We start from the raw sequence: 423,639 nt of genomic DNA on the forward strand, positions 1-423,639 counted from the left end.
CTTTTAGGATCTGATGGGGTGAAGGTACCCACGCCCATGCGATACTTCTCGCTAAAGGCCACACGTTTGACGGGTACTTCCTCGATACGTCCTTTAAATTGCGTATCGACCATGTAGCGGCAGTGGGGGCAGAGGTCGCCCTCGATGTAGATGCCAAACTCACGCTCCACATCTGAGCGCAGTTCGTGGGGGATCAGGTGCAGGGGCTCCTCGTGCATAGGGCAGCCCTTAATTTCGTACAACGCGCCCACCGTGCTTTTGCTGTATTCTTCCAGGCCACGCTTAAGCAGGGTGACAATGGTGGACTTACCGCCACCTACAGGGCCCATCAGAAGCAGAATACGCTTACGCACTTCCAGGCGTTGAGCAGCCGAGTGGAAGTAGTCAACGATCTGCTGAAGAGGCTTTTCAATACCAAAGATTTCCTGACTGAAGAAATTGTAGTGCTGCTCATTGTTGCGGGTCGTCTCGACACCCGCGTCCATGATCATATGGTAAACGCGCTCATGCGATAGGCGGGCAACTTCAGGCTTCTTAGTCGCAATCTCAAAGTATTGCGCGAAGGTTCCCTCCCACATGAGCTCTCGCTCACGATCTCGATATTCTTCCAACCGCTTCACCAGATCCATGGCTTACCCTCTCTTTGCTGTACGACTGAATAGCGCTCGCGAGGATGAAACGTCTATTCCTCCTTGTAGGATTCGTTTCACCCCATGGTTGCTACTCTAGGAACTGATACTACGAATAAGACAGCCAGGGAAAGACTCCTTTTGGTTGGGCACAGACACTATACGAGGATGGCGCAGGAACTGTCATTGCAACCGGAACCACCTCGACCTCCCCTCTCCCCGCTTGACAGTGACCAGGAAACTGAAAGGGCCAGTTTCTTTCTCGACACACGTCGCAAGAGAACCAGCCCTTTCCAACTTTTTGGCGGATATTGTGGTCGGAGTCTACTATAATTTTAGTCCAACCCTTATACTGAATAGAACCAGGTAGCGTTGTCACATGCATCTACAGATGCTCCTGCAATGTTACACGTTGTCCTTTCCTGCTCCAACACATTTCAAAGGCATGTACTCAGTTTGCAGTTATTGACCACCACCCTCATTATTTTTGAACCTTGTCTAGAACCAAAACCCTCCTCAGGGTTATAGGCAAATTATACCATATTTTTCTGTCTCATACAATTCTACGGAGAAGATAAAATCGTTAGTATAGCAGTTTTTAACACTTTGCTCCCGTGCGCATCAGAGACGCAGGCGCAATTGAATGCGTGCTCCACGCTTGACACCAAGGGTCTGGGCTGCGTTCCCATTCTGGATGGCGACCAGGAGATAGCCGGAGCTGTCGGCCAGCATGAATGCGCCTTGCTGCACCTGGCTCTCGGCGCTCAGGGCAAAGGTGGTGCGTCGCTCACTTACACGAACACCAAGTTCAGGAAACTCTAAGACGGCCTCGGGAGCACTAAAGAACTCTGGAATTAGTTGCATCGGTAGCGAGGTAACCAGGTTGCCGAAATGGTCTACATGCACTACGCTGGCCTGCACCTCGTTCCCCTGGCGGGTAGCAAGCAGGCCGTCCAGGCGGCGTAAGCTTGAAGCCTCCAGGCGGGGCCCTAGCTGGTCCAGAACCACTCCGCGCGCGAGGTGCGCGGCGGCCGGGGCAAAGATATCCCGACCGTGAAAAGTGCTACTCACGGTCGAGAGGCGATATGCAGGGGCGGTCAGGGCCACAGCCTGGTGCAATATCTGCTCGGCTAAAATAAAGGTAAACAGGCCGTTATCGGGTCCCACAAATAGCCATTCACCTGCATGTAGCGCGACCGCTCGCCGCTCGCTGCCGACACCAGGATCGACAACACAGAGAAAAATCGTGCCTTTTGGAAAATACCGATAGTGGGTCGAGAGCAGCCACGCGCCCTGGGTGACCTGCTGAGGTGCAATATGGTGCGTGAGATCCAGGAATTGTGCGCCATGGGCAATCCCCGACATCACCCCTTTCATGACACCCACATAACCATCCTCCACGCCAAAATCGGTCAATAGAGCAATTACGGGTGCAACGTCGTTCGCTCGCGAAATATCCATAGATTGAAAACCTCCAAATGGTACTAGGACATATCCAGAAACAGTCTCTCCACCGGGACACAAGGTATGATACAACCAGAGCATACACCTGTGTAAACAAAAAAGTTGGCCTTCCAATACACAGCAGCCGATAGAGAGGAAGAGGGCTCATACCCTGAGTATCAGGGTATGCAAAAAGCGCAACGTATGTGTGTGTGATGCGTCATTAGTCACATTTGCTATACCACACTCGCAGCAATATGCTATACTAAGCGCCAATAATGGCTATATTTACTTTCTCTGCGCACCCGATGCCGTTGAGTTATGTAGCACGGCCACGCCTTCTCAACGTCTGATAATAGAGCAAAATTTTGCACCATTTGCACCAGTAGAACCCAAACGTGCAGTGACCGGAGCGAATTTATGAATGCTAGTACCAGTGGACCACACATTCTCCTATTTGAACGAGATCAGCAGTTAGCGGGTTTACTTATTGGCGAACTACAACTCGCGGGCTACGATTGTCATACCGCACGTACCGCCGTTGAAGTCTTTGATGCCATCGCTCGCCTCCCAATACGGCTTATTTTGGTCAACCTCGCCCAGGCGGCAACCGCGCGTCGCGAATTTTGGGTCGCTTTAGATACGCAACGCCGTGGTCGTGGCATTCAAGTTCTGACGTTCAATTGCACTAATATCGCAGGCTATGGGCCACGCGACTTCGATGATCATATCAATACGACACCAGCCGAGGTCGAGGTCGATGGCATGCTTGGGGTGATGGGCCTTGTTGACGCCGTACGCGCTCGCATTCCCTCAGAGCAAGCGAACACGTCCTCAACGACCCAGCCACGCCTGACGCGCACCTCTTCGCCCTCTGCTCCGAACAATTCAGGTGCCTCGCCAACGGCGACGCCACGTCCAACACAACCTGTTCAAACACCCGGACAGTCATATCGCACGCACTCATCGCCAGAGCAGCCGATTACGCCTCTACGAAGTAGCGTCTCTGGCTTTCACCAGCCTGCTCCTGGAACCTTCAACAATACAGGTCAATATTCCTCGCCCACCTCCGCTGTGACACCCCCTCAGACGCCAAATGTGATGGAAGATCCTGCTCAGTCCTCCTACACGGACAAAATCCATGCCGTGCTCTATCCTAATCAGCGCACTTGGAGCGCGCCGAATACGCCCTCCCAATCAGGTACATCTGACAATAGATACGAGGCTCAGAGCGCTATTCTCTCTTCCTTTGCCAATCCTTCCTCCCAGCCATCCGCAGCTCCCATGGGGGGCTCGAGCCTGAATACCCTTCAGCGCCTGGCAAATGGTCAGGTAGATGCTCCCAATGAATCTGGCCTGGCTCAACTCTCGCGCCTCATTCAGGGACGACAGGCTCCGCCCGCTGAAAATCATCCCACGATGCAGCCAGCTCCTGAGCGACAGGCGTTTCGCCCCATCCAGTCTACTCAGCAGGCACCAGTATCCCCTCCACCAGCTCAGTATACACGGAGCGAGGCACCTGCCCAGGCACGCGTTGCGTATCAGGTAAGCGAGCAGCCTTCCTTCGCTCAACCTATAGCCCAACCAGAACAGGATACGCACGTCCGGGCACGCCCATTCTTAGGGGAACAGGGTCTGTTCGCCCGCGCCCCTCAAACAGCGCACGAGCCTTCTCAGGTCACCTCCCAGGCCCAACAAACAACGGCCTATGCCACTCATCCAGCTACCGATGTTCCACCACGACAGGTAAGCGAGCAGCTATTCTCACAACCGTTACGCCCCGCTCCTATCGAGGGGATGCCCGCTGAGCGGCCTACAAATATGCCCCCAGAGAACCCGGGCAGGCGTACAGAGGCGCCTTCACGCCCAAACAGTTATGGGCAGGCCACAAATATTGCCTCGCCCCTGGCCTCTATTGTGACTGCCACGTCCTCTAGCCAGCAGCAACAGCACGCAGCGACCCCCCAGGCGACATTCACTGGTGCTCCTGGCCAGGAATATATCAGCCGCGCACACACTGCAGAAGAGCTGAAATCCAGGCCCAAACGCCAGGAGCCAGAGACCGAGAAGTATCCTCCAACCACGTCCATCACAGATGAGAAACGGGACGAAGAGTCAGATATCGATCATCAGACAATTGTTGAGCAAATTAAGGCTGAAATTAAGCGGGCAACCGAAGGGCAGGCCGAAAAGATTGCGCAGAACTCAACCAGTAACGCGGTCCTGATCGATATTATGCAGAGCCTGCCTCCGATGCCCACACCACCGCCCCAGCCACCTCAGCCCCAGGCACTCAATGGACGCGCAACACGTTCGCTCGGAAGCGTCTTATTAGAGGGGCACCTCGTTCCCGAGAGTCGCCTGGACGTGGCTCAAAATATCCAGCGTATGCTTAATGGCGTGGATCTTAACTACCAGCTTGGCGAGATCCTGCTGATGTTTAAGCTCCTCACGCCTGACCAATTGCTGGCCGCCAGCCTGGTAAGCTACGGCATGATTAACACTACACAGATCGGTTCCCTTGGTCGCATTCGCCAGGAATTGCATACCATGGGCCTCGAATACGACCTGGAGAATCTGCTCATTATGTTCCGCGTTCTCACACCAGAGCAATTGCGCGAAGTCAAAGCCGATTGGTAGTAAACCAGATACACAGAAGGAGAGCCTGGCGTGGTTCGCGTCAGGCTCTCCTTCTGTGTATCTGGTTGTTAGTTGACGTTGGCAGTTGCCGTGGCTTCGATGCGCTGAATTTGCGCGCCGAGTGAACGTAGTTTGGCGTCCAGGTGCTCATATCCACGCTCGATATGATCGATGCCAAAGACCTGCGACTCACCCTCCGCACACAAGGCCGCGAGGATATAGGAGCAGCCCGCGCGGATATCGGGGATATAGAGTTGCGTTCCCTTCAGGGGCGTTGGCCCACTAACTACGCAGCTATGCTGGTGTTCTTTCTCGCGGAAACGACAGGGCACCTCGCCCAGGCATTTGCTATACAGGCCGATATGCGCGCCCATACCAATGAGGGCCGAGGTATAGCCGAAGCGATCCTCGTAGATCGTCTCATGTACTACCGACATACCACGCGCCTGCGTCAATAACACGGTAAAGGGCTGCTGCCAATCCGTCATAAAGCCAGGATGAACATCTGTTTCCAAGGCAATCGCGGGCGGTGGCTGGTCATCAGCCACAAAACGGATGCCCTCGTCATCAATATCGAAGCGCAGGCGCATCTTTGAAAGAGTATTCAAAAACGTCAATAGAATATCCTGCTGTGCGCCTCGCAGGTAGACATCGCCGCGCGTGAGATAGGCCGCGGTAGCCAGGGAGACAGCCTCGTTGCGGTCGCTGAGCAGGGTATGACTCGCGCCACGTAGTTTCTCGACGCCCTCGATCACAATACGCCGATCAACCTTAACCTCGATGATGGCGCCCATCTTTTGCAGCAGCTTGATCAGGTCTACAATCTCTGGCTCCATGGCCGCGTTCTCAATAATGGTCACACCTTTAGCCAGCGAGGCCGTAATCAAGAAGTTCTCGGTCGCCATGACGCTGGGGAAGGGCAATTTGATTGTTGTGCCACGCAGGCGCTTGGTCGTCGTGCAATAATAGAATCCATCGCGCTCAACAATCGTCGCCCCCATCTGGCGCAGTCCCTCGATATGAAAATTAATGGGGCGCGGGCCAATACGATCTCCCCCGGGGCAGGTATGCTTACCTCACCACAGCGATGCAGCAGGGGACCAATCGCCATGACAGCGATGCGGTTCAGTCCGCCGACCTCGGTCGAGATCTCAGATCTGGCAATAGAGTCGGTACGCAGCGTCAACACATGGTCATCCAGATGCAGACTGGTGCCAATGCTTTCGCACAGCTTCATGGTTAAATACATATCTCCCAACAGTGGCACATTGCGCAATGTGCACTCCTCAGAGGTCAGCAGCGAAGCGATAATCATTTTGGTGACGGCGTTTTTCGCGCCGCTCAATTTCACTTCGCCCTGGAGCGAGGCTCCTCCCTGTACCAGGTAATAGGGGGAGGCCACTGGCGTTTCACTTTGCTTCATTACTATCAGCCTTTATACAAGTCCTAATGGGCATCCTTCAATTTGTGGAACGTAGCCGAATTTCCCGGCGCCATCCACAACCAGCGCAAGGGGTTCAAGCGCGAATAGGCGACCGCCATATGTGATCGGCTCGCCCGCGCAGGTCGGCCTTTCCTGTCTGTTTCTTCACGATCCAGTGCATCTAACAGATCCAGGAAATGGTTCACACTCTGGGCCACCCCTTCCACCATCAGAAACCCCGATGGCTTGACGGCATCTCCCACGAGATACAGGCCCTCGACGGTTGTTGTTGGTGTGAGGTCCTCTCCCTGCGTCATCCTATTCACCGGCCACTCGCCCCGATAGGTCCCCATCGTAAGTACGCGACAATACGCATCAAAGGCGTCACCAAAGAGCATATGCAAGTCCGCCAGCGCGAGAGCGCGCTCTTCCTCCACGTTGTTACTCTGAATGACCTGGTGGGTAATTAACAAATGCTTGCCAGCAGGGGCAAGACTGGGGTCACTATTTGTTGGCTGGACGATACCCGCAATGCGCTTCGTATCCAGGCAATACATAATGCCACGATGAGGGATAAACGAGACATCGCTTAAGATATGGACTTTCAGGCCCACGGCCTCGTGCAGACCCACCTCTGAGGGCGTCTCGCCCCCCACAGACTCCTCTCCCGGCTTCCGCTTGAGCACATCAGCCTGCCTTACTTTCCGATTGTGCAGTAGCCCGTCTGTGGCTCTGGGGCCGATATCGCTCACCACCAGGGGAGCCTCGATCACTTCCTCGGCGCCACGCTCTTTGTAGCGCACACGTACTCCACTCACCCGCCCATCACGCTGGATGATCTGCAATACTTCGCAGGAGAGTGAAAGCTCGCCGCCGAGCTCCTGGACGTGCTGTTCAAGCTGGCGTGTGATCTCACCACATCCACCCTCGACAATCGCGGGCGCGCCAAAGCGAAACATGTTGCGCGTCGTGCGAATCACCTCGCGTGTGCTTACCTGGCTCAGTTCCAGGCTCAGGGCAAAACGCGAGATCCGCTCGAAGAAGGCGACCAGTTGTGGATTGCGCTCGACATTGATGTGCTGCTCTAACCAGCGATGAAAGGGCATCTGGAGTTCGGCCTCAGACAACTGGCTAAAAAACATCAGGTAGCCCAGGCGGATGAACCACCAGGACTGGCGCGGACCCAGGAAACGCAAGACGCCCAGCAAACCCTGCGCCCGGTACTGTTTGCCATGTACATAAAAAGAGCCGAAGACATCGGCATCAAAGAAACGGTGGGGAACCTGCAAACGATCAAGCATCTGAGCCAGCGCGCCACTGCTCCCAAAGGGAACCATGTGCACAGCACCGGTACTTACCTGCACGCCCTGGAAATGTTTGGCGGTAAATCGCCCCCCGCATGCGGAAGGCGCTCTAGAATGAGAACGCGTTTGCCACGCTGGAGCAAATGGGCTGCGCTTAGTAAGCCGCCCAGGCCAGCACCAATAATGATGGCATCTATCTGTCGTGAAGCAATTTCGTGCATGAAAGTATCCGCTCAGTTGATAAGTTTTTTATAAACCAAAGGTGCAGTACGTGCTGGTGGCCGCAAGCCACCAGCACGTACTGCACCTTCTATTACTCTTCGCCAACCATGCCGCGCAACAGGCTATTGCACTCGGCCATTGTGTTGAGTACATTCTGGTGAATCTGGAAGACCTTGTTGAGTTCGCGAGCCTTCCGCGCCAGTTTCGTGACATATTCGATATCGCGTGGATTGCTCATAACATCTTCCATGAGCTGCAAGAGCTCGGCCCAGGCCAAAGCCTCGCGGCTACGCGCGACATCGGCGATTGTGCTATCCATGCGCTCAGAGACGCGCCGGATGCCACCTCGCAGTTGATTGACGGTTTGGCCCAGCTCTCCCTCGCGCTTACGCATAGCATCCTGCGTCGAGTTGAACTGGTCCTGCAAAGCCGCGATCTGGCCATCCAGAGCGGAGACAGCGGCAATCAAGCTGCTCATGTCTGGCAGATTGGGCATGGGAATGGAGGTCAGGCGCTTAAAGGTCAGAGGAGCGTCATCGTAGGCTTTCTGTACAGACTCTTCCTCGCGTGGCTGCACAGGTTCCTCCGGTGTCTCGGGGACATAGTCAGACGCTTCAGGCGCTTTCTGTGTCTGCTCTTCCACAGCCGGGAAGTCAGCCTGCTCGTCTTGCTCAACTGGCGTGGCCAGGGCTGGCACACCAAAGGGAATCTCTGGCTCCTCCGAGAGAATGGACTGGGTCTCATATCCACTATCGCTCTCAGGAAGCGTGACATTGTCATCAGTCGAGGTACGATAGGTATTAGGCTCGTAGGGATTGGGTTCATAGGGAACAGAGACCGTGGGCAGATCTTCGACCTCATTTGAGGCAGTGCCAAAGGCGCGGAAGATCAGCTCATGCTCGCCAATGCCAATATGATCGCCATCCTGCAATAAGCGTGTGCCATTCTCATCAAGCTGTTGCCCATTGACAAAGGTACCATTGGCGCTATGCTCATCCTGCAATACATACTGTCCATTATCAAAGTGGACGACGGCATGGCGGCGCGACGTCAATTTATCTTTCTGCAACAGGATGTCGCTATTGGGAGCACGCCCAATCACGATCTCTTTTTTCTCCAGCGGATACTCAGTGATGACCTGGCCGCTTTCAGAGCGCAAGATAAAACGCCCTGGCTGCTCAATGCGATCCATCGTTGCCTGGGCGGTAGAAGCGGAATAGTTGGCCTGCTCAGCCCCATAGCCGCCCGCCACGGTTGGAGCCGCCTCGTTGCCATAGTCAGAAGAAGGAACAGTGCCTCCTTCATGCCCAGCCGCGTTCCATTCTCCACTTGGAGAGGCCCCCACGGTGGGGGCGGCATTCATTGGCTGCGCAGCAGCAGCAGGGGTCAGGCGATTCCCACAATTCAGGCAATACCGATCTTCCGGCCTTGTGTCGGCCCCACAATAGGGACACTTATCCATGATATGCAAATCCTCCCATTTAAAAGCACGCAAGGCTCTCATCACGCGCGCACAAAACTTCTGACATTATAGCAGAAGTGAAACTTGAGCGTCGAGCGAGCCTTGCTTGAACTCACCCTTTACGACTAGTCCAGGTTGCATGAAGCCCCTTTCTCTGGAGAGCCTTCGCGCCTGCGGCGCTCAGGGGTAAGGTGTGTCAGGTGGCGAACTGGCTCCGCCAGTTCGCCACCTGACACACCTTACCCGAAAGTGGGTAATAGCTCATCTTTACCTATCACGCTTGTATTGGGGAAGAGTCTGCTGTAGTGGTTGGCTGGCGGAGCCAGCCAACCACTACAGCAGACTCTTCCCCAAGCGAGTCACGCAGTGGCGAGAGCTCTCCTCCTGAGGAGGCGCAAGTTGGCTTGGATGCCTGTAAAAAAACAAGAATTACGCGTCTACGTTAAAGATAGATAATAAAAAGAAGTTTGTCTATGAAGTAGTTCTCAAATTGGTACTAGGACGCGAGAACAAGGCCTTTACAGGGGTTTGATTTAATGCTACCATTACATTTCACCATTAAGAAGCAGACACTGGGAGTAGACTAATCGTCGTTTCGTCCAGGCAGGAGCTTTTTCCTACTTGTGACGCCACCATACCAAGCGCCACGTATCGTACATAAGAACTCAACATTTACTTGCGGGAGTAGTCGTGTGTGAATGCAAGACAAATCTGGCAAACTGCAATAGAACGCTTACAGGAGCGCGTACAGCCTAATACCTTTACCACCTGGTTCCAGGGCACCTCCGCTGACTCCTTTCAAGATGGGATCTTCGTCGTCAGTGTCTCCTCGACCTTTGTCAAAACCCATCTCGAGCGTCGCTTCACCAGCCTGATCCGCACCATTCTCACCGACATCACGGGAATGGAGGTCGAGGTCCAGTTTGTCGTTTCCCGCGATAAAACCACACCAGAGCAACCCGGCGAGCCTCTCTTCTCGCCCCCCAAGCGTCCTTCGCGCCTGGGACGAACACGTACATCGCCCGCGCAGCATGTACGCCGCCTGGCGGAGTCCGCGGCCGCCGTGGCGAAGAAGTCTAAGGCATCGCTCCCCTTTCAAACCCTTGGCTTAAATCGAGAAGGGGCGCTAAAAGCAGAAACCCCGCCCGGAGAGTATCCCGCGTTTCCACCACCTCCAGGCTCCGGATCTGAGGGCGAGTCAGAGCGCCCGGCAAGCTACAACAACCCAGCCAGGCCCATTGCCGTTCCACCGGTCATTACCTTTGGGACAGGCGGGCAACTCAACGCACGCTATACCTTTGATGCCTTTATCGTGGGCAAATCAAACCAACTGGCGCATGCTGCCTCCCTGGCTGCTTCAGAGAATCCCGGGCGCATCTATAATCCGCTTTTCCTCTACGGCGGCGTGGGCCTGGGCAAAACCCACCTGCTACACGCGGTGGGACATGAGGGCGAGGTCAAAGGGCTAACTGTGCTTTATGTCACCTCGGAGAAATTTACCAACGAAATCATTAATGCTATTCGCTATCAGAAAACCGAGGAGTTTCGCGCCAAGTATCGCCAGATTGATATCTTGCTAGTCGACGACATTCAGTTTATCGCAGGCAAGGAGTCAACCGAAGAAGAGTTCTTTCATACCTTCAATTCGCTCCACAACGCCAATAAACAAATCGTGGTCACCAGCGACCGGCCGCCCAAAGCCATACATAGCCTGCAAGACCGCCTGCGCTCACGCTTTGAATGGGGGCTGCTGGCGGATGTACAACCACCAGAGTATGAGCATCGCCTGGCCATCTTACGCTCAAAAACCGACCTCCTGCACTTCTCGGTTCCCAGCGCTGTTGTTGAATATGTGGCACGACCAGAGTGCAGCAGTGTACGTGAACTGGAGGGGGCACTCAACCGCGTTATCGCCTACGCGACCCTGCATAACGCGCCGATCACCGTGCAGCTAGCCGCCGACGCCCTGGAAAATATTTATAGTGATAAAAAACCATCTGCCGCCACCAAATTAAGCGTCTCCGAGGTCATTGATGGCGTCTGCCGCTATTATAATGTGGAGGCCGAACGTATCCGGGGAAAGCAACGCGACCGCGATATTGCCTGGCCGCGCCAGGTCGCGATGTATCTTATGCGTGAAGAGACTACAGCCTCGCTACAACAGATCGGTGCAGAACTGGGAGGGCGCGACCATACCACAATCATGCACGGCTGGGAGAAAGTGCAGGGCGAGATGCGCCAGAGCGACCGTGTCCGACATGAAATCGCGACTGTCCTGGAGTCACTCCACTCAAAACCCTACTAAGTTGCCCAGCCCTCTCTTGGCGGCACTCCTGGAATATTATACTATTTGATAGTGGATGCACAGCAACCAAAGACACAACCAGATACACTAGCGCTTGACGTGCCAGCACCAGGCGCATGGAGAGATCCAGGGAGAATACGAGACGTATGCAACAACAGCAACAGCAACCTGGCAGCTATGACCTGCTAGCAGTCTTTACCGATGAGGAGAAAGCAGATGCCGCGAGCGCAAAATTGCGCAAGGAGGGCTTTAGCCTTGACGAGGTCTTTCAGCTTGAAGAAGGAATGGTAGGACAGGGGCAATTCCGTGAGCATGGACCCAACCAGGCCCGCAGCGACTATTTTCTGCGTACGCAGAAGACCAGCCCCAAACCAATCTACATTATCCTCTTCGCGGTGATCTTTGGCGTGATTCTGGGTGTGCTTGCACTCGTAGCGAGCTTTGCGCTCCCCCGTATTCTGCCAGAGCCCACCACGCTTATTGTAGGAGCGTTAATCGGTATTATCCTGGGAGCCAGCACTGGTACCTTTACCCGGCGTAGGGTACGCGGTGCTATTGGCCAGGACGTCACCAAACAGACCGCGAGCAAAGAGCAACCCGTGCGTAGCAGTAAAGGCGCGCTTAATGTAGTGGCTCTGCGTCTGCCCGATAGCGAGAATATCAGCCGCAAGTCGCGCGCACGCGCCATCCTCCTCAACAGTGGAGGCAAGATTGACCGCAGCGTCGGACGTCGCTAACAGACAGAGACAGAAATGTGGGGTGATGTGTGCTGCACAGCACACATCACCCCACATTTCTGTCTCTGCAAATCCGAAATTAGTCGGCAGAGCACTAGAAAAATGCGTAAGTCTTGGTTACAATAGAACTCAACGGCGCACATATTCAGAGTAACTGAAGTACTCACTCAGGAGTGAATAATAGCGCAATGGCACAGAGGCAATGCCAGCCTTTACGGCTAGAAATACGGCCCGAAGAGGTTGTACGTCAACGTAGCAGCTTGCTTCCTCTCTATAAAGTCATTCTTTTCAACGACGACTACAATGACATGCTGCATGTCGTTGCCGCGTTGCTTGAAACGGTCAACACCTTGACGATGCAGGAAGCAACTCACATTATGCTTACCGCTCACCTGAACGGGAACGCTATCGTTATTGTGTGCCCTCACGAGCTAGCGGAATACTACCAGGAACGCTTGCTTGGCTATGCGTTAACCGTGACAATCGAGCCAGAATAGTACTATAGTAAGGCGGTCGCTTGACCGCCTTTTCTTGTGTGAGATAGACGTTACTCTATCAGCGTATATCAAACTATATCTATTTCAACCGCGAAAACAGCAGAACATCTTATAGCGTGCGTACGTATTACTAGTAAAGGAGTTGAATCGTTCGGCTAACCCGACTCAGAGTATTGGGCATGACACTCATGCCGTTTAGTGTCATTGACGAACCCGTATTCTGGTACTACAATCCTGTAGGATGGAAAACCAGGCTGCCATTCGTACGCAAAATTGGGTACTGTAACGAATGTTCGGTCAGGAATTTATGATGCTGTTTATCATGCTCCATCAGGAGGAGATCTATTATGGTTCACTTATGGGGCTCCAAAGCCAAAGAAGAGACAGCGATGAGCAAGTCCGCCCTGGGTGAAAGCGCCACAGGCGATGTTGCTGTTGTGCTCTGCGGTGACAAACTGGACTCAAACCTGGTATACCTGGGTTGCCAGATGGCAAAAGGAGCCAAACGTAAGGTCCATCTTGTACATGTCATTGAAGTTCCACGTGCTCTTCCCCTCAAAGCCGTGCTAACAGAAGAGTCTGAGCGTGCTGATCGCCTGCTTACCGGTGCCTTGAGTATTGCAGAAAGGGTCGGCTGCCTGGCTGTTGCAGAGGTAGTACAGGCCCGTGACGCCGGTCCCGCCATCGTCGATGAAGCTAGAGACCACAATTGCGCGCTCATTTTGATAGGATTAGTTCGCAACTGTCAGAAGGCTCAATACGATCTTGGTAAGACAGTTCCCTACGTGCTCTCCAATGCCCCTTGCCGCGTCTGGCTGGTGCAGGATCCTGCCAATCAATCGCAGAGCCAGCAGACCCAACAACAGACAGTAGGAGTACACTAAGATCTTTTTCCGAAACCCAACCCCCATTCGGGGGTGCAGCGCCACTGGCGTGTCTAGCGCTTCCCCCATTCGGGGACAAGCGCGCTCAGGGTTTTCGGAGAAGAAGTAAGCCACAGCGAGAGAGCCTCACGGCTCTCCCCTTTTGCGCTTTTCAGGGAAAACATGAGCGGTAAGCCACAGCTCTTGCTTGTGGTCTGGAAATGTATTGTCTTCCTGAATGACTTTCTATGTTACAATAAGCATGGGATACTCGTGTCTAACATACAGGCTGTAGTCCATGCTTAGTTACCACCTATCCGAAAACCTGAGCGCGGAGCGCTAGCCATGGCAGTGGCGCCGCGCCCCGAATGGAGATTGGTTTTCGCATAAGAAGTCAGAAAGTCACCAGGAGAGAAGATAACCCATGACAACAGACGATAACGCTCATCAGTTGCCACGACGTTCACATAGAGATTACTATACAGCTCTCCATCAGGCCGCGCTGACATTTACCTCCAGTCTCGAACTGGACCAGGTGCTCCAGAGCATCGTTACCAGTACCACTGAGGCGATGCAGGTAGATGCCTGTGCTTTACGTCTGCTTGACCGCAAAAGCGGCCTGCTTCACTTAAGCTGCGTTCATGGACTCAGCGGCAACTATCTCGCGAAGGGTCCAGTAAGTCTCACCCAGAGCGCAATTGACAGCGATACCATGCGTGGCACCCCAGTCTATGTACCCGATGTGCGCAGTGATACACGCTTTCAGTATCAGGATGCAGCCAGGCAAGAAGGCCTGGTCTCGGTCCTGTGTGTACCACTGGAAGTACGGGGAGAAGCCGTTGGGGTCATCCGCGTCTACACCAAGCAACAAACTGTCTTTGATGAAGATGATATTCAGTTTTTAACGGTTCTTGCAAGCCTGGCCGCGCTCTCAATCGAGAACGCTCGTCTCTACGAGAATGTACGCACATCCTTTGATGGTATCATGGGTGCACTCTGGGGACATGAGTATATCGACGAACAGCCAGCCGAGGTAAGCACCATCCGGACACAAACGGTTATTCAATTTCGCGAGTCATAAAGCAGCATAAATAGGACGACGCTGCTGAAGCACGCGTCGTCCCTCTTCCCCCTGCAAGCACCTCTAACTACGTTCAATCAACATTCCCACGTGGAGACCACTGTTGTGTTGAGCGAGGATTTGTTCCATCTCTTCATGGGTACACCCGAGTAAGATTTTTATCTCACTGTCGCGCTTTAACACGTCCACGCATACGATGAGCCCAGCCATCTGCCGCGTTTGCTGCGTACCCACCCAGACATCAATTCCGTCGCCATCAGCAGCACGCGTCCCTTGTAGATAGCCATAGTCATAGGGGTAAATCATCTCCTCATAGCGTGGATGTCTCGATCCTCTGGGGCGATCTATCACAATTTCACTGTTTGCGACCAGGTCATCTAGCGCCTGCCAAAATCCTTCCTGCTGCGTCAACATAGCATCCTTTCTCTATACAAGCGTATTTGTCAGATACGGCGAGCTGAACGTTGTGCTCTCACCAGCCTGTCTTCCAGGAACCGGGAAGAGGCGCGCCGAGAGTGGCTTGCGCAGTCGCAGAGCAAGCGTCGCTACATCCAGGAGCAGCGCGGCAATCTCTTCGACGGAGCAGTCTCCTGGCAAGGGAACCGTGTCCAGTCCTGTCCCGCACACGGTGGAATACAACAGGAGTTGATGGGCGTTGACTCTCCGTTCGGCCCAGCGCTGCCCTAACAGGCGATCCTCCAGGACAGGAAGCATCAGACCGTTATAGCCACAGGTTGGCAGATCCGTCCCCTTCAGGGCAGCGGTCAGCGCCGCGGCGACTGCGAGCGTTCCCGGCGATCCCAGGGGGCCATAGCCACAGAGTTCCATGGCCACCGCGATACTCTCCTCGCCCATAGGCGCGGGCGAAAGATCGATACCGCCAAAGCGCACGCCATACGCTTCCGCCAGATGGCTGACTGCTTCCACCACCGGGCGCGCCTGTGACTGCAAGGCAGCCTTGAGAGTCTCGCTTACGAGGGTCAGATCGAGCGGGCCTGCCTGCTGGGAACGTAACTGTTGCAGTGCCTCCGTCACAATGCTCACCCCCTGCAAACCAACACTCAGGCTACTGGTCCCCTCGTGATAGGCCGCAGGAAAGAAGGGGCTGCCAGGATCAACACAGGCCAGCATAGCGAAACGGAAGTTGCCAAAACCCTCTTCACTTTCGCTCGCCAGGCGCTTAATAATGTGGGCTGTGGGCAGAGCGGCCTGCGCGCGCAAGCCATGCTGGAGCGTCGCCAATTGGACCGTCGCGCTCAAGGCTGAGGTTGGCAATAAGAGATCTGCCAATATATCCAGCCGCGCCAGGGGAAAGTCCGGGCGCGTCACCTGGGCCGTTCCCAGCGAACAATAGGCCAGGTTTTGCTCGTCCAATATTCCCTGCAACTCCTGAATATACTGCTGGATCTCCGTCGCGGACCAGGACACGAGGTCATCCCACACGGAACGCGTTGAGAGGCGCAGTGTCTGTAGCTCGTAGCCAGCCTCCGTGAGCCGTGCCTCAACCTCGCGTAACAGAGCGCTCGCCTGTTGTATATGCTTCGCCGTCAGTGGGTGGGCGTCCGCCAGCCCCAGCGTGACGGTACGAATGATGGGATTTTTCGGGGATGCAACCATCTGTTTCCTCTTTTCCAATTGGTCGGTGTATGGTAATAAAAGAACCACAACACATCTACCGTTCTGGCTTTATTCTTTATGTATCCTTGTTTGATCTAGAGATTGACGAAAGTTTGTTCGTGGCGTACACTGCCAGCAAGAGCAAAATACAGGAGACTTTTTCGCAACTATGACGCAGGGAACTGAACAACCTGAGATCCATACTCACGCACCCGAATGCTTCCTCTGTGCCTTCGATCCAGGTCCTGATTGTACGGGGTTGCAACTCGAAGGGCGCATTCTCGCCACTCAGGAACGGCTGGTGGCGGGCGAGCAGGTCGCGGTCTTCGTACTGGATACCGGGAGCGCGCATATTGAGTTGCACCTGAATGACCACTACTATCGCAGCCTGGTGCGTGAGCTTCGTGCCCGCTGGGATGTAGTCAAAATGCGTCCCTTGCGCCTGCGTGTCTATCATCTCCCGTTCGCGCCCACCGAACTTACCTTTCGTGACCGCTCACGTTCCTGCTATCGCGGCAACTCCTATACCCTGGCCGTGCTTGAGCCAGATACCCTGCTTAACATCACTGACCTCAATCAGGCGGAATATTGCCAGCGCCAGCACCTCTTGCAGCGCTTGATCCCTTCGCCAGCAAACGCCGCGACCATTCGTGGTAACATTGTACATCATTGCTTTAAGGAGCTTCTCAAGGAGCATGATCGCGGGAAATTCTTGCTACGAAAGGCAGATGAAGAGGAAAAGCAGGCGCCAGAAACGACGTATGCAAGCCTGCAACGTCACCTGGAGCAAGCGTTACAGCTCCATAATATTGAGATGGCCCTCGCAGGTATTAATCCTGAAACGATGCGTCAGGAGGCTCAGCCACATCTAGAAAGCCTGGCGCGTTGGTTTGAACATGAACGCAATACACTCTGGGATATGCCGACCGCGCTTCAGGAGACTCATGAGACACAAGCAGATACTGATACCGCGCCCAACCAGGTGCGCGCCGAAACCTTTCTGCTGGCGCCTGAAATTGGGCTACGTGGACGCCTTGACCTCTTCTGGCGGCAGGCGGGTCGACAACGCCTGCTCGAACTTAAAACAGGGGGCGCCAAAGGCGAGCTTCCCCGCAAAGAGCATCGCTGGCAGGTCTATGGCTATCACTCTCTGCTCATGGTCCGCCGCGATTCTCAGATGAAGAAGGCCCTCGCGACCCTCCTCTATAGCGGTACGCCACAACACGCCCAGGCCTTTGGCATCCCCGCATCTATCCGCGAGATCCAGCGCGTCAATGAGCGGCGCAACACCCTGGTGCTCAGCCTGGCAACTGGCATTCCAACCACACCTCCAGGCCCCTCACGCTGCAATCGCTGTTCGCTCCAGAGCCAGTGCTATCAGCTCTCAAGCCTCCTCGACTGGCAGCTTCCAACCATCGACGCGGCCTTTCAGAATGGACAGGGCGAGGTAAGCGAACCGGATACCCAGGACAGGCGTCCCTGGCATTTCAACACTCAGGAGGATAAGGCCTTCTTCGCTCACTACTATCACCTGCTTCAACTGGAGGGCCGCGCGGGCGAAGAACAGCAGGCCAGGCTCTGGAATACACCGATAGAGGAGCGCCTTAAACAGGGAACAGCCATTCAGGGTCTGCAAGCGCTTGGCCCTGCCAACATTGCGAATGATGGCTGGCAACAGAGCTTTAGCTGCGAGAATACCTCTGAACTACGCGAGGGCGACGAGATTCTCTTGAGCAGCGGCGATCCCATTCGTGGGGAGGTCGTCAGTGGCACTATTCTCCAGATTAGTTCGCAAGCCGTAACCGTCTGGACACGCGAGCTGATTGACCACCCAGCCCTGCTCGACCGCTATGATAATGACCTGGTGCATGTACGCACGTTGCAAAACCTGATGCGCTGGCTCCAGGTTGATCCCCACCTGCGTGACCTGGTCGCGGGGAAGGTCCGCCCGCGCTTTAAACAGCAACAGGTCCATCCAAGAGCAGACTTTAACGCTGAGCAGAACCTAGCGGTTGAGCGCGCCCTCCAGATGCAGGATTATCTACTCGTCCATGGCCCCCCAGGAACAGGAAAGACCAGCGTTATTGCCGAGATTGTTAAGCGCCTGACGCAACAGGGGCAGCGCGTCCTGCTGGCGGCCTTTACCAACCAGGCCGTCGATAATATTCTTCTGCGCCTTGAGCGCGAGGGCTTCGACACCTACCTGCGCCTGGGTCATGAGCGTAGCGTGGCCGAAGGAGTACGCCCCCACCTGCTGAAACGCCTGGTGGATGAGAGTCCGCACCCAGAGACGGTACACGATCTGCTGCACTCTATGCCAGTGATTGCCTCAACGACCGCGACCTGGTCCTCTGATAAATATATGCCAGCCCACATGCTCACCAGCGAGGACATTGCACGTAAGCAGAGCGGACTGGACTTTGACGTTGCCATTATCGATGAAGCAGGCCAGCTTACTGTACCCGCCATCCTGGGGGCCTTGCGTTTCGCGCGCCGCTTTATCCTGGTAGGCGATGAAAAGCAGCTTCCCCCCTCGTCCTGAACCCGGAGGCTGCGACCCAGGGCTTAAGCGATTCCCTCTTCAGCCACCTTAAGCGCTTCGATGATGACTATATGCAGAATCAGGCCGTGGCCATCAGCGCCTGTGTGCCACTACGCACGCAGTATCGTATGAATAAGTGGATCTCAAACTTCTCTTCCACCGTCTTTTATGAGCGCCTGCTTCTCGCGCACCCCTCGATTGCCGAGCGAAAGCTAGACTTTACCTCCTTCTCGCCGGCTCACCAGGAGACAACGGCTATCGCTGAGGTCCTCAAACCGGGGCGCCCCCTGGTCTTCCTCGATAGCTCACCTCTTCAGGCGGAAGCGAACACATATGAAACGGGACTGGGCGCGAGCGAGAGCAAAACGAGTAACGCCGAAGCGCAAGTTGTACGCGACATCGTCGCGGAACTCCTCAAGCGTGGCATCACACCGAAAGATATTGGCATTATCGCGCCTTTTCGCGCGCAAGTCGCCACCATTCGGCGGCATCTCTTTAGCAGCGATCCTACCAGCGGTTGGGAGGCGCTCCCGACCTCGTCCCTCCTGAGTGTGGATACCGTTGACCGCTTTCAGGGTGGCGAACGCATGGTTATCATCATGTCCTTTGCAACCAGCCAGGAGCCTCCGGCAGGCAGCCAACGGCGTGACTTCCTGACCAATCCACATCGCTTAAATGTGGCTCTGACCCGCGCTCAACGCAAACTGATCCTGGTTGGCTGTGTCCCGGCCCTTGAGCCACTGCCTCTTTTCAGCCGCCTCATTACTTACTGTCGCAGCATGAAGGCTATTTTTTCCGCAGCTACACCCACACTTACCCCCACCTCTTAAGCGTCAAGAAACTGTTTTAACGATAGGTGATGGCGAGCTGGCTATGCGGCTCGCCATCACCTATCGTTAAACATCTTGTACGTCAATGAGTCCTTTTTTGATCGCGTAGATGACAATCTGAGAGCGATCATAAATGTTGAGCTTACGATAGATGTTGCTAATATGGTTGCGCACCGTCTTCTCGGTTACTGCTATGGCCTGGGCAATCTCTTTAGGCACCATCCCCCTGGCAATACGCAGCAATACCTCGATCTCTCGGCTCGTCAGCCCCTCGCCAATCGGCTCTTTCTCCACCAGCCCTTGCTCATAAAGCTGCATCATGCGCCTGGAGATACGTGATGTAATAACTTGTTCGCCCGCGTAGACTGCGCGAATGGCGGCTACAACCCCTTCAGCGGAGCTATCTTTCAAAAGGTAGCCACTCGCGCCCGCGCTCAATCCCTCCAGAACGCGCTCATCAACGGTGTAAGCGGATAAGAGGATGACCCGGATCTGCGGCCACTCTTCCTTGATACGCCGTAGCGCCTCAATTCCATCCATACGCGGCATCTGCACATCCATTAGGAGAACATCCGGCTTGTAAGTTTCAGCAAGTTCAAGCGCTTCGATGCCATCACCAGCCTGTCCAACCACGCTAAAAAACTGTTCCTGCGCCAGCATACCAGCGATACACTCGCGAAAGAGACGTTGATCATCGACCACCAGGATACGAATATATGTTCCCTTCTCCTCACTGCTCCGGCGTTTTCCCCCAGACTTCTCTTCTATTTGCAGCACCATGACACCCTCCCATAACCACATTGCGATATATTTACGCTATTAGCTTTATCTATCAATATGCCCTACAACATGTAGAACGCGCAAGCTCCTTTTAGCTAGCAAAATGGTAAAGATTTTTGCTTTCGTAGCTAAATTCCTTAACCACACATATGCCTATGAATCAATATCCTAGATAATAATACCTCCTATTGCGCTTTTTACCAACAAACATGCAGGTGCATTCTCGCAGCCTATTGCGAGAATGCACCTGCATGATGTATGCTCTCAGTGGATGTTCATTAGTACCAATAGCGCTTACCATACTTTTGGGACTATCCCCTCGCCACGCCCCACATAGCTTCTCGCGATATGCATCTGGGCTATGATCTTATTCCGAAACCCAACGTCACTGGCGTGCCTAGCGCTTCGCACTCAGGGTTTTCGGATAAGAAGATAACAAGAAAGTTCTGCTTTCCCGCAGGTCATACTGGCATGGCAGTAATGTACACAGGAGAACATTCGTTATGCAACCAAAAAACATCCTGGTAGTCGGTAGCCTGAATATGGATCAGGTTGTACGAGTTCCACATATCCCGCATATGGGTGAGACACTTTTGGCGGAGAACTCGTTAAAATTTGTTCCCGGCGGCAAAGGAGCAAACCAGGCTGTAGCTATAGCTCGCATGGGAGCCTCGGTCACCATGGCTGGCCGCGTTGGCATCGACTCCTTCGGAGACCGCTTACTAGACGCGATGCGCACCGAAGGTATCGACACACAACTTATTGTTCGAGATAAGGAAGAGAACACCGGGACTGCGTTCATCTTTCTCTCGCATGAGGGGGATAATGCGATTGTCGTAGCCGGGGGAACGAATATGCTGGTCGGAGAAGATGAAGCGCACATGCAGCAGATTCATGCAGTCCTGGCTTCCGCGCAAGCCCTGGTGCTTCAGCTTGAGATCCCCCTCGCAACCGTAACCAGCCTGATTGAGAAAGCCGATACCCTTGGCGTCCCGGTGACGCTCAATCTGGCACCCGCGCAGGCGCTCTCGCGTGATCTCTTGCGCAAAGTCACTGTGCTCGTGCTCAACGAAACTGAAGCCACACAACTCAGTGGGCAGCAGGTACATAGTGTTGAGGATGCACGCATCGTCGCGACCATCCTGCACGGCTATGGTATTCAAACCATAGTGATCACGCTTGGTGCACGGGGAGCCATGCTCGTGACACGCGACGCCACTGGACAATCACGCTGTATCTACCAGGCATCTCCCAAAGTTCAGCCAGTGGATACCACGGCGGCGGGAGACTGCTTCGTGGGCGCGCTCACCGTTGCTCTCAGTGAGGGGCAGCGCGCCGAGGATGCCCTACGCTTCGCGGTCTATGCGGCATCCCTCAAAATCGCGCGCTTCGGCGCGCAAAGTGGAATACCCTATCGGGAGGAAGTTCTTGCATCGTATCATTCTAGACACTGATCCCGGCATCGATGATGCCCTCGCGCTCTTTTTAGCTCTGGCCTCGCCTGAAATACAGCTTGAGGCTTTGACCACTGTATGCGGAAACGTCAATCTTGACCACACGACGCGCAATGCCCTGGCGTTGCTCTCCCTGGCGGGACGAGAAGATATCCCTGTCGCGGCAGGCGCGTCACGCCCCCTCATCCTTCCACATGGGGATGCGGCGTCCGTGCATGGGCTGAACGGCCTGGGTCAGCTTCAGCTTCCCGAATCACGCATCACAGCCCACCCTCAACATGCGGTCGACCTTATCATCGAGAGGGTCATGCAGGCGCCCGGCGAGATTACGCTTGTGGCCATTGGCCCACTAACCAACCTGGCCCTGGCCCTGCACAAAGAGCCCCGTATCGCGCGTGCAGTGCGCGAGGTATATATCATGGGGGGCGCGTTGCGCGTCCCTGGCAACGTCACGCCTGCCGCTGAGTTTAACATCTATTGTGATCCTCATGCAGCCCATGTAGTCTTTCACGCGGGCTGGCCACTACGCATTGTCAGCCTGGATGTGACCCACCAGGTAAGCCTGACCCCTGTAGATTTTGCGCAATTGGCAACCTCCCTGGATGGCTCGGTGAAGCACGCAATCCTACAGATGACGGACTTCTATTTCAACGTCTTCCAGGCAGAGATAGCGACCAAAGCATTCCATATGCATGATCCACTCTGCCTCGCCGCAACCTTCCTTCCTGATCTTATAACCTGGCAGCCAGCCTACGTCGATGTGGAACTTCAGGGCACGCTGACCCTGGGTGAGACAGTCGCTGACTTTAAACAGCTCACGCAGGCCAACATGCAAGCACCAGTCGCCGTCGACGCAGCAGGCTTTCGTACCCTCTTCCTCGAGCGCATCGGACAAGCCTATCTCTAAGCGGCATTGCAAAGGGCGAGGCCCTTTGCCGGGGTGGGAGATGTCCCCACCAACCCTCTTTTTCTTTTGACAAATAGGCTCCGATACAGTATATTACAGAAGAATATATTCCGACCTATTTACTCGGATTAAGAGGAGCCTACCAGAGACAAAGGAGCCGATTATGGCACAAATTAATGAAGCAGAAGTGATGGATGCCCTGCGTGAATGTTATGATCCAGAAATCCCGGTGAACATTGTTGACCTGGGCCTGGTCTATGGCATTGATATACAAGAAGCAGATGCCAGCGTAAACGTAACGATGACTCTGACCGCTATCGGCTGCCCCATGGCTGGCGAGGTAATAGAGGAGGTCGAGTCGCGCGTAAAGCAGGTCGAGAATGTGCAGAACTGCAAGGTTGACCTGACCTTTGATCCCCCCTGGTCCCCTGAGCGCATGACAGAGGACGCAAAATGGGAACTGGGAATGATCTAAGAAACGTGCTAAAGGCAGAATGAGGCCAGGCGTCGCGCGACGCCTGGCCTTATTCTGCCTTTAGCACTACTAGGCTTGGCACAATACGGGAAGAATGGTATGCTAGTGCATGATCTCGCTCTGTCTGGATCATGCATATTTTATTTTATTGCCCACTGTTTTATTTGTTCTATACATCGGAGTTTTTACATATGCAGCATTGCCCCAACTGCGGAACACCGCTACAAGCTATAGCAAAGTTCTGCCCTGGCTGTGGCCAGCGGGTTGCACTGGCATCCAGTCCAGCACAGCAGCCTGCCGGTGATCTTCCTCCTACGCCCCCTGCGCCCTCCGAACCAGCTATGCTTGCCGGCGAAAACTACGGCTCCTACGGCCCCAACGTGGTAGCCTCCACAGCACAATCCTCAGCACCTACCTCGTCGCCCGCGCACAGCATTTCCTCGCCTTACCATACACCTGTCTCTTACACTGGGCAGGCACCGCTACCTGTTACACCTTACAGTGTCAATCCTTACGATCCTTCCGTTGATCCAGCGGCAGGCCAGAGGACTCCAGGGATATATACACCTCCTCCTTACATGCCTTATACCCCACCTACGCCTCCCGTAGCTATCAGGAGGAAGCGTTCGCCCTTATTGCTCGTTCTCCTGGCCATTTTGCTCATCGTTGTCGTTGGCAGTGGTGTAAGCCTGATTTACTATGCGGGGGTTGCCCTACCAGCTCAAGCTAACGCACAGGCCACCAGTACCGCACAGGCCGCGACCAACACGGCCAATACCCAGGCGACCGGCACCGCACAGGCAATCACCAATGCCACCGCCACAGCCAATGCCCAGGCAACCGCGAGTGTGCAGCAAACAGCAACCACGCGCCAGACGATCTACGCCCAGGCGACCAACGGCTCGCCCGTCTTTCAATCCTCTCTTGCCGGTCCAGATAGCGCAGGCTGGGAGACTTATGATGCCGTAGGGGGCGGAGGATGCTACTATAGCAATGGCGCCTTCCATGCCGATGTTCGGAACAAGAACTATTATGTCGCCTGCTTTGGACTCAACACTAATTACACAAATATGGTCTTTGAGGTCAACATGACGGTCCTGAAAGGTAATACAGGTGGACTGATCTTTCGCGGCAATAAGGACTCATTAAAATTTTACTCCTTTGAGGTAGGAAGCGACGGCACAGTGGAACTTAATGCCTCTCAGAGTGATGGCCACGCCCATAACCTTTTCTTTGATCACCCAAATGTCGTTAAAACAGGTATCGGGCAGGCAAATCTTGTAGATGTTATCGCACGTTCCAGCACAATATATTTCTATATCAATAAACAATACGTCGGCCAGGTCCAGGATACAACCTATACCTCTGGGCAGATTGGCTTCATGTCTTTAGATAGCTCTTCAGCGACCGATGTGGCCTATAAAAACGCTCGTGTCTGGCAGCTTTAGCGCCACAAAGAGGAGTGAACAAACGAGACGCCGGGATGGCTCCCAGCGTCTCACAAGGCGCGTAAACCGACGCCAACGCAAGATAAGGAGGGATATTTATCACTCATGCCTCATCTATCACCAGACGAGACTCCGCATCAATCTAAGGATTCCAGGACCGTACTAGCAGAGAGCCAGCCGGACAGTACATCCCCAGACACAACGACGCCTGCTGAGTCCGAAACACTCTCTCCCCAGGAGACGCTCTTTGCCGCGCGCCTGGTAGAATTAGATCTCAAGCGCCAGCGGCTCCTGAAAGCCCAGCAATTGCAGAATCGGATGCGCCTACTCGTCTTCACCCTGGCGACTGTCTTGATCGTTAGCGGCTTCGGCTTTATTATCTACAGTACCAGCGTCGACTATCGCCATTCCACGCATGCGTTTGCCACTGTACAGGCTCAGTGGACACAAAATGTCGTTAATACCGCCCAGGCACGCTCGCAGGGAACAGCCAACGCGATTAATACCGTCCAGGCCAATATTAACGCCACCGCCACCGCCCAGGATGAAAATCAGGCGCAGGCGACCACAACCATTGAAGATATGACCGCCACGGCGACCGCACTCGAAGGCATCCTCACCGACGCAACCAAGAAAGATCCCGACCTGAACGATTCCTTAAGTGATCGTACCGGTGATGGAAAATGGGATATTGGCGGCAACAGCACCACGGGCTGTGCCTTCACTAGCAGTGGTTATCACGCCTTCGTGGCCAAACGGGGCTATATCCAGCCCTGCCTCTCGCAGGCGAAAACCTATGCCGATGCCGTCTATTCAGTCCAGGTCACCATCAATACAGGCAACGCCGACCGCGCCGGGCTGCTTTTCCGCGTCGACAGTACAGGCAACCAGTATTACTTTTTTAGCATTGGCATGGATGGAACCTATAGCCTCGACCTCTACCAGGAGTCAGGACAGGGACAAAACCTGCTCAATGGGCGCAGCTCGGACATTACACAGGGGCTAGGACAGAGCAATCAGCTCGTCGTGCTCGCCCAGGGCACAACCTTCTACCTCTTCGCAAACGATACCTTCCTTGGAGGTGCCAGCGATAGCACACTGAAATCAGGGCGCCTGGGCGTGGCCGTCGTTCAATCAGACATTCCCATCGACGCCAGTTTCAGCAATGTCAAGGTGTGGAAACTTTAAGCCAATCCACACCTTGACAAAGCGCAAGCAAACTGTTACCCTTGTATTTAAGTATAGAATCGGTGACAGATCTGTTTTACCAGGCAATACATGGACATACCATAACGGCTATGATTGGGACAAGTAGCCTGCGCCACCTTTCAGAGAGCTGCGGTCCGGTGCAACGCAGTAGTGAGCAGCGGTGAAATCCACCCAGGAGCCTGCGCGAAGAGCGCTCACGGTTCGCCCCCGTTACCCGGCTAGAACGAGGTTCACTTTCGCTTGAACGAATAAAGGTGGTACCACGATAACGCTGTAAAGTCGTCGTCGTCCTTTCAGGACACGGCGTTTTTTTATTGTTCGCATGTATGCCACTATAGATAGAGGAGGAGATCATGCTCGATCTCACATTTATCCGCACCAACACTGACGCGGTCAAAGAGGCCGCGCGCCTGAAGAATAATCCTATCGATATCAATGCCCTCCTGGAGCTTGATCGGCGCGTTGTCTCGCTTCAGCAAGAGGTCGAGGAGGCCCGTGCTCAGCAGAACGCGCTCTCGAAGAAAATTCAGCAGGCCGCGAAAGAGAAAAACGTCGAGCTGCGTAACCAGTATATCGCCCAGGGCAAACAGCTCTCAGAGGCCATCAAGGAGAAAGAGCCGCTCCTGGCCCAGCTTCAGGAGGAGCGCTATCAGCAGCTCCTGCTCGTACCCAATATTCCCGATCCTAGCACACCTGTGGGCAAAGATGAAGACGACAATGTGCCCATTAAGTATTGGGGTGAGAAGCCAACCTTTGCATTCCCCGCGCTCGACCATTATGACCTGATGCAGAAGCTGGAGATGGTGGATATTGAGCGCGCCGTCAAGGTGGCTGGCAGCCGCAGCTACTCGCTCAAAGGCGCTGCTGCACGCCTGGAGCTAGCACTGATGAACTTCGCCTTCGACCGCCTGTCGCGTAAGGGTTATACTCCCATTATCGTACCCTCGATGGCCCGCGACTTCGCTTTTGTCGGCAATGGTCAGTTCCCCAAGGGGCGCGACCAGGTCTATGAGATTGAAGGGCAGGACCTCTTCCTGGTGGGTACCGCCGAGGTCTCGATTACCGGCATGTACAAGGATGAAATTCTCAAGGCTGAGGAGCTACCGCTGACCTACGTAGGTTACAGCCCCTGCTTCCGCCAGGAGGCCGGCACCTATGGCAAGGATACGCGTGGTGTCTTCCGCATTCATCAGTTCAACAAGGTAGAACAGTATATTATCTGTGAGGCCGACCACGCAGTCTCGGTCCAGTGGTTTGAGGAGCTTGAGCGCAACGCGGAGGAGCTCATTCAAGCCCTGGAGCTGCCGTACCGTATTGTCAACGTCTGCACAGGCGATATGGGTGATGGCAAGGTTGGTATGCACGATATCGAATGCTGGGTTCCCAGCGAGAATCGCTATCGCGAGACCCACTCGTGCTCGTACTTCCACGATTGGCAGGCTCGTCGCGCTAATATTCGCTATCGCGATGCCGAGGGCAAGGTCCGCTTCGTACACACGCTCAATAATACGGCCATCGCCTCGCCCCGCATCCTGATTCCGCTGATCGAGAATCACCAGCAGCCAGACGGCAGCGTGCGCATCCCCGAGGCACTGCGCCCCTACATGGGTGGGCAGGACTACATTCGCCCGCGCCAGTAACGCAAATGCCACACAGCCAGAGCAGGTCTGGATATATCGTTCAGGCCTGCTCTACGGCTCCTCTTCAAGCCATAAAATCTCTCCACGCACACTCATAGCCTCATCATCAATAGAGAGCATCCCTATGCTGCGTTTAGGCTGGCTACGCCGCTCATTCGCGCTCCCAGGATTAAACAAGAGGAGGCCCTCGTGCTCTTCATTATATGGAATATGGCTGTGGCCAAAGACCACCACTCGCGCCTGGGGAAACTCGCGTTGCGCGTTGCGTGCATAATATTTTCGCTCGCCCAGAATATGCACAATACCAATACGACAGAAACTCACGAGTATCTCGCGCTTGATCGGCAGTTCCATGACCACGTCGTCCCGCTCAACATTCCCCTGTACTGCGACCACGGGAGCAAGCGTCTCCAACTCATCAATTACTGAAAGACACGATAAATCGCCAGCGTGGATGATCTGTTCAACACCCGCAAAAAGCGTCCAGACAGCAGCGGGAATTTTCTTGTGCGGAGGCATATGCGTGTCCGAGATGACGCCAATACGATGAATCATACGCTCAGGTCCTCGCTTCTTTGCTGCTACCAGGAAACACTCCATTCTTATACGTAATTATAGCGCAACAATGATCCCCTTTCTATGGGATATAATGTCTGATAGATAGCTCAATATAATCAAACTCATGAATAGAGAAACCAGCGCAGAAAAATGGAATCGCAATAGCTATGCGTATAGCAATTATCTCAGATATACACGGTAACCAGGTCGCACTAGAGGCAGTCTTACAGGACCTGGATAGCCAGCCTCCGGTTGGCCAGATTATTATCGCAGGCGATCTCTGCCTCAATGGGCCGCGCCCGAAAGAGGTGCTGGATATCGTGCAGGGTCTCCACTGCCCCGTTATTCAGGGCAATGTGGATAAAGAGGTCGTTGACGACAACGGGGTAAGTGGCCCCAAGAAACGCAATATCATCGCCTGGACGCGTGAGCAGATCGGTCGTGAGGGAATCGACTACCTCGCCCAGTTGCCCTTCTCATACCGCGTCCACAATCCTGATGGCAGCGATATTCTTGTTGTACATGCCAACCCGCAGAATGTCGAACAGGCCATTTTTCCCAACGCCCAGGATGAGGAGCTTACTGAACTTTTAGCGAGCGTTGAGCAGAACGTGGGGGCGCTTGTCTTTGGGCATCTCCACATTCCCTATATCCGTCGCTGGCACTCCCTCCTCCTCTTCGATGTAGGCAGTTGTGGGCTACCACGCGATGAGGATGTTCGCGCCTCCTATGGCATTCTTAACTGGCGCAATGGAACATGGGAGCCGGAGATCAGACGTGTCGAATACAGTCTGGATAAGGTCATCAAACAGTTGAAAAAGTGCGGTATTCCTCATTCTGATAAACGCGCCAAAATCCTGAGCAACGCTCGCTACTAAATAGCAAAAGAGAAGCCTGCCCCCTATTTCTTTTACATAAATAGAGAGGCAGGCGCTTTCATATATATACTATAGTTAGTTTTTGAGAATATAAGTGAGAGATGCGGCCATCGCGCTATGTAGCAAGGGTACATACAGATCGCGAAATGCATGAGCCGGGCAAACAATTACGCACAAAAAGATCCAAAATCATTTAGTGCGGGCAAGGCTGACTGCTCATTAAGCGTGATATCTTCTTCCCTACAAACATCCTCACCCAGGTAACTGGCAGCATCACCGATATCTACCAGCTCCAGGTCCTCAATAATTGCACGCAATTCCCCTGTAGTTGTCATAGGTTTGTCCTTTTGTATATCGATATACCACTATTGAGTCAAACATGTGTACTCATAAATCTGTCCTGCACACGTATTGAAGCGCACTGACGACCAGGGAGATCGCCACAAAACCTCTTCCGTTCCGGAGTGTAATCAAGACAAGTTTCTGGAATAGAGTAGTTATGTATGTCTCTTACTTATAGATACGATTCTTACCATACATGATCACGACTCGGCATCTCTGTTAGGCCAAAAAGGCCATCCTTTCCTTCATTTCTCAGGGCTTACAGGTCTTTTACCGGGTACGCCTTCGCGCCTGCGGCACTCAGGGGATAAGGTGTGTGGGTGGAAAACGGGCGGAGCTTGTTTTCCACCCACACACTCTACTCTTTAAGGCTCAAGTGGCAGATAGGGCTAACGCTAGAGGAGAATGGGGATGCCCTGCACATTGATCTGCCGCCATACCTGCAGGCGCGTAAACGTGGTATACTGACGGGAAGCTATTCTCTCACAGAAGGGGCCGGTCAACCGGGAATTAATGTGAAAGCAGTTATTTACCACGCCCATGATCACATTGCAGTTGAGCAACGACCAGTGCCAGCTATTAATGAGCACGAACTTCTTGTACGTGTACACGGCTGTGGCCTGTGCGGTTCTGACATCCTCAAAATCACACGCCAGGCACCTGCTCCCGTTATTCTTGGACACGAACTGGTTGGGACAATCGTTGCGCAAGGGCGTGACGTCGATACCTTTCACGTTGGAGAACGCGTCGTCGTAGCGCATCATGTGCCGTGTGGTGAGTGCCACTACTGTCGCAGGGGAAACGTCTCGATGTGCGCATCATTTAAGACATCCAACATCGATCCCTGTGGCCTGGCGGAATACATTCGTGTGCCCGCACCACATGTGCAGCAGGCAACGCTTGTTCTTCCCTCGCCCCTCAGTGATGAAGAGGGGTCCTTTACGGAACCTCTTGCTTGCTGCGTGCGCGCAGTACGCAGGACACCTCTGCACGATGGAGACACTCTGCTTGTCGTGGGACTGGGTTCCATTGGCTTACTCATGCTCCAGGCCATCAAGGCTCTGAGCAAACGTGCAGGCTTGAATTGCCAGGTGTATGGCGTTGACCTGCTTGACGAGCGCTTGCAGCGTGCGCGCACATTGGGCGCTGACGAGGTCTTTCACGCCCCTTCTGAGCCGGAGGGTCTGCGTAATCTGCTCTCGCCCCTGACCGCGGGAAGAGGTGCAGATACTGTGCTCCTCACCGTGCCTGGGATACAGCCATTCCAGCAGGGGCTTGCCAGTCTGCGCGCAGGCGGAACGCTACATATCTTTGCCGCCCACGCAGGTACCGTTCCTTTTGAGCCAGAACTGGTCTATCAACGCGAGCTTACCCTACTGAGCACCTATTCTTCTTCACCTGAAGATCTACGCATTGCGCTCGATCTTCTGAGCACACGCGAGGTGCGTGTTGCCGAACTTATTAGTCATCGCCTCCCTCTGGAGCGCTTTCATGAAGGTCTTCTGTTGATGCAACAACGCTCAGCATTAAAGATATTCTTTCAAATAGCAGGAGAAACCAATGTCTGATAAACACTATGATGTAGCGGTGATTGGTGCAGGGCCTGGTGGCTACGTTGCCGCCATCCGCGCCTCACAACTCGGCGCGAAAGTAGCCATCGTGGAGAAGCAATATATGGGTGGCACCTGCCTAAATGTGGGCTGTATCCCCTCCAAGGCCATGCTCCACGTGGCAGAGGTGCTCCATAGCATGGAGAGCGTCAGCGACCTGGGTATCGAACTGGGCCAGGCCCCTACCTTTCATATGCCCAAGGCCGTCGCCTTCAAAGATAAAGTCGTCAAACGCATGACTAGCGGCGTCGGCAGTTTAATGAAAGCCAATAATATCGATGTCTATGACGGCCTGGGCGTTGTCGATGCCTCACGCCGGGTCTCAGTTCAGAAGGGCGATGGCTCACACGAGGAGTTTCAGGCCGAGAAAATCATTCTTGCCACTGGCTCCGTTCCCCTTATGCCTCCTATGCCCGGCATCGACGGACGCAACGTCATCAATAGCGATACCTGCTGGAATCTATCGGCCGTCCCCGAGAGCGTGATCTGCGTTGGTGGTGGCGTGATCGGCATTGAGCTGGCCTGTATGTTCAACGCCATCGGCAGCAAAGTGACCATTCTTGAGATGCTTCCCAATGTGCTGGCTCCGGTCGACGAAGAGGTACGTCGCCTCCTCGTTCGCATTCTGAGCAAGCGTGGCATCAATATCGTGACCAAGGCCAAAGTCGAGAGCATCGAAGACGATGGCAAGTTGAAGCAGGTCAAAACCACTAGCGACCAGGGCGAGCAGACCTTTAGTGGCGAGTATGTCTTGATGGCTGTGAGCCGCCGCACCAGCACTGGCGGTCTTGAGCACCTGATCGAGCAGGGCCTGGACATGGATCGTGGTCGCGTACGCGTCAACGAGAAGATGGAGACCAACCTGCCTGGTATCTATGCCATCGGCGACTTGACCAAGGGCGCGGGCCTGGCGCACGTAGCCTCAGCCGAGGGCGAGATCGCTGCCGACAACGCCATGGGACACGATTCTAGCATGAACTACGATGTCGTCCCCAATCCCATCTACACCTTCCCTGAAATCGCCTTTGTCGGCCTGACCGAGGCCCAGGCAAAGGAGAAGGATCCCGAGGCTCGCGTCGAGCGCTTCCCATGGGTCGCGATTGGCAAAGCCGTCGCGATTGGCGAGACCGATGGCTTTACCAAGGTCATTCGCGGCAAGTATGGCGAGATTCTGGGAGCACACATCATCGGTCCCGACGCCACTAACCTCATAAGCGAGTTCTCTATTGCGATGCGCGGTGAACTTACCGTTGATGAGATCATCGAGACCATTCACCCCCATCCAACGCTGAGCGAAGGCATTCGCGAGGCCGTCCTGGCCGTGGAGGGACGTCCCATTCACATCGGTCCCAAACAGCCCGCGCGCGCGCGCTAGCTGACAAAGCCTGCGTTCCAAAAGCCAAACTTATCAAACGGTGGCATCCATTTGATGGATGCCACCGCTTTTTTCGCGTTCGACACCTCATCCATTTGGCCTATCTCCATCATCTTTAATATAGAGTTAATTTCCTCAATATACGCTACCAGAAAGCTACTATACTGGCTTTAGGCAAGGAAGAAGGGTTTCCTTCCTCATAGGTTCCAAAGAAAGGCAGTCAGTCTTTCCTATGTATAGCACACTCGATACAGGTAGAAACAAACGCCTCGTTGTAGCCTGGATGCTGGTGGCGTTGTCTGTGATACTCTTCCTGACCTCGTCGGGACTCTGGATCTATAGCGCGTACTTCCAGGGCAGCGCGCCTCCTCCCACACCCAAGGTTCTCCATAAGCAGCCTGGTGTATCACCGACACGTACACCCGTAGCCAGCAAGACCGCGGGACTGTACCTGCAAAAATTCTTGCAGCATGATTATACAGGCATGTGGAGCCTGCTGCATCCCCAGGTCCAGACCACCTGGCCCGATCAAAACACTTACGCGCAGTACTGGCAGAAGCGCTTCCAGGGCTACACCATCGCGGGCTATACGCTGGGACAGGAGAGCGCCCTCTCCTCGTGGGTAAATCCTGAAACGATGCAGGAATACAAAGATGTGGCCATGGTTCCCGTCACGCTCCAGATCAAGCCAACGCTAGAGACACAGCAAGAAGCACAGAAACTCAGCACCGTCGATCCCGATATCCTTCACCCAGAGGCGCTATATAGCAACATTCCCATGTATCTCTCGCGCACTGATGCGGCTCACTGGCAGGTGCTCAATGGCGGCCCGGTGGACCTTGAGGCCCCGATTCTCCCCCCTTTACATACAATCTCTCACGATGCCAAGGTGCCTATCATGATGTACCACCATATTTCGGACGCTCCCACCCAGACCATTCTGGAGAAGAGCCTGACCGTACCAACAAAAATGCTAAGCGCACACCTGGCCTATCTCAAATCACGCAAGGCCCATACCATCACCTTTAATCAGCTCTTCGATGCCCTGTATTACAACGGTCCGTTGCCATCCCATCCGGTGATCCTGACCTTTGATGATGGCTACGATGACGCCTACACCAATGCCTACCGGCTTCTCCGCCAGAATGGCTTTAGCGGAATGTTTTATATTATCACCGGCAAGGTCGGATGGAAGGGTCAGGCAAGCTGGAATCAGCTCCAGGAGATGCTCCTTGGCGGCATGCAAATTGGTTCGCATACCATCAATCATGTGGACATCGGCAATACCTACCTGGCCTCGCATGCCCAGGCACAGAAAGAACTGCAAGACTCACGCGCAAGCCTGCAACAACACTTACATATTTCCATTCAGCAGTTCTGTTATCCCTCGGGCGAACCATTTCGCCATGGGAGCCTGGCTCTTCGCGCGGCTATCGTCAACCTGCTGACCTCCCTTGGATATGTTGGCTCAACCACCGATCCCGGCGAAACAGGCATCATCCAAAATAGCCTGACCCCCCAGGTCCTCCTGCGCATCCGCGTCGATGGACGTAATACGCTGGAAGCCTTCCAGGCCAGCATCCCCTGGTAATGTAGTTCTTCCTGGTAAAGGGTAGAGGTTCAGGTGGGCAGGCGCAGCCTGCCCACCTGAACCTCTACCCTTTACCAGGCGAGCGCCGCAGGCGCGAGAGATCAGATGGATACAAGCAACCAGGCGAAATTTTCTAAATCTGGCGATTGCCTGGAAATTTGTTGATAAAAGGGGTTTACAAGATGAGTACAGTGTGGTAATATCTAAACCGTCAAGGGGATGTAGCTCATCTGGTAGAGCGCGACAATCGCACTGTCGAGGTAAGGGGTTCGAGTCCCCTCATCTCCACCAAGCACTTCTCGGCAATACACCGAAAGTACAATAGCTTCTTACAAAGACCTTGCCAATCGCAAAAGTTTGTGGTATAGTAAGCACTGCCAATACGGTGGCGATGAGCAGGAGTAGTAGGTCGTTTGAGTACAGAGAGTAGCCGGGTGGTGTGAGGCTACATATCAGACTGAACTCGCCTGTGAGCTACAAGTGTCAAATGGCAGGCTGGTAAATAAATACCAGGCAAGCTGTGAGCACTTGTCGGGACGCCCGATATAGCGTATAATGAGAGTAAGTCAGAGACAAGCCGATTCTTTACCTGGGCCTGTAGCGCAGCTGGTAGAGCGTCTCCATGGCATGGAGAAGGTCAGGGGTTCGAGTCCCCTCAGGTCCACCAGTTTTACCCCTTGTCTTGATTGAAAAGCGGGGTGGTACCACGGAACAACCTTTCGTCCCTTGGATGGAGGGTTTTTTTGTTGCTCTTTTTTCTACAGAATTTAACCGAATACATTACTATACCAATTTATCCCGCTGCATGGCATCCTGGGAGGCATTCGCATGATTACACGTACGAAGTACGATCCAAAGGCCGTTGAACATAAATGGCAGGCACAATGGGAGACCGAGCAGGTCTACCGCGCCTCAGATGATCCCGCAAAACCTGATTTAAAGCCTAAGTTCTATCACCTGGTGATGTTCCCCTACCCCTCTGGCGATCTACACATGGGGCACTGGTACAACTACTCGCCCTTTGACGCCTATGGCCGTCTCAAACGCATGCAAGGCTACAATGTAATGCAGCCCATTGGCTTCGATGCCTTTGGCCTGCCAGCCGAGAATGCCGCGATCAAACGCGGTGTCCAGGCACGAACCTGGACGCTGGCCAATATTGAGAATATGCGCAAACAGCTCCAGGCCATGGGCGCTGGCTGGGACTGGTCACGTGAGGTCATTACCTGCCTGCCAGATTACTACAAATGGACGCAGTGGCTCTTCCTGCAATTCTATAAACATGGCCTGGCCTATCGCACCAAGGCGCCCGCCAACTGGTGTCCTGGCTGTAACACGACCCTGGCTAACGAGCAGGTGCTGGCCGATGGCACCTGTGAGCGCTGTGGCAGCGTCGTTGAGCGCCGTGAGATCGATCAGTGGCTGCTGAAGATCTCTGCCTACGCGGAAGAGCTGCTGAAGTTTGAGGATATCGAGTGGCCCGAGAAAACCGTGACCATGCAGCGCAACTGGATCGGTCGCAGCGAAGGCGCCGAGGTTCGCTTCAAGGCTGAGATCGAGGGCAAGCAAGAAGAGATTCCAGTCTTCACCACGCGCCCCGACACCATCTATGGCGTGACCTTCTTCGTCCTGGCGCCAGAGCATCCCTGGGTCGCGAAAATCACAACGCCTGAGCACAAGGATGCCGTTGAGGCCTATGTTGACCAGGCCCGCCGTATGACCGAGATTGAGCGCATGAGCGCTGAGAAAGAGAAGAGCGGCGTCTTTACCGGCGGCTATGTCATCAATCCTGTCAGTGGTGAGCAGATACCGGTCTGGATCGCTGATTATGTACTGATGGGCTATGGTGCGGGCGCGGTCATGGGCGTTCCAGCGCATGATCAGCGCGACTTCGAGTTTGCGCGTAAGTTCAATCTGCCCATTCGCCAGGTCATTCTGGCCGAAGATGAGGAGCCAACCGATCCCGCCACCTGGGAAAGCGCGAAAGAAGCCCTGGGACGCATGATCAATTCAGGCCCCTTTGATGGGATCTCCGGCGATGAGTCGAAGACCAAAATAACACGCTCTATCGAGGAGCAGGGTGTCGGCAAGGCCACGGTGAACTACCGCCTGCGTGACTGGTTAATCAGCCGCCAGCGCTACTGGGGTTGCCCCATTCCCGTCGTGTATTGTGAGAAGGATGGCCTGGTCCCCGTGCCCGAGGATCAACTCCCGGTACGCCTGCCTGAGAATGTCCAGTTTAAGTCTACAGGCGAGTCGCCGCTGCGCTATGAAGAGTCCTTCCTGAATACGACCTGCCCCACCTGTGGCGGTCCAGCCACCCGCGAGGCAGACACGATGGATACCTTCATCTGCTCATCCTGGTACTACCTGCGCTACGCCGATCCCCATAACGATCAAGAGGCCTGGGGCCAGGAGCAGATGCGCAAGTGGCTGCCCGTCGACCAGTATGTGGGCGGCGTTGAGCACGCGATTCTGCACCTGCTGTACTCGCGCTTCTTCACCAAGGCCCTGCGCGATATGGGACACCTGAACTTCGGCGAGCCATTCAAACGCCTCTATCACCAGGGCATGGTGCTTGGCCCCGATGGACAGAAGATGTCGAAGTCACGCGGCAACGTCGAGGCCCCCGATAAATACATTGAGACCTACGGCGCGGATACTGTACGCTGCTATATGATGTTCATCGGTCCCTTCGAGGCGGGTGGCTCCTTTAAGGCGGAGAATCTGGAGGGCGTCTGGCGCTTCCTGAACCGCTTCTGGAGCCTGGTCACCGAGTCCTGGACCGACAATCCCAGCACAGAGGAGACCACTGAGAGCAAGGCGGTTGAGCGCCTGCGTCACAAGACCATCAAGCGGATCACCGAAGACCTGAGCAACTTCCGCTTCAACACCGCGCTGGCCGCGTTGATGGAGTGTAACAATGCCCTGATTAAACAGCAGCATGAGCCAGTCGCGCGCACGGCGGCCTTCCAGCGCGCGCTCGAGACCATGATGCAGCTGCTGGCACCCCTGGCTCCCCATATTACCGAGGAGCTCTGGCATCAGACAGGGCATGAGGGCTCGATACACCTGAGCACCTGGCCAGCCTTCGACGAGGCCATGACACACGACGAGAGCTTTACCCTGGTTGTGCAGGTCAATGGTAAAGTGCGCGAGCGCCTTGAGGCGCCCGCTGGTATTAGCGAGGATGATGTCCGCAGGCTGGTGCTTTCTAACGAGCGCGTTCTCTCCTTCATTGGAGACGCCACCGTTCAGAAAGTCATCTATATTCCTGGGCGCCTGGCCAACATCGTTATTCGCAACGTTCGCTAATATCCTAGTTTGTTAGCAGCAATCAGGCAGGCACCTACCCAATAGGTACCTGCCTGAATTTATATGCCCTATTTTGTAACCCTGACACGTCTATAGTAGTAGAAGGTGATGAAAAAATTGAAGATTTGTCATCACCTGTCGATTACACACTGAGAAGGCTATATAATTTGATAGGATGGAAAATTTTCGCGTTCTCTGTGGAAAAAGACAACAAAGTCGTGACTTTAAGTCATAGAGATGGAACTTTTCTACCTCTTCAAACGTATATACCGCAGATAGCCTTTTAAGATCGCTCTCCATGCGTGCTCACACGGCACCTGGAGACGAGCAGCGGTGGTAGTGAGTTTGGGGGACACGTGAAGCGGATCACACTTTTTATGTCACCTGGAACACAGTAACTACGCCGGTTTCCTGCTATGCTTCGTACATACGGAAATAGGTAGTGAGGGTGGAGTAACCTGACGAGGATGGGATAGTGTGATGGGGTACATTCAAAATCTGGTATTTGAAAAACTGTAGGGTGGCGCGTCTATTCAATGAAGCACTCTTTTCTTCGAATGAGAAATGGGCCAGAATAGTCGTTCCATAACAGGTATGCACAGTAGAGAGCAGTGGCGGCTTGCCGGTCATCGGCGTAGGTGGAAGGATATAGAACATGAATACACAGCCTTTGGAATTAATTACTAGCATTGACAACGCTCTTGACGAGACGGACTTTCTTCGCCAGCGCGGTTTTGCTCAAGATGAGATTATTTCTCTGCTCTGGCTTCGTCAATGGTATCAGAATGGCGGGAGTGATCGTGTGGAGGTGGTGCGACAGCTAGAATATTTGCACTACCTCTACACTCAGGGGAAAGTGACCTCCTAGCAGTCTATCTTTTTGACACTCCCCCTTGCTAAAGCAAGGGGGATTCTTCTTTCATCCAGCCCGCTTGCCCGTTCTGGCCTTGCGACCAGAGCAAGTAGAGGCGGTCTGTCCAGAAGCGTTCGGTGTGGCTTGCGCCTCACCCGTTGTAGGGTAGGGGGCTGGCGAGTTGCCGTTGCCGGTACTTTTCCAACCTCCCCCCTCCGAACCCGTGCTTGCGATTTTCACCGCACACGGCTCTCCAGCTTCCGATAGCATCCCAGTTCAGTCGTCTGCATTACGCATGCTTCCCTTTTCTGCTATCGTACAACCTGTTCCCCTTCCCCTTGTATCGAACATTACTCCGATTATTTGGGATGAAGTAGGCCGCCAGCGAGGTACTGATGCTGTTCCGACCTGCCTGGGACGCCAGGTGGTTTCCTGAACTCAGCCCTTTTCCAACGGCCCCTTCCCGAACGTGACGGGCGCCTTTCAACGCATCATCGCTCTCCAGAGATCAGTGCCTTTTCAGCACCACTTTTGAGAAGGATCTTTTGACACATCCATGTCAACCCTTCCTTTTACGTGTGATCTCCTGTCGTCCTTCGCCCTGTGTGTGAATTCCCCACACGCCTTGGTGGAGCGTAACTTCCACGACTACTACGGCGACTCTTTAACCATACCGCTCTCGCGGGTTAGGTCGATCCTCAGTTCCTCCAAATGTCTCCGTCTGTACGTAGGTGCCCAGTTCGTCATTTCCCTCTCCGTGAGGGCTGGCTCCAACGAGAGCTTGCAGCGGAAATAGTACCGTTCCCCTGCACATTGGACACAGGCGATCATCCCGTTCCTGTGGGCTGCCCCTCTTCCGCCATGACTTGGATTCAGCCAATCAAGACTTCACCATATACAGCGTCACTTACTGACCTCTGGCTCCTGGGACTGGAGCTTCACCAGCATTTTATACGACATGCTATTTTCCCTCCAACCTTTTCAGGCGAAGGTGTCCCCGCTTCTCAGCGGATAAGTCGCTGTGTTACTCACCTTGCTCTAGTGAGCTTACCCCGACGGGTAAGAGAGACATTTGTGGCACAAAGGCGCACTATTACGGGAACTCCGTCGCCGTAGGCTCGCGCCCGTAGGCGATCCCGCATTTGCACTTGTGAAACGTTGAGGATGGGTAGGTACCCGTTCGTTCTTTCACCCGATCATTTCGGGTCGTCCCCTGAAAAGAGCTTTCACGTCCCAACAGGAACAGGACGCCATTTCAGGGTCATCGTGTCATGGAGGTTACGATGGGAGCGGGCTTCTCCACGAGAACTTGGGTTCAACAAACACAGCTTTACCATGCATCCAAGACTTGCGGGTCAAACTGCCATACCTCCCTTCTGGCTTCCCCGCTTTCTTCTGCCATGCTCTTGTCCTCTTTGGGTTTCCCCTCCAAGTAAGGCAATGTCTTTGGGGGTATCTGCTCTTAACCCCCAGCTACTCTGTAGCGATTCCACAAGCGCCGAAGCGGCGCACCCTGTCTGCCCGACAGTACGATAGGCCTTGGCTAAAATGTTGAGTGCCCCATTGTGATCGCGGTCAAGCATCAGGCCACAGGAGGGACAGATGTGGGTCCTCACACTGAGCGACTTCTTGACCCGTGCCCCACAGGCGCTACAATCCTGGGTGGTAAATGCTGGCTCGACGGCGATGACGGGAATGTTGTGAACATGCCCATAGTAGGTGAGCCAGAGAATGAAGCGGCCCCAGGCGACATCGCTAATGGACTTTGCCAGCTTGCGGTTCTTCACCAGATTGGCGATTCTCAAGTGCTCATAAGCGATCAAATCGTGAGATGAGATGAGCGCGCTCGCCGTCTTTCTGGCGAAATCTTCACGCTGCCTCTGGACCTTGAGATAGCCTTTGGCAAGCTTCTTTCTTGCCTTCTTGCGCTGCTGAGATGTCTTCTGTGTGCGAGAAAGGCGACGGTGCAACCGCTTGAGCGTGCGTTGGGCCTTTCTCAGATGGCGTGGGTTGGCAACGGTGTTGCCCTCGGCATCGGTCAAGAACGCTTTGAGTCCGAGATCAATGCCGGTGTGCTTGCCTGTTGGGATATGCTCAATGTGCCGTTCAGCTTGTATGGCAACTTGAGCATAGTAGCCATCGGCACGCCGGATGAGACGAACCCGCTTGATCTGCTTGAGCGGGAAGATTTCCATGTCGCGTGTGCCCACGAGCCGGAGACGACCGATGCCACAGCCATCGGTGAAGATGAGATGTCTGCCATCTGGCTCAAGGCGCCAGCCAGTCTGTTTATACTCGACACTGCGGCAATCGTGCTGAAATTGGGGATAGCCTTTCTTGCCAGGCTTCTGGGTGCGACAGTTCTCATAGAAGCGAGAGATCGCAGCCCATGCACGATCAGCAGCGACTTGCCGAGCCTGGGAATTGAGCAGGATGGCAAAGTCGTAGGCTTGGGCAAGCTGGGAGCAATAGCATTGCAGATCGTTGCGGTTGATACCACGAGTATCTATCCAGAGGCGCAGGCACGTGTTGCGGATGAACTGGGTCACGCGTATGGCTTCATCAATGGCACGATATTGGGCCTGTGTGCCATCCAGTTTATACTCGTAGATCAGCATTCTCTCTCTCTTGCTCCTTCCCTCTTGCTGTGCTCTATGGTAAAGCAAAATGTTGATGTATGCAAGAGGCGAAAGAGTGAAATGTACAACTATGTATCTGAACGAGAAACAGCACCAGAAATGACATGGGCAAGCTGAGAAAGAGGATGTTCCGGTTGCGCAATTGGTACGACGTGCTATTGATGCGTTTCTTCTGTGGGACGATCCAACCTCTCAACCCGACCCAACCCACCCCACGCCACTTATTTACAATACATGGCCATATTGTCTGCTCCCAACATGTTGCATAACCCAGCAGGTCGAGGCCGCGACTAACTTTGTCTGCAAAGGAACGCTAGCTCGCTTGGTAAATACGTTGTAGTCATTCGAGCGAATGCGCTCCAGAATACGCCGGTACAAAACCCCGCTTAGTTTCACCGACAACTGACAATCGGGATGCAGCAGGTCAATGCCCTGCTGACCCCTGATGTAGTACTCTTCGGCGCGCGCCATTTGAAAGTGGATCAACTCGCGGAAAGCATCGTTGATCACGCCCTGCTGTAAATCCTCTTCGCTATAGCGAAAACGCTCCATCTCCTCCAGCGGTAGATAGATACGGTTGCGCCGCAGGTCCTCGCCTACATCACGCAAGATGTTCGTCAATTGAAGCGCGATACCTAGCTCCACCGCGTATGTCAATGCACGCTCATCGTTATAGCCAAAGATCGGGCTGGTTAACAGGCCAACAGTACCAGCCACACGATAACAGTAAAGCTCAAGTTCCGCGAAACTCTGATAGCGCCTTTTGCTCAGGTCCATGGCCACGCCATCTAATAGCACCAAAGCGGGCTTTATGGGCACTGCATAGGTCTGTAACATGTCCTCCCAGGCCTGCATAATCGGGTTATCACCGCTCCCTTCGCCATCATAAACATGCTGGAGCGACTGGTGCCAGTAATCCAGTTCGCAATGGGGATCCTTGGCTCCATAGAGATGACCAGTGCGCGGCTCCCGCGTGCCCTCCGCTTCGACCGCTTCATCCACGATATCATCGATCATGCGACAGAAGGCATAGACAGCCCAGATGGCCTTGCGCTTGGGTTGAGGAAGAAAGTTAGACCCCCAGTAAAAGGTTTTTGATGCTCGTTGGATAATCTTCCGACAATACTCGTAAGGATCCGTCACGCTACTCTGTCGCATCGCACATCTCCTATTCTACTTTTGATAGAAGCGGGCTTCTTGCTCACTTCAAAGGTTACATCTCTCGCTCTATAGCTACAGCTGTTCGCTCGTGTTTCTCCGCGCATCATCTTCTATTAGTTTAGGAGACATCACTAACCATGCCTATTTATCAGATGATAATTTGCTCCTACGCCAGTATAGATGCCTGCTCGCTCTAGAAATGGGTAATTCCCCTGGTGTAATATGCAAATTCGTCTTACTGTTCTCTTCGCAGGAACTTGTTTGAGGCGCTTCGCCACTTCGTGGCTATTGATCAAACCTAAAAGAGGAGCTATACGTACATATGGGTAAGGTGATGTTGTTCAGTTCAAAGAATACTCTATAGCTTGTTCAGCTCAAAATATATAATAAGGAAGCTTATGCGTATTATACTTTATCTTGGAAAAGGCGGAGTGGGCAAAACAACCATCTCCGCTGCGACCGCCGCGCGTTCCGCAGCACTTGGCAAGCGCACACTGGTTGTCAGTACAGACCTGGCTCATAGCCTGGCCGACTGTTTAGGAGTTCCTTTGACTTCTGAGCCAGGCGAGATCGCGCCCAACCTGTGGGCGCAGGAGGTCAATGTCCTTGATGAGATGCGCCGTGGATGGGGCAAACTCCAGGAGACTATGACACGCACGCTGCGCAAGCAAGGGGTCGACGATGTCATGGCAGAGGAACTGGCCCTAATTCCAGGCATGGACGAGATCGTAAGCCTCGTCAATATCTACCGCAATGCCGAGCGGGGGAACTTTGACGTGGTAGTGATTGATGCCGCGCCCACCGGTGAGACTGTGCGCCTCCTCAGCATGCCCGATACCTTTCAGTGGTATGTTGGACGCCTCTCTGGTATGCGTGGAACCCTTAACCTGGCCCGACCTTTCCTGAAATCGCTCCTCCCAACGACAGAGTTGCTTGATGCCGTACAAAAATTGAGTGAGCGCGTCAAGACGTTGCGTGAAGTGCTTAGCGACCCCACAATCACCTCGTACCGCCCGGTGGTCAATCCTGAGCGCATGGTGATCAAAGAGGCCCTACGCGCCGAAACCTACCTCTCCCTCTTCGGCTACCCTATCGATAGCGTGGTCTGCAACCGCGTCATCCAGCCCGGCGACTACCAGGATGCCTTTCTACGCGAGATGTATAACACACAGGAGAAGCTCCGACAGCAGATCCATACGACCTTCGCGCCACTTCCCGTCTGGGAGGCACCCTATTATGCCCAAGAGATTCTAGGCGTGGATGAGCTTGAGAAGCTAGCCCAGGTGGTCTTTGGCGAGCAGGACCCCACCACAGTCTACCACCAGGGAGCAGTACAAGAGATCGTGCGCAAAGAGCAAGGCTATATCCTGCGCCTCCCACTGCCTCATGTGGAAATGAGCAAGGTCATCATGACCAAGAAAGGCGATGAGATGATTATCGAGATCGGAAACTTCAAGCGCGATCTCACCCTCCCCGCCATCCTCACGCACCACGAGGCGACCTCGGCCCGCTTCGCAAACAAGGCCTTAGAAATCCATTTTACCGCCCCCGCCGAGGCCGAGAGCGACAAAACGGCATAATCTTCATTCAGGAAGAGAGTGGCAGGCTGTCGTCATGGACGACAGCCTGCCACTCTCTTCCTGAATGATCCTATTAGTCAGGAGACTACCTCTAGCGCTGACTTGCTTGGGCTCGGCTCTTCCTGAGCATCATCCTTCAGGCGCGCATTGCGCAGCGTCAGGAGGGCGACGACGCCCGCCAGGAGTGTAAGAATGCCTGAGATGTCTAATAGAGTAACTGTACTCAAGCGGTCGCCCGCGCCGGTGGCGAGAATCAGGCCTGCAAACATAGCGATGGAGAGAAGCGCCTCGAATGCGCCAAAGACACGACCGCGATAACTATCCTCAACCCTGATTTGCAGCAGCGTCTGTGTGGTTACCATTAAGCCAACGATAAAGACACCCACTATACCAATCAGGAGCAGAGAAATCAGTAGATGAGGATAGTGGGTGATGATCAAGATGGCGCTTCCCGTGGCTACCAGCGCCAACACTGCCAGCACAACCGGGCGAACTACCTTACTCACCTGGCCCACCAGCAATGCGCCCAACAAAGAACCCACACCCTGGGCGGTAATAATCCAGCCCAGCGTGACTGAGCCGCCATGCAGTACTTTTTCTGTCAGCGGCACCAGCATGACATTGAGCACACCCTGTCCTATCATGAGCACGCTCATCGTCAAGAAAACGCCCAGGATGACATCATCGCGTTTAACTATCCCCAGGCCACTCCTCCACTCGCGCAAGACATTCTTTGTCGCCTCTCCAACCGAGACCACTGCATCAGGCTGTGGTGCCGTAGCACGAGCAGGGACAGCAATCAAGGCTATCATCAGAGCTGAAAAGAGATAGGTCGCGCTATCCGCCACGACCACTCCTGTTGTACTCAGCCAGGCATACAGTATACCTCCCAAAGGCGGCCCAATCAGGCGCGTCAGGGCTTCACTAAAAGACGAAAGCGAGTTGGCCCCTATCAAGTCTTTCTCACCCACAAGCGTAGGAATGAGCGCCATCGAGGCGGGTGTAAAAAATTGGGAGATGATCGCCTGGCACGCGACTGCAACATAGATGACCCATATCAGGTTCTGTGTATGAACCAACAAGATCAGTAGGAGCACCACTGCACGCGAAAGGTCGGCAATAATCATCGTCCAACGTCGATCCCAGCGATCAACAAAAACACCAGCCAGTGACCCCAGGAGAATACGCGGCAACATCTCAATCATATACATTATGCCCGTCTGTAATACCGAGCCTGTTAATTGATAGATGTAGAATGGTAGCGCCAGGAGCAACAGCCAGTCACCCGATAACGAGACAATTTGTCCCAGCCATAATAACGCAAAATTACGCTTCCTTAGTGCGGTAAACATTCTCAAGCTCCTTCAATTTTTTAAGCCTCTGTATTCCGCCCCACAACATTCGCTCGCCATTAGACAAAAAACTTCAATCACTTGCAATAAAACACCAATTCCATGGCAATATTAACACCTACCATCAACAAAGTCAATGTCTATTTGCTTATTTTTGGCAATTTAAAGTAAATTTTCAACAAGTTGATCTGTATTTCACCAGCCTCTATTGCTTCCCTCTATGGTACATTGAAAGTATTGGAGGTATGACGTCTCACTCATCCACATACGAAGGAGTTTCCCATGAAGATCTTCGTCGTCGGGACCACCGGGGTCCTTGGACGCGCGCTCCTCCCTCAATTGTTGCAACGGGGACATACCGTGCGTACCCTGGCGCGCACGCTTGATAAGGCTCGTGCACTGGAAGCTGCTGGCGTCGAGGCCGTTATAGGCGACCTCCTGGCTCCCGCCACTATTGAACACCTGCCTTCGCATATCTCTGGCTGTCATGCGGTTGTACACACAGCAACCGCTATTCCACGAGATCCTAATCATCCTGATCCCGATGCCTGGAGGGCCACAACGCGCCTACGAACAGAAGGGACACAATCCCTGTTAAGCGCCGCGCTCGCGGCTAAGGCCAGGCGTTATATCCAGTTGAGTACTGTGATGGCCTATCCCGATGGGGGCGACTTCTGGCTGCATGAGAACGTTCCCCTGGATAGCTCTCCCACGCGTGCGACTATCTGCGCCCCCGTGATCAAAATGGAGGAAATGGTCAGTTCGTTCCATCCCAGCCAGCTCCACTGGTGCATTCTGCGTGCGGGGCAATTCGTGGGCCCAGGGACCGATCAGGAGAACCAGCTTGAAGGGCTGCGAGCCAGTCGTCTGACGGTTCCCGGCAGGGGACAGAGTTACCTATCACTTGTGCATGTCAATGACATGGCCTCTGCGATCGTGACAGCCCTGGAATCAGCTCCGGCTGGCTCTACCTTCAATATCGTCGATGAACCCATTCAATATGGAGATTACCTCGACAGGCTGGCAAACCTGCTGCACGTGCCCCATCCGGTACGCCAGCCAGAACTGCCTGAACCGCACTCCTGCCGTTGCAGCAACGAGGTCGCACGCAGCCGCCTCGGGTGGTCACCCCAGAGGGGCATCTGGCCCGATGAAGAGCAACTAGGGATCATCCCGGCAACTGTTTCGAGCACAACCCAGGCTCGACGTGCCGCCAGATAAAGTAGGAAAGATGGACATGGCGCTGGGGTATTTGCCCCAGCGCCATGTCCATCTTTCCTGCCTCCGGCGAGCTTGTGAGCAGGAAGAGAAGAGAATGAATGGCGTTTGAGAAGCATTGTCGTGCTCTCATGAGAGCTTGACATCTGTTCCATAAAACCTCTATCATGGGGGTGAGATCGACAACGACATGACATCGCCTATCAGTCTATCAGTCTAGCTAAATAGCGCTTACCGCTAAAAAATCTATTGTCTGGTCGCCAGCATGGCGCGCCTACAGCACACTATCTTATACTTTTTCCTTATGTCACAAACACAAACAAATGCTCTCGCGCCCTACATTGAGCGTGCGCGTAAAATCTTACAACATGAACAACGCACTCAGTACCAGGATAAAGCCATCCTTGGCGGAGGGCTGGAAACCTTTGTTGCCCGCTGGGTGGATGAAACGCGCCCACTGCTACAGAATATCGGTCTTGATCCCGCTATCGTGCTACGCCTGCGAACGCACCTGGAGGGGTATCGCCAACTTACACCAGACCAGCGTGCCAGTCGCCTGCGCCTGGTTCTGGCTGATCTAAACGAGCTTGATGGAGCACCCGCCCCTGCTACGCCCCAAAGCACCGCCCCAGTCATTCTCCAGGGAAAGCAGGCAACGACGCTCCCTCATAATACTAATACAACACAGGCCCCACCAGCGCCACGCCAGCAGAAACAGTCGACTGCGCCATCATCCACGCCTGCTACGCACCAACCACCTGCTCCCCCCCCGGAGGAGCCTGATGTACCTCACGTAAAGCGCCCGGTCGAGCCGCCACCACTGCCACCGCCAAACACCATCCGCCTCGAAGCCGGAATGAGCCAGGGGCATACCTCGCTGACGCTCCTCAGCGCGGATGTAAGCGCGGTACCCGGTGTAGGTCCCACAACCCTGAAACACCTGCATCACCTGGGGATACGCACCGTGCGCGACCTGCTCTTCTATTTTCCGCGCGAGCACCGCGATTATAGCAAGATCACACCCATCGTCGATGTCCCCTTCAATGAGGTCTCGACCACTATGGGTCTGATCTGGGAGGTCACAGTCAAGCGCACCAGGGGCAATCAGTCCCGCACCATCGCCACTATCTCGGACGACAGCGGCAAGCTCTACGCCACCTGGTTTAACCAACCCTATTTACAAAAACAGTTGGAGCGCGCACAGGGCTGCTATATCGTGATAACGGGCAAGAAACAGCGCTTTGGCAACAAGGTCGAGTTTAATGTACAGAGCCATGAGCTACCCGAACAGAATGATCTGCTCAACACAGGCCGCCTCGTGCCGACCTACGCCTTGACCGCAGGCCTCTCAGCCAAGGTGCTGCGCCGCTTTACCAAGTGGGTAGTTGATCGCTATGCTCAGATGGTTCCCGATCACCTTCCCACGCCGATCCGCGATATGGCACAGCTTATACCCCTGCCCGAGGCCGTGGCAAAAATTCACTATCCCGATAACGAAGAAGAGCGCCAGCGCGCCTATCGCCGCCTCGCCTTTGACGAGCTCTTTATGATCCAGCTCGGCATGCAGGAGCGCCGCGAGCGCTGGCAGTTCGAGGCCCCCCAGGGCAACGCCTTAACCATCTATCCCGATAAAATCTTTATCGCCCCCCCAACTGACGAGGACCAGGACACGTCTCCTGCCAGTGGTACCACTTTAAGCAATATCGGCATTGGCTCGACGCTCTGGTCTGTAACGGCGACCGATGCACCTCTGGAGGCAACGCTTCCCTTTCACTACACCGACGCCCAACGCCGTGTGATCAGCGAGATTTTCGTCGATATGGCGAAGAGCAAACCGATGTGCCGCCTTTTGCAAGGTGATGTCGGAGCCGGTAAGACCGCTGTCGCCGCCGCGGGCCTCTTTATGGCGGTCCTCAATGGCAGCCAGGGCGCGATCATGGCCCCGACCGAACTGCTGGCGGAGCAGCATGCGCGCAGTATCAGCAAGATGCTTGAGCCTTTCGGGATTCGCACCGTCCTCCTCACTGGCAGCCAGCGGGCCAGCGAGCGCGCCCGTGGACGCGCCATGCTGGAGAGCGGCGAGGCTGCTGTAGCTATCGGCACTCACGCCCTGATCCAGGATGATGTCAAGTTTTATAAGCTGGGACTGGTCATTGTGGACGAGCAACACCGCTTTGGCGTTGAGCAGCGCGATGCCCTGCGCAAGAAGGGATATCATCCGCACATGCTCGTCATGACGGCCACGCCCATTCCGCGAACTCTCTCCCTGACGCTCTACGGAGACCTGGATGTCTCTGTTATCGATCAATTGCCTCCAGGGCGTCAGAAGATCATCTCACGTTGGCGCACAGGAGCACGCCGAGCTGAGTCTTATGATACTATTCGCCAGCAGGTGGAGGAGGGTCACCAGGCCTTTATCATCTGCCCCTTGATCGAGGAGTCCGAGTCGCTCCAGGTCAAGGCCGCGACAACTGAGTATGAGCGCCTACAACGTGAGATCTTTCCAACTCTGCGCCTCGGCCTCCTGCACGGCGCAATGAAGCCCGCTGAAAAAGACCAGGTCATGCACCGCTTCCGCGACCATGAGCTTGATATCCTGGTCGCGACCTCAGTCATTGAAGTGGGTATCGATGTTCCCAATGCCACAGTCATGGTCATTGAAGATGCCGACCGCTTTGGCCTCTCGCAGCTCCACCAGTTCCGTGGCCGCGTCGGGCGCGGCAAACACCAGTCTTACTGCTATGTGCTGAGCGAAGACGCAGGCGCGCAATCACAGGAGCGCCTGGGAGTCTTTGAGGAGATTGATGATGGCTTCAAGCTCGCCGAGGAGGATCTACGCCTGCGCGGTCCCGGCGATTTCATTGGTGTGCGCCAGAGCGGGATGCCAGAGATGCGCATCGCCGATCTCAGCGATACCCGCATGATCGAACTCACGCGCAAGATCGCCGCAAGCGTCTGGGCAGGAGACCCCTACCTGCGCAAGCCAGAGCACACGGCGCTCCGTGAGCGGATGCACCTCTTCTGGCAAGATTTCATGGCCCACTAGCCCCATTTACCGGCGTTGTAGGGTCCATGCAAGCATGGACTCTTACGCCCACCAACTTGGTACCCTCTCCAGCGAGAAAAAGTCCATGCTTGCATGGACCCTACAATTTACTGGAGACACTGCTTTTGCCAAGAGTAAACTATGCTGACCTGGAGTCGCCCCAGAGTCCAAAAAGTCTGCGTTTTAAAGAGCCGCGCACACGCTGCCATGAGAGTGAGAGCATCGCCTCACGTAATTTTTCGGCTTGCATGTGCTCAACCGCTTCAAATTCGTCTAATCTATGTCACCATTGATATAGCGTTGTGACGCTACCCAGAGCGCCTGTTCTCGTTCCTCAGCCGTCATAAACGCTTCGCCCCCTCAATGTTTTGTGCCCCTGCAGACTCTTCTTCTTCATTGACACTCCTTATTTATAGCAAGTCAGAACCGACTTAAAGCCATCTGATAAATGGAAAATGGCTTATGGGCTTACATAGAAACAAACCAATTGTGACAATTGACACATAGATACCAACTGGTCATGTGGCAAAGACCATAAAAGCCCCGCCCACTTTGGGTAGAGCTTTGCAGAATATACTGGAAATCCGTTATGCTATGACCAGTCACACAGGTGCAAACGCTGAGCCATCCTGATGACGCGCACTTATTTGTGCAGGTCCACAAATTGACACTGCTTGACGCTGAAATCAGCTGGCTTGAACGCACAATAGCCCATCTACGCACATCTCCCCAGGCAGCTTCCACGTCTGTCCCCTCATAGGTGAGAGAGATGGCTGGAAGCAACTGGGGCATATTTTTAGCCCATCAGGTCAATTTTGACTTAACGTAGGTTTCACGTCATAATTGACAGCCTTTGCTGGTAGAAAGTAGCTCACGACGCGAGGGTACAGCAACTATCGCTTCTGCTGCATCGTCTGAGGCAGGTCAGGTACTTCTACCTACTTAGACGCAGCCAGTGAGGTCTGCTAAAAATACGGAACAGGACACACACTTTGAGGAGCACAGTTATGGATAAACAGCAACGCACGGCACTCCTGCTGATGGCGCTGACTGTCCTGATCGATATTACAGGGTTTGGCCTGGTAATTCCCCTCCTGCCCTTCTGGGCAGAGCATTTTGGGGCCGACGCCTTTATGATTGGCATGCTCACCAGTCTCTATGCCCTGGCCCAATTCCTCTTTACGCCCATTCTAGGCACCCTTTCAGATCGCTATGGGCGCAAGCCGATCATTGTTGTCTCCCTCGTCATTGAGGCGCTCTCCCTGGTGCTCACGGCCCTGGCGGGTTCGCTGCCTATGTTGCTGGTGGCGCGCTTCGTTGGCGGTCTGGGAGCCTCAAATATCGGCTCGGCTCAGGCCTTCGTTGCCGATGTCACGCCTCCGGAGAAACGCGCGCAAGGCATGGGCATGATCGGTGCCGCGATTGGGCTGGGCTTTGTCATCGGTCCCGCCCTGGGTGGCCTGCTCGCTGGCCCATATCCTGGACTACCGTTCTGGATCGCCGCCGCAGTCGCCCTCCTCAATGCCGTGCTCGTGATTGTGCTTCTGCCTGAGAGCCGCAAACGCCTGACGGGCCAGGAGCAGAGGCAGAGCAAAAAGGCCAGTAAGAGCGGGATTGGCGCCTTCTTCTCCGGGTGGGGCAACCTGGCTCATAACCCGGCGGTGCTCTCGCTGATCCTGGTCAACCTGCTCTACACCGTCGCCTTTACGGGGATGGAGAATATCTTTCCGCTCTTCACCCAGCATTACTTTCACTGGGAAGCAACACAGAACGCCTATGTCTTTACCTACATCGGCGTCATCATCGTCATCATGCAAGGAGGGCTGGTTAGCCAGCTCGTCAAGCGCTGGCGAGAGCGAGGTGTTATGCTGGCCGGGCTGGTACTTATGGCGCTTGGGCTTATCGCCCTGGCCTTTAGCACTCAGCTCTCCTGGCTCATGGTCACGCTGGGTGTTCTCAGCATCGGCGATGGCGCGGTGAGTCCCACCGTCTCGACGCTGCTCTCCTTCGCCAGTCCCGGCGAAACCCAGGGTGAACTGCTCGGACTGTCTCAGGGCTTCGCGGGCCTGGCTCGCATCATTGGCCCCTTGATCGCTGGCGCTATTTATAAGATAGGTAGCGCGGGCACGCCCTTTATCGTGGGTGGTATACTTGTGGTGCTGGCGACGCTTGTAGCCTTCCCCACAATTGCACGAGTTACACAGCCTGCACAGCCAGCTCGGGCCGATGCCGTCGAGGTTCCCTCCTCGTCCCACGACTAGGCTCATCCAGGCCTACATTTACCTTTTTCAATTACAACTACAACACTGTAAGGAGTTTTCGTAACATGGCAGCACGTATCTCTATCATGGTCCTGCGCCTCGCCGTTCTGGTCGCGCTTATTCTGGGCATCTTCTACTGGGCCGGCAACTATATCGTGCGCACCGATGTACACCAGGGCGTTGGTATTATCGCCGTCATCTGTCTCTGGATCATCGCCGGTACCCTGGCCACCACCAAACCTGGCAATGCAGGAATCGCGATTGGCGCGGCCATTTATGGTCTGATCGTCATCGCCTTAGGTCTTACTCAGGACAACATTCTCATTGGCCCCGCCCATGACATCATCCGCACCATCCACCTGCTGCTGGGTCTGGGCGCCATCGGCTTCGGCGAGATGCTCTACGCTCGCTACAAGCGCATCTAAATACTCGGTATCACTGTTCTCTTCAGGAAGCACTCTCTATTAGATGGGGGTGCTTCTTGTTTATGTCTCGTGACTTCCCATCTCATACCCTGCCTGGCCCTCTTCATCACTTTGCACGCTATTGCCGAAATGACCCTACTATGGTTTAATGGACAGAAGACCCTGCTTTCCAGGGGCCATGTACTATGAGTTTTTACATACTATTTTAAGGGGGGGTTCTGACGTGAGCAATGAAGCACAACGTCCACGCATAGCAGTCTATCCGGGAAGTTTTGATCCAGTTACCAATGGACATCTCGATATCGCGCGCCGAGCGGCGCGCCTCTTCGATGAACTGGTCATCGCAATCTACGCCTTTCCCGACAAAAATGTGCTCTTCACCGTTGACGAACGCCTCTCACTCTGGCAGGAAGTCATTGCCGCCGAAGGCCTGACCAATGTGCGCATCGAAACCTTCTCGATACTCGTAGTAGAATATGTACGCTCTCTTGGTGGCTGCGCGCTCATTAAAGGTTTACGCTCTCCCAACGACTTTGGCACTGAGTTTGAACAAAGCCTGATGAACCGCAAGCTCGCACCTGAAATCGAGACCATCTGCCTGCTCACCAGCCTGGATCACCTGTTTATCAGTTCATCCCGGCTCAAGGAAGTTGCTCGCCTGGGAGGCAATGTCGATGATATGCTTCCCGCCGCGGTAGTACGCGCGCTACGCCATAGGTTCGGCCAATAGCGCTCGCTCAGAGACTACCCCCTGGCATCCATACACGTAGCGCTTATGACTTCTCGGCGTACGCACCAGGAGAGGGAAGGAGGAAGTTCTTGGACATTCTGTACCTCGTTGATCGCCTGGATAATCTCATCGCATCAAGCAAGCGCGTGCCTCTGACTAACCAGGTCGTCATAAAAGAGACCGACATCTTCAATATTATTGAGCAGATGCGCACCTCGATCCCTGAAGAGGTCAAGCAGGCGCGCCGCGTTATTCAGGATAAAGAACGTATCCTCGCTCAGGCCCAGGCCGATGCCAACGCCTTGCTCAATCGCGCGCGTGAGGAGACCGAGCGCGTCATCAACCGCGAGGGGCTGCTGAAGGTCGCGGAACAGCGCTCGCAGGAGATGCTGAACCAGGCCGAACAAAAGGCCCAGCAGTTGAAGGGCGACGCCGACGCCTATGTCATCGAGACGCTACGCACCCTGCATGAACAGCTTGTGCAAGTGGAGACCAGGGTCAGCCGCACCGTCTTAAGCGTTGAGCGTGGCATCGAGAGCCTGGAGGAACATGGGCAAATCGCCACCGCAGGGGACAATAGCCTGGAAGAGCACGACGCCACAGCATACATCAACGAGGAAGAAGCATTTCTCGAAGAGGAGGAGGTAGGAGAACTAGTGGAAGACTCCCCCGGTGGATCACTGCCAGCTAATATACTACCACAGCCACGTCCACGGCGCTCCTCTCTGGCGGCCGATACCATTGGCATTAACCAGCCTTAGCATGTCACCTGTCGCGCTGGAGGGCAGACGTCAAACGGGTCCTATTCGTACGCCAACCTCTTTTTCGCTCTACGGCACGCGTAAGGTAAACGCACTATCCATGCGGCATCCTCGCGGTGCCTCCCTTACCCGTGGCCGCATACGGGTCTTGACACCCTTTCAAGGCTTGTCTATAATGAGCAAGCGCCAGCAAAGAGCAAGAACTTTTCACTTTGCGCCATATCGCTATTTTCAGTATGCATTTTTACTGAGAGGAGATATCCTGGTGATGTCTCACACAAGGGTTCAACTTTCTAGTGGAAAGGGAACAAGGAATGATCTTTAATGTGGCGCAACTTTTGAAATCGCTCGTCGGTACCAGCCTTGAGTCCGACTTTAGCGAAGATGATATTCAGCTTGACGAAGATCTCAAGGTCATCGGTCCTATCGCAGGTCACGCTCGTATACGTCACATCAACCAGGGAATTCTGGTGGACGGCTGGGTAGACCTTACCGTTGAACTAGAGTGCACACGCTGCCTCAAGCATTTCGAGCAGCCGCAGCATGTAGACTTTGAAGAGCGGTTTTATCCAACCGTCGATGTGGTAACTGGTATTCCTGTCGAACCTGTAGACGCGGAAGATGCCTTCCCTATCGACGATCACCACCTGGTTGACCTTACCGAGGCGATTCGCCAGCAGGTCCTGCTTGCGATACCTATTGTGACCCTCTGCCGCGAAGATTGCGCCGGGCTGTGTGCGCAATGCGGGAAGGATCTCAATGAGGGTCCTTGTGAATGCCAACCAGAGCCAGACGCACGTTTCAGCGTCCTCAAGACACTTTTGCAGCAGGACAATTCATAAGCACATGTCACCCAGATTTTCAACGGGTGGAAGAGGAGAACAATTACCATGGGAGCACTTCCAAAGCAGCGTACCTCACGCGCTCGTCAGGGTGAGCGCCGGGCACATCATCACCTGAAATTACCACAACTGGTGGCCTGCCCTCAGTGCAAAACACCACGTCTTTCGCACCATGCCTGCCCTAATTGTGGCACCTACCGTGGCCGCCAGGTGTTTCTTCCTAAGGCCAGCAAGTAATGACAAGCAAGCGGCAATGTAACGCTTCTTCGTGAAGTCTCTTACATACGCCGCTTCTTTTTTTTGAGAGTACTACTTCTCCGAAAACCTGAGTGCGCTTGTGCCCGAATGGGTAAAGCACTAGTCGCGTAAGCGACGTTGGTTTTCGGAATAAGGATCAAAATAGCATGACGACCAGAGTCGCCTTTCTTTTTCCAGGGCAGGGAAGTCAGGCTGTTGGCATGGGAGCCGATATCTTCGCGTCCTCTCCCGCGGCCCAGAGAGTCTTTGCCGCCACCGATGACGCCCTCGGGTTCTCACTAAGCGATCTCTGCTTCAACGGCCCAGAAACCACCCTGCGTGATACCATTAACGCTCAGCCCGCTATTGTGACCGTCAGCCTCGCGTATCTTGCCGCACTCCAAGAAGCCCTCTCCCCTGGCGAGCCTTCTTCCTGGTCTACGCCCCTCACACCCGCCTTTGTCGCGGGCCATAGTGTGGGCGAATGGAGCGCGCTGCCTGTCGCGGGCGCACTCGATCTCAAAGAGACCATCCTGGCCGTGCGCGAACGGGGCCGCCTGATGGAGCATGAAGGCACGGTCTGCCCCGGGGGCATGTCCGCCGTCATCGCCATGGACGAAGAGCCACTGCACCAGGTCTGCCAGGAAGCAACTGAGCAGGCACTCGCGGAGCTAGCGGGGGCTACGACCCATCCCGGTCAGGGACGCGTCATTATCGCCAATTATAACGCTCCCGGCCAGATCGTAATCTCTGGTGAGAAGCGGGCGCTTGAGCTGGCGGGAGAACTGGCGAAGGCGCGTGGCGCCAAGCGCGTGATTCCTCTCGCGGTCAGCGGTGCCTTCCACTCACCCGTGATGGAGCCAGCCGCGCAAGGCCTGGCGAAAACGCTGGCAGAGCTTGAGCTTCGTGAGGCCGCGCTTCCCATCATCGCCAATATCGATGGCACGCCGCTCACCGACCCCTCGCATTTGCGCCAGGAGCTTGCCCAACAGGTGGCATCCTCTGTACAGTGGGTCAAGACCATCCAGTACCTGGTGGAGGCTGGCGTCAACATCTTTATCGAGATTGGTCCGGGCCAGGCTCTTGCGGGCATGGTCAAGCGCATCGCGAAGGGCGTCACGATTATGAACGTTGGCAACGCCAGCGAGGTCGCAAAGGCCGCAGCCCAGCTACGCGAACAGGATGTTTTGGCGTAGCTGCTTGCTTGTGTGAGCATATAGACAGGCTCTCCGTCTGAAGAGTCGGAGACCTGTCCAAAACCAGTATTGAAGTCCTCCTACTATGGACGGGCACACCATTTGGGATATATACTTGACATAGCTCGCAAAAGGGCCTATCTTTGGATTTAGATAATTTGCAATAGCGCCTGAATGCTCAACTACGATAGCGACAGATATACCGTAGTCATTTGTCAAATAAGTCGCTCGCTCCTTAACACTGGAAGGTTGCGATCTTACTTACCCATTTCATCTGGTGTGGCACTCACAGAGAAGAGAGGTTAAGATGGCAAGCGCCTATCAAAGCATTGGCTCCGTTCGCGTGGCCAAACAGGTACTTTCGACTATCGTAACGCATAGCGCGTTGCAGATTCCAGGTGTAATCGGTATGGCCAATACATCACCCACAGTGGCGATGCGTAACCAGTGGTCTCGCCTCCTCAAACACGACATTCCTCCTCAGGGGGTTGGGTTAACAGTGAGGGAGAACACCGTCTCGGCCGATTTATACTTGATCGTTGATGCAGATGTCGATATCGTCTCAATCGGCTCTGCCGTACAGGATGAGGTTGCCTCTGCGCTCGAAGATATGGTCGGGATGCAGGTGCAAGAAGTCAACATCTACATTTATGACATTGCATAACACGTCATTAGTTTGACATTTTTTGAGGATACTATGCCAGGGATACGCAGGCAAGCGCGCATGGTCGCACTGCAAACACTCTATGAATACGACATGGTCCATCATGATCCCCTTGAGATCTTGCAGCGGCACGCTGAAGAGCGTAATCTCCATGCCAAAGTGGTAGAATACGCGCAAGAGCTGGCCGAGGGTGTCTGCAAGCACCTGGCTGATATCGACGCGCATATCCAGAGTGCCGCTCGCGAATGGCCACTGCAACAGATGGCTCGTGTCGATAAAAATATCCTGAGACTTGCAATCTACGAGATTCTGTTTAATAATACTGTACCAGCCAAGGCTGCTATCAATGAGGCTGTGGAACTTGCCAAGCTCTTCGGCAGTGACACCTCGAGCCGCTTCATTAATGGCGTCCTAGGTACTATATTTAATCGGGCTCAACAACAGCCCACCCCAAAAGCGGAAAGCGAGGTGAAATAATGCCAACTATTCATGATAGGCTGAAAAAAATTATCGTCGACCAGCTTGGTGTCGACGAGAGCGAGGTCGTTTCTAGCGCGTCTTTCGTTGAAGATCTCAACGCCGATTCGCTGGACCTCGTCGAACTCATCATGTCCCTTGAGGAAGAGTTCAAAGTTCAGATCTCCGATGAGGACGCCGAGAAAATCACGACCGTGCAAGAGGCCGAGGATTATATCGAAGAGCACCTGCGGTAATTTTTTTCTTCCTACGGACTCATGACAGGGTGGCCTAGGCCACCCTGTAACTTCCCTCACTCCCCTTCAGACAACCTGTATACTTTCCACACACTCCCCTTTGCGAGATCCCATATATTTGCTACTATTTCTTTGTAAGACTACGACATAATAATATTTTTTTCAAAAAAGAAATTTTGGTTGTCACACTTTCACATCCTCGTGCATCTGAGTAATAGAGAGACGTGTAAACCTGGCAATAGTTCAGATACACGGCTCCCGGTAAGAAACGTTTCTTTGCTATCGTCCATTTGTTGAGAGAGTTATCTGTGTGGATACGACGCCTACCGCCAAGGCTATAGAAGCGCTTATTCATGAGTACAGCGCCCTGGTCTTTCATACCATCTATGGCATGACCAATGATTGGGAAGAGAGTCAGGACCTGACCCAGGACACCTTTCACCAGGCTCTGCGTGGGATAGATGCCGCTCGTCGCGCGAGTGGAGACCACTTCCAACCTAAGGCCTGGCTCCTGCGTATTGCGCTGAATACGGTTCGCATGCACCATCGCCGCCGCAAGATACTAAGCTTTGTCCCCTTCTCACATATGCTCGAAGGTCGCCAGGCGGAGACGGCGAGTAGCGAAACGGTCAGCGAGCAGGCCGCGCCTCTTCAGCCTTCAGGACTGGGAACGCATGCATCTGATGATCCGGCTGACATCATCGCCGAGCGCGACGCCGTACAGCGCGTCCTGGCGCGCCTGGCAGAGCCTCTACGGGCCTGCCTGCTGCTCTCTATCGTTGGCGGCCTGACCACCGCCCAGATCGCCGATCTGCTTGAACTAAAAGAGCCAGCCGTACGCCAGCGCCTCGCCCGCGCCCGCAAGCAGTTTCAACAGCTCTACGCCTATGAAAGCGATGAGAAACTTGTAGAGACGCCTGGGACTTCAGAGCCAATCACGACCAGCGCCGCCTCCACTGCCAGAGAGAACATAGGACCATCTACGCAAGTACATAAGCCCTATCATCTCTCGCTCAACGCCCAACCTGCGACACATCGGAGTAGCTATGCATAACGATACCGCAGAAACACTGCTACTACGCCACTATGGTCCAACAGCGCCCAGGCCCTCGGGACTTGAGCAACGCCTGGTACATGCACTGCACCAGGAGAAAGTACAAGAACCGGCGCTCTTACCAACACGCCAGGCGCGTCTTATGACGCGTCGCCAGATCCTGCGCGCCGTAACCTTTAGCACCGCCAGCGCGGGCCTCGTAGGCCTGGCACTGGAAGGCGTTCAGCAACTTGACACGAGGTTCTTCGGTCACGATGCGACGACGCAACCACGGGCGGCCTACTAGCCTCCACAGGCTGGTCTCGCTCCTAGCGCGTCAGGGCAGACACGACCTTACGCTTGTTACTGTACGCTCGAATCTTGTATGAGATTTGAGCCTGAGCATACAATTGATTGTATTTTTCGCGTTACCATCTTAGTCCAGAAAGGACCTACCATCATGCCATTTGGAGTACATCCACTTACACTAGTTATCGTCGTCGTCGTCGCCCTCCTGGTCTTCGGCCCCAAGCGCCTCCCCGAGATGGGTTCCGCTATCGGTAAGAGCATTCAGGAGTTCAAGAAGGGCATGAGCGAAATTGGCGCTCCCAAAGAAGAGAAGGAAGAGGTCAAACCCGTCGAGTCGAAGGGCGTTGATGCCATGGACATCGAGGCACTTGAGCGTGAGATTGCCGCACGTAAAGCTGCTTTGAACGCCCAGGAGGCCGCGAGCCACTCGGTCGATGCCGAGGTTTAGCGGTTTCCAAGCACGAATGTCGTCTTCTAAAAAACCTGCCTGGGAGTGTACATGGCAACTAGCAATCTAGACCAGCAGGAACGTAAACTATCCACATACGTGAGCGAAGACACGGAAGATGTTGATGATGAACTGGCGGAATCGGCTATGACCTTGATCGAGCACCTGGAGGAGCTGCGCAAGCGCATCTTCAAGAGCCTGATCTCCGTTGTGATCTTTTCAGTCATCGCCTTCATCTTCCGTGTGCAAATTATTCACTTCCTGTCCGCGCCCTTGCCAAAAGCATCAGATGTACTTGGTGGTGGCAGGATCGCGGTGACGGGGATCGCAGAAGGCTTTACTGTCACACTGCTCATCTCGCTCGCGGTAGGCATCCTGCTCTCAATACCAGTTCTTCTCTACCAGACCTGGGCCTTTATCGCCCCTGGACTCTATAAGCATGAGAAGAAGCATGCCGTACCCTTTATTCTGATTGGTATCGTGCTCTTTGTCGCGGGCATCTCGCTGGGATATGTGACTATTCGCTATCCCCTGGAGTTCCTGGTCCAGTTCTCATCGGATATGTTTACCGAGATAGTCACGGCAGATAGTTACTTTACCTTTATCACGTACTTTATGCTGGCCTTTGGCATCGTCTTCGAGATTCCTCTCGTGTTGACCTTCCTGGCCCTGGTGGGCATTGTAGACTCGAATATGCTGAAGAAGCGGCGCTCAACTGCCCACGTGGGCATGTGGATCGCCTCCTGCTTCATCACGCCGGGAGCGGACGTATATAGTCCCATCATCCTGGGTATAACAATGTCCTGCCTCTATGAATTGTCTATCGTCTTCATTCGCGTCTTCGCCAAAAAATAAGAGGGTAAACAACAAGGGCGCCTGATCGGCGCCCTTGTTGTTTACTTGACCAGAACTTCTTCCCGCTGATCCTGCTCGCTCACATCAATCAGCAGGCGCTCACCAACCCCGCGCCCAAAGCGTCCCCAGAGTATAAAAACAGAGACAGTATAGAGTACTATTGCTATAAGAAATACCGGGCGGTAGCCACTGCGTGCGATTAAGAAGCCCCCAATAGGCGTCGCCAGAGCATTCGCGATATAGAAGGCTGCCTGGTAGATGCTGTTGGCAACTCCACGTCGCCTATGGGGAACGGCCTCCATTGAGAAGGCCTGGAAGACACCATTGCCCATATCCATCAAACCCTGGCGCAACAAGTAGAGCGGGGCGATCAAGGGGAGAAAGATCACAAGGCTAATCACGAGTAAAACGGGGAGGCTAGCAAGGCGTGTAGCAACCACGGTATTGACACGGCCGATCCGCAGCACCAGGAGAGGCGCGACCAGGGTAAGCACGGCGTTGAGGGCGTTCGCTCCACCATCGATGGTGCCAAAGAGCGCGGGCGAGGCACCCAGGAAATGGACAAAATAGAGATTGAAATAAGGGATAAAGAGGCCTGCTCCAAAACCAATCAGCGCCTGCACCAGCACCAGTACAACCAGGGGTCTATGTAACAAGCCTCGTATATCGCTCTCACGCCAGCGCTGGAGCGTTTGCTTCGCCTGGCTGACCATCAATGGCTTATGCCTCTTTTCAGGGGGGTTCAGACGCGTTATAGCGCCTTTTCGCTCAGACACACGAGTTGGGCGATCATTGCTCAGCAGGAAAAGGGGGATAAAGCTTGGGACGGCAATGAGACCAGCGAAGAGGAGTGAGAGTTGATAGGCGCGTGCCTCTGGTTGGTGTGCCAGAACGGCCTCTAGCCACGCGGGCCAGGCTCCCATCAGCCAGGTACTGGCGCGCAGCCAGACCGGGAGTACGCCTCCCAGCAGCTCACCCAGCACGGTCGTAATCAGGGTCACAACAATCGTAAAGCTGAAGAGCAGGGAGCGCTCGGAGCTTGAGCTATTCTGTGTCAGGAAAGGCGCATTGACAACAAGGATAAAGGCGCCCGCCACACCCGCGATAAAGCCGCTACACAGCAAGAATGGCGGTTGGCGCAACAGAAACTGTCCCGTCCCCGCCACGCCCACCGCGACACTGGCCCAGATCAGGATGGCCTTACTTCCAAAGCGATCAATACAGAGGCCGGCGGGGAAGATAGCCAGGCCTGCTCCCACCGTCGTCATAAACAATACCAGTCCTACAAAATCAGTTTTATAGCCGAGTGAGACCAGGTAGAGATTATAGAGAACCTGGATAATGCCGAGCGTCATACCACTCAAGGCGTTGCTAATCAGATACAGGCGCGCGTTGCGCTGAAAGCGACCAAACTGCCGCAGGTACTCAACGAGTAGTGACATTACGCAGTTGTTGTGCCTCCATACGTTGACGCGCTCCCTCGCCATTGCTTGCCTCGATTGGAACTTCAGGTGCCTGCTCTTCCATCAACATACGATAGCCGGGACTCTTAAACTCCAGGCCAGCCGCATCGACACGAGCCTCCTCCTGAGCAAGCGTCTCGCGTCGCATCAGACCGGGAAGGAAGAAGGCCTTCAAGATGGTCTGTGCCTGCACGGTACGCGCACGCGCCTCGATGAGGCCCTTCGCCGCTTTATCGGCGAGCTGTACCGTCTTTGTGTCGACCTTCTGCACGCCCGCGGGAACCTTCGCCACGGTACGCGCAAGCGCGCTCTCGTTCTCGTCAGGCGGCAAGCCCTGCCTGGCACGCATGGTCGCCTGGTTGACACTCTCCACTTCCGGGCGCACCTTCTGTACCACGTTCACCTTCTCGCGCAGCAGGCTTAGTCCCCAGGCCATAGCAAAGTTCAAAGCCACTGAGACGATAATGAACACAAAGGCAAACAGGCAGATGATGATGGCCGCGATGCGCCCCCCCATCTCCAGGATGGGATTGACTCCAAGGACTAGAAACATTAGTCACCTCCCGCGCTCGCCTGCATAGCCTCCCGCTGCTGGTTCAGGCGCTCTTCGTATTTACTCCGCTTGCTCCCTTTACCAAAGAACACTTTGACCATCTCACCCGCGGCAACTGCACCCGCGGCCGCGCGCACACCAGGTGCGACAATCAGATCGCTGGCCAGATTCGAGACAGTTCCAACGACCGAGGCCGTATGTCCGGCAGTTTTGGCTGTATCCTGTACAATGCTAACGGTCTCCTGTAGAGAAGAGACGAGCGGTTTAGCCTCATCACGTATAGTTTTGATCGTTCCAATGAGTGAGAAGACCGAGTAGATCTGCATGAACGTCGCGAACACCAGGAACGCGGCCAGAATCATCAGGATAATGTAAAGCGCCTCTAACAGCCACCCAAAATAGGCCGCCGCAATAATAAACAAGATGATTGCCACAAGTATTACGACGCCCACGATCAGCACAGTCTTTATTGCACCCCGCATAGTGGCCTCCCATAAAAATCTTCAGTAGTTCTTTTTCATTATAACGCACGAACTGAACGTGTTTAAACGCGAGTTATCGATCACAATCGGGGCAATAGCTTTTACTACCTATCAGGATTGCCCCTGGACAAAAACTACTCCTACCCTTATATACGCACAGGATGCCGTCTGCGTCTACAATTTCGCCATCTTCTTCATGCATCCACCATTAATCTCTACCTTTTGGCACGCGAGAGAAGGCTGAGTAAGCTCTGCCCCTACAATTTTGCTGGATGTATGCGTTCGACTCTTTTTTGTTCGCATCTAATTTTGTGGATACACCATTCATCTGCGGCTTTTGGCGTATCTTTTTGCCATACCCATCCGTACTAGAGAGGAGAGGATTTAACTCCTCAATTTCATCGCATTCTCGACGCGCCCAGCGCTGATATATATCATTATTGGCAAACTCTTTAGGAGATGTCGCCCTTACAAAACCTGGAGGAGGTTTTCTAGAAAACATGGGAATTTTGCTGCTGCCCCTTGCGGATTCCGTCATTATGACGGGTGACGTGCTAGGATATCATATCGAGATCACGATTGGGACGCTGATTGTCTGGGGCGTGGCCCTGCTCATTGGGCTGATCGCGGAATTTATCGTTGGCTGGCGTCTCCCCTACGGCATTTTTGGCGCTTTCGTTGCGGGCCTGGTCGGGACATGGCTGGCGACTGAGGTGTTTCACTTTAGCCTGCCCATAGACTATGTCTTCCACGATATTCCCCTCTTAAAAGCCCTGCTGGGTGCGCTCTTGCTGATTGTGCTCTGGCACCTGGTCACCTACCCACTCTGGCATAAACGCAGCCACCGTTCACGTCGCTATGCAGCAGCCAGGTAGTGTACCTGATGCGCAAGGTTTTTGGCAAGGTTTTTGTATAGTGGATGTGGTGCATGCTCACGGCCCTGGGGCCGTGAGCATGCACCACATCCACTATACAAGCGAGCGCCACAGGCGCAAGAGACCACGCTCCTCAGCGTAGTGTTTACATAATTTATATATATGATATAATTCAAGCGCAGAAATAAGCTCGACTAAGGTAGTCTTCCACCCTATTTTATGCACTCTTTTCCAATCTTAACTCGCAATACGAAGGTCTAGAGGTTTTCTGTGCCTACGCTCATTACTTTTACGATTAGTGCTTTCGTGACTTTTTTGACTATTATCGATCCCGTTGGTCTGGCTCCCGTCTTTGTTGGCCTCACCTCCCACCTCTCACAGGCCCAGCGCAAGGTAGTTATCGCCCGTGCCACCTTAATCAGTGCCGCAATTATTGCCTTCTTCGCTATTGTTGGTCGCTTTCTGCTGGACCGCCTGGGAATCTCGCTCTATGCGTTTAATATCGCGGGTGGCGTCCTGCTCTTTATGGTCGCTATCGATATGCTCTTTGGTCGCCCCTCAGGGGCACGCGAGACCAAGGAAGAAGAGGAAGAGGCCATGACCCGTGAGGATATCAGCGTCTTCCCTCTTGCTATTCCCCTGATCGCTGGTCCTGGAACCATTGCCACGACGATTCTCTATGTAGGACAGGCCTCGACACAGCCAATGTTGCTCCTATCGGTCTTTCTGGCGATTGCCAGTGCCCTGGCCCTGGCCTGGGTTGCCATGCGCAGCAGTTCCTGGATCATTCAGCGCGTTGGGCGTACCGGCATTATGGTCTTCTCCCGCATTCTGGGCATTCTGCTAGCAGCCCTGGCCATACAATTTGTGCTGAATGGTGTAACCACCTTTGCCCACACCAGCGGCTTTATCAAGTAAGAGGTCTGGGTAAAGAGGTCCTGCCATCTTTGCTCCCTTCAGCCAGGTTGCGACTATTGAGGCGCCCGTTCGTATCTAATAATAAGCCCAAACGTTACGATATATAGAAGTAGAGATGCAGCCATAGACACGAGGAATGCTTGAAGATCAGTCCGCAACAGCAGCAGCAGCCAGCCACCACGCCTACAGCGCGTGATCGCCTGAGCTACCAGGTGGCCCTTTCCAGCTACCAGTCTCGCCGTGGCCTCGATAAGATAGCCTGGGTGACCTGGCTGCTTGTTCTGGGCATGAGCCTCCTCTGGATGCTCACCGCGTACAAGGCGGCACTTGCTGCCGGTGCTCATAGCTGGCAGACAATCCTTACACATGTCTGGGCCAACGCGATCTCGATTCAGCCGGCAGACGACGCCTCGCTCACGCAGGTTCTGATCGATTATGGGGCCAAATATAATCCGGCCATCGTGCAGCAACATGAGTACTGGCGCTTCTTGACACCCATGTTTCTCCATGCGAACCTCCTGCACCTGGGGCTTAACATGTTGAACCTGCTGATGTTAGGTATCTTCCTGGAGCGTTTGCTTGGTCATACGCGCTACCTGTTTCTCTACATCATCACTGGTATTATTAGTGTTCTCGCGAGCTTCTATTTCGCGCCAGAGGAGGTTAGCCTGGGGGCCTCGGGAGCTATCTTTGGCCTGGTGGGCGTCTTTAGTATCTTTGTGATTACCCATCGACGCGCCTTTCCCTTTGGTGGTCTCTTCTCGATTCTTTATCTCATCGTTATCATTGGGATCAATCTCGGTGTGGGCTTTATGATCGCAAATGTCGATAACTATGCTCACTTTGGCGGCTTAATAAGTGGCTTCCTTCTGGGATTGTGGTTTAGCCCGCTTTATCGCAGTTCATCACCCTATACCGTCGTCGACCGCCACAGCCTGACAAAGCGCTGGCCCTTGGCCCTGTTGACAATCTTAGGTACACTGATACTTACAGTCATTTCCCTATATCTAGTAGGGACAAAAGTATAACGAGAAGTACCTTTCGAAAACCTGAGCGCGCTAGCCGCCCCCATTCGGGGACGCGGCGCCGCTTTCGCTTGTCTCCAAATGGGGATTGGTTTTCGTATAAGGAGGAAATACCTTCTCGCCTACCCTTGCTGGTTCTTTTTGGAGGATTCTTGTGGAAGCACAAATGGATATACAGACATACCTGGAACAGGGTAAGCAAGCCCTGGCTCAAGGTCACCCACGTGAGGCCGCCATCGCCTATGCACACGGCGCTCAGCTCGAGTCTGATAACCCGATGATTCACCTGGGCCTGGCGGAAGCCAACCTGGGACTGGGGAGTTATGGCGTGGTACAGATGGCCTGCCGCCGCGTGCAGGAGCTACAGCCCGCTGGTGGACAGGAATCCCACCTGGCACAGGCCCTGCTCGACCTCCTTGATCGACGCTTCGAGCGCGCACTTCAGAGTGTCGATGCCGTCATCAGTGAGGGCCCGGGCATCGCCTATGCGCATGCGCTACGCTCACACCTGCTACGCGCCATGGGACAGACCTATGACGCCAACCTGGCACGCGCACGCGCAGCACGCCTCTCCTATGGTGGACGCTTCGAGCACTGCTTCCCCAATGTTGAGCCACTCACGCCACCCGAGCCAGCCAAGCAGTCTGTCCAGCCAACTGTACTTCCTACCAATGCGGCGATTGGAGCCAACAGAGAGTCCATCCCCACCTGGTCACGCCCGAATGGGATGCAGCGTCGTATGATTCGCACGCGCTTCATGATAAACCAGATGCCCGGCCTGGTAACAAATACCATTGTCGCGCTCAGTATCATCGCCCTTCTCCTCGTTTCTACAGGTGTTGTTACCTTTAGTGGGGCAAATCCTCTCACGTATGTGGCTGCCATCTTCCTCACGGGCAGTCTCATACAGCTCGCCATCAACCTCATCTCGCTCTTCTTTGTCGGGCGAGCCGTCGAGGTACTCTTCGGCAAGTGGCGCTATATCGTCATCTACCTGGCATCCGGACTTATCGGTATCCTTGTCGATCAGTACTTTACAGGCAGCCTTGTCCCAGGCATGACCTATGCCGTCTTTGGCATCTTTGGGGCCCTGGGTGGCTTCTACTTTATCAACCGCAAATCCCTGGGTGGCTTTGGTCAGGGCGCGTTCCAGCAATGGCTGATATTCGCAGTCCTCAACATCGTGTTGAATATCGCCTTTGCCCAGGGGCAACTAACCCTGGTCTATGGGCTAATCGCCAGCATCGTCGGTGGCCTGATCATCGCGGTCCTGCTGGCTCCACGTCAGCGCCGCAACCTCTTCTAGCAGCTACCACCCAACAAGAGACAAGGGGAAGCATCTTGAGAGATGCTTCCCCTCTTTTTTCGCCCTTTGCTTGTTGCCGCTCACGTTAAACTTAATAGTAGGAAGTCGAGCTTGCAATCTCGCTGTGACCCGGCTGAGTCACAAAAGTCCTGCCCACGTTCCAGAGTTGTCGCCGTTGAGCGTGGCCGGGATGATCTATCCATGCCCTTTACCCCCCTGCTCGGCTTCCACATTCTTCCGCCCTTCTTTCTACACTATCCATTCACACGCTCATCCACAAGTTCGGCGACGATACGGCCGGAGAGCATGACCAGGGGTATGCCGCCGCCGGGATGGGTGCTCCCGCCCACAAAGTAAAGGCGCTCAACCTCAGGAGAGCAGTTGCCGGGACGCGTAAAGGGAGCCATGCGATCGTTGGAGGAAAGGCCGTAGATTGAGCCAGCATTTGAGCCATATTTCTGCCAGAAGTACTCGGGCGTGAGCATCTCTTCACAGACAATGTGTTCGCGCAGGTCGCTCAGGTCAACCTGTTTGTAGCTGGCAAGCAGGTCCAGAATACGCTCGCGATAGGCTGGCGCCTCGCGCTGCCAATCTATGGCCTCAGTCAGATAGGGCGCGTTCACGAGAATAAACAGGTTTTCGCCTCCTGGAGGGGCCTGCGTTGGATCAGTGCGCGTGGTGGCACAGATATAGATAGTGGGATTCTGGATGGGCACACGCTTCTCGAAGAGGTCAGCGAACTCAGCCTGGTAGTCATCGGAGAAGAAAATGTTGTGGTGCTCCAGGTCAGGATAGGTCTTGTCTGTTCCCAGTAGCAAGACGAAACCGGAGCAGGATGGCTCAAGCTTTGTAAGCTTACACAGGGTTGCCTGCTTTTGCACAGCGGGCGAAAGCAGTTGAGAGTGTGTGGTCACGACATCGCTATTGGCGACGACGGCATCGCAGTGAAGCACCCGGCCATCAGCCAGTACGATGCCTCGCACCTCTGGACGTGAACGCGTGAGTTTGCGACGCACTGAGACCTGGATACGTTTTACCTCGCAATTGGTCTCAAGTGTGACACCCAGTTCGCGGGCCAGTTTCTCCAGCGCCCGCGCGATACTATACATTCCCCCACGCGGATACCAACCTCCATCTGCCATCTCGACATAGGGAATCAGGCTGTAGACTGCGGCCACCTGGTAGGGCGAGGAACCATTATAGGTCGCATAGCGCGCAAAGAACTGGCGCGCATGCTCATCCTGGAAGAAGCGCCGCACCTCCTGGTCCAGCGTACGCGACGAGAGAGCCGCCATGACGGCCCGCCAGCGCCTGCTCAGCGACTCATCAGCGCCCGCGCCTGATTCATGACCCTTTAAGACATAGTGCCAGAAGGTTCGCACGATATTCAGTGGACTCCCCAGGCTATGGTAGAGAAAGGGGTCAGCCGCGGCCTCGTAGATCGAGCGCGCATGCTCAAAGAAACGGCGAAAGGCCTCCCCATCCTCGGGATTGAGCCGGGCAAACTCCTGAGCCAGGAGTTCATGGTCACGCCAGGCATTGAAGACAACGCCATCCCGATAGAAATAGCGACAGGTGACCTCCAGAGGGATCAGCTCCAGGTAGTCTTCTAAACGCCTACCGGCAACCACGAAGAGTTCGCGCAGGACGTGGAGCATGGTTACGAGCGAGGGGCCGGTATCAAAGGCAAAGCCCTCCTTCTCAATCAGGTTGAGTTTGCCGCCGACCTGGGCCTGGCGCTCCAACACATGGACGCGATGCCCCTTTGTGACCAGGTGGATGGCGGCAGAGAGGCCACCAATGCCTGCGCCTATGACAATAATTTCTCTTCCCTGTTCAGACATATCTATCTATTCTGGCAGGCATTTTCTCGCCCTGGCGCTGCCTGGGGCCTGCTCGCTCCTCATAATTATGGTAATCCATCTACCAGGATACTTACCAAGCGCCTAAATGGGTAATCGGACCGCTAGCGCCGTCGCGCATAGGCCAGGAGAATGAGTCCCGACAGCAGGGCGCAAGCGCAGCCACCATAGTAGCCATGCGCCAGGTCGATCAGGAAAAACATCAGGAGACTTAGAGCAAAGAGGAGGCGCGGAAGGCGCAGAGCCAGGCGGGGAGGCCCAACCCGGAAGACCTGGACGGGCGCGAACTGACGATCCGTGAGCCAGACCAGCAGGCAGACAAGCACAAACCAGCTCACAAAGTTCACCAGGGGAATACCATAATAGATGCTGCCAACGGGCGCCCAGCGCCAGTAATCAACGATATGAGCAGCTACAGGCTCAATTGCGCCATCCAGCAGCACAGCAGCCGTGCCCGCCGCCAGGATGTCGAAGAGGCTGAGGCGAAAGCCAGGGCGTAGCGAGCGTACCCATCCATAGACACCAAAGATCACCAGCACCCAGGCAAACATGACGGGCAGAGGGACGCCTCCAGGCAGAGAGGGCAACAAGACGGCTGTATACACATAGCGGCCAAAGGGGAAACCGGTAGTAACGCCCAGGGTCTCGGCCAGGTAGGAGAGGATAATCACAAGCAGTCCAGCCTGGACAGCCCTCCGCCTGCCATAGAGGAAGGCAGTCGCTAGTAGAAGGAGCACGCCTTCAAGATAGAGGAGAAAGCTCGCCGCCCAATCCATAGGGAAGGGTGGTTTCACATCGAATGCCACCCCAATTACCGCCAGAACATAGAGCAGGCAAAACATAGCGAAGAGAATACGGAGCACAAGCGGCCCCGGCGCGCTTCGTGTATGACGCCCAATCGCTGATATACGCATGTTACGTACTCTTCTTTTATTGCTACTCAGGGCCGCGTTGCACAATCGAGAGAATGCGCATATAGCCGCTCCCCTTGATCACGGTTTTCATAGCGCCGGTCGTAACATCCATCGCGTAGATGGCATTATCAGCATAGCTTGTCAGGATATGGTTGTTCACCCAGGGCCCTAACTCAACAAAGCGTGCGGACGTAATCGCCAGAACGCCTGGCTTGGCGACCTGAACCTGCTTCCCATTGCCATTAATCTGCGTCATATACAAGGCGCTATGACGCGCAAAGGGAGCCTGCTCATCGCTAGAAAAGATAACGTAGGCCAGCGTAAGCCCATCCGGCGAAACCTGTGGCGAGAGGACCCAGTGATAGTCGGCATTATTATTTAAACCATGTTGTTCAGGCAAGAATATCTGAGCATTTCCCAGCGTGGCTTTCGATGCGTCCAGGTTAGCAATCGCCAGGCTATTGGCATTGTTCTGACCAGCAATATCATCTGGCACGCTATTATCTGTCGGTGCAGTCACCACGCCACTATAGGTTGAGTAGAGCAAGGCATTGCTTGCAGGCGTCAACAAGAGGGGCATCTGTGAGACGTCGTCGGTCAGCAAACTCTTTGGATCTTGGTCTTGCGCCAGCGAGTCATCCTGCGTACTGGGTAGATCTAGCAGCCAGAGGCCATACTGCGTAGAGCGACGATCACCGCGATCATCAGTCAAGAGCAGTTGCTGGGGTGCCTGGTTCTTTCTATTTGGCAGAAATGAGAACACACGAAAACAGGGGCAATTCGTATTTGCCTGTTGATAGACCAGTTTGGTATGGTCTAACGCTCCCGTGTAGAGGCTCACATTCCCATTACCGCTTTTAGGAGCCGTACTCCAGGCGATTGAGAGGCCATCGCTGCTGAGCGCCAGCGATGTGACAACCTGCTTGCTGTCCACAGCCGCGATTTGTCTGGAGGTTCCACCAAAGATATCGCTGAGCCAGATACCATTCCCAACATAGATGACCTGCCCAAGGGAATTCACCCGTGGCGGAATCGAGCGGCTATAGGTATACCCCGGAGTATCAAGCTTCTGCGGCGTGCCTCCACCCAGTTGCACGGCGTATAGGCCATCCTGGGCCTCATAGACAACATACTGACCTCCAGGCACTTGCAAGGTATCCGTCGGATTCTTGCCCGAGAACTGGAAGAGGCCGTTGTCGTCGCTTTGAGGCGTAGGACTGGGTGTTAACAACTGGTTGGCCCTGGCCGTTGCCGTTGCCGAGGACTCCTGGGCCGCCATTTGCGCGTGCTGGTTGAGCGCGATAAAAAGCTGGGCGGTTAGAATAATCAAGAGCAGGCTTACCAGTGCCAGTAGCGTTACGATGCTGATACGTGTCGAGCGTATCGCTTGTGGTGGGGTCGGCTGCGTCTTGTGGTCTTGTGGCTTTTCAGGCGGACTATCTATATGCTGCGTCAATGTTTTTTCTGCTCCACATCTCATCTCTTAGCGTCTATCAGTATACATGAAAGCGCCTTATTCTGGAAAGTCACTAGCACAGCTTACCTGTTAGCGCGTTCTGCAAAGCGCGGCGCTCCCCACACGGTCGACATACGCTCGCTACGACCGATATTCTCCTCTATGACGACTGCTAGCGACTATTCAGGCCCTATAAGCGCGTCTATCTTCTGTTTTAGTTTCTTTGTGAGTGTACTTTTGTATAAAGGCCAGCGAGCGCTCCTCTACCTCTTGCCGGTCATGGTCTTTCATCACAAGATGGTATGAGCGTTTGAGGACCACGAGTTGCTTCTCAGGTGAACCCAGAAGGCGATAAATTTCGTGTCCATCGCGGACTGGCACTACATGGTCACGTTGGGCCGCGATAATCAGGGTTGGCATAGTGACACACGACAGTTCTTCGCGCAACCGGGGCAGGTAGAGCAGCATGCTCTCAACCGAGGCCATCGGGGTCCAGCGATAGACATTACGAGTATAGCGCTTACGAGCTTGTGCATCGCGAAGATCCTCTCTCAACGTGGGTAAGAAAGGAGTCAACTGCCTAACCATGCGAATCGCGGGCAACATCCAGGGACGCATATAGAGCGGAGCGCACATGGCGATCACGCCGGATACCTCTTCATGAGCGGCGATATGCAGGCATAGCGCGCCACCCAGCGAGTGGCCAACCAGGAAGACCTGGTCGCAGTGGAGTTTAAAGGCTCGTACCGCCTGTTGCAAGGCTGAGGCCCAGTCATGCCAGCCAATCGTCAACATATCCTGTACCTGTGTGCCATGACCCGGCAAGAGAATATTCTCGACGCGCATCCCCTGAGCTAGAAAGAGTTGCTCAAGCTCTTCCATATCGCTGCGATTCCCGTTCAGCCCATGGACCAGTACTACGCCGACGCGCGCACGCTCCGGCCCTTTGATAGTCACTTCACCCGCACCCTGCTGATCTCGAAACTCCGCATGCTCCATGACCTTGCCTCGCGTTTCCTCGCTAGTTCACCACACTCTCTTCTTAATACGTTCTACGATGCTCCCTGGACACTTTTCCTATCCTAAGCCTCGTACTTTTAGCTGAACGGGAATAATTTGTGAGTTATGCGTCTTCTTAATAATAGAGATAGAGAAGAAAAAAGGGAGGCGACAGTGTACGCTTTACTCCTATTTTCTCCTGCTTTTAACGCTGTACCCATTTACACGGATAGTACTCATTGTCTTCACAAGGGGATAATGCTATAGTCTTGTCCATATTACCTGTGTCTTATTCATGAAGAAAGAAGTCGAAAGGGACTTGACGATGGAGTTCGCTACCAAGGCCATTCACGCCGGACAGGAGCCAGATCCAACTACCGGCGCGATCATGACGCCAATTTATCAGACTTCAACCTATGCCCAGAGTGGCATGGGTGAACATAAAGGTTATGAATACGCCCGTACCGGGAATCCAACGCGCACTGCGCTTGAGGCCTGCCTTGCCGCGCTCGAAAATGGGCGCTATGGCCTGGCCTTCGCCTCTGGACTCGCCGCCGAAAGCGCTGCCTTGAGTTTGCTGAGCGCGGGCGATCATATTGTCTCGTGCGACGATCTCTATGGCGGCACCTACCGTATCTTTGATCGCATCATGAGCCGCTATAACGTTGAGACCTCGTATGTCACAGCCAACCGTGTCGAGGCGTATGAGCAGGCAATTCGTCCCAACACCAAAATCATCTGGCTAGAGACACCTACCAATCCGCTGCTCAGCCTGGTTGACATCCGCGCAGTCGCTGAGGTCGCGCACCGCCATAATGTGTTGCTCGTCGTCGACAATACCTTCTCCAGCCCCTACTTCCAGCGTCCACTCGACCTGGGAGCCGATATCGTCCTGCACAGCACAACCAAGTATATCAATGGCCATAGCGACGTCATCGGCGGGGCCTTGATCATGAATGACCAGAGCGTCTACGAGGCCATTAAGTTCCACCAGAACGCCGCTGGAGCGGTTCCTGGCCCCTTCGACGTCTGGCTGACCCTGCGCGGCATCAAGACACTCGCGGTACGTATGCGCCAGCACGAAGAGAACGCGCGCGTCGTCGCCAACTTCCTGTCTGAGCATAAGCGCGTTGAGAAGGTATACTATCCCGGCCTCGCCTCGCATCCAGATCACGAGTTGGCCCGGCGGCAGATGAGTGGCTTTGGCGGCATGGTCTCCTTCCAGTTCAAGGGAACCCTGAGCGATGTCGATACCGTTGTGCGCCGCTTGCGCGTCTTCACCTTCGCTGAGAGCCTCGGGGGCATCGAGTCACTGGTCTGCCATCCCGCTAGCATGACGCATGGCTCAATCCCCAGGGAGATCCGCGAGGCCCGCGGCCTGAACGATACCCTCCTGCGCCTCTCGGTAGGCATTGAGGACATCTCGGATATCCTGCGTGATCTCGAACAGGCGCTCGCCTAACCGCCTGACACGCATCTTCAAGCTGGCATGGACTGGAAGCCCCCGTTTCAGAATTTTAACGGCCAGGATCGGGAGCTTCTGTAGGGTCCATGCTGGCATGGACTCGCCCGGCCCGCAGAACGACACCTAGATGTGAGAAGGTCGCTGCGCTCGGGAGGCCGAGCAAGCTCTGCCCCTACAGGTTAGGATCGCTGCGGCTGACCTTCCCGGCGAAGCTGACCTGCTGAGATTTTTTCAAGCTGGGGGAGCTTGTTTGACAGACCTTCGGCACTTCTGATATAATCTACGCGCACTTACCCAATCCGACACAAGTGTCGGATCTTTTTTGTGCAAGTCTCTTTTTCGTACCCTTGGGGTACTCTTCTAAGTGCCTATGAGGAAAACTGAGCGCGTGAGCGCTAGCCACGAGAGTGGCGTTGGTTTCCGCATATGAAGTAAGTTCGAAGAGGCAATCTTTCGGGGAGGAAGTTTACTTAACATGCCAAATAATGCATCTGCGGAAAAGCGCATGCGCCAGGAACAGAAGCGCCGCGCACACAACCGCAGCGTCAAATCCAGGGTGAGATCCACCATCACAAAGGCACGCACAGCCATCACCACCGATAGCGTCGCCTTTGATGCCAGCGAGGCTGCCGTTCGCGCCGCTATCAGCGAGCTAGACCGCGCCGCCAAGAAAGGCGTCATTCACAAAAACAATGCTTCTCGCCGCAAATCGCGCTTGATGAAGCAGCTCAACACAACTAAAGTCTCTGAGAAGTAATTTTTGCGCCCATTGCTCTGCCATCTTGCTGTTCACAATCGATGAGCACTGAGCGCACCAGGAGGTATTAGGATGGCCGACAATAAAGTCGTAACGAAGCCAGCAGGGCGGGCGCTACTGGCCGCTGTCGAAAGTGCTCAGTTACGCAAAGATGTTCCTGAAATAAAGTCTGGCGATACCGTCCGTCTGCAAGTCAAAGTTGTTGAAGGTAACCGCGAACGCCTTCAGCCGTTCGAAGGCGTCGTCATGCGCCTGCGCGGCAACAGCGTCAACCGTAACTTCACCGTCCGCCGTATTACCAATGGCGTCGGTGTTGAGCGCACCTTCCTTCTCCATTCTCCCCGTGTAGAGAAGATTGAGGTTCTGCGCCACGCTCGCGTCCGCCGCAAGCAGCTCTACTTCCTGCGTGGTCTAACCGGCAAGGCTGCTCGTCTGAAGGAGATCCGTCCTATGACCAGCAAGCAGGCCGCTGAGAAGGCTGCGAAGGCTGAGGCTCGCGCAGCAGCCGCTCATGCAGAAGACTAAAAAATCTTCGCCAACACTCGTAGAAGAAATGGCCCTGTTTGAACAGGGCTATTGCTTTATTGCCGGGCTTGATGAGGCAGGGCGGGGCTGCCTGGCAGGCCCAGTGGTGGCCGCAGCCGTCATTCTGCCTCTTGAGTCCGATCCAACGCCTGTCCTGGCCCGTTTCGCAGGTGTCAATGACTCCAAACAGCTAAATGAGGCTGCACGCGAGCGCCTCTATGATGTGATTATGGAGCACGCCCTAGCCGTTGGCGTTGGTATTGGCTCGGTTGAGCTGATCGATCAGCGCAATATCCTCCAGGCAACGCTCCAGTCTATGCGCATGGCACTCACACAACTGACGCCCTCTGCCCAGGCCCTGCTCCTGGATGCCGTCAAACTCCGTGACATCCCACTTCCACAACTCTCGCTCACCAAGGGCGATTCACGCTGCCTCTCCATTGCCGCCGCCTCGATCATCGCCAAGGTGACACGAGATCGCTTGATGCACCAACTCCACGAGGAATTTCCCCACTATGGCTTTAAACAACACAAAGGCTATGGCACGCCGGAACACCTCGACGCGCTCAAACAATTTGGCGTGACCCCCCATCACCGCCGCAGCTTCTCTCCTATTCGCGAGATGCTCTTTGGCCTCTTCCCAGATACAGCTTTCTAAACATGTTTATCATATGTTTATCCAATATATACAACTTTTTTGATAGCAAGCGCTTTTACTTGACTTTCAAGCGCCGTGCACTTTACACTTATTTATGAAAGGAAACGATCATTTCTATTGTTTCCCTCCCCCTTCTTGCTAGCAGGATCGAAAAGCAGACGTACCGATTTTCAATGCCCTGTCATCAGCCTACTGTTGTCTTCTACATTTAGAAGGAGAGGCGACGATGGAGACCTCGGCTCAGACAAACTACCAAGCAAGTACAGGTCAGTTTCATGAACTATGGCAACTGAGTGGCGCACATGACTTTTCCTCCTGGATCTTTAATAGCACCGCTCTGGCAAACGATGGAACAGTTCTACTAACGCCCGGAGGAGGGAACCAGCATTGTTACTCCGCCTATATCGATGGCGGCAGTGTGAGCTATGATAGCAACATGCAGCTCTGCATTGGGCAGGACCCCTTTGGCCTGGGACAGTATAATCAGCAGAACTACTACAATGGCGGGCAGTTCTACTATGGCGCGCTAATCTCACCCATTCATCAGACCTCACGATCCATCAATAGCCTGGTCGCTTCCTGGAACGCAACCACGCCCGCGGGTACCTGGATACAGACGCATGTCCGTGTGCAAATTAACGGGGCCTGGACACGCTGGTTTAAGCTTCCTATCTGGGCCAGCGATTTGAGCACGGTCCAGCGTCACAGTATTGATGGGCAGAATGATCCCTTTGGCACTGTCGATACCGACACTTTCAGGACGAAAGGACAGCTTGCCACCGCGTATCAGCTCGCGGTCACGCTTTTTAGTACCACGCCCAACACTACCCCTATCCTGTACCGCGTAGCAGCCATCGCCTCGTATGAGACGGACCCACAGCATACACCTCAGATCTCACCCGATAAGAGTGTGTGGGGGCGCAACCTGGGCGTCCCACAGCGCTCACAGATGCTCGTAGAGTACCAGGGACAGGGCTATGGTGGCGGCGGGGAGGTCTGGTGTAGTCCTACCTCGACCAGCATGGTCATGGCCTACTGGTCCAGTATTCTCAACCGGCCAGAGTTGACGCTTACCGTTCCTGCTACGGCACAGGCGACCTATGACTTTACCTACCAGGGCACAGGCAACTGGCCCTTTAATACAGCCCACGCAGGGGCGCATGGCCTGCATGCCTTTATCACACGCATGTACTCCATGAGCCAGGTCGAGCAGTGGATTAAAGTCGGCGTGCCCGTCATCATTAGCATAGGTTTTCAGAATGGGCAGCTCCCTAACGCGCCAATTCCCAGCACCGATGGACATATCATCGTCGTGCGTGGTTTCGCTGCCAATGGCGACGTGATCACCAACGATCCTGCCGGTGCGTCCAACGATAGAGTACAGATTACCTATAACCGGCAGGCCTTACAGAACGCCTGGCTCCGTTCCTCCCATGGCACAGCCTATATCGTCATGCCAGAGAACTGGCAGATGCCCACGGCCAATCGTCTAACCAACTGGTAAGAAAATAGCAGAGAGAGTGGCATGGTGTGCGGTCTTCACTTGCATATCATGCCACTCTCTTATCCATGCATAAATTCTTGCACTTGACTTTATCAATCTTTCTTCCTACACTTTAGGATAAGTGAAGTTAATATGACAATCCTCCCTTTCTTCCAGACATACATCTTTCACTTACCCCTTTACATATTGTTACTATTTTCGAAGAAAGGTTCTCAATGAAGCTATTTCACATTCAGGGGAAGCGCGGCAGTATCTTGCGCTTCTCCCTTAGCACGCTGCTGGCCCTGCTCTGCCTCTCCCTGCTCGCTGGACAATCGGTCCAGGCAGCCACGAGAGCTGATACGCCCGCGCAGTATGATGAGTTCTGGCAGCAGGACTCGCATCACGACTTTGCGGCCTGGTCCCTCAATGGTGCCCAGGTAACGCCATTTGGACACCTCAAGCTTGATTCAGAGAAAAAGCTGACCTGCTCGTCTGACGCTATTGATGGTGGGACAGCATCCTTCGCGGCTTCGGTTGGCCTATGCGCGGGACAAGACCCCTACGCGCCCGGGGCCTATAGCCCCGATTATAACTACTACAATGCTGGCTCCTTCTATTTCGGGACGATTCTCTCGCCCGTGCATACGACCAAACAACCCTTCACCACATCTGTCGCCTCCTGGAATGCGGAGACGCCCGCTGGCACCTGGATTGAGACCCATATTCGCGTGCTAGAGAATGGCACCTGGACACACTGGTATGATCTCCCGATCTGGGCCAGTGATTTCAGCACCATCAAGCGCCACAGCATCGATGGGCAGTATGATGATGGTGGTAGTATCGCGACCGATACCTTCTTTACGGGAGACACGCCCGCGACCGCCTATCAACTCAGCCTGACCCTGTTTACAACCTCACCCACGGTGACACCTGATATTCGACGCGTCACGGCCTTCGCCTCCTACGATTCAGATCCAGCGCATACACCGCAGGTCGCGCCCGATCAGCATGTTTGGGGCAAGAGCTTGAATGTGCCTCAGCGCTCGCAGATGCTGCCTGAGTACAACGGCCTCGGCTATGGTGGTGGCGGCGAGGTCTGGTGCAGTCCTACTTCGACCAGCATGGTCATGGCCTACTGGTCCAACCTGCTCCACTACCCAAAATTGACACAGACCGTTCCCGACGCGGCCCGCGATACCTATGACTTCACATACGAAGGCACGGGCAACTGGCCCTTTAATACGGGTTACTCCGGTAGCTACGGCCTGCGCTCCTTTGTTACTCGTATGTACTCACTTAGCCAGATCGAACAGTGGATTAAGTTTGGCGTACCCATCGTCGTCAGTCTCGCTTATAAGAAAGGTGAGCTACCTGGTACGCCTATCCCCTCCTCTGGTGGGCACCTGCTCGTCGTCAAGGGCTTTACGGCCAGTGGTGATGTCATTACCAATGATCCAGCCGCCGCCAGCGACGACGCCGTCCAGATTGTCTATCCACGCCAGGCCTTCCAGAATGTCTGGTTGAAGTACTCCAATGGTACAACCTATGTAATCTATCCGGAGCTCTGGCCCACTCCCCAGAAAGACCGCCTCTCAAGCTGGTAGAGAGAATAATAAAAGAAGAAGCTGCTGGCGGCTGAGAGCCGCCAGCAGCTTCTTCTTTTATTATTGCCATGAACACGCAGTCTATGGTATGCTTAGCTAAGAAATCCAATAGAAAGAGGCCAGCGCTGATGACAACAATACAGAATGTTCAGCATGACACCTCCAAGGGGCATGTCTCTCCAAAGAGCGATCTTCCTGGCGCACCTCGGGCCTCGCATTACATCTTCTAGAAATCAAAGCAACGCTGCTCATTTCTCTTCTACTGACATCGTGATAAGAAACTAAACTGAGTAGCCGCATTGCAGTGAACAACTACGAATAATGTCGCGTTTGTGACGTAATCGCTCTTTTGCTCGAAGCAGCTCTTGATACAAGTGATCGAGGTCCCGACAACAGAGATTGCCCATCTCGACGCGCTTGAGATACTGCCAGATGCCCTCATCTGGGTTGAGGTCGGGAGCGTAGCCTGGAAGTTGCTCCAAATGCAGTCGTTTGCCCATCTTCGTTTTGAGAAAGGTCTTGATCTCATGGTTGCGATGGATGGGAGAGCCATCCCAGATGATCAGGACCTTGCCGCTGATCTTACGCAACAGCACTTTCAGAAATCCGACCACTGCCTCCGCATCATAGGAGGTCTGGCGCACTTGCATGAAAAGCCGCCCATCCAGGGTAATCCCACTGATCGCGGAGAGGTGATCCCGTGTCAGTTTCACGCGCAGAAGAGGCGTTTGCCTGCGCGGAGCCCAAGTACGAACCGCCATTGGCAGCAGATAGAACCCAGCCTCATCTACCCAGAGGATGGTGTATTTCTCGTTTTCGGCTTTTTTTTAATCGCTGGCCAACGATCTTCATACCACTGCTTGATAGCTTCTTCATTCCGTTGCGTCGCCCGTTCGATTGGCTGTTGAGGACTCCAACCAGCTTCTCGTAACAGTCGTCCGGCGTGATCGGGATGGTAACGGACACCAAAGCTGCGATAGATCACTTCCGCGATCCGCTTCCCTGTCCAGACATCTCCCCGAAATCCATAGGCTTCTGCCCCCTCCACCAACAAGCCAGGAATCTGCGCTTGTTGCTCAATTGACAGTTTTGGCTTCACGCCTTTAGGAGGATGTGCTTTGAGTGCTTCTATGCCGCCTTCTCTTGCTTGTTTCATCCATTGGCTCACGGCTCCCTTACTTACCCCTAGTGCTTTGGCTATATCCTTTTGTTGCCATCCTTGTTGCTTCAGTTTCCATGCTTGTTTGCGTCGTTCTTCTCGCCAATCGGCTTTCTTTGGTGCTCCCATGCTGCCGATTCTATCACAGTTTACTTGCTTCCGTCGACGTCAGTAAGCAAGTCACGAGGCCGCAAGAACGCGCCACCGGGCCACTCTCTCTCTTGAGAGGTCCTGTCGCCACTCTGTGTCTCTGATGCCCTTCCATGTGCTGTCTTTCTCTGTCTTATGACGTTGCAGACATCTACTCCAGGGAATATGAGGCCACCCCAACACCCAACACGTCTATAGGAAAGGATGTAGCTTCGTGACGGACTCACAACACACCGCGACGCTCACGTATACTCAGCTCTTGCGTACCTATCTCGGACCACAATGGCAACGCATGAGTCTTATTATCTTGCTCCTGCTCTCTATCCTTGTATTTCAACTCGTTAATCCCTATATTCTACGCTACTTTATCGATACCACGCTGGGCGGCGGCGACCAGTCTACCCTCTTGCTGGCTGGCCTGCTCTTTGTCGGCCTGGCCCTGCTCAACCAGGGCGCAACGATCCTGGAGACATATGTCAGCGAGAATGTGGCCTGGACGGCGACCAATCGCCTACGCGCCGACCTGGTCGCGCACTGCCTGCGCCTGGATCTCGCCTTTCACAAATCACATACCTCAGGTGAGCTTATTGAGCGCATTGATGGCGATGTAGATGCGCTCTCCACCTTCTTCTCGCGCTCATTTGTGCTGGTCGCCAGCAATATCTTGCTGATTCTGGGCTTGATCCTGATCCTGTTCCAGCAACACTGGTTGGTCGGCTTAGTGATGGGCATATTCGCGCTCCTGGCAACCTATATCCTGCTGCGTATCCGCAATTTCGCGATTCGCTCTGAGACCGAGGATCGCCAGAAGAGCGCCGAGTTTTATGGCTTCATGGGTGAACAGCTCGCGGGCACCAGCGATATACGTGCTAATGGCGCGACGAGCTATGTCCTATGGCGCTTCTATACCCTGCTACGCTCCTGGTACCCGGTCAACCGGCGCGCCGCCTTTATGGGGTTTTCAACCTTTGTGACAACCATCGCTATCTTCGGCATTGGAAATGCCATGGCCTTCGCACTTGGCGCCTACCTCTGGAGCCAGAAATTGATCTCTCCGGGCGCGGTTTACTTTATCTTCTACTGCACCAACCTGTTGAACCAACCCATCGACCAGATCCGGCGTGAGCTCCAAAATCTACAGAAGGCTGGCGCGGGTATCGAGCGCATCCGCCTGCTTCTGCGCACTCAGCCCACGATCACGGACGCGCCTGCACCCCTCTCGCTTCCTTCAGCCCCGCTCGCCGTCTCCTTTACGAGCGTTAGCTTTAGTTACAACGAGCAGGATACGGTGCTACATGACCTCTCTTTCGACTTGGCTCCTGGCAAGATACTCGGCCTGCTGGGACGCACAGGAAGCGGAAAAACGACGACAGCCCGCCTGCTGCTACGCCTCTACGAGGCTCAGAGCGGCGAGATTCGTCTGGGAAATGTTCCAATACATGCGACACGTCTCGCGGACCTGCGCCAGCGTGTCGGAATGGTGACGCAAGATGTGCAGCTCTTCCATGCCAGCGTGCGCGATAACCTGACCTTCTTTAACGCCAGTATTCCCGATAGCCGTATCCTGGAGACGCTAGAGAGCCTGGGCCTGGGCCCATGGTTACGCTCGCTTCCAGAAGGTCTGAATACCGAGCTGGGTTCCGATGGCGAGGGTCTCTCCGCGGGCGAGGCCCAGCTCCTGGCCTTTACACGTATCTTTCTCGCCGATCCCGGTCTGGTGATCCTGGATGAGGCCTCATCCCGTCTGGATCCGGCCACCGAGCAGTTGATTGAGCAGGCCACAAGCAAGCTGCTTGCAGGGCGTACGGCAATTATTATCGCGCATCGCCTGGGGACAATCCAGCGCGCCGACAAGATTATGGTGCTTGAGGATGGACACATCCTTGAGCAGGGAGCACGCATAGACCTGGCCAATGATCCCGACTCTCGTTTCTCCTATCTGCTCAAGACCGGGCTAGAAGAGGTACTGGCATGAGATCTGATATAAAATATAACACGCCTGATGTACCGCCGTTGAAGACCTATCAATATCTCTGGGGCCTGATGCGCTACCGCCCCCAGCTCTATCTGGGCAACGCGCTCATCTGGATTATCCTGCATATGGCACCCCTCCTCCCAGGGCTAATCGCGCAACAATTTTTCAATACATTGGCACGCTCGGGACACCTCAATCGCGAACTCTGGCTGTTGATCGCGACCCTGGTGGCTATCGCCCTTGGGCAGGCTGCGCTCTTTCTCTTTGGCGGGCTCGTCGATAATTTGCATCGCTTCTCGATGTCCAATATTCTGCGACGCAATCTGCTCGCACACATCTTAGAGCGGCCAGGAGCACGGGCGGTCCCCGGCTCTCCCGGCGAGGCCATCAGTCGCTTCCGTGATGACGCCAACCAGGCCGAGAACGCCATTAGCTGGACCCTGGACAGCATCGGCGAAATTCTCTTCGCGCTTGTGGCCGTGATCATTCTCTTGCGCATCAACGCAACAATTACGCTGCTGGTCTTCTTCCCCCTGGCGGGCGTGCTGGCCATTACCCAACTTATGCGCAATCGCCTGAGCAAGTATCGCGTCGCTAGCCGCCAAGCAACTGGAAAGGTGACCAGCGCCATCGGTGAGATCTTCTCCTCGGTGCTGGCCATCCAGGTCGCGGCAGCCGAGCCACATGTTCTGCGCAACTTCGACATGCTCAACGAGCGCAGGCGCGTTGCCATGCTCAAGGATAGCGTGCTGACGCAGATTCTTAGCTCGACCTTTAGTAACATCGTAGGCATTGGTACAGGCCTCATCTTGCTTCTGGCGGCCCAATCCATGCATACGCGTGACCTGGGGGTGGGCGACCTGGCGCTCTTCATCTATTACCTCTCCTTTGTGACGGAGTTTGTGCAGTTCTTTGGCATCTTTCTGGCCTATTACACCCAGACGGGTGTCTCGTTCTCTCGCATGCATACACTCTTACAGGGGACACCAGCCGAACGCCTGGTAGAGCATCACCCTCTCTATCTCACTGGGGACATTCCGCAGCCTTCGATGCTGCCTGAAAGCGAGCGTAACCTGGAGTCGCTTGAGGTGCGTGACCTGAGCTATTGTTATCCTGAAACGGGGCGTGGGATAACTCACATTGACCTGAGCCTGCGCCGTGGCTCACTCACTGTCATCACCGGACGCATCGGCTCGGGCAAGACAACGCTTGTACAGACACTGCTCGGTCTCCTGCCACGCCAGGGCGGGGAAATCTTCTGGAATGGGAAGCTGGTTAGCGAACCTGCGGCCTTCTTTGTACCACCTAGAAGTGCCTATACGCCCCAGGTGCCACGCCTCTTTAGCGCGACCCTACGCGAAAATATCCTGCTGGGACTCGAACCAGAGCCAGCGCGTCTCCAGCAAGCCATTGAGCAGGCCGTGATGGAGCGCGACCTGGATGCGCTTGAGCAGGGCATTGAAACCCTGGTAGGAACACGCGGCGTCAAGCTCTCGGGTGGACAGATCCAGCGCGCCTCGGCGGCACGTATGTTTATACGTGAACCCGCGCTACTGATCTTTGATGATCTCTCCAGCGCCCTGGATGTTGTGACGGAGCAAACGATGTGGGCACGACTGGCAGATCTGCTACAACAGGGTCAGACCACGTGCCTGGTCGTCTCGCATCGGCGAGCCGTGCTCCAGCGCGCCGACTATATCATTGTGCTCAAAGAGGGCGAGATTGCGGCGCAAGGCCCACTCTCTACCCTGCTAGAGAACGCTGAAGAGATGCGCCAGCTCTGGTATGGCGGTCTCGTGGAATAGATGTCTGTGGGGACAAAACGTCAGCGCCGCTGACGTTTTGTCCCCACAGACATCACCTCCAACATACTCCCATGCTCCTATACTTCTTGCCCCACTCCGCATAGACTGTTATAGTGGGAGGAAAACGGTGGAGAAGAGGGAGTTATGTCAGAGTATATCTGGGGTCGCAATCCCATTATGGAGACCCTACAGTCGGTGCGCAAGGTGAAGCGAATCCTGCTCGCAGAGGGAAGTAAACGCGAGGGAGGCACCCTGAACACAATTATTCAGGAGGCCCAAAAACGCCAGATTCCGGTCGAGACGGTGCCACGAGCACGCCTGGACCAGATGAGCAAAGGCGCGGTACACCAGGGCTGCGTGGCTGTTGTCGCCGAGCGCGAATATGCCAGCACCGACGATATTCTGGCGCGTGCCGCAGAGCGTAACGAGCCACCGTTCCTACTCTTGCTCGACTCGATTCAGGATGTCAATAACCTGGGTTCGCTCTTACGCACCGCCGAAGCGGCAGGGGTGCACGGGGTCATTATTCCCGAGCATCGCGCCGCCGAGGTCAACGCAACCGTGGTCAAGACCTCTGCCGGAGCAACCGAGCATATTATGATTGCGCGTGAAACTAATCTCACACGCACCATTGACTATCTCAAACAACAAAATATCTGGGTCGTGGGCCTGGCGGGCGAAGGAGACACACTCTACACGCAGGCCAATCTTACGGGAGCGCTCGCCGTGGTTGTGGGAAATGAGGGCAAAGGCATGGGGCGCCTGGTGCGCGAACACTGCGATGTGCTGATCAAACTGCCTATGCATGGCTATATTAATTCGCTCAATGCAGCCGTAGCGGGCAGCATCACGCTCTACGAGGCGCTCCGCCAGCGCTCGCTCGCCTCTCGCTAAGGGGTCCATCCTACCCATGCTTGCATTTGTTACATGCGTTATATCCATTACGTTCTATCATGTATATCGATGCAATAATTTCAGGAGAGCTTCATCGTGTTTAAGATATTTCTGCAACGCCTCAGCCTGCTAGCGATCTGTGGCCTGTTCGCCCTTAGCCTGGCGGCCTCGCTACAGCCCGCGCTGGCACATGCCGCAGGCCCAGAGGTCAAAATAGCGCAACCAGGAGCGACGAGTTCGATTCTTATTGGGCACCCCGGCACGAAGGTGACGCTCACGGGAACAGGCTTTAAGCCCAATGGCACCGCCAAACTCTTCGCCACTCCGGTAGGCGATCCTAACCAGTGTAAGCCCAACCAGGTTACCGACCACATGAAGGCCTTTGTCCCAGATAGCGCGACCATTGACGCCAGCGGCAGCTTTAATGTTGTCACTACCTGGCCAGAGGCCGCCAATATTCCTTCGGCCCCCTACTTCCTCTGTGTGACTACTCAGGACGAGCAGGCCATCTCCAGCAACAACTTTACCGTTGCTGAGCCGGTTGCGATCAAGGTTACCCCTAAGAATGCGGCCCCTGGCGACAAGATTACGGTCCAGGGCATTGGCTGGCTGCCAGTACAAAATATTACCGTCTCTATTGTTAGCAATGGCTCAGCTATCACCAGCCAGAGCGTGCAGTCCGCGGGTCCAGATGGAATCTTTACCACGACGCTGACCGTCCCGGAGAGCGCTCAGGATGGAAGCTACCAGGTAAGTGTCACCGCACCCAATGAAGATTCAAGCTTTATGAAGGCCAACCAGGCTCTTACCATCGCCGCGGAGCCGACCGCAGCGCCTTCTACCCCCACGCCGACGCCCGGTACCACACCTACAGTCACCGCGACGGCGACCACCAATTCCAGCGGCTCTGGTGGCCCGAATGGTCTGATGATCTTTACCTTCCTGCTGGGAGGCGTAGGCATCGTCCTGGTCGTCGTCGGCGCCATCATGTACTTCTCCTATACCCGTCAGTAGCAAGACACCTCCGCCAGATACGATTCCAAGCAATTGAGGTCTGGCTGTCTCCTGGCGCATTCCATGCGCCAGGAGACAGCCAGACCTCAATATTACTCCTGAAGCTCGCTTCTACGCGTATGCACGAGGAGCAAGACCCCACTACCAACCTCCACCTCGGCCAGGTCATGCGTCAAGACATTGCTAATGCCCCTGGGCGAACCAAAGCGCAGGCAACCATCGCGCAGGGCGTACTGTAAGTTGGTCGTGGTCAGACCCGTCACATCGCCTACCAGGGGGAAGAGCGAGAGCAGGTCGTTACTCGTGCCATGCACCTGGGTCCGTGCTGGGCCATGCACCACCCAGCACACAGAAGGGCCATCGACCAGGCACACAGGTACGCTTGTAATACTGGCCAGGAGCATAATATTTCCGAGGGCGTGTTCCATCCGTTCGCCTCCCCAGCCGCCAAGCAGGGTAATACGCGTCGCGCCATGCTCGAGCGCGAGTTGCAAGGCCAGCTCTGTATCGGTCTCGTCCTTCTCTTCGGCGACGCGCACAAGCTCGCACCCACGTGCGCGTAGCTCTGGCTCAGGAAGAGTGAGCGAGTCGAAATCTCCTACAATGACACGCGGTGTCAGACCATAGTCGAGCGCGGTCTGTGCCCCTTTATCGGCGGCTATCACCAGGTCGGCACTTGCCAGGGCCTCCTGTATACCACTTCCAGGTCTCAAACTTCCCGCGGCAAATACAACAATATGCATACTATTTGCTATACCTTTCGGCTAACTAGTAGCCACATTTTCGCACAATTCGTTATGATAGTTGAACAAGTTCTAGATCCAGATCTATATCTATCCATATAGAGGGTACTCATAACATGTCGATACAGCGCACACCTCAATCCTGGGGTCGCTTCCCACGTGTGAAGCCCAATGCCGTGCTGCCAGTCTACTGGCGTCACGAGGTTCCACAACTCGATACGCTTGAGAAGTCTATCCTGCCTTATGCCTACGGGCGCAGCTATGGTGATAGCTGCCTTAACGAGGGCGGTATCTCGCTTGATGTCAGCAATCTGCGTCACTTCATCTCCTTTGATGAGGAACAGGGCCTCTTACGCTGTGAGGCGGGCGTCTCCCTGGCCGAGGTGCTGGAGCTGGCAGTACCACGTGGTTGGTTCTTGCCTGTGACCCCTGGCACCAAATTCGTCTCAGTTGGTGGCGCGATCGCGAATGATGTGCATGGCAAGAATCACCACAAAGGCGGCACCTTCGGCTGCCATGTCACCCAGTTTGAGTTACTGCGCTCCGATGGCACGCGCCTCATTTGCTCACTCGATCAAAACAGTGAACTCTTCCAGGCCACTATTGGCGGTCTGGGCCTGACGGGCGTCATTCTCTGGGCCGAGTTCCGCCTGAAACGCATCCATAACCCATATATTCAAATGGACAGTATCCGCTTCTCCTCCCTGGACGAATATCGCCAGTTAGCTGAGGAGTCCGACAAAGACTTTGAGTACACGGTCTCCTGGGTGGTCTGCCTGGGCAATGACAAGGAGCTGGGACGCGGACTCTTCTCACGTGGCAACCACGATACGACGCAGTCCATGCCCAGCAATACTCAGGGAAAGCACCTGCCCCTGGCCGTCCCTTTCGATTTTCCCTCCATTACCCTCAACCGCCTGACGATTCGCGCCTTCAACCTGGCGTACTATAATAAGCAGCGCGAGAAGTATGTTCACAAGCTGACGCACTATGATCCATTCTTCTATCCCCTCGACGCCATCCATGCCTGGAACCGCATGTATGGCAAGCGTGGCTTCTTCCAGTACCAGTTTGTCATTCCCTTTGAGGGCGGCTATGAGGCCATGAAGGAAATCATGCAAGAGATCAACCGCTCCGGCGAGGGATCATTCCTGACCGTTCTCAAATCCTTTGGAGATGTCCGCTCGCCTGGCATGCTCTCCTTCCCGCGCCCCGGCCTGACCCTGGCTCTGGACTTCGCCAATCACGGTACACATACCCTGCGCCTCCTCGACCGCCTGGACGCCATGGTTAATGCCGCCGGTGGCCTGATTTATCCTGCTAAGGACGCGCGTATGCATCCCGAAGACTTCCAGCGCTACTTCCCACGCTGGAAAGAGTTCGAGCAGTATATGGACCCACAATTTTCTTCCAGCTTCTGGCGTCGCGTCACACAGCCCGCTGCGCAATAGATAAAGCATACATACTACCAATCTGGAGTTATAAAAAAAGTTATGGCAAAAATCCTTATTGTAGGCGCGACCTCAGCAATTGCCCAGGAGACAGCAAAATGTTTCGCCAAAGATGGTGCTGATCTCTTCCTGGTCGCACGCAGCCCTGAGAAAATGGCCGTTATCGCGGATGACCTCAAGGTGCGTGGCGCCAAAAGTGTCGAGACCTTCGAGTTTGATGCCTCTGACCTTCATCGTCACCAGGAGATGTTCGACGCCGCACGCGCAACCATGGGCGAGCTAGATATGTTCCTCATCGCCCACGGGACGCTCGGCAGCCAGAAGGGCTGCGAAGAGAGCGTGGCAGAGACCCTCAAAGAACTCAACACCAACTTTACCAGCGTCGTCTCACTGCTTACAATTAGCGCCAACTACTTCGAGCGCCGCCACCGGGGTGTGATCGCGGTTATCTCATCTGTCGCGGGTGACCGCGGACGCAAGAGCAACTACGTCTATGGCACCGCCAAGGGCGCGGTCAACCTCTTCTTACAGGGCCTGCGCAACCGCCTGGCCAAATCTGGTGTGACGGTGGTCACGATTAAACCCGGCTTTGTCGATACCCCTATGACCGCTCACCTGCGCAAAGGCTTGCTCTTTGCCAGGGCCAGTGCCGTGGGCGAGGGCGTCTACCAGGCCATGCAGCAGAAGAAGGATATTGTCTATCTTCCCTGGTTCTGGGGCGGCATCATGTTTATAATCAAGGCTATTCCAGAGCGTATCTATAAAAATCTCTCATTAGGTTAGCAGACTTCTCGCGCCTGCGGCGCTCGCCTGGATAGGGAGTGTGGTGGGCCTTGACGGCCTGCGGCCGTCAAGGCCCACCACACTCCCTATCCAGGAATAAGCGGCACTCACCCCGCTCCACACCGCTTACCAGAAAAATTTTATTCATCGGCGTTCGTCAATATACGCATGGAGGAGCCAATGACGCTTGATCCCCAGGTGGCCGCCTATTTGGCGTCTCTGCCAGTTGCAGAACCTGTTACATCTCTCGATGAGATGCGCCGCCAGAACACGTTCTCGGGCATTGTGAGTGGAGGCGAAGCGATTCCCCTGGCCCAGGTACATAACCGCACCATTCCCGGGCCAGCGGGTGAGATACCGGTTCGCATCTATCGCCCCACGCCCGATAATGTCCTGCTGCCAGTCGTGCTCTATTTTCATGGTGGCGGCTGGGTGCTTGGAAATCTCGATACTCATGACAATATTTGCCGCTCACTGGCGAAGCATACCCCCTGCGTGGTGATCGCGGTCGACTATCGCCTGGCACCCGAGCACAAGTATCCCGCAGCGCTTGAGGATGCCGAGGCCGCTCTCTTATGGGTAACCGCAAACGCCCAGGAGCTAGCTATAGACGCCTCACGTATCGCGGTGGCAGGAGATAGCGCTGGAGGAAATATCGCCGCCGCCCTCACGCTCCTGGCACGCGACAGAGGCTATCCACCACTCGCGGTCCAGGCCCTGGTCTATCCCGTGACCGACTATTATACTGGCGATCACGACTCCTACACAACCATTAAAGAGGGATACGGTCTCACCGCAGAGGATATGCGCTGGTACTGGGACCAGTACCTGTCTACACCTGATGAGGGCGAACACCCCTACGCGGCACCTTTGCGCGCTCAGGATCTAAGCCACCTACCGCCCGCGCTGATTCTTGTCGCGGAGTATGATCCCCTGCGCGACGAGGGACAGAAGTACGCGCAACGCCTGCAAGAGGCCGGAGTACCAACCCAATGTATCTACCTGAAGGGTTTGATCCACTCCTTCTTTCGGATGAATGGCGTCTTCCCTCATGCCCTCGAACACCAGCAAAACGTCGCCGCCTGGCTGCACACCCGCTTCGAGGAATAGTTTTTCACATAAGAATGATATGGTTATGCTTGTGGACCTACGGTCCACAAGCATAACCATATCATTCTTATGTGAGCGCCGAAGGCGCGAGAAGTCAACTCTTTCCAGGCAGAAATTCGTTGGTATAAAGCTGCTTAAAGTCCATGCTCTTAATAGGCTTACCAGAAGCATCCTGAATGGCGCCCGCGTTGAGCATAAAGTTGGGGTAGCCCTGCCAGGCCGCGTCATCCTGCACGCCCCACTGGCGCCCAGTATCGGCATAGTGAGCGCTATTAAAGGTTTGGCTATCCATGACAAAGGAGGTATCGGGAAAATTCTCCTTGCCCGCGCCATCAATAAGCATCTGCGCTGTCTCTTTGGGATGCTGGCGCGCATATTCATAGCCTTTGGCGGTCGCGGTCATAAACTTGCGCAGCAGGTCCGGCTCGCTCTTCATCTGCTTTGAACCTGTAATGAAATTTGGCGTGTAGTAGTCGGGAATGCCAAAGTCAGTAATGTAGAAGTAATTGAGCTTCAGTCCTTCGTGCTTCGCCTGGATACCCTCAACCCCCTCAAAGATCCAGACAAAATCAATCTTATGCGATTTCAGCGCCTCCATGGCGTCCACATCAAGTGTGACATTGCGGAACTTGCCCTGGCCACCATCCTTCTGAATCATAGCGCTAACGACCGCGCCCTCATAGGGAGCACCAAAGCCTCCATAGGTCTTGCCATCCAGGTCACGCGGACGCTTGATACCCGAATCTGCCAGGGTCACCAGGGCAGAGGTATTATGCTGCAAGATAGCCGCAATCGACACCACAGGCTGACCCGTGGCGGCATCGGCGACAATCGACTCAGTCGAACTAATACCGACATCCGCCTTGCCCTGGCTCACCAGCGTATCAGGCGAGACGCTGGACGAGTAAGGCAGCACCTTGAGATCAATCCCCTGCTCTTTGTACCAGCCCTGCTGGAGCGCGGCGTAGATGCCGCTGTGGTTCGTATTAGGGGTCCAATCCAGGGCCAGGGTCATCTTCTTCAGGGGCTGCGACCCCGCTGGCGCGCCACTGGCATGTTGCTGCCAGAGGAAAGCGCCTACCACCACCAGAATGACGAGCACAGGGATGCCAAGGCCCGCCACTAAACGCGTTCGTGTGTTCATTGCTCACTCCTTGAGAACTTTGAGAAAAATATAACTAACACTACCTACATGTATTTTGGGCCTGTAGGAGTCCCTGCTACGCCAAAGGCACGTCTCTGGGCCGACTCCTGCCAGGGTAAGACGATACGCTCAACCAGGCTCACCAGAGCGAAGAGTGCCAGGCTCAGCACGGTTGTGATAACGATAGCCGCGAAAACCAGTACGATAGCATGCGCGTTAGCCGAGGTTTGCATAAAGATACCCAGTCCCTGCTCCGCGCCTACGTATTCGCCAATGATGGCTCCGGTCACGCTATAGGTCGCGGCGATGCGCAGGCCTGAGAAGAATGAAGGCATCGCCCCCGGCAAACGCACCAGCCAGAGGATCTGCCAGCGTGAGGCCCGCATGCTGCGTATCAGCCGAACCAGATCAGGATCAACGCTCAACAGGCCATCGGCACAGGCCACCGTGATCGGGAAGAAGCAGTACAGTACCACCAGGATCACCTTGGGTAAGATATCGAAGCCAAACCAGACCAGCAGCAGCGGGGCCAACGCCACCATAGGAATAGTCTGTGAGGCCACCAGCAAGGGATAGAGGGCGCGCCTGAGCCAGGAAGAGAGGTCAATAGCCACCGCGATAGCCACGCCCAGGACCGTGGCGAGTGCCAGGCCCAGCACCGTTTCTAGCATGGTCTGAATAGAATGAGTCAGCAGTACATCGCGCTTATTCTCCAGAGCTTCAAGAATGGCACTGGGTGCGGGGACAAGCGTCACGTCTATCCGGCCCGCACGCACGCCCACTTCCCACAAGAGCAGGAGCGCCACCACCAGCACAAAGGCCGGGCCATATGCCGCGAAGCGCCTCCAACGTCTCTCATTCATCCTTGTTGCTCCTTGAGTAGTAGTTTCACCAGTTCATACTCCAGTTGCAGCGCCTCTGGCTCGGTCAGTTGCTCCTGCCTGCGTGGGTGTGGCAGGTTGATGTCCACCACGCGCAAAACACCAGCCGGACGCGCGCTCAGCACATAGATACGATCAGAGAGGAGGATAGCCTCACGCACATCATGCGTGATAAACAGGACACTCGCATGCACCTCCTGCCAGAGATCGAGCAGCCACATCTGCAAAGAGAGGCGCGTCAGGGCATCCAGCGCGCCCAGCGGCTCATCCAGTAAGAGAAAATCGCGATTGAACAGGACCGTGCGCAAAAGAGCCACGCGCTGCTTCATGCCTCCCGAGAGCGTTGCCGGATAGTGCTGGGCGAACTCGCTCAAACCAAAGTGGGCTAGCAAGGCTCGCGCCTCCTCCTGAGCCTGCTTACGCGGGACGCGTCGCACGTCCAGCCCCAGCATGACGTTCTCCTCGACCGTGCGCCAGGGCAAGAGCAGCGGCTGCTGGAGCATATAGCCGCACTTCCCCGCACGCTTACCCTGGACACCATCTATCGCCACCAGGCCCTGGTCTGGCTCCTCCAATCCGGCAATGATATTGAAGAGGGTGCTCTTGCCGCAGCCACTCGGTCCTATCAGCGTCACAAACTCACCCTTTTTGACCCGCAGGTCCAGGGGTCGCAACACCTCCAGCCGCTGCTTCCCCGCGCTATACCTCTTACTCACACCTTTCACCAGGAGTTTCAGCGGCTCATCTGCCTGTGTAACTGCTTCATCTTCCATAGGCTATATCCACCATCTCCTATGCGCCTGCGGCGCTTGCCTGTGTGGTGGATGGATGTGATAGGTGTGCTGGTAGTCGAAGGCTACCAGCACACCTATCACATCCATCCACCACACAAAAAAACCGTGCTCCCTTGGAGGGAACACGGCTAGCGTCTTGCGATATGGCGGCCATATTGAAATGCTGAAATGCTCTGGCCTCGGCATACCGGTTGCTGCTTCCCTCCGCTGGTATTATCCAGATCAGGTTCTTGTAAGGGTCGACGGCGTCTCAGCCGTCTCTCAGCCACAAAGGCTCCCCTAGCAGTTTTGTCAATTTCTCTTGTTATTTTTGCTGAGTGTACAATTCTTCTTACTGCATAGTATAACACAAATGGCGGTCACTCTGTAGCGGTCCAGGGTGCTCAAGACGCTTAGCGTCTGCGTCGCTCAGGAAGAGAGAATATGAAGAGGGCTGGTAGGCATCTACCTACCAGCCCTCTTCATATTCTCTCTTTGAAGGCAAGCTTACAGAATCGCGTGCTTAGCGCGCAAGCAGGATGCCCGCGGCCGGAGTAGCGACGTTGAGGAAGACCTGCGCCACGAAGGTGATAACGATCAATGCCACCGTAGTTAAGAGCAGGGCTGTGCTCAGGCCCATGGTTGGCACCAGGCGGTCTTCCTTGACGGGCTTGTCAAAGAACATGACCTTGATGATGCGGCCATAGTAGACCAGCGAGACAACACTGTTGAGCAGCGCCACAATCACCAGCCAGGACTGACCCAGGCTCCAGGCGGCGGAGAAGAGGAAGACCTTACTCCAGAAGCCAGCCATGGGCGGGATACCCGCCAGCGAGAGCAGACAGAGGGCCGTCCCCAGGCTCAGCGCAGGTGAACGCTGCCAGAGACCACGGAAGTCCTCGATACGCTCACCACCCGTCAGATTCGCCAGGGCGATGATGCCCGCGAAGGCGCCCAGGTTAGTGATCACATAGACCAGGATGAAGAAGAGGACCGAGCTATTGCCCTCGGGGCGATTGGTTGCGAAGCTACCGATAAAGCCCACCAGGATATAGCCCGCCTGCGCGATGCTCGAATAAGCCATCATGCGCTTGACGTTGCTCTGCACCGCCGCGACGAGGTTACCCAGCGTCATGGTCAGGACGGCAACGATAGAGAACGCGATGACCGACGTTGAGACATCAACCGCGTTGAGGCCACCAAACATGAAGACGCGAATCAGGGCCGCGAAGCCAGCCGCCTTCGAGCCAACCGAGAAGAAGGCCGTAGCGGGCGTTGGCGCACCCTCGTAGATATCTGGCGCCCACATGTGGAACGGCACCGCGGAGATCTTGAAACCAAAGCCAGCCAGAATCAGGATATTGGCGACGATGACGACCATATTGCCCTGAGCAATCTTGGAGAAAGAGGCCGCGATACCAGCCAGGTCGGTTGTACCCGTCAGGCCATACAGCAGCGCGAAACCGTAGAGCAAGATAGCTGAAGACATCGCACCGAGCAGCACATATTTCACTGCCGCCTCGGCAGAGCGCTCATCTTGGCGCAGCATACCCGCCATGACATACAGCGGAATACTGGTCAACTCAAGCGCGATATAGATCGTGATCAGCTCAGTCGTGCTTGCCATGAACATCATGCCGACGGTAGAGAAAAGCAAGAGCGCGTAGAACTCGCCGGTCGCCTTTATATACTTGCCGACATATTCATAGGAGGTGAGCGCCATAATCGCGGCGATCACCAGGAAGATAAGCTTAAAAAAGAGCGCATACTCATCTACGATCAGCATATTGCTGAACGCCTTGTGCGTTCCCGTTTGCGTCAGGGCCAGAGAGATCGTGAATCCCGCTGAGATCAGCAAGCCCACCAGTGAGACCCCGGCGATGACTCTGCGGCTTTTGACAAAAAGGTCGACCGCCATCACCACCAGCGCCATCACCACCAGGCTAAGCTCAGGTGAGAGCAGGTAGAGATCAAAAGGTTGAATTTGCATAAGAACTCCTCGTTTGATCATGGCGGACCCCGCAGAGTCCAGCCACGATCAAGGCGACCTTACTTTATCGTTGCCACAGCCAGCTGCATGATATGGGACAGGCTGGGTGTAATCACATCAATGAGCAGCTTGGGATAGATACCAATGATCACAATCAAGCCAGCGAGCGCAAAGAGCGGAATCATCTCGCGGGGGCTTGCATCGGGCAGCCAATCCCATTTCTTGTTAAATGGACCAAAGAAGACGCGCTTCATCATCCACAGCAGGTAGCCCGCGGTGAAGATCATGGTGAAGACGCTGATAATCGTCACAACGGTCCAGATCTTGAAGCTACTGGTGAAAACCATGTATTCCGCGACAAAGCCAGCCAGGCCAGGCAGGCCCGCCGAAGCCATCGCGGCGAAGACGAAGATCGTGCCCAGAATCGGCATACGCTTCGCCACACCACCAAAGGCCGAGATCTCACGTGTATGCGCCACATCATAGATGACACCGACACAGAAGAAGAGCAGACCAGAGATGATACCATGGCTAAAGAGCTGAACAGTCGCGCCCGTTAGCGCCGCCTGGCGGAAGGCGATATCGCCCGTGCCAGCCGCCGCGGCCACGCCCAGCAGCACAATACCCATGTGGCTAACGCTCGAATACGCGATCAGCTTCTTCATATCTCTCTGCACCAGGCAGATCAGCGCGCCATAGATGATGTTGATGATCGCGATCACCGCCAGCCAGCCCGCGAAGTCATGCACCCCCTGGGGGAAGAGCGTGAGGCAGATGCGAATCAGACCATAGGCACCCATCTTCAGCAGGATACCAGCCAGGATCACACTGACCTCGGTCGGCGCATCGGTGTGCGCGTCTGGAAGCCAGGTATGGAAGGGGAACATCGGAATCTTCACGGCGAAGGCCACGAAGATCAGCAGGAAGACCACCAGTTGCAGGCTCGCGGTCACGCCCAGGAACGGCAGGGCAACCGTGCCCCTCACCATGTGCGTGGGATCAGCGAAGTACGCCATATTGGCGGTCGCCGTCGCGCCAGGAAGGCCTACATTATTGAAGTAGAGTAGCAGGATACCCGCCAGCATAAAGATACTGCCGAAGAAGGTATACAGCAGGAACTTCCAGGCCGAATAGACGCGACCAGGAACCCCGTGCTTCAGTTGCTCGTTACCCCAGACACCAATCAAAAGGAACATCGGCGCCAGCTCAATCTCCCAGAAGAGGAAGAACAGGAAGAAGTCCAGGGCCATAAAGACGCCCATGACGCCACCTTCCAGGAAGAGGATCAGCGCCAGGTAATCTTTGACGCGCGCCTTCTTCCAGCCGCCGATAATCGCCAGCACAGTCAAGAAAGCATTTAGAATCACCAGGGGGAGGCTCAGGCCATCGATCCCCAGGAAGTAATCCACATTGAACTGAATCTTACCTGCCTGGAAACGAATCCAGGGCACATTGACTGAATCCCGCAGGTGCGTTAAATCGCCAAATCCCTGACCACTCGCTTGAATTCGATACCAAGTAGACAGTGTCAGAACAAAAACAGCCACTGCGACCACCAGGGCAGCCCAGCGAGCAGCCTTTGATGGCATAAGGTATACCACAATCGAACCAAGGATTGGTAGCAGGATAATCCAGGTAAGATCACTACCGAAAATTTGTTGTAAAGCCGTCATGATCCTCTATTATCCTCTCGCAAACGTGATCAGGACAAAGGCGAGCACTGCGAGCACTGCCACGCCGCCGAAGAAGCCAACCATGTACGTCTGAACACGGCCCGTCTCGACGCGACGCGCGCCGCGACCGAAGATATTCACCACGCCAGCCACTCCGTTCACAATGCCATCGACCACGTAGGTATCGAAGGCCTGCGCCAGGTAGGAGATGCCCAGAACGGCGTAGCGCACAAACCAGTTGTACAGGTCGTCAATGTAGTAGCGGTTAAAGAGCACGCGATGCACGGTGCGCAGGAAGGCACTTCGCTGCACAAAGGCGTCTATCTTCGCTGGCTCGGTACGGCCATACATTACCAGGGCCGTCGCCAGGCCAGCCAGGGAGACCGCCACACCAACCCAGGTGTCAGCTGATGCAAACATGTGTGGGATATCCAGGCTTGGGGCATCAGGATTCAGGTACTTGAAGAACCCGGTCCAGTAACCAGCTAGCACAGAAGGAATCGTCAGCAGCAGCAGCGGAATGGTCATCGTCAACGGAGACTCGTGGACATGACCCTCGCCGCGATAGGTGCCACCCCACAGGCCAAAGAGCTTGCCATCTGGACCACCGAAGGCCAGGATGAAGGCGCGCAGCATGTAGAAGGCGGTCAGGCCAGCGGTCGCCAGCGTGAGGATATAGGAGAACCAGTCGTGTTGGTCAAAAGCCAGGCCAATGATGGTCTCTTTACTAAAGAAACCCGAGAAGAAGGGGAAACCCGAAATGGCCAGCGTCGCGATTAACCACGTGGCCGCCGTAATCGGCATACGCGTTGCCAGGCCACCCATCAGGCGCGTATCCTGAACCTCGCGGTGCATCGCGTGGTGCAGACCATGCAGCACACTACCGGCACCCAGGAAGAGCAGGGCCTTGAAGAAGGCGTGCGTGAAGAGGTGGAACATACCAGGGCCAGCGCCATACTCGGGACCAGCCACGCCCAGGCCAACGAACATATAGCCCAGCTGGCTAATAGTTGAGAAGGCCAGCACGCGCTTGAAGTCCGACTGCACCAGGGCAATCGTCGCCGCGAAGAAGGCCGTGAAGGCACCAACCCAGGCCACGACATGGAAGGCAATAGGATCTGCGGCCGCGAAGAGCGGGAAGGTACGCGCGACCATGTAGACACCAGCAGCAACCATGGTTGCCGCGTGGATCAGCGCGCTAACAGGGGTAGGACCTTCCATCGCCGAGGGGAGCCAGACGTGCAGCGGGAACTGCGCCGACTTACCGATCGCGCCACAGAAGACCAGGATCATCGCCACTGCCAGCAGGCCCTTATCCATGCTTGCAGTTGAAGCCTGGATCTGGGAGAACTCGAAGGAGCCAGCATGCGCGAAGAGAATCATGATACCGATGATGAAACCCACGTCGCCGACGCGGTTAGTAACAAAGGCTTGCAGCGAAGCACTCGCGGGCGAGGGACGCTGCTCCTCAGGCTTGGCACGTTTATTGATCCAGAAGCCGATGAGCAGATATGAGCTCAGGCCTACCAGCTCCCACCCGGTAAAAATGACCAGGAAGTTGCGGGAGAAGACGATCACCAGCATTGAAAAGGCAAATAGTGACAGGTAGGAGTAGAAGCGAGCATAACCCGCCGAGTTCTCCATATAGCCCTGAGAATAGAACTGCACCAGCAGGGTAACAGTCGTCACTACGACCAGCATCGTCACTGCCAGATTATCAATCTGGAAGGCCACCTGGTATTTCAAATTGCCAAAGGCCACCCAGTCGTACTGGAAGACCGTCAGACTATTACGAAGCGCTTCAGGATGGATGGCCGTGTTAAACAGCAGCACCCAGGAATAAGCACAGGCCAGGGCCATAATCAGGATCGCGGCATAGGCACTTGCCTTGGCCCAGACTGAAAGATGAGGAATTTTGGGGTCTTCATCGTCATCTTCGCCATGTGCATCATGGCCACCATGACTCTCCCCGCCGTGGGCTGCGTCTGCATGCCCATGTTCTCCATGCCCACCTGCGGGCACCTCAGCACGTGGTCGACCCAGGAGATCCAGGACGCGCGTACCGAAGATGATGACCACAAAGGCCAGGAGCGGAGCAAACAGGATCAGCCAGGAATAGGTATACAACGAATCCATACTAATTAACACCGTGCGCGAACAGTCACAACCCTACAGGACAGGGGAGGCGCACTACTCCTTTCTCTTTTGCGACCCGGACGGCACTAAAACTTCAGCATGTTGATTTCGCCCACGTCCACTGTGTCACGTTTGCGGTAGATGGCAATGACCATCGCCAGCGCGACAGCGGCCTCAGCGGCGGCTACGGTAATAATGAAGATAGCGAAGATTTGACCGGTCAGATAATTCGCGTAGGGTTGCACCTGGTTGAAGTAGGAAAAACCAACCATTGTGACATTAACGGCGTTGAGCATCACCTCGATGCCCATCAATACTGCGATAGCATTGCGCTTGGCAATTGCGCCATACAGCCCAATACAAAAAAGGATGGCACCCAGTACCAGAAAATGGTTTAGCGTCAGATGCATAGCCTCTTAATCCTCCCTACCGATAACAATCGCACCCACAATCGCTACCAGCAGCACCACAGAGGCAATTTCGAAGGGCAGGACGTAGCTATAGGATGTGGGGCTGTAAAGCAATTGCCCAATCGCAACAACATTATTAATGTGGGCAGGTAGTTGATGGCCCCCGCCAGTGCTGGTATTTGAAATCGCAAGCGCACTATTGAATAAGCCGTACAAAATGCTCCCACCAACAAAGGCGCTGATGATGGCTGCAATCCACCAGAGCCTGTTCGCTGGATTTGTGCGCTGTAGCCCCCCAATGCGCGTCAACATCAGCGCAAAGAGGATCAAAATGGTTACCGCGCCCGCATAGATCAGAATTTGTACAATAGCGATGAATTCGGCGTTGAGCAGGATATAAATACCACCAGCCATCACAAACACAAAAAACAACGCAATCGCGCTGTGTACAATGTTACGAAGGCTGACTACCAGCAACGCCGCCACCACCAGGATCGTTGCCAGGATCCAGAACATAAGGGCGGCAAAGTCCATAAAAAAACCTCCGGGTAATATCGGATCGTAATTTCAGTTCTTGGACAAGAGGAGAAGATTACATTCCATTTGGTACTCTATAAGTTGTATTGTATCACCCATGACGAGCGGTAGAATACCAGTAGGTATTCTACTTAGCCAGGCAAGTGCAAACCCCTAAACGGCCTACACCTGGGGGTCATCATTGTACGAGGTCACGTCCGCGTGAGCCTCTTACCTCTCATTACACGAAAGGCTCCTGGTAGATGGTGTCACCATTACCCGGATCTGCTACCCCTTTGAGACTATACTTGTTGCAAGGGTTTGCACTGACAACGCTTGCGTCGTTCCTGGTAACGGTTCTCGTCACATGGGAGGAAGAGTGCCTGTTATCCCATTTGGGATTCTAGCAAAACATAGGAGTCATGACAAGGGGAGAAACGGGTCACCAACCGCCTTCTCTCTCAATTGCATGTCACTTTCACCAGAAGATCCACCTTTTTAGGGAGAAACATTTCGCTTCCCCATACGTCTATGCTTAATAATAGCGGGAGAAAGCTTAACCACTTTACGGCCTCATACGTATACTTACTATGGGGTCTGCCCTTCAGCTTGTGCAGCAAATTCGGGAGAGCGGGTACTTCCCTGTTTATCCTATATCACTCTGTGTAGTCCCCGTTCTATCCAGATTTGCTACACACTAGTTTGTAGACTCTCATTGTGTCACAATAGCCATGCATATTTGCCAACTTCTGAGCCAAGCAGGCGATTATAGCGCGCCTCCTTCGCGAAATATCATCTGACATGCTGTTGATAACGCTTCTGGTACATACCTGGTATGCTATAATTTTCTTAGGCACGATAACTCTAGAGTAAAAAGGCGTAGTAGAGGAACATGAGCGTAACACAAACTCCATCTGACCAGAAACAGCCTACGACTGTGCGCTGCAATAACTGCAACGCGGTCCTGCCCCCACACGCAACTTTTTGTGGCTCCTGCGGCCAGCGCATAGATAAAACCGTCAGAACCATGACCCCTATAGATCAGAGTGATATCGCTGAGCGCTATCGTATCACCTCCCTCATTCATCGCAATGGTCTGGTGCAACTCCTCTTCGCCCAGGATAATCAGTCGCATCACCAGGTCATCATCCGCGATATCGATCTCTCGGCGCTCGATGAAGCCGCTCAACAACAAGCTCTTGAAGCCGCTCAGCAAGAGTGTGAGTTGTTACGCCAGAAACGCATCCCCGATTTAACCTCTGCTATAGATCTGCGCTACTTTCAGGAGCACCTCTACCTGGTAGCGGACTGGCCTTTCGCGGGCGCAGAGAAGAAACAGGAGGCCCGACATCGCCAGACGCTGCATGACCTCCTGGAAAGCGAAGCGGGGCTTCCCGATGAAGATACGGCCATTAGCTGGGGTTATCGCCTGAGCAAGGTGGTTGAACGCCTGCATAAACAAAATATTGTTCTCGGCGACCTCGATCCGCACGCGATCCTGGTGGATGGTAACGCCTATGATGGCCTGCCAGCCCTGATGGTCTCCTGGCTTCCGGCCGCCATTCGGAACTTGCTAGATGCTTCGGCGCTGGATGACTCGACTCAGGTCACGACACGCAATCCCTTCAGCGCTCCCGAGACACAGCAAGGCAAATATGATCACAGCACAGACATCTATAGCCTGGGTGCGATCCTCTACCTCCTACTGACCGGGACGGCGCCAGACGAGGCCACACAGCGCAAAAAACGCCCCTCAACCTCGCCACGTGAGATCAATCCCCAGATTGGCAGTAAGATCGACGAGGTCGTGAGCAAGGCCCTGAGCACAGACCCAGCCAAACGCTTTCGCAGCGTCAAAGAATTCGCGGAGATCCTGCTCGACCTCTCTTCGAGCACCAAACCCGTGCGCCCAGTGAAAAACGCCAACCGTATGACACGTAAGCGCGCCCAGATTGCCCAGGAGAATCAGGCGCTCTCGCAGACGACGCAGAGGCAAACTATCACAGCGCCCGGTACTAACTCTGAGGCAACCTCTGCTGCCACCAGCGAGGGCGAGAAGACGCTTATCATTCCGAGAGATAGCGAAGCCACCGTCATTGTTCGGTCTCACCCCAAATCGCAATCACAGTCACCAGAGAAGACCGTCCCAGGGGCCGCTGTCCCGCCAAAGCCGGAGGCCAACGCCAGCGAACACACGGCGGACTCAACGACCGAGGCGGCAACAGCCTCCGCAAGCGCCATTGAGGATATCAAGACCCAGCAGATCGCAACCATTAGTAGCGAGAAAACCATCAGTATGCCAGCGCTCTCGCGACAACCCAGGGCGACCGCCGATATTGATACGCAGGCCATCGATGCCCAACCTACAATGGCATTGAGCCTGCCGCCCACACCCAAGGCTGCACCAGCGATACAACCACACCGAGAAGAAGCCTCGACCTCCCAGCCCGAGCCCGAGAAACCAGCCGGAGGGGAGAACGACAATGGCCTGGTCGCCGACCTGAAATCACTCCTGCCAGCATCCAACGCGTTGCCAGCGAAAATCAAGGAGCACCAGTTGGTGCAGCGTGTGCGCGAGCGCGTCAACGATCGCTTCCTGCCCGCAATCTCGCACATCGTTCGTTCGCTGAGCACACAGGCCAGGGAGACCAGTGCCAAGCACCCGGTGCTCCAGCAATTGCAACACTTTATCCTGGGTGTTCAGCGCCGTGATATCGCAGCCGCGGCCCTCATCGAGATTCCGCTACGTGTCCAACCAGATCAGAGCTATACGTTGCGCATCAGCATCATGGGACGCGATGAGCCGCATATTCCTGACGAGGCGACCGCCGATACTCCCCTCAGTGGACTGAGTGCTCTCGCGGCGGGTGACCTGGTACATATCGAGATCCGCACCACCCTCGTCCAGCGCCTGGCCTATGTCGTACAAAAGGCCGATATCCAGGTGCCACGCAAGGGCTACGCCGCTGAGGTCACGATTCCAATGCAGCCCTTTGAAAGCTCGGTCGCTGGACGCCGTGAACGCCTCTATGTTCATTTCACCGACGAATTTCGCAATCCACTCTATGAGCAGCCTTTCGCGGTTGAACTCTTCGTCTCGCCACTCGTACAAGCTGGCCGTGAGGGCCACGACGTCCTCACCATCCCTTTCTAGAACAGAGAAAAAGGGCAGTGGAGGCGTCGCGACCTCTCCACTGCCCTTTTTTCATACTCTAAACGCCGAAGACAAAGACGGTCCCCGCCATCATGCCAAAGAGCAGAATCAAGAGCAAGCCTTCAAGCCATACGAGCTCACCATCCCTGGTAATCTCGCTGAACAAGAAGGTCGTCAGGCCCAGTACTGAGAGTTCAACCACGCTAAACACCAGGTCCAGGCGCTGTGGCATAAAGAGACTGATCAGCACCAGGATCGGAGCCACCAGCAGGGCGATCTGGATCGAAGAGCCAGCCGAGGCCGCCAGGACCATTCCAATGCGCTTATCCAGCGACATAGAAATGGTATTAAAGTACTCGGGCAAGGCACCAATCAGGGGCAAGAAGACCAGTCCCACAAAGGCATCTTTCCAACCCAGCGTCTTCGTTACAGGCTCAATTGAGCCTACAAGAATTTCAGAAACGAGGGCCACCCCTATTGTGGCCGCGGCTAACAAGAGCAAGGAACGCCACAGGGGCGGCTTATGCTCCTGTGTCTCCACTTTTTTCGCCTCGGGATGAGCCAGGTTGGCGGCAACTGGATCAAGGGTGGTAGCAGGCTGTCCATTCTTCTGTCCAGCCTGTTCTGACTCCCCCTGCGCCTTGACAGTCACGGTGCTACGCGCCTTCTCGTGCTCCATAATAGCGTCAACGGCGCTATCGATCTTCTTCAGTGTCCCTGTCTTCCCCTGGATTCCACTCTGAATCACGTGGTGCCGATACGTGAGCAAGCGCGAGATGGCGGCCATGGAACGCGCGCCTACAGTCACGTTCAATTCCTCCTCGCCCTCCTCCGCTTTGTCACCTACATGGAAGACACTGAAGAGCACCGACGCCAGGTAGCCCACGAGCAACACCACGGCCACGTAATCCGAGAGATTATGCTCCATCGCAGGGTCATAATGGACGGCTTTAGCCTGAAAACTGGCCAGAGTAGGCAGAATCAAGCCTCCCATACAGAGTGCGAAGAGTGAGGCATACTGACTCGCGGGGCGCGTCTCAAACTTCAGGCGCCCATGCTTAAAGCCTCCTACACAAACGGAAATTCCCAGGACCAGAAGCGCATTGCCCAGGATGGCCCCAATAATAGAGGCGCTGACAACATTGACCAGACCCTGGCGCAAGGCCAGAATACTAATAATGAGCTCGGTGGCGTTGCCAAAGGTCGCGAATAGCAGTCCGCCAATGCGCTCACCCGTGTGCTCGGCGACCTCCTCAACGGCCTGTCCAATAAGCGCAGCCAGAGGCACAATGCCCAGGGCAGCAATCAGAAACAGCAGGAGTGGTGGAAGTTCAATATGCAAAAGATCAAGTCCTATCGCGATCACAGCGAAGAGCAATAGGAAATATAGCCAGCGCGGCATCTGGTTTCCCTCCCTAAACACGATAAACATTGTCTCCACATATGCCTCATCAATGAAGTGGCGCGGCTTGCTACCTCACTCTTACACGCATATGTGGGCAGAACCGTTGTAGCACGGTCTGCTCATCAGTATATCTTATTTCTCCTGTAAACGCGCATATTTTCCCAGGTACCAGCGAATGGTCATGACAAATTCGGCCTGGCTCCAGGTCAACGGGGAGACGCTCAACGGCTCACCCTGAAATGGGTGAACCTGCTCAGCCATGATACCACTGGCCAGCGCGTGCTTGTGTACCCACTCTAGCAAGGGGAGCGCCTGGTGCAAGGCATCGAGCGATTGCGCGCAGGCGATGCGATACTGAGCCAACCAGAGGGTGCAGATAAACCACGGGTTTCCTTGCGCTTGAGCCATATCGTGTGTAACTTGATAATAGTAATCGTTCTCGTAGCGGGCCATACCACCCACCTCGGTCTTCACCCAGAGAACCTGCTCCAGGGCCTGCATCGTCGCACGCAACTGGGGATCATCCAACGACAGCATCCCAAAGAGGAAGAGGCCACACAGGCTGCTGTCCAGCGTGGCATCCTTGCGGATGATACCATCCTGCTCAACAACAAGCATACGCACAAAATGCCCTCGCTGCTCATCCCAGAAATGCTGGATGGTCGCTGCTTTGATCTCTTCGGCTGCCGCCTGATACTTGGCCGCCAGGTCCTTCTCGCCAAAGAAGCTAGAGAATTTGGCCGCCGCCTGCAAGCCAGCATAGACCGCGGCATTGGTAAAGGCTAAGATGCCGCGCCGCTCCTCCCATAGGTCAAAGGAGGCACCAGGTAGGCCCGTCGTCTGCTCGCGGTAGGAGACGAGAAAATCGGCTGCGGGAACGATCAGGGAACGAAAGTGCGGAGCTACAAACTCGACATCGCGAAAACAAAGGTAGTGCTGCCAGAGACTATAGATCACCAGGGCCGTTTCATCCTCCTGAATGGGGAGTTGGGGCTTTCCCTCGTCATCGACCCAGGCCTGCCAACTACTGCCCCAGGAGCGATCTGGATTATATTTGTGCAACAGGTAGCCATCCTCCGTCAGCACGCCGGCACAGAAGTCAAAGAAGCTACGCGTAATCTCGCCATAGCCCGCATGGCTCAGGGCATTGGCGACGAGGGCGCCATCTCGTGGCCACATGTAGGAGTAGCTATCGTTATTGTAATGCTGGACGTCCGCATCATTGGCCGCCATGATCGCGCCGCCTGCGTCAATCTGCGTGCGCAGCACCAGCAAACTACGTTTATAGAGGTCAACCAGTTCTGGTGACAGGTCCGCGAAGACCTGTCCCTCCTTGTTCACCCAGCACAACCAGTAGTTACGCGTACGCTCAAGCAGGCCTTCAGCACCACGCTCACGCACGAGTTGATCGAGCCGTACAACCGCAGGTAGATCTGAGCCGACCGCGAGCCAGTGATAGGCAAGCTCACTCTTTCCTGCCTGGATGGTTGGCAGGTGGAGGGCAATGGTGCCATCCACAGAACCTTGCGCGATAGCATGACGCCCAAGCTCTCCATCTTCGGCATCGCGCCAGGTCCCCTCCGCGCCATTTACCTCTTTGACACCCGTAGCCCAGCTACTCACGCCCATCACGCATTGCTCCCCCTGGCCCACCTGCCCGCTCTGCAAAAAATAGCCCTGCTGCTTGTAGGCAATCAACGCTTGCTGTTGAGGGTAGTAAAAGACCGTATTGGCATCCCGGTCGTTCCAGATATGCCAATCGTAGTGGAAGAAGAGACGGACGTTCCGCGCCTGCTCGGCCAGGTTTGTAACCTCAATCCGCCGAATCAAAATGGGGCGATCAAAATCTACCACATCCGTGCACACCAGGCGCACTTGCAGTCGTGGATGCTCCAGCGTGACGTGGGTTACCAGCGTCTCTTTCTCATAGAGAAGCTCTCGCTGCCACTCTGGCGCGTCAAGCCAGGCAAACTGCCCATCCACCCAGATACCTGTATGCGAAATATCGCCCGCTGTATGCAGTTCCTGGCCGACATGTGGCCAGTAGATATCACGCAGGTTATAGCTTTTATCAAAGTTGACAAGCAAGTGGCCATTACCCAATGGAAGATCACGTGGCATAAAAGACTCCTTGTTTCGGATCAGAAGTAACTCTTGTGAAGATTGCTTTTTTCTGCGATACTCTATGATGCGACATAAGAAAAAAGAAGGTTAGGCACTCATGAGAAAGCGCAGCTTATTAGCACGACTACGCACTAACGGATTCTACTACCTGGTGAGTTCGCTCCTCCTGCTGGTAGTAATTCCGCTCTACCAGGTGCTGGTGCTGAACCCCACTGGCTTTAGTGATACTCGTACCATGGGTCATCTCAACGATTATCTCTTCTGGCTTGGCAACCACACGCCGCTCTTTGTTATTTATCGCGGCTTGCTCGCTATTGCCTTCGCCATTCTCTTCACCATGCCTTATACGCTCTATCGCATTATTGTAGCGCAAGAAATCCTGGGCCGCTCGCCCGATGAGGAGAGTATTGCCGAAGCCGAGATAGAGCTAGAAGAAAATGAAGAGCTAGAAGAGCTCGCTGAAGAAGAGGCCGAAGCCAACGAAATTGAGCCTGAAAAAGAGGCAACAGAAGAGAACACGATGCCTGAATTTGCCTGGCGGGGCAAGGGCTTCGCGATCATTGCGGTCTGGACGGGAACAGCTGGAATCGCTTTATTTGTGCTTGGAACAGTCCTGGGAACCATTTATCTCCTGAACGCCAGCCATGGTTTTATGCAAACGGGAGAAACGCCCGCCAACATAGGGACGTTTGATGCCATCTTTACCATTACGACCAATACCATTAGCATTGGCCTGATTGCCATCAGTTCCATGTTCTTTGGTGCTATGATTGCCCGCGCAGGTAAGCGCCTCTGGCCTGGCAACTGGCTCTGGTTTAGCTATATGGCCCTGGCAGTCGCAGCACTGTTGAGCGGAAGCGCGGTTGGCGTCGCCAGCGCGCCTTCGACGGGGCAGGCCACGCTGACCACCTTCGCCATTTTGCTCTTTGGCATATGGAACCTCTGGCATAGCATCATGCTGCTACGCCTGAAGGCGGAATAGGCAACCGACGCTGCTGAAGCACGCGTGCCTCAGCAGCGTCGGGCTACTCCTGCAAGACCTTAAAGCCCGAGCGCCAGCACAATAACGCCTCTTCTTCACGCCCCAACATCTCTAACGTTTGCGCCAGTAAACTGTAGAGATTTGCCATCTCCTGATGCGCCTGGATGCGCTTCAAACCCTCAAGTGCCTGCTTAAAATAAGTGACTGTGGTCTCCAGCAGGCTCCTCTGTGCCTCACTCTCCATATGCATCGCTTCCTCGCAGCTCACCCTCCCCATTGCCACGTAGACCTTACTCTGCATAGCAGGATTGCTCAGTTGCTCAACATGCACCATAGCGAGCTGGCTATAGTGTCTGGCCTCCTCTAATCTGCGCTCAGCCAGGCATAATTCAGCCAGCAGGGCATGATTAGTGGTTAGCAATAGGAGATCTTGCATCTCCTGCGCCACCTGTAACGCCTGAGTATAGTGTTCGCGCGCTTCACGATACTTTTCGAGATGGAAGCAGATCTGTCCAAGTGCTTGATGCAATGAGGCGCACTGCTGATGATCGGAGTGTTGCTGATAGAGGAGTAGGGAGGCTTGCCCGGCTTCATAGGCTTGCTCATACGCGCTAATAGCCTGGTAGCCTTCACAAAGGCCATGATATACACGAGCGGGCATTTCCGTTTCCTGGTAATGCTGGCAGAGCTTGAGCGTCTCAGTAAAGCACTGGAGTGCGGCCTGGGGTTGCCCCTTCAAGAGATTGGCCATTCCCAGCGCATAACGCGCTTGCATCCGCACCTTGGGCAGGTGAATCCTCCGGACATGCAGTACTTTTAAACACGTGGAGAAGTGCAGCGAGGCATCCTCATAGAGCGCCAGGTAATTGGCTACCAGTCCCAGAACAAGCAAGAAAAACGCGATACGTTCTCGCTCTAACTGAATAGTACGACCGAACTCTTGCGTTTGTGCATCTAGCATTGGCGAGAGCATACGCTCAGCCTCGCCCCATTGCTTGCCCAACACATAGGCCCAACCTGAGAGATAGGTAACTTCCTGTTGCTGTTTGTCATCCTGGGAAACACAGTTCTGCAAGATCTCAAACACACTCTCGTGTTGCCCTTGTTCTAATTGTAGATGAGCGCGATACAATATTAACTGCGTATCCAGGTTATTCGTCATGAGCGCCTCTCTTCTACACAAAAATATGTGGAATTATAACACACTTCTATGAGAAGGAGTAAGTATTTTCTAACAAAAGACTACAATAAAAGGGGGTAATAAAATACAAACGGGAGATCTTACATCTCTAACACCGCGCCCACAAAGTGATAGAGAGATTCCCGTTACACACAGTATAATCTAATATTTACTTTTACACAAGAACGTAGGACTTACAGTATCTACACCGATTCTGCATTTAGTTGGCTGCTGCTTCCTTGCAGGACGTCAAGGGTCGTGATAGACTGAGGAGCAAGTATACAGACTGACACATAGAGGCCCACATAGACAGAAGCACGCAACTCACTTCCTCCGCAAGCGAGGAATCAGTATAGAAACCGGATATTATAACCATGTATACAGACGATACACAGCAACCAGAAGAGAATGCTGCAAGAACCAGCCCCAGGAGACGAGCGATGCAAGGCTATTATCAATTGGGAGATCGTTTTGAAGGGCGGCGGGTTGTAACGATTGGGGGAGGATCAGGCACCTTCTCCATGTTATCCCACCTGAAAAAATACCCCTTCAATATCACCGCGATTGTGACCATGTCCGACAGTGGTGGTAGTTCGCGTATGCTTATGGACGAGTTTCACCGGCAACTTCCTCTGGGCGATCTCCGCCAGTCCCTGGTAGCGCTGGCGCGTCATGGTGCCCTCTGGCGTGAAGTCTTCATGCATCGTTTTGAGCGAGATGACGAGGGAACGCAGGAACAGGCCAAGGGAGGGGTCAGTGGTCATAGCCTGGGAAACCTGATTATCAAAGGCTTGCAAGATATCAACGGTGGCAACCTGTTACTCGCAATTGAAGACACCCAGGAGTTACTGGGGACAGCGGGCAATGTCGTACCAGTTACCCTCGAACCGACCACGCTCTGCGCCGACCTGGAAGATGGAAGCACCATCTGTAGTGAGACGGTCATCGACACACGAGGCAAGAAGAATCTCACCGACCTCTCTCCTATTCATCGCTTGCGCCTCATGCCTGAGAACGTGGCGGGCTGCCCCCAGGCCATTCGCGCCATTCGCCGGGCAGACACCATCATTATTGGCCCGGGCGACCTCTATACCAGCCTCCTCCCCAATTTACTGGTGCCTGATATTGCCAAAGCCATTCGTGAGTCGGAAGCCGAGAAGGTCTATGTTTGCAACCTGATGACCAAGCATGGCGAAACAGATGGCTATAAGGCCTCAGATTTTGTCAATGAAATTCATCGCTACCTGGGAGCGCGTGTCGACCGGGTTATCGTCAATACCGGAACCTTTTCTCCAGACCTGCGCGCCAAATATTTGGAGGAGCGAAGCGAGCCAGTGAGCGTCGATCACAATCGCCTTAGCAAACTGGTACCCAATATAACCACTGAGCAGCTCAACTTCGAGGGTGACACCCTGGCACGCCATGATCCTGAACGCCTGGTACGCGCCATCTTCCAGGGTCCAGACCTTCACGAGTAGAGCAAGTGCATAAGATTTGTAGGATCCATGCTGGCATGGACTCCCTCGCCCCGCAGCCCAGTAACCATCTGCTGGGAGACGCAGTCCATGCCAGCATGGACCCTACAAGCCTGGTGAAGAGTCTAACTAATAGAGGCCACGCACAATCTGTTCAAACTCCTCACGAGGGAAAGCCCGCATAGTTTGTGTGTGCATGCTGCCCTGGGCAATGGTACCTAAGATAAGGCGCGTAGCGGTCTGATCGTCTGGGACCTCGGTGATGACGATATAATCATACTGTCCCATCACGAGATAAAAACCAACAAGCCTCCCTCCGACCTCCCGCACAGCTGTCTCGAAGGCTTGGAGGCGCTCAGGGGCACTTCTGGCCTCCTGAAAACCTTGCTCAGTCAAATTCACCAGGCTAATATACGTGGGCATGCCGCTCCCTCCATGTGCATTGTTTACATACTAAAGCCCAAATAGAGTGAGAGTCATATTCGCCAAAACTATCTTCTACATGTTTCATTGTACTCCCCAATAGGCCATACAAACACAGGTACAACAAGACCAGTATTCCACGACCCAGCGGGAGCTATACGCAAATTCACCTTGGATCGCGCTACCGCAGACGCCTGGTGTGGAATAGCTTATACTCACACAAACCGGCCAGGGCCGCGCACAAAAACGCGATATCGGGATGCGTCGTCAGCACCCCCTCAAACTGGAAGAGACCACTGTCCAGAAACAGATATACAAGGAGGCCCAACACAGCCCCAATAAATGGACGCGCAAACCAGGTAATAATTACGACCATAGAATCCTGGCGCATAGTGAGCAATGCCATCGAGCGCTGAGACAATCGGCCAAGCGAAATAAGGCAGCTTATACAGCCCCCCAACAGGCCATATACAAACACCAGCCAGGGAACCCCTAACAGGGTCGCATTATCGACAAGAAACGCGCTTCCCGGGCTAAAACTACGACAGAAGGCACAGAAAAGCACACCCAGAAAGAGCGCCGAGAGATACCAGGCAAAACCCACAAACCAGGATGCCATCTGCGGAGGCTGAGGCATTCTGGCTTGCGAGAAGGGGGGTACCGAGGAATAGAGACTCGGCGATGTCACAGGGGAGGGGACGGTCTGTGAGTTGAGTTTTGTCACTGGGAGAGGCACACCCAGAAACGAGCGCTCAGATGGACGCTCTGGCATGCTCACTGGCGCCGCGAGTGGTAAGAGATAGGTATTGAGATAGGCTTCGGGTAGCTTCTGGTGCTGTGCAATGGCGGCGACGCGCTGCACAAATGCCGCACCGACTGGGTGTGACGAGGGCGAAAATACACGCAGTTGCTGGCGCACCCGCTCGGTTGCAATATAGACAATGCAGGATACATCACGGCCACGATACGTCTCATGGACTGTCGCTTTGACTGGATGAAAGAGTTGATGAGGCGGAACGGCTCCATGGACCGCGTCCAAGAGCGAAGGCGCGCTGCTGCTACGCAGGGTCAGGCTCCGTGGGACACGATAGAGGACGCCCCAGACCTCGCTTTCTCTGCCAGAACCCGGAACGACTGTCGCGATGGTCCGGCTATTGCCTTCCCCATTGTTCCCATCGCCAGGAGTCATACCAAAGAGAATATGATAGCCCTTGAGTACCGCGGGTCCATAGAGCAAGGCCTGCCCATTCAGTCCCTCTGGACTATTGAGCATCGTTGCATCCATTTCCAACGCATACTCAAAGAGCCAGACAAACTCCTGATTATCTTCCATAACCGATGCTGTTTGCTCATGTGCTCCAGGCACGGGTTGTGAGCTAAGAGGAGTTTGCTCATCCAGAGGAGCCATCTCTTCGGGAAGCGGAGGCGCTCCTGGCGCACTGGCGGGAAACAGTGACGAGAGAGGAAGCCCTGCAGGCAGCCTCTGCTCTGAAATAATAAAGCCAGGTCCGACCTTGAGCGGTCGCGGTGTATTACTACGGATGATCGAGATTGTCTCCGCATTCACTGGCTTGAGTTGATGTTCTTCCTGGGTAGCCTCGGCTTTCTCCGGCTGTTTTTGTGGGTTCTCCACAGCACTCTCCTTCATCCACATCCCCATCTCTACAAAGTGCATACTATAATTACGCGATAAATGCATGCTAAAATAAGTGGCGTTCTGTATATCAGAATACAGCTATCTCCTTATTTTACCAAATAAATAGGACTACAGGAGTAGCTAAAAAAAAGGTGCGTCATAAGCTCTATCTCTGCTCAAGCATGTGTATGGCCTGCTGCGTCTCGTGAGCAATGCTGGCGATCTCTGGCACAGTTAAGCTACCACGCTCCGTCAGCCAGCCACGAACCAGCTTTGCAGGCGTCGCATCGAAGTAATAATTACGCACCGTCACCCCGATTGGAGGCTGATCCCAGACCTCGCTGGCCTCTTTCTCCTCCAACAAATGCGCTCTCTCCGCAAATTGCGCCAGGTCATCGCTCCAACGCCGGGACGAAATCTTCAGGGTTTCACATAACACATACAAAGGCACCTGGTACCCCTGAGCAGCCCAGGCCAGCAAAGCGGTTCCAGCCTTATTCAACACGGTGCCATCCGCCAGGAGGCTATCCGCACCAACCACCACACACTGGCATTGGGGGAGAAAAATCGCGGCCTGGGCGTCCGTTAGCAAGGTCACCTGAATGTTCGCCAGGGCCAGTTGCTGCGCCATCGTTCGGCCTTCATAGCGTGGACGCCCCTCCAGCACATAGACCTGCTCGACGCGCTCACGACATGCCTCCAACGCCTCAACCAGCGTATGCGAGAGGCTACACGTCAGGACATTTCCATGGAGAGCTGGTCGTGCATGCTCTACAATCTGCTTGATAGCCGCGTCATATGCTTCCAGAAAGTCTGTCGCCTTCTGCGCGATAACCGCAACATCAGTCTCTGGCCCATGGGTAGAGCATAGGACACGGCTGACCGCGCTGGGCAAGGCCGACATCGCGGGCCGCGCAAATGCCAGCCTGCGCCCCACCGCAAAGAGCGTCTCCACCTGTTGTTGCGGGTTTATAGACTGCTCCATAGCCAGACTGCGCAGCAGGAGCACCGCTTCACGCACCAACCAGCGTGAGCCATGGTCCCGGTCTCTTACAATCTGCTCGGCTCGCTCAAAAAACTGTTGCATTGCTTCCTCCCACTATGCTCACGGCAAATACACGTAAATCCTCGTCTATCGGTCAACTCAGTATAGCAAACACGACCCTCATCTCCAGCAAAGGAGATCGCATTTGTGTTATTGTATATTTGAAGTCCAAGAAGCATTGCTCTCTCTTCTATGCATCTTATTTTTGCCCGTAGAGCGTACCATCATCCAGTCTCGCCCTTGCCATACACAAAAGCGTCGAAGGCTGGTGCATTTTGTTCTGTGCAATGTAGCACACAGGAGGATGCGTTCATGACCATTCAGGCGTCGCGAGATGCAGTTATTGTTGAAGCCATCCGCACTCCCATTGGAAGACGCAATGGACAGCTCAAGGATTGGCACCCCGTTGATTTGCTGGGACATGTGCTTGCCTCACTCATCGAGCGCACCCGGCTCGATAGTTCACTTATTGAGGATGTCATTGTTGGCTGCGTTAGCCAGGTCGGAGAGCAAAGCTTGAATGTCGCACGTAACGCGGCGCTGGCGGCAGGCTTTCCCGAGAGTGTTCCTGGTACGACGGTCGATAGACAGTGTGGCTCCAGCCAGCAGGCCATTCACTTCGCGGCCCAGGGCGTCATAAGCGGTGCCTATGATATCGTTATCGCGGGTGGTGTCGAATCCATGACCAGGGTACCTATGGGATCCTCCAGCCAGGGACCAGGAGCGCCCTTTGGGCCCCAGATGAAAGCGCGCTATGATAATAAGCTCGTTCACCAGGGCATTAGCGCCGACCTGATTGCGCAAAAATGGGAGCTTTCGCGCGCAGAGCTCGATGCGTATAGTCTTGAAAGCCATCGGAGAGCGGCACGAGCCACAGCCGAAGGCTACTTCACCTCACAGATCGTTCCGGTACCCATGCACCAGGCCGATGGCGCAGCCGCTCTTTTTAGCAAGGATGAAGGCATTCGCGCCGATACCAGCCTGGAGAAACTGGCGAGCTTACAGCCAGCCTTCCAGACCAATGGACGTATCACCGCGGGAAACTCCTCCCAGATTAGCGATGGCGCCTCCGCCGTCCTCATCATGGAACGTAGTGTGGCCGAGCACCTGGGTTATACGCCACGCGCGCGCTTCGTCGCCTTCTCCCTCGCGGGCGACAACCCCATCTACATGCTTACCGCGCCCATTCCCGCCACGCGTAAAGTGCTGGCGAAAGCCAATCTGATCCTGGACGAGATGGACCTGGTAGAAATTAATGAGGCCTTTGCCAGCGTTGTCCTGGCATGGCAACGCGAGACCGGGGCCAGCCTGGATAAGGTCAATGTCAATGGAGGTGCGATTGCCGTAGGCCATCCCCTGGGAGCCTCAGGTGCGCGCCTGACCACCGTCTTGCTGCACGAGTTAGAGCGCCGCGAGGGCCGCTATGGTCTCCAGACAATCTGCGAGGGTGGCGGGATGGCCAACGCCATGATCATTGAGCGCCTCTCCTGATATCTTCCCGTAAGGAAATAAGATGTGTGGTGGTCTGCTGGCTCCAGCCAGCAGACCACCACACATCTTATTTCCTTACGGGTTGCAGGCGCGAAGACACGCCAAAAAAGAGGCATTCATACCTCCTAGGATTAATAGGCTCTAGCGCGTCCTGGTTGTAGATCGGTGTTACAATACGAAACAACGACGCATGGTGCCACGCATATGATGCGAGTAACCACTTGACCAGACTGATAGACAAGGATAGACGCGCCCATGACCACATATAATACCGGTGACTGGATCGTTACAGAGGAAGGTTTATATATTGCGACACGCGATTTTTTGATCCGTCGCGGCTATTGCTGCGCGAGCCGTTGTCGCAACTGCCCGTATATCAACTGGCGCGAAGATCCTACCTGGAAACCCATCCCGGCAGAACACGTCCGGCGTATGCGCGTCGCCCCACGTTCCCTGGCAGCCGCTCGCTTCCTTCTCAAACAACATGAGGCGGCCCTGGCACGAGACCCGGAAACCAGCATCAATTACCATCAACGCATGGTCGCCCACTATCGCGGCCTACTAGAGCACTGGCAGGAACGATGAGAAGCGCATAAGCAAGAAGAGGGGACTGGCTAAGCTGCCAGTCCCCTCTTCTTGCTTGGCTACATCTTGCGACTATTCCTATAAGGTGACGAAAGAGACACCTGAGCTGGGATAGGAGAAATCCCAGTAGGAGAGAATGCCAAAGCCTCCACCGTTAGCGTACCAGTTATAGTTACTGGTATGCACCGTTCCATTGGCATTTATCGACTCAACAATCGCGACGTGGCCATAACCGCCCGCCCCTTGTACGCCGGGTTGTAGGACGATAATGGCGCCAACAGTTGGCATAGAAGAGACCTTCCAGCCATAGGCGCTAGCCTGACCAGCCCACTCCCAGGCATTACCATACCAGGGCACCCAGACGCCGTGCAACTGGTGAAAGCGATAGGCAGCCCAATAGGTACACTGACCCTGAAAGAAGTGATTACTCGTGCTATCTCCAAGCGTTGGGCCCGTGTTGGTCACACCTGCATATGTTTTGTTCCCCGGATCAAAGCCATCCTGCGTTACCGCTGTAGCTGTAGCCGCCTGCGCAGGCAACGAGGCACTATTGTCGCCTTTATTATCAAAGAGGTTACTCAGGGATTTGGCAATGCCATTCGGACCTATCTGCGCGGGAGCCTGGGTCGCACTGACCGCCAATAGGGTACCTGCCATAATACAAATTAACAGCGCGGTGACTGCGATATGCACCACCATGCGCCTTCCCTTAGGGGGTCGCATACCACTTGAAGGCTTGCCAGAACCCGCGATGACGACCGGGACGCGCAAGGCAGTGGTATTGCTCTTGGTGACTGGAAACTGGCCAGTCCTGCTCTGCACATCAAGAGAGAGCTGACGCGTCGCGCGAGGATTGGCACCTGTATCAAATAAGGCACCGCTAGCTTGTGGGGCAGGCATAGACCCGGTATGAAAATAGGGAGCCTCACCGGGTGCAAAGAAGTCTCTGGAATACGCATCTGTTGAAGCGGGACGCTCGGGGAAAGCGGCTTGCTCTACATACGGTTCATTCCTTGCGCTGTTTGACAAGAATGAGCTGTTATCGTTGCGCTGCTGCGTAAACTTCTCTGATTTCTGATCCGTAGACGACATACAATATTTCCTTCACTCTTCAAAACGCGCTGCTTTTTTCTATTACCCAACATCCCAGCCCTTCAGCATCTTTTTTGACTTTACCCGAGTATCTCCATAAGGGTCAAGTTGACTTCGTATATGTAGGCCTATAGTCCTAATATCTGTTAGCTTCTCAACCATAAGCTAAAACTCAGCAAATGCATGGAAATCCTCTAAAAAAACGCTTATAGAAATACAGATAGAGTCACAAGAGAGGGAAGCGCGCTGAGGGCGGGTCAAGCTAAAGGTTGTAGGATATAATAAGAAGGGTGGTCAATTTTTTTATACGTGGCAAGGTTTTCAGGAAGTGAGTACTCAAAAACAATGATTTCCCGCGTGCGTCGCTACATACTGTTCTTGTTTCTCGTCTTCTTATTGGCAGCATGTACAACTGCTGGTTTCTCAAAAAGTATGGATGGAGGGACCGTGACAGCCAGTTCTCAGCCATCAGCGGTACCAGGCTTTGTAGACCAGGCCATCACCACCTGTCCGGCAGAGCTTGCAAACTATCAGGGATGCCATACCCCCTATACCCTTCGCCAGGCATATGATGTAGAATCTCTTACCAAACAGGGATTCACCGGAAAAGGTCAGACAGTTGTGGTTATTGTCTCCTTTGGCAGTCCCACATTGCAAAAAGACCTGGATGCGTTCAGCCGGCAATTTGAGCTACCCCAATCCCGTGTGCAAATCCTCTCACCACTAGGAATCGTGCCGTTCAACGCACAGGACTCTGACATGGTGGGCTGGGCAACTGAAACAACCCTGGATGTGCAGCTCATCCATGCTATGGCCCCCGAGGCCAATATCGTCGTGATGACAAGTCCGGTGAGTGAGACGCAGGGCGTGCAAGGACTGCCCGAGTTTAAGCGGCTCGAAGAGTACGCGGTCAATCATCACCTGGGGCAGATATTTTCTCAGAGCTGGGCCGCATCTGAGGCTACTCTTGCCGACCAGGCTGGGCAGCAGCTCATCAAAAGCTACGCGGACTTTTACAAACAAGCAACCCTGCAAGATCACTGGACGATCTTTGTGGGGGCGGGCGATCAGGGCGCGACCGATTTCGCGGACCTGAACTCAACGAAGCTCGTTAATGCACGCAATGTGACCTTTCCCGCCGACGTTCCCTGGGTAACGGCTGTGGGGGGAACAACCCTTGCCAGCAGTCAAGACGCAACTATAGAGCGCGCCTGGCCTGGAAGCGGGGGCGGCTTTAGCAAATTTTTCACGCAGCCAGACTATCAAAAAGCCCTGCCTTCATCCATACAGACGCAATCTGGTGGACAGCGCGGGCTACCTGATGTCTCTGCGAATGCTGATCCCTCTACGGGCATGAGCTTCTACTACAATGGGCACTGGTCGCTGACGGGTGGAACCAGTGCGAGCACACCTACATGGGCGGGACTTATGGCCATCACCAATCAGCTCGCGGGCCATCCCCTCGGCTTTATCAATCCGACGCTTTACAGCCTGGGCCAGGGGACGGGAGAGCAACAAAACTTTCATGATGTGACACTTGGGGACAATAGTAACCAGAGCACCAAAGGTGGAGAGACGGTAAACGTCAAGGGCTTTCAAGCGGTCCCCGGCTGGGACGCAGTTACAGGACTGGGCACCCCCAAAGGATCTTCACTACTTCGCAATCTGGCCGCGACCACAAAATAGGAGGAGTCATGCGACTATCAAAACTACGAGGCGCTTGCATCTTGCTACTTTTAAGCTTCATGCTGCTCTCCTGTGAGTATCCCGTAAGCACCACGGGTACATCGAATTCAGGGCAGGGCGATACCTCCGCCACGGGAAAAAATCGCTTCACCAACGTGAGTACGACCTGTCCCAAACCACTTGCGCGCATCTCAAGCTGCCTGACGCCCTATAGCATGCGCCAGGTCTACGGCATCCAATCCCTGATCGATCAGGGCTTCACGGGAAAAGGGCAGACGATTATCGATATCGTCTCCTTCGGCAGCCCTACTTTGAAGGCAGACATGGACGTTTTCGACAAAACGTTTGGCCTCCCACCCGTCAATCTCGAGGTCATTGCGCCTCTTAATGTACCCGAGAAGGATCCCCACGGTGACAAAGATGGCTGGGGCGATGAGACCACCCTGGATGTACAGATTATCCATGCCATGGCTCCCGAAGCCAAAATCGTCGTTTTGGTGAGTCCGGTAGCCGAGACCGAGGGCACCTTTGGTCTGCCCGAGTTCCGCGCGCTTGAGCAATATGTGATGGACCACAACCTTGGTTCTATTGTCTCCCAGAGCTGGGGTGCCTCCGAATTGACGCTCAAAGACAGCGCAGGCCAGCAAGAGCTTCAACAATGGGATACCCTCTTACAAAAGGGAACCACTAAGATGGGCATCACCTACTTTAACTCCTCTGGCGACCAGGGCGCGACCGACTACGCGGACGATAACAAGAAGATGGGCAACGTGCCCGCGACCAGTTTTGCCGCCTCTTCTCCCTGGGTAACCGCTGTGGGAGGAACAACCGTCAACCGCAAAGCTGGCAACACATCCGGAGCAAACGAGCAAGCCTGGAGTGGGAGTGGAGGCGGCTTTAGCCTCTTCTTTAAAGCCCCCGATTTTCAGCAGGGCTTGTCAGCCAGTATTCAGCAGCAGCTACAAGGACGTCGTGGTGTTCCCGATGTCTCAGGCGATGCTGATCCCTATAGTGGCCTGGCCTTCTACCGCAAGGGCAACTGGAATATGGCTGGAGGCACCAGCGCCAGTGCGCCTCTCTGGGCCGCGATCATGGCGCTCGCCAACCAGGCTGCGGGTCACCCGCTGGGCTTTATCAACCCGACGCTGTATAAGCTGGCGGCATCCGATCAGTATGATCACCTCTTCAATGATGTCATCCTGGGCGACAATACCAATCAGGGCGCCCGTGTCCGAGGCTATCCTGCCATCAAAGGCTGGGATCCCGTCACCGGCCTGGGCACACCCAAAGCCGATAAACTGGTTCCCGCACTCGTCAAGGCCATGAAAACTTCATAGTCACAAACCATTCACATCCTTGCCGATGTTAGTAAAGAAGAGTGCTGAGGTGGCTGGGCAGATGCCCAGCCACCTCAGCACTCTTCTTTCGCACCTTAAAGCACGCTTGCACTTTAGAACTATGCACGCTATGCTACTCAAAAAAGCACGTATTCACTACCACTATTAGGGAAAAAGAATGACAACAAACGCTCTCTGGACACCCATGCTTCTACTGGGCGGCCTGGTCGCCCTGCTTGGTTCGGTGCTGGTTGGTTTCCTGGGCTGGAAATATCGCCGTCGCACCTCGTTGAGTAGCTCTACTCTTACCGAGCCACCCAGGGACCTCTCGCCCGCGCTCAGTGGGATGCTACTGGCGGTCAATCCCAATCCAGGCTGGAAGCAGGTGCTTGCCACGCTTTTTGACCTGGCGCAGAAAGGGGCGCTCAGTTTTGCCGAAGTTCCCCCACCCAAATCTACACAGTATAAAATGTTTGCGCTCAGGAAACAGCCCTACGCAGGCGCACTCTCCGCCTCGGAACGGGGACTCCTTAACGTGCTCTTCGGCATAGAACAAACCGAGCTACCACTCAGCGAACTCTCGAAAGTGTATAAACGCCAGGCTAACGCATTCACCACGCCGCTACGAGCTGAACTACAGGCGCACGGCTTCCTCGACCCCGAACGCCAGCAGATACGCCAGCGCTTCGGGCGCGGGAGCCTGGTGCTCCTCTTGCTCTCCCTGGTAGGTATTATCGCCAGTTTGCTTGTAGGTTCAACTTCGGTCATCTGGCCAATTATTTTTCCCGCCCTGGGCCTGCTTGCCGTCAGCACGCTATCATTCTTCATTATGTTGTATTATTCTCCCCTGAGCGATCGAGGGGCCGAGGCCGCGCAGGCCGGCCGCAGTTTTAGCGATTACTTGCTTGCCATAAGCACTAAGGCACATATGAACGTAGAGCCTGGCCTCTTTGACCGCTACCTGCCCTATGCCACCAGCTATGGCTTACTGCGCCAGTGGGTACGCCGCTCCCAACGGCAGGAGCCAGCATCCATCCCAGCCTGGTTTATGCACTTGGAAACGGAGCGTGCAGAGAGCTTCAACACCTTTATCACCGTTATGGTCGCGGCACATACAACAGGGAGCACCGGGGCGGGACGAGCGGCTATACTGGGACAACAATGAGTGGAAAAGTCAAGAAAGGTACGGCAAAGGAGCCAGCTAGCTAGCTGGCTCCTTAAGACTGAGTGTCCGCAAAAAGAGGAGTTTTAGAGATTAGCCAGAAGTCCCTGTGCATAGCAGAGTTCCGCGTTTAACACGGAGCCTCCAGCCGCGCCACGAATGGTGTTGTGTCCCAGCACCACGAATTTGTAGCTAAAAATCGGGCAGGGACGGAGCCGACCCAGAACCGCGCTCATCCCCTTACCAGCGTCGCGATCACGCACTGTCTGGGGACGGTCAACCTCGCGCCGATAGATCAGCGCCTGCTCAGGAGCACTTGGGAGGTCCAGCTGCTGTGGCAGGGGGCGATAGCTTTCCCAGACCGCGATAATCTCTTCAGGGCTTGCCTCGCGCTCCAGTTCGACGCTCGCGCACTCCAGGTGGCCCTCACGTGTAGAGACACGCGTACAATGCGCGCTAACGGCCAGAGGGGCATCGACAAAGCCCTGGCCTTCCTGCCAGGAGCCAAGCATCTTCCGAGTCTCGCTCTCCAATTTCTCCTCCTCACCCCCAATATAGGGGATGACATTATCGAGGATGTCATAGGAAGGCAGGCCAGGATAGCCAGCACCCGAGATGGCCTGCAAGGTTGTCAGGAGCACCTTACGCACACCAAAGGCCTCCTGCAATGGCTTTAGAGCCATGACTAGAGGGGTCGCCGAGCAGTTGGCATTGGTAATAATAAAGCCAGGCCAGCCACGCTCCTTGCGCTGGAAGGCGATAGCCGCGATATGATCCGCATTTACCTCAGGGATGAGCAGAGGCACATCGGGAGCCATGCGGTGGTTCTTAGCATTACTAAAGACCGCCACGCCTGCGTGGGCAAAGGCCTCCTCAATATCACCCGCGACCTCGCCCGGCAGGGCCGAGAACACAACCTTGACGCCTGGTAACGCCTCAGGACGACAGGCCACCACTGGCAGGGACGCGACCTCAGCGGGCATCTCGCTATTGGGCAGACGCCAGCGCGTGGCTTCACTATAGGCACGCCCACCGTGCTGCTCAGAGGCCGCCAGGGCCACCAGTTCAAACCAGGGATGCCCCTGAAGCAGATCAATAAAACGCTGTCCAACCATTCCGGTCGCTCCCAGAACCGCGACCGGGATACGCTTGTAAGTCTGTGTAGCCATAATTGATTTCCTAAACCAGAGAGCGCGTTAAGCGCGAGACGCCGAGGTAGCAAGCGATGACTCTTTCGTGGTGGCCTGCGCATGACGCACCAGGGGAATAGCGGGCGCGATCAACTCACGGTGCAGACTGCGCAATGCGCGCACGCTGGCACGATCCTCCACAATAAGTGTGATCCCCTGCTCAGAGGAACCTTGAGCAATGACCAGGATGCGCTCATGTGCAAGCGCGGCGACGGCATGAGCGGGACTCATTGGATCCGAGACAAAGCCTGACCCGATACAGGCACAGGCAGCCAGGGCACGCCGACAACGCACCAGCCAATCACCCATATCATGCTGTAGAGCTGCGATAATAGAATCCGCTGCCTGCTCCTCCACGACAAACGAGAGGTGGTGACCCGAGGATGAACAAATAGCGATAGGCGCTGCCCCCACGCGTGCGGCAAGCTCAAAGACCTGGCCTGCATTCTCCGGCGCGCCAAACAAATTCGTGCTCTCCATCGTAATTAATGCCAGGTTGCGGCGGACGGTAATCGCTCGCGCCCCACTTAAGCCATTGACACCATTCACCACTGGCCCAACCACCGTACCACGCAGATGCGGGCGAAACGTGTTGCGCACCCGCACCGGAATGTTACGCGGGGCCACCGGAATCAAGGTGCGAGGGTGTAGCACCTTGGCGCCAAACCAGGAGAGGCGAGCCGCCTCAGCATAGCTCAAGTGTGGCAGTAAACGCGCGTTCGCGATCAAACGGGGATCCGTTGTCAGTACGCCATCCACATCGGTATAGATCGTGACCTCCTGGCAATCAAGGGCCGCCCCGATAACCGTCGCCGAGTAATCCGAGCCATTGCGCCCAAGCGTTGTAACATAGCCTGTGAGAGTCCGACCAAGAAAACCGCAGGCAATGGGGGTCACCCCCTCTGCAAGCAAGGGATCAATCAGGCCATGAGCATTTTCAGCGGTCTCTCTCGGCAAGGGTTCGGCACCCACAACGACTCCAAAGGGCTGAGTGTCATCATTAAGTTGAGGAGGGGTGGTAATAATAATCTCTTTCTGGATAGCCTGCGCAGCTGTTCCCAGGTCGCGCACAGCCGCGGCAACCAGCAAAACCGAGAGACGTTCGCCATAGGACGCAACAGCCGCGGTACGCAGTGTGACATTTTGCCCCTGCTGGGCAACGAGTTGGAGCGCCTTCACATCTCGCTCCAGAGCTTCAAGAGTCGAAAGCAGGTTGCCCAGGAGTTGAGCCTGGTGCTCGCGCTGCTCCACCACTTCGGCGGCAGCGTCAAAATGCTTCTGCTTTAACTGCTTTAGCTCGCGCGCGCACTCCTCATTCGTGCCAGTACAGGCATAGCGGGCCAGGCGGAGCAATTGATCGGTCACACCTGACATCGCCGAGACCACCACAACAGGCGTGGGGCTATCCTTGCCACTGCGCGCTTCGACGACATGATCCGCCACAATCTTCGCTACCTGCCGAATACGCTCACCATTGCCAACAGAGGTTCCACCAAACTTGAGAACACAAACCGCGTGTTGCATTTTCTTTACCGTCCCTCAAACAAAGCATCCTGCCGCCCTTCATGAGCGGGAGGCTAACCCCTTAACCGTGGAGTAGTCTTCCCGCTCACGAAGCCTCATCTGCTATACATTTGACAATTCTTCAACGCCGCTCACAGCCGCTTTCAGCGCCTGGTCCAGATCGCCAATCAGATCCTCAACCGTCTCAATACCAATCGAGAGGCGAATGAAATCTGGCGTGACACCCGCTGAAATCTGCTCATCAGGTGTCAACTGTGCATGCGTAGTGCTGGCGGGATGAATAATCAGTGACTTGGAATCGCCCACATTCGCCAGGTGCGAGAAGAGTTCGATATGCTGAATCAGGCGCTTGCCTGCTTCAACACCGCCTTTAATGCCAAAGCCAAGGATCGCTCCATAGCCATGAGTGAAGTATTTCTTCGCCAGTTCATGCTGTGGATGATCTGGCAGGCCCGGATAGCTCACCCAGCTTACAGCAGGATGCGACTGCAGGAACTCCGCGATGCGCAGCGCGTTCTGGCTATGGCGCTCCATGCGCAGGGCCAGCGTCTCCAGACCTTGCAGGAAGAGCCAGGAGTTAAACGGCGTTGTGGCCGCACCCAGGTCACGTAGTAGCTGTACACGTGCCTTGAGGATATAAGCCAGGGGTCCAAACGCCTCCACATAGCGCAGGCCATGATAAGAGGGATCAGGCTCAACCAGTCCAGGGAAGCGTCCGCTCCCCGCCCAGTCAAATTTACCGCTATCGACAATAATGCCGCCGATAGAGGTACCATGTCCATTGATAAACTTGGTCGCTGAATGGATCACAATATCCGCGCCATGCTTAATCGGCTGGACCAGGTAGGGCGTTGCCAGCGTATTGTCGACAATCAGCGGTAGGCCATGCTCATGGGCAATCGCGGCCACGGCGCTAATATCCAATGTATCCAGGCGGGGATTTCCCACGGTCTCCGCGAAAATAGCCTTGGTACGCGCGTTAATAGCCGCGCGGAAGTTTTCAGGATTACGACTATCGACAAAATGCGTAGTAATACCCAGCTTGGGCAGGGTATAGTGCAGCAGATTGTATGTCCCACCATACAGACTTGCGGACGATACAATTTCATCACCAGCGCCCGCAATATTGAGAATCGCCAATGTTTCGGCCGCCTGGCCCGAAGAGGTTGCGAGCGCGCCCACGCCGCCTTCCAGCGCCGCCACACGACGCTCAAAGGCATCCTGAGTGGGGTTCATAATACGAGTATAGATGTTGCCAAACTGTTTGAGGGCAAAGAGATTGGCGGCATGTTCAGGGCTGTCAAAGACATACGAGCTTGTCTGATAGATAGGGACCGCGCGGGCATTCGTTGCTTTGTCCGCGGTCTCCTGACCTGCATGAAGCGACAGTGTCTCAAAACCATACTCACGATCACTGTTCAAAGCCATGATAGTCGTACTCCTTAGAAGCTGTTAGCCAAACGTTTAAAGCTGCTGTAATGCCACAGTCATTTGTGCCCACTCTTTCAAGAAGGCATCGTGTCCATGAGGTGAATTTAATTCAATATACGTTGCATTCCCGCCAAGCTGGCGCACTCTCTCAGCAAGCGTCCGCACATGCCTGGCCGGGAAGAGAAAATCAGAATTAATACCAATAAATAACACCTTGCTACGAATACGCGCCAGGGCTGCATCCAGTGAGGAGAAGCCCTCACTGATATCAAAGAGATCCATCGCCCGGCTCAGGTAGAGATAGCTATTAGCATCAAAGCGCTGCACCAGGGACTCGCCCTGATGGTAGAGGTAGTTCTCGACATCGAAGCGTCCACCCAGGTCGGGATGGGCTGTCGGTGATGTTACCTCTTCTCTGCGAGCTGCATGCCGCCCAAAGCGCTGCTCCATCGATTCCTCGCTCTGGTAGGTAATCATCGCCAGCATACGGGCGATGCTCAAGCCGGTAGCGGGACCGCGACCAGAAGCATAGTCGCCGCAGTTCCATTGTGGATCCGCCATAATGGCCTGGCGTGCCACCTCGTTAAAGGCGATTCCCTGGGCAGTAAGGCTGCCAGAAGCCGCAATGACGGCCACACGCTGCACCATTTCTGGATACAACACAGCCCAGGCCAGGGCTTGCTGTCCACCAATCGAACCGCCATACACGGCAGCCAATTGGCGCACCCCCAGGTGCTCCACCAGGGTATGCTGCGCGCGCACCATGTCATGAATAGTAATTATCGGGAAACGCATACCATAAGGATGTTCAGTACGAGGATCAATCGAGGCTGGTCCAGTACTTCCACTGCAGCCACCCAGTACGTTGGAGCAGATCACGAAGTAGCGATCGGTATCAATGGTGCATCCCGGACCGATCAAGGGATTCCACCACGCGGTCTTGGCATCATCAGGATGCTCGCTATCATGAGCATGCGCATCCCCTGTCAGGGCATGGGTCACGAGAATGGCATTGGTTCCCAGGGCATTTAACGTTCCCCAGGTCTCATATGCCAGGGTGACTGGTCCCAGGAGTCCCCCACGCTGTAATGGCAAACGATCCAGGGTATAGGTGCCGGTGCTCTGTTCTTCACGAATTGGAGTCAAAACCCTTTTGGTATAGTTTATCTGTGCTACCATTCATGCGCTCCTTCTTCTGTTGCCAGCTATCACTTGCGCCATCGCTTAAGCGAGAACGCCCATGCCACAACACTACACTTATTCTGACTTTATGCAGCAGAAACACTGTATTCATATGCTATACCCGAAGGGTGAAGGATAAAAAAACACCCTCACCCACTCCAGGGGCGAGGGTAAACGTCTTCGCGGTACCACCCTGATTTGTCAACGCTTCACAGCGTCAACCTCGACGAGTGCCATAGAATCCACGATAACATTTGTGGGGCACTCTGGCTGATAACGTAGCCACACGGCTCGATCTACTCATTACCGCACAGTTTGTGCGCAACCTTTTCAATCTGCGACTCCGAGGTCATATTCAATGCTGGAATGGCGCTGACCTTCTCATCATCGTCAACTCGCTGTAGCCACCCGTAACATTTACTCGTCCTCTTCTTCGTCTTTCCTACCAGTTTTCACACGGTGTTGAGAGAGCTTCATAAGCTACTTTTTCTAAGCTCCTATTCCGAAACCCAACGTCGCTCTCGCGACTAGCGCTTCCGCGCTCAGGGTTTCGGAGAAGCAATACGCCCTATTTTTGGGTAACAAAAAAACCCCTCTTCAGGGGCTTCGCTACCTCGCTATTCCCCTCATCTTGCAAAGCAAAGCTTTGCCGGAATTGGCACCCTTCGTGCGACATTGCAGCGGGTTGCCGGGCTTCACAGGGCCGTATCCCTCCACCTCTCTGGATGAGTGCAGTTCTTCATGTAACTGCGTGTATAGATTGTACAAATGTGCGATTGTGTTTCTAAACTTGTTACCCATAAGTATAGACAACCTGGAAATCATTTGTCAAGGCCAAAACACAGCGATTTTTCCTTTCGTCAAACAATATTGTTGAGTAAACAATCCAGCCTCCCCTTAAAAGCTGCTGAATAGGCGTATATAGCGCAATAAAGTCTCTTCTCTATCCGCTTATTTGTTTATCTTTACAAGTTTTTTTGCAGAAACATTATCAACTTTATTATCTCTTATACGTTAAAAACATAAAAAACTATCCTGACATTTCCAGCATCTATTGCATTAACAATAAATATCTGGTACATTAGATACTGAAAAGCTATCTGCTAAGCGCCCGTTGTAGTTGCTGATACGCCAGCCATCAGCAGAGGTGTTCCTTAGCCAGGTTCCCGCAAGCCACATTTAGAAGCCATTTTTAAAAGCCTATATTTGTTGGAGACGAAAGGGCTCAGTATCTATGCGTTCCACCTCTTTAAGCGAACAATTCGCCATCCCACCAAACGCAGAGTCTTTCGTTGGATCAGCCAATATGCATCCTCACTTTACAGCCAATCACCTTTTGCCTCAAGATATTCAGGGGCATGTCCGGGGGCGCCATACCATTACGCACACCTTACGTTCACAAGCTACCCTCATCCTCTTTGTTGAGTCACAAGACGCGACAATACCGCTCTGTCTTAAGCTCTGGCATGCCTTCGAGAACGACATCTATGTGACCAGCGACATCGACACCTGCAACTCCTATACGCTAAATGGATTCGCCTTTAACCGGCGTCATGCCCCCGGAGTCTACCTCGGGATTGCCCCCATCTACCATTTTCAAGATCAGCAGTCAATTGAACTAGGGGAACTGCTTACGCATCCTCAGCCTGACCAGCTAGAGAAAGGCATGCTCTATGCCCTGGTCATGAAGCGTCTTCCCCAGAACTGGCGTCTGGATCATCAGATTTACAGGGGCAACTTTGGCACCATGGAGGATATGCGCTTTCTGGCTACCACTATAGCTCATATGCACCAGAACCTTGAACATGCTCCCCCTCACCTGGGTCAACTAAACATCCTGCAAGAGAAGTGGAACTTAAATAAAAGTTTTTTCAATGAAGCCATTGCCCAGCTTCAGCAGATCTTTCCAGAACATGACTTTGCAACACCTCAACATATGATCCTCGACACTATGGAGACCTACTTCCACAACCATAGTGCGCATTTTCAGCAACGCCAGGTCTTTACCAGGCGCTGTCATGGAGACCTGAAAGTCAACAATCTCTGGCTTACCCATACCCCACCACACCAGACCCAGCACCTCTTAGCCCTCGACTGTATCGACTTCAAAGACGAATTTGCCTACATCGACCCAATGAGTGATATTGCCATGCTCGCGATGGATCTCGAAGCCCACCTCATAGTCAGCTGGCAGCATGGACAAGCACTCGATGATACACCAGAACAACTAGTTAACCTATTCTTAAAGTATTATTTAGACCACAACGAATGCACGTATAGCAACCATATCTGGAGATGGTACGGCCTAGAGAAAGCTATAATCTGCACATATGTCAACATTTGTGTAGATAGAGATATACAAAAAGGGATGAGATATGTAGGCAGGGCTATTACTTATGCAAATAAACTTCAACAGCAACTTCTTGGAACATATCACTAATAACAGAAGAGGCAACTAACATTAGCACAGTTCCTTAGCTCGTTAAAGGTGCAACACACAGACGCATTAGAACAAATGAATATTTAGCCACTAGATTCCATCAATACATCCGAATGACAATTATGTAATAAAAAAATACATTCGTCCTATATAATTTATTTAAATTACTTGTATTCGCTATACTATATTCAGGAACCGTGGAAACAATCTTATGCCCTTATATTACTACGTCAAATTTTACCTATAGCTTTTTGTTATCCAAAGGACAAGAATACAGTATTTTTTTGTTTGTATTCTTGTCCTTTGGATAACAAAAAAGATTGGTTCTAGATTGTGTTCTACCACCAGTTCCCATTTAATATAAATAGAAGGGAACGGCACCTCTCGTCCCACATTAAGTGGGCTTAGTGTGCTACGATTCATAAATGGCTAGCCCACGTACTACTACAGTCCCCAGCATAGCAGAAAAAAATGCTTTGGCAGGCATACAACTTAAGCAAAACGATTCAGTTGGCACGCCGAATGAAAAGATTTATGTGGAGGGGAAGCATACCATTCGTAGAAAATATGAATCTTCTGCCACATCCATCTTATTTCTTCAATCCAAAAGAGGAGTGAAGTGGCCATTCTGCGCCAAAATTTGGTTACCTTGCTCTAACGAAGTGTATAACACAAGCACTATTGAAAGGCGACACCGATATACTATTGAAGGATTAGCCTTCAATCACCACTGGGCACCCAGTGTTTATCGGGGCATTGCGCCAGTCATCCAACTAGATAAAAAGACCATTACGCTGGGGAAACTCATAGAACATTCAGGTATTGCTGATCTTGATACATCAGTAGAATATGCTCTCGTCATGAGAGAACTCAAGCAGTCCAGTCGCTTAGATTTGCAACTTCAGAGGAAACACTTTGATAAAGAGACAGAACTACAGCCTCTCGCTCTTCAGATTGCTCAAATGCACAGAAATTTGACCAGGCCATCGCAAGATCAGGATATTCTGGAAGTAATCAAAAAAAAATGGCTATTGAATCGAGCATGTTTTCGAAAAGCAATAAAAAAGATAAAGTCTCCTTCACTCCACTTACAATCCCTATTTTTGTATCTATTTTTATGGTTTTTGATGTTGTGTATTCACAAAAACTTTGGTAAGGAAATTCAACAACGTCAAAGCAAAGTAAGACGCTGCCACGGTGACCTTAAAACCAATAATATTTGGTTGATTGGAACGCAATATAATGTTCTTGACTGTGTTGACTTCCAACCCGATTTTTGCAATATCGATCCACTCAGCGATGTTGCTATGCTCGTTATGGATTTAGAAACTCAGTTATCTCAACATCCCAGTTTGCCACAAAATAGAGTTCAGCCCCTCATCCAAAATTTCACAAACAAATACCTCGAAGAAATGGGCGAAACTAACGAAATTTCTCATCTTTTGCTAAAGTACTATGTCACAGAAAAGGCTATTGTTTGCTCCTATATGTGCATTCTCTTTGATAGTGAATATGATCATAGCTTACTGGAGCAAGGGAAGAGATATCTTGAGACAGCTAAAAAACATACAAAATCCCTTACATTACTGGCTTTTATTAGTTGGTTAAAACATCTCATACCAGTGGCTAGACCCCTTGACACTAAGCAAGGCAAGGCAAAATTTTACAACAACGTTACTCTAAGTGCAACCAATCGGCGTGGTTAAGAGAATATAGCCCTCCATAGTGATTACTGATGAGTTCAACATTATCACTATGATCCTTGAGTTTCTTGCGCAAGTGATGCATACGCTGCGTAAAGGTTGACCGCTCAATGAGTTTCCCCCAGGCTCCATGCATCAACTCTTCCTCGCTACAGCGCACAGGATGTTGTCTGAGCGTTTTGATCAGGTGATACTCTAATTCGGAGAGCGAGAGGCGCTCAGGAGCTTTAGAGGGGCGTACAATAGTAAGCCAGAAGCCACGACTGCTAGGAGGGGTCTGCATCCGTGCTTTCTCCAGCAAATATAGTCGCAGGATCGCACCTGGATAATACACGGGCTGAAAAGGTTCGTAGCGAATTAACCCCTCGTTGGAAAGAATATAGCGCAGCTCCGCCCCCAGGCTGTTCCAGAGATCACTCCTGATCTCTTCATCCGCGTTATGAGTCTCAAATGCGCGCACGAACTCAAAGAAATGAGCCTTCGTCTCGCTATTTCCCTTTTCGATAGCTTCCAATAGACGCTTCCAATGCAGGGTGAGAAAGGTTGTAACCGCACTATTTATCTGCTCGCTCAGTTGTTGCCGACCTTCAATGGGAAGCTCTTGCCAGCGATGGAACTGCATGGCATACAATTGTTTGAAATGGAAGGTATAGTAACAATGTTGCAACAACATATAGGGGTGGCTCCCCGCTTGCTCATATAACCATTGCTGCTCGTCAGGCGTAAATATTTCCTGTCCACCCAGTCGGTAAAAAGTCTCTGTCCACTCCTCACCAAAATCCTCTGGACACTGGCCCAAAAAAGCCAGGGCATCGGTATGCGTCAGGCATTGAAGGACAGTCGTCGTGAAACGTGCCAGGTCGGCCGATACATGGATAAACTGGTCTGCCGGTCTTGGTCGTGCCAGGCTCTGAATGGAGAAAATAACGCCAAAATTCGCAAACTCATCAATTAAATCGACCAGGACACGAATAGCCCCACAGTGATTGAGCAAAGCGATTCCTCGCTCCTGTGGAGTCTGAGCCAGGCTCCCCTCCAATTCAGGGATTGTCATATCAAGACGCGCCAGGCGCTCCACTGCATCAAGCATCACAAAATAACGCGCCTCCGGAAACTCGCGCGCGTAGTAGCGCAGCAAAGACCTCAAGCCCTTGATATCATGGGAGGAAGATGGCAATTTCTCTCCATCGTAGGGAGTATCAAGGCTTCTCTTGCATTCGGCCACGAAGGCAGAGAGTAGCTCTTGCGTACTTTGCGCGTTCTCCAGGGTCGTCAGGTCTATCTGGGTAAAATACAACTGGTCAAGAGCAAACTGCTCGCGTAGATCATGTAGACTTACTTCATCACGCCAAGACCAGGCCACAGAAGACACACCCTTAAGATAGCGTACGAAGGCGGTTTTACCCACCCGAGGAGATCCAGATAAGATAATGGCGCTTTGTTGGTTGGCAATCAGATTTCTAATATCGGTGCTACGACCAGAAACACGGCCAATTCCAGGCATATCTCCCAAACTGAAGGGATTGAACAATGTGCGCCAGGAGTGTATGTCCGACATAAGCATACCCCTTCCTCCTTATATGTTTAAGATTGCAGCAGCCAACGATTACGCATGAGCCAGAGCCTGACCAGTTCAATCTTAAAAGTATATTCAGGATTACTTGTGTTACGCCCTCCCGCGTGTTCATCGAGTATCAAACTGTTGCGCATCCGCTCTAAGGCAGGACGAATCTCTCTTTCAGCCATTCCTAAGTTTTTCGTCAGTTGCCGCAATGAAATCATGGTGTGCTTCGAATAGGCCATAATTTCAAGCATCTCATCTAAAATACGCGGCTCCAGTTCACCATGCAGTTCTTGTCGATAATATGAAAAGCTCTGCTCACCACCGGCCTCGATGATATGATCTACCGCCAGCTGTAAATCTTCATCCGTCACCTGCTGCTTCTGCGCATGATCGTTAAGCAGGCGCACAAACTGCATCCCAATCAGGGCCATATAGTAGGGATTGCCCCCTGTTAATTGCACAGCTTGATGCACCGTTCGAGAGGAGATAAGCACCCGCAATTCTCGTAGTGGCTCCGTCAGTAACCTCTCTGCGCTTGCCTGATCCAGAAAAGGCATGGGCAAATTTTGCGCAAAGCTGAAGGCATTGACAAACTTTTCAGAGGCAAGCAGTTTATGCGAACTTGTAGGGAGGGCCAGGAGCAAGCTTGTCTGCGAGATATCACTCAATAATTCGCGCCAGTAGGTAAAGAAGCGCAGCTCCAACACACCATTCTCATATGCCTGTAAAGCGCCTCCAAACTCATCTAATATTAATACCAGACGTGAACCGGGCGCACGCTCTAAGCAACGTTGAATAAAACGGCGGAAGCAGGTATGTACATCGCTCAGGCCCAGGGTGTCCCACTGGGGTGCAGGACGATCAAAATGCTCTTGAAAACTGGCGCTAATCTCGCCCGCCATATCACGTAAGACACGCTCTTCGTTAAAGCGAGTTGCGCCCTGTAGGGAATAGAAGACCCCCCAGGCTGGAGAAGTAATATGCCGTCTGAGAAAATTTTTGCATAGCGATGATTTGCCAGAACGGCGGGGGGCATATAGCACAACCGCTTTCCCCTCGCTTCCTTCACACAGCTCTCGCGCCAGATAACGCAGTTCGCTCTCACGCCCAAAGAACATCTTTGATGAGGCTGGACGCGAGATATCATAAGCGTTTCTTAAAGTGGTGGAACGAGGCCCAAGCGAGGAAAGTACATCGTGCCAGTGCTCTTCCTGAGGTTGAACAGGCTTCTCCTGCTGGTGCTCACGTATACGCTGATAGATATAGGGAACGGTGCGAGCCGCGTCTACTTCGACCGAGGTCACGCCATTAATTGATTTCAGGTCGTTGATGATCTCTGCTACCTCGCGATACTCATAGAGTTCCGTCACAAAGCGCGCTTCCGCCTTTTTAAACTTCAAGATCGCGTCCGCATTAATGGAGAGCAGAGAGCAGTGGCGCCGGCGCAGCTTCTTAGCAATATCCAGTACCAAGCCACGCCGGTCCTCCGCCACGACAAAGAAAGCAACCTTAAAGGCTGGTGGACGATATTGCCACTGCAAAGGAATAAGGTGCGCGCGTTGCTCATCATTAAGACGTGTGATATGCAAACAACTAAGCGTATGTGCCACCAGTTCACGGCTATTTTTCCCCTTGTAAGCAACGATTGTTTGCTCTGAGGACATAGGTTGGCAAGAACCACATAAACGTGGTGGATGCGAGTAAGAGTCGCCAAGGAGGGCCTGAGGAATGAGATCAGCTGTCTCTTTAGCAACCTCCAATGTATGGATCTCGTTGTGCTCAGCACGACGCTGGATAATCTGCTGCGCAGCCCACTTAGGTGTATGCGGATCTTTACCATCACTGTTAAGTTGCTCCAGGTAAGCCTGGCGCGTACCGAGTTTCTGACGTGTCACCAGCAGACGTAGCTCCTCATCTAATTCCTCAAGCGTAAGTGGATAGTGATAAAACTCAAGCGCTTCACGAATGAGTTCATAACTACGAAAGTTATGCAACTCTTGTTTTAGCAGTGATTCAATATGAGCTTGTGCCTGGTCAGAAGTCGCATACTTATCATCCAGCCAGTAATCCTTCACTTGCGTTTCACGTGCTGTCCTGACCTCTACAATGTCACCCGCATTCAACTCATGGAACAGTTGTGATTTACGGTTATTGATAAAACCTTCCACCGCACGTGATCCAATATCAGGATCAAGTTTATACGCGAAATCTAAAACCGTTGCGCCCTTGGGAAGACGTATAGGGCGATGATTATGGCTCTTGTCATAGACAATAATAGGATTGGATGCTACATCGTATTCATCTAGCATCTCCGCCTTTTCCATGCCATCTTTAATGGCGGCATACATATTGCCCTCTTCACTAAACCAGATAGATCGCGGGTCCATGTCATGCATACTTGGCACTGCATTGCGAATTGCGGCTTGCGCCTCATCATATAAAGCATAAATCTTCTCATTCAAACAGCCATAATAAATACCAGCCTGAGTTACTTTGGTGCCTATCTGAAAGAAACAATTATACGTAACCTCTCCATCGGGAGCCAACCATGACAGTTTCCGTAAAGATTGCGTCGAGGGATTGAGCGATAGACCAAAGGAGAGATGGCAATAGCCGTTAGGTTTGGGGTGGGCAATTTGATCAGTCACACGATCTTGCAGGGTACCTAGTTGAAAAAGAGCACCCATAGCTAAATAACAATCATAAATTACAGGCGTGATGACATCAAAATTGACAAGGTCAAAGCCATACAGCCGCTCTTTCTGAGAAGTAGCTGTTGTATGTGTATCCTGGCTTCTACGCTTTAACCCGGCTACCCCACAAGGCATCCACACGACATGCACTGGCCTATCAGTAACCTCTTGACAAAATTGTTCAAAGATTGATCTTAAGCTTTCAATTTTGTCCATATCGCGCGCGAAAATTTTTTCGTAGCGCTGCTTATCCTCTAAAAATGTCTTTGGATGAATTAGCTCCTCAGCAATGTCTTCAATATGGCGCTTAAAATCCCACAAGCCCAGGCGCTTGGTAATATGAATCAGCGTCCTCTTAGCACTCTGGACATCATCCAGCAACTTGCCAGCCAAAGGTTGATGTGTTGTATGCTCTTTTAATTCACAGAGCGCCTGGTAATGCACAGCCAGGGCTATTAATAATGCGCCCAGATCAGGATAGGGCGGTATCAGGAGATTAGCAAGCTGTTCCTCTTCAATGTAGCGGGTATAGTGGAGGGAGGACTTAAAATGAGCGCGTACCTTCTCCGCGCCAGGGAGCGTCACGTGACTCAGCAAGGTCTCATCATAGGAACGCAGGTAACCCGCGATGACCACAGGCTCGGGCAGGCCCCAGTCACGCAACTGATCGCCAACACTCCAGGCATCATAGCGCACGTTAAATACATAGGCATAGGGTGGCTTTGGCTGTCCCTCTGCTTCGTGAACTACCAGCGTGATGAAATCACGCCACTCAGACGAGATAGTGGTAGGCGTAGGACGCCAGGGGGAGAGGTCCAGGCTTGCGTATGTCTCGGTCATGTGCAGTACTCTCTTCCTTGCCGTATGCACGTAACACTTCTTTTCTACGAAGCCTTCCTTAAAAATATTACAATATGTACTATACCATAAATACTCTGCCTAAGAAAGCTTATAGTTCCCTTAATTTCACCTGGACACAAAAATATTATAGCGTATTACATTGATTTTTACGAATGTATTGATCATAATATTAATAGCGATGATAAAAACACAGTAAGCGTTTCCCAGCTTCTTGTGAGGTGATGCATGCAAAACGAGCAACCTCTCTTCTTATGTGATTCAAACGCTCCTGTAGATGTCATCCTCGTACAATTAGAACCGCGTATTCGTAGGCTGGTACATCGCCTCGCCAATCCTGGCATGACCGAATGGGAATGTGACGAGATAGCCCAGGGCGTTCTCATTAAACTGGCTCGTCTGCTTCCACGTACGACTATAGAGCATCCCCAGGCATACCTCCAACGCGCGGTAAAGAGCGAAATTATCGATCACTGTCGGCGACGCCAGCAGACATATCCTCTGCTGACAAACGACGAGGGAGAACCTCAAGGAATACCACTGCTAGCCCTTAGCCAGGGCATGGGTGATCCATTGTATGAGATACTCCAACGCATCGCCTTCGAAGAACTCCTTGATAAGCTCGTTGCGGCAATCCTTACGCTCCCTCCTGTACAGAAGAAGGCCGCCATCTGCCACTTTCGCGAACAAGTCGACGATTTGTCAGCTTTTGTCGAAGCTTTTAAGCATCATAATGTAGATATCACGCTTATTCGTCCACCACAGGCACGCATCGATCAACAGCGCTTACGCGCCTCGTACTACGTGGCACGCCTGGCCCTGGCAGAGAAGCTTAAGGAAACCTCTATGTATAGAAAGACTGATCGCTACGCTATCGTTTCCGCTTCATAGATTCAATTCTTCTGGATTACACCATGGGCATGCGCTCAATGTGCAGCCCTTCCTGTTCATCGCGTGGTGAACGTCGACTCTGAATACGGCGCATGGCCAGCCCTATACGCCGTACTCCCTCCCTGATCTGCACTTCATCGCTTACGGCGTAGCTCAGGCGGATATACTGTCGTCCACCACCATCAATATGAAAAGGCTCTCCCAGGACAAACGCGACTCCCTCCTGGGCGGCCTCTCGTAAAAGCGTTCGTGCACGCATATCTCCCGGGAGGCGACACCAGAGATGGAAGCCGCCTCGCGGCAACGTCACGCGTGTTCCCGCCGGCCAGTACTCCTGAATCGCCTGAAACATGACATCGCGCTGCCGTTGATACTGCTGGCGCACCCTGGCCAGGTGAGGATCCAGCATCTGGCGCTGGAGTATCTCTGACACCAGCCATTGTCCCAGGGCCGTCGTGTTGAGGTCAAAAATCTGTTTGTGGAGCGAGAGGCGTTCGATGAGGGGTTCTGGCGCCGCCAGCCAGGCCACGCGCAAACCAGGAGCCAGGAGCTTTGAATAGGTACTGAGGTAGAGCACGTCTCCACGTGTGTCCAGGGCCTTTAAGGGTTGGGGCGCTTCACCCTCAAAATAAATCTCACCATAGGGATCATCTTCGAGAATAGGAACCTGGTAACGTCGTGCCAGGGTCAACAGGCGCCGTCTACGTGCAGGTGACATAATTACGCCCGTAGGATTTTGAAAGGTTGGCAGCGTATAGATAAGACGCGGACTGCGACGAGCTAAGATGGCTTCCAGAAGATCCAGGCGCATCCCCTCATTATCAATTGGGACCCCTATGACCCTGGCACCAAGCGCGCGAAAGGTCTGGATCGCGCCCAGATAGGTAGGCACCTCGACCACCACCTCGTCCCCCGGATGCAGCAAGAAACGCCCCACAAGGCCAATCCCCTGCGTTGAGCCTGAGAGCACCAGGATATGTTGAAAATCAACGGGCACACCATGCTTACGCATCCGTTCAGCAATGCCACGCCTCAGGCTCTGTAAACCTTCGACCGGACAATACCCGAGCGCGTTCTGCCGCGCGGTGAGTAAATCATCCCGCACTATTTCGCGTAACAATTCAGCTGGAAGCAAACCCTCAGCAGGCGTGGCTGCCGCCAGAGAGATGACCTCTTGCTGATCTCCCAATGAGGTAATCTCGCTCATCAGGCGCGCATCATGTCCCAGAGCCAGTTCCTCTTCGGCCGAGAGACTAAACAACCAGGAGGGCATATGCTGTTCAAATGGCTCGTCATCCAATTCTCGTGCCAAATAGGTGCGCTTCACCAGCGTTCCCCGACCAACATGCCCCTCGATCAAGCCCTCGCTCGCCAGTTCATTGTAGGCATTCATGACCGTTGTGCGATTGACATGCAGTTCTCGTGCCAGTGCGCGTTCGGTAGGGAGGCGCGTGCCCTCGGGAAGCTCACCGCCCAGGATCGCATTGCGCAAGCGTTCGTAAATCTGGCGATAGAGTGGGACACCATTCGAGCGCTCAAGCTGAATCATTGCCGATACCGAAGCGGTAAACAGGGGCAACGGTGAATGCTCCTGTGATTGCTCAAATTTATGGGCCATACGTCTTTTCCCTTCATTGGTTGACACCAATCTCCCCTGTAAACAGACTATACACACCTGCTTTCTTTTAACTATACCAGCCAATCAGGAACAATGCATAGGCCAATATATCAAAAATAGAAGAGCCAATCTTTGGTGTAAGCAATACACAAAGGGAGCAGCAGGACTGCCGCTCCCTTTGTGTATCATAGTCATCTGGCCAAGACGATAGGAACCTTGTCTAGCCTTTAGGGATAACGCTACCTAATAGCTGGGCTGAGCGAATCTCACGTAGTTGCCAGAAGGTGGACGCTGCCCAAAGAGCAGGTAGAGGAACTGACCCACAAAGGGCAGTAGCCAGACGATCAGCAACCATAACAGCTTTCCAGTTGGAGAGTGCTCATCTTCCAGAATCATCACGGTCTCGATAACGTGTCCTAGCAGGGGTACGAAGACACAGACAAGAAACAACAGCGTATTAAAGAAACAACCTCTATGTCCACTCATCATTACTGAAATCTCCTTTTTGTGATACACAGGTTTTTATAGCGTATACATAACCTTACTTTTTTTATCATAAACATACATCTGCGCCGCTTGCGCCTGGCTACTTACTATACGAGCTACGCAACACCTTCGTTGCAGAGAAAGGCGATAAGCGCCAGGAGTTCATCATCGCAAAACACGCTCCTGGACATCCTTCTCTCTTCCTCTCGTTCTGGATTAACCCCTGCATCCTCCCAAAGCCTTCCCCTTACATTGAAGCGGTGCGCAATGTGCAATGGAAGATCGACCCTCTGCCTTGCGCGCTCTCCACCCAGACCTTGCCGCCATGGAGCAGGATGATCTCGCGCACAATAGAAAGCCCCAGGCCACGCCCCTCAACCATTGCCGGACCAGAGGGAAGGCGCTTGTAGCCTTCAAAGACATGCTCAAGTTCCTCGGGAGGAATACCAACGCCTTGATCACTCACGCTGATATGCACAAAGAGATCTTCTAACTCACTCACGACTGTAATAGCGCCTCCATCAGGCGAGTATTTGATCGCGTTATCCAATAAGTTGTTCAGGACGATCATGAGCTTCTCGCGATCTCCCCAGAGAATCGGGAGCGCCCTGGCGAGCTGTAGCCGTAAGGTATGCTTCTGCGTATGGCGACGCATTCGCGCAGCCGCCTCATTAATAAGCGCGTTAAGATCAAACCAGTTAAGGTGGAGCTGTATATGATCCATCTCAAGGCGATCCAGGTCGAGCATATCATTGATGAGGCTTACCAGGCGTTGCGCGTCCTCGCGAATATCGGTCGCGTATTCTCTGACCTCAGAGAGATTTAGCTCATTACGCTGCAAGATCTCACTAAAGCCTTGGATGTCCGTTAAAGAGGTACGAAATTCGTGGCTCACAATAGAGACAAGATTGCTCTTCATGCGATTGGTCAACTCTAACCTGGCGTTGCTCTTTTGTAATTCGGCGACCGCGTGATCGCGCTCATACTGCGCCTGCTCACGTTCGACGAGGAGCGCCGCCAGGCGCGCGACACCCAGAATCAGTGCGTCATCTTCACCAGAAAGGAGCGGCTCTTGAGCGCCATAATCAATAAGTAGTACGCCCCTCAGCTTCTGATAGCGGGAGATGGGCGCAACCAGTTTATAGGATGGCTGATCATAAAAGAGCGTTGTAGCTGGCTCAAGAGGTATGCCCTGGTAAAAACGCCGTATTTGCTCGTCACCTCCCAGGAGGGCATGCAGCGAAGCTCCCTCAAGCCGATTACGCCAGAGCAGCTCCAGGTCAGAGGCAGGACTCAAGACGATGGCGGGGGATAAGAGCTGCGTCTCCTCATTTAAGAGCAAGATAGCAACACAGGAGCAATCGAGCAAGCCAAGCGGGAGTTGCGCCAGGCCACGCTCAACCTCGGTGAAACGTTCCAGAGGCTGCGCCACGTTTGTGGCCTGTGCGATGAGCGTCCCCGTGTCTTGAGGCTCCGTCACCATCGCCTCGGCCATGGTGAGCAAGGCTTGCAAGGCACGTTGTGAGCAGCGTTCAGCCCCCCGCTGATCCGTCACGTCAATACAAATCATGACCCCGCCCACAATGGCTCCCCGGATGTCGTGGATGGGTAGGCCAGACATGGTCACATGCATAGGATGCTGCTCGGGTTGATCCTTGGGGCGGATGCTGACCACGCGATTCTTCTGTATCTCGCCTCGCAACATACACATCATGGGCCACTGCTCCAGCGCAAGAACATGCCCCTCCTCATCCTCAAACTGAAACTGCTCACTCAGGGCTTGCAGCGTCTGCTGGCCCGCTTCCTCAGCCGAGAGCTGGAAGGCACGTTGGAGCGGAAAACTCAAGCGCTTAATATGTCCCTGCGGATCGTAAATGGAGATGCAACGGAAAACAGTTTCAAAAATAACCTCAAACTCTTGCAGGCGCTCTTTGCTATCGCCTTCGGTCAGACCAACCTGCCGCAACAGAGTATCGAACACGTAAGCATAGGGAGTGAAATCACTAAACAGGGTAAAAATACGAGAGGGTTTCTGCGCACCGGGACGAATTTGTGGGATAGCACTCATCATAAGCCAGCGATAGCTCTGCTCATACTCATTGAAGCAGCCAAGCATCATATCGCGTACAGGCTTGCCCTGTTGAAGCGCCAGCGCCGCCGGTTGTGCCTCCAACGGACAGGGGGTTCCATCCTCACGAAGCGCCTTACCCAACGGGTCAATCGTTGTCTGCCCTAACAATTGCTCGCGCGTCATGCCTAACATGGTGAGGGCTGCCTCATTTACCATCAAGATACGTCCCTGCTCATCGGAGCAGAGCGCCCCCTGATCCATGGTTTCAACGAGGAAGCGAGAGGCCTCATCTGTAAATGTAGGATGCTCTACAGCGGTAGTCAAAGAAGGCGCGACAGCGCTTTTCTTCTGGCTGCGGGTTCCACGCTCCCATTTTCTGCTTTGTGCCATCTGTCTCCCTTTCTGCATGCCTGCCCAGGCATAGGCTCATCCTATCGAGAAGTATCTATACTTCTAGTGTAAGCCCAACACAAATAAGGGAGAACAATGACCAGTATGAAGGGAAAGCGAATTTTTCATTAGTGGGGAGAGAGGCGACAGTGGTGTGTAGGTCACCACTACCGCCAGAAAGGGAAGGTATAGCCACGCCTCTGGAGCACATCGCGAAACCAGGTCACGGGATCCTGGTTCTTGGACTCGGTATGGCTATCGGCGAGAAAGAAGCGGGCATACAGGGGCAATGAGGAGCCAATTCGCTCCAATAGGAGATCGATCCGCTCCTCAGCGTGCTGCCACCGACCTTTACGGGCGCCCAGGCGCCAGCTATTATACGCCTCATCGTGCAGTTCGATAATATCTAGCAAGGCAGGATCATGGATATAACGCTCAGAGAATTTGCGCGCGATATAGGCATGGTGATTGGTACCAATTTTAGGGCGTGATTCATCCACGCGATATTTAAAGGCATCATGGGTCAATGCAATCAGACGAAGTGCACACCGCTCCTGCGCGGCCGATGGAGGTTGTTGCCGCTCGATATTCGCAAGCACATCGGTGATATGAAATTTAACGGGTCCCTCAAGATGACCGGTTCGCGGTATCCCCCATTCCACACCGGTCTGCCACTCGGGGTCTTCAGCAATTTGGCGCTCCAGGGCAGTTTCCAGGGCAAAAGGTAGTGAAATCATGGCCCTCCCAGACTCATTGATGGGTACAAAATACATTAGAATTATGAGATAAATTGGCTGGCAAGCTTCATGGCCAGAGGATGATAATTATATTGGTAGCCTCCCACAAATTGTACAATACGTCCACCCCAACCGCGCTTGAAACGGTATACACCCGCCATTGCCTCTTCTTCATTGTCTGTGTCAGGAATACCCCAGAAATCATAGCTTACGGCTCCGTGGGCCCTGGCCCAGCGAATCGCCTCCCACTGTAAGAGATAATTGGGCATGAGCTGACGCTTTTCATTGCTTGAAGCGCCATACATGTAAATCCCTTCGCGCGCATACAGCGAGACAAAGATGCCTGCCAGGAGTTGCCCCTCATGCTCGGCCAGGAAGAGGCGCAGGTGATCATCTGGATGAAAGCATTGCCAGGCTCGCTGGTAGTACCGCAACGTATGGATCCCAAAGCTGTCACGCTCACTGGTCGTCTGCATTAAGGCATACCAGGTATCGACATCTTCTAGTGTTTGCGCGACGCGCACCGTCACACCACGCTTACGTGCCAGGCGCACATTATACCGCCACTTCTCCTTCATTTGCGCCAACAGCGTCTCTTCTGAAGGTGTCACATCCAGGGTAATCGTGCGCAAAGGCTGCACTGCAGGAACAGACTCCATTCCGGTACGCGCAAAATAGCTCTGAGCCCAAGAACCTGCTGGCGAATCAGCCTCCAAGTTACACTCTACACGTAGCGCCATGGCCCCCTGTTGGCGCAGGAAGGCATGCAAATGTGTAAAAAAGGTCTCGCATAGTTCTGGCTGCGACCAATCGAGCACTGGACCGCGAGGGATATATGCCAGGTGTCCCAGGCGTGCAGGTACACGCGAAACCGTGCGTTGCAGGACCTGCGCGGCCGCGACGATCCGCTGTTGCTCATCAAAGAGCGCCAGGCGCAGAGGGCGCCAGTTCGGCGACGTTTTCAACTCTCCCCAGTTCCAACTTTGCAGGAGATGACCATAGGTATGTTCGGCCACAAAGCGTTCCCATTGCCAACCATCAGCGGACGCAAGGGGGCGCAAAGTATACCTTTGAACAAGAGATGACATGGTAAGCGCACCAACTTTCCCAACACAAAAACTCCAACTGTATTACCTATCATACCATGTTGAACGAGGGAGTAGGCTTATTATGGCAGGGCGCCCAGAGCTAAAGTTACACATGCTATAATACAAACTGCAATATATTGAGTTAGAGAGGCAAACGAGAGAAACGCTTCCAACCTCAGCATTCTCAGTCATCGCTAGAAGCTGGAAGAATACATGCGTTTGTTGTCAACATGTGTGGAGGTGCTTCCATGTGACAGCACATGTGACATCAGTGAAATGGAAGAGGCATCAGGCATGCCTCTACATCCTCCATGCCTGTTTCTGTAAGGGGGGAACCCCATAGGCATTCGCTCTATGGGGCTCGTAATGGGGATAGATCGGGTTGGACTTCCTGTAGGTAACATATTCTATTCTAATATGATCATGAACAGAAATACGTGTATATCTGGAAGAGCATCCCAAAGACATGTGTACGATGATAGTGCCTTGTGTCCCCATGTGCTCATTTGAGCGTGGTAGCCTGAAGACCTTGATCAGAACGGTTGAGAGCATGCTGCACATGAACGTGCCCAGTTGTGAAATTGATGTCATCCCAGGTCAAGGCAAGCAATTCTCCCTGGCGCATTCCTGTGGTTAATGCCAGCATATACAAGGCTTCTAGCGCGTCACCATGAACAACAGCCAGAAAGCGCCGAGCTTGCTCAACTGTGAGTGCCTGCACATGGCTTTCTTCCTTGGGAACGTTCGGAGGATGAACAAGGGTACAAATATTGTGGGAAACATGCTGCAAAAAGAGAGCCTCGTTCAACGCTTGATGTATCACACAATGCAGATGGCGAACGGCCCGAGGAGCATACCCTTGTTTCCGTTTCAATTCATACAGCTCTTGCAAGTGCTCTGGGTGGAGCCTCTGGAACTGAAGGGAACCAAGGTGAGGAAGGATATGCCTGTTGACCACGCCCGCGGTAGCCCTTATAGGTTCGTTCGCGGACACGAGGCTGAACACGATACAGCAACCATTTGGTGAAAACCTCCTCAACAGTTTGGTTACGGGTACTGACCAGTGTGCCTTGCATTTTGGCCATGACCCATGCCATTGGACGAAAGCAGTTGAGTTTGAGAGCCAAACTGCCTGCTTCATTCCTTTCCTTATGAGTTGAGGCATGAGGAGTTACAGCTCCAGTACTCAATAACGCCACTGGCAGATATTCTGCTGATTATATTTGGTGGACTCTTTCAAGAGATATATGACCTCTCGCGGAAATGGAAAAGCCATTTGATGTAGAGCGTTTGCTCTCCCTGATACAGGAGATTCTTGAGAAGAGATGTCTGTCCCTCCTGATCCTTGATGCCCATCCAATTTGGAGCTGCCCCTATTGGGTAGGTGCCGAGGCCGAAGAGAGCCATGAGTGCACAAACGATCTCTTGTGAAAAGGGAGAGACGCAGTCGCTCACCAGAAGATCCCTACCAATGGTGAAGCGTTCATAGCAAGAGCACAAAAGAGGCTGAAGGGATGTGGTTTCACTTCCGCCTCTCCCTCTTTGTTCTCCAGAACCTGGTTACAGGGTGGCCGCTATTCCCTTTTTCTTCAACAACCCATGGATGTTACTCAATAGTTCCTCTCTGTCGTGAGGTTCTATACGCTTACCTTCATCAAGAGGAGGGAATCCTTCTGACACAACTTCTCTGCGTCCAACGGTATCAGACTCTACAGAGTATCGCGATAGAATCGCCTCTGCCAAAGTGGGTCAACACCAAACACCGGAATTTTGAGGGGTTTTCTGTCGGGATCCCAACTATGCCGCAGGGTCGTTCTGAATGGTGGCGTGTCTTGATCTGCTTTTTTCAGCTTTCAGCGAGGTTTTGAGGCCTCTTTTTCCACGCTCACCGTCTGGTAAGGGTGCCTGCTCAGGGAATAATTTGCGAAAGATAGCTCTGTCGAGGTTTGCGTCTCGTAGGTCCACTTTGTCAAGGTTGGCCTCACGAAGGTCGACTCCAGCCATATTCGCTTTGTGAAACCTCGCTTTGCCGAGGATGGTTCCAGAGAAATCCACGCCGCGCAGATCCGTATTGTTGAGGTCAGCGCCCATCAGGTTTGCGTTATGGAAGAGAGCACCGCGTGCGTCTGCCCCATACATCCGTGTCTTCATGAGATTCGCGTTACTGAGATCGGCTCCTCTGAGATCGGCATTGCGCAAGTCCGCTCCGTGGAGGTCCGCCCCTCGTAAGTTTGCTTCACATAGATTGGCTTCAGTCAGATCGACTTCGTGGAGATCGAATCCCGTGAGATCTGCTTTGTGGAGATCAACGCCATGAAGCTCTGGCTCGAATGCCTGTATTTCAGCATAATCGTGTCGCCATGTATTCCAAAGTGTTTTGCCTTCCGCGAGACGCTCAAGAGGGGATTGATTGACCATGTACTTCACCTGCGGTTCTACTTATTGCATCGATTACATATTTCTGAAGGCTGACATAGGGAAAGAAGAAATGCACCAGAGAGAACGAGACCATCTCAGCTCGACGAGATTGTCGCCGATGCGTCCAGTGGCGCAGGCGGCGATGAAGCGTCTGGGGTGATCTTGGACGAGGTATCCCCAGCGTTCACCGGCATCAGCTTCGTCCTGGCTTCCTTTGCTCTTAAGCCGTTATCCGTCGTAGCGGAGCACCAATTTGATGTAAATGGCTCAAGATCTCTGTCAGGGATTGCCAGACACTTGTCTCATGATAGGCAATGGCATATGCCTGACAAAATTCCTTGACAATAGGTTGGGCTGCCTTCAACTGGTTACGAGCCATACTCGGGAATAAATGATGCTCAATCTGATAATTTAAGCCCCCATAGCAAAAATCAGTCACGGGATGGGCATGGATATTGCGAGCCGTCAGCACCTGCCGGTGCAGGAAATCCATGGCACTCTCTTTCTCAAGCACTGGCATCCCTTTATGATTGGGCGCGAAAATCGCTCCGAGATAAAGCCCGGTGAGAGCCTGATGCACCACCACAAACAGAAAGGCCGGCCAGAAAGGGAGCAATATGAACACGCAGGCCAGGTACACCACAACGTGTGCAAGCATCAGAACCCATTCGAGCGCATAATACCTCGCCTTCTTGTGCAATAGGAAGGTAAAACTATTATACTGAAGTCCTAGAGCGACCGTCAGCAATGCGGGAAGGAAGAGCCATGCCTGATATTTCACGAGTACTTGCCTGACCCTCCCTATCTTAGCAAGGTCGGCTGTGCCAGTAAAATCGAGGAGAGGGATCGCAAGGTCGGGATCGGTGTCTACTTGATTGGGATGGCTATGGTGTGCATTATGCTTCTCAAGCCACCACCCATAACTCATGCCAATCAGCAAATCTCCCCCGATGAGGCTCACGAGGTCGTGTTGCCAGGCGTGATGAAACATCTGCCGATGTCCAGCTTCATGGCTCAGTAAGCCAATCTGCGTCCAGACAAACGCCAGATAGGTGGCATTCAGTAGTTGGAGCCACCAGACGTGGACAAAGAGGAGGAAGAGCACACCAAGTCCAAACATAGCGCAGAGCAGGGCAATCCGGTAGATGTAGTACGTTGGCTGCTTCTCCAGCAACCCTCGTTGCTTCAACATGTGTTTTAATTCAGCATACGTTCCCTGTGATGTCTCCTGGGAGGAAGACGTCAGTGGTGGCATATGCGAGGGAGAGAGTGTCTGGTGCATGGGAATTGTCCTTGATTCTTGTATGGAATGCTTCCTGCGTTCCAGGGCATAGGGGACACTAATAGAGAGCTTAGCATTGCTGCTAGCATGTCGTGCTCTTTGGGAAGAGCTGTTCATTCTGCGGAAACTCATCCCTTATGGACGTTGTATCCCTGCTCATTCATTCGAGGTCCGAAAAATTCGATGCGGTAGACACCATCTGGGCATCTGATCTCATGATAGTAGCAGAATTGGGGGGAGATGCTGTGGAGATCACTCCGGTCATGCGCCTCCTGTGATGCCAGGAGAGCATACCCCTGTATTGCCCTGGCCCTGTCTGAATACTCATGGACTTGCCCATCAGCAGCAATCACGGTGTAATAGGTCGTATAAAGAAACTGCATACATGGGCGAAGGAAGAGCATATTACGGTGCGTGCTGCCATTGAGAAGCGTGGCAACGTCCAAAGAGAACCAGGCTCTCCAGGAAGCATTGGCAGCATGGCCTCGTTTGGGGTCGAGATAGTAGACGGCATATTCACTCCCAGAGACGACCTCCGGCATTACTTTGGCATTTCCATAAATGAGAGTGTACACGTTTCTATTTGGCCTCCATGTCTCAGAGGCTGTTTTCAAATGCTCCCACCGATGCTCGCCATAGAGCAAGACAGGGCATCCTTCTTGGTAGCTGGTACCTGCTTCTTCTGGTGAGATTTCCCTCCAGGTGGAGATGGGGATGGAAACGTTGGTACTCTTCTTGGCAGGCAACCGCTCCGGTAGCTTTGATTTCCAGGACTGCGACGAAAGAGGAGCGTCGACATCAGTGAGCTGCTTCATGGCCCGTGTGAAGTCAGGAACAGAAAGCTCGCGACCATCGCGCAATTGTGCGTGATATGTCCTCTCAAGAAGCCATTGTTCGCTCTGCTGTTCAGAAAATGGGGTAGTCATTATCATCATCTTCGCCCTTCGTTATATGTGTTCTAAAGGAGCGAACGGAAGCGTAAACCAGAAAGTTGATCCCTCTCCAGGAGTGCTTTCGACGCCTATCCGCCCGTCATGGCGCTCAATAAGTGTTTGGCTGATATAGAGACCTAAGCCCAGGCCCATCCCTGATCCACGTTTCGCTTCAATCTCTCCTATCCGATAAAATTTTTTCCAGACCTGCTGCTGTTGTGTTTCAGAGAGACCTGGCCCCTGATTATGCACTGATACGCATACCATTGTTTCTTCTTGCTCCAAGCGAACATCTATCGGCGTGTCGGCTTCAGAGTACTTGAGCGCATTGGAGAGATAGTTGTTGACCACCTGTCCAACACGGTCCGCGTCGGCCCATACCTCTGCCTGGGGAACCAGGGTATGCCAGCGAATCGTACGCGTAGGGGCAAGGATGCGCTGATCTTCAACCACCTCGCAAACAATCCTGACCAGGTCGCACCGGGTACGCTGCAGGGTGAATTGGTTCGTCTGGATACGCGAGATATCAAGAAGATCATTGACCAATCGATTTTGCCTCTTGATCTGGCGCTCGACACGATCAAGCAAGCTCCGAGCCGTGGTGAGGGCCTGGGCCGTGGTTTCGTCGAACGTTGTTCCCTGTTGTTGAAGGCGTGTGAGCTGGAGTTGTGCGAGTTGAAGATTCCCTGTCATGGAGGTTAATGGCGTTTTGAGTTCATGGCTGGCGATGCCGAGAAACGCATCCATCTGGCGTGCTGTTTCCTGCAAGGCTAACTCACGTGCCCTCGCTTCGGCTTGTTCTTGCAGGAACTGTTCCCGCTCGGTAACATCCTGATTCATCTCCACGATGACCGCTGTTTGACCAGCCTTCGCAGGCACGAAGATCTGGCGACTCTCCACGATCAAGCGTTTTCCATCGCGCGACGTCTGGGTGAGTTGCCCTTGCCAGTGTCCACGTGTGGCCAGGACGAGAGCGACCGCCTCACGCGACGCGTAAAAGCAGGTCTGCAAAAGGGTGTGGATATCCTTCCCAATAGCTTCCTGCTCGGTCCATCCATAGAGCGCAGTCGCCCCCTGGTTCCAGACGAGAATACGGTCGTCTGGGCTATGGATGATGATAGCATCGTGGGCTTGCGCAAGGAGATCTCCCTGCACCTGGACGTTCTGCGAGCGTGACGTCTGTTCCTGATATGTTCTCATAAGATACTCAGCAAAGGGACGCGAAGGATCCATTGGTGTTACAACCCTCCAAAAACGCGCTCTTCCTCTAGCGGCTTGCTGCGTTATGACATGGGTACCAATTGTATTCATCACCACCATGTTCCGTTGTGCCAGGAGCGGATGGAGGACAGAAGAGGAACGAACATCGTCTTGTTCGGCGCGTTGCTGCTCAATTTGCTGAGGGGTATGCCCATAGTACACACTGGCAGCATGCACTTCCTGCAACAAATCATGCTCTGACAGCGCGAAAATGGCATCTAAGGCTCGCAGCAAGTTCATTCTCCGATTCAGCAAGACGAGACGACCATGGGCAAGGCGCTGTGCCAGATCCTCATGAGGAGGAAGAACAGTTGCAGCCTTCTCGATTTTGCGCGTGAGACCAGTAAAAGCTAACCCATCCAATTTTCGCTCGAGGAATGCCACCACTGGAGCCGTCTTTCCCTCCTGCCAACCCTGTAAGAGACCTAAGCACATGTTCCCCTCATATCGTCGGCTGTGCGTCGAGACATTCAGGAGGTGGTCTTTACATGCACAGATCCAGAGGGCATGAAGATAGTGGACAGTTTCAGCAACAGGAAATGCTGAGAAGCGCCGCTGCCCATGTACGTCCTGAATGAAGCCAAGACTTGCCTCAAATTCGGATTGTAGCCGCTCAAACGCTTCGAGTTTCTGCGTTACCAATACCGTTCTCACTATTGCTTCTTCCATAGCAAGCTCTTCTTTCTTCGCTTCTCACACCTGGGAACTGCCAGAAAGAGGCTCTTTCGAGGCACACTCGTGGCAGCACCTGAGAGGCGTTAGAGTTGTATATTGTGGTGAGGTGAAAGGCTTTCCATCTCAAACGCGGCATCAGATGCGCCGCCATCGTCGAGCCAACATCCTATGGCCTCAGTCTCGGAGGCATTGCCATCATCACGCCAGCGTTCCGTTACCTCAGCCTCAGAAATCACCTCTAAGAAGGGGTCATCAGGATGGTACGTTCTGGCTCTCGTTTCCCGCATCACCTGGGTTGCAGGAGCAACGCATGGTCGTCCTCGCTCCTGGTCATAGCAGTCATACACCATCTGATCAGTGCGCTTTGGGTGCGGTTTCTGCCCTGGAGGAAGGGGGGTGACCGGCGCGCCGAGCTTAGATGTCGGCCATGCCGGGTAAACATACGGAGTTTGAGCATGCCTCTCCGGCATGGTCGTCTCTGCGAAGTTGCCTTGGCTTGCACTACCCTCTCTCGCAGAGGAGCCCTGCACAGATGGAGAGAAGCATTGCGCGATCACGACTGTTTCTGGATGCTCATCTGGTTGTGCGTTTCTCATCGCCTTGACTGGCTGCTGTGTTTCTTGAATGGTGCTCATAGGAGTTGCCTTTCTTGCGAGAAACCAGAGGAGCGCTTCTTCGGTTGAAGGCGTGCCAACCGGGAGCGGACGCTTGAAACAGTGTCATCGAATACATTGTGTCGCTTTTTCTCAGTGGGCTCGTTGGCGCCGGTCCTGTATTTCCCTGAACCAGAGAAGAGTGATCAGGAGGACAAAGAGCACTAAGGGGAAGAGGAAGAGTTCCATAATCATGTGATCCTGTATGGTTTGCCTCCAGATACATATGCCTGAAGGAAGAGAGGAGGCACAAACGCGAGAGCGCAAACGCGACCATTGTAGCAATCATGTCTGCTGAGTGGAGAGAAGAGCGCTCAGAACGTTGGTAGTTACAAGGAACATGGTGTGAGAGGCTTGACTCAAGAAAAGATCTATGAGCTACTTTTAGTATACACTATTTCTGAGAAAAATACAAATATATATCTAAGCTATGATATTTTGATTTCATAGCTTTTTTATGAAAAGTTCAACTAGTAAATAGAATATCCCCAGATCCTGGGCATATGAAGACGCAATTCACGCTCTTCCGGCTCGCTCAAGGGGGGCAGGGGATATTTCTGGGGGCGAGCCATTGCTCTTTTCCTTCTTTCTCTCCCCTCATTCTCTATCATCTCTGCCTCCCTACTGTTGCTCAATTGCTAGCTGATCCACCAGGTTACACTCAGCCAACACGCACTGGCCGACCAATTTCTTTCACCTTCTGTTGTTCTTCTTTAGGGCGTATCAACGTATAGCCAACGCCAGTCACGGTGAGAATAGAGTGTGGATTACTCGGATCAAGTTCCACTTTCTGGCGGAGATGGCGTATATGTGCTTTGACCAGACAGGTATCACCATCGCCATCATATCCCCATACATGGGTTACGATTTGATCGGCTGTGCAAACATCATTGGCATTCATAGCGAGCAGATGGAGTAGCTTACTCTCTGTCGGCGTCAAATGCACAGCTTTTCCACGAATTCTCGCTTCATTATGCAGCGAATCAATACACACAGGTCCGACCGTTAACACCGAAGAAGGGCGACGCTCCAATGTTGAACGCGCGCGTCGACTTACAGCCCGAATACGTGCCAGTAATTGTGAAGGGAAGAACGGTTTGCGTAGATAATCATCGACCCCTGACTCCAAACATCGTATTTCATCCTGCACATTTTTGCCCTCTGTGATCACCAAAACAAGCGTATCATGCTTCGTACGTAGATCCTCACACATACCCAGGATATCGACGCCTTTTAGTACTGGATCCACAATGACGAGGTCTGGCTGCTGCTCCAACCATTCACTCTTAGCTTGCTCGCAAGTATACGCCCAATAGACTTTATATCCAAGTGTTTTGAGCCAACTTACGAGCATTTCCACCAAATCACAGTCACTATCAATAACCAGTATTTTCATCTGGTCTGCTCCCTATCTATCAGCCGGCTCACAAGAAAGCTAGCGACCAACCCCACAATCAGCCCTACAAGAAGGCCTCTTGGGATAAGAGTAGCTCCCAGAAGAAGTTTTGCAACTCTCATGATCTCGTCCTTTGCTTGAAACGATACCCCTGTATCGTTCTCAATAGAGTCAAAACATGCACGTTCACCGCACACCCATCACAGCATCTGAGGGGCGTTGCTTCCATGACAACGACAACTTCCAGCAGTCATCTAACGCGGGAGAGAGAACTCCTTCAGAGGAACATCGTTGGGTGGCTCACGTACTGCCCTGTCCGCCTTCTGGTGTGTCATCTTTAACATCGGTTCAATCAGGTCGATTGGTAGCGGGAAGATAATCGTCGAATTCTTCTCCACCGCGACCTCTGTCAGCGTTTGCAGGTAGCGTAGTTGTAGCGCGGCAGGCTGTGAGCCAAGAATTTCGGCGGCTTGAGCCAACTGGGTCGAGGCCTGTAATTCTCCCTGAGCATGAATCACCTTCGCGCGCTTCTCGCGCTCTGCCTCCGCCTGCTTGGCCATGGCACGCTGCATCGTGACAGGTAACTCAATATCCTTGATCTCAACTGCGGTCACTTTTACGCCCCATCCCTCCGTCTGCTCGTCAATAATGGTTTGCAAATCACGGTTGACCTTGTTGCGCTGCGCCAATAGCTCATCCAGTTCCGATTGACCGAGGACGTTGCGCAAGGTCGTTTGACCAATCTGCGTGGTTGCCTGGTGAAAGTCCATCACATTGACGATAGCCGCAATGGGATCGACGACGTAGAAGTAGAGGACTGCCGTCACCTTGATCGTGACATTATCACGGGTGATGACCTCTTGCGGGGGCACGGTCAGCGTGATAATTCGCAAGTCGACCTTACTCACGCGTGAAATGAGCGGGGGAACGAAGATGAGCCCGGGACCCTTTGCTCCGATTAAACGTCCCAACACGAAAACCACGCCGCGCTCATACTGCTGCACCACGCGAATCGCAGAAAACGCGACCCACACTAGCAGAGCCACGATGACACCATACACAAACATGGCAAAAAGATTCATGACAAGCCTCCTGATGGCGTTAGCGTTGTACATTGTGGTGAGGTGAAAAGCTTCCCATCTCAAACGCGGCATCAGATGTGCCGCCATCGTCGAGCCAACGCCCTATGGCCTCGGTCTCGGAGGCGTTGCCATCATCACGCCAGCGTTCCGTTACCCCAGCCTCAGAGATCACCTCTAAGAAGGGATCATCAGGACGGTAGGTTCTGGCTCTCGTTTTCCGCATCACCTGGGTTGCAGAAGCAACGCATGGTCTTCCTCGCTCCTGGTCATAGCAGTCATACACCATCTGATCAGTGCGCTTTGGGTGCGGTTTCTGCCCTGGAGGAAGGGGGGTCACCGGCGGACCGGGCTTAGATGTCGGCCATGCCGGGTAAACCCACTGCGTTGGAGCATGCCTCTCCGGCATGAGCGTCTCTACGAGGTTGCCTTGGCTTGCACTATCTTCTCTCGCAGAGGAGCTCTGTCCAGATGGAGAGACGCCTTGCGCGGTCACGACTGTTTCTGGATGCTCATCCGGTGGTGAGTCTCTCACCACCTTGAGTGGTGAATGTGTTTCTTGAATGGTGCTCATAGGAGTTGCCTTTCTTGCGAGAAACCAGAGGAGCGCTTCTTCTGCTGAAGGCATATCAACCTGGAGCAGACTCTTGAAACTGTGTTATCGAAGAGATTGTGTCGCTATCCCTTGGTGGGCTCGTTGGCGCCGGTCCTGTATTTCCCTGAACCAGAGAAGATACACTAGGAGGACGAAGAGGAGCAAGGGGAGAATGAAGAGTCGCATAATCATGTGATCCTGTATGGTTTGCCTCCAGATGCATATGCCTGAAGGAAGAGAGGAGGCACAAACGCGAGAGCGCGAACACGACCATTGTGGCAATCATGTTTGCTGAATGGAGAGAGGAACGCTCAGAACGTTAGTAGTTACGAGGGACATAGTGTGAGCGGCTTGACTCATAAAAAGCTCTATGGGCTGCTTTTAGTATACACTATTTTTGAGAAAAATACAAATATATATCTAATTTATGATATTTTGATTTCATTGCTTTTTATGAAAAATTCAACTATTAAATAGAATATCCCCAGATCCTGGGCAGGCGAATAAGATAGAATGGAACTATGAAGCGGGAAGCCTGGAGGAGGGAAACGATGTCTATTTAACGACAACGGTAGAGTTCAGAAGAAAAGACCCGGGTTGTTTACGGGTGAGAAGGAAAAAGCAATGTCACAACCTGCCATATCACAGCAAGAAGGAAAGAGTTATAGGCCCGGCCCGTTTCATTCATCGTATCAGAAGCATGAATATGACTTGAAACGTCACACAGAACGAGGCTGGCAACTGGTCTCTTGTTACAGTAGCGGGACGGGATATCTTCGGGCGTACATGGCTCACAGCGACCTATGAGCGGTGAACGAAAGAAATTAGGGATTATTCTTCATTCCTATCCCTTTGCTCAAGAACAATACTGCGGTCCTTTTGGGGCAACTCCAAAAGACGTTGCCCCAATTTGGTCGAGTGGGGAAGGTAAGATATACTACTCAACTGATTCTGTTAAGAAACAACATTGGCTTCGGATTTTTCAGCCAGGAAAACTACTCACACTTCATCATGTCTAAAAGCTGGATGTGTAAAGAGATGCGCCCTGTAGCAGAGCACGCGTATGGCACCAAAACGGTGCAGGGCCTGCTCCTTTGGGCAGCTCATTGTTGTGTTGGTAACGTGAGAGGGAGGGAATGATGGGTGAGCATCATGTGACGGTACTTGTACCTACATCAGTAAAGAGTGCCTATGCGTTCTTTACACATTTTCATGATTTCCCAAAGTATATGCATTCCGTTCGGGAGGTGACGTACTATGACACTCAACGTAGCCATTGGGTTGTACAGGTAGCAGGAAAACAAGAGTGGGATGCTGTGAATGAGAACTGGATTCCTGAGCGGCAGGTAGGCTGGAGATCAATAAAGGGGTTGCAGAATAGAGGTACGATCAAGTTTACGCCCTTAGGAGCTGAGCAGACAGTAGTAGATGTCTTCATCCACCATGACCCTCCGATGGGTATCGTTGGGAGAATGGCAGAATGGCTGGGAATAGATAGCCATTTTCAAACCGTGCTGGAAAAGGAGATGCAGAACTTCACCAGAATGGTAGAGGAGGCCCCTCAGGAAACATCGGATCCAATGTCGTCGCACTACCTGTTTCATCAAGAGAGCGCATTCACAAGAGGGGAAACGACGGAGAGACAACGGGCGGCAATGAAGGATGATCCGAAAATGTCTCCAGTGCATCTGCGAGAGAGAGAGAGAGAAAAGAGTGGCATCTGAACGAGAGGAGGAAAAGCGAGAGCACGAGGTCCAGCAAGCCGGAGCGCAACAAAAAAGGCAACAGGTGCAGGATACGGTTAGAGCGCAAGATGAGGCGTTGCAGCGACAAAAAGAGTCTAATCTGCAAGAAAAACATGCAAAGGAAGAGAGAGAAAAGAGACAGAAAGGCATCACACATGAGTCAGATCCAGTGCATGATACCATAGGGGGAAGGAACGCTTCAATGGAGCGTACTGCCTTTGGCGATCAAGATGCCAGACATGAGCGTTTTCCACAACATGACGCAGGCCCAATGACGGCACGTTCGTTGAAACCGCGGAAAGATGAAACGTCAGAGCCTGTAGCAGACGAGAAAGCTGAATCCCAGTGGAAAAATCTTATTCGAGGACGATCATTAGATGATGAGACGAGGTGAGTATGACGCCTAATGTTCAAAAGCGAAAGGATGTTAGCAGGAGTGCGCTAAGAGCCTATTGATCTCTTAGCGCACTCCTTTTAATGCCTCTTGGCGACCTGGTCAAGATGATAAAACGGCTATACGCATGGGATTTCCTTTGCTTTTCACTATGGTGGCTGTGAGGTGCCTTTTAGGGGGCGAACCTGTTCGAGCGAGCTTCAAATCGCCTTTTATGAAGTTGACCCGTGTCTGTAGATGCTCTACAGACACGGGTCAACTTCATAAAGACAAAAAGGCTTGAGTGGGCATGGAGTAAAAGAACAAAAACGGGTCATCTTGTACTCCTGAGTTTGTTAGGAGGGTGTAGAGCAAAAATAGAAGTGCTCACTCCTCTTGTCAGGCGACCTGAGCTCTGCTAGAGGGAAAACGTCAAAGAGAAAGAGAGGCAATCATGACAGAGGGTAGGACCACCTCGGGCATGCTGGATGATCAGTGCGCGCTAGAAATTCCTGTGCCAGCCTGGTTCAACGAGTACAAAGAGACATATATCGCAGGCGCTGCGCACGGCTTTATTTTGACCGGTGATATTTATGGTTTTGTGGTCAGTGGTGTGTCCCAACGTGGTTATCTGGAAAATGCACTCGCCGAAAAACGGGAGATCGTCTTGCGTTATGATCGAGCAGGTGGATTTCGCTTTACTATGGAATCTATGCGTGCCAAGGCAGTGAAGCTGGTCAACTCCCAGGGAATCGGAGCTACCGCCCCACTTTCTAAGGATAGCACAGCCATGCTAGACGAACTGAATTCTTGCTTGAATAGCCCGGGCCAGGATGCAAATTTAGGCTCAGATGGTCCCTTTGGGGGCTCGCCTGGGCTGGTCGAAGCGCTTCGTCTTCTTGAAACCCTCTTGCGTGCTCCCAAGGCCAGGGGAAAAGTGGCAGTCATCCTCGACTTTTCTGAGCTCATTTGTCCCAATGTGCAAGAAAAGGCCACTATGAGTCCCACGGATCGTGATATCCTGGGCCTCTTGCTGCGCTGGGGCCAGGATACAACGCTCGGCAAAAGCAATAATCCCATCTTTCTTTTAGTGGCTAAAATCCCTGAATTGCATGCTGATCTTCGTGCTTCTGGATCAGGATATAAAGTAATCGATGTCCCTCTGCCAACACGTGAAGACCGACTGATGTACCTACGGCGGTATCTTGCAAAGCGCGAAGAGCGTAATAAGCCTATTACGCTCCTTGATGTGAACACAGAAGAAATGGCGAATCTGACTGCTGGCTTGAACCTACGCCATTTGGAGGAGATCTTACTTTTGGCGTATCGGTTAGGAGGCGTGAGCCGTCAACTCGTCAAGTCCAGGAAAGATGCCATCATCACCAGCGAGTTTTCCGAGGTTGCAGAAATGATTGAACCACTGGAACAGGGCTTCGCTGCCCTCGGCGGCATGGACCATCTCACCAGTTGGGCAAGATCAGAGCTGATCGAACCATTAACGCGTGGGCTCGATGACGTTCCCAAAGGTGTGTTACTCGTAGGACCTCCAGGCACGGGGAAAACCTATTTCGTCAGAGCTCTAGCAAAAGAAGTGGGCTTTAACGCGGTGATGTTGCGCACAGAAAACATCTTGAGTAAATATGTCGGTGAGAGTGAAAATAAGCTGAAACGCTTCTTTGAATTTGCGCGTGCATTGACTCCCGTCCTGGTATTTTTCGACGAGTTAGATCAGTCAGATATGTCGAGCCGTGGCAGCGAAAGCAATCCAGTGGCGCGTAATCTGTTCAATCAAATGCTCCAGTTTATGAGCGATGAAACCTTACGTGGTAAGATGGTGGCGTTCTTTGCATCCAACAGACCAGATCTCATTGATCAGGCGCTCCTGCGTTTTGGTCGCATGGATGCAGTCATTCCAGTCTTACTTCCTAACGAAGAAGCACGCGCACGCATTGTCCGTGCCCAGGCAAAGGGGCAAACCATTGGCATTACAAATGAGGCCGCCACCATCATTGCCACCCGCTCGAATGATTACAGCGCGGCTGATATTGCTGCTGTTGTAGCAAAGGCCAAGAAACTTGCCCGACGTGCGCAACAAACGCAAATTGTGGGCGCAGATGCCGAACAGGCGCTCAACTATATTCGCCCGGCCACGCCTTCTATCGCTCGGTATTATACACTGCTTGCAATTGAGGCCTGTAATGATACGGAACTCCTGCCCCCTCAATGTGCCATCGAATTGGCGGATCGCCAGATGTTGCGAGCCAAGATCCGCGCAGAGAAGAATGAGCCGGCGCAATATCCTGATCGCGAGGATCGGGAGGATCGGAGTTGGTAAAGATAATAAAAAAGAGAGGAGAGACAGAGAAAAGTGCAGCTGGGTTTATCCTGATAGAAAGAGAAGTGCTAGGCAAACAGAGGACACCCAAGAGCGAACACCATGGATACCACCTTTGACACAAATTGTGCCTTCCACGAGTCACCATCCGGACAGCCGGGCTTCCCTGTTGTGGGTATTGGAGCCTCCGCCGGAGGACTGGAAGCCTTTACTCAATTGCTCAGGGGTCTGCCAGCGGCCACGGGCATGGCCTACGTCGTGATCCAACACCTGGATCCAACTCGCGCCAGTCTCTTGCCCTCTCTGCTTGCCCACATCGCACCCATGCCTGTACACGAAGCACAGAATGACATGATTCTGGAACGAGATCATGTCTATGTGATCCCCCCGCAAGCCGAATTGACACTCGAGCAAGGTACACTCAAGCTCTCTCCCAGGCTACCGGGTCTCGGACAGCCCTTCTCGATTGATGCGTTCTTCCGTTCCCTGGCACACGAATGTGGCCAGCAAGCGATCGGAGTATTGCTCTCGGGCACTGCCTCTGATGGCACCGTGGGCCTGCAGGAGATCAAGGGCGAAGGAGGCATCACCTTTGCACAGGATGAACACTCCGCTGCCTTCCCGCAGATGCCGCACAATGCCATCGCTGCCGGGTGCGTCGACCACGTACTGCCACCCGAGGGCATTGCCAGTGTACTTACCCAGTTGAGTTCTCACTCCTCTATCTCCCAGGCTCAGATTGCGGAACCGGTCGAGACACTTCAGGAAGAGGAGCAATCTCTGACCAATATTCTCCTGGTACTCAGACAACAGACAGGCGTCGATTTTCTCGCATACAAGCGAGGCACGCTCAAACGGCGCATTCTGCATCGCATGGCTGTGCTGCAAGTCGAACGCCTTGCGGAGTACGCGACCTATCTGCGCGAGTACCCTGCTGAAATAGATGCATTGTACCAGGATGTGCTGATCCCGGTCACCAGTTTTTTTCGTGATGAAGCAGCCTTTGATGCTCTCACCCACTACGCCTTTCCCGACATTGCGCAGCACCTTCCTCCAGGGGATGCCATTAGAATCTGGGTGCCGGGATGCTCCACTAGCGAAGAAGTGTACTCGCTGGTCATCTGTTTGCTTGAATTCCTGGAGAAGCACTCGTTAATGCCTCCCATTCAACTTTTTGCAACCGATATCAATCCCAGGGTACTCGAGCGCGCCAGGACGGGCGTCTATCCAGAGACCGCGCTGAGCGCGATCTCTCCCGCGCGCCTGGAGCGATTCTTCACCCCCGTTGATCGGGAAAAGGGGAGCTACCGCATTAGCCAGGCGATTCGCGAGCGGTGTATTTTTGCGCTGCACAACGTGATAAAAGATCCTCCATTCTCTCAATTGGACCTGGTGAGTTGTCGCAATGTACTCATTTATCTCGGACCGGCTTTACAACAGAAGGTGATCCAGACCTTCCATTACGCGCTGAAGCCGCATAGGTTTCTCCTGCTGGGGATCTCGGAAAACGTCGATCCCCTATCACGGCTCTTTACGCCTGTCGAGCGCCGCCAGAAACTCTATGCCAGAGAAACCAGTAAGCCCAGCTATCCCCTCGGTGTAGTAACGAGCGAGGGAGTATTATCAGCCAGCACCCCACAGGAAGGAGGTCTCCGAATGCCTGAGGAGGCGATGCCAAACGGTGATATCCAGCAAGAGGCGGATCGCTTGTTGCTAGCAAACTATGTTCCGGCCAGTGTGATCATCAATACGGAGATGGAGATCCTGCAAGTGCGCGGGCATACTGGCTCCTACCTGGAGCTGGCTCCTGGCAGGACGAGCTTGAACCTGCTCAAAATGGCCCGCGAAGATCTGAGGCTCGGCTTGCGCATGGCCATCCATGCCGCCAGAAAGGACAATCGCCCCATAACGAAAGAGGGCTTGCAGGTAGTTACCTTTGGCACGGCGAGAGAGATTCGCGTAACAGTCATCCCGCTGAAAGGTCCGCCTGTCGAGCACTACTTCCTGGTGCTCTTTGAAGATATGGCACCTACCGTGCCTACCACACCACCGCCAGGAGAGCAGACAGGCCGTGTGAGCAAGCGTGGTCCCGCAGTCAAACGCATCGCGGCCCTGGAACTGGAACTGGCTACCACGCGGGCGGAAATGCAGGAGATGCTGGAAGAGCGTGACTCTACCAACGAGGAACTGCAAGCCGCTAACGAGGAGATCCGTTCCAGCAATGAAGAACTGCAAAGTGTCAACGAAGAATTGGAAGCCTCCCAGGAAGAACTGGAAACCTCCAATCAGGAAGTGACCACCTCCAATCAGGAACTCGAGGCACGTAACGAGCAGATCAAAGTTGTCCAGGAGCGTGCTGACGCCATTGTGGAGACGGTGCGCGAACCGCTGGTGGTGCTCTCTGAGGATCTGCACGTCGAGCGCGCTAATGACGCCTTCTACCAATTCTTCAAGGTCGCCCCCTGGGAAACCGAGGGGTGTTGCCTCTACGACCTGGGAAATGCCCAGTGGAACATTCCCCGCCTGCGGATGCTGTTAGAACAGGTGTGTAACACCAACCAGTCTTTCCACGACTTTGAGGTGGAGCACATCTTTCCCCTTATCGGGCACAAGGTCATGCTGCTCAATGCTCGCCGTGTCGTGCATGAGCACAAATCGGTGAGAAGTCACCTGATTCTGCTTGCCATAGAAGATATCACTGATCGCAAAGAGTTAGAGCGGCAGAAAGATACCCTGCTTGGTCTAGCCAGTCATGAACTCAGGACCCCAATCGCAAGCGCAAAACTCACGTTACAGATGCTTCAACGACGCTTGACGAAAGCGGGAGATGAGCCGTCAGCGACCCAACTGGGAAAGATTGATGCGCACTTGAACAGGCTTACGGCTCTGCTCGATAGTTTCCTGGATACAACGGCGATTGCAACAGGGACGCTGTCGTTACACCGGGAGTTGTTTGCGATAGATGACCTGGCGCGAGAGGTCTGTGAAGAGCTCGAGCGCACAACCCCGTCCCACCGCATTTCGTTTGCGCAAGAAACCCACGCGGAGGTCTACGGGGATCGAGTGCGCACAGGGGAGGTGCTCAGTAATCTGCTGACAAACGCCATTAAATATTCTCCGTCGGCAGAACCTATTGAGGTGAGAGCTATTGGCGATGCAGACATGGTTACCGTGAGTGTGCAGGATCACGGCGAGGGTATCCCGCAGGACCTGCAGACCAGAATTTTTGAGCGTTTCTACCGTGTGAGTGATACCAAACAGAAACGGCCGCCTGGAGCGGGGCTGGGATTATATCTTGCGGCGGAAATCACGAAGCAGCAAGGAGGGCGAATCTGGATAGAAAGTGTACCAGGGGAAGGGGCAACGTTTTTCTTCACCATTCCAGGGAGCTCAGCCTCAGGAATCTGCTAACTGAAAACTCCCTATGTTAAATTACACTTACACACAAATCCTATTGAGTTAGAGAGGCAAACGAGAGAAGCGCTTCCAACCTCAGCATTCTCAGTCATCTCTAGAAGCCGGAAGAAGAGATGTGCTTGTTGTCAACATGCGTGGAGGTGCTCCTATGTGACATCACGTGTGATATCAGTGAAATGGAAGAGGCCATCAGACATACCTCCACATCCTCCATGCCTGTTTCTATAAGGGGGAAATCCCATAGAGCGAATGCCTATGGGATTCCTAATGGGGATAGACAGGGTGTGACTGCTATGCCCTTTTTCTCCAACAAAACAACCCATGGATGTCACTGAGTATATCCTCTACGCCGTGAGATTCTATACACTCAACTTCATCAAGGTCCAGAACAACAGGTGACCTGGTTAGCCCAGGAAATCGCGCCCGAGTCCTTTGAGCGTTCCGTCACGTTCCCCAAACCCATTGACAGTGAGCACATCGAAACCCAGTATATCAATAGTCTCCTCATGATTACTGCTCCTATTCATGAGTCAAACCGGCCCAAACTCATCAGTATCACGAGAAGTGAGCAGAAGCAGGTGGCAGTGGAAGCGGGGAGGTGTTAATTTCCCTTCTTCTTTTTTCTTCTCAGGCATGAGCGTGCTCGTCCTCATGCCCGAAATGCTTTTTGTCTCAGAAAGACCCGCACCACGGTTGAAAGGCGAGGAGATTTGGTTAGCGCGTTGACGCGCAAGAGAAGCGGGTGTACACTGCACTACAGGGGAACGGGGAAGAGGATGGTCCTCTTTTCGCATGTTCAGCAGAGAAGGAGCCCGACATGCCAGAAAGTAAGGAACAGATCCAGCAAGAAGCCTATGTGCAAGGCCAGCAGATGAAGCAATGGCACGACCAACAGCAGCGCGTCCTCACGCAGGAGGCCCTTGCGATTCTGGCTGCTGATTTTGCCCAGATCTCTCTCTTTAAATCCAACCAACAGGTGAGCGGAGCCGCGACTCATGAACGCGCAGGGGTCTGCATAAGAGCGTTTCTGGAGGGCTACGGTTCTGGGCTTGCCTGAGCTCTCCCCAGAGAAAGAGCTGGCATCCTCTTCAAGGATGCAAAAAAACAAGACAATAAAAGAAAGGTGGAAAGCATGGAACCAATCAGAGAACCCGAAGGAGCAGAACTGGAAACAGAGGACCTCACTATAGTGCAGATTATGCCTGCGCTGCCAGGCTGGGGTGCCGTCTGGGGCACGATAGAAGAGCCAGAACAAGGCGAACCGGGATACTTTACCGAGCCGGTCGTGTGCTGGGCCCTGGTGGAAGCAAGCGATGGGCACCGCTTTGTGGCGGCGATGGCACCAGATCTGGAAACCAGCAAGTTAAAACTCATGCTCGATAGCGGCAACTTTCTTGGGTATTCCACCCCTACCTATGCCCTCGATTGGATGAAACTTGCCTCTACCAAGCGAACGGAGAACCAGACATCCCTCCCCTAAAAGCACGGGTGAGAAGAAGGCGGGTATGCCCATGGGCATACCCGCCTTCTTCTCACCCGTGCTCAAGAAACAGCACGTTCGGTTGTCAGCGCCGATATCATCGGCCTTGACAATTGTTGATACGAGTGATCCACACCCCTTCGATCTGGTTCAGCGTTAGTATCGCCATCAATTTTTCCATTTCTCCCGTAGAACCTTTTTGAAGGTTCTGACGGGGCATAACCTGTTGGATTCTCCATCCATACGGTGAAACCAAGGAAGGAATAGGCTTAACATGCGATATGAGCACTGAAATGGGAGGACGCAGCCCTTCGCAAGGGAGACGTGGCTACGCTCTCTACTTTTTTCGTTCGTGCCGGGGGCCTCTCTGCCTCTTTCGTCTCTCCACCTGTCCTTCTTCCAGCAAGCCCATCCTCTTTTCAGGAGTGCATTTCTCACTAGCCGACGATTTGTAACTGAGTCACAATATGGGGAAAGCCATCATGGCAATTCACCAGATATCTTGCAACGGTTTCACTAGGATACGCTTTGCCTGACATGTTTGGAGATCCCTTTGATACATACTTACGAATCAGAGGATTTTTACCAGGAGAAAGGATGTAGCGGATTTCTCCGGTATATTGACGTTCCCGCACCTGAATGGTGACCTTCTCCCCAAGCGGGTACGTTCCTTCACCCATCGGTCCAAAAAGCTGGATGAGTTGTTCATCACTTCCGTCAAGCGTATAGAGTTCATAGACGCGACGCCCATTTTTAAGAGACTCAATGATGGAGACGCGCTCATCCGTTTCCATCGTCACAATCCAGAAACTGAAAAAGGTCTGTGGCTGTACAACCTCAACAGGGGTCCACATCAAGGCTTTCAGGTTTGGGCGTGCGTGAATAGCTTTGAGTGCTGCATGTTCAAAAAGCTTGATTTGAATTTGACGAAGAAGATTATCACTTGTACGCCGGCTGAGGGTCAAGAGCGAAGCAATCTCAATACTATCCACTTTTACTGAAGCCTGCATGCCAAATTGTTGCCAGTCAATAGCATCGAGCGTGATATGAAATTGTTCGCAGATGGCTGTCATCTGCTCGGCTTTGTGGCAGGCTTCTTGGTGTTCCTTGCTCCTGTTTTGAGGTGAGTAGGTCATCGGCTATGGCTCCTCTCAAGGCAGATAGGAAACCTGCCTCTTCTGGGAAGAACATTCCACGATAAAAATGAGGGGAATGCGTCTCATAGATGTCTTGATTGGAATGATCACGCCTTGGATGACCACACGCTATAGGCCACGTGTATCATGCTCTCTACGAGAAGGCTTGCGGATGGTATGGGAATCCTCAAAGCACGTCATCACCAGCAATGAGTGAGCGCAGATGGGAAGTGAAGAAAATTCGCACGATGTTCTTCCACTCCTAGTAAGTCATCTTTGGCAAGCGATTGTCAATGGTAGTATACCCGAAAACGGGTATTTTTCAAAAATTGAGCGGAGCCGTCAAAGAAAAAAATAGAGTGCAAAAGGGCAAAACATCATTTTTGTCGTTTTCCATTGTTTCCTTTTCGTCTGTGCTATACTAGAGCGGGAAATGGGGAGATCTTTCCCCAGCGATTGACAATGAGGAGACACAACGGTTCTTATCCTACACCCTCATAAAAGGCATCATGTTTTTGATGCGCACGATTGTGCCAGCGTGCTCTGGGCCTCAACAGAGCATTCCCTGCTCGTTGTACTCACCTCATAGCTCGCCCTTCTGCTCTACACTCCACAAGATAAGAGATGCGGATGCGGTAAGAGGAGGCAAAGGCAGGCTCTGCCTCTTCCTTCTTCTCTATGAGAACATGCCTATGCTCAAAGAAAGGAGCTCTCTTGTAACAGATGCGGAACATTACTCAGAATCACGATGATGTTTCTTCTTTACCCCATGACCATCCTCGCGGTACGGATGCCTCTTTTGACAACTTTCTTCACCTTCAGGCACAGTTGCTCGAACGTGCCCATGATGCAATTCTCGTTCGTGATCCTCATGATGTGATTCTCTCCTGGAATCGAGGAGCACAAGAACTCTACGGCTGGAGTGCAGAGGATGCGGTGGGGAAAACGGCCCATATCCTGCTCAAGACACGCTTCCCCCATTCACTGGAAGAAGTAACGACTCTGCTCAGCCAGGAAGGCCAATGGGAAGGCACACTGATCCATACATGTCGTGATGGACAAGAGGTGATCGTGGAAAGTCGTCAGGGACTGATTCATCATCCATCCTCAGGGCACATAACCACTATTGTAGAGATAAACCATGATATTACCCAACGTGAGCGTCTTACAGAAGAGCAGGCCATCTCTCACGCAACGGAACTGGTGCTCCGTGAAACGGTTCGGCGCATGGATGAGTTTATTGGTATTACTGGACATGAACTACAGACTCCCATGACCACCATTAAGGGGAACCTTCAGCTTGTGAGTCGACGCCTCGCGCAATTGAGCGAGAATGCCGCGCCGTATCCTGAACTCCACGCTACAATCAGTTCGATGCAAACCGCCCTTGAGCGCGTGGAGCGGCAGGTACGGGTGCAGAGTCGGCTAGTGAATGATCTTCTTGATATCTCACGTCTTCAAGCCAATGGCTTAGAACTTCATCTTGCTCCCTGCAACGTGATCACGATTGTACGCGAAGCAGTTGATGACCAACGTACCATTGCTCCAATGCGCACCATTTCCTTACAGACCATAGAAGAAGAGCTGCCAATCCACGCGGATGCGGATCGCATAGGGCAAGTCATTACCAATTATCTCTCGAATGCACTCAAATATTCGATTGCCAGCCAACCTGTGGTGATTGCGGTCACGAAAGAAGGGCATCGGGTGCGCGTCGCTGTAACTGATAGGGGACAGGGGCTTACACCGCAACAGCAAAAACAGATCTGGGAACGCTTCTATCGTGCTGAAGGAATTACCGTCCAAAGTGGAACAGGTGTCAATCTTGGCCTGGGTTTGTATATTTGCGGACAGCTTATTCAACGACAGGGAGGGGAAGTGGGGGTGGAGAGTTCCCCTGGACAAGGCTCCACGTTCTGGTTCACCCTTCCCCTAGTTGAGAGAGCGAACTCCTGACGTGATGCGATAGCATAGCTTTTCCCAGAGGAAAGGGAACGCTTCTCCCCTGGCGGCTGCTGAGGCATGAGTTGGACTTTCAGCCGCTGGCCCCCTTTCTCTCCCGCTCGAAGAAGCCCATTCGCCCTCACCCATCTTCGCGGAAGTCAGGTAGAGCTGTATACGTCGAAGAGATGAACCCAAAAAAGGGACGGGACCGAACGTTGACAGCAATCGTGCAGAAATGCTACACTTGCTCTATTCCTGCAGAGTATCGGTGTATAGGCTCTCTGTTTGGGATGCAAGACCTTGCTGCCGACAGACAATGGAGGTATTTCCTTGCTGCTCCTGAGAGAGAAGCATACAAGAAACGCTTCCAGGCACGCAAGCAATTGCCAAAATCCATCTCTACGGAGGAAGGCAAAACACGTGACGCGGAGATGGAAACGTGTGTGATGAACACAACAAAAGAACATCGGGCGCAAAGCGCCTATTGTTTTTGGGTGGAGTATTGCGTGTTTCCCAACAGGGCAACACTACTGATAGGTCTCACTCGCATCTCTCGTTACTTGTATGCATAAAAGCGTTTGGTATGAATAACGACAGACACTCATCCCAATTCACACAGGTCTCTCTGGTTTCCCACACCTCGCTTTCCGCGCAGGATGACGTTCTCCTCATCAACGCTAGTCAACACCGTAATCAAGAAGCATTTGCACTCCTTGTGCGCAAATATCAACGCCCTATCTTCATGCTCGCTTTACATATCCTGCAAAACGATAAGGAAGCCGATAGCATCACGCAGGAAATGTTCCTGGCCGCATGGAAGGCGCTCCCCTCGTTCCCAAAAGACGCTCCATTTTCTCTCTGGCTCTCGCGTCTGACCTATCAACGGTGCATGCAACAGCGGAAACAGCAGACATCAGAAAAGAGGGAGCACGCAACGCTGCACGCTGTACCTCGACGGGAAAGTCAGCATCAGCAGACCATGGTCGCAGGAGGAGATCTGTCCAAACTGCCGACCATTTCTCGCGTGGTTTTGATCCTGCGCTATCTTCAAGAATTGACCTATGAAGAAATGGCCCTGGTTCTCACCCTTCCAGTCCACACCGTTAAGGGCCACCTATTTGGGGCGAGAAATCTCCTGAAAGAACAAAGGCAGGCTCGTCAACAAGGCGAGGATTGAAGCGAAGTCGAGAGCGATCAGAGCATCGAGCGTTACCACTCTAAGCAACGCATTGATGACGAATCCAACGGACGGGGCATTGTCAAATGAGTGATTGAGTGAGAGCATAGGGCTGAGAAAAAGCTTGTCAGGTGAACAATTGCAGGTGAGAACTGAGGAAAGAGGCCCTGTTATACAACCTTCTGTCCAACGGTGATCTCGCTGCAGCTTTCAAATTGTCTCGCATGAGGGCACAATAGTTCAAGGCCTTGAGACGATGCCTTTTGGATCGAAAATGATCCGAGATGAGTCCAAAGGCCGAGAAGAAGCATTGCGCTACCAGGTGATGTGAATCGGCGCGTGGTTTGTTCGCGTTGTCGGGTGGGTTGATGCGAAGTTTCTGCTCGATTGTTGAGGTCTTTGTGTTGGCAATGCTCGACGCTGGGCATGATGTCTTTCTTGGCGGCAGCATAGCTGGCCAGTTTACTGGTGATAAGCACATGTGAAACATGTTCCAGACCTTTGAGGAAAAGGGTGATGGCGACTTTGCAACAGCCCTGGGTCTGAGAGGTGCAGGGCTTTCCAATTCTAATAAACCACACATTGTCCAGTAAGAACGAGATCAAGAGCTTGATCAATATGGGCATCAAAGTAGCGCATCTGGCGAGCGACATTGCGGACCCCCACGCGATCCATGAGACTCAAGACGGTGCTATTGAGCTGGGCCAGCAGACTGGGAACCACTCCTGTACGCGTTTGACAACCATCTTCGCCTAAGGTCACATCACGTCGATGATGGAGGCAATTTTCAACGGCCCAATGGGCTCTGATAAGTTCAAGCATGCATGTGGGAGGCGCTTGGTATATCGAGAGACTGCTCAACCCATAGACCACCTCGTGACGGATCTTTCCCGACTTGAGAATGCGCGTGGTTCTTTCCAGCCGAAAGACTTGCTCGATGCCCTCCCAATCTTTGCTAAACCAGTCGTTAAGATCAGGGCTACAAAGAATTTGGCGATGTTCCAAGCGCCCATGCCCTTTGTTCCAGGTTTCTGCCTGCTTCCAGCGCCGTCGATCAGGAGAAGGATCCTCAAAGAAGGCAACAATATCCTCTCGCAGCGTTGGCTGATTGTCCTTGGCAATCAAGATGTAGTCTCCACTCAAACGAAGGACCTGCGCGCACAGTTGCCGTTGAGTATGCATAGCATCAAGGGTGAGAATGCGCCCACGCACCCATGAAGGTGCAAATAAGGGCTTGAGGGCACTGATCTCATTTTCCTTGTCTTGCACATTGCAATGCCAAAGCACGGTGCCAGTCTGCACCTCATAGCAACTGAGTTGATGAACCGGGTGAGCCTCTTTGCTTGTGGCCCGCAGGGCTTTGCCATCAACAGCGACCTGAGCATGTTTGGCTTGGATGCCTGGCGTCAGCAGGCGACTGGGTTCCTCTCCACACCGGGCCTGGGCTTCCCAACGGGTGAAAAAGGCAGAAAGAAGCTCATCGAGATGCTTGCTGTCTACTCTGGCAAGGACATTGCAATAGGTCATCTGGCATGGCATCTGCTGGCGGGAGAGCCCAAAGCGCTGTGCTAAAGGCACTCGATGATGACGAACCCACTCGGTTGCTGCACTCAGGGTCTTTTGCCCTGCTAGTTTGGCAAGCACAAGCAGAGAAAGAACCAAGGCCAATTCGTATCGTTTTCCTTGTTTTCGTCTCGTATCTGAGAGGGCTCGCAAGCTCTGGTACAACGAATTGACGGGAAGCGTTTCTGGGTCGTGTTCGGCTCGTTTTGCGAGCATGAATGTGGTATAGTCCATGCAGAGTTTTCCTTGAGATGTGATTTGGTTTTGTATTCTACAAGGAAAACTCTTCTTTTTCACCTCCTTTGTGAGAATTGGAAAGCCCTGCTGAGAGGTAGCTACTCTCGCAGAAACGGAGAAAATGTGCTATACTAAATAGATGCTGTATGGTGCTTTGTTGCTCCGAGTAAACTGACTGAGGTGATGGTGCGCAATACAGAAGTTTACCTATTCACTCCGCATAGCGGAGAATGAGAAAGAGAGTTCCTTTTGACTGACCAGATACTGTATTGTCGCGATTGCAACCAGGAGTTTACCTTCACCATAGGCGAGCAAGAATTTTATGCGAGCCGTGGACTGACGAATACCCCAAGCCGTTGCCCTGAGTGCCGGGCAGCCCGCAAACAAGCAAACGGAGGCTCACGTGGTGGCTTCCAGCAGCGCGAAGCACGCCAAATGTATACCGCTACCTGCGCAAGTTGTGGAAACGAAGCCACTGTTCCTTTCCAGCCACGAGATGACCGTCCCGTCTATTGCCGGGATTGTTATCAGCCCCGTGAAACGTCATATTCCACCAACAACCGATCGAGCTGGTAACGCCGATGTGCCAGATTATTGTCAACCCGGATAGACCATTTGAAGTTGCGGTGAAACAATTTAGCCGCAGCGTACAAAATGCGGGCATTCTGGCTGAGGCTCGCCGTCGTCGTCACTATGAGACACCCCAGGCTCGACGGAAGCGCAAAGCAGAGGCACAACGCCGAAGACAAAAACGATCTCGCTTCTAGCCACAAGTCGGTTGAACCCATAAAGACATCCTCAAAGATGGTGTGCTTACATGGAGAAGCACACCATCTTTTCAAGAACAGGCGGGTGAGAATAGGCATATGAGGGTGGGATAGGCGTACTCAGTCTACTGTACTTTCTCCCTCGTTTTCTTCAGGAGAGGCTATGTGCCTATGAACAGAATACCAACAGGTCAACTCGTTTGGAGTCTCAGGCGATGTACCACCACCACTGGTGGAGAAGACTGGGATCGCGTCTGTGAGCGATGCAAACAGGTCATCCCTGTCTTCGAGCATGAACACCGGGATGAGCAAGGACGCCCTTCTTTCAGTTACCTTTGTGAGGGATGTGCGCAGAAAAAGCTGGCGGAATGGTTGCAATGTCAGCACAGCCCTGATTATGTAAGTTTCAGCACGGTGACGGACTTTGATCTGGCGACCGTCTATTACGAGCCAAAGAATGAAGGCGAGACCTTCACTCTGACTCGCTGGAGTCCAGAGCAACGGCGAAGAAGGTTACAATGAGAGGCATAACGTATCCTCTCCCTCTCTCTGGCGTTCATTGGAGTTGCCCCATTCGGTGGAAACCGAGAACAGAAGAGAGCCATGAGTGGAAAAACTATCTCTCTCGAACAGGGAAATATGCAGTTGTTCATCATACGATCTCTCTCAATGAGAGCGTGCATAGCCAGATACCACAAAAGAGGCTGAAGTAATGTAGTTTCGCTTCAGCCTCTTCCTCTTTGCTTTCCAGAACCTGGTTACAGGGTGACCGCTATGCCCTTTTTCTCCAACAAGCCATGGATGTCACTCAGTATGTCCTCTCACTCTATTAAGTTAGAGAGGCAAAAAGAAGAAGCCCTACAACTTACATCTTCCTCATTTCGCTCTAGAGGCCGATGAAATCTAAACCGTTTCTCCAAACTTATCAGTGCGGATGAGCCCATCAAAAGTGCGGATAAGCCCTATTTTCCAAAATTGAATACCCCTATTATTGAGTTAGAGAGCAAACGAGAGAAGCGCTTCCAACCTCAGCATTCTCGGTCGTCTCTAGAAGCTAGAAGAATGCGTGTGTTTTTTGTCAACATGCGTAGGTGCTCCATGTGACATCAGTGAAATAGAAGAGGACATCAGGCATACCTGCACATTCTCCATGGCTGTTTTCCCTGGAAGAGAGGAACCCCCACAGAGCGAATGTCTATGGGGTCCGTGAGGGCTATAGATAGGGTTGGACTTATCGTGGGTTGCACATTCCATTATAATACTATCGTGAACATAAATACGTGTATTCATGAAGAGAGAGCGTTTATAAGAGCATGAAAGGAGAATATCTTATATAACGCGCGCAAGGTTGTAGCGGTAGAGAAAGAGATTCAGACACGTCTCATGCATCACCAGAGATTTTGAGAAAGATAAGGTCTTGCGAACGAAGCGGCCTCAGACACGTCCGACAGAGATATTTCTGCTTCCCATTGGGAGACCAACCGTTACGCACAAGCGCGTCACTCCCACAATGGAGACAATGAACGATGATGGTTACCATGTAGCCTTTGACTCCTTGCATTCATGATGCTTTTACTCTACCGCATCATTCCCTTGTTAGCCACGACCCCCAATTGAAATCGTATTTCGGCTGGGTTCCTTCTCAAAAAAGATCAGGAACCGCTTGCTCACCTGGCACCAGGAGCTACACCACCAGAACCTCAACTCTATGATGCATCTCTTCATCGAATGCATCGCATGGGGCAATACCAATCATCGCGCATCAGGGGAAAAGCCGCACAAGGAGATTCAGTTCACCTCGGATTAACTCGTCAGAGAGAAAATCGGGCCAAGGTCATGGCCGATGATTTCAGGGGGAAGCGAAAGCCTTTGTACGTGGGAGCGATTATGTTTGTTTTCATAAGGCTATCTCGCACCGTGTTCCGCTTCGTTACCAAGTTGACAATACCACTTTATGACTTCATGACTTCATGTCATCTATTGTATTTATTTATAAAATAGCGTATTATATAAAGATAAACATAGATATCCTTCATCCCTTACACTCCTCGTAAGAAAGAGGCTCTAAACCCTTTTCATCATAGGAACACGATTCTGAGATAACCTTCTTCACTCTCTTGCCGTTGTACCCTCTTTCATTTCTCGTATATACGATGTCATCTATAACCGTGGCTCCATAGGAATGAAACGCCTAGAGAGTTCTGTGATTCACAGTAACTCATGAGAGGAAAAGTGAGTAAATGCAACAAGTCAAGACTTATACGTCGAATTTTTTTAAGGGCGAGGCGCGAGATCAATTTAGCAAGGATTTAAAGAAAATGGCAAAAGCTGGTTGGCATGTCCATACTGTCACTGATAAAGGGATGGGAACAGGCCAAGATCATACTGGCTGCTTGCGAGTGTTGTACGAGAGGGATTCTAACCATGGGGAGCATGTGGATTAAAAACAGGCGCAGCCATACAACACAGCACAACGATCAATTACCAGTTCCGGCCCTCACAGACCTCGCGATCAGGATGTTGCGTCGACTCATTCTCCTCGGCACAGATCTTGGCACGCAACATCTGGCGATCCGCCAATGTGACCTTGACCCGCTTGTATGTTCACCACAGAACGAGAGGAGTGGATACACCACGAGATGGTGTGAGAAGAGAGCAGGGAGCGGTGAATCTAGCTTGACCCATGAGGCGTCGACCTCGAACGAAAGATGGCGATCCCACTCCTGTTCAACTCGCCAGATCGGACGGTAAACTCTTGCCTCTCGTTCGCACGAGATGAGCTTGCATACAAGGGTGATCCTCATGTGAGTTAGCCTCTCTTCTCGTGGGTTCATTGGAACATGCAACGGGAGGGATATATGCCTCCTTCCTCACCACTCCCCAGAGCATACGCGGGAATTGACGTCGCCAAACGCAAGTTTGATGTCGTGCTTTTGCTGGAGGACCAACACATCCATCGTCTCGCGGGCCAATACTGCAGAAGGATTTATGGCAAAGACGAGCGGCCAGCGGCCTGGCTTTCCATCTCTGAGGAGATCCTGCGTTTACGCTCGTTCCTCGCCTTTCATGATGACTTGATGCGCACTACCGTGCAAGAGCGAAAACCCTCTCAGAAATTCCAAAAATCCATGTCTGCTCCGATTTTCGATGGCCAAGAATAGCCCAATCATCCGGGTTTCTGTTCCAACCAGAGGCAGACTCCGACTTCTGAAGCTTTTTTGCTGTGGTCTACGTACCACTCTTAACGCGAAGAATAGTTCTCAGCATTTGCAACTCCATCTGATGGTGAGAAAGAAAGCATTTAGGTCTATCTGTCCCTCAACACACGCTACCAGGATGTTACGCATGTAACAAGAGACATCTCACTTGAGATATCTCCGTGTAAATGCGTCGTGGTTTACTGGAGTGAAACCCTCTCTACCTATTGACTTCGTGTTCTCCTACTCAACACATCTTTTCTCTTCCATAGTCCATTGAGCGTCATTCCCCCAAGGGATAGGGAAGAAAACGGCATGTCTCCTGTCTTCCTCTTAGCTGTTTTGCAACACTACCAGAAAGAGAACGTTTATGACACAAATACATCTTACGACCCCCGTGGATCCAGCCAGGGAGACGAAGACAACCCGCTTCCTGTCCCGCGAGGTGACGGCTCGCTACCTGTGGGCAATAACCCGGCTGTGCCTGGGCTGGACCTTCCTGTGGCCGTTTCTAGACAAGATGTTCGGACTCGGCCACGAGACGACCGCCGCCCACGCATGGATCAACGGAGGTTCACCAAGCAATGGCTTCCTCAGTGGCGCGGTTGGCCCCTTTGCGAGCATCTACCACTCCATTGCGGGTGCTGGCTGGGTGAACTGGATGTTTATGATCGGCCTCCTTGGGATCGCTTTGGCACTGCTGCTGGGCATTGGGATGCGGATCGCTGCCGTCGCCGGAGCGGTCCTACTCGTCCTGATGTGGAGCGCGTCGTTGCCGCCCCAGGACAACATCTTCATGGACAATCACATCGTCTACGCGCTCGTCCTCCTCGGGCTCGCCGTCGTCGGCGCAGGTAACACCTTTGGGCTGGGTCGTTGGTGGACCCAGACCAGCCTCGTCCGCCGCTTCCCCTGGCTCACCTGAGATGGAGTGTGTGCCTTTAAAGGCTTGCCGGATATTCGAGACTGGGTATGGACTGATGAGGCAAGACAGCGCGTTCGAAGGGTTGATATAAAACGCCCAGTGAGCTTCTTTTCTCACTGGGCGAAAAGAGAGAGGAGAACTGCTGCAAAGCATTCTCTTGTTGAGGTGACAGTATGAGTGATACCATCACGCAAATGCGACTTTCCATGCGCTTAGACGCTTATCTCAGGGAGTATACAGACAAGCACGTCAGAAGCGATGCTCTTTACAAAGCGGAGTGGGGTACCGTATGGCACATAGCTGACGTCGCTCGTACGCAGCATACGCTTACTCCAGAACTTGTTGATGCTGTTCGGACAGTGTTGAAGAAGCTTGCTTGAGGCTGCAGGAAAAAAGTCTGGGTTTTCGCTCCTCATTATCTTATCAGGAAGCTCTCAACACTGGCAATCAGGTGCGAGAATTCTCATGAAAGGACGGGACAATGAGTATTGTGACCACACAGTTACTGGCAGAAATTGCTCTCTTTTCTACGATGGATGAGGAGGAACGTGGCGAACTGCGTGCACTGATGACTGAACGGCTGTTTCGGCCAGGCCAGGTAGTGATGAAGGCAGGAGAGACGGAAGAAGCCTTTCATGTTATCGAGCAAGGCGAGGTAGAACTCTGGCTCATAGACTCCGAAGGGAAAAAAGTGGTGCTCGATGTCCTTGGCTCAGGGAAATTCTTCGGCGAATTGTCGATGCTTTCAGGGGAGACGCGCTCTGCCAGCGCCACCTCAAAGCAGGCCGTCACCACATTGGAACTCAGTCGTGCAGACTTCTTCGCGTTCTTGCGTCGCAGGCCAGAGGCAGCACGCGATGTCCTGATGGTGTTGGGTGATCGCCTTAAACACACCGATGATATTCTCAGCACACGCGTGAGCCGCAATCCTGATGACGCCCGTGATGAGCATCTCACTGTTGGCCAGCACGTGGCCGATATCATTGCAGCATTCAGTGGATCCCTTCCTTTCCTACTAATCAATTTTATTGTTTTTGTGATCTGGATTAACGAAAACTGACCATCACCCAGATCTGTGGAGACCCTGACTGTCCAAAAATCTGAGTGAACCCACACAAGAGCCAGCCTTCCTTGCCCAAGCAGGGAGGCTGGAAGCGTGGAAGGAATGCTCAGAACCCCCGCTGCTTTCGCACGGGAGTCTTCAGGGCACCGACGCTAAGCCGCAGAGTCATCCTCAATGGTGGCACGTCTTGATTTCCATTTTTGCGCTTCCACCGATTTTTTGAGATCTCCTTTTCCACGGTCACCTTCCGGTAAAGGTGCCTGCTCAGGAAACTTTTTGCTGAGTAGGGCTCCATTGAGATTTGCTTCTCGCAGGTCCACTTTGTCAAGGTCGGCCTCGCGAAGGTCTACCCCAGACATATTCGCCTTTCTCTGTTTCCACATCGGCGGGGTTGTGAGAGGAAGTACATTCAGGCTTTCTTACTCTTGATCATAGCTTTTCGTCGACCAATGGATCGGTACGCAGTGAATGAGGATGTTGTCCAGAAAATGGTGAGGGTAGCTTTTACCCCGGTTGGAGGACCAACCAGACCTGGATACGTCATCGAGCGAGGAACGCCCTCGTTCGTTTTAGTAATGTCTTAGAGACGTTGCGTGCTTACGGGAGATCCACGAGGTACTGATCCTTCTGTCTAGGCATGAAGTTCGTAGACTCTCAAGTATCATCAGTTGTTGCCTTTCTAGAAGAAAGGGATCGCTGCCTTCTTCGGACAAAACGGGAAAATGCATGCGTGTCCTGCTGAGAGGGTCAACTGTCTCACTTGCCCTGCTGCACAATTTGGAGTTGATATCGTCTGTTCTCAATCCAGAGATCACGTAAGAAAATTGGAATGAAGAATGATCCCTTCGCTCTTTCGTTTACCGCTCATAGGTCGCCGTGAGCCATATATGCCCGAAGATATCCCGTCCCGCTACTGTACAAGAGACCAGTCGCCAGCCTCGTTCTGTGTGACGTTTCAAGTCATGTTTATACTTCTGATACGATGAACGAAACAGGCCGGGCCTATAACTCTTTACTTCTTGCTGTGATATGGCAGGTTGTGACATTGCTTTTTCCTTCTCACCCGTTAACAAACCTGATCTTTTCTTCTGAACTCTACCGTTTTCGTTGAACAGACATCGTTTCCCTCCTCCAGACTTTCCACTTCATAGTGGAATGAACCGGCTGCAAGGTTTTACTCCAAGGTCTCGCATACGGCCATCTATAACACTGTCTCTGGATACTCATCCGGTTGTGCGTTTCTCATTGCCTTGACTGGCACGTGTGTTTCTTGAATGATGGTCATAGGTGTTGCCTTTCTTGTGAAAAACAAGAGGAGCGCTTCTTCTGCTGAGAGTATGTCAACCGGGAGCAGACTCATGAAACGGCGCCATCGGAGAAAGAGTGTCGTTTTCTTCGGTGGATTCGTTGGCGCCGATCCTGTGTCTCCCTGAACCAGAGAAGAGCTATCAGGAGTACGAAAAGGAGCAAGGGTAGAAGGAAGGTTTCCATAATCATGCAGTCCTGTATTTCTCTCCTCCAGATGCATCTGCCTGAGGTAAGAGAGGAGGCACAAACGCGAGAGAGCGAACATGACCATTGGAGCAATCACGTTTACCGAATGGAGAGAGGAGGGCTCAGAGCATTGGTGGGTACGAGGAACATAGTGTGAGCGGCTTGACTCATGGGAAATTCTATGGGCTACCTTTAGTATACACTATTCCAGAAAAAATACAATATATATTAATAGCAGAGAAAATACTCAATGAAAATATCTATTTATTAGTCCAAGTTTTAATTGCAAATACTAAAAAAATAGTATATAATAAGAATATCTCATCGCTAATTTCATGAGATATGTCTCGCGTATAAGATCCTCTTCACACTCACTACCACCTTCTTCATTCATAATCTGGCATTTTTTCTTTCTATCATACACCCTTCACAGAGAAGCACGCTAGAGAAGGAGGCCAACATGCAACTCCTCATCCTTGTCATCTTTTTGGGGTCCTTTGGGTATATGACCATTCGATATCACCTGGAAAGGCAAGCACAAAAAGATGAGGTTCTCCCATAAGAGAAGTGACTGTTTATTTCCTCCGATGACGCTGATGCACAACACGCATATGAATACATGAATTAGAAGTAGTTAAGTCAGAACTTATATACAGGAATACCGAGTTTCCTGCACGAAGAGCAATGTGAGAAGGAATAAAGTATGATGGGTACTCAGGTATACGGTACAGAACAACAGGAATATACTGCCGGATTCCACATGGCAGAAAAGTATGTCTTCAAGTCTGAGCGAGGACTAAGTAAGAAGGTTGTTGAGCAAATTTCCGAAATGAAGGGCGAGCCTGATTGGATGCGCCAATTCCGCCTCAAGAGCCTGGCCCTCTTCGAGAAGCGTCCAATGCCAACCTGGGGCGCTGATTTATCGGGAATCGATTTCGAGAACATTTACTACTATATCAAGCCAGTTGCCCAACAGGGAAAGACCTGGGATGACATTCCAGCAGAAATTAAGGAGACCTTTGATCGACTAGGTATCCCACAAGCTGAGCAAAAGTTCCTGGCAGGTGTCACGGCACAATATGAGAGTGAAGCCGTGTATCACAAGATGCGGGCCGACCTTGAAAAGCTCGGTGTGATTTTCACTGATATGGATACGGCTCTACGCGAGTATCCCGACATTGTCAAAGAGCATTTCGGCACCGTTATTCCGCCGTCCGATAACAAATTTGCCTCACTTAACAGCGCGGTGTGGAGTGGCGGCAGCTTTGTGTATGTGCCAGAGGGTGTGCGAGTGGAAATTCCTTTGCAAGCCTACTTTCGTATCAATGCTCAGAACATGGGCCAGTTCGAGCGCACATTGATTATCGCGGCCCCCGGCTCCTATGTTCACTATGTGGAGGGATGTACCGCTCCTACCTATGCGAGCGATAGTCTGCATAGCGCCGTCGTAGAGATTAAAGTGATGGAAGGTGCGCGTGTTCGCTACACAACCATCCAAAACTGGTCGAAAAACGTCTATAATCTCGTGACAAAGCGCGCGGTGGCATACCGAGACGCGACGATGGAATGGGTCGATGGCAACCTCGGCTCGAAGGTAACTATGAAGTATCCCGCGGTCCTGTTGATGGAGCCGGGTGCTCGTGGTGATATTCTCTCAGTGGCATTCGCTAGTAATGGGATGCACCTGGATGCGGGAGCGAAGGTCACGCATCTTGCTCCGCACACGACGTCGCAGATTCTCTCGAAGTCGGTCTCGAAAGGGAATGGTCGAGCTTCTTATCGTGGCCTGGTTCGCGTTAACCCGGGCGCGCACCACACCAAGTCCAGTGTGCGCTGTGACGCGCTCTTGCTTGATGAGCACGCCCGCACCGATACCTATCCGACGATTCGCGTTGAAGAGAACCAGACCGAAATTGGTCATGAGGCAACCGTCTCGAAGGTCGGTGATGATCAACTCTTCTACCTGATGAGCCGTGGCCTCCATGAGGCAGAGGCCTATTCGTTGATCGTCAATGGCTTCATCGAGCCGATCATGAAGGAACTTCCGATGGAGTACGCGGTTGAATTGAACCGCCTGATCCAGTTGGAGATGTCGGGAAGCGTCGGCTAAACGGCAGTAACGAGCAGGGATCACTACTGGCGTTATTCTTGCTCGTTTTCATAACCACATGAACAGAAAGACGATAACAACATCTTCCTCCTGGTAGATTGGCATACAAAACAACGACAGCGCACGTTCTAATGCGTCGCTATGACATGGTTTCTTCCTGCACCCCTCTCATTACCGGTACCGTATGCTCCCCTTCAACCTGGTCAGTGACCTGTTGCTTCACCTGTACAAATTGTTCAGGGCGATGCTGGCGCCAGCTAGACCAGAGTGCGACAATCATTACCTGAAGGACGCCCACGACAGGTGAGGCAAAGAGCGCGCCCCAGATACCAAAGAGTTCAGCTCCCGCAATCAGGGCCGCAATAGAAATCACTGGATGCAATCCAATCGCTTTCCCGACGATGCGCGGCCCTACGACATCACCTTCAATAATGTGAACAACTACGAAGTAGATCAACACACCTAACGCGATCAACCATCCTTGTGTCAACGCAATCAGGATGCAGATAGCACCCGATACCAACGTCCCTAGAACGGGAATAAACTCCAGTACAAATGCAAGCACGCCCAGCAATACAGCATAGGGAACATGAAAGGCGAACATTCCGCCGCCCACCAGGACACCTATTAAGGTTGAGAGAAGCAGTTGACCTCGAATATAGCCCCCCACAATATGCTGTACCGCATCAAGCACGAAATTGGCCTGCGTAAGCCTTGGCGCATTTTGACGAATCCAATTTGATGCCCGCGATCCGTCGAGAAGCAGATAGACACTCAGGACCGCAATCACGATGACATCTAAAAGCACATCGAATACACCAGTGACAAAGGGCAGTGCGCTTCCGGCAGTTCCTTCAAGTCGACTGGTTATCTGAGTGCGAAACGATGCAATTTGGTCTGGAGTGAGACCAAACGAACGCAATGCCTGCTCAAAAGGAGAGAGCCGCGTTGCACTCGTAGGTGTGAGCAACGTGTGAATAGTCGAGGCTAGAGAGCTGACCTGGGCTATCGCAGTCGATACAATAAGGTAGATCAGGAAACTTAGAGCACCCAGTACAACCAGGTACATAAACAGGATCGCCAGAAAACGCGGCATAAAGCGTTGCAATACTTTAACTCCAGGAGCAAGAGCATAGGCAAGCAATGCTGCAATCGCTAACAAGAGGAGAGTACGAATAATGTGGCTTGCTCCCCACAGGATAATGGCCACGACGGCAGTCCAGGCTAGAATAGCAATCGGGATATCTCGTCGTCGCGCCCATGTTGTTGCGGTTTCCTCGACACGAGGCATAGCGCGGGTGAAGAAGGACATAAGAACTCCTCAGGCAAAAAACCTTTTTCAAGGAAGGCGGATCAAAGCACGGTTGTTTCTTGATCGTGAAATGGAAGATGACATGCTTTGTTTCTCAGTGATGTGCATTGCCTACGTAAACGGTGATTAAGGGGTTATCAGGAATCCTGAGCATGGCAATTGAGCATTTTCTCAAGGAATTCTTCACCATGCCAGGAAGAGGAACAATTGTTGGTGGATATCTTTGGGGCAAATACTTGCTAATTCATACCCAAGAAGAACTGTTTGCTCACCTCGGGCATGGCCATCAAGGTGGAAACATTTTTCCGTATTATGCTTGACACGCCTTGATGAAAGTAAAAGTTACATTTTCTCGACCTATGAAAAAGATACACTTTGAACAGGAGAATACATAGTCGCTTGCTGTAAAACCTTCACTAAATAACGCACAAGAGGCTAAAATGACTTTTTTACTTTAGCCTCTTGTGCGTTATTTTTATGGAAGAGGATTGGCCTGACTCGATGTCCACGTTCATAGCGAATCAGGCCCGCAGTCTACGATATGGCTCTCCCACGTTCAAGCCACTCTCACATTGGGTCAATGCCAGTACAGCCACGCTACTTGCGGGATGACCCCTGTTTTCTATCTCTTCATACGTCCTGTCGTGAAGATAGCGCAAGATCAAGATGGTGCCGATATCTGCTCGGCAGTTGTACCAATTGCTCGCGTACTATGGTCTCGTCTACCTGCCCGGTGTTCATCCCCTCAAGCCTCTGGTCCATCTGCTTTTTCGCGTGCCGCACGTTCCCCCGCGTGCGTCTTTCCCGTTGCTGAAACACAAGATGTGAGGGCGATGCGATACAGCCAGGTCGAAAAGCGCACTTCGCCACGGAACGATGGCAACCCCCGCCACGCCGCCAGGAACGTCTCCTGAGTACGCTCACTGGCAGCGTCGTCGTCCAGGAGTATCTGTACGCTCAAAGTGAAGACGCAATGCTGGTACCTTTGCACTTCTCGTGCATCTATACACATTTGTCAAAAAAAAGGATAAATTCCAGCCTGTTGCACATGGAGATCGGTGGCATTGACCAGGCACGCATCAGCAGGCACCAGGCCTCCTGCCGCTAGGCGAACGATATCCCCTGGCGCCACTACGCGACGTGGCAGTTCAAGCCATGCACCATCGCGTCGCACGCTTGTCGTGGGGGCAACATTCGCACGCAGTTTCTCAACGGAGTTCTGAGACCGTGAGGTCTGAACAAAGTTGAGCATGTTGCTGAGCAGGACGATGACAACGATGATGCTGGCGTCAACGGGATCACCCAGTATTGCCGAGACGATGCTCGCAAACAGCAAGAGGATAATCAGCTTAACCCGCCAGAGGAAGGGTTAAGCTGATAACAGGCGGCAAGAGGTGTTGCGCCCAGCTTTTTTTTGGTAAACACTTTCTGGTGCTGCTCCACACGGGTAAAAAGCGTGGAATCTGGACCAACACTTTCTGAGGCCCCAAGCAGCAAGAAGCCATGTGGTTTGATGGCGTAATGCAGGGTTTGCAAGGCCTTCTCTTGTGCAGGAGGCATCAAATACATGAGGACGTCGCGGCAACTGATCAGGTCTACCCGCAAAAATGGCGGATCGTGCGTCGCGTCGTGTCGTGCAAAAACACACTGTTCACGGATGGCTTCGTTGACCTGGTAGCGCCCTCTACTCCTATCGAGAGGAAGAAGGTCTCTCGCTGGTAGATGCCCGCCCTGGCCTGCTTGAGAGCCCTCGCATCCAGATCAGTCGCAAAGATTTGGAAAGGGATTGGAAAGCAAGCATCTCCTAGTGGAAAAACCTTATTCGTGGGCGGTCATTGGAGGATGAGACGAAGTGAGTGCTGCTGGAAGCTCCATTTCGGCCTTTCTTCGTAGATATACATGAATACGGTGCGCGGCTTCTTCTCCCTGCATAAAGGCCTCATATAACGATTTCATATTTGCCATGACATCACCTGCTGCGAAGACTCCTGGAAGAGGAGTCGTCAGTACGTCGATGAGTCGAAGTTCCTCAGCAGAGGGACGTGAAACGACCATGCTCGGAGGGAGGAATGACAGATCTGGCACCTCTTCAATCGCAATGATGACTGTTTCGGCGGGATAACGACGACCGTACCCAGGAACAAAAGCAAGACGACGCCCTTTTTCTTCGTAGACCCATCGTGTCTGTCGACAATGCAGTCCGCAGATGTTCATGTCCTCGGTTCCAATGAGGCTGATTGGCATGGTAAAAGGATGAAGATACAGTTCCTTCTTCAGTAAGGTCACTCGATTCCAAGCTTGTAAGGGAAGCTCAGACAATGGCCCTGGATAGAAGATATGGACAGCACGTGCTCCTGCCTGTAAGACCACAGCGGCAACCTCAAAAGCGGCTCGGCTTCCACCCAGGATAGCGATGCTCCCCTGGAAAAATCTTTTTTTGACTGCGCAAGAGTTACGTAGAATATCGAGTGCGGAGAACACGCCTTGAAGTTCTTTCTCACCAGGAATGCCGCCACCTAAACCATGTTGAGCCCCAACAGCTAGCAATGTCGCATCAAAGTCTTGCAGTATCTGTTCAAACGTCACCTCTCGCCCGATTTTCGTATGCAAACGAACCTCTATACCGGGTCGAAGGAGCATCTCTATCAGTTGTTTTCCTGCTTGTGGAGATACACCGAAGGAGGGCGTCATCATCGCTAGCACCCCTCCTACCGTCGGGTTTGCCTCAAAGATCGTCACATGGCAGTAGCCGTATTGAAAAAGAATATTTGCGGCAGCGAGTCCAACGGGGCCAGAGCCAATGATGGCAATGCGCTCTTCATACACGCTACCTTGCCCTCTGAGGCGAGGAATCAACAACATATGCTCATGAGATACATCCTTTGTATCAGAGGAGAGAGACTGCTTCTTTGTCTCCATGTAACGAGCCATTGCCATTTCCTTTCCAGGGGAGCATACTCTTCATCATTCAGTTTGTTCGTCGCTCGCCTTCTTTCCTACACAACAATATATTCTGTAAGAGACGGTGTAATTGACGAGGATACGCTGGCGACAGTACATATGTTATTCCCTCCTATCTAGTATAGAGTATGGTGTTTCTTCCACTACTCACAAGTGGGATCTAGTACTAGCTTGCACTGCGAAATGGAAATGGCCTGTGGAGCGGTTTTACAGGATCAGTTTGCCTCTCAAACAGGCTGATTCTCCCGCAAATCATCTCGATCTCAGGGATGGGAATCCGCTGGAGCGGCCTGTGGAGCGGGTGCCATTTTGCACCAGAAACTAGCACTAGTATCACAGCACTTTAACGCTGTTTCATAGAATAAATTTTGGGTTTTAAGAGCCTCGAACTCACGAGAGGTTGTATAGTTTCAGCATGTGTCTCATGCATCTGCTGTGAGCAGGTGTATGAACGTGTGAAATCGTGTCAAGAGTATCAGGAGGGAATGCGATGGATCTTCAAGACAGCTTGCGTGTGTGCCTGCATGCTCTACAGAGCAGGTATCCTGCAAATCTGGTGGAAGTCAATAAAGCGGTGCTCGGTGAGAGAAGTTTCCGACTCCGCTATCGTTCAACGGAAGACGTCATGGCATGGCTCCAACAAACAGAGCCTGCTCTGTTAGAAGAGCAGGCTCATCTGGTCATCGAGGCGCAGCAATGTGTGATTTATCTGCCAAGTCGCTCTGAGCAGATACCGGCATTCTGGCTGCGCCATCGAGGAAAAATGCCCGACCGAGAAGAGCAAAATATTCTCCAAGGCTGAGTGATCGATGACATTCCCGATTACGAATAAAACGTAGTGAATAAGGGACCTTTTGAATACGTTCACTCTCCTGAAGGACAACCATTCTACGCATGGCACTTTTCGTGTTGCTGCAGTCACAGATCAGCTGCGAGAACACAACAGCCCCTACAGGCTGTTGTGTTCTCACAGGGAACGGAACCAGAATCTATTCCATGTAACGCACTAGCCCCGACCTGCTCGTAGGAAGTGAGGTAGACTTTATCCAAATATTTCAGATAAACTGCTTGCACTAAGAAGCAAAAGCGAGCGTCTTCACGAGGTGATCGAAAAGCGCCTGTGGAATTTGAACGGTGTCGCATTCTCTGGGCGACACCGAAAAAAGGTGGAGGGCCAGAGATGCTGGCGAACGAATGCAAGCGTATCGGAAAAGGTGGGCAGGGCTTTGGAGTACCCTCTCGGTGTGGGGCGATAGGCTACGGCCTGTACCACTTGGTTAAAGCGGTCTGTCACCTGTCCTAATGGCCATTAAGCTCGTCTTGATGGTTCATGTATCCTCCTCTGATCCACGGGCTAGCGTGAGGAGAGATGCAAGCCCCGCATTTATGCGTGAGGTTTGGTGACATGATACCTACTTCGTCTCATCCTCTAGTGATCGTCCACGAATAAGATTTTTCCACTGCGATTCAGCCTTCTCTTCTTCCTCCGAAGGCTTTGGCATTTCATCCTTCTGCGATCTCAATGGACGTGCCGTCATCGGGCCTTCTTGATGTTGTGGAAAACGCTCATGTCTCGCATCCTGGTCCCCGAATGCTGTACGCTCCATTGATGCGTTCCTCCCTCCTAATGTATCACGCACTGGATCTAATTCATGCTTGATCCCTTTCTGTATGTCTTCCCTCTCATGTCGTTCTCGCATTTCTTGCTGATCTAGCACCCTTTGTCTTTGTAGTATCTCGTCTTGCGCTCTAACTGCCTCCTGCATCTGTCCCTTTCGCCGCTCCATCCCTACTCGCCTGCTCTCTTTCTCTCGCGTCTCCTCCTCTCGCTCAGACGCTACCACTATCTCTCTCTCGTGCAGATGCTCTGGAGACATCATCGGATCACTCTTCATTGACGCCCGTTGCCTCTCTGTCGTCTTTCCCCTTGTGAAGGCGCTCTCTTGATGAAACAGGTAGTGCGACACCATTGGGTCTGCTGTTCCCCGGGGCGCCTCCTCTACCATTCTCGTGAAGTTCTGCATCTCCTTTTCCAGCACAGTTTGAAAATGACTATCTATTCCCAGCCATTCTGCAATTTTCCCTACAATGCCCATCGGAGGGATATGGCTAATGAAGGCATCTACTGATGTCTGCTCGGCTCCTAAAGGAGTAAACTTGACTGTCCCCCTATTCTGCAAACCCTTTGTCGATCTCCAGCCCACCTGCCGCTCAGGAATCCAGTTCTCATTCACTGCGTCCCACTCTTGTTTTCCTGCTACCTGTACAACCCAATGACTACGCTCGGAGTCATAGTATGTCACCTCCCGAACACAATGCATATACTTTGGAAAATCATGAAAATGCGTGAAGAACGCATAGACATTCTTCACCGATGCAGGTACAAGCACCGTTACATGATGCTCACCCATCATTCCCTCCCTCTCACTTTACCAACACGACAATTAGCTATCTAAAAGGAGCAGGCCCTGGTCCTTTCTGGCATCATATGCATACTCTACTACAGAGCGCATCTCTTCATACATCCAGTCTCTCAACACATTGAGGGATGCAACTCAAATCCCCTTCTCTTTCGTACAGAGTGTGCATTTTAATCTGGAGTATGTTGGGATTGCTATCCGTTGATCAATCGATGAAGAAAGGGCTTGTAGAGGGCACCTCTACAACAATCGCTGCAATAAGTTTAGTTTTAGTGTGCCAAAGATATAATATTATGTTTTTAGTAGTTTGTCTATGTTGTTAACTTTTTATGTGCTTGTTATTGTTGAATCTATTGGTATTTTTGTTGTTTCTACATTTCCAATTATCCACCTTAAGAAACGTGGCAAAATCGCTCGTTCACTGTGACGATATTACTTAATAGTTGAATCTTTCTATAAAAAAGGATATTGAGTTACCTGTTACGATGCAGCGTGCCATGGCCAAGCAGGCGGAGGCAGAGCGCGAGAAGCGCACGAAGGTGATTCATGCTCAGGGAGAATTACAGGCCTCGACCCAGTTGGCTCAAGCCGCCGAAATTCTTGGCTCACAGCCTGCTGCGCTACAACTGCGCTACCTGCAAACGCTGACAAAGGTCGCGGTGGAGAAGAATTCGACGATTATCTTCCCGCTACCAATCGACCTGATTGAACCAATGTTAAAGATGACGCGCCAGAAGGCGGACAGGGCAGTACGTGAGCCACCCAACGATGTTCCTCTGAAGGAGTTCTCTCTCCCGCGTTAAACACGAGCAGAAAAGAGGAGAACCTGATAAGAGTATCAGGTTCTCCTCTTTTTCCCCTTCTATGGTCACTTATGATCCCAATTACCAGCTCTGCCTACCTTCGCGAAACCGTATTAATACCGCTCTAAATGCCGTCTCAAACGTGGATTTCCCGCGCAATTTTGACAGCATCGTTGACAGCATAACTGGCGAATTATCGCGAATTCAGGCGGGTAATTCGGACGTACCTGAATGGCTTTGCTAGCTCAATACTATCCTGCAAGCAGGTATGCTACAATACAAACTGGTTATCACCTACATCCCAAAAGCGGTCTCTGACCGACAGGAGGCATTCCGTGAAAATTGTCATCCTTGGCTGTGGACGCGTTGGCGCGACATTAGCCACGCAGCTTGACAAAGCAGGACACCATGTCGTAGTTATCGACAACAATAGCGACTCATTTCATCGTCTCAACAGCGACTTTCATGGCGAGACTATCATAGGAAGTGGTGTAGATGAAGATGTATTGCGCCGAGCTGGCCTGGCTGAGGCTGATGCCTTTGCAGCTGTTACCAACGGCGACAATCGCAACATCATGGCTAGCCAGATAGCCAAAGAGATTTTCCACGTACGTAAAGTGGTATGCCGTATTTATGATCCCATTCGCCAGAGCACGTACAACGAACTGGGTATAGAGGCCATCTGCCCAACCATTGTTGGCGCAGATCTGATGTTCCACGCGCTCATGAATACCAAGTAAGCTCGTTTTCCAGGTATACCAACCGTCATAGGGCGAAATGCCTGTGGCATAAACAGAAGAAAAAGATAGAGGCAGAAGGACTATGTATATCATTGTTGGAGGTGGTGGCGATGTTGGCTACTACCTGACCCGAAACCTACTTAGCAGAGGGCACGAGGTGCTGCTCCTTGAGAAATCGTCGAACCGGGTGCAAACCCTTAGCGAGGAGTTAGGGCAATCCGTCATAAAAGGTGACGCCTGCGAGGCACGCATAATGGAGGAGGCCGGGGCCCAACGCGCGGATGTCGTCATCGCCGTCACTGGTGAGGATGAAGACAATCTGGTCATCTGTCAGATGGCGAAGAAACGCTTCAATGTCACCCGCACCATCGCCCGCCTCAACAACCCCAAGCACGAGGAGCTATTCCAGAAGTTGGGCATCGATGTCACTATCAGCCCGACCAAGGCCATTCTCTCACTTATCGAGAGCGAGCTTCCGGGGCCACACTTCATTCCGCTGATGACACTAAAGAAAGCAGGACTGGAGATCGTGGCGCTTAACGTTCCCCCGCTCTCGCCAGTTTCCGGAAAAAAGCTCAGCCAGGTACATCTGCCACGCAAAAGCACACTAGCCCTGATCATGCGCGGGAATGAGCCCCTCTTCCCCACCGCAGACACTGAGCTGCAAGAAAATGATGAAGTCTATGCCCTGCTCAGCAGCGAGGGCGAAGAAGAGCTACGCAAGATCTTTGGCAATTCGTAATCGCCCGGCTCTGGTCCTCTTTGGTCCTCTAAAAGGGGCCTTTCTGGATAGAAGCGTGATGGACCCTGGCTGCCTGCGGCAGCCAGGGTCCATCACGCTTCTATCCAGGCGGGCGCCGCAAGCGCCAAGAGTCAAACCTAGAATGTGTAAATGGGGTTAACGAGAGGAGGGCGGCGTCGTCTCTGGCCCTCTCTCAGCTATCTTCTTCTTCTTCTCCTCCTCCTGCTCAACCTCGTAGAGCAATTCCGAGTAGGAGATCTCACCGGAAGGCGACTCAGAGGTGACCTCTGGTCTTTCTCCACTACCACCGGGAGAACGCGTCTGCTGGGCAGGCCGTTTGTGTAACAACTGCCCATTTGGGCGACGTATCGTCCAGGGGGCACGTTTGCGAGCCAGAATCTGGTCCGCACTCTCGCCTCTGGCCGAGCGGTAGATGCTCGCCACTACCACCCAGAGCGCCGCAACGACAGGCGTTGCCAGCAAGGCACCAAAGACCCCAAAGAGCTGGGCACCAACCAACAGCGAGAGAATAGCCGCCACTGGATGCAGGCCCACTGCGTGACCCACAATACGCGGCCCCAGGATATTACTCTCAATGACCTGGAGCACAATAAAGCACCCGGCAACAATTAATGTACGCGGGAAAGGATCTGGCAGCAGCAACGAGAGTAGCAGTGGCATAATCGAGGCCAGGGCAGGCCCCACCATAGGAATGGTTTCAAAGAGAAAGGCCAGCACACCACAGATCAAGGCATACTTTCCCAGCGGAGGATTGACGGCACAAATGACGCCAACCAGGATCCCAACGATAAGGGCCAGCGTTAACTGTCCACGAATATAGTTGCCCACGACCCGCGAGAGTGCATCTTCAAAGAGCAACACATTAGGCAGAAAACGCTTAGGTGAGAGACTCACCAGGCTATCGCGAATGCGTTTCCCGTCGACCGTGAGATAGAAGCTCAAGACCACAATCAGAAAGATATTGATAAGTGCATTCACAAGCACAGTCACAAAACTCAGCGCGTTATTTGTCAGCGTAAACGCAAACTCGTTCGCCTTACTCTGTATGCTTGTGATGGTATCGTCAATATTTTTCTGCGGAATCTTGATATCATGGAGGTAATTAATGAAATTCTTATAATTCTCAGGTAGCGCGTTGGCATAATTCTTAATGGTATCTGAAAATGCCAACGATTGCACAATCAAATTAGCTGCGAGGAGATAGGTCAGGTAACCCAAAGCTCCAAGTACAACTACATAGACAAGCAGCGTCGCGACCGCTCGTGGAACATGATACTTCACCAGGAAATTTACCAGCGGCGTTAATAAGAAGGCTACTGCCATTGAAAGTAAAAGAATAATAATCGCATCGACAAACTGGCCTAAGAGTGCCCAGGTCGTGCTAAAAATAAGGCCAACGCAGATAATACAGATGAGAATATCACGTGTGCGTTGCCAGTTAATTTGACCCATAGCCTTTTGTCCCCTCTAGTGCATATACATTCTCTATTAGTACGCAGGCACGCAGGTATATTGTGACATGTTTCCTACCAGGCAACAAGAGTTTGCCTATTAAATGCAGAAACAAGCAAAAGTAGCTTCTGTTTTCAGATTACCATGTTCTGGAGACGCAGAAAAGGGGGAAGGGAGGCTTTTTTTGTCTCCAGAATGAACAAATAGCCATTCTTTACCGATAAAGGCTAGGGAAAGAGTTCTATATGATTAGACGAAGCGGCATGTATGGCTTAGAATACAGGAGTGTTGTGTAAAATAAAAATAGGAACCATAACAGCACAGCTTGAAACTTTTGGCGCTTCCGTTTCGTCATACCCTTGAAGCAGTCCAGGAGAACCATCCCAAAGCCACAAGGGGATGCGAAGACCTAAAGCACAAAGTTTCAGCCATGTTCAGCTCGCTCATATATATCGGTTATCACAATAACAAGAGTTCGCTGCTGTTTTTCCCACAAAACAGCCTGGAGAAGGGGACGGATTAGTGGACGCAACAACCGCCATCACATCGATGAACGACACGACGCATATGTTGATGACCTGGACGCTTGTTGGGCTACTCTTAGCCTGGATGATCGTTTTTGCCTGCCTGGCTCTTCGTAGAGGTGCAAAGCAGGTCGAACATGCGCCCATGCCTTCAACGACTATAACTCCCACACCAGTCTCCGTTGCACCAAAGAAGTTGCATGTTATAGCGGTCCAACCCGTGACCCCCAGGCCTGCCTACCAGGCCAGGGAGCAGAAAATAGCGCACACACAAGCGGTGCTTTTTGAGCATACGAGTGCTGTACGCTAAGCGTCCAGGGTTCTCTATCAAGAACAATCGAGAAAAACTGTACAAGGCAGGCTATGGCAGCCTGCCTTTACTTTTACTGGCTATTTGGCTTGTAGGTTTTCATTGGGCCTTTGAGGGCGGAAAGCATCATTCTCGTTAATAAAAATAATCTGCGTATCCTGAATATGGACAATCATATCGGGCTTGCCATCGCCATTCTCGTCCACAAAAGACAATGTGGCAGGGGTAAGATCCTGGTTAGGGCCAATTAAATCAGGGCCAATATAAATCTTTGCCTTCGAACAATCGCCCGCAGGACACTCAATAATCTCTATCTTACGGTTTATATTTAAGGCCATGAAATGACTGGGTTGTGCGCTTGAGTCATTATTATGTCCAACGACATAATCTATCTGAGACGTACGAGGACGTCCATAATGCCAATCATCCTGCGTCACCTGCCACCAGTTGGATAAAAACGTTAAGGCAAACCACCCCAGAACCATAACAACCAGAAGAAGACCAATATATACAAGCAAATGGGGATGATGCCCTGATAGATGCTTTCCTCGGAGAAGAGGACCTTTCCCTGGTCCCAATACATCCTCTGTATCAACCACGTGCCGACGCCCAGTCGATACCGCAGGCGTACGTCCCTGGGTCACTGCCGTCCGGCGCGGAGGAACCTTGCCAGTTGACGCAAGGCGCACGCTCTGGCTTGAGGTCTGTACATCTGCGGGGGCACGACCAGTCTCCGACTTGACATCGCTATGATAACGGCGCACGCTCTTAGGCATACGACCGGGCAATTCATCATCATACTCATCATCAAAAAAATCGCGGCTTGCTACCTGATGCTCACGAGCATGCTGGGAACCTTTCGCTGACATGCGTCCACCACGCGCTGTGTAACTCTGCTCCACATTGGTACCGTCCTCTCCTAATGCTAGCGAAACGAACTTTTGTTCCAAAGCCTTATGGTCCACATAGTACACTAGAACAAAGGTACTTGTCAACTGACTTTCCTGCCCTTTTTTGCCACTTTCGCTATTTTTATGTTTTTTTTAATGACTTCGCGTCGGCAACGCTTCAGAGAGGGTCCATAGGAAATAGGGTGGTGGCAATGCCGCATGCATTGCCACCACCCTATTTCCTATACAAGCAAGCTATGTTGTAGCAAGAAATTCTGAGTAATCATACCTGCTCTAGTCGTGACATTGGGCAAGGTAACACGCTAACAGAGGTGGACGAAACTCATAGTGAATAGCACCTCCCATGCCATCTTCGGCCAGTAAGCCTGCCTGGAGTGATTCTTCCAGTATATCCAGGATCGCGTCCTCATCATACTCTGCCCCAAGCTGAAGCACCTGTTGCAAGGTAAAAGCACTTCCCAGGCGAGCGCACTTGCGCAAGAGCCGCTGGCTGCATAGGCTCAAGCGACAGAAACGCTGCTCAAGAATCGCTGCGATAGAGCGAGGCAAGATCACCTGGCTGTCTCCTGCGCTTCTCTGTGACAGGTTCCTTACTTTCCTGCCTAGAGCAGCGGCAAGCTCCCAGGCCAGAAAAGGATTGCCGCCCACCTGCTTCTTAATGTCGGCAACCAGCGAGGATGGTACATGAGCCAGCAGATCTTCAATCTGTCCATCCCCGAGGGCTTGTAATGGCACAGGTTGTACTAATTGATCGCGACGCAAGTCCGCAATGAGTGTTTGCAATACTTGATTCCGCATTAACTCAGCAGTTAGACAGGTCACCATAACCGCGATAGGACGCTTACACAAACGTCGTACAAGATAGCATAACAACTCAATACTTTCACGATCAAACCAGTGAGCATCATCAAACACAATGAGCAAAGGTTTTTGACCACAACTAGCATCGAGCCATCTCAGCAGGTCATCACGCAGAGAGAAACGCTCCTGCTCATGCAAGAGCGGCTCCACGGAGGCCAGGGTTACATACTCCCGTTGCCACCTGGACAACACTCGTGTCTGCGAATTTTTGTTTACTGTGTGCGTCTCGCTATACGGGGGGAGAAGTTCGCTCTCGCGCAAGAGACGAAGCACATCTAGCCAGGCATGATAGGGAATAACACATTGCTCCTCCAATACTTTATTCCACAAAACCACCCAACCTATTTCTTGCGCATACTGGCTCACCTCTTCGGCGAGATGTGTCTTGCCCATGCCCGTCTCGCCCGTTAACAGGAACATATGGGGAGTAAGAGACGGAGCTTGCTGAAGAGAGTGGAGCGTACTACACAACTCCTCATACTCCTGCTCACGCCCTACCAGTTCTGGCCTGGGCGCACGATCTTTCAGGTTCCACATCGTCCTGGCCGAAGATGGGGTCCGAGCAAGAAAAACATCCTCAGAAAAGGCATGAAGAGCCATACCAGAGCGCAGCGATGAGATAGGCGTAGATAAGGGCGAAGAGAACGTGGTTAGGGCCTGCATCTTCTTGCAAACAGAGGCATAGAGTTGCCGCGTCTCGGCAAGTGGTTCGGTTCCGTAGAGTTTCGCCAACTTGGTGACCAGGCATTGATAGACATGCGCGGCCTCTGCGGGCCGTTCCAGGCGTACCAGAGCGTGCATAAGACGGCGCACGGCAGCCTCATGGGCAGGGTCAACAGCAATTAAGCGTTCCAAGACCTCGATTTCTTCAAGCCATGCATTCCGTGCCTCGTAGACATCGGCGAGCATGAGCAAAAGACCAATCCATTTGCGCTGCAAGGTGCTACGCCGTGCCTGTGCCCACGAGAGAGTTTGCTCCTCCGCTAAAAATTCGCCCTTGTAGAGCTGTGCCGCCTGTAAGAGAAGATGCTCTCTGGACTGAGCGTCCTGCACTGTGTATGCCAGGCGCAGCCATTCCTCAAACGCATCCGCGTCTACCCACACCTGGCGTTGCTGAGCAAGCATAAAAATATCATGTTCCAGGCGCAACAATTGTGAGTTTGCGGGTCGCTCCAGTTCAGGTTCCAACACCTGGCGCAATCCATGCACGGCGGTGTTAAGGCGATTAGCAGAGATATCCACACCCTGTTCCGGCCAGAGCGCCTCCATCAGCTGCTCGCGCCCCATCATACGCGAGGTTTGACTTACCATGCAAGCAAAGAGTGAGCGCACGCGTCTCTGTTGCCATCCCATCTCACTGACCGTTTCCCATCCCTGACTACGCCATCTTTCCAGGCGGTACTGCCCAAGTAGATAGATACGCACAAGTGGAACGTTCCTGTTAGCTGCATCCTTCATCACCTCTCACTGCCTTTCCAAACATAGGCACGGGGGAGATAGCGCGCCTATCCCTGCATGCAAAACACAGCACGATACGTCTACAGTACATGACAACCTGTCCTACTAAAAGCCCAGCCTTTCTTCCGCTGGCAAGATAAACTCAAGCTTGATATATACTCTCGCATGTATCGTATTCAGGGGAAGGCTTTCTCATCTTTAAAAGTATAAATACATCCAAATAAATTCGCAAGGTGAAGTATGGCAGGTGTTTAATCTGCATAGTAAATGATGAAGTACCTAATACGCCGCGGAGAAAGTGTTGAGAAGAAAGAATCTGGGACATGGCTGCTAAGCCTCGCTCCACAAATCACTCTGCACAGCTGGAGCCGCGACACGTTTCCGACCAGCCTTCGCCCGAGTGGTATCAGGCTTGCGGCCGCTGCTCGCCTTCTTTCCACTAACAGGCACACTCTCTGGCTCGGTAAGAGGCATAGCAGGCATCTCTATGTCCTCTCCAGATGCATGATTGGTATCGACCATGGGAGACTCTTCTGACAGGCTCTCAGTGGCTAGCTCGACCTGCGCCTCGAAGATTGAGTCCCGGCGAATATATATTTCCGGCCAGAGGGTAATGAGGGCTTCTATCGCGCTTTCATCACATGCCTGTAAGGCGGGGGCAAGCTGCCTGACACGCGAGGCAAAGGCGCCAAGCGTGAACGCGTTTTCAGCGCGCAGTGCTGCCAGCATCTCACGTCGCAGTTGCTCTTCCGCTTCGACACTATAGAGACCCAGGCCTGCGACATAGCGCGTTCGCGCATCAACCACCAGTTGCGTCGCCTGCGCCAGCTCTGAACGACGGTAGCACTTCAGCAGGGCATAACACTCTTGCTCCGGGAGGAACCCGCGCACCTGCACATGCGCACGTATTGACGCACTATCTAGCTGAGCCAGGCGCGAGGCAAAATCATCAAAATGCTGGCGTAACAGGTGTAAGACCTCGCTGGCCGAGAGTTGGCCTCGGTAGTAGACAATGGGGAAGGACGAGGCAATCGGGGCAAAGGCCTCCTTCGCGTCGAGAGGGATGGCCAGGATAAGATCCTTGCGCTGCGTCATTTGCAGCAATTTCTGTATCTTGCGTTCCCGATAAGCCGGGGTCCAGAAACCAAGGATCTCCATATAAATACGCTCGCGACCTCGTGAGAGCGCAAAATCGGGTATAAAAATGCTCTGTGCCAGCAGTAACGGCTCTGGTTCGCGTTCCAGGTGCCAGCCATCGGCACCCTGGCTGGCGGCTAAAGCAGTAAAGGCCTCGGCAAAGCCCTGCTCAATACTACTATCAAAGAGCGCGGTTGTAGGAACATAAGCTGTGTTCTCCTCCGCCACTTCGCTCCTGGCAGGCTGTGGCAACAATTGGAGTAGTTTGGCGTCCATCTGAAACTGGTAGCGGCGCTGCAAGAAATGCACGGTTGCCTCCGCTTCTACTAACGCAGCGGAAAAAGACTGCGAACGCCCTGGTTGCTTTTGATACCCCAGCAACACCCGGCAGAGACGCGCCAGGCGCATCCCATATTGCTGTGGCGCACCGGTCACCTCTTGTGGACCATACAACAAGAGTTCGAGCGTGGTTGGACGCCCTGACAGTTCACCCACAAGGTCGGCCTCATAGGAAAGATCATAGTACACACCAAAGCGCCGCGCAAGAAAGCATAAACGCTTGATTACCGCGCCCAATCCCGGTTCAGTGCTGGGCATGGGAAAAAGCTCATCGGCAGATAATTCGTCGGATAAAGCCTGGCAGTCGAGTGAAAAATGGACATCGGAGGCGTTAAAAAGCGCGGCCTCAAACGCCCACTGATTATAGATGGCGGCAACCTCAGGCGCTGTAGGAGGTTGTTCGCCAGTGCGTACCAGTACCGCCTCATCCTCGCTATCTAACACCAACAGATAGGCTAGCTGGTCAGGCGTCAAGCGATAGGTGAGAGCAAACGTCTGTAAAGCCTCCTGGCGCTGGTCAGTCGCCAGAAATCCCTGGTAGTGTTCGTTGACATAGTCGAAAAGAGCCAGGCGTAGCCGGGTGGGTGACATTACGTCCTCCAAGGCCTCGCTCGCCTGCATCTCTTGTAGGATCTCGCCCCACTCCCGCGTACGCCATTGATACCAGTTACTCAAAGTCGCCAGCAAGCAATTAGCCAGGCGATAATCGCCAATATAGGAACGGGCCTCGTCTTCAAGGAAAGCACGCTGTGGACGGCCAAGCATACTTTCATAATAGGCCACGAGTTGCTCTATTTCCTGGTACAGGACGCCAGGGCGTAAAAAATGCAGGGAGAGCCCGAGATCAGGCGCCTTCCCTGACCTGCCAGCACGCCGATGAACAGTCTTTTTGACATCTTGTAAGCTAAAACGCACGGATATCACCTTCCCAGGAAACCATAAGAGGTATACCTTGCCCCCATTATAGCAAAGATCTAGCGCCTTTTTCAGACTTTCGTACGCTCCTCTATTCTTATCGCGCTGGCACAAAACGGAGCAATAGGAGGCATATCCTATTGCCATTGAACATTTGTATGCCCTATGCTATGGTTGGCATTGGGCTGTAAAGTTGTTATGCCGATTATTTAGAGCATCTACAACAAAGGCACCGTTTCAGCCACTGGAGGCGGCAATGAGCACAACCCCACGACGCCTGGACAAATATGAGCTACACACTAAAATAGGTCGAGGCAGCATTGGCGAGGTATGGAAAGGACGGGATCTGCAACTCCAGCGCGACGTTGCTATCAAGCTCCTGCATACCGATTTGCAGCAGGCTAATCCTCACTTCTTCAATGACTTCACGACCGCAGGGACAGCCCTGAGTGCGCTTCACCAGGATCATCTTGTGCCTTTACGCGAAGTCAATGTCTATCGCGCCCCCGATGGAAATGAAACTGTTGCCTACATTGTGATGGATTACATTGAGGGACTAACATGTAACGATTACCTGAAAGTCACCTCGCATCGCGGTCAATTTCCCTCGATACATAACATTGTCTATCTCTACTCTTGCCTGGGAGATGCCTTAGATTACACTCACAGCAAAGGGATCATTCACGGAGATATTAAGCCCAAGAATATCCTGCTCCAGGCAAAAAATCGCACCAATTTTGATGCCGGTGAGCCCTTACTCGTCGATACTGGCTTCTGCCCTATGCTGGGTATCACGCCCAACGCCGACATGCCCTTTTATATTTCACCAGAACAGGCAGGTGGTGGCCACCCCAATACACGTAGCGATATTTATGCCCTCGGAGCCCTGCTCTATGAGGTCTGCACCGGCGTTCCCCCTTTCGTGGAGAAAGCCCCATCTCAATTATGATGCAGCATGTAAATGCGCTTCCAACGCCGCCTAATTTGATCAATCCGAATATTCCCGCGGCCCTCTCTGAGGTTATCCTACGCGCACTTGCGAAAGACCCTATTGCCCGCTTTGCCAGTGCCTCGCTCCTGGCGACCGCTATTGCAGAGGCCTGCTCCATGCGTCCAAGTCTGAAGTTGCGTGCCATCCAGGCCCTTCCAGAGCCAGGCCATTCGGCCGCGCAAAGAGGACCAACCATTAACATTCTCGGGGTTCCTCAGCCGTTTTCACCACAAACAGTGCAACCACCACTCAATGCGCCTATTTCCCGGCCCTTGCCTGCGCTCCCTCCTGCCTCACAACCTTTGTCGTCAAATTCACGTCCCTTGCCAATTCCTCCCAAGGCCTCACAATCGTTACCAGGCATTGACCAGGCTCGACCGTCAAATTCACGTCCCTTGCCAACTCCTCCCGCGACTTCACAATCGTTACCAGGAATCTCACAGTCACCTATAGCACCGTCACAGCGCTCTTCGGGTCTCCTTTCCGGCTATCAAGTCCGTGATGCACACCATGCCTCACCCCAGCCCACGCCAGTTGTAGGGCCTGTAAGGCCTCCAGAAATGCCAGCACGCGAGCCGCAACAGGCAACTCATGTATACTCATCAGTAGCGACACCACGATCTGCAATGGTGCCACAAACGCCACCTCTGGCGTTACCTCCGCGCCGCCAACGCCTTACCGATAAGCCCGCGTATATTTTCCTGATCGCAGTCGTGTTGTTACTCATGCTCGGAGGTGCATTACTGGGAACCTTCTGGCTCCAGCCCCATAACACTCAGCCCACAGCAACCATCACAAATACCGCACGCGTCTTCTTCCAGGATGATGCGCTTGGGCATAACGATGTGCTCCACCTACAAATAGACCACATAGACGCTCCCGCTCAAGGCAAGGCCTATTTTGCCTGGCTAGAAACGGAGACAAAGCCACTGTCCCTGGGCATACTACCGCTCCAGAATAATGCCATCACCTACACCTATCCTGGCGATACGCAACATACAGACCTGCTAAACATCGCGACAGGGGTGCTTATCACGTTAGAGCAAGCGAATACACAGCCCCAGGCTCCTGGCCAGCAACACATCTACCATGGAGTGCTCGACCCCAAAGTCGCGACCGCAGTCAAAAATATTCTCTCCTCGACTCCTGGCCTGGAGAATAACCAGAGCGTGATCGTGACGCTCTTTGAAACCATCAAATCGATGAATGATAAAACAGGCAGTATTGCTGATACCCTCCAAAACCATGTAAAAGATAAGGCCCTGGCTATGCGCCAGGCCATACGCGTCATCGAGATGCTCGATGGTAGCAGCAATGCCCACCAGTCAGGAGATCTGCCACAAAATCTTCCCTCTCAGCTGAGTATAGCTCGAGGACTGCTCTCCTCGCCCAGCCAGAAAGGCTATCTCGATATTCTGAATGAACAGGTGCAGCAGGTCAAGCAGGTCGCTGGCGGGAACAAAGAGCTGTTACAGCGCATCCAAAATACCGAATATGCCATTCAAGATCTGCGAGACTGGCTCCAAAAAGTACGTGCTAACGACGTTCTTCTATTGAAGGCTGCTGACCTGGCTGATCCAGCGAACCTCAGTATAGCTCTCCAACTCAAACAGGCAGCAGCCGACTCTTACACCGGGCGCACGATTCCTCCGAATCAGAGTCCACAACCACTACCAAACTCCGCAGGCGCAAACCAGGCCTATATCGAATGCCAATACATGGCGGCCATTGACCTCCAAAAATTGTAGGGTCCATGCTGGCATGGACTCCGAGCGCAGCGACTTCCTGCACATGAGGTATGGACCTGCAGGCCGAAGAGCCCATGCCAGCACGGACCCTACAATTTAGCGACGCCGCTTCGCCACCGACTCCTCAGTGGTATCGGAGGTGACCAGTTCATAGAGCAAGGCCTCGCCCTCCTTGGGACGAAGCACGCGCCCCAGGCGCTGGATATACTCGCGTTTAGTGCTATTGCCACTCACGATAACCGCCACACGGCAGTCTGGCACATCGACGCCCTCGTTTAATACGCGCCCGGTGACCAGTTTTGTATACTGGCCTGAGCGAAAACGTTCGAGGATGGTGCGCCGCTCATCGGCAGGCGTTTTATAGGTGATGCTGGGGATACACAGGCGGCGACTGATCTCATCCACGACATAGTTGTACTCTGAGAAGAGGATGGCCTGGTCCTGAGCATGTTCGCGCAAGATACGCTCGATTTCAGCGTACTTGGCGGGGGCGTTCATGGCGATGTTGCGCGCCTCACGCCAGGCCAGCATGGCTTCGCGCGCCTCTGGATCGCGTGCACTCATATAGATCACCTTCTGCTGAAAATCCTCGGGCGAGCGAATAACAATGCGCCGTCGCTGCAAAAACGAGCGGTAGATCTGGCGCTGCTCATTGTAGCGCTCAGCATCCTCCTCCGCCAGGGCAATAGGTACGACCACTTCACGATATTGAGCCAGGTAGCGACCCTCAGTTAACTCGGAGGGGGAGCGGCGATAGACCTCGGGTCCAATCAGCTCATCAAGCTCTGTATGCGCCATGTCGCTACGCTCGGGGGTCGCGCTCAGACCCAGGCGTAAGGGGGTAAAGGCCGACTCCGCGATCAGGCGATAGGTTGGTGCGGGAAGGTGATGACACTCGTCAAAAACCAGCAAGCCAAACTGGGCCAACTCGCGTGGATAGAGCGCCGCCGAGTCATAGGTAATTACAGTGATGGGCTTCAAGGTTTTCTCGCCGCCACCAAAGAGGCCGATCGCACTGCTCTCCAGGGAGAGGGCGTCGGCCAGGGCAACGCGCCATTGCTGCAATAGGTCAATCGTGGGCACCACGACAAGGGTCCAGAGTCCCAATTCGTGCAGGGCCATCGCAGCGGTAAAGGTCTTGCCAGCCCCGGTCGGCAAGACTACAACGCCCGCGCTTCCCACCTCTAACCATGCCTTTAAGGCCTCCTGCTGATACGGGCGCGGCTCCTTTGCCAGGTGAGTGACAAAGGGGAGAGATGGACGTTCCTCGAACGCGACGCGGAGAGAAATTTGCTGCTCCTGGAGCGCCGCCTTCACAGCGCTAAAATAGTAGGGCTTGGTGCGCCAGAAGGCATGACGCTTATCCTGGGTCAGGGTCTCCGCCACAAAAGGCGAGAGGCGCTTCCCAAACAGCGCCGTGAGTTGCTCTTCAGGGGTCAAGTGACTATATTCTGTGGAAGGCGTGATCACCAGGTCACGTCCCCGCATTTCTAATACCGTCTCGGATGTCGCTTTTTTACTCACGCTTCTCTCGCTTCTGCGTTAACGCTTTCTGCTCAGATACAGAATTGCTTTGATCTACTTACCTGTGTCTATTCTTGCGCGCCCTCACACAAACGGAACCGGCCTTTCACCTGGATATAAGCATAAAAAGCAGGCATCACACCTCTTTTCAGCGGGGATGTTGCCTGCTTTAATTATGTTCCGTGCCCCCAATCAGGGAGAATTACGCGCCGTTGAGGCCCACGCGGGCCTCTAGCTCGCGTGCGACGGAGTAGGGATCGCGCTCACGCTTCGTGATATCGTCGATCAACTCATGCCATTCTTCCTCGCTGACGGCCTCGCGGAGCGATTTGGCCACGGCCTGGAGGATGAGGGCCTGGAGTTCGCTGCGCACCTGGCGCTGGGCACGGCTCTGCATCATTCCGCTCTCCTGGAGGTAGGTGCGATGCTTCTGAGCGGCGTCCACCAGTTCGGCGATACCTTGCTCTTTCACGGCCGAGGTCTTGATGATAGGGATACGCCATTCTGCCTGCTTGCGATTGGAGTCAAGGCTGAGCAGCATCGCCAGTTCGGCGACCGTCTGGTCGGCGCCTGGCTTATCCATCTTACTTACTACGAAGATATCCGCGATTTCTAAGATACCTGCCTTGATGGCCTGGATGTCATCACCCATGCCGGGCGCGACCACCACGAAGACCGTCTGGGCCGTGCGCATAACCTCGACCTCGGCCTGGCCTGTGCCCACGGTCTCAATAATGATCGGGTCATAGCCCGCGGCATCCATGGCACGCACGGCGTCGCGCGTCGAGGCGGAGAGACCGCCCAGGTTCCCTCGACTGGCCATGCTGCGAATGAAGATATTGGGATCGCCTGCCAGCTCCATCATGCGAATGCGATCACCTAAGATAGCCCCACCACTGAAGGGGCTGGTCGGGTCCACCGCGATCACACCAACCTTGCACTCTCGCCTGCGATACTCACGCACCAGGCGCGCCACCAACGTGCTCTTTCCAGCGCCGGGCGAGCCTGTCACGCCAATGATATGCGCGTTGCCAGAGTGGCGATGGAGTTCAGCCAGATACCGAGAAGCTGCTGGGGCCTCGTTTTCGATCAACGTGACCATCCGGGCCAGGGCACGCCGATCTCCTTGTAGTAAACGTTCAATGATGTTTTGCAAGGCTTATACCTCGGTCAGCAGGCGCTCAGACCGCACATTCTCCCGGACGAACTTGATGATCTCATCGGTCGAGGTCCCCGGTCCGAAACAGCCCTGGATACCCATGGCTTTGATTGCGGGAATGTCTTCGTCGGGCAAGATGCCGCCTGCCGCCACCAGCACATCATCAACTTCGTTCTGCTTGAGTAGCTCCATGACTTTGGGAAAGAGAGCCATATGTGCACCGGAGAGAATGCTCATCAAAATCGCGTCCACGTCCTCCTGGACCGCGGCTTCAACGATCATCTCCGGGGTTTGACGAATGCCAGTGTAGATTACTTCCATGCCCGCGTCGCGCAAGGCACGCGCAATTACTTTCGCGCCCCTGTCATGCCCATCCAGGCCAGGTTTGGCAACCAGGACGCGAATTTTACGTGTATCAACCATAGGTGACTCCTTTGTCGGCGCTTCTTCGATCTACTTCTTATCCGAAAACCCTGAGCGCAAAGCGCTAGCTGCGAGAGCGGCGTTGGGTTTCGGAATAAGATCTTAGAGGCGAACTGCTTGCTCGCCGTCCCTGGAGAGCTGATTCGTAGAGCGCGCAGATCGCTTGCTCTAGCTCCTCGTACATCTCCTTCTCCTTCAATTCTACTACGGGAGGTTTCGCGCTGCAAGCAGACTGTAGCTCTCTGGCCCGCTGAATGATAAAACGGCGCTCGGGGCCAGCCAGGGTGGGGACTGGCAGGTGCGCCAGGACATGCTGCTCGATCTGCGGCTGCACCCATTTATACGCGGTATGCAATACATAGGTATAGACACGCAGGAGACGCGAGTTGAGCAGAGCCAGCAGGAAAAACAGCTCGTCTTCCTGCTCCTGGGAGGTGCATAGGTCCTCACGCGTAAAGTTGAGTATATAGAGCGTCTGTAAGACAATGTGCCCCTCAAGGTCGAGCGAGGCCTGAAGCTGGCCTGTACTCTTGATGACCAGAATTTTGGGGGCGTGATAACGCGCCAGGGGCTTGTGAATATGCTCGCGTTGCATCCAGCGTATAGCTTGAGGGAAGCGATAGGGATGAATATCGACGCCTCCCCGTAAGACGGGATACCACTCACCCTCATCCGGACGCCAGGGTGAGAGGAGCGCGTGATCCTTACTCAGCTCCTCACCGCGCCGAACGGTAACCCAGTGTGAAAGCGGGGCCAGCAGGGACTTCCTACCCGCGTGGGCCTGGCTATGCAGATAGAGGCGTTCAATTAAGGTCCCCTGCATGCGCCCCCATAAGTAGCGTAACTCCGCTTCAGGTTGGCGTGCCAGAACCTCCTGCCTGATCATACTGGTATGCGCGTGTGCCTGTTCGGACTTCTCGCGCCCTAGAATTGGCGTATGCAAAGTCAACGATTCACTGCCGATGGAAATGGGCACCACCGTTCCACTAGGCAGGTGCCAGTGTCCACGTGTCCAGGTCACCTGGTGCGAACGCTTAGGCAGGCGCTTCTGTGCCACAATGACGACCGCGCCCACAAAGGCCGAGAAAACACCGGAGAGATGCCAGAGCTGGTGGATCGTCGTCTCTCGCAACAGTACCTGGCGCTCGCTTGCGGCATTGGTACGCGCGAGCACTGGATCTGGCAGCACCAGGCCAATCCAGCCGCCAGGGCGTACCAGGCGCAACGCCAGGTCGAGAAATAGCAGGTAGCTATCGCTCTGCCCCTGATGGCCATGTGCCTGGCGATAGGCGCTAAGATCCGTATTTTTGGCCGCCAGGTAAGGGGGATTCGCCAGAAAGAGATCGATATCGGCATGACGCTTTTCCGCCAGCGCCTGCCCCCAGGGAAATGTGAGCGCGTCGGCCTGGTGGATATGGAGTGGCAGAGAACTGCGATACTGGGAAGATTGCAGGGTATATGCAGCAAGTGCTTCGCGGAGGTGCATCTCAGCCACAAAACAGGCGACGGGATCGGGATCAAAACCCCAGATATTTTGCTGGATGCGGCTCAAGGTCTGACGCTGGCTCAAACCGGTGGCCTCCGCCGAGAGGACCAGGCGATGTAAGACAGCCGTCAGGAAGTTGCCGCCACCGCAGGCGGGATCGAGGACACGGAGCTGGGTGAGATTGCGCTCGGGCGAGAAACCACAAGCATCGAGGATCTGCTCCACCAGACGTGGTGGCGTCGAGAAATGTCCTCGCGTCTTCCGCTCAGTCGGAGCGAGACTGGATTCGTACCAGTTGACGAGATCGTGAGCTGCCATCTCTCCCCTTCCAGCTTTCTTTTAATAAACCAGAAGCATCTATTCATTGGTTACATTGCTTCGCATTGATCAAAGCTGAGGCTGCGATTCATCCTCTATATCAATGATTGGAGCTTTCCCGCGCTGTTTCTGTAGAGCCTCTAGCGCCTCGCGAGCCGCGAGCCGTCCGGCCTCTTTGATGCTGGAGGCCTTGCCCAGGCCTAGAAGCGTCTCCTGATCATAGACGCCTACCAGGAAGACACGATCATTATTACGCCCACTCTGCTCCAGGACACGGTAGCGTGGGAGACTTCCCGTGCGCTGCAAGATAATCTTTTGCAAACGCCCTTTAGGATTGGTGTCCGCCTGCACACTGACCTGCTCAACCATAGGCAGAATCGCTCGCGCCACAAAGTCGCGCGCGACCTCTGCCCCCTGATCGATATGGATCGCCCCCACCAGCGCCTCCAACACATCCGCACATAATGAGTCACGCGACCGCTCATTAAAGGTGCGCAGGTTCGCGATATCCACGCGAATAAAAGGGAACAGCCCAAGCTGCTGCCCAATAAGCGCAAAGACACGACGGCTTACCACCTCGGACTTGAGGGCCGTCATATCCCCTTCACTCGCGTTTGGGAAGCTGCGATAAATATACTCCACAACATGAGCGCTAATAATCGCATCGCCCAGGAATTCCAGGGTGTCATATGAATCGCGTAGCGCCGTTTCGGTACAACACGAGTGATGCGTAATCGCTCGTAGCAGCAGAGAACGGTCGTGAAACGTCACCTGAAGCAGCGCTTCTAATGCGAGCAAATTATCGATATTTTCTATATCTCCCATGATCCCATTATTATATATCAGTATTCTATAGCACGTCGATGTTACCCATCGTTTATATCATGATATCATATCTACTGCGAGATAGGAGAAGCCTGTTTCACCAACGCTACAAGGTATGCTACACTGTGGTCTGGTAACCCTCCACCGGGAATATCACTCATAAAAGGTCGTTATTCGTATGCAAGCACAAAGATTTTTTCGGGCTACACCCCACATACATATATTTCTAACTATAGCTGCGTCTCTCGCCCTGCTCCTGCTGGTGATGACTCCCCTGCCAGGGCAGGCGTCTTCCATCCTCCTGCGCTCAGATCCCCCGGCAGATAAGCTCCTGCTCACTGCGCCATCCGAGGTTCATCTCTGGTTTAGCGAGGATCTCAATTCGGCAGCCAGTACGGTCATGGTCCAGAACGCCGAACACAGGCGAGTCGATTTACGCACCTATGCCAGTGGTCATGAGCTTGTCGTCCCATTGCAAAGTCCCCTGCCGCCAGGAGTCTACACCGTCTCCTGGCGCACACTGGCAAGCTACGATGGGCAGACGCTGACAGGAGCCTTTAGCTTCGGCATAACTGGACCAGATGGAGCCTTACCTCAAGGCACAAACTTAGCGGGAGTAGCTAATGCCTTTGGCGCCACGCCTCTCGCCTCCGGCCAACTCGATCTCGCCAGCGTGCTCTATGGGCTAATGCAAGCCATTCTAGCGCTGGGTGCAACCTTCTGGGTCGGGACCTTGTTCTGGCGCGCATTCATTACACGCAAACAGGTAAGCGCTGAGCAGCAAGCACTACGCGAGCGCGAAGAGCGGCTTTTTGAGCAGAAACTGGCGCAGCCGCTCCTGATCCTCCTCCTGTGCGCTAATATTGGTTTATTATTCAGCAATAGCCTGGCACTGGCTCAGGGAGAGGGCGCGCAGGTTATACCCAGCGCCATACAACTCCTTACCACGGGAGGATTTGGGACCTACTGGCTTTTGCAGCAGTTTCTGCTCATCGTCGCGCTCCTGCTGCCTGCACAGACTACTCCTGCCACCGATGCGCAATATTCGCGGTCGTCGCTCGTGACATGGGGAAGGCTGGCCCTGGGCTGCGCCCTCCTGCTCCTCTTCGCCCTGAGCGGACATGGCGCATCCACCACTATCAGTGGCTCACCACTCCTGGGCCTGGGTAGCGACTGGCTTCACTGGCTGGGTACCGCTATATGGGTCGGCGGCATGTTCTACGCCACCTGGGTCTACCTGCCCGCTCTACGCGATCAGCTCCCGCTCACTCAGGGTAAGGCTCTGCTGAACACACTAGGCACTTTCTCTCCCCTGGCCCTGACCGGGTTGCTTCTCCTCCTGGTCACAGGACCCTTCAGCTCCAGCCTGCACCTGCAATCCTGGGAGCAGTTGTTAAGCACCCCTTATGGTTGTACCCTCATTGTGAAATGCCTCCTGCTGGGAATACTGCTCTGCGTGGGAGCCGTGCAAGACCTGCTCATTCGCCCGCGCCTTAACCGCGACTACAAGAAAATTGAGCGGATCCAGGTTGAGGCTGGCGAGGAGACAAAAGCACACTTCGCCGCTGATGCCAGCAAGAAAATCGAGCGCCAGGTCGAACACACCACACGCACGCTCCACACGCTTCTGCGCTGGGAGGCGCTGCTGGGTGTTACACTCCTGCTCGCAAGCAGCCTCATGAGCGTCTACGCGGCTACCACCGCGCCTGCTCAGCCTGCTAGTAGTACAGGCACCGCGACCAAAACAAATAAGCCTTTCCAGCGAAGCATGCGAACCGAGGATCAACAGTTCAACGTTCAACTTACCATCTCACCCAATCGCATTGGCCCTAACACCTTCACCGTCCATGTCCTGGATAAGCAGGGGCAGAACGCGAAAAACATACAGGTTGGGCTGGCTGCGGATATGGTTGAGATGCGCATGGGCGCCACGCTACTCACCTTACAGCCTGACAACAAAGGAAATTTCAGCGGTACCGCCATCCTCCCCATGAGTGGACTGTGGCAGATTGATGTCCACATCCGCACTACGGATACTACACAACATACCGCCAGTTTCCGCATTCAGACATCTTAAAAATGTTTATGTAGAAAAATATTTTGAGGAGCAGATTATGAGCTGGGGCAACAGGCGTTTTCGACGCTGGCTACCATTGAGCTTATGTATACTTATGGCCCTGGTGCTCGCGAGTTGTAGCGGCACCGGGAATGATACCACAACAAGCAATGCCCAGACCACCCAAAAGGTCAATGTCTTTGGCACAGCCGCAAACCACCCTCACTCCTTGCTGGCCTTTGCCAACCATACGCTCTTGCTCGCGACCCACTATGGCCTCTTCCGCACCACAGATGATGGCACAAGCTGGAAGATGGTCGCAGGAGGAGCTGGGCAGGCCATGGAGGGCTTAATGAGCTACTCCATGGTGAGCAGCCCCGTAGATCCTCAACGCGTCTATGTCCTGGCTCAGCCCACCGACAAGTCATCGAAGGGCACGCCTGGCCTCTACACCAGTGGCGACCAGGGGCAAACCTGGCAGCTCAGCATTGCCGCCAAAAAGCTTACACCCAGCACGCTTTTCCTGGCCCAGGCTGGCACTACCTCCGCCAACGAAGTCTATGTCTATATCAACACCCTGGGCAGTCATGGGTTACTCGTGAGCCAGGACGGTGGAAAGAACTTTCAGGCCGCTGGCGAGCTTCCCTTTGGTAGCCTGAGCAGTCTGCTCGCCCTCCCAGGCGAGAAACATGTGCTCCTGGCCGGGAGCAGCGATGGCCTAGCGCGCAGCGAGGATGGCGGTCAGCACTGGGCAAAGTTACAGAACACAGGCGGTGTTTATGAACTGGCCACAGGCGGGAACGACGGCCCTATCTATGCCGGCGGCGATGATGGCGTGTATGCCTCTCAGGATCATGGTAAGACCTTCCAACAGGTCTATTCAGCCGCGGCCATTAACTCACTGAGCGTCTCCTCACAACAACCGCTCACACTTTACGGGAAGACGGGCACGTCTCTCTATCGCAGCAGCGATGGCGGCAAAAGCTGGAGCAAACTACCTCCCCTGCAAGGAAACTACTTCAATGTGGTTGCCCACCCGGGTAACGCAGGAGAGGTCTATATCTCGCTCTCCTACCCGGTTGCCATCTATCGCTTTGACCAGTCCAGCCAGCACTGGGCCTCGCTGACACCGAAAAACTAGAAAGGGAGAAGTGACATCATGGTGCACAGTAGACGTCGCTTGCTCTATCTCACCTTACTCTTGACTCTTACTCTGATGGGCCTCCTGCTCATGGGGAGCAGTCCTCGCCTGGCCTATGCCGATGGCGGCGCGCCCAACCTGGCCTACGTGGCAGGCGCCAGCCAGGGCTTGAGCATCATCGACATCGCTACGCAGAAGGTCACAAAAAACGTAGCACTGAAAGGCGACCCACACACCGTCCTGCTCAGCGTCGATGGCGCGAACCTCTTTGTGACACTACCTCAGAGCAACCAGGTCGCGGTTCTCGATACGCATGATGGACATACACTCTGTACGGCGAGCGTTCCCGGGCAGCCCACGCTTCTAGCCTATGACCTGAATACCAAGCTTATCTACAGTGGCGGCAATGGGACCGGTGGCGTGCGTGAGATTGATCCCAAAAACTGCCAGGTTATACGCACGCTGGCAACAGATGGTCCCGTCTATGGACTGGCTATGGCCTATGTCTCAGATCCCCAGTCAGATACGGTTGGCAATCAGCTCTGGATCTCTAGCGAACACGACGTCATTGTCTATGACCTGAAACAGCATAAGCGGCTTGCCAGCATTCCCGTTGACGGAGGTCCTCAATATCTCTCGAACCCACCTGGGGCAACGACCTATGTCACTACGCGTGCTGGGGACATTATGACTATTGACCTTGTCTCCCACAAGGTCACAAAAATTCTCTCTGACGGCTCTTATGGTCCCATGGACTTTGATGAAACTACGGGCGAGATGTATGTTCCTGACCGGGGCACCAACCGGCTACTGGTGCTCAACCCGGTACATGGAGGCTTCGCTCTGCCCAAAGAGCCTAACCGGGTCATCTCGCTGGAGGAACATCCCCAATCAGTGGCTATTACCAGCGATGGGCAGTTTGCCTTTATCGCGCTCGCGAGCGGCAAAGTCGTCATGTACGATGTTCCTGGACGCCAGCCCATCAATACCCTCACAGTAGGCGGCAGCCCTCAATTTATCATCACAGGCCTCTATCCACCTGCACTGACCCAGGCCGTGAACGCATCGCCTGATAGCCTGCTCACAATTGTCAACATCGTCGCCTATGTGCTGATTGTATGTCTGCTGCTTGGCCTCCTGTTCATCTTCCTGCGCTCACGCAAGAAGGCCGAGCCACACAAGAAGGGCTAAAGATAGCCAATACTGATACAACAGATGTGTAGAGCGCCCTGGTAGCCGCAGGCTACCAGGGCGCTCTACACATCCTATTCAAAGGCACAAAGGCAAGCTAAGCGCGTGTCACAACTGAGAGGATCTCTGGGCTGCGATTCAGCAGGCGAGGAGTCACAAGCGACGTTATACCGATATAGACAAGGACACCATAGACCAGCGAAAGCGGGGCCGTCAGCGACCAGAGCCAGGTCATGCCAAAGAAGAGCGGCGCGCCCAATGCCAGCAGGACCGGCACCATCACCACGACCAGGACCGCGAGCGTCACCAGTGACATCACGGCCCGCATACAGCCAGCCTCAGAGCTTGAACCCATTGAGGTCTGGAAGCCACGCTGAATCTGCCGCCACTGCTGAGGGAAGAAGACCGAGGTCAGGTTTCCCAGGCCCACGACCACAAAGATAGCAGAGAAGCCACCCGCCAGGACAGGAACGAGCAGATTCAAGCTATGCGAGAGGAACATCGCCACCGGCACCAGGATCACCAATTCCACAATCCCGATCGTGAAGGTGACCAGGTTCTTGCCCCATAGGATATGCCAGGGCTTGATCGGAAAGAGGAAGAGCGTACCCAGGCTCTGGCGCTCAAAGCCCAGGATATTATACGAGAAGCGATAGAGCGAGAGACAGACCATCAATGGCACCAGCAAGAGCGTGGACCAACTAGAGAAGCCATTTGCGTGCGTTCCACCGCCAGATGTGGCATTAAACAGCGTCACAGCGACCACAAAGACGGGCGCAAGCACCGATTGCAACAGCGCTCCAGTGATCTGCGGATCGCGCCGCATATATTTCAGATCCTTGCCCAGCAGCGAAAGTGCTGGCGTTGGGAAGAGGCGCTCCAGAAGAGCAGGCCTGGGTCCGGATGCCGTTACAGGGGCTGCTGCCGCTGTGGAAGGTACCACCGCCTCACTTGTGGAGCGACGACGCACACGCCTAGCCGAGTTGTCGACCTCGGGACGTACCACTGCCCGCTCTACAATCATTTGCCAGAGGAAGAGAGCCACCACGCCGACCGCCAGCAAGGCCAGCAGCCAGAGCAGCGCCTGGCCCCAGTTCCCCAGCGAGGCCTGCTCAATGGCTCGCGCCGCCATACCGGGCGGGAGCCATTGGAGATAGGGCGAATACGGATGATTGCTCAGATTATTAATGAAGTTCTCGGTAAAGATTCCGCGCGAGACAAACTGGCAGAGATAGCCAGAGAAGGAGATAAGCACGATCAGGAAGACACCCAGGTCACGGAAACGACGGCTCTGCAAGAAGCTCATCAAAAGCGAGAGGATGAGCTGGCCGATACCAATCACCTGCACATAAAACACCAGTACCGTCACGATACTAAAGAGCACCAGGGGCAGCGAGAAGGCCCAACCTGCAATCAGGCCAGCAAAGACCAGCAGCAGCCCCAACGTCATCGTATCCAGCAGGGTCGAGAGCACGAGACTAAGCATCTTCTCGCCCCGCGTAAGTGGGAAAAGCGCCAGCTTGGTCAGGTCCAGGCCTTCATTGGTATTAAATTCAAGCAGCGGCAGGACCAGCCAGAGCACATTCAGCGCCGTCAGGAGTAGCAGGGTCGCCTCAAAATTGGCGGGAGCAGGCAGAAAGCGGCCCGCCGCGAAGAAGAGAAAGGCTGCCCAGAAGCCTGCCCAGAGCAGCACCAGGATCAATACAATACGGCTAATGATGCGGCCAACCTTGCCCTTACCAGGACGGGTAAAGGCGCGCAGAAATGTCTTCCAGCGCAGCCAGAGCAGCCAGCGGATTTTATCGCGATGGATAAGCACACCACACTCCTATTACTTCTGATCCGAAACCCTGAGCGCGCCTGTCCCCGAATGGGGGAAGCGCTAGTCACGCGAGTGACGTTGGATTTCGGAATAAGGGTTCAGTCAAGCCAGCTCAGATTATGGTTCTCATTGCGCACACCAATGACGTTGAGGAAGACGTCCTCCAGCGAGGCATCTTTATCATCGCCGCTGGCCCGCTCACGCAGTTCTTGCAGCGTTCCCTCGGCCACAAGCACACCTTGATTGATAATGCCAACGCGCGTACACAGGCGCTCCACCACCTCCATGATATGCGAGGAGAAGAAGATCGTCGTCCCACGCTGGGTCAGTTCATGCAGAATGTCGCGAATCACACGTGAACTCACGGGATCGATCCCCTCAAACGGCTCATCCAGGAACAGCACCTGGGGTCGATGCAAGATGGCCGCGGCCAGCGCGACTTTCTTACGCATACCTACTGAATAATCAACAATCATCTTATCTGCATCGTTTGCCAGGTCAAGGACACGTAGCAAGTCCTCGGTGCGGCGCGTCACATCGGCATCGGGCACACCATACATATGGCCTGCAAAGAGAATAAACTCACGCCCCGTCAGGCGCTCATAGAGATTCAGGTGCTCAGGAAGTACGCCCATCAGGGCACGCGCGCTGAGTGGATCTTTCCAGACATCCACGCCTCCCACCCAGACCGAGCCAGAGGTTGGGCGCAAGAGTCCCACCATCATTTTGATTGTTGTCGATTTGCCAGCGCCGTTGGGACCCAGAAAGCCAAAGAACTCCCCCGGACGTACAGCAAGGTTCAGATGGTTTACAGCGACCTTCTGGCCGAAGGTTTGCAACAGGTCCTGCGTCAGAACCGCGTATTGCTCAGCACTCTGCCCCGTTTGAGTAGATGCATATGCTTGTGGATAAGCCTGAGCTGTGGCTGGTTGAGGAAAAGGTGTATCTTGAGTCTGTGAAGGATTCTGCTCAGGAAAGGTATTCATTCAAAACATCCTTTTTTATTACTACAGTGTCTACCAATGATAGAAGTATAAGCGAGAGCGCCCAATCTCGCATCTATGGCACTCGCCCTGATTAGGGATGTGGTAGCGGCTGCCAACCGCTACCACATCCCTAACCAGAAATAACTTGCACATGGTGTCAGTAAGATAGACGTAGAAAGGGAGCGAAGATCTAAGGGGCATAATCTCAGCCCCTCGCTAAAAACCCATACATATACCTGTACGCATGGTCACTGCGAAAGTTCCTAGCATAACACACAAAAGGTGCCCCTTTCCAATGGGGCACCTTAAGAAAGAGAGGCATGCACATAAGTACATAGATAAATACAGAGCATTACTTTTGGATATGCGAGCAGGTATTGGGCATCATACTCGACGTACCTGCAAGCGGCTCATTCTGCGATATGGTTCTCTGCGCCACTTGTTGTGGCGAAATAGTACAGGCGCGCTGATGAGGATATACAAGCGTATCAATATTATTAGCTGCGCTACTTACTGGTTGCATAACATGGGAACTGGCAGCAACGGCACTGACAAGCGCCTGGGAACTACAACCAATACTTAGGACCAGAAATGCCAGCGTCACTATGCGTATCTGCCAGGAGCTACAAGAGCGCACAAACTCAACGAACGCACTAAGGAATCGTCGTAACATTACTGGATCACCATCAATTTTCTACAGTATTTAATTCATCCACTCCCCAGGAGCCTTGCTCACCTTCCCCTTACCGCTCTTCATAGCCTTGCCATCTTCCCCAATCCGCTTAGGAAGATCAGAGAGGTTGACGCGATGCCAGAAGGCCGCCGGGAAGAGGCCGATACCAAAGGCCAGCGCCGCGCCAATTTCCAGGCGGTCAACGGGCAGGCCTGGTGGCAGATGGAACGGAACCTGAGAGATAACCCCGACTCGCAAGAGCAGGGCAAAGACAAAAATCGCCAGTTCGAGGACACAGATAACCCAATAGGAGAACACCTCTCGCTTCGAACGACTTCGATACACGACCGCTAAGATGATATTCAGGATACACAGGAATGCACTGATCCACAGAGCAATGGAGATAACCTTCATCTGGCCATCGCTCACGCCAGCAAGGGCCATCCCCATCACAGAATGCAGAGATGTCTGTACGAACAACATGTTCAAGCGTTACCTCGTTTCAATCCTCAGCAATTTATAGGAAATTGCCGCAATGTTTGCCTATGACCAGGCGGACTGGCATCCAGATACAATACAGCATGTCGTGACACAACCAACGCCGCCCCTACATTTGTAGGGTCCAAGCTTGCTTGGACTCCAAGCGCTGGAGAGCGCGGTTCTCCTCAGGTGACCAGACCATGCCAGCATGGCCCCTACAACGTAACGGATATACCCAGAGATACATTATCAATTGCGAGTCAACGCCAGATTGGAGAAGGCTACCTCGGTATCTTTGAGATACACCAGCATGCCTACCTGTCCACCCTTTAGCGAGTTATCGCTCTTGTTACCAACCTGCTTGCCATTGACATAGAACGTAAATTTATCGTTCTGCACATCAATTTTGATCACATTTTGCTGGTTGTGGTTGCCCTTGTACTCACCCTTGATGTCGCCTTCCCAGAGCGGCTGCTTCCAGGCTGCACCAGCATCTGTGCCACGGCTATCGCTGTACTTCCAGAACTGATACTTACGCCCGCCATCCTTGGAGTTACGCACATCAAAGAGGTAGAAGCTGCGCTTACCCTTGCTATCCTTCTGGTAGCGCAAGATGACGCCGTACTCGTTATGAGGGTTATCATCGCCACTGGCATTATCTTTGATCACATTCATCGTGATCGTGCTGACGAAGGAATCAGGCAGCACAAAATCGGACAGAATCGCATTTCTGATACCACTAGACGTATTCTTGATATGATACGCGCCATCCTTAAATGTAAAGTCTCCCCCCACTGGCCAGCTATGCGTATTACTATCGAGGGGATCCTCGAAATAGATGTTAGCTGCCTGGGCCGTTGCTGTCACACCCGCTTGGGCGGTGCTGGTCGCCTGGGCTTTCAGAAGCATTGTATCATGAGGGTTAGACTGTTGAGGGGTAGTATGCGAATTGACTAGCCAGAAGAGACTACCACCAAAGATGATCAATGCAGCTGTAACAATCAAGATAGCCGATTTCAGGCGATTGCTCAACTTCTTCTGCTTTAGATTCTCCTCCTCTGCCTTCAGATCATCCTGCATCTCGGCAGGCAACTGGGGCAGCATACCCGTCACATACTGACCAGGCTTGCCCGCGACCGGAATCTTAAAGACTCGGGCTGGCTGGACCAGGCGCATCATGCTGGTTGTGTTTGAAGCACCCGGAGCGCTCACCTCGCCAATTGGCGCCAGGAGACCCGTTTTTCCCTGTTCAGGATATTGGCCACCAAAATCAGCAAGCGTGCCAGTCTTGCCCTGACCAGACTGTGGCCAGTTGGGCGCGAAGCCCTGTTGCTGTCCCCATCCATCCTGCTGAGGCTGCGGCATCATCCCCTGCTGCTCATTATTCATACCGGTCTGCGCTGGCTCAACAGGCTGCTCAGCAGCGGGTTGTGCCGTCGCAGCATAATTTAGCAGACCCGTAGGCTTGGACCCATAGGAAAAGAGTGATGAAGAAGCGGGCTGTGCGTTCTGCTCTGTCTCTGGTGAGGAAGGCTGCGCCAGGTTGAGTGAGGAGCTTCCGGGCTGAGGCGTCGCCTGGGGCTTCTCAGATGAGAACTGGCTTAATAGCCCGCCTGCACGAGGAGTGGACGGTGCGCTTCCTCCAAATGAGGAGGGCGCCTGCGGAAAATCCTCCTGCGGGATCGCGGGCGATTGTTCCGGACCCCAGGGTGGCGTGTGCTGGTTAGGCGCTTGATTCTGGTTCTGCGCCAGAAATGTATTAGGCATTCCGAAGGAGGCATCGCCAAAATTGGTATTTCCTGAAGAGAGGGCCGGGGCCACGGGCGTCGGACGAACCGGAGCAGCCTGCATCTCTGGAGGAAGGATGCCTGTAAAAGAGGGCATCGTCATACTCGTCCTGGCGATAAAATCATTGCGCACGGGCGGTTGCGCGGGTTGAGATGCCTGGGCGTTAGCGCCAGGGGCTGCCTGGCTTATGGGAGCAGGCATAGGTGGAAATGGGTGCTGCTGTTCAGAAGGCTTCTGAGGCGAGTTCTCGTCTTGTGAAAAATGATTTTGTTGCCACATAGGATCAAACAGACCTCGCTTGGTAAAAGAAGCATCACCCTGAGCGGCAGGCACTTTAAGAGTCTCGCCAATGGAGACACCAGCCGAGATCAGCGCCTCGCGAAAAGCGCCCGCGATCTCACTGGCATTGGCATAGCGATCCTCAGGCCGTTTCGCCAGGGTGCGCAGTATCACCTGCTCAGCCGCCACCGGGATATCCGGACGCAGCAAGCGTGGTGAGGACGGCGGATTATTTAAATGCTGCATGGCCACCTGCATAGGGAGTGCCCCTTTAAAGGGCAGGCTCCCTGTGACCATGTGATAGAGCACGCAGCCAAGCGAGTAAAGATCAGCACGTATATCGACTGGAGTGCCGATGACTTGCTCAGGCGACATATAGTCGGGCGTGCCCAGAGGGGCTCCAGCCCCCGTCAAGCGCACTTGCGCGGATTGCCCATCAGAGAGGATTTTCACCAGGCCAAAGTCGGTCAAGACCAGGCGGCCCTCCTGTGTGAGCATCACATTCGCCGGCTTCAAATCGCGGTGAATGACACCCCTCCCATGAGCCACCTCTAGAGCGGCCGCGAGCTGTTCAAGATAGTTACTGGTTTGTGCCAGGGGCAGGCGTCCCTCGCGCTCAAGTACATCGCGGAGCGTGCCTCCGCTCAAGTAGGGCATAACCAGGTAGGCCAGCCCATCCTGCTCGCCATATTCATGCACAGGCATGATATTTGGATGGACCAGGGAGGCCGCGGCATCCGTCTCGCGCCGGAAGCGCTCCAGGAACGCAGCCTTTTGACCGGGATTGAGCGGCGTAAAAGGGAAGAGCACCTTGACCGCAACCTGGCGGCGTGGGCGAGATTGCTGAGCCAGAAAGACGGCTCCCATCCCACCCTGACCGATAAGTTGCTGCAAGGTGCATGTCCCAAGCGCCTTACCAATCAAATCCTCTGCGTTCATACGACGACCTGCCTCTTACATGTAGATGAATAGGAACGGACCAGTGATGCCCCAAAACTAGTGCGTAGGATTGTTTACCCCGCGCGTTACTAAAAGGTTTCTAAAGGCAACTTCCGAGTTTTTCAGGTTCACAATCATACCCACCATGCCAGTAGCATAGGAGTTATCAGTGGCATCCATCACCTTCTTCCCATTAACCCAGAAGGTAAATTTGTTGCCATCCATCGTCGCGGTGAGCGTGTTCGTCGCGTTCGCGTCCCCCCCAATCTTAAACTCATTCCCAAGGTTGACGTTCTTCCCAATCTGCTGCCAGAACTTATTCTTATCGCCCGAGCTATCATCGTATTTCCAGAAGCGGTAGTAGCCACCTTTTTTATTTAAGACCTCGAAGGTGTAAAAGTGGGTAACCTGCTTCTTGTTTTGCATGGACTGCGAGAAGCGGAAGATCAGGCCAAAGGTATTGACCTCTGAGTTATCGTCGCCAGCGATCTGGCGCATTGAGAGTGAATATGTGATAGGGCCATTAAAGGGCGAGGTCTCCAGGAGACTGATACCGCTGGCATCGGTATGGTTCGTGATATGATAGGCCCCATCCTTAAAGGCATACATATCTGCTGGCGTTTCAGGCCAATCATGCGCGTTATGGTCCAGGGGATCTTGAATCAGGATATTAGAATTGGTTGGTGCCCCCGAGGTCTTCTGGGTACTCGTCACACTGCTCCCGCTGCTGGTATTGTTTTGTGGAACCTGGCTCGAACGATTATGCATAAACCAGAACATACCGGCCCCCACCAGCAGAATCAGCACAGTCGCCACCGAGATGGAGATAATTTTTACCCCCAACGAGGCTCCCGAGCGCTCAGAAATCTTCTCATCAGCGGGGATTACCGGCAGAATGCCGGTCACGTAGCGACCAGGCTGGCCCGCAACAGGCACCTTCACGACTTTTACCGGCCCGGTGAGCTTGACTGTTTCGTTATTGCCATTGGTAAGCGTCAGCGTGCCCGTGCCCTGCTGCTTGTTGATCGACATCAGCGAGCCAGTGTTTGTGCGCAGAGCGCCTGTGTTTTGTTGGCCCGAAGGCGCGATCAACGTACCCGTGTTACGCTTTACCATACCCGCTGACTCAGGCTGAGGAGCCAGGGGCGTCGAGGGCAGCAGAGAAGCGGCGAACTGCGTACTAAAATCCTGCTGCGGCGCCTGTGTCATAGTAGAGAATTGCTCAGGCATCTGCTGAGCCATTTCGTCCTTTGGCTTACCATTCACCAGGGGAAATTTTCCCGTACGCGAGAGCAGGCCACCAGCTGGACGCGCAGCCTCTATAGGCAGAGGAGAGAGCGGATCAGCGGGAGCGAATGCCGGCGCGTCGGCAATACCAGGAGCACGTGCCAACAGGCCACCACCGACGGGGCTGACCTGGCCAAGCTTCTTCGAGGGCAGGACACCGGGTCTAAACTGGCCCCTGGCTGCAGGAGCAGCCGGCTCAGCCTGGGGAGCCGGAGCGTTTGGTCCAGGGACTGTCTGGATGCGCGCGCTATGCCGTGCAGGCTCAAGCATGCCTTTGGGAATAAAAATGCGCCCTGTATTGGAGGTAACACCATTCAGCAGTGGACTCACACCAAGCTGGACGCCTGAGCTCTGCAAGGCATTACGGAAAGAGATAGCGAAATCGACTGCGGTCGTATAGCGATCAACCGGCTTTTTAGCCAGGGCCTTCAACAAGACCTGGGCCGCGGCCAGGGGCAAGTCTGGACGCAAAGCCTGGGGCGAGGGTGGTGGAACCTGCAACTGCTGCGCGGCAATCTGCATAGGCGTCTCTCCCTGGAAGGGAGTTGTTCCCGTGAGCATCTGAAAGAGAATCACACCCAGAGAGTAGAGATCGGCGCGTTGATCAACATCGCTGCCAATGACCTGTTCGGGCGCCATATAATCGGGCGTGCCAACTGGCACCCCTTCGCCAGTCAGGCGAACCTGGGGGGCATAGCCCTCGCCCACAATCTTCACCAGGCCAAAATCGGTCAATAAGAGACGCCCCTCGGGGGTCAGCAGAATATTGGCTGGCTTAATATCACGGTGAATAACCCCGTGATCATGCGCGTGATCAAGAGCCGCGGCCAGTTGTTCGAGATAATGCGTAGCTTTATCAAGAGGCAGGGGTCCAAAGCGCTCCAATTCGTCGCGGAGCGTACCACCACTGATGTAGGGCATAACCAGGTAGGCGATCCCATCCTGCTCACCATATTCATGGACGGGCGTAATGTTAGGATGATCCAACGAGGCCGCGGCATCCGTCTCGCGGCGAAAACGCTCCAGGAACGCCGCTAGCTGATTAGGATTCAAGGGCGACATTGGCATCAGCACTTTTACGGCAACCTGGCGGCGCGGGCGTGACTGCTGCGCCTGGTAGACAGCGCCCATGCCTCCCTGACCGATGAGCCTCTGGAGCGTACAGGTCCCCAGCACTCTTCCTATCAAAGCTTCTGCGTTCATTCTAAAACCTACCCCTTTTCCTGCTCACAAATACAATCGCTAGCTAGTCTTCGTCCTTCGATCTATTGCGATCCGCGTGGGCAACGTGATCCATCACACTTGCATCCTCTACCCACCGCATCTTTATCAGCCACTAGAGATATTTGTACCTTTGTACATATTATTCAACTTGGCTGGTTCTGACAACTTCTAGGCCCTGTAGGCATGACCAAAGTAATGTTTCTTTTGGCGCTCAACCGACAAGAAACACTTTACGCTAAAGCTCACTCAAGGATGTATCTCGGTAGCGTTTGTTATAACAGCGTTTGTTATGACATCTCAAAGCTCTCCGGTAGCGCGCACTATTATACTAAACGGGCGAGTAAGCAAAATGGTAGGAAATAGGGAAAAGAGGGCTAGTGACTGAATATGCATGAGGCCCCCTTCACCACAAAATGGCGGAGGGGGCCTCATGCATATTCAGTCTACACTTCTTCGGCGAAGGTTTGGGAGTCGTGCAGGCCGGTTGAGTCACGATCCTCTTCCGCGTCGAGCGGAAGCACACTATCCTCGATCTGCACAGACATCGAGGGTACCATGCGACTCTGTATGATAATGCCACGTAGCAGGGAAGAGGCAGCCTGCGCGAAGAGGGGGCGCAGGGCAGCCAGGCGCTCGCGTTGCTGTTGTAGTTCGGTCAATTGCGCTTGCGTGTGTGAGGCCACATTCCGCTCGTTCATCACGCCATCCGTCATCAGCGGCACCACTTTATCCCAGGCCTCCTTCATGTCGGCCACCTGGCCAACTGCCGCCTGGACTTGCTGGAGCAGGTCAATGGTCTGATTGAGCAGCATCAGGATATCACCCTCTGCCAGCTCGATCCGGTTGAGAAGCGCATTCAAGGACATGCCACGCGACCAGGCAAAGGCCACGCCGTGGAACTCTGGCTGGATACTCGGTGAAAAGTTAATCCCGGCCCGCTCCTCGATGCCATGGACATGTTGCAGTACCTGGTAGAGATCGCGCCGCACGCGCGCGAGGCGCGACGCCAGGACATTCCGATTATGCAGGCGCTTATCGTTGCTGAAAGTGAACCAGCTACAGATCTCGGCGACCTCGTTGGGCGACATACCATCGAAGATGCCACGCATTATCATCTCGACCAGCATGATACCCGCAGGGTGGAAGATACCGCGCAGGAGGCGCCCCTTCAACGTCAGCTCATCGTTCTGGCCGATATGGCCAAGTGCCCGCAAGGCGAAGATCGTGCCATCTAGTTCGGCGGCGCCCGCCCGGCTGAGTGGGTAGGAGCCGATGCGCTGGCGACGCTTTTCTAGCGCCTCAAAAGCGCCCTCAGAGGCCGCCCCTTTCTTCTTGCCCGACTTGCGCGCCTTCTGATAGCGCTTCTCCAGGCGATGATACTCGTTCAGCTCCCATATGAGGTAGCGCTGGTACTCGCGCAGGCTGGAGGCGCAGATGCGACGCAGATGCTGCACATCTCCTGGCCGCCAGAGGTTGAGCACCGAGTTATAGCGAATGACAAATGAGCTAGTGACGGGTAGCATCTCGCCTGTGATGCGCTGAAATGCATCCTCGAAAGGCTCCCAGGGTGAGTAGGGGATAACTGCCGAGCCGCGCACATCCATGCCGCGACGTCCAGCACGCCCGGTCAACTGACGGTATTCATTGGGCGTGAGCAGGCGCATCTCCTGACCATCGAACTTGCTGAGGCTGCCCACCACAACGGTACGAGCTGGCATGTTCACGCCCAGGGCCAGGGTATCGGTCGCGAAGACGGCTCGCAGGTGTCCCTGGGCAAAGAGCGTCTCCACTAGCACCTTCAGTCCCGGCAGCAGGCCGGCATGATGGAAGGCGATTCCGCGCGGAAGCATGTTCGTCAGGGAGAGCACCTGTTGCAGGTTGCGATCCTCGGGCGGCAGGCGATCTAGCCATATCCCAATTTCTTCGCGAATAAAGGCCTCCTCCTCGGGGGTCGTAAAGCTATGGAGAGAGGCGCTCGTGGCGGCCTCTTCCACCACACGACGACCAGGCAAGAAGTAGAGACAGGGCAGCATATCGGCGTTGCGAAGCGCGGTCAATGTCTCGCCTGGCTCGGGGGCCTTGAAGAACTGGCGCTGGCGTGGCCGTACGGGGCGCTCTTCCGTCTCACTGCCCTCTTCAGTATTGGGAGCAGCATGCGCCGGAGCTGTAGAGGGAGCAGACGAGTGCTGCTGCGCGCGCGAGGTGCTTGGTTTGCCACGGCGCTCGGCCCGGCGTCGCTGCTCGCGGTTGGGCACGCGACCCTTACGCCGATTCTCCTGCTTATCCCAAAACTCCTCGGTGACAGCCTCCTCGTCAACCTCGTCCTCCTCATCATCATCATACACGTAGGTACGTCGGCGATTCATCATCTGCGCGATCTTGGCCTCGCCACCAACTCTAGGGAAACGATTGACGCGGTTCCCCTCAGCATCCTGCACCAGGTGAATCTTATCGCCATAGTAATAATAGTGCTCCAGCGGGACCGCGCGCTGCTCGTGAAAGACCAGTGAGATGGGGCGATGCACACGACTGATCCAGCTTGCCAGGTCTTCAGCGTTGCTAACCGTGGCGGAGAGGCCCACCAGTTGCACATGCTTAGGTGAACAGATGATCGCCTCCTCCCAGACAGGGCCGCGATCAAAGTCACTCAAGTAATGCAGTTCGTCAAAGACCACAAAGCCGACATCACGCAGCTCGCTGGCATCAAGGCGCTCACCGTTGGCGAAGCGCTCGCCTCCATCTTCCAGCAGCATATTGCGATAGACCTCGGTCGTCATAATCACAATCGAGGCATGACTATGCTCCACAATATCGCCAGTCACCAGGCCAACATTGTCATAGCCGTATAGCTCGCGCATATCACGATACTTCTGGTTCGAGAGGGCCTTAAGAGGGGTTGTATAAATGATACGTTGCCCACGCTTCTGTGCTAACCAGACAGCGAACTCAGCGACCAGGGTCTTACCAGTTCCGGTAGGAGCAGCCACCATAACAGAGCGCCCATCCAGCAGATGAGCCACAGCCTCTAGCTGAAAATCATCGATGGGAAAGGGATAGCGAGCAGCAAAATCTTCAATTGCGGCCTGGTTCACACGCCCGGCCTCCACGTATTCGTCCATGCGCCTTTTTCTTTACAGTTTCAAACGTTCGCAATATTGATCTCCATTGTAACATGCAGCGGGGGTCTGAACAAGCAGGACGATTGCCGAGGCAAACTGGGTGTTTGTCCCGCGCACATGAGGGACAAACACCCTGCTTGGTTATCACCTTATGGAAGCGCCCATCGTATTGTGTATAGTAAGAGTTTTCTTGCCGGGTGGCTGGTGGTTCCGACGCAGAGATATTATTCGCTAGACAGCAGACAAGTATGTAGGAGGTACAGCATGGATAAACGCGAGTCAAAAGGTCCAGTAGGCAAAACCCTGGCTGTAGTCTATGGAGCGGTCGCGGCCTTCACAGCCATCTCGATCATCGTCCCCATCTGGATGGAGAAACTAGAGCAGCGCGCTAGTCGCAAGAGGTAGATATAAGTAGTGTGTGATGCAACAACTGCCGGGCTTCAGCCCGGCAGTTGTTGCATCACACACTACTTATTCCATAACCAAAGGTGGGGGAGGGATTGAATCTTGGAGCCTGGGTGTTTATACTATAGGAAGACAATTGAGAGAAATATGCGCCAGCGTTGATAAAGAAGAGTAACCTGCGCGAGATACCAGCGAGCCGACGGAGGGTGCGAGGTCGACAATCAACAGCAGGTGAAGGGCGCTTTGGAGCTGGCTTTGGATTCCATAAAGAGTGGCTTCACTGATTTGTGGTGAAGAAGCAGGGTGGAACCGCGCATGTCGCCAGAGCGTTGTAGTGGCCCCAGGCCTACGCTGGCAACATTCGTCCCTGGGCGGAGAGAAGACGCCTGGGGATTTTTTTATGTGGAGGTTTCACCACTCATGACACAAATCGAAGAGATGCAAGAAGAGATTCAGGGAACACCCCTGGTTCCCATCGACAAGATCGTCTCCCTGAGCAAACGGCGCGGGTTTGTCTATCCCAACTCCGAGATCTATGGTGGTATCGCGGGCTTCTATGACTTTGGCCCCCTCGGCGTCGAGCTGCGCAACAATATCCGCCGCTTCTGGTGGTGGTCCATGGTGCAGATGCACGACAATGTCGTGGGTATCGAGGGCGCGAACATCACCCATCCACGCGTCTGGGAGGCCAGTGGACATGTCGAGAACTTCGTCGATGTCCTGGTCGATTGTAAGAAGTGTAAGCGTCGCTTCCGCATCGACCACCTGGACCCCAAAAATGTTGAGCAGAACAAGTGTCCAGCCTGTGGCGGCGAATTCACCGAGCCGCGCCGGTTTAACCTGCTTATGGAGACCTACCTGGGCGTGGTTGAGGGCGACCGCATGAAGACCTACCTGCGCGGTGAGGCCTGCCAGAACATCTACCTGGACTATGATAACGTTGTGAAGTCCTCGCGTGTACAGATCCCCTTCGGTATCTGTCAGATTGGTAAGGCCTATCGCAACGAAGTCACGCCGGGTAACTTCCTCTTCCGCCAGCGCGAGTTCGAGCAGTGGGACCTGCAATTCTTCGTGCATCCCAGCGAGATGGACAAGTGGTTTGATTACTGGAAGGAGTATCGCTTCAAGTGGTACCAGACCATCATCAACCACAAGGATCGCCTGCGCTTCCATGAGCATGGCAAGGACGAGCTGGCACACTACGCAAAGAAGGCGTATGACATCGAGTACCGCACGATTCTGGGCTGGCAGGAGTGGGAAGGCATCCACTGGCGCCAGGATTGGGACCTCTCGCGCCACAGCCAGTATAGCGGCCAGGACCTGAGCTACACCGATCTCAACACCAAGGAACGTTATATTCCCTGGATCGTCGAGACCTCGGGTGGCGTGGATCGCACCTTCCTCAATCTGCTGCTCGACGCCTACGAGGAGCAGCCAGATCCCATGGGCAAGGGCAATGATCGCACAGTGCTGCACCTGCACCCCTGGCTGGCCCCAGTCAAGTGTGCAGTTCTTCCTTTGCAGAAAAATAAGGAAGAGCTGGTCGGCGTTGCCAAGGATATCCATAAGAACCTGCAACGCTTCATGGTCACCCAGTACGACGATATCCAGAATATCGGGCGTCGCTATCGCCGCCAGGATGAGATTGGTACTCCCTACTGCGTCACCATCGACTTCCAGACCCTGGACGACCAGACCGTCACGTTGCGCGAGCGCGACAGCATGGAGCAGATCCGTATTCCGATCGCGGAACTGACCATGTACTTGCTCGACCGCGTCACCTGGAAATAAAAAATACTAAAAAAGGAGGAATGAGGCTCTGTGCAGCCATCGGCTGCACAGAGCCTCATTCCTCCTTTTTTAGTATCGATAAACTTATAAATTGTTCCATTCGGGCGAAGATAAAGAGTGAGCGTAGCTTTGGTAGGGGTTACTTCGTTTTAATTGATGTATGCCATGATGACTCATATTGCTAAGAAGATGAAGAAAGCTAGAGATAGATAAGAATATGCCTCGTATTGTTTCGTTTAATATTCTGGCTGGTGGCTATAATGTGCGTGAGCAGGGCAGCAAGCGCACGCGAGAAATCTGTAGTATCCTGCAATCGGTGAAGCCAGATATTGTTGGCGTGGTGGAGGCGACGCATCCGCAGATCCAGGAGCAGCCACGCGTCATTGATGAAATTGCCAGAGAGATGGGGATGCAGTTGGTTATGGGCGGAGAACCAGCCTATCCTGGAGACTACCAGCTCGCCCTCCTGACACGCCTGCCCATCCTTGAGACAAAAATTCACCCACGCCCAGGGATTTTGAATAAGCCCCTGCTGGAGGTCAGCGTTGAGGAGGAGAGTGGGGAGCGCCTGACGGTCTTTGTGACGCACCTATGGGCCTCGTTCTTCAAGGGACGGGGAGGTGGCGCGCTCAGGAAGCGCGAGGTGCGCGCGATCCTGCGCATCCTGGCCCCCATCCAGGAGGAGGGCAGACCCCATATCTTGATGGGTGACTTCAACTCCCTGGCACCCGGCGACACCTTTCAGGCTAGCGAACTACTCCGCGCCCTGGTCTCCTTAGAACAGGAGAAACGGAGCAAGCATAAGTTCAAGAACTACGCGGACGGTGTACCCACCCTGAACTATGTTGTGCCACCGCCCCTCCGCTTCCTGATCCCCGTGCTGCGTATTATTCCGCGCAGCCAGGTGCTAAGCGGGCTGTTTAACCTGGCGGCATCGCTCTACGCACCACGCGCGAGTATCGGCCTCCTGCTGAAAGCAGGCTATGTCGATTGCTTCCGCAAGAAAGCCCCGCGCGATCCCGGCTTTACCTGCCCATCCATAGCGCCAGCCGGGCGCATTGACTACATCTTCGCCGCCCCTGAACTGGCCCAACGCTTAGAGCAGTGTCAGCCCATCCTGATGGGCAATGGCATCCTCGGTAGCGCCGCCAGCGACCACCTGGCGATGACGGCCAGCTTTACCGCCAAACCCATACAGTCACCCACACAACCTACTATCGAAGAATCAATTGTTGGCTAAAGAAGCAGCAAAAAGAGAGGCTCAGTAGCCACGTACGCAAGTAGCGCGCTACTGAGCCTCTCTTTTTGTTCTAACCTATTGGAAGACGTCTTTGGTTTTCTCGAAGAGGTCGCGGAAGATGTTCTTACCGTTCTGCTCATTCTGCTCACGCTCGATGCGGGCAAACTCTTCCAGCAGGGTTTTCTGCTCAGGCGTCAGGTTGGTTGGCGTCACGACCTTGACGATGACATGCTCGTCGCCACGGGCGCTACTGTGGACCACGGGAATGCCCATGCCCTTGAGGCGGAAGGAGCGATTGCTCTGCGTGCCAGCGGGAATCTTGAGCATCGTGGTCTTCCCATCAACGGTGGGAACCTCGACCTCGTCGCCAAGCGCGGCCTGTGTGAAGCTGATGGGCAGTTCATAGAGCACATCGTTACCCTGGCGCTTGAAGAAGGGGTGTGGCTTGACAGTCAGGACGACGTACAGGTTACCAGGCGTCCCTCCACGGGAGCTAACCTCGCCCTCGCCCGTCACACGTACGTTGATGCCGTCATCGACGCCGGCGGGAATGTTGACCACGACGCGGCGGTTATTGCGCACACGGCCCTGGCCACGGCACTTCTCACAGGGAGTCGTAATGACGCGGCCCTCGCCACGACAGCGCTCGCACATCATGACATTGACAAACTGGCCAAAGATCGATTGCTGCACGCGGCGGATCTCACCCGTCCCCTGACAGGCGGAACAGCGCGAGGTAGAGGTGCCAGGCTGGGCGCCGTTACCGTGACAGTTGCCACAGGTCTCCCAACGGGGCAGCTCGATTTCTTTCTGACAGCCAAATACCGCCTCTTCAAAGGTAATAGTTAATTCATAGCGGATGTCCGCGCCACGTTGCGTACCTGTACGGCGGGTTGTTCCCCCTGTAGACCCAGCGAAGAAGGTTTCGAAGAGATCATTAATGCTACCGAAGCCTTCAAATCCATTGAATCCGGCACCTGCGGCATTGGCACCAACACCAGCATGGCCGTAACGATCATAGGCGGCACGCTTCTGTGAATCGCTCAAGACCTCGTAGGCCTCGTTGATCTCGATAAAACGGGCTTCCGCTCCCTGCTCTTTATTAGCGTCGGGGTGATACTGTTTAGCGAGGCGGCGGAAGGCTTTTTTGACCTCGTCATCCGTCGCTGTGCGGGCCACCCCTAGAACTTCATAATAATCTCGTTTATTTGCGGCCATCTACCGGTCCTTTATCGTCAGAAACAGGGCGCGTTCTTTTCCGCGCTACTGGGTAACATCTATCAATAGAAGAAAGGCAAGTCAAGAAGAGATTGTACCAATTAACAAGCTTACACCATAGCCAGGAGATACGCAATGCTTGTAGTACCGGACAGGGTTTTGAAAAGGAATCCCTTTCCCTGCTTCTCGGCTTGCAAGCTCGCCTGTGGGTAGGAGGGATGGGCGTATGCAACGCTGGCTGCTCACACGTTTGTTACATCTCACTATATGTATCGGTTAATGGGAAAGAAACTCAATGCAATTACTAAGTTTGTAGCTTTGTGTGGGATGTAGTGGTGGGCTGGAAGGAAAAAGGACAAGGGTACTACCACGTGTAGTACCCTTGCACCATTATTACATTTCCTTGTATTCGCCCTCAATGGTGTCGTCACCAGTGTTACCACCCTGTGACGCGCCCGGGTCAGCAGTCGCACCAGCACCTGCGCCAGCCTCGGCACCAGTGCGGTAGATCGACTCACTAATCTTGTAGAAGGACTGCTCAAGGGCCTCGCGCGCGGACTTCATGCGATCGACGTCGTCGGTCGCCAGAGCGGCACGCACATCAGCGATCTTGGTCTCCAGTTCGCTCTTCTGCTCACCAGAGATGCGGTCGCCAAGCTCGGAGAGAGCCTTCTCGGAGCGATAGGCCGCGCTATCGGCCTGGTTGCGCTCCTCAACCTCTTCCTTGCGGCGCTTGTCCTCGGCAGCATGAGCCTCAGCATCGTGAACCATGTTGTTGATTTGTTCCTTGCTCAGGCCGCTGGAGGGGTGAATGGTGATCTTCTGCTCACGATTGGTACCCTTATCGCGCGCGGACACGTTCACGATACCATTGGCATCGATATCGAAGGTGACCTCGATCTGTGGCACACCGCGAGGAGCGGGTGGAATACCATCCAGGATGAAACTACCAAGCGAGCGGTTATCCTTGGCGAACTCACGCTCACCCTGCAAGACGTTGACTTCTACGCTAGGCTGGTTGTCGCTAGCGGTGGAGAAGATCTGGCTCTTCTGCGTTGGGATAGTGGTGTTGCGCTCGATCAGGCGGGTGAAGACGCCACCATAAGTCTCGATACCCAGAGAGAGCGGCGTGACGTCGAGCAGGAGTACATCCTTCACGTCGCCGGTCAGCACACCAGCCTGAATGGCGGCGCCGATGGCCACGACCTCGTCGGGGTTCACACCGCGGTTAGGCTCGCGGTCGAAGATGCGGCGGACCATGGTCTGTACGGCAGGCATACGGGTCTGACCGCCAACCAGAACGACCTCGTTGACATCACCAGGGCGCATTCCAGCATCGGAGAGTGACTGCATCACCGGCTTGCGGGACTTCTCGACTAGGTCCTCAGTCAACTGCTCCAGTTTGGAGCGGGAGAGGGTCATGGTCAGGTGCTTTGGTCCGCTGGCGTCGGCGGTAATGAAGGGCAGATTCACTTCTGTCTGCATCGAGCTGGAGAGCTCTTTCTTGGCTTTCTCAGCGGCCTCTTTCAGGCGCTGGAGGGCCATGCGGTCCTGGCGCAGATCGATGCCCTGCTCCTTGCGGAACTCGTCGGCCAGCCAGTTGATGACGCGCTGATCGAAGTCATCACCACCCAGATGTGTATCACCATTGGTGCTCTTGACCTCGAAGACACCATCGCCCAGTTCCAGGATGGAGATATCGAAAGTACCGCCACCCAGGTCATAGACCGCGATGCGCTCATCTTTCTTCTTATCGAGACCATAGGACAGCGATGCAGCGGTTGGCTCGTTGATGATACGCAGGACCTCGAGGCCAGCGATGCGGCCGGAATCGCGTGTCGCCTGGCGCTGAGCGTCGTTAAAGTAGGCGGGAACGGTGATAACAGCCTGAGTCACGCGCTCGCCCAGGTAGGCCTCGGCGTCGGTCTTCAGCTTCTGTAGAATCATGGCCGAGATTTCTGGGGGGCTGTACTGTTTGCCCTGAACCTCAACCCAGGCGTCGCCATTGCTGGCGCGCACGACCTTGAAGGGCACAATGCGCTTGTCGCGGTCAACTTCGGGGTCTTCAAATTTGCGACCCATGAAGCGCTTGATGGAATACACCGTATTCTCGGGGTTGGTGATGGCCTGGCGCTTGGCAACCTCGCCAACAAGACGCTCGCCATTTTTATTGATAGCGACAATAGAAGGAGTAGTACGAGCGCCCTCAGCATTAGGAATAACGACAGGCTCGCCGCCTTCCATAACAGCAACACAAGAATTGGTGGTTCCCAGATCGATACCGATTACCTTTGGCACAGTTGCCTCCTAAAAAAAAGAATCAAATCTATAAGCATTTGAATTTCTGCGAAACAGAAATCCCTGGTTGACGTTTTGTTGATGTTTGACAGCTTTTACAGCTTTTTAATTAGCTGCCGCCGCCGCCGCCGTAAAGTTCGGAGAGGAGCTCGTTCATGACGTTTGCCATATAGCGAACAACGGCTATGGCGCGATCATACTGCATGCGTGTCGGACCGATCACGCCCAGCAGGCCACCAACACCACCCTCCTGACCATAGCGCGCGATTACCAGGCTCACATCCTTCATCTCCTCCCACTCATTCTCGCCCCCAATAATCACCTGCACACCATCGGATGGTTGATCTCGCAGGTGCGAGGCAAGCGCGGGCAGGAGACGATTTTGTTCAAGCACCTCAAGTACATTACGCACACGCTCGTTGCGAGCGGTTTCAGGACCGAGACGGCTATACTCTGGCTGCTCCAGAATATTGATCACGCCCTCGCGGTAGAACACATCGCCAAAGAGATCGCCATGCTGCTGCAAAATGCGACTAATGGTATGTGCGACAAGCTGTTCAACTGGAGATAAATCAACCTGTGAGGCGATCACATCGATCTCAGTGGCGGTTCTCTCCGCGAACAGCGAGTTCAGACGCGCCGACAGTGCACTAAGCTCATCCTGTCGAATAGGCCGATCCAGCAGCAGGCGTTGCTGCTTCACCGAGCCATCGGTGAGCACCAGCACCAAATGGGCAGACAGCTCAGTCACCGCCAGGATCTCAAAGTGCTTCAGACAGCCCTCGTTGGAGCGAGGAGGTGTCATGATCGCAGCGCTGTGTAGCAGGCGAGCCATAACCGAAGCCGTGAGGCGAACCCACTGATCCAGTTGGTCCTGCACCTGGTAAAATTGGTGACGAATAAGACGCTGCTCATCGAGTGACAGTGCTGACTCTCGCATGAGATGCTCAACAAAATAGCGATAGCCCAGGTCTGTTGGCATACGTCCAGCAGAGGTATGGGGCTGAAAGATGAGGTTCGACTCCTCCAGGCCAGCCAGTTCGTGGCGAACGGTGGCGGAGCTATATTTCAGACCATACTTGCGCACAAGAGTCTCAGACGCAACAGGGGTCGCGGTATGGATATATTCTTCAACCAGAACCCGCAGGATCTGTTGCTTACGTTGACTCAATGGTGTCATCAAGACTGCCCTCGATTGTTGACGCACCAATCTGCAATATCACACACCCGTGACATGTACGATGATACAATGCTTGTCAACTCTGATTGCTAGCAGTCTCGACTTGAGACTGCAAATAAAGAATAGCACTCGACCGGGGGCATTGTCAAGAGGCGCAATGCTTTTGGTCAAGAAACATGCTCAGGGGCCACGCTGGGGAGGGGACGACGCTGCTCAAGCACGCGTCTTCATATTATGGGACGGGGTGCTACATGGCGCGAGGTGCTACGCGCCGAGTTATTTTTTTAAAAGAGCATTGTCGTGATAGATTATGAGACGTGTTCATTTGGGGCATTTTTGGCTTGCGCCGAACTGCCATAAATGGCATTCGGACGCGCTAAAGCTGGTCCCTACCGAAAATGGCTTCCGACGCGCTGGAGCCCCCATTCGGGGACACGGCTGATCCCTACCGAATCGGGAGCCGTTTTGCGTGAAAGGTTTCTCTCTAAGCGCAAAAACTAGTGGTTTTACAGGTTAGGGTTGAGTTGGTTGGGATCGGGATTTCCGCTTTTGGGAGTTAGCAGTGTATAAGAATGAGGGGTGAGATTGTGAGCGATCCTGGTTTGGGATTCGAGGGTGGTAGAGGTTTGAGCGGAATTGGAAGAGTCGTCGGGAGAGGATTCAGCAGCGTTAGAGGATTCGGGGGTAAGGGTATCTTCAGAGTCGGGGGAGAGGAGAATGTGAGCGATCTCGAATTTGGGTTGGCAGGGATGCTGGGCTAGGAGTTCGGGAACGAGAGGCTTGATGAAGGGATGGAGGGTGTAGTGGCCGTGGGAGATGGTGGTGAGCAGGTTGGCTTTGACCATTTTACTGAGAAGCTGGCGTACGCAGGTGTAGTCGAGGCCAAGCGCGGCTGTGATCTGGGCGGGTGAGAGGGGGTGTTCACATGTATGGATAAGATGGAGGATGGCGAGGCGTTCGGGGGTGAGGGTTTTATGGGCGCTAAGTGTGCTCAGGGCGAGGCTCTCTGCAAGGGAGGCGTGGCGGAAATGAATGTGAGAGGTTGGACAATGGAGGGTGAGTGAGAAGGGAGCGAGCGAAGATCCAAGGACATCAAGATGATAGTAGTTGGAGACAGGAAGACGTTTGAGATGGAGGTGATGATCGACCGAGGCGGTCAGGGATGAGGAGCGCTTGCAGGTGTGGAGAACGAGAATACTGATATTATACTGTTCGGCGAGGCGGCGCAGGAGGGCGAGCAATTCGCGGTCATTGCCCTTGAAGAGGGGGCGCAGCGAGGCCAGGTTATCAATCACGAGGAGGCGCGTATCGGGAGAGTTGGTAAGCCAGATTTGAAGCTCATGCAGGCCCTCGGTGGGCGTGAGAGGGGTCCAGGTGTTGGTAAAGAAGAGGTTGTTAGGTGGGGGAGTGCCGGGCTGGGCCGCTAGCAGGCGCGAACGGAACTCGTGAAGGCGGAGCAGGGAGTGATCGAGGCCCAGGTAGAAGGCGCGACCACGAGCGGATGTGAAGGTTTGGGAGTCATCGGGACTATCGTCGGCAAAGGAACACATGCCCTGTGCGACATTGAGCATGAGTTGGAGGGCGAAGGAGGTTTTGCCGGAACGTGATTCACCGCTGAGGAGGGTCAGGCCAGTGGGAAGCAGGTTCTGAATGGGCCAGATGTTTGTGATGGGCGAGTTTGGAATGAGGTCATTCAGTCCGGTGAAGGGCATAAAGTGGCGAGCAAAGAGGTTAGAGTAGGCCTGCTGATCGAATTTTGCCATGTAAGCCTCCATAGGAAAAGTAGGGGGACATTTTCGAGAGGTATACATATGAAAGGTGCAGAATGCGACATATTATGCGATATACATTTATAGTATGCTCAACAGGGGACAGTTCTGTCAAGTAAAAGAGGAAATATTGAAGAAATTGAGTGAATGGGGAGGGGCACGCTTATATGTATGGGGGCGCACGCCCATGCACGAGGGGGGTGACATCTTGACGTGAGAGGCGCGCCGCCTAGCGTGAGGACTGAGGTAGTGCTTCTAAAGGGCGCACCTACCTCAGTCCTCACGCTGGACGGCTGCTGTTTGCGTGTAACGTGTGAGAATCAAGAGATTGTTGTTCTAAGCCCCACAGATAATCTCTATCATAGTGCCACGGTTGCTGCATAACGTTTTCCAGGAAGACATAAAAAGAAAGCAGGCTGGATAAAACCAGCCTGCTTTTGAAGATTGCTTATGGTGTTGGGGGCGGAGTCGGTATCACATCCGGCAAGGCGGGAGATGCCGCCGTAGGTGACGTTGGCACCGCGTTTAACCACGGCGCTTCTTGCCACCTCCACCATTACCACCATTGCCTCCATTAGGATCATTGGTCACAGCCGTCTTACCAGCAAGGGTAGGCGCCTGTCCATCGATGACCCAATCACATTTACCACCCGAACCCAGCAAGCCATCAACCGCCGACAAGTTACAGTCGATCGTGATTCCATTAGGCTTCGAGAAGGTGGTAGCTCTGTTCATGCCATCAGAAGCTGGATTGAAACGTGCGACAGGGCAGGAGATCTTTACATTCATATCCGCATTGATATCGGCACAGGGGCGACCGGAGGCAAACTCCATCACCGCATGCCAGATGGGAGCCGCACCTGTAATACCGACGACACCATCTCTCATAGATGTGTCGTCGGCATTACCAGCCCAGACACCAACGACAACATTCGGTGTATACCCCATAGTCCAGTTATCCTTAAATTCGTCAGTAGTGCCGGTTTTTGCCGCTACTTGATGAGTAGGACAGCTAGGATAAGGGTGCTGATCAGCGCAGGATCCTCCCGGCTCCCAATCATAGAATGAGAGATCGTGGTCATACAAGAACTCGTAGTAACGTGCCGGCTCATCCGCCAGAACCGAAGTCATCATGTAAGTAACTTGTGGGGAGAAGACCCGCGTTCCCTTTACTTGTGTGGGATCAAGATGGAAGAGATGGTTACCATAACTATCCCAGACATCGAGGATATTCTGATAAGGCATATGCACACCACCATTGGCAAAGGTCTGATAGGCACTAGTCATCTCCAGAGGGGTAATATCAACTGCACCTAAGCCTGGAGTAAGGTGGTAACAATCCATAGCACTAGTACATTTTCGCTTCTGCATATTTGCATCAAGGCTAGTAATACCCATCAGACGAGCATTGTTGAAAACATTATCAGTACCAGCAAAGGACAGAGCCTTGATGGCAGGAATATTATACGAATCTGCCAGGTCCTGACGAATAGTAGCACGTGGACCAGATACCCCATTAGGCTTGCCACCATAGTCATCGGGGGCATATGGAAATTCCACATGCTCTTGATTCTGTGCGCCAGCAGCAGCTCCATTGGGAAAGTAGGTACGAACGTCAGGCAGAACAATCCCCGGATTCCAACCCATCTGGAAGGCCGTTGCATAGGTAAATGGTTTAAAGGTTGAGCCAGGGGGGCGCGTAGCTGTCGCTACATTAAAAGAGCCAGCAACTTTTTTATTGTTTGGATCTTTGTAGTAATCGACGCTCCCACTCATAGCCAGGACTTCACCCGTCTTTGAGTCCATAACCACTACAGCAGCATCATTCACATTCAAATCTTTGTTCAGACGCAGATAGGTGTTCGCGCCCAGACCAAATTTCTGTAACGTTGGCTGCGTAATGAAGTATCTTGAGGCATTCTCCACGTACTTCTGTAGATTCATGTCAAGTGTGGTCTTAATATTAAAACCACCAGAGAGAAAGGTCCGAATGCCTGTCTGTCCTGTAGGATCACCGTTATTCAACATCTGTTCCATCTGCACGGTAACCCAATCAGCAAAGTGTGGGGCATTCTTGATAGGATGGTAGGGTTTAAACTGCCAGGAGGCCGTTAGTTTCTCAGCCTGCTGGATCATATCATCATCGATGGGTTTGCCATCGAGAAGTTTGCCATCAGTCTGCATATTTTGCAACACAAGCTTTTGACGATCAAGCGCAGCCTGGCGCGTGGTATCACTGATGCTTGGGTCGTAAATAGTCGGATTGTTGGGGATGCCTGCCAGTAGCGAGGCGCGGGCCAGGGCGACAATCGAATTATACTTGCCCGTCTTGGGGTCAATACCCAATTGTTTAACGGCAGGCGTACAGACAAAGTTCTTGTCACAATTCGTGGGTTGCAAACCAAACAGGTCGCGAGCCGCAGATTCGACGCCAAGGTCCTGGATACCATAAGGGACGCTATTGAAGTACATCTCCAGGATCTTCCACTTGGGATACTGCTGCGTCATACCCAGGGCCAGAGTGGCTTCTGCAAGCTTACGTGTGTAGTTGGCCTGATCGTTTCCCGATAGGTTTTTAATCACCTGCTGGGTAATGGTACTACCACCACCGTTACCGGAAGAGGCGGCGCGCAGGATACCTTGCGGGTCGATACCAGCATTATCCCAGAAGGTGCGATCCTCAATAGAAGTCTGTGCATCCTTTAAGACGTCGGGAATATCTTTATATGAGATAGGCGTCGAGCGTCCAGCACTATTATCCGACAGATTATTGTAGCGCTCAGCAATCAGTTGATTGTTGCGGTCATAAATACGTGTTGTCTGGGCGCTGGATTTGTTGGCGATGCTGGCGACCTGGGTGGACTCCTGTTGATAGTAGTTGTAGGCGAAAACGCCGCCAGTCGATGACGCCAATACGGCGATAACCGCGAGGATGATGGCCACGATACCGAGGATCTTACCAATGCCAAACTGTTGGCTCTGCCAGCGGTCGCGGCGACGGCGCATCTTGTAGGCCACGCGTGTGCTCAGCGAGCGCTTCCAGGGCGTGGCCTCCTCCAGGCGTGGTTGTTCCATAGGAACCGGCATGGCCTGGGGACGAGACCCATGGTAGCGCTCCATATAGGGCGCGGGCTGTCCGTAGCCGTTGCGTCCTATAGCTGTCATCTTGCCGGAGACCTGGCGCATAAAGTTCATGGCATTGGACATCCAGCCTTGTTGCTGAGGCTGGGCCGGCATTGGGCGCTGCTGCTGGGGCATCTGCGGTTGCGGCGCCTGCTGCGTCCTCCCAGGAAGGAACTGGGAGGACGGATTGCGCCCATTGGAGGGCGAGAATTGTGTAGGTTGAGCAGGCTGAGGTGGCATTTGTCTGCCCACGGGAGCACCGGCAGGCAACGCGGGCGACTGTTGCTCGACAGGCTGCTGCTGCTGGCGATAGCCACTTAACAGGCCCCCCGTTTTCTTGGGCAAGCCATCACGTGACGCATCAGTCGGCATACCTGGCTGATTCCAGTTATTACTCATAGGTCCCCTTTCTCAGTCAGCAGCGCTTTGTTGCGGATGGCGCATACGGCATAAGCTAGATATTTTGGCGTTTTTGTTAGATAGGGTTGGTAAAGACTACACATTTCTCCACCTTTATGATCTTATTCCGAAACCCAACGTCACTCTCGTGACTAGCGCTTCGCGCTCAGGGTTTTCGGATAAGTAGTATATGGTATGTATGTGCTGCGACTGTCCGTCTGCTTCGTGCATTTTCATAGCGATTACAAGAAAAAACGTCATCAACAAAGAGATTGCAGGAGAACCCACGATTTCCACTTCCAACCAATACCTCCTTATACGAAACCCAACACCACTCTCGCGGCTAGCGCTCACGCGCTCAGGTTTTCGGAGAGGCACTGCAATGTCCCGCATAGGTTAACATAAACATCCACATATCCACCAATTAAATACTAAAACGGATCAATAACAAGCAAGTTAACACCCTAGCCCACTCGGGTACATGCAAAAGCAGCATTTCAAATATTGATCATGTTTAATATGATATATCGAAACCAGTATATCAAGATGTACCGTAGGAGGATGGTACTAATCATGTAGGTGTCAGCAAACCAAATACCCGTATTGTCTTCTATACACCAAAGTGATAGAACAGTACTAAATGGCTATATTCTTAGCGTGTCTCCACCGAGTGATCAGCCTCATGAGAAAGCTGGCTTTCCCGACACAGGATCCAGTGATAGCGGTAGTAATATTTCGGTAAGGACCTTCACGATGAATCGGGAGGCTAGCGCGTCCCTACCGACCTTTCGTGCCTTTCGCAGATGCCTGTTCGGGCAATTTGGCAAAGTTTGCCAGCGGAATCACAAACCGGTCACAAAGCGATTTATCGCAGGAATACAGAAGAACAGGTACCTTTTCGCCACATTGGATTCTCCCGTGGAAGCGTCGCCACATCATAAAACGCCATACACGATAAGATACACCTTTAAATCAGGGACTTAGGTGGTGAGAGGGGCATCATCGGAGTCCATGCCGGCATGGACCCTACACATTTTTTGTGGTAGGTGGTGGGAGAGGCATCAAATGATATATCTTGGAATAGCAAGAAAAGGGGAGAGAGTATACAGCAGTGGGGAGAATCGGGTACAATGCGGAATGATATATTTCCATTGTTGAGTCTATAGATCTTGAGAGGAGCCAGCAGGTTTATGCATCCTACGCCTCGTATGCATATATATAAGAACCGCTATGCTTTCGCTAAATTCTTTCTCTCTCTCGCCCTGAGCTTTACTTTATTACTAAGTATGACTTCGCTTATGCTGGCCAGGAGCGGGGTGGCACGAGATGCCATCACCATCACCTCTCAGACACAGCAGGTCCATTTCCCTGATAGCATCGATTTCTCGCTCACAGCAAATGACGCGGGTGGCAAGATTACGCAGGCCGTCCTCTACATCCAGGCTCCCTATCTTAATGGAGACGAGGTTCACGTAGTTACAGCCGCAAATCCTGGCACGAGCGTCCATCTCGCCTGGCATGAAGATATGCAGAAAGCGGATGACTTCTTCTCTCCGGGCACACCCATCTCCTATCACTGGGAGATAGAGGATAACGCGGGCGCCGATCATACTGGCACTACACAAAAATTTGACGTCAACGACCAGCGTTTCGCCTGGCAGGAGACCGATGTCCAGCAGTTCCAGATCAAGTATTATAATAGCGATGGCGCCGAGGTTCAGGCGTTGCGCGCCAGCGTGGATAAAGCCGTCAAGCGTCTGACTAGCAATCTAGGAGGCGCACCGACCAAATCAATCACGCTCTGGATATACAAAGATACAAATGCATTTAAGAGCGCGCTCCCACCTGATACCGAGGAGTGGGTGGGAGGCATCGCCTTCCCCGATATTCGCCAGGGGATGTTCGTCGTCGAAGACGCTCAGGATAACACGCTTATCCGCGATATGCCACATGAGATGTCGCACCTGGTATTACATGAGCTGACAGATGGAGGCGTCGTCGATATTCCGCGCTGGCTCGACGAGGGGCTTGCGGTCTATAACCAGGAGTATCACGAGGGCGAGTTGTCCTATCAGCTACGCCAGGGCCTTAAAAGCAACCAGATTCTACGCCTGAGCGAGATCGAGGACCGCTTCCCCTCCGATAGCAATCAGGCCTACCTGGCCTATGCTCAAAGCTGGGACCTGGTCACCTATATGTATAACACCTTTGGGCAAGCGAAGATGCATACGCTTATCAAAGATATGGGCAATAGTAGCTATCCGAACTTTGATGAGGACTTGAAGGCAAGCCTGGGCCTGGACGAGGCTCATCTCGAAAATGCCTGGCGTCTCTCTCAGCATCAATCGTCCATCCTCACTCCAGACCAGGAGAAACAAGATCCACAACCGACCAAGCAAGTTGTTACCCCCAGCAGCAACAATCTGGTGCCCTATAGCACACTGCTCCTGGTCCTGGGCATATTCCTCCTGGTTTCGCCTGGCTTCGCCTTCGCAGGCTACGCCATCTACCGCAGGCAGGTACGCATCCAGCAGGAGCGAAAGCTGGCCATCGCCCAGGCACAACGCATTCTTGACGAGGCCCACTGGGGGCCTGGTCCGCAATCGTTCACACCCATCGATCCCTACGCCCACTATACCAATCCTGGGCGTTATACACAGCCAGGCTCCCCGCTCTCTACGCCACCCGCCCAACCAGGCAACGCAGTACCACCTTTCCCACCTCCAGGATTGCCACACTCTGGAGCAGGCGAACAGTTTGGTTCCTTCACAAATGAGGAATAAGCGGGTAGGTGGTACGGTCCCCCTGGTGGCCTCCGGCCACCAGGGGGACCGTACCACCTACCCGCTTTAACAAAAATAGTAAGAAGCAGAGGAAGACGATGGAAGTGCATGAAGAAACCCCACAGACAGCCAAACAGTATTCTAAACATTATTACCCCTCCGAGACGCTCCCGTTGAAACAATTGATGCATTGGATTGCTTTTAGCCGCGTGATGGGTATTGGCGCGGTCCGCTTTCGCCTCCTTGAAGACTATTTTCAGGGCGATATGCAGGCTGCATGGCAGGCAGGACTCGCGGAGCTATGCAGCGCAGGGCTGGATGAGAAAACCGCGGAGAAGTTCCTGCACCAGCGAACCAGCATCGTGCCAGAGCAGGAACTGGAGCGCCTGGAGAAACGCCGCATGCGCGTGATTACCTGGAGAGATCAAGAGTATCCGCCGCTCCTGAGTAAATTTGAGTATGCCCCTCCTGTGCTCTATATCTATGGGCACTTGAACGAGGATGATCAGGAGTACGCCCTCGGTATCGTGGGCACGCGGCGCATGACCAGCTATGGTAGACAAGTCACAGAGAAATTGACTACTGAGCTCACTGGAGGGCGCGTGACCATTGTGAGCGGGCTGGCCCTGGGCGTGGATACCGTCGCCCATACCACGGCTCTTGACACCGGAGGAAGGACCATCGCCGTCCTCGCCAGTGGCCTGGACACCATCTACCCGCCAAGCAATCGCGCCCTGGCCAAGCGCATCATTGAGTCGGGCCAGGGCGCGCTGATCAGTGCTTTCCCGCTTGGAGTGCGCCCGGATGCCGGAAACTTTCCAGCGCGTAACCACCTCATCGCGGGTCTCTCCCTGGGCGTCCTCGTCACAGAAGCTCCAGCGCGAAGTGGGGCATTGATCACAGCTAGCTCGGCGCTACAACAGGGGCGCGAGGTCTTTGGCGTGCCACATAGCATCTTCTCTCCCGGTGGTGAGGGCGTCAACAAGCTTATTCAGGATGGCGCACACCTGGTCACACGCGTCGAAGACATCATCGAGCGCCTCAATATCTACATGCTTCCCCAACATATCGAGGCCAAGAGAGAGCTCCCCGCCAACGCCGAGGAAGAGAGCCTGCTGGCCCTACTCAACCATGAATCCAAACATATCGACGAAATCACCCGCGAATCGGGGCTACCTGCGTCGAGCGTTACTGCGACGCTGACGATGCTCCAATTAAAGGGGTTGGTGAAGGATATGGGTGCCATGCATTATATCTTAGTATCTTGACTTCTCGCGCCTGCGGCGCTCGCAGAGTAGTTAGTGTGGTGAGTCCGTTTGGCCAGCCTCCGGCTGGCCAAACGGACTCACCACACTAACTACTCTGTATACAGCCTCCGGCTTGCCAGGGCACAGGCTTTCCTCCCTCATGCTACTTTGGTTAAGTGTGATGTAGGCACGAGAAAGTCATGCCACACGGCAGGCTGGGAAATTGGTAGAATAAAATAGGAGCAGGGCGAGGATGTAAAAAAGGGGACAGAGACGTTCCCCTTTGCACTGTTCCCACCAGTCTCGGTGAATAATAGATAATAGCAACGGAGGGTAGATGTGATACAGCTGGCATATTTATTGGCCGCCACGCAAGGCAGACTTCAGAGTCCAGAGAAGCAGACGCGTTTTCAGGGCTTTAGTCATGATACTCGACAGATCCTGCCTGGGGAGATGTTTGTCGCGGTACGTGGAGAGCGCGGGGATGGTCATGACTATCTCTTTGATGCTATCGAGCGAGGGGCAACCGGGCTATTAGTGGAGGCACGCCACATCGAAAGTATGCCAGAGGCAGAGCAAGAGCGCCTGAAGCAGATCACGACTGTCATGGTTGAAGATACACGCCAGGCGCTACGGGCCTATGCCAGCGAGATTTTACAACATTGGCAGCCAACCATTATCGCCGTCGCGGGCGGCGTAGGCAAAACAAGCACGAAGGAGGCTATCGCCAGCGTGCTCTCGCGCAACTATGCCACCTTTCGCAGTTGGAAGAACTATAATGACCTGCTGGGCATTCCCCTCTCGCTGGGGCGGCTGGAGCCACAGCATGAGTACGCGGTCCTGGAGTTAGGTTGCGATCACCCCGGCGAGCTCCATGAGCTATGCCAGATGGTAAAACCCCATATCGGTATCCTTACCAATGTCGCTCCCGTCCAGCTCCAATACTTTGGCTCACTTGAACACCTGGCGAAAGAGCTCAGCGAGCTGCTCTATAGCCTGCCACCCGAGGGCTGCTTCTGGCTCAATGACGCAGATGAGAGATTGGTCAAGATCGTAGAACGCTACCAGCAGCAACGCGGTTCATCCACGCCAGATATTCGTCCACTCGGAATACGCGAGATCGATGAGACACAAATCCGAGTCGGCTGGGAAGGTCTCTCATTTCCCCTGGAGCAAGAGGGTGAGGTGGGAACGCTTACCCTGGCCTCGTGCCTGCTGGGACGTCAGCATATCGGCACCATGCTCGCGGCCTATAGAATTGGGCGCGCATGTGGCATGAGCGCGGAGGAGGTCAGTGAGGCTATGGAGCAGCTCAGCCCCATTGAAGGTAGGCTCAATCCGCTTCCAGGCGTCTATGAGTCCAGGCTCCTGGATGACACACATAATGCCTCACCGGGTTCCGTCCTGGCGGGGCTTCAGGCCCTTGACGAGTTGACTAACGAAGGCGGCAAACGTGTCGCCATCCTGGGCGAGATGCTTAATCTCGGTTACTACCAGGATGACTGGTATGAGCAGATAGGCGAGCAGGCCGCCAGCAAGGTCGATTATCTTATCCTGCGCGGCGAGCGAACCGCTCTGATCGCAGAGGGCGCCAGGCGAGCCGGGTTGACGAGCGAGCAGATAGAGCTGGTCTCCACCCACGAGGACGCCGCGCAATTAGCACGCAAATATCTAGAGCGCGAGGGCGAGGCCGAGCGCAACGTCGTCCTGCTCAAGGGATCAGAGGCCACGCGTATGGAGCGCGTCACCGAGATGCTGATGGCCCATCCCGAGGAGGCGCAGGAGAAATTAGTGCGCCAGACACCCGGTTGGAAGCAAATCCTGGTCTTACAGACTGAGCGCCCAACCTGGGTGGAGATCGACCTGAGCGCCATTGGCAATAATGTGCGCAAAATACGCGAGATCGTGGGGCCAGGGGTCCAGGTCCTGATCAGCTTAAAGGCTGATGCGTACGGGCATGGCGCGCTCAAGGTGGCGCGCACCGTCCTGCACAACGGCGCGAGCATGCTCGGAGTCGCCACGCTTAGCGAGGCCGCCGCCCTGCGTGAGGCTGGCATTGACGCGCCCATCCTGATCTTCGGCTACGTTCCCTACTGGCAGATGCGCGAGGCCGTGCGCCTGGGCGTCACGATCACCCTCTATAGCAGCGAATCGGCCCAGGCCCTCGCCCGCGCGGCCCAAGCGCTACGCCAGTCTGTACGTGTCCATATAAAGGTCGATACTGGAATGGGCCGACTCGGCATCCGTAGCGAGCAGGCAGAAGAGATTCTAGCCCTCGTACGCGAAGCAGGTGAGCTAGAGGGACTGGAGGTGGAGGGTATTTATACCCACTTTGCCAGCGCGGACGCCGATGATAAGACATACGCCCACATCCAGCTCGCGCGCTTCCAGCACATTCTGGAACTGCTTGAGCGGGCGGAAATATGCCCCCCAGTGGTACACGCGGCCAATAGCGCGGCAACGCTCAGCCTCCCCGAGGCGCACTTTACGATGGTACGCCCCGGCATCGCGATTTATGGCCTGGACCCCTCGGAAGAGGTCAGGGTACCAGATGGCTTTAAAGCGGCTCTCTCCTTTAAGACGCAGATCGCGCAGGTGAAAATGGTTCCCGCGGGCGAATGCATCAGTTATGGCTGCACCTATGTAACGGAGCGCCCCACGCGCATCGCGGTCCTGCCCGTAGGCTACGCGGACGGTTTCCGCAGAGCGCCGCGCAACTGGGAGAGCGTTCTCGTTCATGGGCAGGAGGCCCCCCTCATCGGGCGCGTATGCATGGATCAATGCATGATTGATGTCAGCGCCATTCCCCAGGTGCGTATGGGAGACGAAGTCGTGCTTATTGGTCGGCAGGGCAAGGCGGAGCTAACCGCCGAAGAGATTGCCAGAAGGCTCGGCACAATCAACTACGAGGTCGTCGCCGAGATCCTGGCCCGCGTCCCCCGCGTGAATTAAGAATTAAAAATAAAACAAGAGGGGCTGCACAGCCCCTCTTGTTTTATTTTTAATGGGCAAATCTAGAGGGCAAACAGGAACGTATTATCTACAAGGATTATCTTCAATGAAATACTTATGATAAAGAAGCTTTGCCATGACGCAAAGGAAAGACATATATGCAACAACCACTACAATCAGCCTCCTCTAAGAAGAAATTTCAGCCCACAAGTGCGGTCTTGATCGCTAATCCCACCTCGGGCAGCTATGTCAACAATAAAAAACAGGTAGATGAGACGGTACAGTTTCTCCAGACACAGGGCTGGGACGCCCATCTGCAACTCACGCAGCAGCAGGGAGATGCGGGGCGCTTTGCCCATGAGGCGGTTAAGCAGAACATCGATGTAGTGGTCGCGATTGGCGGCGATGGCACGATCAATGAGGTCATTCAAGAGCTGGCGGGTAGCGAGACCGCGCTCGGCATCTTACCAAACGGAACGGTCAACGTCTGGGCACGCGAGGTGGGTATTCCACTGGAGAACGGCGCGGCGCGCGAGATCCTGCTCCAGGGGCAGCGGCGGCGCATCGACCTGGGAAAAGTCAATGAGCGTTACTTCCTATTGATGGTAGGCATTGGCCTGGATGCCGAGGTCACCCACGAGGTAGAACAGAGGCCAGCCAAGAAACTTGGTGTACTGGGCTACCTCCTGGTTGGCCTCTGGAAGACCCTGACCTTCAAAGGCTTTCGCGTCTCTCTTCACATTGATGGGAAAGAATTAATTAAGACACATGCTACACAGATCGTGATTGGCAACACCCAGCTTTACGGCGGGGCCATCAAGTACACCTGGCAGGCCAAGTGTAACGATGGGCTATTAGATGTCTGCATAGCACGTAGTCAGAGCCTCATTAATACAGTTTTAATGGGCATAGACGTCCTTTTACATCGACGCCAGAGGCGGCAATGGGTACGCTATGAGACATGCAAAGAGGTAGAGATTCGCACCAGGCATGCCATTGCCATCCAGGTTGATGGTGATCCCTTGGGCTTCACCAGCGAACACGATGCGCAGCCTACAATCTTCAAAATTGTGCCCCAGGCCCTAAACGTGATTGTACCTGAAGATGTGCCCGCCTGCCTCTTTATTGATGAAGTCACTGGCTAATGCCATGTACAACTTGTTTTTGCCGCCTGCGGCGGCAGGGGGAAAGAATTTGGGGACACCCCAACCCCCGCAAGGGGCTCTGCCCCTTGACCCCGCTTCTGATTGTTTTATAGTCTTCCCTATAATGTACTCAGGAGCTATAGGCTAACCAACTCCTTGTAGGCGAGAGGATGGATGATAGATGGCAAAGGCAGCATTACACGAACGGCAACAGGAACTATTACAGGCGGAGCGTCGCCTGGCGAGCGAGCTACAGGAGTGCCTGAGCGGCTTCGCTGGAGCCGATGTGCAGATCGAAACGCTGCGCCAGGTCACGGCAACGCTGGAGGATCTGTTCCTGCTAGTCATTGTGGGCGAGTTCAACGCCGGAAAATCGGCGCTCATCAATGCACTCTTGCGCAGGGAAGTCATGGAAGAGGGCGTGCTTCCAACGACGCACCAGATCGCCATTCTGCGCTATGATGAGCAGCACACAGTTCATGAACGTGAGAATCGCATCCGGGAGGTCAGCTATCCAGCCGACTTTCTCCAGAATATCAGCATTGTCGATACCCCTGGAGTCAATGCCGTGCTGCGCGAGCACGAACAGCTTACTGAAGATTTCATCCCACGTAGCGACCTGATCATGTTTATTACCTCCGTCGACCGTCCCTTTACGCAGAGCGAAAAACTCTTCCTTGAGCGTATTCGCGCCTGGGGGAAGAAGGTCATCATTGTCTTAAATAAAATCGACCTCCTGCGCAACAAGGCAGACCTGGCCAAGCTGCTGCACTTCATTCACGACAACTGCAAACATCTACTGGGCTTTCAGCCAGAGGTCTTCCCCGTCTCGGCCCTTAAGGCCCGCCAGGCGCAGGAGGCAGCGGGAGAGCAGGCGATTGCCCTATGGGAAGAGAGCCGCTTCGGCAAGCTAGAAGAGTATATGTTCCAGACTCTGGACGCCGATGAACGCATTCGCCTCAAGTTCCTCAGCCCCTTAGGCGTCATGCAGCGCATCCTGGGGCAGACACAGAGCGCGGTAGAGAAGCGCAGCAAGCTCCTCGCGGAGGACGCGCGCACCGTCCACACTATTGAGGAACAACTCGAACGCTACCGGGAAGATATGGAGAGCAACTTCACGCACCGCCTGGGCGAAATCGAGAACATTGTTCTGGATATGCATGTGCGCGGGAATAACTTCTTCGATGACACCATTCGCCTGGGACGCATCTTTGACCTGATCAAGAGCGACCGCATTCGCCAGGAGTTTGAGCAGGAAGTCATCGGCGATAGCGCCACGCGCATCGATGCCGCGGTCCAGGAGTTGATCGACTGGATGGTCGAGCAGGAACATAAGCTCTGGCAGAACGTCATGGATTACCTTGAGCGCAGGCGGCAAATGAGCGTGCGCAGCGACGAAGATATGATAGGTTCGGTCAGTCGCCAATTTGATTATAACCGCCGCGCCTTACTGCAAGCCGTAGCACGCCAGGCGCATGGCGTCGTCCAGACCTATAACCGGCAAGCGGAGGCGGAAGAACTTTCACAAGATCTGCGATCTGCTGTGACCCAGGCAGCTATAGCGGGCGCGGGCGGCATCGGACTGGGCGCGGCCATCGTGGCCTTTGTCGGCACGGCGGCGGCGGATGTCAGCGGCATCCTGGCAGGCGCGGTCCTGCTCAGCCTGGGACTCTACATCATCCCGGCGCGGCGCAAGAAGGCCAAGCGTGACTTTGATCTCAAGATTGAGGCCCTACGCAAACGCCTGCATGGCGTGATGCAGGAACAGTTTCAACGCGAACTGCGCGGCTCTATGCAGCGCGTTCGTGAATCTATCGCTCCCTACACACGCTTTGTGCGCACCGAACAGAAGCGCGTCGAGATGTCGCAGGCCCGCCTCAATGAGATAGGCCAGGGCATTGCTGACCTGCGCACAGATATCGAGGGACCCAACGCTGCTAAGGAGATGCCAGAACAGGTAGAACAAGAAGAGGATATGGCCTATCACCACGCGGTAGTCGAGCCACGTCAGCATTACCAGGGTTTGTAAATAGTAGGTGGGAAATGATGTTGTGGCCGCGACTGGCGTATGCCAGTCGCGGCCACAACATCATTTCCCACCTACCTTGAGTTCTCTAATCGCTCCCTACAGTCTCTTTCTCACTGATAACCTCCTCGCGGGCTACTCTAGCCAGGCGGCTATGGTGTACACCATACAGGAAGTAGACAGCGATGCCCAACACCAGCCAGATCACAAAGCGGATCCAGGTAATCACTGGCAGATAGAGCATCAGGCCGAGACAGACCAGCATAGCGAGGATAGGGACCACGGGCACTCCAGGCGTACGGAAGGAGCGCTGCATATTGGGCTGCGTTTTTGCGCAGGATCAAGACACCAGCTGAGACCAGAATGAAGGCCAGAAGGGTGCCAATATTGACCAACTCAGCCAGATCACCGATGGGTGTAAAGGCCGCGATGAAAGCCACAATCACGCCGGTCAGGATACTGATGCGATAGGGTGTACCAAAACTTGGATGCACCCGCGCGAACCAGGGCGGGAGCAGGTGGTCACGACTCATGGCAAAGAAGACGCGGCTCTGTCCCATCATAAGTATCATAATGACCGCCGTTAAGCCGCATATAGCGCCAATGGAGACCAGGCCCGCTGCCCAGGGCTTACCAATAACCTCAAAGGCGGTCGCCATGGGGGCCGCGGTATTCAACTGCTTGAGTGTTTTGTAGGAGACGATGCCCGTCAGGATTAGCGAGACCGCAATATAGAGCACGGTACAGACAACCAGCGAACCGAGGATACCGATAGGCATATCACGCTGGGGATTCTTCGTCTCTTCAGCCGTTGTCGCCACGATGTCGAAGCCAATATAGGCGAAGAAGACGATAGCCGCGCCTGTCACCAGGCCACCCAGGCCATACGCCTGGGGCGGGAAACCTAGAATCAGTTGGAGAAAGGGCGACGCCAGCCCCCTTTGCCAGCGATGCTTTGCGCAGGTGGGATGAATGGTGTCCAGTTGGGAGGATGCACAAAGAAGATGCCGAAGACGATAAAGAAGGTGACCACACATAGTTTGATAATAGTCACGACCAGGTTAAAGCGCGAACTGGTGCGCACGCCAATCACCAGCACACAGGTCAGGATCAGAGCAATTGCAGCCGCAGGGAGATTGAGATGCAGGCCCGGCAGCGCGGGAATAAGCGCGGCCTTCCCTGTCAAAGTAGCGGGAACCATGATCCCCAGGCTCCTGAGAATGGTCGTGAAGTACTCAGACCAGCCGACAGAGACGGTAGAGGCCCCAACCAGAAACTCCAGAATCAGGTCCCAACCAATAATCCAGGCGATACACTCGCCCAGGGCAGCATATGAGTAGGTATAGGCGCTCCCCGCAACCGGAACAGAGCTGGCGAATTCTGCGTAACAGAGAGCGGCCAGACCACAGGCCACGCCCGCGATCATAAACGAGATGGCGATACCCGGACCAGCATAATTCGCGGCGGCGGTGCCAGTCAGGACAAAGATGCCTGTGCCAATGATGACGCCAATGCCGAAGACAATGAGGTCAATCGGGCCAAGCGTCTTACGCAGACTATGTTCTGGCTCTTCGGTGTCGCGTATAGACTGCTCCACAGACTTGGTACGAAAGATATTCATGCGCGAAAACAACCTCCCATCCAATTTTGCATGCGAGTAGATACGTATCCCCTCCAATTCCATCATACTCATACGACATAGTACTAATGCTCTGTTCAATTTCGTTTGAAAGGATTCATACCGCCTGCGGCGGTAGGGGAAAAGTGGGGAGTGCAGAGGGGCTGACGCCCCTCTGCACTCCCCACTTTTCCTTTTCAGGGGAAAGGGGAAAAGCACGCAGAGGGGCTGACGCCCCTCTGCACTCCCCACTTTTCCTTTTCAGGGGAAAGGGGAAAGGGACGCAGAGGGGCTGACGCCCCTCTGCACTCCCCACTTTTCCTTTTCAGGGGAAACAAGAATGCCGGTTGCAAACGTGTGCGTTTGCAACCGGCATTCTTGTTTCCCTTATCTAAGCGCCACAGGGCAAGGAGTTAGACCCACTGGTGCAGCAGGTCCTCCAGCGAGCCACCAATCACGACGGTATGGCCGGTGGGAAGCGAGGCATCCACTGCGCTGGCGGCGATGATCTCCCCCATCTCTTCAGCGGTAGGAAGCGCGCCAATCGAGTTACGGCGGCCATCGGCCAGGCCAGGCGCGGCGCGCTCAAGAAGCTTGGGCGTGATCGTGCCTTCAATCAGGTCGCCCGTGACGACCACCAGGCGTATTCCACGAGCAGTCAGTTCCGCCAGGCGCGCGCGTAGCTCCTGCTCACCAGCATATTTGGAGGCGGCGACGGACTCATAGTTGGGAATCTGTTTTACGCGACCATACAGGTGCGCCCAGTGGCTGGTGACAAAGACGACAGCGCCACCTTGTGCCATATAGGGGAGCGCGCCTTCAAGCAGGGCCACCTGGGCGTCGCGGTTGATGACCATTGGATAATCTGGATTTGTGGTCAGGAGATCACGCTCCATGCCGCCAGAAGCATTGAGGACCAGCAGGTCAAGCGAGCCAAAGTGTTCTCCCAATGTGCTAAAGAGCCGGGCCAGGTCCTCGGCACGTGTGATATCACAGCTAAGCGTCTCGGTTCGCACTCCAAGCCCACGAGCGATTGCCGCGACCTCTTCGGCACGCGCGGACTTATTGCGATAATTGAAGAGCACATTATAGCCGCGCGCAGCCAGGGCCAGGGTAGCAGCGGCTCCAATACCACGAGAGCCACCAGTGATCAAGGCGGTGCGAGAGATAGATGGTTCGCTTTGCATGTAGTGGTTTTCCTCAAGTTTCTTCATAGATTATGATTAGGCATCGAGGGCGACTTCGCGGCCCTGCTGGGCGGAGGTATAGCAGGCATCAATGACGCGTGCACGGCGCAGGCCTTCGCTGCCATTGTGCAGTGACCAGTTGCCACTATTGATATTCTCGATAAACTGGCGCGCCACGGCCTGGTGATACTCGCCACGCGAGACCTTGGGATTGATAGTGGCGGGAGCGCCAGCCACATCCGTGTAGATGCGTAGAGTATCTTCGGTTGAGTAGTTCTGGACCTTGATCTCAGCGCCGCCCTCGGTACCATAAAGAATAATACCATAGTCATCGCCAAAGCTGCTATGCGTAGCCCAGCTGGCCTCTAGAGTGAGTGTAGCCCCAGTTGAGAGACGCATAAATGCCGTCGCCAGATCCTCAACATTATAGTTATTCGATTTTTCGTGCTTGCCTGCATTCAGATTAAAACCCACACCCTTTGACCCAAGTTCACTATAAGTGGTCGCGGAAAGCGTCTTGATCTCAGGCTCATCGAGCAGATAGAGCGCCATGTCCAGCATATGCACGCCCAGGTCGATGAGAGGGCCACCACCGGACTTCTCCTTATTGACGAACCAGGAACCAACCCCTGGAATACCCCGGCGGCGCATCCAGTACGCCTTGGCATAATAAATCTTGCCCAGTTTCCCTTCATCGATATAGCGCTTGAGGACATGCACATCCCCGCGCTCACGATGATTAAAGACGACCTGTAAGACGCGGTTGGCCTTTGTGGCCGCCTCAACCATGGCCTCGGCATCCTTGAGTGTGTGCGCCAGAGGTTTCTCACAGAGAACATGTAGCCCACGCTCCAGGGCTGCAAGCGCAATTGGCGCATGCAGAAAATTCGGCACACCGATACTGACCGCGTCGAGATCATCGCGTTCAAGCAATTCTTCGTAGAAGCGATAGAGATGAGGAACCTGGTAGTTCTTGCCGAGTAGCTCAAGGCGGTCCTCCTCCAGACCTGCCAGGGCCACGACCTCTACCTGGGGCAGATTGCTATAAGCCCGCAGAATTGTCTCCCCACCAAAACCTAAACCAATAACGCCTACTCGTACCTTATTTACTGGTTGCAGATCGACCATTAGAAATAGCCACCTCTCCTGATTGGTGTGTACAAATGAAAAATAGAAAAACTTCTATTAAACGATTATTATATGAGCCAGGAGGGTGCGAGAGCAAATTGTAGGGTCAGGCGTTTTTGTTCAGCATATGAATGGCGTGTCCCAGCGCCCCCTCCGCGCTTTCGAGCAATGTCTCGCTCAAGCTGGGATGCGCATAGAGGATCTCGCTGAGATCAGTGAGAGTTGCCCCCATCTCCAGTGCAAGAGCTACCTGGCCAATGAGATCGCCAGCCCTCGTCCCTACCAGCGTTGCGCCAAGCAATACCTCGTCATCGGCGCTGGCGATCACAAAGGCGGCTCCATTGTCGGTGTTAAGCGTCAAGGCACGTCCATTCGCCGCGAGGGGGAAGCGGGCGCTCTTGACCTTGTAGCCCGCCTGCATCGCCTCTTCAAGCGTATAGCCAACGGAGGCAAATTCAGGCTGAGTATGGACCACGCGCGGAATAACCAGGGGCGCGAACTGCACTCGCTGGCCAGAGAGCACCTCGGCGGCGACCTTCCCCTGCTTCATAGCCACACTGGCTAGCGGGCTGGCGCCCGTACAATCGCCCACGGCATAGATGCGCTCGGTGCTGGTCTTGAGCATAGAATCTACAGCGATGCCGCCATGGTCATTGAGACGCACTCCCGCCGCCTCCAGGTGGAGATCTTGTACACGGGGGGCAACGCCAGCTGAGAGTACCAGCGGGCGCTCAGTAATGGTTGTTGGGTCAACGCGACTCTTGACCTGAATGCCTTGCTTGCGCTGTCCCGCCTGGAGCAGGCGCAGCAGCGCAGGCTCGGCGGAGGCAAGCAACTGCTCCCCTGGAGTATAGAGCGTCACATGTGTTCCCAGGCGTGCAAAGACCGTCGCCAGTTCGAGCGCGATATAGTCATCACCTGAGATAGCCAGGCGCTCAGGCAGTTGGGGAAGAGCCAGCGCCTGCTCAGGCGACAAAATTTCGCGCCCATCATACTCCAGCCCTGCGACTGTCGCTGGCATAGCCCCGGTCGCGATGATGCAGTGGTCAAATTTGAAGCGGTGTGAGCCATGGACGCCCTCCACGCGCACCTCGCGTTCATTGATAAACCAGCCAGTGCCGGTCACCATTTCCACGCGGTTGCCCGTGAGGAGCTGGCGCACGCCGTTAGAGAGCCGCGCCACTACACCCTCCTTCCAGCCCTGCATTGTAGACCAGTCAAAGGTCGTTGTCTCAACGTGTATGCCGAAGGGAGCCAGCTCGCTTGCCTGAGACTGGCTATAGCGTTCGCTGGCCGAGAGCAGAGCTTTAAGGGGAATACAGCCGCGATTGAGGCAGGTGCCTCCCGCGGCGCCTGGATCTATCAGCGTCACATGATGACCACATTGGGCGGCGCGAATAGCGGCCACGTAGCCGCCGGGACCCGCGCCCAGCACCAGGACATCGACAGCGGTGGTTACATCACCTACAACCATACAGAGACCTCTTTCTAGCGCGCTTCAAGATCTTATTCCGAAACCCAACGTCACTCTCGTGACTAGCGCTCCGCGCTCAGGGTTTTCGGATAAGTAGTAAGCGTGGTTACACCATATCCAGCATAACCTGTTGTGGCTGCTCAATCAGCTCCTTCAAGCGCCCCAGGAAGCGCCCCGCCTGCGCGCCATCGATCAAGCGGTGATCAAAAGAGAGCGCCAGCGGCATGGTTGGACGCGCCTGAACCTGTCCATCCACCAGCACCAATTTCTCCTGAATACGCCCTACGGCGAGAATGGCGGCCTCAGGATAGTTGATAATAGGTGTGCCGCTACTACCGCCAAACCCACCGACATTATTCAAGGTAAAGGTGCTGCCAGAGAGTTCTGGTAGAGACAGTTTGCGCTGCTTCGCTCCCTCGACCAGGTGTTCCAGGCGCTGCGCGATCTGGAGCAGCGTCAGGTGGTCGGCATCGCGCAAGACAGGGACCAGCAAGCCCTCAGGCGAGTCGGTCGCAATGCCTATATGATAAACACGCTTGTAGACGATCTCGCGACTCTTCTCATCCAGGCTGGCATTAAAGATAGGAAACTCTTTCAGCACAGGGATCAGGAGCTTGACGAGGAGGGGCATATAGGTAAAACGCACACCGCGCTGCTCCGCCACAGGCTTGAGCGTGGAACGCAGGGCCACCAGCGCGCTACAATCGACCTCGTCAAAGGCGGTCGCATGCGGAATCGTGCGCCAGGAGAGCTCCATACGTTCGGCGATGCGTTTGCGCAGGCCCGTCAGTGGCTGGCGCTCCTCCGCCGCTTCGCTGCCAGACACGATATGGACAGTCCCATTGCGGGAACTATTCGTGGCGGGGCGCGGGGCGGCCTCGGACCTGGTCTCCGGCTGTTGTCGTGGCTGCTTAAGAAAGGTCTCTAGATCCTGCATCGTCACGCGGCCATGCGAGGCCGAAGCCGGGACTTGTGCCAGGTCGATGTTCAGCTCAAAGGCGCGTTTGCGCACCGCGGGCGCGGCAAGAACGCGTAGCCTGCCAGCTTGAGGCGAGATATCGTGCGGCGCCTCTCGCTCTCGAACAGCGATGGATGTTCCGCGCTCGGGCTGCGTGGCCTGAGCGGTCTTGCTCTGTGAGGCGGTAGCTACAGAGGATGCAGGTGACGAAGGTTCAAAGGAGACCAGGCGCGCCCCTACCTTCGCGACCTCGCCCGCGGGCACGTAGATCTCCGCGACCTTGCCCGCCACGGGAGCGGGAATCTCCATCACAGCCTTGTCGCTCTCCACCTGCACCATTGGCTGGTCTAACTTGACTGTCTCACCGGGCTGTATCAACCAGCGCACAACCTCGGCCTCCTCCATCCCTTCTCCCAGGTCGGGTAAACGAAATTCTTCCATCGGTTCTCTCCGATTATTTTCTCTTCTCCCTGCTCGACGCCTGCGGCGTCGAGCAGGGAGGAATAAAAAGTGTTTTTTCGGGGACACCCCGAGCCCCGGCAGGAGGGAGACCCTCCTGCACCTCCCTTTTATCAGATTGAGGGGAGGAATTTGTGGGAACCTTCCTGCACCTCCCTTTTATCAGATTGAGGGGAGGAATTTGTGGGAATCCTCCTGCGCCTCCACTTTCAGGCTTTATGGTTCGAGCACCCGTTTGAGGGCGTCAAAGACGCGGGCGGGAGTGGGGAGATAGTAATCCTCCTGGCCGGGCACAGGGAAGGGTGTATCATAGCCAGTCACGCGCTCGACAGGCTTGAGCAGGGAGTAGAGACATGAATCATTAATGATAGAGACGACCTCGGCACCGACTCCGCCAGCGCGCGGTGCCTCGTGTACCACTACGGCGCGCCCCGTTTTCTCGACAGACGAGACAATGGTCTCTTCATCAAGGGGCCAGATGGTACGGAGATCGATAATCTCGACGCTGGCACCCAGTTCTGCTTGTGCACGCCTGGCGGCCTCCTGCGCCACGGGAACCATCGCGCCATAGGCGATCAGGCTAACGTCCTGGCCCTCCTGCACCACACCGGCCTTGCCCAGAGGGATGGTATAGTGTTCCTCAGGCGTCTCCTGGCGGAATGAGCGGTAGAGCTTGATGTTCTCCAGAAAGAGCACTGGATCGGGATCAGCCACGGCAGAGGCTAATAAGCCTTTCGCGTCATAGGGATTGGAGGGGAGCACGACCTTGATGCCTGGCGTCTGCATAAAAATCCCTTCCAGGCTGTCCGAATGCAGTTCTGGGGTGCGCACGCCTCCACCATAGGGGGCGCGAACCACCAGGGGGCAGGTGTAGACGCCAGCCGAGCGAAAACGCATGCGCGCAGCCTGGGTGACAAGCTGGCTCATACAGAGATAGAGGAAACCGGCAAACTGGATCTCGGCAATTGGGCGCATGCCATACACCGCCATACCAACCGAGCTACCGATAATAGCAGACTCCGCGAGCGGGGTATCAAAGACGCGCTGCTCACCAAAGCGCCGCTGTAGGCCCTCGGTAACCCGGAAGACGCCCCCATTGGCACCAATATCCTGTCCCAGTAGCACAATCTGCTTGTCCCGCTCTAGCTCCAGAGCCAGGGCACTATTCAAGGCCTCAATCATCGTCATCTGCATCGTGGCTTACTCCCTTCCATCCTGGCGCTGGCGCATATAGTGGAGAAGATCCTCACGCTGGGCCTGCAAGCGTGGTGAAAGCCCCTCACCCATCCAGTCAAAAAAGGCCTCCGGCGCATTGGGAGGCATCGCCAGCGCCTCACTCGCAGCCCGGTTGATCTCATCCTCAAGCTCACGCTGCATCTCCTGGTCCTGGGCCTCGGTCAGCATCTCTTGTGCGAAGAGCAGGCGGCGCAGGCGTGTGATGGGGTCTTTTCCCTGCCAGGAGGCAACTTCTTGGGCGTCACGATAGCGCGTGGGATCATCGGCGGTCGTATGCGCACCGATGCGATAGGTCAGGGTCTCAATCAGTGTAGGGCCAGCTCCTGAGCGCGCTCGCTCAACGGCCTGCCGCATCACGTCGTAGACGGCAAGGATATCATTGCCATCCACCAGATGAGAAGGAATGCCGAAGCCAAGACCGCGCGCAGCAAAGGAGGGCGCGGCAGACTGACGATGGCGCGGCACGCTGATCGCCCAGCCATTGTTCTGCACTACCAGTACCACGGGTGCCTGAAAGACGCCCGCGAAGTTCAGCGCCTCGTTAAAATCACCCTCAGAGGTCGCGCCGTCACCGCAGACGCCTACAGCGACTGCCGGGTCGCCCGACAGCTTCGCGCCCATGGCCAGCCCTACAGCATGCAGCATCTGCGTTCCAATGACGATCTGGATGGGGAGGCAGTGGGTCTCCCTGGGGTAGGTCGGCGTAAAGCCACGGAAAGAGTAGATCAGGGTGGTGAGCGGCACACCTTTGACGATGTGCGAGGCAATCTCGCGGTAGGAGGTCGCAAGCCAATCCTGGGGCTGCAGCGGCACAGCCAGGCCCACAGCCGTTGCCTCCTGACCCAGTAGCGAACCGAATGTGGTAGCGCGCCCCTGGCGCTGGAGTGCGATTATCTTATTCGAGAAGATACGTGCCTGGCTCATCGCGCGGTAAAAGCCCAGGAGGGTCTCAGAGGGCGAGGGACCCAGGTCAGGCATAGGTCCAACAAGCTGGCCCTCCTCATTGAGAAGTTGATAGGGGACCAGGGAAGTATCTATCTGTTGCGTCGTCACGAGCGACTCCTTCTAGTGAAATAAGTAGGGTCCATGCTGGCATGACTTCTCGCGCCTGCAGCGCTCGCCTGGGTAGGTGGTGTGGTGCGTACTGGCCGACCGCCGGTCGGCCAGTACGCACCACACCACCTACCCGAAAGATTATGCAGGTCGCGAAAGAATTTGCACATCGCGAAAGATTATGCAGGTCGCGAAAGAATTTGCACATCGCGAAAGAATTTGCACATCGCATTAACGATCAGGAGGCGAAGAGCCAGGGGGCCTCCTCGCGCCTGCGCTGCTCGTAGTCAGAGATATCCGTAGTATGCGAAAGCGTCCAGCCAATATTGTCGAGGCCATTGAGCAGAGCATGCTTCTTAAAGGTATCGATCTCAAAGCGCAGGATGCCGCCATCAGGCTTCGTCACGGTCTGCGCTGCAAGGTCAACCTGCAAGGTATAGCCTTCCTGGGCCTCGACCTCGTCAAAAAGCTGGCGCACCGTGGCCTCATCTAGCGTGATGGGTAACATGCCATTGTTGAAGCAGTTGTTATAGAAAATATCGGCGAAGCTAGGCGCGATCAGGCAGCGAAAACCATACTCCAGAATGGCCCAGGGAGCGTGCTCACGCGAAGAGCCACAGCCGAAATTATCGTCACTCAGCAGGATACTAGCCCCTTGATAGCGAGGCTGATTGAGCACAAATTCAGGGTTGGGTGTCTTATCATCGCCCTGGTAGCGCCAGTTGGCGAAGAGCGCGGACGCGAAGCCACTACGGCGAATGGTCTTGAGAAAGCGCGCTGGCGTAATCTCATCGGTATTGACATTGGTGCGGTCCAGGGGGGCGACCAGGCCCGTCAGCGTGGTAAATGGTTCCATAGAATGTCTTTCTCCTCTTAGTCCAGGGTTCGAATGTCGACGAAGTGACCGGCGCAGGCAGCGGCTGCCGCCATGGCAGGACTGACCAGGTGCGTGCGTCCGCCGCGTCCCTGGCGACCCTCAAAGTTACGATTGGAGGTGCTGGCACAGCGCTCACCAGCGGAGAGGCGGTCGCCGTTCATGGCAATACACATGCTACACCCGGCCTCACGCCACTCAAAACCAGCCTCGCGGAAGATATCGGCAAGCCCCTCCTCTTCGGCCTGGCGGCGCACCTGCATAGATCCTGGCACGACCATAGCGCGCACCGTGGGAGCGACGTGCCTCCCCTTGATATACTGCGCAGCCAGGCGCAAGTCCTCCAGACGCGAGTTGGTACAGGAACCGATGAACACGGTATTGAGCTGGATATCCTCGATCCGCTGACCGGGCCGAAGATCCATATACGCCAGCGCACGCTCCATCGCCTGGCGCTTCACGGGATCTTGCTCCTGGGCTGGATCGGGCACCACGCCGCTCACATCGGCGACCATGCCTGGATTTGTGCCCCAGGTGACCTGGGGGGCCAGGCCCTCCACATGCACCTCGTACACGGCATCGAAGGTCGCGCCGGGATCCGAGGGCAACAGCTTCCAGGTCGCAACCGCCTGCTCAAAGAGCTCACCCTGGGGAGCATAGGGGCGTCCCTTGATATAGGCAAAGGTGGTCTCGTCGGGAGCGACCATGCCCGCGCGCGCACCGGCCTCAATCGCCAGGTTACATAGCGTCATGCGTCCCTCCATCGAGAGCGCGCGCACGGTCGAACCACTAAACTCGATTACATGCCCGGTACCCACGCCGGTCCCCAGTTGGCCAATAACGTAGAGCGCCACATCCTTCGCCGTCACGCCTGGCGAGAGCTGGCCCTCAATGCGAATATTCATGGTCTTCGGCCTGTTCTGCAAGAGACACTGCGTCGCCAGCACATGCTCGACCTCACTGGTGCCAATTCCAATGGCGAAGACGCCGAGCGCGCCATGCGTCGAGGTATGCGAATCGCCACAGACCAGGGTCATTCCAGGTAGGGTCAAGCCCAGTTCAGGGCCAATGATATGTACGATCCCCTGGTGCGCGTCCTGCATATCAAAGAGTGTCAGGCCAAAGTCGCGCGCGTTCTGCTCCAGGGTCGTGATACAGAGCGCACTCTCGTTATCGACGACATCGAGCATGCGGCGCCCAGTCACCGTGGGGACATTATGATCAAGCACGGCCACGGTGGCATCCGGGCGACGCACAGTCCGGCCAGTTGTACGCAGGCCAGCAAAGGCCTGGGGCGAGGTCGCTTCGTGGACGAGGTGGCGATCAATATAGAGCAGCGTCGACTCGCCCGACACGGCGCGAACCACGTGGGCATCCCAGATTTTATCGAACATTGTCTTTGGCATCATCACATCCCTCCATTGGTGATCATTAAAATCTTATTCCGAAACCCAACGCCACTTGCGTGTCTAGCGCTTCGCGCTCAGGGTTTTCGGATAAGCAGTAAGTAGTTTAGAGCAAGGGGAGGCGAAGTAAATTGTCGGGTCCAAGCTGGCTTGGGCTCCTCGCGCTGAGAGTGCTAATAGTGCTAAGCTCGCCGGGACAAGGCCATGCAAGCATGGCCCCTACAATTACCATATATACAGCAACAGGCGCTCAGGCGATATTGGTTCGTCCCTGAGCCGTTTCGGCAATATAACGCATATCCAGTTCTTCGAGCGTCTTCTTTTTACCCAGTAAGAGCTTCGCCATCTGGAACGCCTGATCAAGCTGCTCTCTCTCCAGGTCATAGCCAAGATCATGCATCTGTGCGGCAAGCGCGGCTCTGCCTGAGAGCTTGCCAACAAAGATGCGGCGATCAGCGGCGGAGAGACCGATAGACTCGGGCGTCATAATCTCATAGGTGCGTGCGTCTTTTAGCACACCGTCCTGGTGAATACCACCGCCATGCGCGAAAGCGTTCTTGCCCACAATGCTCTTCGTCCATTGCGGCTCCATGCCAGAATAGTGCGCGATCAGGCGGCTAGTCGAGGTAATCTTCGTCGTATCCACATGCACATCCAGGCCCAGTGCGGCGGAACGAGTGCGCACTGCCATGATCACCTCTTCGGTCGCAGCATTGCCAGCTCGCTCACCCAGGCCATTGAAGCTTGTATCAACGCGCTCAGCACCGTTACGCAGGCCCTCCAGCGCGTTGGCAACGGCCAGCCCCAGATCATCATGACAATGAGCAGAGATGCGGCACTGGGGGAATTCGCGCTTGATATCGGCGACGAGCTTGCCAAACTCCCAGGGCAGGGCAATGCCCACCGTATCGCAAAGGGTCACAAAGCGCACACCCTCTTTGATGATAGCCTCACAGACCTCAAGGATAAAGTCGTACTCGGTACGTGTCGTATCTTCGAGAGCGAAATCTACATTTTCGGTATACTGGCGGGCATGGGCCACGGCGACGCGCGCCATCTCCAGGACCTCGGCCCGCGTCTTGCCCATTTTGATCTCGCGATGCAGGGGAGAGACACCAATAAAGGGTTGGATCGCGGGGCGCGCGGCAATCTTGACCGCATTCCAGGCAGTATCGATATCGGATATCTGCGCGCGCGCAATGGCACAGACATCCGCGTTCTCGACCTTAGAGGCAATCATGCGGACCGCCTCAAATTCACCGGGGGAAGAGACAGGGAAACCACAATCGAGGGTATCAAAGCCCATGTCGGCCAGAGCTTGCGCGATTGCAAGCTTCTCTTCAGGAAAGTAATTGACGCCTGGTGTTTGTTCACCATCGCGTAAAGTGGTCTCGTAAAACTTGATAACGCGTGGTTCTATAGCCATACCAAGTCACTCCTTTGTGCTGAGAGACGAACCATCAAACCAGAGCGGTACGCATAACAAGCTTGTAGATAAATATGCGGTAGGACAGCAGGTGAGAGGCACCTCTAGAAGCCATCCATCATTCTCACAAAACCGGTCTCTTGACTCCTACTTTCATTGTGACATAGACGCTAAGCATGAGGCGGAATGCGGGGATTGCCAGCAGGTGCAATGCATTGATAGTTATCGACCTTGACACCAGAATGCAGAACACGTGGCAGCCGTGGCTAGAAACCCCATCGTTTCGCCACACCACAACAACACTGAGAAACGTATTGAAACTTTTCTCCCGCCATTATACGCAAGAAAATCATTAAACTGCAAGCAGAAGCCTCAGGCCGCAAAGTGTTACCTATTTCGCCCTTTGACATTACACCTCGATGTACGTATTATCAACTAGCATACAAGTATATCGATCTAAAGGCACGTAGCGCTTTTTAGCAAGGAGAAACAATTTATATGTCGTATGAGCCAGAAGAGGGGAAGACACCAGATCATCCCCAGGAATCCTCGCCCAGGGAGTCAGAATATAGAGAATTTAGCGGGCAGAATATAAATGGAGCACCAGAACAGCCAGCTTATACCCAGCCAAGCGCTTACACGCAGCCGATACCTCCGTATCCTCCTCAGGGTGGCTACCCTCAACCTATATTTCCTTATCAGCAAGGCTATCCTCAGCCAATACCTCCGTATCCTTATTTGGGCGCTTATCCTCAGCCCGTGTATCCTTATCCTCCTCAGAGAGCAGATGCTAGATACTATCCGGAGCCACCACCCACGCCACTTACGCTCAAAGAGGGATTGCGCCAACTGCCTCGCCAATGGTGGAAGGTTGTGAGCAAGCCATCCATACGCTCCTTTGCTGAGGAAAAAGGGAAGGCCAGTTGGAGCGTGATATTGATTCTATTGCTTATCTATGCCGTCGTTCAGAGCGCCACTCTCATTCTTGAACCCTATATTCCTGGCACTTCCACAAACATTAGTAACACTCTCAATCAGAATCTGAGCCAGAGCACCTATTCAAGCACAAATGTATTCAACTCTGCTGATTTTACGCGCGCCATACTCCTGATAGAAGGACTCTTTGGTATCATCCTTTTCCCCCTCTCGTATCTCTTCGGTGAGGGCATCTACTTCTTGATCGCCAAACTCTTCAAGGGGAGAGGCAGCTATCTACAGCAAGTGTATGCAGACATGCTCTACATCATCCCCACCACTGTAGGCCTCTCCATTCTTTCATTGGTGCCTTTCCTTGGCGGAATACTACAACTAATCCTGAGCATGTTCATAGGTGTCTACTTCTATGTTCTGCGCATCTTTGCGACCCAGGCTGTGCATAGGCTGAGCATTGGGCGCGCGCTGGCAGTCGTCTTCATTCCCCTGGGCCTGGCATTTCTCTTGAGCTTTCTGATGATCATCATCTTTTTCTTTGTAATCATCGGCTTCATAGCATTTTTCATGCATTTACATAGTGCGCCCTAACCAGATACGATAGCAACCAGTAACACCGAGAGAGGATGAAGTGGCAGCGGGTGTAGGCACGCTGCCACTTCATCCTCTCTCGAATGTGCCTCTCACTACTGGCAAAGGGAGGTGAGAGTGAGTACAATAGGATGGATACATTTTCGTGCGAGGAGTTTTCTGTTATGTCACAAGATCCCAGGACGGATTATCCCAGCTATGGAGGCCCAGGCCAGCGCCCCACGCAGTATAATCCCTATCCACAGCCTGGTGGTCCCCAGGGCGGCTACAACTATGGACCACAGGGCGACGCCTCCCAGATGCTAGAGGAGCCAGGCTCACTGAAAGATGATCTCTTACGCCTCCCCAAGGTGTACTGGCGCGTCTTAACGCGTCCAGGCACACAGACCCTTGCGCAGGAGGCAACACGAGGTCAGTGGGACATCGTCTGGATCCAATTGCTCATTTATGCTATTGTTACCGGTATTATCTACTATATTAATCTGCTCCTCTCGGGCGGACTGCCAAGCCTCAACGCCCAAGGCACCGGCACCATCTCACTCCCCTCGACCGCGCAACATGTGCTTGAGGTCGCGGCCTCCCTCGCTATTATCGCCTTTATTCCTTTAGTTTTTTTCATCTGGCAGAGCGTCGTCTTGATCTGTGCCAGAATGTTTGGGGGCCAGGGTCACTTTGTGCAACAGAGCCATGCCTTTCTGCTCTTCTGGGTCCCCCTTGGTATCATCAGCGGTCTGTTAGGCCTCGTACTCTCTTTCCTTGATACAGTACCGTTTCTCATCATCGCGGCCATCTTCGCCTGTTATCAGCTCGTGCTGGGCTTTCTTGCGCTGAAGGCCGTACACCGTCTCAACACAGGGAGGGCCATAGGCGCTATTCTGGCCCCTTCATTTATCCTCCTCCTCTTCGCGGCGTGTGCCCTGGGCGCCCTGGGAGCACTCAGCAGCCTGGCGTATGGGGGATAGATCGAAACGTCATGCGCCGCGTTAGCGGCGCATGACGTTTCGATCTATTTTCTGCTAACGTGTACGGGCCAGAGGCCCAGGCCCATCAGGCGGGGGAGCAGGCTGCTCAGGACGGGAAACCTGCCCATCAGACGCAGGGGCAGGGGAAGCGTAAAGGGGTGATCTTGATCTTGTGCCAGCGCTAGCGCGAAGACTCGGTTCTGTAAAAAGGTTTGTACAAGCTGAATAAACCTGGTGGGAATTTCACGTCTCCTCTGTACGGCGGCGAGATGCTTGAGCGGTAGCTGTCCACGTTGCAGATCAGGAGCCAGAATATTGGCGGTCGCGACCGCATCCTGGATCGCATAGTTAATGCCCACGCCGCCCACTGGGGACATGACATGCGCGGCATCGCCAATCAAGAGCATGCCTGGGCGATACCATTGGGGGAGGCGGCTCGCCTCGACCGAGAGAACCGAAACTTGCTTCCAATCGCGTAGCTCCTGGGCGCGTTCAGCAAGCTCGGGCAGTGTCTCGGCCACCACGGCCCGCAAATGCTCAAGGCCCGCCGCGCGCACCTGCTGATACTGCCCCTTGGGAATAACATAGCCAACTTGCCAGTAATCGAAACGGTTTAAGAGTACCAGGATGGCACGCACCCCAAAACGGGCGAGGGTCTCGCTGCTATCTCCCAATTGGCGCGAGAGACGGAACCAGAGGATATCCATCGGTGGCGAGGCCTTGATAGGCTCCATACCCGCTAGTTTGCGCATGCGCGAGAAGCGACCGTCCGCCCCTACCGTGAGGGGGGCGCGCACCTCGTGCCAGCCATCCTTCCCCGATAACGCACTCCACGGACCACGCCATCTTCCTCGATTAAGCTATCCACCTGGGCATTAAACACAAGCTGAAAACAGGGATAGTGGCTCGCCTCGCGTGTAATAAAATTGAGGAAGTCGACCTGGGGTAAGAGTGCCACAAAGGGATATTTCGCTGCTTTTGCCAGGTGAGCAAAATTCGCGAGATGCACCTCTCCCTGTGAGGTCTGAAAGACCATCTCACGCATCTCTGTGTGCTGTAGCTGGAGAAAATCCTCGGCCAGGCCAAGCTCATCGAGAATCGTCATGACCGAGGGGTGAATCGTATCGCCCCGAAACTCGCGATCAAAATCGGCATGCGCCTCCAGGAGTATAACCGGAATATCCTGCCGCGCCAGCAGCAGAGCCAGCATCACCCCGGCTGGTCCACCACCGACAATGCAGCACGAGGTCTCGACGCTATCAAGTATATCATGGACGGTAGAAATGGTCTGATTCTGCATATGCTCTTCTCCTGTCCGTCAGCTCCACTGCTGGAACCAGAGGTGTCATCATCCGCTAGCAGATAATGCCATCTGCACACTGCGTAAGGCCTATACTCCAGGATACACACTACAAAAGAGCAGCCAGAAACAACAAGGTAAACACTCCTAGGCCGCCTCGCGGCGCTCCTCTCCGCGTAAGCCATAAATACTCGCGAAAAACTCCAGATTCTCACGCGCGGTCAGGTCATTATAGAGCGCGCTGGCCTGCGTCATATATCCGATGGCAGGGGTCACCGCCTGGGAAGGCACGCGCTTTCCCAGAATAGAAATAGTTCCTTGTGTGGGTCGCGATAAACCTACCAGCAAACGGATAAGCGTCGTCTTCCCAGAACCATTGGGGCCAATAAAGCCATATGTCTCGCCCGCGTTGATCATCAACGAAAGGTCTTTTAGCGCATAGAGCGAACCAAAGCGCTTCGCTACATGCTCAAGCACAATTACAGGCTCGCCTACCCGTGACTGTTGCTCCATTGCTGCATCCCCAGCCTTACTCATGAAGAGCCGCCTTTCTTATTGATTGATCAGGCAATTAATAGCAGAGCAAAAAAAGAGCTTGAGACTCAATCTGGTAAGAGTCCTTGAAGAAAAATATCAGCGATAGTGTTTGCAACTTGCTCCTGACTATAAGCAAGTGCTTGTGAATCGAGAAAGATTTGGCGCCGTAAGACAAAGCCAATCACGCTCCCCATCAGTGTTTGTGCAGCCAGGCGACTATCCTCTACACGACGCAGCTTCCCCTGCTGCATTTGCTGGTCAAGGTAGGCTGCGAGCGTATTTACGGCTCGCTGAAGCACACTGGGAGCCACGGGTAAGATGCTGGGATTATGCATCAACTCTGGCAAAATGACGCGAATAATCTGCACAAATTGCTCACCTTCCACAATCTTGAGCACCCGCAACACAAGCGAAGGCAAGAACTGGGCTGGCGGCAACTCCATCACCTGCGCGGGAAGAGAACGCAGGAGGCTCAGAGGAGAGCGCTCCTCAAGTACCGCCTGCAACAGGGCCTCCTTACTCTCAAAGTAATGATAAATCAGGCCTGGAGTCACATCAGCCTCATGCGCAATATCCTTATTTGTTGCACGTGAAAAGCCCTTGCGCGCAAAGACGCGTATTGCCGCATCCAACAACTGTTCGCGCCGATCCTCAACGACCTTCGGGGTCCTGGCCATACATCTTCACTCCAAATTATTAACTAACCGATTAATTAATAGCATACACCAATACAGCACCAAAATCAAGCCAAATCTGAGGCAGGCTCAGGATATGTGGAAAAATTCGTAACTATTCACTGGAATCGATTTTGGCAAGACATGTCCCATTTCTCGTCGTTGTTTGAGATAGCGTTTGATCGTTGCCACCGACACGGCCAAGGTTGCCACGACCTTGGCCGTGTCGGTGGCACGCAGCACTCGTTGTCATACATCCTGTGAGTATGGCTTCATGCCCACAGCGTATCACCCCCATTAACCTTTGAGTAGCGCTTCTCCTGAGGGCTCCCGTTCTCATTGAGTTCAGTGGAATGCCCAGCTTACAGCCGTCCGATAAGGTGAGTGAGATGAGTGGGGTTGGAGCTTTGGAGAGGCATGATGAGCAGCTCATCGAGGCCAAAGGAGAGCAATTCGGCGAGGCGGGCGGCAATCGTCGTCTCATTGCCGGAAATGACAAGGGTGTCGATGAGATCGTCAGACCAGGAGCCATCGGAGAAAACGGGAAAGCCAGCGGTGGCGAACATGGTGGCATATTCGGGCTGGCTTCCATAAAAACGGCCATGATCGAATTGGGCGCGAAAGGTGTCCCGGACAGACTGAGCGTCAGAGTCAAGGGCAACGAAGACTTGAGCGACCAGGGGAGGCGTAGGGCGCCCAGCGAGCTGCGCACCTGCTCGCATAGCTGGAAGGGCAGTGTGCAGCAAATACTGCGGTGGGCAGACCCAGGCAATCGCACCATCAGCAAGCTCACCAGCGAGAGCGAATGCTTTTTCACGCAAGGCAGAGATAAGGATCGGCACCTGGGCGCTTTCCGGGAGCGTCGCCTGAGTGTTATAGAAAGAGCCTTGATACTCAACGTGGCCGGTCCAGAGAGCGGCCCGTAAAATCGTCAGATATTCACGCAGATGAGCAAGGGGCCTGGACTGGCTAAGTCCATAGCTCGACTCGATGGGTTGGCGATTGCCCGGGCCGATGCCTAGACGCAAACGGTTTGGCGCCAGGCTGGCCAGGACAAGAGCCTGTTGAGCCAGGGCAACGGGATGGTGCGCGTAGATTGGCATGATGGCTGTACCCAAACGGATGGTAGTTGTGTGGGTGGCTGCAGCGGCGAGCACGGTGAGCGAGTTCCAGAGTGGCGTACCCTGGGTGCGCCAAACCTGACGCACCCCGGCGGCTTCAGCAGCCACGATCGCTGCCATGGCTTCAGCGGGAGGCGTCTGATAGGTCAAGAGGCCAAGGCGCTCGCGGAGCGCACGAGGCGTCGAATCTGGATGAGTTTGAGATACGGTTGGGATATGCATAGGATGCCTTTCGTTGTTTGCTGTGATAAGATCTTATTCCGAAACCCAACGCCACTTGCGTGTCTAGCGCTTCCCCCATTCGGGGACACGCGCGCTCAGGGTTTTCAGATAAGTAGTAAAGCAAGTATAGCTTGTGGGGAGGAAAAATCTGGCATATAATCACTGGTATTTGCAGGGTTCGAGCGGAGAAACAAAGGAAAAAATGAACGATGCCGAAAGAATCGAGGGGTGGGTTGGATCAGATTGACCAAGAAATTTTGCGTCTCCTGGAAAAGGAGGCGCGTTTGTCCTTTGCTGCTATTGGTCGCGAGGTGCATTTGTCGCTATCAGCGGTTGCCGAGCGCGTGCGTAAGCTCGAAGATACGGGGGTAGTGACTGGGTATCATGCGGCTGTAGATGTGACTAAGCTAGGACTTGGCATGCAGGCCATTTTGCGCATCGCTGCTGATAAAGAGCATTGCCAGCAAGTTGCGGCGTTAGCGGAACGGACGCCAGAAGTACGTGAGGGCTATCAGATTACGGGAGAGGATTCGTATCTGCTCATCATAGCGGTGAGATCTGTGGAGCATTTGGGGCAAATAGTCAACACTTTTGGGGATTTGGGGGAAGTCAGCACATCGGTGATCTTAGGGCGTGTGGGTGCCAAAGCACAATAAGGGAGTAGCTTGCCCTACCTCTTCTGCCACTTGCCACCCGTTTTTTTTTCGCTCTACCTGGCTCATCAGCCCCTGCATATACTTGAGCGCTTGTCGATGAGATTCCTGCTGGATGAAAGATAATCTGATCTGTTGGCTCAACCTGTTAAGATCATGCCAGTCTTGCTTGCATATGGGCTGGACAAACTTTCGCTGGTGTTGTAAACCTATGGAAGAGGAGTATGACTTTGAAGAGCCCATACACCGCGCCTGTGTCCTGCACAGAGACACATCGAGTTACAAAGTAAGAGGAGAGTAAGAATGGCACTCAATATTGAATTGCTGAAAAAAATCGCGGAAACACCTGGTATTTCAGGGCGTGAAGACCAGGTGCGCGCCCTGATCCTGGAAGAACTGCGCACACTTACTGACGAGGTCAGCGTTGATCGCATGGGCAACATCATCGCCTTGAAGCGAGGCAAAAGTGAGCGTCGTGTCATGCTGGCTGCACATATGGATGAAATTGGCTTCATCGTCAAGCATATTGATAATCAGGGATTCATCCGTATTCAGCCGGTGGGTGGTTTTGATGCCCGCGTGCTCTTTGCTCAGCGTGTCCTGGTCCACGGCTTTGCGGGCCAGACCTTACGGGGAGTCCTGATGCCAGCGAGCAAGCCTATTCACCTGTTAGGCAATGAGAAACCCGCGGCGGCGAAAATCGATGATCTCTTTATTGATCTCGGCTTGTCAAGCGAACAGGTGCGTGCAAAAGTAGAAGTGGGCGATATGATCACGATGGATCGCACGCTGGAAGTCGTTGGCGATATGGTCGTCAGCAAGTCACTGGATGACCGCGCCAGCCTCTTTGTGATGCTCGAAGCCTTGCGCGCTCTGCGGAACCATGAGGTGACTATTTATGCCGTCGCCACGGTCCAGGAAGAGGTAGGCCTGCGTGGCGCAGCCACTGCCGCCTATCAGGTTCAACCGGATGTGAGCGTAGCGCTGGATATTACCCTGGCGGGGGACATCCCTGGTGGCGCTGATCAGGATGCGGTCACACGACTGGGCGATGGCACCGCCATCAAAGTCTTCGACTCGTCGCATATCTCCAACCATAAGCTCGTGCGGCACTTCCGCGATTTGGCGAAGCAGCACAACATTCCCCATCAGCTTGAGGTGCTGCCACGGGGCGGGACAGATGCGGGAGCGATGCAGCGAACACGCGAAGGCTCACCCACGATCACGCTCTCGACACCTACCCGCTACGTCCATACGGTCAACGAAATGATCCACCAGGCCGATCTAGAAGCGAGTATTACCTTGCTGGCCCGTTATCTGGAAGATGCCCACAACGGCGACTATTCGCTCTAGAGGCATAGAGCTCTTCACCTCTCTCGTCTTCATATGAAGAATGAGAGGGGTGGCATGTGCCCAGCAGAACCGTTTTTCGGGTCTTGGTCTGGAACATGACAATCTTCCCCTTCTACGATAGCCTCTTTTGATACACAGAGAAGTGCGGATTGAGCGGGCTTCTGCCCGCTCAATCCGCACTTCTCTGTGTATTAGTGAGCGCCGTAGGCGCGAAAAGTCATATGCAACGAGAAAAGGAAGATATCTCATTCCTGGCGCGGGGGCAAAAGCGACAGCCCCTGCGCGGAAGAGCAAAAGAAGAATATATTATACCCAGGGCATCTAGAGAAGAAGAAAACAGATGCCCTTCTGTGCGTTTCTCAGATTAGAGTCGAGACCTATATTCACACATATACATACAGAAATGTATGCTCTGCGTGACGATTAAGAAACCAATTCAAGCGCTGGAACACCCAGGACACGAGCTAGCATACGCAAATGGTATGGCTGAGCCTCGACACGCCCTGTCTCCAAAGAAGTAATAGTATCTCGACGAAGACCACTGAGATTAGCTAACTGGCTCAGGCTTATTCCCTGGCGTTGACGTAGAATACGTAGATTGGTCAAACCACGAGTCAAACCACGAGCCTTCAAACTTTTGTCCTTAGCAGTTTTCATTGGCCTCTCCTTTGAGGTGGGAAGTAGCTCCGCTGCCGTCATTGCCAACGAAGCGTCCTCAACGTGGTTTTTTACACGCATCAGACGAATCCTCCAACTGGTGAAGCACCCTATAGCGAAAAGCTTTTTGCTTCTTGCATGCTCGCTAAGCGAGCTATCAGGCTTTGACAGGGATTACTCCCTATAGGACTCTTCCAGCCCATAAATAGCATACCAGATGAAACACAGCATTGTCTAGAGGAACGCTCTGACAACCCATAATCTCAACCTGATATACAAAACAACCATTTCCATCAACACCGTTTGCTTTCTCTCAGCCATCTACAATACGGATGAGAGCGCAAAAAAGTTGCAGTGCTTAATGTTCCAGAATGAGCCAGTGGAGATTATGATATACCATCACTGTGCATTTCTATGCGAAGCATTTCTTCGCGGAGTTCCATACCCTATAGGGAACACAGCTAAGGCCGATTTTGTTCCTGCTGTTTTCCCTATCTCTACTATATATATTGCATAAGAAGACAAAATGAAACGCTTTTATCTACCAATTTTCGCTTTGACACAAAAATCACCATCTAAGATCTTATTCCGAACCCCATCCCCATTCGGGGACAAGCCTTCACTGGCGTGTCTAGCGCTTCCCCCATTCGGGGACACGCGCGCTCAGGGTTTTCGGATAAGTAGTAAACCCTCCTCACTAGGAACTCAACCACCAGTCAGCGATATTCCAGGTATTCAAGGAGGGATTGGCATCCGGAAAGATATTATGCAGGTGGGCATCAACCGTCAGCAGATTCAGCTCACAGTAAAGCGGCAGCATATAGACCTGGGCATTCAGGCGCGCGAGAAAACGCTGGTAAGCCTCATGGCGCGCGGAGAATGCGACCAGTGAGCGGCCTTGCTCCAAAGCCTGGTCAAGCTGGGCATCGCGCACGCGTCCATAGTTACTCCCGCCTGGTTGCTGCTCACCTGGCACCTGGGAGGAGTGAAAGACGCTGTAGGCCTCATCAGGCTCGGGGCCATTAAAATAGGTGAACAGCGCCAGGTCAAATTTGCCCGTCGCTAGCACGCCTCCCCTGGTAGAAAGCCCAAAGAAACTGTTCAGATCATAGGTTATGATCGTCAATTGAATGCCAATTGCACGCAGGTCGCGCTCAAGTACTTGTGCCACAGCCAGGCGCACTGGATCCTGCGATGTTGTCACCAGGCGTAACATAAACGGCTGTGAGTTTTTCTCTAAGATACCTGTGCGGTTGGTTTTCCAACCTGCCTGGGCCAGCAAACGGCGGGCCAGCGCGGGATTATATTTCGCGGTCGGAAGCGCCGCATCATAGTACAACGAGGGGGATGGCTCAACCTGGTTGACGCGTCGCTGACAACTAGAATCCTTCAGGACGTCGTGTAGCAATCCACAGACATCGATTGCCGCTTGTAGTGCCTGGCGCACGCGCAGGTCTTGCAGGAGTGGATGGTCGAGATTCAGATCCAAGTGGGCATATGAGGCGGTCGGAACACTCACCTGCTGCACCCTTCCCGGCAAGCCGCGCAAAAGTGGAAGATCTGGCTCTTGATAGCCTTGCGCGATTGTGAGCGTGCCCTGGCGGACGGACTGAGACAGAGTCTGCACGGAGGGATACACCTGGTAAGTGATACCAGCCAGGTAGGGACCATGAAAAAGCGTTGAGTGATAGGCATGATTAGGCGTCAGCACATAGCGTTTTCCTGGCTCGAAGCGCTCGACTTGATAAGGACCACTCGTCACCTGCGGGGCTTGATAAATGGAGACGATGTTCTGCAAATCAATTGGGCGCAGGTGTCCCCAGGCATGTTCAGGCGCGGCAAGCGGGAGATAAAAGAGATAGGGGCCAAAGGGGCGCTTCATATGTAGCACCATAGTTAAAGCATCAGGCGTTTCAATGGAGTCAATCTGATCATAGCCTGATCGAAGGATCGCCCCCGTCTGAGGGTCCTGGTTTAAGCGCCACCAGAAGCGAAAATCCGCGGCCTGTATAGGCTGATTATCCGACCAGCGGAGATCGGGGCGCAGGTGCATAGTAATCGTCTTGCCATCATCGGTCACCCCACCGTTCTCAGGCAGGGGCACCTCGGTCAGTTCATCGGCGTGAACCTGGAAGTGGTTATCAAAAACCACAGGCTGGCCCCAGAGCGCGCTATCGAGCGCCAGGTCGGCTGAAGTGCTGGCAAAGAGTGGATTGGGAGCGGAAGGCAGTGCCAGGTCGCCAAGCGTCAGCTGCCCGGAAACCTGCCCACCAGGATAGGGCGTCATGTTATACGTCCCCAGCAATGGAGAGTTTATCGTTACCGGAGGAGCAGCTGTATTCAAACATCCTGAGAATATCAGCGGCAAACAAGCAAGTAGTAAAAAGAGAAAGAGGTGCCTCCTGGTTCTCTCCAGCGCGGCGCCTCTTTTTTTCACATACACTCGTTTTTTTCTTATGTCTGCCGCCTGCGGCGACAGGGGAATGGGACGCAGAGGGGCTGACGCCCCTCTGCACTCCCCACCTTCACTCTTCAATTGGACGCAGAGGGGCTGACGCCCCTCTGCACTCCCCACCTTCACTCTTCAATTGGACGTAGAGGGGCTGACGCCCTTTTGCACTCCCCACCTTCACTCTTCAATTGGACGTAGAGGGGCTGACGCCCTTTTGCACTCCCCACCTTCACTCTTCAATTGGACGTAGAGGGGCTGACGCCCCTCTGCACTCCCCATCTTCACTCTTCAACAGATCAAAAATTTATAGCATATCAGGGCGAGTTATCGACGCCACGTTGATCTTTTGTTGGTGTAGACCCATCAGGCGGAAGCACCAGGAGCGAAGGACCATCGGGATTATCTTTATCCACGAGCAGCGTTCGCACCATCCAGGCAGGATATTCTGTACTTTGCTGGAAACTATTCACATGCCCCATGGTCTGGAAGACGCGCTGTACATTAAACTGGTTTAACTGTGTAGCAATCTGGCTAAGTACATCTTGCGTGACTCCATCGTGTTGATCGCCCTGAATCCAAAAGATCACGCCATTGCGTTCATAGATCAACTCAATCTGACCATCATGAACCCACTCATGGGTACTATTATCCAGATTATACACCCAGTTACCATCAACAGTGATAGCCGCCTGACCATCGGGACCAATCCGTAGCTCATGTGCCGAACCAAGCGAAACATTTTGAATAACCTTGACTCGTGGCTTCAATTCCCAGATGGTAATTTTTCCCGAACCATGCGGTTTCAAACCAGGTGCTGAATAATGGCTCACTAACTGCAGGACGGGGCCATCCGTCCAGAACACACCCTGGTTCTGGATCAGGTAGGCCTCCTCCATCGTATAGTTCTCGGGCAGATAACTCGGCCAGTAGAGGGGGAATTGCAGGCGTGAAACGGTTTCCAGAAAGCTAATCTGCTTTGGTTCATTCTCAATATTTGCCCGCAACGGCTGTGGAGGGGTCTTTGCTGCATCCAACTCTTTGGGAAGCAAGCGTGTCTGTACCACGCCTGCATGCGGTCCCGCAACGAGATAGATGACTCCCGAGGCAAAGGCGTTGCCTGTGGCCATCATTGTAGCCAGCATAAATAAAAAGCAAGAAGAAGCCACAACAGCCAGAGGACGCTGTACCGGAGCCATTTGAGATACCCACTGCCAAAGCGAGAAGCGAAAAAGGTGGCGATGCAGGCGTAGGCGACGAAACACACGAGCGTATGTTCGCTGCTCTAGTCCTTGAGTAGCGGGCTGGAAACGACTATTCTCCGCGTCTAGCAGCGTTTGCACAAAGTAGGGAGGCAGCTCCTCATCCGCAGGTGAGAAGAGCCCCTGTAACTCATGGGCAAAGTCTAGATCTTCTTTCGAAAAGTCATCTGGTAGCCGTCCCTCTTTCTCCACATAGAGTGCAGAGGGATCTTTATCTGGCTCCTGCAAGCGTCGATCAAATTCGCTCATACTCATGGGCGTGCTCCTTGAGCGTTTCTCGTAAGCTCTTTCGCGCCCGCCACAAACGGGTATCTACAGCGTGACGGGTCAGCCCAGTCTTCTTCGCTAGCTCTTCGGTGCTAGCAAACTTAAAATAGCGTTGGTAAATAAGGTAACGATCGAGCTCAGGCAGCGTCGCCAGGGCGAGACGCAGTTCCTCGCGTCTCTCACTTTGCTCTAACAGGTTCTCCATACTGGTCTCTGGATGAGGAGGAAGCGCTACACGCGCATCTGTCTCGCCCCAACCAGAAAATTTACGACTTCCACTACCATCTGAGGAATTCCACTGACGGGTTTCTTCAGCGGATTGCAGGGTATGCGTTTGCCTACGACACAGCTGGCGCCTGCGATCCAAAGCAATATACTTCGCCCGCATGGTCAACCAGGTGCGCAATGTCCCTCGACTGGCGTCAAAGGTATCAATTTCCTGCCAGACAGCTACGAAAAGGTCGTTGACGCACTCCTCAGCGTCTTGAGCTACCCCAATGCCATCGAGGACGACACGGATAAAATAAAATACTTCACGAGAGTAGCGGGTGATGAGGGTTTCCAACGCTTCTGGATCACGCTCATGCAACCGTCGGGCCAGGTCATCATCAGACCAATCATGTCGCACCATCTTTGCTCCTTGCAGACCTGTGTATTCTCGCTCCTTGCAGGTAAACAAAAAACAAGCCTGCCAACAATATACAAGGAGTGAAATACACTGATCAATGGTACAAGCCCTTTCACTGTAATAAGATATACGCTTCCTAGGAGAAGCTTCTCTCATGGTTTCGGGGCTTTTTACAATTTTGCGCAAAACAGCGATAATTGTCAAGGTGTTTTCTCATGAGATTCACAGTTAAGCAGGCGTAAATAAACAATCTGTAAGGCATAGCCATTCAGACGCACACACATGACTATCAGGCTAACAAAAACTATAGCAAGCGAGCATATAGGCAGAATAAGATGGGCATGCTATAATGACCGCACTAATCCATGTATTGATGGAGGCTGCATATGACCTACTCGATAGTCGCAAGAGATCCAGAGCGCGGTGAGCTCGGCATAGCCGTACAATCCAAATTCCTCTCGGTGGGGGCGGTCGTCCCCTGGGCCAAAGCCGGAATTGGCGCCATCGCCACCCAGGCCCTGGCGAACACCAGTTATGGAATCCAGGGACTCAAACACCTGGCGGCGGGACGCTCCGCCCAGGAAACCCTGGAGCAACTCCTGGCAGGCGACGAAGGGCGAGCGGATCGCCAGGTTGGCATCATTGGCATGACGGGCCAGCCAGTAAGCTTTACAGGCGAACGCTGCTTTCACTGGGCGGGTGGGCTCACAGGCGAGCATTATGCCTGCCAGGGGAATATCCTGGTCAGTGGAGACACCGTCGAGGCCATGGCACGAACCTTTGAGGAGACGGGTGGACTTCTCTGTGACCGTCTGCTGGCAGCCCTGGCTGCGGGCCAGGCAGCCGGTGGCGATGGTCGCGGACAGCAATCAGCGGCCCTACTTGTCGTAAAAGAGGGCGCGGGCTATGGTGGTTATACCGACCGCTTCATTGACCTGCGCGTCGATGACCATCCAACCCCTATCGATGAACTCAAACGCATTCTTGAACTTCACAAACTCTATCTCTTCCGCCCTGATCCCGCCGACATCTTGACTATCGATGCCTCCCTGGCTCAGGAATTGCAAAAGCTCCTCACCATCACAGGCGATTATCAGAGCCCTATCACCAGTCGCTATGATGAACCTACACGCGAAGCCTTCCGCGCCTTTAGCGGCCGCGAGAACCTGGAAGAACGCTGGTTTGAAGACGCTCGTATCGACCGCGTCGTCCTCGAGTTCCTCCGCCAAAAAGTAGCAGACCACAAAGCACACTAAACATTTTTTCTGATAGAACTTATGCTGCATGTGCAGAGCCGTAGGCTCTGCACATGCAGCATAAGTTCTATCAAGGCGAGCGCCGCAGGCGCGAGGTGTTAACCAAACTGGATATAATCCGAGGGTATCGGCTCAGCAAGCCACACCATATCGTTACCCAGATAGAAACGGACGCCATTCGCCTCGGCCTTGCGCGCATGGATCTTGAGAATGATTGGATGATTTGTGCGCCTGCGCGCGACGACCAGTGCCGTCTCTTCATCGGCAGAGAGGTGTACATACTGGCGCTTCATAGGACTCAGCCCCTGGCCTTTGATCAGATTGGCTGCCTGGGGCGTAGTGCCATGATAGAGGATCTCTGGAGGTGTTGCTGGCTGCTTCTCGACTTTTGTAGGTACGGAATGACCATAGTAGGCGCGAATCTTGCCATTGCGCACCTCAAAGCGCTGCTTCTCAGATTGCTCCAGTACTGCCAGCAGATCGGCCTCCTTCAGCGTGGCCCAGTAGCTCCGTTGCTGACGCAGAGCGGCCAGCAGATCTTTAAGCGAGACCCATCCCTCCGCGTCAAGAGTTAGCCCGTGGCTCTGTGGATCATGGCGCAGGACATACGCCATTGTCTTGCTCAGTTGTACGAGGTGTTTTTCCATCTTTACCTCTCATCAATAGAAATAATAAAAGCAATATATTTTCACATTGTAAATAGGAAGAAAGCTTATGTCTACAGTTCACACGACGTTGCCAGTGGCCGTTCATCTCTTTCTCGTTCAGGAGCAATCTATACTCCTTTTAAGGCGTTATAACACGGGCTACGAGGATGGCAACTATAGTGTTATCGCAGGCCACCTTGATGGCGGAGAAGAGGTCAAGCAGGCCATGATCCGCGAGGCATATGAAGAGGCGAACATTGAGATCAGTCCTGCGGATTTGCAGGTCGTCGGCATCATGCATCGCCGAGCCGAAGACGAGCGTATTGACTTCTTCCTGGCGGCACAGCGCTGGCACGGAGAGCTACGTAACAACGAACCACATAAATGCGATGAATTAGCCTGGTATCCGCTTACTAGCTTGCCAGAAAATATCATTCCCTACGTGCGCCAGGCATTAGAGAATTATCGCGCGGGGCGCTGGTTCGATAGCTTTGGTTGGTAACTGGCAAAAAGAGCGGGTAACTGGTTCTATATGTAGAACCAGTCACCCGCTCTTTGACTTCGTACTATTATACGTTGAGCATAGGAATCTTCGAGACGCTCCAGCGGCTGTTGGGGCTGGATACCTCAAACTGGACCATGCTGATGGCGTCTGTCGGACAGCGCACGACGCAGAGACCACAACGGATGCACTTCTCCTCGTCGATGATCATGTCCGCGCCACCCTCCCAGGTGTTTGTGCCCTGGTGCATAGGATCACCCTTCACTACGCGTGAGAGGCCCTCCATGCTGATGCAGTCATAAGGGCAGATGTCAACACAGCCAGAACAGAGAATACAGATCGAGGGGTCGATCATAATATTCAACTGGCACTGGAGGCAGCGGCGCGCCTGTACGACGGCTTCCTGTGGAGAGTAACCAGTCTCGGTCTCGCGTGTATGACTATAGCGCTCGGACAGCGGCAGGGATGGAATCAACTGGTGAGGAATCGACTCATAGTTGTCGACCATGCCACGGCGATAGTCAGGAAGCTCAATCTCTTCCGCGGGCTCCGCCGGAAGGTCCTGGCCGCCCAGGTAGCGATTGATCGCACCAGCGGCATCGCGACCATCACCCACGGCCGAGATCAGGTTACGCGCGCCCTGAGTATAGTCACCACCGGCAAAGAGGCCGGGGTGGCTCGTCATCCAGGTTTCAACGTCGATCAGCGGCACCCCCCACTTGTTGACCTCCAGGCCAAGCTCCTCGGCCTGCAGCCAGGTCGTATCGCTATATTGACCAAAGCAAGGGATAACACTATCAACCTCGATCTCAAACTCAGTGCCGGGGACAGGGATCGGACGGCGGCGACCGCTGGCATCGGGATCACCCAGCTTATTGCGCACGAAGCGTACACCGCTTGCATGCACGCCATCCTTCGAGAGCACCTCAGTCTGTGAAACGAGGTACTGGAACTCCACGCCCTCGAACTTGGCCTCGTCGACTTCGTACTCGTCGGCAGGCTGCTCCTCTTCAGAGCGGCGATACATGACGTACACTTTCTCCGCACCAAAGCGGATCGCGGTACGACAGCAGTCCATCGCGGTAAAGCCCGCGCCGATGATCGCTACGCGTTTCCCAATGAAGGCAGGCTCACCGAAGTTGGTTTTATCAAGGAGGCGAATACCATCCTCGACGCCATAGAGATCAGCGCCTTTGACCACCTTATTATCGGGGCCAGTCATCGGATTTGGAATGTAGCAGCCCGCGCCAATGTAGACGGCGTCATACTCCTTGAGGAGGTCTGTAAGCTGTACGTCGCGACCGACGCGTGTGTTATATTTGACCTCCACACCCAGGTCGGCCATGTATTCATCGCACTCTTCGCGCGTGACATCGCGAGGCAGACGCCAGACGGGAATACCGTTGATCATCACGCCACCAGCGACAGGGTACTGCTCATACATAGTCACAGGATACCCCAGCTCACGCAGATCACGTGCGCAGGCCAGGCCAGCCGAGCCACCGCCAATGACCGCAACCTTTTTATCCTTCGTAACCGGAGGACGCTCAGCATGGTGGCGATACTCGCGATGGTCGGCAGAGGCGCGCTTCAGCCAGCAGATGGAGATCGGCTTGCCATCAACCTTATTACGGCGACAGACAGGCTCACATGGACGCGCACAGGTACGACCCAGCACGCCTGGCACAATGTTGGCTTTGCGGTTGAGCAGATACGCCTCGTCGAAACGGGCTTGGGAAATGAGACCGATGTAGGTAGCCACGTCGGTATGTGCCGGACAGCCCACCTGACAAGGGATATTGGTTTGATACCAGTCTGGTGTTGTGGTTACCGATTGGTATCGAGGTGACAATTCGCTATCGGGATCAAGCATTTTAAGGTCCTTTCCTGAGCATCCCACATACCAGCCCAATCCACATATATGGTGACTGGCGCAGGGAGCAGGGGAGACAGTATCGGCTTACGCCACGACGGGCGGCCCTTCAAATCTTCATAATAAGCGCTAAACTTACTTCTGATCCGAAAACCCTGAGCGCGCTTGTCCCGAATGGGGGAAGCGCTAGACACGCCAGTGAAGGCTTGTCCCCGAATGGGGATGGGGTTCGGAGTAAGATCTTTGAATCGTAGATAAGACATGTAAATATACACCGGCACCGGGCAGGCGCCCACAGCCTTCTATGATTGCGACTTTATGTACGTGATAAGCGCACAGAAAGGATACTTTTCTCCGTAAGATTATAGCATAAGGTAACAATTGCGAACAAGCAGAAGCGAGCAGTGCCAAGACGCGCCATGCCTCATAGTCACATCGCCAGGTGCCTGCTTGCATTTGACCTCGCTACCCTCTATTTGGTATATACTCAGTACAGATTCACTAACCCGAATAAGGAAAGGAATGATACACATGCCAGATACAAACCCGGCAAAGAAGCCAGGTCTCGCGGGTCCCCGACCAGTGCGCGCACCACGAGGGACGAACCTCTCGTGCAAAGGTTGGCAGCAAGAGGCCGCAATGCGCATGTTAATGAATAATCTGGATCCCGAAGTTGCCGAGCGCCCAGATGACCTGGTCGTCTATGGAGGCTCGGGGCGCGCCGCACGCTCCTGGGCAGCCTTTGACGCGATTGTTCGCGCGCTGCGCGAACTGGAGAATGACGAGACGCTCCTCGTACAATCAGGCAAGCCCGTTGGTATATTTCGCACACATCCAGACGCTCCCCGCGTCCTGATCGCCAACTCAAATCTCGTGCCGCACTGGGGCAACTGGGATGAGTTTCGCCGCCTGGAGGCGCTGGGGCTGACCATGTATGGCCAGATGACAGCCGGTTCCTGGATCTATATTGGCTCACAGGGCATTGTCCAGGGCACCTATGAAACCTTTGCCGAGGCGGCACGCCAGCACTTTGGCGGGACCCTCAAAGGTAGATTTATTCTCACCGCTGGCCTGGGCGGAATGGGAGGTGCCCAGCCCCTGGCCGTCACAATGAACGAGGGTGTCTGCCTCGCGGTAGAGCCTGATGTCACCCGCATCCAGCGTCGCCTGGACACTCGCTATTGCGACGAGATCGCCAGCACGCTTGATGAGGCTCTTGACCAGGTACGCGAGGCCTGTAGCCAGGGTCAGCCCCTCTCAATTGGCTTGCTTGGTAACGCGGCCGAGATCTATCCTGAGCTGGTACGCCGTGGCATCATTCCCGATATGGTCACCGACCAGACCTCGGCCCATGATGCCCTCAATGGCTATATTCCAGCCGGGCTTAGTATGGAGGAGGCCGCAGAACTACGCGCACGCGATCCCCAGGAGTATATCAAGCGCTCAATGGGCTCTATGGTTCTGCATGTTCAGGCCATGCTGGAGATGCAGCGCCAGGGCGCGGTCGTCTTTGATTATGGCAATAACCTGCGTGGACAGGCCCTGGCGGCAGGGGAACAGCACGCCCTCGACTTCCCAGGCTTCGTTCCAGCCTACATCCGTCCCCTCTTCTGCGAGGGCAAGGGACCCTTCCGCTGGGTAGCCCTCTCAGGCGATCCAGAGGATATCTATCGCACCGATGAGGCTCTGCTCAACCTCTTCCCAGAAAACGAGTCCCTGAAACGCTGGATCACCCTGGCTCAGCAGAAAATCCAATTCCAGGGTCTGCCCGCGCGCATCTGCTGGCTTGGTTATGGTGAACGCGACAAAGCCGGGCTACTCTTCAATGACCTGGTTGCCAAAGGTATTGTGAAGGCTCCTATCGTTATCGGGCGCGACCACCTGGATAGCGGTTCGGTGGCGTCACCCTATCGTGAGACCGAGTCTATGAAGGATGGTAGCGATGCCATCGCCGACTGGCCCCTGCTCAACGCCCTGGTCAATACGGCCTCTGGCGCGACCTGGGTCTCATTGCATCATGGGGGTGGGGTCGGCATTGGCTACTCGATGCATGCTGGACAGGTCATCGTCGCCGATGGAACACCAGAGGCCGCGCAGCGCCTGAGTCGCGTCCTGACTAATGATCCTGGCATGGGCGTTATTCGCCACGTGGACGCGGGCTACGATGAGGCTATCGACTGCGCCCAGGAAAAGGGTGTCAAAATTCCCATGCTCTAATCAAGTTGTGTTGCGAAATAAACAAGAGGCGCGCTGAGCAGTTTCTCAGCGCGCCTTTCCTCATTACCTGTTATTAGCTCGTTGCACCTCTTCAATTTTCCACTCATTATCCGCCTCTCGCTTTACAGTTACCATGTCGTTATTAATCCCTTGGGAGTCATGAACAAGATTCAAATTTACGCGAATCGGTGAGTTATTTTCATCGGCGACTCCATGGGTACACTTTACCACCCGATCCTGCGCCAGCAATACAATAAAGCGCGTACGCGGCAATCTCGATTGTAAACCGGGTCCAAACTGCTCATATGCCTGGGGATATTGCTCATGCACGAGACTGTCACAAAAGGTGTCAAGCGTCTTCATCGCTGTAGGGCGATTTAAGTACGAGATCCCCTGCAATAGAACGATGGGTAGCGCAACCAGGAGGAGTACTAGCGTTCCCACTACCAACCAGAAGCGCGCAGGCTTGTGTGCCCAAAAGCTCTGGGGTGGCGAAGGCTCCGCCAGAGGTGGTGGATAATGATAGCTGGCATACTCGTGTTCAAATGATGGATGTAGTTCATCAATCAGAGGTGGTGGATAGCTATACTCCTGTGAGGATGGGGGGGTGGCCGATTCTGAAGAACGGGGAAGCTCATCGTACGCATGGAGCGTTTCATAGACAGGCGCCTCATAAATCTTGTCTGCCATGGTATCTGCCAGGACAACATCGCCTTCAGGCGGGGAGGTTGATGAGCTTGATATAATTGGCTCCTGTTTCTCAACAGTGGGTGGCCCCTGCGCTTCATCCTCATGCATCGGAGGATGTGCGTGTCCGGACAACGGCACCGTTGACTTATCAGGAAGATGGCTCCTAGGATCTTGATCTTGCATGTTAGACTCCTTGCATGGTTTGCTGGAAGCAGCATGAGAGGCCTTATACATGGAAATTCTTCAACATTTCTAGTGTACGAGATAAAACCAAAGGACTTGCCACCAGCCACAAAAGCATGCATACTGTCAGCGGCGAAGGATGACGCCTGAAATCTGTGTAAACTCGTTTCAAGTTGAGGCAATGGAGCATATTCATCTTCGAGCAAGAAAGTGGGATATGAAAAGAAGCTTTTTCTCCAGAGGGAGCAACCGGTGAAGTATATTTCTCCTTCTTATGACAAAAATATTGTGATTAGCACCAATCGACTCACCAAGGCTTTTGGAAATCTGGTGGCGGTCAATGATCTACACCTACAAGTCATGCGCGGAGATGTATTTGGCTTCCTGGGTCCCAATGGCTCAGGAAAGACCACGACCATTCGTATGCTGTTGGGCCTGATTCGTCCAACAGCCGGCAGGGCGATCATTTTTGGGATGGATAACGCGCACCAACTGCCCCATATTCTGCAACGTGTAGGGGCGATTGTAGAGACGCCAGTATTCTACCCTTATCTCTCTGGACTCGATAACTTGCGCGTTGTAGCGGCAACCTCGGGCATGATGTCCGGGAAATCCAATGATCGCCGCCTGGCCGAGGTGCTTGAAATAGTTGAGTTGCGCTCCTACCAGAAGTTAAACTTCCGCCAGTATTCGCTTGGCATGAAACAGCGTCTGGGCATCGCCGCCGCGCTCCTGACCGATCCAGAGCTAGTCCTACTCGACGAACCAACCAACGGCCTGGATCCAGCCGGTATGATTGAGATTCGCAAGTTAATCAAGCGCCTCTCAGAGTTAGGTAAGACCATTTTCCTCTCCAGCCATCTGCTCCACGAGGTCCAACAGGTCTGTAACCGCGTCGCGATCATGCAAAAAGGGAACTTACTCAAGCAGGGTGAAGTTGCCACTCTGCTCCAGACAAGCGAGATGATTGAAGTTCGACTAAATACGCCACAAGAAAGCGAGCGCGCCCTCGCTATCATACAGCAGCACCAGGAACACGCACCCACCTGGCTGCACGGAGTAAAGCTGGAGAACAAGCGGGACATGCAGCTAGTACTCCTCATCGAGGCGCCCATCACCCACTCATCCGAGGTCAATGCCCTGCTTGCGCACAATGACATCTTTGCCGCGGAGATCCGCCCGCGCGAGGGGAACCTGGAGGATGTCTTCCTTGAAGTTACCACGGGTGGAGCAGGCAGCCATACTGGCATGGAGGCACTGGCCGAGCATGTTGCGCACGCAGATGCCACCATACACGAAGACAACCAGGTCCTGGAAGGGGAGAAAAAACATGGATAGCCAGGCCCAACATGAATATGAAGCCAGCATTGCGACTTCCTCGCAGACCCCACCACGGCGTGACACTGTTGTCATGGGACGTCAGGACTACCTGAGTGTGATTATACGTCTGACCGGCGTAGAACTCTATAAGCTCCGCCGGCGTGGAATGTCTAAAGTGCTCCTCATAGTAGGCATGCTTTTGATGGTACTCTCTTTCGTGGGTATCGCCTTACCTGCACTCTTTCTGGCAAGCACCCCAACGCGCAACTGGCTTCCCCCTCACTGCACAACTCACGGGCAGCTCAAGCCACCATATTGTCTCGACCACCCGGCAAACGCGCAGGATCTGGCACGCGCCGAGGCTCAGAAGCAAGCACAATTGCAACAATATAACGGTGTGCTGGGCCTGCCCGATGCGATAAACACCATCACGCAACTTATACAATTTGGTGGGCTTATCCTCATCGTCATACTCGCTGGTACAATTGTAGGTGGCGAGTATAATGTGGGCACAGTACGCCTGATTTATACACGTGGTCCGACACGCGCCCAATTTTTGTGCGCCAAGGTAGGAGCGATCCTTTTCTCAAGCATACTAGGTTTTCTCTTGCTCTTTCTGGCGGGCCTGATCAGTAGTACCGTCCTGAACCTTGTCATCGGAAACGCCACAAACCTGGACTTTGTGGATGCGACCTGGGCCTGGCACTTCCTGCTCTATCTCCTGGCTCAGATCCTAAATCTTTTCTGGTATGGTATACTCGCCCTGACCCTGGCAACTATAGGGCGCAACTCGGCAGCTGGAGTCTCAGGAGCCCTTGTCTGGTGGGTGCTGGAGAATATTCTAAAAGGAACACTTCTGTTAAGCGCCCCCCTTTTCCAGAATATTATTGGCGACATTCTCCGCCAGCTTCCCGATCTCTTTATCAGCAATAACCTGGAGGCCTTGATACAAAATCAGGCGGCATACGTGTTTAGCTTGCAGACTGCCCAATTGAGCAATCTCCATGCCCTCCTCGTTATCGCCACCTACCTGGTACTTTTCCTGGGCATCTCCTGGTGGTTTAATCGACAACGTGAGATTACTAACTAGAGAGTCATACCGCCTACGGCGGTATGGGGATGGGACGCAGAGGGGCTGACGCCCCTCTGCGCTCCCCACCTTTCCCTTTTATAGAACGCTAGAGCGATGGTAGCATGTTAGAGACACAAGTTGTAAAAGAATACGCCTACGAGTTGGGCTTTGACACCGTGCGCATCACCACGGCAGAAGCCTTTACCGAGGCCAAAGGGATTATTAGAGAGCGCATCAGCCGGGGCTTGATGGATGGATTGCCCTGGTATACCAGCGAGCGCGCAGATGTCTCGTGCCACCCGAATGCGCTTCTTCCCGAGGCCCAATCGATTATCTCCCTGGGCATGACCTACCTGACAGAGCAGCCAGGAAACGAAGAGGGAGAGGGACCACGTGGGCGTATCGCGCGCTACGCCTGGGGCGATGACTATCACGACATCATTAAGCCAAAGCTACAGCGGTTTGCCGAGTGGCTGAGGGAGTATACGCGCAGCGAGTTGGGGGGCGAGGCCGAAGCTCGGCTCTTCGTCGACACGGGTCGCATGGTAGATCGCGCTGTGGCCCAACGCGCGGGACTGGGCTGGTATGGAAAAAACACCAATATTCTGACGCATGGCTGGGGATCATGGCTCTTTCTGGCCGAGATCGTAACGAATGTTCCTCTCGAGCCCGATGAACCACTCAAAGCCAATTGTGGACACTGTGAAATATGCCTGCATGCCTGCCCGACAGGCGCGCTCACCAACCCCTATGAGCTTGATAATCGGCTCTGTATCTCTTTCTTGACCATCGAGTTGCGCGGTAGCATTCCTCTTGAACTCCGCCCATTGATAGGAAACTATATCTTCGGCTGCGACATCTGTCAGGAGGTCTGTCCAGTCAACAAGGTCGCGGAACGTCGCCTGGGTCTACGCGATCAGCAAGGGCAACCTCAATTTGTGGCCCTGGAGGCCGTCAATCGCCGCAGCACAGAGCGCCAGGCAACCTTCCAGCCTCACCAGGAATTCCGTAAACGACCAGCCGTGGGCAGTGAACCGGAGCTTATACCACTCCTAGCCCTAAGTGAAGAGGAGTTCCGTGAGCGCTTCCGGCGTAGTCCCATCAAGCGTACCAAGCGTCGGGGGTTGCTGCGCAATGTCTGTGTCGCCCTGGGCAATAGTGGCAATCAAGGGGCTGTGCCCGCCCTTATCGGCGCATTGCACGACCAGGAGGCGTTGGTCCGTGGGCACGCGGCATGGGCTCTGGGCAGGCTCCAGGGACAGGAGGCATACCAGGCGCTACAGGCAGCCTTAATGAGTGAAGAGGATACCGAAGTTCAGCAAGAGATTCACTGCGCGCTTGCCATGTTTGGTGAAGGGAAATGAATAACTAACCAAAAACAAAAAGACCGAGGTCACACGTTTTATCGCATAACGACGGCTATTTGTCTGTACACATCACACTAAAGAATTCATAGTTACCTCAATTTTGCTGAGCCACGCTGGCCTGCTCCTGCTCCCCATGCCGCGATGTCCTCTCACTCGTGCTCAGATCCGATCTCAGACCGCTCTCACTCACACCACAAGGACTCACCACATTCGCGAAGAAACAGAATGGGAAACAAGCCGTACGATCATTAGTACTGCTCCGCTCCACCTGTTACCAGGCGTCCACGCGCAGCCTATCCACCAGGTCTTCTTCCTGGGATCTTGACTCTTCTAGAGAGTGGGAAAAGTTATCTTCGGGTCGGCTTCGCGCTTAGATGCTTTCAGCGCTTATCCCTTCTTGACGTAGCTACCCAGCTCTGGAGGAGGCCCCCCAACTGGCGCACTAGCGGTCAAGCCATCTCGGTCCTCTCGTACTGAAGATGACTCCCCTCACTTTTCCGACGCCCACGACGGATAGAGACCGAACTGTCTCGCGACGTTCTGAACCCAGCTCGCGTGCCGCTTTCATGGGCGAACAGCCCAACCCTTGGGACCTACTCCAGCCCCAGGATGCGACGAGCCGACATCGAGGTGCCAAACCTTGCCGTCGATGTGAACTCTTGGGCAAGATAAGCCTGTTATCCCCGGGGTAGCTTTTATCCGTTGAGCCACACTCCTTCCACACGGGAATGTGGGATCACTAAGCCCGACTTTCGTCCCTGCTCGGCGTGTCAGCCTCACAGTCAAGCTCCCTTGTGCCTTTACACTCTACAGAGGGTGATGTCCATCCACCCTGAGGGAACCTTTGGGCGCCTCCGTTACTCTTTGGGAGGCGACCGCCCCAGTCAAACTACCCATCTGGCCCTGTTCACGTCCCGGATCACGGTGACGTGTGAGACACAAACCATGGTGAGAGTGGTATTTCACTGCTGCCTCCTGCAAGCCCACAAGCCTGCTCTCTCCGGCTCCCACCTATGCTACGCACACCATACTTCGTTTCCAGGCCAAACTGTAGTAAAGCTCCACGGGGTCTTTTTGTCCTGTCGTGGGTAACCCGTATCTTCACGGGTACTTCAATTTCGCCGAGTCCTCTGTCGAGACAGCGCTCAAGTCGTTACTCCTTTCGTGCGGGTCGGAACTTACCCGACAAGGAATTTCGCTACCTTAGGACCGTTATAGTTACGGCCGCCGTTCACCGGGGCTTAGATTCGTGGCTACGCACACCACTCCTCGTAACCTTCCGGCACTGGGCAGGAGTCAGCCCCTATACTTCCGCTTTCGCGTTCGCAGAGACCTGTGTTTTTGGTAAACAGTCGCTTGAGCCGATTTCTTGCAACCTTCTCACCACCGCTCCGAAGAGCGACAGCTACGCAGGCACCCCTTCTTCCAAAGGTACGGGGTTAATTTGCCGAGTTCCTTAACAGAGGGTCGCTCGATCACCTGGGGAGATTTCCCCCTGCCTACCAGTGTCGGTTTGCGGTACGGGCGGAACAATTTCTGGCGAGAGGCTTTTCTTGACGGCCTGGGGACCAATGACTTCCGCACCCTCGCGGGCGCTCGGCCTCCGTGTTACGCATCTGTGTCCGGGATTTTCCTCGGTCACGCGCTTCAACAGAGGCACCGATCCTGTCCATTCGATCGGCTCACCTTCCCTACCGCGTCCCCCCATTGCTCATAACGAAACGTTCCGGTGCAGGATTCTCTGACCTGCTTTCCATCGCCTACGGCATGACGCCCTCGGCTTAGGGCCCGACTCACCCTGGGACGATTGACGTTGCCCAGGAACCCTCAGGCATTCGGTGTGTCTGGTTCTCGCAGACATTGCGCTACTCATTCCGGCATTCTCACTTCTCTTACCTCCACCAGTCCTTGCGGTCTGGCTTCTCAGGCGTCGAGAACGCTCCCCTACCAATATAGGTAGTCCTATATTCCACGGCTTCGGTACGATGCTTAAGCCTCGATACGTTGTCGGTGCCATTGCACTCGACCAGTGAGCTATTACGCACTCTTTAAATGGTGGCTGCTTCTAAGCCAACATCCTGGCTGTTTGGGCGCATTGACCCCCTTTGACACTGAGCATCGATTTGGAGACCTTAGCCGATGGTCTGGGCTGTTTCCCTTTTGACGACGAAGCTTAGCCCCCGCCGTCTCACTCACCTGGATCCTGTCCTGGCATTCGGAGTTTAAGTAGGGTTGGTAACCCGCACAGGGCCCCTAGCCTATCTAGTGCTCTACCTCCAGGATAGTCGTGTCAGGTGGCTGTACCTCAATACATTTCGGGGAGAACCAGCTATCTCCGTGTTCGATTAGCATTTCACCCCTACCCACAAGTCATCCCCCAGTTTTGCAACACTGGTGGGTTCGAGCCTCGACGGACTGTTACATCCGCTTCACTCTGCTCATGGGTAGCTCACACGGTTTCGGGTCGCATCGCCGCTACATACACGCCTGTTTGAGACTCGGTTGCCCTCTGGCTCCCCAGCTTTAGCGCTGGTTAACCTGCAACGTGCGATGCACTCGCCGGATCATTCTACAAAAGGCACGCCATCAGCCCTTAGTCTCTCATGAGACAGTGGCCTCTGACTGCTTGTGAGTACGTGGTTTCAGGGACTCTTTCATCCCCCTCTCGGGGTACTTTTCACCTTTCCCTCACGGTACTTGTTCGCTATCGGTCGCTGAAGTTCTTTAGCCTTGGAGGGTGGTCCCCCCAGCTTCCCACAAGATTGCACGTGTCTCGTGGTACTCAGGATACTTCTCACAGCCATTCTCTCGTCCTCTACGGGACTCTCACCCCCTCTGGTGGCACGTTCCAATGCCTTCGAGTAAGAAAATGTCTGCTGATAGAAGTCCTACAACCCCGCCTATTCACAAGGAATAGATGGTTTGGGCTCGTCCCGGTTCGCTCGCCACTACTACGGGAATCTCGGTTGATTTCTCTTCCGCAGGCTACTGAGATGTTTCAGTTCACCCACGATCCTCCATATCGCCTATGTGTTCAGCGATAGGTCTCCAGACATGACTCTGGAGGGGTTGCCCCATTCGGATTCTCAGGGCTCATCGCTTGGATGCAGCTCCCCCTGAATGTTTCGCCGGTCTCCGCGTCCTTCATCGGTCTTCAGCGCCAAGGCATCCACCTCGTACTCTGTTTCGCTTGTTCTGCCTTGTCTGCTTCTTGCTTGTTAGTTACCCTTGTTGTATGGGATCTCGGTCTTCTTTCTTCACTGTCACGAGCTCGATATGACTCACGTCACGGTTGAACACTTGCGTGCCAACGTGCTCGCTCAGCAAAATTGAAGTAACTATGTATTCTTTAGTTGTTAAGTGTACAATCTTGTTTTCACCTCGCTTCGCGCGGTGCCTGCATAATATGCCACATCCACGGAAACTTGTCAACACTTTTTCGCGGCAATTTTTTGCAAGCTGGAAAAATTGCCCCTTCCGAGGGATCTAGAGGCAGATCTCCATCCTCAGCCCTAACTTATGCTAAGGTACTTCAGCAAACTATCCAGCATCAGCAGGCTCTACAAGGGGAAGGACAATAAAGATAGAAATAAATGCATTTATCGTTGTCTTTTTACATAAACCCATAAAACGGTGAACTTGACGTGCCATGTACGTAATGATAAAATATTCGGAGTGTGGTATCGAGTAGGAATACTGTCAAATCACCAAGCGAAAAGCAACGGTGCTTTGCGGTTCGACAAAGCAGTCTACAGACTTTCACGAAACAGTCTCCGACTATTTAGGGAGGTTTCAATGCCGGCCACAATCAGTTATGCGAACATTTTGCATGCTGTCGGTCAGGTTCTGGATCAGATCGGCGCGAAGAGCATCGCAATCCATGAAGAAGAGGATGGCCTTGTTGTAGAAGGATTTAATAGCGACGGCCAGCTTCTAGTACAAATGCATTATGATATCGCGAGTTTGTATGAACTACTAAAAGCGCAAGCAGGACAGCCAGCTGCGGCAAACACCCCAGCTGATGATGGTGTGCTCCATCGCTTCCTGGCGCAGTATGATCGAGAATTGGTAGGGTCCGTTCTATAACGCTACTCATTAGGTATGGCATTTGCATCAAGGAACCGGGGCGTTCTCGGTTCCTCTCTCATTTTAAGCAGGGAAACGGGTGGAAAGTGTATTATCCTCTTTCAGAGGCAGGTTTATCCTGGCACAACCAGCGTTTTCCGTAACTGCGCATACAATCAATAACGGAAACAAGATCCTGCCCTTTCTCAGTTAGAGAGTATTCCACACGAGGGGGAACTTCGGCATAGGTTTGTCGTATGACAATCCCCTCCTCTTCTAACGAGCGCAGCCGTTCAGAAAGCGTTTTGGGGCTAATGCCACAAAGGGATCGCTCCAGTTGATGAAAACGCTTCAGGCCAGAGGCCAGATCGCGTATGATCAGCAAGGTCCATTTACCGCTAATAATCGCAGCGGTACGGGCCACCGGGCAAACGGCATCATCAAGGTGGGTTTTTGTTAGCTCCATGACTTTATACTCTTTGTAAACAGTCCTTTCTTAACTTAAGAAATATACCATAGGATGGTACGCTAAGTAAAGCGTAGGCCTCTCGACTTTACTAATAAAGTATGATATGCTCATAGTATTAGGGTTACTGTAAGGTTATCCGAGCACCTGAACAATCATAAATCTTGGCCTGCGCGGTTTCTCCCAACGAGAGGAGAAGGTTGTGCCCGAAGATATTGCTTTATTCATTGACTTTGAGAACATACGTTACAGTATGCTAAATATTCAACGACGAGAACCCGATCCACAAGAGTTGATCGCGGTGGCTCGTCGCTATGGAACAGTAATGGTTGCTCGCGCTTATGCGGATTGGTCACGTCAACCCGAGCCCTTCAAAGGTAGCTTGACGGCTGCAATGATTGATCGTGTTGATTGCCCAGCCAAACAACGTGACCGCATACGCATGGGGACAATCCACTATGCCTCCAATACTCCAACCGGCCCCCTTGGTGCGCAGAGCTATGTCGCAGAACAGAATACAGGCTCTTTCCCGCGCCCATGGCCTAGTGGAATGTCAGCCAGTTCAGGTTCGCTTCCAGCCATTCAGCCACAACAAGGGCTAAACCAGGGATGGTCAGACGAGACAGACGATGCGCTTTCTCCAGCCAGAGATGAGATGGAGGAGGAGAATTTCGACGAAGAACGCATCCCCGATGATGATTATTCAACGGATTATCAGAATCGCGAGGCGTTCCGCTCCTCATCCTATCAACAACGCCCATATGATCAGACACCTCAACCAACTGGGACGTCTCTGGCCCCAAGCAACACAGGTCCCTTAGGATATTCCACTATTCATACCGGAAACACCGGTCATATGCCCGCCGTGAACTCCGGAAACAGCACGATTGTGCAAAGTACTGTGGTACAAAGCACCGTCGATCTGAACATGCTGATGGATATTATTGAGACCGTCTTTGATCGACCTACCATTTCAACCTTTGTTTTAATGACAGGCGATAAAGATTTCACGCGTATCAGTGCTCGTCTAAAGCTACGTTTGAACAAAAATGTTATTGTTGTCGGTATTCCAGGAACCGTCAGCCGAGATCTAATAAGCAGCGCAAACCAGTTTGTTCCCCTGGTGCCAGGGGGGCTCACATCCAATGGCGTGTCAGGTAATACTGGCTCGTTACCCATTCCCAGTGCTCCATATTCAAGCGGTAATACAGGATCTATGCCCGCCGTAAACTATCCTGGAAACGCCCAGTATCCTCAGGCACCCTATGGCGCTCCCACTATGGATGTGCTTGATCCTTTGTTCATCCAGTTCCTCGATTATATCGACCGCAACTGGTCATGGCGTACAATTATTGGCGTCTCTAACTTCATTGGTGATCCAGTCAACCCAAAGAATCGTTTCCGTGGCCGCTTAACACGCGAGTCAGCACGCGAACTGCTCAATACATGTATTCAGCAAAATATTCTTCTGGTACAGACTGATCCCACTGGAGCCGAGGACCTGCGCCTGAATCGCTCACATCCAGGTGTAGACGAAGTTTTAAAACAGTTCGTTCGCTAACTACTGACAGAACAAACATTTTTACACATCTCTAAGCGACCCTGGAGGTTTGACTTCCCTGGCTCTGGCAGAAAAGAGTACCTCAGAGCTACAGAAGCCAACTCAGGGTCGCTCGTTCTTGTTTATTTCTTTTCAAGACACAACTTTGGAGGTTTTATGGACGAGTCACGTGTTGCATTTCTCCGCCGCCTGGTCGCTAGCCCCAGCCCTTCCGGCTTTGAGCGCCCAGCTCAGCAGGTCGTACGCGAGGAGATACAGCAGTATACCGATGAAGTACATACAGATGTACATGGCAATGTGATCGCGGCCCTCAATGCCTCGGCTGAGCCACGCGTCATGCTAGAAGCCCACTGCGACGAACTCGGCTTCCTCATCCGCCACATCGATGAGCAAGGCTATCTCTATTTCGCCCCCATTGGCGGGTTTGACGCCTCTACCCTACCAGGGAACCGCGTCAACATCCACACGCCCAAGGGTATAGTCTCTGGTGTTGTTGGTCGCAAACCCGTTCACAGCCTCTCGGCTGAGGAGCGCGAGAAGGCTCCTAAGCTCTGGGACCTCTGGATCGATATCGGTGCTTCCAGTAAGGAAGAGGCGCTTGAACGCGTGAAAGTTGGCGCTGTTGGCACACGTGCCGCGGAACTGGAGACGTTGCATAAGGACATCATCATCTCGCGGGCGCTCGACGATAAGTCCGGCGTCTTCGCAGTGGTAGAGGCGATGCGTCGTATCCATGCCAAACGCGAGCAGTTGAAGGCAGGCGTATTCTTTGTCTCGGCTGTACAGGAAGAGATCGGCCTGCGCGGCGCGCGTACCAGTGCCTATAGCGTCAACCCACAGATCGCCATCGCGGTCGATGTGGCCCCAACCTCAGATATTCCCGGCGCTCCAAAAAATCGTATGGGCGATCTGAAGATGAATGCTGGTCCCATCCTGACTATTGGCGCACATATTAATCTTCCCGTCTATGAGCGCCTTGTCAAAGCCGCAGAAGAGGCAGGCATCAGCTACCAGGTTGAGGCCTCGGCCGCCGGTACCGGCACAGATACGGATGCGATCCAGGTCGCACGCGGCCCCATCGCGACAGGTCTGCTCAGCATCCCTTGCCGTTACCTGCACACCGGCTCAGAGATGGTTTCGCTCAAAGATGTTGACGACGTCGCAGAGCTTATCGCGCGCTTCGTCCTGGCCCTCGATGCAGATACCAATCTGATCCCTTAATCTACTTGTGACCTGGTCTCGGTCAGACAAAAAGCACGACTTCTCTCATTTGAAAGAGAGGAGGCGTGCTTTTTGTCTTTCACTACGATCTTATTCCGAAACCCAACGTCACTTGCGTGACTAGCGCTTCGCCCCATTCGGGGATAAACGCTCAGGGTTTTCGGATAGGTAGTACATGCATAGGCCATTGACGCTTACTGTTGCATAGGCGGCATGGGCTCGGGATAGTCAGCAAGCGGCTGCTCATACTGCTCAGCAGTAGGGCGCTGGTACTGGTCTGCGGCTGCATCCTGAACGGAATCTGCGCTGGCTGCCTGTGGTTGCTGCGCTTGATACCCCTGGCGATATGGCTGATAATAAGAGGTCGCCTGGTCCGGATTCTGATAGGGCTGATAATATGGATTCTGGTAATCCTGTGGATTTGGCGGCACTTGATTCTGCATAGGTGGATGGTAAGAGTTACGACCTGCATTCGCGTTTTGAGTGACGACCGTAGCGATGAGGGCCACAACCACCATGACCAGCAACGTTAAGAAGAAAACATTAAAAGAGTGCATCGATACTAAAAAGATAAAAGGAATGACAAAAGGAAAGAAGAAGCGCCTACGCATACGGGGAGGTCGCCTGTAATTGTTGTTATACCACATACTCTATTCTCCAGTGGAACAAGCAGCAAAGGCGACAGCCACTACCTGATCGTCTAGCTACTCTTCTTCTATACGTTTCTCCTAAGATCTTATTCCGAAACCCAACCCCATTCGGGGACCACCTAAAGGTGGCACCCCCATTCGGGGGCACAGCGGCCGCGCGCTCAGGGTTTTCGGATCAGAAGTATACTACTCTCTTCTACGAAGAACGCACTCTCAGGGTTATGCTCAAGCAGAGGGGATATTACGAACTGCTATATTTTCCCTGTCCAGGTAAAGCATAGCAAGAGAAGGACACCCTGTCAAGGCAAATTTTGCCTACTTTCCTTGACAAAACCAGGGAGGTCACTTAGAGTAAACGTGTGTGCATATATAGAAGAGTTTATTTTATCGCATCAGCGATCAAGGCACATCGCTAGAAATAGAGCAATAATTCAATGAAAATCAAAGCACATGGAAAATACCTGGTACAGCTGACCAAGCTGGGTATCTTTAACTGCTATTTTGTTCTCGAAGAGGATGGCCTCACTCTCATCGACACCATGAATGCTGGCTCGGGGCTGCAGATCATTGGCGCGGCACGCCAGTTGGGTAGGGATATTACGCGTATCCTACTCACGCACGCCCATGGAGATCACGTCGGTTCGCTTGATGAGCTTCATGCGGCTCTTCCCCGGGCAAAGGTTATGCTGCTTGAGCGTGAGGCACGTTTGCTGGCTGGCAACAAAGAACTGGAGCCACGTGAAGCCCAGGTCCCTCTCAAGGGAGGCTATCCAATCGTCACGACAAAGCCTACGCAGCTTCTGCACGAGGGCGAGCATGTTGGCTCGCTGCGTGTGCTCGCGACCCCAGGTCATACACCAGGGCACGCCTCGTTTCTCGACGAACGCGATCAGACATTAATCGTAGGCGATGCCTTTCAAACCCTGGGTGGAATAGCGGTCGCGGGAACCATGCGCCTGCTCTTCCCCTACCCGCTCTAGCAACCTGGCATAAGCTCTCGGCGCTGGAGAGCGCACGCAAGCTGCGCTTCCAGGAACCCTCACGCCTGGCAACTGGTCACGGACCAGTCCTGGAGAAACCACTGCGTGCGATGGATGGCGCGATTGTGAGCCTGGCGCAAGAAGTCGAGAAAGAGGCGCTTCGCACCTCAATGAGTAAGGCCTAGCCTGCAAAACCTAAACTTTTCTCAAGCCCATACGTAAAGACTGGTAGCCAGGACTCTATAGTATTCAAAAGTATGCATCATCCTATGCTCGACGCGAAAGGAAAAGCGCAGAATGCCTCAACAGATGTATCCACAAGATGATGAATATCGCGGCTACCAGGCTAACGCCTATACAGATCAGCCAGCCAGCGAGCCGCAAAGCAGCCAGACTTATCAACCGCCCAGCTACGATATGAGCGCACAAAAGATTGGACAGGTCAACTTTAGCAACAGAGGTATCTCCCCGGGACAACGCCTGGCCCTGGGCATTGTCTCGGTCGTCATGTTTGTGCCTATCAGTGCCATTTTTCTGAGCATCGGAGATGCCACCAACGCTATCTCCATCATAGCCAGGCTGATCGGTTTTGGTATCGTCTCATTCGCCATCATCATTATCAATGTGGCTATTAACTGGCATCGATCCTGATCAGCCATATGATGGAGCAAATAAAAAAAGAGAGCTAAGAGCGAAAACTGCTCTTAGCTCTCTTTTTTTATTGATGTGTCCTAGATTTGCCACACCTTGGCGTTGCTAAAGTTGGCCTCAGTAATTAAGGCATCGTTGTCAACCGCAACTCCCACCTGGCCATGAGAGTAGGTGCTATCCGTAGCCTGCCCAATCTTCTGACCATCGGCGAAGAACTTAAATGAGTTCCCCTGTGCCGTTACCCCCAGGCGAATGGGCTTACTTATGCTAAAGTTATCCACGTCGCCGGTAATAATTTTTTTCGTATGGGATGACGTACTATAGCTATAGAAGCCAAATGAGCCATCATAGAAGACCAGGAAAAGGTAGTAGTTCTGCTGATCTTCGTCCCCACGGAAAACGAGTCCGCCTGCATTACCAATGAAGTTCTGCATCGTTGCTTCAAAGGAAAAGTCAGTATAGTCAGTGCTCTTAGCAGAACAAGTCACAAATGTACTGGACTTCGTTTCTGAAGCATGATACATATTATTGCTGAACGAGCAATATTTATCAGACATCCAACCATGCGCAGGATTGTTACCGCTCAACGAATCATTGAGTATCAGCTTGCTACTAAAAGGGAAGTGCGACGCCATATAGGTCGCAGTCGCCTGGACATTCGCTGTGGCTTTGGCAGCTTGCGCATCGGCCGTGGCCGTGGCATGCGCATTGCTCTGAGATGTATTGTACGCCGATGCGCTAAAGATACCAATACCAGCCAGCACAACAACGACCGCCAGTATGATCAGGGCGATTTTCCCGCCCGATGATTTCTTTTGTGGTGGTGGTACAAAGCCTTGTTGTGGATAGCCTTGATTCACGGGAGGGTAACCAGGATAGCTCGGTCCTGGCTGCACCGGAGGCGCCTGGTATCCCTGGGCTGACGGCGAAACATAGGTAGGATCATTATAGCCCGCACCACTTATCCCAGGCTGCGAAGGATACGCGGGCGAACTGTTCGGATTTGGGACAGGGGGATAGGATGGCGTCGAAGGCGCGTATGGATTGTAGGGCTGTTGCGATTGATAGGGATCAGACGGTCCCGGAGGTGGCGGTGGCGGCGCACCATAATTTGTAGGGCCATACGGTGTATTGGGAGGTGGCGTTCCACCCGGGTTGTTACCTGGTGCGTTGGGATCGTAAGCCATAAACCGGATTCTCCTTTTGAAAGTTGAACGACAAGCGATGAAAATAGCTTGATAAAAACAGAAATATGAAAAAAGGTCACAATACAATCTTGCGAATAGATCTATTCAATCAATTACCTATTATAAAACAAAAGTCCAGTCACCATGGGATTTCTCTTCCAATAGTAAGGTATAACCGCACGCTATGCTATAAACTAGCTCACAAAAAACCCTCTTCATATGTGGTAAACGTTGGAGAACTTCATTTCTAGAGACTCAGGCGACCTCCTCGATCTACTCGATATACTCGATATACTCGATATACTCGATCTATATAAAGGGAATATCTGCATAAATACCAAAGTGGGCGAGGCTACTTACTAGAGACGTAGGAGCGGCAGGTTATGCTCTTTACATAGAAGGTAGAGCCTATTATAATCGTAAACGTACTTACATATGGGCGCACGTAAAGATAGCAATAACCAATTCACCAGATAACGCCGCCAGATCGCATGCAGTGGGAAGTGGATGGGTGTAGATAACGCGAGCAGAGGAGGGAGAGGGCTCCCGCAAAACATGCAGAAGAGGAAAGACGTATTTTATTATGGCTGAAGGCAACTCTCGTGTAGGCCAGCGTATAGGCGATTACCGGCTCACACGGTTAATGGGCGAGGGAGGCTTCGCCCAGGTCTACCGTGGAGAACATATACAGACCCAGGAACTCGTCGCAATTAAACTGCTTCACACACTACCTGGACAACTTGATGAAGCTCAAATTCGTAAATTCTATAAAGAAAGCCGTATTGTTACCAGCCTGCGCCATCCACATATCGTCAAGGTCCAACGTTTCGGCGTAGATGAAAGAACACCCTATCTCATTATGGAGTTTCTGCCCTATGGTACGTTACGCAGACGCCATCCAGAGGGCAGTATCCTTAAACCAACCCTGATTTACTCCTATCTGGAAAAGATTGCCGATGCCCTCGACTATGCCCATAGCCAGGGTATTGTCCATCGCGACGTCAAACCAGAGAATATCTTACTCAATCGCCGAGGTGAGCTGATCCTCAGTGATTTTGGCATTGCCTTTATCAGCCACCATAACGCCGAGATCAGCCAGTTGAGTATGCCCGGATTGGCAGGTACCTATTTCTATATGGCACCTGAACAATGGATGGAGAAACCAACCTACGCCAGTGACCAGTACTCACTCGCGCTCACCGTCTATGAATGGCTATGTGGCGAGCGCCCCTACCGTGGAAACCCTGGTTCGCTCCTCCTCCAGCACCTTAATGTCATTCCCCCCTCTCCAAGGGCACGCAATCCTATGATTAGCACGGCCGTGGAAGAGGTCATTATGAAGGGACTCGCGAAAGATCCCAACCAACGCTACGCGACGGTGCAGGAGTTCGCGCGCGCCTTTGGAGAGGCCGCCGGTCTGAATATAACGACGCCCGCAAGCGTCCATCATACCTCTCTTATCAATCGCCAACACCAGGAAGAGGTCGCGTCCCATGAGACCCAGAGACTGAGTCTGCCACAGTCCAAACAGCCTCTCTCTGACCTGGCACGCTCAACCAAAGACTTTGAGCACATCAAAAAGCGTGTGGCACAGAACACAAAAGCCCAGTTAGCCAATCTCACCCGGCGCAATGTGCTGCTCGGCCTGGCGGGCGCCGCCTTTGTCGCGAGCGCGGGCAGTATTTTCTTCTTTAGCCAGCAAACCACGCCTCCCCCAGCCCAATCGAAGACGCCTACCAATACTCCTGGATACGTTTTGCGCACATTCGCGCTGGACGCGACTGCGCTGGACCTAAGCTGGTCCCCCAAAGGGACCTATCTCGCCTCCGGCTGCGCCAATGGCACAGTCAATGTCTGGGAGGCACAGACGGGCAAGCGCATCACAAGCTACCACCAACATACACGGAGAGTAAACGCGGTCGTCTGGTCGCCTGATGAACGCTTCCTGGCCTCCGCCAGCGACGACAGTACCATTCATGTCTGGAATCCCTTGAATGGTAAACTTACACAGAAGTATACCGGGCATAGTGAAGCCGTCAGCGCGCTCTCGTGGTCGCCCGATGGGCAGACACTGGCCTCGGGCAGTGCAGATACCACCATCCAGCTCTGGGAACCAATCAGTGGCAACCTCCTCGAACGTTATGAGGGACATACGCATGGTATCTCCACCCTGGCATGGTCGCCTCAAGGCGCACAAATTGCCTCCTCTGCTCTGTATGAGAACAGCGTTGTCATCTGGGAAGTGGCAAGCAAGCAGACAGTCATCAACTACCAGCATAGCGACTCAGTGCTTGCCCTGAGCTGGTCCCCTCATGGAAATTACCTGGCGTCCGGCGGCAAAGATAGCCAGGTACATGTCTGGAGCATTGCCAGCGGTGAAAAAGCCAGAGTCTATACTGGACATAGAGGCAATGTCTATGCCATAGCCTGGTCATCGACGGAGACCGCCATCGCCTCGGGAGGCGATGATCGCACGATCCAGATCTGGCCGCCCTTCGAGGGCGATAGGCTCTATACCAATATTTTGCAGACAACCACATATGGCCTGGCCTGGTCGCCCACAAGCGGAACCACAATCGCGTCCGGTGGCGATGATAAACAGGTGAAGATCTGGCGCGCCATAGAGTAAACGCAACGAATTACGAGGGCAAGCCGTTTAGCATAGAGAGAATATAGTAGAGCGCGAACAAGGCAGCGGAGGAATCATGTATAGAGAGGTCAGAGAGAATCGGCGTAGACATACTAACTCACATAGACAGCCCTTCACCGGATTCGCGCTCAGCCTGTTTCTCCTCCTGCTCCTTGCCAGTTGTGGAAGCGCCCAGGCAGCTACAACCACGACGGAGACACAACACATAGTTAAACGCAATGTGCCAGCAACTACAAAAACGATCGCCCTGGGCGCACAGCCTTGCCCCACAACCGCTGCCTCAACAGATTACTGGAGCGCCGTCGTTGGCATCCAACGTGAACAGAACAGTATAGCGAAGGTCTCGTGCGGACACCTGGAGGGGAACGATACGCTGCAAGCCCTGGTCGAGGTCGACTATAACGGCGCAAGTGGGGGCGTCAAAGATATTTATGTGTATGACCAGATCACAGGTCCGGCCCCCACAAAGATTCTGGAACTCAAAGACCTCTACCAGGGCGACGCCCGCATCAGTGGCTATAATACCGTTATTACCCGCGAGGTAGACTGGAACTCCAGCATCAATAAGGGCCAGTCTTCGGATTCGGTCCAGCGGGACCTGTATCGCGAGTTCAAATGGGCGCCGGGCGCGAATGGCATGTTGCCCATCGCATTTCGTGGCTTCTATCCTGACCTGACACGCTACCAGGCAGAAACTGATCAACAGCAGGTGAGTAAAAGCCATGAGCAGTGGAAGCTGGATCCGCGCCAGGTTGCGCAACACATGGCCAGCAACCTGTTAAACTGGTCGGGAGCAAGCCAGGCCCGCATCCTGAAGCAACAAGGGGTAGATGCCACGATCAGCCTGAAGAACGCGGGACAGGATGGCGGTACGATTACTGTCACCTTGAGCCGCCTGGAGGGCCGATCTGATGGCATCTGGCTCGTAACCCAGGTCGACAGCGATGCCCTACTCATAACTCAACCCACGCCCCTGGATCACCTCGCACGCAACTTTACGCTCACAGGCAAGGGTCCAACCGGCGTCAGCGGCCAGGTAAAGGTCTTCGATCACCTGTACAACGAAATTGGGAGTGTCAGCACCACGAGCGCTGGAAATGGTGCCACAACCTTTCACGCCACCGTTAGCTATACCCCTACCTTCAATAAAGGGAGCGAAGATGGCATCCTCGCCCTCTTTGTGCAAAAAGGTAACGCTATCCAAGGAGCAGTCATGTTTAAAGCATTGCTTGGCTAGCCTGCGTTCACACGACAACTACTCGACAAACCAGGTTCTCGTAATCAGACCGCCTGCGACCTCATACATGACAATGGAGCGGACAGAGGGGCCATCCACCAGGCCTTCAACCTCCTCCTCATCAATGATGATATTCTCCGAGGTAATACGCCTGGTTATATGTGCATGCAAATGTGGACACTCGGTAAAGAGCTTGGCATAGGAGAGACGCAACGCCTCCAGGCCCTCGTCAAGTATCTGTCCACCGGGATGCAAAGCTACCGTTACAGTAGGACTGTAACATGTCAGGAAAGCCTCCAGGTCATGGGCATTATACGCCTGTAACTGGCGATCAACGACATCCTGCGCCGTCATCGTCTCTAAATCTAAATCTAAATCTACAATCATACCTTGTTGCTTCATAATAAAACCTCAATTGAATAAAATAATACCATCCTCCTATGCTATTACATTTTGCCGATGCACGCAACTTTTACCACCAATTATGTCCATTGGCAGCGTTAAATCGAGATAGTTTCTCTCTTTTCTAAACAATATTTGCTCAAACCTGCCAGCTGCTGGCAAATTCCTGTTTTTTATAGAAAAAGCCTCCCCTTCCGCCGTTACTTTATAGTAACCATAAATATGTATACAAACTATATATTTCTATGCTATACTTCAATATATCTCATCTTTATGAGTGTAAATATTTTTTCTCTTTTGATTCTATATTATTATTATTTTTTTCTTCACTCACAGCACCTTGCATCTCCCAGATGGGCGCAGAGAATATGTAATACCTTCTCTCCTTAAATGAGAGAAAGCTTCCTAATATCTCTCCCTGACTCCGCTAATGCACCAGTTATGAGTGAAGCAAAACATCCAGCCGTTCTCATCGGCTGGATTGAGGGAAAAATAGTATGCGCTACTGCTATGCCTGCGGCTCTGCCCTCTCCTCAGAGCACGCTCAATACTGCGACAATTGTGGCAAATCCCAGACACCACCCGCTTCTATCAGCAGTACTACGACTCCCATAGACACAGATTCGGCTCCTGCCTTTTCCTTTCAGGAGTTCACGCCAGCCAAAGAAGCCGCAACAGCCCTTTCAAGGGAGCATTATCAGGGCAAAGAAGTCTCACACTATGCCATGCCAGCGGTTCATATGCCTGAAGTTCCAAATGCACAATCCGCATCTGAGCAATTTGCATCGGGTATTCACAACAGCGCCGTAGAGGCAAACGCCATAACAGCCAATGAGCCAACCGTGGCGGTGCCCTCTTCAGCCGAATACGCGCCGCTAGCACCCGTTTACCAACCACAGAGTGGGGTCTTCCCGCCACAGACACCTGTAGAGGTACCGTCTTCATCTGACCACGCGCCGCTAGCACCCGTTTATCAACCACAAAGCGGTGTTTATCCACCACAGGCACCCATGCCACAGCCGGGAGCGCCTTACGATCCCGCCGCGATGCCTTCTGTCTCGTCGCCACAGAATATATACCCTCCCATACCAGGGCAGGCACCTTATTCCGGTCCCCAGGGTGCGCCCTCAGCCTTCCCCCCACAGGGAAGCACGCCGTACGGCCCTTACTATCCACCAGTTCCCGCGCCAGCTCCGCGCAAACGCTCCTGGTTCAGTAGTACGCCCGCCAAAATTTTAATTGCCGCCATTCTCCTGGTCCTCCTGATCGGTGGCAGCGCAACGAGTTACTATATCTATTTGATTACGCGCCCCAAGCCGGTTATTAGCATCGACAGTGTCTATAATGTCAATGCCTTGCCAACCGGATCAACCAATGTTGGTCTCACCTTCAAAGGCTCCGATTTCACCAAAAGCTCTCCAATCACTATCCTGATGGATGGATACCCTCTTCCAGGGCAACCACAAATCATCAGTGACAAGGATGGCAAAGCCGAGGCTGTACTCACAGTCAAAGAAGAATGGGTCACTGGCAAGCACACACTGACCGCCAAAGATGGTGACGGCTATACGACCGCCAAAGGGGTCGCGATTAACATTGTCAAACAGGGCGAGGCAGGTACGCCAGGACCCGGTGGAGCACCAGCCGACAATGAATCATTCACTATCAGCGGGCAAACAAATAAGAATACTGATCTCAACATTACAGTTACGGGCCAACCCGATCCTCAGGGGGGATTAGCTTGCTTTGAGGGTGCAGATGGTCATGTCTTCACTGATACAGGCAAACTCGACGATGGTACACCGTACACGACCAAGTACGCGACCACCTGTAGTGGTACCTACAAAAGCGGCAAACTCGAAGTCACTGAAACCATGAAGCAGGAAGAGACGACCTTCGTCACGCAGGGTGTCACCTTTACCTGCAAGACAAAGACACCTTATGAGAGCCTGAAAGTAGAAGGCACCTACGGGCCCAATCAACGCTTCAGTGGCACTTATACTTTTCCAGCAACGACCGCGACCTGCACACCATATGACATTAGTCTCACAACGCAAGCAGAGAGCGGCACATGGGACGGTGGCCCCAGTTTTTAGTTGGGCAAGCAGTTGGGTAGACTATGAGGGAAGGGGTGTAGGTGGGAAACGGCAAAGCCGTTTCCCACCTACACCCCTTCTCCGAGGCGAGAACTGGAATGCCCTGTTTGCAGAGAAAAGCAAGGTGCGCAAAGCCGATAAATATGCTATACTCCTAGCATATTTGCACATTATCCTTTAGCAATACGAGCGTCCAGGGCCCCAACACCTTCTACTGGACCAGCACGCGTTTATTCACCACCTACTAAACATACACACAAAGCATATCCCAGGTATATTGGAGGATGCATTCATGCTACATTGCCAAGCTTGTGGAGCGGAACTCCCCTCAGATGGCGCACGTTTCTGTGGCAACTGCGGGCAACCTGTTTCCCCTCCCCAGCCAGTAGAGGCTCCGGCTCCGGCTCATAAAACTCCGTCTTTCAACGAAAACCGCTCCCTCGCTGATGCTAAGACGGTCCGGGGCACTCCCCCACAGGCCGCGAGCACTTCCGCAGCATCTCAGCCGGGCGATAATGCCAATGATTTCTCGTTTCAGGAGTTTCAGTCCGCCAAGGAACAAGAGGCCCAAAGCCAGCCACCGGCCAGACAAGAGGAGGCTAAAACGGCCTATGGTGGCGGTGAGCATTTTGGGGCGCCCGTGGAAGCAGAAAGACCTCAAGCGGCGGCTCCATCTACGCCACCTGCGAGCTATGCGGCTCCCCCTCAAATGCCTCCACGTGCACCAATGGCCCCAGGTGGTTCCTACGCGCCACCCGCTTCTATGCCAGGCGCGGCATACCCTCCTGCCGCACCTGCGCCTGTGCAACCGGGCATGCCCGCGCCACAGGCTACACCCTATCAGCCGGGTGGGTATCCTCCTCCCACCACTCCATATCAGTCCGGTGCCTTTCAACAGCAGCAGAGCGTGCCTTCACAACCGGGATACCCACCACTCCCACCTGCCGGAACACCTCCAGCCTTCCCAGGTGCCTATCCCGCGGGCGCCTATCCTCCTCCGCAGCAGAAAAAATCCTGGCTGAGCACAACCGCGGGCAAGGTAACTATCGGGCTCCTGATCGTCGTGCTCCTGCTGGGAGGCATAGGAGTTTATGCGGTCTATCAACTCACCCGTCCCAAGCCAATCATTAACGTGACGAGCAGCTATAAGGTTGGGAGTGTCCCCGCAGGCTCAACAAGTACCAGCTTACATGTGACGGGGCAACAATTCTCCAATAGCTCAGACATTACCTTTCTCCTGGATGGCAATCCTATCGCAGGCCAGTCACCGGTACTGAGTGATAAAGATGGCAAGATCTCTAGCGATCTCAAAATTGATGCGGGCTGGAGCATCGGTCAACACACCCTGACCGCCAAAGACGCCGGCGGATATACCACCAAAGATGGTATTCCTATTCATGTCGTCTCTGAAGGGCAGGCCCATACTCCAGGCCCCAAAGGTTCTCCCTCAGATGATCAGAGTTTCAAGCTGGAGGTCCTGCTCATCGGCCAGGATAGCGAGAGCGGCAAACCCTTTACAAGCAAGGCCACCCTTATCGTGACAGGCCGCCCCGATCCCGCAGGCGGCAGCATCTGCACCCAGTACGCCGATGGGCAGCCTCATACCGCGACCGACACCTCAGCTAGTGGGGCAAATACCCGCGAGACTATTGCTTCCCAATGTGATGGTAGCTATAAAAGCGGTAAGGTCGACTATACAGAGAAGCTCTTGCAAGATAGCCTCGAAATTACGGAACAGGGGCGAACCTTTAAATGCGCGCTTGATAATGCCAACACGGCCCTGCACCTGACTGGGAACTTCGATAGCCCCAGTTCAGCAAAGGGAACCTTTGATAATGGCTCTCAGTCATATACCTGTGATATTCCTGGTACTAATAAACTGCTAACACATGCTACAGGCTCCTGGACTGGCCTTAAAGTCGCATAGAGAGAAGAAAAGTTTCATAGGAGAGGTATGCTCAAGCCCTGGCAGCCTTCAGGCTGCCAGGGCTTGAGCATACCTCTCTATTATTCTATTTGCTATGATGAGGGTAAGGTCGCACTGTATAGATAGGCATAATAAGAAGGAGCAGGCCATGAGACCAGGATCGGGTGAACAGAGACCACCACAGGTAACGCAGCAGGAAGACCATTATTCCTCCTCCTCTTTACCCCAGGCGCCGCTTGCTCACAAGCCTTCCAGGCGCGGGCGCTGGCTCTGTTATACCAGTATTTTTCTCTGCGGTTGGAGTTTCACGGCCCTGCTAGAGCACCTGCTCTGGTTTTCGCTCACCATTCCTTTCTCCTGGGTTCAGCTTGCGGTCCCCCTCTTGCTCACCTCCACGGCCCACCTGACCCTCTTTCCAGAACTGGCGCCTCCAGTCGGCAGCCTCCCCTGGAGAGAACAGACACGCTGGTTGAGCATTCTCCTGCTCCTGGCTTTAATCATTATCCCCTCCTGCCTGGCCTTCCTACCATACGAGGGTCTAGGCATGGCATGGCCCTGGCCCTGGCCCCTGACCATCCTGTTACTGCTCGGCACAGGCTTCATTCTATGGAAGACTCTGCGCACCGCGACCTGATCATGCTCTTAGGTGATAATGTGTAGGGTTCATGCTGGCATGGATTGCGAGCATAGTGATCTCCCCGGCGGCGTTTTCCCGGCAATGGCGTATGGTACAATAGAGAAGAAAGAATACATGTGTAAGGAGTTTGTAGCAGAGCACCACAGGGTATATAACCCGCCATACTCAGGAAGGCCTGGCAACATGCGATCTACGGCGAAGCACAAACAGCGTAGTTGTCAAACACATTCTTCTAGGCAGACGAACTGGTGGACATGGTGGATCTGGTTCTGGGGGCCTACTGGATCTTCCACCAGTGGCTTATCGCTCTCGCTATCGCGGGCATTCTCTTCCTTCTCTACACAGCCTGGAAAAATGATTGGCTTCATCTACGCAAACCGACTACGGTTATCTATGTCAGCAAACCCATGTCAGCCTCACCGCAGGTATATGAACAAGCATTGCGCTACGAACGAGGCTATCAGGGACTGGACACACCTCCGGTGGATTCAGCAACGCTCTATTCACAGAACAGGCTCTCGCCCTGGGAATACGAGCAGCCATCAACGCAGTATCCAGAGCAAGAGCCACCGGCGGCTATGCAATAGCCTGGCGAGCTATACGCTTTAATTATCGCTTGCCAGGGTCGTGTTATCTAACTCAGCCAGAGCCAGCGATACTTCACGATAGCATGGCTCCCAAATATCTAGAAGCGCTTGAAACTTGGCTTTTACTTCAGGATCGCAGGTCTCCCTGAGCCAGCGCCTCGTCTTCTCAATCTGGCATGCCTGCTCCATTAGCCAGATATGGGTGCGCTCCTTGACCGATGCCAGCGAACCAAAACGCGTCGGCAAGTAGGCAATGACAATATCATTCCCAGAATCCTGAGATACCGTAATTTGCAATAAAGCGGTATGGCGCAGACGCTCTCCCTTGCTCACCAACACCTCATGTAACAGGAAACGCCCATATCTTTGTACAACCATACCGACCTCTTGAGTAAGGTGCATAAGGCTTCCGCTTTCGTAGGAACCCGCCGGGCATAATCACCCTTCGGATACGCAGTATTTCAACGTTTACTGCATCCTGGGTATACCGGTAGCCAGGCGCTTTGCCCGCTACCAGGCACGCTTCCCCCACAAACAATGTACAAAAACACACTCCCATTTCTGAGAGCTTTCGCTATAGGGTGAAATTTCTTGCCTATCAATCAATAAGACGCTTATCACAGCGAAACGTTGCACGCGTGCCATTTCATGCCCTACATGTCCCATACCAATAATCCTAGTTCGCTGGCAATCACTGGCTTTCATACAAGCTGGTATCGCTAGTATCTCTACAAAGGTACAAAAAGAGACGCTTCCTATGACAGCTTTAAACGTGAATAATCGCAAAATGTCTATTCAGACATTACTATATTATTATTGACTGAATAGCGCAAATAGAAGGTACAGAAAGCTAGAACACTAGTACTTCTGCTAGCCTACGAAGGAGCCTGAAGACAGTTCCTTACTGATAGCGCAGCGCCTCCGCTGGCGCAATTCGGCCAGCCTGCCAGGCCGGGAGCAAGGCCCCCAGGAAGGAGGCCAACAGCGCGATCCCGGCAATGGCGGCCAGGTAGTACCAGGGAATGGTAAAGGTCAACCCGGTCTGATACTGCTCAAAGAAGTTAGCGGCAAAGATATTACGCGATAAGATAATCCCTAAACCAATGCCCAGAACGCTGCCAAAGGCACCCACTAAGAATGACTCCAACAAAAAGGCCCAGCGCACCATGCTCCTGCTACACCCAAGCGCGCGCAACATACCAATCTGTTGGCGGCGCTCAATAACGGCACGCGTTCCCGTAATGGCCAGCGCGGCCACCCCCAGTAAGAGCGTCACTCCTACAACGCCAATCAAGACATTACTCAGCAATATTCGTGGCCCGCGTAGCTGCCAGATTACATCTTCGAGTACGGTTGTTTCCAGCCCATAATCGAGGTAGGCTGAACCCAGCGCCAGTGCCAGTGCCCGCTTATCCTGGCCGGGCGCGACCTTAAAATAATAGGTCTGCAACTGGGGTTGGGCACTGGTAAATGAGGCACCCGTCAAGGCCCGAACGCTGGCGGCGGAACGGGGAATATAGAGGCCAAAATGAGAGGCGTCGCTGTTATCCACGACTCCAATAACTGTTACCTTCATCGCCTCTTTGGTGCTTGGACCGACCAGCCAGAGTGGAACTGCGGAAAAGCTCCTGTCTCCTTGCACAACACCACTAAGCGAGAAAGCGGTCTGTGGATCAATATTGGGCGGCGTGGCGGGAACAGTGTACTCGCTGGGAGCTGGCACCGATGGATCATAGACTGGAAAAGGTGAGCGATATGGCAGGGCGCTGCTATCAATCAAGGCATAATCAGGATGCTGTTGTAGCGCGGCCCAGATGGCTGCATCGTTCTCAAATCCCTTCGCACGCGCGGAGAGATGCAAACCATAACCCTGCAAGAAGCCACCGTCGACAAGCTGTGCTGGATAGATGCTCCAGCGGGGAGCATTCGCGCTCAACTGCATCACGCCAACCTCCGTCGCGCTCCGCATTCCGATAGCAGAGAATTGAGAGGTGGCAAAACCATGCGCGGCAAGCGATGTCGAGAGGTCCGGCAACGCCTTAAAATAGGCGCTCGCTTGAATATCATACCCGCCCGTCTGCTGATCGATATCGGCGTAACTATTCTGCACGGAGTTTGTAATCACGGCCATCACGGTCATGGCGAACACAACCAGGCTAAACATGACCACGCTCAGGCCCATACGGAAGCGACGGTGTAGCGGGTAGGCCGCAGCCAGGCGCATCGTGGCATAGAGACGTGGAACAATCGTCCACATGCGCAACAACGGCGCGATAAGCAAACCCGCATTGGCGATTAGTGCCCAGGTCGCCCCCAGCACCATCATAATACCCGCGACAAAGAAGATCTCAATGCCTCCCTGAAAGCGACGAAAGCCCAGGATAGCCAGAATATCAAAGGGCAACGCCCAATATCCCAGGAGCAGCAAGCCCGCCAGCGCGGCAAAGAGACCGCCAGCAATTCGGCGCGACGCCGCGTAGTTCTCGCGCCTCCACGCTCGCCAGTTAAAGATATCTAACAACCATGTCACCAGTTTGCGCATCCCCAGTCCAACGCCCACCACAAGCAGCGATATGCCGCAAGAGAAGGGCAACACCTGCTGCTGCTGTAGCCCTAAGCGAAATAGCCACCAACCAATCACCAGCGGCACCAGGCCAATCTCCACCAGGAGTATTGCCAGCCCACTGACAGCCTCGGGCAAAACCTCAAGTGTCATGCGCCGCGCCTGCCGCCTCCGTGACATGGGTTTGCTGCCAACGGATGCCTCTCCAGAGCGCCCCAGCAGGCGTGCTAGCAAGCATAATATCTGCCAGGCGCGCTGCAATGACTCACGCAACGACACCTGTTTTCCAGCCTCGGGCAAATCTCGCAAGGCCTCGATAACATTCATGCGGCTCACCAGCCAGGAGGAAAAAACAACCGAGCAGAAGGTAAATATGACTCCCAGGCAATAGGCAATAATAAAGCTACGCGGCTGGACACTAAATTTGAGCGGGAAGTTAAAGCGCGCCATCAATGGACGCAAGAACCAGATCAGCGCCGCGCCACCACCAACGCCAAAGAGCAGGCCAACAAAGGAGGCCAGCAGATCATAGACCGCGCCCTCGAAGAGAAACATCAAGATCAGGTGACGTCTCTGCACGCCAATAGCGCGCGCCATGCCCATCTCCTTGCGCCGTTCTGCCGCGAGCAACACAAAGATAAGCAGGATCAGCAGCAGGCCAATAGCCAGGGCAAAAAGGGTAAAGAGGGCAAAGATCCGCGAAAAGATATCCTCTGCTTTCTGCGTATTCTCCACCCCCTGCTGTTTGACCTGAATCACATGCACTGAACGCGGGGCCATCTGCTCCAGCTTAACCGAAACCACGTCGGAGAGCGAGGTGCCATCAGGCTCCGTCCCACTACGGTTGCGCACGAAAATTTGGTTGATCACGGGTTCGTCAAAGCCCTGGAAGCCGCGCATGGTCTGTACATTCGCCAGGAGAAAGGGGTTATCCCCTACCAGGCCATCGTTGCTGACAATCCCCGCGACACGCACCTGGAAGCGCTTACCAGGCCAGTCCTGGGAATAGAGATAGAGCGTGTCGCCACTACTGGCATTGAGGAACTGGGCCGTAGTGATATTGAGGTAGACTTCGTTCTTCCCCAGCTCGCGGATTGTGCGATGCTGTCTGGTCGCCTGGTCGATCATGCCGCCAAAGCCTAGTTCGCTATCGGGAACGATTCCCAAAGCCGTGACCTTGGAGCGAACCTGGCGCGAGGTTTCATCGGCGATAAGAATATTCTGCATGCGTAATGCCGCGCCCAGGGCCGTAATATCGGGCTCCTGCTGCGCTCTCGTCTGTAAGCGCTGGTAGATACGCTCCGAGTACACGCCCAGAGTACCCGAGCCGCCTTCGACGAGTTCATCTACGTTGCCCCAATTGAAGACCGCCACTGTCTGCATAGTTGAAGTTAAGACATCACCAGTCGTTAACACGCTGGAGAGGAGGGTAGTCGAAAGCATCAATGCGCCAATGATCAGGAACATCTGTGAACGTCGTCGTGGAATATTGCGTACGCCAATCTTAAAGAAGAGCATGTTGGTCAGCGCCAGAAGTAGCACGACGACAACGATCACCCCAGTGATGATCATCAGAGCCAGCGCAAAGCGATCCATTGGAATACCAAACAGAGCTGTCATATGATCCTGTGTTGTTTCATGCCCTGGTAGAACAGCTGAGCTAGACGCGCGTACCCCGCAGCGCTTGGATGAAAACCATCATCGCTAATAAACTCTGGATGCGAGGCTAGTTCCTGCCAGGCCTGGAAAAGGTCAATCAGCACTACATGGTGACGATCTACAACAGACTGTATAACAGCATTATAACTAGCAACTGAATGCACAAGTTGTGTGGTATCCGTCGAACTGAAACGAGGAAGAAGGGTTAAATCGGGGACGTTTGCGATGACAATCCGCACATGCGGGAGCTTAGTCTGTAAATCTTGCAGCAGGTGCTCAAGGTCCTGGGCATAGCTAGAGGGAGGCACATTATCGACCAGGTCATTGACCGCCAACCAGACAGTAATCAAGTTGGGATGGGCATCGATGGCGACTGGTAGCTCAACGCCAAGAGCATCATGAGCGTGCATACCTGGAATGCCAAGGTTGATCAGACGGACAGTATTCTGTCCCAGGCTCTGTTCCTGCATCTTGCCATCTCCATTATGAGCAAGCATGCGTGAGAGAACGGCTGGCCAGCTCTCGGTGCGGGGATTTTTGCTGCCAGTGCCATAGGTATCGGAGGCTCCAATCGCGACATAGGTCATACGCGCCTGCGGCGCTGCCTGGATTGCCAGCTTACCATTATGTTCCTGTCCTGTTAAGGGAGAAGAACAACCGGCCAGGAATAGCATCGCCAGGCAGAGGATACACAAAGCCCTGACCCATACTGGAGGCAGTATACGTCGAGAGCCAGGATTCCCAATCCTCTGCTGGCGCATCCTATACATGTGGGTAAAGGCGTTACCGAATAAGGGCAGCACTGAGAATGGAAATTAGCGCGAACAACACCACGAAAATAATCGTGAGATTGAAGATCAGGCGCTCTACTCCACGGCGCGTCTTAAAGACTGAGCCAGCGCTGCTGCCACCAAAGGCGCTGCCCAGACCAGCACCACGTGCCTGCAAAAGGATGAAGACGATCACGGCAAAGCAGAGGATGATCTGAACAATGCGAATCGCAGGAAGCCACTGCTGTAACAAGAGTATTCCTCTCTTTCGTATGGGCTGGCTCAAAACAGGCGCTTTTTACCAACACAGGTACGATTGAAGATTAAAGCAACCGAGAAGGCCGAAACGTCCCCGGTGGAGGTGATTATACCATACTTCCAACCTTCAGTCGAGATGTATGCAAAGTCTATGGGCACGGCTGACGGGCAGATGGCCCATCAGCCGTGCCCATAGACTTTGCATATAGAACCATACAATTACATGTTGTTCATAAATAGCGCCAGGGGTACTATAAAAAGCTTTGTTAGCATGCAATGTGCAGTATACTGGCCTCAGTAACAGAGGGGGGAAGTCGGAGAGCTGTGCTCGCTCTTCCGATAAGTGGAAGGAGGACTATGGGTTATGGCGATACCTATCGCGGAAGCACATCTACACAGATCTGAACGCTATCAGACAAACAGCGCCCGGCAGCCTCAGCGCCTGAGCTGTAGCGTCGGCATTATGGTCTACAATGAAGAGGCGAATATCGCTCGCACACTCCAGGCTGTGCTCGCACAACAGAGCATCACGCTCGATATCCACGAAATCATCATCGTCGCGAGCGGCTGCACAGATCGTACGATTCCCATAGTGCACGACTTTGCCGCGCGTGAGCCACGAGTGAAGCTCTATATCCAAGAACAGCGCGAGGGAAAGGCCTCAGCGATCAACTTATTCCTTGCGCACGTCGAAAGCGAGGTCGTCGTCTTACTGGGAGGCGATACCATTCCTGCTCCCGAAGCACTGGAGCACCTCTGCGCACCGTTGCTAGATACACATATCGGCATGGTTGGGGGCAGACCGATACCGGTCAATAATCCACACACATTTATGGGGCATGTCGTCCATTTGCTCTGGCACCTGCACGATCGCCTGGCGGAGCAGGCACCCAAATTAGGAGAGGTCGTAGCCTTTCGGAATGTAGTCGCAGGCATCCCTATCAGGAGCGCCGTCGATGAGATCTCGCTCCAGGCCCTGATCTCGCAGCTTGGCTATCAACTCTACTACGAGCCATACTGTGTAGTCTACAACAAAGGTCCACTCACGATTAAAGACTTTCTCCGCCAGCGACGCCGGATCTATGCCGGCCATTTGCAGGTCAAAGAGCAGCAACGCTACGAAGCCTCAACTATGCGCGCGCTCCCTATCATACGCCAGTTGCTTGCCACACACAGGTATGCGCTTAGTACGCCACGCAAGGCTCTCTGGACATTAGGCGCGGTCGTGCTTGAGAGCTATGCGCGCCTACAAGGCTACCTGGATTATCTCTACCACCGGGAACATCATATCTGGCAGGCCGTACACTCCACCAAAGACCTGGACATAGACCTGCCTCCCCCCATATGGTAGGGACCTCCACGATGAATCGGGAGGCTAGCGCGTCCCATTAGCGTCAAGTGAAGCAAAAGCCCCTTGCTCTGCGGGAGGAAAGCAAGGGGCTTCCCATGCCGGTAGGGACCCGCCCTACCGGCATGGGAAGCCACCTCGTGTGGTTGCTGAATCGCTTCGCTCGGAGTCCAAGCCAGCTTGGACCCTACAATTTGGTAATTGCTCCATTAAAGAGCGTAGAGCTGTTGTCGATGATGAAAACTAATACATCACGCCATGTCACTCAGGCCTGTTGGCAAAACAGGCTATGCCCTTGTAGGTGACCTATCCATATGGTACAATACAATCCGGGCGAGGACATTTGGTCCCCGCCCGATCTTATGTAGAAAAGCGAAAAAGCAAAAGCTTATGGAAATAACCTGGCTCGGTCACGCTTGCTTCCAACTTCGTGGCAAGCAAGTTACACTCGTAACAGACCCGTTCACTCCTCAGCAAGGCTCCTCGCTGGGTAAGATCAGTGCCCCCATCGTCACCATCAGTCATGACCATCCCGGACATAACAATAGCGCCGCCATCGGTGGTAATCCTCGTGTTGTGCGCAGTCCTGGTGAATATGAGGTGAGCGATGTGCTGATTACGGGCATTGCCTCCTATCATGATAATAAACGGGGGCAGGAGCGCGGGCGCAACACCATCTACGTAATCCACATGGATGACCTGGTAATCTGCCACCTGGGCGACCTGGGACATACCCTGCAAGAAGAGCAACTCGAGGAAGTCGCCGATGCTGATATCTTATTGATTCCCATTGGCGGACAAAGCACTATTCATGCAACGCAGGCAGCGGAAGTCATCAGTCAAGTAGAACCCCGCATCGTCATTCCGATGCACTACAACGCTGCCTTAGAAGAAAGCGCTGGCGCCCTCAATAAATTCTGCCGCGAGATGGGCGTTGAGCCACCGGCGCCACAACCAAAGTTAGTTGTTACACCAGGCACCCTTCCTGTAGAAACCCAGATCGTGCTGCTCACGCCACGATCATAATTTTAACAGAATCTTAGCTTCGCACAATCTTAGTTTGTCTATTATCTTGCGTCAGCAAGTTGCAGGCTGCAACGTAATCGTTTCATTTGCATAAACGGAAAGGCTCCGGCTTGAGGAGGTTTTTTGCATGTCAAAATTTATCTTTGTTACAGGTGGGGTGGCTTCATCGGTAGGTAAGGGCATCAGCGTTGCCTCTCTGGGCCGTCTTCTTAAGAATCGCGGAGTCTCTGTCTCGCTCATGAAGCTGGACCCCTATATCAACGTTGATCCTGGTACGATGTCACCATATCAACATGGCGAGGTCTTCGTCACCGATGACGGTGCCGAGACAGACCTGGACCTGGGACACTACGAGCGCTTTACCGATGAGCCCGTATACCAGGCCAATAACATCACGACCGGGCAGGTCTATGCCTCTGTTATCGCCAAAGAGCGACGCGGAGAATATCTCGGCGGCACGATTCAGGTTATCCCCCATATCACAAATGAGATCAAAGCCAGGATGCACGCGGTTGCGCGCCATTCTGATGCCGATGTTGTCATTGTTGAGGTCGGCGGTACAGTCGGCGATATCGAGGGCGAGCCCTTCCTGGAGGCCATTCGCCAGATGCGTAAGGATGTCGGTCGTCGCGATGTGCTCTATCTGCACGTGACGCTGCTCCCTTACCTGGGTGCCTCGAAAGAGCTGAAAACCAAGCCCACACAGCATAGCGTCAAAGAGCTGCTGCGTGTTGGCATTCAGCCCGATGTCATCCTCTGCCGCTCCGACCACGAGGTCAGCGACGAGCTACGCGAGAAGATCGCGCTCTTCTGTAACATTGAGGCGCGCGCGGTCATTCCTCTGCTTACCGCAGATACCATCTATGAAGTTCCCCTAGTTCTCGAAGAGGCTGGTCTTGGTGAGTACCTGGTGCAGGAACTGGGTCTGCCCCAACAAGCCCCAGCTCCCAAATGGGACGAGTGGAAGCAGCTCGTGGCAAAGATCAAGAGTCCACGCCCGGAGGTTACCATCGGCCTCGTCGGCAAATATGTCGAGTTGCATGACGCCTATATGTCGGTGGCGGAATCGCTGCACCATGCTGGCTGGTTCCATGATGTCGACGTGCGCATCAAGTGGATTAACTCCGAGGCGCTTGAGAAGATGAATGAGGCCGAGGTCCTGGAGGGCCTCTCTGGTATCGTCGTTCCTGGTGGCTTCGGCCATCGCGGCATCGAAGGCAAGATCAAGGCCGCCAGCTTCGCGCGACGTAACAATATCCCCTACCTGGGTCTCTGCCTGGGTATGCAGGTCGCAGTCGTCGAGTTCGCACGCAATGTGCTTGGACTTAAAGAGGCCAATAGCTCCGAGTTCGATCCCCAGACACCCAACCCTGTCATCGACCTGATGCTTACCCAGCGCCAGGTGGCGGATAAGGGTGGTACGATGCGCCTGGGCAACTGGGTCTGCTGTCTCACCAGGGATACGAAGGCCTACGCCGCCTATAATGAACCTATCGTCTTCGAGCGCCATCGCCATCGCTATGAGTTCAATAGCGAGTATCGCAAACGCATGGAGGCACACGGGCTCGTCGTCAGTGGTCGCTCAGCCGATAATAGCCTGGTTGAAATTATTGAGGTTAAGGATCATCCCTGGTTCGTCGCCTCCCAGTTCCATCCAGAGTTTAAGAGCCGACCCACACGGCCACATCCTCTCTTCCGCGATTTCGTAGGCGCCAGTGTTACAATAGCGCAGCAACAACAATCGCAAGAGGGCACACAGGAAGAAAAAGATACGCTGGCAACCAACCGCTAACGGTTGGGCTTGCCCGGCGTGCCAGATGCCCCCCTTGCACCAAAAGGGAGACAAAATACACAGACTATGTTGTACTTAAGCCAGTTACTTGGCACACCGGTCGAGAACGCGCAAGATACGCGGATAGGCCGTATTGTTGATGTGTTACTGCCAGCAAAGCTGGTGGGCAGCGACGAGTCTGCCTATCCCAGCACACTGCTTATCGATAGCGAAGAGGAACAGCACTGGCGCGTTCCTCTTCGTGACGTTAGCTGGTTCGAGGGGGCACTGCGCCTGAACACTCCTCTCCAGCAGTTAACGCGTGCCTCGCGTGAGCTCGTTGAAGAGCCAGATGAGATATCCCTTGCCCAGGAAGTGCTCGATAAGCAGGTTATCGACATTAAACGCAAGAAGGCAGTTCGTGTCAATGACGTCTGCTTAGATGAGAGCTGGCGCATCCTCGGAATCGACAATAGCGCCTTCGGGCTTGTTCGCCGCTTAGCCCCTTCCTGGCTCCTTGGCTCGAAAGGCCGTGACTACCCCTCCGTTCCCCTTCCCTGGCAACAGATCGAGCTCATCAGACAACCACGTCCAGGCGCCCAGGACGAGAAGGAAGGCCTGGAAGAAGAAGAGGCGCCGCACGTTCAGCGCATCCTCTCAGGTCACCTGGCCGAAATGCACCCGGCGGATATCGCCGAAATAGTCCACCAGCTTACACCTGGCCAGGGAGCACGCATCATCGAGGGACTCGACGATGAAACGGCTGCGGCCACCATGGAGGAGATAGATACCGAGCGGCAAAGCCATATCCTGGAAAATATTGAGCCAGAGCGAGCCGCCGATATCCTGCAAACCATGGGGCCAGACGAGGCCGCTGACCTCATCGCACGTCTGCCCGAGGAGCAGGCGCAGGAACTCCTCCACCGTATGACACCCGAAGAATCAGAAGAGGTACAGGAACTGCTTGAGTATGCCGATGATAGTGCAGGCGGCCTGATGACCACTGATTTTCTCGCGCTCACCCAGACACGTACGGTACAAGAGGCCCTGGAGGCGGTGCGTACCAACGCGCGCGAGCATGACTTGCGCACGGCCTACGTCTACTGCGTCGAGAACGAAGAAGACGAGGAGAGTCCCCTGGTAGGTGTTGTTTCGCTCTGGGAGCTACTCATTGCCGAGCCAACCCAGCAGTTACACCAGCTCATGGAGGTCGACCTGATCTCCGTCGTCCCGGAGACCAGCGCACACGAGGTAGCCGAGAAGATCGCCAAGTATAACCTGCTTGCCGTCCCGGTTGTCAATGCCCAACGCGCCTTACAAGGCATCGTTACCGTCGATGACGCCCTGGACATCCTGCTCCCCCCGAGCGCAGACGCAAGCCTAAACGCATGTATTAGATTGTATCGCCGAAAAAGGGGCCCTAGCGTTTCGCTGGGGCCCTTTTTCGGCGATACCTCCCTGCTTAATGGGCTTGACAAAGTCCGAGCACATAATTTATTATTCTTACACGATCAAAAATTTTTGATCGATAAAAAGGAGTAGCATAACCAAGAATGCTTGATGCTTACGAGATCACAAGCCTGGAACAGTTGCGTGCCATCAGCGACCTGCTACGCGTACGCATTCTGGACAATTTAAAAGAGAAGCCTCTGACCGCCACGCAACTGGCTGAGTTGCTGGGCATGGCTCCAGCCAAGGTTCATTACCATGTGCGAGAGTTGGAGAAGGTGCAATTGCTCAAGCTGGTTGAGACTCGCGAAAAAGGCGGCATCCTGGAAAAGTACTACCAGGCCGTCGCGCGCAATATCAATGTCCCCAAGGGGCTTTTCTCTTCGGTGCAACAGGATGAGGCGGTCGAGGGTCTCGGTCAGCTTTTAAACCAGGCTCGTGATAGCTACCTTGCTGCCTTTCAGCACTCTATGCAAAGCACACAGGAGCCAGGAGCAAAGCTAGCCTTTGTGCTGGCTCATCTCTATATGACGACTGATGAGATGCGCCAGCTTTTGAAGCGTATCGACGAGCTCTATGAAACATACGAAAAACCGCGTGGGATTGAAGGCGAGCAAGAATTCATGCATGTGCTCTTTGGCTATCCTGAACACCAGAAGGAACTAGCAATGCCAGCAGCACTCATAGCCGATGTACAACCACAGCAACCTGAACAGGAGGTCTCGGTCGGAGTTCGCCACATCAACAGACATGAGTTAGAGCAGGCGCTGCAACAGAATAAACACCTGCATCTAAGTATCGTGGGGCTTTGTGTCATTGCCAGCGATGCCCCGCTTGAACTCGTTCAGGCAACCATCGAAAAATTCAGTCTCGTTGGACGCCTACAGGCTGCGCCAGACGTGCATACATACCTGATGAATATTCGCGAGTCATAAGGCTTTGTAGGGTCCATGCTGGCATGGACTCTTCTCGCTGGAGTTCATTGCCGACTAGTGAGCGTGTGAGTTCAAGCCAGCTTGGACCCTACAGCGTGCCGGATGCAACCATAAATGGCTTCTTCCCCTAGCAGGGAATGCGCAGGAGAAATTCATATGCAAATCGAGAGTTCAGGCCCGGTTGCAACGGGCACACTGGCTGAAAGCGCCAGAACTGGTGCGCCAATTCCCAGGCGAGGGCTTGCCCACAATCGCAATTTTGTCTTACTGGCATGTGCTCAGGGCATCTCTAATGTTGGAGACTTCTTTTTTACGACAACCCTCCTGGTCTGGATCTACGAGCTCACCCACCAGGCAGGTGCTGTAGGTAGCATCTGGGTAGCGGAATACGCTCCCATCTTTCTCCTGGGGCCATTTGCGGGTGTCTTTGTAGATCGCTGGAACCGGCGCACGACAATGCTTACAGCAGATATCGCACGCGCCGCGCTGACCCTGATTCCGCTCCTGGTTGCGGGCGCCCTGCGGCTCCCTACCATCTATGTGAGCGTCTTTGTGCTGGGAGCCTTCTCACGCTTCTTTATGCCCGCCAAGGCAGCCCTACTCCAGGCCATTGTACCAGAAGAGCAACGGGGACAGGCCGCCTCCGTAAGCCAGACCTTGATGGCGATCTCTTTCATTCTGGGGCCAGCCATCGCCACCCCGCTCTATTCTCTATTCGGCCCAACAATAGCTCTAACAATCAACGCCCTTTCCTTTGGTGTCTCAGCCCTCTGCGTGAGCTTGATGCGCGTCCCGCGCGAACAGCTCCACCCCTATGCTTATCAGGCCCAGGAGGCCAATTCGCAGCAGGGATTACAACTGGTCTTGCGCGAGTTTCAGGAGGGTCTCACCTTCGTGCGTAAGACCCGGACGCTGCTCGTTCTGATCCTTGTGTCACTGCTAGCGATGCTCGGGGCGGGCGCACTCAACTCGCTGGATATCGTCTTTGTCGCGCAACGCCTACATTCACCAACCTCACTCTACGGCACCTTAATGGCCGCTGGCGGCGTGGGTGTCCTGGTGGGAGCCGTCGTTTGCGGTCTCTTAGGTAAGAGGATTACGCCGAAGGCGATGGTATCCTGGGGCGTCATGCTCCTTGGCATAGGGCTGATTGTCTATTCGTTCCAGACTATTTTTCTGGCCGCTGTGATCTTGAATTTCCTGATCTGTATCCCCAGGCCGGACTCAACATTGGCTTTGGGCCTTTGATTATGGGCGTCACACCAGGAAAAATGATGGGCCGTGTTCAGTCAGTTCTTGATACTTCCATGTTTGGCTTTAGCCTGCTCTCTGCGACCCTGGCAAGCTTTCTGGGGCAATTAGTACGCGTCGACATACTCTTTGGCCTGTGCGGTGGCCTGATCGTCCTGGCAGGCATACTGAGCTTCTTTCTGTTACCTGCTCATGAAGGCCAGCCAGAGACGGCTATGGTCGCCGAAAACGCAGGTGATTTACATCCATAAATTGGCATATACTATACAAAGGATTTTTTAAAAGGAGAGAACTTATGAGTGATATTCGTTTACAGCGCATGGCAAAGGTGCTCGTTCACCACTCGACAACCATCAAAGAGGGAGATCGCCTGGCGATCCAATCTTCGCCGCTCGCGGCCCCCCTGGTACGCGAGATTGCGCGAGAGGCTGTTCGCTCTGGCGCCTTTGTTGAGACCTTTGTCAGTTTGCCTGGCATCAGGGAGATTGTACTAAAAGAGGGTTCAGACAAGCAGCTCGACTATATCGCGCCCAGCATGCGCCACATCATCGAGGAATACGAGACCTGGATCAATATCTTGAGCGATGAGAATACCAGGGGCATGAGCGGGGTCGATCCCGCACGCCTGGCCTACGCCCAGAAAGCCAGCCGCGGGCTGACCAAGACCTACATGCAGCGCTCGGCCGAAGGCTCACTGCGCTGGAACATCTGTATGTTCCCGACCAGCGCTTATGCCCAGGATGCCAATATGTCGCTGAGCGACTTTGAAGAGTTTGTCTACAAGGCCTGCAAGCTCAACGATGAAGATCCAGTGGCAAGCTGGCAAGAGCTCTCGCGCCAGCAAGAGCGCTACGTCGAGTGGCTCAAAGGCAAGCGCACCATTCATATCCAGGGGCAGGATACCGACCTCACGCTCTCCATCGAGGGCCGCAGCTTCATCAACGACGATGGCAAGAAGAACTTCCCCGGTGGCGAATTCTTCACCAGTCCGGTCGAAGCCTCGGCCAATGGCTATATCCGCTATAGCTTCCCGGCGGCGTTCAATGGTCGCTCGGTCGAGGATGTCCGCCTGCGCTTCGAGAACGGCGTCGTAGTTGAGGCTACTGCCGCTCAGGGGCAGGATTACCTGGACCAGATGCTTGGCCTGGACGATGGGGCGCGCCGCCTGGGCGAGTTCGCCTTCGGCAACAATCGCGACGTGGATCGCTGCATCAAGAATATCCTCTTCGACGAGAAGATGGGTGGTACCGTTCACCTGGCGCTGGGCAACGGCTTCCCCGAAGCCGGAGGCCAGAACACCTCCGCTCTGCACTGGGATATGGTCTGTGACCTGCGCAGCGGCAGCGAGATTCGTGTTGACGGCGAACTCTTCTCCAAAGATGGCCAGTTCGTCTTCTAAAAATAGACTAGGGGTGTGTTATGCCGGGCTGGCTTCGCCAGCCCGGCATAACACACCCCTGCTCAGTAAGCGCCGCAGGCGCTATTCATACATTGTGGTAATCGAGAGGATTGTGTAGGCGGTAACACCTCCAGGGGTCGTCACGGTGACCTCGTCACCCTCTTTATGTCCCATCAAGGCCTTGCCAACAGGAGATTGATCTGAGATAAGGCCAGACTTTGGATCCGCTTCGTAGGTCTCTACGATCTTGAACACACGCTTGGCGCCGCTCTCACTCTCAAGCTCAACCTTCATGCCGATGCGTACCGTTCCATCGTGTCGGTCAAGTGACTCAGGCGTAATCACTTCGGCGACTGCAAGCAGGTGCTCAAGCTCGATGATCTCGCCCTCAACCTTGGCTTGCTCATTCTTGGCATCTTCATACGCGCTGCTCTCACTAATATCACCGGCCTCTTTAGCCTCATGAACGTAGTCGGCAGCCTCCCTGCGTTTTACGTTGCGCAAGTAGTCCAGACGTTCTTTATTCTTGGCATAGCCCTGCGGGGTCAGACGAACTACCTTACGCTCTGAATTCGTTTCACTCTGTCCACCAATACTCATTGTAAAATCCCTCCTGGTATCGCGAATTCAACCAACTAGCCGGTTTATTCCAGATACCCGCCTCAAAGATCTGCTGTGAAAAATGTTATTCATATCTCTTTTGCATCATGACCCTCGCACAACCATCACGCGCCATCCATGACCTCTCTACATTATTATCGAGAGGTAGTACCCTTTTCTCCACCCCCGGCTACCATTTTGTCTTCGCTGGTAAAAGAGGATGAACGTGGAGACAGCCAGGCAGCGTTGCGCTTTTTAGCTTTGCAACGTCCTGTTGCCACTGCCATTTTTCCTTTATTTTTCGAGGCGATGCTTCACTGTGTTTCATGATCGGCAGAAACACAGGTGTCCAAACACATGAGGGAGATTATACGTTGTCATTTTCACTACGTCAAGTAATTTCTGGACAAATTTTCACTATTCTGGCGCGATCTTGTATATTTCATCTTGTGTATACATGGGCCATGTCTAAACGCTTGTACTCATTCCTCATCTAGAGCTTCATGCCTCCCTTATTCTCCGCCTGCTGGGAGAGTAGGCCTCACGTTTGTAAAACATACAAGGTCAAATTTAGCCCGTAATAAAACGGAATAATTTAGTACCACAGACAGGGCAATGTCCCACCAGGGCGCTCCGCCCATTTTTCGTGACTGAACGCTCGGGCGCCTGCATCTCACGCCTGGTCCGACACTTCACACAGTAAGCCACAGCCGTCTCAGCGCTTGCTTGTGGCTCTTGCTCGCTTTCTGTCACACGCTCTGGCTCCTGTAGGCCTGATATCCCCTCATCCTGGCGCTCAGGCGCGGACACAGGCTGAACGCTCTCCTCCGAAGTCGTTTGAGCAATTATATCAGAGGTGTCAGCAGGCAATGAATCATTCGGAGTTGAGGCCGCAATGGTCTCGGTTTGCCCGGAGACTGCCGGGTCGAGCGTGGCTAGTTCTACATCTTCATCCGTTACCATCTTTGGCGTCTGGATGGAACGCGCCAGCGGCGGGACAGGCTCCTCACTTAAAGTCAGGGGAGAGTCAACAGCAGGATTAGATTGCACAGCGACCTTCTCCAAAGCCGCTTCGCTGCTTGCGGCAGGCACAAACGCGGACGGCGTGGCGAGTGAGATGGGAGGCAGGGTAATCGTTTCATTCTCTTCGCTCGCTGGCGCTGACTTGAACACATTCTTTCGCAAAATATAGACCAGAATAAAAGCAGCACTACTTGCGAGCACCAGGAGCAGCAGGCGCATACTTCTGCGTAACACAACACCTATCTGACTCATAGCAAAACCTCCTTAGGACAACGCGGTACATTGTAGTGGCAACGTTACCTGCCACCCCACGATACGTTTAGCACACTACGGAATATACTTTGATCTTATTCCGAAACCCAACGCCACGGGCGTGTCTAGCGCTTCCCCCATTCGGGGGCACAGCGGCCGCGCGCTCAGGTTTCCTAATAGGCAGTATCTACTCTTTCGCAGGAAACGGTTATGCGTATTATAGAAGAAATCGACGAGATGATCGAAACCGCTCGCGGCTGGCTCACACGAGGAAGTGTTGGCTTCATCCCCATCACAAATGAACTGAGCATGCACGCCGGGCATCAAGCGCTCCTGGTGACCGCGCGTGAGCACTGCGAAATCACTGTCGTGTGTCTTTTACGAACTCCACTCTCCTTTGATGCCAGCAGTGACACGACCATGAGCACCCACGGTCTGGAAGAGAGCCTGCGTTTGCTCACAGCAAGCGATGTCGACGTAGTGTTCACCCCCCGCTGGGAAGATCTCTTTCCAGCAGCATATGCGACCTATATTCGCCTTGGCGGCTCTATCCAGGAGGCACTCGTGCCAGCGCATTGTACGGACAATGCTCTCAATGAGTTCGCCACGGCCCTGGGTCAACTCCTGCTTATTGTACGTCCCGATATTGCCTTTCTAGGACAAAAAGATGCCATCCAGGCCGCAATTATACATAAAATTATACATGATCTGCACATTGATGTAAGTTTACGTCTCACTCCAACGGTACGTGAACAAAATGGGCTAGCCATGAGCAGTCACACGCTGCTCCTCAGTCCCCAGGAGCGTGAGGCAGCTACGCTGCTCCACAACTGCCTCCTCCTCTGTAAAAACAGCATTGAGCAGGGAGTGGACGATGCCCCTACCCTCACACAGCTCGTGCACACATACATTGCTGGTAATGAGCATATCACGCTCCTCCACCTGCTTATAGGTGATCCAGAGACCTTACAGGCACGCGACAAAGTTATTCCTGGTACACTCCTGGCGCTCAAGGCACGTGTCGAAAAAAATCTTGTAAACGACAATATTCAGTGGATGCGCGATGGGAGCTGGCGTCTGTAGTCGCTCTTCATGGGTGATCTGGTAATTTCGGCGCATTCCAACTATAATGAGTCGGGGGTTCGGGCGGAGGAGGTGATCCACCAGACAACGCTGCGAAAGCACGCGTATTACATATCATAATACCTGCTATTTATTTTGAGGAGGCTCTCATGCCTGGTATTATTATTTCAGTGATCCTGAGCGCACTTATTGCCTACTTATGGGGTTCAATTCCTACCGGTTACTGGATGGGAAAAATCTTACGCGGGAAAGATTTTGACATTCGCGATCATGGCAGCAAGAAAATCGGCGCAACCAACGTTCAACGCACGCTTGGCAACGGGCCAGCAGCCATCGTTTTCCTGGTAGACCTGTCTAAAGGCATTGGCCCCACCCTGCTCGCTCTCCTGGTCCCAGCCCTCAATGCCGGTGGCTGGGGACCACCCATCGCGGGCATCCTGGCCCTGCTCGGCCATTGTTATCCCGTATTCATTGGTTTTAAGGGGGGTCGCGGTGTGCTGACCGGTGGCGGCGCGCTTCTGGTCATCTCTCCCACCATCTTTCTCATATGCCTGATTGTCACCGTGGGGACGATCATTCTCTCACGTTATGTCTCGCTTGGTTCAGTTCTAGGTTCAGCCTGCACCATTATTTGCGGCATCACCTTTTTCCTGATCAGTCAGGGCAACCCTCACATCTTCGCTCACGTGACGATCCAGCAATTGCTCTTCCTGATTATTTCCCCCGCCCTGGTCCTCATCTTCCATGCCGACAATATCAAACGCCTGCTCTCTGGCACTGAGCGCAAGCTGGGCCAGAAAGTCGATACGACGCCAAACGCAAACTAGGGGTTGCGCTGCTAAAGCACGCGCCTACCTATCATGGGACGGGAGCCGCGTTTGCATATCGTGGTGGTTAAGAAGTGGTGGCGTGATGTGTGGGCGAATGCCCACACATCACGCCACCACTTCTTACCTAAAGGTGAGCTTGCGAACTGAGAAGAACTGCCAGGGGAATAAAGGCTAGATGGTGCTGTTCTGCTTCTCTTCTTTAATCTCCTCGCGGAAGATGGGTATCGCGCCAACAGTATATTCAATCCCAGAGAAGATGGTCCAGATGGTGGCAACAATCAGGAAGATATCTCCAATAAAGAGCAGGAGTTCATTGAAGACCAGGGTCTGACTGTTGAAGGCCACCTGCCAGGGAAAGAGCGACAACAGATGCGCCCCCAGTCCCTTCGCGAGCAGGACGACTCCGATAGCGATCAGGGTAATAAAGGTCTTTTGTTTGCCCCATTTGCCCGCGGGAATCACCTTGCCCCGCGCGGCCGCGACCGAACGTAAACCAGATACCATAAACTCGCGCGTCACGATGATAAATACGATCCAGGAAGAGACCAGGTGCACTTCTATCATCGCGATAAGAATGGACACGACAAAGACTTTATCGGCAGTCAAATCCAGAAACACGCCCAGCGGCGAGACCAGATTATAGCGCCGGGCCAGGTAACCATCCAAATAATCAGTCACTGCCGAAAGCGCAAACAGCACGGTCGCGACCAGATACGCCCACGGTTGATCGACCAGAACCAATATAAACACAATAACCGTTGAGATCAGGCGACTGATACTCAGGATATTCGGGACATTACGCATTAAGCACCTCAATAACTAGCTTCTTCAATTTATGCTCGTTTCCCTGGAACAGCTCTGCTATAGGAAACATTAAGCTTCGAAACATTAAGCTTTTATAATGGGAAGATTAAAAAATGTGAGATTCTCCCCTCATTATAAGCTACTTTGTCCATGCTACGCATCTTTGCCAGAGCTTCTGGCAGGACTTTCCAGTTCTTACCTCGGCTCGCGTAGCGAGCCGAGGGGTAAGGGGATGTGGGTGGAAAACGGCAAAGCCGTTTTCCACCCACATCCCCTTACCCTTGAGCCATGCTGGTGCGAAGGGAATGACGACCACGCGATTGTTGCTTGAGAACAAGCCCACATCCCCTTACCCTTGAGCCACGCTGGTGCCTTCTCGCCAGCTAGCCACTACACATCTTACCGTGAACGACGCTGGCTCGAAGGCTCTTCCCAGATAGGAGATAATGGTTAGATCCGGAGAGCGTAGGCGCGTACGTCAGTAGCGCACACCTAGTCTGCGACGGCAACCAGGATATCGCGTCGCTTAATCACACGATCGACGGCATGCACCAGTTGCGTATAGGGCGGTTCGTCCAGGACATGCAGACCCGTCGTACGGCTTACAAGCTCAACCATTTCAGTACGTTCAATACGCGTTGCGTTCCAGGCCAGGGCAAGTGTTCCACCCGGAAGCAGCATCTGCTCCCAGGTGGGGAGCGCCCTCTGCAAGAGATCGGAGAGTTCACCAAAGTGCTGGATGCCATATGGCAGATCGCCTACAATGGCATGCATACGGGGTCCGCCTGGAATCTCACGCATGTGCGCGAGTGCGTCTCCCGCGTCCCCATGCGCGAGCACAAATGCCCGCGTACTATCTGCATTGGCTCTGGTAATCTTCTGCCCCTTGCGACCAATCTCGAACTGGTAGCGCCGTCCCGCCTTACGCCCCCGCTCATCCGTCTCCTTAAAGGGAATCCCCTCGCCGGTCAGGTACTGGCGTACATAGCCCGCGGTGGTCTCGACATCCTGCCGCTGTAACTCGATGCCAAAGGCGTCATAGCCCGCGGCCAGGGCGAGAAAGAGGGTGGTGCCTCCACCCGCCAGGGGATCAAGTATACGCAGGCGCTCAGTGCTCTGCATCGCATACGCGCCAGAGAAGACGGCTACATTGAGCAAAACCTGGGTAAAGAGTTCGTTAGTCTTGCCTCTGTAACGCCGCGCCTCCGCGATTTCGTGAGGAACAAAAGGCGTGTAGGGTGAGGCAAGTGGGCGCAGCAATGGCCCCTCCACATCCCCAACACGCTCAAAATATTCATAGATCTCGCTTGTAGCCCCCAGGCGCCCTAGTATATCCAGGTGCCAGGGTGTCAGCGTCGTCCCGGCGTTCAGCTCGACCAGAACATACCCCTGTCCAGCCAGCTCTATGCGCTGCGCCGCGACCATCTCAGTCCGTAGGGGGCTGACCAGCAATTCTGGCAGGGCCAGGGTGTCCGCCAGGTGCATGTATTGTGTGCTCCGTTGTGGAGTAATCTTTAAAGCAAGTTTCATATGCGCCAGTATAGCAGTTATCAAATAGATAATCCAACATGCTCTACTCAACAGGCTCCACAAGCCTACGCCCTTTGTCACACCAAGCCAATCCTATCCATATATATCCAGCTAAAACCAGAATAATATATCCAACAAGGTGTCAAATTTATCTTGATATAGAAAACCTATCACCCCTCCTGGCAGGCCATTTCAAGAGTCTTTACCACCCCATAAAAAGGCACAAAAATAACCGACATCGGGCATTACCAGATATCGGTTATGGAAAGCATTTTATCCTGGCTAGCTGGTGGTCACGCTAAATGGGCGCGCCCACGCGAGTCCGCCATGCGTGCAGCCAGCATCCTGGCACCAGAAAACTTCTACAGTTCCTTGAAAAGTGATGTCATAGGTAGAAAAACTATCCGAGAAATATCCATAACCATCGGCATATTGATTGATATACTTGGACATGGCTTTATCTTTCATTTCGCCATTGACATACCAGCGGGTTTGGACATAGCCAGTGCTTCCTTGTGCCCATTTGTAGGACAGGTAGATCGTCTGGCTGCTCTGGAACTTCGATTGCAGCGTGACTGGTCGGTACTGACTATCAACCTCATTTGCCAGTTGCGCGGTAGGAATCACCTGCTGCGCAGCCTCAGAGAAGGTAGCCCCCGAAGGCGATTCGCTTTCAGTATAGGGTGAATATGGCGTAGGTGTGAGTTGCACTGAGTATGCTGTGGCTGTGACATTATCTGCTGTCGCCGTGGCGTCCTGATTCATAGTTGCCGTTTTGTTATTCTGGACAGCAATATAGATTCCACTAATGCCACATGTGAGAACGAGCAGCACGACGAGTACGATAATTGCCGCGATGGCGCATCCTGATTGTTTCCGCGGCTGCGCCACGACTGGTGCCATGATTGGCTGTCCGTATGGAACCTGTGGAGGCGGAGCGTACGGCGGTTGCCCATATGGAACCTGCGGAGGTGGAGCGTACGGCGGCTGTCCATATGAGTTTGACGGTAATGGTGGTGTGTAGGCGTTCTGAGGAGAAGAGCCTACGTTATAAGGTGTTGGATTGGCACAATAAGGACAGGTTGGCACGCCTGGGGACAATGTAGCCCCACAACGATTACATTGCACTACAAGGAACCTCCCAAAGCAATTAATACTTTCCCTGGTCCTTCAGGCCAGGAGCCAAATTTGTGTAACAATTATTATATCAACATTTGCCTCTAAAGGAAACGAGTAAAAGTGCCAGACCCAGGGCTTGTGAATGATATGTAAGGGGGTGTGGGTGGAACGGCACATTTAGCGTGCCAAATATGCTTAAATATACATAGACGCCACTGCTTAGCGCCGGTGCGCGGCAAAGAAAGCGGGGGCAGCAATGCAGGGATGCTCCAGGATTGAAGCAGACCCATTACAATAAATATTGTATATAGCAGACAGAGCAATCTACACATTCACACATTTCGAAGGCTTGGAGGGCCGTCATGCATATCGTTACCATCGAGGAGATGAGAGAACTGGAAGCTCAGGCAGAACGCCAGCACGGTCTGACATCCCCTATCCTTATGCAGCATGCAGGCAATAGCGCCGCAGACATCTTCATGGCGCAACTCCTTCCGCACCATTCAATCAACGACCTCGAAGTTCTCTTCCTGATCGGACCCGGCAATAATGGTGGTGATGGTATGGTCATGGCTGAACACCTGATCAAAGCAGGCGCGTTGGTCAGCCATTACGCCTGGAAGCAACATAAATTAACCGTGCGGGGGCAGGATATCGATGAACATCATACCAGCGAAGAGCTAGAATCTGTGCTCCAGAGCGCGGATTATGTGGTTGATGCTTTGCTGGGCACAGGTACCTCTCGTCCCTTGAGCGATGATATGCGCGCCTTGCTTGAGCGCGTAAAACGTGAAGGAGAGCAACGCCCAGAACTGCGAATTGTCGCCATCGACCTGCCCACAGGGATCAATGCCGATACCGGCGAGGTCGATCCTGGAACGCTCAAGGCCGATATGACTATCACGCTCGCCTGTCCTAAACAGGGCTTCTTCTTCTTCCCGGCCCGTGAATATATCGGTGAGCTGCATGTGGGCTCTATTGGGCTCCCTACTGACTTAGAGAGCCACCTCCAGACGGAGATGCTTAATCAGGGTTTCTGCCACTCCTACCTTCCTCATAGGCCCCTTAATAGCAATAAGGGCACCTTTGGCAAGGTCATGCTCTTCTGTGGCTCAGCAGCCTATCCAGGCTCCGCCTACCTGGCTGGTAGTGCCTCCGGGCGTGTGGGCGCTGGTTTGATTACTCTGGCCGTGACTGAGAAAATCCTGCCCATCTATGCCAGTTCTCTCCATGAAGCCACCTTTGCCATCCTGCCCGAGGGTCCCACCAGCGAACTGAATCGCGGCAAGACGCACGAGCGCGCCCAGGCTCTAAGCGACCACCTGCCAGGTTATCGCGCCCTGCTTATGGGTCCAGGCCTGGGACAATCGCCTGAGACCCGCGAGACAATTCTGCAAGTCCTGGAGTACTTGCGCTCAGAACCGACGGAGAAGCGTCCCCACCTCGTGATCGACGCTGATGGACTCAACAACCTTTCAGCCCTGGAGCACTGGTGGACCTTCCTCCCTGAAGGCACAGTCATCACGCCCCATCCCGGTGAAATGAGCCGCCTCTGCAAAGGGCAAAAGGTCTCAGGTGGCTCGATTGATCGCCTGGCGCTGGCGAGGGAGAAGGCTCAGGAGTGGCAGGTAACGCTTGTGCTGAAAGGGGCCTGCACGATCATCGCCCATCCCGATGGCAGGGTACGCCTGAACTGGAAGGCGAACGCCGCCCTGGCGACCGCTGGCACCGGTGATGTCCTGGCGGGAATCGTCACAGGCTTCCTGGCCCAGGGGCTCGACCCCTTTGATGCTGCCAGCCTGGCGGTCTACATCCACAGCTGCGCGGGCGAGCGTGTCAGCGCGGAACTGGGTAATGCGGGTTTATTAGCCTCTGACCTGCTCCCTCATCTGCCCCGGGTCATGCGCGACATCAAGCATAACGCATATCGTCCAGGAAGTGATATCACAGAGCGCTACGAGGAGAAATAATCGCTCCACGAGTAAGGAGAGAGCCCCGCCAGCTGGTGGCTGGCAGGGCTCTCTCCTTACTCGTGGAGCATGGACTTTGCAGTTCCTGGTAGGTTACCTGGTAGTTACTTGGCGGCCTCGTCCACGACACTCACCGTCAATTTAGGCTCCAGCTGAGGAGCAATTTTGACGGGGACCTGGAAAGTGCCCAGGGCACGAATAGGCTCGGCAAGCTCGATAGTGCGGCGATCTACGGTCAGCTTCTCAGCATCGCGCAACGCGGCGGCAATATCCTGGCTTGTAATCGAGCCATAGAGGCGACCCTGCGTACCAACTCGCGCCTTAAAGGTGAGCGAGACCTGGCCCAGGCGCTCGGCAAGCTGGCGATTCGTCTCTTCCAACTTTTCCTGCTTGCGCTTCTCAGCGGCGATACGCTGTGTACGGTTTGAGAGCAGGCTGGGAGTCGCCGCAGCCGCTACCTGCTGGGGCAAGAGATAGTTGCGAGCATATCCGTTCGCGACCTCTTTCAGGTCGCCGGCCTTTCCCAGACCCTGTACATCTTTTAAAAGAATTACTTTCATTGCTGTTCAAGCTCCTTACAGAGGTGGGGCAAAGACCCGACTACCTCCTCACGCATTTATACCGCAGTAGTATACACCCTGTGCTAGACGAACGCAAGCATTACGAGTAGAGCCTTCGCGCCTACGGCGCGAAGGGGAAGGGGTATGTGTGCGTAAAAAACGGCTTTGCCGTTTTTTACGCACACATACCCCTTATTCCACAAGCTCGCGCAGAGAACTGCAAGCACCATAGGAGAGCGAGAAGCCCTGGTCTCTCTGGCTGTGCGGTTGCGACATCTTCGCATCTCCCCTATAATAGTTAATAATCACAGTCATTATTAACTTTAGTAGTAGCTACATGCTAGCTAGCGCATTCATCAAGCGCGAGAAAAGGGCATTATCACACACTCACCCCTTGTAGGACAAGGCATCGGTCATTGCTACTGTTCCTCATTGAACAGAGTGATGGCTAGAACTACGAACAAGGAAAGGAGCGGGTGGCTCCTCCCGTCGCCAGCAGGCAGACGGATTTTTGCCACCCAGGGCTTATGAATATTGAGGGCACGTACACACTGCAAGCATCACCAGAAGAGGTGTGGCAGTGCTTAACAGACAAAGCCGTCCTGCGACACGCCCTTCCCGGATTGACTCAGATTGAGGAGCGAGGGAAGGAGACCTATGCTATCTCGCTCAGCATCCAGCAGGCGCCACTCGCGGGAACGTATACAGGACAGCTCAGGATTACCGACCGGCACGCTCCCTACTACTGCCACTTTACCCTGGAGGGGGCCGAAACGACCAACGCCATCAGCGGCGAAGGGACGCTTCATCTGAATGAGCGCCATGGGAACACCGTTTTGGCCTACAAAGGCAATATTACCTTCGGCCAACTCGTTCCCCCGCTCGTCACACGTGGAGCGGCCAAGTTGCTTACACAACAGTTTTTTATCGCACTCGCCGAGCAACTTCGCCAGCGCCAGGAGCAGCAGCCAGCCTCAACTCACCCACAGACGGACGATCTCATCATTCTTTCTTCTCATGCATCTTCTTCCAATGGAGAGGTTGCTTCTCCCGTCTCGCTAAAAGTTGTGCGCCTGCTACGCCTGGGCGAGGGCGATCCGGAGCAAGAGGTGCTCTGGGCCGCACGCCTTCGACAGGCCAGTATTCTCTCCGGGCTCCTATTTCTTGTCTGGCTTGGCACGCGTCTTCCACGCCGCGCCTAAGTAGGGTAATAGAAAAAGGGGTGTGGTGGTGGACTGGCTGAGCCAGTCCACCACCACACCCCTTTTTCATGTAAACTAGGCATCCATCATGGAGCGCAGGCGCGACTTCCAGTCGTTCTCGTCGCCAGCATTCGCGCTCGCCTGCTCGCTTTCACTCGACTCAATAACCCAACTGCGCGCACCATCCGCTGTGCGCGTCGGCATGTTTCGCTGCTGATGCGGATCGCGCTCATCCAGATTGCGAATGGCGTTGGCTGCGGCTTTGCGTACGTCTTGCACTGGATCTTGCAGCAGAAGGCGTAGTGGCTCTAGCGCGCTCTTGATCCCCAGGCGTCCCAGTGTACGCGCGCTTCCAGCTCGCTCATCAGAGGTCGAGGCCTGCAACAGCGGCAGAATATCAGGCGCCATGCGTGTCAGCATGAGATCAGCGACTAGGCGCAACAGGCGGTTGCGCCGAATAGGATGGATCACATTTGCCAGGGCATAGCGACAATCGGCATAGATCTGAGCCTTGTTGCGAATGGTTCCCTCGGCCCTGGCCTCCATTACCGCCATCTCGGGCGAGGTATGCGCGGTCCCACGCAGGAAAGGCTCGATCCAGGATGCCATCTGCTCCGTCTGGCCAGGATATTCATGCAACTGGAGAACGGCATGAAAATGCTGGTCCAGCCAGGAATACAGGGCCAATGTCACCTCGGCATCACGCGCCGCGTAGGCCACCATAGCTGGTGGCAAGGGACGCCGCGTCCAATCTGTTCGCTGCAAGCTCTTATCCAGCCGCATATGAAAGGCCCGCCAGAGCATCGCTGCCAGCGAAGACTCATGCTGCCCAAAGACTGAGCGACTGGTTGCTTCCAGGTCATAGTAGTGCGCCACGAACACGCCTCGCTCGGCCATGACCCGCAGATCAGCCCCCGCTCCATGCAGCAAAACTATGACATTAGGATCGCTCAGCACTGTATTCAACAGTGAGAGATCTTTCAGGCGGAGAGTATCTACGACAAAGCACTGCTTCTCAATAGCCAGTTGCAATAGCGCCAGGCGCGGAACAGTACTGCTATTACTCTCCGCAGAGAGAGAGCGTACCTGTGTAAACTCCGCGTCTATCGCCACTACAGGTGATTGCTTAAGTAGTTCTACCGCGTGCAAAAGCTGTTCAGAATTTTCAATCCAGAGCCGTTCTCCCTTGGGAGGCAACTGTCCCACTGGGGGTGTAGGACCAAGATAGCCAGGCTTATCATGCTCCAGTTTGTCTGATTCTACCAATGGTACGTTATCTTTCAATGACGTAATATTCCACCTTCTATGTCGTCAGCGTATAAGTGGCATATATTTGACACTATAGCATACCTGGAGGGTTTCGTACAGATAGACACGCGCGTTCGCGCACAGCCTGGAGTCCACAGGGCTATCAGGCCCGCTTCTGTTGTTCTCCCTCCCATTGCCCTGTAAGCTCAAGGAACCTTTCGACCGAAACTAACAGGTCCTTCGAGTCCAGGGGCGTATACAGGGGTGTATAGATATTCAATGAGTCTTGAGGATCTTGTAATTGGTGATCGACAAAACTCGGCTCCTCTTGAGAGGGCGTACCCACCACAAAGAGCAAGGGGATATTTGACGTCGCCCGGTGGGTAGCCAGCGCCCGTGTGAGCAGGATGCCGTTGGTCCGCCGCAAGGTCCCACTGGTAATGACGAGTTCAGGCCGCTCATAGAGGCTAAGCCAGAAGGCATCTTCACCCGTCCGCGCCTCCAAGACGTTATATCCATTTCCGCGCAAAATATGCTTACACACTACACGCAATGAACGAATATCTTCCGCAATCAATACTTTTTTCTTCATCCAACGTTTCCCTTCCAAAATAAACGAAAAATATTTATATATGAGCATAAGTATACAACAAAACATGTAAACATTTATTACTTTATCTAATTCTATACAAATATGAAATAGCTGTAATTGCTTTCTGTAAGAGTTAACGTTCTTATTCCAGAGCCTGATCAACGTCTCTCTTCTTGAAGCCTTGCTTTATGTGCTTTTTTCGCATCACCTCTCGCGCCTGAGGCGCTCGCCAGGGTTAGGGTGTGGTTGGTGCGTAGTGGCAACCGCAGGTTGCCACTACGCACCAACCACACCCTAACCCAGAAATAAGCGTGAATCTGTTCACCATACAAACTAATAAGTTGTGCATGAGAAATTATGAAAGGATTGCCATTTATGTTAGAGGAAATTCTGGCTAATAACGAGCGCTTTCTACAGGCCCAGCGGCCTGCGTTGATTGGGCATACACCGCGTAAGCGCACAGCCGTCGTCACCTGCATGGATTGTCGCCTGGTGACAATGTTTGAGCAGGCCCTTGGGCTTCAGCGGGGAGATGTCCTGGAGCTACGTACGGCGGGAGCCACTATCTCGCAGCCAGAGCGGACCGGGGGTGCTAATGATCTTATTCGCTCCCTCGCAGGTGGTGTCTACCTCCTTGGGGTACGCGAAGTGCTCGTCGTCGGCCATACGGAATGCGGCCTCGCACACGTGAATCCCGCTGCGCTCACTGCCTCTATGCAGGCCCTGGGAGTCGACCCGCAACAGTTGATCCAGCGCGAAAATTTGGGCGATCTTAACGGGCTTCTACGCTGGCTTGGTGCCTTTCATGATGTTCATATGAATGTCCACGAGGTCGTCGAGGTCATTCGTCAGAGTCCCTACCTGCCCCGCATCCCGATCCATGGCCTGGTTATCGACATCCAGAGCGGCCAGCTCGCTGTAGTAGACCGCGATACACGCGCATAATTGTAAGGAGGAGTGGGATGGATGTGCGGGCGAATCGTTCGCACATCCATCCCACTCCTCCTTTTCTCTGTGGAGGGCATATCGCTGGTAGATGGATGTCTAAATACGCTACAATATGAGAAGTGAGCTATTTAATACTCAAGAATACCTATTGCAATTGGCAAGGACATATGAGACAACGTATTCGACCAGGCAGGGCGTTAGTGGGCGTCTGTCTGCTGGCTCTGCTCCTCTTCTGTAGCGCCTGTAATGGTGGCAGCAACCAAAGCGCGCAGCCTACCCTAACGCGGCCCGCGAACGGGAAACAGTTGCTAAACGGTAAGGCCCTCACCTATGTGGCCCTTGGAGCCTCGGATGCCGTAGGGGTCGGCAGCACCGATCCAGAGACGCAGGGATATGCACCACGCATCGCACAGCACCTGCCACGTGGTTCACATTTCATCAACCTCGGCGTCAGCGGCAGCACCCTGCATAAAGCGCTCGCGAACGAGCTGCCCCTGGCCCTCTCGACTTCGCCAGAGCTGATCACCATCTGGCTGGTCGCTAATGATTTTGTAGATGGTGTGACCTATGAGAGCTACATGAACGATCTACATATGCTTTTGGATCAGCTCCAGACAGGTACCCATGCTCGCATCGTACTGGCCAATTTACCAGACCTGACGCTCCTCCCCAGCTTTGGAGGACGTACACCCGCGCAGAAGGCTAGCATCCTGCAGGAGATTAAGCGCTGGAACGCTGGCATCACGCATGAGGCTGCGCGCTACCATGATCCCGTCGTGGATCTCTTCGCAGAACAGAGCGAGCTAACGGCTCATCCTGAATTTGTGAGCGGCGATGGCTTTCATCCTAGCTCATCAGGCTATGCTGTCCTGGCCAACAAGTTCTGGACCGCCATTCAACAATAGCAAAGCGGGTGGTGTGTGGGAGTGTGGCGGACTGCGCCCGCCACACTCCCACACACCACCCACCGGGATGATTCATATTTAAGCCCTATACCTGCGGCTTCGTCTCTTTCCCCTGCTGAGGTAGATTCTGTACATAAGAGTCACCCTCGACAATAAAGAGCAAACGCTCACAAACGTTGGCGCAGTGATCGCCAACGCGCTCAAGTTTATGGGCCATCCAGAGGAGATACGTGGCGCGTTGGAGAATCAAGGAATCGTTGAGGAGGGCTGGGACTGCGTGTGCGCCTCCCATCATGGCCATCAAGTCATGACGGACCATGTGGTAACGCACATCTACAACATCATCTTCTTCCCAGATGTAGCGTGCGGCCTTCACATCGCGATCCTTGAAGGCTTTAATGGTGCCCTGTAAGACACGCCGCGCCTCTTTCCCCAGGTCGAGAATACCTTTCATGATCGAGGCTTCCGTGATCGTATTTCCGCTACCCGCATCCTTGATTCCAGTCGTCTCCATCTTGACATGGGGCATCGTATCCCCACGCAGAGGTGTCATACGCAGGATATTCTGCGCAATACCAGCCGCGCCATCACCAGTGCGCTCAAGATCGCCCGCAATCGAAAGCACCGAGGCCAGGTAGCGCAGGTCACGCCCACCTAGTGGCTGCTGTAGGGTCAACAGGCGAATGGCACGCTCCTCAACCGCGGCTCTCAGACTATCGATCAATGCATCATTTTCGATGACCATACCAGCTTTCGCCAGGTCACCAGCCGCTAAGGCCTCCAAAGCTCTCTCCAAGGCCTCATCCACCATCGTCCCCAGGCGGATAATTTGCGCATCCAGCTCTTGCAATTCTTTATCTAGAATCGAACGTGACATCTTTGCCGCTCACTCCTTAATCAAAGTAGTCTGGCTTCCGCCAAGAAGGGCTTACATAGCTCGCCATCTTAGCACGCTTGGCTTGTTCCTCAGGTGCCTTATTCGCCTCACCATATATAGTGTAGCATATTTAGCATAGGAAACATAGAGTATTACAGCGGTTATTCGCTCTAATCTAAAGGGATGAGTAATAGAGTACAGTAAAGGTTGGTTAGGTTGTAGTGTGCGTCGCGGGTGAAGACCGTGACGCACACTACAACATAGCCAACTCTTAAGCTGTTTCCTTGCTGTTGACAGTGCTTCCTAGAATACGATACAGTTAAAAGGAGTTTCATCCAGGCAGAAAAACGCAAAGGAAAGAAACCATGTCAACGAAACGACTGCTCGGCGTTTTTGCCCATCCCGACGACGAAGGGTTCATGAGTGGTGCCCTGCTTCACTATCGCGCCTCTGGCATTGAGACTGGCCTGGTCTTTGCTACCCGTGGTGAGGTGGGCGAAATCTCTGACCCCCTGCTCAAAACACGAGACGATCTAGATGAGATTCGCGAAGAAGAGATGCGCATGGCCGCCAGCCTTCTTGGCGTGAATAACCTGTGGTTTTTGGGCTACCGCGACTCTGGAGTGCGAGGCGCACCAGATAATCAGCATGCACGCGCCTTTATCCGTGCTCGCCCGGCAGAAGTGGTTGGCAAACTGGTACAAATTATCCGCCAATTTCGCCCCCAGGTCATTGTTACCTTCGACGAAACGGGAGCAGATGGGCACCCCGATCACCTGGCTATCTACCGCTACACTACCAGCGCGTTTCATGCCGCCGCTGATAGTGCGCTTTATCCAGACCTGGGACCAGCGCACTCAGCCGCCAAACTCTACTATACAAGTATGACGCGCCAGCAAATTCTCACAATGACAGAGTGGTTACAAGAGCAAGAACCAGGTGGTCCCTTTAAGAATGCTGATCCACAAACACTGGGGCTTACTGATGAACAAATCAATGTCGTCCTGGATGTTGAGCGCTGGCAAGATGACAAAGTCCTGGCAGCCTCCCAGCATCGCACCCAGGTCAATCCCAGCAATCCCGTCGCACAAATGCTTCCCGAGTTTCAGCGCAAACTGCGCGCCACTGAATATTATCAACTGGCCACATCACGCGTGGGTGATGACACCATGGGCGAGAACGACCTCTTCACTCATGTAGAGGGTTAAAAGTCAGTAAAGATGAAGGGGTGGGGCTAGAGCAACCTGCGGTTGCTCTAGCCCCACCCCTTCATCTTTACTGACGGGATGACTTATGATTACAGCCGCTGAATTTTCTGGATCAATTCCGTGGTTGAGTGACCAGGGAGGTAGGAGATCAGGCTTACCTCGCCACCATAGCCAAAGACGATCCGAGCTTCGGGCAGTTTCTCAGGGTCCACGCCATGCACGCTCCCCGCGTAGTCTCCACCCTTGACATAGATCGCCGGTTCCAGGGTCGCGATCAATTCGCTGGCCGTAGGCTCGCCAAAGATCGTGACATAATCGATGCAGGCCAGGGCGGCGAGCAGTTCGGCACGCTCTAACTCGGGCACCAGGGGACGCATTGGCCCCTTCAGATGCCGCACACTCTCGTCGCTATTCAGCCCCAGGATCAAGAAATCACCCAGGCTGCGTGCCTCTTGCAGGTAGCGAATATGCCCCAGGTGAAGCAAGTCAAAACAGCCATTGGTAAAGACGGCCCGCTCGCCTGCTTCCTGGCGGCGCGCGACCTCTAGTGCCAGTTGCGCACGCGATAGTACCTTGCTCCGCGTCTCGATCATCTCTTTGCTCATGCCAAAATTCCCCTCAACTCTTCAGGAGTGTTGCTGGCACAGCCCAGGCGGCGTACGACCAGCGCGGCGGCGGCATTCGCCAGGTAGGCAGCCTCCGCCTTGGATGCCCCGGTGGCCAGTCCCAGGGTAAAGGTTGCCGCAACCGTATCGCCTGCTCCATTGGTGTCGACAATCTCGCTTGCATGTGGCAGCGGATAGATGGGAATATGCAACGGTTCTTTACCGAACTCGAAGAGGCTCATGCCCTCGCTTCCACGTGTGATCAGGACGCTCTGAGCGTTACATTCTTCAAGAAGACGGGCACCAGCCTGGTTCAAATCCTCCAGCGTCTCAATCATCATCCCCAGAGTACTCTCCGCCTCTGGCTGGTTCGGTGTCAGCGCTGTTACTCCCTGGAAGCGACTCAACGAGCCATGAGAGTCAACGACAATCACCTTGTTCAACTCACGCGCCAGGGGCACGCAGGTCTCAATGATCTCTGGACTGATCATACCCAGGTCATAGTCGGAGAGCACAACGGCATCCATGCTCGGTAGCGCTTCGCGAATATAGTCACATAACTGGCTCTTGCTGGGTTCACAGATATCAGCCTTGTTCACCCGATCCACGCGCACAATATGCTGGCGTACCACCTGGGAGCTACCGGCCATGACACGCGTCTTCGTCGAGGTTGGACGTGTGTTATCGGTCACAACCCCCTCCTGGTGCATACCCAACTCCTCAATCGCCTGGCGCAGACGCTTACCCACGATATCATCACCCACGACTCCCGCCAGGAAGACTTCCGCGCCAAGAGCGTTGGCGTTGACCGCGACATTAGCAGCCCCACCCAGGATAGTCCGCTCCTCATACAGATCCAGGATCAAGACAGGGGCTTCGCGCGCGATACGAGTTGGACGCCCAATAAGATACTCATCAGCAACCATATCGCCAATAATAAGCACCCGTTTTCCCTGAAAAGCCGCGATAACCGCTTTGAGGCGCGCAGAATCGGTGATTTGTATCGTCATGCCTTTTTTCGTCCTTTGAGTAAGACCAGTATCATGAAGCGAGGAATAGCCAGCATACGCCAGATACGCCAGGGTTCGCGGTAGAGCCGATAGAGCCATTCCAGGCCCATCCGCTGCATCGCTTTAGGCGCTCGTAGCTTGCGTCCCGCCAGGAAATCATACGCCCCGCCTACGCCCATGGCGACCGCCACCGGGAGGCGTGAGAGGTTGCGATAGATCCAGAGTTCCTGGGCCGGAGCGCCATAAGCCACGCAGACAATGTCAGCCTGCGCCTGGCGAATACGCTCCAGGATAGGCTCCTCTTCGGCGGGATCTGGCGAACCAGCGTAGGTACCAGCGATCTGTAGACCGGGCGCCAGGGCACACAAGCGCTCAGCGGCGCTCTCCGCAACCCCTGGCGCGGCCCCCAACAGATAGAGACGGTAGCCTCTGGCGGCACATAGTTTTGCGAGTTCCGGTAAGGTATCAGTGCCGGTCACACGCTCAGGTGCAGGCTTGCCCAGGTAGCGCGTCGCCCAGACGATACCCATACCATCTGGTACCACCAGTTCAGCCTCATTGATACATGCACGAAAGGCAGTGTTACGCTGCGCCTCAATCACGAATTCCGTATTGACGGTAATAACCTGCTGGCAGCGAACCTCTTCGCTATGCTCACGGCGCAGGGAGATAAGCTGATCAATATAATCGAGGGCCTGGCGCTGTGTGAGGCGATCCACACGAATACCGAGCACAGAGACTGAAATGTCTGAATCTCTCTGCTCGGTTTGTAGCATTGGTGATGACATAATTTATTTACCAATGAAAAACTTCAGTTTCAGCGTGAGTAAGCAAAATATCGGGACGTGTCTCTTCAATATAGCGGCGGGCATGATCCAGTACCTCACGTGCGTGCTGGGCATCATTGCTTACATAGCTGATCCCGATTTTGGTAATCTGCCAGCGGTCAAGCTCTTCCACCTCGGCAATAGCCACGGAGAATTGGTTACGTACCCGCGTCACGACAGATTTGACGATCTGACGCTTCTCTTTTAACGAGTGGCATCCTGGTAGATGCAACGTGATTTGACATGCTCCTATAACCATATGGGCGTAGTATAGCATAGTTCCCCATGCATATAACAGCAAACAGCCATCTATAGCTACTTCCCGCTACTTGCGTACGCGGCTACTACACCCATCCAGTCCTCCTCTTATCGGGTAAGGGTGTGTAGGGCCGGGCTGACTCCGCCAGCCCGGCCCTACACACCCTTATCCCACGAGCCACGCAGTGGCGAGAAGTCCTGAGAGCCACTGCACAAAAAGAATAGAGGCTCGACGCATCTCACTATCTTTGCTACAATTCCAGAGAATTTACTGCTGCCATGTCGAAGGAGAGATTTTTATGTCAACCATTTCCAGCCAGGAGGAGCGACCTCAACTGCCAATGCAGGGCATTCCTCAGCCTGGTCGCACCGAAGTCTTACAGCTACCACGCGTACATATTTCCCGGCACCCGGTCATGGCGCACAAAATGACCTTGCTCCGCAATAAGGAGACGCCCGCCGCGCAGTTCTATCGCCTGGTCAAGGAGATTGGGAGTCTGCTTGCCTATGAGGCAACAGCGGGACTGGCCTTGCGGGAGAAGACCATTGAGACGCCCCTGGAGCAGATGCAAGGCTACAAACTCGCTGGTGGCATTGGTATCACACCTATTCTGCGCGCGGGACTAGGCCTGGCCGAAGGGTTCCGCGAGGTCTTACATGATGTACAGATCTGGCACCTGGGTCTACGACGCGACGAGCGCACACTCCAGGCACTGGAGTACTACAATCGCCTGCCTCACAAGGTCGATCTGCAAATCTGCTACGCCGTCGATCCCATGCTGGCCACAGGTGGCTCCGCCATTGACGCAGTTAATATCCTCAAGGCCAAGGGTATTCAGCGCATCTCATTCGTTTGTATTATCGCGGCCCCTTACGGCTTACTCAAGCTGAGCGAGACCCATCCAGACATCGACATTTATATCGCCGCGCTCGACGAGCGCCTTAATGACCAGGGCTATATCGTACCTGGATTGGGCGACGCAGGTGATCGCCAGTTCGGCACCTTTTAGGTTCATTTGGCATAATAGACACTGTATGCCTTGATGTATCAATCAGCCTGCCAGTGCGAGCCTGATATCTTTTTTTATATTCACGTCCAGAAGCAGGAGGAAGTCGCTTCGTGTCCACAGCACCAGATAACGAGCAACCCCAGACAGAGCCACAGGTAGAAGAATCTTCTGCCTCCCTTGAGGGCGAGAAGAAGGACGCTTCAGAAAGCGAAAACGCTCCCTCTGACGCGCCACGCCCTTTTTTCCCTGAAGATTTTGAGCCCAGCGGAGGCCCTCTGGGTTGTTGTCTCGGCTCAGTTATTGGCCTGATGGCATTTCTCATGCTGACCGTTGGCCTCTCACTCCTGATCACTAATCAACCTATACAGCATTATTCCTGGCTCGTTCCCCTCTCCGTGCTGGGAGCCATTGTCTGTGGCTTTATAGGCTGGCGGATAGGCAAACGCGTCTACCGTGAATACGATCCTCCCGTGATTAAGCAGCGCCCTCAGCGACGCGCCCGCCCTCGCAGCAAACGTGCGTAAATGGGTATAATGAGTAGGTGGTGTGGGGAGCCATGACAGGCCTCGTCTGTCATGGCTCCCCACACCACCTACTCATTATTTATTTATAAGCATGAAAGCGAGGAGAGTATGCGTGTAGTTATTTTCTGTGATATGGAAGGAGTCTCTTGCATCGAAACGTGGGAGCAGGTCTCCAGCGGCACAGCTATTTATGAAGAATGTCGCAAGCTCTACACTGATGAAATGAACGCGGCGGTCCGTGGAGCGCGTGCGGCTGGAGCGCGTGACGTGGTCGTGGTCGACTGCCACGGTGCGGGCGGCGCGCATAATTTTAAGAGCTTTGTTCCTGAACGCCTGGAGTCGGGCGCAGAATACATCTTCGGGCACCCCTGGGCCAGGTATATTGAAGCTTTTGAGCAGGGGTGTGATGCTATCCTCTTTGTTGGCGCTCACGCCATGGCGGGCGTCCCCGATGGCGTACTCTGCCACACAGTCTCGTCCGAGTCCTGGCATAACGCCTCGATCAATGGAACCCTGGTGGGAGAGAGCGGCATCCTGGCCGCGATTGCAGGCTGCTGGGATGTGCCCGTTGCCTTCACCTCTGGTGATGCCGCGACCTGCCGCGAGGTTCAGCAATTGCTGGGGACAGAGGTAGTCACAGCACAGGTAAAGAAGGGCCTGGGACGCTTCTCGTCCGTCAATATGGCTCCCAAAGATGCCTGCTCACTCATCGAGATGCGCGTGGCCCAGGCCCTCAGCTTAAAGAACTGGCCCAAACCCCTAAAATTTGAGGGGCCAGTCACCTTTAAAGTCGAGCTTGCCACGCCCGACAACACTCGCGATTTTATCAACCGGCCAGGTGTCAAGATCGAGGATGCGCGCACCGTGACCTCGACTGCCGGCACCTTCTGGCACGCCTGGGACCAGTTTTGGTACCGCCATTAAAGTAAAAAGATGTGATGGACACCGGTGTCCATCACATCTTTTTACTTTAATGAGTTATACCTTCACATCCTTGCTCTTGAGGCAGACCCCAACCACAATCGTCAAGATGATTATGAAGGCGCCCAGAGCGGCCCAGGACATCAGGATACGCTGTACCGCATCTGTATGGCTAAAGGTAGAGAAGATGGTTCCATGGAAGGTAAAGTCATCGCCAAACAGTTTGTCGCCATTGATCTTATCGCTGTGCAGGCCCGCCGAGGAACCAAGCGCCGTCATGGCCCAGCGCGTGGGGAACAGGAAGGCGAGCGCCTGCATGGCCTTGTCCTTAAAGGGGATAATCGCGCCCGAGAAGATGACCTGCGGGATCAGAATGATGGGAACAAAACTTACAGCACGGTCATTGTTCGGCGAGAGCGCTGAGATAGCCAGACCAATCATCAGACCCGCCAGAGAGGTCAGCACCAACGTGATATATACCTCTAAGATGGGCGGCAGAAAGACACTTGTCACCAGGGGCTCGCCCAATTCGACAATAAACAGCAGCACCGCGCTCTGGAAGAGACACAGAATTCCCAGCACCACGATTTTTGAGAACATATAGGGAATGATACCCAGATTGACCGCGCGCTCGCGCCGGTAGATATGGGCCTCCTTGACGATCTCACGTGAGCCATTGATGCAGCCGAAGAGAACGGTGGCAAAGGCCATAACGAAGAGCAAGGTCTCCCCATTAAAGCCCAGGCCGGGCACGATAAAATCTTGCAGGGCCGTATCGACATTATTGCTTTTCTGCTTCACAAATTGCTGGCCCGCCTGATTATCCTGCAAGAAGCTCTTCACCGTGCCACAATCCACGCTCTCCTTGGTTTTCGCCTCGGGCAGGGCCAGTGGTCCTTGATTCGTCAGAATCTGCGTACGACACTGAACGGTATTCTTCTGCTCAAACAGGCCGGTCCCAATTTCAAAGCGCATAATACCGACCAGTAACAGGGCAATGATCGGGGCCTGGAGCAAGAGCAGCGCCAGGTTGCCGGGATCGTTCTTGAGCAGTTCGATGTAACGCATCGACATGATTATGAACTGCTTTAAGGGATTCCCCCCCTGGCACGCTTGATCTGGTTCTGTGACTGCGGAATGCTGGCACGCTTGGCCTGGCCCTCGTTCAAGGGGGCCACCACATATTTATAGTACAAGGGCGAAGCTTTAAAGCGCTCTTCGGCCTCAGCTGGAATAGTCGGATGATCCTTCGATGGCTCCAGCGAGCTATAGATTTCCGCGAAGTCGGTCTTATTGAAGAAGGTCTTGGCCTCATTGGGCGGACCAAAGTAGGCCAGGCGTCCCCCTTGACAGAGGAAGCAGACATAATCACAGGCGTTAATATTATTTGTCGCGTGCGTCACCAGGATAATCGTACGCCCACGGTCGGCCAGGCGCCGTAAGAGGAACATCATCTTACGATCCAGGCCTGGATCAAGGCCCGAGGTTGGCTCATCCAGAAAGAAGATGCTTGGATTCGCCAGGAGTTCCAGGGCGATAGAGACACGTTTACGCTGCCCGCCCGAAAGCTTGTTGACCAGGAGTTTCCGCCGCTCGGTCATCTCCACATCTTCCAGCACCTCGTTGATACGCTGGTTAATCTGATCTTTCGTAAAGTCACTTGGTAGGCGCATCTTGGCCGCGTAGTAGAGCGCGCGCTCAACTGTTAGCTCACGGTGGACGATATCGTCCTGTGGGACATAGCCAAGTTGCGTACTAAAGGCCGACAAGTTGTGATAGTAGTCCTGTCCATTGTAGAGCACGGTCCCCTGCTGTGCCGGGCGCAAGCCATTCAAGGCATCCATGAGCGTTGATTTGCCCGCGCCTGAACCTCCTACCAGGGCCACAAACTTGCGTGGCGGGATGACGAGCGAGATATCGTTGATGAGCACCACATTATTATTGCCGCGCTTGTTCAGATTGAGCGCATCGATACGAATACTACTGCTCTCATCGTACTGCGTCAGTTGCGTGCCTGTATAGGTCAGGCGATAGGGGCCAATACGAATCTCATCGCCCGTCTTAAGCGCCTGCTGCGAGACGCGCTGCCCATTCACATAGGTATGATTTGTGCTATTGTGGTCGATAATGCGGTGTGTATTATTTGGTCCCTGCTCCAGGTGTGCATGATGCGCAGAGATCAGGGGATGGTTCAGCACTACCATATTATCTGGCGCGCGCCCCATGGTAATAACCGGAGTATTCAGCGGGATAGGATGAATATCTGGCGGCATCTCCTGGGAGACACCACTGCCATCGTCATAGGTTAGCGTGACCAGGGTACCATGTTCGTCGCCAATACGAAAAATGTCGCCATGCACAAGCGGCTTACGAAACTGCTCATCGCCCTGGATAATTCGACCTTGATAGAGCAGGCCATTGAGCGTTCGGCCACGCGAAGGATGAGGATGCACCAGCACCCAATCGCTACCTTCACGAATAATCTGCGCATGATAGGCTGAAACAACTGGCTCATTGATGACGATATCGCTTGACGGGTTTCGCCCAATATTGATGACGGGCTTCAACAAGGCCTGTTTCTGCGTCCCGTACTGCACATTACTGCTAATCTCAAGCGTAGGCATCCCCTCGATCGCGGTACGATCAGCGGCAGAAGGCTGAGCAGGAACCGGCGAAGGCGGCGGTGTAGTACCAACCGGGCCAAATTGGACCCCATTTGCCGGGGGTGTGGGAGGAGGAGCTCCCATAGAAGCGGGTATTGCGGGTGGAGTTCCACCGGCTATATGTGCTGGGCCTGGAGGCACTGGCGTAGGAGGAGCCTGGACTGCCGCGGATTGGGCCGAAAGGACAAGTGGAGGGGCATTAGAGACCAGATGAGGCGGGGGAGCTTGTAACGCCAGCACGACAAAAGAACTATCTTCACCAAGAGTGACAACACTATTAAGCGCCAAAGTCCCCTGCTGAACCTTTCCTTGATTCAACAGAACATTGCTCGTTCTGGAAAGATTTTCGACAAACCAGTTGCCATTATTCCAGAACAAGCGTGCATGACGACGTGATACCTTGGGATCTGGCACGACGATATCGTTGCCTCCATCACGCCCAAAATCCAGAGAGGTCTTCGTTAGCTGAAAGACCTGGCCATTTAAAGGCCCTGCTATAAACCGAATAGAGCCGAAGCTTGGAGGACTACTCGCAGCGTTCATCAAAAAGCTCCCCTAACAAATAACATAGAACAGTTCTACACTTCAGGTCCACACGCCATCTACGCTGAAGGGATGCGTAACCCGCAGGCTGGAAAAACACGCTTGCTCCGCCACAAATTGATAAAGACGCTGGCCCAAACGAGTTCGTACATTGGATATTACAAACTCTATCGTCGAAACTGGGCTTTCTCTGTAAACGCCGAATCGCATCATTACTTGTTGAGCAGTTTTTCCTACTTAACCTGATGTACAAGTTGTTTCTGCCGCCTACGGCGGCAAGAGGGGGAGGAGGAACTTGGGGACACCCCAAGCCCCACCAGGGGCAGCGCCCCTGGACCCGTCCTCCCTCTTGCCCCACTGCATTCTTACTGCCGCGGCAAGGGGGGAGGAGGAACTTGGGGACACCCCAAGCCCCACCAGGGGCAGCGCCCCTGGACCCCGTCCTCCCTCTTGCCATGTCATATTCCTATGGAGGGCGAGAAATTGCTTGCTACATCTGGAGATCATATGCAATACGGAAGACAGACATCCGCGAACGTAGGGCATCAGAGAGGTTTAATAAGTGATTCAAAGAGCTCTGCATCTCGCGTGTATGCTGCGTGATATCACCTGTCATACGCAAGATCTCTTGTACAGAACCCGTCACCATTTGCGCACCCTGCATCTGCTGCTCAGACGTATCACAGATATTCTTTACCAGACTCGAAAACTCCTCAGTCACGGCGCCAATTGCTTCCAGAGCCACCCCGGTCTGCATCACTAGCTCGGTCTGCATCACAACACGTTGCGTATTCTGCTCCACGCTCTGCGACATTGCCGTGGTCTCATGTTGAATGCCGCGAATAGAGAAGCCAACCTTACGAGCAGACAGGCTACCGTGGCTTGCCAGCGTGCGCATCTCCTGGGCGACCAGGCCAAATCCCTGCCCACGTTCACCCACACGTGTGGCCTCGATTGCGGCATTGAGTGCCACATGATGCATCCGCACCGAGAGATCGGAGATGTCCGATACCACTTCGTTCACCTGCTGACAGCTCTCGCTCAAGGCCTTCATAGTGCGCGCTGACTCCAGGGTCGCTTCACGCACCATGCCCATCCCGTCCACGGCACGATCAACGGCTCCCTGCGCCTCCTTAGTCACCTCAACTGACTCCATGAGTGTTTGCGAAAGCGTTGCTGCCTTCTGTGAGACCGACTGCATCTGCTCGGCAATCTGCTCAATAACGGTGGATATTTGATTGACCTGCCGCTCTTGCTGCGCGATGTTACGTGCCAGCGACTCCGAGCTATGGCGCACACTACGTGTATGCTCATCCACCGCCTGCGTCACCATCTGTACCCGGCTCAGCAGAGAACCAATCTCGCCCACTACGGTGTTAATTGACTCTGCAATGGGCTGGAGTTTCTCGTGCTGGGAATGCAGGCGCACGCGTAAATCACCGCTTCGCAGTTGCTCCATCTCCTCACGCAGGTGTGTCACCCCCTCTTCCAGGGCGCGATGCTCCTCCTCGCGCTCCTGAAAGAGGCGCGTGTTGTCAATAGCAATCGTGGCTTGCTGAGCGAAAAGTTCAGCCAGTTCAACATTCTCCCGTGATGGTATCAAACCATCTTCCGGGTCTCCAAGAGAGAGAATACCGAGCAACCGTTCTTCGCGTAAACTGTATAGAGGGATGAGCAGTGTATCTTCAGGATGCCATTGCCCTTCTTCATAGCTATCCAGCACGCCAGCCGGGACACTGACGATGTCCGCAAACTTCTCCTGGAGCTGAGTATGTGAAACAAAATAGCTCTGGCTGATCTGGTATTCAGGGCGCATAAGAGCCAGCATCCCCTCAAGCGGCTCTGGATTCTCCCTCAAGCGTTGGATATCTTCCGTTGAGACACCAATGCAGGCCACCACGCGTGTCACCTGCTCCTGCTCATAGACCAGGTTAATGGCCAGCGCGCGAAATCCGGTACAGTTTGCGATCGCGGCCACAATCTGCTGGAGCACCTCGTCCAGGCGCAGGTCGGCACGCAAGAGATTCCCCAGGCGTAGCAGTTCCTTGATATGCAGGCCCCGGCGTTGCGAGACGTCATCAAGGGCATAAGAAAATAATCCCTTGGTCTCGCCATTGGGTCCGGACTGGGTGGAGAGTACTTCCGCAATAGCCTGCTCTTCAGCCACCTGAGCACGCTCATGCTGCTCAGCACTGGGTGCAGCACGCAAGCGGACACGCAGAGGTATCGGTCGACTCTTCAACTTAGGATGTAGTTCAGCCATAGCGCTTCCCTGGCACTTTCAGCAAAAGAATAGCAAAAACAGCTAGCAATTAATACTCATAATCTAAAGATGTACATTTGAGAGTACTCGCCCCTACCATATCACATTTCGTATTTTTCTGTACAGTTCATAGCCTTTGTAACTATCTGCCTGCTATTTTCTTGTTATGTTTCATACCCTATACACCTTGTTGGAATGACTTCTCGCGCCTGCGGCGCTCGCTGGGTAAAAATGTGTCGCGACACATTTTTACTCTGGCCGAAGATGTTAAGTGCTGCAATGCACATGTAGGGTCCATGCTGGCATGGACTCGGAGCGAAGCGACCTGCCCACGCAAGGGGTATCGGCCTGTGGGCCTCGAAGTTCATGCCAGCATGGACCCTACGGGTCAGGCGAAGGGTTGAATATAGGGGGAATAATAGCCTGCGAGCGAGCGGGGGAGACGTCCCATCAGCCTCGTCCCCTCATCTTCATGTTCTTCATAGGCAATCAGGCCGCGACGATGAAACAGTTCTACCAGGTCGCCCCGGCTAAAGGGGAGTAAGACCATTAGTTGCTCCATCGTATCCGCGAGTACGGAAGCCACTTCAGCACACAGTTCTTCCAGGCCCTTGCCCTCAGCCGCTGAGATAGGCACAGCGTGGCTGTAGAGACTGGGATCAAGGACATCGGGGTCGGTGAGCAGGTCAATTTTGTTGAGCGCGGTCACGCGGGGTTTCGCGGCTGCTCCCAGCTCTTCGAGGATATCGTGTACCGTCTCGCTCTGCTCAAAGGCATTCTCATGGCTGATGTCGACGACTTCAAGCAACAGGTCAGCCTCAATCACCTCTTCAAGCGTGGCGCGAAAGGCGGCGATCAACTGGGTTGGCAGCTTTTGGATAAAGCCAACGGTGTCGGAGAGCAGGGCCTCTTGATTGTTGGGCAGCAAGAGCCGACGCGTCACCGGGTCCAGCGTGGCAAAGAGCTTATCTTCAGCCAGTACGCCAGCCTCCGTCAGGGCATTAAACAGTGTCGACTTGCCCGCGTTTGTATAGCCTACGACCGCAACCATGGGAAGCCCCTGGGCCACACGCTGCTTGCGCTGGAGGGCGCGCTGACTCCGGGCCTCTTCAATCTCCTTGCGTAACGCGGAAATACGGCTGCGAATCCGGCGTCGATCCAGCTCCAACCGAGTTTCACCTGGACCACGCACACCAATCGCGCCACCGACACCACCACCACCAAGGGAACCACCAGCCTGCCGGGTATAGGTCCCACTGCCCGCCAGCCGTGGCAGGCGATATTCGGCCTGGGCCAGTTCTACCTGAAGGCGACCTTCGTGGGAATAAGCACGTTGCGCAAAGACATCGAGGATAAGAGCAGTGCGATCTATGACGCGCGCGTTCAGCATCTTATCGAGTGAACGCTGTTGAGTGGGGGTAAGTTCATCATCAAAAATGATAACATCGAGTTGGAGCTGTTGATCGAGTGCCACAAGTTCCTGGGCCTTGCCTTTGCCCAGATAGGTCTGTGCATCGGGCTGGGGCAGGTGTTGAATCATGCGTCCTAGCACCGCCGCGCCAGCAGTTGTTGCCAGGGCCTCTAATTCCTGAAGCGAGTCCTCAGCTCCCCACATCCCCTCTTGCTCATCAGCTTCAACTGCCACCAGGTAGGCCCGTTCTGGCCCCCGACGTATTCCGGTATCGATCAAACGGTGTGTCGTAACGTCCTCCAATCTTCTACATGCACGCTACATGCTTTGGCCTCTCTGCTCATTGTACGCTAGCTTCAGGGGAAACGCAAACTATCGTTGTGGAGAGGGAATAGAAGCGTGTGGCGTGAGCTTAGCTCACGCCACACGCTTCTATTCCCTCTCCACGACTACCTACTAGTGGATTGGTGATAGGAAGCTCTGTGGAGGCTGCGGTAGTGGCGGCAACGCGTGAACAAAGAATGCATTCACACGGGCAAAAAGGCTATTATTGACCGCGTCATTGTAAAAATCATGCCAGGCCCGCAACTGCGCGGCATCAACGTGCATGCCCAGAGGTACCCCACTTTGTGCGCTCGCCAGGAAATTTCCCAGCACAATGAGCAGCAACAGCCAGAGGAGCCAGGACTCCACAAAACCTACCAGGCCACCCAGCAACGCATCCCCCAGGCCAACACCTGGAATACGTTGCATCGTGCCACGAATAAGCGTTGCCGCGATATGAAAGATCAGCACAACGCCGAGAAACAGCGCCAGAAAGGCAATCAGGGGGGTAGCCGCGAACCCGTCAGAGGCCATGATCGAGATGAACTCCGGCCCATAGGCGTACGCGACAAACCAGCCTATGGGTATGCTAATAATGTTGATCAGGCTAAATATCGCACCATTGCGAATACCATTGAACACCATCAGGAGAACGGTCAGCACAAACAGAATATCAATCACACTCAGATGGAATAGATCAGGCATATTCTTCCTCCGCCTGGCAAGCACCCAATTATAAGGCAGGCATAACAGCAAAAATGAGTCTCTTCGAAAATGAGTTTCTTATTATCGAAAACGCGACAGCCAGAACAAGCGTCACAAATAGGTTTCCCAGCACCAGAAGGTAGTCTATGAATACGAGTTCTCGCCACTGTGTGGCTCTGCAAACACCTTCATGAGGGACGTTGCTGCTCATTGAGGGTAGAATCTGCATATGTGTGAGGCTCCTGGGGAACCGGTGGAAACATATCCTCTATTGAGCGGGGCAGTTCCTGTTGTCTTTCCTTGCTCTCAGTAGGCTTCTGCGCGGCATGAGCATCCTGTTGCAACCTGCGTCCAGGCTGACGTTTGGCAAAGCGCGAGGCCCAAAAGCAGAAGAAGAACATGCAGGCCGCCAGCACCACTATCAAAAGATTGAAGCCCAGAAACTGCGCAATCGCACCCGCGAAAAGCAAGACGGGGATGGAACCGGCATTGTACAGCATAAACTGAAAAGCCAGGACACGCGCACGCCCATTTTCAGGCGCCCGCTCCTGCATAATCGTGTTTGTAGGAATATTCACGCACGCCATAGCCACGCCCAGCAATGTCACCAGTAGAATGACCGACCAGAGCAGCCAGGAGGATGATGCACCATGCACCGGGTCCAGGCGCAACGAGAGCCACTGCATGGCTGGCAAGAGTAAGAAGCCCACCGCGAGCGAGATAAACCCGATCAAAGTCAAACGTATACGCCCAATCCGCTCCGTCAACGGGGTCATCAAGACCGAAGCTCCAACCAGGCCAACGCCTGCCGGTGCCAGGATCAAGGCCATATCTTCGGGTGGATGGTGCAGCACTTGCTGGACAAAGGTACCCGCCAGCTCACCAATCAGAAGCTGTAGGATACCCACAACCGAAAGCTGCACCACCGAGAAGAAGAGCAGGTTATCGACCTGCACAATGCGCCAGCCCTGACCCAGGTCTGCCCAGAGGCGTGCCAGCGTCTCCTTCACCGTCCGATCTCCACGCCGCTCCCTCTCTTGCTTGAGGTGCGACTCGGCAAAGCAACGCGATGGGATAAGCAGGATTAAGCCAGCGCAAACCGCGTAGAGCACGCCGACCAGCAGGAAAAGCATATCGATGGATTGCACATTAAAGGCCAGCTTGCCTATATGGACTGTAAAGGGTGAGAAGAGCGAGGTCACCAGGCGCCCAAGAATAAGAAAACCCAGAGCCTGCGAAATAGTGATGGAGATATTAAAGAGCGAGAGGGCAGGCATCAGATCGCGTTCTCCAACCAGCAAGGGAATGGACGACCCCTCAGCAGGAATAAAGAACTGTCCAATCAGCGAGGTACAGTAGGTCAGCAGGAAGAGGGGCCAGAGGTTGCTCCGGTTGAAGACAATGCAGATGAACATCAGCAGTACCGTCACCATGCGTAAGATGTTACTCACCCAGAGCACCTGGCGCTTATTCAAGCGATCCACAATCGCGCCCGCGATGGCGCTAAAAGGGATGGCAGGTAGGGTAAACGAAATAATAGCCAGGCCAGCCATAAAGACCGATTGCGTCACATTGTTGACGAGCACGATCACGCCATAGTTTGTGGCATTGAGAATCGTCAAGGAGATAAGTTGTGCCAACCAGAGCAATAAGAAGTTGCGGTTGCGCAACACACGTCGCACGCGACCGGAACTATTCTTATTGGATACTTGAGCGTTTTGCGCTTGATCTGTACTCTGCACCATGGCCTACCAGACTTTCTACCAGTATCTCCCCAATACGTCCAGCTAACCTTACTACGTTTACGCTTGTACCTCTGTTACCACGCATCATAGCAAAAAGGTTCTCTTGATAATACGTCCCAAAACAGAAAAAGTCAGACGCTACCCCATAGCAACTGCGTTCTCCCCGCTACTAAGTAAGAGATTCTCACAGTCGCAAAAGGATAGCGCATCTTCTCTCGACAGACTTTCCGCTTTTCCAGCCGGGGGCGGTATAAGAGAAATAAAGCACGTATATTTTCCAGGGTAAAGAGAGGAGATAAATTTGATGGCAGGCAAATATCATGATTTGTATGACACCTGGATCTACCAGGAGATCAAAGCCCAGGTCCACGCAGATCTACAGGCCCAACAGTGCCAGGATTTGCATCATATTCTACTCAAAATCATCGAAGCGCGCTTCCCCCGCCTCATTATCCAGGCCCATACCCTGGGGCAACTGCAACCTGAGCGTCTCCAACAGCTCATCGCCCACATAGGCAGCGCCCAGCGCGAGCGCGAGGCTAAAACTATTCTGGATGAGGTAGAACAACATAAAATATCAGATGACTACACAAAATAGCATATGGTATTATAGAGAAGGATAAACCATGCCGCCAAAAGTCAGAGAGCTGAAAGCTGATCTCAAGAAAGCAGGCTTCCTTATACGACCTGGAAAAGGAAGCCATACTAAGTGGATACATTCACAATTCCCTACTATATTCGTCAATCTATCAGGCAACGATGGAGACGACGCTAAGCAGTACCAAGTCAATGACGTACAAGATGCCTTGAGAGAGGTGAGTGAGCACAATGAACACTAACCACTATTCCATCACAATCCAATGGGATCCTAGAGACAATATCTATGTTGCTAGCGTTCCAGAACTTCCACGTGTAAGGACTCATGGAGATACCTATCAAGAAGCAGTGGAAAACATACTTGAAGTTCTCGAAATGTGGATAGAAGACGCCCAAAAGCACGGAGAAACACTTCCACCACCAAGGATTTACGCAGCATAAATAGAAGCCCATTAGCATTGGACGAGAGCAGATCAAGGCAGTATAATATACAAACTATGATTCCAACATCGACATCAGATACAAATACAACACAACAGACACAACCTAAAACCGATCTGCTCACGCTGACGCTGCCGCAGTTGCAGGAGTGGCTGGCCGCGCGGGGGAGGCTGCCTTTCGCGCCAAGCAGATCTATAGCTGGATCTACCAGCAGTTTGTCGATAACTTCGCGGCCATGTCGAATCTGCCGCTGAAGCTCCGTCAGCGCCTGGAAGAGGAGGCCTGTATCGGCCCGCTCGTCGTGCGCAGCGAGATGAGCTCGAAAGATGACCGCACACGTAAGATCCTGCTAGAACTCGCCGATGGCAAATTGATCGAGTCGGTGTTGATGCTCTATCCTCCCCTGGGCGAGAGTAGCGCACGCGCCACCGTCTGCGTCTCCAGCCAGGCGGGATGCGCCTTTGGCTGCACCTTCTGCGCCACTGGCCAGATGGGCTTTGATCGCCACTTACAATCAGGCGAGATTATCGCCCAGGTGCTCCACTTCGCGCGCGAGCTACGCGCCACTCCCTGGAGCGCGGCTGGCCTTCCTGGTAGTACACCTATCGATCACATCACCAATATCGTCTTGATGGGCATGGGCGAGCCACTACACAACTACGACAATGTGCTCCAGGCCCTGCGCATCCTCAATAGTGCCGCAGGCTTCAACCTGGGGGCGCGGCATATGACCGTCTCGACCGTTGGCCTGGTGCCAGCCATCCGCAAATTGAGCCAGGAGCAACTCCAGGTCAACCTGGCCATCTCCCTCCACGCGCCCACCAATGAGGCGCGCAGCCAGACCATGCCTGTTAACCGCAAGTATCCGCTGGAAGAACTGCTTGCCGCCTGCCAGGACTATATCACGGCGACACGAAGGCAGGTCACATTTGAATATGTCTTGCTGGCAGGCGTCAATGATACGCCGGAGCGCGCTCAGCAGTTAGCCGAACTGCTGGCCCCGCTCAAGCAGTTCGCGCACGTCAACTGTATTCCCGTAAACGCGACCTCGGCTGGCTATCGTCCCCCAGGTCCAGACGCCATTCGCGCCTTCCGCAATATTCTCTTTGAACGTGGCATCAGCAATAGCGTGCGTGCGGAGCGCGGCGATGATATCGCCGCCGCCTGTGGACAGCTACGTACCCGCTTCGAGAACCGACACAAAGCTATTCCGGTTGTCTAAGATATGGCCTGGACCTGAGCCGAAGGCTCAGGTCCAGGCCATATCTTAGACAACCTATCTTCTCTACGCAAAAAGGTACCCGCAAAGACCACCTCCCTGCTGGGAGAGAAGTAACCTTTGTGGGTACCTTCTTGTTTTCCTGTCTGCCTGCTTAGCGCACCTTCGGCATTTTGCTCATGGTGCGCATGCAGCGTGTGCAGATATTGACGTTCTGCACGGTACCATTCACCTCAAGGCGACGGCGCTGTACGTTGAGCACGAAGCGACGGCGCGTACGATGCTGAGAGTGTGGCACATTGTTACCATACATGGGCTTGCGCTCACAGACATCACAACGACCTGCTGCCATGTTACTCTTCCTTCCTACCAGACTGCGACGGAAACATACTTTGTGATAGATACCTGCTTGTCGTATAAGAGGTTCCGACAGCCATAAAGTCCATGCCTGCCGACACACGTTCCGCTGCTGCTTGATTTATGATCGAGGTCTCTGGTATACTGCTTCAGTGGCTATTCCCTTGTGCTACTGCCAGGGAAATTCGGGATAACACCCGTTTGCCATAGTCGCAAAACCAGAATGATGATAAGCTGAAACATCTACGTTGTCAAGAGTGACAACTCGTGCTTCGCCTGGGAATCCCTGGCACGTTATGCGAGTATAACCCATATAGGCTAATTTGGCAAGAGAGAAGACAATTGCGTATGCCAAAAGCACATGCTCTAAAACCACAATCCAGCTCTCACCCCCGAGGTAAAATTGAAGTCCTTCCTAACGCCATTCATACGATTGTAGTACAGGCTACAACTGGATGTTATGGCGTGTTAGGACTGGCTTCCCCACGCCTCCACTATGGAGAGCCTATCCTGCTTTCAACACAACATGTGAATCAGGGAGTGCGGGTCAATGTGGTCAATGATCAGCTCATTGTAGATATCTATGTTGTGTTAGAGTACGGATTGCGCATCTCCGAAATAGCACACAATATCATGAGCAGCGTCAAATTCTCACTTGAGAAGATGTTGGGTCTGCCCGTTGCTCAAGTTAACGTGAATGTCCAGGGACTCCTTCATGGACCTGGCACACAAGAAAAACAGTAAAAAAGGTAGCACAGACGCTATGCAGGAACACTCACCGCGCTCAATCCGACAGCGGGCCAGACGTATCAGCGTTTTTGACGGCCAGGATCTCAAGAAAGCGATTCTGGCAGGAGCGGCGTGGTTGGAAGAAAATCGCGAAACCATCAATGCCCTGAATGTCTTTCCCGTTCCCGACGGGGATACTGGTTCCAACATGTCAGCCACCATGCGCTCAGCCATCCGCAATATCGCAGAAACGACAGAGACCTCCGCGGCGGCTGTAGCCGCACGCCTCGCCCACGATGCCCTGCTGGGCGCGCGTGGCAACTCAGGAGTTATCCTTTCGCAGACGTTGCGTGGGCTGGCCCAGGGTCTAGAGGGGAAACCAACCTTCGCCGCCACTGATCTGGCTGAAGCCTTTCAACAAGCCCAGCGTCTGGCTTACCGCGCTGTTATCAAACCTGTTGAGGGCACTATCTTAACGGTTGTACGCGAGACCGCTGAGGCAACCAAACAGAGCGCGGAACGCGGTGATGACCTGGTCGGTTTAATGCAGGAAGCGGTTTCGGCCGCACGCCTAGCTGTTGCCAATACCCCCAATCAGTTGCCAACCCTGAAACAGGCAGGCGTCGTTGACGCGGGCGGGCAGGGCTTCTGCACAATTCTGGAGGGTATTCTGCGCTACATTCGTGGTGAGGCCGCTAGCCCGGCTGCAACCGTCACCCAGTTGCAACCACTGCTCCAGCAAAAAGAGCGCGCCGCCAAAAAAGGGCGTGTCACGGTTGAGGAAGAGTTCGGCTACGAGGTCGTCTTCCTGCTCAGCGGCAAGAGTCTGGACGTCGAAGGCATTCGCCAAGCCATTATTGATATGGGGGGCGTCTCAACAGTGGTGGCGGGCGACGAGACCCTCCTCAAGGTTCATACTCATACACTCACGCCCGGCAAAATCCTTGATTATGGCGTCAGCCTCGGTAGCCTGAACGATATCAATATCGAGAACTTGCAGGAACAGAGCCTGACCTACGCCGCTGAGAGCGCGGCCGAGCACGCTGAAGATGAAGAGATTGAACCGGATGTAGAAAAAGAGGTACCTATCGCCCTGGTAGCAGTCGCCTCGGGTGAGGGATTTGAAGAGGTCTTCAGAGGCATGGGCGTCCAATCAATCGTCTCGGGCGGCCAGACCATGAACCCCAGCATTGAAGAACTACTCGCCGCCGTAGAAAACGCTCCCTCGCAGCAGGTGATCATCCTCCCCAATAACAGCAACGTGATCTTAAGCGCGCAGCAGGTCGATGGCCTGACGCAGAAAAAAGTCTTTGTCATTCCCTGCAAAACAATGCCCCAGGGCATCGCGGCGCTGATGGCCTATAACTATGAGGACGACTTCGAGGACGTCTGCCAGGCAATGAAAGAAGCCTCTCAATCCATCCAGACTGCCGAGATCACTACCGCGGTACGCACCGTCAATATTCATAACATCAGCGTGCGCGAAGGCGATTTCATCGGTGTCATCAATGGGAACCTGGCCGTTGCTGGTCAGCAAATGCAGCCCGTGCTCGAAGATACGCTCCAACGTATGCATATCGATAACTATGAAATAGTTACAATGTACTATGGAGCAGAAGTCACCGCCGAAGAGGCACACGCAACCTGCAAACGGCTCAAGCAGCTCCACTCACATCTTGAGATTGAGGTTGTCAGCGGAGGCCAGCCCTACTACGCCTACATTCTCTCGGCAGAATAAGAAAAAAAGCTTGTAGATGCCCTGTAGCTAGTCGGGCATGCCCGACTAGCTACAGGGCATCTACAAGCTTCCTACTCGTTCCACACGACACCCATTACACGACGGAGGCCAGTATGACTGTTCGTATCGTTACCGACAGCACCTCAGACCTGCCTATCGAGCAGGCAAAGGCACTCGGCATTGAGATAGTGCCACTTACCGTCGCCTTTGGCGATGACGCCTACCTCGACAATGTCGAAATGGATAACGCGGCATTCTACCAGAAACTGCAAGGAAGCAAAGAGCTACCTCGCACATCTCAGCCTGCGCCCGCACGCTTTCAAGAGACCTTTACGCGTTTGATTCAAGAAGGCGCAACCGGCATCCTCTCGGTCCATCTCACGTCTCAGTTAAGCGGCACCTATCAATCGGCCTGTACCGCGCGCGACGCCCTGCCAGAAGATCTGCGAAAAATCCCCATTGAGATCGTTGACTCTACGAGTGTTAGTGTGGGTATGGGCTATCCCGTAATTAAGGCCGCAGAAGAGGCACAGGCAGGCCTGGGGCTTGAAGAGATAAAAGCGCACCTCGTCGATCGCCTGGAGAGGACACGCATCTTCGCGGTTCTCGATACCTTAGAGTATGTCAGGCGCGGTGGACGTATTGGTGGCGCGACGGCGATGCTGGGCAATGTGCTCAACATTAAACCTATTATCTCCCTGAAGGAGGGTGTCGTCGTTCCAGTTGAGCGCGCGCGCACGCGCGGCAAGGCTTATGCCCGCGTCGCGCAGATTCTTCAGGAGCTAGGCCCAATCGAATATCTGGCCATTGCTGAGTCCAGTGAAGAGGTTGGGCAACAGCTATCGGAGGCCCTTAAGCCCATCTATTCTGGCGATATTGCCATCTGGAAGCTAGGCGCAGCGCTAGGCACACATACCGGTCCTGGTACGGCCGCGATCTCGGTGGTAACTGCCAAATAATTTTGAGGTGACAGCATGTCGCAGCATTATGTGGTTCCCAACATTTACCAGGACATGAGCAATCAGTCTCAGGGCTACTTCGCCTTTCGTTTTACCTGCCAGAGCTGTTACTGGCAGATAGACACCCAGCCTATCCGCTCTTCAGTGAGCACTGCCAGCAACATTATGGATATTGGTGTTGGCCTACTCAATGGCTTCTGGGGGCGTGCCGCTGAAGCTGGCCAGAAAATCTATGGCAGCCAGTGGCATACGGAACAGGCTGGCGCTCTCCAACGCTCATGGAGTGAGATCCAACATAATTTTCATACTTGCCCACGCTGTCACCAGACCGTTTGTATGCGTTGCTTTAATATTCAGCTTAACCTCTGCACGCACTGTGCCCCCGATTTGAAAGCGGATGGCTCCCAGTTTCAACATGAACTCAATGTCGAGGCTCAGCGTAAGCAGATTGAAGAGCAGTATCACGCACCCCGCTTCAATGTCGCGGCTATTCCCTCAGCTGCGACGCCCGACCTCCTTGCTTCCCCTCAGCAGCAAGCCCTCCCTCCTGGAAGTCCGTCCTACCAACCGCCAGCCGCCCTTGCTTTCCAGGGGGCACAGACTGTAGCCTGCCCCAATTGTCGCCGCCCGGGCGCCACAGGCAAATTTTGCCAGGACTGCGGCACACGGATTCCCGCCCAGGAGGTAACCTGCCCACAGTGTGCGCAATCCCTGGCACCAGGAACCCGCTTCTGTTCTGAATGCGGCACAAAGCTCCAAAACGCCGTCTAAAAAGACATAAGGGATATAGTGTGTATGGTGGCTGGGCCTGGCTCCGCCAGGCTCAGCCACCATACACACTATATCCCCGAGTGCCGCAGGCGCGAAAACAGGTGCAGCAAGCGGGCATTTAAGACGACAGGCAAACGCAAAAGATTGACGAATGAAGGGTATTCGCGTACAATAGTATTATAGTATGTTTCATGCATTGCACTTCATCGCGTACCGTATACTAATGTTGTATGGCGTAGCGCGTCGGCTAACCTCAAGTCTGGGGATCAAACTGGGGGTCGGAACTATACGTGCTTCTTATACAGCACGCAGGGAAGTGTTTCCACCAACGCCTGCCTGAAGCTTGTCCCGGTCATCTGTAGGGTGCTCTGGTATACTTGTTATACATGGACAACTAGCAAGGCACGCACACAAGGAGTATGGGCGCTTCCTCCCCATGTAAGATTTCCATGGGCTCCTGCGCCAGGAGGAACAACCAGCAATGCGAGGGCGAGCGACGAGCTATATATGTTCATCTGCTCATCTGCTCATTGAGATATACCACGCCCTCACCGTTTGCTAACGGACGCCAAGGTTGTTCCACGACATTCGTTGGAAGCTGCCATCCAAAAATGGCGTAGACTACGAAGGAGGAACGACTGTGGGTATGTTACGGGTGATGTCACGGCGTGGTGACGACCGTCTCACCTGGGACGAGCAGAAAGTTCTCGCGGGTGATGCTGAAGCCGTGGCTGCAATTCAAGAAGCCGAGCGCATTTTTGCCCAAGAGCGTGCACGAGGCGCGACCGCTTTCCGCCTCGATCCTGGCAAACCAGCCGAACGCATCGAAGTCTTTGATGCCACCGCGGAACAAATCGTTCTAGTGCCAAGAGTGGTTGGTGGATAAACTTGGTACCCCATATCCTGACGGCTCTATATTGGCTCGCAATTGCCCTGGCCATCTCTCCCATACTCTGGCTGATTTTTCAGCCCTATGTGAAGGGATGGTCACGAGCGGAGCGTAGAGCTAGTCACTTGCTGCGCGATCTCCTCACCCACGAGCAATTTCGGCAGCTCTTCTGGTATGGGTACCTGGAAATCCCAAGCCCTACGGCTCCGCATCGCGTGTATCGTGTACCACGCCATAGTGGCTATGTGCAGGTGTTCGAACATGGTCGCGCGATCATGCGTCTCTGCCTACAACCCGTGGAATCGCTGCCCGATAGCGATTTAGTGGTACTGCACAAGCTTATGATCGAGGCAAACGAAGAGACGTATCTCCAAAAAGCGAATAAATACCTTTGTATTGAGTAATGCTCGCTATTCAGTAGTCGATAAAAGAAGAGTAAGAGCGCACAGTGACGCGCTCTTACTCTTCTTCATCTTCATCGATATCCTGAATCTCCATCTGCACAATCTTATGGTGTCCGTTCTGCTTGACACAGGCATGGGGACCACCATCCAAGGGCATATGGCAGAAGGGGCAGACCGGGCGACCCGCGGCCACCACCAGGCCAATCTCATTTGAGAGTTCTAAGGCCTCCTGGGGTGAGAAACGCAGCACAACCGCTTCATCCTCTAGAATGAGCGCCTGCGGCTCCCCGCGCTCCTCAATAATCTCCATTGGGGCCAGACTCAGCAGAAACATTTCATTATGCTCATCAAAGTTGAGCTTCATCTGCCCTACCTGAAAATCGTATGTTGGCGTAAGCGGAAAATCTCCTGGCATTCCCGTGGGAGATGGCAAGCCCCCTGGACGCGCCTCGAGGCGCAAGACCTCGCCGTCCGCAATCGCACCGAGAATACGTTCCAGGGTCTCGGCAAGGGTGCGCAAATGTTCCTTCTCCATCCACACAACCGCTGATCCACGCCCACTCCTGGCATAGAGTCGGAAACGTCGCTGCCCCGGCATACCCACTGCATCCGCACCGAGTGTCTCGATGCGGCCAAGATCATTGCTCATACAAGCCCTCTTCCTTCTAAATGAACTAATTAATGGTGTATTCGCCACATCTGTAGGGTCCATGCTGGCATGGACTTCGCCCGCAGGCCGACACTCTGGCGCTGGGATGGTCGCTTCACTCGCAGTCCATGCCAGCATGGACCCTACAGGCGCTGTGCTTGCTTTCAGCTATTTAGTGAATTCACCAGCTAATACCCACGTGCGGGATCATATCTATTCTGTAGTGGCTGGCCCGCTCGATAGCGCCGCAAGTTTTCCGCGAAGAGCGTTGCGAGACGTTGGTCATAATGCACGCTCTCGCCCGAGATGTGAGGGGTCAGAATGACATTCGCTAACGTATACAAGGGACTCTCGGCAGGCAAAGGCTCTTCTTCGGTTACATCCAGGCCCGCGCCTCCAATCCATCCCTCGCGCAACGCCCTGACAAGCGCCCGCTCATCCACCACGCGGCCACGCGCCACATTGACCAGGTAGGCATGCTGGCGCATCGCTTGAAACTCGGCCTCACCCAACAGGTGCTCAGTCTCGGCCGTCAATGGAACAGCGACCACGACATAATCGCACTCGCTTAGCATAGCATGCAACTGCGTCATAGGATAAAGCTGATCTACATGCTCCTGGTGCGCTCCCGCCTGTACCGTGCGCCTGGTTGCCAGGACCCGCATGCCAAAAGCCTGGCCCAGGAAGGCCACGCGCTGACCAATACTCCCCAGACCAATAATCCCTAGCGTCTGTCCCGCCAGTTCGCGTCCCCCCAGTTTATACCAGTTCGCGCTTCGTGGCCATATGCGCTGATCCTGTAAACGCACCATCGTAGGCCAGGAGCGATTATACATAAGCATACTCGCGAACACGTACTCGCCAATGGTGGTGGCATGGATACCCACCGCCGTTGTGACCTGTACTCCACTATCGGCCGCCAGGATACCACTTATGCGCAGACCATCCACACCGGCTCCCGACGCCTGCAACCAGAGTAAGCGCGGCGCCAGTTGGCGCCAATTCGTGGGTACTTTGTAGGCACAGAGCACATCGGCCTCGCCCAGGCTCGCTTCAAACTCATCACTATCACTAAGGCATAAGATCTCCTTACCCGCAGCCTCGCTTAACACAGCCTGTGAGGCGGGGGAAAAAGGAAATGTACTGACTACCTGCAGACCTTGCGCCATACTCAACTCCTTAACTACTCTGTAAGGCCCTTTGTGGACACCTTTGCTCCGTCTTTTCAGTCTATCCGAAATCAGCACGGGTGCGCAAGTCTCTCCACTTACTATATAGCAGTGAGGCATAAAACGCATGCTCTAGCTATCTTTCAAGTATTTTAAGCATGACGTTTTTCCCATGCTGTTCCTTTATTTAGAGTAATGCGTTTAAATATTCAGGTGTCGCCATACGCAGCGCTCTATTATGCATATCACTATATCTAAGCGGAGAAAGAACGTGTGAGCATTTTTATTACCATTCTCGAAGGTGTCTATCTACTGATTGCGTTTATTATGGCCATACAAGCCATTTTCAATATTCGGTTGCGTCTCTTCATATGGGAAACGCCAGAACATGCCTGGCTCAATAGCGCCCCAACCGTCTACCTCGATCCCTGCCTGACCTTTACTATTCTGCTGCCTGCGCGCCACGAGGAAGAGGTCCTACGCGAAACAATGCAGAAAATCTATGATCTCAACTATCCAAGAGAACTATTACAAATTATCGCCATCTGTCGCGAGGACGATCCCAATACCATTGCTGAAGCCCAGGCCAAGATCGATGAATTAGGTGACCCCAATGTACAACTCCTGGTCTTTAATGACAAACCCATCAATAAACCGCATGGACTCAACCTCGCGCTCCAGGTCGCACGCGGCGATATTGTGACGATTTTTGATGCCGAGGATGAGCCTCACCCGGATATCCTCAACATTATCAATACCACGATGCTTACCGATGACGTCGACGTGGTCCAGAGTGGGGTTCAATTAATGAACCACAACACGAAGTGGTTCTGCTTCCTTAATGTTCTCGAATACTTCTTCTGGTTTAAATCCTCCCTGCATTTCTTCGCCAACGTAGGCATGACGCCCCTTGGCGGCAATACCGTCTTCGTCCGACGCGAACTGATGGAGACTCTGGGTGGCTGGGACGAGACCTGCCTGACCGAAGATGCCGACCTGGGCATTCGCCTGGCGCTCTCCCACGCACGCATCCGCGTCATTTACGACGATGAGTTTGTGACACGCGAGGAGACCCCCCACACTATTGAGCAGTTTATCAAGCAACGGACTCGCTGGAACCAGGGCTTTATCCAGATTCTCTTCAAAGGCGAGTGGCTAAAACTGGAGCGTCCCTACCAACGCCTGCTCGCTTTCTATGTCCTGGTGCTCCCAGAGGTACAAGCATTCTTTACCCTGCTCATCCCAGTTTCGCTGCTCACTTTTTTCTTTATTAAATTACCTCTCTGGATATCTTTATTGACGTTCTTGCCGCTCTACATCTTTATCATGGGCATCTTTATCGACCAGGCAGGGCTGTATGAGTTTCTTAAAGCGCATGGGCGTTCATGGAGTATACGCGAGGCTGCTATCATGCTTTTCGCCTCGGTTCCTTACCAGTTTCTGCTAGGCCTGGGCGCCCTGCGCGCGGTCTCCCGCTTTCTTCAGGGCGCGACTAATTGGGAGAAAACGGCCCATATTGGTCAGCATAGACAATGAAAGAATAAACACTTCTATCAGATAGGTGGTTGATTTGTGGTAAGAGATGAAACACAACAGCAAGTGAACAGACATATAAATACCCCGGCGCAGTCCCTGCCAACAACTCCATGGCCAGGTATAGGTGCAGAGCAGCAAGCTCCTGAGAAGCCACAGGTCCATTCCTTGCCCCAGGGACGACTCATCTTACATAAGCAGGAAAACTTTTATGTCAGTACAGTCAATCGCAGACATCGTCGTGTCCACCCCTTGCGCAAGCCAAGCGGGGTAACCAGCGCGCTCCCCAAGGTTCTACCACAACAACAGACACGCATCGCCGCCAGCGAGACACGTCGCATGCCTCGTCTGGACACGCTCAACACAACGCTAAGATCACGCTTTCCAATCCCTCTCTGGCTGGAGACGCTAGGGCTCTTGCTGGTGCTTGTTGGAGTGGGTCTCGCCCACGCCTATAATATGTTCAACTTTCCACGCTACGAACTGGACGAGGGCACCTATATGGCTAGCGCCTGGTCCATTCTCCAGGGACAGCTCATGCCCTATGCTTATGGCTACGCGCATCCACCCGCAGGCTGGATCCAGCTTGCCACCTGGATTCCACTCTTCAATGGCTTCTTTGCCTTTGGCAATGCGCTCAATACGGGGCGCGTCATTGTCTTACTCTATAAATTGGGAAGCGCACTCCTGGTTTACCTGATAACACGCCGCCTCTCGGCACGTCGCAGCCTGGGGCTGCTTGCTATGGGTATCTTCGCGCTGACACCTCTTGGTATCACCTATCAGCGTGAGATCTACCTCGATAACATCGCCATCTTCTGGTTCTTGCTCTCGCTCTTCCTGCTTGTCACCGGTAATAGCCGCCTGCGAGCGATCATCTTCTCTGCCCTCACACTGGGGATAGCCATTCTCTCTAAAGAGGTGCTCATCCTCCTTATTCCCGCAATGATATATGCAGTCTGGCTGTATACGACACCTTTCCAGCGCAAGTTCGCGCTGGTGGCATTTGGCTATACCACGCTGGCACTCTGCTCGGCCTGGATGCTCATGGCCCTGATGCGTGGCGAGTTCTTCCCCTATGCATGGCATCTCCCCTGGGATAACCATGCGCACCTGAGCCTGTTACAGACCATCCTTGAGCAGACAAAACGGACTCAGAGCGAAGGCAGCCTGGGCACCAGCTTCAGCCAGTGGATGGGGCTGGATAGTCTCCTGGTCGTCATGAGTATTATAGCGCCCGTGTTTAATCTGGTGTTTGGCTTCCGCCAGCGCAATCAGTTGCTTCTCTCCCTGCTGGCGCTCAGCTTCTGGCTGCTCTTCATTCGTGGAGGGGTCGTCTTTCCCTACTACATTATCCCGCTCATTCCCCTCGTAGCCATGAACTGCGCCTTTGCCTGCGCCACGCTGGCGCGCTGGATAAGCCAGGCCACGCACTTACCCCTTTTGCAGGGTATCCTGGTCCTGCTTGCTATCGCGGCCATAGTCCCCTATGATATCCTGCACGCCCAGCCCATCTATACCCACGACTATGCACAGGAGCAGCGCCAGGCCATGGATTGGATGCGTGAGCACCTGCCTCGCAATACAGTTGTCGTCATTCCACCCCAGTACTTTGTGGATATGCGCGTGAGCGGGGGCGAGGCCGTGGGAGCGCATTCCCCCTTTCCGAAAGCGCAGCTCTTCTTTAATGTTGCCACTGATCCATCCATCTATCATGACCAGCTCAAGGACAACTGGCAGAATATTGATTATATTCTTGTTGATCCCGATGTCATTCTCCATCTCAATATGATCCAGGAAGTTAGAGGAGGCAGCTCCATCCTCCAACAGGCCCTCAAGCACTCCGTTGAGCGTGCACACTTCTATGACATCAGCATCTACCAGGTTCAACATAAGATGTGATGGAAGGGAGTGCATGGTGGCCTGCGGCCACCATGCACTCCCTTCCATCACATTAGACCTTAAATGAATAACAGGAAGGGGTATAGATTTATGAATACAGACAAGCATGATGGTGATCAACTGGTCGCCATCGTACGCACCTTTGAGGGGATTGAAGAGGCAACGCACCGCGCCATCGCAGGCATAGGCGGTATGGAAACGGTGATGCGAGGCGCGAAAGTGGCGGTACTCAAACCGAACTTCGTGGCGGGAAGGCGTGCCGAGACGGGAGCTACTACCAGCTTCGCCGTACTCAAGGCCGTGGCTGAGGAGGTGCGCGCCTGCGGGGCCGAGCCTGTGCTCTGCGAAATGCCAGGGACAGAGTTTGATCGCGAGGCGACCTATACCCTGCTGGGAGTAGAGGAGTTCTGCGCACGCCACAAGATTCGCATCGCCCGCCTGGAGCTCGAAGGCGGCACGAGCGAGTGGCGCGAGGTACATCCCACAGGGGCGAAACGCCTGCGCTCCTTCGAGCTCCCACGCCTGCTGGATGATGCTCGTCTAATCAACCTGCCCGTTTTAAAAACCCACGTTGTCTCCGGCATGACACTGAGCATGAAGAACCTTATGGGGCTACTTCCCAGGCCGGCCCGTCGCGCGATGCATACCCTGGGGATAGATCAATGTATTGTGGATATGAACCTGGGTCTTCAAGCAGATCTCAACATCGTCGATGGGAGTGTGGGACAGGATGGCGAGGGTCCCTTGTATGGCGAGAAGGCGGATCTCCAGGTCCTGGTCGCTGGGCGCAGTAGTCTCGCGGTTGACCTGGCCTGCTGTAGCCTGGTGAATGTGCCGCCACGCGCGATTCCGCACCTGCGCCTGGCCCTAAAACACTTTGGTCAGCCCGAGATACACTTTACCCATGAACTGCCCCAACCGCTCAAGACCTTTCGCCTCCCCCAGCAAAATAGCCTCTACCGCCTTCTCTTCTGGCTAATGTACCCTCTCGATTACCCCTATACCTGGCTCGCCCGGCGCGACAAACATCTCTGTACCACCCTCTATAGCACAGGATTGGTAGGTACACGCCCCGTCATCGAGCGCGAGCGATGCACCCGGTGCGGCGAGTGCGTACACGCCTGCCCGCTCCCCGAGGTCATCAATCTCCAGACACTCAAGGTCAATTACGCGACCTGCCAGCGTTGCCTACTCTGCTACGAGGCCTGTCCTGAGCAAGCGATCGGCGTCAAGGGTTATTCAGGAGCGCGCTCATGAAGGTCCTGGTCACTGGCGCGACTGGCTTTCTGGGCGCGGCCCTGGTCGGGCGGCTCCTGGCGGAGGGAGAGAGCGTGCGTGTCCTGGCACGCGATGCTTATAAAGCGCATCGCCTCTTCGGCACACGCGTAGAGATTCTCCAGGGTGACCTGCTGGAAGCCCCCAAGGTAGCGGCCGCGCTCAAGGATATTGAGATCATCTATCACCTCGCGGGGCGCCTCTACCACCCCAGCATTCCAGCGGAGCGCTATCACGAGACGCATGTCGAGGGCACGCGGGTGCTCCTGCAGTGCTGTCGCGACCTCCCAGGACTGAGTCGCCTGGTCCATTGTAGCACTACCGGCGTCTATGGCGTCACTGGCTTGAACGCGGCTGATGAAGCCAGCCCATATGCGCCAACCAATCCCTATGAGCAAAGCAAGCTGGTGGGAGAAGAGCTGGCGCTGCGCGCTCATGCCGAAGCGCAGCTTCCCGTCACAGTGGTACGTCCCGCCCTGGTCTATGGACCAGGAGACCTCCACCTCCTCGGCTTCTTCCGCCAGGTTGCTCGCGGCCTGCCCGCCACCATCGCTGGCGGCCGTGCCTATATTCACCCTATCTACATTGACGATATGAGCCGATCATTTCTCCTGGCAGCGCGCCTCCCGCATGCCATTGGACGCTGCTATAACATCGCGGGACATCGCCCCATCAGCTTTACGGATCTAGCAGGTACAATTGCCAACGTCCTTAAACGCCACCCCTGTCCACTGAGTCTCCCTACCTGGATGGCTTATGGTGCGGCGATGCTCTTTCGCTGGCTGCCAGGCATGGGCGAGACCAGCGCCCCCCTGACCGCCAGCCGGATCGACTTTCTCACGCATAGCCGCATCTATAGCTGCGAACGTGCTCGGCGTGAGCTGCAATTTACGCCTCAGGTTGGACTCAATGACGGCATCCGCTATACCATTGCCTGGTATCGCGAACATGGTTATCTTTAATGTCTGGGGGAGAAAAAAGAACTAACATTGCACAAATTTTGTCGCCTGTGCTATAATCCCATAGGTACAATAAGAAGAGAAGATAGATGGGATTTTTAAGATGAAGCGACAGCCGCCGAACCCAGTCTGGGCGAACTTGGCGTTAGTTGGACAACTTGGCTTCACTATCGCAGTTCCCATTATTCTACTTGCCGTTGTAGGAACGTTTCTCGATGGTTGGTTACATACCAGACCATTATTTATACTGCTCGGGCTGCTGCTTGGCCTGATCTCTGGCATCTACGGTGCCTACCGTTTGTTAAAAAACTCACAGGTTTTATAGGTTTCTTCGAGCCCTGGTGGGCATCATCCAGGGAGAAGCAAGCTTTATTGCTGAGAGCAAAACGGGGTCGCTATCTAATGACAAAGAGATCCATCTGGCAGGGTCCGCCGCAACTGGAGGATGCCGCGTGAATCTCTGGAGACTTCCCCATGTGCAACTCGCACCGGAAATTATCTTCACGATTCCAGGTCTTAACTTTCAGGTCACTAATACCTTGTTTTGCACCTGGATTTCCATTATCGTACTTGTCGCTCTTTTCTTTTTCGCGACGCGCAGAGGTGATATGATTCCCCGTGGCCTGCAAAATGCCATGGAGGTTATCGTTGAATTTCTGCTGAATCTGGCCGAAAATATAACTGGTAAGAAAAACGCGCGTAGGTTCTTTCCCCTGGCTGCTACGTTCTTCTGCTTTATCCTGGTTTCCAACCTGCTTGACGTCATCCCTGGTGTCGACTCGATTGGTTCTATTAATCCGGAAGAGCTGCCCAAGGGAGCCCATCCAGGCATTCTCCTGTGGGGTGACGCTTCAAACGCGCTCATTCCCTGGATTCGCCCTGCCACGACCGATCTCAATCTCACGATTGCGATGGCTCTGATCGCAGTAATCACCGCGCAGTGCGTTGGCTTCGCGACGCTTGGCTTTAAAGAACATACCATGAAGTATGTCAATCTGCGGAGTCTGCTCAAGTTCTCAGGAACTGGCTTCATTGAATTCTTCGTGGGTTTGCTTGAGGTTGTCAGTGAGATTAGCCGCATTCTTTCGCTGGCCTTCCGTCTCTTTGGTAACATCTTCGCAGGCAGCATCGTGTTGGCAGTCTTCGCCTTCCTGCTACCTGCTTTTGCAAATGTCATCTTCATTCCGTTTGAGCTGTTTGTTGCCGCAGTCCAGGCCTTTGTTTTCGCCCTGTTGACGCTCATCTATCTGCAGCTCGCCGTTACCGGTCATGATCACGGCGAGGGGCATGGTGAAGAGGTTGACCTCGGTCAGACCTCAGCAGCAGGCAGCCACGCTTAGACAAATGCAAGAGTATCGAGCCGTGTGAGATGGCGCTGCAAAAGCACGCGTCTACATATGGCGCACATATGTAGACGCGTGCTTTTGCAGCGTCGGTCAACAGCAAGGATCGACCTCTCTGCATCGTCCCATCAACATATCGTACCTTTTCAACGTGCTTGCTACTCGCGGAATCTTTCTGCGATTGCATAAATTAATTATACATTAAAAATACTGGACACACCGTCCAGGGAGGATTATTCAAGATGAAAGAACTCGCTATCGCCCTCGCCATCGGTCTCGGAGCCATCGGTCCTGGTATTGGTATTGGTATTGCCGCTGGTCAGGCCTTCAACGCCATTGGCCGCAATCCTGAAGCCGCTCCTGTTATCCAGACCAACCTGATCCTGGGCCTGGCGTTCGCCGAAGCTATCGCTATCTACGCACTGCTGGTCTCTCTGCTCATCAAATTTGTCTAGCCCTGAATTATTTATTCTGAGGCTTCCCTATATGCGCGCGACACAGAGACACAGCCAGTCGTAGACGGTGAGACAGACACGATGAGCTGCGTCTCCGTGTCGCGTATAGGGGGACAAGTGATGGCATAGCGCCATCAAGGAGGCAAAAAATGCAAGCACTTATTCTCGCTCAAGCGAGTGAGAGCAGTGGCGGACTTGGTATTAACGGTGCCTTCTTTATCTCGCAGCTGATTAGCTTTGGTATCGTCTTCCTGATCCTGTGGCGCTGGGGCTTCCCGGCCCTGCTAAAGATCATGGATAAGCGCCAGGCGATCATCCGTGAAGGTATCGAAAACGCTGAGAAGGCTAAAAGAGATCTCGCCGAGGCTAATAACCGCGCTGAGCAGCTCCTTCTGGAAGCACGCCGCCAGTCGGCTGAGACCATCGAGCGTGCCAGCAAGAACGCACAGCAAGAAGCCAACCGCATCATCGAAGAGGCCCAGGCCCGCGCTGAGCAGGTGGCCCAGCAGCAGATCGCTCGCATCCAGCAAGAGGCCAACCGCGCTCGCAATGAGCTGAGCCGCCAGGTAATCAACCTCTCTATCGAAGCCGCCGGCAAAGTCATCAACAAATCCGTTGATAGCAAAGACAATCGCCGCCTGGTGGAAGATTTTATCGTTGCCACTGACCAGACGAGGAACAACTAATGTTAAAAGGAGCGGTAGCACGCCGCTACGCCGGAGCCATCTTCGAGCTCGCGCGCAAGCAGAATACGCTTGATCGCACGCTTGAGGACGTGAAGGAGATCGCACGCCTCTTTTCGATTCGCAAACTGGCGTACCTCCTGCGCGAACCAAAGATTCCGGCTAAGCGCAAAGAGACCGCGCTGCGCCAGGCTCTCGAGCCTCGGGTGTTGCCGACATCGCTCAACCTCGCTCTGTTGATCGTTCAGCGTGAACTGGTCGACGTTATGCCAAATATTGCCGCCGAACTGGAACAACTGGTTCTGGACTATCGCAATCAGGCAATCGCCGAGGTGACAACGGCACAGCCCCTCGATGAAGGGCAGCGCACGGTCTTGCAACAAGCATTAGAAAAGCGAACCGGGAAGAGTGTTATCATGCAGACCCGGGTCGATCCGAGCATTCTGGGTGGTGTCGTGGCTCGTGTGGGAGATCAGGTCATTGATGGAAGCGTGCGTTTCCGTTTGCATGCCTTGCAGCAACGCTTGCTCAATGAAGCGGCTTCCAGCAGTCGAGATTTTTTCTCTGAGGAAGAGCCGGCACTACGCTAAGGCGCGAGGTCTCTTCCTCACCACTGTGATACTACCCTTTCGCTATCCGCCCATCGGCTCCTTAGGCGAAAACCAACGTCGCTCACGCGACTAGCGCTTCCCCCATTCGGGGACCACCTGAAGGTGGCACAGCAAGCGCGCTCAGGTTTTCGTAAGGTAGTGGCCGGATACGTCTCGTAGAGAAGACCCCCTGTCACGCTTTCGTCCCGCTCTCGTCCTGCCATCCCTTACGGGATGCGGCCTGAAACGGGCTTGAAAAGACTAAATGCACCGGCAACGCAGACAACAAGAAACCGTAAGCAGACAGACCACTAGGATACGAAACTAGGAGGAATACGATGGCATCTTGGGCTGACGAAATCAGTGCCATCATAGAGAAAAACATCGCAGGCTTCGGCACCGAAACAACGGCGACCGCGAGCGTCGGCACCGTTATCGCGGTGCAGGACGGCATCGCCCGTGTGTATGGCCTGCAAGATGTAAAATATCTTGAGCTGGTAGAATTTCCCCGCACAGGTCTCTATGGCCTGGCGTTTAACCTTGAAGAAGAAACCGTAAGCTGCCCAATCCTGGGCGACTACACCAAGGTCCGCGAGGACGACGAGGTGCGCACGACCGGTCGTATCATTGAGGTACCCGTCGGCGACGCCTTGCTGGGTCGCGTGGTCAATTCCCTGGGCCAGGCTATCGACGACCGTGGTCCTATCACAACCGATAAGACCCGCCCTGTCGAGCGTGTCGCCCCTGGCGTTATTACCCGCCACTCGGTGAACACTCCCGTACAGACTGGTATCAAGGCCATTGACAGCATGATTCCTATCGGCCGTGGCCAGCGCGAGTTGATCATTGGCGACCGCCAGACTGGTAAGACCGCTATCGCCATCGATACGATCATCAACCAGAAGGGCAAGGACCTGTTCTGTATCTACGTCGCAATCGGTCAGAAAAACTCCTCAATCGCCCGCACACGCGCCATCCTGGAGCAGCACGGCGCGATGGAGTACACCGTTATCGTGGCCGCTGGCGCATCCGATCCCGCCCCCTTGAAGTACCTGGCCCCCTACGCGGGTTGTGCCATCGGTGAAGAATTCATGGAGAGCGGACGCGATGCACTGATCATCTATGATGACCTGACCAAGCACGCTGAAGCCTATCGTAACATGTCCCTGATCATTCGCCGCCCTCCAGGCCGCGAAGCCTTCCCTGGCGATGTCTTCTATCTGCACTCTCGCCTGCTGGAGCGCGCCGCCCGCCTGAACGACGATTACGGTGGTGGTTCGCTGACCGCGCTACCCATCATCGAGACCAAGGCGAACGACATCTCGGCCTACATCCCAACCAACGTCATTTCGATTACCGATGGCCAGATCTTCCTGGAGACAGACCTCTTCAACGCTGGTCAGCGCCCGGCCCTTAACGTCGGCCTCTCGGTCTCCCGCGTGGGTAGTAGCGCGCAGACGAAGGGTATGAGCCAGGTAGCCGGTACACTTCGCCTTGACCTGGCGCAGTTCCGCAGCCTCGCCGCCTTCGCTCAGTTCGCCTCCGACCTGGATAAGGCCACCAAGGCACGTATTGATCGCGGCCGCCGCCTGACAGAAATTCTCAAGCAGCCGCAGTACAGCCCGGTTCCTGTAGAGAAACAGGTCATCATCATTTACGCCGCCACCAATGGCTATCTCGATGATATCGAGCTGGACAAGGTCGCTGACTTCGAGAATGGTCTCTACCGCTACCTGGATACCACCTATCCAGCACTCGGCCAGGAGATCGTCGAGAAATCGGTCAAACAGAAAAATAAGATGTCTCCCGAATTGCAGAAGAAGCTGGGTGCCGCTATCGAAGAGTACAAGCAGACCGCCCTGGCGCGCTAGGAGGTAGGCTGATGGCATCGATTCGAGAAATTGGCCAGCGTATTCGGTCGATTAAAAACATTGCTCAGATTACCAAGGCCATGCAGATGGTGGCGAGCAGCAAGATGCGTCGCGCGCAGGACCGGGTCACACAGGCCCGCCCCTATGCCGACCAGCTGCGCGAGCTTGTCTCGCGCCTCGCGGCCGTCGGCACCGAGGAACTGGGTGATGACGTAGCTCTGCTGAAGCAACGACCCGTACGCAAGATTGGCTACATTGTCATTTCACCTGATCGCGGCCTGAGCGGCGCGCTTCCCAGCAACGTCAACCGCAAGCTTGCGGCCAGCGTGCTTGAGGAGCAGCAACGCCTCGCTGAGAACGGCCAGCATCCAGCCGTAGACTATGTCGCGGTTGGTCGCAAAGGTCGTGACTTTGTTGTGCGGACGAAACAGAACATGGTTGCCGAATTCGTCAACCTGGGTGACCGTCCCAGCATGGGTGATGCCAGGGCTATCGCTCAAGTCGCGGTTGAGAGCTTTCTCAATGGCGATGTGGATGTGGTCTACATGGTCTATCCGAAATTCATCAACACGGTGACGCAGCAGCCAACAACGGTCCAGTTGTTGCCTGTGCAGCCACCGACGTCTGAGGAAGGCACGAAGGCCGAGAAGCAAGACTACATCTATGAGCCGAACCCACAGGAGATCTTCAAGGCTCTCCTGCCACGTTATGTGGATACCCTGGTCTACCAGGCTCTGCTGGAAATGATCGCCAGCCAGTATTCCGCACAGATGATCGCAATGAAAAACGCGACCGATAGTGCGAACGATCTTATTCAAGATCTCTCTCTGACCTATAATAAAGCGCGTCAGACCGCTATTACCACGCAGATTCTTGAGGTCGTGGCCGGTTCTGAAGCCGTCTAGAGATAGACCTAGACAGAAGCAAGCATACTGGTAGAGGCATGTGGAGGATACCGCAATGCCTCTATCTCTGGAGAAATATATGACTACAACACCTACTCGCACAAAGGGTAAAGTTGTACAGGTACTGGGAGTTGTCGTCGACATCGAGTTTCCCGCCGACCAGCTGCCAGAAATCTACAACGAGGTGCGCATCCGCATCGCCGGTGCCGAGAAAGACCTCTCGCTTGAGGTTGAGCAGCACCTTGGCAATAACTGGGTTCGCTGCGTAGCCATGGGTCCAACTGATGGCTTACAGCGCGGTCTCGATGCCGTCGACATGGGCGAGCCTATCGCGGTTCCTGTCGGCCCTAAAACCCTGGGACGTATCTTCAACGTACTTGGCCAGCCTGTGGATAACAAGGAAGAGGTCGAGGATGCCCCTCGCTATCCTATCCACCGCCACGCTCCTACCCTTGAAGACCAGGTCTCAAACATTGAGATCTTCGAAACCGGCCTCAAAGTCATCGACCTGATCTGCCCCTTCATGAAGGGTGGTAAGATTGGTACGTTCGGTGGCGCTGGCGTCGGCAAGACCGTTACCATCCAGGAGCTGATTAACAACATCGCCAAGGGTCACGGCGGGTATAGCGTCTTCGCTGGCGTGGGTGAGCGCACCCGCGAGGGCAATGACCTCTACCACGAAATGATCGATGCCGGTGTTATTGACCGCCTGGCCATGGTCTTTGGCCAGATGAACGAGCCTCCCGGCTCCCGCCTCCGCGTCGCGCTGACCGGCCTGACCATGGCCGAGTACTTCCGCGATGACGAGGGTAAGGACGTTCTGCTCTTCATCGACAACATCTTCCGCTTCACCCAGGCCGGTGCTGAGGTATCCGCTCTGCTCGGTCGTATGCCTTCCGCCGTGGGTTATCAGCCCACCCTGGCTGAGGAGATGGGTGAGCTACAGGAGCGCATTACGTCGACGAAGAAGGGTTCGATCACCTCGATGCAGGCCGTCTATGTGCCTGCTGACGACTACACCGATCCCGCGCCTGCCACGACCTTTGCTCACCTGGACTCAACCATCGTGCTTGAGCGCTCGATTGCTGAGAAAGCGATCTTCCCTGCCGTCGATCCGTTGTCTTCGACCAGCCGCATCCTCGACCCCCAGGTTGTGGGTGCTGAGCATTATGACGTTGCTCGCGGCGTCCAGAAGGTCCTCCAGCGCTACAAAGAGCTTCAGGATATCATCGCCATCCTGGGTGTCGATGAGCTCTCTGAAGATGACAAGCTGACCGTTACGCGCGCGCGTAAGCTTGAGCAGTATCTCTCACAGCCCATGACCGTCGCGCAGGCCTTCACTGGCCGCGAGGGTCGCTATGTGAAGCTGAAGGATACCGTGCGCAGCTTCAAGGAGATCCTTGAGGGCAAACATGACCACATTCCTGAGAACTACTTCTACATGAAGGGTGCTATCGATGAGGTCGTGGCCGAGTACGAGGCTGATCAGAAGAAGGGGTAAAACATGGCAACAACGACAATACGCAATACCCTGCATGTCGAGGTTGTCACCGCCGAGCGTGAGCTGTATAACGGGGAAGCTACCCTGGTAAGCGCTCCTGGCGTCGAGGGCCGTCTGGGCATTCTTCCGCATCATGCGGCCCTCCTGACCTTTCTCAAGCCCGGCGAACTGCGTATCGAACTGGGCGATGCCGAAGAGCCTTTCTTCGTCTCCGGTGGCTTCCTGGAGGTCTCGCATGATCGCGTGACCATCCTGGCAGATGCCGCAGAAGAGGGCGAAACGATTGACGAAGCTCGCGCACAGGAGGCCCGCCGCGTAGCGGAGGAGCGCCTCGCCGAGTCGCGCAGCCAGAACGATCGTGCTGAGGCTCAGGCAGCCCTGGAACGTGCACTTAGCCGCATCAGGGTCGCGGAATATGCGCGCCGTCGCAGCCGCCGCCGCATTGACACGGCAGGCATGCAACAGTAAGAAACAAAAATACGGTCCGGGTTCGTTCCGAACTCGAACCGTATTTTTGTTTCAGCAAGAGCCATATATGGCCTAGAAGCTCCCGCCACCACCGCTGTCGCCACCGCCACCAAAGTCTCCGCCGCCACCTCCAAAGTCTCCACCACCTCCTCCGCCCCAGTCTCCGCCACCTCCGCCAAAATCTCCTCCGCCCTGATTACCACCAAAGTCTCCACCGCCGAAATCTCCACCACCTTGATTGCCACCAAAGTCGCCACCCTGACCGTAATCATCTTCGCGCCTCTCGCGCTCACCCTGTTCACGGCCCAGTTCATAACCTACCAGACCACCAGCCGCGGCACCCAGGCCACCAGCCGCCCAGGGATTCATCCCGCCACCCTGGTTATAGTTGGGTGGATAGGGCTGTCCATATTGATTATAGGGCGGATAGCCTCCCGAAGGTGGTACATTGCGCCGACCAAAGAGGCCGCCAAAGCCACTGCCGCCGCCGAAACCACCACCACCGCCAAAGCCACCGCCTCCTCGGCGCCTGCGCGAGAAGACAAAGGCACCCAGACCCAGCAATACCAGCAAGCCCAGGCAGCAACAGAGCGTCGAACCGCCAAAGGAGCTTCCACTTTGTGCGCCCAGGCCCATAAAGCCACCATTAGCATTGTGGAGCGATTGCAGGGCCGCAACCGTTGCGCCAGTGTAATCTCCACCGTGGAAATTACTACTAAAAGCGCTAGCAGCGTCATTATACTGGTTAGTTGTAAAGGGCTTTCCCGCAAACCAGACCCAATGATGGGTGGTATCTATTGCCATGACGACGTGATTGGAGCCACTCACCTTACTGGCTGTCGTCTGTTGAAAAGACGACTTGGAGCCGTTGAAGCCCGAAGTCGTATAGATGCTCACATTGGAAGACAGGGAATTCGCCGCGCTCTGGACACGACTTCGATTCAACACACTGGCGTTGTCATAGATATTGACAGAGTTCGCCAGTACGCTCAAGGTGGACATAAGCACAAGGCACAGCGCGGCAAACAGCGCCATTGAACTCAGTCCCAAACGCCTCCTCATAGAAGGCCACTTCCGGTCTCTACGCATATGTACAAGTCCTTCCACTTCGCGCTATCGCATCTCATAGAGAATTGCTACCATGTCACAGATTACTAACGCATCACCGCTCGCTCTATCAAATCAACGTATGAGTAACATATTTCTGGATGCCCAACTCTATTTACTATACGCCTCTTTGCCTGTTTTCGACTCTCTGCAAGCAGACTCAGCCTCTTTAGAGCAACCTCCGTATCAAATACGTGCTGCCACGAAAAATGTTGGAAGAGATATGAAGAGATATGTAGAAGGGTAGGGGACGACGCTACTAAAGCACGTGTCTGCATATCATGGTACGGCATGCTTCATACCATGATATGCAGACGCGTGCTTTAGCAGCGCATGACGTTTCGGTAGTTATACTAGATGCCACCATAGACCATGGTAACATCTCTTTATCTATAGCAGGAAGAGGTTACTTCCTGGTCTGTTCATCTTTTTTGGGGACCTCCCAGAAGTTGCCCCCAACGTCCTCGCCACGAGGATCAACCCCGGTTTCGCTGGCAGAGGGCACACCCAGGCGCTCTGCCACGTTTTTGTCTTTCAGATCTATATGCGCCTCAGGATGGGTGTTATCTATCTGCTGTGTGCTCTCACTCTTCTTCGTTCTGCGGGCACCTACAAGCTGCACAGCCAGCACAATGGCAAACACCAGTACGATCAGTCCCAACCACAATGGCAAAAAGTTTGACATAAACCACACCCTCTACTCTCTATATCAAGGGAAAGATACTCATCTCTACTCGGGACACGAAACAGAGGTAGCATTAGATACAACCAACTTCGCCCATGCGCAAGTGAGCACCGCAGGCGCGAGGGATCACAGCATACTCCACTCTTCCTCAGCATGCTACAATGGAGGGGCAAATGAGCACTACAATAACTTCAATGGAGTTCTGTTGAGATGAGTATTACACCTGCTGGACGCAAAAGCCCTTTTGTCCTCATTATCATGGACGGCTGGGGCATTAATCCACGCACCGAGGGGAATGCCATTGCGCTGGCACATACCCCTAGCCTCGATAAACTTGGGCGCGTGTGGTCCCACACAGCGGTCAAGACCTCCGGTGAGGCTGTGGGTCTTCCCGATGGGCAGATGGGCAACTCCGAGGTTGGACACCAGAACATCGGCGCAGGCAAGCGTGTCCTGCAAGACTATACGCGTGTCAGTGAGTCGATTCGCGATGGCAGTTTCTTTCAGAATCCCGCCTTCTTAAAGGCCATCGAGCATGTGAAGAAAAACAACTCCCAGCTACATATCTGTGGTCTGCTCGGCAACGGCGGTGTGCACGCGCATGAGAGCCACCTGGAGGCCCTTCTCACCCTGGCTCATATGCATGACCTGGAGCGTGTGTATATCCACTCATTTACCGATGGGCGCGACGCCTCGCCCACTGGCGGGGTCGAGTTTATGAAACGCTTACAGGCCCGCGCACAGGAGATAGGTGGCGAACACGCCGCCAGGGTCGCGACAGTCTCCGGGCGTTACTATGCCATGGATCGTGATAACCGCTGGGATCGCACTGGCAAGACCTACCTGGCGATGACCAGGGGCGAGGGCTTGCAGGCCAGCTCAGCCCTGGAAGCCATCCAGCAGTCATACGATCAGAAAGTGACCGATGAGTTTATCCTCCCGACCGTCATTATGGAGCATAGCAAGCCTGTGGCTACTGTTCAGGCGGGGGATGCCGTCATCCACTATAACTTCCGCCCGGATCGCGCGCGCCAGCTTACCAAGGCCTTTGTCATGCCTGAACTGCCTCCACAGGCCGAGGAAAAATTCGCACGCGGCCCCAGACTCGCCGACCTGGCCTTTGTCATGATGACTGAGTACGAAGCAGGCCTGGATGCCGGGGTAGCCTATCGTGCAGACGAGGTTGAGATGCCCCTGGCACGCGTCATTGCTGAGCGTGGCCTGCGCCAGTTCCATACCGCCGAGACAGAGAAGTATGCCCATGTCACTTACTTTATCAATGGGCGCCGCGAAACTCCGTTCAGCGGTGAAGATCGCGACCTCGTACCCTCGCCTAAAGTTCCCACCTATGACCTGCAACCTGAGATGAGCGCGGCTGGCATTACCAGGACCGCCATCGAGCATATTCGCAGTGGCGACTATGATTTCGTGGTCATGAACTACGCCAACGCGGATATGGTGGGGCATACCGGCGTGATCGATGCCGCCGTGAAGGCGGTTGAGGCCGTGGATACGGGGGTTGGGCAGGTTGTTGAGGCCACGCTCGCCACTGGCGGTAGCGTCTTGATTACCGCCGATCACGGCAATGCGGAACAGTTGATCGAGTACGATACTGGCAAACCTTTTACCGCTCACACCACTAACCCGGTCCCCTTCTACTTGATATCGCCTCAACTGGCTCAGGCGAAACTACGCACCGACGGTATTCTGGCCGATGTCGCTCCCACCCTCCTACAACTGATGAATATTCCCCAACCCAAAGAGATGTCGGGACACTCCCTGCTCCAATTCTAGCCACAAAGAGAAGTAGAGAGGGTGGGAGGCGCGAGAAGGCCGAAGCTGCTGAAGCACGTGTCGGCCTCTCCGCGCGCCTCCCATATAGCTCAATATTACTACCTACGCTGTAAACGCTTGACAAGTTATCCACAAAACGCTAGTAAATTTGTGGATAACTGCCTTCATTTGTGGATAACCTCGTCATCCGATACGTTCCAGGTGTACTATAGGAACAATGATATATGCTCCACTCTCCAATTGCACACGCGCGGCACGGGCGCGAATGCCGGAGGGAAACTGCTGCTCATGAGAAAACAGATGGTCCAGGATACCACTTACACCCGCGTACTCTCCCCCCATGACACGCACCGAGATGCCTATCTTTAAGGCATGTCTGGGCACAACTGGCTGCCAATCAGGCCCAGTCTCCTCCGCTGGCAACGAGATCACCAGTTCGGGCAACAGGTGATGCGCCAGGGAGGTCAGACCTAATAGGAGCGCGAAGGAGCCTTCATAGCTTTGCAATATGCCCTTCAAACTCTCTGGCATAGGAAACTCGCCTACGCCCTCGGTAAAAAGTAGGGTTAATGGTGGTAAATAAGAGGAGGCCAGTTCAATATCCCGGCTGACGAAGAGTTGCAGCAGGTCGGTATGCAGAAAGCCTTCTAGGTCAGGCAGCGCAATACTGCTGGCAACCAGGCCTATGGCTTTCGCTTGTAGGGCCTGGTGCAGTAACGCGAGATTCGCCGGGCCGGGCACAATGAGCAGCGAACCAGGGAGCTCCTCGCTAATTGCCTTGCCATCCCACATGACCAGTTTCCCTACGACCTGATAGCCCGCGCCCATGCAGCCCTGAACAACTGCCGCACGACTCTCTATAAGCACACCATTACGTGGTGTCACAGCCAGAACACGCCCACGGAGACCAGCGAGCACCAGTTCATGCGAGCCAGGTGAAGATGAAATAAGCCGTGGCGCGAGCGATGCTCGCGCCAACGGCTCATAAAGCGCTTTCGTTGCTTCGATTTGCAGAACAGGTTGGTCAGGCAGGACCTCCTGACCGGGCTGAACCAGGGGTATCGCTTTGATTGTGTGAGCACCAGGCCAGCGCTCGCGCTGCACCTGTATGCGTGGAACCACCAACCAACCAAGAAGATTGGCCATGGCTTGACCTCCCGGATGTCTCTGCTTATCGCCAGGGTGCTACTGCACGCCCGCATCCATTTTGAAAGGCATTTAGACGTTCAACGCCTGCATCCATTGTGTGAGGCGGGCATGCCGCTCCACATCATTTGCAGGAAGCGCCAGGGGACGCCCACGTGCGTCGATAATCAGGCCCACCAGGCCACCATCGATCTCTTCGGCAGCACGCGCACGCTCGCCAGGACCAAGACCCACATCAACTCCCGGTGCGGGGAAGAGGGTCAACAGGGCTTGCTCGTTTACCTTCAGAGGAATGACCTCGATAGAGCCAGCCATTACATCGACATTAATCTGGCGTCCATTACTATATTCTACACCAACACGCACGGCTAATTGCCCTGATTTCAAATCGCCATAGGGGATCACACAAGTTCCCAGGCGGTGCGAAACGGCATCATTCTCATTCACCTGCACCGCAACAATGGGCGCGATACTGGCAACAGCCCCCAGTTGCGAGATCAGCATGGTGCGATCCAGTACGAGTGACGTAATACCACGTGGCTGGAGCGCATCAAGCAGCATCATCGCCGCCTGGCTATATTTGGGTGTATGGGCCAGAATACCGCCTGTAGCAAGAATGAGATCAGGGTTGAGTTCATCGCCGCTGGCCTTCTGAGCCTCCTCCATGGTGATCATCATTGCTTCACGCGCAAAAGCCTGGCTAAAGGCTAACTCGCGCGAACTCGTGGGGAGAGAGGCGGGATGCGCCATCTGATTTAGCGCGTACTGGCGCAGTTCCTCTTCCGTCACCACAAAAGGTAGCCAGCGACCGACACGTTGCCAACCAACACGCTGCAACAACGCGCTCAGGCCTGGCCCAACACCAATACCAGCATTTACAGTGGGCACAAATTCGCCCTGCTCACCAGCCAGCATCACTGTTGTTGTCAGCCCACCCACATCAACCGCGGTCACATTCATGGCATAGTGTTGCGCCAGGAAACGCACCAGACTGCTTAGTGAGGTAGCGGTCGCAACAGGCGCGGCCCCACCCGACCACTCGTGTAAGCGCGCATACCCTGGCAAGCTCTGGATTACATTGCGCCCATGCAGGCCACCAACAGCCAGACTCACCTGGCCCAACTGCTCGGAAGCGGTTAGCGCATCCAGGCGTGTCACAGTGGAGACACCCTTGAGCATACGCCGCACGGCTTCTACATATTGGGGTGCCCCGGCATACAGGGTTGGCACTTCGCCAGCCTTGCTCCCGAGCTCCCTGCGCTGGCGATCCGCGTTGACTAGCAACTGGCACGCCTCTTGCAGAGGACTGGGGCCTGCGGGACTATCAGTCATGCCTACAATTAAGGCTCCCTGTGGCTGTAGCTCGCGCATACGCGCCAGCTGGCGCTCCCACTCTTTGGTGACGCGCTCCTGTGTCCAGGAGGAGGTCTCGGTGGGCGCTTTCTCCTCCGCCCCCGCTGCCCCCACTGAAAGAGGGGTCCGCGAGGTTGCCGCCTGAAACGAGGGGGCCGGGATAACGTGCATCTCCGCGTATAGGCCTGAAATCGCCTGAGAAGCGAGACTCTCTAATTTGGCATCGATGGCACCTAAAACGACCAGGCGCAGTGGGCCACCCGCGCTGATAGTAGCAATAAAGGCATCCACCCCATCGCCATTTGACTGCTCTGGCGTCAGAACCAAGCCATCTTTCACCAGCTTACGGCCTGTCACGAACTCAATGGTATTGAGCGCTTGCATCACGCCCCGGGTTATATCTTCATGCGGAGGTACGATAGTAGTTGGCGCTTCTCCACGCGCCATCAAGCGATACTGGCCCTCAACAAGCCCAAAAAGTGAGACCTTCGTAAAGACGGTCCCACAGTCAGCGACGAGCAATGAATTGGCCATCGCGGGAGGTTGATTTTGTTGTGCTGGCCCCTGTCCGCCCTCTGGATAGGGTTGTGTGTACATCTCTGGATAACCACTCCTCTAATAATTAGCGGAAGAATAGCTCACGGATCGCATTGAACAACCCACGTTTCGCGGGTTTCTGCGACTCCAATCGGGACTGCTCCGCCATTGGACCAATACCACTCTGTGAAGGCATCGCGCCGGGCATATTATTAGTGTTATTTGGCATCTGCCCCATACCCCCCATAGGCATCGGACTGTTTCCACCCATGCTGTAGGGATTAGGATTCGCAGCAGGCGCGTTGCCATAGGCGTAGGGATTATTATAAATGCCAGACATGCTCTGACCTGGCTGAGGCTGTGGCGGCTGCCCCATCATACCAGGCATTGCGCCTTGCATACCACCCGGTAATGAACCGCTCCCTGCATATCCACCTGGCTGAGGCATTGGCGAGGAAGTAGGTCCCTGCGGCATACCCATAGAAGCGGGACCCTGTACGCCTGGCGCTCCACCCATAAAGGGTGAACCGTTGCTCATTGGAGCCGAACCTGGCTGTAATTGTTGTGGCTGCTGTGGCTGCATTGGTGGCTGCCCGGGGAATTGTGGCGCCGCCGAGGCCACACCTAGCATTGAAGCGAAGACATTGGCTGCGACTTCACTGCCCTCGGTGGAACTCACCTCACTACGTGGGCGACTGGGTACACGCATGCTCGCCTGATTAGCGCTTTGCGAGCCTGTGGACACGCCCCCCTGAGCATAGCCTTCACCTTCGCGCATCCAACTAGGCAGGGCATTTACATCAACAAAAGACGATGCAGAGATAGCACCCCCAGCGTTCGCTGCCGGGTTTGACTGCGATGGGGCACCTTGCTCATTCTCACGCATCCAGCCTGGAAGTGCATTCGCGTCAATCAGCGATGAAGCGGCAAAGCCTGGCTGAAACGACTGTGCGCTAGCAGGGTTCTGAGCGCCGCCCGCCTCATTCTCCTTCATCCAGGAAGGGAGGGCCTGTGGATCAATCAGCGAATTGGCCGAGAAAGCACCAGAATTCACCTCTGCCGCCGCATTCTGCGTGGAATTGAAGGGAGAAGGCGCCTGTGTGAATGGCTCTGGCACGGCTGGCATTGGAGGCATCGACGCTGGCTGTGGTGTCTGCGCGATATTTGGCATGGCTGGCGCAGGCTGCTGAGTAGGCGTCATGGGTGAGGAAGCCTGAGCCTGCGGATGGATCTGACGCATCCACTCGGGCAGCGCCTCGGAGTCTACCAGGCTAGAGGCATTAAAGCCCTGAGGCAGAGGAGCGCTTTCATTCTTCTTCCCCTCGTGCATCCAGGACGGTAGCGAATTCTCATCAATCAAGGAATTCGCGTCGAAGCCCTGCTTGGGCATGCCCCCCTCGCCAGTGGTCGCGGCCGAAAAGCCCGAGGGACGTAGCGGCACCTCTCCGGTCTCACCCCGCTCTGAACGCATCCATGTCGGTAACGATCCCTCTTCAACCAGGTCCCCAGCCGTAAAGTTCGCTGGGCTCTTGGGAGGCGCAGCCGACATCTCTCCAGCGCGTAGCGATTCTAGCCACGCGGGAAGTTCCTGCTGACCCTGCCCACTCCGGCCAGGGACCATATTTCCCGTCTGCCAGTTTTCAAGTGGCTGCCCATTTTCGACACTGCTAGCAAGCGGCGCACCACACATCTGGCACTGCCCCGCACTAGCAGGGGAGACATTCCCACAACGGTTACATCTAATCACAATAACTCCTCACTTTCGCCAGTCTCGCTTGTTATACAACGTAGCCATATACTTTCCTGCTAGGGTACTCGCCCAACCACAAGAACAAGACGCTTCTAGCAGTACTATGCTGTGCGCAAGCGAAGCCCTGGCGCATCGACGAGATGCGCTTGCAGCGTTCCAAAATTGCTTTTATCCTTCAGAGCTTCTCCATACACGCGCGTGTCTCCAAGCGGGTGAACGCACACGCTTCTTCATCTTTAAGCAGTGAAATAGCAGCCAACCATTTCCAGGTACCAGGTCACAGACGTATTGTCGGTCAGATACGTGTGATAACTTGCATAATAAGGCATGCTGATATGATACAATACACGCGTTGTCGATTCCAAAAGTACTACCTACCAGGAGACCATCCATGTCAGAACAGCCACCGGGTATATCCAGGCCTGCGCCGGCTCTGCTCCGTCTGACCCTCCCGCTCCCACCCAGCATCAACGAGCAATATGCGACGGTCAATGGACACCGCGTCAGCACGGCTGTTGCACGCCAATTTAAGCGCCAGGTGCGCGACGCCATACGCGCGCTCGAACGCCAGGGTACACTCCATGATGCACTACGACAGCGATTTCAACAAGGCTATCTGGCACTCTTTCTGGACTTCTTCTTCTCCACCCCGCTCAAACGGGACCTGGATGGAGGACTCAAGATCACTCAAGACGCGCTTTGCCAGGAGCTTAACATCAATGATAACCGGATTGTCGACATCCATCTTACAAAGCACATTAATCCACTTCATCCACATCTCTACGTTGAGCTTGAGGTCATTGACGACTGGCAGTTTGATAAAGAGTACATTCTTCTCAGCTAAACAGATTCCCCTTGCCAGTCAACAAAGCCTGTCTCTATGATAAAACTGATAAGGATTATAATCTGTAACAGAATGCGCAAACAATTCTTTAAGAGGTACTTTTGATGTTTCTCCAAGCATGTAGACGCACCTATAACAGAGTTACTGGTCAGCCTCGCTGGCGTGAGTACGTCATAAAAGATGCGATTCGAGCTCCCAGGCCCCAGGCCCCGCTGCCCAGTATGTTAACACACCGGCTCCCTCGTGTCGCTCTCGGCCTGCTCTTAAGTGCGGGTATTAGTACCCTCGCCTATCGCAGGCGCTCCCTTGATCGCAGTGGAGTCGCTGGCGCGGTCATCACCGGCACCTCCACTTTTGGGCTAGGAGGAAACTCCTGGGGACTCTCGTTGATCTTCTTTTTTGTCTCGTCCAGCCTCTTTTCACACTTTCGCGCACAAGAGAAGGCTGCCACTGCCGCTGATAAGTTTAGCAAGGGCACGCAACGCGACTTCGCCCAGGTCATGGCCAACGGTGGAGTCGCTTCGCTCCTGGCAAGCGCACACGCGCTTAGCAGCAATGCCCAGGCAAGCCAGGCCTTGCACGCTGGCTATATAGGTGCGCTCGCCACGGCCAACGCCGATACCTGGGCCACGGAGCTAGGCGTTCTCAGCCCTCACGCTCCACGCCTGATTACGAATGGCCGTGTCACAACGCCAGGTACCTCAGGTGGGATTACGCCCCTGGGAACCACGGCCTCAGCGGCGGGAGCGCTCTCTCTGGGACTTTTTAACTGGCTCATGCAGCCGAGAGATCGCTTTGCGCGCCGCCTACCTCTTATCGCCCTGCTCAGCGGCCTGACTGGCAGCCTCTTTGACAGCCTGCTGGGCGCAACCGTCCAGGCCATGTACTATTGCCCACAATGCGCCAAAGAGACCGAGCGCCGGGTCCATAATTGTGGGACACCGACCCTCTTTCTGCGCGGATCTCGTCATATCAATAACGATACAGTCAACTTCCTGGCTACATTGTGTGGGTCTATTGTAGCAATCTTTTTAGCAAGAGGCACGTCCCGCACACATTGAAGAGATGGAGATAACGTGAAAAAAGTAGGGAAGATGCTTCCAGGCTTGCTCGCTCGCGATTGGAAACCGGGGCGGGCCGCCTTCGCAGGCCTTATAGCAACCCTCATTTATAGTATCGCCATGGAGAGCGATAAATTTCTTATCGGGAACCGTTTCAGCGATGTACGCTTTCTAGAAGGGATGCTCGCTGGCGAGAAGCGAAGCAAACGCATCAACGCTCTGGCCTGGCTGCTACACTTCCTGAATGGTGTGGCTCTGGCAGAACTCTATGCCGCGGTCGTCAAACGCTTCTTGCCAGGGCCAGCCTGGCTACGGGGCACAATTTTTGGCGAGGCCTTTGTCTTCGTCATCTGGTGGATTACACCCCTGGCCGATAAGTACCATCCCTTAATTCGCAATGGCGAGATGCCCCACCTCTTCCGCTGGCGCTCATTCTGGCAAAATATGCTTCGCCACGCCTCCTATGGCCTGGCTCTAGGGTTTCTCTATCCCAACAGTGATAAAAGAGGTAAATAAGAGTGTGATGGTAGGCTGGCAGAGCCAGCCTACCATCACACTCTTCACTCTGTATAAAGCACTGCAGGTGCTGATCTAGACGATGTGCCGCACCCACTCACCTACAAAGGGCAAGCGATAATCGGGCTTGACCCACGCCATGATCATTAGCCAGATCCAGAGTAGCGCCCAGGCCCACCACAACATATCAATAAACAGGCCCAGGCCAAAATTCGTGATCAAGCGCAGCAGAGGAATCAGGTTCAACATGGCTCGTAACATTCCGACCCCGTAAATCACCAGGGAGAGTGCCCCAAAAGTAATGAGTGATTGTAGGGCGTGCCAACGAACCCGGCGGTTCTTCTCAAGAAAGAAAAAGAATAGGCCTGAAACCCAGAAGAGTGCATACGCCAGTACACGCTCAACACGCTCATTCAAGCCTAAAGAGGTTGCTCGATGCATCATTACCCTGCTCCTCATTTTCCTAGCTGTATAGCCTTATACATATATGCTTCATCAAGTCTTTTGCTTGTCTTATATACGCATTGCTCAATAGATGTGTTGCAAGTACCTGTACCAAATCGGTAATAGAGACGAGACTTTTGAGGTAAGTATACGTCTATTATCAATAGGAGGCGCTGCACCCAGACAATCACCAAAACATATATTTTTGTGGCGCAAAAATACATTGTTTTGAACATAATTATACTTTGTGTAGTAACTGCTTACATGGGGAGTTTCCAGGGCATTCCCCCAAGATCTTATTCCGAAACCCAACGTCACTTGCGTGCCTAGCGCTCCGCGCTCAGGGTTTTCGGAGAAGCTATTCAAAATGTCCTCTCCGTAGGGAAGGGTGAATTTCAGTCAAAGAAAGGAGCGCGGCCTTCCTTCCTCAACAGGTGACACGGAGTATGGTGCCGCTTTCTGTAATAGCTCTATGCAAAAAGAGAGTGTTTCGCTTCGCATCCCAGCCAACCGACCATTAAAACATATTGTGTGCTATGCCCTGGCAGTAATTACCTGCCTGATTGGGCTTTCAGATATGCTCTCAGCGTTTCTGCCCAGGTTTGATTGGGTCTTACAGTTTGGTCAGTGGCCAGCGATGCTGCCCCATACGCAACTACGGGCGCAGGTACTCACTGTTGTAGTGGGCTTTTTCCTCATTATGCTCTCGTATGGCCTGGCTCGGGGGAAACGTCACGCCTGGCTGATCAGCATTTTTCTGCTCCTCCTCTCTGCATTCTTTCTGCATGTGCTTCGCGGTGGCTCGATCCTGGCTACCGTTAGTGCAATGGTTCTGGCCATCTTGATAGCCTGTTCAGTTCGCTTCTTCCAGGCACGCAGCGATCCACCTTCGGTTCTACGTGGTTACGCCGCCCTGGTCCTAAGCCTGGGCATCGTCTTCTTCTACGCCATCGGTGGCTTCCTGGCCCTCTTTGATGACCTAGAACCAATCTCGCGGCGCATCGGCTTTACAGGCCTGACTTTCCGCATTTTTACCCGTGCACACCTACATGTTCCGATGTCATCGCCAGCCTTTCTCTTCGCACCCATTCTGCGCACGCTTTGCATCTGTGCCGTGCTCTATGGTATGATCCAGATCTTCCGCCCCGTGGCCGCCGCCTTCCTACCTGAACATACTGAGCGCCGCAAGGCCCGGGAGCTAGCCCATCTCCATGGCAAAAACTCCATCGCCTACTTCACACTCACCGAAGAGAAGCTCTACTTCTTCTCCTCCTCAGAGCGAGCGGTCATTAGCTATGTTCTGGAGGGCAGTACAGCAGTGGTAGCAGGCGACCCCATTGGACCAGAGACGGAACTCCCCATTATCATGCGTGAGTTTGTAGAGTTCTGCAATAAGCAGGACTGGACCGTGGTCTTCTGGCAGATCCGTGATGAGTTAAAACCACTCTATCAGACCCTGGGCCTGCACCTGATTAAAATTGGTGAAGATGCAGTCATCAACCCCCAGACCTTTACCTTGAAAGGTGGGGCGATGGCCAATGTACGCTCAAGCGCCAAACGCGCCGAGAAAGACAACGTTCATATCGACTTCTACAACGGTCATGTGACCAACCTGGAACAGCTTGCGCAGATGGAGGGCATCTCCCAGCGCTGGCTCGATGAAAAAGGTGGCACAGAGATGGGCTTTAGCATGGGACACTTCGATCCCGCAGGTGATGAAGAGCTGATCTATGCCGTTGCCGTCGATGACCGTAACAAGGTTCACGCCTTCGTCTCTTTCGTGCCCATCTATGGTCGCAATGGTTGGGGGCTTGACCTGATGCGCCGCGCCGAACAGCCCGCCCCTGGCACGATGGAACTATTGCTTGCACGCTCAATTGAATTCATCAAAAATACGGGCGCGACCATGATGAGCCTGGGCCTGGCACCGCTCAGTGACGTTAACGCGGATGATGATACCTTCCTGGGGAGCAGCATCGATTTCCTGAGTAATCGCTTTGGCGATCCCACCAAGAACCAGTCGCTCTTCAACTTCAAAAAGAAGTTTCATCCCGCCTGGGAGAGCCGCTTCCTGGTCTACTCAGATGCCCTGAGCCTGCCAAAGATTGGCTGGGCACTCTATCGCGCCCACCAGGATGTCTCTATGCTCAGCGTTATACGCCATAGCCTCAAGCAGCGGCGTATGCAACGCCGCCTCAAGCGCCTGGAGATGCTCAAGGCGACACACACAAGCGCAGTCTAGACACTTACAATAATAAGCCACCCCCTCTTATCTCTGAGACAACTTCTGCCTCAGTTGTCGCACTGGCGAAATTGCCGTATAATGAAACATAGTTTATCGACTCTAACCATCCTTCAGGAGGCTGCTATAATGGCTTTGCATATCAACCCACTTGATGGTATTTTCATTGGTGATTTCTTTGGTTTTCTCATCTCGCTGCCAATCGCGCTCTTTCTCGCGTTCTGGTTTAGCGCGATTAAGCATCGTGTCTTCGCGATTCTCGGGGCACTCCTGGGATCTTTCATTGGCTTCGTAGCGATCTATGCCTGGATTGGTACCCTAGTTTCTGATCCCCCTGTGCTCTCCTCGAATCCCGGTGCGGCCTTCTTCGCTTCGGCGCTCTTCTGCTCCATCCTCGGCCTGGCTGGCGGTGTTTTGGTCGACGTTCTGGTGGCAAACAGAAGCAACCGCGATTATCGTCGTCCCGCTCACGAATAGCCTTTCGGCTTTAGGCTGCACACGTATGTTCTACCTCCTGCATGGCGATGATGAGTTCACCAGTCGCGAACTTCTCAAAAAGCTGCGTCAACAAAGCGATTTCGGCTTCAACCAGGATACCTATGATGGTACGACGGCGGATCTGAAAACAATTATGATGGCCAGCGGAACACAGCCTTTTCTCTCTGAGCAGCGCCTGGTGGTTATTGATGGGCTCCCCAAGAAGAAACGCGGAGAGTCCTCAACCACCTCTGCTGCTCCGCAGGAGGAGGCCGCTAAAGGTGCCAGGGGAAAGCGTGGCAAGAAAGGCGCGAAGGGTGGCGCCCTCACACGTGCCGCCTATGAGAAGGCCCTGGCAGAACACGTCGGTCAGATGCCAGAGAGCACTGTGCTCATTCTCATCGTTGAAGAGGCCTTGGACAAGGCAAATCCCCTGGTCAAGGCCGCTGAGCAACATGGGAAAGCCACGCTGAGTACACAACCCCAGGGCGCACAGCTCGAACGCTGGATCGCTACCCGCGCCCGCGCCCTGGATGTCAAGATCGCCCCCGAGGCTACGACTTTACTCGCCAACTTTATCGGCAATCAGTTGCGCTTACTGGCCAATGAGCTGCAAAAGCTGGCCACATACGTGGGTCCAGGTGGCACGATTACAGTACAGGAGGTACGTACGCTCTCGGCACAGGTGCAGGAGGCACGCATCTTCGATCTCACGGATGCCCTGGCCCAGAAGAATCGCAAACAGGCCCTCAATATTCTCCATGATCTTCTGGCCGATGGGGAAGCCCCTCTCAAGCTGATAGGTCTCATTACCTCCCAGGTACGTACCCTGCTCCTGGTCAAGGAACTGGCCCAGAAGGGGATGCGCGGCGGACAGGTCGCCTCTACCCTGGGTATCGCACCCTTTGTGGCGGAGAAAGCCTTGCGCCAGGTGCATAATTTTAGTGCGGCCCAGCTCGAACATACCTATCGCCAGCTCCTGGATACTGACGCTGCACTCAAGCGTAGCCGCCTGGAACCAGAGATGGCGCTCGACCTGCTGGTCGTTAACTTCGGCACATAGAGCACATGCACACAACCACACCACTTCAAGCACATATTCTCGACACCATACACCAGCACGGCCCCATTCCCTTCGCTGAGTATATGCGGATGGCCCTCTATGAACCAGGACAGGGCTACTATGTCAGCGGCAAGGCACGCGTGGGCTGGGAGGGCGATTTCTTCACCAGTAGTGATGTCTCCGAAATCTTTGCCCACTGTACAGGACGGCAACTGCTCCAGATGTGGGAGATGCTCAAGCAACCTGCGCACTTTCTCGTGTTAGAACAGGGGGCCAATCGGGGTCTCTTAGGAGAGGGCATCCGCGCCTGGGCGAGCCAAGAACACCCCGCCTTTCACCAGGCCCTGCACTACGTGAGTAGCGACATCGGCGCGGGCGAGGATGCCCTCTCAGCCGCTTCTGAACAGGCACCTACTGTCCTGCTCTCCAATGAGTTGGTAGATGCCTTTCCCGTCCATCTCGTTGAGAAGCGTGGCAGTGAGCTGTATGAGGTCTATGTAGGCGAACAGAACGGAAGATTGAGCGAGTTGCTCCAGGCGCCCAGTAGTGAGGAGGTCGCGAGCTACCTGGATGACTATAAGATTCCCTGGCGCACCTATCCCGATGGCTGGCGTGCCGAGATTAACCTGGATGCTCGTCATTGGATGAGGCGCTCGGCCCAGCTCCTGCTCGGCTCAAATCCCAAACGCAAGCGACGTGGCTTTCTCCTCGCTATCGATTATGGTGACCTGGCGCGCCAGCTCTATATCCCTGAGCGCTTTACTGGGACGCTGGCTTGCTACTACCAGCACCAGCTCACCGAACGCCCTTTACTGCGTCCCGGTGAGCAGGATATTACCGCGCACGTCAACTTTAGCACGCTCATTGAAGAGGGAAGGCGCCAGGGACTGCGCCTCCACAAATTCACGACGCAGCGCTCCTGGCTCACAGACATGGGAATCTATGAGGAACTGGAACGTATCCGTCAGCGCGATTTTGCCGCGCTTGATGATATGCAGAATCGGGCCAGCAACCAGGGCCAGGTACAACTGCTCCAATGGTACAATGTGCGCCAACGCGTCTCCGCGCTGACCAGCCCGAGCGGCCTGGGCGGCTTCAAAGTCTTAATCCTCAAACGCTAAGAGCTGTGCAAGCCAGCATTGAGCGTCGCTCGGGTGGCACCTTGCCTGAAATCCCTAGCGCTTACGGGGATAGGTATAGTTGTCGTAGCTATGGCTATTGCCAGGGCCCGCGCCTGTTTGGGGAAAACCCACGAGCAGATTATCCCAGATGGTACCACTGCTGGTGCTGGTAGTCGGAGTCACTTTGCTCGTATTCGCGCTCAGAAGGTTCACCTGGCTGCTCTGACTGGTATTGAACTGCGCGAGTTGCTGGCTATTCAACTGCAATTGCCCACAGGCCACGCTCGGTCCGGAGGCGTCTCCCCGGCGCACATCAATCCACAAGCCCTGTTGTAGGTTGGCATTGAGATCATTGTGTCCAACCGTTACCAGGGCGTTTCCTCCCTGGTCTGAAGCCACGGTGCCAATTGTTGCGACTGAGCTGCCTCCACAACGCTCCTTATCCAGAGTGACCGCGTACTTGAAGTTGTTTTTCAAACCCTGCAATGCCACCTGGAAGTCACTTCCACCTCCACTCTGTTCAGGGATGAGTTGAGCTGTTCCCGAAGCATTGGAGCCATCCACAGACTTCAACGGCGCATTGCCAGCATTCGCTATATACTCTGGATGAAAGAGAAACACGAGGAACACAATCAAAGCCACGACGAGAAATAGCTGTATCCCCCGACTAAGCATACACGCCTCCTTAACACTACACAACAACACTACACATAATCTACAGCTCTGCTATTTCTACATGTAGTATAGATCATCAAAGCACAAATCAGCAAGTTACGTGTTTTTAGTCCTGCTACAGCATTCGCTTGCTCGCATGGTTTCTGACCCAGTGATACTATTCAGCCTAACTTTGAGGAGCATCTTTTTAGGAGAGATAGTAAGCACAAGCAGGAATCTACTTCTCGCCTCCACAAAGCGTGTCTCTCTTAGAAGCGTTATAACATCCCTGGCATAGAGAGGAGCATATCAGGATGAGCGAGAGAGAGATCGAGATCGTGCGTGATTTTATGTCGGCGCTTGACAATAATGAGCAGGACATCTATGAGGGCTACCTATCCGATAACTTTGTTTTCTCGGGTTGGACCCCCAGGCCACTAGACCGACATGGATTTTTAGAGGTTGTACACGCGCTTGAGGAGGGTTTTCCCGGTCTCACCTATAATTTGCACAATGTGTTGGAGGAGGGTGAAAATAGAGTCAGCGCGACCTGGCAGGTTACTGGTTATCAAAGTAATTCATTTATTATTCCAGTGTTGGGGACGCCACCCATCCCACAAACTGCCCAGAGTATCTCCATGCCCTCGGAGAATGTCATCTACATTCTGGGTGACGAGAAGATACAGCGTATCGAGGTCGAGCAGATTTATGGTGGCGGCATCAAAGGCTTAATCGCGCAATTAGGGATCGATATTCCCATCATACAGTGAAAAAATAGCAGAGATAAAAATGTGATGCGTCCTGGTCACCGTAGACGACCAGGACGCATCACATTTTTATCCCTTGCCAAATTAAGCTTATTTGGAGCCTTCCAGGGCGGGAGTATTGCCAAAGACGCGGGGCAACCCAGGTGTGGGAGCAGCCCAGTGCACGCCATTCACAATCACACGCTGCACATCTTTATTATGGTAGGTTGGCAACGTTTCGTGGCCAGGGCGGAAATAGAAGATCTTGCCGCGACCTCGTGTATAGCAGGCGCCACTACGGAAGACCTCTCCACCAGTAAACCAGCTAATAAAGACTAGCGTCTCGGGGGCGGGAATGTCGAAGTGCTCGCCGTACATCTCCTCCTCTTCGATCTCAAAGTAGTCGCCCAGGCCCTCAGTAATGGGGTGTCCTGGCGCGACCACCCAGAGGCGCTCACGATCACCGCTCTCGCGCCATTTGAGATCGCAGGTTGTGCCCATCAACTTACGGAAGATTTTGGAGAAGTGTCCCGAATGCAGCACGATCAGACCCATACCGTCCAGTACGCGCTTGTACACGCGCTCGACGATCTCATCGCTGACATCGCCATGAGCCATATGCCCCCACCAGGTCAGCACATCCGTTGAATCCAGCACTTCCTGGGTCAGGCCATGCTCTGGCTCATCAAGGGTCGCAGTGCGCACCTCCAGGCCTGCCTCGCCAAGAAAACCGGCGATAGTTTTATGAATACCTTCCGGATAGTGCTTCTGAACCTCTTTGCTGTGGCGTTCGTGGCGAAACTCGTTCCACACTGTTACGCGTAGTTTCGTAGATGAACTTGCAGTCATCGCACCCTCTTTCTAGCTTCTCTACATGCACTTATTTTCACTACAGCCCTCGCCAACGTAGGCAAGGGCCAATTCACCTTCATTGTAACACTTGCGCTCAGCAATCAACCAGGCAATACCCATAATCAGAACAGAGCCACAACAGTATCCAGGTGAAACTTATCTAACAGTACCCACGTACATATAGAACCTAATATGTTGCGACATACGGCTGCCTGAGGTACAATCCACATACATACATCTATCCAAACTTCCTGTCCGTGTAAAACTGAGATATATTTGTTCCACAATATAGGCATGCGTATAGCTGATAGCTGCATGTACTGGCTGGTTTTTTAAGATCTTATTCCGAAACCCAACGTCACTGGCGTGCCTAGCGCTTCCCTCATTCGGGGCACAGCGGCCGCGCGCTCAGGGTTTTCGGATCAGAAGTAGGTAGAGAAAAGTAAGGCTTCAAGGTCATCATGCAAAAGCGCAGACTGCTTGTTATTTTACTCTCATGTATCCTGGCTCTGGTGATGCATATGGGCTGGCTGCTCTGCACGCCCCCACCAGTGGCGCAGGCGCACGCCTTCGTCATTGGTTCTGACCCGGTCGATGGCTCAACAATCGCCAAAGTCCCCAGCGTCGCACACATCACTTTTAATGCTCCAATCAGTACACTCAGTAGCGCGCATATTTACTCGCTACAGAAGGGGACGCTTGTCGATGTCACCGATGGACAGGCCAGCGTTTCTCATGCCAATCCACGCCAGCTCAACATTCCCCTCCAGTCCCCCGATTCTCTGCCCGAAGGTAGCTATGAAATCAAGTGGGTCGCGGTCGCGGCGAATGATGGACAAACAACCAAAGGCATTATTGGCTTTGATGTCGCGGTCTCCAGCCTGGGTATCTCGGGACAGAAGGTGCTTGGTCCGGCAACAAGCAATAATCTCTATGGCACAGGAGGCTCTCGCCAGTTCACGACTCTGAGCATCCTGAGCGTAGGTTGGGACTGGCTCGTTCTCATCGCGCTCACCTTCTGGATAGGCCTGCTTATTACAGAGAACTGGATTCTTGCCAGGCAATCACGTATTCAATCGTTGCTTGAACGCGCCCGCAAGCGCACAACCTCTCTACAATGGCTCTGCTTATGTGCGCTGCTGATTGGCGAGTGTGTGACCTTTATCCTGCGTGTGGCCCAGATGTCGCAGACGCTTGATAGCAGCTTCTCTTTCAGCTCTATGCTCGCCATGCTCCTGCAAACCACGTACGGTATGCTGCTCATCATCCGCCTGGCGCTGATCCTCGTCGCGATGGGCCTCCTCTATTGGACGCGGCGCTTAAACCTGAAGAACTATCCAGCCACTCCCACCCCGCGCCTGGTCACACGCACCGGAGCGTTGGGTTCAATCACAGGCTCCCTCAGTCCAGTCACGGGGCAACTTGGTATTGTCACTAGCGCGACGCGTGCGCTGAACACGACAGGCGCAAGCATTACCAGTTCATTGAAGCAACCTACCGGATCAAATCCAGGCAAGAAGGCCTCGAACCCTGGGAAGCGTTCATCCAATCCAGGGACGACGCGTAGTCTGACGCACGATACGCGCGAAGTCGCACGCGATCAGGAGAGCAGGCCGGGCAGGCTCGCCCCTTCACAACATGGCTACGCACCAATATGGCTCGCCCTGGGCGGCTTGATCCTGCTCACACGTTCGCTCTCAAGTGAGGCCGCACAGGTCTTGCAACCACATGCCAGCGCGGTCCTCTTCGATTGGATCAGCCTGGTCAGCCTTGGCATATGGTTGGGTGGGCTCACCTACCTGGGCTTTATCCTGTTTCCACTTCTCTCAGCAGTCGAGCGAGATCACTATGCTGATGCCCTGGTGGTCATCCAGCGACGCTTCACGCCCTTCCAACTGGGTAGTATCGCGGCGCTCCTGGCAAGCGGTTTCTACCTCTGCGAAGCCAGCATTCCGAACCGAGAGGCGTTCTTGCAAGATCCCTATGGGCACACGCTACTGGTCCTGTTTGTGCTCCTCGTGCTGATGTTGATCTTTAGCTGGGTCGGCATGGCGGTATTACGGCCTAAGTTGATGCGCCAGGCGCTCTTCCTACCGGTCGTCACCTCCGACCTGCCCACGCGCCGCGCTCGCCAGTCCGTCTTGCTTAACACAGGGCGCACGCTAAAACAGGTGGTCAGCGCGCAGTCGATCATAGGCGCCGGTGTGCTGCTCTGCCTGGCGCTTCTGGCCTTTTACGCACCCCCTATTGTCTATCCCGAGGTAAACTACAGCGCCAGTACGTCTCAAGCAGCCAGCGCCCCGGCTACGCAGACGCGCCAGGTAGGCGATCTCTCGCTCTCGCTACTGGTGACGCCAGCCAGGCTCAACGAGAGTAATACAGTGGTCCTAACCATCAAAGATGCAGCGGGGCAGCCCGTCACCGATGCCCAGGTAACACTCACCCTCAACATGGTAGCCATGGATATGGGAACGACACAGACAGTCGTCAAAGGCAACGACAGCGCAACCTATGTTGCCGTCTTTGACAAGCAACAGACCTTTAGCATGAGTGGCGTCTGGACGATTGATGTCAAGGTCGCACGGACCGGACATGATCCAATCCAAACACAGTTTCAGGTAAATATCAATTGATCAGGAATGTAGACGAAGTTAGTTTGAAGGTGGGAGGCGGTTCTTCGATGACAACACCTGAGCATCAATCTACGGGGAAAGCGCGAGCGCTCGCCGCTCGCGCCATCGCTGAAGCAACAGAACAGGCCATTCGCAGCACTATCAAGCAGGTCAAAGCGGTAAGCGCCACGAAAAAGCGCAGAGAGCGGTAAGCGATGCTTCTTCTTGTCGAGCAGTCATACAGGCATCTGCCGGATGAGACAGAGGTTGCGCGCCGCTGGTGGCACCTGCCCCTGGATACACTTCTACCTCTAGATACGGGCGAGACCTATCAACTCCTCTTCGCCGGGCGCCCGGGCGGCTCTAAAGGGCCGGATATACGCGACGCGGTCCTACGCCCCCTGGCATCGTCCTCGCCGCTAGCCCCGGCTAGCCTGCGCCAGGTCCTCCAGGCTCCGCGCCTCTGTGGCGATGTTGAGTTTCATGTGCGCGCCAGCGATTGGTATAATCATCACCACGAGAGCGATAGGCGCTACAACCGGGTTATACTACACGTCGTCCTGCACTACGATATCACTCAGCCTATTCTGTGCCAGGATGGGCTAAGCATTCCCACCTGCACCCTGGCGGACCTGCCCGCTGAGGAGCAGGCTCTACAGCTTCTAGGAGCAGCCCTGCCTTCCTGGCCTTGCCAGGAGATCATACCAGCCCTGACAGAGAGTGAGCGCCAGCAACTCCTCCATCGAGCAGGCTTACTACGCTTTGAGCAAAAGAGCGAGCTATTCAGTACACAGCTACGTGCGCTCTCTACGCCCAAACATGACGACGAGACCCTCTACGATCACTACCTCTTGCCAGCCCTTGGCGAGGGCCTGGCCTATGGGCGCGACCGGGCCTTCTTCCGCGCTACATCTCTACGGCTCATGGGCCTTCCTGGCATCCTTCCCGAACCAGAGGGGCGCGCCGCACGGCCAGCCCCCCTGGATGCCCAGCGCCTACGTGCACTCCGTCACCTCATAGAGCAGGCACAGATAACGCCACTCTGGCAGCGTTTACGAACTATACTCACACCAGGAGAGGCGCATGATAGCCTATCCAGTATCTGGTCGCTCCGGCGTATCTTCACCCAGCTCAATCTCAGTCTTGCACGCACTGATATACTTATTTGCAACGTGGTCCTGCCCTTCGCGGCAGCCGTCGCTCTACGCGAACAAGATACTGTACTATATGAATGCGCACGCCAGCTCTACGCCAGCTATCCAGACCTACCATCCAACCAGGTGACACGTATGATGAGCGCGCAGTTTCAGCTACCTGGTGAGCCAGGAGGAGCCTGCCAGCAACAGGGACTACATTATATTTATCAACAAACCTGCCGCACCAAGGAGTGTACGCGATGTATCGCGGGTCGAAAGGCATTATGAAGCAGAGAGAACAAGCGGGTTCCGACATGCCCGAGGAATTATCAGCACAGGGGCAAGCTAGCAATCAGGAAGCCCAGGGTGAGCGCCTGGCCCGCTTTCTGGCACACGCGGGCGTGGCCTCACGTCGCCACGCCGAGGATCTGATTGTCCAGGGACGCGTGCGCGTCAATGGCACCATTATTACCGTGCAAGGCACACGCGTGCAGCCGGGGCAGGACCGCATCGTGGTCGATGGGAAAGAGATCCAGGCCAAGGCGCCGCATGCCTACCTGCTGCTACATAAACCTGCGGGCTACGTCAGTACCGTCAGCGATCCCGAGGGGCGCGCTACAGTTCTGGACCTGCTTCCACCCGAGCTGCGTAGTCTGCGCCTCTACCCTGTAGGGCGCCTGGACCGCGACACTAGCGGACTCTTACTGCTTACCAATGATGGAGCCTTCGCCCAGCACCTGACCCACCCGCGCTATGAGAAAGAGAAGCACTACGAGGTCCAGGTCAAAGGCATCCCCACAGAGCGAACACTTCAGGCGCTACGCGACGGGGTGACCTTCACCGAGGACGATGGCAAGCACTACACCAGCTCGCCCGCGCGCGTGCGCAAGCTCTCTAGCACAGAGCGAAGTAGCTGGCTGACGCTGACCATTCACGAAGGACGCAAGCGCCAGGTACGCCGCATGCTCCAGGCCGTCGATCACCCCGTGCTGCAACTCAGGCGCATAGGGCTCGGCTCCCTGACCTTGCGGGGAGTCGCACTCGGCAAATGGCGTCATCTAACCCCTGCTGAGATCCAGGCTCTGCTCAAATAGCCATTTCTTCGTAGTTAATGATGTGGCATAGCTCAGCAGTTGCAACTGCTGAGCTATGCCACATCATTAACCGGACAAGCGCCGCAGACGCGAGATATCCTGCCTCCTGCCCATTACTTTCAAACTAAACAAGCAAACGCTTAGGCAGCAACACAGGAGCATGGATATGATATAATCCCTTTGATATAAACACAAAGTGGAGGACTCATGCGAGAGCCGGGATGTATCGCCATTGATGGACCAGCTGGCGCAGGAAAAAGTACCATAGGAGAACACTTGGCCAGGCGGCTGGGCTATCTATACTGCGATACAGGAGCGATGTATCGCGCCATTGCCTGGCTTGCCTTACAAAAGGGAATAGATCTGAACGATGGTTCCACGCTTGGCAAGTTAGCTGAGCAGAATATCATTCTTATTAGCAAGCCCGAGATCGCCGATGGGCGTCAATATACTGTCATCATTCAGGGTCATGATATTACCTGGGATATTCGCAGCACACAGGTTGGACGCGCCGTCTCGCCCGTCTCGGCACATCCACAGGTGCGCTCTATTTTGATCGCCCAGCAGCGAGCCATTGGCTTGCAAGGGCATATTGTCATGGTTGGACGCGACATTGGTTCGGTGGTCATGCCCGACGCGGATCTTAAGATCTACCTGACCGCCAGCTTGCGCGAGCGCGCCCGTCGCCGCCATACAGAGATGGTCGAGCGCATGGGTGAACATAATCCCGCGCTCCCCAGTCTGGAAGAAGTCATGAGCGACGTTGAGCGCCGCGATAACACTGATCGCAAAAACATGCAACCAGCGAAGGACGCTATTATCATCGAGACAGATAATCTCGGCATCGAGCAGGTGCTAGATAAAATTTGTCACTATGTGGAGGGAAACAAATGAACCAGGAGCAGCAAGCCCAGCCGGCCCCCCAGACGCCTCCGCCCACTGGCACAAATGGCAGTGACGGCCAGGAGGCACCCCAGAAGACCGTCGTCCAGGTCCCCTTGCCCAAGGCGAAACCTGAGAAGAATCTCTATGATCCGTATGTGACCCCAACAGTGCTCTATAACGCCATCCGCACAGTGGCGATCATTCTGCTCTCGCTTGTCTCGCGTATCAAGCTACGCAGTCGCTACAACATCCCTAAAGAGGGTCCCTTTATCATTGCCAGCAACCATCTCTCCTGGACCGACGTTCCCCTGGTCCCCCTCTTCATTCCAGGGAAAGTCGTCTATATGGCGAAAGAAGAGCTTTTCCATGGCAAGGTTGGCTGGCTGGTGCGCTTCCTGGGAGCCTTCCCCGTCAAGCGAGGTGAAGCCGACCGTCGAGCGCTCCGGGCGGCCGATGAACAGCTCAAGAAGGGCAAAATCTTTGTTATCTTCGCTGAAGGCACACGTAGCCGCTCCCATACCCTCGCCAAGGGCAATAATGGTATGAGCTACATCGCGCTGCGCTCTGGCGTCCCCGTGCTTCCTGTCGCCATTCATGGCAGCGAAAACGTCCTGAAGAAGTTTGGCGCGAAGGTGACGATTACCTACGGTAAGCCAATCGTCTTTACGCCGAAGAATGGCAAGAAGGTCACCAACGAGGACATTGAAGAGACCACGAAAACGATCATGTATAGTATCGCGTCGATGCTGCCCGCGCAGTATCGCGGCGTCTATAGCGATCTACCTCCTGAGTTCGCGGAGAAAGCCCCCCGCGACTAAGCGAGCAGCATAAAACAATAAGAGAATGTGGGAAGGGCGTCGCGATTGCGACGCCCTTCCCACATTCTCTTATTGTTTGTAGTTCTCAACAATATTGGGGTCGCGCACCTGGGCTGCATCGGGATCTTGCCCCACGTTGCGACGCGCGCGGCGCTGACGCAAGAGGTCCCAGCACTGGTCTAGCTGGACTTCTAACTGGTGAATACGCTCATGCTGATCGTCCTGTAACTCCCCATTCTCCTTCTTCTGCATCAGCTCATGCTCTTCGTTGACCAGTTCTTCTATATGTCTGAGAATACCTTGATCGTTCATGCAATTCCGCCTTTCTCCTGTGACACACTCTAAAATAGCCCGCACACAAGGTGTGTTTCTCTACATTCTACCCCATTATTCGTGACTGGCGCATCGCTATAAGTAACACCATGCGTAGTATATTTGCGTGACACCACACACTCCCTACCACCTGTTACCAAGTGTCTCTATGCTGGGCAGATGAAGAAGAATGGGCAGGTGGGACAGCGGGAGGGTTCCGCGGGGCGCGCGGGATACTCGTCGCGTTCAATGCCCTCGATACATTGCTCCAGTTCGCCGTAGAGGCTCTGCTCCTTCTTCTCGGTCAACTTCATAGGTATGGTCTCGCCAGTGCTCATATTATGGCTATGGAGTTCGACCGGGCGCCCAGGATGGTGCTGGCGCGATGCCAGTGTATAGAAGAATTCACGTGTGTCTGCCTTCGGCTTCTCCTTGCTCTTGCCATAGCGCGTGCGCACAAAGCGCAATGGCCCCTCCTCCTGTGGCTGCGAAGAGCTCTCAATACGATCCACGGTCACGCGTACGGAGTGACCAGCGAGGTCCACATGCAGGCTCTCGCGCATGGACCATTGGGTCTCGCTCTGCGTTACCAGCTTCTGGCGTATTCCCTCTACGACCTCAATACCATGTGCTTCATACATAGGCGCGAAGGGCATATCTTCCCCTCCCAGTTCGCGCCAGTGTCGCTTGTAAAGCGCTTCCAATTCCTCAAACGTGGGCAAGATCCCCTGGCTATCAGCCATACTCGCCAGTTGTTTATGCAGCACTTCAACCGTTTGCTGGGTTGCCTGGCGGAAGAGGCGGTAGGCATCGGCATCACCATCGAAATGATAGACCGTACTGTAGGCATATTGACGAGGACAGCGGCGATACATCTCTACCAAAGACGAGCTGAGGTCAGTGGGACGCATCCGGTCCAGAAAGCGCTCGCCAGGCTGTATCGAGATCGGCTTGAGGGATTCCTCTACACGCTCCTCAATCTCGCCATGGGCCTCCCAGGCCAGTTGCGTCAAACGTTCCTGGGGCATCGCGGCCTCCAGGGGATCAAGGAAGAGGGAGCGCTTATACGACTTCTTGCCATAACGCTCGCTATAGCTCAGCACCAGGTGATCGCGCGCGCGTGTTGCACCAACATAAAAGAGGCAGGCTTCACCACTATCATGAGCGACGCGCCCGGTGTTTTCTGCTAGCAGCATTCCATCAGGCGCATTGACAGCGCTTGAGCGATAGGTCAGGGGAAATCTATTCTGCACCAGGCCCGGCATATACACCACAGGAAACTCCAGTCCCTTGCTGGCGTGGACCGTCATGACCTGGATGATATTCGTCTCTTCTTCGCCCTCGCCCTCACCACTTTCACGCGTGGCCCCATCCTGGCGCAACACGACTAGCATACTAAGGTACTCCAAAAAGCCCTTCAGGCGCGCCTCCATAGAGAGCTCTTCCAGGGATACATCCTCCTGGGCCAGGACCCGGCGCCGCGCCTCCAACTGCTGGTCATAATGCCTCGCTAGTTGGAGCAAGCGATCATAATCCAGCAGCAGGCCTTTCGCGACCTCGTCTTCCGGGTAGCGCAGGAGATCACGCACCAGGCTGGTCTCCTGGAGGAGATACTGGCTCATACAGGTCCAGGTATCATTACACTGCTGCAAGGCACGCATACTGCTGACCAGGCGCTGCATGGCCGATCTTCCCTCTGCGCTGATGTCAAGGGGAAACTCTTCGTTAAGCAGCAGGCCGCGTGGACTGACCTGGCGCTCGCGGGCGGATAGCAAGAAGACCTCTATATCCTCCTGACTGAAGCGATAATCGGGCAGGTGCGCCACGCGCAACAGCCCCATGCCGCTCTCATTGCTCAACAACAGCAGTATCCCCAGCGCGTCCTTTACGTGCTCCTGTTCCAACGTGCCAGCGCGTTCGTGAGTGGGCAAGTCCGCCTCCAGTAGGGCACGCGTGATCTTCTGGGCCTGGCTTCGCGTCCGGCAGAGCACCATCATATCTTTATAGTTATACCCCTGGCGGCGTTTATGCTGAATATCCGCGATGATGCCCGCGACCTCGCTGGCCTCATTGCTCGCCTGGGCGAGTGTAATATATGGTCCGGTCTCTGCCACACGCACCGGCTGATTTTTGCCTGGCTCCTGGCCCTTATCCAGGTAGGTACAACGAAAAGCCTCCGCCAGAGAGACGAGATCCGGGCGCGAGCGATAGTTACGGCTGAGTGGTAGGATCACCGCACCGGGAAAGTCCTGGGCAAACTGGCTGATATTCGCGGGTGAGGCGCCTCGAAAGCCATAGATGGCCTGATTCGCGTCTCCCACAACCCAGACGCGACCGGCCTCGCCTGCCAGCACACGTAAGAGGACGCCACTGGCTCTATTCATATCCTGAAACTCATCAACCAGGACATACTGATACACCTGCTGCTGTTCCGCCAGCACCTCTGGATGCTCACGAAGCAGGCGTACCGTCAGCAGCAAGAGGCCACCAAAATCGCAGTCGCCACGCCGCCCCAGGGCCTGCTCGTAAAGCGTATAGACCTGAGCAATCTCCAGGGCCTTCTCTGCGCGCTCAAGGACCTCAGTATCATCCTGTCCCTGCGCCAGCTCAAACATAGTTTGCGCCAGGCGCGTATACTCCTCGGGCGTTATCAGTTCATCTTTCGCCCTGGAAATGGCTTTGAGCATATCGGGAAAATAAAAGGTAGGTGCACTCAATTTGACATAGTGTTTTAAGCGCATGGAGTGCGACAACTGGCGCAAGAGGAAGTAGCCCTCGGCCTCATCCAACAGAGTAAAGCCCGGGCGCAGACCAACTAACTCGCCGTAGCGACGCAAGAGATCGGCACAGAAGGCATGGAAGGTGCTGACTTTCGGTAACTGCCGGGTCAAGACCTGAGCTAAACGTTCCTCCATCTCCTGGGCGGCCTTGCGCGAGAAGGTCAGAGCCAGAATCTGCGCTGGCGGTACCTGGAGCGTATGCACCATATATTCGATGCGCCCAATTAACGTACTGGTCTTTCCGCTTCCAGGCCCCGCGACAATCAGGGCTGGCGTCGGTGCCTCAATGGCCGCTTGCTGGTAGGTATCATAGCGCTTCTTAGTGGTGCTGACAGGCTGCGCCGCTGGCTTTGGGGCCTGGGGTGGGAGCGGCTTACTGAGTAGGGCGTCTTGCAGAAAGCCGGCCAGGCGATTGAGCATCGCGGCCTGTGAGACGCCGAAGCGGGCCGCCAGAGAGGCTGGCGCGACCTGTTCCTCCAGGTAGAGTCTGCGTACGCGCTCGCGTGGCATCAGCAATTCGGCGGCAAAGAGATTCGCAGCCAACTCCCGCTGGCTACGGGGATCATAGGTGAGTCCGAGACCCAGCGTCTCCTGAAGATGATCCTGATCCAGCAAGTGCAGGTTCATGTCCTGCTCCTGACAGGGATCGGCACGTGTTGGCAGTGATAAAGCGGGTGTAGGAATAGACAGCAGGGTCTGTTGATAGCGCTCGGTCTCTGGCGCCTGGCTCTCTTGTAGTGCTTGCTCGACCTCCTGGACCAGTTGCTGAATACGCGTAGTCCCCTGGCAATGCAGGATGGCATGCCCCAGTTCATGAGCCAATGTAAAGCGACGCAGCGTCTCATGCATATCCCGGCACAACCAGATCAGGTTTTCCTCCTCGTCGGGGTCCATAAAACCAAAGGTGCCATCCGGGTAATCTACGGGGTTAAATGTCTCTACATTCAGCTCAAGCCAGTGTACAAGCTCGTCTAGAGGGGTCTCGTCCTCTGTCCAGGAGGGATATTCTCTCCGAAAGGAGTGAAGCGCCAGTTGCGCCGCCCTTTCGGCAAAGATAAACCAATAGCTCTCTATCTCGCGATCCATTGCTCTCCATCTCGCCTTCAACCGCAAACATCCACGGGTAGCTTATTCGCACTTCTCATTTTACCATATTTACTATTATTAGTGTCTGGGGTGGGCAGAGAAGCACTGGGCGAATGCCAGTGCCTCTCTGCCCACCCCAGGTGCTAATCTTCTTGTGCATGACATCATACGTTCTGATATAATGTGTCGAATATAAGAACTAGCCTTACAGCGAAACTAAAGGAGTACGCCATGCAAGCAGAAGAAATTCTTGCGCAGGCCAGGTCCGGTGCCTATCCAAGCAACTGGACAGTTTTTCCAATTCTTCGTAAAAAGCTCCAGTGGGGTATTGCGGGTTGGGCCTTTGGCACTATTATAGGGCTGGGGCTATTCGCGCTCGTGCTACCTATCGTCATTCCCGATAACTTTCAGCGTGGTCCGATCCTGATTATCTTTACTCTGCTTATGCTCGGAATGTTCCTCTTTATCGGGCTGGGCAGCCTCTGGACACTGGTGGTCGACATCAAGCGTCTTCTTACATCTGACAAACATATCTTTGTCTTCACCCCGGAAAATTTTGTCAAGCAAGAGGGTAACAAAGTCGTCCAGGTCCCGATGGAAAACGTTGAGCATATCACCGCGCGTGGCGTGCGCAGTGCCAGTCGTACGATTAGCGAGGATGAGCAGGTAACGGTGCGCACGCTGCCCACAATGGGTGAAAATATCGCTGGCTTCTTCGTGGGACGCGGCGCCACCAGGAGTGGTCGCCAGTGGCAGAACAAGCGCACGCGCACGCCAGTATCGCTTGCCTTCCTCAACACAGAGAATGACAAGCAGGTCATCGTCGTACGCGATGAGGCGTATGGTAACCCGGAGGAGATTGGTGAGATACTGAAAGAGTACGCTGGGCGCAGACATACCAACGTAGCTCAGCACCAGGCCTCCTCGATTTCCCAGGGCGAATAACACGGGTAGAAAGCGGATTCTCCATGTTACTAGCAATTGATATCAGCAATACCAATATCAAATTTGGCCTGTATCTTAATGATACGATGAAGCATCACTGGGTTGTTTCAACGTCGCGCCAGCGTACTACCGACGAATATGCCATGGTGTTGAACGACCTGCTGCAACATGCCGGGCACCGCTTCAGTGATATTCACGATCTTATTTTCTCAAGCGTAGTCCCTCCCTTGACACCTGTCTTTCAAGAGCTGGCGCTACGCTACTGCCATAAGGAAGCCTTCGTCATCTCGCACCAGTTAGACCTGGGCATTGCCTTCCATATCGACAATCCCTGGGAGATTGGTTCGGATCGTATCATGACAACCCTCGCCGCGCATCAGTTGTATGGCGGTCCCGCCCTGGTTATTGCCTTTAGCACCGCGACCACCTTTGATGTCATCTCGCAGGAGGGCAACTTCCTGGGAGGATCTATTGCCCCTGGTTTGATGATCTCAGCAGAAGCGCTCAGTAGTGCGGCCTCGCGCCTCTTCCGCGTCGACCTGACGCCACCTCAACGCGCCCTGGGCAAGAACACCATTGAGAACATGCAATCGGGCATTATTTACGGGCATGTAGGATTGGTGCAGGGACTAATCAAGCGCCTCTGCGCGGAGATTCCTGGCGTCACCGACCAGGGAGAGGTCAGGGTAATCGCACATGGTGGGCTGGCTCAACTCATGGCGCCTCTTATTCCTGAGATTCAATACATCAATCAATATTTACCCCTGGAGGGTCTGCGCCTGGCCTATAATCGCCTGCGACGCAGTTAGTGTATGAATAGAACATGATGAGCGGGCGGGCTGGCTCTGCCCGCCCGCCCGCTCATCATGTTCTATTCATACCATGAAATAACAAAAAAGCCCTGGTATGAAACCAGGACCTTAAAAGGGAAATGGGCCTTCCTGGACTCGAACCAGGGACCTCAGTCTTATCAGGACTGCGCTCTAACCACCTGAGCTAAAAGCCCGTAATCGCAACCATGAAACCCACCCATACAGGCGGGTGGAGAGGCGATGTCCTATTTTCCCACGGGGCTGCCCCCGTAGTATCGTCAGGGCTGAAAGGCTTAACTACCGTGTTCGGGATGGGAACGGGTGTTTCCCTTTCGCTATGACCACCACTCCACCTGCATGTACAAATGGATTTACTTCCTATTAGGAAACCTGAGCGCGAAGCGCTAGCTGCGAGAGCAGCGTTGGTTTCCGCATAAGATCTAAGTGGAGATGAGGGGACTCGAACCCCTGACCTCTGCCGTGCAAAGGCAGCGCTCTACCAGCTAAGCTACATCCCCATACATCTCGGTGCGAAGTGGGCCTTCCTGGACTCGAACCAGGGACCTCAGTCTTATCAGGACTGCGCTCTAACCACCTGAGCTAAAAGCCCGTGGACAAAAGCATCAAGTTGTTCAAACAACTCAAGAGTGGTAAGGCTTGCCAAGCAAGTCAGTAGCCTGGTGAAGATAAGTAGTCGTCAGGTTCCTCCTGATAAATCAGGGGGATCGACCTGGGAATGGATTGCCACAGTGGGCAATCACAGCTCCCTAGAAAGGAGGTGATCCAGCCGCACCTTCCGGTACAGCTACCTTGTTACGACTTCACCCCAATCACCGACCCCACCCTCGACGCCTGCCTCTCACAAGGAGTTAGCCTGGCGGCTTCAGGTGTTGCCGACTTTCGTGGTGTGACGGGCGGTGTGTACAAGACCCGGGAACGTATTCACCGTAGTGTGCTGACCTACGGTTACTAGCAACTCCACCTTCATGCAGGCGAGTTTCAGCCTGCAATCTGAACTGAGACCAGGTTTTTGAGCTTGGCTCCCCCTCGCGGGTTGGCATCCCTTTGTTACTGGCCATTGTAGCGTGTGTGTCGCCCAAGTCGTAAGGGCCGTGCTGACTTGACGTCATCCCCGCCTTCCTCCCTTACGGGCAGTTCCGCCTAGAAGTTGTAATAGGCAGTAGGGGTTGCGCTCGTTGCGGGACTTAACCCAACATCTCACGACACGAGCTGACGACAGCCATGCAGCACCTGTGCAAATGTCCCGAAGGAACAGCGCATTACCGCTGGTGCATCTGCATGTCAAGACTTGGTAAGGTTCTTCGCGTTGCATCGAATTAAACCACACGCTCCGCTGCTTGTGCGGGTCCCCGTCAATTCCTTTGAGTTTTAATCTTGCGACCGTACTCCCCAGGCGGACCACTTATTGCGTTTGCGACGGCACGGAAGGGGTCGATACCTCCCACACCTAGTGGTCATCGTTTACGGCTAGGACTACCAGGGTATCTAATCCTGTTCGCTCCCCTAGCTTTCGCACCTGAGCGTCAGATGCTTCCCAGGACACTGCCTTCGCCATTGGTGTTCCTCCGGATCTCTACGCATTTCACCACTCCACCCGGAATTCCGTGTCCCTCTGAAGCCCTCAAGTCTCGCCGTTTCCAAAGACCTTTCCCAGTTGAGCCGGGAACTGTCACTCCAGACGTACGAAACCGCCTGCGTGCGCTTTACGCCCAGTAACTCCGGACAACGCTCGCCCCCTACGTATTACCGCGGCTGCTGGCACGTAGTTAGCCGGGGCTTGTTCCTTGGGTACCGTCCGTTCTCGTCCCCAAGAAAAGCAGTTTACACTCCGAAAAGCGTCCTCCTGCACGCGGCGTTGCTCGTTCAGGGTTGCCCCCATTGACGAAAATTCCTCACTGCTGCCCCCCGTAGGAGTCTGGGCCGTTCTCAATCCCAGTGTGGCTGACCATCCTCTCAGACCAGCTACCGATCGTGGCCTTGGTGAGCTCTTACCTCACCAACAAGCTAATCGGCCACAGGCCCATCCCAAGGCGCCCTTGCGAGCTTTGTTTCTCTTGCGAGAAGCATATGCGGTATTGTCGGCGATTTCTCGCCGGTATTCCTCACCTCGGGGCAGGTACCCATGTGTTACTCACCCGTCCGCCACTCCCTCTCTTGCGAGAGAGCGTTCGACTTGCATGTGTTAGGCACGCCGCCAGCGTTTATCCTGAGCCAGGATCAAACTCGCCATTCAAATTTTTATAAAAATCTCACACTGGAGATTTTCTGTTCTTATTTGGATGACTTGCTTATCCTCATTGACAGGTTACTTGTACTTGTTTGTTTTCCTTACCACTCTTCAGTTGTTCAAAGTACGCTCGATGCTTTCGCATCCGGTGCGCTTTTCGGTGTCCCGTCCGGCGCAAGTGGAATAATATCACTGCTCCGCACTCTTGTCAAGAGTTTTTTCTCGTATTTTTATAGATTTGGAAAATTGTTGAAAAATTGCTTCTTTCTGAGCTTCGCCCGGTTCAGAAAACGACTAGCGTTTCTCCCCTGACTCGCGTTCAAGCTTGGCATTAAGCTGGATGACCTTGTTCTTCTCTTGCTCAGAACGCTCCTCACCTGTACTCACGCTTGCGGGCTCAAGATAGTAACTACTTACCAGTGCCAGACCCACACCGAAGGGAATCAACCCCGGGAGAAGCCAGGGCCCCAGATGCAGAGGCGCGCTATAAAACTGGGGCAGAAAGAAGCCGATTGGGTAGAGACCCGCGGTCAAGGTTACCCCGATCATAGCCGTGATGAGTCCCGCGCGCAAAATGCCTCGGCTACGACGCCTATTCGACATATTATCAGGGGTCAAGCCGTGCGAGATCATGGCCATCCGCTCCTTGTGCTGCAAATAGCGGATGAGCACAATGAAGGCGAAGAAAATGGCCAGGGCTATCAACCAGCCACCTAGTACTAAAATCACGTTTGCCGACATGCCTTTCTCCTTAGTTGAGCCTATGTTAGCTGCTCGTTATGATATGATACCGTAAGAAGGCTAGATGTTTCGTTTGCTATTTTCGTCTATTTTGCTGAAACTTTCTAGATGCCTTCGTTCTCTAATAATTTTGTTATGGGTGAAATTTTCTTGCAACCGCCACAAAGCATAGGGATACCCCTGCCAAACCTGGCCTCTTCCTATCCAGAACAGGTTGAGCAGGATGATGCTGCCCTGGTCACAGCCAGCCAGGCAGGGGATCAGGATGCCTTCGCCATTCTGGTACAACGCCACCAACGCCGGGTCTTTAATCTCGTCTATCGTATGCTGCAACAATACGAAGAGGCAAATGAGATTACGCAGGAAACCTTTCTCGCCGCCTGGCAGGGTCTCCCTTCCTTTCGTGGCGAGGCGCGGTTTTCCACTTGGCTCTACCGTATCGCGTACAATTGTTGCTTAAAGCAGCTTGAGCTGCGCAAGCGAGACAAGGCGCTCCAGGTAGCCATGGAGGAGGAGCATCTGCTCGACCATGCTGGTGAGGAAGATGCCACCGGTTCCCAACTGGAGGCTGCCGCGCGCCAGAGTCTCGTGCAGGAGCATCTCGCAACCCTACCCGCCAAGTACCGGGTCGTACTTGTGCTACGTCATCTGCAGGATATGACCTACGAAGAGATGGCTGACATTTTGCGCATGCCTATCGGCACCATCAAAACACATCTCTTTCGCGCCCGCAGCCTGTTGAAAGAACGTATACAGGCCTTTGAACAAGATTGGAGAACGAGAGGTTGAATATGCACTGTGCCAAAGCTGCATTTTATATCCAGCTGTACGTTGATAAACGCCTGCCATTGGCAAAGTTGCGCCCGCTCGAAACACACCTCTCGTCTTGTTCCGCGTGCCGCGAACACTTACGCTATCTCGAGCTGGTCGAGCAGTCATTCTACTCAATGCAACAGGTCATTGAACCCGCCAATCTGACGCAGAATATTATGTTCCGGGTCGCGCGTTCAGTTCAACAGGTTGAACAGGCACGCCAGGAAGAGCTTCGGCGCTCTGAATCAAACTTTTTCCCCTTGCGCATATCGCTCTCCGAGCTTCTCACCGTCCTGTTCCTGGCTACTGTCGCCACGCTTGGCTTTTTCCTGGGGCAACCATCGCTACGCGCCCTGCTTCCCCTTGCTAATGGGCATGACGCACTTTCCTACGCCTTCGTCAACGCCTGGAACCAGTTATTAAGCATTAACAGCAGTACATTGATGCTGATCTTTTGGATTGCCGGTACCGCTCTTGGAGTCTGGATTACACTTATGGCCGCCGGGAATGAGGTACGCACCATCTGGTTTAAGGCTGTCCAAGATCGCTTGCCCGTCTGGTAACGCCTCTGGGAGCCTGGCGCTCTGCTCCCAGAGATCTCGCCTTCTACACGCCATGAAGCGATCTTGCTTATCCACATACCATCCTATCAACCAATATCGGTTTTCCCTGGCGTTCTTCCTAATAACCCATAGATAACATGTGCTGCCTACGCTTCGATGCCAGCGATACACCCTACTTGCATGAAAGGATGTCGATATTTTCATGGAGATCGTAAAAAAGCGCCGCCCCCTGGCCATCACACGGGGCCTTGTACAGCTCTGTCATCCCCTGCCGGTTCTCTTTCATGCCATTGCCGTGACCATTTTTCTTCTGCTGGCCGCGTGGCCTCACTTTAACTGGCTACTCATTCTCTTAGCGATCGCGGCCCATACGGCTATGCAGTGCTCAATCGCTGTCCTCAATGACTATTGTGATCGCCACCTGGATGCCGCGGGCAAGAAAAACAAGCCCCTGGTGCAGGGTCTTGTACGTCCTGGAGAGGCCCTGACCTTTGGTATAGGACTCATGCTGCTGATGCTCCTGCTCCTGCTACCAATCAACATGCCAGCGCTCCTGATCTCGCTTCTCTACCTGGCGTTTGGGCAGGCTTATAACCTGGGCTTAAAGTCTACACCTTTCAGTGGCATCGTCTTCGCGCTGGCCATTCCTCTCATTCCCATCTACGCCTTTGTAGCGATGGGCCACTTTCTACCGCTACTCTACTGGCTAGTTCCCATCGCAGCCCTGCTGGGCGTCGTCCTCAACCTCGCAAACTCACTGCCGGACCTGGAAGAGGATGCCGCCGGTCACGCGCGTACTCTGGCGGTCTTCCTGGGGCTACGCGGGACGTTCTGGACCTGCCCGCTGCTACTGGCGCTGGGAGGATGTTTAATGGCCCTCCTCTGGTATACAGGCCTGGTACCCGCCCTTCCTGGTTTACTACTCTCAATCCTGCTGGTGGGAGGTCTACTCATTCTCGCACTCAGCCTGTATTCAGGACCAGGCAAACCACGTGTAACACGTAAGGGCTATTTCTACCTGGTCGTACTTACCTGCCTGCTTCTCGGCGGAGGGTGGATCGTAGCGGCCCTGCTGGCTTAAAATAGAACTCAAAAAAACTTGCATGCGACTCAAGGCTGAATGCTCAGCTTAAAAGCTTCTATCAGGTGAGGAGATATTATCTTATGCCGTTGCGTTTAACCCCACTGGAAGCGCTGCTCTCGCGCTTTAACATTCTGCCCACGCCGCTTTTTGATACGCCGCTCGCGCCTGGAATCGCCAAGATGCTGGTAACTGCCTGCGAGCTGGGTCTCTTTGATAGCCTGAGCCAGAGACGGCAGAGTGCCGAAGAGTTGGCCGAGAGTCTGCACTGCCACCCCCAGGGAATCAAGCTGCTCCTCAACCTCCTGGTCTCGGCGGGCTACCTGCGTGAGCGCCGAGGTCTCTATGCTAATAGCCGGATGAGCCAGCGCTGGCTCACCAGTGACTCGCCCGTCAGTATCGCCCCCTACGTGGTGCACAGCCCCGATATCGTCAATATCTGGGAACATATCGATGAAGTCATCCACACCAATAGTCAGGCCATGCGTATGCCCTACGAGGAAGACGCCAGTTCGCCCGAGATGAAGGCCATGCTAGCGCGCCACTACGCAGGACTGGCCTCGCTTGCCACGGCCCTTGGCAGCGAGATCATCCGCCATATACGACTTCCCCAGGACTCGACACGACTCCTGGATGTGGGAGGCTCCCACGCCGCCTATAGCGCGCTCTTCTGCCGAAAATATCCTGACCTTCAGGCTACCATCCTCGATATCAAGCCAGGACTGGAGGCGGGTGAGCGTACCGCCAAGCACATGCACCTGGAGGAGCGCATGCACTTTGTCTGTGGGGATATCGTCAAGGATGACTTCTCAACGCTCTTTGCCGAGCCCTTTGATGTCGCGCTCTACTTCCATATCGCGCACCTGCTCCAACCCGACCTCAACCAGGCTATTTTGCGCAAGGTAGTTCAGACCCTGCGTCCTGGAGGGATGCTCGTCTTCGTCGACCAGGTCACCGACCAGACCCATGGCTCCCGCCTGGCCTCGCTCATGGTGCAATTCATGGCTCTGACCATGACCACCTGCGGCGGCACCTGCTACCCCTTCGCGACCGTCAAAGCCTGGCTAGAGGAGGCTGGCATGCACCAGGTACGCAGCTACCGCCTGCTCACCCCGGGCGCCTCCCTGATTACAGCAGTGAAGCAGTAAACCTTGAGAAGAAAGACAAAATAGCGCGTTGCTACACTGTTGTTACATTTACAAGGTATTTCAGATTTAAGAGACAAAGAGATGTATTAAATAACAAAAGACGAGGAGCCAGCTTGTTAGCTGGCTCCTCGTCTTTACCTTAGTATTAACGATCTTTGAGGTATTCAAGTTCTTTGGCAAACTGCTTCATAGAAATCTCAATGGCTTTTTTGACTGGCATTGCAGGTTTCGGTTTTCGGCTGTTCTTTTTGCTTTTTACGTCCTTCTCCGTCATGATACCCGCCTCCTTAGTCATGATGTGGTTGAATATGTGCCCTCAACCATTTAACTAGAGCTTTTTAGAGGCTAACATAACAAAAGAAGAGGAGCCCTTTATCAAAAGGACTCCTCTTCTTTACCTTAGTCGGGGTGAGAGGATTTGAACCTCCGACCACTTCAACCCCATTGAAGTGCGCTACCGGGCTGCGCTACACCCCGTTTTCTTGGAACGTCATAATTATAGCAGAAGGATTTGTAGTTCGTCAACCCCTTTTGGCGTTTTTTTCCTGGTAGCGTCAAAGTTGATTCCTGGATGGCCTTTTCGCGCCTGCGGCGCTCAAAAGGGGTAATGTAGCTGATGACAGGCTGCCGGCAACGCCGGCAGCCTGTCATCAGCTACATTACCTGAGACGGGTTTGTAGGCCCTCTAGAATCTCTTACTTAGATTAGGGCGACGACGCTGGCCTGCCTGCGGAGGAGCCAGGCTGCGAGGGCGAAGAGGACGGCAATACTCCCCAGGAGTATGCCAGCATCCAGAAGGATGGAGGCGTTCCAGCCTTGATTGTTCAGGGCTTTAAAGATGCCGTCGCTCAGGTAGTATGTGGGGACAAATTTCATGACCTGGGTCGCGGGCGTATCCTGTAACAGGCTGCCCATAACCCCTCCCGCGAAGAAGCCGGGAACAAAAAAGAACATTGAGCCGACACCGTTAAAGACACCCACGGCATTATTGGTCTGGAAGATGCAGCCCGCGAGGAGCCCGAAAGCGAGCGCCAGGCATGAGCCCAGGAGAATAAAAACCAGCAGGAGGGGAACATTGCCAGTCAGCGTTTGCAGCGTCAAGGCAACGACGATGGAGAGCAGGAGCTGGTACCCCAGGCCCACCAGGAGCTTCGCCATAATGACATCCGTAAAGGTGGCTGGTGAGACCATGAGCATACGCAGTGTCTTCTTCTCCTTTTCTTCCACCAGCAGGGAAGAAACAACAGAGATGCCTGTGATAAACGACATGAGCAAGCCAAGCGCGCCGAACATGGATTGTAATATATCCTCCACGGCGATCTCTGATTTAGGTGGATTGATCATGGCCATTTTCAGGTCGAGTGGATGGGGATCTTTAAGCGTAGTCACATAGGCGGTAATGATGCTGGCGAGCGCGCCTCGCTCCTGGCTTCCCGCTCCCTGGTCGTTATTCATGTAGAGAGTCACTTCCGGCTTCTGACCTTGCGCAATCTGCTGCTCAAAGTTGTTGGGAATGATGAGGCCGGCGGCATACGGTGAGTCTTTGTGACTTCCATCTGGACCAAAGGCCGCTGTCACCTCCTGCGAGGAGTTGACATGTGTGACTTTGGCTTTATCGAAGTAGCTACTGACGGCTCGCTCCACCTGCGAGTTACCGGGGTTATAAACCAGGATCTCTGTATTATGCTGGCCAAACACCACTAGAAACAGGGCATAGAGCAACGCGATAAAGAGCGGCGTGAGCAAGGCAAAAAGTGTTGTTTTATTGAGGATTATGTCAAGCGCGTCTTTGCGCGCGATAGCCAGTGTTGAACGCAGATTCATATTTATCACCACTTGCTTGAGTCTTAGGCCGGGCGTACGCCAGCGATCTGGATAAAAACATCTTCCAGCGAGGCTTCATTGGAGTGGATGGCGCGCACGAGTCCCTCGCGCATCCATGTCTCCAGTTGTGCCTGATCGGCTGGATTAGTAAGCGATAGCTCCTGCTCTTGAAGCGATTGTTCATCCTGGCCTGTTTGAGACAGGGTGACCGTTAGCGTGGGTTCACCGTGCGCCAGTTTCAGGTTACGAGGTGTATCATTGGCCACGATATGCCCGTTATTGATAAAAGCCACGCGGTGACAGAGCTGGTCGGCCTCCTCCATCAGGTGTGTCGTCAGGAGGATTGTCATCCCCTCCTGGCAGAGTTCGCGCACCGCCTGGCGTACCTCGCGTGCCGCGATGGGGTCCAGTCCACGACTTGGCTCGTCCAGAAAGAGGACGCGTGGACGATGCAGCAAGGCCCGCGCGATCATCACCCGCTGCTTCATACCGTTAGAAAAGGTACGTACGGGGTCTTTGGCCCGGTCGCGTAGCCTGACCAGGTCCAGGACCTCGTCGACACGCGTTTTGGGAAGGCCATACAGCCAGCAGGAGACCTCCAGATTCAGGCGTGCCGAAAGGCGTTCGTAGAGATTCTGCTCCTCAAAGACGACACCTATAACCTGCTTCAGTTCGCGACGCTGGCGCACAACATCATAGCCTGCCACACGTGCCTCGCCACCGCTCGGCTCAATCTGACCCGTCAATATACGTATGGTCGTGGTTTTGCCTGCGCCATTAGGCCCTAATAGACCAAAGATCTCGCCCCGGCGCGCACTTAAGCTCACACCATCCACGGCGAGCTTCTTGCCAAATATACGGCTCAGCTCACACGCCTCTATCATGATATCCCTTGTATCCATAATCTTCTATCTCTCACTCTTCAAGGCTTGCATGTTCTCGTGTTCGCCTCGCGAACTTGATCTGTCCAAACTGTAACATGGCAAAAATACTCGTGCTATAAATTCTGGTCCAGTGGAGTATATTTGCCGCTAACAGGAGCAATTCTGCCCCTGAATGAGCGACAAAAACGCTGAGTGGAGCAGAGAAACGGTTGGGTGAAGCAAACGGCTGTGCTACAATAGCTGCGGCGCTATTCCGCTCCAACCGTTAGAGACCTCATAGCAAGCACCTGGCGAGGGAAGAGACGATGCTCATACGTGTACACCGTCTGCACAAGATGTTAGATAACCATCATGCGCTCGATATCGAAGATCTTCAAATTGAAGGGGGAGATATCTATGCTGTTGCGGGTCCCGTTGGCAGTGGTAAAACGCTGCTCTTACGCACACTGGCTGGCGTGCTTCCCCCCAGCGGGGGCCGCGTGGAACTGGAGGGAGTAGATATCTACCGCAATTCCCAGATACGCCAGCATATCGCCGTCTTCTTTGAGGAGGATCTGCTCTATGAGCGTCTCTCGGTCTACGATAATTTGAACCTGTACCGCAACCTGCACCATCTCCCCAAAGAGAGCATTGAGCACGTGCTGGCCCAAGTTGAACTGAGCGACCAGGCGCGCAAAAGCGTCGCCAAACTCACGCCCTCAGCCCGGCGCCGCGTGGCATTCGCGCGTTTGCTTATGGGAAATCCGGGCTTTCTGCTCCTCGACCATCCAACGCTGCGTACCGACCTGGAGGCCCAAAATCTTTTCGCGCGCCTGCTGAAGCAGAAAGCCCAGGAGGGTGCAGCCATCCTGCTGACGTGCGAGGATCTCTCCTGGGCGGGCAAGTTCTGCACGCATATTGTGGAGTTAGGAGGCGGACGCGTTATTGACTGTCGCCGCAATGAGGCGCCCGCGCCCACTGCATCCTCAGAGGTTGCCGAGGAAGGCTCAGCTGTTCCAGAGCGTCTTGTCCCCTACAAGGTCCCGGCACGCAAGGAGGACCGTGTTATCCTCTTTGATCCCGGCGAGATTCTCTACGCCACCAGCCGCGATGGCAAGATTTATCTGCGCACGGCTAGCGAGGAGGCCACAACCAATCTGACGCTGCAAGAGTTGGAGCAACGCCTCCTGGGGCGCGGCTTCTTCAAGGCTCATCGCGCCTATCTTGTCAACCTGCAACATATCAAAGCCGTCATCCAATTTACGCGCAATAGCTATACCCTCCTATTGAATGACGCACAAGAGACGATGATTCCTCTTAGTAAACAGAGTGAGAAGGAGTTGCAGGCACTGCTGGGCTATTAGGTCATTAGACGATGCAAAAGTCTAGACTTTCCAGCCTAAATCTGGTACACTATTACATGAGTTGAAAAGTGTAAAAAAGGCGATGATGGGGAGAGTACGTGTAGCGAGTATGCACAGGGAGAAGGGGTCACCGACTGGAAGCCCTTTCGCAGAAGACCTGCACCGAAGTTCACCCCAGAGCTGGCTGTTGAAACTCTGCCTTCATAACCTGGCAGGCGTAAGTAGATAGCCCCGGCGGTCCCCGTTACAGGACAAACCGAGTGGATTTATGGTAGCGCACAATTACCCTCCAGGTGTTGTACCTGGCGACCATAATTCAAAACGGGTGGTACCGCGGAGCTTGCTATTCTAGCGCGAACGTGCAGAATTTTGCCGACAACTTCGTCCCTGTTGACGAATGTCGGTTTTTTGTTTTTTTGGAGGAACTTTACCGCTATGATTGGACAACTTGAGGACTTACTCACACAACTGGAACAGTTACGTGAGCAGGCCATCGCAGAACTGGCGAGCATTACCACCTCTGCCCAGCTTGATGAGTGGGATACTCGCTACCTGGGTCGCAACCGCGGCGAACTTAAAAATCTCTCTGCCGTGATGCCCAAGCTCTCGAAAGAGGAGCGCCCCGTGGTTGGGCAGAAGATCAATGCCGTCAAGTCGACCCTTGAGCAGGAATTAAAGGCCAAGCGCGAAGAGCTCAAACAGCGCGAGATGCTGCAAACGCTGGAGCAGGAGCGCATTGATGTGACACTCCCCGGGCGCACACTGCCCGCTGGACATATGCATCCCCTCTCGCGTACCATCCAGGACGTGAGCGCTATCTTCATGAAGATGGGCTTCCAGATCGTACAGGGTCCGGAGATCGAGACCGATTATTATAATTTCCAGGCACTTAACGTCCCTGAGGATCACCCGGCCCGCGATATGCAGGATACCTTCTGGGTCTCGCCCGGCGAGATTCTGCTGCGTACCCAGACCTCGCCGATGCAGATTCGCACAATGAAGCAGCAACAGCCACCCGTGCGCGTCCTCGTACCCGGTAAGGTCTACCGCAACGAGAATATTGATGTCTCGCACGAGGCCATGTTCCATCAGATCGAGGGTCTGCTGATCGATGAGCACTGCACCATGGCCGATCTGAAGGGTGTCCTTGAGCGCTTCGCGCATGAGATGTTCGGCCCTGAGCGGCATCTGCGCTTCCGTGGCAGCTACTTCCCCTTCACCGAGCCCAGCGCCGAGGTCGACATTAGCTGCGCCTCCTGCAATGGCACGGGCTGCCGCGTCTGTAAATATACCGGCTGGCTGGAGATCCTTGGTTCCGGCATGGTGCATCCAAAGGTGCTGCGTGAGGTTGGCTATGATCCCGCGAAATATCGCGGCTTTGCCTTCGGCATGGGCGTGGAGCGTATCGCTATGCTCCAGTACAACGTCAATGATATTCGCCTCTTCTCCGGCAATGACCTGCGCTTCTTGCGCCAGTTCTAGCACCTCTGATCCGAAAACCCTGAGCGCGTTTGTCCCCGAATAGGGGAAGCGCCAGTCACGCAAGTGACGTTGGGTTTCGGAATAAGATCCAGCAGCATTCGAAACCAGACAAGGAGTTCCATCTACATGCGAGTACCTTTAAGTTGGCTCAAGGACTACGTTGACATCACCATGTCTCCCGAGGAACTGGCGCATACACTGACCATGGCCGGACTCGAGGTCGAGACAATTGATTATATTGGCAAGGAGTGGGGCGATAAGATTATTACCGCCCAGATTATCCACCTGGAGAAAGTGGAGACCTCCGACCACCTGAACTATACGCGCGTAAACACCGGCACGCAGGAGCTGAACGTCATCTGTGGCGCACCCAACATCAAACTGGGCGATAAAGTTCCCCTGGCGCTGGCGGGCGCACAGGTTGGCGACCTGGAGATCCGCGAGACGAAGAAAATGGGCTATGTCTCTCAAGGCATGCTCTGTTCTCCGCGCGAATTGGGAATGGGCAACGATCACAGCGGCATCTATATCCTCGACGAGGACACTCCACTGGGCCTGAAGCTCTCCGACTTGCTGGGCGAGGTCGTGCTAGAGTTCTCCATCAAGGCCCATCGCGGCGACCTCTCGTCGATTATCGGTATCGCCCGCGAGGTCGCGGCCCTGACCAATCAGCCGTTGCGGATGCCTCAGCCACATTTCGCGGAGCAGGGCACACCCGCTTCGGACCTGGTACGCATCACGGTGGAAGACGAAAAGCTCTGCCCTCGCTATAGCGCACGTATCATCAGCAACGTCAAGCTGGGTCCTTCTCCCAGCTGGATGGGACGCCGCCTGCTCGCCGCTGGCATGCGCCCGATCAGTAACGTGGTTGATATTACAAACTATGTCATGCTAGAGCTGGGGCAGCCGCTTCATGCCTTCGACTATGACCTGGTTCCAGAGCATCACATCATCGTACGCCGCGCCCAGGAAAGCGAGAAGCTTAAGACCCTCGATGATGTTGAGCGCAAGCTAACACCAGAGATGCTGCTCATCACCGATCCCCAGGGTCCCACAGCCATCGCTGGCGTTATGGGCGGAGCGAAGAGTGAGGTCAATGACGCGACGCAAACGATACTGCTAGAATCGGCCAATTTCCTGGGGTCCAGCGTGCGCCGTACCTCAACTAAACTTGGCCTGCGCACCGATGCCTCTAGCCGCTTTGAGAAGGGCATCGATCCAAGCCTGACCACGCTGGGCGCGAATCGGGCCTGCCAACTGCTCGTGGAGCTGGCGAGCGCGACCATCAATCCCGGCATCGCGGATCAGTATCCAGCCCCGGTCGAGCCGCGCACCTTGCGCTTCTCACTCGCCGATATCGAGTGGCTGACCTCGATGAAGGTCACGCATTCGGAGGTTGAGACGACCTTAAGCGCGCTGGGCTTCGGCGTGCAATTCGATGAACAGGGCGATGGCATGCGCGTGAGCGTTCCCACACACCGCAATGATATTGAGGAGAGCGCTGACCTGGTTGAAGAGGTTATTCGCCTCATTGGCTATAACAAGATTCCCAGCACCATTCCAATTGGCCCCCTGCCCGAGCGCCTGGAGGATACCTGGTTCGCGCGCGAGCAGGAGTTGCGCACGCTCCTGGTCAATGCCAATCTCAATGAGACGATCACCTATTCGCTCACCAGCCGCGCACGCATGGTCAAACTGCTCTCCAACGCCGACGAGGAGTCAGTACGCTACCTGCTCCAGGCACCACGCGCGACGAATGGCGCAAGTGAGCAGGCACCCGTAAAGAGCAATGGCACGCAGGCTGTGGCGACCTTCGATCCACACTCAATTCCCGCGGTCGTGCTGGCCAACTCGCTCAGCAGCGATATGGAGTGCATGCGCCTGACGCTGATGAGCAGCCTGCTGGAGACAGTTCAGGAGAATAGCAAACGTAATAAAGCAGGCCTGCGCTTCTTCGAGATCGGGCGGCGCTACCTGCCTGGTGCCTCAGCCTCGCAGCAACCAGACGAGCGCCGTGCGGTGGGTATCGCGCTCAGTGGACCCGCGGAGATTACCTGGATTCCAGAGCTGGCGCGCCCGGCAGACTTCTATGATCTCAAGGGGACCATTGAAACGCTGCTCGCGGGCTTGAAGATTGGGCGCTATCGCTTCACGCCAACGCAGCATCCAACCTTCCATCCTGGACGCTGTGCTCTACTTGAGCTGCCACGCCAGACAGCGGATGGAACAGAGGTCTTCAGCCCGGTGGGGGTCCTTGGCGAGGTGCACCCGCTGGTGCAGCAGCACTATGATCTACCACAGCGTGCCTACCTGTGCGAGATCGACCTGGAGCAACTCTACAACGCGGTTCCAGTGCGTATTACCTACGCGCCCATCTCGCGCCACCAGGAACTGACGCGCGACCTGGCCCTCATCGTTGATGAGCAGGTACCTGCGCAGCATATGCAAGACGCCATTCAGCGCCTCGGTGGTGAACTCTTGCGCGCCGTGACGCTCTTCGACCTGTATACGGGTGACCCCATCCCAGCAGGCAAGAAGAACCTCACCTATACCCTGGTCTATCAATCTCAGGAGAGAACGCTCAAAGATACCGAGGCAAATGAGGCCCAGGAGCGCATCATTCGCGGTCTCCACGAGGAGTTTGGAGCAGACCTGCGCCAGTAAATCAAAATTCCGGGTTACGAGTGTGATGTGCTCTGGCTGCCTTCGGCAGCCAGAGCACATCACACTCGTAACCCGGAATAATAACGCATAGAAGCAGTTTTTATTTTTACTCACGCCTTTTAATTATATATCTGTGCCCAAATGCTCCTATACGCGTTAAGTGGATGTGAAAAATCTGCATCTGGAACGTTTATTTCAGTGCAGCGTACTATAGCTTGCGTACTTTGTGCCATATTTTCAAAGCCTTTTCTTAAGGAGCGAAGCACTACTGGGGGCCAGCTCTCGCCTCACTCCTCTCTTTTTTGCTGTTTTTTGCTGTGTTGATATGTGGCAGTGGAGTATTTATAGGTAAAGAGTACATAATGAGTAAATGCAGACATTGCGGCAGGGCTTGCCCAGATCATGCCGTCTACTGTGAAGAATGCCTCTCCGCCTGGTCATCTCCAGAAGAACCTGGCGCGCATCCTGCCTCGACCCAGGCAGAGAGCGCCTTTATAACCATGCCCGATATCACGGGAGAAATAACTCTTCCCGAGATAGATCCATTTGCTCCTGATCCAGAGTATGCGACTCATTTCAGCGCAGAGGAGACGGTTCCGCCAGTTTCTCCAGCGACCGATACCTCCAGTCATATGGTCGATAACTTAAGCGATGCCGCACGCCTATTACAAGCCACTGAACATAAAGAGCCACGTTTACGCCGCTCCTCGCGCCTCTCTCCGTTCAAAGAGATCACCGTAGACGTTGAGCGCGAGAGCACACCCCATCCAAGCGTGGGCCAGGCTGCACAAAACGAGGCAACCCAGCCTGCGGGCGTCGGGACGCTCACCAATACAGCAAGCCCGGAGAAGGCTGCCGCGCGGCGGGATATACTGGAGAACAGCCTGCCACTACCTGACTTCTGGCCCTGGCTGCCCGAGCATGAAAACGAGGAGAATGAGGACGATAAATGGGCGGACGCAGGAGATCCACTGCTGGCGCGTCAACTTGATCCAGCGGCGGCACAGCGGATTGAGCAGGAAGATGTGCGTAGAGCTATCGCTGAGGGTCATATTCCTTCGTTTCCAATACCCAAACTGGTCACACCGCTTCTTCAGAATAAACAGCGCTTGCGTCTCTTCCTCATTTGTGCGGCAGCTCTGATCTTGCTCTCACTCGCGTTTGATAGCCTGCTGGTCTCTTTCTCATTTCTGGGTTCTCGCAATAATAACCAGGGATCTGGTGGCATTCCAACCCTGACGCTTTCGACTCCGACCGCCTCGTATGGACAGAGTATCACGCTCTCCATACATCACTTCCGGCCTCATGCCATGCTCTACCTGACGCATGACATTGGAGAGCCCATCCGTATTAATATCGACCGCACGCTCGTCGCCGTTGGTGATGATGGCAGTGTGGATATCAAAGTCAATATTGATACAAGCTGGGAACCGGGCTTTCACCTGGTACAGGCCGAGGATATCAATACACGTTATATTGCCAGCACGACGCTCCATGTTACCGAAGGTCCAACACGCCCCTCTCATTTCCTGCTAGATACAAAGCAGTTGGATATGGGAGGAGCCTACCAGGGAGCTAACACACTTCAACCACTTACCCTGCATAACTCGGGGAGTGGCAATATTAGTTGGACCGTCAGTAGCGATCAATCCTGGCTCCAGGTCACGCCTACGCAAGGTGCATTTAGTAGCCAGCAGACCTTGCTGGTTGGCATCCAGCGCGCCGACCTCAAACCCGGGTCCTATACTGGCACTCTGACCTTTGCCTCAAATGTGGGGGAACCTCAGACGGCCAGGGTGACTATGGAGGTGCACGCACTTCCTCCCTACCCTGGCGCCGTCTTGCAGGTAACACCCGTGGTGCTTAACTATAATACCGTTGATGGCAATAGTGGCTCCTCACCCCAGGCGCTAATGATCACCAATCCTGGAGCCCAATCACTCTACTGGACCATTTCAGGCAATCAGCCAGTCGACAATGGACAGAATGCCTACTTACATGAGCTTGATCCGCATTTCAACTGGTTAAAAACACGCCAGGACACAGGTATTGTTGCGCCACATGACACCAGCACCGTGCCACTGGATATTGATAGCCGCAAACTGCTTGCCGGAACCTATCTCAATACACTCTCGTTCAGCGCCAGCGATGGACATACGGCCATCAATAGTCCGCAAAGCGTGGCTGTTGCCCTGACCGTTAAGCCACAATGTACGGTGACTGCCAGCACACCCGCTATGAGCTTTGTGACCGTCGCAGGACTCAACCATCCAAGCGACCAGACACTGTTCTTGAAGTCTGGCACCAATTGTCCAGGCACGATTGGTTGGCACGCCAGCAGCCCGAACAATTGGATCAGCATTACGCCCAATAGTGGCACCGTCAATAATATGACAGGGGCAACCGTAGCCATCGGCGTCAATCCCCATAACTTGAATGCGGGACATTATACGGGCCTCGTCTCGGTTGTGGCGGGGAATAGTAGCCTTTCGATGTCGGTTGATCTGAGTGTACAGGCACCTCCAACACCAATAGCGCCAATATTGAGTGCCTCACCACTCAGTCTCAATTTTTCAACCACCCAGGGCAAAGGCATACCCGCGGGACAGGCTGTGACCCTGACAAATACGGGCCATAGTCCATTGAGTTGGCGCACAAATATTAATAATCTGGCCTACTCCTGGCTTGGTACCTCACCTACGGGCAGTACCATCGCGCCCGGCCAGACAGGGCAGGTCATTATCAATATTGATCCCAGCAATCTCTCGCCCGGAACCTATGTGGGACAGGTGGTAATTAATGGCAGCGATAACGCCAATCATGCTACGCCCGGTAGCCCACAAACAATCACGGTAACGCTGACCGTTGCTCCACCCTGTACGCTGGCACAGCCATCTCAGAGCGCACTCGCGTTTAATGCCATCCAGGGAGGAAGCTCCCCAACTGCCCAAGCGATTACCCTTTCCGCCAGCGGGAATTGTAGCTGGCCCCTGACCTGGAATGCCTCCATCAGCGGAAACACTTCCTGGTTGGCACTCTCTGCAAATAAGGGCACCTTCACCGCTAGTAACGCGACTGCTATGCTCAGTGTATCGCCCTCTATCGCGGGACTGGATCCTGGCGTGTATAGAGCACAGGTCAATATCGATGCCACGGAGAGCACAAATACCAGTGCCCAGGGCAGCCCGCAGTCCTTTACCGTCACACTGACGGTGCAACCTCCCTGTAGCCTACAGGTGGCATCTGATAGTCTCTCCTTCACGGGTTCACAAAATCAGGCCATCGCCAGCCAGAACGTTAGCCTGCAAACAACTGGTACCTGCGTTCGCCCCGTCAACTGGACGGCTAGCATTGACAGCGGGAGTAGTGGCTGGCTCTCGACAGGTGGCAATGGCAGCGACATTGGCAGTGGCAGCACCCTGGCTGTTACTACCAGCCCTGGCTCGCTACCACCGGGAACATACAAGGGAACTATCACGCTTTCCGCCAGCGGGAGCGGCGGCGCAAACGTTGTCGGCAGCCCTGTTCAGATCGCTGTAACACTGACAATCACGGGCTATAAGCTAAGTGGAAGTGCTGTTGCCTGCGCGGATAGTCAATGCGCAACACCTGAACCCCTGCCCAATGCCACGGTCACCTTGTCAACGAGCAGCGGGGTCATTGCGACCACAACCGCCGATAGCTCAGGGAATTTCAACTTTAGCAATATTCCCATTGGCAGCTATACCCTGGCGGTAAGCGGTGCCGACGCGCAAAACGTCCAGCACACCAGCAGCATGGCAGTCACTATCAATGGCGATACTTCGGGCGTGGCCGTCCAGGCACCACCAGCGATCACGCCCTAGCGATTTTTATGTGATGAAAGGGGCGGGCAATTTGCCCGCCCCTTTCATCCACATAGCCTCACTTACGACACATTGTGATACAATACAACATAAAACACCACACAAAGCCCCATCTACTTTTCAAAATCACAAAAGAGTATCTCAATCCTTGAGAATTCCCCGAGCTATACGTTTATTGAATAGCAACAACATTTTATAGAAACTCATCTATCTTTTTAAAACATGATTGGAGGCGGGAGAAGTAGGAATTGCGCTCACTTCTCCTGAAATATATACAGGGATGGATACCATACGCTGCCCACAATGCAAAAAAACTACAGCGCGCCGATGCCCAGGTTTGTAGCCGTTGCGGCTATGCTTTTGATCGCCCCTCGCGTCGTTCGGGGGCCAGGCAACCACATACCCAGAAGCCATCACTACCACCAGCCTCTCCGCATCGCGCTGGGCACCACGCCGGACTACATCCAGAAGACCATCCCTACCACTCCAGCATGATGGAGGCGTTACAGCAAACTGTACGCTCGCGCACAGTTGACGTAGACGAGAGTACATCTGAATTTGAAGTAGAGAATACGCAAAGCGATCAACAAAGTAGTCCTGGGCTAAACATACCCGTTCCCACGCGACGTGCCAGCCGTTTTGCCTCCAAGCCACAAGTCGCCGTACCAATACCCCCTCAGGTAGAAAGCAATCCCCAGCCACAAGCATCCCTACATGAGGAGGCGCCAACAAGCTATGTAGCCGAGAAGCAGGGCGCGATAGATCCCATCTCAGAGCCACCTTTTCCTCTCTCAAATGTGCGCTCCCCCCGTCCTCGCACCACCAACCTTATCCTGATCTGCACCTGCCTCTTCTTCTTGATCATGAGTAGCGTGTTAGCCTTCTTCCTTATTGACAACAAGCCATCAATTGCCCAGGCTTCAGTGATCGCTACCCCCAATCAGCTACGCATCAACGATACCTTTCTCCTTAAAGGGAGCGGCTTTGGCCCACACGATAATTTGCTTCTCACCTATGATGTCGCTCAGCCTATCCCTGGCGACAACGGGAAGCCTCTGCTTGCCAGTACGAATAAGCAGGGGGCCTTCTCACTAGAGATCCGTGTGACACAAGCGTGGAGCATTGGCAACCACGCCATTCATGTCACTGATGAACATATGCGGCTCAGTGTCTCAACAACTGTCATGGTACAGGAAACGCCCAGCGGGCCTCCCCAACTGCAACTGGCGACCCAGCGCATCGACTTTGACGCCGCTCCCAGCGGGACCATCGCGACCCGCGACCTGACTTTGATCAATAATGGTGGCAATTCGCTCACCTGGCAGGTCAGTAGTGATCAGCCCTGGCTCTCGGTCACTCCCGCGAGCGGCTCCTTCGCGGGACGCGCCACCATCCAGGTCAAGGCCAACCGGGGCACGCTTCTGCCCCATACCTACACTGGGCACCTGCTCTTCCGCACAACGAACGCCAGCGAAAGCGCTCCACTTACGTTAACTGTGACGCTAGGCGTAGCCAAAGAGCCAGCCAGCGCAACACTCGTCGTCTCAACAGCATCGCTAGCCTTCTCGACAGGCACAGACTATAGCCCAGCGGCCCAATCCGTGGTCATTCAGAATACAGGCGACCAGGCCATCAACTGGACGGGAACGACCCTGACCGGCGATGGTTCGCCCTGGCTAAGCATGTCGCCTGCCGAGGGCAAGCTGCCAGGACATAGCAGCGCGATCATTACCATTGCCATTCAGTCTACACAACTGGCGGTAGGCAACTATCAAGGCACTCTCAACTTTAGCAGTGCCAACAGTACTTCCCAGGTTGGCGTCTCACTCAGTGTCATTGCCACAGGCAACCTTGTGGTCTCACCACCTACCCTGGCCTTCTCGACGATTGTCAATCAGCAGCCAGCCGATAAAGCTATTACCCTGCAAAACACGGGAGCGCTCGCGTTAAGCTGGCAGGCCAGTGCCAGTACCGCTGACCAGGGCAACTGGCTCAGCGCAACCCCGACCAGTGGGAGCCTGGATGGCAGCCAGCAAACGACGCTAATCGTTCACGTTGATGATAGTCGCCTGGTACCCGGCTCCTATCAAGGTACCCTCACCATCAACTCAGGTGGCCAGGTAAAGCAGGTCGCGGTCTCGCTCACCGTCTCACCACCGCCCGCACCCATCATTAGCGTGGTGCCATCAACTCTTACCTTCGACACGACCAGGGGCAATAGCTTCGCCTCTCAACTAATTTCAGTGACCAATGTCGGCCAGGCGACACTCAACTGGCGCACCAGCCAGAGCAATGGCTCGGCCAGCCTCTCGCTCACACAGGGCACGCTCAATCCCGGCGAGAGCGATATTCTTATGGTCACCCCCACAGTCGCAACGACCAGTACGGGCACTTTTACAACCACCATAACCTTTAGCCACAGCGATCCAGCGCTCAAAGTCCAACCAGCGCAACTCACCATCACTATGGTAGTGACAAACTCTTAAGGGAAAGTATGTGGGGAGAGGGGTACTGGCCGGACGCCCGATACCCCTCTCCCCACATACTTTCCCTTATCAATTCTACTTTGGTTGACGCTCCCTAATGTCTGTGCTATATTCTGACAAGAATTTACAGGTTTTGATACCTCTTTTTATCTTTCCTTATCTGCCAATCAAACATCTATCACGGAGGATATAAGTCGTGCCAACGATTACATATGTACGCGAAAACGTGCAGGTGCAGGTTGCTGAAGGCGATACAGTGCGTTATCCCGCGCTTGAGCATGATGTGCCCGTATACTGCGGTATCTACAAAGTCGGTAACTGCCACGGCAACGGCCTGTGCGGTACTGATCGCGTCGCGGTTTCTCCTAGCGAGAACACCAACCCCCTGACCTTCATGGAGAAATTCTGGCTCCGCAAGGACTTGAAGAAAAACCCCAATACACGCCTCGCCTGTCAGGTCCAGGTCTTTGGTGATGTCACCGTTGAGACCCGCTGTAAATAATGACTCCCTGATAGGTAGTAGAAAGCCCCTGATAGCCATAGACTATCAGGGGCTTTCTACTACCTATCAGGGAGTCTACACATACTTATTGCTTCACGGCAAAGTAGAGGCGATAGGCCAGTTGATCATTCCAGTAGAGTTCTATTTTGCCAGAGAGCGAGACGGGATATGTGAGGCTAATATAACCATGCTTATTCCGGTTAGCCTCAATAGCGGTCTCTTGCGCCTTATCCTGGATACCATTTGTAAATACCTTGACGGCTATCTTTCCCGCGTCCTTCTTCGTTGAGATATTGTAGGTTACGTAGAAGATAGTTCCAGGGGCAAAGACTTTATGCTCATCCAGGGCAATATGGCTATTAGGATCGATGCGCGAGGTGGTGGTGGCGGAGGTAATAATACCTGCGCCTGGACCCGTCTCACGCGGGGCTGGATCGGGAATATTGGTTGTGACTGTCGGCTGAACGGGAGCCGGGGTACTCCAACCTAAGATGTTTGTAACAGTTCTCAATTTACCAGAAGCTTTGGCATAGTAGCCTGCACCCGTGCAGAGCAAAAGTACCACGACAATCACACTCAAAAAACCGCTAATGATGCGATATCTGGGGATGACCGCGCGCGGCTTGGTGTACATGGGCGGCACGTAGACGGAACCCTCTTGCTCGGGCAGGTCTGGTAGCAGTTGCTCAATATTCTGCACTGGCATGAGCATCGACGACGTTCCCTGCCCATGCTGCACCTGTAGCTGCACGGTATTTGGCGCCTGGTAAGGTACTGGCAAGAGCGATTGCTCTGGCTGCGCTCCTTGAAACTGGTTATTCGCCTCGCCGTCCTGATTCCAGGAAAGCTGAGTCCCCGAGCCACCGGCCCCACCATATTGTCCGCTTCCCCACTGACCGCTGCCCAAGGGACCTGAACCTGGCATCGGCATTGAACTCTGCCCGCTCTGCCAATCATTCTGCGGCTGGCCTTGCTGCCAGTTCACCTGGGATGCCCCCTGCCCCTGAGCGGAGCCTTCTGGCTGAGACCACCACTGTGGTTGTGGCACAACTTGGGGACCACTAAAGGAGAGCTGGGGTACATCATCCCATGCGCCATTTGCGGCTCCGCCTGCTGCCGGGCTTCCCATCCCCCAGGCACTTCCCCCTGGCATACTTCCAGCCTGGAAACCGCCAGCGTTCGTCTGTCCCAGCAACGGCGAAGGCGCACCACATCTGGGACATGGAGCAGTGTTTGCTTCTCTCGCAGCATTACAGTATGCACAAATCATAATCTTCGCCTACCTTAAAAGAAAAACTCAACTCTAATATTCTCGTGTTCACTCCTCGTGTTCACTATCCACACTAACACTGCGGCACCTCTGTAATCAAGTATTAGCGCTGAAGATAGTGAAAAATGGCTATCTTATCACCGTGCCATCCTGTATAAACGTGTCTCAAGAAGAAGATTAGGGTGTATAGTGTGTAGCTGAGATGCCAGGCTTCATCTGATACCTTAGCTACACACTATACACATGACCCGGATTAGGATAAAAAAAGGAAATGGCAGGCAGACTTGAAAGGCTTCCTTTCCAGGTGTTACCATGA

At 54.0% G+C, this 423,639-nt stretch carries 345 protein-coding genes, 6 tRNA genes, 3 rRNA genes, 6 pseudogenes, 2 riboswitches and 3 other annotated features (1 of these 365 running past the window's edge); of the genes and pseudogenes, 193 read left to right on the top strand and 167 right to left on the bottom strand.

The annotated features are described in order from the left end of the window. Both JMJ16_RS23900 and JMJ16_RS23905 read right to left on the bottom strand, forming a co-directional pair. Positions 1 to 629, bottom strand: partial view of a PrkA family serine protein kinase gene (locus JMJ16_RS23900; protein WP_201369445.1) — the 5' portion only. It extends 1,267 nt beyond the left edge of the window; only the first 629 of its 1,896 coding nucleotides appear in the window; it begins with the start codon at positions 627 to 629; its stop codon lies off the left edge, out of view. 621 nt (positions 630 to 1,250) lie between these two features. Continuing rightward, the gene (locus tag JMJ16_RS23905) at positions 1,251 to 2,090 is read right to left on the bottom strand and encodes an S-adenosyl-l-methionine hydroxide adenosyltransferase family protein (protein ID WP_201385566.1); all 840 of its coding nucleotides are present in this window, start codon (positions 2,088 to 2,090) and stop codon (positions 1,251 to 1,253) included. A 402-nt stretch (positions 2,091 to 2,492) separates the two neighbouring features. On the opposite strand from JMJ16_RS23905, the gene JMJ16_RS23910 reads away from it, so the two are divergent. Then, positions 2,493 to 4,712, top strand: a complete 2,220-nt coding sequence (locus JMJ16_RS23910; protein WP_201385568.1) for a hypothetical protein — start codon at positions 2,493 to 2,495, stop codon at positions 4,710 to 4,712. Positions 4,713 to 4,780: 68 nt separating this feature from the next. On the opposite strand, the pseudogene murA reads toward JMJ16_RS23910, so the two are convergent. The 4 genes and pseudogenes from murA to JMJ16_RS23930 form a co-directional block, all read right to left on the bottom strand. Beyond that, positions 4,781 to 6,135: pseudogene (murA, locus tag JMJ16_RS23915) on the bottom strand (UDP-N-acetylglucosamine 1-carboxyvinyltransferase). A gap of 23 nt (positions 6,136 to 6,158) precedes the next feature. Continuing rightward, positions 6,159 to 7,499, bottom strand: coding sequence for an FAD-dependent oxidoreductase (locus tag JMJ16_RS23920; RefSeq protein ID WP_201385570.1), 1,341 nt, complete (start codon positions 7,497 to 7,499; stop codon positions 6,159 to 6,161). Beyond that, positions 7,490 to 7,660 (bottom strand): NAD(P)-binding protein, encoded by a 171-nt coding sequence (locus JMJ16_RS57235; protein WP_201369450.1) that lies wholly within the window; start codon positions 7,658 to 7,660, stop codon positions 7,490 to 7,492. Before JMJ16_RS57235 ends, JMJ16_RS23920 begins: the two co-directional genes overlap by 10 nt. A 92-nt stretch (positions 7,661 to 7,752) precedes the next feature. Continuing rightward, the gene (locus JMJ16_RS23930) at positions 7,753 to 9,123 is read right to left on the bottom strand and encodes an FHA domain-containing protein (RefSeq protein ID WP_201385577.1); all 1,371 of its coding nucleotides are present in this window, start codon (positions 9,121 to 9,123) and stop codon (positions 7,753 to 7,755) included. A gap of 694 nt (positions 9,124 to 9,817) precedes the next feature. On the opposite strand from JMJ16_RS23930, the gene dnaA reads away from it, so the two are divergent. The 5 genes from dnaA (at position 9,818) to JMJ16_RS23955 (ending at position 14,606) form a co-directional block, all read left to right on the top strand. Next, the gene (gene dnaA / locus JMJ16_RS23935) at positions 9,818 to 11,428 is read left to right on the top strand and encodes a chromosomal replication initiator protein DnaA (RefSeq protein ID WP_201385579.1); all 1,611 of its coding nucleotides are present in this window, start codon (positions 9,818 to 9,820) and stop codon (positions 11,426 to 11,428) included. Between the two features lie 146 nt (positions 11,429 to 11,574). Next, positions 11,575 to 12,165, top strand: a complete 591-nt coding sequence (locus JMJ16_RS23940; protein ID WP_201385581.1) for a hypothetical protein — start codon at positions 11,575 to 11,577, stop codon at positions 12,163 to 12,165. A 188-nt stretch (positions 12,166 to 12,353) separates the two neighbouring features. Beyond that, positions 12,354 to 12,662, top strand: coding sequence for an ATP-dependent Clp protease adaptor ClpS (locus JMJ16_RS23945; RefSeq protein WP_201385582.1), 309 nt, complete (start codon positions 12,354 to 12,356; stop codon positions 12,660 to 12,662). A 347-nt stretch (positions 12,663 to 13,009) separates the two neighbouring features. Further along, positions 13,010 to 13,546, top strand: coding sequence for a universal stress protein (locus tag JMJ16_RS23950; protein ID WP_201385585.1), 537 nt, complete (start codon positions 13,010 to 13,012; stop codon positions 13,544 to 13,546). 403 nt (positions 13,547 to 13,949) lie between these two features. Next, positions 13,950 to 14,606, top strand: coding sequence for a GAF domain-containing protein (locus tag JMJ16_RS23955; RefSeq protein WP_201385586.1), 657 nt, complete (start codon positions 13,950 to 13,952; stop codon positions 14,604 to 14,606). A 63-nt stretch (positions 14,607 to 14,669) separates the two neighbouring features. Here JMJ16_RS23955 and JMJ16_RS23960 read toward each other — a convergent pair whose 3' ends face one another. Both JMJ16_RS23960 and JMJ16_RS23965 read right to left on the bottom strand, forming a co-directional pair. Beyond that, complete coding sequence (locus JMJ16_RS23960; protein WP_236601667.1) at positions 14,670 to 15,020, bottom strand: inorganic diphosphatase; 351 nt, start codon at positions 15,018 to 15,020, stop codon at positions 14,670 to 14,672. A gap of 12 nt (positions 15,021 to 15,032) precedes the next feature. Next, on the bottom strand, positions 15,033 to 16,223 hold the full coding sequence (locus tag JMJ16_RS23965; RefSeq protein WP_201385587.1) for a DUF711 family protein: 1,191 nt from the start codon (positions 16,221 to 16,223) through the stop codon (positions 15,033 to 15,035). Between the two features lie 169 nt (positions 16,224 to 16,392). On the opposite strand from JMJ16_RS23965, the gene JMJ16_RS23970 reads away from it, so the two are divergent. Further along, on the top strand, positions 16,393 to 18,765 hold the full coding sequence (locus JMJ16_RS23970; RefSeq protein WP_201385588.1) for an AAA domain-containing protein: 2,373 nt from the start codon (positions 16,393 to 16,395) through the stop codon (positions 18,763 to 18,765). Positions 18,766 to 18,836: 71 nt separating this feature from the next. Further along, complete coding sequence (locus JMJ16_RS23975) at positions 18,837 to 19,595, top strand: C-terminal helicase domain-containing protein (RefSeq protein ID WP_201385589.1); 759 nt, start codon at positions 18,837 to 18,839, stop codon at positions 19,593 to 19,595. A 66-nt stretch (positions 19,596 to 19,661) separates the two neighbouring features. On the opposite strand, the gene JMJ16_RS23980 is transcribed toward JMJ16_RS23975, so the two are convergent. Further along, positions 19,662 to 20,375, bottom strand: coding sequence for a response regulator transcription factor (locus tag JMJ16_RS23980; RefSeq protein WP_201385590.1), 714 nt, complete (start codon positions 20,373 to 20,375; stop codon positions 19,662 to 19,664). Between the two features lie 503 nt (positions 20,376 to 20,878). Between JMJ16_RS23980 and rbsK the strand changes: the two genes are divergently transcribed. The 6 genes from rbsK (at position 20,879) to serS (ending at position 27,508) form a co-directional block, all read left to right on the top strand. Continuing rightward, on the top strand, positions 20,879 to 21,829 hold the full coding sequence (rbsK, locus tag JMJ16_RS23985; protein ID WP_201385591.1) for a ribokinase: 951 nt from the start codon (positions 20,879 to 20,881) through the stop codon (positions 21,827 to 21,829). Next, positions 21,804 to 22,736 (top strand): nucleoside hydrolase, encoded by a 933-nt coding sequence (locus tag JMJ16_RS23990; protein WP_201385592.1) that lies wholly within the window; start codon positions 21,804 to 21,806, stop codon positions 22,734 to 22,736. The genes rbsK and JMJ16_RS23990 overlap by 26 nt, the downstream gene beginning before the upstream one ends. Positions 22,737 to 22,899: 163 nt before the next feature. Continuing rightward, the gene (locus tag JMJ16_RS23995; RefSeq protein ID WP_201369463.1) at positions 22,900 to 23,211 is read left to right on the top strand and encodes a metal-sulfur cluster assembly factor; all 312 of its coding nucleotides are present in this window, start codon (positions 22,900 to 22,902) and stop codon (positions 23,209 to 23,211) included. 191 nt (positions 23,212 to 23,402) lie between these two features. After that, positions 23,403 to 24,659, top strand: a complete 1,257-nt coding sequence (locus tag JMJ16_RS24000) for a zinc-ribbon domain-containing protein (protein WP_201385593.1) — start codon at positions 23,403 to 23,405, stop codon at positions 24,657 to 24,659. 105 nt (positions 24,660 to 24,764) lie between these two features. Beyond that, entirely contained in the window at positions 24,765 to 25,847 is a 1,083-nt protein-coding gene (locus JMJ16_RS24005) for a hypothetical protein (RefSeq protein WP_201385594.1), read from the top strand. Positions 25,848 to 25,948: 101 nt separating this feature from the next. Continuing rightward, positions 25,949 to 26,164: a binding site (T-box leader), on the top strand. A 57-nt stretch (positions 26,165 to 26,221) separates the two neighbouring features. Beyond that, positions 26,222 to 27,508, top strand: a complete 1,287-nt coding sequence (serS, locus tag JMJ16_RS24010; protein ID WP_201385595.1) for a serine--tRNA ligase — start codon at positions 26,222 to 26,224, stop codon at positions 27,506 to 27,508. Between the two features lie 51 nt (positions 27,509 to 27,559). On the opposite strand, the gene JMJ16_RS24015 is transcribed toward serS, so the two are convergent. Further along, the gene (locus JMJ16_RS24015) at positions 27,560 to 28,063 is read right to left on the bottom strand and encodes a metallophosphoesterase family protein (protein ID WP_201385597.1); all 504 of its coding nucleotides are present in this window, start codon (positions 28,061 to 28,063) and stop codon (positions 27,560 to 27,562) included. A 170-nt stretch (positions 28,064 to 28,233) separates the two neighbouring features. On the opposite strand from JMJ16_RS24015, the gene JMJ16_RS24020 reads away from it, so the two are divergent. Then, positions 28,234 to 28,944: a metallophosphoesterase gene (locus JMJ16_RS24020; protein ID WP_201385599.1), complete on the top strand. Its 711-nt coding sequence runs from the start codon at positions 28,234 to 28,236 to the stop codon at positions 28,942 to 28,944. A gap of 167 nt (positions 28,945 to 29,111) precedes the next feature. On the opposite strand, the gene JMJ16_RS24025 is transcribed toward JMJ16_RS24020, so the two are convergent. Next, positions 29,112 to 29,279 (bottom strand): hypothetical protein, encoded by a 168-nt coding sequence (locus JMJ16_RS24025; RefSeq protein WP_201369474.1) that lies wholly within the window; start codon positions 29,277 to 29,279, stop codon positions 29,112 to 29,114. Between the two features lie 345 nt (positions 29,280 to 29,624). Here JMJ16_RS24025 and JMJ16_RS24030 point away from each other — a divergent pair, with 345 nt between their 5' ends. The 7 genes from JMJ16_RS24030 (at position 29,625) to JMJ16_RS24060 (ending at position 38,045) form a co-directional block, all read left to right on the top strand. Beyond that, a complete protein-coding gene (locus JMJ16_RS24030; RefSeq protein WP_201385601.1) occupies positions 29,625 to 30,854 on the top strand; it encodes an alcohol dehydrogenase catalytic domain-containing protein in 1,230 nt (409 codons plus the stop codon). Continuing rightward, positions 30,847 to 32,271 carry a dihydrolipoyl dehydrogenase gene (gene lpdA, locus JMJ16_RS24035; RefSeq protein WP_201385603.1) on the top strand — a complete coding sequence of 475 codons (1,425 nt, stop codon included), beginning with the start codon at positions 30,847 to 30,849 and terminating at the stop codon, positions 32,269 to 32,271. Before JMJ16_RS24030 ends, lpdA (JMJ16_RS24035) begins: the two co-directional genes overlap by 8 nt. A 232-nt stretch (positions 32,272 to 32,503) precedes the next feature. Further along, positions 32,504 to 33,862: a polysaccharide deacetylase family protein gene (locus JMJ16_RS24040; RefSeq protein WP_201385605.1), complete on the top strand. Its 1,359-nt coding sequence runs from the start codon at positions 32,504 to 32,506 to the stop codon at positions 33,860 to 33,862. A gap of 215 nt (positions 33,863 to 34,077) precedes the next feature. Beyond that, positions 34,078 to 34,153, top strand: a tRNA-Ala gene (locus JMJ16_RS24045). Positions 34,154 to 34,453: 300 nt separating this feature from the next. Next, positions 34,454 to 34,529: transfer RNA gene (locus tag JMJ16_RS24050), tRNA-Ala, on the top strand. A gap of 161 nt (positions 34,530 to 34,690) precedes the next feature. After that, positions 34,691 to 37,177, top strand: a complete 2,487-nt coding sequence (gene leuS / locus JMJ16_RS24055) for a leucine--tRNA ligase (protein WP_201385612.1) — start codon at positions 34,691 to 34,693, stop codon at positions 37,175 to 37,177. 655 nt (positions 37,178 to 37,832) lie between these two features. Next, positions 37,833 to 38,045 carry a hypothetical protein gene (locus tag JMJ16_RS24060; protein ID WP_201385614.1) on the top strand — a complete coding sequence of 71 codons (213 nt, stop codon included), beginning with the start codon at positions 37,833 to 37,835 and terminating at the stop codon, positions 38,043 to 38,045. A gap of 51 nt (positions 38,046 to 38,096) precedes the next feature. Here the strand turns inward: JMJ16_RS24060 and JMJ16_RS24065 are convergent, their stop codons facing one another. The 3 genes from JMJ16_RS24065 to JMJ16_RS24075 all read right to left on the bottom strand — a co-directional run bounded on the left by JMJ16_RS24065 (position 38,097) and on the right by JMJ16_RS24075 (position 41,827). Continuing rightward, positions 38,097 to 38,270: a hypothetical protein gene (locus tag JMJ16_RS24065; RefSeq protein WP_201385617.1), complete on the bottom strand. Its 174-nt coding sequence runs from the start codon at positions 38,268 to 38,270 to the stop codon at positions 38,097 to 38,099. 1,115 nt (positions 38,271 to 39,385) lie between these two features. Further along, entirely contained in the window at positions 39,386 to 40,648 is a 1,263-nt protein-coding gene (locus JMJ16_RS24070; protein ID WP_236601668.1) for a transposase, read from the bottom strand. A gap of 246 nt (positions 40,649 to 40,894) precedes the next feature. Then, positions 40,895 to 41,827: a phytoene/squalene synthase family protein gene (locus JMJ16_RS24075; RefSeq protein ID WP_201385619.1), complete on the bottom strand. Its 933-nt coding sequence runs from the start codon at positions 41,825 to 41,827 to the stop codon at positions 40,895 to 40,897. A gap of 401 nt (positions 41,828 to 42,228) precedes the next feature. Here JMJ16_RS24075 and JMJ16_RS24080 point away from each other — a divergent pair, with 401 nt between their 5' ends. Next, positions 42,229 to 43,410 (top strand): ArsA family ATPase, encoded by a 1,182-nt coding sequence (locus JMJ16_RS24080; protein WP_201369480.1) that lies wholly within the window; start codon positions 42,229 to 42,231, stop codon positions 43,408 to 43,410. A 77-nt stretch (positions 43,411 to 43,487) separates the two neighbouring features. On the opposite strand, the gene JMJ16_RS24085 is transcribed toward JMJ16_RS24080, so the two are convergent. Further along, positions 43,488 to 44,762: an MFS transporter gene (locus JMJ16_RS24085; RefSeq protein WP_201385620.1), complete on the bottom strand. Its 1,275-nt coding sequence runs from the start codon at positions 44,760 to 44,762 to the stop codon at positions 43,488 to 43,490. Between the two features lie 282 nt (positions 44,763 to 45,044). On the opposite strand from JMJ16_RS24085, the gene JMJ16_RS24090 reads away from it, so the two are divergent. From JMJ16_RS24090 to tatC, 16 genes are all read left to right on the top strand, one after another. Further along, positions 45,045 to 45,983 carry an NAD(P)-dependent oxidoreductase gene (locus JMJ16_RS24090; protein WP_201385621.1) on the top strand — a complete coding sequence of 313 codons (939 nt, stop codon included), beginning with the start codon at positions 45,045 to 45,047 and terminating at the stop codon, positions 45,981 to 45,983. A 301-nt stretch (positions 45,984 to 46,284) separates the two neighbouring features. Further along, positions 46,285 to 49,026 (top strand): ATP-dependent DNA helicase RecG, encoded by a 2,742-nt coding sequence (recG, locus tag JMJ16_RS24095; RefSeq protein WP_201385622.1) that lies wholly within the window; start codon positions 46,285 to 46,287, stop codon positions 49,024 to 49,026. 971 nt (positions 49,027 to 49,997) lie between these two features. Beyond that, entirely contained in the window at positions 49,998 to 51,287 is a 1,290-nt protein-coding gene (locus tag JMJ16_RS24100; protein ID WP_255553243.1) for an MFS transporter, read from the top strand. A gap of 65 nt (positions 51,288 to 51,352) precedes the next feature. Continuing rightward, positions 51,353 to 51,712, top strand: coding sequence for a hypothetical protein (locus JMJ16_RS24105; RefSeq protein ID WP_201383021.1), 360 nt, complete (start codon positions 51,353 to 51,355; stop codon positions 51,710 to 51,712). 223 nt (positions 51,713 to 51,935) lie between these two features. Beyond that, positions 51,936 to 52,442 (top strand): pantetheine-phosphate adenylyltransferase, encoded by a 507-nt coding sequence (coaD, locus tag JMJ16_RS24110; RefSeq protein ID WP_201385624.1) that lies wholly within the window; start codon positions 51,936 to 51,938, stop codon positions 52,440 to 52,442. Between the two features lie 89 nt (positions 52,443 to 52,531). Beyond that, complete coding sequence (locus tag JMJ16_RS24115; protein ID WP_201385626.1) at positions 52,532 to 53,203, top strand: hypothetical protein; 672 nt, start codon at positions 52,532 to 52,534, stop codon at positions 53,201 to 53,203. Between the two features lie 326 nt (positions 53,204 to 53,529). Beyond that, a complete protein-coding gene (locus JMJ16_RS24120; protein WP_201383015.1) occupies positions 53,530 to 54,045 on the top strand; it encodes a DUF177 domain-containing protein in 516 nt (171 codons plus the stop codon). A 48-nt stretch (positions 54,046 to 54,093) separates the two neighbouring features. Then, on the top strand, positions 54,094 to 54,282 hold the full coding sequence (rpmF, locus tag JMJ16_RS24125; protein ID WP_007911634.1) for a 50S ribosomal protein L32: 189 nt from the start codon (positions 54,094 to 54,096) through the stop codon (positions 54,280 to 54,282). Between the two features lie 167 nt (positions 54,283 to 54,449). Beyond that, positions 54,450 to 55,478: an ACP S-malonyltransferase gene (gene fabD, locus JMJ16_RS24130; protein ID WP_201385628.1), complete on the top strand. Its 1,029-nt coding sequence runs from the start codon at positions 54,450 to 54,452 to the stop codon at positions 55,476 to 55,478. A 307-nt stretch (positions 55,479 to 55,785) separates the two neighbouring features. After that, positions 55,786 to 56,142 (top strand): Asp23/Gls24 family envelope stress response protein, encoded by a 357-nt coding sequence (locus tag JMJ16_RS24135; protein ID WP_007911636.1) that lies wholly within the window; start codon positions 55,786 to 55,788, stop codon positions 56,140 to 56,142. 33 nt (positions 56,143 to 56,175) lie between these two features. Beyond that, positions 56,176 to 56,619 carry a transcription antitermination factor NusB gene (gene nusB / locus JMJ16_RS24140; protein ID WP_007911637.1) on the top strand — a complete coding sequence of 148 codons (444 nt, stop codon included), beginning with the start codon at positions 56,176 to 56,178 and terminating at the stop codon, positions 56,617 to 56,619. Continuing rightward, entirely contained in the window at positions 56,619 to 56,855 is a 237-nt protein-coding gene (gene acpP / locus JMJ16_RS24145; RefSeq protein WP_201369493.1) for an acyl carrier protein, read from the top strand. Before nusB ends, acpP begins: the two co-directional genes overlap by 1 nt. 310 nt (positions 56,856 to 57,165) lie before the next feature. Then, entirely contained in the window at positions 57,166 to 57,909 is a 744-nt protein-coding gene (locus JMJ16_RS24150) for an RNA polymerase sigma factor (RefSeq protein ID WP_201385630.1), read from the top strand. Next, complete coding sequence (locus JMJ16_RS24155) at positions 57,902 to 58,195, top strand: hypothetical protein (RefSeq protein WP_201385632.1); 294 nt, start codon at positions 57,902 to 57,904, stop codon at positions 58,193 to 58,195. Before JMJ16_RS24150 ends, JMJ16_RS24155 begins: the two co-directional genes overlap by 8 nt. A gap of 153 nt (positions 58,196 to 58,348) precedes the next feature. Next, positions 58,349 to 58,645, top strand: coding sequence for a twin-arginine translocase TatA/TatE family subunit (locus JMJ16_RS24160; protein WP_201383006.1), 297 nt, complete (start codon positions 58,349 to 58,351; stop codon positions 58,643 to 58,645). A 51-nt stretch (positions 58,646 to 58,696) separates the two neighbouring features. Beyond that, a complete protein-coding gene (gene tatC, locus JMJ16_RS24165) occupies positions 58,697 to 59,500 on the top strand; it encodes a twin-arginine translocase subunit TatC (RefSeq protein WP_201385637.1) in 804 nt (267 codons plus the stop codon). A gap of 41 nt (positions 59,501 to 59,541) precedes the next feature. On the opposite strand, the gene JMJ16_RS24170 is transcribed toward tatC, so the two are convergent. The 3 genes from JMJ16_RS24170 to JMJ16_RS24180 are packed head-to-tail and all read right to left on the bottom strand — an operon-like array spanning position 59,542 to position 61,998. Then, positions 59,542 to 60,942, bottom strand: coding sequence for an MFS transporter (locus JMJ16_RS24170; protein ID WP_201385638.1), 1,401 nt, complete (start codon positions 60,940 to 60,942; stop codon positions 59,542 to 59,544). Continuing rightward, positions 60,926 to 61,516, bottom strand: a complete 591-nt coding sequence (locus JMJ16_RS24175) for a hypothetical protein (protein ID WP_201385640.1) — start codon at positions 61,514 to 61,516, stop codon at positions 60,926 to 60,928. Before JMJ16_RS24175 ends, JMJ16_RS24170 begins: the two co-directional genes overlap by 17 nt. After that, positions 61,516 to 61,998: a hypothetical protein gene (locus JMJ16_RS24180; RefSeq protein ID WP_201385641.1), complete on the bottom strand. Its 483-nt coding sequence runs from the start codon at positions 61,996 to 61,998 to the stop codon at positions 61,516 to 61,518. The genes JMJ16_RS24175 and JMJ16_RS24180 overlap by 1 nt, the downstream gene beginning before the upstream one ends. A gap of 500 nt (positions 61,999 to 62,498) precedes the next feature. Between JMJ16_RS24180 and JMJ16_RS24185 the strand changes: the two genes are divergently transcribed. From JMJ16_RS24185 to JMJ16_RS24200, 4 genes are all read left to right on the top strand, one after another. Further along, the gene (locus tag JMJ16_RS24185; protein WP_007911652.1) at positions 62,499 to 62,873 is read left to right on the top strand and encodes a hypothetical protein; all 375 of its coding nucleotides are present in this window, start codon (positions 62,499 to 62,501) and stop codon (positions 62,871 to 62,873) included. A gap of 270 nt (positions 62,874 to 63,143) precedes the next feature. Then, positions 63,144 to 63,791: a MarC family protein gene (locus JMJ16_RS24190; protein ID WP_201369502.1), complete on the top strand. Its 648-nt coding sequence runs from the start codon at positions 63,144 to 63,146 to the stop codon at positions 63,789 to 63,791. Positions 63,792 to 63,931: 140 nt separating this feature from the next. Continuing rightward, on the top strand, positions 63,932 to 64,819 hold the full coding sequence (locus tag JMJ16_RS24195) for a rhomboid family intramembrane serine protease (RefSeq protein ID WP_201385642.1): 888 nt from the start codon (positions 63,932 to 63,934) through the stop codon (positions 64,817 to 64,819). 163 nt (positions 64,820 to 64,982) lie between these two features. Continuing rightward, the gene (locus JMJ16_RS24200) at positions 64,983 to 66,122 is read left to right on the top strand and encodes a rhomboid family intramembrane serine protease (RefSeq protein WP_236601669.1); all 1,140 of its coding nucleotides are present in this window, start codon (positions 64,983 to 64,985) and stop codon (positions 66,120 to 66,122) included. Positions 66,123 to 66,376: 254 nt separating this feature from the next. Here JMJ16_RS24200 and JMJ16_RS24205 read toward each other — a convergent pair whose 3' ends face one another. The 4 genes from JMJ16_RS24205 to JMJ16_RS24220 form a co-directional block, all read right to left on the bottom strand. Next, a complete protein-coding gene (locus JMJ16_RS24205) occupies positions 66,377 to 67,966 on the bottom strand; it encodes an NAD(P)/FAD-dependent oxidoreductase (RefSeq protein ID WP_201385652.1) in 1,590 nt (529 codons plus the stop codon). A gap of 122 nt (positions 67,967 to 68,088) precedes the next feature. Then, positions 68,089 to 68,898 (bottom strand): carotenoid biosynthesis protein, encoded by an 810-nt coding sequence (locus JMJ16_RS24210; RefSeq protein WP_201385658.1) that lies wholly within the window; start codon positions 68,896 to 68,898, stop codon positions 68,089 to 68,091. A 22-nt stretch (positions 68,899 to 68,920) separates the two neighbouring features. Next, a complete protein-coding gene (locus JMJ16_RS24215) occupies positions 68,921 to 70,354 on the bottom strand; it encodes a hypothetical protein (protein WP_201385660.1) in 1,434 nt (477 codons plus the stop codon). A gap of 183 nt (positions 70,355 to 70,537) precedes the next feature. Continuing rightward, positions 70,538 to 71,353, bottom strand: coding sequence for a carboxylesterase (locus JMJ16_RS24220; protein WP_201385661.1), 816 nt, complete (start codon positions 71,351 to 71,353; stop codon positions 70,538 to 70,540). 295 nt (positions 71,354 to 71,648) lie between these two features. On the opposite strand from JMJ16_RS24220, the gene JMJ16_RS24225 reads away from it, so the two are divergent. From JMJ16_RS24225 to JMJ16_RS24250, 6 genes are all read left to right on the top strand, one after another. Next, on the top strand, positions 71,649 to 72,815 hold the full coding sequence (locus JMJ16_RS24225) for a cystathionine gamma-synthase (protein ID WP_255553232.1): 1,167 nt from the start codon (positions 71,649 to 71,651) through the stop codon (positions 72,813 to 72,815). 478 nt (positions 72,816 to 73,293) lie between these two features. Next, positions 73,294 to 73,575, top strand: coding sequence for a 30S ribosomal protein S20 (rpsT, locus tag JMJ16_RS24230; protein ID WP_201385663.1), 282 nt, complete (start codon positions 73,294 to 73,296; stop codon positions 73,573 to 73,575). A 72-nt stretch (positions 73,576 to 73,647) separates the two neighbouring features. Continuing rightward, complete coding sequence (rplS, locus tag JMJ16_RS24235; protein WP_201369511.1) at positions 73,648 to 74,100, top strand: 50S ribosomal protein L19; 453 nt, start codon at positions 73,648 to 73,650, stop codon at positions 74,098 to 74,100. Further along, positions 74,087 to 74,758, top strand: coding sequence for a ribonuclease HII (locus JMJ16_RS24240; protein ID WP_201385664.1), 672 nt, complete (start codon positions 74,087 to 74,089; stop codon positions 74,756 to 74,758). Before rplS ends, JMJ16_RS24240 begins: the two co-directional genes overlap by 14 nt. 226 nt (positions 74,759 to 74,984) lie before the next feature. Further along, on the top strand, positions 74,985 to 76,262 hold the full coding sequence (locus tag JMJ16_RS24245; protein ID WP_201385665.1) for a C39 family peptidase: 1,278 nt from the start codon (positions 74,985 to 74,987) through the stop codon (positions 76,260 to 76,262). 215 nt (positions 76,263 to 76,477) lie between these two features. Next, a complete protein-coding gene (locus JMJ16_RS24250) occupies positions 76,478 to 77,848 on the top strand; it encodes a C39 family peptidase (RefSeq protein ID WP_201385667.1) in 1,371 nt (456 codons plus the stop codon). A 281-nt stretch (positions 77,849 to 78,129) separates the two neighbouring features. Here JMJ16_RS24250 and JMJ16_RS54575 read toward each other — a convergent pair whose 3' ends face one another. Together JMJ16_RS54575 and JMJ16_RS54580 are read right to left on the bottom strand one after the other, a co-directional pair. Continuing rightward, entirely contained in the window at positions 78,130 to 78,609 is a 480-nt protein-coding gene (locus tag JMJ16_RS54575) for a transposase (protein WP_236601122.1), read from the bottom strand. 26 nt (positions 78,610 to 78,635) lie between these two features. After that, complete coding sequence (locus JMJ16_RS54580; protein ID WP_236601123.1) at positions 78,636 to 79,136, bottom strand: IS630 family transposase; 501 nt, start codon at positions 79,134 to 79,136, stop codon at positions 78,636 to 78,638. A 235-nt stretch (positions 79,137 to 79,371) separates the two neighbouring features. Here JMJ16_RS54580 and JMJ16_RS24260 point away from each other — a divergent pair, with 235 nt between their 5' ends. The 4 genes from JMJ16_RS24260 to JMJ16_RS24275 all read left to right on the top strand — a co-directional run bounded on the left by JMJ16_RS24260 (position 79,372) and on the right by JMJ16_RS24275 (position 84,845). Then, positions 79,372 to 81,132, top strand: a complete 1,761-nt coding sequence (locus JMJ16_RS24260; RefSeq protein ID WP_201385671.1) for an ABC transporter ATP-binding protein — start codon at positions 79,372 to 79,374, stop codon at positions 81,130 to 81,132. Continuing rightward, positions 81,129 to 82,937: an ABC transporter ATP-binding protein gene (locus JMJ16_RS24265; RefSeq protein ID WP_201385672.1), complete on the top strand. Its 1,809-nt coding sequence runs from the start codon at positions 81,129 to 81,131 to the stop codon at positions 82,935 to 82,937. The genes JMJ16_RS24260 and JMJ16_RS24265 overlap by 4 nt, the downstream gene beginning before the upstream one ends. A 144-nt stretch (positions 82,938 to 83,081) precedes the next feature. After that, the gene (rlmB, locus tag JMJ16_RS24270) at positions 83,082 to 83,831 is read left to right on the top strand and encodes a 23S rRNA (guanosine(2251)-2'-O)-methyltransferase RlmB (protein WP_201385673.1); all 750 of its coding nucleotides are present in this window, start codon (positions 83,082 to 83,084) and stop codon (positions 83,829 to 83,831) included. A 96-nt stretch (positions 83,832 to 83,927) separates the two neighbouring features. After that, positions 83,928 to 84,845, top strand: a complete 918-nt coding sequence (locus JMJ16_RS24275) for a hypothetical protein (protein ID WP_201385674.1) — start codon at positions 83,928 to 83,930, stop codon at positions 84,843 to 84,845. Positions 84,846 to 84,937: 92 nt separating this feature from the next. Here JMJ16_RS24275 and JMJ16_RS24280 read toward each other — a convergent pair whose 3' ends face one another. Beyond that, positions 84,938 to 85,588: a thiamine diphosphokinase gene (locus tag JMJ16_RS24280; protein ID WP_201385676.1), complete on the bottom strand. Its 651-nt coding sequence runs from the start codon at positions 85,586 to 85,588 to the stop codon at positions 84,938 to 84,940. A 116-nt stretch (positions 85,589 to 85,704) separates the two neighbouring features. Between JMJ16_RS24280 and JMJ16_RS24285 the strand changes: the two genes are divergently transcribed. The 3 genes from JMJ16_RS24285 to JMJ16_RS24295 all read left to right on the top strand — a co-directional run bounded on the left by JMJ16_RS24285 (position 85,705) and on the right by JMJ16_RS24295 (position 88,932). Beyond that, on the top strand, positions 85,705 to 87,039 hold the full coding sequence (locus JMJ16_RS24285; RefSeq protein ID WP_201385678.1) for an FAD-binding oxidoreductase: 1,335 nt from the start codon (positions 85,705 to 85,707) through the stop codon (positions 87,037 to 87,039). A 42-nt stretch (positions 87,040 to 87,081) separates the two neighbouring features. Beyond that, a complete protein-coding gene (locus tag JMJ16_RS24290; protein ID WP_201385679.1) occupies positions 87,082 to 87,822 on the top strand; it encodes an SDR family oxidoreductase in 741 nt (246 codons plus the stop codon). A gap of 180 nt (positions 87,823 to 88,002) precedes the next feature. Continuing rightward, positions 88,003 to 88,932, top strand: a complete 930-nt coding sequence (locus JMJ16_RS24295) for an alpha/beta hydrolase (RefSeq protein ID WP_201385681.1) — start codon at positions 88,003 to 88,005, stop codon at positions 88,930 to 88,932. Positions 88,933 to 89,026: 94 nt separating this feature from the next. Here the strand turns inward: JMJ16_RS24295 and JMJ16_RS24300 are convergent, their stop codons facing one another. The 8 genes from JMJ16_RS24300 to JMJ16_RS24335 all read right to left on the bottom strand — a co-directional run bounded on the left by JMJ16_RS24300 (position 89,027) and on the right by JMJ16_RS24335 (position 98,473). Then, positions 89,027 to 90,076, bottom strand: a complete 1,050-nt coding sequence (locus JMJ16_RS24300) for an ABC transporter substrate-binding protein (protein ID WP_201385682.1) — start codon at positions 90,074 to 90,076, stop codon at positions 89,027 to 89,029. 44 nt (positions 90,077 to 90,120) lie between these two features. Further along, complete coding sequence (locus JMJ16_RS24305) at positions 90,121 to 90,939, bottom strand: ABC transporter permease (protein WP_201385683.1); 819 nt, start codon at positions 90,937 to 90,939, stop codon at positions 90,121 to 90,123. Further along, a complete protein-coding gene (locus tag JMJ16_RS24310) occupies positions 90,936 to 91,730 on the bottom strand; it encodes an ABC transporter ATP-binding protein (RefSeq protein ID WP_201385685.1) in 795 nt (264 codons plus the stop codon). Before JMJ16_RS24310 ends, JMJ16_RS24305 begins: the two co-directional genes overlap by 4 nt. 203 nt (positions 91,731 to 91,933) lie before the next feature. After that, a riboswitch (TPP riboswitch) is annotated at positions 91,934 to 92,042 on the bottom strand. A gap of 211 nt (positions 92,043 to 92,253) precedes the next feature. Beyond that, entirely contained in the window at positions 92,254 to 93,720 is a 1,467-nt protein-coding gene (locus tag JMJ16_RS24315) for an NADH-quinone oxidoreductase subunit N (RefSeq protein ID WP_201385687.1), read from the bottom strand. Positions 93,721 to 93,779: 59 nt separating this feature from the next. After that, positions 93,780 to 95,393, bottom strand: a complete 1,614-nt coding sequence (locus JMJ16_RS24320) for a NuoM family protein (protein ID WP_201385689.1) — start codon at positions 95,391 to 95,393, stop codon at positions 93,780 to 93,782. Positions 95,394 to 95,402: 9 nt separating this feature from the next. Next, positions 95,403 to 97,529: an NADH-quinone oxidoreductase subunit L gene (nuoL, locus tag JMJ16_RS24325; RefSeq protein WP_201385691.1), complete on the bottom strand. Its 2,127-nt coding sequence runs from the start codon at positions 97,527 to 97,529 to the stop codon at positions 95,403 to 95,405. 86 nt (positions 97,530 to 97,615) lie between these two features. Next, positions 97,616 to 97,939, bottom strand: a complete 324-nt coding sequence (gene nuoK / locus JMJ16_RS24330; protein ID WP_236037923.1) for an NADH-quinone oxidoreductase subunit NuoK — start codon at positions 97,937 to 97,939, stop codon at positions 97,616 to 97,618. A gap of 6 nt (positions 97,940 to 97,945) precedes the next feature. After that, positions 97,946 to 98,473: an NADH-quinone oxidoreductase subunit J gene (locus JMJ16_RS24335; RefSeq protein ID WP_201369529.1), complete on the bottom strand. Its 528-nt coding sequence runs from the start codon at positions 98,471 to 98,473 to the stop codon at positions 97,946 to 97,948. A gap of 874 nt (positions 98,474 to 99,347) precedes the next feature. Between JMJ16_RS24335 and JMJ16_RS24340 the strand changes: the two genes are divergently transcribed. Next, entirely contained in the window at positions 99,348 to 101,609 is a 2,262-nt protein-coding gene (locus JMJ16_RS24340; RefSeq protein WP_201385694.1) for a protein kinase, read from the top strand. A 58-nt stretch (positions 101,610 to 101,667) separates the two neighbouring features. On the opposite strand, the gene JMJ16_RS24345 is transcribed toward JMJ16_RS24340, so the two are convergent. Beyond that, positions 101,668 to 103,011, bottom strand: a complete 1,344-nt coding sequence (locus JMJ16_RS24345) for a calcium:proton antiporter (protein WP_201385695.1) — start codon at positions 103,009 to 103,011, stop codon at positions 101,668 to 101,670. A 135-nt stretch (positions 103,012 to 103,146) separates the two neighbouring features. Continuing rightward, positions 103,147 to 105,135 carry a glycoside hydrolase family 15 protein gene (locus JMJ16_RS24350; protein WP_201385696.1) on the bottom strand — a complete coding sequence of 663 codons (1,989 nt, stop codon included), beginning with the start codon at positions 105,133 to 105,135 and terminating at the stop codon, positions 103,147 to 103,149. 100 nt (positions 105,136 to 105,235) lie between these two features. On the opposite strand from JMJ16_RS24350, the gene JMJ16_RS24355 reads away from it, so the two are divergent. After that, positions 105,236 to 106,120 (top strand): hypothetical protein, encoded by an 885-nt coding sequence (locus tag JMJ16_RS24355; protein WP_201385697.1) that lies wholly within the window; start codon positions 105,236 to 105,238, stop codon positions 106,118 to 106,120. A 43-nt stretch (positions 106,121 to 106,163) separates the two neighbouring features. On the opposite strand, the gene JMJ16_RS24360 is transcribed toward JMJ16_RS24355, so the two are convergent. Continuing rightward, positions 106,164 to 107,282: a tetratricopeptide repeat protein gene (locus tag JMJ16_RS24360; RefSeq protein WP_201385698.1), complete on the bottom strand. Its 1,119-nt coding sequence runs from the start codon at positions 107,280 to 107,282 to the stop codon at positions 106,164 to 106,166. Positions 107,283 to 107,740: 458 nt separating this feature from the next. On the opposite strand from JMJ16_RS24360, the gene yvcK reads away from it, so the two are divergent. After that, on the top strand, positions 107,741 to 108,778 hold the full coding sequence (gene yvcK, locus JMJ16_RS24365) for a uridine diphosphate-N-acetylglucosamine-binding protein YvcK (RefSeq protein WP_201369535.1): 1,038 nt from the start codon (positions 107,741 to 107,743) through the stop codon (positions 108,776 to 108,778). 126 nt (positions 108,779 to 108,904) lie between these two features. On the opposite strand, the gene JMJ16_RS24370 is transcribed toward yvcK, so the two are convergent. From JMJ16_RS24370 to JMJ16_RS24380, 3 genes are all read right to left on the bottom strand, one after another. Continuing rightward, positions 108,905 to 109,198: a GYD domain-containing protein gene (locus tag JMJ16_RS24370; RefSeq protein WP_201369536.1), complete on the bottom strand. Its 294-nt coding sequence runs from the start codon at positions 109,196 to 109,198 to the stop codon at positions 108,905 to 108,907. Positions 109,199 to 109,379: 181 nt separating this feature from the next. Continuing rightward, complete coding sequence (locus tag JMJ16_RS24375; protein ID WP_201385699.1) at positions 109,380 to 110,831, bottom strand: gamma-glutamylcyclotransferase family protein; 1,452 nt, start codon at positions 110,829 to 110,831, stop codon at positions 109,380 to 109,382. A 169-nt stretch (positions 110,832 to 111,000) separates the two neighbouring features. Next, a complete protein-coding gene (locus JMJ16_RS24380) occupies positions 111,001 to 111,921 on the bottom strand; it encodes a translation initiation factor eIF-2B (RefSeq protein WP_201385702.1) in 921 nt (306 codons plus the stop codon). A gap of 270 nt (positions 111,922 to 112,191) precedes the next feature. Here JMJ16_RS24380 and JMJ16_RS24385 point away from each other — a divergent pair, with 270 nt between their 5' ends. Continuing rightward, positions 112,192 to 113,370, top strand: coding sequence for a thiolase family protein (locus tag JMJ16_RS24385; RefSeq protein WP_201385703.1), 1,179 nt, complete (start codon positions 112,192 to 112,194; stop codon positions 113,368 to 113,370). Between the two features lie 255 nt (positions 113,371 to 113,625). Next, positions 113,626 to 113,955 (top strand): DUF5522 domain-containing protein, encoded by a 330-nt coding sequence (locus JMJ16_RS24390; RefSeq protein ID WP_201385705.1) that lies wholly within the window; start codon positions 113,626 to 113,628, stop codon positions 113,953 to 113,955. A 78-nt stretch (positions 113,956 to 114,033) separates the two neighbouring features. Here JMJ16_RS24390 and JMJ16_RS24395 read toward each other — a convergent pair whose 3' ends face one another. Further along, positions 114,034 to 115,047, bottom strand: coding sequence for a CHAP domain-containing protein (locus JMJ16_RS24395; protein WP_201385707.1), 1,014 nt, complete (start codon positions 115,045 to 115,047; stop codon positions 114,034 to 114,036). A gap of 447 nt (positions 115,048 to 115,494) precedes the next feature. Here JMJ16_RS24395 and JMJ16_RS24400 point away from each other — a divergent pair, with 447 nt between their 5' ends. The 3 genes from JMJ16_RS24400 to JMJ16_RS24410 all read left to right on the top strand — a co-directional run bounded on the left by JMJ16_RS24400 (position 115,495) and on the right by JMJ16_RS24410 (position 119,235). Next, the gene (locus JMJ16_RS24400; RefSeq protein WP_201385709.1) at positions 115,495 to 116,733 is read left to right on the top strand and encodes a S8 family serine peptidase; all 1,239 of its coding nucleotides are present in this window, start codon (positions 115,495 to 115,497) and stop codon (positions 116,731 to 116,733) included. A gap of 8 nt (positions 116,734 to 116,741) precedes the next feature. Further along, positions 116,742 to 118,070 (top strand): S8 family serine peptidase, encoded by a 1,329-nt coding sequence (locus JMJ16_RS24405; RefSeq protein WP_201385710.1) that lies wholly within the window; start codon positions 116,742 to 116,744, stop codon positions 118,068 to 118,070. A 178-nt stretch (positions 118,071 to 118,248) separates the two neighbouring features. Beyond that, positions 118,249 to 119,235, top strand: a complete 987-nt coding sequence (locus JMJ16_RS24410) for a DUF2207 domain-containing protein (protein WP_201385711.1) — start codon at positions 118,249 to 118,251, stop codon at positions 119,233 to 119,235. An 83-nt stretch (positions 119,236 to 119,318) separates the two neighbouring features. On the opposite strand, the gene asd is transcribed toward JMJ16_RS24410, so the two are convergent. The 4 genes from asd to JMJ16_RS24430 form a co-directional block, all read right to left on the bottom strand. Next, positions 119,319 to 120,401 carry an aspartate-semialdehyde dehydrogenase gene (gene asd / locus JMJ16_RS24415; RefSeq protein WP_201385712.1) on the bottom strand — a complete coding sequence of 361 codons (1,083 nt, stop codon included), beginning with the start codon at positions 120,399 to 120,401 and terminating at the stop codon, positions 119,319 to 119,321. A gap of 27 nt (positions 120,402 to 120,428) precedes the next feature. Beyond that, positions 120,429 to 121,946, bottom strand: coding sequence for an aspartate kinase (locus JMJ16_RS24420; RefSeq protein ID WP_236601670.1), 1,518 nt, complete (start codon positions 121,944 to 121,946; stop codon positions 120,429 to 120,431). A 102-nt stretch (positions 121,947 to 122,048) separates the two neighbouring features. Continuing rightward, on the bottom strand, positions 122,049 to 123,374 hold the full coding sequence (locus JMJ16_RS24425; RefSeq protein ID WP_201385713.1) for a homocysteine synthase: 1,326 nt from the start codon (positions 123,372 to 123,374) through the stop codon (positions 122,049 to 122,051). A 36-nt stretch (positions 123,375 to 123,410) separates the two neighbouring features. Beyond that, positions 123,411 to 124,556, bottom strand: coding sequence for a homoserine O-acetyltransferase (locus tag JMJ16_RS24430; RefSeq protein WP_201385714.1), 1,146 nt, complete (start codon positions 124,554 to 124,556; stop codon positions 123,411 to 123,413). 160 nt (positions 124,557 to 124,716) lie between these two features. Further along, positions 124,717 to 125,002: a binding site (T-box leader), on the bottom strand. A gap of 180 nt (positions 125,003 to 125,182) precedes the next feature. Further along, positions 125,183 to 125,291: riboswitch (SAM riboswitch) on the bottom strand. 502 nt (positions 125,292 to 125,793) lie between these two features. On the opposite strand from JMJ16_RS24430, the gene JMJ16_RS24435 reads away from it, so the two are divergent. Then, positions 125,794 to 126,999, top strand: coding sequence for a hypothetical protein (locus tag JMJ16_RS24435; protein ID WP_201385715.1), 1,206 nt, complete (start codon positions 125,794 to 125,796; stop codon positions 126,997 to 126,999). Between the two features lie 425 nt (positions 127,000 to 127,424). Continuing rightward, a complete protein-coding gene (locus JMJ16_RS24440; protein ID WP_201385717.1) occupies positions 127,425 to 128,705 on the top strand; it encodes a phosphotransferase in 1,281 nt (426 codons plus the stop codon). On the opposite strand, the gene JMJ16_RS24445 is transcribed toward JMJ16_RS24440, so the two are convergent. Together JMJ16_RS24445 and JMJ16_RS24450 are read right to left on the bottom strand one after the other, a co-directional pair. Further along, entirely contained in the window at positions 128,674 to 130,260 is a 1,587-nt protein-coding gene (locus JMJ16_RS24445; protein ID WP_201385719.1) for a helix-turn-helix domain-containing protein, read from the bottom strand. The two genes, JMJ16_RS24440 and JMJ16_RS24445, sit on opposite strands and share 32 nt — an antisense overlap. A gap of 26 nt (positions 130,261 to 130,286) precedes the next feature. Continuing rightward, positions 130,287 to 133,799 (bottom strand): ATP-binding protein, encoded by a 3,513-nt coding sequence (locus tag JMJ16_RS24450; protein ID WP_201385720.1) that lies wholly within the window; start codon positions 133,797 to 133,799, stop codon positions 130,287 to 130,289. Between the two features lie 246 nt (positions 133,800 to 134,045). Between JMJ16_RS24450 and JMJ16_RS24455 the strand changes: the two genes are divergently transcribed. Then, positions 134,046 to 134,708, top strand: coding sequence for an RNA polymerase sigma factor (locus JMJ16_RS24455; RefSeq protein WP_201385722.1), 663 nt, complete (start codon positions 134,046 to 134,048; stop codon positions 134,706 to 134,708). Positions 134,709 to 134,724: 16 nt separating this feature from the next. On the opposite strand, the gene JMJ16_RS24460 is transcribed toward JMJ16_RS24455, so the two are convergent. From JMJ16_RS24460 to JMJ16_RS24525, 14 genes are all read right to left on the bottom strand, one after another. Then, a complete protein-coding gene (locus JMJ16_RS24460; RefSeq protein WP_201385724.1) occupies positions 134,725 to 136,326 on the bottom strand; it encodes a PLP-dependent aminotransferase family protein in 1,602 nt (533 codons plus the stop codon). Positions 136,327 to 136,569: 243 nt separating this feature from the next. Next, positions 136,570 to 136,815 carry a PLDc N-terminal domain-containing protein gene (locus JMJ16_RS24465; protein WP_201385726.1) on the bottom strand — a complete coding sequence of 82 codons (246 nt, stop codon included), beginning with the start codon at positions 136,813 to 136,815 and terminating at the stop codon, positions 136,570 to 136,572. A gap of 244 nt (positions 136,816 to 137,059) precedes the next feature. Then, entirely contained in the window at positions 137,060 to 139,273 is a 2,214-nt protein-coding gene (locus tag JMJ16_RS24470) for an ATP-binding protein (protein ID WP_201385728.1), read from the bottom strand. 167 nt (positions 139,274 to 139,440) lie between these two features. Beyond that, complete coding sequence (locus JMJ16_RS24475; RefSeq protein ID WP_201385730.1) at positions 139,441 to 140,010, bottom strand: hypothetical protein; 570 nt, start codon at positions 140,008 to 140,010, stop codon at positions 139,441 to 139,443. Positions 140,011 to 140,051: 41 nt separating this feature from the next. After that, positions 140,052 to 141,098 (bottom strand): peptidoglycan bridge formation glycyltransferase FemA/FemB family protein, encoded by a 1,047-nt coding sequence (locus tag JMJ16_RS24480; protein WP_201385731.1) that lies wholly within the window; start codon positions 141,096 to 141,098, stop codon positions 140,052 to 140,054. A gap of 502 nt (positions 141,099 to 141,600) precedes the next feature. Then, positions 141,601 to 141,819 (bottom strand): tyrosine-type recombinase/integrase, encoded by a 219-nt coding sequence (locus JMJ16_RS24485; RefSeq protein WP_201385738.1) that lies wholly within the window; start codon positions 141,817 to 141,819, stop codon positions 141,601 to 141,603. Positions 141,820 to 142,895: 1,076 nt separating this feature from the next. Continuing rightward, entirely contained in the window at positions 142,896 to 143,516 is a 621-nt protein-coding gene (locus JMJ16_RS24490) for a pentapeptide repeat-containing protein (RefSeq protein ID WP_201385740.1), read from the bottom strand. A 220-nt stretch (positions 143,517 to 143,736) separates the two neighbouring features. Then, positions 143,737 to 144,798 (bottom strand): acyl-CoA desaturase, encoded by a 1,062-nt coding sequence (locus JMJ16_RS24495; protein WP_201385742.1) that lies wholly within the window; start codon positions 144,796 to 144,798, stop codon positions 143,737 to 143,739. 128 nt (positions 144,799 to 144,926) lie between these two features. Then, the gene (locus tag JMJ16_RS24500) at positions 144,927 to 145,724 is read right to left on the bottom strand and encodes a hypothetical protein (RefSeq protein ID WP_201385744.1); all 798 of its coding nucleotides are present in this window, start codon (positions 145,722 to 145,724) and stop codon (positions 144,927 to 144,929) included. A gap of 21 nt (positions 145,725 to 145,745) precedes the next feature. Next, positions 145,746 to 147,659, bottom strand: coding sequence for a PAS domain-containing sensor histidine kinase (locus JMJ16_RS24505; protein ID WP_201385746.1), 1,914 nt, complete (start codon positions 147,657 to 147,659; stop codon positions 145,746 to 145,748). An 89-nt stretch (positions 147,660 to 147,748) separates the two neighbouring features. Further along, positions 147,749 to 148,300: a hypothetical protein gene (locus JMJ16_RS24510; protein ID WP_201385748.1), complete on the bottom strand. Its 552-nt coding sequence runs from the start codon at positions 148,298 to 148,300 to the stop codon at positions 147,749 to 147,751. Positions 148,301 to 148,979: 679 nt separating this feature from the next. After that, a complete protein-coding gene (locus JMJ16_RS24515) occupies positions 148,980 to 149,714 on the bottom strand; it encodes a response regulator transcription factor (protein WP_201385650.1) in 735 nt (244 codons plus the stop codon). 254 nt (positions 149,715 to 149,968) lie between these two features. Next, on the bottom strand, positions 149,969 to 150,796 hold the full coding sequence (locus tag JMJ16_RS24520) for a slipin family protein (protein WP_201385750.1): 828 nt from the start codon (positions 150,794 to 150,796) through the stop codon (positions 149,969 to 149,971). A 19-nt stretch (positions 150,797 to 150,815) separates the two neighbouring features. Beyond that, positions 150,816 to 151,367, bottom strand: a complete 552-nt coding sequence (locus JMJ16_RS24525) for a hypothetical protein (RefSeq protein ID WP_201385752.1) — start codon at positions 151,365 to 151,367, stop codon at positions 150,816 to 150,818. A 1,157-nt stretch (positions 151,368 to 152,524) separates the two neighbouring features. On the opposite strand from JMJ16_RS24525, the gene JMJ16_RS24530 reads away from it, so the two are divergent. The 8 genes from JMJ16_RS24530 (at position 152,525) to JMJ16_RS56100 (ending at position 160,898) form a co-directional block, all read left to right on the top strand. Beyond that, positions 152,525 to 153,112 (top strand): SRPBCC family protein, encoded by a 588-nt coding sequence (locus tag JMJ16_RS24530; protein WP_201385754.1) that lies wholly within the window; start codon positions 152,525 to 152,527, stop codon positions 153,110 to 153,112. A gap of 64 nt (positions 153,113 to 153,176) precedes the next feature. Then, the gene (locus JMJ16_RS24535) at positions 153,177 to 153,527 is read left to right on the top strand and encodes a hypothetical protein (RefSeq protein WP_201385755.1); all 351 of its coding nucleotides are present in this window, start codon (positions 153,177 to 153,179) and stop codon (positions 153,525 to 153,527) included. 433 nt (positions 153,528 to 153,960) lie between these two features. Next, positions 153,961 to 155,841, top strand: coding sequence for an ATP-binding protein (locus JMJ16_RS24540; protein ID WP_201385756.1), 1,881 nt, complete (start codon positions 153,961 to 153,963; stop codon positions 155,839 to 155,841). A 102-nt stretch (positions 155,842 to 155,943) separates the two neighbouring features. Then, complete coding sequence (locus tag JMJ16_RS24545) at positions 155,944 to 159,252, top strand: chemotaxis protein CheB (RefSeq protein WP_201385758.1); 3,309 nt, start codon at positions 155,944 to 155,946, stop codon at positions 159,250 to 159,252. Between the two features lie 362 nt (positions 159,253 to 159,614). Next, the gene (locus JMJ16_RS24550) at positions 159,615 to 159,863 is read left to right on the top strand and encodes an Hsp20/alpha crystallin family protein (RefSeq protein ID WP_255553244.1); all 249 of its coding nucleotides are present in this window, start codon (positions 159,615 to 159,617) and stop codon (positions 159,861 to 159,863) included. Between the two features lie 212 nt (positions 159,864 to 160,075). Further along, on the top strand, positions 160,076 to 160,315 hold the full coding sequence (locus JMJ16_RS24555; protein ID WP_201385767.1) for a hypothetical protein: 240 nt from the start codon (positions 160,076 to 160,078) through the stop codon (positions 160,313 to 160,315). Positions 160,316 to 160,390: 75 nt separating this feature from the next. Continuing rightward, positions 160,391 to 160,738: a hypothetical protein gene (locus tag JMJ16_RS24560; protein WP_201385768.1), complete on the top strand. Its 348-nt coding sequence runs from the start codon at positions 160,391 to 160,393 to the stop codon at positions 160,736 to 160,738. A 25-nt stretch (positions 160,739 to 160,763) separates the two neighbouring features. Further along, positions 160,764 to 160,898 carry a hypothetical protein gene (locus tag JMJ16_RS56100; protein ID WP_255553233.1) on the top strand — a complete coding sequence of 45 codons (135 nt, stop codon included), beginning with the start codon at positions 160,764 to 160,766 and terminating at the stop codon, positions 160,896 to 160,898. Positions 160,899 to 161,175: 277 nt separating this feature from the next. On the opposite strand, the gene JMJ16_RS24565 is transcribed toward JMJ16_RS56100, so the two are convergent. Further along, on the bottom strand, positions 161,176 to 161,874 hold the full coding sequence (locus JMJ16_RS24565) for a hypothetical protein (RefSeq protein ID WP_201385769.1): 699 nt from the start codon (positions 161,872 to 161,874) through the stop codon (positions 161,176 to 161,178). Between the two features lie 723 nt (positions 161,875 to 162,597). Between JMJ16_RS24565 and JMJ16_RS24570 the strand changes: the two genes are divergently transcribed. Continuing rightward, positions 162,598 to 163,830 (top strand): PAS domain-containing sensor histidine kinase, encoded by a 1,233-nt coding sequence (locus tag JMJ16_RS24570; protein WP_201385770.1) that lies wholly within the window; start codon positions 162,598 to 162,600, stop codon positions 163,828 to 163,830. 571 nt (positions 163,831 to 164,401) lie between these two features. Further along, positions 164,402 to 164,995, top strand: a complete 594-nt coding sequence (locus JMJ16_RS24575; protein ID WP_201385771.1) for an RNA polymerase sigma factor — start codon at positions 164,402 to 164,404, stop codon at positions 164,993 to 164,995. 170 nt (positions 164,996 to 165,165) lie between these two features. Here the strand turns inward: JMJ16_RS24575 and JMJ16_RS57240 are convergent, their stop codons facing one another. Next, positions 165,166 to 165,648 carry a DDE-type integrase/transposase/recombinase gene (locus JMJ16_RS57240; RefSeq protein ID WP_374229065.1) on the bottom strand — a complete coding sequence of 161 codons (483 nt, stop codon included), beginning with the start codon at positions 165,646 to 165,648 and terminating at the stop codon, positions 165,166 to 165,168. After that, the gene (locus JMJ16_RS24585; protein ID WP_201377602.1) at positions 165,563 to 166,792 is read right to left on the bottom strand and encodes an ISAs1 family transposase; all 1,230 of its coding nucleotides are present in this window, start codon (positions 166,790 to 166,792) and stop codon (positions 165,563 to 165,565) included. Before JMJ16_RS24585 ends, JMJ16_RS57240 begins: the two co-directional genes overlap by 86 nt. 252 nt (positions 166,793 to 167,044) lie before the next feature. Here JMJ16_RS24585 and JMJ16_RS24590 point away from each other — a divergent pair, with 252 nt between their 5' ends. The 3 genes from JMJ16_RS24590 (at position 167,045) to JMJ16_RS24600 (ending at position 168,084) form a co-directional block, all read left to right on the top strand. Continuing rightward, positions 167,045 to 167,371 (top strand): zinc-ribbon domain containing protein, encoded by a 327-nt coding sequence (locus tag JMJ16_RS24590; protein WP_201385776.1) that lies wholly within the window; start codon positions 167,045 to 167,047, stop codon positions 167,369 to 167,371. Positions 167,372 to 167,376: 5 nt separating this feature from the next. Further along, on the top strand, positions 167,377 to 167,562 hold the full coding sequence (gene rpsU / locus JMJ16_RS24595; RefSeq protein ID WP_201382855.1) for a 30S ribosomal protein S21: 186 nt from the start codon (positions 167,377 to 167,379) through the stop codon (positions 167,560 to 167,562). Between the two features lie 171 nt (positions 167,563 to 167,733). Next, on the top strand, positions 167,734 to 168,084 hold the full coding sequence (locus JMJ16_RS24600; protein WP_201372474.1) for a hypothetical protein: 351 nt from the start codon (positions 167,734 to 167,736) through the stop codon (positions 168,082 to 168,084). An 807-nt stretch (positions 168,085 to 168,891) separates the two neighbouring features. On the opposite strand, the pseudogene JMJ16_RS57245 reads toward JMJ16_RS24600, so the two are convergent. Together JMJ16_RS57245 and JMJ16_RS57250 are read right to left on the bottom strand one after the other, a co-directional pair. After that, positions 168,892 to 168,996: pseudogene (locus JMJ16_RS57245) on the bottom strand (IS1 family transposase); the annotation flags it as partial. Between the two features lie 16 nt (positions 168,997 to 169,012). Further along, a pseudogene (locus JMJ16_RS57250) lies at positions 169,013 to 169,123 on the bottom strand (IS1 family transposase); the annotation flags it as partial. Between the two features lie 679 nt (positions 169,124 to 169,802). Here JMJ16_RS57250 and JMJ16_RS24610 point away from each other — a divergent pair. The 4 genes from JMJ16_RS24610 (at position 169,803) to JMJ16_RS24625 (ending at position 172,744) form a co-directional block, all read left to right on the top strand. Continuing rightward, a complete protein-coding gene (locus JMJ16_RS24610) occupies positions 169,803 to 170,006 on the top strand; it encodes a hypothetical protein (protein WP_201385779.1) in 204 nt (67 codons plus the stop codon). A gap of 414 nt (positions 170,007 to 170,420) precedes the next feature. Beyond that, positions 170,421 to 170,723: a hypothetical protein gene (locus JMJ16_RS24615; RefSeq protein WP_201385781.1), complete on the top strand. Its 303-nt coding sequence runs from the start codon at positions 170,421 to 170,423 to the stop codon at positions 170,721 to 170,723. Positions 170,724 to 171,129: 406 nt separating this feature from the next. After that, positions 171,130 to 171,684, top strand: a complete 555-nt coding sequence (locus tag JMJ16_RS24620; RefSeq protein WP_201385783.1) for a DoxX family membrane protein — start codon at positions 171,130 to 171,132, stop codon at positions 171,682 to 171,684. Positions 171,685 to 172,165: 481 nt separating this feature from the next. Then, a complete protein-coding gene (locus tag JMJ16_RS24625) occupies positions 172,166 to 172,744 on the top strand; it encodes a Crp/Fnr family transcriptional regulator (RefSeq protein ID WP_201385785.1) in 579 nt (192 codons plus the stop codon). 155 nt (positions 172,745 to 172,899) lie between these two features. Here JMJ16_RS24625 and JMJ16_RS24630 read toward each other — a convergent pair whose 3' ends face one another. Continuing rightward, positions 172,900 to 173,106 (bottom strand): pentapeptide repeat-containing protein, encoded by a 207-nt coding sequence (locus tag JMJ16_RS24630; protein WP_201385787.1) that lies wholly within the window; start codon positions 173,104 to 173,106, stop codon positions 172,900 to 172,902. 1,838 nt (positions 173,107 to 174,944) lie between these two features. On the opposite strand from JMJ16_RS24630, the gene sufB reads away from it, so the two are divergent. After that, a complete protein-coding gene (gene sufB, locus JMJ16_RS24640) occupies positions 174,945 to 176,351 on the top strand; it encodes a Fe-S cluster assembly protein SufB (RefSeq protein WP_305068174.1) in 1,407 nt (468 codons plus the stop codon). Positions 176,352 to 176,490: 139 nt separating this feature from the next. On the opposite strand, the gene JMJ16_RS24645 is transcribed toward sufB, so the two are convergent. Then, a complete protein-coding gene (locus tag JMJ16_RS24645; RefSeq protein ID WP_236601671.1) occupies positions 176,491 to 177,663 on the bottom strand; it encodes an AI-2E family transporter in 1,173 nt (390 codons plus the stop codon). A gap of 152 nt (positions 177,664 to 177,815) precedes the next feature. On the opposite strand from JMJ16_RS24645, the gene JMJ16_RS24650 reads away from it, so the two are divergent. Continuing rightward, positions 177,816 to 177,983 carry a hypothetical protein gene (locus JMJ16_RS24650; protein ID WP_201385789.1) on the top strand — a complete coding sequence of 56 codons (168 nt, stop codon included), beginning with the start codon at positions 177,816 to 177,818 and terminating at the stop codon, positions 177,981 to 177,983. Positions 177,984 to 178,408: 425 nt separating this feature from the next. On the opposite strand, the gene JMJ16_RS24655 is transcribed toward JMJ16_RS24650, so the two are convergent. The 4 genes from JMJ16_RS24655 to JMJ16_RS24675 form a co-directional block, all read right to left on the bottom strand. Further along, positions 178,409 to 178,675 (bottom strand): sigma factor, encoded by a 267-nt coding sequence (locus tag JMJ16_RS24655; protein WP_255553234.1) that lies wholly within the window; start codon positions 178,673 to 178,675, stop codon positions 178,409 to 178,411. A gap of 3 nt (positions 178,676 to 178,678) precedes the next feature. Continuing rightward, the gene (locus JMJ16_RS24660; protein ID WP_201385791.1) at positions 178,679 to 178,999 is read right to left on the bottom strand and encodes a hypothetical protein; all 321 of its coding nucleotides are present in this window, start codon (positions 178,997 to 178,999) and stop codon (positions 178,679 to 178,681) included. Between the two features lie 8 nt (positions 179,000 to 179,007). After that, positions 179,008 to 179,322, bottom strand: a complete 315-nt coding sequence (locus JMJ16_RS24665) for a CheR family methyltransferase (protein ID WP_201386184.1) — start codon at positions 179,320 to 179,322, stop codon at positions 179,008 to 179,010. A gap of 159 nt (positions 179,323 to 179,481) precedes the next feature. After that, positions 179,482 to 180,594 (bottom strand): FAD-dependent oxidoreductase, encoded by a 1,113-nt coding sequence (locus JMJ16_RS24675; protein WP_201385792.1) that lies wholly within the window; start codon positions 180,592 to 180,594, stop codon positions 179,482 to 179,484. Between the two features lie 520 nt (positions 180,595 to 181,114). On the opposite strand from JMJ16_RS24675, the gene JMJ16_RS24680 reads away from it, so the two are divergent. Further along, a complete protein-coding gene (locus tag JMJ16_RS24680; protein WP_201385794.1) occupies positions 181,115 to 181,426 on the top strand; it encodes a hypothetical protein in 312 nt (103 codons plus the stop codon). Between the two features lie 610 nt (positions 181,427 to 182,036). Here the strand turns inward: JMJ16_RS24680 and JMJ16_RS24685 are convergent. Continuing rightward, positions 182,037 to 183,038 carry an SRPBCC family protein gene (locus JMJ16_RS24685; RefSeq protein WP_201385796.1) on the bottom strand — a complete coding sequence of 334 codons (1,002 nt, stop codon included), beginning with the start codon at positions 183,036 to 183,038 and terminating at the stop codon, positions 182,037 to 182,039. A gap of 467 nt (positions 183,039 to 183,505) precedes the next feature. On the opposite strand from JMJ16_RS24685, the pseudogene JMJ16_RS24690 reads away from it, so the two are divergent. The 3 genes and pseudogenes from JMJ16_RS24690 to JMJ16_RS24700 form a co-directional block, all read left to right on the top strand. Continuing rightward, positions 183,506 to 183,847: pseudogene (locus JMJ16_RS24690) on the top strand (slipin family protein); the annotation flags it as partial. Positions 183,848 to 184,182: 335 nt separating this feature from the next. After that, positions 184,183 to 184,587, top strand: a complete 405-nt coding sequence (locus JMJ16_RS24695; RefSeq protein WP_201369568.1) for a TrkA family potassium uptake protein — start codon at positions 184,183 to 184,185, stop codon at positions 184,585 to 184,587. Between the two features lie 82 nt (positions 184,588 to 184,669). Continuing rightward, positions 184,670 to 185,329 (top strand): TrkA family potassium uptake protein, encoded by a 660-nt coding sequence (locus JMJ16_RS24700; protein WP_201369569.1) that lies wholly within the window; start codon positions 184,670 to 184,672, stop codon positions 185,327 to 185,329. Between the two features lie 156 nt (positions 185,330 to 185,485). On the opposite strand, the gene JMJ16_RS24705 is transcribed toward JMJ16_RS24700, so the two are convergent. Beyond that, positions 185,486 to 186,802 (bottom strand): AI-2E family transporter, encoded by a 1,317-nt coding sequence (locus JMJ16_RS24705; protein ID WP_201385798.1) that lies wholly within the window; start codon positions 186,800 to 186,802, stop codon positions 185,486 to 185,488. Between the two features lie 522 nt (positions 186,803 to 187,324). On the opposite strand from JMJ16_RS24705, the gene JMJ16_RS24710 reads away from it, so the two are divergent. Beyond that, positions 187,325 to 187,636, top strand: a complete 312-nt coding sequence (locus JMJ16_RS24710) for a hypothetical protein (RefSeq protein ID WP_201369571.1) — start codon at positions 187,325 to 187,327, stop codon at positions 187,634 to 187,636. 80 nt (positions 187,637 to 187,716) lie between these two features. Here the strand turns inward: JMJ16_RS24710 and JMJ16_RS24715 are convergent, their stop codons facing one another. The 3 genes from JMJ16_RS24715 to JMJ16_RS24725 all read right to left on the bottom strand — a co-directional run bounded on the left by JMJ16_RS24715 (position 187,717) and on the right by JMJ16_RS24725 (position 193,257). After that, complete coding sequence (locus JMJ16_RS24715) at positions 187,717 to 188,538, bottom strand: hypothetical protein (protein WP_201385799.1); 822 nt, start codon at positions 188,536 to 188,538, stop codon at positions 187,717 to 187,719. A gap of 282 nt (positions 188,539 to 188,820) precedes the next feature. Then, positions 188,821 to 190,833 carry an AAA family ATPase gene (locus tag JMJ16_RS24720; protein ID WP_201385800.1) on the bottom strand — a complete coding sequence of 671 codons (2,013 nt, stop codon included), beginning with the start codon at positions 190,831 to 190,833 and terminating at the stop codon, positions 188,821 to 188,823. Between the two features lie 363 nt (positions 190,834 to 191,196). Continuing rightward, positions 191,197 to 193,257, bottom strand: coding sequence for a DUF790 family protein (locus JMJ16_RS24725; protein ID WP_201385801.1), 2,061 nt, complete (start codon positions 193,255 to 193,257; stop codon positions 191,197 to 191,199). A gap of 256 nt (positions 193,258 to 193,513) precedes the next feature. Here JMJ16_RS24725 and JMJ16_RS24730 point away from each other — a divergent pair, with 256 nt between their 5' ends. Both JMJ16_RS24730 and JMJ16_RS24735 read left to right on the top strand, forming a co-directional pair. Continuing rightward, positions 193,514 to 194,206 carry a serine/threonine-protein kinase gene (locus JMJ16_RS24730; RefSeq protein ID WP_201385802.1) on the top strand — a complete coding sequence of 231 codons (693 nt, stop codon included), beginning with the start codon at positions 193,514 to 193,516 and terminating at the stop codon, positions 194,204 to 194,206. After that, the gene (locus JMJ16_RS24735; RefSeq protein WP_201385803.1) at positions 194,203 to 195,996 is read left to right on the top strand and encodes a hypothetical protein; all 1,794 of its coding nucleotides are present in this window, start codon (positions 194,203 to 194,205) and stop codon (positions 195,994 to 195,996) included. The genes JMJ16_RS24730 and JMJ16_RS24735 overlap by 4 nt, the downstream gene beginning before the upstream one ends. Positions 195,997 to 196,092: 96 nt before the next feature. On the opposite strand, the gene JMJ16_RS24740 is transcribed toward JMJ16_RS24735, so the two are convergent. From JMJ16_RS24740 to rnc, 5 genes are all read right to left on the bottom strand, one after another. Continuing rightward, positions 196,093 to 197,520 carry a DEAD/DEAH box helicase gene (locus tag JMJ16_RS24740; protein ID WP_236601673.1) on the bottom strand — a complete coding sequence of 476 codons (1,428 nt, stop codon included), beginning with the start codon at positions 197,518 to 197,520 and terminating at the stop codon, positions 196,093 to 196,095. Between the two features lie 202 nt (positions 197,521 to 197,722). Beyond that, on the bottom strand, positions 197,723 to 198,676 hold the full coding sequence (gene meaB, locus JMJ16_RS24745) for a methylmalonyl Co-A mutase-associated GTPase MeaB (protein WP_201385804.1): 954 nt from the start codon (positions 198,674 to 198,676) through the stop codon (positions 197,723 to 197,725). A 3-nt stretch (positions 198,677 to 198,679) separates the two neighbouring features. Then, positions 198,680 to 199,102, bottom strand: coding sequence for a cobalamin B12-binding domain-containing protein (locus JMJ16_RS24750; protein WP_201385806.1), 423 nt, complete (start codon positions 199,100 to 199,102; stop codon positions 198,680 to 198,682). Positions 199,103 to 199,166: 64 nt separating this feature from the next. After that, the gene (locus JMJ16_RS24755) at positions 199,167 to 200,906 is read right to left on the bottom strand and encodes an N-6 DNA methylase (protein WP_201385807.1); all 1,740 of its coding nucleotides are present in this window, start codon (positions 200,904 to 200,906) and stop codon (positions 199,167 to 199,169) included. Between the two features lie 69 nt (positions 200,907 to 200,975). Continuing rightward, positions 200,976 to 201,731 carry a ribonuclease III gene (gene rnc / locus JMJ16_RS24760; protein ID WP_201385808.1) on the bottom strand — a complete coding sequence of 252 codons (756 nt, stop codon included), beginning with the start codon at positions 201,729 to 201,731 and terminating at the stop codon, positions 200,976 to 200,978. Between the two features lie 178 nt (positions 201,732 to 201,909). Here rnc and JMJ16_RS24765 point away from each other — a divergent pair, with 178 nt between their 5' ends. From JMJ16_RS24765 to JMJ16_RS24775, 3 genes are read left to right on the top strand one after another with little or no spacing between them, the layout of a single operon-like run. Next, positions 201,910 to 203,808 (top strand): FixH family protein, encoded by a 1,899-nt coding sequence (locus JMJ16_RS24765; protein WP_201385809.1) that lies wholly within the window; start codon positions 201,910 to 201,912, stop codon positions 203,806 to 203,808. Between the two features lie 37 nt (positions 203,809 to 203,845). After that, positions 203,846 to 204,928 (top strand): hypothetical protein, encoded by a 1,083-nt coding sequence (locus JMJ16_RS24770; protein ID WP_201385810.1) that lies wholly within the window; start codon positions 203,846 to 203,848, stop codon positions 204,926 to 204,928. Positions 204,929 to 204,946: 18 nt separating this feature from the next. Continuing rightward, positions 204,947 to 206,119 carry a YncE family protein gene (locus JMJ16_RS24775; RefSeq protein WP_201385811.1) on the top strand — a complete coding sequence of 391 codons (1,173 nt, stop codon included), beginning with the start codon at positions 204,947 to 204,949 and terminating at the stop codon, positions 206,117 to 206,119. A 97-nt stretch (positions 206,120 to 206,216) separates the two neighbouring features. On the opposite strand, the gene JMJ16_RS24780 is transcribed toward JMJ16_RS24775, so the two are convergent. From JMJ16_RS24780 to JMJ16_RS24810, 7 genes are all read right to left on the bottom strand, one after another. Then, positions 206,217 to 207,938, bottom strand: a complete 1,722-nt coding sequence (locus JMJ16_RS24780; protein ID WP_201385813.1) for a hypothetical protein — start codon at positions 207,936 to 207,938, stop codon at positions 206,217 to 206,219. Between the two features lie 101 nt (positions 207,939 to 208,039). Further along, complete coding sequence (locus tag JMJ16_RS24785) at positions 208,040 to 208,927, bottom strand: ABC transporter ATP-binding protein (protein ID WP_201385814.1); 888 nt, start codon at positions 208,925 to 208,927, stop codon at positions 208,040 to 208,042. Positions 208,928 to 209,279: 352 nt separating this feature from the next. Next, positions 209,280 to 209,600, bottom strand: coding sequence for a hypothetical protein (locus JMJ16_RS24790; RefSeq protein ID WP_201385815.1), 321 nt, complete (start codon positions 209,598 to 209,600; stop codon positions 209,280 to 209,282). A gap of 30 nt (positions 209,601 to 209,630) precedes the next feature. Further along, positions 209,631 to 210,083, bottom strand: coding sequence for a hypothetical protein (locus JMJ16_RS24795; protein ID WP_201385817.1), 453 nt, complete (start codon positions 210,081 to 210,083; stop codon positions 209,631 to 209,633). Between the two features lie 246 nt (positions 210,084 to 210,329). Continuing rightward, positions 210,330 to 213,086 carry a serine/threonine-protein kinase gene (locus JMJ16_RS24800; RefSeq protein ID WP_201385822.1) on the bottom strand — a complete coding sequence of 919 codons (2,757 nt, stop codon included), beginning with the start codon at positions 213,084 to 213,086 and terminating at the stop codon, positions 210,330 to 210,332. Positions 213,087 to 213,143: 57 nt separating this feature from the next. Further along, positions 213,144 to 215,576, bottom strand: coding sequence for a serine/threonine-protein kinase (locus JMJ16_RS24805; RefSeq protein ID WP_201385830.1), 2,433 nt, complete (start codon positions 215,574 to 215,576; stop codon positions 213,144 to 213,146). Between the two features lie 464 nt (positions 215,577 to 216,040). After that, positions 216,041 to 218,716, bottom strand: coding sequence for an RNA helicase (locus JMJ16_RS24810; RefSeq protein ID WP_201385832.1), 2,676 nt, complete (start codon positions 218,714 to 218,716; stop codon positions 216,041 to 216,043). 264 nt (positions 218,717 to 218,980) lie between these two features. Here JMJ16_RS24810 and JMJ16_RS24815 point away from each other — a divergent pair, with 264 nt between their 5' ends. The 3 genes from JMJ16_RS24815 to JMJ16_RS24825 all read left to right on the top strand — a co-directional run bounded on the left by JMJ16_RS24815 (position 218,981) and on the right by JMJ16_RS24825 (position 222,152). Next, positions 218,981 to 219,121, top strand: coding sequence for a hypothetical protein (locus tag JMJ16_RS24815; protein ID WP_201385835.1), 141 nt, complete (start codon positions 218,981 to 218,983; stop codon positions 219,119 to 219,121). A gap of 420 nt (positions 219,122 to 219,541) precedes the next feature. Continuing rightward, positions 219,542 to 220,912: a glycine--tRNA ligase gene (locus JMJ16_RS24820; RefSeq protein WP_236600456.1), complete on the top strand. Its 1,371-nt coding sequence runs from the start codon at positions 219,542 to 219,544 to the stop codon at positions 220,910 to 220,912. A 217-nt stretch (positions 220,913 to 221,129) separates the two neighbouring features. Continuing rightward, positions 221,130 to 222,152, top strand: a complete 1,023-nt coding sequence (locus tag JMJ16_RS24825; protein ID WP_201385836.1) for an endonuclease/exonuclease/phosphatase family protein — start codon at positions 221,130 to 221,132, stop codon at positions 222,150 to 222,152. 75 nt (positions 222,153 to 222,227) lie between these two features. On the opposite strand, the gene dnaJ is transcribed toward JMJ16_RS24825, so the two are convergent. The 6 genes from dnaJ to JMJ16_RS24855 form a co-directional block, all read right to left on the bottom strand. Then, a complete protein-coding gene (dnaJ, locus tag JMJ16_RS24830; RefSeq protein ID WP_201369592.1) occupies positions 222,228 to 223,370 on the bottom strand; it encodes a molecular chaperone DnaJ in 1,143 nt (380 codons plus the stop codon). Positions 223,371 to 223,763: 393 nt separating this feature from the next. Beyond that, on the bottom strand, positions 223,764 to 225,668 hold the full coding sequence (dnaK, locus tag JMJ16_RS24835) for a molecular chaperone DnaK (RefSeq protein WP_201385841.1): 1,905 nt from the start codon (positions 225,666 to 225,668) through the stop codon (positions 223,764 to 223,766). 109 nt (positions 225,669 to 225,777) lie between these two features. Next, positions 225,778 to 226,848 carry a heat-inducible transcriptional repressor HrcA gene (gene hrcA, locus JMJ16_RS24840; RefSeq protein ID WP_201385845.1) on the bottom strand — a complete coding sequence of 357 codons (1,071 nt, stop codon included), beginning with the start codon at positions 226,846 to 226,848 and terminating at the stop codon, positions 225,778 to 225,780. Positions 226,849 to 227,354: 506 nt separating this feature from the next. Next, the gene (locus JMJ16_RS24845) at positions 227,355 to 228,611 is read right to left on the bottom strand and encodes an AAA family ATPase (protein ID WP_236601674.1); all 1,257 of its coding nucleotides are present in this window, start codon (positions 228,609 to 228,611) and stop codon (positions 227,355 to 227,357) included. Between the two features lie 365 nt (positions 228,612 to 228,976). Then, complete coding sequence (locus tag JMJ16_RS24850) at positions 228,977 to 229,174, bottom strand: hypothetical protein (RefSeq protein WP_201385846.1); 198 nt, start codon at positions 229,172 to 229,174, stop codon at positions 228,977 to 228,979. Beyond that, a complete protein-coding gene (locus tag JMJ16_RS24855; protein WP_201385850.1) occupies positions 229,143 to 232,139 on the bottom strand; it encodes a transglycosylase domain-containing protein in 2,997 nt (998 codons plus the stop codon). The genes JMJ16_RS24850 and JMJ16_RS24855 overlap by 32 nt, the downstream gene beginning before the upstream one ends. Positions 232,140 to 233,329: 1,190 nt before the next feature. Here JMJ16_RS24855 and JMJ16_RS24860 point away from each other — a divergent pair. The 5 genes from JMJ16_RS24860 to JMJ16_RS24880 all read left to right on the top strand — a co-directional run bounded on the left by JMJ16_RS24860 (position 233,330) and on the right by JMJ16_RS24880 (position 242,295). Continuing rightward, a complete protein-coding gene (locus tag JMJ16_RS24860; protein WP_201385851.1) occupies positions 233,330 to 234,922 on the top strand; it encodes a peptidase MA family metallohydrolase in 1,593 nt (530 codons plus the stop codon). Between the two features lie 98 nt (positions 234,923 to 235,020). Beyond that, entirely contained in the window at positions 235,021 to 236,190 is a 1,170-nt protein-coding gene (dprA, locus tag JMJ16_RS24865) for a DNA-processing protein DprA (RefSeq protein ID WP_201385853.1), read from the top strand. Positions 236,191 to 236,508: 318 nt separating this feature from the next. Then, positions 236,509 to 239,121 carry an alanine racemase gene (alr, locus tag JMJ16_RS24870; RefSeq protein WP_201385856.1) on the top strand — a complete coding sequence of 871 codons (2,613 nt, stop codon included), beginning with the start codon at positions 236,509 to 236,511 and terminating at the stop codon, positions 239,119 to 239,121. 158 nt (positions 239,122 to 239,279) lie between these two features. Beyond that, positions 239,280 to 240,266, top strand: coding sequence for a diacylglycerol kinase family protein (locus JMJ16_RS24875; protein WP_201385859.1), 987 nt, complete (start codon positions 239,280 to 239,282; stop codon positions 240,264 to 240,266). Positions 240,267 to 240,447: 181 nt separating this feature from the next. Next, the gene (locus tag JMJ16_RS24880; RefSeq protein WP_201385861.1) at positions 240,448 to 242,295 is read left to right on the top strand and encodes a dynamin family protein; all 1,848 of its coding nucleotides are present in this window, start codon (positions 240,448 to 240,450) and stop codon (positions 242,293 to 242,295) included. An 85-nt stretch (positions 242,296 to 242,380) separates the two neighbouring features. Here JMJ16_RS24880 and JMJ16_RS57255 read toward each other — a convergent pair. From JMJ16_RS57255 to JMJ16_RS24930, 10 genes and pseudogenes are all read right to left on the bottom strand, one after another. Continuing rightward, positions 242,381 to 243,913: pseudogene (locus JMJ16_RS57255) on the bottom strand (amino acid permease). A gap of 410 nt (positions 243,914 to 244,323) precedes the next feature. Next, positions 244,324 to 245,097, bottom strand: coding sequence for an SDR family oxidoreductase (locus tag JMJ16_RS24890; RefSeq protein WP_201385863.1), 774 nt, complete (start codon positions 245,095 to 245,097; stop codon positions 244,324 to 244,326). Between the two features lie 36 nt (positions 245,098 to 245,133). Beyond that, complete coding sequence (locus JMJ16_RS24895; RefSeq protein ID WP_201385865.1) at positions 245,134 to 246,225, bottom strand: Gfo/Idh/MocA family protein; 1,092 nt, start codon at positions 246,223 to 246,225, stop codon at positions 245,134 to 245,136. A 106-nt stretch (positions 246,226 to 246,331) separates the two neighbouring features. Continuing rightward, positions 246,332 to 247,699: a dihydrolipoyl dehydrogenase gene (lpdA, locus tag JMJ16_RS24900; RefSeq protein WP_201385866.1), complete on the bottom strand. Its 1,368-nt coding sequence runs from the start codon at positions 247,697 to 247,699 to the stop codon at positions 246,332 to 246,334. A 106-nt stretch (positions 247,700 to 247,805) separates the two neighbouring features. Then, the gene (locus JMJ16_RS24905) at positions 247,806 to 249,098 is read right to left on the bottom strand and encodes a dihydrolipoamide acetyltransferase family protein (protein ID WP_201385867.1); all 1,293 of its coding nucleotides are present in this window, start codon (positions 249,096 to 249,098) and stop codon (positions 247,806 to 247,808) included. Between the two features lie 234 nt (positions 249,099 to 249,332). Next, positions 249,333 to 250,310, bottom strand: coding sequence for an alpha-ketoacid dehydrogenase subunit beta (locus JMJ16_RS24910; protein WP_201385868.1), 978 nt, complete (start codon positions 250,308 to 250,310; stop codon positions 249,333 to 249,335). Positions 250,311 to 250,316: 6 nt separating this feature from the next. After that, the gene (gene pdhA / locus JMJ16_RS24915; RefSeq protein ID WP_201385871.1) at positions 250,317 to 251,405 is read right to left on the bottom strand and encodes a pyruvate dehydrogenase (acetyl-transferring) E1 component subunit alpha; all 1,089 of its coding nucleotides are present in this window, start codon (positions 251,403 to 251,405) and stop codon (positions 250,317 to 250,319) included. A gap of 238 nt (positions 251,406 to 251,643) precedes the next feature. Then, positions 251,644 to 252,261, bottom strand: a complete 618-nt coding sequence (leuD, locus tag JMJ16_RS24920; protein ID WP_201385873.1) for a 3-isopropylmalate dehydratase small subunit — start codon at positions 252,259 to 252,261, stop codon at positions 251,644 to 251,646. 17 nt (positions 252,262 to 252,278) lie between these two features. Beyond that, entirely contained in the window at positions 252,279 to 253,688 is a 1,410-nt protein-coding gene (gene leuC, locus JMJ16_RS24925; protein ID WP_236601676.1) for a 3-isopropylmalate dehydratase large subunit, read from the bottom strand. 247 nt (positions 253,689 to 253,935) lie between these two features. Next, complete coding sequence (locus JMJ16_RS24930) at positions 253,936 to 255,111, bottom strand: 2-isopropylmalate synthase (RefSeq protein ID WP_201385875.1); 1,176 nt, start codon at positions 255,109 to 255,111, stop codon at positions 253,936 to 253,938. A 498-nt stretch (positions 255,112 to 255,609) separates the two neighbouring features. Here JMJ16_RS24930 and JMJ16_RS24935 point away from each other — a divergent pair, with 498 nt between their 5' ends. Together JMJ16_RS24935 and JMJ16_RS24940 are read left to right on the top strand one after the other, a co-directional pair. After that, a complete protein-coding gene (locus tag JMJ16_RS24935; protein ID WP_201385876.1) occupies positions 255,610 to 256,632 on the top strand; it encodes a Yip1 family protein in 1,023 nt (340 codons plus the stop codon). Positions 256,633 to 256,796: 164 nt separating this feature from the next. Continuing rightward, entirely contained in the window at positions 256,797 to 257,594 is a 798-nt protein-coding gene (locus tag JMJ16_RS24940; RefSeq protein ID WP_201385879.1) for a Yip1 family protein, read from the top strand. Positions 257,595 to 257,638: 44 nt separating this feature from the next. Here the strand turns inward: JMJ16_RS24940 and JMJ16_RS24945 are convergent. The 4 genes and pseudogenes from JMJ16_RS24945 to JMJ16_RS24960 all read right to left on the bottom strand — a co-directional run bounded on the left by JMJ16_RS24945 (position 257,639) and on the right by JMJ16_RS24960 (position 261,448). Continuing rightward, positions 257,639 to 258,894, bottom strand: a pseudogene (locus JMJ16_RS24945) (FAD-dependent oxidoreductase). A 147-nt stretch (positions 258,895 to 259,041) separates the two neighbouring features. Then, the gene (locus JMJ16_RS24950) at positions 259,042 to 259,431 is read right to left on the bottom strand and encodes an ATP-binding cassette domain-containing protein (protein WP_236601677.1); all 390 of its coding nucleotides are present in this window, start codon (positions 259,429 to 259,431) and stop codon (positions 259,042 to 259,044) included. 65 nt (positions 259,432 to 259,496) lie between these two features. Further along, positions 259,497 to 260,108 carry a TetR/AcrR family transcriptional regulator gene (locus tag JMJ16_RS24955; protein ID WP_201385880.1) on the bottom strand — a complete coding sequence of 204 codons (612 nt, stop codon included), beginning with the start codon at positions 260,106 to 260,108 and terminating at the stop codon, positions 259,497 to 259,499. 359 nt (positions 260,109 to 260,467) lie between these two features. Further along, a complete protein-coding gene (locus JMJ16_RS24960) occupies positions 260,468 to 261,448 on the bottom strand; it encodes an LLM class flavin-dependent oxidoreductase (protein WP_201385881.1) in 981 nt (326 codons plus the stop codon). Between the two features lie 209 nt (positions 261,449 to 261,657). On the opposite strand from JMJ16_RS24960, the gene JMJ16_RS24965 reads away from it, so the two are divergent. Together JMJ16_RS24965 and JMJ16_RS24970 are read left to right on the top strand one after the other, a co-directional pair. Beyond that, positions 261,658 to 262,104, top strand: a complete 447-nt coding sequence (locus JMJ16_RS24965; protein WP_201385882.1) for an Lrp/AsnC family transcriptional regulator — start codon at positions 261,658 to 261,660, stop codon at positions 262,102 to 262,104. Between the two features lie 300 nt (positions 262,105 to 262,404). Next, positions 262,405 to 263,454 carry a M42 family metallopeptidase gene (locus JMJ16_RS24970; RefSeq protein ID WP_201385883.1) on the top strand — a complete coding sequence of 350 codons (1,050 nt, stop codon included), beginning with the start codon at positions 262,405 to 262,407 and terminating at the stop codon, positions 263,452 to 263,454. 423 nt (positions 263,455 to 263,877) lie between these two features. On the opposite strand, the gene JMJ16_RS24975 is transcribed toward JMJ16_RS24970, so the two are convergent. The 4 genes from JMJ16_RS24975 to JMJ16_RS24990 all read right to left on the bottom strand — a co-directional run bounded on the left by JMJ16_RS24975 (position 263,878) and on the right by JMJ16_RS24990 (position 268,720). Continuing rightward, positions 263,878 to 264,111 (bottom strand): helix-turn-helix domain-containing protein, encoded by a 234-nt coding sequence (locus tag JMJ16_RS24975; RefSeq protein WP_201369622.1) that lies wholly within the window; start codon positions 264,109 to 264,111, stop codon positions 263,878 to 263,880. Between the two features lie 697 nt (positions 264,112 to 264,808). Continuing rightward, positions 264,809 to 266,398 (bottom strand): peptide ABC transporter substrate-binding protein, encoded by a 1,590-nt coding sequence (locus tag JMJ16_RS24980; protein ID WP_201385885.1) that lies wholly within the window; start codon positions 266,396 to 266,398, stop codon positions 264,809 to 264,811. 479 nt (positions 266,399 to 266,877) lie between these two features. Continuing rightward, entirely contained in the window at positions 266,878 to 268,077 is a 1,200-nt protein-coding gene (locus tag JMJ16_RS24985; RefSeq protein ID WP_201385887.1) for a hypothetical protein, read from the bottom strand. Continuing rightward, the gene (locus JMJ16_RS24990; RefSeq protein ID WP_201385901.1) at positions 268,058 to 268,720 is read right to left on the bottom strand and encodes a sigma-70 family RNA polymerase sigma factor; all 663 of its coding nucleotides are present in this window, start codon (positions 268,718 to 268,720) and stop codon (positions 268,058 to 268,060) included. The genes JMJ16_RS24985 and JMJ16_RS24990 overlap by 20 nt, the downstream gene beginning before the upstream one ends. A 383-nt stretch (positions 268,721 to 269,103) precedes the next feature. Between JMJ16_RS24990 and JMJ16_RS24995 the strand changes: the two genes are divergently transcribed. Continuing rightward, positions 269,104 to 269,973, top strand: coding sequence for a DUF1028 domain-containing protein (locus tag JMJ16_RS24995; protein WP_201385903.1), 870 nt, complete (start codon positions 269,104 to 269,106; stop codon positions 269,971 to 269,973). 98 nt (positions 269,974 to 270,071) lie between these two features. Here JMJ16_RS24995 and JMJ16_RS25000 read toward each other — a convergent pair whose 3' ends face one another. Then, entirely contained in the window at positions 270,072 to 270,620 is a 549-nt protein-coding gene (locus JMJ16_RS25000) for an RNA 2'-phosphotransferase (protein ID WP_201385905.1), read from the bottom strand. A 67-nt stretch (positions 270,621 to 270,687) separates the two neighbouring features. Between JMJ16_RS25000 and JMJ16_RS25005 the strand changes: the two genes are divergently transcribed. Next, the gene (locus JMJ16_RS25005) at positions 270,688 to 271,122 is read left to right on the top strand and encodes an NUDIX domain-containing protein (RefSeq protein WP_201385910.1); all 435 of its coding nucleotides are present in this window, start codon (positions 270,688 to 270,690) and stop codon (positions 271,120 to 271,122) included. 67 nt (positions 271,123 to 271,189) lie between these two features. Here JMJ16_RS25005 and JMJ16_RS25010 read toward each other — a convergent pair whose 3' ends face one another. Then, entirely contained in the window at positions 271,190 to 272,995 is a 1,806-nt protein-coding gene (locus JMJ16_RS25010; protein WP_201369628.1) for an FAD-dependent oxidoreductase, read from the bottom strand. A gap of 531 nt (positions 272,996 to 273,526) precedes the next feature. Here JMJ16_RS25010 and hutU point away from each other — a divergent pair. Further along, the gene (gene hutU, locus JMJ16_RS25015) at positions 273,527 to 275,212 is read left to right on the top strand and encodes a urocanate hydratase (RefSeq protein ID WP_201385911.1); all 1,686 of its coding nucleotides are present in this window, start codon (positions 273,527 to 273,529) and stop codon (positions 275,210 to 275,212) included. Positions 275,213 to 275,275: 63 nt separating this feature from the next. Here hutU and JMJ16_RS25020 read toward each other — a convergent pair whose 3' ends face one another. Next, positions 275,276 to 276,085 (bottom strand): hypothetical protein, encoded by an 810-nt coding sequence (locus JMJ16_RS25020; RefSeq protein ID WP_201385912.1) that lies wholly within the window; start codon positions 276,083 to 276,085, stop codon positions 275,276 to 275,278. Between the two features lie 252 nt (positions 276,086 to 276,337). Here JMJ16_RS25020 and JMJ16_RS25025 point away from each other — a divergent pair, with 252 nt between their 5' ends. From JMJ16_RS25025 to queG, 3 genes are all read left to right on the top strand, one after another. Then, positions 276,338 to 277,423 carry an ABC transporter ATP-binding protein gene (locus tag JMJ16_RS25025; RefSeq protein ID WP_201385913.1) on the top strand — a complete coding sequence of 362 codons (1,086 nt, stop codon included), beginning with the start codon at positions 276,338 to 276,340 and terminating at the stop codon, positions 277,421 to 277,423. Further along, the gene (locus JMJ16_RS25030; protein WP_201385914.1) at positions 277,416 to 278,495 is read left to right on the top strand and encodes an ABC transporter permease; all 1,080 of its coding nucleotides are present in this window, start codon (positions 277,416 to 277,418) and stop codon (positions 278,493 to 278,495) included. Before JMJ16_RS25025 ends, JMJ16_RS25030 begins: the two co-directional genes overlap by 8 nt. A 104-nt stretch (positions 278,496 to 278,599) precedes the next feature. Further along, a complete protein-coding gene (gene queG / locus JMJ16_RS25035) occupies positions 278,600 to 279,841 on the top strand; it encodes a tRNA epoxyqueuosine(34) reductase QueG (RefSeq protein WP_201385917.1) in 1,242 nt (413 codons plus the stop codon). Between the two features lie 231 nt (positions 279,842 to 280,072). Here queG and JMJ16_RS25040 read toward each other — a convergent pair. Further along, positions 280,073 to 283,040: ribosomal RNA gene (locus tag JMJ16_RS25040) — 23S ribosomal RNA — on the bottom strand. 599 nt (positions 283,041 to 283,639) lie between these two features. On the opposite strand from JMJ16_RS25040, the gene JMJ16_RS25045 reads away from it, so the two are divergent. Next, positions 283,640 to 283,930: a hypothetical protein gene (locus tag JMJ16_RS25045; protein ID WP_201382732.1), complete on the top strand. Its 291-nt coding sequence runs from the start codon at positions 283,640 to 283,642 to the stop codon at positions 283,928 to 283,930. Positions 283,931 to 284,021: 91 nt separating this feature from the next. Here the strand turns inward: JMJ16_RS25045 and JMJ16_RS25050 are convergent, their stop codons facing one another. Continuing rightward, entirely contained in the window at positions 284,022 to 284,375 is a 354-nt protein-coding gene (locus JMJ16_RS25050; protein ID WP_201385918.1) for a helix-turn-helix domain-containing protein, read from the bottom strand. Between the two features lie 202 nt (positions 284,376 to 284,577). Between JMJ16_RS25050 and JMJ16_RS25055 the strand changes: the two genes are divergently transcribed. Both JMJ16_RS25055 and JMJ16_RS25060 read left to right on the top strand, forming a co-directional pair. Next, positions 284,578 to 285,936, top strand: coding sequence for an NYN domain-containing protein (locus tag JMJ16_RS25055; protein WP_201385922.1), 1,359 nt, complete (start codon positions 284,578 to 284,580; stop codon positions 285,934 to 285,936). A 156-nt stretch (positions 285,937 to 286,092) separates the two neighbouring features. Next, a complete protein-coding gene (locus JMJ16_RS25060; RefSeq protein WP_201385924.1) occupies positions 286,093 to 287,157 on the top strand; it encodes a M42 family metallopeptidase in 1,065 nt (354 codons plus the stop codon). Between the two features lie 194 nt (positions 287,158 to 287,351). On the opposite strand, the gene JMJ16_RS25065 is transcribed toward JMJ16_RS25060, so the two are convergent. Next, positions 287,352 to 287,804, bottom strand: a complete 453-nt coding sequence (locus JMJ16_RS25065) for a hypothetical protein (RefSeq protein WP_201385926.1) — start codon at positions 287,802 to 287,804, stop codon at positions 287,352 to 287,354. 437 nt (positions 287,805 to 288,241) lie between these two features. Here JMJ16_RS25065 and JMJ16_RS25070 point away from each other — a divergent pair, with 437 nt between their 5' ends. After that, on the top strand, positions 288,242 to 288,787 hold the full coding sequence (locus JMJ16_RS25070; RefSeq protein WP_236601678.1) for an MBL fold metallo-hydrolase: 546 nt from the start codon (positions 288,242 to 288,244) through the stop codon (positions 288,785 to 288,787). A gap of 297 nt (positions 288,788 to 289,084) precedes the next feature. After that, positions 289,085 to 289,438 (top strand): hypothetical protein, encoded by a 354-nt coding sequence (locus tag JMJ16_RS25075; protein WP_201385928.1) that lies wholly within the window; start codon positions 289,085 to 289,087, stop codon positions 289,436 to 289,438. Between the two features lie 80 nt (positions 289,439 to 289,518). On the opposite strand, the gene JMJ16_RS25080 is transcribed toward JMJ16_RS25075, so the two are convergent. After that, entirely contained in the window at positions 289,519 to 290,625 is a 1,107-nt protein-coding gene (locus JMJ16_RS25080) for a hypothetical protein (protein WP_201385930.1), read from the bottom strand. A gap of 583 nt (positions 290,626 to 291,208) precedes the next feature. On the opposite strand from JMJ16_RS25080, the gene JMJ16_RS25085 reads away from it, so the two are divergent. Together JMJ16_RS25085 and JMJ16_RS25090 are read left to right on the top strand one after the other, a co-directional pair. Further along, entirely contained in the window at positions 291,209 to 293,254 is a 2,046-nt protein-coding gene (locus JMJ16_RS25085; RefSeq protein WP_201385932.1) for a WD40 repeat domain-containing serine/threonine protein kinase, read from the top strand. Between the two features lie 76 nt (positions 293,255 to 293,330). Next, complete coding sequence (locus JMJ16_RS25090) at positions 293,331 to 294,512, top strand: hypothetical protein (RefSeq protein ID WP_201385933.1); 1,182 nt, start codon at positions 293,331 to 293,333, stop codon at positions 294,510 to 294,512. Between the two features lie 18 nt (positions 294,513 to 294,530). On the opposite strand, the gene JMJ16_RS25095 is transcribed toward JMJ16_RS25090, so the two are convergent. After that, the gene (locus tag JMJ16_RS25095; RefSeq protein WP_201385935.1) at positions 294,531 to 294,899 is read right to left on the bottom strand and encodes a nuclear transport factor 2 family protein; all 369 of its coding nucleotides are present in this window, start codon (positions 294,897 to 294,899) and stop codon (positions 294,531 to 294,533) included. 512 nt (positions 294,900 to 295,411) lie between these two features. On the opposite strand from JMJ16_RS25095, the gene JMJ16_RS25100 reads away from it, so the two are divergent. The 4 genes from JMJ16_RS25100 to JMJ16_RS25115 all read left to right on the top strand — a co-directional run bounded on the left by JMJ16_RS25100 (position 295,412) and on the right by JMJ16_RS25115 (position 300,161). Continuing rightward, on the top strand, positions 295,412 to 297,010 hold the full coding sequence (locus tag JMJ16_RS25100; RefSeq protein ID WP_201385937.1) for a hypothetical protein: 1,599 nt from the start codon (positions 295,412 to 295,414) through the stop codon (positions 297,008 to 297,010). A 292-nt stretch (positions 297,011 to 297,302) separates the two neighbouring features. After that, the gene (locus tag JMJ16_RS25105) at positions 297,303 to 298,937 is read left to right on the top strand and encodes a zinc-ribbon domain-containing protein (RefSeq protein ID WP_201385938.1); all 1,635 of its coding nucleotides are present in this window, start codon (positions 297,303 to 297,305) and stop codon (positions 298,935 to 298,937) included. Between the two features lie 148 nt (positions 298,938 to 299,085). Continuing rightward, on the top strand, positions 299,086 to 299,571 hold the full coding sequence (locus JMJ16_RS25110) for a hypothetical protein (protein WP_201385940.1): 486 nt from the start codon (positions 299,086 to 299,088) through the stop codon (positions 299,569 to 299,571). A 257-nt stretch (positions 299,572 to 299,828) separates the two neighbouring features. Further along, the gene (locus JMJ16_RS25115) at positions 299,829 to 300,161 is read left to right on the top strand and encodes a hypothetical protein (RefSeq protein ID WP_201385941.1); all 333 of its coding nucleotides are present in this window, start codon (positions 299,829 to 299,831) and stop codon (positions 300,159 to 300,161) included. A gap of 18 nt (positions 300,162 to 300,179) precedes the next feature. On the opposite strand, the gene JMJ16_RS25120 is transcribed toward JMJ16_RS25115, so the two are convergent. From JMJ16_RS25120 to secG, 4 genes are all read right to left on the bottom strand, one after another. After that, the gene (locus tag JMJ16_RS25120; protein WP_201369650.1) at positions 300,180 to 300,539 is read right to left on the bottom strand and encodes a hypothetical protein; all 360 of its coding nucleotides are present in this window, start codon (positions 300,537 to 300,539) and stop codon (positions 300,180 to 300,182) included. Positions 300,540 to 301,062: 523 nt separating this feature from the next. Next, complete coding sequence (locus tag JMJ16_RS25125) at positions 301,063 to 304,344, bottom strand: ABC transporter permease (protein ID WP_201385944.1); 3,282 nt, start codon at positions 304,342 to 304,344, stop codon at positions 301,063 to 301,065. Further along, positions 304,341 to 305,078 (bottom strand): SGNH/GDSL hydrolase family protein, encoded by a 738-nt coding sequence (locus JMJ16_RS25130; RefSeq protein ID WP_201385945.1) that lies wholly within the window; start codon positions 305,076 to 305,078, stop codon positions 304,341 to 304,343. Before JMJ16_RS25130 ends, JMJ16_RS25125 begins: the two co-directional genes overlap by 4 nt. Positions 305,079 to 305,166: 88 nt before the next feature. Further along, entirely contained in the window at positions 305,167 to 305,406 is a 240-nt protein-coding gene (gene secG, locus JMJ16_RS25135; protein WP_007911954.1) for a preprotein translocase subunit SecG, read from the bottom strand. A gap of 369 nt (positions 305,407 to 305,775) precedes the next feature. On the opposite strand from secG, the gene JMJ16_RS25140 reads away from it, so the two are divergent. From JMJ16_RS25140 to JMJ16_RS25175, 8 genes are all read left to right on the top strand, one after another. Beyond that, positions 305,776 to 306,762 (top strand): glycosyltransferase family 2 protein, encoded by a 987-nt coding sequence (locus JMJ16_RS25140; protein ID WP_201385946.1) that lies wholly within the window; start codon positions 305,776 to 305,778, stop codon positions 306,760 to 306,762. Between the two features lie 387 nt (positions 306,763 to 307,149). Continuing rightward, positions 307,150 to 307,785, top strand: a complete 636-nt coding sequence (locus JMJ16_RS25145) for an MBL fold metallo-hydrolase (protein WP_201385947.1) — start codon at positions 307,150 to 307,152, stop codon at positions 307,783 to 307,785. 127 nt (positions 307,786 to 307,912) lie between these two features. After that, positions 307,913 to 309,577 (top strand): CTP synthase, encoded by a 1,665-nt coding sequence (locus JMJ16_RS25150; RefSeq protein ID WP_201385950.1) that lies wholly within the window; start codon positions 307,913 to 307,915, stop codon positions 309,575 to 309,577. Positions 309,578 to 309,643: 66 nt separating this feature from the next. Next, entirely contained in the window at positions 309,644 to 311,098 is a 1,455-nt protein-coding gene (locus JMJ16_RS25155; protein WP_201385951.1) for a magnesium transporter MgtE N-terminal domain-containing protein, read from the top strand. Positions 311,099 to 311,109: 11 nt separating this feature from the next. Next, a complete protein-coding gene (locus JMJ16_RS25160) occupies positions 311,110 to 311,940 on the top strand; it encodes a helix-turn-helix domain-containing protein (RefSeq protein ID WP_201385952.1) in 831 nt (276 codons plus the stop codon). Between the two features lie 156 nt (positions 311,941 to 312,096). Further along, positions 312,097 to 313,188 (top strand): MFS transporter, encoded by a 1,092-nt coding sequence (locus JMJ16_RS25165; RefSeq protein ID WP_201385953.1) that lies wholly within the window; start codon positions 312,097 to 312,099, stop codon positions 313,186 to 313,188. Between the two features lie 23 nt (positions 313,189 to 313,211). Beyond that, a complete protein-coding gene (locus JMJ16_RS25170) occupies positions 313,212 to 313,442 on the top strand; it encodes a hypothetical protein (protein WP_201385954.1) in 231 nt (76 codons plus the stop codon). Positions 313,443 to 313,486: 44 nt separating this feature from the next. Continuing rightward, entirely contained in the window at positions 313,487 to 314,590 is a 1,104-nt protein-coding gene (locus JMJ16_RS25175; protein ID WP_201385955.1) for an aminopeptidase, read from the top strand. 81 nt (positions 314,591 to 314,671) lie between these two features. Here the strand turns inward: JMJ16_RS25175 and greA are convergent, their stop codons facing one another. Next, positions 314,672 to 315,190, bottom strand: a complete 519-nt coding sequence (gene greA / locus JMJ16_RS25180) for a transcription elongation factor GreA (protein WP_201369659.1) — start codon at positions 315,188 to 315,190, stop codon at positions 314,672 to 314,674. A 570-nt stretch (positions 315,191 to 315,760) separates the two neighbouring features. Beyond that, positions 315,761 to 316,465: a DUF5679 domain-containing protein gene (locus tag JMJ16_RS25185; RefSeq protein ID WP_201386206.1), complete on the bottom strand. Its 705-nt coding sequence runs from the start codon at positions 316,463 to 316,465 to the stop codon at positions 315,761 to 315,763. A gap of 210 nt (positions 316,466 to 316,675) precedes the next feature. Here JMJ16_RS25185 and JMJ16_RS25190 point away from each other — a divergent pair, with 210 nt between their 5' ends. Together JMJ16_RS25190 and plsY are read left to right on the top strand one after the other, a co-directional pair. After that, the gene (locus tag JMJ16_RS25190) at positions 316,676 to 317,548 is read left to right on the top strand and encodes a pantoate--beta-alanine ligase (protein ID WP_201385957.1); all 873 of its coding nucleotides are present in this window, start codon (positions 316,676 to 316,678) and stop codon (positions 317,546 to 317,548) included. A 149-nt stretch (positions 317,549 to 317,697) separates the two neighbouring features. Beyond that, positions 317,698 to 318,375: a glycerol-3-phosphate 1-O-acyltransferase PlsY gene (plsY, locus tag JMJ16_RS25195; protein WP_201385958.1), complete on the top strand. Its 678-nt coding sequence runs from the start codon at positions 317,698 to 317,700 to the stop codon at positions 318,373 to 318,375. Between the two features lie 174 nt (positions 318,376 to 318,549). Here plsY and pgsA read toward each other — a convergent pair whose 3' ends face one another. The 3 genes from pgsA to JMJ16_RS25210 all read right to left on the bottom strand — a co-directional run bounded on the left by pgsA (position 318,550) and on the right by JMJ16_RS25210 (position 321,615). Beyond that, the gene (gene pgsA, locus JMJ16_RS25200; protein ID WP_201385959.1) at positions 318,550 to 319,182 is read right to left on the bottom strand and encodes a CDP-diacylglycerol--glycerol-3-phosphate 3-phosphatidyltransferase; all 633 of its coding nucleotides are present in this window, start codon (positions 319,180 to 319,182) and stop codon (positions 318,550 to 318,552) included. 492 nt (positions 319,183 to 319,674) lie between these two features. After that, positions 319,675 to 320,667 (bottom strand): hypothetical protein, encoded by a 993-nt coding sequence (locus JMJ16_RS25205; RefSeq protein WP_201385961.1) that lies wholly within the window; start codon positions 320,665 to 320,667, stop codon positions 319,675 to 319,677. A gap of 327 nt (positions 320,668 to 320,994) precedes the next feature. Continuing rightward, complete coding sequence (locus JMJ16_RS25210; RefSeq protein WP_201385962.1) at positions 320,995 to 321,615, bottom strand: hypothetical protein; 621 nt, start codon at positions 321,613 to 321,615, stop codon at positions 320,995 to 320,997. A gap of 578 nt (positions 321,616 to 322,193) precedes the next feature. On the opposite strand from JMJ16_RS25210, the gene JMJ16_RS25215 reads away from it, so the two are divergent. Next, the gene (locus tag JMJ16_RS25215) at positions 322,194 to 323,801 is read left to right on the top strand and encodes an NAD(P)H-hydrate dehydratase (protein WP_201385963.1); all 1,608 of its coding nucleotides are present in this window, start codon (positions 322,194 to 322,196) and stop codon (positions 323,799 to 323,801) included. Positions 323,802 to 323,905: 104 nt separating this feature from the next. Here JMJ16_RS25215 and rplI read toward each other — a convergent pair whose 3' ends face one another. After that, the gene (gene rplI, locus JMJ16_RS25220) at positions 323,906 to 324,361 is read right to left on the bottom strand and encodes a 50S ribosomal protein L9 (RefSeq protein ID WP_201369666.1); all 456 of its coding nucleotides are present in this window, start codon (positions 324,359 to 324,361) and stop codon (positions 323,906 to 323,908) included. A gap of 476 nt (positions 324,362 to 324,837) precedes the next feature. On the opposite strand from rplI, the gene JMJ16_RS25225 reads away from it, so the two are divergent. Continuing rightward, entirely contained in the window at positions 324,838 to 325,563 is a 726-nt protein-coding gene (locus JMJ16_RS25225; protein WP_201385964.1) for a CoxG family protein, read from the top strand. A 75-nt stretch (positions 325,564 to 325,638) separates the two neighbouring features. On the opposite strand, the gene JMJ16_RS25230 is transcribed toward JMJ16_RS25225, so the two are convergent. After that, positions 325,639 to 326,829, bottom strand: a complete 1,191-nt coding sequence (locus JMJ16_RS25230) for a HEAT repeat domain-containing protein (protein ID WP_201385965.1) — start codon at positions 326,827 to 326,829, stop codon at positions 325,639 to 325,641. 145 nt (positions 326,830 to 326,974) lie between these two features. Continuing rightward, positions 326,975 to 327,403: a response regulator gene (locus JMJ16_RS25235; protein ID WP_007911995.1), complete on the bottom strand. Its 429-nt coding sequence runs from the start codon at positions 327,401 to 327,403 to the stop codon at positions 326,975 to 326,977. Positions 327,404 to 327,778: 375 nt separating this feature from the next. Between JMJ16_RS25235 and JMJ16_RS25240 the strand changes: the two genes are divergently transcribed. Both JMJ16_RS25240 and JMJ16_RS25245 read left to right on the top strand, forming a co-directional pair. Beyond that, positions 327,779 to 328,348 carry a carbonic anhydrase gene (locus tag JMJ16_RS25240; RefSeq protein WP_201382661.1) on the top strand — a complete coding sequence of 190 codons (570 nt, stop codon included), beginning with the start codon at positions 327,779 to 327,781 and terminating at the stop codon, positions 328,346 to 328,348. A 170-nt stretch (positions 328,349 to 328,518) separates the two neighbouring features. Then, positions 328,519 to 329,256 carry a GDSL-type esterase/lipase family protein gene (locus JMJ16_RS25245; protein WP_201385967.1) on the top strand — a complete coding sequence of 246 codons (738 nt, stop codon included), beginning with the start codon at positions 328,519 to 328,521 and terminating at the stop codon, positions 329,254 to 329,256. An 85-nt stretch (positions 329,257 to 329,341) separates the two neighbouring features. On the opposite strand, the gene JMJ16_RS25250 is transcribed toward JMJ16_RS25245, so the two are convergent. Beyond that, complete coding sequence (locus tag JMJ16_RS25250) at positions 329,342 to 330,133, bottom strand: PhoU domain-containing protein (RefSeq protein ID WP_201369672.1); 792 nt, start codon at positions 330,131 to 330,133, stop codon at positions 329,342 to 329,344. Between the two features lie 365 nt (positions 330,134 to 330,498). Here JMJ16_RS25250 and JMJ16_RS25255 point away from each other — a divergent pair, with 365 nt between their 5' ends. After that, positions 330,499 to 331,341, top strand: coding sequence for a PIG-L family deacetylase (locus JMJ16_RS25255; protein ID WP_201385969.1), 843 nt, complete (start codon positions 330,499 to 330,501; stop codon positions 331,339 to 331,341). Between the two features lie 89 nt (positions 331,342 to 331,430). On the opposite strand, the gene JMJ16_RS25260 is transcribed toward JMJ16_RS25255, so the two are convergent. Genes JMJ16_RS25260 through JMJ16_RS25275 form a run of 4 tightly spaced genes read right to left on the bottom strand, consistent with a single transcriptional unit; the run spans position 331,431 to position 334,060 of the window. Beyond that, complete coding sequence (locus JMJ16_RS25260) at positions 331,431 to 331,946, bottom strand: adenylyltransferase/cytidyltransferase family protein (RefSeq protein WP_201385971.1); 516 nt, start codon at positions 331,944 to 331,946, stop codon at positions 331,431 to 331,433. Continuing rightward, positions 331,943 to 332,956: a bifunctional heptose 7-phosphate kinase/heptose 1-phosphate adenyltransferase gene (locus tag JMJ16_RS25265; protein WP_201369675.1), complete on the bottom strand. Its 1,014-nt coding sequence runs from the start codon at positions 332,954 to 332,956 to the stop codon at positions 331,943 to 331,945. The genes JMJ16_RS25260 and JMJ16_RS25265 overlap by 4 nt, the downstream gene beginning before the upstream one ends. After that, positions 332,953 to 333,744, bottom strand: a complete 792-nt coding sequence (locus JMJ16_RS25270) for a WecB/TagA/CpsF family glycosyltransferase (RefSeq protein WP_201385973.1) — start codon at positions 333,742 to 333,744, stop codon at positions 332,953 to 332,955. Before JMJ16_RS25270 ends, JMJ16_RS25265 begins: the two co-directional genes overlap by 4 nt. A gap of 7 nt (positions 333,745 to 333,751) precedes the next feature. Beyond that, positions 333,752 to 334,060, bottom strand: a complete 309-nt coding sequence (locus JMJ16_RS25275) for a DUF503 domain-containing protein (RefSeq protein WP_307811645.1) — start codon at positions 334,058 to 334,060, stop codon at positions 333,752 to 333,754. Between the two features lie 322 nt (positions 334,061 to 334,382). Here JMJ16_RS25275 and upp point away from each other — a divergent pair, with 322 nt between their 5' ends. From upp to JMJ16_RS25290, 3 genes are all read left to right on the top strand, one after another. Continuing rightward, positions 334,383 to 335,051, top strand: coding sequence for a uracil phosphoribosyltransferase (upp, locus tag JMJ16_RS25280; RefSeq protein ID WP_201386195.1), 669 nt, complete (start codon positions 334,383 to 334,385; stop codon positions 335,049 to 335,051). Between the two features lie 110 nt (positions 335,052 to 335,161). Next, entirely contained in the window at positions 335,162 to 335,575 is a 414-nt protein-coding gene (locus JMJ16_RS25285; RefSeq protein WP_201385975.1) for a hypothetical protein, read from the top strand. A gap of 108 nt (positions 335,576 to 335,683) precedes the next feature. Next, positions 335,684 to 336,499 carry a M55 family metallopeptidase gene (locus JMJ16_RS25290; protein WP_201385977.1) on the top strand — a complete coding sequence of 272 codons (816 nt, stop codon included), beginning with the start codon at positions 335,684 to 335,686 and terminating at the stop codon, positions 336,497 to 336,499. Between the two features lie 54 nt (positions 336,500 to 336,553). On the opposite strand, the gene JMJ16_RS54595 is transcribed toward JMJ16_RS25290, so the two are convergent. The 6 genes from JMJ16_RS54595 to JMJ16_RS25315 form a co-directional block, all read right to left on the bottom strand. After that, positions 336,554 to 337,570 (bottom strand): ABC transporter permease, encoded by a 1,017-nt coding sequence (locus JMJ16_RS54595; RefSeq protein ID WP_236601679.1) that lies wholly within the window; start codon positions 337,568 to 337,570, stop codon positions 336,554 to 336,556. Positions 337,571 to 337,584: 14 nt separating this feature from the next. Beyond that, a complete protein-coding gene (locus JMJ16_RS25295; protein WP_236601680.1) occupies positions 337,585 to 339,702 on the bottom strand; it encodes an FHA domain-containing protein in 2,118 nt (705 codons plus the stop codon). A gap of 490 nt (positions 339,703 to 340,192) precedes the next feature. Then, the gene (locus JMJ16_RS25300) at positions 340,193 to 341,965 is read right to left on the bottom strand and encodes a methyl-accepting chemotaxis protein (protein WP_201385979.1); all 1,773 of its coding nucleotides are present in this window, start codon (positions 341,963 to 341,965) and stop codon (positions 340,193 to 340,195) included. Positions 341,966 to 342,353: 388 nt separating this feature from the next. After that, positions 342,354 to 343,679 carry a GTPase HflX gene (gene hflX / locus JMJ16_RS25305; RefSeq protein ID WP_236601681.1) on the bottom strand — a complete coding sequence of 442 codons (1,326 nt, stop codon included), beginning with the start codon at positions 343,677 to 343,679 and terminating at the stop codon, positions 342,354 to 342,356. A 153-nt stretch (positions 343,680 to 343,832) separates the two neighbouring features. Next, complete coding sequence (locus JMJ16_RS25310) at positions 343,833 to 344,405, bottom strand: CvpA family protein (RefSeq protein WP_201385981.1); 573 nt, start codon at positions 344,403 to 344,405, stop codon at positions 343,833 to 343,835. 188 nt (positions 344,406 to 344,593) lie between these two features. Then, positions 344,594 to 346,150: an MFS transporter gene (locus JMJ16_RS25315; protein WP_201385982.1), complete on the bottom strand. Its 1,557-nt coding sequence runs from the start codon at positions 346,148 to 346,150 to the stop codon at positions 344,594 to 344,596. 304 nt (positions 346,151 to 346,454) lie between these two features. On the opposite strand from JMJ16_RS25315, the gene JMJ16_RS25320 reads away from it, so the two are divergent. The 4 genes from JMJ16_RS25320 to rlmN all read left to right on the top strand — a co-directional run bounded on the left by JMJ16_RS25320 (position 346,455) and on the right by rlmN (position 348,410). After that, positions 346,455 to 346,748 (top strand): hypothetical protein, encoded by a 294-nt coding sequence (locus JMJ16_RS25320; protein WP_201385983.1) that lies wholly within the window; start codon positions 346,455 to 346,457, stop codon positions 346,746 to 346,748. 28 nt (positions 346,749 to 346,776) lie between these two features. Beyond that, positions 346,777 to 346,989 carry a type II toxin-antitoxin system HicA family toxin gene (locus JMJ16_RS57260; protein WP_201385984.1) on the top strand — a complete coding sequence of 71 codons (213 nt, stop codon included), beginning with the start codon at positions 346,777 to 346,779 and terminating at the stop codon, positions 346,987 to 346,989. Further along, entirely contained in the window at positions 346,979 to 347,188 is a 210-nt protein-coding gene (locus JMJ16_RS57265) for a type II toxin-antitoxin system HicB family antitoxin (protein WP_201385985.1), read from the top strand. Before JMJ16_RS57260 ends, JMJ16_RS57265 begins: the two co-directional genes overlap by 11 nt. A 148-nt stretch (positions 347,189 to 347,336) precedes the next feature. Beyond that, the gene (rlmN, locus tag JMJ16_RS25335; RefSeq protein WP_201385989.1) at positions 347,337 to 348,410 is read left to right on the top strand and encodes a 23S rRNA (adenine(2503)-C(2))-methyltransferase RlmN; all 1,074 of its coding nucleotides are present in this window, start codon (positions 347,337 to 347,339) and stop codon (positions 348,408 to 348,410) included. Positions 348,411 to 348,561: 151 nt separating this feature from the next. Here the strand turns inward: rlmN and rpmB are convergent, their stop codons facing one another. Continuing rightward, positions 348,562 to 348,759: a 50S ribosomal protein L28 gene (gene rpmB, locus JMJ16_RS25340; protein ID WP_201369686.1), complete on the bottom strand. Its 198-nt coding sequence runs from the start codon at positions 348,757 to 348,759 to the stop codon at positions 348,562 to 348,564. 353 nt (positions 348,760 to 349,112) lie between these two features. On the opposite strand from rpmB, the gene JMJ16_RS25345 reads away from it, so the two are divergent. The 6 genes from JMJ16_RS25345 (at position 349,113) to JMJ16_RS25370 (ending at position 354,254) form a co-directional block, all read left to right on the top strand. After that, positions 349,113 to 349,508 carry an Asp23/Gls24 family envelope stress response protein gene (locus JMJ16_RS25345; protein WP_201369687.1) on the top strand — a complete coding sequence of 132 codons (396 nt, stop codon included), beginning with the start codon at positions 349,113 to 349,115 and terminating at the stop codon, positions 349,506 to 349,508. 19 nt (positions 349,509 to 349,527) lie between these two features. Next, on the top strand, positions 349,528 to 351,231 hold the full coding sequence (locus tag JMJ16_RS25350) for a DAK2 domain-containing protein (protein WP_201385992.1): 1,704 nt from the start codon (positions 349,528 to 349,530) through the stop codon (positions 351,229 to 351,231). Positions 351,232 to 351,344: 113 nt separating this feature from the next. Further along, entirely contained in the window at positions 351,345 to 352,190 is an 846-nt protein-coding gene (locus tag JMJ16_RS25355; protein WP_201385994.1) for a DegV family protein, read from the top strand. A 15-nt stretch (positions 352,191 to 352,205) separates the two neighbouring features. After that, complete coding sequence (locus JMJ16_RS25360; RefSeq protein ID WP_201385996.1) at positions 352,206 to 352,961, top strand: zinc ribbon domain-containing protein; 756 nt, start codon at positions 352,206 to 352,208, stop codon at positions 352,959 to 352,961. A gap of 646 nt (positions 352,962 to 353,607) precedes the next feature. Beyond that, the gene (locus tag JMJ16_RS25365; protein ID WP_236601699.1) at positions 353,608 to 353,847 is read left to right on the top strand and encodes a hypothetical protein; all 240 of its coding nucleotides are present in this window, start codon (positions 353,608 to 353,610) and stop codon (positions 353,845 to 353,847) included. A gap of 2 nt (positions 353,848 to 353,849) precedes the next feature. Beyond that, positions 353,850 to 354,254, top strand: coding sequence for a hypothetical protein (locus JMJ16_RS25370; protein ID WP_201369694.1), 405 nt, complete (start codon positions 353,850 to 353,852; stop codon positions 354,252 to 354,254). 55 nt (positions 354,255 to 354,309) lie between these two features. Here JMJ16_RS25370 and JMJ16_RS25375 read toward each other — a convergent pair whose 3' ends face one another. Further along, complete coding sequence (locus JMJ16_RS25375; RefSeq protein WP_201369695.1) at positions 354,310 to 354,903, bottom strand: DUF3090 family protein; 594 nt, start codon at positions 354,901 to 354,903, stop codon at positions 354,310 to 354,312. Between the two features lie 188 nt (positions 354,904 to 355,091). After that, positions 355,092 to 356,072, bottom strand: a complete 981-nt coding sequence (locus JMJ16_RS25380; RefSeq protein WP_201386000.1) for a D-2-hydroxyacid dehydrogenase — start codon at positions 356,070 to 356,072, stop codon at positions 355,092 to 355,094. Between the two features lie 273 nt (positions 356,073 to 356,345). On the opposite strand from JMJ16_RS25380, the gene JMJ16_RS25385 reads away from it, so the two are divergent. The 13 genes from JMJ16_RS25385 to JMJ16_RS25445 all read left to right on the top strand — a co-directional run bounded on the left by JMJ16_RS25385 (position 356,346) and on the right by JMJ16_RS25445 (position 369,557). Beyond that, positions 356,346 to 357,608, top strand: a complete 1,263-nt coding sequence (locus JMJ16_RS25385) for a glycosyltransferase (protein WP_201386002.1) — start codon at positions 356,346 to 356,348, stop codon at positions 357,606 to 357,608. Positions 357,609 to 357,644: 36 nt separating this feature from the next. Continuing rightward, a complete protein-coding gene (locus tag JMJ16_RS25390; RefSeq protein WP_201386004.1) occupies positions 357,645 to 359,507 on the top strand; it encodes a glycosyltransferase family 39 protein in 1,863 nt (620 codons plus the stop codon). Between the two features lie 90 nt (positions 359,508 to 359,597). Next, on the top strand, positions 359,598 to 360,764 hold the full coding sequence (locus JMJ16_RS25395; protein WP_201386005.1) for a DUF362 domain-containing protein: 1,167 nt from the start codon (positions 359,598 to 359,600) through the stop codon (positions 360,762 to 360,764). Beyond that, entirely contained in the window at positions 360,761 to 361,744 is a 984-nt protein-coding gene (locus tag JMJ16_RS25400; protein ID WP_201386006.1) for an NAD(P)-dependent oxidoreductase, read from the top strand. The genes JMJ16_RS25395 and JMJ16_RS25400 overlap by 4 nt, the downstream gene beginning before the upstream one ends. 100 nt (positions 361,745 to 361,844) lie before the next feature. Next, a complete protein-coding gene (locus JMJ16_RS57270; RefSeq protein ID WP_201369701.1) occupies positions 361,845 to 362,066 on the top strand; it encodes an AtpZ/AtpI family protein in 222 nt (73 codons plus the stop codon). Between the two features lie 127 nt (positions 362,067 to 362,193). Then, a complete protein-coding gene (atpB, locus tag JMJ16_RS25410) occupies positions 362,194 to 363,081 on the top strand; it encodes a F0F1 ATP synthase subunit A (RefSeq protein WP_201386008.1) in 888 nt (295 codons plus the stop codon). Between the two features lie 245 nt (positions 363,082 to 363,326). Continuing rightward, positions 363,327 to 363,539 (top strand): ATP synthase F0 subunit C, encoded by a 213-nt coding sequence (atpE, locus tag JMJ16_RS25415; protein ID WP_201369703.1) that lies wholly within the window; start codon positions 363,327 to 363,329, stop codon positions 363,537 to 363,539. A 149-nt stretch (positions 363,540 to 363,688) separates the two neighbouring features. Next, positions 363,689 to 364,225: a F0F1 ATP synthase subunit B gene (gene atpF, locus JMJ16_RS25420; protein ID WP_201386010.1), complete on the top strand. Its 537-nt coding sequence runs from the start codon at positions 363,689 to 363,691 to the stop codon at positions 364,223 to 364,225. Next, positions 364,225 to 364,812, top strand: a complete 588-nt coding sequence (gene atpH / locus JMJ16_RS25425) for an ATP synthase F1 subunit delta (RefSeq protein ID WP_201386012.1) — start codon at positions 364,225 to 364,227, stop codon at positions 364,810 to 364,812. Before atpF ends, atpH begins: the two co-directional genes overlap by 1 nt. A 338-nt stretch (positions 364,813 to 365,150) precedes the next feature. After that, a complete protein-coding gene (gene atpA, locus JMJ16_RS25430) occupies positions 365,151 to 366,683 on the top strand; it encodes a F0F1 ATP synthase subunit alpha (RefSeq protein ID WP_201386014.1) in 1,533 nt (510 codons plus the stop codon). Between the two features lie 11 nt (positions 366,684 to 366,694). Next, the gene (gene atpG / locus JMJ16_RS25435) at positions 366,695 to 367,588 is read left to right on the top strand and encodes an ATP synthase F1 subunit gamma (RefSeq protein WP_201386016.1); all 894 of its coding nucleotides are present in this window, start codon (positions 366,695 to 366,697) and stop codon (positions 367,586 to 367,588) included. A gap of 79 nt (positions 367,589 to 367,667) precedes the next feature. Further along, positions 367,668 to 369,089: a F0F1 ATP synthase subunit beta gene (gene atpD, locus JMJ16_RS25440; protein ID WP_201369707.1), complete on the top strand. Its 1,422-nt coding sequence runs from the start codon at positions 367,668 to 367,670 to the stop codon at positions 369,087 to 369,089. Positions 369,090 to 369,092: 3 nt separating this feature from the next. Further along, complete coding sequence (locus JMJ16_RS25445) at positions 369,093 to 369,557, top strand: F0F1 ATP synthase subunit epsilon (RefSeq protein ID WP_201386018.1); 465 nt, start codon at positions 369,093 to 369,095, stop codon at positions 369,555 to 369,557. A 72-nt stretch (positions 369,558 to 369,629) separates the two neighbouring features. Here the strand turns inward: JMJ16_RS25445 and JMJ16_RS25450 are convergent, their stop codons facing one another. Next, entirely contained in the window at positions 369,630 to 370,607 is a 978-nt protein-coding gene (locus tag JMJ16_RS25450) for a hypothetical protein (protein WP_201386020.1), read from the bottom strand. 463 nt (positions 370,608 to 371,070) lie between these two features. Further along, the gene (locus tag JMJ16_RS25455; protein ID WP_201386022.1) at positions 371,071 to 371,349 is read right to left on the bottom strand and encodes a hypothetical protein; all 279 of its coding nucleotides are present in this window, start codon (positions 371,347 to 371,349) and stop codon (positions 371,071 to 371,073) included. A 210-nt stretch (positions 371,350 to 371,559) separates the two neighbouring features. Here JMJ16_RS25455 and gpmI point away from each other — a divergent pair, with 210 nt between their 5' ends. After that, complete coding sequence (gene gpmI, locus JMJ16_RS25460) at positions 371,560 to 373,143, top strand: 2,3-bisphosphoglycerate-independent phosphoglycerate mutase (RefSeq protein ID WP_201386024.1); 1,584 nt, start codon at positions 371,560 to 371,562, stop codon at positions 373,141 to 373,143. A gap of 183 nt (positions 373,144 to 373,326) precedes the next feature. Here gpmI and JMJ16_RS25465 read toward each other — a convergent pair whose 3' ends face one another. The 3 genes from JMJ16_RS25465 to JMJ16_RS25475 all read right to left on the bottom strand — a co-directional run bounded on the left by JMJ16_RS25465 (position 373,327) and on the right by JMJ16_RS25475 (position 377,926). Continuing rightward, positions 373,327 to 374,289 carry a hypothetical protein gene (locus JMJ16_RS25465; protein ID WP_201386026.1) on the bottom strand — a complete coding sequence of 321 codons (963 nt, stop codon included), beginning with the start codon at positions 374,287 to 374,289 and terminating at the stop codon, positions 373,327 to 373,329. 72 nt (positions 374,290 to 374,361) lie between these two features. Continuing rightward, positions 374,362 to 376,239 (bottom strand): glutamate mutase L, encoded by a 1,878-nt coding sequence (locus JMJ16_RS25470; protein ID WP_201386029.1) that lies wholly within the window; start codon positions 376,237 to 376,239, stop codon positions 374,362 to 374,364. Between the two features lie 25 nt (positions 376,240 to 376,264). After that, positions 376,265 to 377,926, bottom strand: a complete 1,662-nt coding sequence (locus JMJ16_RS25475) for a hypothetical protein (RefSeq protein WP_201386031.1) — start codon at positions 377,924 to 377,926, stop codon at positions 376,265 to 376,267. Between the two features lie 394 nt (positions 377,927 to 378,320). Between JMJ16_RS25475 and JMJ16_RS25480 the strand changes: the two genes are divergently transcribed. The 3 genes from JMJ16_RS25480 (at position 378,321) to JMJ16_RS25490 (ending at position 380,350) form a co-directional block, all read left to right on the top strand. After that, positions 378,321 to 378,773 (top strand): RusA family crossover junction endodeoxyribonuclease, encoded by a 453-nt coding sequence (locus tag JMJ16_RS25480; RefSeq protein WP_201386033.1) that lies wholly within the window; start codon positions 378,321 to 378,323, stop codon positions 378,771 to 378,773. A gap of 104 nt (positions 378,774 to 378,877) precedes the next feature. Then, complete coding sequence (locus JMJ16_RS25485) at positions 378,878 to 379,834, top strand: DUF92 domain-containing protein (RefSeq protein ID WP_201386035.1); 957 nt, start codon at positions 378,878 to 378,880, stop codon at positions 379,832 to 379,834. Between the two features lie 15 nt (positions 379,835 to 379,849). Next, positions 379,850 to 380,350 (top strand): DUF6789 family protein, encoded by a 501-nt coding sequence (locus JMJ16_RS25490; RefSeq protein WP_201386037.1) that lies wholly within the window; start codon positions 379,850 to 379,852, stop codon positions 380,348 to 380,350. A 75-nt stretch (positions 380,351 to 380,425) separates the two neighbouring features. Here the strand turns inward: JMJ16_RS25490 and JMJ16_RS25495 are convergent, their stop codons facing one another. Next, entirely contained in the window at positions 380,426 to 380,794 is a 369-nt protein-coding gene (locus JMJ16_RS25495) for a DUF4870 domain-containing protein (protein WP_201369719.1), read from the bottom strand. 472 nt (positions 380,795 to 381,266) lie between these two features. Between JMJ16_RS25495 and JMJ16_RS25500 the strand changes: the two genes are divergently transcribed. The 4 genes from JMJ16_RS25500 to JMJ16_RS25515 all read left to right on the top strand — a co-directional run bounded on the left by JMJ16_RS25500 (position 381,267) and on the right by JMJ16_RS25515 (position 385,697). Next, positions 381,267 to 383,036, top strand: a complete 1,770-nt coding sequence (locus tag JMJ16_RS25500; RefSeq protein ID WP_201386042.1) for a bifunctional lysylphosphatidylglycerol flippase/synthetase MprF — start codon at positions 381,267 to 381,269, stop codon at positions 383,034 to 383,036. A 129-nt stretch (positions 383,037 to 383,165) separates the two neighbouring features. Beyond that, positions 383,166 to 383,513 (top strand): PTS sucrose transporter subunit IIBC, encoded by a 348-nt coding sequence (locus JMJ16_RS25505; RefSeq protein ID WP_201386043.1) that lies wholly within the window; start codon positions 383,166 to 383,168, stop codon positions 383,511 to 383,513. Positions 383,514 to 383,538: 25 nt separating this feature from the next. Next, entirely contained in the window at positions 383,539 to 384,576 is a 1,038-nt protein-coding gene (holA, locus tag JMJ16_RS25510; protein WP_201386045.1) for a DNA polymerase III subunit delta, read from the top strand. A 5-nt stretch (positions 384,577 to 384,581) separates the two neighbouring features. Then, complete coding sequence (locus JMJ16_RS25515; RefSeq protein WP_201386048.1) at positions 384,582 to 385,697, top strand: class I SAM-dependent methyltransferase; 1,116 nt, start codon at positions 384,582 to 384,584, stop codon at positions 385,695 to 385,697. A gap of 54 nt (positions 385,698 to 385,751) precedes the next feature. Here the strand turns inward: JMJ16_RS25515 and JMJ16_RS25520 are convergent, their stop codons facing one another. Further along, on the bottom strand, positions 385,752 to 386,372 hold the full coding sequence (locus JMJ16_RS25520; RefSeq protein WP_201386049.1) for a hypothetical protein: 621 nt from the start codon (positions 386,370 to 386,372) through the stop codon (positions 385,752 to 385,754). Positions 386,373 to 386,665: 293 nt separating this feature from the next. On the opposite strand from JMJ16_RS25520, the gene JMJ16_RS25525 reads away from it, so the two are divergent. After that, entirely contained in the window at positions 386,666 to 387,121 is a 456-nt protein-coding gene (locus tag JMJ16_RS25525) for a nuclear transport factor 2 family protein (protein WP_201386051.1), read from the top strand. An 87-nt stretch (positions 387,122 to 387,208) separates the two neighbouring features. Here JMJ16_RS25525 and JMJ16_RS25530 read toward each other — a convergent pair whose 3' ends face one another. After that, complete coding sequence (locus JMJ16_RS25530; RefSeq protein ID WP_201386052.1) at positions 387,209 to 387,946, bottom strand: ThuA domain-containing protein; 738 nt, start codon at positions 387,944 to 387,946, stop codon at positions 387,209 to 387,211. 464 nt (positions 387,947 to 388,410) lie between these two features. Between JMJ16_RS25530 and JMJ16_RS25535 the strand changes: the two genes are divergently transcribed. From JMJ16_RS25535 to JMJ16_RS25560, 6 genes are all read left to right on the top strand, one after another. Continuing rightward, positions 388,411 to 390,582, top strand: a complete 2,172-nt coding sequence (locus JMJ16_RS25535; protein WP_201386054.1) for a copper resistance protein CopC — start codon at positions 388,411 to 388,413, stop codon at positions 390,580 to 390,582. A 47-nt stretch (positions 390,583 to 390,629) separates the two neighbouring features. Further along, complete coding sequence (locus tag JMJ16_RS25540; RefSeq protein WP_201386056.1) at positions 390,630 to 390,773, top strand: hypothetical protein; 144 nt, start codon at positions 390,630 to 390,632, stop codon at positions 390,771 to 390,773. A gap of 3 nt (positions 390,774 to 390,776) precedes the next feature. Beyond that, a complete protein-coding gene (locus tag JMJ16_RS25545; RefSeq protein ID WP_201386058.1) occupies positions 390,777 to 391,985 on the top strand; it encodes a DUF2851 family protein in 1,209 nt (402 codons plus the stop codon). Next, complete coding sequence (locus JMJ16_RS25550) at positions 391,958 to 392,791, top strand: pseudouridine synthase (protein ID WP_236601682.1); 834 nt, start codon at positions 391,958 to 391,960, stop codon at positions 392,789 to 392,791. Before JMJ16_RS25545 ends, JMJ16_RS25550 begins: the two co-directional genes overlap by 28 nt. Positions 392,792 to 392,998: 207 nt before the next feature. Beyond that, the gene (gene cmk / locus JMJ16_RS25555) at positions 392,999 to 393,685 is read left to right on the top strand and encodes a (d)CMP kinase (protein WP_201386059.1); all 687 of its coding nucleotides are present in this window, start codon (positions 392,999 to 393,001) and stop codon (positions 393,683 to 393,685) included. Then, positions 393,682 to 394,494 (top strand): 1-acyl-sn-glycerol-3-phosphate acyltransferase, encoded by an 813-nt coding sequence (locus JMJ16_RS25560; protein WP_201386060.1) that lies wholly within the window; start codon positions 393,682 to 393,684, stop codon positions 394,492 to 394,494. Before cmk ends, JMJ16_RS25560 begins: the two co-directional genes overlap by 4 nt. 69 nt (positions 394,495 to 394,563) lie before the next feature. Here JMJ16_RS25560 and JMJ16_RS25565 read toward each other — a convergent pair whose 3' ends face one another. Further along, positions 394,564 to 394,806, bottom strand: a complete 243-nt coding sequence (locus tag JMJ16_RS25565) for a DUF2630 family protein (RefSeq protein ID WP_201382523.1) — start codon at positions 394,804 to 394,806, stop codon at positions 394,564 to 394,566. 167 nt (positions 394,807 to 394,973) lie between these two features. Further along, positions 394,974 to 398,672 (bottom strand): UvrD-helicase domain-containing protein, encoded by a 3,699-nt coding sequence (locus JMJ16_RS25570; protein WP_201386061.1) that lies wholly within the window; start codon positions 398,670 to 398,672, stop codon positions 394,974 to 394,976. A gap of 231 nt (positions 398,673 to 398,903) precedes the next feature. Here JMJ16_RS25570 and JMJ16_RS25575 point away from each other — a divergent pair, with 231 nt between their 5' ends. Both JMJ16_RS25575 and JMJ16_RS25580 read left to right on the top strand, forming a co-directional pair. Next, complete coding sequence (locus tag JMJ16_RS25575; RefSeq protein ID WP_201386062.1) at positions 398,904 to 399,617, top strand: hypothetical protein; 714 nt, start codon at positions 398,904 to 398,906, stop codon at positions 399,615 to 399,617. A 23-nt stretch (positions 399,618 to 399,640) separates the two neighbouring features. Continuing rightward, positions 399,641 to 400,426 carry a type III pantothenate kinase gene (locus tag JMJ16_RS25580; RefSeq protein WP_007912172.1) on the top strand — a complete coding sequence of 262 codons (786 nt, stop codon included), beginning with the start codon at positions 399,641 to 399,643 and terminating at the stop codon, positions 400,424 to 400,426. Between the two features lie 123 nt (positions 400,427 to 400,549). Here the strand turns inward: JMJ16_RS25580 and JMJ16_RS25585 are convergent. From JMJ16_RS25585 to JMJ16_RS25610, 6 genes are all read right to left on the bottom strand, one after another. Beyond that, positions 400,550 to 400,623 (bottom strand) — tRNA-Ile (locus tag JMJ16_RS25585). Between the two features lie 38 nt (positions 400,624 to 400,661). After that, positions 400,662 to 400,778: ribosomal RNA gene (gene rrf, locus JMJ16_RS25590) — 5S ribosomal RNA — on the bottom strand. A gap of 96 nt (positions 400,779 to 400,874) precedes the next feature. Further along, positions 400,875 to 400,947: transfer RNA gene (locus JMJ16_RS25595), tRNA-Ala, on the bottom strand. 18 nt (positions 400,948 to 400,965) lie between these two features. Then, positions 400,966 to 401,039: transfer RNA gene (locus tag JMJ16_RS25600), tRNA-Ile, on the bottom strand. 161 nt (positions 401,040 to 401,200) lie between these two features. Continuing rightward, positions 401,201 to 402,683 (bottom strand): 16S ribosomal RNA (locus JMJ16_RS25605). A 288-nt stretch (positions 402,684 to 402,971) separates the two neighbouring features. Next, complete coding sequence (locus JMJ16_RS25610) at positions 402,972 to 403,418, bottom strand: DUF6249 domain-containing protein (RefSeq protein WP_201382515.1); 447 nt, start codon at positions 403,416 to 403,418, stop codon at positions 402,972 to 402,974. A gap of 150 nt (positions 403,419 to 403,568) precedes the next feature. Between JMJ16_RS25610 and JMJ16_RS25615 the strand changes: the two genes are divergently transcribed. From JMJ16_RS25615 to JMJ16_RS25630, 4 genes are all read left to right on the top strand, one after another. Further along, positions 403,569 to 404,207, top strand: a complete 639-nt coding sequence (locus JMJ16_RS25615) for an RNA polymerase sigma factor (protein WP_201386063.1) — start codon at positions 403,569 to 403,571, stop codon at positions 404,205 to 404,207. A gap of 2 nt (positions 404,208 to 404,209) precedes the next feature. Further along, positions 404,210 to 404,794, top strand: a complete 585-nt coding sequence (locus JMJ16_RS25620) for an anti-sigma factor (RefSeq protein ID WP_201386064.1) — start codon at positions 404,210 to 404,212, stop codon at positions 404,792 to 404,794. 202 nt (positions 404,795 to 404,996) lie between these two features. Beyond that, positions 404,997 to 405,875 (top strand): UbiA family prenyltransferase, encoded by an 879-nt coding sequence (locus JMJ16_RS25625; RefSeq protein WP_201386066.1) that lies wholly within the window; start codon positions 404,997 to 404,999, stop codon positions 405,873 to 405,875. A gap of 83 nt (positions 405,876 to 405,958) precedes the next feature. Next, complete coding sequence (locus tag JMJ16_RS25630; protein WP_201386068.1) at positions 405,959 to 407,023, top strand: class I SAM-dependent methyltransferase; 1,065 nt, start codon at positions 405,959 to 405,961, stop codon at positions 407,021 to 407,023. Between the two features lie 145 nt (positions 407,024 to 407,168). On the opposite strand, the gene JMJ16_RS56120 is transcribed toward JMJ16_RS25630, so the two are convergent. The 4 genes from JMJ16_RS56120 to JMJ16_RS25645 all read right to left on the bottom strand — a co-directional run bounded on the left by JMJ16_RS56120 (position 407,169) and on the right by JMJ16_RS25645 (position 409,749). Continuing rightward, entirely contained in the window at positions 407,169 to 407,297 is a 129-nt protein-coding gene (locus JMJ16_RS56120; RefSeq protein ID WP_255552896.1) for a hypothetical protein, read from the bottom strand. A 129-nt stretch (positions 407,298 to 407,426) separates the two neighbouring features. Further along, positions 407,427 to 407,500: transfer RNA gene (locus JMJ16_RS25635), tRNA-Pro, on the bottom strand. A 222-nt stretch (positions 407,501 to 407,722) separates the two neighbouring features. Next, positions 407,723 to 408,847 carry an ABC transporter permease gene (locus JMJ16_RS25640; RefSeq protein ID WP_201386070.1) on the bottom strand — a complete coding sequence of 375 codons (1,125 nt, stop codon included), beginning with the start codon at positions 408,845 to 408,847 and terminating at the stop codon, positions 407,723 to 407,725. Between the two features lie 23 nt (positions 408,848 to 408,870). Then, the gene (locus tag JMJ16_RS25645; RefSeq protein WP_201386071.1) at positions 408,871 to 409,749 is read right to left on the bottom strand and encodes an ABC transporter ATP-binding protein; all 879 of its coding nucleotides are present in this window, start codon (positions 409,747 to 409,749) and stop codon (positions 408,871 to 408,873) included. A 287-nt stretch (positions 409,750 to 410,036) separates the two neighbouring features. Here JMJ16_RS25645 and JMJ16_RS25650 point away from each other — a divergent pair, with 287 nt between their 5' ends. The 6 genes from JMJ16_RS25650 to JMJ16_RS25675 all read left to right on the top strand — a co-directional run bounded on the left by JMJ16_RS25650 (position 410,037) and on the right by JMJ16_RS25675 (position 422,053). After that, complete coding sequence (locus JMJ16_RS25650; RefSeq protein ID WP_201386078.1) at positions 410,037 to 411,074, top strand: ATP-binding cassette domain-containing protein; 1,038 nt, start codon at positions 410,037 to 410,039, stop codon at positions 411,072 to 411,074. Positions 411,075 to 411,147: 73 nt separating this feature from the next. Next, positions 411,148 to 411,466 (top strand) — a binding site (T-box leader). Positions 411,467 to 411,509: 43 nt separating this feature from the next. Continuing rightward, positions 411,510 to 412,556 carry a phenylalanine--tRNA ligase subunit alpha gene (gene pheS, locus JMJ16_RS25655; protein ID WP_201386080.1) on the top strand — a complete coding sequence of 349 codons (1,047 nt, stop codon included), beginning with the start codon at positions 411,510 to 411,512 and terminating at the stop codon, positions 412,554 to 412,556. 126 nt (positions 412,557 to 412,682) lie between these two features. Further along, a complete protein-coding gene (gene pheT, locus JMJ16_RS25660) occupies positions 412,683 to 415,220 on the top strand; it encodes a phenylalanine--tRNA ligase subunit beta (protein WP_201386082.1) in 2,538 nt (845 codons plus the stop codon). A gap of 362 nt (positions 415,221 to 415,582) precedes the next feature. Next, positions 415,583 to 419,065 (top strand): carboxypeptidase regulatory-like domain-containing protein, encoded by a 3,483-nt coding sequence (locus tag JMJ16_RS25665; protein ID WP_201386083.1) that lies wholly within the window; start codon positions 415,583 to 415,585, stop codon positions 419,063 to 419,065. A gap of 248 nt (positions 419,066 to 419,313) precedes the next feature. Beyond that, positions 419,314 to 421,551, top strand: a complete 2,238-nt coding sequence (locus tag JMJ16_RS25670) for a choice-of-anchor D domain-containing protein (RefSeq protein ID WP_201386085.1) — start codon at positions 419,314 to 419,316, stop codon at positions 421,549 to 421,551. Between the two features lie 196 nt (positions 421,552 to 421,747). Continuing rightward, positions 421,748 to 422,053 (top strand): 2Fe-2S iron-sulfur cluster-binding protein, encoded by a 306-nt coding sequence (locus JMJ16_RS25675; RefSeq protein WP_007912232.1) that lies wholly within the window; start codon positions 421,748 to 421,750, stop codon positions 422,051 to 422,053. Between the two features lie 85 nt (positions 422,054 to 422,138). Here JMJ16_RS25675 and JMJ16_RS25680 read toward each other — a convergent pair whose 3' ends face one another. Continuing rightward, positions 422,139 to 423,248 (bottom strand): hypothetical protein, encoded by a 1,110-nt coding sequence (locus JMJ16_RS25680; RefSeq protein WP_201386087.1) that lies wholly within the window; start codon positions 423,246 to 423,248, stop codon positions 422,139 to 422,141. Positions 423,249 to 423,639 lie beyond the last annotated feature (391 nt).

The sequence above is a fragment of the Ktedonobacter sp. SOSP1-52 genome, from assembly GCF_016587395.1.

Coding starts and splice junctions, on each gene's coding strand:
- JMJ16_RS23905 (WP_201385566.1), bottom strand. CDS start 2,090: ATGGATATTTCGCGAGCGAACGACGTTGCACCCGTAATTGCTCTATTG.
- JMJ16_RS23910 (WP_201385568.1), top strand. CDS start 2,493: ATGAATGCTAGTACCAGTGGACCACACATTCTCCTATTTGAACGAGAT.
- JMJ16_RS57235 (WP_201369450.1), bottom strand. CDS start 7,660: ATGCACGAAATTGCTTCACGACAGATAGATGCCATCATTATTGGTGCT.
- JMJ16_RS23930 (WP_201385577.1), bottom strand. CDS start 9,123: ATGGATAAGTGTCCCTATTGTGGGGCCGACACAAGGCCGGAAGATCGG.
- JMJ16_RS23940 (WP_201385581.1), top strand. CDS start 11,575: ATGCAACAACAGCAACAGCAACCTGGCAGCTATGACCTGCTAGCAGTC.
- JMJ16_RS23945 (WP_201385582.1), top strand. CDS start 12,354: ATGGCACAGAGGCAATGCCAGCCTTTACGGCTAGAAATACGGCCCGAA.
- JMJ16_RS23950 (WP_201385585.1), top strand. CDS start 13,010: ATGGTTCACTTATGGGGCTCCAAAGCCAAAGAAGAGACAGCGATGAGC.
- JMJ16_RS23955 (WP_201385586.1), top strand. CDS start 13,950: ATGACAACAGACGATAACGCTCATCAGTTGCCACGACGTTCACATAGA.
- JMJ16_RS23960 (WP_236601667.1), bottom strand. CDS start 15,020: ATGTTGACGCAGCAGGAAGGATTTTGGCAGGCGCTAGATGACCTGGTC.
- JMJ16_RS23965 (WP_201385587.1), bottom strand. CDS start 16,223: ATGGTTGCATCCCCGAAAAATCCCATCATTCGTACCGTCACGCTGGGG.
- JMJ16_RS23970 (WP_201385588.1), top strand. CDS start 16,393: ATGACGCAGGGAACTGAACAACCTGAGATCCATACTCACGCACCCGAA.
- JMJ16_RS23975 (WP_201385589.1), top strand. CDS start 18,837: ATGCAGAATCAGGCCGTGGCCATCAGCGCCTGTGTGCCACTACGCACG.
- JMJ16_RS23980 (WP_201385590.1), bottom strand. CDS start 20,375: ATGGTGCTGCAAATAGAAGAGAAGTCTGGGGGAAAACGCCGGAGCAGT.
- rbsK (WP_201385591.1), top strand. CDS start 20,879: ATGCAACCAAAAAACATCCTGGTAGTCGGTAGCCTGAATATGGATCAG.
- JMJ16_RS23995 (WP_201369463.1), top strand. CDS start 22,900: ATGGCACAAATTAATGAAGCAGAAGTGATGGATGCCCTGCGTGAATGT.
- JMJ16_RS24000 (WP_201385593.1), top strand. CDS start 23,403: ATGCAGCATTGCCCCAACTGCGGAACACCGCTACAAGCTATAGCAAAG.
- JMJ16_RS24005 (WP_201385594.1), top strand. CDS start 24,765: ATGCCTCATCTATCACCAGACGAGACTCCGCATCAATCTAAGGATTCC.
- serS (WP_201385595.1), top strand. CDS start 26,222: ATGCTCGATCTCACATTTATCCGCACCAACACTGACGCGGTCAAAGAG.
- JMJ16_RS24015 (WP_201385597.1), bottom strand. CDS start 28,063: ATGATTCATCGTATTGGCGTCATCTCGGACACGCATATGCCTCCGCAC.
- JMJ16_RS24020 (WP_201385599.1), top strand. CDS start 28,234: ATGCGTATAGCAATTATCTCAGATATACACGGTAACCAGGTCGCACTA.
- JMJ16_RS24025 (WP_201369474.1), bottom strand. CDS start 29,279: ATGACAACTACAGGGGAATTGCGTGCAATTATTGAGGACCTGGAGCTG.
- lpdA (WP_201385603.1), top strand. CDS start 30,847: ATGTCTGATAAACACTATGATGTAGCGGTGATTGGTGCAGGGCCTGGT.
- JMJ16_RS24040 (WP_201385605.1), top strand. CDS start 32,504: ATGTATAGCACACTCGATACAGGTAGAAACAAACGCCTCGTTGTAGCC.
- leuS (WP_201385612.1), top strand. CDS start 34,691: ATGATTACACGTACGAAGTACGATCCAAAGGCCGTTGAACATAAATGG.
- JMJ16_RS24060 (WP_201385614.1), top strand. CDS start 37,833: ATGAATACACAGCCTTTGGAATTAATTACTAGCATTGACAACGCTCTT.
- JMJ16_RS24070 (WP_236601668.1), bottom strand. CDS start 40,648: ATGCTGATCTACGAGTATAAACTGGATGGCACACAGGCCCAATATCGT.
- JMJ16_RS24075 (WP_201385619.1), bottom strand. CDS start 41,827: ATGCGACAGAGTAGCGTGACGGATCCTTACGAGTATTGTCGGAAGATT.
- JMJ16_RS24080 (WP_201369480.1), top strand. CDS start 42,229: ATGCGTATTATACTTTATCTTGGAAAAGGCGGAGTGGGCAAAACAACC.
- JMJ16_RS24085 (WP_201385620.1), bottom strand. CDS start 44,762: ATGTTTACCGCACTAAGGAAGCGTAATTTTGCGTTATTATGGCTGGGA.
- JMJ16_RS24090 (WP_201385621.1), top strand. CDS start 45,045: ATGAAGATCTTCGTCGTCGGGACCACCGGGGTCCTTGGACGCGCGCTC.
- recG (WP_201385622.1), top strand. CDS start 46,285: ATGTCACAAACACAAACAAATGCTCTCGCGCCCTACATTGAGCGTGCG.
- JMJ16_RS24105 (WP_201383021.1), top strand. CDS start 51,353: ATGGCAGCACGTATCTCTATCATGGTCCTGCGCCTCGCCGTTCTGGTC.
- rpmF (WP_007911634.1), top strand. CDS start 54,094: ATGGGAGCACTTCCAAAGCAGCGTACCTCACGCGCTCGTCAGGGTGAG.
- fabD (WP_201385628.1), top strand. CDS start 54,450: ATGACGACCAGAGTCGCCTTTCTTTTTCCAGGGCAGGGAAGTCAGGCT.
- JMJ16_RS24135 (WP_007911636.1), top strand. CDS start 55,786: ATGGCAAGCGCCTATCAAAGCATTGGCTCCGTTCGCGTGGCCAAACAG.
- nusB (WP_007911637.1), top strand. CDS start 56,176: ATGCCAGGGATACGCAGGCAAGCGCGCATGGTCGCACTGCAAACACTC.
- acpP (WP_201369493.1), top strand. CDS start 56,619: ATGCCAACTATTCATGATAGGCTGAAAAAAATTATCGTCGACCAGCTT.
- JMJ16_RS24155 (WP_201385632.1), top strand. CDS start 57,902: ATGCATAACGATACCGCAGAAACACTGCTACTACGCCACTATGGTCCA.
- JMJ16_RS24160 (WP_201383006.1), top strand. CDS start 58,349: ATGCCATTTGGAGTACATCCACTTACACTAGTTATCGTCGTCGTCGTC.
- tatC (WP_201385637.1), top strand. CDS start 58,697: ATGGCAACTAGCAATCTAGACCAGCAGGAACGTAAACTATCCACATAC.
- JMJ16_RS24170 (WP_201385638.1), bottom strand. CDS start 60,942: ATGTCACTACTCGTTGAGTACCTGCGGCAGTTTGGTCGCTTTCAGCGC.
- JMJ16_RS24175 (WP_201385640.1), bottom strand. CDS start 61,516: ATGTTTCTAGTCCTTGGAGTCAATCCCATCCTGGAGATGGGGGGGCGC.
- JMJ16_RS24180 (WP_201385641.1), bottom strand. CDS start 61,998: ATGCGGGGTGCAATAAAGACTGTGCTGATCGTGGGCGTCGTAATACTT.
- JMJ16_RS24185 (WP_007911652.1), top strand. CDS start 62,499: ATGGGAATTTTGCTGCTGCCCCTTGCGGATTCCGTCATTATGACGGGT.
- JMJ16_RS24200 (WP_236601669.1), top strand. CDS start 64,983: ATGGATATACAGACATACCTGGAACAGGGTAAGCAAGCCCTGGCTCAA.
- JMJ16_RS24205 (WP_201385652.1), bottom strand. CDS start 67,966: ATGTCTGAACAGGGAAGAGAAATTATTGTCATAGGCGCAGGCATTGGT.
- JMJ16_RS24210 (WP_201385658.1), bottom strand. CDS start 68,898: ATGCGTATATCAGCGATTGGGCGTCATACACGAAGCGCGCCGGGGCCG.
- JMJ16_RS24220 (WP_201385661.1), bottom strand. CDS start 71,353: ATGGAGCATGCGGAGTTTCGAGATCAGCAGGGTGCGGGTGAAGTGACT.
- JMJ16_RS24225 (WP_255553232.1), top strand. CDS start 71,649: ATGAAGAAAGAAGTCGAAAGGGACTTGACGATGGAGTTCGCTACCAAG.
- rpsT (WP_201385663.1), top strand. CDS start 73,294: ATGCCAAATAATGCATCTGCGGAAAAGCGCATGCGCCAGGAACAGAAG.
- rplS (WP_201369511.1), top strand. CDS start 73,648: ATGGCCGACAATAAAGTCGTAACGAAGCCAGCAGGGCGGGCGCTACTG.
- JMJ16_RS24240 (WP_201385664.1), top strand. CDS start 74,087: ATGCAGAAGACTAAAAAATCTTCGCCAACACTCGTAGAAGAAATGGCC.
- JMJ16_RS24245 (WP_201385665.1), top strand. CDS start 74,985: ATGGAGACCTCGGCTCAGACAAACTACCAAGCAAGTACAGGTCAGTTT.
- JMJ16_RS24250 (WP_201385667.1), top strand. CDS start 76,478: ATGAAGCTATTTCACATTCAGGGGAAGCGCGGCAGTATCTTGCGCTTC.
- JMJ16_RS54575 (WP_236601122.1), bottom strand. CDS start 78,609: ATGGCGGTTCGTACTTGGGCTCCGCGCAGGCAAACGCCTCTTCTGCGC.
- JMJ16_RS54580 (WP_236601123.1), bottom strand. CDS start 79,136: ATGGGAGCACCAAAGAAAGCCGATTGGCGAGAAGAACGACGCAAACAA.
- JMJ16_RS24265 (WP_201385672.1), top strand. CDS start 81,129: ATGAGATCTGATATAAAATATAACACGCCTGATGTACCGCCGTTGAAG.
- rlmB (WP_201385673.1), top strand. CDS start 83,082: ATGTCAGAGTATATCTGGGGTCGCAATCCCATTATGGAGACCCTACAG.
- JMJ16_RS24280 (WP_201385676.1), bottom strand. CDS start 85,588: ATGCATATTGTTGTATTTGCCGCGGGAAGTTTGAGACCTGGAAGTGGT.
- JMJ16_RS24285 (WP_201385678.1), top strand. CDS start 85,705: ATGTCGATACAGCGCACACCTCAATCCTGGGGTCGCTTCCCACGTGTG.
- JMJ16_RS24290 (WP_201385679.1), top strand. CDS start 87,082: ATGGCAAAAATCCTTATTGTAGGCGCGACCTCAGCAATTGCCCAGGAG.
- JMJ16_RS24295 (WP_201385681.1), top strand. CDS start 88,003: ATGACGCTTGATCCCCAGGTGGCCGCCTATTTGGCGTCTCTGCCAGTT.
- JMJ16_RS24300 (WP_201385682.1), bottom strand. CDS start 90,076: ATGAACACACGAACGCGTTTAGTGGCGGGCCTTGGCATCCCTGTGCTC.
- JMJ16_RS24305 (WP_201385683.1), bottom strand. CDS start 90,939: ATGAATGAGAGACGTTGGAGGCGCTTCGCGGCATATGGCCCGGCCTTT.
- JMJ16_RS24310 (WP_201385685.1), bottom strand. CDS start 91,730: ATGGAAGATGAAGCAGTTACACAGGCAGATGAGCCGCTGAAACTCCTG.
- JMJ16_RS24315 (WP_201385687.1), bottom strand. CDS start 93,720: ATGCAAATTCAACCTTTTGATCTCTACCTGCTCTCACCTGAGCTTAGC.
- JMJ16_RS24320 (WP_201385689.1), bottom strand. CDS start 95,393: ATGACGGCTTTACAACAAATTTTCGGTAGTGATCTTACCTGGATTATC.
- nuoL (WP_201385691.1), bottom strand. CDS start 97,529: ATGGATTCGTTGTATACCTATTCCTGGCTGATCCTGTTTGCTCCGCTC.
- nuoK (WP_236037923.1), bottom strand. CDS start 97,939: ATGCATCTGACGCTAAACCATTTTCTGGTACTGGGTGCCATCCTTTTT.
- JMJ16_RS24335 (WP_201369529.1), bottom strand. CDS start 98,473: ATGGACTTTGCCGCCCTTATGTTCTGGATCCTGGCAACGATCCTGGTG.
- JMJ16_RS24340 (WP_201385694.1), top strand. CDS start 99,348: ATGAGCGTAACACAAACTCCATCTGACCAGAAACAGCCTACGACTGTG.
- JMJ16_RS24345 (WP_201385695.1), bottom strand. CDS start 103,011: ATGCCGCGCTGGCTATATTTCCTATTGCTCTTCGCTGTGATCGCGATA.
- JMJ16_RS24350 (WP_201385696.1), bottom strand. CDS start 105,135: ATGCCACGTGATCTTCCATTGGGTAATGGCCACTTGCTTGTCAACTTT.
- JMJ16_RS24355 (WP_201385697.1), top strand. CDS start 105,236: ATGAGAAAGCGCAGCTTATTAGCACGACTACGCACTAACGGATTCTAC.
- JMJ16_RS24360 (WP_201385698.1), bottom strand. CDS start 107,282: ATGACGAATAACCTGGATACGCAGTTAATATTGTATCGCGCTCATCTA.
- yvcK (WP_201369535.1), top strand. CDS start 107,741: ATGCAAGGCTATTATCAATTGGGAGATCGTTTTGAAGGGCGGCGGGTT.
- JMJ16_RS24370 (WP_201369536.1), bottom strand. CDS start 109,198: ATGCCCACGTATATTAGCCTGGTGAATTTGACTGAGCAAGGTTTTCAG.
- JMJ16_RS24380 (WP_201385702.1), bottom strand. CDS start 111,921: ATGCAACAGTTTTTTGAGCGAGCCGAGCAGATTGTAAGAGACCGGGAC.
- JMJ16_RS24385 (WP_201385703.1), top strand. CDS start 112,192: ATGACCATTCAGGCGTCGCGAGATGCAGTTATTGTTGAAGCCATCCGC.
- JMJ16_RS24390 (WP_201385705.1), top strand. CDS start 113,626: ATGACCACATATAATACCGGTGACTGGATCGTTACAGAGGAAGGTTTA.
- JMJ16_RS24395 (WP_201385707.1), bottom strand. CDS start 115,047: ATGTCGTCTACGGATCAGAAATCAGAGAAGTTTACGCAGCAGCGCAAC.
- JMJ16_RS24405 (WP_201385710.1), top strand. CDS start 116,742: ATGCGACTATCAAAACTACGAGGCGCTTGCATCTTGCTACTTTTAAGC.
- JMJ16_RS24410 (WP_201385711.1), top strand. CDS start 118,249: ATGACAACAAACGCTCTCTGGACACCCATGCTTCTACTGGGCGGCCTG.
- asd (WP_201385712.1), bottom strand. CDS start 120,401: ATGGCTACACAGACTTACAAGCGTATCCCGGTCGCGGTTCTGGGAGCG.
- JMJ16_RS24420 (WP_236601670.1), bottom strand. CDS start 121,946: ATGCAACACGCGGTTTGTGTTCTCAAGTTTGGTGGAACCTCTGTTGGC.
- JMJ16_RS24425 (WP_201385713.1), bottom strand. CDS start 123,374: ATGGCTTTGAACAGTGATCGTGAGTATGGTTTTGAGACACTGTCGCTT.
- JMJ16_RS24430 (WP_201385714.1), bottom strand. CDS start 124,556: ATGGTAGCACAGATAAACTATACCAAAAGGGTTTTGACTCCAATTCGT.
- JMJ16_RS24435 (WP_201385715.1), top strand. CDS start 125,794: ATGCGTTCCACCTCTTTAAGCGAACAATTCGCCATCCCACCAAACGCA.
- JMJ16_RS24440 (WP_201385717.1), top strand. CDS start 127,425: ATGGCTAGCCCACGTACTACTACAGTCCCCAGCATAGCAGAAAAAAAT.
- JMJ16_RS24445 (WP_201385719.1), bottom strand. CDS start 130,260: ATGTCGGACATACACTCCTGGCGCACATTGTTCAATCCCTTCAGTTTG.
- JMJ16_RS24450 (WP_201385720.1), bottom strand. CDS start 133,799: ATGACCGAGACATACGCAAGCCTGGACCTCTCCCCCTGGCGTCCTACG.
- JMJ16_RS24455 (WP_201385722.1), top strand. CDS start 134,046: ATGCAAAACGAGCAACCTCTCTTCTTATGTGATTCAAACGCTCCTGTA.
- JMJ16_RS24460 (WP_201385724.1), bottom strand. CDS start 136,326: ATGGCCCATAAATTTGAGCAATCACAGGAGCATTCACCGTTGCCCCTG.
- JMJ16_RS24465 (WP_201385726.1), bottom strand. CDS start 136,815: ATGATGAGTGGACATAGAGGTTGTTTCTTTAATACGCTGTTGTTTCTT.
- JMJ16_RS24470 (WP_201385728.1), bottom strand. CDS start 139,273: ATGGCACAAAGCAGAAAATGGGAGCGTGGAACCCGCAGCCAGAAGAAA.
- JMJ16_RS24475 (WP_201385730.1), bottom strand. CDS start 140,010: ATGATTTCACTACCTTTTGCCCTGGAAACTGCCCTGGAGCGCCAAATT.
- JMJ16_RS24480 (WP_201385731.1), bottom strand. CDS start 141,098: ATGTCATCTCTTGTTCAAAGGTATACTTTGCGCCCCCTTGCGTCCGCT.
- JMJ16_RS24490 (WP_201385740.1), bottom strand. CDS start 143,516: ATGGTCAATCAATCCCCTCTTGAGCGTCTCGCGGAAGGCAAAACACTT.
- JMJ16_RS24495 (WP_201385742.1), bottom strand. CDS start 144,798: ATGCACCAGACACTCTCTCCCTCGCATATGCCACCACTGACGTCTTCC.
- JMJ16_RS24500 (WP_201385744.1), bottom strand. CDS start 145,724: ATGACTACCCCATTTTCTGAACAGCAGAGCGAACAATGGCTTCTTGAG.
- JMJ16_RS24505 (WP_201385746.1), bottom strand. CDS start 147,659: ATGGAAGAAGCAATAGTGAGAACGGTATTGGTAACGCAGAAACTCGAA.
- JMJ16_RS24510 (WP_201385748.1), bottom strand. CDS start 148,300: ATGAGCACCATTCAAGAAACACAGCAGCCAGTCAAGGCGATGAGAAAC.
- JMJ16_RS24515 (WP_201385650.1), bottom strand. CDS start 149,714: ATGAAAATACTGGTTATTGATAGTGACTGTGATTTGGTGGAAATGCTC.
- JMJ16_RS24520 (WP_201385750.1), bottom strand. CDS start 150,796: ATGAATCTTTTTGCCATGTTTGTGTATGGTGTCATCGTGGCTCTGCTA.
- JMJ16_RS24525 (WP_201385752.1), bottom strand. CDS start 151,367: ATGAGCACCATTCAAGAAACACATTCACCACTCAAGGTGGTGAGAGAC.
- JMJ16_RS24530 (WP_201385754.1), top strand. CDS start 152,525: ATGATGGGTGAGCATCATGTGACGGTACTTGTACCTACATCAGTAAAG.
- JMJ16_RS24540 (WP_201385756.1), top strand. CDS start 153,961: ATGACAGAGGGTAGGACCACCTCGGGCATGCTGGATGATCAGTGCGCG.
- JMJ16_RS24545 (WP_201385758.1), top strand. CDS start 155,944: ATGGATACCACCTTTGACACAAATTGTGCCTTCCACGAGTCACCATCC.
- JMJ16_RS24555 (WP_201385767.1), top strand. CDS start 160,076: ATGCCAGAAAGTAAGGAACAGATCCAGCAAGAAGCCTATGTGCAAGGC.
- JMJ16_RS24560 (WP_201385768.1), top strand. CDS start 160,391: ATGGAACCAATCAGAGAACCCGAAGGAGCAGAACTGGAAACAGAGGAC.
- JMJ16_RS56100 (WP_255553233.1), top strand. CDS start 160,764: ATGCCCATGGGCATACCCGCCTTCTTCTCACCCGTGCTCAAGAAACAG.
- JMJ16_RS24565 (WP_201385769.1), bottom strand. CDS start 161,874: ATGACCTACTCACCTCAAAACAGGAGCAAGGAACACCAAGAAGCCTGC.
- JMJ16_RS24570 (WP_201385770.1), top strand. CDS start 162,598: ATGCGGAACATTACTCAGAATCACGATGATGTTTCTTCTTTACCCCAT.
- JMJ16_RS24575 (WP_201385771.1), top strand. CDS start 164,402: ATGAATAACGACAGACACTCATCCCAATTCACACAGGTCTCTCTGGTT.
- JMJ16_RS57240 (WP_374229065.1), bottom strand. CDS start 165,648: ATGTCGCTCGCCAGATGCGCTACTTTGATGCCCATATTGATCAAGCTC.
- JMJ16_RS24585 (WP_201377602.1), bottom strand. CDS start 166,792: ATGGACTATACCACATTCATGCTCGCAAAACGAGCCGAACACGACCCA.
- rpsU (WP_201382855.1), top strand. CDS start 167,377: ATGTGCCAGATTATTGTCAACCCGGATAGACCATTTGAAGTTGCGGTG.
- JMJ16_RS24600 (WP_201372474.1), top strand. CDS start 167,734: ATGAACAGAATACCAACAGGTCAACTCGTTTGGAGTCTCAGGCGATGT.
- JMJ16_RS24610 (WP_201385779.1), top strand. CDS start 169,803: ATGCAACAAGTCAAGACTTATACGTCGAATTTTTTTAAGGGCGAGGCG.
- JMJ16_RS24615 (WP_201385781.1), top strand. CDS start 170,421: ATGCCTCCTTCCTCACCACTCCCCAGAGCATACGCGGGAATTGACGTC.
- JMJ16_RS24620 (WP_201385783.1), top strand. CDS start 171,130: ATGACACAAATACATCTTACGACCCCCGTGGATCCAGCCAGGGAGACG.
- JMJ16_RS24625 (WP_201385785.1), top strand. CDS start 172,166: ATGAGTATTGTGACCACACAGTTACTGGCAGAAATTGCTCTCTTTTCT.
- JMJ16_RS24630 (WP_201385787.1), bottom strand. CDS start 173,106: ATGTCTGGGGTAGACCTTCGCGAGGCCGACCTTGACAAAGTGGACCTG.
- sufB (WP_305068174.1), top strand. CDS start 174,945: ATGATGGGTACTCAGGTATACGGTACAGAACAACAGGAATATACTGCC.
- JMJ16_RS24645 (WP_236601671.1), bottom strand. CDS start 177,663: ATGTCCTTCTTCACCCGCGCTATGCCTCGTGTCGAGGAAACCGCAACA.
- JMJ16_RS24650 (WP_201385789.1), top strand. CDS start 177,816: ATGGCAATTGAGCATTTTCTCAAGGAATTCTTCACCATGCCAGGAAGA.
- JMJ16_RS24655 (WP_255553234.1), bottom strand. CDS start 178,675: ATGTGTATAGATGCACGAGAAGTGCAAAGGTACCAGCATTGCGTCTTC.
- JMJ16_RS24675 (WP_201385792.1), bottom strand. CDS start 180,594: ATGGCTCGTTACATGGAGACAAAGAAGCAGTCTCTCTCCTCTGATACA.
- JMJ16_RS24680 (WP_201385794.1), top strand. CDS start 181,115: ATGGATCTTCAAGACAGCTTGCGTGTGTGCCTGCATGCTCTACAGAGC.
- JMJ16_RS24685 (WP_201385796.1), bottom strand. CDS start 183,038: ATGATGGGTGAGCATCATGTAACGGTGCTTGTACCTGCATCGGTGAAG.
- JMJ16_RS24700 (WP_201369569.1), top strand. CDS start 184,670: ATGTATATCATTGTTGGAGGTGGTGGCGATGTTGGCTACTACCTGACC.
- JMJ16_RS24705 (WP_201385798.1), bottom strand. CDS start 186,802: ATGGGTCAAATTAACTGGCAACGCACACGTGATATTCTCATCTGTATT.
- JMJ16_RS24730 (WP_201385802.1), top strand. CDS start 193,514: ATGAGCACAACCCCACGACGCCTGGACAAATATGAGCTACACACTAAA.
- JMJ16_RS24735 (WP_201385803.1), top strand. CDS start 194,203: ATGATGCAGCATGTAAATGCGCTTCCAACGCCGCCTAATTTGATCAAT.
- JMJ16_RS24750 (WP_201385806.1), bottom strand. CDS start 199,102: ATGGTTGATACACGTAAAATTCGCGTCCTGGTTGCCAAACCTGGCCTG.
- JMJ16_RS24755 (WP_201385807.1), bottom strand. CDS start 200,906: ATGGCAGCTCACGATCTCGTCAACTGGTACGAATCCAGTCTCGCTCCG.
- rnc (WP_201385808.1), bottom strand. CDS start 201,731: ATGGGAGATATAGAAAATATCGATAATTTGCTCGCATTAGAAGCGCTG.
- JMJ16_RS24765 (WP_201385809.1), top strand. CDS start 201,910: ATGCAAGCACAAAGATTTTTTCGGGCTACACCCCACATACATATATTT.
- JMJ16_RS24770 (WP_201385810.1), top strand. CDS start 203,846: ATGAGCTGGGGCAACAGGCGTTTTCGACGCTGGCTACCATTGAGCTTA.
- JMJ16_RS24775 (WP_201385811.1), top strand. CDS start 204,947: ATGGTGCACAGTAGACGTCGCTTGCTCTATCTCACCTTACTCTTGACT.
- JMJ16_RS24785 (WP_201385814.1), bottom strand. CDS start 208,927: ATGAATACCTTTCCTGAGCAGAATCCTTCACAGACTCAAGATACACCT.
- JMJ16_RS24790 (WP_201385815.1), bottom strand. CDS start 209,600: ATGTTACGACGATTCCTTAGTGCGTTCGTTGAGTTTGTGCGCTCTTGT.
- JMJ16_RS24795 (WP_201385817.1), bottom strand. CDS start 210,083: ATGTTGTTCGTACAGACATCTCTGCATTCTGTGATGGGGATGGCCCTT.
- JMJ16_RS24800 (WP_201385822.1), bottom strand. CDS start 213,086: ATGAACGCAGAGGATTTGATTGGTAAGGCGCTTGGGACATGCACCTTG.
- JMJ16_RS24805 (WP_201385830.1), bottom strand. CDS start 215,576: ATGAACGCAGAAGCTTTGATAGGAAGAGTGCTGGGGACCTGTACGCTC.
- JMJ16_RS24810 (WP_201385832.1), bottom strand. CDS start 218,716: ATGGACGAATACGTGGAGGCCGGGCGTGTGAACCAGGCCGCAATTGAA.
- JMJ16_RS24815 (WP_201385835.1), top strand. CDS start 218,981: ATGGATAAACGCGAGTCAAAAGGTCCAGTAGGCAAAACCCTGGCTGTA.
- JMJ16_RS24820 (WP_236600456.1), top strand. CDS start 219,542: ATGACACAAATCGAAGAGATGCAAGAAGAGATTCAGGGAACACCCCTG.
- JMJ16_RS24825 (WP_201385836.1), top strand. CDS start 221,130: ATGCCTCGTATTGTTTCGTTTAATATTCTGGCTGGTGGCTATAATGTG.
- dnaJ (WP_201369592.1), bottom strand. CDS start 223,370: ATGGCCGCAAATAAACGAGATTATTATGAAGTTCTAGGGGTGGCCCGC.
- hrcA (WP_201385845.1), bottom strand. CDS start 226,848: ATGACACCATTGAGTCAACGTAAGCAACAGATCCTGCGGGTTCTGGTT.
- JMJ16_RS24845 (WP_236601674.1), bottom strand. CDS start 228,611: ATGGCAAAATTCGATCAGCAGGCCTACTCTAACCTCTTTGCTCGCCAC.
- JMJ16_RS24850 (WP_201385846.1), bottom strand. CDS start 229,174: ATGGTGGAGGTGGCAAGAAGCGCCGTGGTTAAACGCGGTGCCAACGTC.
- JMJ16_RS24855 (WP_201385850.1), bottom strand. CDS start 232,139: ATGAGTAATAACTGGAATCAGCCAGGTATGCCGACTGATGCGTCACGT.
- JMJ16_RS24860 (WP_201385851.1), top strand. CDS start 233,330: ATGCATCCTACGCCTCGTATGCATATATATAAGAACCGCTATGCTTTC.
- dprA (WP_201385853.1), top strand. CDS start 235,021: ATGGAAGTGCATGAAGAAACCCCACAGACAGCCAAACAGTATTCTAAA.
- JMJ16_RS24875 (WP_201385859.1), top strand. CDS start 239,280: ATGCAACAACCACTACAATCAGCCTCCTCTAAGAAGAAATTTCAGCCC.
- JMJ16_RS24880 (WP_201385861.1), top strand. CDS start 240,448: ATGGCAAAGGCAGCATTACACGAACGGCAACAGGAACTATTACAGGCG.
- JMJ16_RS24890 (WP_201385863.1), bottom strand. CDS start 245,097: ATGCAAAGCGAACCATCTATCTCTCGCACCGCCTTGATCACTGGTGGC.
- JMJ16_RS24895 (WP_201385865.1), bottom strand. CDS start 246,225: ATGGTCGATCTGCAACCAGTAAATAAGGTACGAGTAGGCGTTATTGGT.
- lpdA (WP_201385866.1), bottom strand. CDS start 247,699: ATGGTTGTAGGTGATGTAACCACCGCTGTCGATGTCCTGGTGCTGGGC.
- JMJ16_RS24905 (WP_201385867.1), bottom strand. CDS start 249,098: ATGGAAGAATTTCGTTTACCCGACCTGGGAGAAGGGATGGAGGAGGCC.
- JMJ16_RS24910 (WP_201385868.1), bottom strand. CDS start 250,310: ATGCAGATGACGATGATTGAGGCCTTGAATAGTGCCCTGGCTCTGGAG.
- leuD (WP_201385873.1), bottom strand. CDS start 252,261: ATGGAACCATTTACCACGCTGACGGGCCTGGTCGCCCCCCTGGACCGC.
- leuC (WP_236601676.1), bottom strand. CDS start 253,688: ATGATGCCAAAGACAATGTTCGATAAAATCTGGGATGCCCACGTGGTT.
- JMJ16_RS24930 (WP_201385875.1), bottom strand. CDS start 255,111: ATGGCTATAGAACCACGCGTTATCAAGTTTTACGAGACCACTTTACGC.
- JMJ16_RS24935 (WP_201385876.1), top strand. CDS start 255,610: ATGTCGTATGAGCCAGAAGAGGGGAAGACACCAGATCATCCCCAGGAA.
- JMJ16_RS24940 (WP_201385879.1), top strand. CDS start 256,797: ATGTCACAAGATCCCAGGACGGATTATCCCAGCTATGGAGGCCCAGGC.
- JMJ16_RS24950 (WP_236601677.1), bottom strand. CDS start 259,431: ATGAGTAAGGCTGGGGATGCAGCAATGGAGCAACAGTCACGGGTAGGC.
- JMJ16_RS24955 (WP_201385880.1), bottom strand. CDS start 260,108: ATGGCCAGGACCCCGAAGGTCGTTGAGGATCGGCGCGAACAGTTGTTG.
- JMJ16_RS24960 (WP_201385881.1), bottom strand. CDS start 261,448: ATGCATATCCCAACCGTATCTCAAACTCATCCAGATTCGACGCCTCGT.
- JMJ16_RS24965 (WP_201385882.1), top strand. CDS start 261,658: ATGCCGAAAGAATCGAGGGGTGGGTTGGATCAGATTGACCAAGAAATT.
- JMJ16_RS24970 (WP_201385883.1), top strand. CDS start 262,405: ATGGCACTCAATATTGAATTGCTGAAAAAAATCGCGGAAACACCTGGT.
- JMJ16_RS24975 (WP_201369622.1), bottom strand. CDS start 264,111: ATGAAAACTGCTAAGGACAAAAGTTTGAAGGCTCGTGGTTTGACTCGT.
- JMJ16_RS24980 (WP_201385885.1), bottom strand. CDS start 266,398: ATGACGCCCTATCCTGGTGGGCAGGTTTCCGGGCAGCTGACGCTTGGC.
- JMJ16_RS24985 (WP_201385887.1), bottom strand. CDS start 268,077: ATGAGTATGAGCGAATTTGATCGACGCTTGCAGGAGCCAGATAAAGAT.
- JMJ16_RS24990 (WP_201385901.1), bottom strand. CDS start 268,720: ATGGTGCGACATGATTGGTCTGATGATGACCTGGCCCGACGGTTGCAT.
- JMJ16_RS24995 (WP_201385903.1), top strand. CDS start 269,104: ATGACCTACTCGATAGTCGCAAGAGATCCAGAGCGCGGTGAGCTCGGC.
- JMJ16_RS25000 (WP_201385905.1), bottom strand. CDS start 270,620: ATGGAAAAACACCTCGTACAACTGAGCAAGACAATGGCGTATGTCCTG.
- JMJ16_RS25005 (WP_201385910.1), top strand. CDS start 270,688: ATGTCTACAGTTCACACGACGTTGCCAGTGGCCGTTCATCTCTTTCTC.
- JMJ16_RS25010 (WP_201369628.1), bottom strand. CDS start 272,995: ATGCTTGATCCCGATAGCGAATTGTCACCTCGATACCAATCGGTAACC.
- hutU (WP_201385911.1), top strand. CDS start 273,527: ATGCCAGATACAAACCCGGCAAAGAAGCCAGGTCTCGCGGGTCCCCGA.
- JMJ16_RS25020 (WP_201385912.1), bottom strand. CDS start 276,085: ATGCAAGATCAAGATCCTAGGAGCCATCTTCCTGATAAGTCAACGGTG.
- JMJ16_RS25030 (WP_201385914.1), top strand. CDS start 277,416: ATGGATAGCCAGGCCCAACATGAATATGAAGCCAGCATTGCGACTTCC.
- queG (WP_201385917.1), top strand. CDS start 278,600: ATGTTAGAGACACAAGTTGTAAAAGAATACGCCTACGAGTTGGGCTTT.
- JMJ16_RS25045 (WP_201382732.1), top strand. CDS start 283,640: ATGCCGGCCACAATCAGTTATGCGAACATTTTGCATGCTGTCGGTCAG.
- JMJ16_RS25050 (WP_201385918.1), bottom strand. CDS start 284,375: ATGGAGCTAACAAAAACCCACCTTGATGATGCCGTTTGCCCGGTGGCC.
- JMJ16_RS25060 (WP_201385924.1), top strand. CDS start 286,093: ATGGACGAGTCACGTGTTGCATTTCTCCGCCGCCTGGTCGCTAGCCCC.
- JMJ16_RS25065 (WP_201385926.1), bottom strand. CDS start 287,804: ATGTGGTATAACAACAATTACAGGCGACCTCCCCGTATGCGTAGGCGC.
- JMJ16_RS25070 (WP_236601678.1), top strand. CDS start 288,242: ATGAAAATCAAAGCACATGGAAAATACCTGGTACAGCTGACCAAGCTG.
- JMJ16_RS25075 (WP_201385928.1), top strand. CDS start 289,085: ATGCCTCAACAGATGTATCCACAAGATGATGAATATCGCGGCTACCAG.
- JMJ16_RS25080 (WP_201385930.1), bottom strand. CDS start 290,625: ATGGCTTACGATCCCAACGCACCAGGTAACAACCCGGGTGGAACGCCA.
- JMJ16_RS25085 (WP_201385932.1), top strand. CDS start 291,209: ATGGCTGAAGGCAACTCTCGTGTAGGCCAGCGTATAGGCGATTACCGG.
- JMJ16_RS25090 (WP_201385933.1), top strand. CDS start 293,331: ATGTATAGAGAGGTCAGAGAGAATCGGCGTAGACATACTAACTCACAT.
- JMJ16_RS25095 (WP_201385935.1), bottom strand. CDS start 294,899: ATGATTGTAGATTTAGATTTAGATTTAGAGACGATGACGGCGCAGGAT.
- JMJ16_RS25100 (WP_201385937.1), top strand. CDS start 295,412: ATGCGCTACTGCTATGCCTGCGGCTCTGCCCTCTCCTCAGAGCACGCT.
- JMJ16_RS25105 (WP_201385938.1), top strand. CDS start 297,303: ATGCTACATTGCCAAGCTTGTGGAGCGGAACTCCCCTCAGATGGCGCA.
- JMJ16_RS25110 (WP_201385940.1), top strand. CDS start 299,086: ATGAGACCAGGATCGGGTGAACAGAGACCACCACAGGTAACGCAGCAG.
- JMJ16_RS25115 (WP_201385941.1), top strand. CDS start 299,829: ATGGTGGATCTGGTTCTGGGGGCCTACTGGATCTTCCACCAGTGGCTT.
- JMJ16_RS25120 (WP_201369650.1), bottom strand. CDS start 300,539: ATGGTTGTACAAAGATATGGGCGTTTCCTGTTACATGAGGTGTTGGTG.
- JMJ16_RS25125 (WP_201385944.1), bottom strand. CDS start 304,344: ATGACAGCTCTGTTTGGTATTCCAATGGATCGCTTTGCGCTGGCTCTG.
- JMJ16_RS25140 (WP_201385946.1), top strand. CDS start 305,776: ATGGCGATACCTATCGCGGAAGCACATCTACACAGATCTGAACGCTAT.
- JMJ16_RS25145 (WP_201385947.1), top strand. CDS start 307,150: ATGGAAATAACCTGGCTCGGTCACGCTTGCTTCCAACTTCGTGGCAAG.
- JMJ16_RS25150 (WP_201385950.1), top strand. CDS start 307,913: ATGTCAAAATTTATCTTTGTTACAGGTGGGGTGGCTTCATCGGTAGGT.
- JMJ16_RS25155 (WP_201385951.1), top strand. CDS start 309,644: ATGTTGTACTTAAGCCAGTTACTTGGCACACCGGTCGAGAACGCGCAA.
- JMJ16_RS25160 (WP_201385952.1), top strand. CDS start 311,110: ATGCTTGATGCTTACGAGATCACAAGCCTGGAACAGTTGCGTGCCATC.
- JMJ16_RS25165 (WP_201385953.1), top strand. CDS start 312,097: ATGCAAATCGAGAGTTCAGGCCCGGTTGCAACGGGCACACTGGCTGAA.
- JMJ16_RS25170 (WP_201385954.1), top strand. CDS start 313,212: ATGATGGGCCGTGTTCAGTCAGTTCTTGATACTTCCATGTTTGGCTTT.
- JMJ16_RS25175 (WP_201385955.1), top strand. CDS start 313,487: ATGAGTGATATTCGTTTACAGCGCATGGCAAAGGTGCTCGTTCACCAC.
- greA (WP_201369659.1), bottom strand. CDS start 315,190: ATGAGTATTGGTGGACAGAGTGAAACGAATTCAGAGCGTAAGGTAGTT.
- JMJ16_RS25185 (WP_201386206.1), bottom strand. CDS start 316,465: ATGAGTCAGATAGGTGTTGTGTTACGCAGAAGTATGCGCCTGCTGCTC.
- JMJ16_RS25190 (WP_201385957.1), top strand. CDS start 316,676: ATGCGTATTATAGAAGAAATCGACGAGATGATCGAAACCGCTCGCGGC.
- plsY (WP_201385958.1), top strand. CDS start 317,698: ATGCCTGGTATTATTATTTCAGTGATCCTGAGCGCACTTATTGCCTAC.
- pgsA (WP_201385959.1), bottom strand. CDS start 319,182: ATGCGTAATGTCCCGAATATCCTGAGTATCAGTCGCCTGATCTCAACG.
- JMJ16_RS25205 (WP_201385961.1), bottom strand. CDS start 320,667: ATGCACCTGGCGGACACCCTGGCCCTGCCAGAATTGCTGGTCAGCCCC.
- JMJ16_RS25210 (WP_201385962.1), bottom strand. CDS start 321,615: ATGGCACCAGTCGTGGCGCAGCCGCGGAAACAATCAGGATGCGCCATC.
- JMJ16_RS25215 (WP_201385963.1), top strand. CDS start 322,194: ATGCATATCGTTACCATCGAGGAGATGAGAGAACTGGAAGCTCAGGCA.
- rplI (WP_201369666.1), bottom strand. CDS start 324,361: ATGAAAGTAATTCTTTTAAAAGATGTACAGGGTCTGGGAAAGGCCGGC.
- JMJ16_RS25235 (WP_007911995.1), bottom strand. CDS start 327,403: ATGAAGAAAAAAGTATTGATTGCGGAAGATATTCGTTCATTGCGTGTA.
- JMJ16_RS25240 (WP_201382661.1), top strand. CDS start 327,779: ATGTTAGAGGAAATTCTGGCTAATAACGAGCGCTTTCTACAGGCCCAG.
- JMJ16_RS25245 (WP_201385967.1), top strand. CDS start 328,519: ATGAGACAACGTATTCGACCAGGCAGGGCGTTAGTGGGCGTCTGTCTG.
- JMJ16_RS25250 (WP_201369672.1), bottom strand. CDS start 330,133: ATGTCACGTTCGATTCTAGATAAAGAATTGCAAGAGCTGGATGCGCAA.
- JMJ16_RS25255 (WP_201385969.1), top strand. CDS start 330,499: ATGTCAACGAAACGACTGCTCGGCGTTTTTGCCCATCCCGACGACGAA.
- JMJ16_RS25260 (WP_201385971.1), bottom strand. CDS start 331,946: ATGAGCAAAGAGATGATCGAGACGCGGAGCAAGGTACTATCGCGTGCG.
- JMJ16_RS25265 (WP_201369675.1), bottom strand. CDS start 332,956: ATGACGATACAAATCACCGATTCTGCGCGCCTCAAAGCGGTTATCGCG.
- JMJ16_RS25270 (WP_201385973.1), bottom strand. CDS start 333,744: ATGTCATCACCAATGCTACAAACCGAGCAGAGAGATTCAGACATTTCA.
- JMJ16_RS25275 (WP_307811645.1), bottom strand. CDS start 334,060: ATGCTATACTACGCCCATATGGTTATAGGAGCATGTCAAATCACGTTG.
- upp (WP_201386195.1), top strand. CDS start 334,383: ATGCAGGGCATTCCTCAGCCTGGTCGCACCGAAGTCTTACAGCTACCA.
- JMJ16_RS25290 (WP_201385977.1), top strand. CDS start 335,684: ATGCGTGTAGTTATTTTCTGTGATATGGAAGGAGTCTCTTGCATCGAA.
- JMJ16_RS54595 (WP_236601679.1), bottom strand. CDS start 337,570: ATGTCGATGCGTTACATCGAACTGCTCAAGAACGATCCCGGCAACCTG.
- JMJ16_RS25295 (WP_236601680.1), bottom strand. CDS start 339,702: ATGAACGCTGCGAGTAGTCCTCCAAGCTTCGGCTCTATTCGGTTTATA.
- JMJ16_RS25300 (WP_201385979.1), bottom strand. CDS start 341,965: ATGGCTGAACTACATCCTAAGTTGAAGAGTCGACCGATACCTCTGCGT.
- JMJ16_RS25310 (WP_201385981.1), bottom strand. CDS start 344,405: ATGCCTGATCTATTCCATCTGAGTGTGATTGATATTCTGTTTGTGCTG.
- JMJ16_RS25315 (WP_201385982.1), bottom strand. CDS start 346,150: ATGGTGCAGAGTACAGATCAAGCGCAAAACGCTCAAGTATCCAATAAG.
- JMJ16_RS25320 (WP_201385983.1), top strand. CDS start 346,455: ATGGCAGGCAAATATCATGATTTGTATGACACCTGGATCTACCAGGAG.
- JMJ16_RS57260 (WP_201385984.1), top strand. CDS start 346,777: ATGCCGCCAAAAGTCAGAGAGCTGAAAGCTGATCTCAAGAAAGCAGGC.
- JMJ16_RS57265 (WP_201385985.1), top strand. CDS start 346,979: ATGAACACTAACCACTATTCCATCACAATCCAATGGGATCCTAGAGAC.
- rpmB (WP_201369686.1), bottom strand. CDS start 348,759: ATGGCAGCAGGTCGTTGTGATGTCTGTGAGCGCAAGCCCATGTATGGT.
- JMJ16_RS25345 (WP_201369687.1), top strand. CDS start 349,113: ATGCCAAAAGCACATGCTCTAAAACCACAATCCAGCTCTCACCCCCGA.
- JMJ16_RS25350 (WP_201385992.1), top strand. CDS start 349,528: ATGCAGGAACACTCACCGCGCTCAATCCGACAGCGGGCCAGACGTATC.
- JMJ16_RS25355 (WP_201385994.1), top strand. CDS start 351,345: ATGACTGTTCGTATCGTTACCGACAGCACCTCAGACCTGCCTATCGAG.
- JMJ16_RS25360 (WP_201385996.1), top strand. CDS start 352,206: ATGTCGCAGCATTATGTGGTTCCCAACATTTACCAGGACATGAGCAAT.
- JMJ16_RS25365 (WP_236601699.1), top strand. CDS start 353,608: ATGTTACGGGTGATGTCACGGCGTGGTGACGACCGTCTCACCTGGGAC.
- JMJ16_RS25375 (WP_201369695.1), bottom strand. CDS start 354,903: ATGAGCAATGATCTTGGCCGCATCGAGACACTCGGTGCGGATGCAGTG.
- JMJ16_RS25380 (WP_201386000.1), bottom strand. CDS start 356,072: ATGGCGCAAGGTCTGCAGGTAGTCAGTACATTTCCTTTTTCCCCCGCC.
- JMJ16_RS25395 (WP_201386005.1), top strand. CDS start 359,598: ATGAATACAGACAAGCATGATGGTGATCAACTGGTCGCCATCGTACGC.
- JMJ16_RS25400 (WP_201386006.1), top strand. CDS start 360,761: ATGAAGGTCCTGGTCACTGGCGCGACTGGCTTTCTGGGCGCGGCCCTG.
- JMJ16_RS57270 (WP_201369701.1), top strand. CDS start 361,845: ATGAAGCGACAGCCGCCGAACCCAGTCTGGGCGAACTTGGCGTTAGTT.
- atpE (WP_201369703.1), top strand. CDS start 363,327: ATGAAAGAACTCGCTATCGCCCTCGCCATCGGTCTCGGAGCCATCGGT.
- atpF (WP_201386010.1), top strand. CDS start 363,689: ATGCAAGCACTTATTCTCGCTCAAGCGAGTGAGAGCAGTGGCGGACTT.
- atpH (WP_201386012.1), top strand. CDS start 364,225: ATGTTAAAAGGAGCGGTAGCACGCCGCTACGCCGGAGCCATCTTCGAG.
- atpA (WP_201386014.1), top strand. CDS start 365,151: ATGGCATCTTGGGCTGACGAAATCAGTGCCATCATAGAGAAAAACATC.
- atpG (WP_201386016.1), top strand. CDS start 366,695: ATGGCATCGATTCGAGAAATTGGCCAGCGTATTCGGTCGATTAAAAAC.
- atpD (WP_201369707.1), top strand. CDS start 367,668: ATGACTACAACACCTACTCGCACAAAGGGTAAAGTTGTACAGGTACTG.
- JMJ16_RS25445 (WP_201386018.1), top strand. CDS start 369,093: ATGGCAACAACGACAATACGCAATACCCTGCATGTCGAGGTTGTCACC.
- JMJ16_RS25455 (WP_201386022.1), bottom strand. CDS start 371,349: ATGTCAAACTTTTTGCCATTGTGGTTGGGACTGATCGTACTGGTGTTT.
- gpmI (WP_201386024.1), top strand. CDS start 371,560: ATGAGTATTACACCTGCTGGACGCAAAAGCCCTTTTGTCCTCATTATC.
- JMJ16_RS25465 (WP_201386026.1), bottom strand. CDS start 374,289: ATGGCCAATCTTCTTGGTTGGTTGGTGGTTCCACGCATACAGGTGCAG.
- JMJ16_RS25470 (WP_201386029.1), bottom strand. CDS start 376,239: ATGTACACACAACCCTATCCAGAGGGCGGACAGGGGCCAGCACAACAA.
- JMJ16_RS25480 (WP_201386033.1), top strand. CDS start 378,321: ATGTCAGAACAGCCACCGGGTATATCCAGGCCTGCGCCGGCTCTGCTC.
- JMJ16_RS25485 (WP_201386035.1), top strand. CDS start 378,878: ATGTTTCTCCAAGCATGTAGACGCACCTATAACAGAGTTACTGGTCAG.
- JMJ16_RS25495 (WP_201369719.1), bottom strand. CDS start 380,794: ATGATGCATCGAGCAACCTCTTTAGGCTTGAATGAGCGTGTTGAGCGT.
- JMJ16_RS25500 (WP_201386042.1), top strand. CDS start 381,267: ATGCAAAAAGAGAGTGTTTCGCTTCGCATCCCAGCCAACCGACCATTA.
- JMJ16_RS25505 (WP_201386043.1), top strand. CDS start 383,166: ATGGCTTTGCATATCAACCCACTTGATGGTATTTTCATTGGTGATTTC.
- holA (WP_201386045.1), top strand. CDS start 383,539: ATGTTCTACCTCCTGCATGGCGATGATGAGTTCACCAGTCGCGAACTT.
- JMJ16_RS25515 (WP_201386048.1), top strand. CDS start 384,582: ATGCACACAACCACACCACTTCAAGCACATATTCTCGACACCATACAC.
- JMJ16_RS25520 (WP_201386049.1), bottom strand. CDS start 386,372: ATGCTTAGTCGGGGGATACAGCTATTTCTCGTCGTGGCTTTGATTGTG.
- JMJ16_RS25525 (WP_201386051.1), top strand. CDS start 386,666: ATGAGCGAGAGAGAGATCGAGATCGTGCGTGATTTTATGTCGGCGCTT.
- JMJ16_RS25530 (WP_201386052.1), bottom strand. CDS start 387,946: ATGACTGCAAGTTCATCTACGAAACTACGCGTAACAGTGTGGAACGAG.
- JMJ16_RS25535 (WP_201386054.1), top strand. CDS start 388,411: ATGCAAAAGCGCAGACTGCTTGTTATTTTACTCTCATGTATCCTGGCT.
- JMJ16_RS25540 (WP_201386056.1), top strand. CDS start 390,630: ATGACAACACCTGAGCATCAATCTACGGGGAAAGCGCGAGCGCTCGCC.
- JMJ16_RS25545 (WP_201386058.1), top strand. CDS start 390,777: ATGCTTCTTCTTGTCGAGCAGTCATACAGGCATCTGCCGGATGAGACA.
- JMJ16_RS25550 (WP_236601682.1), top strand. CDS start 391,958: ATGTATCGCGGGTCGAAAGGCATTATGAAGCAGAGAGAACAAGCGGGT.
- cmk (WP_201386059.1), top strand. CDS start 392,999: ATGCGAGAGCCGGGATGTATCGCCATTGATGGACCAGCTGGCGCAGGA.
- JMJ16_RS25560 (WP_201386060.1), top strand. CDS start 393,682: ATGAACCAGGAGCAGCAAGCCCAGCCGGCCCCCCAGACGCCTCCGCCC.
- JMJ16_RS25565 (WP_201382523.1), bottom strand. CDS start 394,806: ATGAACGATCAAGGTATTCTCAGACATATAGAAGAACTGGTCAACGAA.
- JMJ16_RS25570 (WP_201386061.1), bottom strand. CDS start 398,672: ATGGATCGCGAGATAGAGAGCTATTGGTTTATCTTTGCCGAAAGGGCG.
- JMJ16_RS25575 (WP_201386062.1), top strand. CDS start 398,904: ATGCAAGCAGAAGAAATTCTTGCGCAGGCCAGGTCCGGTGCCTATCCA.
- JMJ16_RS25580 (WP_007912172.1), top strand. CDS start 399,641: ATGTTACTAGCAATTGATATCAGCAATACCAATATCAAATTTGGCCTG.
- JMJ16_RS25610 (WP_201382515.1), bottom strand. CDS start 403,418: ATGTCGGCAAACGTGATTTTAGTACTAGGTGGCTGGTTGATAGCCCTG.
- JMJ16_RS25620 (WP_201386064.1), top strand. CDS start 404,210: ATGCACTGTGCCAAAGCTGCATTTTATATCCAGCTGTACGTTGATAAA.
- JMJ16_RS25625 (WP_201386066.1), top strand. CDS start 404,997: ATGGAGATCGTAAAAAAGCGCCGCCCCCTGGCCATCACACGGGGCCTT.
- JMJ16_RS25630 (WP_201386068.1), top strand. CDS start 405,959: ATGCCGTTGCGTTTAACCCCACTGGAAGCGCTGCTCTCGCGCTTTAAC.
- JMJ16_RS56120 (WP_255552896.1), bottom strand. CDS start 407,297: ATGACGGAGAAGGACGTAAAAAGCAAAAAGAACAGCCGAAAACCGAAA.
- JMJ16_RS25640 (WP_201386070.1), bottom strand. CDS start 408,847: ATGAATCTGCGTTCAACACTGGCTATCGCGCGCAAAGACGCGCTTGAC.
- JMJ16_RS25645 (WP_201386071.1), bottom strand. CDS start 409,749: ATGGATACAAGGGATATCATGATAGAGGCGTGTGAGCTGAGCCGTATA.
- JMJ16_RS25650 (WP_201386078.1), top strand. CDS start 410,037: ATGCTCATACGTGTACACCGTCTGCACAAGATGTTAGATAACCATCAT.
- pheS (WP_201386080.1), top strand. CDS start 411,510: ATGATTGGACAACTTGAGGACTTACTCACACAACTGGAACAGTTACGT.
- pheT (WP_201386082.1), top strand. CDS start 412,683: ATGCGAGTACCTTTAAGTTGGCTCAAGGACTACGTTGACATCACCATG.
- JMJ16_RS25665 (WP_201386083.1), top strand. CDS start 415,583: ATGAGTAAATGCAGACATTGCGGCAGGGCTTGCCCAGATCATGCCGTC.